The organism is Saccharolobus shibatae B12, assembly GCF_019175345.1.
In the GTDB taxonomy this organism is placed as follows: Archaea; Thermoproteota; Thermoprotei_A; order Sulfolobales; family Sulfolobaceae; genus Saccharolobus; species Saccharolobus shibatae.
The window spans coordinates 2,326,007-2,781,957 of the sequence record NZ_CP077717.1 but is presented as its reverse complement, the minus strand read 5'-3'; the positions used below and the strand labels follow the sequence as shown (position 1 = coordinate 2,781,957).

The following is a 455,951-nucleotide window of genomic DNA, read 5'->3' as shown; positions in this document are numbered from 1 at the left end:
ATTAATTGATGATGCGATAAATCAAGGTGTTGAATTCTTTGTTGATGAGGCTGGCTTAAGGCTTGTGAACGCTAAAAGTGAAGATCTATTAGATAATGTTAAATTATCAGGAAGTATATCATTTCTATTGGAAGCAAAGGAATCAGATGTGGTGATCACACTATGAAAATTATCGAATCAAATGATATATGCCCAGTTATTTTAACTAATGTAGTAAAAGAGTGGGTTTCCCTAAAAAAAGGCGAGGAGGAGGAATTATTAATAATTACTACATGGCAAGCGGTAGGGCAAGAGTTAGAGAAATGGTGTAAGGAAACTGGTAATCTATTTCTTGGCATATCTAAAAAAGATGGAAAGTTAGAAGTAAGGCTAAAGTTGATTAAAAATAAATAAATACCAGTTTCTCACTACTAAAATCTCGGTAGATCTATATTGTGTCAAACCCTCTTCACGTATTCTCAAATGAACAAGAGTTACTAGAAGGCATGTGGCCTACTCCGCTACTAAAACTTAGAATAGGAAATGATACGTGGGCTAAACTAGAATTTTATAACCCTTTTAGCAGAAGTGTAAAAGATAGGACAGCGTGGTTCTTATTCAGACAAGCGTTAATAAAGAATGCAAATCATATAGTTGAAGCCACCTCTGGTAATACTGGAATAGCGCTAGCATCATTATCGTCAATTTATGGAATGCAATTCACAATGTTTCTCCCAGTAGTTGCCCCAAAGGTCTATAAGGTTTTAGTGAAGTTATTAGGAGGTAGTGTCATAGAAGCTGGCAATTCTACCAATGATGTAATACCTTTAGTAAAGAGGTTTGCAGAAATGAGTAATGCGGTCAATTTGGATCAGTTCAATAATCCAATAAATGTAATAGCTCACTATGAGACTACTGCTAGAGAAATTGATGAACAGTTAAGTTCTCTTGGAAAGAGGCCTTCACGTATTATAGCCACAATGGGAACTGGAGGTCATATAGCAGGGGTCGCTAAGTATTTTAAAGAGAAATACGGGGATGATGTAGAGATAGTAGGAGTTCAACCCTCAGAAAATTCCAGAATTCCGGGGATAAAGAGACAAAATGGATCTAATTCTTTACTGAGGGATGTAAAGATAGATCGCGTAGTTGATGTAAGTTTGGAAGAGGCAATTGATGGAACAATTAGCGTAGCAAGGACTTCTGGGATTTTAATAGGTATAAGTGCAGGTGCTACTGTGGCAGCCTATAAGAGGATAAACGATGTTTCCTCAACTACAGTGCTTATATTTCCAGATGACGCTTTCAAGTATATTGATATTTTAGAGCAAACTTTAAAAGAGATTTAGGTATAAGCAAATAACTGTGCCAGAAGTAATAGTTATAATGAACAAGAAAGGAGATATTTTGGATTTTTCTCCTAGAAGTCTAGATATATCAAAATTTTTATCTAAAAAACCTAATGAGATATATGATGACGGAGAGTTAATAAGGTTAAGAATAGATATAGCAAGCGATGTTTAAAAATTCATACAGTCAGTCAAGAATTATAAAGAAGGATGAAAAGATATATGTGCAAAAATGCTATATGACAATCTTTGGAATAAAGTGGTATTTTATCTCCACTTTCTTTTGGAATTATCCATATGTTGCTGATCCTAAGGAAAGATTCGTTAGAGAACTGGATTTTTTCTTGGATAACACATGGAAGGATATAGTTATTGTACCTAAACTAATCGATATTGATGCAAAAGAACTTTGTATTACTAGAGAGTTTATAGAAGGGAATGAAATAAATGAAGAAAATATAGAGATCGTGGCGAAAGGCTTAAGAGAAATTCACGAGGTCGGATATGTGCTAGGTGACACTAAAATAAGTAACTTTGTTATAGTAAATAGAAGTAAGTTAGCTGTCATAGACACTGAGCAATCATTTAAATCTAATAATGTGTATTATAGAGCCTGGGATTTAGTAGTATTCTTCTTATTTTTAAGTTACAAAATGGTTAATATAAATCACTTCCAGGAGGTAGCTAAAAGATTTCTAGATGAGTATATGCCAGATAAGAGTATTGCTAAAGAGTTCTTTGACATAAAGAATATAAATCTAATGGGATTATACCCTCCAACTCATTTATATATACTAAAAAACTTAATGAGTAATTTTTATTAAAATATTTGTTGTATCTTTTATAGTCTCTATATTAGAGTCTAAAATTCTTGATCCACATGCTGGACATCTATAGTAATATCTTATTACCTTTTTTGTGCCATCAGTACTTTCAGACTCAGCAATAAAGTCCATTCTAATTCTGCATTTTGGACAAATTACTGCATTCATACATGTGTTTATAATCTTTTGAGGTAAAAAAGCTATTAATGATTGATAGATTTGGTAGACCATTAGAAGATCTTAGGATAACGTTAACACACGCATGTAACTTTGAATGCTTCTTCTGCCATATGGAGGGGGAAGAAGGAGATAATTATATTTTAAGTAAAGAAGATATTCTATTAGTCGCCAAAGTAGCTAAGAACTTTGGTATAAACTCTGTGAAATTAACTGGAGGAGAACCAACATTACGACGAGATCTGGTTGAAATTGTTCGAGGACTTAAGCAATTAGGATATAGAGACGTGTCCATGACAACTAATGGTTTTCTCCTAAAGGATTTGGCTTATAAATTAAAGCTAGCTGGACTTGATAGGATTAATGTTAGCCTTCACGCTATTTCAAGAGAGACATTCAAGAAAATTACGGGCGTAGATGCTTTCGATAGAGTAATTGAAGGGATAAAAAGCGCTATAGACGTGGGTTTAGTACCAGTTAAGTTAAATTTTGTTGTAAATAGGAGAAATCGTGAAGAAGTCTTTAAGTTTATTGAACTATCCCAAAATTTAGGTGTAAATGAGATACATCTTATAGAACTACATCCAGTAGGATTAGGGAAATTAGCTTTTAAAGAACATGATGATTTAAGAGAAATAGAAGAGTATATTGAGAAAATATCTATTAAAAAGCAAATTAGGAAAAAGCATTTTAGACCACGTTATGTGCTACCTTCTGGGTTAATAGTTGAGGTAGTCAAGCCTTATGCAAATCCAATATTCTGTGCAGGATGCAATAGGATTAGATTATCTGTTGATGGAAAATTAAAGACTTGTTTATATAGAGAAGATAATGTAATAGATATATTAGATATATTAAAAGGTGAATATTCGGAAGATGTTAAAGAGGAACTATTAGGAAGGGCCTTTATGATAGCAATAGCTATTAGAGAGCCTAACTTCAAATATAAAATATGAATAGATTAAGAAAGCTCAAGACGATCCTAGAAGATAAAAAAGATAGTTGTGCTATAATACTTGGTTCTCCAAATTTATTTTACTTCCTAGAGTATTCTGGGGCAGGAGCGTTAGTTTATTGTGATTCACGTTCTACCTTGCTCGTTCCCGCTTTAGATATGTACAGAGCAGAGAATGTAAAAGACGTTGATATTGTGATTTACTACCCATCTAAAATTCTTGAGAATGTTATTGAGGGTAATATATTTAAAGCTATTGAAAAAATTATCAATAAGAATAACATAATGGTAGACGTAAACTGGGTTGATGCGAGTACGTATAGGGCATTATCAGAAAAGTATAAGGTAATGGATTTTTCTAACGAAATAACAAGGTTAAGGGAAGTTAAGGATGACGATGAGATAGAAAGAATAAGAAAAGCCGGTGAAATCACTGCCGTTGCAATGAAAATTGGAATGGAAAAATTGAGTGAAGGAACCTCTAATGAAAAACAAGTCGCAGGCATTATCGATATGACTATGAAATCTATGGGTGCTGAAGATTACGCTTTTCCATCTATAGTGGCCTTTGGGGAGAATTCCGCATATCCTCATCATATTCCTACAGATCGTGTGTTAAGAAATAACGACATTGTACTTTTTGATATAGGTGCGAAATATAATGGTTACTGTTTTGATAGCACTAGGACTTTTGTCTTTAAGAATAGTGAAGCAAAGAAAGTCTATGAAATAGTTTTGGAAGCGCAAATGGAGGCTATAGATACTGTAAGGGACGGGATAGTGGCTTCAGAAGTAGATGTTATTGCTAGAAGAGTTATAGAAAAGGCTGGTTATGGTAAATATTTTATACATTCTACGGGTCATGGAGTTGGGGTAGAAATTCACGAAAGTCCTTCAATTTCAATGAATTCTAAGCAAATATTAAAGGAAAATATGATTATTACTGTCGAACCTGGAATATATCTGAAAGGCAGGTTTGGCATACGTATAGAAGATACCCTTATAGTAACCAAGGGTAAACCAATCGTGTTAGAAACTGCTTATAAGCTGTTGTAGAAGTTTTTTAACAAAATAGTTATAATAGATTTCTTCACTAAACTATAAACGGTATGCAAAAGACAGAATTAGATGACCAAAAACTAGTAGAAGAAATAGCTAGAAGGATTAGAGAAATTCTCGAACTACTAGGTGAGAATCCGGAAAGAGAAGGGCTTAAAGAGACACCTGAAAGAGTAGCAAAGGCTTTATTAGAAATGACCTCAGGGTTGAGAACGCCGCCCCCTCAAATAAAGGTATTCAGTTTAGGCGAAGATGGTGAAGTATACGAAAAGAATCAAATAGTACTAATAAAAGACGTTAACTTTTCGTCATTATGTGAGCATCATATGTTGCCAATCATTGGAAAAATTCATGTAGCGTACATTGTTAGCAATAGTGGCAAGGTTGCTGGTTTTAGCAAAATAATTAGAATTGTAAATTATTACTCTTCTCGTCTTCAAATTCAAGAGAGATTAGTAGAGCAAATAGCTGATGCTATAATGAATAGCGAAATAAAACCTAAAGGTGTTATGGTGATCGGGAACGCAATACATATGTGTTCATATGTCAGAGGAGTAAAGGATAAAGAGGCCAAGTTAGTTTCAGTAGCATACAGAGGGCTGTTTAAGACTAATAGAGCTTTACAAAATCATGTCTTCAGGTTACTCGATAATGCAAATAAGGTAAACTTATTATAGAGTTTTTTAGAATAATTAATTGTTAATGAGCAGTAAAGATAAAGTTATATCTATCTTGAAGGAAAAAGGTTCTGTTCCTCAAAGTGAACTAGGGAAACTTTCTGGATTATCGAAGAGTAGATTATCTGAAGTCTTATCCGAACTTGAGAAAGAAGGTGTAGTAAAGAGAAGAAAGGTTTTAGGAAAAAACCTAGAGGTGAGCTTATCTCAAGATAGATTCTTAAGGTTAGGGATTATAAGAGCTGCAGAGTATCCGTTCATAATTCCATTTATCAAAAATTTAGAGAATAGAGGATACAATGTTACTGTTAAAATTTATGAAAATGGGATTGATTTGACTAGGGACTTAGTTGAAGGCAAGTTAGATTTAGGTTTATCCCCGATAATAACGCAAATGATATTTTCAACAATATATCGTAATATAAGAATTATTGGGGGAGGTGCTAAAGGTGGAGGTGGAATTATAGGCAAAACGTGCAACAGAATTGCATCAACTGTGATGTCAAGTATGGAAATATGGGCATTTAGTGAATTCAAGAATATTGAGATCATTCCATCTTACAGTTCGTATCAAATGTTGGACTTTCTTGAAAAAGGAATAGCTGATGGTATAGCAATTTGGGAACCCTTTTTGTCAATTTTAGAGAGGAAGGGACATAAGGTGCATAGATTTACACCATTGCATTGTTGTACATTAGCAGTAAGCGATACTATGGATTGGGAGAGAATAAAGAATATCTATGAGGAGTCGTTTAGCTGGTTTAAGTCTTCTATGGATAGGTGGATTTCAAGTTATTCAAACTTACTAAATATTGATTACAATATTCTAAAAGAAGCATCAAAAAATTATGAATTCGACTACTACCTAGACCTTAATGAGTTTAAAAATGCGTTAAAAAATTCTGGAATTTTTATACCAATTTAAGAATCTAGGTAATAGTATAACTCCATAGGGTGTGGATAGCCTTGCAAGCTTCGTGCTTCATCTCTCTTTAGGTCTATGTAAGTATCTAACAATGACGAATTAAATACTGGCTTTAAGAACTCTTTATCACTTTCCAACTCATCCAAAGCTTCATTTAATGATCTAGGTAGTTCTTTTATTCCTAATTGTCTTCTCTTCTCTGGAGTTAGGTGATATATGTTCTCATCCACTGGATCTCCTGGATCTATTTTCTTGTTCACACCATCCAATGCAGCCATTAACAATGCAGCAAATGCTAAATATGGATTAGTGGAAGGATCTGGAGGTCTATACTCTATTCTCTTAGCCTTCTCCATTCCTTTGTAATATGCTGGAACTCTAACTACAGCACTTCTGTTTCCCTTGCTCCATGCAATGTAAACAGGGGCTTCAAACCCTGGTATTAACCTTCTATAACTATTTACAGTAGGAGACACTATTGCTGATAAAGCTCTAGCGTGTGTTAAAAGACCTCCGATTACATATCTTCCAAACTGGCTTATCTCTGCATATTCTTCATTAGGATCATACATTAAATTCTTCTTTCCATCCTTAGTCCATAAACTAAGGTGTGTATGCATACCCGTTCCATTATCACCATAAATAGGTTTTGGCATGAAAGTTACTACCAATCCGTGTTTTGCAGCAACGTTTTTGGCTACATACTTCAAAGTTTGGACCTTATCTGCAGTATCTACAAGAGTGGAGAATCTGAAATCTATTTCTCCTTGTCCTGCAGTTGCAACTTCATGATGTGTAGCTTCTATGGTATATCCAAAGTATTTAACTAAAGTATCAACGATCTCTACTCTTACATCCATTAGTTGATCAACTGGTGGTGCAGGGTAATATCCTTCCTTAAATCTTATTACAAAGGTTCCGCTATCGCTCCATGGAGCCTCTCTTGCATGAATTTTGTATCCAGTTCCGGACTGTGGAGTACTTACGTCTAATTTTACCTTATCAAACATGAAGAATTCCAATTCTGGACCATAGTAAGAAGTGTAACCTTGTTCTGCTTGGTATTTCTCAGCTTCCTCTGCTATGAATCTAGGATCTCTTTCAAATCTTCCCTTTCCTCCTCCCCAGAAAACTTTGCATAATACTCTAGCTACTCCAGGAGACCAAGGAACTAGTGTCATGGTTTCTGGTACTGGTAATAGCACCATATCGCTTTCATAAATACTAGTAAATCCTCTTATACTGCTTCCATCTAATTTACCGAAACCTGTTTTTAGAGATTCTAAATCAAAATCACTAGCAGGAATTGTAATGTGATGTAGTCTACCAGGGACATCTGTAAATTGTAGATCTACCCATTTTATGTTATTTTCCTTTAGGAATTTGAGTACATCTTCTGCAGTACTTGGCATGTATGTGGCTACTCATATATAGTTTAAAAAGATTGCTAGATATTATCATAGAAAGTTTTCACATTCTTATGTAGGATTTCACATGAGATTTCTCAAAATCTTTCAATTATCTTATAAACCTTTTAAAAAACTTTATGTAGAGAGCCATTGTTCATCACGTAATGATGATCGGAAAATTTAGCATCTTCAGTATCTTGAGTAACATAAATTAGTTCTATTTGATTCTTTTTACATAAATCCACATAAACATTAATAAAATGTTCCTTTTCTGAGATATTACTGAATCCTTCATCAACCAAAATTAGATTAGGTTTTGTTAAAATAGCTGTAACTAATGACACTTTCTCTTTATTTCCTAAGCTCAAATTACCTACTTTTTTATTCTCATCTGGAACTCCGAGTAATTTAGCTAACTCCATTATTTCTTTATCATCTACTTTTCTTCCCTTTAGTTTAGCCCCCCATGTCAGATGTTTCTTTAAGTCCAATGTGGGAATATAACTTTCTGGAGTTACTAATACAATGCTTCTCTTATTGATGGGTAAATTTGTAATATCTATGTTATTTAATTTAACATACCCTTCGTCTGGTTTTAAAATTCCGGCTATCACGTTTAATAATGTGCTTTTACCACTGCCATTTTTACCAGTAATTGCAATTATACCTTTTTCAGAAAAGTTAACATTTAACAAAAAAGCTTGTAATCTCTTTTTTACATATACCTCAATCATTCTAAGTATTTATTTATAGTACTCTCTAAAGTATCTTCATCAACAGCCCCAACTAAAGAGTCAACTAATTGACCATTAACGAAAATTAACGTAGTAGGTATGTTAAGTACACTATACTTATCTGCAATCTTTTGATTCTCATCAACATTTAATCTTCCAAAAACTGCTTTACCTTTATACTTTTCAGCAACTTTTTTGTAAATTGGTTCATAAAGGTGGCATGGAGCGCACCATTCTGCCCAGCAATCCACTAAAACTAACTTATTATTTCTAATTACTTCATCGAAATTCTCTTCAGTTAAGACTAAGGTAACATCCTCCTTCTTTTTACCATACTCCTCAGCTTTCTTTTGCAACCTTTCAGCAACTTCCCTAATTAATGAATCAATTTCGCTCAATCCTATCTACCACATAAACTTTCTTCAATCTCTTATAAAAAGCTACCCTAGAATTTACATAATTAAGTAATTCATCTTCAATCCCAGTCTTGAGCTCCTTTACCTTAACTAAGGCAACAGGTTGTTGTCCTAGATTTCCAGCGTCTTCTCCTACAACTTTCACGTCTTCCACCAGTGGATGAGTCTTCAAGATTTCCTCTAAATCTCTCGGAAATATCGGATATCCCTTAAATTTTAGCATCCTCTTTTTAATTCCTCTAAAATACAATAGGCCCTTTTCATCAATCCTAACTAAATCACCCGTTCTTAGCCATCCCTTATTAAACGCTCGAGCTGTCTCCTCTCTATCCTTATATCCTAACATTAGCCAAGGAGCCTTAACCCACAATTCCCCTTCATTATTCTCCTTCCCCTCGTTATCTACTATCTTTATTTCAACGCCCGGCAAGGGTTTTCCTATTGAAATTACACCAGCCAGTTCCTTGGGCTGGAAAGTTATAATTAAACCTTCAGTAAAACCGTACTGTTGAACAATATCCTTTCCGTACTTACTCTTAAAGGTGTTTACGGTTGATGGAAACAACGGAGCAGCAGAGCTTACACATAATTCTAAACTATCTAATTTCTTTTTTTCCTCGTTATTCAAGTAATCGTAAACAGTTGGAACAGTTGATAGGTAGTTAATGTTATATCTATTTATACTTTCAATGGCTTCATCGACGTTAAACTTACCCATAACATATAGCGTTCCTCCAGCTTCCAGGATAACACCTAACACGCTATTTCCTAAGACGTGAGCTATAGGGACTGTCAGTATTCCCCTAATCTCTTTAAGGTTAATCGCATTGTAAAGCGTTGCAGAATTAAGTTCAACCCTACTAGCACTATGCAATACTTGCATCGTCCTTCCTGCTATTCCAGCATAATAGTAAATTAGGCCTACCTCGTCTTCTCTATACTCGTATGGTTTCGTAAAAATGTCTTTTCCTTTCTTATTGACTATAACCTTATACGATTTGAGAACGTCATATTCTCTCTTATATATTTCCTCGTCGGTTATTATTAGATCAGGAATTGAGTCCTCCAAAATGAACTTTAAATCTTCTGCTGAAGTTAACGGATCAACCGCAACTACCTTTCCCCCAGCCCAATATATTGCCAAGTAGTTAATTACTGACTGAAGGGAATTAGTCATCATATGAACTACAGTATCTCCAGGTGAGATATTGGAAGCAACGTATGCTACCTCTCTTGCAGCTTGTTCGTAAGTAATTGACTGATTTTTATCAATTAAAAAGGTTTTTGAAGGAGTTTCTTTATACCACTTATAAAGTAATGTTGCTAGACTCACAGTTTCCTTTTTTATCACACAATCTTATTAATTCTTATGATAAAGATTATTGGGCTCTCACGCATTCACATTACGTTGTTTGACCTTGAGGGGAAATACGGCAGAATTGATGGTGGGGTAGGAGTCGCCTTAAAATATCCTAGGATAGTGGTTAGGAGTGGCAATTGTTTCAAGCCTGACGTCTCTTTACCCTTTGAGGTCCCTAAAATGTGTATAGAGGAGGACTTTGAAGAGCATATAGGACTTGGTCATACTACACAATATCTGTTATCAGTAGCTAAGCTATCCGCTGAGTATAATTTTAAGAGACTCAGCTCATATGAGCTAGCCAAATTGGTAAAACGAGGTGGAACATCCGGAGTCGGAGTTTACGCCTTCGATTACGGGGGTTTTATAGTAGATGGTGGGCATTCCACTAAAGTAAAAAGGGAGCTCCTGCCATCGGATTTCTCCTCTGCTCCTCCTCCCCCATTAATAGCTAGGCTAAATTTCCCCTGGTATATTTACGTTAATGTACTTAAGGGTGGTAGAAGAATATTTGGTAAGGATGAGATTAAGGTATTTAAGGAAGCTAAACTGGAGGGATTAGACACTTTAGCGAGAGTAGTCTTAATGGAGTTACTTCCATCAGTTGCAGAAAGAGATTTAGAAGGGACACTAGATGCGATCTCGTTAATACAAAATTTGGGATTTAAGAAAATTGAAGTCTCCTTGCAAGCTGAGGAGGTCAAAAAACTTATGAATGATATGGCTAAAATTGGTTTTCCTGCGGGTCTTTCCTCCTTTGGCCCTGCTGTCTATACATTTGTTAACTCTAAAAGGGAGGGTGAGGAGTTAATTTCAAGATTTGGTGGGTTTATATCTGAACCAAATAATGAGGGTGCTAAGGTATTCTGGAGTACGATGAGTTCGTAATTAGCGATTTGAAAGAAGTATATGGTGAATACTTGAATGACTTCCTAGATGCCATAAGGAAGCCAAATCCTAGATTATACGTTAGGGTGAATACCCTAAAGACCTCTGTAGAAAGTATACTGAAAAAGCTTCCACATTTTAAGTTAGACGAAGATTTCAAAGAGGCAATTTACACTGAGATAAAAGGACCAAATGAAATTAACATTCATCAAAATAAGGTTATTGTAGATAAGAAAACTGCTGAGAGCGTTATGCTAGGTGCTAACGTTTACAAACCGGGTCTGAAGAGGGTTGTAATTAATGATTCCAAGGATAAAATGGTTACAGTTTATAGTGATAATGAGATACCAGTAGCTGAGGGTAAATACTATGGTACGAATACTGATTTGATAGTAGAGGTTACGAATTCCTTATACACTTCTCCTAAATTAGCTGATTTATCAGAGTTGAAGAATGGACTAATATACGTTCAAGGTAAGGCATCGATGTACGTTGCTCATTTACTTGATCCACAGCCTAATGAGAAAATCGTAGATATGACTGCATATGCCGGTGGGAAATTAACTCATATTTATCAGTTAGAGCCTAGAGTTAAGCTTATTGGTTTTGATCATACCGAGAAGAAGGTAAAGAAATTAAGGGATTTAGTAAATAAGATGGGAATGAGAATAGAAATATACAAGGCAGATTCAAGATATCTTTACGAGGATTATAATATAAGGGATGTCGATAAAGTGATTATTGATCCCCCATGTTCAGCGTTGGGGATAAGACCTAAATTATACGATAAGAAAATTGAACAAGATATACTTAATTTCCATAAATATCAGAAGCAATTCCTAAATTCCGCTTATAAGATTTTAAAGAAAAATGGTGTATTAATTTATTCTACTTGTACTGTAACGACATGGGAGAACGAGAAGGTTATAAATGATCCTAGATTTTCAGTAGAATACGAGATTAGATTTCATCCCCATATTCACGAAATTACCGGTTTTTTCATAGCTAAGCTAATAAAGAAAGGCTAAAAATTCTATATATGCCAATAGAAGAGTATTTAGGTAAAACCCCAAAGGTTTCTCAGAAAGCGTACATACATCCTACTTCTTATGTCATAGGTGATGTAGAAATAGGTGATTTGACTAGTATATGGCATTATGTTGTGATTAGGGGAGATAATGATAGTATAAAAATTGGCAAGGAATCTAACGTGCAAGAGAATACTACAATCCACACAGATTATGGATATCCAGTTGAAATTGGTGATAAAGTCACAATAGGGCATAACGCTGTTATTCATGGTGCTAAAGTTTCATCGCACGTTATTGTGGGAATGGGGGCGATATTACTTAATGGATCTCAAGTTGGGGAATACTCAATTATTGGAGCTGGGTCTGTGGTTACTCAAGGTACTGTTATCCCTCCCTATAGTGTAGCAGTTGGGGTTCCCGCAAAGGTTATCAAGAAGTTAAGAGAAAATGAGATTACAATAATCGATGAAAATGCTGAAGAATATTTAAAGCATACAAGGAGGTTATTAAAATTATGAATAAGGATCTAAAAGCCATAAAATGGTTTATTACCACTCAAATTCTCAAGGATCCTTTTAATCCCGCATATGCAACATTCAAGGTAACATCCAGATGTAATTTGAGATGTACGTTCTGTTCTCCATCATATTACTCTGGGGAATTGGGAGAGGGAAGTACAGAAAGAGTGAAAAAGATAATAGACAATTTGAGGAATTCGTCAATAGTTGTTTTATCGTTTGAAGGTGGAGAGCCAACTTATAGGCCAGACATTTTAGATCTTTTAGAATACGCACACGATGGATCCTTTTACGTTATGCTCACAACCAATGGTTATAGGCTTAAAGATGAGAATTTCCTCACCAAATTAGCAGACAAGATAGACTTCTTGCACTACTCAATAGATGAATATCATTGGAATGTAAAGGAATTAGACAATTTATGTAGATTTAGACAATATGGTCTTAAGGTTAACGTTCAAACTGTTGTTACCAGATATAACCTCCATAAATTGGAGGAAAAAATTAGAAAGGTTGCAGAATGTGGATACAAGATTCTTGCAATGCCAGCAGTAGATTACCCCAATTCGAAGGTAAAGTTAGCCCCAGATCCGTATGAATTTTATAAAGTATTGTATGATCTCAAGAGGAAGTATGGTTCCACTTTAAATAACTCGTGGGGATTTATAAACGCCATAATAGGCAAGATACCCAAAAGGGTGGTAAGTTACGCAATAACAGTATATCCTAATGGTGACTTACCTTACCCAGATGATATAAATGGAGAGATAGTGGGTAATGTAGCCGAGGAACCGCTAAATAAGATATTGCAGTCTAAAAAAGTGAAGGAATTACAGCAGAAAATGTTAGAAAACCAAGCTAAATTTGAATACTTACACTTGCAAACCGCTTCATTCAATAGCATTAGAGATTTGGCGTCATATGTTAGCGAAATGTTAAAGTGGCGTTTTACTGGAAGAGCTTGACATTGCCTTAAGGTATTCATTCTTTAAATCATCTAAAACTAGATGTGTGTAAATTTGGGTTGTTTTTATATCCTTATGTCCTAAAAGTTTTTGCAAAGTTATTACATTAATTCCCCTTTTTAGCGATAAGGTAGCGAAGGTATGCCTTAAAATGTGTGGTCTTAAATCAATTTCAACCTTCTTACCTAATCTCTTTAGCTTTCGATATAAAGCGTCATAAGTTATATCAAATAATTTCTCATCAAGTTTCTTTCCCTTCATGTATTTTCTCAACAGTTGTTTAGTCTCATCTGTAAAGAAAACTACTCTTTCCTCACCATTCTTAGTATTCCTAACTCTAATCATGTTATTTTCCAAATCTACATCCTTTACAAGTACCGAAAGTAATTCATTCGCACGCAGACCAGTATCTAATAATAATCTTATTATTAATTTATCCTTAGTTCTCTTGCACGCGTTAAGTATTTTCTGAACTTGACTTTCATCTAGAGCCTTAACTTCCTTTCTCCTTATTTTAGGAATAGGTGGCTTTACTGAAACGTTAAGCCACTTAAGGAATCTCCTCACTGCAATTATATAATATCTGATAGTAACGCTCTTAGCTCTCCTTTTCTCCACCTCGTCACCTTTAACCTTACCCTCTCTGTTTAACAAGTTTGAAATCCATCTGTTTAAATCCTCGCTAGTAACCTTTCTAGGATCCTTATTTATGAAGTCCAAGAAGTCCTTCACAGCAGTGGAATAGAGCTTAATGGTTCCATTTCCAGCCCCTGCAATAACCAACGCATTTATGAAAGCGTTATAAAGATCTCCAGTTTCTGGTGGAGAACCTAGCTCAAGCTTCACATATGATATATTATGTGGAGTTCAGTCTCAAAAAGATAAACTCTTAATAATATGGTATTACTTTACTTATCTTATCGTGGTATCAATACTACTGATTTCGTTATTGTACCTAGGAATAATGTTAATAGCTGCCAAGATATCTGAGGAAATATTTAGGAGAATTGGTTTAGTGACTTTTGTTGGACCTATATTGATGGGCATTCTTCTTGGAGATGGTGTAATTGGAATTATAAAGATTAATGAGATTATCTCGTTTATTACATCTTTAGGCATAATTTTTCTGTTATTCTTAGCTGGGGCAGAAGAGTTCGACATCCAAAATAGACCTAATTCTAACGTATTTCTAGCAGTGGTTTTGGAGTCAATCATACCATTTTCGGTAATACTAATTGCACTTTATACTGCTGGCTTCAAGGACTACTTAATTCTCACAGCTCCATTAGCTATGAGTAGTGCAGGCCCCTTATCCAGAATGTTAATGGATGTGGAAATTTCTGACAACAGAATTTCTAACTTAATTTTCCAACAAGTAATCTTAGTAGAAATAATTTTTGTGATATTGTTCGCAGTGCTCTTGAAGACTAGTGAGATAGTGATTACAATAATTGAAATTTTCTTAATAGTCGCGTTTACGATAATGTTCGGTAGAACTTTAGCTAAGATTCTAGAGAAAATAGAGTATTATTTTAAGGCAAGAGAAATAGAGTTTGCTTCCCTTATTGCAATAATTTTAATTATAGGCTATTTATCAGAACTATACAAGTTTAATTCAGCCATATCTGCCTTCTTTTTGGGTATATTGCTAAAGGATTATTTAAAAGATAGACCCGAATTGCTGGAGAGGCTTCATGCATTCACGTATGGATTCTTTGAACCATTATTCTTTTTAGGTATAGGCTTATATGTTACTAAAATCGATATAACCATTATTCTTTTTGGCTTTCTCTTCTTCTCACTGATAATTGCTTCTAAATTCCTTGCAGGCTTTATTTCGTCAAAAGTTGTATATGTTGAGAGGAAGATTAATGGAATTGCAACTAGCGTAAAGGGAGGGGTGGACTCATCTCTATTACTTACCGGATTAACGTTAGGGTATATAGGGGAATTTGTATACTCGTTTTCTATATTGGCAATTTCCCTTTCAGCCTTAGTAGTTCCCCTTCTGTTTCAAATAAGCTATAAAGCCAGAAAGAAAATCTCAGAGAATAAAAGAGTGAAGCTGTCTCAGGAGGTAACTAAGCTTCAAATAAAGCCACTTTATGCTACATGCGAGGAGAACTTGAGATCGGTAATTACTAAAATCAGCGAAAGAGGCGTTAGGGGTATAGTTGTTGTAAACTATGAAAATAAACCCCTTGGGTATGTGTCAATACAAACTTTGCTTGAAATCGACCCAGAACTATATGAAAATACTAAAGCTTGTGATGTACCACTGGATGAGGTTCCAATAGAATATGATAACGTGAGAATCATAGATCTGCTAAGAAAATTTAGGGAGACTGAGAAGCCGGTAATAGCAATTATAAACAAGGAAGGTGTTTTGGTCACAACAGTTTATGAAAGAGAATTAGCGAGGTTTTTAATCTCCTTTTGAACATAACAACCTATGACAATTTGGTATACTGGAACTGGTGATAAGGGTAAGACAAAACTACCTTCAGTTGGTGAGATTTGGAAGGATGACGATATTGTAAATGCTATTGGTGACCTTGATGAATTAAATGCCAGTTTAGGTGTAATTTCGTCCCTTTATCCACAACTCCGTGAAATTATAGTGAGAGTTCAATCAGACATATTCTCGCTCTCCTCGGAAATCGCTGGTTTCAATTTGAATTTCGAAGAAGATAAGGTAAAATGGATAGAAGAGGAGATCAATAATTTCTCTAAGGGTTTACCAGAGTTAAGAAATTTTATTCTACCTGGAGGACATATCGCATCTTCATTTCTTCATCTAGCTAGAACCGTATGCAGAAGGAGTGAGAGAAGTGTAGTAAAGCTATTAAAGAGGAATAGGGCAAAGGACGTCCACGTTAAATATCTTAATCGCCTATCCTCACTACTATTTGTTTTAGCGTTATATGTTAATAAGCAGGAGAATGTGCAAGAAATTATATGGAAACGTTAACTCCAATTCCTCTTTTTGAAGCTTCTTCGTAAGCTATATGGGCAGTTACGTTATCCTCAGCTGCAATTCCCACTGTTTTAAATAATGACGGCCTCTCTACCTTTATACCCTTATCTATTATCTCCCCTAATTCCTTTATCATCTTATTTTCCAATAATCCCCTTTGTTTAGGAATAATGTAATCACCGCTTTCTTTAGAAACCGCTTCCAATGAGTCGACAATATAACTTTTTACCTTTACTATAGTATCATCGTCTATCTCTCTTGAATCGGGAGTATGGGCACCTATACTTGATACATGAAATATGTCCTTTAGATATTTTCCTAAGACTACTGGAACATTGGATGAAGTGGTTGCAAAAATGATATCTGAATTCTTCAATAATGTCTCTAAATCTGTAGCCTCACCGCCAATTTTCCTAGCCAATTCGAAGTGAGATTTTCTAGCAGAAATGTAAATTTTCTGAACTTTGAAATACTCTAAGGCTAACTTGGCGTGATAATACGCTTCAGTTCCCGCACCTATTATTCCCAAATTGCCAATATTTCTACCATTTATTGCTATTTCCGTTGATAATACACTTGCTGCAGCAGTTCTTATTGCAGTTAATGTTGTTCCATCAATTATCGCTAAAACTTCTCCGGAATCTGGTGACATCAATATTACAACGCCTTGAACTGACAGTAAACCTCTTTCTTTGTTCTCAGGTATAACGTTAACTATTTTGGTTACAAAAGAATAATCAGTAGATGAGGGCATTAGACCCCACCAATTTCCCTTTACACTCATCACTAAACGTTGTGGTTGATTTATCTTCTTCTCATAATGTAGTTTGAACGCCTCTCTTACTGAGTTTACGGCTATTTCAGCTTTGAACAGTTCATCTAGATCTTTTCTTGCTAAGATAATCATTAAGTTAAGATCTTTTTGTCGATTATAAACTTTAACATTATTTTGGAATATTCTGATCAATATAAGAATTAACCCTAGGACTATATGCAGTATTATTTAAAAATGTTTTTAAGGGGCATTAAGGGCACATTAAAAGGAAAATCAATAATTAATGTTCTATCTAATACATCTTGACCCATTGTATTTAATACTTACTAACATAATACTACTAAGCAAAAAGTTTATTTACAAACACGGTTTGCATAATGTGATGTCAGTGAATTTAAGAAAAGTACTTGTAACTGGTTTTATATCACTATTTGCAATTTTAATGTTAATACTTCCTATCACATTAGTGCAATCGCAAACGGTAACTAATATAACACTTGTTCCAACTGGCTTTATCACAATTCCTACAACTGGTTCATCTGCCTCGTTTACGGCTTATGTCATAAATAATAACCCAAATAGTGAAACAGTTAATGTTTATTTGAATGGTAACTCATATACTACAATAACTGTCCCTCCCTATTCTTACTCTCCAGTTACGTTATCTTTACCAACTGGTAAGAACGTTTTGATCGTAAACGGCCAGTCTCTAGTAATTACCGTGAATAGCGTATCTAAGGTCGTATCTGCGAATATCTTGCTAAACAATAGCGCAAACTTAATATTAATAAATGGAATACCCGGTAAGCTTTACACAGTAAATCTAACAATTTCGAATATTCATAACTGGAACACGTCCGTATCAACATATACCTATTCATCAGTATTTCTCACCAATATGTATAGGCTATACAATGCTCCATTTGAATTACAACCGCCCCTCTCAAACTCTTCTTACGTACCGATTCTAGTACCAGGTTACGTCTCACAAGGTCTATATTATTTCTACAATTACATTCAGTTCTACAATATTAGTAATTATCGACAAGTATTAGGATACGTTCCATTTGTAATTTTTGTAAATGTTAGTTATGGATTAAATGGCACTTTAGTTACCTCCAATACGTATACGTCTAACAACATTACAGTGTCATTTGTGACAACAAATGGCTATACATACATTCTATCTAAATATCCATTTAGCCTGAGCGATAAAGTTATAGTGGAAGTTTCACCGCAATCATCGTCTCTTAGGCCATTTACAACAGCCATAGGCAATTTCACTTCAACGCTGACAATAAATGGTCAACCAATTCAAGAACCTTACTTTGGCAGTAATAGTACTGAATTCGCATATGGTAATTCTTGGATAGAATTAAAGATACCTGAACAGTATACTGGAACACAATATCAAATAAATATAACTTATATTACACCCCATGGTATGGTAAGCACTGGATTAATACCCACAATTACTTCCACTACAACAACCACCACGAGCAGTACTACATCGACTACCAGCTCTACCACAACTACTACACCAACTTCAACGACCACTTCCTCAACTTCTACAACGACCACATCGACTTCAACCACATCTTCCTCAACTTCTACATCGACTACTTCTACTTCCACGTCTTCAACCACAACTGTATCCACAACCTCAACGACTTCAACTTCTACCACATCGACTACCATACCTACAACTTCTTCTTCAACAACCACGTCTGTTACTAGTTCTGGGATATCAGCTCCAGTTATAATAGGTATTGTAATAGTTATAATAGTGATAGTAGTAGCTGCCGTGATACTTTTAAGAAGAAGATAGAGAGAAAACGCTAAAGAAATTTAGGCTTTTTTATTAAATTTTCATACCAGCTTCTATTATACTCCCATGTTTAATTACTTTTTCTGGTGAAATTAAAGCACCTAGTTTATTGAATCTAGGCCTACTTAGTGATTGTGCTGGATAACTTGCAGTTATGACAGAAGCCCCTATCTTAGCTCCTTTACCCACTATTGAGTAAGTCAAATAGGATTTAGAACCCACTTCAGCGAAGGGCTCAATTAGTGAATGGGCAATTTCACAGTAAGCCCCTATCTTTGCTCCCTCTTCTATGGAGGAATAGTCTCTAACTAAAGAAAACGATCCTACGTAAGCGTTTTTACCGATATAAGCTGGTCCTTTAATTATCGCGTAATCTTCTATTATCGCATTATCTTCAACAATAACTCCCTTCCCAATTATTGCGTTTTTCGAAATTTCAGCCTTATCTGAGATAACGCTTTCCTTTCTCCTTAACAGCGTTTCTAATGCGAATAGTAAATCCTCTGGATAACCTATGTCAACCCAGTTCTCTGACCAAATAAAATAGTTGAGTTTAGCTTCACTAGCAAGAAGATCAATATAATCCAGAAGAGAAGTGAAATTGTCCTTTGGTTTTGGTAATATGTAAGCTCCACCTAGTGCTAGGGTTGAGCTTTCTTTAACTACCTTTAGTTTGTTATCAATGATTTTAACTAGACCGTAAGTCTCTGTCCCCTCACTCACTGGTACTAACGGTATAACGGCTTGCCTCCCTGTCATTATGTAAGTGTCCATAAGGCTCTTGTAGAATTCCGCAGGTGCAATAATATCACCAAATGCCAACACAAATACATCGTCATCAATCTTTTCCATACCATCTAGAACTGCACCATCAATTCCTTGTCTCTTTTGTACTATAGTTTCAAACGATACGTCAAGCTTCTCAACCTCTTCTTCTATTTGATTTCCCTTCTCGTTTACGATTATCTCAAATTCTTTTATGCCTGCTTTCTTTAAACCATCTATTGTGTAGTTTATTATTGCTTTGCCTAGTACTGTGATAGCCTCTTTCTGAACCTTCTCAGTGTATGGCAATAATCCTTCTCCCTTTCCTCCAGCTAACACTATAGCTTTCATCTTTACTCAACCGTTACTGTTTTGGCCAGGTTTCTAGGCTTATCTGGATCGTATCCTCTCTTAACAGAAGCGTAATATGCTATTAGTTGAATTATTGGCGCTATTGCAAGTGAAGAGAGTTTTTCATCAGTATTTACTAGAATCTCAGTATCTGCGAAGTTAAGTCTCTTATTCACACTTATTGAATAAGTCTTACCACCTCTAGCTTTCATCTCTTGTAAATTCTTCTCCAATTCATCTACCAGTTCTCCATCGTTTATGAAGACTATTGGAAATCCATTCTCAACTAACGCTATTGGTCCATGTTTACTTTCTCCAGCTGGATACGCTTCAGCGTGGATGTACGCTATTTCCTTTATCTTTAATGCTCCTTCCATTGCTAAAGGTACTCCTAGACCTCTTCCCAAGTAATAGGCGTTGTTCTTGTTAGCCAACTCCTCCCCAATCTTCTTAGCAAATCCTTCCGTCTCAGTTATTACATTTCTAACTGTTTCGTGAGCGCTTTCTAGATAAGATATGCTTTCCTTTTCTATTAGAGAATACAAGAAAAGTAAGGATGCAATTTCAGATGTGAAAGTTTTCGTAGCCGCCACTCCTATTTCTGGTCCAGCTCTCATATATAGTTTGTAATCGCTTTCCCTAGCTATGTCGCTCTCAATTACGTTCGTTAATGCAATTATCTTAGCCCCTTCCTCTTTGAATTTCCTAATACCCATTTTGACGTCTAGAGTTTCTCCACTTTGACTTATCGCAATTACAATATCACCTTTTTTAGCTCTAAAATTATGATATTCTGATGCAATTAATGGAATACTCATATATCCTTTTCTAGAAAGTAATAATGATAAATAAAATCCAGCATGATAACTTGTTCCAGCAGCGGTTATTATTATTCTAGAGGACTCCCTTATTTCCTCAGCGATTTCACTTACCTTATCAATTTCACTTAAAAGTCCAGAGATCGTATCTTTAACAGCAATTGGACTTTCATGAATTTCCTTAAGCATAAAGTGAGGATATCCTTCTTTAGAGGCTGAGGAAGCGTCCCAATCTATAATCTTTATCCTACTTGTGACATCTATTGGATTATCGTTTTCGTCTTCTATATAAACACTATTTGGCGTTACATAGCCTAGCTCTCCATCAGATATTACTATAACCTTTCTGGTGTAAGGTAGAAATGAAGGAATATCACTAGCTACAAACGTCTTATCGTCTCCTAATCCTATTACTAATGGGTTATCTCTCTTTGCGAAGAAAATTCTCCTCTCTCCCTTAACTACTGCCAAAATCGCAAAACTACCTTGAATGCTCTTTACTGCACTTCTAAAAGCTTGAAAAGTATCCATACCCCTCTTCATGTATTCCTCCATCATATGAGGTATTACCTCAGTGTCAGTCTCACTCTTGAACTTATGGCCTAGAGACTGTAACTCATCTCTTAGCTCTTTAAAATTCCTTATTGTTCCATTATGAATTACCGCTATATTATTACTACAATCTGTATGTGGATGAGCATTATAGTCAGTAGGGGCTCCATGAGTAGCCCATCTGGTATGTCCTAAAAACGCGTAACCAGACAACTCTTTAATATTCTTCTTTCTTACTACTTCCTCAACAGTACCCTTAGCCTTTCTTACCTCTAAATTAGCACTTGAAAGCGCAGCAACGCCAACACTATCATAACCCCTGTATTCTAGTCTATTAAGGCATGACACTACTAATTCAGCTAGTCTATTGCTTTCCTTATTCGATACAACTCCTATAATTCCACACACAATAATCTATCTTCTGGTTACTGGTAAATTAGACTTTTCCTCATATTATCGAAATATTGACACCATCTTTAATTAGCGTCGAGTCAACTATTCTAGCGTTATAGCTCTTTAAAAGAACTTCAGCTTCAATTGACTTAACACATATTATTGAACCTCCAGCCCCTCCCCCGCTAATCTTACAACCTTTTACCCTCAATTGTTTAGCTCTAGAAACAATCTCATCAACCTCTGGGGAAGTTATTCCTAATGAGAACAACAATCCATGATTTACGTACATTAAGAGTCCTAATTCTTCATAATTTTGTTCAATTATCAAGGATTTAGCTCTATTAGTTATCTCACCTATTACGTCCAATATGTTATCGAAGATTTCCTTATTTAACTCCTTAAGTTTTCTAACACGCCATAAGACATCAGCAGTACTCATACTCCTCCTTATGTAACCAGCTGTTAGTTCAAAGTTAGCATCTATCCTTTCAAATCCCTCCCCACCGGGTGGGAAATAAATTAAACCACCATATGTTTCAGTGTAAGTATCCATTCTACTGGCTATTCCTTGAACTTTTAACTCAATATCGTGGGAAATTTTGGCTATTTCATCTCTGTTTAAATCGATTCCCAAATATTTAGAATAAGCAGCAACAGTACCAACAATAACTCCAGCACTCGTACCTAATCCAACAGATGGTTCAACTGTGGAATCTATTTCTATTTTAACTGGCTTCTTCATTCCAAAGTAATTCAATACCTCAAATACATATCTAAGTACTTTCTTAGCCTCATCACTCTCAATTTTCATCTCATTCAGATCTAACTTAACCCCTCTTATATTGAGGGAGGGTGATATAATTAGGAATTTATCACTTTCACTTACCCTAACCTTTAAGCTCTCTGAAATAGTCATTGCAATGGCTGGTCTATCATAAACTACAGCGTGTTCTCCAAATAACGTCAGCTTTAACGGAACCTTAGCCTCTACTATCATCCAATGAGAAATCTGAATTTAAAATAAAAAATTCATTTACGTCTTTTAGACTTCCTCTAGTTAAGGGACCTTCCTCATTTTATTTAGGCTTACATCTCTCATCAGAGAGCCATTCAACGGTTAGCATCAAATTGTAGCGTGAAATTTTTGCCTAACTTCTTCTTCTAAAATTTCGTACTTCATCCACATCTCGAACTCAGCGGTTTTAGCGCTTATATAAACTATAATAAAGTGGTAAATTCTGCCTTTCCTTTACCTCATCCTTTATCTCCTTAATCAACTCCTCGATACTCATACTCTTTTGCTCATTATTAGCTCTAATTTTTACAGTAAGCGTATTAGTCTTCACTTCCCTTTCTCCTATAATTATGACGAAAGGTATCCACTCAGTCCCAGCTCTCCTTATCTTATTTCCTAAACTATCATCCAAATCATCAATGTTAACTCTTATCCCCTCCTTTCTCAACCTTTCCGCAACTTGTATTGAGAAATCTAAGAAGTCTTTCTTTACTGGTAAGAGTCTAACCTGAATTGGATTGACCCAATCTGGCAAAGTAGGAGGCTGTTTCCTAATCGATTCTAAAATGAAGTAATATATCAATCTTCCAACGTCCACATAAGTTCTACTCTCGTTTACCCACCAGACCTTAATCCTATTTTTACTATCGATAATCTCTTTGGGAAAATCTAACTCCTTAACACCACCGTACACCACTATTACCCTAGGATTCTCATTAATACATGGCAGAAGTCTTCCGCTCTCTACATTTTGATAAAGTATACTCATTTCGCCATTACTTACGTTTTCATTATTCTCAGATTCGAAAAGCGGTTGAAATATACTCCTTAAATATCCTATTACTGCTCTCCTCATAAACGCGCTTTCAGCGGAGGTAGGAAATCCGAACTTTTCACAGTACTTCAACTCCTCACTTTTCTCCAACTCCTCACCCTTTCTTATTCTCCTAGATAACTCACTTAAGGGATGGCCATAGCAAGATATTGAAAAAGCCTTATACCAGCCAAATGGTGCCCTATAAACCTTTACTTTGTCCTTTAATAAGTTCTCCAACGATTCAAGCACCTTTATGGCAGTGTCTGGATTTGCTAAGTTAGAAGATAAGTGAGCATAAGGATAGATAACCACGGAATCCGCTTTCACCTTACTGTAAACGTCTAAGATATCGTTCATGGCCTCGTTTAAAATTTCCTCATCATCACCTTTCTCCACTGTAGTAAAACAGACTAGAACGTTCTTTAACTCTATTGACTTTAATTTAGCCTCTTCTTCTGGTTCCTTAATGGCTTTTTCCTTTACATTAAACGAGAAGTCCGACGCGTGAATAAATAGTATTATCACAAATTACGTCTACTTTAAACATTTATAAACTAATTTCTTGACCATTTTCTGGGATTACTACTTCAACTCCAGTCTCTTGCTTTATTAAATCAGCCAATGACGTTTCGTTATCTGGAGAACCGTGAACTAGTACCACCTTTTCCAAACCCTTAATCGATTTGACTATCTCTAGAAGTTGTCTTCTCCCAGCATGACTTGAAAAGTCAAAGATCTCCAATCTAGCCTTTAATAACCCAGAATACTCATCGAACTTACCCATTTCCAATAACCTCCTCCCCGGTGTGTTAATAGCTTGGTAACTAACTAAGAATATTGCATTCTTACTATTTTCTGAAAGCTTTTTGAAGTAATAAACAGCTGGTCCACCCTTAAGCATTCCCGCACTGGCAACGATAACTCCTCTCTCCTTCCATGCCCTATGTCTATCCTCCCATCCCTTAACGTAATTGAAATTATCGTAAGCCTTCTTAAGTAAATCTGGTCTATTTAAAAACTCTCTAAAACCAAGCATTATCTCAGTTATCTCTCTAGACATTCCATCATAATAAACTGGATAAGGGAAATCCCTTTCTGCCAATACAGACAAGACTTCTTGGCTTCTCGCTAAACTAAAAGCCGGTACTAAGACAGTCCCACCACTCTCAACGACTTCTAAAACCTTCTCGTAGAACTCGTTCTCAACGTCTTTTCTATTAGGATGGTTAAATTTACCATAAGTCGACTCCATGACTAGAACATTTGCATTCCCTATACTCTCAATTTCTGCTGGTTTCATCAATTTAGTCTCAGTTAAGTTAATGTCTCCGGTAAATGCTACTGCCCCTTTCTCTGATGATACCTTAATAATGGAACTTCCAGGTATGTGGCCGGCATTATATAGTGAGATTTTCATACTATCAATTTCCGTCTCTTCCCCATATCCAATCGCCATGAAATTATCCATAGTCTTCCTTACCTCAACCCACTCGTAAGGTATTTTAGAACCGGAAAGCTTTAGGAAGTCCTTTAACATAACCTCAGTTATTATCCTAGTTGCCACAGTGCCGTAGACCTTAGTGTTCAATGAGCCTATTTGATAGATTGGCAAAGCTCCTACATGGTCTAGATGTGCATGAGAGATTACAAAGCCCTTCACTCTACTAGGCACTTCTTGGAATGGAAAATTGGGGTTATCCTTTTCGTCAAAGTTCACTCCATAATCTAGTATGATACTGCTGTCGCTATTTCCGACCTCAATGGCAGATCTTCCTACCTCTCTTCCTCCACCTAATATTTTCAGAAAGTAATTCATTTGTGAAATATTGTAACCGCAAACTATTAAGTTTACTTCTTCTTCATAAAACTTGTAATGGCAAAAATAAAACCCTCAGACCTAAAGAAAATGGAAAGAATGGGAATAAAAACTGAACAAATAAACGCAATTAGAGTGATAATTGAGACTAATGAAAAGAATATAATAATTGAAAATCCCACTGTTACCAAAACAAACGTCATGGGCAATGAGGCAATTGTAGTATTTGGTGGACAAACCAAGGAAGAACAAAAACATAGCCAAGTAGAGATAAAAGAAGAAGACGTCAAGTTCGTCGTCGAGCAAACTGGTAAAAGCGAAAAGGAAGCTAGAGAGGCCTTAATTAAGGCAAATGGCGACATAGCAAAAGCAATTATGATTCTGCAAGGAGAGACTTCAAACCCTTAATCAAATCCTCCTCAGTTGGCTTCGTAGAGACTATAATATTTATTCCCTCAACCTCACTTAGCATTAATGCTAAAGGATCTAGCTTAATTGGTCTGTGGAAAACAACTATTTGAGGCCTTATTGGTGCAACCTTAAGGGCTATCATCGGAGACCTGCCGCTACTTACCCTTGTGAAGACAACAGCTCGGTTCACCATCATACTTAAAACCTGATAGAACTCTAAACCACTTAAGCTCAGAATAGCCCTAATACTGTCAGTAACGATATATCCATAAATCTTCTTTTCTGCAACAAAGGAGTTCACAATAACGCCATCGACAGCCCTAACTAACTTATCTATGCCAATAGGAGAATTGAAATCCCTCATGTCAACAATAAAGGGGAAATTTATACCAAACATCTTAGCCAATTCTTTAACTACCTTATAACCCCTCCTAGCGTCTATAGAAATCAAAGCTGACACATAACGCTTAATAAACTCACTACCAGCTTGCCTCCTCCCCCTCTCGTAATCTGCAATAACAGATTGCTTAATCCCCATCTCTCTAGCCAACTCACCTTGAGAAACGTTAAACATCTCCCTCCATTTCCTTAAAGATCCAGATACATCCTTACTCCAAACAATATCTCCAGATATTCTCTTCCCTATAGTCTCTATTACGTAGGAGTCAAATAGTTCATCAACTGCCATTAGTGTTATAAACACGCGTTATAATTTAAATAATAGGGGTCCGTGGTCTAGCCTGGACTAGGATGCGACGTTCGGGTCGTCGTGGTCCCGGGTTCAAATCCCGGCGGACCCATACACAATATTAACCTAATTCTGATTTCCTCCCCCCGTCTTAAAGGAGGCTTTCGAGTGTAAAAACACGTTTTTCTTCAAAAAGATACAAAATGATCCGTATAAGTTCCTCATAAATATTGGGAAAAGAGTATAATATCGAATAGACCAAATATAACACTGGTTTAAAGGTACTTCTTTATGATCTTCAACACAGCATCAGCAACATTATCCCAACTGGAATGTAACTTTAAAAACACCATTAATTTCTCTCCATTCATTATCTCTTCAATTTCTCTTTCATTCATTTTATAGAACCTTAAAGCGTTCTCTACCATGCTCTCCTTATCGAACTCATTAACAATACTAACGCTCTCTAAACCCCCATAAATGCTTTTAATTGCGGGAATATCATAAGCAACAACTGGAGTACCCAAGGCTAAGGACTCCAGGACTACTAGGGAAAAACCATCAACATGAGAGGGATAAATTAAGACTTTAGCCCTTGACACGATCTCAGCTAACTCCTCCCTCTTCACAAAACCCTTATACTCAACTTTCAAATCGTATTTTCTAACCTTAGACCAAAACCTCCTCTCGTTATACTTATCGAAAAACTTACCCATTACAACTAACCTTATCTTATTACCACTTCTCTTTTCCATCATGTGTAAAATGTCTGGCAATTCATGGAAACCCTTATCTTGATTCAACCTACTCCAGAACACCACGTAATCCTCCTTTCCCTTGTTTCTATAATTCATGAGAAAAGGGTCAAAAGCGTTACCAGGTTTTATAACTTCCCCTTTTAAGCCTGACTCAATCAAAGCGGCTTCACTAACACCAGCTAGAAAAGTCGGCTCGTTTTTTACCTCTTTTTTTAGCAGTCTCTTGTACAGAAATTTCACATACTCGTTATATAAGAACCTAGTGTGAAAACCTTTTCCGGTATACGGATTAACACCATAGAACTTAATTAACCTTCTTAAGTATCTCAGAGAGTCGTTATAAAAGGGGGGTTCATGGAAAGTTATACCGTATTTTGTGTCTCTAGCCAAGTAAAAGATGTCAAGTGATGTATGGTCTGGTTGATACAAAATATCAGCGTCAACCTTATAACCTTTGGAGAACTCCCTAGCGATCTTATCAGCGAACAAAAACCTCTTGATCCTACTGATCTTCTCCCTCTCTTCCAATATCTCGTAAAACTCCCCTGCAATTCTTATGCCTTGACTTTCCAACTCCTTTGCCTTCCTTTTCACGACTTCCTTATCCCAAACTAGGACTGGGCTTGTAGGGTAATAGATGATTTTAAAGTGGTTTTTAAACCTAATTGTAACCTCATAAGCGTGAACTGCACCTCCTCCCGCAAAGGATGGTGAGAGAAATTTATCGTAAACGATTCCAAGTGTAGTCATTCTTCTCTTCCAATCGCATAAACTTTATTTAGTCTAAATAAAAATTCTTAACCAGTGGGCCGGTAGCTCAGCCTGGAAGAGTGCTCGGTTGGCATCCGAGAGGTCCCGGGTTCAAATCCCGGCCGGTCCACTTTCTAAAAATTCAATCTGTATACAAAGCTTTATAAAGTATTTTCACTTATTCCACTACCAGAGGTAGTATGAATAAAACCCTAGGTCTAATCCTAACCTCTGTATTCCTCCTATCTACTTTAGGAGTAATAACTGGATTTGTAATACCAACACAAGCGGCCAACTCTAATGATGCTGCAATATATACAATACCTAGCATTACCAGTTTGACTTCTAATTCTAATATAGTAATTAATCTATTCTTCAACGCTACATCAAACACTTCAGTAGCTGCCAACGCAACTGCGTTTGACTATGGTGGAGCAATTAACTCTACTTTACATAGTATAACATTTACGGTGGTGTTACCAAGTGGTATGACTTCATCAATAGTATTAAGTACTTATAGTAAGTATGGATATTTTGACGTAGCTCACAATTCCGTAGTTTTACTATTAAATACCACTGGTTCTTCTAAAGAATTAGCATATAGTTATGAGCAAAGTATTGGTGTGACTCCTTCAACAAGTTATGAGATCTATAACTATACCAACGGAAGCGTAAAAGTTAATTATTACATGAATGAGTTAAGCTTACTAAGTTTGATTAACACTGCAACTGGTGGGAATTACGCCAGTCTATCACAATTACCAGCAGGTACTAAACTAGAATTCACTTATGCGGGCTATACTTATACTATAACAATATCTCCACCTGTGACACTGGTAGGTACATTATTAAATCCATTGTACTACGCTAACTCAAAGATGTTACCTGGTTCTAACTACGCAGTTGGAAGAAGTAACATAACAGTGGCTGTTTACGATAACTTCATTACAACTTCTGTATCGCCATTTAACTTTACTTTAACCTACTCCTCATTAGCGCCAGCATTAATATATTGGTTTGTGATAGCTAATTCAACGAAGCATTCATCTGGTGCTTCTACGCCAACAGCAAACTTCCAAGCTCCACCATTTAAACAATACTTCGCATCAAATAGTACCATATTATACTCTGCTGCTCCAACTTATAGTCCAATACTAATGTTTAATGGACAAATGAACGTTACTGCACATGAGAATGTAACGCTAACCTTACAAACCGGTACTAATATTTTCACATCTTCAAACTTCAATGTAACACCACCAGGTAACTATATCTTCTCAGGTAAATTAGGTGTTGGATTTAATGGCTTTATTTATCAAAACGGTAGCGCAACATTAACTGCAAATATATTTAATGGTACAGTAAACTTCTTCTTCAGTAAAACTGAAGAGAAAGCTAACTTTACCTTCTTCCTAGCTCCAATAGTTCCAATAAGCTTAGGTGATAATAACAGTGCGACAGTAATTTATAATGGAGTGTCCCTAAATGTTGGCTTCCCACAAATAGTAATAATGTTCAACATAACTGGTAACTTCACTAAAGCAGGAGGGAACTATTTATTATATGGTTCCGTTAATGAAGTTGAGATAAACCCAGCAACATTATTAGCAACAGGAACATCAGCCGGAACATTAAACGAAATTGCGCTTGCTACAAACTCTGCTGAGTTTGCTAGTGATCTAACTGCCGCAGCTGCTGTGAATCCACTAGTATCATACTTCAACTACGGTGAATCCACTACAACAATAACTGGAACTTCACTATCCTTCACGGTCTTAATGCCATTAAAATTCATTGTCGAGAGATTAGGTTATATATATTTAGTGACATTCCATATATGGGGTCCATCGACAACCGTAACTGTAACTGGTGTTGACTATCACGGTACTCATATTTCATTGGGTTCATTCAGAGCTTACATTGCACTTCCGAGCTTCTTCACGATACCTAAGACTCCATTAGTTGGTCTGACATGTGACAACATGTACACATTAGCACAAGTAAGTGATGCCGGTTCTGTATTACAGACTTCCACAGCCAATTCCAATGCTAATAACGCTACTGTTATGGGACCTTACGACTTAATGAGCAATGCTGGTCTACACGTTGCAATCTATAACGGTACTAAGTTAATAAAGAATGAAACTGTAGGTCCACTACCCAATGCAACTACAGCTCCTGTAACTACTACAGTTACACTAAACGGGCAGACTGTAGCGTTAACCTACAGTTCTGCTCCAACTGGATATTACCCAGTTGATTTCAAGTTCGAGCCAGGATTCAGTTATACCGTTACAACCAACGTAATATACAACACTTCAACTCCAACCTATGTAGTAACTGTATATATGCCATTAAAGTATATACTAAACACCAAGATTGTAATATGGTATGTAAGCCCAGACTATGCAGCTTTCTACTACTATTCAACTACCGGACAATATCAGACTAACAACGTAACCTTAACGTTTGCAAACGTTACTCCAGCATTAATAGTGCCACAAGTATTCCCAGTCGGTAAGATATACATGCCATTTGGATTATATGATCCCTATTACGTATTCTACAGCAGTATAAGTATAGGCCCGCAAAGTGGTATAATAGAAGCAGTTGAGAATGGATTCAACGTTGGAAACATTACTGCGATTACTGTACAATTAAACGGAATGAACGAGTCAGTAGTATTGTCACCATCTAATGTCAGTAAATTATTAATATCAACTAACTTAGGCGAAGTAGCTCAATGTAGCCCATTATTTGAGACTACGTTATTCAACATATCAGCATTAGCATCACTACTGGGTCTACCAAACCCAGCAGCTTTGAATGGAAGCTACTTATACGTAACCTATCATGATGTAATCAGTGGAGCCTATGTAACCAATAAGACCTTGTTAATAGTCGGTCAATTCTATGTAATGTCACCAACTACTCCAGGCTCAGTTGAATGGATATTGACTGCCAAATACATTAACGCTACAACTGGTATTCCAGTTGAGATAAGCTATGCAGTAGTACAACAGCCAAGTGCTAAAGTGGTTGATATTAACGCAGCTAATGCTAGCATTACACAAATACAAGTAACCGGCGTTAAGATAATTAGCAAGTATGCTACTGTAACGGTTATGTATAACCCAAGCAATGCAAGTACTATAGTATACATGAACGGAATGTTTGTAGCGTCTTATGGTGGTAATCTAATATCCACGCTATCACAGACTTCAACATTTGGTGTATACTATGGACCAGTGGTAAACTTATATGTAGCAACTGGCTCATTAAGCAGTCCAAATGGAACAATGTATATAATATTAGGATCTCACAAAGTAGCTGTAGGAACTGCTAATCTATACACCTATGCTGGATATCACTTCGGTCCATATACTGCTTTACCATTAACGTCTAATGTAACATTCACTGTACAAGACCCAGTAACTCACGCAACCGTAAGTGGACAGACTACATTAGGTGCATTTAACAACACTCCAATTAGGCTATCTCCATTAGGTGTAACAGTACCCCAGACTGCTCAAAACAAGGTATTCTACTACTACAGTACCCCATTAGTCTTAAGTCCGACTAGTCAGTACATAGTGTTATCAGTAACTAGTGTTATATCCTATCCATATCCATTCTACATAGAGACTGTATCGTTCTTAGGTAGTAACGTAACTACTGGTACTCCAGTACCCGGTACTCCAGCATTCCAGACAGTATATTCACCATCCTTAGGTCCTGGTGTAGTGTTACAAGTACCAGTTCAATCATATCAGTTCATAAGCTTATCAAGTCCAAGTGAGCCTCATACAGTAGTAATGTTTGCAGTACCATTTGCTGGTGGTCCAGCAATATCTCTATACCCAACATTCTTAGTGTATACTAATGTAACGGCGGTTTCAAGTTAAAAGGTTTTTATTTTTTTCTCTTTACCATATATTTGAGGTGAATGGTTATGAAAAAAACATTCGTTTTATCTACCTTGATATTAATTTCAGTTGTAGCGCTAGTGAGTACTGCAGTTTATACATCTGGTAACGTGACTTTTTATAGTCCTAGTGTAAATAATCAAATTTACTATGTTGGGAAATCAGTGACAATAGATGCAGTTGTCCCTACTCAATTCGCTGGTCAAGGTGCTACTATAAACGTATTCTACCCCAATTCAACCTTAGCTGCTAGTATTCCTACCACAGTTAATGCTACGGGTGGAATTTACGTACCTAACGCGTATACATTTACTAATGTAATAGGGATCTGGCAGATTACGGTGGAAGTTGCCGGTGGTGTTGCTGTAGGTACTATTAACGTTAATGTTACAACTCCTGCAATAGCTCCAATAATATTGACTTTACAAAACTTGGCCATGTATGAAAATACTTACCCACAGTTTATAGAATTGGCTAACGGTATAATAACTTCAGTAGTAATGCAGAACGGAACTGTGAATATTATGGGTTATGTTTATAATGCAACTGTGGCTCCATTATCTGGGGCAACCGTTTCCTTAACTCTTAACATACCAACTGTTGGAACTAAGACATTCACTACTACGACTGCTGCAAATGGGTCATTTATGCTGAGTTTCCAAGTTCCTCAATTGTCAACCAGTTTAACTCTAATATCGTCTTACTTGATTAGTGGGAGCTTGACGATATCTTATGGTTCTCATACTGTTACTTATAATGTATTTGTGACCGCGATTCCAAACTATCTCAGTGTAATTAACGCTTTAAATAACCAAGTTAACACGTTAAGGACTGAGATCTCTTCATTAAATGCTACAATAACAAGCTTGAACAAGAGCTTAGCAAATGCAAATGCTCAAATATCTACTTTACAATCTGAGATCTCCACTTTGAACAGCGAAATAGGAAAGTTAAACAGTACTGTAGGTTCATTAAGTAGTCAACTTAGCTCACTATCATCGCAGTACACTGCTTTAAGCAATCAAGTTACAGCATTAAACGGTAAAATAAGCAACCTAAGCGCAAGTCTAGGTACTTTAAGTAGTGAAGTTGCCAGCTTGAGGAGTACTGTGGGTAGTTTAACGACAATAGCCTATGGCGGTATAATAGCTGGTATAATCGGTCTAATTGTAGCCATAGTTGCAATAGTGCTAGTAATGAGGAGAATAAGTTAAGCTAATTACTCTTTTTTTTAAGGTTTCTCTCTTTTTTCCTCTTCTTTTTAATAAAGCCTCTGGCTTGAAGAAAAAAATAAATACCTTCCTATTCTGATTATAATGTAGTGCGGCCGTAGTCTAGGCTGGATTAGGACGCCGGCCTTCCAAGCCGGTGATCCCGGGTTCAAATCCCGGCGGCCGCATACATAATGTGGTGAAAATGTTTCAAAACTATTTCATGGACGCGGTAAATGGTTATTATAGGCACTTAGCGATAATTGAATCTCAAGATTACCTAGAGAAGGTCAATTCGCTGGTTGAGGAATATTTAAAAGTCAATAAAAAGCCAAGGGTTATATATGGTTTTCATCCATGGCTTGATAATTCAAAGGATAGAATGATGGAATTTAGGAAAAAATTTGAAAATTTTCTTGATATAGATTATTCAAATTCAGAGAAATATCTTGGGCAAAGTGCTGATTTGGTAATATTAGATGCAATAGGTGATTTTAGGCCTAACTACATAGCTAGATTCGTTGACATGACCAAGGGAGGAGGTATGGCAATAATTTATAGTGATGACATTTTAAGGGGTAAATTGTATAAGGAGTCTTTGACTAGGGATGGTGTTGTTAAAGACCTATTTGAAAGGAGGTTTATGGAACTGGCAAAGAGATATAGGGGTATAATTTTCTTGCAAGGGGATAGGTTAACCTTTACTCCATATTCCTCCAATGAAACTCACAAACCTTATAAGAAAATTCCTAAAAGCCCTAAAGTTCCAATGGAGCTTCATGAGCTTTGTCTATCCTCTGATCAGAACAAGGTCCTTGAGGAGTCCCTGTTCATCACTAGCCCAGGGAAAAGGGTTCTAGTAGTGACAGCAGCTAGGGGTAGGGGAAAGAGCGCATCTATAGGTTTGTTTCTATCTTATCTAATGACTGAGGAAAAGTTCGGTAATATCCTTGTGTCTTCCCCAACATATTACTCTTCACAAGAGATATTCAACTTCGTAATTAAAGGATTAGATGCTCTAAATGTCAAGTATAAACTAAACACCTCAAGAGATGGTAAAATAATGAAGATAACTACTGGTGACTCCAGAGTAAAGTGGGTTTCCCCTGACTTGGCTAGAAATGAGGAGGGTGATCTAATAGTTGTAGACGAAGCTGCTGCCATTGGTATGGAGTTTTTGGATTATATTTTACAAGGCTGGGATAAGGTAATCTTCGTTACAACTGTTCACGGCTATGAGGGTTCTGGTAAGGCGTTTTTAAAGTACGTTGATAGATTAAAGAGTAAGGTTCTTTTGAAGCACATAAAGATGGATTATCCCATTAGATATGCTAAGGGTGACCCAATAGAGAAGTTCATGTTTGATGTATTCCTACTTGATGCTGAACCTGCTGAGGTTATGTATAATGGAGAGCTGAAAATAGAAGATGTCTCTCAAGAGAAGTTATTTCAAGATAATAATTTGCTAAAGAGTGTTTATGGAATACTAGTTACTGCTCATTATAGGAATTCTCCGGACGATTTGATGCTTTTAGGTGACATGGCGTTTCAAAAGGTTATAGTTGGTTATTCGTCTGAGAAACCGATTGCAGTTTGCCAAGTTGTTTATGAGGGAGATCTTACTGATAGGCAAATAGAGGATATTTCCAATGGTTTAAAGAATGAGGGGCATTTGATTCCCCATAGGCTCATAAAGTACATGAGGGCATTTGAGTTCGGTAAGTTGAAAGGTTGGAGGATAATGAGGATTGCCGTTTCTCCAGAAAATCAAGGTAAGGGTATAGGAAGTAGGATTATTGAAGAGGTTATTAAGATGGCAAAGGGAGTGGATTGGGTAGGGTCTTCCTTTGTTGCAGATTATTCCGTTTTACGCTTTTGGATTAAGAATGGATTTACTCCAGTCTACTTATCCTCTATTAAGAACGAGGAGCTTAACGGTTACTCTGTTATTGTCATTAGGGCATTGAGCGAAAAAAGTAAGGGGTTTGTTGTAAAGCTTTCCAGTTTATTGAAGGATAAGTTGCTGAGGACTTCTCACCAGGTTTATTATAATTTGAACCCTCAACTTATCGCTTTGTTATTGAGAAATACTTATAGTGAAAGGAGAGAGGGAGAAGTACCGGATTTATATGCTAATAAGATCAAGGCTTATATAGAAGGTAAAGTACCTTATAATGTCATTGCTGAGGCTGCACACTTTTTAATCACTAAGCACTTTTTGGAACTTAAAGTGAATCTGAGTATCGAAGTTGAGGCTTCTTTAGTTGCTAGGGTTTTACAAGGTAAAAGTTGGTATCATGCTGGTTTAATGTTAGGTTTGAGTAGTAGGGAAGTTGAAGAAAGGGTTAAGCAAGGTTTAGAAGTTTTGTTAAAAACGTATTCGTGACTAATTAGTGTAATGAATGGATGAATATTTTACAACATATAAATAATTATACGCCGGGGACGGGATTTGAACCCGCGCAGGCTTTACGCCTACTGGCTCTCAAGGCCAGCCCCTTGGACCACTCGGGCACCCCGGCAAATTATAGTTTTACATTATAGCTTTAATCTTTAACTATTGTGATTAAGGAGTACCCTTTTTTTCTCTTTATCGATTCAATTTTAAATCTTTTACCAAATATTTTCTCTATGTTCTCTTCACCCTTATATGCTACTAATTGCAAGAATCCCTTTTCAACTAGTCTATCATATGATTGGTCTTCAAGCTTTTTTAGAAAATCCACTCCTTTAGAAAGCGGTGGGTTAGAATAAATTGCGTTAAATTTAACGTCAACGGGAACATTGTCGAAGATGTCGGATTTTAATATTATTGTCCTATTTTCGACTCCATTAAGTTTGGCATTTTTCTTAGCTAACTTTATGGCTATGTAGTTTACATCTACCATGTAAACCTTTAGATTAGGGTTTTTTAATGCTAGGTAAATTCCTATGGGCCCATATCCACAACCAACGTCTGCCACTATTCCGCTTTCCGCTACTTTTATGTTTTCTAAAAGTACTCTTGTCCCTAAGTCTAATTCCTTTTTTGAAAATATCCCCGGGGAGGAGAGAAGGGTTAGAGGCACACCATTAATTACTTCAAAAATCGCGTATTCATGACTCATGTTTTTTCCATGCTTTCGGATATATATCTCTCTGCATAAAAACTCTACTCAGGTTGACTACTATACCCTTTTTGGCGTTTTCCAGCTCTTTACTGTCCATTAATGCGTTACCCGTCGCTACTAATTCCCCCTTAAGTGTTAATACGGCAACTGTATCGTTCCTTTTAAAGTTCTGGTAGGCTACTATACCGGGTACTGCTAGTTGTGCACCGTAAGCTAACGCGTTTACTGCTGAGTCCTCTATTATAAGTTTGGGCATTTCACATGTCGCATATTCCATTGGCATAAGTACTCTTCTCAATTCCGTTTCGTCCTTGCAGTTTTTGTATAAGTATATTGCTTCAGAAAGGTCATGTAGCTTCACTAAATTCGTAGATTCTGTGAAAATCCCTGATCTAGTTCTTCTTAACTCTCTCATGTGTGCCCCACAACCGTAAATTATCCCTATGTCGTGGCATAATTTTCTCATGTAAGTTCCGGAGTCACAACTTACTCTGAATAGTACTAATTTCTTGTCCATGTCAAGTATTTCTATGTCATATATACTTCTAACTCTCAATCTCCTCTTGACTGATGATCTAACTGGTGGTCTTTGGTATATTTCCCCTTCAAACGATTTTATTATCTTTGTCAATTCCTCTTTATCGTATTCACAGTGGACTTGCATTACGCATACGTACTCTTTTCCTCCTTTACTTATGTAATTCATTATTTTAGTTGCGTTCTCTATTCCTATCGGTAATACGCCGGTAACTTTTGGATTACCCCGCCCAGTGAAATGGGCTCTAGGGTCCCCCCATGTCCCGCTTTACTAACGTTTAACATCTTTTTAACCCAATATGCAACTTCATGACTTGTTGGTCCAGGAGGTTTATCAAGGTTTATTATTGAGTTTTTTATATGTACGTCTATTGGTCTTTTCTCTGGATAATATCCGTATTTATCTGACGTCTCACTATCTTTTCTTATCTTCCATTCATTTTTATATCCACAAAAATTATCTATTTTGTAAATAAAATCATTTAGAATCATCTAAATCACAATGTTGGTATTTTAACCTTTATTCTCTCTTTCATGTACTCTGTTAAACCAGCTTCCTCTATTTTCTTCTTTACTTCCTCATCTGGGGCTCCTTTCTGTATATCTATTTTCTTATCAGTTGGTTCTAAATGTAGAATGTTGACTCTTCTTCTTTTAACACCGCTTATATCTTTTGGTCCAGTGACTAATACGAAGTTGTCATCTATTATATCGACTATTACGCATTTGCTTCCAGCTTCTCTTCCTTTTACTTTTACACAAATTCTTCCAACTTCAATTGCGGGCATTTTAGTCTCACAAAAACTTTTAAGAGGCTTAAATTTAAGATTAGTGCCAGTATTTTCTTGTTCTTATAAACCTTTTTTCTTCATCTATTAAGGCCATGTAAAATTCATTCTCCCCTTCACTTAATTTACTTAAAACTTTGCCTAAATTACTTGGCCCTACTCCATTGGTTGCTAGTGCTATAAGGGTATATTTACCGTAATCTGGGAAGAAGGAGGCAATTCTCTTTAGGTCTTCTAATTGCCTTTTTTCTCTACTTGTTAATTTCTCCCCTTTTATCGCTTTTCTCACTATGTTTATAGAATCGTTATCATCTGGATTAGTTGCAGTTAAGAAGATTGAGGAGCATTTAGGGCATTTGTTAGGTGAGTTGATTATAGAATAACTCGAATTCCATCCACATGAGAGACAGATTAATCTTAACTCCTTGTTTTCTAGTCTCTTCTTGAAGATCTCTATCATAAGTGGTTTTTCGTCTTTGTCAAATGAAGTGTAATTAAGGATTTTGTCAAGAAATTGCCTAGCTAAGGAAGATGCTTCGTAAACCTCAACTATTTTCCAGCTGTAGTTTTTGAGTTCCTTTAATATTTCTATATCATAATTTTTCACCAATAGCTCATTAACTGCCTCTTCTCCGATTATTGTATCTCCATAAGCCTTCATAATGGATGATGTGAGCGTTATTTCCTTATCTGGATCTACCATTCCAAACCTCTTTATCTCCACTAATAATTTCCACTTGAATTGCGGACTTTCCTTTATTCCTCTCTTTAAGATTTCGACTATTTTATTTATAGGCAAGGAATTTAGTGTAGTGACTATTTTTTCCATGTCATTTTCGGTTATTGGTAGTACAGAAGATATTGCGATGTGATATGGATCTGCCCTATAGGATGTTTTGGTCTGTTTTTCCACATCTAACATAACTGAAATTATTGCACCAAGTGTGTTGTTCCCTCTTGAACCAAATGGTGAATGAATTATAATTAAGTTATTCTTTACTATTTCAACTAAGATAAGATCTGGTCTCAGTTCTGGGTATCCTCTCTCTACGAATTCCCTTACTACTTTAGATATACTATCATCCTCAGTTTCCATTTTTCCTTTTTCTAACATGTAAATATACTCGTAAACTTTCCTTGCTATCTCTTTCTCAACTGGAATTGATTCTCCAAACCAACTTGGTAATATTCCGTTTTTTAGCTCAGCTCTTTCTACGAATATCCTATCTTTTTCAATAGACACAACTTTCCATAGCCTGCTTCCTAAAATGAACACGCTTTCCTCATCTAACGAGGCTACGAAATCTTCATCCAAAGTACCTATTTTGATGTTAGTAGCGTGGTCGATTACAATATAACTTCTAATGGAATCTGGTATCATATTAGTAGTGTAATAATATTTCCAGATTCTTCTACTTGGGACTAGGCTTCCATCTTCCCTTCTTTTAACTATTTTAGCACTCTCTAGGAGTTCTATCACACTTTCGAACATTTCGTCCGTGAAGTTCTTGAAATAAAATGAATTACGTAGAATTTCCAAGATTTCGTTAGGATTTTTATAGCCCTCTAAAACCATTCCCGCTATTTCATGTGCTGCAACGTCAAGCGGGTTTTCCTCGAATAACGGTTTTTCCAAATAACCTGAATATAATGCCTCTATTATTGCTCTGCACTCTAGAATATCGAAAACGTCCTCTGAAGGTATAACGTAACCTATAGACGTTCTACCTATTTTATGTCCGCTTCTTCCCACCCTTTGAATTAACCTAATCACTTGTCTAGGTGACATGTATTGGACTACTAGATTAATTCTACCAATATCTATACCTAGCTCTAAACTTGAAGTTGCAACTATCGCGTCTATATTTCCGCTCTTAAAGTCGTTTTCTGTTTTTATCCTAATTTCTCTCGATAATGAACCGTGATGAGAACCTATTTTTAAGGAGTAGTTGCTTGTGAGTTGATTGGCTATGAATTCACTGGTCTCCCTAGTATTTGTAAATATTATAATTGGCTTATTATTTTTTATAATTTCGTTAAGTTTCTCGAGTCTCGCAATTGTATCTGGCCTTAATCCTAACCTTACTGCTAAATCTGCGTCTTTCTTTTCAATCTTAGGAATGATCAAATTCACCTTTATATCCTTTATTGCGTTAATATTCGCTACTTCTACTTCTCCCTCCCTATCCAGGTATCTTTTTGCCATCTCAATATCTCCTATGGTAGCAGAAATTCCTATTAATTGAATTCTATTTCTTGTTATCTTTTTGATTCTTTGGAGTAGTACGGAGAGTTCGATTCCTCTTTTCTCGTCTAACATTTCTTGTAATTCGTCTATTATTATCCATTTCAGATTTGCAAAGTATTTCCTAAAAGTATCGTTTAGTATTAAGTATAGTAATGTTTCTGGAGTTACTATCAACACGTCAGGTGGGTTATCTAAAATTTCCTTCCTTTCCCTCTGGGAAGAATCTCCATGTCTAACGTTAACGCTGATACCAAATGCATCCCCTACTCTTTTTAACCTTGACTCAAGGTCTCTATTTAGCGCTCTTAAGGGAGTTATGTAGAGTGTTGATATTTTTTCTGGTTTATCTTTGAAAATTGTGTAAAATATTGGTAATATTGCGGCCTCTGTTTTCCCATATCCCGTTGGTGCTATGATTAAAACGTTCTTTCCAGAGAGTATTTTCGGTATTGCTATTTTCTGGATTGGTGTTAGGTCTTCATAACCAAGTTTCTTCAGTCTTACCAAGAATTCATTGGTTACATTTATCATTACTTTAGCAATAATGTAATACTAAAGGGGAATATATAAATGTATGAGAAGAGACACATTGTGGCTAATTTATTAATGCTTATCATAGCTTACCTAATTGATCGTATAATGAATTATTTGACATTTGGAAGTAATTTAAGCCAGTTAGTAAATAATTTGTCCATATTATTGCTAGTAATTCCCATATTGATGATAATATTCTCAGTAGTTATCACTTTAATGTTTTCATCCATAATTGTCTCATTCCTTTATTATGTAACAGCAATAGCTTACGCGTTAGTTATTTCAAATAATGTGGACTTCAATCTTATCTTATCTACATTCTTAAATCTATTAGGATATTACGCTCTTGCTACCATTGTTATTGGAGTTATATTGGGGATTTCTAGAAGAAGTTTTCCAGATGAGATTTTGTTAAATATTTCCAGGATAAATGTTAATATTAGTAAAAATAAGATTATTTACGGTGGGTTGTTCATTATGGTATCCTTTCTGGTTTTCTATGAAGTTTTATCTAATCTTTTTCTGTTTATTGGTAGTATGGCATCATTTGTCTTGACACTTCTTGTTTCAAATGATCTCGTTTTCCCTTTGATTGCCTTGTCATGGTTCTCATTTCCTTTCCTATTTACGCAATTAGCTATTTATTCTGTAAAGGAAAAGGGGATAGAGTTGGGTTATATTGAGGGAGTATTGGCTCCTTCTTTAGTTAATAGGATATCTAACACCAAATACGGTTGGAGGAAATTTTCCAATTTGAAATTTCATCTAAATTTTGATGAATCAAAGAATTATAACATAGTAATATTGGGTACGAGTGGATCTGGAAAGTCTAGTTTAGCTAAAAGTATTATTGGAAAATTTTCAGATATTAGTTACTTAGTTTTTGATTTACATGGAGAGTACGAGATTGAAAGTGGAGAGAGGATTGACGTCTCTAAAAATTCGTTAAATCCACTTTCGTTAAATGGCGCATCCCCTAGGCAAAGGGCACTGGAAGTTGCTTATATGCTAAGGTCCATTTTCAGACTTGGCAATTTGCAAACTATAGATATTTTTAATATCATAATGGATACCTACGCCGAGAAAGGGATCGATGAGAACGATGAGAGTAGTTGGAATTCAACACCACCGACTTTTAGGGATGTGCTATTGATGATAGAAAGAAGAAAGAAATTGGTTGAGAATTCTCAGGATCTTTCTAGGCTATCTTCCATAGAACCTTATATACAATTTTTGTCTAATCAAATTTTAAGTGGCAATAGCTTGGATATGAAAAAGATCTTTGAGGGTAATATAATTCTGGATTTTTCTAAAGTTGCTACGGATGAGCTAAAATACGTTTTGATTGAGACTATACTTAGAGATTTTAGAAATTATCTATATAGGCGTGGAATTTCTCGTTTGTGGAAATTTTTGGTTATAGACGAGGCACCTTTTATACTAGGTAAAGAGACTGGGTTAGAAATTGTTGAGAGGTTATTCGCGGAGGTAAGAAAGTTCGGAGTGGGAATGATTTTGATATCTCAGTTAACTGAGAATATAGAAAATATTTTCCAAAATTCGAGTTATATCTTTATATTTAACGTTATTGAGCCGAAAGAGTTAGACTACTTAAGTAGGGCATTGGGAGGGAGTGATAGGGATAAATACGAGGCTATTTATCAAGCTATTCGATCTTTAGAAAGGGGTCACGTAGTTACTATAAGCGGGGATAGTAGAGATATACTTTTAGTAAAGCTTAATTCTTTAAAATAAATGGTATCTGGTATGTCAACAGAGGAGGAAAAGGAAGGGACTAATGACGAGGAGGTTAGTGAGGAAAGGGAAGTCGAGGAGACATCAGAGGAGGAGTTTCCAAAACTTTCAATACAAGATATAGAGTTACTAATGAAAAATACTGAAATTTGGGATAATTTATTGAATGGTAAGATCTCCGTAGATGAGGCTAAGAGGTTATTTGAGGACAATTATAAGGATTACGAGAAGAGGGATTCCAGAAGGAAAGCTAAAAAAGCGGCTAGTAAAAAGGTTAAAAAGACCAAGAAAAAAGAAAAGAGTGTAGAGGGTTAAAGTTATGTTTAAGATTATTTACCCTAATGCGAAAGACTTTTTCTCGTTTATCAATTCTATTACAAAAGTTACTGATTCTATTGTTCTAAATTTTACGGAAGATGGAATATTTTCGAGGCATTTGACTGAAGATAAAGTGTTGATGGCAATTATAAGAATACCTAAAGACGTTTTGAGTGAATATAGTATTGATAGTCCCACTTCAGTTAAATTAGACGTTTCTTCAGTAAAGAAGATTCTTTCAAAAGCTAGGTCAAAGAAAGCTACGATCGAGTTAAGTGAAACTGACAGTGGATTAAAGATTATAATAAGAGACGAGAAAAGTGGGGCGAAAAGTACCATTTATCTTAAAGCGGAAAAGGGTCAAGTTGAACAATTGACTGAACCAAAAGTTAATTTGACCGTGAATTTCACTACAGATGAGAGCATACTTAATGTGATAGCAGCAGATGTATCTTTAGTTGGAGAAGAGATGAGAATTTCAACAGAAGAGGATAAGGTAAAGATAGAAGCTGGTGAGGAAGGTAAAAAGTATGTTGCATTGCTAACGAAAGATAAGCCTTTAAAAGAACTCTCCGTAGACGCATCAGCTACATCTTCTTATAGTGCGGAAATGTTTAAGGATGCTATAACAGGTATAAGAGGTTTTTCAGCCCCTACAATGGTGAGCTTTGGTGAGAATCTCCCTATGAAAATTGATGTGGAAGCAGTTAGCGGAGGTCACATGATCTTTTGGATAGCACCAAGGTTATAAATTATTTTATTGCCTCTTTTTATAATTCCCATATATTTATTGTTTGAGCTTAGTATCCCTGAATTCTCTCCCTCAAGAATTAATAAACCAGCTTCAATGTTGTTTCCTTCTTCTATCCATCCTCTAATCCCTAAAAATCTATAAGCGTTAATAGTACTGGCCTTCAATATTTGTAATGAGTAGTCGGAAAGTGGATCTTGAATTCTGGAAATCAGAAGTAAGGTTTCCATTTCCTTCCACATGTCTGGATCTAATACTCCCCCATTGTCAGTTCCAATCATTACGTTAACCCCGCTTTTTAACCCGTTTATCACCTTTGGTATTCCCACAGAGAACCAGAGGTTACTCCTTGGACAATAAACTAGGGAGGCCCTCTTATCTCTTATAACGTTAATTTCCTCTTCACTTAAATGCGTTCCGTGTATTATTAGATTTGGGTCATATTTCCTCATTACATATTCTAAATCATTTTTTAACCAATGCTTCATGGTCTCAGATACGTGGACTGCCCTAATTTTATCCTTAAATGTATCTCTTATTAACTCCATATTAGATGTACTAGAAGCGCTAGATAACCCATAACCGTCAGCTATTTCATACAGTCTATCTAAATTATAGCTGTCCTTGAATTCATCTTCTTCAAGTCTTCCTAGGAAATAATATTTTACTCCATTATCAGTCATTTTATTCTTAATAGTATTCGAAAGTAAGCTTCCCTCTAATCCTTGCTCTCTAAAGTCGATTATTATATTAGAACCTAGTTCTCTTCCTCTCATGATGAATCTCTCTATAGAGTTCATGATTGATTCTTTTGTATTTTTGCCTAAACATTCATATTTAATGCTATACGGATCTCCAACAACTTCACTTATTGGCATATTGTATCCCATTTCTTGACATATGAAGTCGGCAGAATGAACATGAGCGTTAACTAGTCCAGGGATTAAGATTCCGTTTTTAAATGTTATGCCTTCAGCCGAGAAGCCATTTCCTATATGAGTTATTATACCTTCCTCTATTTCTAAGTTAACGTTCTCTCTTATTTCTAGCTCCTCTCCTACTAAAGCTAGTCTTACGTTAAGTGTTATTCTTCCTCTATATGCCAAGTCTTTTCCCTATTATTCCTTATTTTCTCCAAAGAAGTAGTAGCCAATTTTATTGCGATCCTCGCATTTTGTCCTATCCCTATCCCTACCTTTATCTTATTATCATCACTAAATTTCTCTATTACCTTATTGACGCTATTGGTTGACACAAAGCCTAGATAATTATCTCCGCCTAAATATTGTAATATTCCGCCTATCTTGTATAAAAATCTCGATAAATCTACATATATATTGGTTATCTCCAAAAATGAGTCATATACAGATGTGTATTTTAACGCTTCCGTGTTGAAGTTTATATCGAAATGTAATGCAGCTATTTTTTCGTCCATATATTCCTTAAATTCGTCTTCTTTATTATTTAGGCAAACAGATGCATTCCATTGCGCCTCTAGCGGAGTTTTTCCATAACCTAAACAAGTCTTTATTCCTACTGGAAGGTTTTCTCGCATATCGTTTATCATGTACATAAGTTGGGTATTAGTTATTCCATCCACTATCATCAAAAAGTTATCAAACCTGAGTTGCAGGGGAAATGTGTTATATTGTGAAGCTATCTCATGAATTTTCATCATGAATTTATTCTGAATTTTTTGAATTAACCATTCCCTATCATATCCTAATCTCTCAGTCCACTCCCTATAATCTACAAGCTTTATCGCTAATACCTTCAATCTATAATCACCGTTTCCTTAACCTCTTTCAGCTCATCTATCTTTCTCGTCCTTTGAACTAGCTTTATTGCAGCCTCTACTGCTCTGGTTGCGTATTCTTCAATTCTTTCAACAGCTTGTTCATGAGTTGCTCCATGACCAATTATTCCTAGTGTCACAGGCTTATTGAATTCTGTAGAGAGGTCAACTATTTTCCTAGCAGTTTGGCTTGCAACTATTTCATCGTGTTTAGTTTCCCCTTTTATTACTGCTCCTAAAGTGACTACGGCGTCTATGAAATCTTTCTCAAGTAGTTTTTTAATTGCAAGAGGCATGTCGAATGTCCCAGGTACTTTTATAACTACTTTCACCTCAGCGTTTAAGAATTTGGCATGTGATAATGCTTTCTGTAACATTAATTGCGTTATATCGTAGTTGAACTCGGCTACTACTATTCCTAATCTAATCGATTTCTCCTGCATTACTATATCCCTGCCTTAACCCTTTCCCTGCGTATTTAGTTAGTGCGTTTTTACCTTCCTTTACGAGCTTAACTAAGTTTTTAGCGTGTTTAGTAGCCCTATCAATTGCTATCTCCTTTAACTTTTCTTCATCATCTGCCTCATCTTCATGTACTGTTACGTCAATTACGTGTTTAGAAGTTAGAATTTGAACCATTATTAAGCCTATACTTGTAGCCAAGTAGCTATACTTATCCAACATCGTTTTACCTACCCAGCCTAGGGTTATTACACCATCACAACCTTCATCTATTAATCTCTTTGAAGCTACTGGTAAATCTTTAATGCCCGGTACAGTATACCTAATGATCTCCGCTTCATCGTCTTCACTTCTTATTACCTTATATGCTATGCTTCCCATATCAACCCTGGAAAATGTTGTATCGGCTATTCCGTATTTTCTCGTCATATAACCACCTCTTTAAAAATATCTTTTCCCTCTATAAAGTGGAATCCTAGATTTTTTGCAATCTTTTTTACTTTTTCTTTATTCATGCTTAATTTCTCATCTAGCATCTCCGCTATTACCGCGCTACTTTCTAATCCTAACTTCTGTAACAGCGCGATTGATAATTCAGTATGGCCTCTTCTATCCCTTATATCTCTTGCAATTAGTATTGGTACATGGCCCGGTGTCATGAAATTCTCGTAAAATTCCCTTCTGGCATCTTCTGGATTTATTTTAGTTTTAGCTATTATTTTATGTAATTCACTTATTGTAACATATCTATCATAGTCAGAAATTCCAGTTTTTGTATTGATATGGTTAACCCATAGGGAAAACGCTGGATAATCTCCATAAGAAGGCTTCTTCACTAATTTTTTGTATAATTCGTGTTGTTTTAGCTCTTCTGCTATAAAATTCAAACCCAATGTTTTAGCTTCACTATTTGACGTTGCGTAACATATCAATCCTCCTGCTTCTCTTCTCAGAGTGTATATACTTTTCCAGCTTATTGCTCCTGCATAAAATACCATGTCTGTTTCTTCCTCTCTTCCGTCAAAGTCATATATTAACAGCGGTATTCCAGACTCCAAATCTTTACGTAAACTAAGAAAATCCATTCCAAGAGTATCAGAACTGCAATAGTATAAAAAAGTATTTACTCATATCTAAGTACAATATTTATTTGAGAGTTTAAATTATTGACCCAACAGAAATATAAGCCTATGTTATTAAAGTAATAGTAGCAATGTCCTCTACTGGATATAATCCCTTCAACTGGAAGTTTGTACTACTATCACAAGTAATGATGATATTGTTTTCCCTAGTACTTAGCTTTTTCCCAAAATATTTTATAGAATTTTACATACTATACATTTTGGTTTACTTAGGTATAACATCCGTAATAATGATGCGTTCAAATCCTTTACTTAGAGAAAGGAGATCTCTAGGTGAGATAGCTAATGCTAGGACGTTATATGAAGAGAAAAAGGCAAGTGAGCTTGTAAACAAGGATGAGGAATATTTAAAGGAAACTACTGAGGTAATGAAGAAGAATTTCTCTTCAATGGGTATAATGTTCTTATATATGATAATTCTAGTATTAATTTACAATTATGTGATAATTAGATTTGTCACCCACATTGATAATACGCTATATAAATTTGGATTTTTCGTGTTGTATTTTGAATTACTCTACGGTGTTAGCTTTTTAATGAACAGACGTGTACTAAAGTTTCAGACTAATATCCCCATGGCGCCTACATCATATAAAATAACAGAAAAAGGTGTTATAGCTACTGATAGATCAGGTGTATTTTTACCATCAAAGTATTTAGTTGACGCTCAAATTTCTCAAAATAGGGATAAGAAATACGTCGAGATTAAGTCTTCATCAAAGTTTCCATTCCACGTTAGGCTTTATTCACAAGATATAGACAAGGTAACTGAATTAATTGAAAGAGTAAAGAAAATAGAGCTTAAAAAACAATCCTCTGCTGAAAGTTAGAAAAATGCAAGTGAGAGTAATTTGCAATAGTATTATTGCTTTTTACACCATCTAATTTGTCAACAATACCTTTCCCTATTCTAACTTTAAATACAAATTCTTTTTCATTAACACTAATGGGTTTAGATATATGAAATTCATGTCCCCTAACTAAACTATTTTTATTAACTATGAAGTTTTCATTAATTGCTTCTAATTCTGTATATCCAATTGTTAATTTATCCTTAGTTTTTATTTCAATATCAAAAATACCCACCATATTATAATTTTTATTATTCTCATCTATTAGATTTTTAGACAAGTACATTAGGCCACCACACTCAGCATAGATTTTCACTCCAGAATAAGACGAATTTTTAAGCCAACTCTTTGTCTTGCTGGATCTTTCTAGTTCATTTAGATGAAGTTCTGGATAGCCTCCTCCGATATATATGGCCTCTGCATCTTCTACGTACTCGTCATTTAGTGGGCTGAAGAATTCCAATTCATATCTGCTTCTTAATATATCTAAGTTTTCTTGATAATAGAAACTAAAAGCGGGATCGTAAGCTATTGCCATTTTTCGTTTTAATCCCTTATTCTCATCATCTTTAGGAAGATCGACTTCAAGGTCTTCATCTGAGGCCATCTCATAGATTTTATCTAAATCAACATATTTCTCTACTAACTCTGATGCATATCTAATTAAGTCTTGTACTTCTTTATTATCCTCAATCGTGACCAAGCCCAAATGTCTGGATTTAACTTCCAGATTCTTATCAAATGGAACATAGCCTAAAACTTCAACATCTTCTACTGCATTCTTACAATAATTATAATGGGTCTCGGAAGCTATTTTATTAAAGATGACTCCTCGAATATTCACATCGTTTCTATAGTATTTTAACCCCTTTATAATTGCACCCACAGTACTTCCTATATTAGAACAATTAATTATTAAGATTACTGGAGTCTTAGTAATTTTAGCAAGCTCATACGTGCTGTAAAGCGTATCTACACCATCATATAGACCCATTACTCCTTCAATTATTCCTATATCGAGTTCCCTTCCATATTTTATTAAACTTCTCTTTACATTGTTTTTCCCCATCATCCATAAGTCTAAGTTTATTGAAGGAAAGCTTGTGGCAATCTTATGATACCCGGGATCTATGAAATCTGGTCCAGCTTTGAAACCTCTAACTCTGTATTTTTTAGATAACGCTCTCATAATTGCTGATGTGATAAGTGTTTTTCCCGATCCACTTCTGTCTGATGATAATAATATTCTTCTCATTGTTAGAAGTATATTCTCTAAAGGATAGTTAAATCTTTTGAATCTTTAGTTAGATTGAAAGTATGATATATCTTAAATCTTTTGAAAGGAATATAAGATTGATTGACATGAAAGTAGTTTACGATGATGTGAGGGTTCTCAAAGATATTGTACAAGCTTTAGCCAAGTTAGTTGATGAAGCGGTATTAAAGTTTAAGGAGGATAATGTGGAGTTAGTTGCATTGGATAGGGCTCACATTTCCCTAATATCAGTTAACTTGCCTAAAGAGATGTTTAAAGAGTATGACGTAAGTGAGGAATTTAAGTTTGGCTTTAATACCCAATATCTGATGAAAATTCTGAAAGTAGCTAAGAGAAAAGAGGCAATAGAAATATCTAGTGAATCTCCAGAGACTGTTATCATAAATATTATAGGAGGAACTAATAGGGAGTTTAATGTTAGGAACCTAGAGGTGTCTGAGGAAAATATTCCAGAAATCAACCTACAATTCGATATATCAGCCACGATTTCTTCAGATGGCTTTAAGTCAGCAATATCAGAAGTTTCAACAGTGAGTGATAATGTAATTATAGAGGGTTATGAAGATAAAATATTGATTAAGGCTGAAGGAGAGAATGAAATTGAAGTCGAATTTTCTAAAGATACTGGTGGTCTTCAAGATTTAGAATTCTCTAAGAACTCCAAGAACTCATATTCTGCAGAATATCTGGATGACGTCTTGTCATTAACTAAACTTTCAGATTTCGTCAAGATAGCATTTGGTGACCAGAAGCCTCTTCAGTTATCCTTTAATATGGAGGGAGGAGGGAAAGTTACTTATTTATTAGCTCCAAAAGTTTGATAATGAATGTGAAAAAAGCCTTAGTGGGCAGTTTTCCAAAAAATCCCAAATTGGGAAAAGTAATTTCATGGTATAATATGGGCAAGATAGATAAGGAGAAACTAGAGAAGTACATTAATGAAAATATAAAGAAATTGTTTGAGCTAGCTGGAGATGTTAAATTAGATTATACTACCAATGGATTATTCAGATGGGACGATGTTATTGATGTAACATTTGGTTTTATTACTGGTGTTGAAAAAGGTCCTTTGCAAAGGTTTTTTGATAACAACTTCTATTATAGGCAACCTATAATTAAGGAGAAAATAAATGTAAAGACAAGAGAGGAAAACATTTTCCTACAAGATTTGGAGTCCTCTAGGAAAATTAAGGAAGAATTAAGTTTATCTTCTAAGTTGAAAGCCGTAATTCCAGGGCCTTTAACATACTATGTACTATCTGATAATCGGTATTATAAGAATCCAATAGATCTAATGATTGATTACGCATCAGCTGTTAATTCATTATCACAAGAACTTTCAAATGTAGTCGATGCTATAGAAATTCATGAACCTGCAATATTTAGTAGTAACATAAAGAGAGATGTTTTAGAGAAATTACCAGAGACATACAAGACTATGTTTGATAATGTAAAAATAGAGAAGCATCTAATGACCTATTTTGAAATTAATAACCTAAAAAGGCTAGATATACTCTTCTCCTTACCGGTAGACTATTTCGGTATAGATGTGATAGAAAATTTGAAGAAGCTTGGGAGAGTATATACGTATTTCCCCTCTAGGAAAGTACACTTAGGTATACTAAATGCTAGGAACACTAAGATGGAAAAGATAAGTACAATTATTAGAGTTTATAACTCCGTTAAGCGAAAAGGTGCAAGTGATGTGATTATAGGCAATAATACCTTATTTGACTTTATACCCGAGGTTGTTGTCGTAAAGAAACTAAAACTTTTAAAGAAATTAGAGAAGGTGGAGAGTAATGAATAAGTTGCCTTTACTTCCTACAACTGTTATTGGAAGCTATCCTAGGCCTAAATGGTTAAGAGAATCCATAAGACTCCATAAGGCAGGTAAAATAAGCGACGAGGACTTACAAGAGGCCTTTAACGATGCTGTCATAGCAGTGCTTAAAGATCACTATAATGCAGGAGTTGATGTTCCTACAGATGGCGAAGTTAGAAGGGATGAAATGGTTGAATTTTTTGCTGAGAGAATAAAAGGATTTAAGTTCTATGGTCCAGTAAGAGTGTGGGGAACGGCATATTATAGAAAGCCTTCTGTTGTTAGCAAAATTGAGTACAAGAAACCAATGCTAGTTGACGAGTTTACTTTTGCAAAATCCGTCTCTTATACCGATAACTTGAAAATAACAATAACTGGTCCTTATACTATAGCTGAATGGTCCTATAATGAATACTATAAGAATAAAAAGGACCTAGTTTTTGATCTAGCGAAAGCGATAAATCAAGAAATCAAGAACCTGGTAGAAGCTGGAGCTAAAATAATACAAATTGATGAGCCAGCCTTACACACTAGAAGGGAGGACGTAAGTTGGGGAGTGGAAGCAGTAAATGAAGCTGTAAAAGGTGTAAACGCTAAGTTAGTTATGCACATATGTTATGGTGAATATAGCTTTGTTGCACCATACTTGAACGAGCTTAAGGTTGATCAGATAAATTTCGCATTAAAAATTTACAACTATAAGCCTTTAGAGCTTTTGAAGAAATATGGTTTCGATAAGGAACTTGGAGCTGGAGTAATAGATGTGCATAATAGAAGGGTCGAAACTTCTGAGGAAATCGCTAATGATATAAGAAAAATTTTAGAGTATTTCCCTCCAGAGAAGGTGTGGATAAATCCAGACTGCGGACTGAAATTACTTTCTAGAAAAATAGCCTATCAAAAACTGGTATCAATGGTAGAGGGAACCAAGGTTGTAAGAGAAGAACTTAAAAGGAAAGGATATAGTGTAGATTAAAAGTAGTAATTTGGTGAGTATAGATGAACAAGAGAAGGGCTAAAGGGAAATCACATTCAATAAGACCTGCTAGAGCTGGAGCGCCTAAATGGGTGAGGCTAACCAGAGAAGAAGTTGAAATGCTGGTAGAAGAATTAGCGAAAAGAGGTTATACTCCATCTATGATAGGGATAATATTAAGGGATCAATATGGAATTCCTTTAGTTAGGCAAATAGTTGGGAAAAAAGTTACTCAAATATTAGAAGAAAGAGGTTTAGCTCCTCAAATACCGGAGGATCTGTTCAATCTAATAAGGAAAGCAGTAAATATAAGAAGACATATCAATGAGTATCCACGTGATAAGACAGCCAAGAAAGGATTAGAAGAGGTTGAGTCAAAGATCAGGCGTTTAGCTAGATATTATAAGAGCGTTGGAAAGCTTCCACAAGAATGGGCTTATGATCCAGCCAAGGCAGAACTACTAGTAGCCGGTGCAAGTTAACAGTTTTTGTTGTAAGTTTCGTTAACCCTTTTAACTAATACTTCTCCAATTTTCTCATCAAATCCTAAAGGGTCAGCTATTATTATTTCAATTTTCTTTCCCATGTATTGTATTTTCTTTTCGTCACCATCTATACCTAGTAGCCTTGGGATATCTCTTTTGAAATGAGTTCCAGTTGCAAATAATAATGGAACTACTACTATCTTATCAGCCCCCTTAGCCAGAAGATTACTTAGGGCTTCGCTTAACGTAGGTTTATTAAACTCTAAGAAGCCGAATTCTACTAACTTAAAATATCTAGATAAATATTCTGCGTACTTAATTCCAACATCTTTCCATTCTGGTATCTTGCTACCATGTAAAACTAATAAAACTCCTAACAACGTTTCTCATGTAGCTTATGGTGATGCGATTTTATATATTTGTTTTAAGTATACCACACAAAAGGTGGCATTGTTAAATGCCGGACTTCAAAATTGTCATTTCAGATCCACAATCTGTAGAGCCTAAAAGAGTAAAGGTTAAAGTAAAGGCAAATGATCAAATAAAATCTATAGGTGGAGAAAAGGAAGGAAAAGCGGTACCCCAGGCTAAAGTTAATGAGAAAACTAAACAATTATTAAATATTGATACGCTCATCACATTAGAAATAACCAAACAAGAAGGGGATAAAAAGGTAAAGGTAAAAGGCCATTTTAAGGTTGAAGTAGATAACAATGTACCAGATAACGAAGTATGGATAAGTAAAACAATGGCAGAGAAGTTTGGAGCAGAAGATTTTGAAGCCATTGCATATAGGACTAAGACGTTACAAATAAGTATTGATCAAAACAAGGCTACAAATCTAGTTGGTCTAAAAATAGGTGATACATTTGAAGCTAATCAACTGATTGGATTACCAGTTAAGTTAAAGATAACTGGAGGATCAGATAATTCTGGATTCCCAATGCGATTTGATGTTACTGGAGCGGCTAAGCGTAAAATATTGCTAAGTGGGCCTCCTGGATTCTACCCGAATGAAGATGGAGAAAGAAGAAGAAAAACTATAAGAGGAAATACTATTAGCCAGGAAATAGTTCAAATTAATACCATAATAGTAAGGTGAAGCAGTTTTTGGCATGGCCTAAAGCTCAACCAGAAGTTAATATAGGTGTAGTTGGACATGTAGATCACGGTAAGACAACGCTAGTTCAGGCTATAACGGGAATTTGGACTTCAAAACATTCTGAAGAACTAAAAAGAGGTATGACGATAAAATTAGGTTACGCGGAGACTAATATAGGCATTTGTGAGAGTTGTAAAAAACCAGAGGCATATGTAACCGAACCCTCATGTAAATCTTGTGGATCGGATGAGGAGCCCAAGTTCTTGAGAAGAGTTTCCTTTATTGATGCCCCTGGTCATGAGGTTCTAATGGCTACAATGCTATCTGGAGCAGCGTTAATGGATGGTGCAATTCTTGTTGTTGCTGCAAATGAACCTTTTCCCCAGCCCCAAACTAGAGAACATTTCGTAGCACTAGGTATAATAGGAGTGAAAAATCTAATTATAGTTCAAAATAAGGTCGACGTAGTCTCCAAAGAGGAAGCATTGTCGCAGTATAAGCAAATAAAGCAGTTTACAAAGGGAACCTGGGCCGAAAATGCACCTATAATTCCAGTAAGCGCGCTTCATAAGATTAATATAGATACTCTAATAGAGGGCATAGAGGAGTACATAAAGACTCCTTATAGGGATCTCTCACAACAACCTGTTATGCTTGTGATAAGGAGTTTTGACGTTAATAAGCCCGGTACCCAATTTAATGAGCTGAAGGGTGGCGTGATAGGTGGTAGTATTATACAAGGCTTATTTAAGGTTGATCAAGAAATAAAAGTATTACCGGGCTTAAGAGTAGAAAAACAAGGTAAAGTATCTTATGAACCTATTTTCACAAGGATTTCATCCATAAGATTTGGAGATGAGGAATTTAAGGAGGCTAAACCGGGAGGTTTAGTAGCAATAGGTACATATTTGGATCCCTCATTGACTAAGGCTGATAATTTGCTTGGAAGTATTGTAACCTTGGCTGATGCTAATGTTCCAGTTTTATGGAATATCAGAATAAAGTATAATCTCTTGGAACGTGTAGTTGGAGCTAAGGAGATGTTAAAGGTAGATCCCATAAGAGCTAAGGAAACTTTGATGTTATCTGTAGGTTCCTCGACGACTTTGGGGATAGTTACTTCTGTAAAGAAGGATGAGATTGAAGTGGAGTTAAGAAGACCCGTGGCAGTATGGTCTAATAATATTAGAACTGTTATAAGTAGGCAAATAGCTGGTAGGTGGAGAATGATAGGATGGGGGTTAATAGAGATCTAAAAGTACTGATTGATACTAATATTTTATTATATGTATACGATGGTTTAGATCCATTTAATAAGGTATTGGAATTTCTAGATTATAAACCGACCTTTTTTATTCATTCTGCAGTCTTAAAAGAGTTGGATATTTTATCTGAAAAGAATAAAAAAAGATTTATTATTACATCCAGAATTAGAATAGCCAGGAAATATTTGGAAGTATATAAAAACTCATGGAATTTAATAAATGATTATGACGATTTACCTACAGATGAGGCGTTGATAAGGACTGCTCTTAGATATAACATGTTTATATTTACTAATGATAAGCAATTAAAAAGTAATGCAATTAAAAAGGGGATAGGAGTTTTATTTCTTCAAAATAGGAGTAAAATTATAAAATCCTTATATCCTATCTAACGTATGTATAAACTTATTAAAGCACGTAGCATTGTGAGGATCCCACCCAATGAGTTTGGTAAACCATTAAATGAGATCGCTTTAAATGAACTAAGACAACAATATCAAGAAAAGATCCTTAAGGATTTAGGTCTAGTTTTAGCTATATTAAATGTCAAAACCAGTGAGGAAGGGATGTTAGTATTTGGTGATGGTGCTACTTATCATGAGGTCGAATTTGATATGATAACCTATGTACCAGTTGTACAAGAAGTAGTTGAGGGTGAGGTTTTACAAGTTGACAACTATGGTGTGTTCGTTAACTTAGGACCGATGGATGGCCTCGTTCACATTTCCCAAATAACAGATGATACACTGAAATATGACAATGTAAGAGGTATAATATTCGGCGAAAAATCTAAGAAAGTAATACAAAAGGGTGACAAAGTAAGAGCAAGAGTGATAAGCGTTGCGTCTACGGTAACAGGTAGATTGCCTAGAATCGCTTTAACTATGAGACAGCCCTACTTGGGCAAGTTAGAGTGGATAACACAGGCTAAGAAGTGAGCGTGAATGGCTAAGAAATCAGTCTTTAAAGCATGTAAAAATTGTAAGGCATTAGTAGAGACTGACAAGGAAACATGTCCAGTATGTGGCAGCAGTAGTTTTACAGAAGAGTGGGATGGTATGATTATTATCATTGATTCAGAGTCTGAAGTAGCTAAAATAACTGAGGCCCCAAAGCCATGGAAATACGCAATAATAATAAAGTAAACCTATGTTTTGCTTTTGATAATTTAAGGAAAGAACTTTCTAGACCATATGGTATTCTTTTTACAAATAACAAAGTCTTTTTAGATTTTGTATCTAAATCGATACAACAAGGTTTCAAGGTTATAACTGTAGGGGATTACGTAAGCAAAGTATTAGAACAAAGTGGTATAATCCCCTTCTTAGAAGTTATAGATGGAAAAACCAAGAGATCTATACCACAACATAGGGCTATTATAAAGAATAAGGAATATAGGGTGACAAATGAGGCGGGGAAAATTCGATTTGAAATATTTGAAATTATGGAGAATATCCTAAAAGATAGGGATGGTGGAGTAGTTTTTGTAAATGGAGAAGAGGACTTACTTGTTATTCCGGTCATATTGAGTGCAAATAATGGTGATATAGTTATTTATGGGCAACCTAATGCGGGAGCGGTTGTAATTATAGTAAACGAGATGATAAGGTGGAGAGTAAGAGACATGTTAGAAAAAGCCGTAGTCGAAGAATGTTAACTCTCTTTCGTATTGGAGAGCAAATTCTACTTTAATCAGCCCTGCGCAGGATCTTCATTTTTAAATCCGTCCTTCCGAGCGTCATCACGCGCCATATTTTTCTGCTCTATTAGAGTAGTTTAGCAATATATTTGTTACGTCCAATCCTCTTATTCTTAGACTTCCCTTTCTAACCTCCTTCTCGTTAAAATCTCTGACACTATCATTAATAATTGGATAAGGCACGTAGAGAAGTATTGGAACTGGATCTCCTGAATGTTCTTTAACCTCCACTGGGGTCGCATGATCTCCAGTAAACATCAATATTAGATTATCTCTTCCAACATTGTCCACAATAGTTCCTATCGCTTTATCTATCCTCTCAATCGCCTTTACTTTTTCTTCTACTAGCCCATCATGTGATGCAGCGTCAGTAGCCTTAATATGTAGAAAAACGAAATCATTCTCCTTTAATAGTTCTATTGTCGCTTTAGCTTTAGCGTTATAATCAGTATCTATACCTCCAGTGGCGCCTATTGGTGTTACAACGTTCATATCAAGTTCTCTACATATTCCTTTTATAAGTGCTGTAGCTGAAACAGCAGCAGCTTTAAGCTTAGTATAGCTTGAAAATGATGGCAACTTAACGTAATGGGCAGCTCCTCTTAACAATACTATATTAGCCGGCTTCTCTCCTTGTTCTATTCTTCTCTTATTTACTTCTGAGGAGTTTAAGACATCGAAAACTTTCCGCGTAAGTATGTTGATTATCTCAGCGGTTCTCAGAGCTTCAGTAGAATCTTCTAATGGTTTACTTTCTAGAACTTTTAAGCCTTCATAATGAGGATCAGTGTCACTAACCTTATCACTTATTCCTTTCCCAGATAATACTACCGCTACTCTATGTTCTGTTCCTTTATAAAATCTAATTTTTACGTCGTTTATCTCTTTAATTTTTTCATTTAATTCCTTTACTAACTCCTCTCCCTCTTCAAGCTTCCTTCCTGCTCTTCTATCAACTACTACTAGATCATTGTTCACTGTAGCGAAATTTCCTCTAAATGCAACATCTCCATGTTTGAGTGTGGCTCCAGCCCCCAATGCCTCGAAAGCCCCTCTTCCTCTATAATAAACGTGTGGATCTAGCCCAAATATTGATAGATGTGAAGTATCACTCCCCGGGATTACGCCAGGGGATATTGGATCCATCAAGCCAATCATTGAGTTTTTAAGTAAATCACTTATGGCTGGTTTATTGGCAGCTTCTAATGGGGTTAATCCATTTAATTTAGATACTGGTCTGTCTCCTAAACCATCTGCAATTATTAAAAGAATTTTGTATTGCTTCAACCAATCACCGATCTCTTTATTTCCTTTACCATGTTTTCATATCTCATAATATCAGCTTTAGTCAGACTAGGTGTTACAACCTTCATGGTATCTAGGAAATCTTGCATAGTGATTTTTATTTCCAGATTGCTCATACAATTCTTTATGGTCTTATCACTACACTCTTGGTCTTTACACTCCTTTTTGGCTTTATTTAAACACTCATAATACTTTTGTCTTAATACTTTCATCGTGGTCTCCCTAGCTAAAGCCTCTATATCAGCTCCAGTATATCCCTCAAGTTTTTTGGCCAACTCCTCTAGGTTCACACTGGAATCTATGGGTAGTGTTTTAGTGTAAATTTTGAGTATCTCTATTCTAGCCTTTTCGTCAGGTGGGGGGACATATATTAATCTATCAAATCGACCCGGTCTTAACAGAGCTGGATCTAGAATATCTGGTCTATTAGTTGCAGCTATAACTACAACTCTATTTAGCGATTGGATTCCATCCATTTCTGATAGTAACTGATTTACTATTCTTTCTGTTACACCGGAATCGTGTGTAAAGCCTCTCATGGGTGCAATCGAATCTATTTCATCAAAGAATATTACACAAGGAGCCGTTTGCCTTGCCCTCCTAAATATTTCCCTAACTGCCTTTTCACTTTCACCTACCCATTTGGATAATATTTCTGGTCCTCTTACTGCTATGAAGTTTGCTCCGCTTTCAGTTGCAACAGCCTTTGCAAGCATTGTCTTTCCAGTTCCTGGCGGACCAAATAACAATATACCCTTAGGTGGTCTAATACCAAGCTTTTCGAACATTTCTGGGAATTTTAATGGCCACTCAACAGCTTCTCTTAATTGCTGTTTAGCTTCTTCTAATCCTCCAATATCCTCCCATTTAACTTTTGGCACTTCCACATATACTTCTCTAAGGAGTGTTGGTTGGATGAACTTCATGGCGTCAATGAAATCTTGCATAGTTACTTTCAATTCCTTTAACACATCGACTGGTATTTGTTCTTGTTCTAGATTAATTTTGCGTTCATTAATAAACCTTCTTAAGGCATTCATTGCTGCTTCTCTAGCTAGAGCTGCTAGATCAGCTCCAGTGTAGCCGTGAGTCTGTTCGGAGATTTTATCTAAATCCACATCCTCAGCTAGAGGCATATTTCTAGTATGTACTTGTAGAATCTCTTTTCTAGCCTTAGCGTCAGGCGGTCTAATCTCTATTTCCCTATCAAATCTACCTGGTCTTCTTAATGCCGGATCTACAGCATCTGGTCTATTAGTTGCTCCTATGACTATTACTTTTCCTCTTCCTTTAATTCCATCCATTAGAGTCAACAATTGCGCTACCACTCTTTTCTCTACTTCTCCGGTAACTTCTTCCCTCTTTGGTGCTATCGCATCTATTTCATCAATGAAAATTATAGCTGGCGCGTTCTTTTCCGCCTCCTCAAAGATTTCCCTTAGTCTCTGTTCACTTTCACCATAGAATTTACTCATTATTTCTGGTCCATTGATTGAAGTGAAGTACGCACCTATTTCATTAGCAAGCGCCCTGGCCAATAAGGTTTTCCCAACTCCTGGTGGTCCATATAGTAATACACCCTTAGGTGGTTCTATTCCTAGATGCTGGAAAACTTCTGGATGTCTCATTGGAAGTTCTACTATTTCTCTTATTTTCTCCTTTACGTCTTCAAGGTCGCCAATATCTTCCCAGGTGACCTTAGGTACTGCTGCAGTTTCCTTTACTGGTTCTTGTCTTATCTCTAAGGAAGTTCTACCTGTAACTCTTACAGATTGTGAAGGCTGTGTTGAAACTACAACGAAGTCTATGGATCCAACGTAAGTAGGAACAGAAATTGTTTCTCCTCTGCTTAGAGGTTTATCCATTAACCAGTCTTTAACATATTCTACAAAACTTTGGCTAAAGGAAATAGGTTGTGTTGGAGCTAAAACTACCTTGCTAGCATCTTGCACTTGTGCTTTCTTTACTGTAACTTCATCTCCAATACCCACTCCTATGGATTTTCTAATGTAACCATCTATTCTTATCTCATTGTCCGCTATTCCATCTCCTATTAACGCTTGTGCTAATGAAGATCCTGAAGGTCCAGTAATCTCTACATAATCACCGTTCTCTATTCCTAACCTACTCATAGTGTAATCAGTTATTCTGGCGACCTTCCTACCAACATCTCTTTGCCTAGCTTCTACCACTCTCAATTTTAATTGTTGGGACATATTAATCATCTTTCCGAAACGTTTAAAATAAGTCTTTCTCATTAAGACTATACGAGATTGAGAAATTGACAAGCATAGACAAAGTCCCTCCCTCAATATATACTAGATCATGTCCTAATTGTGGAGGAAATATATCATCTCAGAGGCTATTTAACGGTTCTGTATGCGAATCGTGCTTAAAAGAGGATAAAGAGTTTAACAATTTATCTGATCTGATTAATATTCTTTCTGAAAACAATACTTTGAAAAATCTTAACCAATTATATAATATATTGGAAGAATACAAGAAAGTTGAAGAAATATTCAGTAAATTACTAAATAGTTCGAAACCTATAGGTCCTCAAAGGTCATGGATAATAAGGTTCTTAAGGGGAGAAAGTTTTGCAATAATAGCACCTCCCGGTCTAGGTAAGACGACATTTGGCTTAATAATGTCCCTATACAACGCTACTCGTAATAGGAAATCAATCATTATTTTCCCAACTAGGACTTTAATATCACAAACTATAGATAAACTGGCAAAATTTTCTGAATCATACTCATATTCACCTAGAATACTTTATAATAAACAATCTTCTACTCAGACTGAGAACGTATTAGAACAACTTAAGAGTGGGGATTTTGACATATTTGTTTCTACTAGTAGATATGTTATTCAGAATCTATCTGAATTGTCGAATGTAAAGTTTGACTTCATTTTCGTGGATGATGTAGACGCTGCGTTAAAATCTGGGAAAAGTGCAAAGGCAATACTTCGGCTGGTAGGGTTTACTGATGAGGATATTCAAACAACTATGAAATTACTTAGAGAAAATATAGGCGATGAAGAGAAGTTCGGAAAAATCCAAGAAATTAGAGAAAATAAACTAAAGGACAAAATAGTAATTTTCTCCTCTGCAACTATCAGTAGGGGAAATCCAACACTCTCATCGCTTATGGGCTTTAGACCTGGGAGTTCCGTAATATACTTAAGGAATATTTATGACTCTTATATCGATCTGACTCAAACTTGTAAAGGACAAGATGTTGACGAGTGCACACTCGGTACTGTTATTAGACTTCTTAAAAGGCTTAATGACGGTACTTTGATTTTTGTGCCTATAGATAAAGGTGTTCAATATGCCGAGTATTTAGCTTCAAATTTGAGAGACCATGGGATAAATGCAGAATCAGTTGCATCGTCTTCTATTTCCAGATTAGAGAAATTTGAGAGAGGTGAGGTGGGATCTCTAGTCGGTGTAGCAACTCATTACGGAGTTTTAGTTAGAGGAATAGATTTACCTTGGAGAGTAAAATATTCAATCTTTGTAGGTATACCAAAATTTAAATTCAAAATTGGCGAATATATGCATCCATTGGCGTTAACTAGACTACTAAGCTTAGTATACTTAGTGAAGAACGATGACAAGATAAGGGGCTTACTTAGTTATATTCGTAAGAGATTAAGAAGGATAAGCCCTGCAGCTTTAGCAATGTTAGCCAAGGATATAAGAGAAGGAAAGATAGATGATGAGAGGCTAAAGGAGGCGTATAGTTTAGTTAATGAATATCTAAAAGATACTGAGTTTTTGAAAAAAATATCCGATGTTGGGGATTTGGTAATAGAGGGGGATTATATTCTAATGCCAGACTATTTAACCTATATTCAGGCTAGTGGCAGAACATCTAGACTTTATGGTGCTAATTTAACTACTGGTCTTTCAGTATTATTAATAGATAATCTTAGATTATTTGAATTGCTCAATAAAAAACTAAATTTAATTTTAGATGAAGTAAAATGGTATCCCCTAGATATTGATGCAGATAGACTTGGACAAGCTAGTTTAAGTGATATTGTAACTAAAATAACTGAAGAAAGAGAGAATTTGAGTAAAATGAAGAAAGAGGGAAGCGTAGAATCATCCGCTCTTAACGTTAAGACTACTTTATTTATAGTTGAATCTCCTAACAAGGCGAAAACTATTTCAAACTTCTTTTCAAGACCATCCACAAGATCGTATGGTAAGCTCAGAGTTTATGAGACAGTACTTGGAGATAGGATCCTAATTGTGGCTGCTAGTGGTGGGCATATTTATGATCTAATAACTGAAGATGACAATGAAAGATATGATGGTAATTATGTATATGGAGTCCTAGTAAAAGATAGCAATTTTGTTCCAATTTATTCTACCATAAAGAAATGTGAAAAAGGTCATCAGATAGTAAAGGATCTAAGTGAGAATAAATGTCCTATTTGTGGGTCCAAAATAGTTGCTGATAAGACAGAGGTTGTAGATATACTGAGGAAATTAGCTCTTGAAGCTGATGAGGTTCTTATAGGTACCGACCCTGATACTGAAGGAGAGAAAATTGCTTGGGATATATATTTGGCTATTCGACCATTTAATAGTAATATAAAGAGAGCTGAATTTCACGAGGTAACTAGAAGAGCAATACTTAATGCAATAAAGAATCCTAGAGAATTTAACGATAATTTAGTTAAATCGCAAATTGTCAGAAGGATTGAGGATAGGTGGATTGGGTTTAAACTATCACGGAAACTTCAAACGGAGTTTTGGGAACAACACTGTAAATCCATATCCAAGGAAAATACGGAGTGTAAAGAAAATCGTAATCTGAGTGCAGGTAGAGTTCAAACTCCAGTATTAGATTGGGTAGTCAATAGATACCAAAAATATAACGAAAATAAGAAAAAGTACCTTATTATAGAGTCTCAAGATAAATCAGTCTTTCCCTTCAGCATATTGGCTTCAAAGAAGAATGGCTTATCTAAAAAAACTCAAATATTTATACAAATAGTAGATATAAATACAAAAGAAGAAGATTTTGGTCCCTTACCACCATATACTACAGATACATTACTATCTGACGCTGCCAATCTTTTAAGAATTCCTGCATCGGAGACCATGAGAATAGCTCAAGATCTTTTCGAATTGGGTTTGATAACTTATCATAGAACAGACAGTACTAGGATATCTAACGTTGGTATAAGTGTAGCAGAAAGTTATCTTAAGTCTAAACAAGTTGACATTTCCAAGGTATTTAGACCAAGATCTTGGGGAGAAGGAGGTGCACATGAAGCTATAAGGCCTACTAAACCCCTAGATGAAACCATGCTAAAGGCGTCAATAGAGCAAGGGGATTTGGAACTTTCTAAACAATTAACCTTCAATCACTTTCGAGTATATAATTTAATATTTAGGAGGTTCATTACTAGTCAACTACCACCATTAATAGTAACTAAACAAATAGTTAAGATAAGGGCGTATACTGATGATAATACTGAATTGGACTTAGATGAGGGTAAGAAGGAGTTTGTTATTGGGTATAGGTTAAAAGAAGGAGATGAGTTTAGACAAGTATTACAAGAGGCTATTTATACTACATTTAAGCCTTATCAACCTATAGAAGAAAAAATGAAAGGAAAAGAACTTATTGGTAAAGTAACAGGCACGTTAAATAAGAGTGATGTGCAATTATATACTGAAGGAGAGTTGATAAGTGAGATGAAAAGTAAACAGATCGGAAGACCGAGTACGTATGCAGTCATAATCTCTACGTTAAAGAAAAGAAGATACATTATAGAGTCTAAAAATTTGAAGAAAATAATACCAACCAAATTAGGTATGGCAGTTAAAGAATATCTTATGGAAAATTATAAACAAATAGTATCTGAGAAACGAACTGTGAAATTACTCGAAAAGATGAACGAGGTAGAGGAGGGTAAAGTTGATTATTTAGTACTCTTAAAAGAATTATATAATGAAATACAAACAATTAGTTAAGGTTGGTGAAAAAGTTTATGCTTATAGCTTTAGTTCATTTAAGGCTTAAAGAATTATCAAGGAAACACAATCTAGAGAAAGCCAAAAAACTAATAAGGCAAGCTAAAGATAAAGGTGCAAAATTAGTTATACTGCCATCGCTGTTCCCTTCTGGAAATATGTTTGAAATATACGATAATGACAAGAAGCTAAGAAGTTTCATTAAAAATCTCGCAGAGAAAATTCCCGGTAATAATACTGATACTCTAATAAACCTCGCTATGGATGGGGAAGTTCATGTAATAGTTGGGCCTATTTTAGAACAAGCTGGTCCTAAAATATTCTTGACTTCACTCATAATATCACCACAAGGGGAGATCATAGGGAAATATAGGAAAACCGTGCTGTCTGATAAGGATATAAGGCTAGGAATATCAGCAGGGAAAGAACCAGTTAATGTAGTTCTTGATAGGAGATATGGTATTATCGCTGAGGACGATATTTTCTCGCCGGAGATCAGTAGGCTTTTAGCTATGGGAGGCTCAGAAATTGTTATAGGTACTATGAAAGCCTTGGGAAAAGAGCAGCAAGTTATAAAACATCTTGCAATTGCTAGGACTATAGAGAACGGAATACCTTATTTGATAGTAGGGGAAAGTATAGAGGATGAAGAGGGAGAAATTATAGGCTACTCACCGACTTTCATTACCTCTCCAGATAATTTGATAAGTAAGGAAGCTGAGGAAGATGACAGTATATTGTTCGTTGAAAGCTCAATCTTAACATCATCGTCAAAACAGACATCATTAACTTATCTAGAACCAATTATAAATGGTCTTTGTAAAGGTGTAAAAAAGATTAAGGGTGAGGTGAAGAAGAGATCTGCTTCTACACTAGAAGAGGAATAGATTTTAAGACGCAGCAATATATATTTCCAATCTTCTATTCTTAGAATATAACTTAACTATATTCTGATTTTCTAATTCCTTTAGTATTTTTCTAGCTACACTTATGCTTATTCCCGATTTTGTAGCTAAGGCATATGGGGTTATAATACTCTCTTTCTTTATTTCGTCTAGAACTCTCTTCTTAGTTTCTTCATCTATAGTTACTGCCCTACTAATTATCTCTTTTCCAGTTTTTGATGGACCTTTCTTCTTTTCCTCTGCCTTTTGTTGCTTTTCAGCCTCTTTCTTTAATCTCTTTTCCATTGTTGAAATAGGCTTCTTTGAAGCTCCACCCATCTCTTACCCACTATGTTTTAAATTCCAATTCTGCCTAATAAATTATAGATGTCATCTGAATTATTAGAAGAGACCATTAGCAGAGTATCGAAGTTTGCTTCAGTTTTTGGAATATCAAAATCGGAATTAAAGGTATATTCATATCTCTTAATATATGGAAGAGCAACTGCAAGAGAGGTCTCAAATAAGTTAAGCTTACCATACACTAAAGTATATAATATTTTATCTAAACTTGAAGGTAGAGGGTGGGTTATAAAGATAGATAAAAGGCCTGCTGTTTATGAGGCAATTCCTTTAAGAGACGTTTGGAATAAGATTAAAATTACTTTCCAAGAGAAACTGGATGAATTTGAAAAACAATTCATTGAGCCGATATCCAGTATTTTTTCCTCTAATATGGCATATAACATAGTTGTTATACCAAGAGATAACATTATGGATAATGCGTTAAGGCTACTAAAGGATTACAGCAAGACATATCTGGTTGCAATATCCTATCAAGAGTTTGTGAGAAGTGATATTGTAGATATATTAAAGGCCAACTCGCTTAAGGCAGAAACTAAAATAATAGTGGATAAAAGCATTAGTTTACCTGACATTCCCTCAGCTCAAGTTAAGAGAGCTCAATCTTTATTCGGCAGTGGCATAATTACTTCTGACTCTATCCTCCTAGTCATAAAGAATAATGATGTATTGACGGGGCTATTTTCAAATCACAAATATCTTATAGACATTGGCACAGTATATTTTAATCATTTATGGTCTACATTACCGGGCTAACTCTTATAAATGTTATAAAATTAACTATGCTATCTGAGTTTCTATGAAAATAATAACGGTAAAACTACCAGAGCAGTTTTTGGAAGCAATAGATGAATTAGTTAATACAGGTAGATATGGTTCTAGAAGTGAAGTCATAAGAGCAGCAATAGGTGATTTTATACGGAAAGAACTATGGGTAACTACAGAAGAGTAGATGATGAAGGCTGGTATTTTTGATAGAGTGATATAAGACACCAAAGCTGATGCATTTTTTGTCAAGTAGAAAGATACTTAACTCACTATTTTTCCTATTATATGATGCCATTAAATGAGGGAGATCCAGTAGTAATTTGGATAGATCCAAAAAGAGCGTATATTTCCAAACTGGAAAGAGGTAAAAGGCTTGATACTGACAAAGGAGCAATATTTTACGATAATTTAATAGGTCTTGAGTATGGTTCCTCACTAACCTTGCAAACTGGCGCTAAAGCTTATTTACTAAAACCTACTATACAAGATCTCTACTCCAAAGGGCTAAAGAGGCCTTCGCAAGTTCTGTATCCTAAAGATATAGGATACATCTTAACTACCCTTTCACTAAATCAAGTAAAGACAGTGATTGAAGCTGGAACTGGATCTGGATTTCTAACAATTTCATTAGCCTTAAGTTTAAGTGAGAACGCTAAGATCTATACTTATGATGTAAGAGAAGATATGCAAAAAGTAGCTAAATTTAATGCAAATGTGTTAGGTGTTCAAGATAAGATAGTATTCAAATTGAAGGATATAAGGGAAGGTATAGATGAGAAGGAGGCAGATGCAATTTTTTTAGATATGCCCGATCCATGGAATGCCATACCAAAGCTTTATGAACCTCTTAAACCTTCATCTACAATAATTGTATTCGTTCCTACGGTAAATCAAATTGAGAAAACATATTTTGCAATGAAGAATTCTGGAATTATAGATATTCATGTGGAAGAACTTATATTGAGAGAGTATCAAGTTAAGGAGAACGCTGTAAGGCCTAGAAATATAGGTATTATGCATACGGGTTTTATTATTAGGGGAAGAAAATCAATATAAGGTACTGTTAGTGGAGTATATTTGATGAGTGAAGTTAAGTTTAACGCGTACTCTAAGGCAATAATAGAGTTTGAGGATGAAATAAAGAGAATAAAAAGAGAGATAGCAGATGACAGTAAAAGATTAATCACCCTTTCAGACTCTTATCTTTCCGAATTAAGGGCAACTGCTGAGAGATCGTTGGGTGAGATTCAAAAATTATTAAATGAAGAGAAAAAAAGGCAATTAGACGAAATAAGAAATAAATATGTCTCTGAGCGAGAAAAACAATTGGATGAGATAAGGAAGGAAGCTGAGAAGAATATTGATAAAGTTGTGAACGAGGTTATAAGGCAACTATTAGGTGTCTTTAAATGAGTTATGCGATTTACTCTTTTATACATTCAATCTCTAGAACACAAAAGGTCTCGTTATTAACAAAAGGTTTAGTTAATGAATTAATAAGTAGCGAAAGTTGGAATAATGTTGCCTCACTACTTAAAGAAAGGGGAATAATTGAGGAACAACCAGCTAGTATAGAAGATTTTGAATTCATGCTTAAGTCTAGATCTCTTATACTATTGGAAAAGATAAGAAATTATTTCTCAATATTTAGAGTGACGTATAATATAGTTGACCTATATATTTACATGTTATCTTTAGATGAATTGAAAAATATAATAGTTAGTATAGTTAATGGTACTGGAAATGGGAATAGTAATAAAATAAGATTTTTCAAAAAATACTTCGATCAAATACCATCTTCACTTGAGGAATTAACTAACAGTTTTAAGGGAAATATATACGCTAACGCTCTTTCATATGCTATCAAGGATGGGCAAGGTAAAAATATATCCTATCTTCTATCGTTACTTGATATCTATTTCATAAAGAAACTATCAGAGATCATAGAAGGTTTTAAGGGTGATTGGAAAAGTCTTGCCGAAAACATAATATGCTATTATAAGGATTACTACTCAATATCATTTGCAATCAAACACAAAACAGTAGAGAATACTGTTTGTAAAATCGGTACTGAGATACTTAAAGATCTCTCTTCTTCTACAAGTAATACTGAAATACTTGATATTTTAAGACGAACTCAGTACTCAAAGATGCTTAACGTAAATAATACTTACGAGGCACTAGCTAGCTTGTATAGAATGGCTAGGGTTAATGCTAGGAAGAGCTCAGAGCTAGTATTCATGAGTTCTCCATTTAATCCCGCATTGGCATTAGCATTAGCAGAACTGATACGTCTCGATACAGAGGATATAGTAAGCATAGCTAATGCAAAAAGCTTGAGATTAAAGGAAGAAGAGATTAAGAAGATGTTATCATTCGAGATCATATAATATTTTCTCGTCTACTATGTATTCATTGTCTTCTTTTATTATAGTCGATTCCGGTATCTGCGGAGGATTTGGCATATTCTCTATAGGCTTGGTCTTGCCAAGATATATCCATTTTAACTTCCCCCCAATTTTCTCTAATTTGTACCAATATTTTCCAATATAGATATATCTCTTACTATTTTTATAAACAATATGATAAGGTTTTAGGTAGACGCCGTATTCCTTTATCTTTGTGTTATACTCGTAGACCATTAGTTTAAGTTTATCAATAATCATGTCGAATTGCTTTTCGTTTACCTTAACTCGCATCACTATCATCTTTATTTTTATTATTTAAAATGCAATGATAATAATGGTTGATATTACATGCTCTACAGACGCATAGGTGATACTAATATTGCAACATCTGAAATAGGGATTGGAGTATGGAGCTTAGTTACTGATTGGTGGGGTGCGGATACAAATAAGGCAGAGGATATATTACGAAAAGCGTATGAACTTGGAATTAACTTTTACGATACTGCAGATACTTACGGAGAGGGTAAGGGTGAGGAAATTATTGCAAAAGTTTTAGAGACTAAGAGAGACGATATAGTGATACTAACTAAGATAGGGTACGATTTTTATCATAAAGAGGGAGGTAAAATAAGACAAAGATTTGATATACCCTATCTTGAATTTGCTCTAAAGAGGTCCCTAGAAAGATTAAGAACAGACTATATTGACATACTTATGATTCACAATCCTAAGATTAATGTCATTAAAAATCCAGAGATCATATCTTTTCTTAGATCGTTAAAGAAAGATGGGATAATAAGAATGTACGGTGTTGCATTAGGTCCCACATTAGGTTGGGAGGAGGAAGGAATTGAGGCCATAAATACGGGATACGAAAGCTTAGAGTACATATATAATATTATTGAGCAAAGGCCAGGGAATAAGTTTTTGAAATACGAGAAAATAGGACATGTAATAAGGGTACCTCATGCTTCTGATGTTTTAATTGAAGATAAATGGCCATTGATTTCTGATCCTAAACTGCATAGATCGTTAAAGGATAGCAAATGGCTAAATGAAGGAATTAAGAAAAGCTTAAAACTAAAGGAGTTTGCGAATTCTAAAGGAATGAAATTATCTGAATTGGCTCTGAAATTTATTCTATCCAATAAGAATGTGTCCACAGTGATTCCTAATATAACTTCGATAAGCGAATTGGAGGAATATGTAAAAGTAGAAAATTTACCAAGTCTTACTGAAGATGATTTAAAATACATTGAAGACTATTACAAGAAATACTATGAAGACCTAAATGAGGATAGTATAAAAGAAACTTTAAGGTATAAATAGTTTATTTCAAGAACTACTTATTTTATGCTTTTTCAAGATAGCTCGTTAAGAAATCAGCAAATTTAGCAAACGCTCTCGCCCTATGTGAGTATTTATTCTTCTCCTCCAATGACATCTCTGCAAAAGTTCTCTTTTCTCCCTCTGGGATAAATATGGGGTCAAATCCAAAACCTGAATTACCCCTAATCTCTTCAGAAATAACTCCCTTTACGATACCATTAAATGTTTTAATTATTTTTCCGTCAGTAAACGTCAGTACAGTCATGAAATACGCTGACCTATCTTTTACGTCTTCGAGCAATTTTAGTATACCTTTAAGTCCAATTGTGTTCTTAACAAAATTTGTGTAGGGACCAGGAAAATTCTGTAAGGTTTCTATAAATAACCCGCTATCATCTACTATTAATGGTCTTCTGAAGGTCAAATATGCTAGATATGCAGCTGTTTTAGAGATTTCCTCTAAATTATCACTTTGTATTTCTATTTTCTCTCCTTTCAACTGTTCTAACTCTATATTAAAGCTCTTAGCAAGTTCTTTTAATTCCATAAACTTATTCTCATTACTCGTTACCACTCCTATTCTTACGTCTCTCCTCAACATATCTTCCCCTCATCCTAATATCCTTTACTAGCTCTAATATTTCGTCAGTCTTTCCACCCATGATTGTTCTGTAACCCTCCACAAATGAATTGTAGATAATATCCTTAAAGTCAGAATGTATACTTTCTAAAGATCTTAGAAATACATGAAAATCCGTTGCAAGATCCTCTTCATCTTGAGTTCTCCTTGATAAACCAAAATCTATTATAAAGATATCGTTATTTATAGAACTTAGGATGAGATTGTTAGTTGTTAGATCACCGTGAGCTATCCCTATACTATGTAACTTTCCCGTAAGTTCCCCTATTCTTTCTCCTATTTTAGATAATGATTGGACAGAATTATTTGCGTTTATTAGATCCTTAACTATCTCCCCTTCTATATATTCAATTACCAATAAATAATTATTAGGATCTATAAAAAGCACTGCAGGTACATTCACATCGTTTTTAAGCGCAGTATAAATTATCTTAGCCTCTAATATTGTCCTTTCATAGTTGATTTTATGATCTAGTTCTGGATTTCTATAACTTTTCTTAATTCTTTGTTTAAATATTGCATGAATACCCAAAAAATATCCTTCATATATGTTGGATTCTGCACCACGCTTAATTAACCTTAATTTCTCCAAGGAATATCTACCTCGTCTACTCTCCATCTAGGTCTTATGTACGATTTGTCAACATCAATAAATACACCTTTTGATGCAGCCAACATACCAGCATAGGCTATCATCGCCCCATTATCTCCCGCAAATTCTGGCGGCACTATTTTAATTTGTACGTCCCACTCTTTTCCTAGCTCCTCCAACTTTTTTCTCAAACTTACACTAGCTGCTACTCCTCCAACTATCATTAACTCCTTTTTTGAGGTAAGTGCCAGTGCCCTTTCTGTAGCTTCCAATAACATATCAAATGCTATTTCCCTTATTGAGTAACAAATATCTTCTAACTTTTCCTTTCCCACTAACCTTAACGCTGCTGTAAGTAATCCAGAAAATGACATATCTTGACCCTTAACAACGTAAGGTAATTTAAGTAATTTGCTTCCTCTTTCTGCACAAATATCAATTGCGTGTTTCCCGTTAATAATGTATGGTGGTGCTAAGTTCACCTCTCTTACAAATACATCCATCATGTTTCCTAACGCAATATCTAATGTTTCTCCGAAAATTCTAAACCTCCCTTTGTAGAAGGTAGTTATTATTGTATTTCCACCTGAGAGGTATAAGATTAAAGGATCTTTAGATTCAGTTGTTAAATACCCTATTTCAATGTGTCCTATGCCATGATTCACTGGTACCAATCTCTTATTATACTTTAGCGATAACGCTCTTGCTAGTGTAGCACCAACTCTTAATGCCGGTCCTATACCAGGTCCTAAAGCTACTGCTATATAATTAATATCATTTATACTAATATTAGCTTTCTCTAGGGCTCTTCTCAGTATTGTCCCTGAGACTTCAGCATGGTGTTTTAGTAGATCTCCAGGCTTCATACCACCCTCTTTGGGAACAAAAGTATCCCTTTCGCTTGCCAATATGTAGGGTGGTTGATCTTTTGCTATTCCTACTCCGAAAGTATGGGCGGTAGACTCGATACCCAGTACTAACATATTTTATCTTTTCTTTGAAGTGCCTATAAACTCAGTGTAACCACATTTTCCACAAGACCATCTCTCATTTGGTTTTAAGTGGTGAGCCATTATACTTCCGCATCTAGGACATTTCTTATTTTTTAGCTTAACCTTATTCCCTTCAATTACGTAATAGGTTCTTACTATTGCTTTAACCTTTTGCTCCTTGGCCACCTTTGCTTCCTCCTTTCTTTTGTTTAGTTCCAGCATCTCTATCTAATAAATATTTTGGCTCGATTTTCTCTAATATCTCACGGGATTTATAAATATGTAATTTTACGTTGCTTATACCAGCTCCATAGCTTGTAGATATTTTTCTAACTACTACTAGGTTCTCTTGGGAACCAAAAGCTTGAATTATTGCCTTTATTATGTCTTTCCTCGATGGGGTTCCACTACCCATGTGATAAACTTTTAATGAGATTTCACGTCTTCCTATAACAGCATTTTGTACATCTCTTTCTATAATTCCTTCTGCCTTATCTGAGATCTTCACTTTAGCTTGAGACTCCATTCTATTTCACCATTTTTAAAAATACGTATCAATTTAAGGTTTACTGTTTTAAACGTTATCGCTACGCTAAGTTCCTATTTCACTTTTTAGCAGATCCTTAGTGATCTCCTCCGCAACCGCTTTACCAGAAAGTACCATAGCTCCAAATATTGGTCCCATTCTAGGTAATCCCTTAACCTCAGTAACCGCCATACCCGCTGCGTAAAGTCCTTCAGCTACCTTTCCGGTGTTAATTACTGTTAATTCCTCGGCTCTTTCACTATATGCTGATTTTTCACCAGGTATAACTATTCCTAATTCTGGTATTTTTCTCGCTGCGACAGAAATCACTTCAGCATCATGACCAGTTGCGTCAACTACAGCCTTAGCTGAAATAAATATTGGATCTACATGAAGGCTTGCCATTTGTGTTGCTGTCCACTCCACTGCCACTCCAGCTACTCGTAAAGGATTCTCTCTAAATATCACATCATCCACTGTTACTCCATGAATTATTTTAGCTCCTGCGTCAATTGCAGCAGTTGCTAATTTTGCCATGAATTCAGCTGAATCCACAACATAGACTCCTTCTTCTACTTCCTTCAACCTTACATTAACTTCTCTTAGGATTTCGTCTGCGGGTTTTTCTATTATCAATTTGTGGAACAACATTGCCCCTCCGCCGATTCCTCCACCAAAACTTAACCTCCTCTCAAATACTAGTGTCTTTAATCCCGCTTTAGCTAAGTAATAGGCTGCGGACAATCCAGATGGCCCAGCTCCTACAATTACCACATCAGATTCTACAAATTGGTACCAATCTTCCATTGTTTCCTTAATTATGTATCTACTTATCTTAACTTCATCTACTTGCTTAATTTTAACTTCCATAATCTAAAATGATATAACTCACTTATAAATTAACTTTTATAATCGTGAACGTGGACAAGGTTTTTTTATAGCAACTACGATTGATAGATATGCCGTTACAATTAAATACTAATACGGTTACGTTGAAGTGCAGTTGGTGCGGTACTATTATAAAAGAAAATCCAATAGTAGTTAAAACATGTTGTAATAATAAACCGTGGGTTTTTTGTAGTAATAGGTGTTATCAACAATGGTTGGCGGATTGGCTAAGGAAGCAGGAACAAAGAGCGGGAGGGAAAAAGCAAAGAGGGTTATTATAGGAATAAGTGGCGCAAGTGGAACAATATATGGTATTAGGACTGTCCAGTTTCTAAATGAACTCGGTTATGAGACGCATATTATAATTTCTAAGAGTGCAGAGAAAGTAGCGCAAAAGGAGCTAGGTATAAATTTAATTGAAGAGTTAAAGAAGTATTCCTCTAATATATATATCCAATCCCAGATCGAAGCTGCACCTTCTAGTTCAAGTTTTTCAATAACTGTAGGAGGTATGATTATTATTCCATGTAGTATTAAAACACTTGCAGAAATTGCAAATGGAATTGGATCGAATCTTCTATCCAGAACGGCATTAAATTTCATCAGAACAAACAAGAAGTTAGTTTTGGTAATTAGAGAAACTCCATTAGGTGCCATAGAACTCGAAAATGCCCTAAAGCTAGCTAGATTAGGTGTTCTCATAATGCCAGCTTCTCCTGCTTTCTACATCTTACCAAAAAGTATTGATGATATGATTAACTTCGTGGTTGGTAAGGCTTTAGATCTATTGGGAATAAAGCATGACATATATAAGAGATGGAAAGGATAGGATAAAATAAATGTAATTCTTATCTTATCAATAAAATAGTCTTATAGTACATCTAATCCTTTTTTGCCAAATTTCTTTGATATTATCTCCTTCATTTTGTCATCGTAATCTTCCTTTTCAAGTTCTTTTTCAATCTCATTATCCCTCTCATTCTTCTTATTTATGGCAAATGCACATTTATTACCAGGCAGTAATGCTCTCTTCTCACAATAAGCGTATTGGCATTCACCAGTTATACATACATCCCCCACCCATCTGCAATAGCCCACTTTGTATGGATTGCCTTTAGTATATTTTACTTGTATTAGTAATGCTCTCTTATTACATCTGAAATATGGGCACAAGTAATTACACTTATCCCCTAAAGGCATTGGCTTCTGTTCATCACTAAAGGAGGGCTGTCTTTCAAAGCCTCTATTTCCGTTCTTCAAATTACTTAAACCCCCAAACTTTTAGACAATCATATTAAACTTACATTTTGACCCATTTAAACATTATGTATCTTACACTTTCACTTTTGCGATCTACTAGAGCCAGTACTAATCTTTTCCTTGTGCTGTGGGAGACTCTCCCAAAACTCAATAACTCATGAGGAGTAATTTCTTCGTCAATATCCACTGCAATAACCACATAAGGTGCATGTTCTAATCCAGGTCCTAACGTGTATACTGCAAAATCTGCTCCATATTTTACTCCAGATCTAACTATGAATCCTTTTTCCCTCAAGTCTTCGTAAACTCTGTACATGATATCAAATTTATTTATTATTTTAGAACTATATTCATATAGTTTCTCATATTCAAGAATTTCACCATTTTTATCGATAACTCTAATTAAACCCTTTTTGGCCAGATAGACGCTTTCAATTAATGATAATTCTAGAGGTCTAATTATATCTTTAGGGCCCTTCGGCTTAGAAATTCCTATTGGCTTTCCATAGAAACCGTTTGAATAAATGTATCTTGATTCATCTACATTTGGGATTAATACCTTAGATCCCACCAATAAGGCTTTTACCATCTACATCCTCTCATATGCGATATAGGTTATATTGTCAGCAGAACTCTTCAGCAGATCCTCACTATCTTCCAATCTATCAGCTATATCTTTTAGCAACATTATGTAGGAGAAGTCAACAAGTTTCCTTTCGAACAGTGTTAATTCTAGACTCCTATATAGTTCATCTATTTCTTGTTCCAGTTTTATTACGTTACGAGCATTTTCATAGGAATTCTTTGGATTTACAGACAATAATCTTAACGCCTCTATGAAGTAGGTGATCGATGTAATTATCTTTTCGCAGATAACTATAAGTAATCTATTTATCACGTCATCGATATTCATTTGCTTAGATAGCATAACACTTAGCCTATATGTTGCGGCGTCTAAGTTTTGTGCGACCTTCTCTAAATTATTCAATATTTCTATGTACAAGTCCTTATCTAATAATCCTTCTCTAATTTTGAAAATGTACTCACCAAGTCTGTATTTACTAACCTCTATATCGTTTTTTATTCCGTTTACTTTGGAATAAATTTGCATAGCATTTACATTATTGTTATTAGATAAGAACTCATACAAAACTCTAGTTTCGTCCAATAATTTTAATGATATTTGTTGTAATTGTTCCTCTATTGCAAGTGTAGCAATTCCTTCGCTCATTGTGATTTAAAACAGTCATTAAAGTTTAAAAATTAAGATGTGACATACTATTCATAATCTTGTCTATTTGCTCCAAATCCTTATCTATTTCCATATTTACTCCCTTATCTTTCAAATAATTATTTAGGCTATTTAGAAGCTCTTTTTCATCCTTTAATCCCACTATTACCAAATAATTAATTAAACCAAGTGCCTCCTCTTTAATCTTGGTATCACTTGTTTTATCTATATTTTGGATTATAACTTCTAATCCTTGGAAGAGTTCTTTTCTAACTCTTCTCATTCTTCTAACCAGTCTAGTGGCTTTTCCTATGTCGGGTTCGGGGAAAGCCACCAAATTCTCTAGCTCGTTCAAGTACTCAGTATGATCATTTATTATCGTTTCAAAATCAAATAATACTCTACTTATTGCCATATCACTCTCATTCATTTAGAAGCCCTCACAGTTACCGTACTATTATCCTCTATACCTAGTGTAACCAGATCTTGGGGATTAGCCCAGACTTCTAATTCAGGTATCTCTTCTTGCAATATGGCCTTTAACTTGATTCTTTTCCCTTTAACTGATATTTCAACGTCATTAGTAATCCCTAGATCTTTAGCTAGTTTAGATGAAATTATCGCAAACCCCTTATCAACATCATTTCTTTTTCTGATCTTGATTCTTTTCTCTTTCGGTGGAGCTTTACTCCCCTTTAATGCTGAGGCTGGAGGTATAACGCTAACAAGAGTTTTTATATCAACTTTTTTCTCTTCTTCTTTTTCATTCTCGTTATTACTCATTACTATCATTCACCTCAATTCCAATCTTATTAAAGACTTCTCCTCTAAATAACTTTTCCAATGAAATCTTAAGGTCATCTATTTTAACTCTAACTTGCTTCCAACTATCTCTATCCCTTATTGTTACGCTGTTATCTAGTAATGTCTGAGGATCAACTGTAATAGCAAAAGGTATTCCAATCTCATCAGCTCTAGCATACCTTCTTCCAATGCTTCCAGAATCATCGTATAGTACTTCGTATTTTTCGGAAAGATTTTCTCGTATTTCCATTGACTTCCTAATTAGTTCTTCCCTCTCCAGAAGTGGGAAAACTGCAATATCATAAGGCGCTAGATGTCTAGGCAAGGATAGCAAAACTCTACCCTCTTTTTCCCTATATGCGCTCAGTATAGTTAGGAATAACGTCCTTTCAACGCCAAATGATGGCTCTACAACATGTGGTATAAAGTGCTCACCATGAACCTTCTCTTCTCTCTCAACAATGCTTATGAATTCACCTAAAGGTTTGCCATCTATCGTCACATTATTCCTAATCATTTGCTCAATTTCCTCAGCGGATTTCCCATTTAATAGCTCCATAACTTTTTTTCTTAGTTCCTTATCCTTTAATTTCGTATTGTTTACTATGACAGTCTTCTTTTTAATCGTTTTAGGTTCTTTATATTTTCTAAAAATAGTCAAATCTTGTCCGCTATATTTCATATGCCTTGATAAATCGTAATCTCCTCTATATGCGTGCCCAGAAATCTCAACCTTCATACCATTAATTACAGCGATTTGGTCGAAAGTCTGTTTAGAATAATGTGCCCTTTCGTAAGGTAACTTCTCTTCAAAATAAAATTCGTTAATACCTAGCGCTTTGACAAAACTCGATGCTACAGCCATCCAATATGCCATCCAAGGTTGGATAATGATCTTCTCTCTTACACTCTCTTCTAAATCAAACTCTTGTGGTTTACCATCATTTTCCTTTTCACTCGCAGTCAAAATATTGAGCTTAGTCTCCTTAAATCTATGTAATGGTATGTTTTCAATATTATTATCCTCTGGGTCTATGAAAAACTCTACCTCCATTATGGTGAACTCCCTCATTCTTATTAATCCTTGTCTAGGTGAGATCTCATTTCTACCCACTCTCCCTACTTGAGCTATTCCAATAGGTAGTCTTTGTCTAGTAGCCTCATATACACGTTTAAATGCAGTGAACATTCCTTGAGCTGTCTCTGGTCTAATGTAACCTAAATTACCAGTATAAGGACCTATGTTGGTTGTGAAAAGTAAATTGAACAATCTTACTTCTCCTAACTCTCCCCCACAATATTGACATCTAATATTGTTTTCCCTTATTATCCTCGTTAGTTCCTCTGGCTTAAGACCCTCTACGCTTCTCTTTAATACATCTTCGATTAAATGATCAGCCCTATATATTCTTTTACAATTATTACACTCAACGATAGGGTCTGTAAAACTTTCCACATGACCACTGGCTTCAAACACTTTAGCAGGGCCTATCATTGGACTTTCTATTTCTACTACAAAGTCACTGTTATCCTTCACGAAATATTTTCGCCATAACTCTACTATTCTATTTTTAATCTTTACACCTATAGGTCCTATATCGTAGAATCCCGCTACTCCTCCATAAATTTCATACGATGACCAAAATATTCCTCTTCTTTTAGCTAAGTCCAACACTTTATCTATTACTTCACTCACAACTCTCTAACATTACAACAAGTTTATAAAGTTCTATGACCAAAATTAGCGAGTGAGTGACGGAAGATTACTTTATTTAAATGAGAATAGTAGGAAATTTGCTGGATTTAACAAGGAAAGATCACCCTTTGTAATAATTGGAATACCCATGGACATTACAAGTAGCTATAGGCCAGGTAGTAGATTTGCCCCATCTTCAATAAGAGAATCAGCTCAATATATTGAATTTTATTCAATAAGGAATGATGTGGATATGGGGGAAATAGGTTTCAATGATGTAGGTGATATAATTCTACATCCTTCAAATGTTGAGGAGAACATAAGTAGGATATCAAGTGTGATAAATTATTTCCACGAAAACGGGAAAATTACTATTTCCATAGGTGGGGAGCACACGATAACTGCGGGAGTGATAAAAGGAGTGAAAAGAGAAGGATTATGTTTAGTTAGTTTTGATGCGCATTTAGATTTAAGAGATGAATACATGGGATATAGATACGATCACGCTTGTGTTATGAGGAGGATATCTGAATATGGCGTCAAAATTATTGAAGTGGGAACTAGGGCAGTTAGTAAGGAGGAAATAGAATACGCTAGACAAAAGGGGATAACATTTTTTACACCTCAGCAAGTTAGACTTTTAGGGGTTAAGGAGACTTCAAGAAGAATAATTACCTCAATACAAGAATGTAAATCGCTCTATATCTCATTTGATATGGATGGGATAGATCCAGCTTACGCACCTGGTGTTGCAACACCAGAGCCAGATGGATTAGACCCATCTACTTTATTGGATATAATTAACTTAATTGCAGATAAAAGAGTTATAGGATTTGATGTTGTTGAAGTTTCTCCTTCTTATGACACTTCAGGTATAACTAGTGTACTAGCTTCTAGAATAATTCTGGAAACCGCTGCAACGGTTTATAAATCTAGATCGCTTTAACTATTTTTATAGTAGGCTTTCTAACCATAAATATTATTTTATAACCACAATATGGACATCTAACACCTGGTAATACTTTTAATTGTTCATCTGTAAACGTCTTCCAGCATTTACCACATCTATAGACTGCCATAGCAACATTTACTTAACGGTAACATTTATAAGCTTATCTGACAAAAAACGATAGAAAGATTAAAAGGGGAGTGTATATAAAGATAATTTTTGAGAATGGCAGAAAATCTGTGTGGTGGTCTTCCACCAGACATATGTGAACAACTTTCAAAGGAAGAACAATTTATTAAAATAAAAGTTGAAAAAAGAAGATACGGAAAGGAAGTCACAATAATAGAAGGAATAGGAGGTAATGATTCTGAACTTAAAAAAATAGCTTCTGAACTTAAATCCAAGTTAGCAGCAGGAGGTACAGTAAAAGATGGTAAAATACTAATTCAAGGAGATCATAAAGAAAAAGTTAGGGAAATCTTAATAAAAATGGGATATGCGGAATCTAACATTCTAGTTATTGAGTAGGTATTGAAATTTTTAGTTCTTGTGTAAGTTCTTTATACCTATTTCTCACAGTAACTTCAGTAACGCCTGCAACTTGCGCTATTTCTTTTTGGGTTCTTCTTTCATCGTGTAATAATGACGCTATATAAATCGCAGCTGCGGCTAAGCCAGCTGGATCCTTACCAGCAGTTAAACCAGAACCCTTCGCCTTATCTATAATTTCGGCAGCTGTTTTCATAACAGCTCCGCTTAGACCTAACAAGTTAGCTATTCTAGTTACGTAATCCTTTGGATCGCTTACCGGCACACTAACATCTAACTCTCTAAGTAATAGTCTATAGCATCTAGCTACTTCTTTCCTATTTGCCTTAGTATACTGAGCTATCTCATCTAAAGTTCTAGCTAACTTCATCCTTCTACATGCTGCGTATATGGCAGCTGCTACAACGCTTTCTATACTCCTTCCTCTTACTAACCCTTTCTCTACTGCTTTTCTGTAGATTAGTGCAGCCTCATCCTTAACTGATTTTGGCAAGTTCAGTAAGTTCCCAATTCTTTCTAATTCATTCATAGCTTGTGCTAAGTTCCTATCTATAGAACTTTGTATCCTAGCCCTTATTTGCCACTTTCTCCATCTTAACGCTTCGAGTCTTCTCTTAGGGTCTAAGGTTCTTCCCATTGCGTCCTTATCTTTCCAGTCTATAAGAGTGGATAAGCCCCTATCGTGAATAGTATTATTTAAAGGTCCTCCAACTCTGCTTCTCTTTTCCTTCTCTTCTGGAGTAAATGCCCTCCATTCTGGTCCTTGATCTATAATTTTATCTTCTAAAACTTCTCCAGTTTCAGAGCAAATATATTCCCCCCTCTCCGCATCGAATATAATTTTATCGGGAGGGCAAGGAGTAGATACAGATTTATTTTCTTCAGACAAATACAACACCCCAATTATATACAGCCACGAATAGTAAACCTTTTAAACTTTTCTATTTCTTTCCTTATAAATCTTTCCCCCAAGTCTCTCCTTACTTATCTAAAAATGGGAGAGATCAGTATAAATTAAGCGTTAAGCTTAAATGATAAGTTGGAGTAGTATAGAATTAGCCGGGTAGTCTAGTGGTCAAGGATCCAGGGCTTTGGCCCCTGGGACCAGGGTTCGAATCCCTGCCCGGCTACCTGTCGACTAGATTCTATTTTGTTCTTCTTTATCTTCATGGATATAAAACTTATATTGACTAAAAATTCCTCTCATATATTTTAATTCAGTTTACTTTAACTTAGTAATATGGAGGAACAAGAGAAAAATTATAATGTGTTTTTAAAACTCTCTGAGAAAAGCTCAGATTAACTTACGATCTTAAAAATGTTGAGAAGCTGGTTACGAGTGTGGACAACAATTTTGTTAATTCAAAACAAATTATATGAACTGTTCGTGTTCTATAAATAGAATGCGACGTAATACCTTTTTAGGGTGAGCACGGGAGTATTACTTGGAGGTGATACTACGGGAACTAGGTGGAGAGTTCCCGTGCTCACCCAAGTGATATTAGTTTTAATGGAGTATATTAATCTTAAGCCTAGGTTTTACTCTAGTGAGGTAATAGCCTCGGCTTTGGCTAGTTATCTCTCTGGTTTGTCTTCTTGGAGGACTTCTTTGCCTCATTCTACCTTGTTGTACTACTTGAGGAGGTTGAGCTGCATTAAGTACGTAGTGCCAATTAGTGGTTTTTATGCGGTAGACGAGACTAAAATTATGGTAATTAAGGGGCAGTATTATTACGTGTGGATTGTGAGGGATGTAAAGACGGGTGCAATACCCTTCTTCATGGTGACGAGCTTGAGGAGTGGAGTGCACGTACTAATAGTCTTGACCAACGTGAAGAATGCGGAAAAGGAGGCTGAGAAAGTGCTCAAAACGAGGATAGATAAGGTAATCTATCTACACGATGGGGCAACAATCTATAACGCGTTCACTTGGCTAAACGTGGAGCACAAGAGGGTAACGTTCAACGAGAGGGACTACGCAGAACAAGGGTTCAGAAGCTTAAAACACAGGATATCCTCAATGGATTTTCACTTCCCGTGGAACACTAATAGGTTCACGCTCACGAGGTGGTTATCGGTGTTCTTCCTAGCTTATAACGCGCTTTACGCTCCAGTATATTTGCCAGATAGGGGAGTGATAATAAATGTAAATATTCCAAATGAATGAAATTGTTGTCCACACTCCTGGTTACTAAAGAAAAAAATAAATACCTTCCCGTTCTCATTATTAAACAGTGCGGCCGTAGTCTAGCCTGGATTAGGACGCCTGCCTGCCACGCAGGAGGTCCCGGGTTCAAATCCCGGCGGCCGCATACAATATTTTTTAATTCTAGTTCTTTTTGTATGGCTTAAATTACTCGAAGGCTATAATTCTCGTAATGATGAACCTCGTAGTTTATGAAAGGTGAATGAAGGTCTTGAGTGCTGAATTTAAGCGTTAGTAGATAAGTTTAAGTAGTATAAGTTTAGAGGTAATTATGTAATGCTGTTATACGTCGTAATAAAAACTCCTAATGTACTTCAGTTCCCAGAATTTATTCCTAACAAGATTACAATCAACATTCTCGATATCAGAGTTGATGGGGAGAAAGGTAAGCTGCTTATTGAAGTACGTGGAGACGAGACAAACGCTAAGCAAGTTTGTGAAGAACCTATTAAGGTTTCAAAGTATAAATTCATTTGTACAAATTACATATCAACTGAATTCATTAAGGTCTTGTCTCAATATATTATAATGAACGGTGCTTTAACAGATGATGGAATCCTATGGACCTTAATATTAAACGGTTATACAGAGCTGAGGGAATTACTTAATTCGCTAATAGGCATTACAAAAGAGGTTAGAGTTTTAAAAGTCGTGAAAGCTGAGAAAAAGGATGCAATAACTGCAAGGCAGGAGCAAATACTTAGGATTGCTTTAGAAGCTGGATTTTTTGACTATCCTAGAAGAATAGGATTAAAAGACTTGGCTAAAAAGCTGAACATTAGCCCATCAAGCCTAAGTGAAATTATAAGGAGAGCTGAAAAGAATGTGATCACAGCTTATTTTGAAGAGAGGGAACTATGAAACATGGAGGATATTCTTGGAGAAATGGAAAACCAGACTTAAACGTCAAGGATTTTAGCGTAAATCTTAATCCGTTAGGTGTTCCCAAGTTCGTTGAAGAATTAATTAATGAAGCTGTAAGGCTTAAAATATATACATATTATCCCCCTCAAAATCTTAGAGAGATAAAGAGCGTAATTGGGGAAATTTACGGAGTCAGTGAGGATTTGGTAGGAGTATTCAATGGTGCTTCCGAGATCATTAATGTGCTTGATGATAACTTCACTGTTCCACAGCCTAATTATAGTGAATATAAATTTCGTAGCTATTATTTTGCTGAGGAGCGCGAAGACGAATTTGTTTTCAAATTAAAGCCTGGTCGAATAATAGCTAGCAACCCAAATAATCCTACTGGGTCTGTAATCAAATTAAATGAAATTGAGAACTTTCTTAAAGATAAGAACAACGAACTTGTTTTAGATGAGTCGTTTATTGATATAAGCTTGGCTGAGAGTGCGTCTGGACTAGTTAACGAATTCTCTAATTTGATAATCATAAACTCATTTACGAAGAGTCTTGCAATTCCAGGCTTAAGATTTGGTTTTTCACTAGGACATAAGAGTAAGGAATTGGAAAGACTTGCTCCAATCTGGCGAATTAACTCCATAACCTATTATGTTGTATCTAACTTAAATGCTAAGGAAATAAGGTCTTTCTTTGCGAGTAGCAGAAGTAAAGTAAAAGAAATTTATTATAAATTAGAAAATACGAAGAAGTTGTTCAAAATGTACAAATCCTATGCACCGTTTTTCCTGGTGGAATTTAAGATTCCCTCTAGCTTAATTAATGACGAACTAATTAGAAGATGTAAGTGCTATATTAGGGATGCTAGTAACTTTTTAGGGTTAAGGAATACTCACGCCAGAATAGCTTTAAAGGATGATGTTATTGAGTTGATTCATACCCTAAATGAAATCATATCTGAAAAGGGGAGTTAAGCCCACACGTACTTTAGACTAGTTATAAATCTTACTAAAAATCCAGACAGGATACCAATGAAATTTGTTAAAACTAAGATAAATGTTGAGGTAGTAAGTTTACTAAAGAACAATATAAATACCGCTTGAGAGATGGAAGCAACGTGTAGTAAATATATTAATAAAACTAATGCGACCACGTATTGGACTATATTTCCAAGATAGGAAGAGCCATGGAACTTTAATAAACGATTAAGGTACGAATTACTCCTCCTATCTTTAAATGTCCATGTATCATTTAGGACGAAATTAAAGATAAGTGAAATCTCAATTGCTATGGCTAAAGAGACTCCAATTGGTATAGCCTTAGAAGCTAAAACGTAAATGGCCTCGTTTACAATTGTCCCTAATCCACCAACTACGGCAAACTTAGCAAGTCTAACAATTAATGACACAAAAATACTTATGCTGATCGAGCTAATAAATAAATTCCCTATGGTTTAACAGTATAATAAACTCTCTTTCTCCCTTTTCCCTTATTTTCAACCTTAAGTAGTACTATTTCTCCTATTTCCGTGGTATTGTTTACGTGAGGTCCGCCGTCAGCTTGTATGTCTATTCCCGGTATCTCTACAATACGCCATATTGGAATTTGCGGTGGATTTCTCCCAGCTAGTTTCACTATCGCTGGTATCATTAGAGCTTCTTCTCTAGGTAAAAAATAGATTTTCAGCTCTATCCCTTTTTTGACTATTTCATTAGCTTCATTTATTAACTCAATAAGAGTATCTTTACTTTCAACATTAAAGTCGTCCTTAGCTTGTTCTGGACTTATATGCCCTCCAGTTATTAAAGCTCCGAACTTACTATAAGCTAATGCAGCAACTATGTGCGAGGCAGTATGTAATCGCATCATTCTATATCTTCGTTCCCAATTTATTTTGCCTATAACCTTATCGCCAACATTAAGAGAAGCATTTTGATCTATCTTATGTAAAATCTCCCCGTTCTCTCCTCTTTTTGCCTCAGTAACATTTATCTTCTCTCCTCTCTCATTTATTAAAATTCCAGTATCGTTCTCTAAACCTCCTCCTCCCGGGTAAAAAGCAGTCTTATCGAGCATTACGTAGCTATCTTCTATCTTAACTACTCTTCCCTCAAATTCTTTAATATAAGAGTCTTTTAGGTAAAGTTCCTCTGTCATCTAGTTTAACTTATTGCCTTGCAATATAAATATTCCATTCTTATGCTTATAAGTTAAGGTTAATGGATCTATTCTTATTGGTAACGATATCACTTTGATTACTCGATTATTCATTGAGTCAGTTACATAAATCTTGTTTCCATCAGTATTTATACTAACCCTGTTATATTCTAGTTCTTTCCATCTAAGATCTAAGTATATTACCACGTCATTAGCTGATATTAAGATGTCGTATTCCGGATCTTCATCTTCTTTAATGAACGTGTTTGGCATATTACTTATTTTAGATTCTAATAATTTAAACTCTTCACATAATGTGTTTGATCTTATAAGAGTTAATGAGGTAAGTTATATATTAGCCATGCTCGGAAAAGATTTCCAAAAGATTTGGGGTTATGAGCAGGAGAGATTTAAAATAAAGGGCTCTAAGGAGCCTTTAAAGTATAGATTAGTTAACGCTCACTATAAAATTAGCTCCATGATTAGTAGGCTTGACGCTTATATTTCTAGAATGCAAGAAAGGGATAAAATATTATTTGAGAGAGTAGTAGAAGCACAAATGTCTAAGGATACGCAAAGGGCGGCAATGTACGCTAATGAGGTAGCAGAAATCAGAAAGATCTCCAGACAGTTGTTAACAACCCAAATTGCCTTGGAACAGGTACAACTCAGATTAGAGACAGTAACTGAATTAGGGGATGTATTTGTAAACTTAATCCCAGTATTAGGAGTTGTTAGTGAATTAAAGTCTACCTTGAAAGGTATAATGCCAGAAGTTTCGTTAGAACTCGCCGAATTAGGAGAAGGACTACAAGAGATAGTTACCGAGTCTGGAGAGTTCACAGGTATGGGAGCTTATGCAGCAACATCTTCACCGGAGGCAAGGAAGATATTGGAAGAAGCTTCTGTTGTTGCGGAGCAGAGAATGAAGGAGAAGTTCCCAGATCTACCTGTTGGTGCTGGATTAGCCTCCAAATCTAACTCCTAAAACCCTTATTTCACTTAATTTTAACCTTTTATATTTTCATGTATTTTCATACTACAATGCCAGATGAATTTACTGTAACTCCTTGGGAAGTTAAGGGTAAAGTGGATTATGATAAATTAATTGTTCAATTTGGCACTCAAAAGATTACAGAAGAACTGAAACAAAGAATGAGGAATTTAGTTGGGGAATTGCATGTCATGCTTAGGAGAAACGTATTTTTTTCTCATCGAGATCTAGATTTAGTTCTAAATGATTACGAGAAAGGTAAAGGGTTCTTCCTATATACTGGAAGAGCACCTTCCTTAGGTATGCACATAGGACACCTAATACCATTCATATTCACTAAATGGCTACAAGATAAATTTAATGTTAATCTATATATTGAGATAACAGATGACGAAAAGTTCATGAGAAATCCAGAATATACATTGGACCAGACTAGGAGTTGGGCTTATGATAACATTTTAGATATTATTGCGGTTGGCTTTAATCCCGATAAAACATTCATCTTTCAAGATACCGAGTATATAAGAAATATGTATCCTATAGCAGTAAAAATTGCAAAGAAGTTGACTTTTTCAGAAGTGAGAGCTACCTTTGGCTTAGACGTGTCCTCAAATATAGGTCTTATATTTTACCCAGCCTTACAGATAGCTCCTACAATGTTTGAAAAGAAAAGATGTTTAATACCGGCTGGTATAGATCAAGATCCTTATTGGAGACTGCAAAGGGATATAGCGGAAAGCCTTGGATACTACAAGGCTGCACAGATACATAGCAAATTCCTTCCTCCACTTACAGGACCAGAGGGTAAGATGAGTTCTTCAAATCCAGAGACCGCAATATACCTTGTAGATGATCCTAAGACTGTGGAAAGGAAAATCATGAAATATGCGTTTTCAGGGGGACAGCCCACAATAGAGTTGCACAGGAAATATGGTGGGAACCCAGAAATTGATGTTCCCTTCCAGTGGTTATATTACTTCTTTGAGGAAGATGATAATAGGATTAAGGAGATTGAGGAGGAGTATAGATCTGGTAAGATGTTAACTGGAGAGTTAAAGCAGCTATTAATAGATAAATTAAATAGTTTCTTAGAGGAACACAGAAGGAGAAGAGAAGAGGCAAAAGAACTCTTACACGTATTTAAATATGATGGTAAACTAGCTAAGCAGATGTGGGAGAGGATTCATGAATAGGTCTATATAAACCCATTTTCTTTAAATGGTATACTACAAGATTAGTGGAAATGTTAAGTTCTTTTGCAATCCTATATATACTGTTTCCCTTATTATACTCCTCCCTTATTTTCTCTATTTCCTTTCTATCCAACTTTCTCCTTTTTTTACCTAGATTATATTTTTTAAAAATTCTCAATACAGTATTAAAGTTGATATTTAACTCCTTACTTATTCTATTTGCACTATAACCTTGCTTTCCCATTTCTATGATTTGTTGTATTTTATCATATGGCACTTTCCCTCTGAAATTAACCCTAGCTTTAATAAGCATTCTACGTACCCTAGAGTAACTCAACCCTAATTGATTAGCAATTTGTCTAATACTTAATCCTTCTTCATACATTTTCTTAACTTTTTCAATTATTTCTTCCTCACTCACGAGTTAAGTCTATGCAAAACCAATTATATTAATCTTTTCCCAAAATCTATGCAAGATGATAAAAATAGGTACATGTGGATTTACGAGAAAGCATTTTAATTATTTCAGTGTGCTTGAGGTACAAGAGACATTTTACAACTTTCTATCTGAAGAAAGACTAAGTAAATGGAAGGAACTCTCTATACAGAACAACGTTGAATTAACTATTAAGGCCAATCAGATAATTACACATGAATATAATAAAATCACATATAAGAGAACTAAGACAGTTATTGGAAATGTCAAAAACTATGGATATTTTAGACCAACTAAAGAAGTTATGCAAGCTCTGGAAATCACATTGAAGGAGGCTAAATTCCTAAATTCTAAAATCATAATATTTCAAACACCAGCATCTTTCACACCCAATGACGAAAATATGAAGAATCTCAAGGACTTTTTCAGTACATTAGATAGATCATTTATCTACGGTTGGGAACCTAGAGGAGAGTGGAATCTCAATCATGATTTGCTAATGAAAATATTTTCTGAAATCGATGCAATTCACGTCGTAGATCCGTTCAAAAATAAGCCAGTAGTTAGCAAACAAATTAGGTATTTTAGACTTCATGGTTTAGGATCCGAAGAGGTCAATTATAGATACAAGTATACTAGAGCTGATTTGGAGAAGCTGAAGGAATATATAACATCCGAAAAGAAAAAGTTAATTTACGTTCTTTTCAATAACGTTTACTCATTTGATGATGCTTTAAGTTTTAAAAGGATGATTGAAGGTTAATTTAATAAATGTTACTCACTTACTTGGGCTTAGGGATTATTTTAGGTTTGTCAATGGCTGCACCTCCCGGGCCAGTTAATGCCATGATTGCCAATGAGTCTACAAAATCATGGTTTCATGGAAGCAGTATTGGAGCAGGGGCAATGACGGCTGATTTGATTTTCTTTATTATCGTTTACTTTATCCAAGGGTACATTCCTATGCCAATTATAAATGCTCTGTATATAGTTGGGGGTATATTCATGCTATATTTATCGTATTTAACGATTAAAGCTAAAATGCCCTCTAGCTCTGTAAGAGGAAATTACATCATAGGACTTTCCATGGGTTTAACCAATCCTTATCAAATAAGTTGGTGGGTTACTGTTGGGATTTCCATGATTAGATCCCTTTCGATTTTAATAATACCGGGATTTTTTGTGGGTATATTAATTTGGATAATAGCTTTTCCTAAGGCAATAAACATGTTAGGAGCAAAATACGTGAAATACGTAAAAATAATTTCATCTATAATATTAGTCGCATTTGGCGTTTACTTATTATATGAGGGTATTCTGAATGTTATCTAAACAAGAAATAAGGGAATTGATATGGAAGAGATTGGAGGAGGAAAACATAGCACTGTTTCCACGACCAGTTTATGGTAGAATTCCCAATTTTAAAGGAGCTGATAAAGCTGCTTCAAATTTGGCAAAGTGTAAGGAATTCAAAGAAGCTGAGATTATTAAGGTCAATCCTGACTCCCCGCAATATAAGGTAAGAGAAATTGCATTGAGGCAAGAGAAAAAAGTTCTAGTCCCTACTCCTAGATTAAGGGGAGACTTCTTTTTATTGGATCCAACTAGGATTTCCTCATCTGATATACCTAAAGCATCTCGAATATCTGGCTTTGAAAAATACGGAATAAGGGTAAGTTTGGAAAGTATGAAGAGGGTTGATTTCATCGTAGCTGGATCTGTAGCTGTTGACTTAAATGGAAATAGGGTTGGTAAAGGTGAAGGGTATAGTGAGCTGGAGTTTGGGATTTTAAGAGAGCTTGGCAAGGTAGATGAGAATACTCCAATTGCAACTACTGTACATAACATACAAATAGTAGGTGAGATTCCTTCAGAACCTTTTGATGTACCAATTGATATAATTGCAACTCCTACTAGGCTTATAAGAGTTAATAGGAAAAGGGAAAAACCAAAGGGAATTTACTTAGAATATTTGAGTAAGCAAAAAATAGATGAGACACCTTTTTTAAAGAGATACTTAAAGAAGAGAAGATATAATAGTCTGTAGATCTCTGCAAGTTTCTTCAGATCTTTTTATAAGTTTTTTCTTCAACTCTTCTTTGTTAATACGATATAAGAACCTGGGCCTTCCTCCTCTGCTTACGCTAGTTTTCTCCTTTTCTACTAATCCAGCATCAGCTAATTTTTTTAGTATTAGACTCGCTCTGCTTTTGCTTATTCCTAATTCTCCAGCTATTGCATCTACGTCTTTTCCAGTCTCGCTACTTAATATCTTTATAAAGGCATCCACATCTGCTTCTGATAGACCATAGGCTACTATCAAGAACCTTTTTAATAAAAAACTTTTTTCGCTAATTTCAATACTCAATAAACTTTCACCAATCTTTATTTAATATTTTTTTATTTTTAAGTTTTTCCTTCATTAACCCTCAATTTTTTATTTGCATTTATATAATAAATATTATCATGAGTGCAGAGTTAAAACGCAAAATAATTGACATCGTATCTAAAGGTGATAAAACGTCTACACAAATAAGGGATGAACTAATTCAAATGGGGGAGGAGATTAATTTATTGGAATTTAGAAAAGTTCTAGCGGATTTAGTTAGAGAAGGAATATTAGAAAAATATCCAGTTTATAATGAAAGGAAATTTTATTTTCGACTCAAGTCAAAAAGCTATTGATTGGATTCAACAATTTTAATTACTTTATCAGCTATATTCAAGAATTCTTTAGAAGTTGGACTGTCTGGATGTTTCAAAAAGAAGGGTTCTCCAGCATCATTAGCTTCTGCTATGGAAGGATCAAGAGGAACTTGACCTAAAAGGTCTACTCCCATTTCCTCTGCCATTTTCTTACCTTTACCTTCTCCAAATATATAATAGACTTTCCCATCACTTGGGCACACAAAATGGCTCATATTTTCAACTACACCTAATATTTTTGTGTTTACAGTTCTAGCGAAATTTATTGATTTCTTAACAGCTAATGTGGAAACTTCAGATGGTATTGTAACGATAACAAACCCTGTAATGCCAGGAACTAATTGAGCAATGGACAAAGCTTCATCTCCAGTCCCTGGAGGCATATCTATTATCAGATAGTCCAATTCTCCCCAATTAACGTCACCTAGGAATTGTTTTATTGCTGAATGTTTTATGGCTCCTCTCCATACTACTGGCGTATCGTCTCTAGGTAGTAGAAAATCTATAGAAACAACTTTTATTCCGAAAGGCCCTATAACTGGATTTATTCCCTTATCATCGGCAGTTAACATTTGTCCTCTAACTCCTAACATTTTTGGCACTGATGGACCATGGAAATCAACATCTACTATACCTACTTTTCTACCGCTCGCAGCTATAGCCATTGCTAGGTTAGATGAGACAAATGATTTACCAACTCCACCTTTTCCACTAACTACTCCAATCTTATATTTTATATTTTTCATCTTCATTTGTACTTTTAGATCAACAGCTTGAACTTGTTGGTTAACCTTTCTTAAATCACGAGGCTGTCTTTGAGGTTGTGGCTGAGGATTTTGAATTCTAAAAGGATTACTGCTCATCTAGATATCATTCTCATAGGAGCTAATAATCTTATCTAATTCCTCTAAAAATCGTTGTACTTTTGTATCAACTAACCATTCTATTGGTCCATCACATTGTTTATTTAGTATTTTATTTAATATTTGTTCTATACTCATTTCTGTGGTATCTACTTCGCACACCTTATCCTTAAAGGCTTCTCTAGCCTCTTGTGAGATCACTCCTAGAATTTCTGCCTCCACATTCTCAGCTACTTTTATATCAGCCCAACCCCTTCCTTTTAGTTCATTATATAGAGAAAAAGGATTCTTCCTAAGGACAACTACTAAATCTGCGGTAGATATCAATGAAGGGTATATAGTTTCAATCACGAGATAGTTAGTTGAAATAATTTTCTCTAATTCTTCCTTTACTTTATCCTCATCTATTATATAACTTTGCCTAAGTTCATCATATTCCGTATAAAGTTTATTTTCTATAACAAATTGGGAAAGAGAAAGATAGTTTAGATTAAGCGTCTCAGAAAGTTTCTTTGAAACTACGGTTTTTCCCACACCGGGTGTACCAGTTACTATCATTATCATTGCTTCACTGCTAATATCGTTTCAATTGCAAATAAAACTATTGAAATCCCAACAAGAGTTATCTTCACAGTTCTATCTGCCTCACTTTTGATAATTTCATATAAACCGTACGGGAGCATTAAGAATCCGATAATTAATAGTATTTCCTCTACTAATATCATAGTTATTTTATTGTCCTTCCACTCCTTATAAGGTAATAGACAACTGCGTACATAATACCTCCCAAAATACCTCCGATATGAGCAACAACGTTCACATTAGGGAATATTAAATCACTGACTCCAAATACTGATACTAAAAATACAAGACCATAAACCCCTAGATTATCCTTTTTTAAGAAATCGTAAAACGTGTAGTAACTTAATAATCCAAATATTCCCCCAGACGCTCCCGAGCTTAGTGTAAAAGGACTATAGAATATTACAGTTAGTAGATTTCCTAGAATACCAGCTAGGATAAATATACCATATTCATGTTTTCCCGCTCTACTACCAAAAATTAAATATATAACATATAATGAAATAAAATTAAATATAAAATCAACAAAACTATTAGTTATAAATATTGATGTGAATAGTTCGTAATAATACCCTTTAATTACTAAATAGTTTAATTGTTCTAGATAATATACCGAAGCAAAATCTATAAAAGTTGCTAATAAACCTATGATAAAACCTAAAGTAACAAGAAACATTAAGAAAAAAGTTGGTATACCTATTATCTTTTTTATCATCACTTTATTCACCATTATAGAAATGTTAGTGCGAATGCAATGAATATTAATACTGCCCACACTATCATGTTCCACCTAAAGATCTTTAATCCGTCTAAAACCCAGAATGGAAGCAAGTTAAAGAATGCTACCCAGAAGTTAAACCTAGCTAATTCAGAGAAAAATAAGCCAACAAGGCTAAAAGGAACTAACGATGCACCAATAAGGCCAACAAATCCTAATATTATGTTAGTTAGAGGTCCAGCTAGAGCTGTTTTTCCCTCAACGTCTCTATTAAGAAATCCACAAGATATTGATGTGTATCCCGAAAAGAAAACTAAGATACCTACGAAGCTACCAATTATATTCAGTATTAACGTTGTCCAAAACCCTGAAAAACTTAAAGTAAATCTAGAGAAACAACCATATCTTCTCGCAGCTTGTCTGTGGCCTATTTCATGTGGTATTATAGCTAATAATGCTACCAAGTATGGTATGATTAGACTACCTATTGGATCTGAAAGTATGGATGTTGGGCGTATGTAAGCTACTGCTAAAGATAAGGCAGCAAGTAAAAAGGAAGTGATCTCATTTAGGTTGGCGAATTTCCATTCTAAGTATCTTATATCCCAAGACATACCTATCTTATTAATCTTAACAACTCTGAGGGTATTAAATTATTGCTTACATATCGAATGTTTGTACTATCTATTTTCCATAATAACGCTTTTTTGTCATTACTGATGGTTGCCATGTAAATATTTCCACTTAAGTTTATTATCCCTTCAAATATTATGTCAAATAATCTTTTGAAGGAATTAAAGGTATCAAAGATTACTGATCTATACATAAATGGCATCGTAATTTTTAGGCAAATATATCTTTTTGCTAAAATTTCAATTAAGTCCTTAGAGAAATCGTTATAGAGTTCAGGTCTCAATAACGTTATTTGGGCATTTCCTTCAACGTTTATAATTATAACTAACATTTTTCTTGTCTGATTAGTTGTGGATATCCATATCTCAAATATCCTTAAGACGTTCTCACAGTCATCACTTATCTTTTTAGCTGGCAAGAAAAAAGAATAAGTTCCATTATTTTGAGTTACAGCATCTATTAGTCCCTCTGCAAAAAATTTCGATGAGACCCCTATTAAGGACAATTCCTTTTCAAGCGAAGGATTTAATTCTATTACATGCCCATCACTTGTAAGTACCTTTCTCCCTATACCTTGTAGGTAATCTACAGTGACTTCGAATCTCACAAAAATAAAATAGTGTAAATTAAACTTTTATATATTTTGCGTATATCTCTGCATTTAATTCCATGTTCTTTGCCAATACTTTTTCGAGTACTTGTTTATCTTCAGCGGATGGATTATAATTCTTTATGATAGATTCGATTTGTTCCAACAGCCTTAATACATCTTGTATACTTTCCATGATTTTTACTTCATGCTTAATCTAAAAAATGGTTACCAATGTAAAATTGGTATTTCCACAATACTTTTTACTCTACATAAAGTCTAGGAATAATGTGAAGAATGGCTTTGTATCGTTGGTATTATGGTTATTACTGATTATGATATTATTGCATTTTGCAATTAAAACTCCTAGTTTATTTACGTATTCGGATTCCCCGTTTTTATCAAACAGCGTACAAAGTGTAAGGGCTGATAAACTCGTAGCCAAGTACTTTCACATTGGCAACTTTGATAATCTGTATGTTATTATCAATTCCTCGTCTTATAACCAAGCTTTACAAGAAATTTATTCTAATTTATATCTCCTTAATAACGCTACGGTGATAACTCCCAACGATTACGTTAGCATGCTTAAGACAGAGTATCTCAGCTATCTTGGCTTAAATGAGAAGAATTTCTCATCTACGATAAGCCAGTTGTATGAGAATTTGACTCGTTTGAAGCTTTATTTAATTTCAAATTTTCAATACTTTGAATATGAGTTAAATATTACATTTGGTCTTCCACTTCATAATTTCACTAGTAACATATGCCCTACCTATAAGGAAAATTTTGATAAAGTTAATGGAAGTTTACTAGAGAAAGCTAGATATGCGGGATACTTAACCTTTAAAGATCCATTTCTTTTCTACTTTGGATTTAATAATTACACTAATTACACTTTGGCATTAAAGTTTTTGATACAGTTTAATAACTACACTAGTCTAATCGAAAGGATACTTAAAACTCAAAACATAACGTTTGTTAATGAAAGTAATGTGATTTTTAATAATATAACTACAGCCTTTAACTCATCCTTTCATAAGGGTACTTTATGGCTTTTCATTATAAATATTCCTAGTAATGAAAGCCTAACAAATATTAATCAATTTACTGAAAGTCTCAGAAACGCCTATGTAATAGGTCACCTAGCGTATTATGCACAATCCGCATATTATACTCAAAGTAACGTTGAAATTATAGATATAACTACAATTATTCTTGTAATGATATTACTAATACTGTTAGTTAGATCAATTGTTCCAATTCTGATTTTAATATCTAGTGCTGGTACTAGTCTTTTATTAGCTTATGGTCTCATGTACATGGAAACGCTTCTAGGTTATAAGATATATTATATTTCAGGTTTGGTTGCACCTCCAATTGTATTTGGTCTTAACATTGACTATGGCATATTATTCATTTATAGGTATTTTGAAGAAATTAATAAAAATAATTTAGATGCTCTTCTATATGCGCTTAAAAATTCAATAAAAGGTATACTATTAAGTGGTATTAGTATCACGATTGGATTCTCCAGTTTTATCCTTTCCCCTTCTGCACTACTTCAAAACATAGGAATAGCGTTAGTGACGTCTTCCATTTCAGCATTAATACCAGCAGTTTTCTTTACGTACACGTTATTGCTATTAATCCCTCAAAGATATCTTAGTTTTCCTAGACGAAAATTACCGAGTATTACAGATATAAGGCAAAGGTACTTATATAAGCTTTCCAGCTTTGCAGTAAGGCACAATAAGTTATTAGTAATTCTTATGCTAGTTTCTATCGTTATCTTTATCTTTTATTTTCCTTCTATACACACCAACGTTAATATAGATGAAATATTACCTCCCCATGCAAATTCACTTATAGGTACAAAGGTTCTTAATCAACTTTACAATTACAGTATAGACTATATAATATTGTATGGAAGCCCTAAGGCTAACTACACTCTCATTTATAATTTAACTAAAACTCTTATAGATCAAGGTAACTTAGTTTATGGACCAATGTCCTTAGGTTCTCAGATTATTGTCAATAATAGCAACTTATATGATCATTTTCATCAAGGAAATTACACCTTGTTGATAATTTACCTAAAGTATCCTGTATTTAGTAATGGCGCTATAAATTTAACAAATTGGCTCATAAGCAAGGGATTCCTAGTTGGAGGGGATAACGCACAAAGAATAGATATCGTTAACAATACCGTTAGTACTTATTTTAGCTATACTTTACCACTTACCATAATTTTAATTGTCATTTACCTCTTCATGATTCTCGGATCTATTCTACTTCCCTTGAGGTTATCCTTAACTGTAGGTCTAAGCTCATTATTGGGAGCATTTACAGTGGCGTTAGTATATAACTCGCCATATTGGCTATCCCCACTTGTAATCTTTGCCCTTCTTTTCAGTTTAGGTATAGACTATGATATGTTCATAATCATAAGATTATTTGATGAGATGAAAAACGACGATGACATAAATAATGCTATAGTGAGATCGGTAGAAAATACTGGATTAGTAGTAACTACTTGTGGTTTGATTTTAGCCGGAGCCTTTTTCTCATTGATGGTGGCAAATATGAGATTCTTACAAGAAATAGGTCTAGGTGTAGGAGTCTCAATACTGTTTGATACTTTTGTAGTTAGGCCTATTCTAGTACCTGCAATTATTTCAATTCTAAAAAAATATAATTTTTGGCCATTTAAGGCGAGGAAATTTCTTTATACTTAACTGATATATTTATAATCTTTTTTACAACATCTAATGGATCTCTGCCAAAAACATAAGTGTTGGCCTCAATACCAGTACCGCCCAAATGTATTACCGCATCTGTATCTTCATCAAATACTGCAGCTATTGTTTCGGCTATTCTATCATTGCCTAGGTCGTTCTGAGGACCTACTTTCTTAAATTTATAGCCAATTTCTTTCAATACCATTTCCACTTTCTCATCATATCTGATATTCATAACTGATCTCACAGCGGGATGATTTTTCATCACTGATAATAGTACCTTAGCTAAATGCTTGCTTCCTCCCCACATTGGTTTAGAAGCAGGTGTTGGTAGGTTTCTAATTTTAGTTATTCTCCCCGGAATTGCAAGTACATCTTCTTCCCTCTTAGCGTTGGCTTTTGCAAAGGCTAAATTGCTTAGAACTTCTGGGATTAATTCTGCTACAGACTCGTTTTGAAGCATTGATAGTGCAAGTTCCATCATTTCCTCTTCATTCTCCTTGTACAAACTTTTACAAATATCGCAATCAACGGGAATTTCACTATCAATCATTTTGTGGTATTTACAGAATTTTAGCCTACTTAGATTGGAAAGGAAAAACACACTGATATATTGCATTACTTGTTTAGGGTCACCATTTATTAGTAATTGCGTAACTTTATCTAGAAAATCGTCTATTTCTTCATGTGTTAGTCCCAAATTCTGTAATCTTTTAATGTACGAATTTTCGTCTTCATCTAAGTATTGTTTCACTGCTGGTTGGCTAACTCCTAATAGATTAGCAATTCTCGTTTGACTCATATGTAGTTCCCTAAGTCTTTTAGCCTCTAATACCCTAATTGATGGTATGAATATGTCATCAAATATTGATAGTGGTGATTTTAGCACAATAGTAAGATTGAGATCAAACAAAAATTACTTTCTGAATGGAGAGTTAACGTTTGCTGCAATTGATGGAACCTTCTCTGACATTATTTTGGAAGGAGAGAAGGGAGCATATATAGTAATAGGCCTAATCAAAGGTAGAATATTTAAGGATTTTAAATTTACTATAGATGATATTTCAGTTAATGACGAGCTATGCGTTTGTGAAGCAGAGAAGAGAATGCGAGAACTAGAATACTCCAGTATAAAGGAAAATGAAGTTGATCTAATATTTTTCGATAGGAAACTATCATTTGATAAATCTTTAGGTATTTCAGTTCCTAAAAATTCCATCGGAATTGTAAAGGATTTTGATATAGTAAAAAGAGAAAGTCTTAACAAGGTAGAAAACCCCCCTTGGTTAGTAATTACTGAAAAACATGGTGACGCAATTTATGGATATTTTAAACTGTTTCCATCATCATGGGTATTCTACATAGAGTCTCAAGTTTTTGTAGAAAATCATGAAGAATTGCTTTCCCTAATCTATAATTTAGGGATGGAGCCAATACCGGAAGCTTTAGGATATAATTATCCATTGTTTTTAGCTGATAAGCTAGTGAAATATTACAGAAATAAATTAAGCAAGTTCATAAATGTCACCAGTTTGCAAAGTAATATTAGATACAGAGAATTTAGAAGTTGGATTGAGAGATTAAGAAATGATGGAAAGTATTTTTGAAGTAGAAGAGGGAAAACTAAGAGAAGCCAAAATAATAACTAGGCAAACTTCTGACGGCAGGGGTACAATATCTTTTAGAAATTATATAGTAGAATTCCCCTTCTCGCTAAAGGATAAATTAGGTATAGGAAAATTGCTTGCTGTAAATACAATAAAGGAAAATAGCTACCTAATTTTAGAAGTTGCAGATATTATTCCGATGCATTATGGCATGATAAATTTGGACTCTACAATACCTAAGGAGATTAGAAATGAAATCATGAAAAAAGTTGGCGAAAGTTGGTATTCAAACGATGAGAAAGAAATATGGATAGATTCAATAACTTACCCTTTGGGATATATTCTGGAGGTAAATTCGAACAATATTCAATTTAAAAAGGGATATTTCCCACCTCTGTTGGGTTCCTCAGTAAAGATTTTAAATAAAAAAGCGTATGCGTCATTTGTCTGTGCAAATAGCAATGTAAGTTTAGGAAACATTCTGCATGAGGAACTTTCTTTAGATATAAATTTAGAAAAAGCAATAAAGTATCACCTAGGTATTTTCGCGTTTACAGGTTCGGGTAAATCAAATTTGGCATCCTTGATAGCAAGAAAAGTATTAGATAACCTACCCGACACTAAAGTTGTAATATTTGACGTATCAATGGAGTACGCAATCCTTCTCTTAGATAAGCTACTTGAAGTTCCATCTAGAGTCGTAAGCTTAGATAGAGTTCCCCCCAATCCAGTTGATGCTAGTAGAAAATTTTTAAGGAGTCACGTTATCCCTGATGATATCATAGATATTAGAGACAAGATAAAAAAAGGTGCAGAAATTTTACATCAAAATGGAAAAATGAAACAACTATATGTTCCACCTGAAGGCTTTACATATTTAACTTATGCTGATTTAATAGATCTAGTCAAAAAGCAGATAGAAGATAAATATACTGCTATATCACAGAAACCACTTCTCTACACCTTTCTAAGTAAGTTAGATAGTTTCATGAGAGAAAGGAAATTGACAGTAGATGATATCATAGATGACTCTATTAACAAGTTATTAGATGAAATAGAAAATTTAGGGAAAGATGCACATTTAAAGGAGAATTCGTCACTGTTTACATTTATATCTGGTATAAGAGCATACATCTCACTCGGCATCAGAGAAACTGAAGATTATGATATAGAAAATTTAGCGATTGAAATTTTGGATTCTTCCAAGGACTCACCTAGATTATTTATTTTAGAACTCCCTAACTTAGAAGAGGGAAGGCAAGTAGTTGCGACTGTAATTAATCAAATTTACAATAGGAGAAAGAGAATGTATTCCGACAATCCTAAAGTACTATTCATAATAGATGAAGCTCAAGAGTTTATACCTTACGATACCAAACAGAAAGATAAAAGTGAAGCCTCAAGCACTGCCATAGAGAAACTGCTTAGACATGGAAGAAAGTATCACTTACATTCACTAATAAGTACTCAAAGACTAGCTTACCTAAACACTAACGCACTGCAGCAGCTACACTCTTACTTCATAAGCACACTTCCTAGGCCGTACGATAGACAATTATTAGCTGAAACTTTTGGAATTAGTGATATGCTCTTAGATAAGACCCTAGAACTGGAACCAGGGCAATGGTTATTAGTAAGCTTTAAGTCGGCTCTCCCTCATGATGTTCCAGTATTCTTTGCCGCTGAGAACAATCTAGATTTATTAAAGGATAGAATAAATAAGCTATGACTGTACTTCTATTTCTTCCAAATTTTGATCAGCAAAGGCCTTGTAAGAGCTCCTAGACATAATTAGAATTGTAAGGTTTATCTCATCAGTATGTTTGTATACCTCATCATAAATTGCATCTATTAGTTTAGACTTTTCTTTGCAATTAGCCGTTCTAACTATGATTAGATAGTATGCACCACTTTCATCTTTAAAAAGGTGAACTTCTCCATCTTTATTTAGTTCCCTTGCCTTCTTATATGCAGTCAGAATCGCGTTTTCCATATAATACTAATTAACTTATAAACTAATATATCCAGCGACTCTTGGTTTTCCTTGTCTGACGTTAACGTTTAAGACAAGTATCCTATTGTCAACAATAGGTATTGGAACAGATGACATAATCTTAGCTTTTTGATTATCGACTTTTATATTAGCTGCAATTCCATGACCCTTAACTATTATGTGATTTTGACCTTGATTCATGGTAGACCATTTGTAATTAGTTATTTGTCCTTCTATTTCCTTTACAACCTTAACATTTGGTTTAACTAAATACAGTAAATCTTCTATTTCCTCTTCTTTTACGTTTTTCAGAGCAAACCCTATTCTAACTCCAGTTGAAACACTCTTTTGATCCTCATCTAAAACTTGAATACTCTTTATTTCAACCTCCTTATTATAAGGTAATGCAACTAATTTCTCATGAACTTCAACATTGGTAAATGAGAATCCAGTAACTACGGTTCCAACACCTTTGACTGTGAATACTCTATCTACATACACTATTCCCTTATCCTCCTCTTCGGTCTCGCTTAAGTCTGGAATATCATTATATAGATCGAATTTAGTAAAGGAGCTTAAAGAGCCTAAAATATTATTTATTTTACCTTGGTCTAAGTTAGATATTACTATCTTGTTATGCGTATTTAGAGAATCAATTAAAAGTGCTAGTTCCCCATCCATCCACGTTAAAGTTTCTGGTATATATAATATTGTAGTCGACGAGAGTGATAATGCTTCAGCTAAATCTATAATTTTTTCTGGATACTCTGTAGTCAATAGTATTGATCTAATGTATTCGCCCTTTTTTCTATAATATATTTTTGTCTTGGCGGTTTCATGAAGCTTACCTAGTTTTTCGGCTATCTCAGTTACTTTGTTCTTATCTGATGATAAGACTGTAATTATATTCCCGTAATACATCCGCTCACCTTAATATAAAGTTTATAAAGCTTATAACAAAAGATTAACATATGAAGTTAATTGCGGCTGGTCTCACATTAATATTTCTTGGTTTCATCCTACTCTTCCTAGGTTTGGTATCACAAGTTCAAACTCCCCAGACAACTACTTCATCTTCTCCGCAATTCGCAGGATTAGTGTTATTAGGACCAATTCCAATAGCCTTTGGTAATGTCCCACCATCGGTCTTAAGTAACCTAATTATAGTGGGTGTTGTATTTACCATAATAATCTTAATCATCTATTTAATAATGTTTATAATTGGAAGAAAAACTACCAGAGCTCCATTTTAGTTAGGAATTATTAAACTTCTTATTGCCTCTCCTTGCTCCAATAATTTTACTGCCTCGTTAATTTCTTCTAATCTGAACTTTCCAGTCACTAATGCAGTAGGGTCATATTTTCCCAATTTTACAAGTTCAATAAGTCTAGGCATATCTACCCTAGGCCTCCCTCCATAGTCTCCTATGATTTTAATACCCTCTCTAACTATACTTGCTATCCTAATTGGAATTTCAGCAGTAGTTGGAGGTAATCCTACTAGTACTACCTTTCCTCCTATTCTAACCATATCTAAAGACATTTTCACTGTTTCCGTAGTTCCTGCTACTTCTATTACAACATCCGGCCCTCCTCCAGTAATATTCTTAACAGCTCTAACAACATCAGTCTCCTTAGAGTTAACTACATCACTAGCTCCTAGCTCTAACGCCTTTTCCAATTTCCATTTTCTAGTTCCGACTGCTATTATTCTTCCGGCACCAGCAATCTTTAACATCTGTATCACAGACAATCCTACACCGCCAACTCCAATTACAGCAACTGTTTCACCAGGTTCTATTTTAGCGGAATTTACAGCACCATAAGCAGTTAAACCTGCGCAACCCAATACTGCAACCTTTCTTAAATCTAAATCTTCCGGAACTTTAGTTAATGCAGTATAAGGTATTATTGCGTATTCTGCAAATCCTCCTCCTAAAAATGCCCTTATTGGAGTTCCATCCTTAAAGTGTAATCTAGTTGTACCATCTAATAATGTTCCATTTAGTCTATTTTTAGCAAAGACTTCACATAAATTCTCCTTTCCCGTTATACAATTTTTACATTTACCGCAGGGATGAATAAATGCTGATATAACCCTATCACCAGGTTTAAAGTCTGTAACGTTATTTCCTACCTCCTCTATAACACCAGCTATCTCATGCCCCGCAATGACTGGTGGAGAGACTGGAGTTTTACCTTCAAATACATTTACATCTGAATGACATAAGCCAGTTGCCTCAATTTTAATTTTTGTTTCACCTGCCTTAGGTTCATCTATTTGAATATTATCCTCAATAATTAATGGCTCATTATATTTATACAATAATGCTCCTTTCATTAGTATAAGGTATAGTATAATCATATTTAAACATTTCTAAACATCTCCCTTTATAACTGCGAAAACTATTCATTATATCGTGGTACGATTACGATACTTTAAAGGTTTATTACTATCCGATTTTTCAGCTCCCGGTTTAACTTGGAATGATGAGTTTAAGTGCTATATAGGCCAAGCAAACAGGTATCGAGAAGTCCTTTCTTACTACAAGAGGTCTCACGTTGAAGTTGAGGATAGCGTTCTAGAGTTATTACCTTTTCCTTTGATTGTAGATCGAATAAGATTAAGGGAATATCAGCAAGAGGCTTTGAATGCATGGTTAAAGAGTAAGCTAGGGATAATAGTGATTCCCACTGGAGGTGGAAAAACTGTAATAGGATTGAAGGCCATAGCTCTGATTAGGCTTGCTACACTAATAATAGTGCCTACAATCGATTTATTACAGCAATGGTATGAAAATATAAGAGAGTTACTTGGAGCTGAGGCGGGGAGGGTAGGGGGAGGATATGATGAACTTAAGGGAATAACCGTAATTACGTATGATTCAGCGTACACTCAGCTAGAGAAAATAGGAAATAAGTTTGGATTAGTAATTTTTGATGAGGTTCATCATCTACCTTCAGAAGGATATTCCATAATAGCTCAAGGTTTAGCTGCCCCATATAGATTAGGTTTGACTGCTACGCCAGAAAGAAGTGACGGAAGACACAAACTGTATCCATCACTCGTTGGGCCCGTAGTATATAGGATTACAGTTTCTAACCTAGTCGGAAAATATCTTTCAAGTTTTGAAACTCAACGTATATACGTAAATCTCACTGAAGATGAAGAGAAATTATATAGGCACTATAGAGGAATCCTAAGGAAATTTTTATCTCAACGTAATCTTAAGTTAAAGTCGTTGAATGATTTCAATAGGCTAGTTAGGCTAGCAGTTAAGGATAAGGAAGCTAGAGAGGCATTATTAGCATGGCATGAAGCTCTTAAGATAGCTGTAAATTCCAAGGCAAAGTTAGAGAAGCTTAAAGACTTGCTCAAGGAGCTAAATGGTGAGAAAATTATAATATTTACTAGAAATACGTCAATGGCATACGAGATATCAAGACTATTCTTAATTCCTGCAGTTACATACAAGACGAATAAGCAGGAAAGGATAGAGATTCTGGAGAAATTTAGATCCGGAAAATACAATGTAATAGTGACTTCTAGTGTCCTCGATGAAGGTATTGATGTTCCAGATGCTTCTATTGGTATAGTTCTAGGAGGTTATGGAACCTCTAGGCAATTCATACAGAGGTTAGGTAGAATCTTAAGGAAGAAAGAGAATAAAAAAGCTAGATTGATAGAAATAATAACTAAAGGTACTAGTGATTATAATTTAAGTAAAAGGCGAAGACAAAATGCTAACCTCTGATCTAGCGAGGTTTAAGATAGAAAATCAGAGGATAATTCCACTATTTGCTACAGATTCTGACATAGATGTAGCAAAGGAAGTCATTGACATGTTTAAAATAGGAGCAAAAGTTGGTGATATTCTAGAAGACCTAAAATATTTATCTAAAATATATGATTATAAACTTGTCAAGGGATTAGGGAAAATTTATCTAAGATATTGTACGGTTGAAAGTGCGACTAAGATTGATTATATAGAATTGCGTAGGCAATTATTTAGTAGGGGTCCAGTATTAGATGAGAATGATAAGGAGAGAGTATTAAAAGAGATCAGTGACCTTTTTCACGTTGATCCAATAAAGGCGATGTATGAAGACCTTGACGTTGAAAAGAAAATAGTGGAACTCCCTAAATTTTCTCCAGAAGATCTATTAAAAATATATAATCTTTCCCTTTTGCAAACCATTATTTTCAACGCGTATAAGGTTACAGTTTCCGTTAGTGATGGCTGGAAAGAAATCGCGAGAAGAATAAAAATGCTAGGATTAATGTATTTAGCATATGAAAATCCGCTTAGAATAGAGATTTTTGGTCCATTGTCCCTAGTAAAGATGACAGAGAAATATGGGAGAAATTTAGCTGCATTAGTACCGTTTTTAGTCTCTAAGAATAAGTGGACTATTATAGCTGATATAGTTTTAGGCAAAAGTAAAAGAAGAACCTATAGACTGGAACTCTCGAGCGGCTATTCTAAACTCTTTAAGTATATTAATGATGAAGAGATGGAAAAGAGGTTTGATAGTTCAATTGAGGAAAAATTTTACGAGGAGTTCAGAAGGGTCATAAGGGATTGGAATATAGTAAGGGAACCAGAACCTATAGTGATAGAAAAAAGGCTTTATTTTCCGGATTTTGTACTCAGTAAAGGTAATATCAAAGTGTATGTAGAGATAATGGGATTTTGGACTAAAGAATATGTAAATTCTAAGATAGAGAAACTGAGAAACTTTAAATATCCGATTTTAGTTCTCTTGAATGAAGAGCTTTCTTACGAAAATTACATTCCGGATATTTTAAATGTAATAAAATTTAAGAAAAAAATTGATATAGGTAAACTGTATTCAGCTTTAAGACGCTTTCAAGCAAATGTTAACGAGGATATCGACTTAAGTGATGTTAATGACGATATTATCTTGATTAAGGAACTGTCTGCCAAATATAATGTTGATGAGAAGATAGTTAGAAGCAAGTTGATGCAAAGACCTGATTATATAGTACTTAAAAATTACGCTATAAAGAAAACGTTTATAGAAGAGCTAAAAAAGGAAGATTTCTCAAATACGCAACTTTCTTCATTAGTTAACAAATATGGAAATTATATAGTTGACGTTATAGATTATCTAGGTTATAAAATTGTCTGGAAAAACATTTCTGATGCAATTGTAGAAAAGATCAAAGAGGTTTAAAGGCTAATCTGAATAACCAGTAGATCGCCTTTATCACTCCCGTAGTGTTATTGAGATTGATGCTTGCGAAAGTGTACGCATATTTCCCTTGTGTCTCTTTTAGTTGTTTAAATACCCATTCAATGCTGTCGAATATTTTGTCTATCATGTATTGGACAGTCCTTTGAGCGAATTTGTTCTTGATACCTCCAGTGAGAATTGGTATCATCTCTCTCGTTATCTGTAAATCGTATTTCCACGATATGTATAGTAGATCCCAATATCTGGTGGGCATTTTTTCTAACACTGGATATGGATTATTTCTTATATAAGAAACTCCCATAGGTATGACCGGCAATGGGAATATCCACGCTTTAAGTTTATGATCAATTATGGACTGAACTAAATCAATTGATTGATCAACATCTTCATTTGTCTCCTCTGGATAACCTATTGTCATAGTGTAACAAGGATAGATGTAATTATCGTTCATTATCGCAGTTGCATCAAGTATGACATCTTTCCACTCTCTAGGAGTCCAAGGGAAGGGCTTTGCTCTCATGTACTTACTTAGTATCTTCTCACTTCCACTCTCTAGTCCAACCACTGGAGCAGCAGCTCTATCCTCATTATATCTTGCAATCTCAGACATAGCCTTTACTGTTTGTGGACTACTTCTAACAGCTGGGGCAGAGATATGTGGAAACCATATCCCATCTACTCCCATATTCATGGTTTCGGTGAATAATTTTGTAATAGCTTCGTGATTTACCCTCAACTTCTGTGAACCGTATAGTAGAACATCATCAGTTATGAATTCAACCCTCTTTATACCAGCCCTCATGTTGACTTCAACTTCCTTCTTCACAACATCTAATGGTATCGTTCTAAAGGTTTCAGGAGTTATTGGACAGAATTGACATCCTCTTGGACATCCTCTGGTTATCTGAACTTCCCCTAGTCTTGCAGGATTTATTATTGGTGGTATTTCATTTACCTTTGGATTCTTGCCATAGACAACTTTAGGAACTTCTTGTCCATCAATTATGGATTTTACAACTCGTGGTAAATCTGCTTCAGCTTCTCCTATGAATATAACATCTGCCCAATCCGTATTCTCCTTGGTTAACTCCCAGCTCCCTGGCCCACCCACTATTACTTTAAAATTATACTTTGACTTAAGCTTCGAGATCTTTTCTCCAAATTCTTCGAAATATTTGGCTGTCCATGTAGGACCACCTCCAAATATCATACTTAGCTTAAAGCTAACTGGATTTAAGCCAAAGGGATCATGAACTGTTAATCCTACTACTTTAGTCTTCTGGTTTATTGCCTTCTCTAGTCTATGCGGGGGTATTACTGCAACGCTATCGAATCCCGCATGAACAAGCGTACTTTCTACTTTTCTAAGAGCATATGGTGCTACTATTGCTCTTCCTTCAGAATCCACTGGGACATCTGGAGTGAAGAATCTATCCATAAAGAATTTGGGTACCAGTCTTGATGGCATGCAAGCTACATAACCTAATACACTGGAACCCCCATAATCTGTAAAAGACCCCTTATCAGTGGTTAATACGATCTCCCACACCATAATATTATATTTTACTTTCCTAATATAAAAAGTATTCATTATAGGGCATGTAAAAGAGTAATATTTAATTTACGTAAACTTTTTTATTGTATATAGAATTATACTAAAGCTTGGAACTATTACGCCTAATTACTTTTAGCTAGTTAAATGTAAATGATCTTACTATGTGAGAAAGTTAAAAAGGGAGGTATATAATTTAAATAATATTGAGATGTTACACCAGGATGTTAAATATTCTGAAGAAGTGATAGAGGCTGAATTTTCAGTTGAAGGATATAGTCTCATTGATTATAAAAGATCTTATACGTTAAGTCGAGCTTTAGTTAGTGGTAAATGGATAGTTTATGATGGTAACAAATTAGAGAGTAGTCAAAAAATAAAGGAGTTTGAAATTTGTGAAGACTTTTATCATGAATCCGTGAAGACGTGGATGAATAAGGAAAAGTATTCCAGACTCTTCACTAATATTAAATTAAATGAAGATGACCAACTAAAAGTTATAAGCAAGAAAATTTCAAAGTCTATCTCAATTCACGATGTTAAGGAGTGCCGTGAAGAAAAAGTAGTAAACTATGTAAAGTATAACGATTTAAATTTCTCATATGCTGGTGACCCTAAAGATATACCGTCAATTGTAGAATATTTAAGGGCAAGTCAGTCTCAACTTACTTCTCCATCTAGACAAGTCTTAACTGAGAGTGGCAGACTAACTTTCATATTAGATTCTGAAATAGTAGCCTCCATTTTTCATTACGTTCTTAGGAATTTTTTAAATGGCAACTCACCTAAGTTGAAATTAAATGAAAAAATATCAAGTGAAATTACAATTTATGATAATCCATTAAATTCATTCTCCTCATCCTTTTCAGTCTTTGATGATGAGGGAGTAAAAACAAAGAAAAAAGAGATTATTGGAGATGGAATAATTACAAATTATTTAGGAACACTTACTTCAAAGTACGGTGAAGCAGGAAACGCGCGAGGCATTTTACCAAAACCAGATTATTTCTCCTTAGAAGTAAAGCAAGGAGACTGGTCTCTTAATGAACTAATTGATGAAAGTAGAGGAGCGTACATTGCCATGGGTGTTAAGAACTCGGAATTAATACGTAATAGTATTAGAATAACTCCGAGAAGTGTAGTTAAAATAGGCCAAGGACAAATATTCTTTAGGGAGATTGCGATTCCACTTCAAGAACTGGTTACAATTGATGCTGTTACTAGAGAGAATAGAGGGGTATTTATTGACGAGGAACATGGAGGTGTAACTCCATACGTAAGAATGAAGGTAAGAGCGATATTATACTAAAGCAAGATATAATAAATGCATATGATAATATAGTGTATAGAAGAAAGCCTAATCCTTATGTCAAATTGATAAATGGAGATAAAATTGTTGATGTAGGTTGTGGATCAGGTCAAAATTGTGACCAATTTAAGGGAAGACTAGTTATTTGCTTAGATCTTTCACTAAACCAATTAAATCAAGCTCGTAAAAGAGGATGTCAAAATTTAGTACAGGCAGATATGGAATATTTACCATTTAGAGATTCATCAGTTGATTCTTTAGCTTATATAGCGTCTCTTCATCATTTAAGGGATCCGTCTCAAGCCTTAAGGGAGGCTCATAGGGTGTTAAAAGATGAAGGTGACATACTAGTTACTGTATGGTTGGTACAACTAAAGTTTTTCTTCTTAAGAAGGTATACAATTAAGAGAAGTCTCATAAACGGCAAAGAGGTTAGACGTTTCTATAGACTCTATTATCCTTGGGAATTAAAGCGAATAATGGAAAGCAAGGGTTTCGTTACAAAAATCTATAAGTTATATAGAGTAAATAGTTTATTGCCAAATAATTCCCTTTATTACGGTATTAAATCAACTGCTTAGACATATAAGGACCTTCTTTTACATAGCCTCTTTTAGCATAGTATTCTCGAGCACCTATTCCAGATAAAACAGAAATTTTCCGCATATCGAATTCCTCTCTCGCAATCTTTTCAGCTTCGCTTAATAACTTACTTCCATACCCTCTATGTTGAAAACCCAATTCATCCCAGCTTCCTATAGGTACTTCTATCCCGTATACATGAAGTTCTCTTACTATGGCCGTCTTTCCATCTATCTCTTTCCTATGAGCCTCATTTGATGGTATTCTTAATCGTAAATAACCTATTAAAATCTCTTTATCATCCTCAAAAGACAGGAAAATTTCAGAACCTTCACTTGCTTCATAAACTTCCTTGTAAAGATGAATTTTAGTACCATCTGGTAATAATCCCCTATGTTGCCACATCATCCCAACTTCCCTAAATCTAATTTCATTAATCTTAATTCCTTTCTCTAAGACCTTTTTCTCTACCAATTCTCTTAAGTTTCCCTTTTTGTTACCGTCTAAGATTACATTAGCAGGAATATCTCTTTGTATTCTCATCACTCTAACCCATTTAGGAATATATCTATACATTTCAGATATTAATTCAACCAAAGTCTCCGTATCATAAGGCTTATATAATCCCCTTCTCCATAAATTCGCTAACGGCGCAGTTTCAACCACTAAGGTAGGATATATTTTCAACATATCCGGCCTAAAATTAGGATCAGAAAATATTGTCTTAAATGCCTCCAGATCCTTATCAGGATCTGATTTAGGAAGACCAAGCATTACATGATAGACCACTTTGAACCCTGAATCCTTCAGTATTCTAGTAGATTCTATGGAATCTTTTACGGTATGACCCCTATTGGTGAACTTTAAAATGTCATCGTATACAGTTTGGACTCCTAATTCAACTTTGGTTGCACCTAATCTTAGCATTTGATCTGCGTGCCACTCCTTAGCCCAATCCGGTTTCGTTTCAATTGTCATTCCTACACAACGTACTCCTGCCTTTTCGTTTTTCACTTGTGCATCTTCTAAATACACAAAAGAAGGTTTATCAGAACTAGGAAATCTATTCATAGCCTCTAATGCATAGGTCACAAACCAATCTTGATAATCTATGGGTAATGATAGGAAAGTACCGCCCATTATTATTAACTCTACTTTACTTGGAGTATGTCCATTCTCAACATATTGTCTTAATCTTGACTGTACTTGATGGAATGGATCGTAATCGTTTTCTATTGCCCTCATTAAAGTGGGTTCTCTACCATAGTAGCTTTGGGGGGTACCCACATCTACTCCTCCGGGACAGAATATGCACTTTCCATGCGGACAAGAATGCGGGTGAGTCATTATCGATACTATTGTAACGCCAGAAAGCATCCTAGTTGGTTTCCTTATTACTTGCATTAAACTATACTACTCTTTATTCATATTTAGGACTTACTGTGTTAAAACTTTAATATTTCCAGTAAGGTTATAACTTATGAGAAAAGCAGTAATATTTGACCTAGATGGTACTTTAGCGAATACAGATGAAGTTCACAAATTAGCCTGGGAAATTGCTTTACGAAAACTAGGATATGACGTTAAAGTGGATATTAGATATTTGCTCGGTAGGAAAACGATAGACATAGCAAAGATTTTGATTGGAGAGAGTCATGCGGAAAAATTGGCTTCTGTAAAAACCGAAATTTATAACGAATTAGTGAAAACTTTGGCAAAACCTAAACCTTGCGTAATGGGGCTAATAAATCGTTTGAGAGATGTCAAAATACCTATTGCAGTGGTAACCTCGTCGATGCGTAACTCTGCTGTTCAAGTTTTAAAGGTAATTAATGTAGAACCAGATGTCCTAATTACAGGAGATGACGTTAAACTAGGAAAGCCTAATCCTATGCCGGTAATAGAGGCAATTAAAAAATTAAATGTAGATCCTAATGAAAGCGTAGGAGTAGGAGATACAATCTATGATGTAATGGCATACTATTCAGCTGGAATAAGTAAGATTATAGTGGTAAGGAGTAGTGTTCCTCTAGATGTAGAAGAGGCAAGAAAGTACGATGCAAAGATATTGGATTCATTATGTGAAATATCGGATTGGTTTGAATTATTTTAATACTATTTAACCTTCCACTCGAATGGAAACAAAGTTTTTAATCTCACAATTCGACTTTTCTGATAAGGATGGGAAAATGTTAGGGAACCCTTACGATTGGATCATAATACTAGTAGTAATTGCTGTACTATTCTTTGGAGCATCCAAAATACCAGAACTATTTAGATCGATGGGGAGAGCTGTTGGAGAGTTCAAGAAGGGTAGGGTAGAGGCCGAAATGGAGTTGCAGCAAATGCAAGCTCAGAACCTTCAACAACCGTTAGTTCAACAACAGCAACCTAATGTTCAAGACCTAGAGAAACAAATAGCTGAATTACAGAAACAGTTAGAGGAGTTAAAGAAATCTAAGCAGAATCAATAAAATAATAAATACTTTTTTTACCTAGGTGAGATAGGAATGATTAGCAACTTAAGTGACTTTTTAGTAGTGGTAGTTGTGTTTATACTGTTGATGGCTGGAGATAAAAATGCTGGAAATACCGCTAAGTCAATAGGGAGGTTTTTAGGTGAAATAAGGAAAAGACAAAACGAATTTAAGAACGAGTTAATGAGGGAGTTAAATAGTGTAGAGGCTATTAATAACACTCCTTTTACTGGATCTAATTTCAAATACGTAAAGGTTACAAATCAAGAAAGAGTTAAAGAATTAGAGGCTCAAATAAAACGATTACAAGAGGAATTGGAGAGGCTGAAAGCTAGTGACGGAAAGAACTAGAGAGGTTGCAAAGCTTGAAGAAAGACCTTTAATAGAACATTTAAGAGAATTGGCGTACAGATTAAGGAGAATTTTAATTGCTCTCGCAATAACTTTTATGATATATTTTATGCTGGGTTTAGAATTAGTTAGAGTATATTTACCTTATCCATTCTTTGGTCTTAAATACGTTTTAGCGGAAGTTCCCGTTTTATACCCATCTCTATTTGATAGTATATCTGTACAACTGACACAGCTTTTCATATATAATGAGCTACCTAAAGGCGTGAAATTAATAATCATAAATTTGTTCGATCCACTTTTCGCATCCTTTTATATTTCCCTGTATCTGGCAATATTTACTACAATCCCTATCATTGTAAGGGAAATTTGGGCATTTGTAGCTCCGGGATTATATGAACATGAGAAGAAACTTTTCAAGAGTATAATATTTCCTGCCTTTTTATTGTTTGCCTTAGGTTCTGCCTTTGCTTACTTTCTTCTTATTCCCTTAATGTTAAGGATAATACTCTTATATGCTACTGCTTTAGGTTCTGCAGTGGAGCCAACTTTAGGCCTAAGGTCCTTTGTAAGTACAGTAATGACGTTACTAATTGCTACTGGATTATCTTTTGAACTACCCTTAATAATGGGCGGCTTAACGGGTATTGGAGTTGTAAAGTCAATTACGTGGCTTAAAAATTGGAGATGGGGAGTTCTAGTATCCTTTATTATCGCATGGATAATTTCACCAGGTACAACTGGAGGCATAATAGAGACAGTAATAGGAGTAACCTTGTCTACCCTATACTTTATTGGTGCATTAATAAGTAAGTTTATGGAAAAAGGTAGAAGAAATAACCCTAGAAAACTTTAGAAAGAATTTAGAAAAATTGCTTGATTTGTTTTATGGAGTTCTAATCATACGATTAAGGTAGTTGATAGAATGAGCCTCAATTTAATATTTTCTTATTCTAGCTGAGCCAAAAAATTTATAGTCTGGATAGTCTATCCATACATTATGCCAAACGTAAAAGTGATTGGTACGATAGTAGCTATAATTATAATAGTGAGTGTAATTTCAGTCTTCTATTATTATAAGAGTTATTCTACATCGCAACCCGTAACTTTTAATAATAATTTCAGAATTATATCATTAGCACCTAGTGATACACAAATTCTAATAAGTTTAGGTTTAGGTAAATATATAGTGGGAATTGATTACTATTCATACCAGTTATTGCAATCTCTTAACCTCACAAAGGATGTGCCATCAAACGTTACCGTGTTTTCTCAAATATCTCCTCCAAATATTTCCGGCCTACTACTATTACACCCAACGGTTATTGTGGTTGAAGAAGGGCTTATAGGAAGTTACATAGACCAAATGAAAGAAGCTGGACTTAACGTCTTAATTACGAATAATGATTTTGCAAGTACCTATTCCCAGATAGAAAATTGTATATTAAAAGTAGGAGAGTATTTTAATGTAACTAGTAAAGCTCAACAGTTAATAGATTGGATGAATCAGAAAATAAGCGATTTCTCTACTACAGGGAATACAAGCGTAGCTTATTTATTATGGATATGCCCAGATTTAAGTTTCTACACCGCTGGTGGGAACGTTTTTATAAATAGCATAATTGTTCAAGCGGGCGGTATTAACGTTTTTGCGAACTACTCTGGCTATCCATTATTAACCCCGTCACCACTATTGATAACAAAACCCTCTGTCGTAATTGCGCAGGAAGTATATAATTTAACTTACACCAACTACTTAATTTCCCAATATAAGGGAATAAATAGTAGTAATGTCTATATAATGGGAAATCTAGCAACTAACCTATTAAATGAACCAGGACCACTTTCGGTGTATTCCATACAAGTTATTAAACTCATAATTGAGGGAAAGGCACCACATTTCATTTCAGACAATTGGGTGATAAACAATCTTAATGTAACTCTCCCGGTGTTTTAGATGGTTCGTTTAAGTGGTATTTTTTTAATTATAGGATTTATTATTTCATTTTTACTTGGGTTACTCTATGGTGATGTTACTATACCGATTAGCGAGATTTTCCATCCTAGCGGAGTTTACGCTTATATATTGCTTGACATAAGATTACCTACCTTAACTGTGGCAATTCTCATAGGTGCAATCTTATCCACATCTGGGGCAGTTCTTCAAATGTTATTGAGAAATCCACTCGTAGATCCCTATATAAGTGGGACAGCATCTGGTGGGGCTTTTGGGGCAGTTCTTACGTATTTACTACTGATGCTTAATTTGCCATTTTCATGGATATTATACTTCCAACCTTTGGTAGCGTTCTTCACTGCAACGCTAGCAACCTTGATAACCATAATTATTGGAAAGAAGTCAGGATATCTTGGTCTTGTAATTGGTGGTGTCTTAGTCTCGTTCATTTTCTCATCTCTAGTAACGGTCATATTATCAGTGATGAGTGCTAAATATCCTCAAATACCCCCACTTACCTTTTGGCTCTTGGGAGATATTAGCGTAGTTGGCTGGTTTAATGTCATAGTATTGTCAATATTTGCCATTCTCTTACTTTACTTTAGCCTATCAAATTCTAGATTGATAGACTTACTATCAATAAGTGATGAGATTAGTTATTCTCAAGGGGTGAATCCTAATAAGCAGAGAGTCTTCTGGCTATTATTCATAAGTCTTGTAGTAGCTTACTGTGTTTCAATAGCCGGTATTATAGGATTTTTAGGCATAATAGTTCCACATATTATTAGGAGATTAATTGGAGGAAATACAAGCCAGCTAGTGACGTATTCCTCACTATTAGGTTCAACAATCTTAATTCTAAGTAACATTTTATCTCATGGTATATTTGGTTATTTTATTCCTCTGACTGCGCTTCTTTCAATCATGGGAGCTCCAATAATGATATTCGCATTGGTGAGAAAAGATGTTGACGTTAAGGAATATTAGTGTAAGATTAGGAGGCAAATTAATTTTGTCAGGTATTTCTTTTAATGCAGGAAAAGGTATTAATGTAATTTTAGGACCAAACGGAAGCGGTAAGACTACATTGCTAAGAGCGATAATTGGGATGATAAAATATGATGGTGAAATAAGAGTCGATGGTGAAATATCATACGTTCCAGCTGAATTTTTCTCTCCTAGTATGAAAGTTCTAGATGTATTAAAAGCAGGTAGAAAAAGGGCTAATTATGAATCATACATAAAGGAGTTAAATGTGGAGAAGTTTCTTGAGAGAGATTTCTCCACCTTAAGCTCTGGAGAAAGAAAACTAATCTTAGTAACAAAGGCTCTAGCTGAGGGAGACAATGTAATAATGGATGAACCTCTTTCAAATTTTGACGTTAAAAATAAATTCTTTGTGCTAAATATTTTAAAGAAGTTTAACCATAAGACCTTTCTGATTACTTCTCATGAGCTAGAAACTTTAAGATATGCTGATAAAGTTATCGTGATCAATAAAGGAAAATTGGAATATGAAGGAGGAGTTAGCGATCTTTCTGACGATCTACTTTCCAACGTATATGGTATAAAACTCAAAAAAATACAAGTTGATGGTAAAACATTCTTTAATGTTACGGGATAATAAGCGTTTAAAGGGTGGCAGAGTAATTTGTAGTTAAAGCTTATGTTAGATTAGATTACGATGTAGTTAAGTTTTCATTAGACTACAAACTTTTATAACTTAACTATGTGTTTTCATCAAAGAAATTAATTAAATCTAACTTATCCTGCCTATAACGTATTTTTCAGTTAACTCGTTTTTTGGCGAGGTAAATATTTCATTAGAAGGTCCCATTCTACTAATTCTCCATTGTATAACTTATGTTTTTATATAATCAAAGCTAGCAAACTTGTTATATACTTTAGATTCATGATTAGTAGTATGGTAAAAGAGGTTTGTATGAAATGCAAAAAGGAAAGGGAAAGTATATATGAGATTAAATGTAACAAATGTGGAGGACCATTCGAGATTCTGTTAGATTTTGAATTTGATAAGAATTCTGAGAGAGGTTTTCCCTATAGCGAAAAGAATTTCCCCTACGTCAAACATTTCATATCCCTAGGAGAGGGAAGAACTCCATTAATTAAAAAGGGGAACATATGGTTTAAACTCGACTTCTTAAATCCATCGGGGTCGTACAAGGATAGAGGAGCAGTGACTCTGGTCTCTTATCTTGCGGAAAAAGGTGTAAAACAAATTAGTGAAGACTCTTCTGGAAATGCAGGATCAGCAATAGCTGCGTATTCTGCAGCTGCTGGTATTGAGGCATACATTTTCGTTCCTGAAACGGCAAAAGGAGGAAAACTTAAGCAGATAGAATCCTATGGTGCTCACGTTGTTAGAGTAAGGGGGAGTAGAGAAGATGTGGCAAAAGCTGCAGAAAACTCCGGTTATTACTACGCATCACACGTTTTACAGCCTCAATTTAGGGATGGAATTAGATCTCTAGCATATGAAATAGCAAAGGATTTAGATTGGAAAACTCCTAATTATGTTTTCATTCCAGTATCAGCAGGAACTTTACTTTTAGGTGTTTATAAGGGATTCAAGCACTTACTAGATTCCGGTGTCATATCGGAAATGCCTAAAATCGTAGCAGTGCAAACAGAGCAAGTTATGCCACTTTGTGCCAAATTCAAAAATATTTCTTACACGCCACCAGACAAGGTTACCTCAATTGCAGACGCTCTAGTGTCAACTAGACCATTTCTATTGGATCATATGTTAAAGGCCACTAGTGAATGTATAGTTGTAAGTGATGATGAAATAGTAGAAGCTTGGAAGGAATTGGCTAAGATGGGACTACTAGTAGAATATAGTTCTGCCACTGTATTTGCTGCTTATAAGAAATTCAGTGTTAACGATGCAGTATTAGTTTTAACCGGAAGCGGATTAAAGGTATTATGAAGGTTTTTGTTGGAACCTCTGGTTGGGTCTACGACTGGAATGAAGATAAGACATTAGAGTGGTATGTTAAGAATAGTGGGCTTAACGCAGTAGAGGTTAATATGACGTTTTATCGATATCCTACAAGAAAGCAGGTTGAAAGGTGGAGTAAATTTAAGGAGATTAGATGGGTAGTAAAGGTAAATAGGAAGATTACTCACGTAAAAAGGCTAAAAGATTTTCAGTCTTGGAAAGAGTTTCAACAAATAGTTGACTCATTGAATCCTGACTTTTATTTGTTTCAATTACCACCAACTTTTAAGAGGAATTCAGAAAATGAGAAGAGAGTAATTCAATTTGCTGAAGTATTAAAGGATAAAATGGCCGTTGAGTTTAGGAACATTGAATGGTACTTAAAGCCCTTTAATGTTAATTGTGTAATTGTCTCAATAGATTCACCAATAGGTACGTATATTATAAAGAATAACGATTACGTTTACCTAAGATTTCATGGAAGAGGTGTTTGGTACACTTACGATTACTCTGAGAAGGAACTAGAGGAGTTGACAGATAAAATAATCTCGTTAAATCCTAAGTACGTTTATGTGTTTTTTAATAACAATCATTGGATGCTTGATAATGCTAGATATATGCTTAAAATTTTAGCTGAGAAATCTTAAAGTGTGTGATGATAAGGGACCACATGGAGTGGTGAAGATAACTTACCCGTCTGAATATTTAAGTTCCAGAGCATTTTGAAAATTATGGAAGATTTAACTATTGGCATATTAGGAGCTGGTAAAATAGGTTCTGCAATAGTAAGGGCAATAAGGCTAAAATATCCTAGCATCCACGTAATTGCTACTGCGAGAAAAGATGAGACTTTAAGAAATGTAAAAGATCTAGAGGTAGAGACTACTAAGGATAACAATTATGCAGTTAATAAATCAGACGTAATAATCTTAAGCGTTAAGCCTCAGCATTTTCCTACTGTTCTAAGGCAAGTTGGCATAGAGTCATGGAAAGGTAAGGTAGTAATTTCAATAATGGCAGGGGTTAAGTTATCTACACTATCTACTCTACTTAATAATGCTGAGGTTTATAGAGCCATGCCAAACATTAATGCAATAGTATATAAGTCTACTACTGCAATTGCTGAGAATAACGGGAAAAGTAGAGAATTAGTGGAGAACATATTTAAGACACTAGGTAACGTATACTGGCTTCCAGAAGAATACTTGGATATTTGGACTGCACTAGTAGGCAGTGGTCCAGCTTTTATATCTGAAATTATAGATGCGTTAAGTTTAGGTGCAGTTGCTTGTGGAATGCAAAGAGAGATAGCTTACAATGCAGTTTTAGATATGATAAGTGGAACTATAATTATGCTTAAAGAGGGTAGAATAGATCATCCTATGCTATTACGTGATCAAGTGACTACACCAGCCGGCACCACAATAAGGGGACTCATGGTTATGGAAGCTAAGGGAGTTAAGTCAGCATTAATTGAGACAATAGAGGCATCATATAAGAGGGCAGTTGAAATAGGTAATGAGATCGATAGAAGTATTAGGAATAATAGCAAATAACGAGGTTACAATTAAGCTTAATAATAATATGGGAAAATAATTATTGCGGTAAATATGGATAAGCGTATAGCAACAATTATATTGAGTATAGTAAATATTATAGGTATCTTTGAATTTCCATTATACGAATCGTTCATAGGGTTCTTCTTTATTTCCTCCGCCTTGTCTATCCTTTATGAATCTCAACTATCCTTGATTGTACCAACAGTTCTATTCGCATCATTATTTTTATTACATATTATTACTATTCAGCTGCAAAAACTGATTATATTATCTATTCTCGTGTTGATTTCAATTATTGGTAAAAATAACAAATGGATTTATTCAATTCTTATAACCCTTGCGCCGGGTTTAATTATAAATAATTTCTACCTCTTAGTAATTATTTTGGCATTACTGATTCCCCTATTAATAAAACTTGGAGGTGAACCAAGGGCTATAATCATTTCGGGTATTTTATATTTAATCTATTCCGGTATAATATTTCCAAATAATGGGGCATTAGCTAATCAGATTTCACAGATATCATACTTTTATCTAGTGTTTGGAGTTATAGGGATAATTGTTGAAGACAAAAGAATTACTAGAATTACGTTAAGAAAAATTCTCCCATATTTGTCGTTTGTTCCCGCATCTTTTGCATCAATAATGTTAGGGTACCCAAGAGATTCTTCCTTTATTTACTGGTCAGCAAACTCATTTTATTTCTCGCACTTATATTTACCTTGGATATATGAAATAGGTTATAATTCGAATCAGCACTTAATCGCGGGCTGGTTTTTTGCTTATCTTTTAGCACTTCTCATAGAGAACCCTTTAATAACAGCGGAAGCATTTCTGTGGATTTTTACATTCTTATCCGGCTTAACGTCATATTATGTATTTAAGAGACTTAATTTGAAATATCCACTACTTTTCTCAGTGCTGTATCAGATAAATATATTTAATCCCATAGTATCTCACTCAATTTCAGTTTTTTCATACGCATTTCTACCTTTAGCCTTATTCTTTACATATAATAAGAATAAAGTGCTCTATTCGATTGTAACGCTGACTGCAGCATCTTCTATCCCGATCTTCATATCTACTCTGGTAATTCCATTAGTATACCGTAGGTATTACTTCCTATTGTACGCCCTAGGTGTTAATGCGTTTTGGTTAATTCCCTTCTTAATCTTTGGTTATGATAAATTTACATTTAACGTATCTAACATAGAAGTTCTTATCTCAATTATTCTAGTTTCAATGTCTGTTCTTTTATATCAATTGAGATTTAAAAATATTGAGACAGTTTATATGATTTTTATATCATTTATTCTACAAATATTAGGAATAAATACAGGACCATTAATTCTCCTTGCTACTATTTTAATATTTGGAAGCCTAAGAGACATCAGTGCCCTTTACTTGACCTTACTTACTGGTCTAGTTATTTTATCTACTACTAGTTTTTCATACGGCGTAATTTCAGGTTATGCAAATACTACGTTTTATACGTACAATCTGCCTAATTTACCCAAACCAGGGGAGTATGGGTTTGGAATTACGACATTAGTTAATAATCTCAACCTCACTGCTAGTGGAGAGCCTATCCAATTAATATCCTATAACGTTAAGTACTTCATATATAATTCAAGAGTTATTGAGAATCCTCTATATTTTGGATTTCCAATTCCAGCTATACCTAACTACACTCCACAATTAATGTTTTCATACATTTACTCTAATTCTTCAGTTAAAGTAATTTATTCACCCTTTGATAAACCACTAGGTCTTATAGTTTACTCTAACGTGACACCATCAAAAATTGAAATAGTATTTCCAACGCAGATTGAGAACATTAGTGGAATAAAAGGTCTGGTAAAGAACAATACAATTGAGATTATTACTAATAGTACCTTAACCATAATAGGAGGTAGAGTAACTGTAGATAATAGATCAATCTTTTCATCCTATTATAAACCTAAAATAACAACGAGTATGGGGATTGGCGAAATTACTGAAGTTATAGAGTCGAATTATTCAATTTACCTTCCAATACATGAGAGCTTAATTATTAACGGAAAAATCGTAAATCAATCAATAATTCTCCCTCCAGGTAAGTATACTATAGTGATTTCTGATGAAAAGATCGAATATGTAAGCTATGCTTCAATATCCCTTAGTATAGCATCTTTAGTGCTATTGATAAGAAGAGGGATGAGAGTATGAGAGCACTACTGGCATTCGTAATATTATTACTTTCCCTATCTACATTAATAACCTCATCTTTCTCGATACTGATAATATCGCCTAACATAGTAAGGATTTTATCCTACCAGCAAGTCGGAAATAATGTTTATAGCAGTCCATTATGGTCCAACGGAACTGCAATAGTGATTCATAATACGACTTATGAGTCAGTAATAGGTTCTTCTTATAGCTATGCCGTACAAGAAGTAAATTTTTCTAATTATTACATCTTCAACTATTCAACTAGGTATAGCTATTTATCAGGAGTTCAAGCAGGCGCTATAATACTAGCTGGACACGTAGATTTGAAAAAACCAGCAAATCAACAGCCGTATGTGTTAATTTATTCTGTAACTTCTGGCCAATTATTAGTTAAGACTCCCAACACTAGTTTGAGAATTGTGCTAAATAATCTACCAATTAGCGTGAGTGGTTTTCTTTTAATTCAATTTTCAAATGTAGAAGGTAATTTAACAGTTGTCTATGTTTCATTGAACGGCAACATTACTAGAGTAGTTTATATAACGCCTATACCTTGGTCTGAGGTGAAATATGCAGGTTGGTTTCAAAATTATGGTTTTTCCTACGTATATTACATCGCATCACCTAAATGTTTAGAAAGTCAACCAATGATAGCTGGAGAAACTTACTTATCACCAGATATCGTTAGCTCTCCAACGTGGAAACTTGGAGTTGCCAAAATTATTAACATAACTCCAACGTACGAGACAGTAGAAGGGCTAGTGGGTGGTAGTTATGTAGCTCAGTTCTATAATATATCACGATTGAATTATCTTATTTTAACGGTTAACTTTACGTATTATAATGGAAGTAATGTCGGGATTGAACTTTTAGGAAGCAATTTAAATTTGACAAAAACAGATCTCTCGCAAAAAGTATATGCTCTGTTATATTCGGTAAATAATGGAGAATTACAAATTAAATTACCAAACTCAAGTTTTAAAATTATTAATAGCACTTTGCCAGCTATTAGAGGAGGGTTACTGAGTATAGTGTTTTTGGATAATAATAACAATATAAGTTTATATGAAATTATTAACGCTAGTAAGATATACTATTTGAACATTACTACACCGATACCTTGGTCGAATATAAGTTATATTGGATGGAGAACCGATAATGGTATCTCAAAAATTTTCTTTGTTTCTCCAAATTTCATAATAGGATTACAAAGCATTCTAACGTTTGAACTTTTAGGAAATAACGCTACTGCTGTTCCGAATCAAGAATTCTACGTATATCTTGGCGATAATCTATCAAACTTGCAACTTTATTATAAAGGTCATACTGATTCCAATGGTCAATTTTCACTTCCATTACCCATAATATATCCCTCAACAACATCTTATGAATACGTAAGGATCGTTTGGGTTAATTCATCGACAAACGTAACTTTAATAATACCATTAATAAAAGGTGGAAGCAATTTATATATTCCTGCTAACGTCATATCAGTTGAGGAAAAAAGTATTGATGTAAGTGTAGACTACTATGCACTATTTTTATTTATTATACTTTTGTTCTTATTGGTAGCGTATATTTCTGCTAGAGAAAAACGCTTTTAAAATATCCTAGTTTTACGTAATTGTTTAAGAATTCATTAAGTTTGTTGACGTATTCAGTAATAGGACAATTCGTACATATTTCGTCACTGTTCAAAATCTCCTTAGAGTACCAATATAAGATTGGATTAGCTAGTTCTATATGGTTAGTCAAGGTTCTCATCACTATAGGTATCGAGTAGTTAACGTTAGTTTCTCTCTCTATTATATCTTTAGTCAACCTAGAGTAGTTACTCTTTGCAATGTAAGTGTTTAGTAACTTCATTAATATGTTATCAAAGAACGAGTAATCCTCATTTCTCATTATATATAATGAAGAATATATATATTCATTTACCGTAAATACGTTCTTCTCATGAAGTTCTCCAAGATTTATATCACCGATCTGAACGATATTGCCATCATCAGTTCTCAAGAATAAGCCGACTTTGACATTATTTCTATCTAAACTATTTTTATTGTTTAATATTTCAACTTCTTCAGTATGTAAACTACCTTTTTTACTTACTGAGAACATAGTCACTTCATGCCTTACTAGTTTTAGATTTCTCTGCAACATAGTGACGGAAGTCTGGCCTAACAACTCAACATCGTTGTATAGTGCAGTAAAGAAAGTCAACGATTTTCCATTTAAACTGATAATCGAGAAAGGATTCGAAGTATTAAATCTATCTAGTTTAAATAATGAAAGAACGTTATATACTGTTCTCATTTCTCTAATTTTATATGGTGTGACTTGATTTCTTTCGACGATGATTGGCGAGGAAGACGGCAATTCCATAATATCTATCACGCCTAATTCCAATGTTAAAGACAAATACTTTTTCTCACCTAAATGCAATAAAGGAATAATGTGTTTTTGCGGTATTTCAATTCTCTTGTATTCGTCAATTGAAGGTGGTTTTGGTCTTTCCCTCTTTCTTCTCTTTGATTTTTCTTCTTCTCCTCTTTCCTCTATACAATTCTCGAAAGAAACTCTTTGCGAAATCTTTAATTCCTCTATAGGTTGCGATATCATATTCTCTATCTCATCAATTAGCTCATATATTGCCTTATGAACAGTGGTTCTGGTAAATCTCTTTGTTATCCTTTTTGCTATTCCATCAATGCAGAGAATTGCAGTTAACGTATGAGGATCTTCCTTAGCTAAAACGATTTGCGTTCCATTACTCGTTTCTAATGCAGTAAAAGTTCCTTCTAAACTGTGTTCTATAACATATTCAAGGAGTTGGTAAGATTCTTCTTTCATTTTGCCCTTTTATTATTGCTAACCATTTTTATACATATTTTTCATAAACTCTTTTGGATGGAAACAGCTTTACAGTTGGCGAGAAAAGGGAAGATATTATATGCTCTAATGTTCCTCAAGGATTATGTAATAGAAAATCAAGAGAAATGGGATGATTCTATAGAGTCTTGTAGGGAGCTTCTAAATGCAATAATGAGTATGCCTTCACTTAATGACGAAAGTTGGAGAATCTTCGTACCAAGCATTACCTTAGAGGAGTTTGAAAAAATTACTTTTAGGGTAAATGAATGCATGCGATATTAGCGTATATTGACACTATAGTTTTTAATGTTATTAGGAAAGCCGCTTACGAAAATTTTTGTACAGCGTATACAATAAAATCCTATTCACCTTCGAAATTAGTTGCTTCCGTGGGTAATATCGTAATTTTCATAAGTAGAAGTAATACGACTGTTAGGATAAGTGTAAGATGCGGAAACAAGAAAAAACCGTTTTATATAAGAGTAAACAAGGATAGAATAACTTACGATGGAAATGAGATTGATGCAAATTCATTCATTTACCATATTGCATCGATAGAAAACAGATTATACGAATCTTTAGTATTAATGAGTGAAAATTGTAACACCCAGGAGATTTGCTACAAACAAAACAAGGGGATAAAGGAAATTTTAGTAGAAGGTAAAAAGATAAATATAAATGAAGATATTAAACGTAATTTGGAACAACTTTTAACAATAATCTATAAGAGAGAAGTTTCTATAGAATGCAATAAAAGTTCTTTATGTGTAAAGAAAGTTATAGCAACTAGAAGGAAAGTTTATGTGCAATTAATTGATGCTAAAAAGGAAAATTATTGGTACCTCGAGCTCAATGATTTAATAAATAAAATGCCAGACCATGCTCAAGAAATTCTTAACGTTATAAAGCAAATTCGTACTCAGTTAAGTTAGTTTTTCAGACTTAAATCTCAACCTTTTGCCATTCTTTCATAGTTTTGAGTATAGCCTTTCGAAGAAGCTCAAATCACCTAGAGATGAAATTAAGACTGCCTTTACTCCCAAATTATCAAGCGACTTGATAATTGAAAATATCTCATTCTCTAAGAAATAAGGTTGATCAAGATTCTTTACTAGTTCTCTATTCTTTTCAGTTATCACTATTAAATAAGGGATTGCTCTATCAATAAGCTTTGAACCATAATACTTAATTTGATCTACGTTTTTCATCCTAAGAACTAGGAAGAAATCAGCATTTGACTCTAATCTAGCCATAACTTCGTTCTCGTTTTTTCTTAAACTTATCATCATTCCACTTTTCACACCATATTCCTTTGCCACATTTACAGCATCATCTGACGACAAATAGCCCACTTCTTTGCCATATTTTGGTTTATCTCCTTTTGTAAAAGCTAGCTGGACATCTAACATCTTAGCAGTTATTGACAATGAACGAATAAATAATTCGTTAACGTCTAATAGTCTTTGGTTTATAATTATTGTTTTTTTATCTAGAGATAGAGAGTATCTAATTAACGAAGCTACAAATGATGGCATAGGTGATGGTATACCTAGAGGTGAGTCGGGTATATCAAATCCATCAAATGGAGATAAAGTTTTTATTTCCTTTAGCAGTTTCTCGATTTTTTTCTTGGGATGTAGTTCTACTAATATTTGCATTTAGAGTAGTAGTACAGATTTTAAGCTATATTTTTTTCCTTGAATATCAATCATCTATTGTGAGCCAAGAGAAAAAAGTTAGAAGAATTATTCTTCACTACCCCGATGATACGCCTGCTGGATATATAGAGTATGCCGATGGTTTTTCCTCAATCTATGACAATGAGGGAAATTTCTTGTTTAAAGTGGAAGGAAAATTTCCACCTCCACCTAAAAAATCGTCAGATTATTCGTGGGTAGATAAGGTTTTAGAAAAAGGATTACAAGACTCAAGGAAAAGATTTATACTTTATGTTGCATCCAGATATTTAGTAAATGTAAAAGGTATTAATGAAGATGATGCATTAAATATCTTAAAAGGGTTCTACTATAAATTGCAATCTGGGAAAGTTTATGAATCTTGGTTAAAGTCTGTACTAAATGGAGTTAAAAAGAAAGGATTGCTCCCTTGGTCGTTAAAGAGAATAGAGGAAAGAGATAAGGAAATGTATAATGAGATAATGAAAGTATTAAAAAATAACTAGATTTCGTGAAAAAGATCCATTATGAACAATTAAATTATTTTTATGGATAATGCTTAAAACCCTAGTTGAAGTAAGATACATTATGAAAGATAAGTACTCTATCACAACTTGGCTGCTAATATTGGTTCCTTTAACAGTATTCCTTATAATAACAATATGGGTTGTTGATTTACTGTTTCTAGCTCCGCAATGGAGGCAGGCAATTCCAGCAGTTGTAGGATTTGCAGCAACATTCTTAGTATTGGGTGTATTTATAAGGGGAAAGTTTGGAAAATTTGTATTTTAATTTTTTTAATCATCACTTAAGACTTTCATCATTTTTCAGACGCTGGCGAATCAATCATCTAACTTAGATTGTTGACAGAAAAATTTAAATCTTATTAGGGTAACCCTAATACTGTGAGAAAATGATAAGCCTATCCACACTACTAAATCCACCAGAAGGATTAACTCTCTCAGAAATACTTGTAATCTCGTTAATTTTAGGTATGCTTCATGGTGCAACTCCAGATGAGCATACATGGCCAATAACGTTCAGTTATGCGGTAGGAAAATATAGTTCAAAAGAAGGAATGAAAGCTGGATTTCTATTTTCACTAGGTTTTACCATTCAGAGGGCATTTCTAACCACACTAGGTTTTATAGGTCTCGCAGCTATCTACGAAAAATACAATTTGGATGGTCCAGTATATACTATAGTTGGAATCGTCATGGCTATTGCTGGTTCTTATATACTAAAAGGGAGATATCTGCATTTGCCAATAGATGTTCTATTTAAGAGCAAACATCATAGTACCAAAACTAGTGGAGTAGAATTGCATGATATACCGTTAAAAATGACTATAGTTCATGGTCTAATTGCTGGTTTTGGGTTTGGAGCCTATGCTAGTATAATAACGTTTGTTTTAGCACCCCAGTTACCCTCAATAGTTTATGCCCCGTTGCCTGGGCTAATGTTTGGAATAGGTACAATGATTATGCAGATGATATTTGGTACAATATTTGGTAATATATTGCGTGCAAAAAGGTTAACAGAGGAGGAGATGTCATATGTTGCGAGGAAAACTGCAGGGAGAGTACTTTACTATGGTGGTTTGGTATTTACTATGGTGGGTTTACTTATAATAGCCTTTCCAGTTATTGACAACTTTGCAATATCAACTGGAAATCCAATACCTAATCTTGATGCTATAGATATAGGATTCTTATTAGTGCTTAGTGTTGTCGGTATAATAGGTATTAGTAGTATAATTCTAGGAATTAAAGAAGCTACTAGACTATCTAGAACAAATCGGAAATCGGCTAACTTCTCTACATATAAAAAGTCTTAAGTTATAACGTTTTTAAGATTAGAAAACATTTTAGTTTTATGTATAATGATTTCTTCAATTCCATAGCTTCTAAATGGCAAGCGGAATGGGAAAAAAGTAAGGTATTTGAAGCAAATATAGATTACTCTAAACCAAAATTTTTCATTACAGTTCCTTTTCCTTACACAAATAGCCCAATGCATGTGGGTCATGGGAGAACCTATGTTACTGCAGATATTTACGCTAGATACTTAAGGATGAGAGGATATAACGTACTATTCCCGTTTGCGTTTCAATTTACAGGTACTCCGGTATTAGCTATAGCCGATTCAATAAGAAGAGGGGATGTTGATATGATAGAGTTCTTTAAGAGCGTTTATGGAGTACCAGAAGATAAACTCAAGGAACTGGGGGATCCATATAAGTTGGCTGAATATTTTAAAGAAGAAATGAAAAATACGGCGAAATCTATTGGAATGAGTATTGACTGGAGGAGATCTTTTACGACAACTGGTACTAGATTTGAGAAGTTCGTTCATTGGCAATTAAGGAAACTAAAAGAACTGGGTTATTTAGTTACTGAAGATGACGTTGTTGGCTATTGCCCTAATGATAATTTTCCAGTTGGCATGCATGATACAAGAGGCGATATAGAACCAGAAATCACCACAATGAACGTTATCTTATTTGAGGGTAGCGAGTCCTATAATTTCATGGTAGCTACCTCAAGACCAGAGCTAATATTCGGGGTAGTCGCACTAATGGTAAACCCTGACGCGAATTACGTAGTGGTTGAATATGAGGGTAAGAATTTCATAATATCAGAGAAGGCCTACAAGAAATTATCCTATCAGAAAAATATGAAAATGATAAAAACTATTTCTATATCAGATATCGTTAAATCATACGCTATAAACCCAGTAACTAGAAAAAAGCTTGAGATTATTAAAAGCAAATACGTTGATCCATCGCTAGGAACTGGAGTTGTAATGAGTTATCCAGCTCATGATCCATTTCATTATTTAGCAATTGCTGAGGCTAATAAGGAATTTGAAATAATACCAGTAATAGAGACTGAAGAACTCGACGAGATTCCCGGTGAAAGTGCAGTTTTACAAACTAAAAACACTTATGCGTTAAAGGACTTCATGGAAAGTATCTACAGAACTGAGTACTATAAGGGATATATGAAGGATACAATATTATCTCTAGTTCCAGACTTCTTAAAACAATACGTAAAGGAAAACATCGTTGGGAAGCAAGTTCAAGAGGCAAGAAAAAATACAATAGAGTTACTGAAATCTCTAAACATATACGATACTATTTATGAAATTTCGAATGGTCCAATTTACTGTAGATGTGGAGCTGAAATCGTACCCAAAAGGATAAAGAATCAATGGTTTATAGCTTATGATAATCCTAAGTGGAAAGCGTCAGTACTTAAGGCTATTAATAATATTGAGTTAATACCAAATCTAGCTAAAAGTGAACTAGAAAAAACTATATTCAATACTAGAAGAGAACCCATAGGGAGAAGTAGGGGTATTGGAGTTAAATTACCATGGGACGAGTCGCAGATTGTTGAAAGTTTGAGTGACTCCACATTGTACACCGTCCTATATACGATAATCTACAAGATGCCCATCGACATTGATAATGAGCTCTTTGAGTTTATCTTTCTAGGAAAAGGAGATACTAAAGAACTGGAAAAGAAATATGGCGCGGATCTCGTTCAACTAAGGGAAGAATTCTTATATTGGTATCCGGTAGATCAAAGACATACTGGAAGAGATTTAATTCAAAATCATATACCATTTTATATTTATAATCATCTTGCAATTTTTGGTGAGAAATACCTTCCTAAAAGAATTGTAATCAATGGCTTTGTGAGGGTTGGAGGAAGAAAAATGAGCAAAAGTCTAAAAAATATTTATACACTATCAAAAGCAATCAAAGAATTTGGGGTAGATCCAGTAAGAATAACATTAACTTCAACTTCCGATCTACTGCAAGATTTAGACTTTAATGAAAATTTGGTAAACCCAATAGCTGAACAACTAAAGAAGGTTTATGATCTAATTGATAGATTGTTAAGTATTAACACTGAGATTAAAGGGCTAAGAACAGCAGATGAGTGGCTTTCTTCTAAAACTAGGGAAATAATAGAAAAGGTGAAGAATGACATCACATCTTTTGAATTTAGAGATGCTGTAAATTTACTTCTTTATGAAATGTATGATGTTTTAAGAGATTATTTTGATCTAATTGAAATACCCAATCAAGAGGTAATAAGGAAGATATCGTCCATATGGATAAGGGCTCTTGCACCATTTGCACCACATATTGCAGAGGAATTATGGCATAAAATCTCAAGCACTTTTGTCTCTTTAGAAAAGTATCCAGAACCAAATGAATTAGATCTATATCCAGATGCAATTCTTGAGATATCCTATATTAACGAGATCATAGAAAATGTAAGGGAGCTGGAGGACCTTGTACATAAGAAAGCTGAAAAAGTAGTAATATACATTAATGAAAGTGAGAAAGTCAAAGAACTAATGAAAAATGCAATAAGTGCAATTAATGACGGAACCCCACTAAGAGAATTCGTTATGAAAACTGGAGATAAGATTGCTGAAAAAGTTTATGTCGTGGTCTCTAAATTAGATAAGTCTATAAGGGATTACCTATTGAAAAATGAGGTGGATGAAGAGCAAATAATAGTGAAGAATATGAATTTCTTGTTAAAGAGATTGGCAGTTTCAGAGATTGTAATATACAACGCAGAGGACCCCACAGTACCAGACGTAAAAGGAAAGAAGTCTCAAGCATTACCTTTAAGTCCAGCTATTGTGATAGAATAATCATGAGACATTTTATAATAGATTGTGATACTGCTGAAGATGACGTATTAAGCCTATATCTTTTGTTAAAGAACAACATTGACGTAGTTGCATTAACTATTGTTGAGGGTAATATATTATATGACCAAGAGATAAAGAATGCGCTATGGGCTTTGGAACAAGTCAGCCGTGAAATTCCAGTTTACCCTGGTGCTAACAAGCCATTAATAAAAAATTACATGACAGTAGAAAAGGTTCATGGAAAAGGTGGAATAGGAGATATATTGGTAGAACCCAAGAGGTTAAAAGCCAAAGAGAAGCATGCTGCATTAGCAATAATAGATTTGGCAAGCAAGTATGCGGGAGAATTGGAATTCTTAGCGATTTCGCCTCTAACTAACTTAGCTCTAGCTTACTTATTGGATAATTCGATAATAAAGAAAATTAAGAAAGTCTGGATAATGGGTGGGGCAGTATTTGGAATAGGCAATATTACTCCAGTGGCAGAGTTTAATGTTTGGGTAGATCCAGATGCTGCTAAAATAGTATTTAACGCTGGTTTTGATATTACCATGGTACCGTGGGACGTTATAATTAATTATCCAGTAACAGACGAAGAATGGAATTTAATTAAAAATATGAAGACCAAAATGAGTGAACTTTACGTTTCAATGTATTCACACTATAGGAAATACTCCTCAACAATTCAGAAGATAAATGGACATCCTCACCCTGATGCAATTACTACTGCAATAGCGATCGATGAGAGGGTAGCAATAAGGAAAGAGAAAAGGTTTGTAGTAATAGACAATACTGATAATATTACAAGAGGTATGACACTAGTAGATAGATTCGATGCCGACACTAGCTGGTCTGACAAACCTAATGCTGAAATAGTTTATGAAATAAATAAGAAAAGATTCATGGAAAAAATATATGATTTATTAAATTGGTTTTAGCTCTTTAAAATCTGAATCTTTACAACTCCTTCGTTTTCATCGTAAATTACCTTAACTAAATCTCCTTCTTTTACTGGGAATTTCTGTCTTACTTTTGCTGGTATTGTCACTTGATAGTTACGAGAAACCTTTACAACTTCTTCAACTGGCATAAAAATGTATTAGTAAAAGAAGGTTTAAATATTTTATCAAACTCTAAGAAAAGACAATCCTTGAAACTATTAAGGACTATTAAATATATAATGCATTAATTATACAGTTAGATGAAAAACACTAATGTTCCCATAATAATTTTATGCTTCCTTTCCTAATTTCACGAAAATGGAAAGAATAGCAGAGCTTGAAGAACAACTAAAAAAGGAGAAGAACAAGGAGAAGAGAAATATTCTATATACTGCACTTATTCAAGAATATTATAATCTTTATAAAAAATATAAAAATATGGAGTTCCTAGATAGAGCATTATCTATAGCGAATGAAATTGAGAAGATAAACCCTACTATCCTAAATATTTTAGGGCTAATATATCTAGAGAAAAGAAAGCCAGATATTGCAATTTTAACCTTTAAAGAATTACTTAGCGAGTATAATCTAAATAATGAAGATAAAAATGTTATTCTATATAATTTATCTTTAGCTTATTTTCAAAAAGGTGAGTTATTAAACGCGTATAACACACTAAAAAGCTTAGTATTAAACTCTAAAAAAGAGATAAATATATTAAGCAAAAAACTATTGGCGAAAGTTTGTCTAGCATTAGGGGAAATCAAATATGTAGAAGAAGCGAGAGAATTGTTGGAACAATTCGAAATTCCCTCTGAGGATCTTGCAATAACATATGCTTCATTAGCTAAATATTATAATGACACTAAACTACTAGAAAAGGCGAAAAGTATTGCAACAGTTTTAGGAAATGAAAAAATTCTAGCGGATATACTTTCAATATCAGATAATGAGGAAGATCTAAGAAAAGCAATCCAAATTTATGAAAAACTTGGAGATTACAATAGCCAATTAAAACCACTATACAAACTATCGAATAAAGACCCATCTTTGCTTGTGGAAATATTAGAAAAGATAGAAAATCTTGAGGATAGTAAAGACAAGCTAAACATCCTCTATGATATTTACAAGAGGACGAAGATAGTACAATTTCTTAAAGAAGCAATAGAAACTGCAGAAAAACTTCAAGACTACCTTTTTCTAGCTAGGGCTTATTCAGAACTAGCCAGTTATGAGGAAGAGGTGCCTAATCTACGAAAAGCAATCTCGTTCTACGAAAAGTATATTCAGAAGAATCAAGAGTAAAAATATATTCACCCTCTCTTCTTATTATTTCATGATAAAACATGCTGAATACACTAGGCACGGAATCACAGAACCCCTAATGTTAATAATGCTTTATAAAAAAGTTGAAGATGGCAAGATAATATCTGCGTTTAGATTTTCCGTATATAAAAACATGATAATAATCGTATATGAAGAGGATAAACTATCTGGTGGAGAAGTTCTAGACTTCGATATATATAATATGACAAATCTGATAAATAAAATTAAAAAGTATTATGATGAAGCAATTGATGATATAGTTATATTTGGAGAGAAACAATATGTAGACGAATTTCTAAATAGATTCCTAAGTGATGAGGAAGAAGAAACAGAGAAAAGATGACGAGCCATTCATGCACTGATTACAATATTAATATGTGTTTTCTATCTTATTTTAGAATCATATTTTATCATCAACGTAACTGATTGTTAAAAATTACCATAAGGGATCAGCAACGTTAATCAATTGTTGTCCAATCCAACTTAGAAACTTTACATTTTCAGAATTCTATGTAATCTTATCATGTTATTTAAGAGCTCCGGTAAAATTGGGTAAATTGGGCGATTCAAGTTTCTTTTGCGAATTATAATTCATGAATAAGATGAATACAACAAAGTAAACTGCTTAGCGTGGATCTTTACCTAGTCAGTAGGATGGTATTTAATTAAATTCATTACGATTCTTTAAATAAACTGAATTCGCAAAGGATGCATTAATGACCCACAACTTAACTTAATCCATGTTTTTCTGTAGCTTTCTTTAATATTCGGATTTTTTGCTCGTTATCTAATTTATTCACGTTAATCCCTACCATACTATCACATTCTATTATTAAGTAGTGAAAGCGTTCCAAAAATATCCTTCGCTGTTGCAAATCCCTTATATTTATAGAGAACGTAAACCTCTTTCAATTTAATTAAAAATTAGTGCCGCGGCCGGGATTTGAACCCGGGTCACGGGCTCGAAAGGGCTATTTTGTTTTCTCAGAAACGTTTTGAAAATACGTCAAAGTTTCCGATTTACCTGTCCATGTTAATGAGAAAAAGAAGAAGTGAAAAACTTGATTTCTACTTACGGTTTAAGGAAAAGGAGTTTTCCGCGTTTACGAGTTTAATTTCTTTAATAATTTAGGACTTACACAGTAAAGCCTACCCCTATCTGTCTAACCGCAAATTCGTAAGTCCTTATGAACTCTTCTCTATACGGTAAACATATTTCTTCCGAGCTAGAATACGTTTTAATAGAACGAACAAAAGAACGCCTTATGTTGCATGTTGAAGCAAATAGAATCATGTTATGAAAGAGAAGTAGAACGCAAATAAAGTCTAAAACGTAACATATCTCATCAAGTTTAACTCTATTATTTCTTAAAATTCTTGTGTCTTTCTTTTATCATTTCTCCTAAGCATATTACAATTTTTTCAAAGAAATATTTCTTTATAGGATCCCTATCTAACGGTGGGGTAGATATCAAAAATTCACCCTTTCCTAACCTTAACCTTATCATGAAGCTATACTTCATATATCTACCTAAGTAGTCTGGTAATTTATCTGTAGATCTGACTGTAACATCACTAATACAGTCTTTAACAATACCAGTTTGAATTAGTGAATCGTCAAAGAGAATAGGTCTTGCAATGTCTGGAGGTATTTGTATATTATTAACATTAAAAGATCTTATAGGGTTTAATGGATGAGCTACTAAAAAGTTGAGCTTTTTTATGATAAAATATTCATAAGCGAAAGGTTGTATTAACGGACGTTGAAATTGAATTCCGTTATAGTTTATTGCCCATGTTTTGGTTTTTGGGTTGACTTGCCAAAAGAAGGGTACATCGGAAATATTAACAAAGATGCCACCATTCTCTATGTATTCTAAAATTTTATTTAATGAGCTGAGGTTTATGGGATCCTCTTCTGGATAGGATCCTCCATAAGGATTAATTATTATTTCGAATTTAGATAGATTTTCTTTAGTAATATCAATAATATTAAAATCTAATGCAGTATCGTTTTCATTAGCGTTATTTCGTGAACGTAGTGCGTTCGATAACTCTTTACTCAAAATATTTTTTAGCTCGTTTATTTCCCCTTTAAATATTGAATTAGGACTATTCCAGCTTATCGCATTTTTAGGTTCAAGACCTTGAATGCTTATAATTCCTATTTTTATTCTATTTCTTCTCCATCTAAAATAAGAATAGTATTTATCAAGAATATATTTATCTAACTTAACACCTAATGCCATAAATAAAATCGATACTAAAAATATAGGTAATACATAAGTATAAAGGTTAAATATTTTAAGGATAGAACCTGTTAATGCACCACCTAAAGCTAATAAAAAGCTTCTTATATATTCTGGAATTCTCATAGTATCTCCTCCTTATACTTCAGGCAATACATCCTCTCTTTTCCAGCTTTGCTTTTATGCCACTTCCTCTCTATTATACCCCTCTGTGCCAACCTGGATAAGTAAACTAACAGCTCATTTTTATCTACTCCAGTCTTTTCATTAAGATACTCTAAGCTGCAGCAACTCCCTGGAGCTTTAGCCATTATCATTAAAATAAGCTGGGTAATCGTAAAACGTTTCTTGTGTTTCTCAATCTTACTTTCCATAAAATTGTATTGAAAATTTTCCCTTAATAAACCTTAACTAGGATTAACAAAGTGTTACCTCCTTAGAAGGGGTCAGAAAATGGGTTTACTAACTGGGAATATCAGGATTAACAAATTGTAAGGTTTATCGCCATGAATGTAAGAGCTTGCTCTTTTGACCAAAATTTTTGAGATCCGGGCAGGATTAAAGTTATTAGTTATAAAGTACAAAGAAGTATAAGGCGGGGTCAGTTCGTAACATGCTCATCATGCGTCAGTCCACCGTCGCTCATCACCATTTGACCCCGCTATGTACCAGATTGTACTTTCAGATATTTAAATTTTGTGGTACATTATGGTACAATAAAGTTTTTATATTAAAGTACAATAAAGTATATTGAGGTAAAATGCCTAGACCAGGCTATAAATCGGTTTACTTCCCTGATGACGAGTTATGGAAGAAGATAGTTGATGAAGCTGAGAAGAGGAAAGTAAGCGTTTATGAAGTGTTAAAAGACGCTTTTGAGTGCTACATGAAGGAAAAGGAAGGAAATAAAATGAGTCTAGAAGAAGTGGTTAAAGAACTTCAACAGTTAAAGAAAAGAGTTGAGGAGTTAGAAAAGAAAGTTAAATAGAATTTTTCAGTAAACTGGGGAGTTTGATGTAGAGAGCTTTTTAAATAAATTAATTAAATATGAACAAGAAAAATCTTCTTATATCATTCATTATTTTGAGTGTTGTCATAACTATAGCTGTAATATTAACGCATTCTTTCGTTGTAAGAGTTTGCTTAGATCTAGGAATGTTTGATTCAATTCAAAGACATATAGTAATATATATTTATCAGTGCATAATGTATATGTGTTGTATTATCTCACTTCTTACTTGTATCTATTGTACATTATCAGCTAATATTGAAAAATTCTATAAAATAAAAGAAGAGGGAATTTTTATAAAGTAAACTTTATTTTTAAAATTTTTCTAGCATAAAGAGAAGGAATATAAAATTTTTCTCAGTAAACTGGGGAGTTATTTCAATTTTTCTCACGCTAAAAAACGACGACTAGCGCTTATCCTACTATCAATCCAATTTTTCAAAATTCAATGAGAAGAAACCAGCATATCCTTTTTAATGCTAGTAACAAACATATAATTATGAGAATTGTTGAGGATAAGGATGGAGAAAGGTTCTTAGTTATTGAGAATGATGCGGACTTCGAGAGGTTTAAGGAAGACTTACTGAGACTTGCAAGAGAGAAGGCTAAGGGTCATGCCCGTAAACCTTCTTATGAGACCCAACCTCCCAAATGAAAACTATACAGTTTTTTGGATCCACGCTGTAAAGTATCCTTATATCACCCGTAACTTCTATTGAGAACATGGGATTTCCGTATTTATCTCTTCCAAGCTTCTCTCTGGAATATTTTAGTGGGTCTTTTCTTAGTAAATCTAATTTTTCAAGTATTAACATTACTGTTTTATCAACGAAATTATCTACTGCATACTCCATAAACTCATGATAGTTCTTTGCTTTCCTCATTGAAAACCTCAATTCCCACTTCTCACAAACCACAATAAGATAAAAAGAAAAACATATTTAAAAATCTTTCTCTTTTCGTATATTATCTCATTAGGAATAATAACTAAATAAATAGTAAAATCGCTTATCCAAAAAGCTTAATCTCTTTCCCGCTTTCTCATCTCTTCTTCTAATACCTTCTCAAACTCTTCCTCATCGGCATTTAATAATCTGACAAAGTGATCAATGTCCTCAGGGCTTTCCATAACTGCACATATTTTACCGTTGACTTTAACGATCCTCATCTTCAGCCTCCTCTTTAACTCCTCACTATTGTTAATTATTAAAACCTCGTCCGTCTCGGGCTTAATAACCTTCATAAAATATAATTCTAAGCAAAAAGCTTAATCTCTTTTTCAGAAATACCCAAGTCAGAAAAGTACTCCTTATAACGACTGTCACAAAGGTAAATCTTAACGTAATCGTTAGGGTCACGAAAAGCCCTGCCGATAGTCTGCTTTATAGTAATTAATGTAATCTGCTTAGCCACTTCCTCCTCACTAACCCCCCAAATCTTAGCCAACCTTTCCGTTCTATGCTTTACCATGTCATCTGAAACGTTAGGATAAGGTAAACCAGCTAACACCAAAGAATCAAACAGATTCTTATTCTTCTCATCCCTGAATTCAATGCCCTCACTTTCTTTAGCCCTTGTTACGAGAAATACTAAATACTTCCTACCTTTCAATAGCTCAAGCATTTCAGAATGCGTTATCTTCCTACCCTCCTCTATTACCGGTATTCCCTTAATCTTCTCTTTAACTAAAGAAAGCATACTATAGCTGGGAAAGAAGACTAAAACATTAGAACTGCTCGAATCATATATCTTAGTAAGAATTTCCGCATAAATGCTCGCATTAGAAGTTCTGTTCCGCATCGATGAAGAAACGCTACTGCAGTAATAATATTCCGCTTTTCCCAAACTTACATTAACGTCTATCCTGTGCGAGTTAGGTAAAGAGAGCTGTGGCATTGTACCGCTCATCAACACTTTATATTTGAATAGGTTTAACGCCTCAGTCATTTCATCATAATAATTGTTAGGAATAACTACAAGAGACCCGTTGCAATTGAATACTTCACCGCTCTCGTTAAGGAACTTACTCAAAGCCCTTAAAGATGATTTGCTTACAGGTCCTTTATTCAAATTTACGTAAGTAGCAGTCGCCATATTTATCTTCCTTAACAGCTCCGGGTTCGGTCTGGGAATTATGGGTAGGGAATGACACTTCCCGTCACTTACTAATTGTTCCATGAAATTTAGTAGAGAGTTTAAGTAATCCTTTATGTCGATTACATTAGTTTTTCCTAAACTCCCTACTACGTCAACTTCCTCCATTGCTCTCTCTACTGTTTTCTTAGTAATTCTCTTCATAAACCATTTGTCTGCCTCTAAAATATTGTGGGCTTCATCGATTACTGCCAAATAATCCGAGGGAGTTAATCCATCTTTCTTCATGAAGAGTGAGTTTCTTATGTATCTGGAAAATAGGTAAGGGTAAGTGAGTACTATAACTTCCCTGGATTTCAGTGTTGATTTCAAAGAGTAATAAGGGCAATAGTCCTCAGCGTGTTTAATCTCAGCAAGGACTTTAGTAGGCTCTTTATCGTCTATCACTTTAATTTTCTCTTTTAAAGAACATAGGTCACAGTTAATGTCTTCTGGATCCTCATTACCTTCAGCATACACACATGAGGAGGATTTACCGAAGAGGAAACCAACACTCATACCCAACATTTTAGCGTTCTTATAAACGCTCTCAAACTCACTGTGAGTCCTTACAAAGAACACTGCCTTCTTGTTTAACATCCTCGCTAGGAGTAATGCAAATATTGTCTTTCCAGCTCCGGGGTTTGCGGAAAGTATCAAAGTTTTACCGTTTTTAATAACGTTGAGTGCTTCGCCTAACTTCTCTTCCTGCCACTGTCTTAACTGCAATTCCATCACGCCAATAGTTGATATGATATGGAGTATGCTCCTTCTTCGGGGTCGTAAAAGCCCAAACCCTTAGACTGTATGAATTCCTCTAATTTCTTGTATTTACCTACTCCTTTACCGCTCTTCAGCTCATTTATTGCCTTAGCACTGATAAGATACGTTTTACCGTCAAGAGTAACCAGATATAGTTTAGTTTTGTCTAACTCTACGAAACCCTCAGTTAATAATTGCCTTAAGTAGTCTTCTAACTCATTATCTTCATTAGTGGTAAACTGGGGAGTTAACTGTTTAGCCTCTTCTTGTTTTAGCTCCTCATTAGCCTTCTTCCATTCTTCTAAGAGCGGATATTCTTCATTTTCGTCTAACTCTCTCTGTCCTTCTTCAGTCTCATCTTCCTCTTCTTCTTCAGTATCTTCTTTTGCCCTGGACTTTCTCTTAGACTTAGCTAACTTCTCTTCAGTCTTCAGCTTGTTTATCGCTTGTGAAACAGCCATTTTATGGTCTAAAATTAGCTGTAGTAGATCGTCTCTTTCTAAGATGATTCTACGGCCTTCCTTAGTAGTAAGTAGCTGACTCCTTTCCGTTGGAGGAAGATTAACAATCTTTTGAAGCTTATCCTTAGCTTTGGTATATAATTCATATGCAGGCTTTAGGGGAATTTTTCCTTCATCGACTAACTGCCTTAACCATGGGAATTCTGATATTCTTGAATAACGATCTAATTCTCTTTCTGACACCTCCTTTGCACCTATCTCTTCCTTAGCCTTTTTTAGAGATTCGTAACTTATCCTATTTGTTTCATTATTTGCTTCTGAAATACTTTGACTTGTCAAAGAATTTTTCTCACTTTTCATTTCCGAATTCCTACCACTGGTGGTAGGATTTTGATCAGATTTTTGTATCTTATTCTGTTTACTTAATCTTTCTATCTTTTCTGCAACTTCCCTTATTAACCTTAGCACTTCATTCTTCTCTAGATGTCTTCTTTGTAAATTTAGCATAGCTATTAATTTATATGCAGTAACTCTGTCCTCAGAACTCTTAAAATTCCATTTTCTTACCTTAACTTCCTTAAAGTTCAGATTCTTCATTATTGATACTCTGGTATAGCCATCGAGAATAACATAGTCTTCATCAACGTCTATCGGCAATGTTTGGCCGTTCTTTGCAATACTGGAGGCTAATTGTTCCTTCATATTGTTAGGAGGTACTAATGACCTGAACTCATCATCTTCTTTTAATCTTTCAATAGGAACTATTTCTTCAGTATAGGATAATGTAGAACTCATTATGGATTCACCAGCTCCTTCAAACTTTCAATTTGTTTTATGAACTCGTTGAGAATTTGTTCGCCTTTCTCTGTTATTATGTATTTCCCATCAGCATACGTTACTGCCCCTAACGCCATTAGCTTGTAGATATTATCCCTAACTGTATTGTATGGAATATTTGCCCCTTCGCTTATTTCAATTATCGTTTTTGCTTCTCTCTTCTTTCTTAAATATGCAAGGATTTTATACATGGGGATTCCTTTTAATTCTTTTGACATATCTATCGTGTAATGTTATACATTACACATTATTTAAATCTTTTCTCTGTTCCGTTTCGCATTACAAATTACATAATGTTAAATGAAGAGTAGACTGAAAGTATCATGTAGCGGTTAGCATGACAGATAAAAAGCCGTTTGCTTTAAGTGAGGTTGCCCAAAGGGTTTTGATAGTCCTCGGAAGGGAAAATAGGGGTCTAACTGTTAGAGAGTTAGTTGAAAAAACAGATACTAACAGTGGTAGTATCAAGAGAGCGTTGGAAGAACTTGCCAAACTTAACCTAATAAAGGAGGAAAAAGAAAACGTGTTTCCTTATAGGAGGTTAATCAGTCTAACGGAGGTCGGAAGGGAAGTGGCTAAAAGAGTTATAGAAATAGAGGAATTAGTTAAGAAAGTGCAGTCAAATGGCTGAAGAGTGGAAATTAGTATTCCATATCAAAATTAAGAGACTACCCAGGGAGTTCCAGAGTGATGAATTAGAGAGGATAGAAGAGGCTTTAGACAAGCTAAGTAAAATGGAATTAAATGAGCTTGATATAAAGAAACTGGAGGGTTGGAATGATAATGAAAACAGAGATATATTTAGGATAAGAGTAGGAAGGGATATAAGAATTCTTGTCTCTTTCGATAACGAGAAAAAGCAAATTCATATATGGAGGATTGCTAGGAGGGAGTCTGTTTACGATGAATAATAGCGCTCTCTTTCTTTAACTCATTAAACAGTTTGTGTAATTCCTCACTATTATTAGTTATAGTAATCTCGTCAGTTTCCGGCTCTATTATCTTGATTTGTTTCTTTTCCATAGGTAATAGTTACACTACTTGGCTTAAAAAGATACAGTTAGGATTATTGTGTCCCGTTTCGCATTACACAGTAAAATTTAAATAATGTGTAATGTATAACATTACACAGAACAAACATGATTTCCACACAAATCCCCAAATCCATGATAAAGAGAACCTCAGTTTTTTACACTCTAGGAGAAGGAATAATCATTTCCGCAGATATTCAAAGTAAGTCAAGGAAAGATGTAGTTCACTATACCAGAATTGTTTTAGATCCGTTAAGCTTGAAAGTTGTCAAAAGCAGTTGCGATTGCGAAGGCTACACATTTAGAAGACACTGCTGGCATATTGAAACTCTAAAGCAGTTACTAAATGATATTAAGGTTAGGAATGAAATAGAGAAGGCTAGAGAGGAAATGATGGCAATAGAGGAAGATATAGCTTCGTGGGGGAGATGATATGACTGAAGTTCTGCAGACTCAAAAGAATATTGAGTACTTAGTAAAGTTACTGAGGGTCTACTTTCAACTAGACGAAGTACTTAAATTTGCAATAGAGGAGTTAGCTGACGATGAGGTCGTAGTAGAAATTTCTCAAGTTAAGGATAGGGTAAGGATGGTAATACAGAGGCTGATCCAGTGACCGAGCAGATCGTTTTGGATTATGTTTCGATTTACAAACAAGTTGAGGGTTGGCTTGTCAATAACATATTATCACAATTACCGTACCCTAAAAAGGAGCTCAAGCTTTCCTCTATTAATATCTCATTGACCGTGGATAACAAAATAATTGCTTACATTAAATTCTACGTAAAAATAGGATACCTCGATATAGAGAAAGAGCTGGAAGGCTCGTTATATTTAATCGACGGTAAAAGCAAACTCATTCTAAAATAACTGGATTTTTATTCAGTAAACTGGGGAGTTTACTGAAAATTTTGCACACAAAACTCCCGCTTGGGATCCAACACTTGCGCATTTACTTCTAACTTAACAGTTTTTCAAAATTCAATGAGAAGAAAGCTTAATAGTTAGGAGGATAAGATTAAATTAGGGATGAGGGGGGTCAGGTCAGAGCAACGGCGTCCTATCATAGGTCAACTCGTGTCGTGCTCATCATCCCCTCATCCCCGATTTCTAATTCTGTAAAAAGTTATTTAAAAATATTTCTGTTTTTATTTTTGCCAGATTAATATCTCATTAGGAATAATAGTTATATTTTCATTGAGATTAGAAACATTATTACTCCAGCTATCATTGCTAAACCGTTAATTGCTGGGTTATCATATCTGAAATGTGCTAATGCAAATCTTCTCCATTTTCCGTGTTTTTTAACGTAGATTCCTCTTTCGGTAAAAACGTCTAAGAGCATATGGGAGGGTCCAACAACCAGACCGTTTAACAGTGTTAGTAACACTACTTTATTGTTAAGTGAGAAATAGTATTCGTGATAGCTAAACCCATAAATCAATAGGGGGATAAGGACCGGGACTACGGAGGCAATACCCCAAATTACACTTCTGGGGATTGTGTGGGTCAACGGTGTCCTTACCGGGATATATCCGTATCTGGTTGTAATTTCCTTATGGCCGATCCTATCAATCAAGGAATTACCTATTACTGAAACTATTCCGCTAAAGAGTAAAGTGTAGTAAAAATATTCATGAAAGAGTACGGAGTCCAGAAGTGTCAATAGTCCCGTCGAAAAGATGTAATGGGTTCTCAACTTCATTAGAACCTCCTCAAAGCGTCTAACAAACTTTTTAGCAATTCTACTTCAGCTTTAACTTCGCTTTCTAATGTCCTTTTCAAGGGAAGTATTCTATTTGTTTGAAAATTTAGATTCAGCATTGTATTATCATTTAAAGGGTATAGAAACACTGAGATTTTGTCTTTTAACTTACTATTTTTATTATAAATCTCCCATACGACATCAACGTTACTGAAATAAAGTATGGCATTATATTTATTATTAATAATATATGATAAATTCCCCGCAACTTCTATACTCTTTACGTCATAAAATAGTCTAAGAATCCCAGGAGAAATGAAAAATCCCTTAAGCTTTCTATAATTATAAGGGAGTTCTGTTTTTATTATTATTTCCTTCATTTTACCACCTCAGTTAGAATTTTTCAAAACCTTAATGCTATAAAATTCTAAATCGTCTAAATCTAGCATAAGTTGAGCTATAGTTCTTATTGTTTCATCAATATAGTATTTATTTTCTTGTTTCTTCACAATCCCAGCTATTGTTAAAAATTCTAAAAGATGATATACTGCTTCTTCTCTAATTCCAGTTTTCTTTGCTATTTCTTCTACAGTATTATTGTCAATATTCGCTAATACTACTAAAATTATAATATCAATGCTATCTAAATCATTAAATAAATTGCTAGAAATATCATACCACCTCCTGCAAGAATTACGCTAAGATTTCTATACACTCTTGCGAGCTTAGGTTGAACATTTAGCTCATATAGTAGTAGATAAACTGCACTATAGAACAGAAAAATTACGGTAGTAATTAGAAGCATTATTTTTATAACAATATCGAACGGGAGCACTTTTCCACCTTAAATAATTCTGCTTTTTAAACATCGGGATGGATATCGCTGATCTTAATTTCGGTTCACTAATTTTTTGAAAGGACCGTCCAATAGTGACAATGTTATTAGAACGGCAGAACTAATAATTGTGGCAATATCTTTATGCATTATTATTCCTATTATAATAAAGAATGTAGCTCCAGATAATGCATATACTAAATTCGCTTTCTTCATGTCATTAGTGCATTTTTAAAATACATTATGAAGATAAATACTGAAAACCTTCTTTTCCATTATAGAACTAATACCTAAATATTCTAGATTATTTTACGATAAACAGGGGTGTTTCTGGTAATACCGAATTTTTTAACATAATACATTCAGGTTTTAAAAGTGCTATATTCTTTAAATGAACCTGGAAGAATGCACTATCATAAAAAACTATGAAGGATTTCTCGTAGACAGTTGTACGGGCGAAGTAATAACTGATGAATACAGGTTCAGTTACGAAAGATATGACAATCTGATCCCCGTTAATGTTAAAAAGGTTGATAGTTCTGATGAGGAGAAATATCTACAGTATATGAAATTGAGGGATTGGAAGAATCAGGAACTCGACAACATTATTAAACTTCTCTTTTTAAGGATTGGAGACGAGAAAATAAGAGAAGAATTTCTTTCGATTGTGGAAAATGCTAAGAAATACGGCAAAGCAGGGGTATTAGCAGCTTTCGCCATAGCGCACTACCTTAACGGAATTTCCGTTAGGACAAAGAAACTTAGGGAAGAATTTGCAGTAGGCATGTTCGAATACAGACAAATTCGAAAAATTCTACAATTGAAAATCAAAAAATCGGTTAATGATATAGACAAATTAGTGTTAAATAATCTAGAAGAAGAGGAGTTAAAGAAAAAGTACATGGAGTTGAAGGAAAAAGGAGTGTTTTCTGGAAAAAGTGTTTCATCAAGGATAAAAATACTTTTAGGGGAAAGACCTAGTGTCACAAAATCACCTCCTAAGAAAAATAATGAGAAAGTGATGGAAGTAATTGACGATAAGGGACATGTGTTATGTCCTAAATGCGGCATGATAGGTTTTATAATTATGCGAGAGAAGAAGGGACATATATATTATTACATTCAACATTATGTAAAATATTCATATAAAGAACATTATTTAGGAAAGAACATTAGATTACAAAAAAGGATATATTTTTCAGAAAATTCACTGGGTAACTTGATTTATTCCTAAATGTTATTTTTTACAAATTTTAGACATTCTTCTACAAGTTTTTTCGCTTTATTTTCGTCTGTAAGTTCTTTTTCCGAAACTACCAACTTTCCATCCCCGATACATTGTACATCGTATTTCCCGTCAAAACGAGGCACAACGACAAAAAGGGGGACGGAAATTTTAGTATACGTCTCGACGACGGGTAACTTCACATTCACCGTGATATTATTTTGCTTCATAATTTCCGAAAATTTTTCTATCCAGCTCATGTTTCTCACGAATTTGATATATAAAAATAGTCTGAAACTTATGAGGAAGAAATTCGCATATACTGAAACTCTATCGAGTACGGGAGGAAAGAACATTGCAATTCCAGGGTTGGGCGAAATCAGTGAAGCTAAAATGATGGTTGCGATAATGATAATAATATTGGGGTTTATTATCCACACTTCATTGCAAGTGCATATTACCGCATTGCTTATAGGTCTGGTAATCCTCGCAATACCAGAAACTTCAGTGGGGTTCGATAAAACATTAGCTGGAATAATAGACTATTATTTTACTAAGAAAACAGAGAAGCAGAAGACTGAAAAAAAGAAGAATATGGGGACTGCTAAAAAGAGTACTGCTGCAAAGAATAAGGAACTTATTGCCATAGAAAGATTCTTGGGAAATTACGGGCGATCTATCGTAGGGGCTTTATCAATAATATTGGCGATATGGTTAGCAGATACTAACATTGCGGTGTATTTCGTAGAGATAATTATACTTCTAACTGTAGGACTTATAATGTTGATAACGGACTATCTAATAAAAGTAGTTAAGCAATAACTTTTTTTGTTTTAACTTCCTCCGTTTCAAATGCTTCCAGTTCTTTTGTAGTTAGCTTCACATAGATCGGGGTCTTTATGTTTCCTAAATTTAATATCCCCATTCCAGGGGAGGCGTGCTGGACGAAATCTATCTCATTCTCTGTTAGCCCAGCAAATTCTGCTAATTCTTTCTCTACCAGCTTATCATCTTTCTGCTTAAGTATTATACGTGTAGCAGCATTTTCATAGACAGCTTTAGCTTCCTCGTTATTCGTAAAGTCCGTAATTAATTGTGACATCGCGATAACTGATGTATTTAGATTCCTAGTCTCTCTGAAGAACCTCGACATTATATCCGCTAGCTCCCTTCTTGCAAGTATTCTATGAGCCTCATCGATTACCACAATTTTCTTTATGCTCTTAGGGAGTGAGTATAACTTTACTAGAATAGCGTTAAGAAGTAAACCCATTGCAGTCTGAAGCGTAGTCACGTCGTTTATTTTGAAGCCTATTACAACTACGTTTTTTTCGAACTTCGGCGGTTCACCTTGGAAAATGTTCCTGAAAGCTCCATCAACTGCCCTGGCAACATAGTATGAGGCTTCCTGCTCTTTCAGATTGCTACTATCTCTTAGATATTCATAAAGTTCCCTTAAGTTTGATATCCTCTTTTCTATCCCGTTTATTTTAGTCAGTCCTGTGATTACAGCAATATCAATAACTCCTTTTAATTCTGCTGGCACTTCAAACGCTTGATAGAGGTAATTTAACGCCATTTCAACGGGCATTGCTGCAGGGTCAATTGAATGTAAGAGAACGGGATCAAGACCCATAGGTTTTCCTTCCTCTAAGAATTTGTTCTCTACATCTAGATTGAGTTCTTTAGCTATAAACTCGTTATAGAAGCGGTTGTAGTTCCCTATAGGATCTAGGACAAATAGGAAAAAGTCCTCCTCCCTTTCTTTCAATCTCTTTAATAATCTATACTGTAACGCCGCTATGCTAGTAGTCTTCCCAGCTCCAGAGAACCCGCTCACTATTATATGCCCATTTTCCTTGTATTTCCTATCCCAGGGGTTAATTACTACTGGAGATCCTCTATCAGTTATTGCGAAAAATATACCATTTTGCTCTATAATAGATGAATCTACAAATGGATAGAGATAACCGAGTCTTACATTAGTCGTAATCATTGTAAGTCTCACCCAATCGATCCTCCAATTTTCTATGAGTTCTTTCTGAACGTATTTCGGAACATCTAGTTTAGTGACACACCACGTCTTAGAATTAGCAATAACTGAATCTGTAGCTTCTTTGAGAACGTTAAGATCGTTGTCTACTAAAATTAACATATAGGTAAATTTATGGGTTGATGCATTATTCAATCTGTCTTGTTCTAGAAGTGTCAGATGTTCCATATGCTTTTGTCTCCAACTGGTAGTTGTAGCTAAGCTTCTTCTTGCGGATTCTCTTTTGAATGCAGCAATATGGTAATCCACTTTAGATTCTGGGACGTGTTCTATCCTCATCAGAAGTTCAAGGTGTAACGGCATTATATTTAAGGGATAAAGTCTAGCCAAACAGGCCTCTTCAATATCCATACCTGGAGGCTCTCTAATGTCTGGTACCAAAGCCCTAGCAAACCTACCGTCCTCAAGAATAACGTAATCTTTGTGTTTCTTCTCTCTGTCAATTTTGTAAATAGGTAAGGGGAAGTCTACTTCTTTTCCCCTCATTATCTGTAACCTATCGTTTTTTGGAATTCCTACGTAGAACCTAGGTATTTGTAGATATAAGTTTGAGAACAGTTCTTTTTCAAATTCTACTAATTCCTCCCTGTAACTTGCATAGACATACATTTTCTCATGAGATGAAACTTCTGCCATGAACTTTCCATATTCGGATTCCCTATCCGATTCGCTGTAAAACAGTACTGGATAACCTTGAACCTCATACCATCTCAATTCTCTCATTTCTTCAATCGGAGTTTTTACCGATTTCTTCTGCTTGTTTTTGTCACTCATCAGTATCTGTTAATTTATAAATATGAAAATAAGTGAAGAAGGATGTTAAGAAAGTTAGTGCAAATAGGAAAAAAGATGAGAAAGAACGGAATGCATGAAACGACCTGGTATACATTCGGTGCTGCAGCGGGTGCCGCAATCGTAGGCAATACAATATTAAGCAATGTAAATGTAGCTGGACTAAATGCAGCCACAGTAACGGATATCATTGGCGGTGGTCTAGCAGCAGCTGGTTTCTATGAGTTAACTAACATAGTCACACCTAAGATCGTTCTATGGTTAGAGAAGAGGAAGGCTAAGCAGTAAATATATCCTTCAAAAAAAGATAATATATATTTTTTCTTCTATATTCTTCACTTATTCTAATATAATCTGGAGGATGCGAATCCAGAATCCAAACTAGAAATCTTATAATTCTACTTTTAGGTCTCGGATATCTAGCTTCGTAGGTAGTAGCGTTCTTAAAAGCGTATAAGTCTGCATCCTGCTCTATTTTCCAATTTATCATTATATAAGACAAATAGATTGTTATTAGGAAAAACAGTGAATAGGAGAGCAATGAGGTGAAGAAAGCCATAATAATCAGCTGTAGTAGTGCGAGTTTCTTCTGTTTCAGATGATAACTCTCGTGAAGCAATGCAAATTTCGATAAACTCCCCAGTTTACCGTAAATGATTATTTTATTAACAAAAGTTAGGGCTGCGGCATTAGGAGTTTCAGACTCGGCGTAAATTATCCCATCATGCTCTTTTGCCCTTTTTCTGATTATTATGTATTGTGTATACTGCTTAATTATTCCTATAAGGAGAACTGAAATTAACATTATTAAACTTATGAGGATCTTCATCCCATTATTTATTAATTAATAAATAACAGAGGAGTTATGGCTAAAGACTATCGTAGCGGAAGTATGTGGGCTTTAGGACTAGCCATCTTAGTTTTATTATTTGTATATCTATTACCATATTATTCTAGCTTAGGACAGCAAGTCACCATACAGCCACCTCCTACAGTAACACAGCCTAAGCCGATTAACATAACATCGCATCCTATACCACAGCAGAACTATACTGTAGTTTATTCTGCTCCAAACATCTCGACACTATTAGAAGTACCAGCTAGTCTTCTATCAAACTATACAATTCAAATAAATGGAAATTCTAATTTACTCGCAGTACTGCTTAAGGCTTTGAGCTTAAACGCTTCAGAAATATCTCCAGAAGACTATCAGAAGTTCTTACAAATAGCGAGTGTCCTCTATAGTCACGTGACCAATTACTCGCCTACTCCAATAATAAATAATGTAATAATTTTCATTCCGTCAAACGTTACATTTCCAACAAGCTTTCCTACAGATTGGTCTTATCCTCCATCGGATTTAGTAACATTAAACTCCCCAGTTTACTCAATAATCGACATGTATCCTGTAACTTTAACCATGAGTGTTACATACAGTACGAATATGTATCTCGCACATTCGTCGACTTCTCAAAACGGGAATCAAACAATAATCAATAGATATTACGGAATGAAAGTTTGGGGTACAGTATACCTTCTAGCAAATAATAACGTTATAGCGTCGAATAATTTTCAGATTTCTTACGAGGCAGTTCCAAACTATGAGTTACCTTACCCTGGAGCTCCCATATATCAAAACACGTTTCAGATTTCGGGAGACATAAATGTACCTCCAGGCGTCCCAGAAACTGTTTATTTACAATATACGATAACCGCATATCAATATACTAAGACGACTACGAGCGGAAACGTCACATACATTAATCACTACCCAACTGATCCCTCTTTCAATTACCAAGAAAAAACTTACAATTGGTATGATTACAGCATTACAATTCCGATTACAATTGAAGTATTTAACGGTACAAATCCAACAACTGAAGTGGGTAATAATATATACAACACAAGGGATATTAGTACTTATTTCTCATATACTACTTGGAGTTCCGAACCCCAACCTAACAGTACTATTATAACAACTTATGACCATATTAACATTGTTAACTATTCGATTAAGAGAACATGGAATGCTGGGAGTATTGAAGTAATTCCTCAAGAATATACCCAACAAAACGGGAATACAATAAACTACTATCTTTCTTTTAATGTCCAAAATAATTTAGTCCAGCCACCTTCATGGATCTATCAAAAAATGAACGAAAATGTCACGGTGAAAGAGGAATGGTATAACTTCTTGAACCTGGTCGCTTTTGCCTATACTTTATATCATCTTGCAAATGGGAACCTTACAGCCTACGATTATTATGTCTCGATGGCAACTTTCTATAACGGAAATAGTACAAGTGGATATTATAAGATGTATAATGATAGCTTAACATTGTTCAGTGTATTCTCCCCATGGAACATTACAAAAGGTATTCTCGACTTAACCGGAGTAGGCGTATGGAATTCAATATGGTATTATGTTAAGGGCTTGCAGATAATAAACACATCATTTTATGGACTATTAGATAGTAACAATCAGTCATGGCTCATTTACGATCCCGTAGTAGTTTATGCTACATATTACAATGAAGAACCGCTCGGTTTTCAATTTACATCGTATCCTAATTACAATTTTACTCCAGTATCGAGTATTCTGGAACCTTTTCCGCAAGTGATTGAGGCTGTTAAGGGAATATATTATAGCTATCCGTTACCTTATACTATATTTACATTTGATAAGCAGATCGTGAATTTCAAATACTATTATAATCCCACTATAGACAAGGTAATAAGTCTCTGAGATTTTTAAATACCAAAAAGGTGGAGAGGAAATGAATAAAGGGTTAATAGGTATAATAGTAGCTTTAGTAGTAATAATAGGGGTAATAATGGGACTTATATTACTAAATCATAAACCGACGAGTACTAGTCCTAGTTCTACTCAAACTACTTCACCCAGTATTATAACAACTACTTCAACTGGTACCGCAAATTCATCAACAACTACTTCAAGTATAACACAGACCACAGTACAGCCTAACCAGTCCGTGATAATATTCTATAAACATAACAACACATATTATGTGTTCTTAATACCGTATACAAATAGTTCTGGACCTGTGCTGCCTAACATCACGTGGTGGGATATCGTGAACGCAGAAGTAGTTTACTATGAAAGAACTTATATCAGAGCAACACCGATTAGTATAGGTTTCGATAATATAACCTTTGATGTATTAACAACACCCCAGGGTAAACCGTTCTATAAATTGAGTAACGGATATGCTATGGTATTTGCACAGCTATATGGAAATTATACATTCACAAAGGGCGAGGTATACAAAGCTTATATAGGAACTCCAATGGGAATAGCAATCCCCATTACGGTTGAGTACGAATAATTTATAAATAGTATATCTTCCGAAATGAAGGAAGTTAAAGTCAAAATATTTTTAGCGGTTTTCTTATTCCCAGCTTTAATATTATCTAATTCCTTATTGGTAATGGCAGCTACTGGATCAAGTAACCCCCAATTAGCTACATTTCTCAGTTATCTCGCTGCACTTATAGAACTGATGGCGTTAATAGCGATCAGAAAAGACTTTACATACGGACTTACCCTGATGGCAGCTGGAGCTATTGTTGCAGTTCTTACAGCACAATACACATCTAATAATGGGACAATTACAGCATTAAATAACGGTGTCCTTACTGTATATGTTAATGTTTATCAATACTATCCAGGAGGAGCGTTTGGGATAGGAGCACATTGGAATTATGCTCCTGATAATGTGTTTGATCCTGGACAACCAGCATATATAGTAGTTGTCGTTTCACCATATTTCGGTCAGGCAAATGTTAATATTACAATATATTGTCCTAGCGGTTCTGTAGATCCAATAGTAAATGCACCTTTCTATCAAACATTTAACGCAGGTCATGGTAAAACGTTTACAGGGTATATTGTCGAATTTATACCAGAAACTGGCAGATATGATATTGTAGTTACTGCCTCATATGTTGATGGAAATACGATCTATTACGGCACCGGGGAAACGGCATTTGTCGCAGAACCTGGAAGTATAGGATCATTTTTTATTAGTGCTCTCCAGGCGTTAAGTAGCTATTTCATAAGCGGAGTAGGATCTGTAGTCCCTGGATTAAACTCTGGAATTGCTAGTTCTATAAGTAGTCTAATATATGTACCAACACTAGAAGGAAACTCGGCGTCTAATGTAGGGACTTTAGCATATAACTTCTTTAATAATGTCTTTATGCCGTTTGCAACTACATATGTTCCACTATTCTTGACGGCGACAGTTGGAATTAACGCATTTCTCGGTAACTATGGAGACTTCTACGATCTGTTAAGAGATCTGATATACAAGGTGGGAGTTTACTGGATCTTTACGTCTGCAGGAGTTATAATTTGGGACCAGAGTGCCCAAGTTCTCAATTACTTAGCATCCCAAATATTGCCTTCAACCTATATACAGATGCTGGCTAGCGATGTGGCAGGGCTATTAACTACTACTGGAGCTCTATTCGGTCTTGCAACTGCGTCAAACGTATTCGGTGATGCGTTATCCCAGGCATTTACGTTTATGCTGGAACTGACTATTGCGATATTTATGGCGGGCTTAATCAGACAAGTGTTACTGTTAACTTTAGCTGCTTTGATTCCATTCTTGGCTGCACTTTGGGTATTTGAATGGACTAGAAGGTTTGTCGATATTATAGTTGAAGTCGGTCTAGCTTTCGTGATAAGCGGTGTAGTAGACGCCCTAATCCTGAGGTTTATCATAGCTTATTCGGGAGGATGGCTGTGGCTGATGGGACCAATATTCATCTTTACGTGGGTAATGATGGGCTTGGGCGTAGCGAGAGCAGCGGGTGCAGCAAGAGGTGCAGCAAGTTTCGCGTCGCATGCTGTAGGTTCGGCATCTGCAGAGACAACGCAGAGAACCGTAAGTGCTGCGAGTGAGGCAAAAGAAAGACTTCAGAATTACATGTCGGAAAGGAAGGAAAACAAAGCAGCTAGACAAACAATAGAGGCTATAGCTCCTCAGCTAACGCCAAACTTAGGGAGCACTAAGCCTAAAGAAATAGTAGGGCTAGCGAAAGATTCTGACTTTTACACAAAGTATGATGAAGCAAAGCAGAGATTAGATAAGGCTGCAAAGGAAGCTGCAGGTTTAGGAGTAAGTAAAGACGAATTAATCAGGCTTGCAGCTATAAACGATGAAAAACAGTTAGATAAGGAATTGCAGAAATATACTCCACAACAAAGAGCTGCGATAAACGAATATTTAGACGCTAACAAAGAAGTTGAGAAATACAAAGCTGCGGAATATTTAAGGAATGTCCAAGCTGGATTGGCTTCTCTTAACCTCAGAGGCGTTAAGGTAGATCCGTGGAAGGTCCAGGAGGCTGCAGAATCTTTACCGCCTAACACAAGCTTAAAAGACGCTCAAAAAATGATGGGCACAGAGCTATTCTATCAATATCTAGTTTTACAGAATTTACAGAATAATGCAGCGCTAGGAATGAAGCCGAGGGAAGCAGCAGATCGTGCATATGTTGATGCCAATATGTACTACTTCTTCAGTAAACTAAATCCCTAAGAGAAATCCTTTTTTATTCTTAAAATCAAATATTATACTTATGAAGAAGGATGAAAAGGACTGGCTTCATACTGATCCAGATTATCATGAAATGGATCCAGTTGAGAAAGGACTTTATAATAAAGGTTGGAAGTGGTTAGCGAAAGAGATGTATCATCAGAGAAAAATGGCGAAAATGAATGAGGAGTGGTGGAGGAAAAATGCAGGAGTAAGTCCACTCCCGTCTTACAAACAACAAAAGAAGAAAATAATGAAATCGTCAGGAAACGGATCTGCAGTATGGCCTATATTAAAAATAGTACTAATTTTCGGCGGGATTTTCTTCCTTTTATGGCTAATTGGTCAAATGATGTTATCAATAAACACTGGGATTCCCTGAATTAGATTTTATTTTTTATGACAATAAATATTCGATATGCATCTCTAACTCCATCAATCTTAACTATCTTGTCATTTTTTAATAAAAAGTATAAATTATCACCGTTAAGGTCTATCTCTTTAACGTCTTTCCATGAGAAATAAAGCTTCTTTTTCTTTCCAGTTATCCTCCATACCCCGCTGTCATTATACGCATATTTAGGCATGAAATAATAACCTAAGATCGCTATCATATCCAAAAACACTAGTCTGTAATTAAAAAACGTAAATAGAATCACAATAACTGTAAGGGCTAACATTGTCATATCTCTCTTTGTAGAGATATAGTTTAGATCTTTTTGTGAAGGGAATAATAAGTGTTTTATCTTTTCTGCTACACTCATCACTTACATATTATTTTTAAATTGCTTAAATGATGGGGAAAGATGAAAAAGGACGTATTAATTGCATCTGTATTTATTGCTATAATAGTTATTGCAGCAGTCGTAGGAATAATCGAACATAAGAATACAGACACTAAGAAAGTAACGAGTAATACGACAACTAACACGAATGCACACAAGAACAACACGACTTCCACAATAACTACGAGAAATGAAACAGTTAAAGTGAGTAATGTTAGCGTAAAATACGTTCTTTATTACGAGTTTGTTCTTAACAAGACAGGAAATATTACAATAACATGTGTAAATGGGACTTATCTAATAGTTCTGAATGGCGTACTTAATTATCCCCCGTCGTATATAGAAAACGGATCTTACACTATAATATCTATTGAAGGAAGTATAAGCTTCCCTAACGGTACGATAAAATACTTCGTAATCCCCGCTTATCAAGATATAATAATAAAGAATGATAATCCTACAAAGTTCTATATTGTACTGGAAGGAAATAGCCCAGCACTGTCTACGCTGTATAACTATATTGAATACTTACTAAAGCAAGGGATAGATAGTGTTCAAGTGACTTTTGATTTGTTGCAGAATGACCAGTTCAGCTATCAAATCCAGGGGGTGATTAACTTATGATGGGATTGGAAGGAGCCGCAAACTATCTAGTCTCATTATTAATGCAGCTATTTAATATAGTGTACAACGTAGGGGAGGAGCTCTTCGGAGGATTACCGCAAACCTATTTAACCGTTTTTGCATTCCTAGTAACAGCAACATTGCCTTCGGCGTTAATGTATGTTTTTGTAGCGTATAGAAAATACATTCTATATCTGCTGTTATTCGGCTGGTTTCTATTCATCCTAGCAGTTATTTTATTCTAATTGATTTTTTCTCGGTAAACTCCCCAGTTTAATGGTAATACCCTTTTTGTATACATAACGTTTATTTATTTATAAACGTAGATTTTAAGCGGTGAAATATACGAAAGTTATAAGTGCAAGGGTAGATGATTGGATCGCAAAAGAGATTGAAAAATATGGAAAAACATCAGACGTCGTGAAAGAGGCAGTATTGCTTTATATCTCTAATAAAGCGGGAATCTGCGATGAAATGAGGTACAAAGTAGTCTTCCTTAGAGGGTATGATAATACTATTTACGAAATAATGAGACTACTTCATGATCTAAAATCAAAAAGGCATGTAGTGGACGAATATTTAATGAAGACGTTTTCCAGGGTAATAGACGCAACACAAATCTTGAACATGACGGAAGAGTTTATCAAAGAAAGTGGTGAGCTAACTAGCCTAATGGGATTCCTTAAGGAAGTTCTTTCTGCTACAAAGATCAATAACGATGTTTATTCAGATTTCAACAAAGTCCTAGAAGGATACTTAACGTTATTAGACACGATAATAGGAATAACCTCTAAAGTCTCCAGTATAGAATTACGGTATAAAGATGAAGTAGATAGTATCGATACCTTATTTTATGAAGCTTGCAAGGAAAATAACGACTGCATAAAACTCTCAATAAGTTCTGCAGTAAAAGCTGCAATAAATTTCAGACATGATGCCCTGGGATCGTTAAAAACTGAAGACCTAGTTAATATGTTAAAAATTCTCGATAAAGAATATATTACATCAACACAGTTCCTCGAGCAGAGCTGCAATTCTAATACCATATTCACTCCTAACATATGCGAAAAGTATGAGAGGTTGAAAAAAGTAAGAATAGGTGCGGGTGATTATACGAATTATGCGGATGAAATAGCACACAGGTTTAGACTAGGCGAGAATTCGGCTCAACTTATAAAGGAAGGCATAATAAAAACAATCTTCACGGATTCATTCTATCTAGATCAAGTATTCATGGTCGTTACTACCGCCATAAACGCTCTAATCAGTATTATGAAAGAGATAAAAGACGATGTTATAAATCTTAACCTACCCCCACACGTTTTAACGGAGATTTTTAGAGGGAGATTAGAACTAGAGTTAGAGAATGCGATAAAGCGGTATTGTGTCAAACAGTAAACTGGGGAGTTTAACGGTAATCATTTTTTAAATGCACTTTCTTTTAGTATGAAACTCTACGAGATATTCCCCGCTCTGGATATCGATTATACGAAGTTAAAGCTGCATGAAGTCTTAGGAAGGACAATCGAGACAATATATTGGTTTGATAAAGAGAAGGATAGGATTAGGATATTTCTAAGGACTTCTGGCGACATAAACATAATGAGGCAATTTTTTGCAGTTAAACCAGTCGAAGAGAAAGATATACCAGTCCCTCCTTATATTGTAGAAGTTACACTGAAAGAGAGACCTTTCCCTCACGAGAGAGACTTCTTCGCTCCGATATTATACCACGACCTCAGTAACTTTGTAATGGAGCTCCCACCTAACTATCAGCTCCGGGTCTGGCTTAATCTAGATAATATGGTAAAATGGATACTTAGGCAAAAGGTAGAGAAAAACGGGAATTCGACTACCATAGACCAGCAAATTAAGAGCCTTATAAAAAATCCAGTATATCTCGTTAAGATATATATCCTCGGTGATGATAAAGGAACATTAAAAGAGTCAGTAACACTGCTGCATGATTATATCAGCACCCATTCTGGTGCATTAGGTTACAGACTATCCAAAACCAAAGGGTTATTCTCTAGATGGGAAGATAAAATTCCTAAACTCGGCTGGAGTGACGTTACATCTGAGCTTAGAATATGGCTCTGGTCTACCGATGATGATTATAATAAACTCATAGCAATTCCTAAGACAGGAAAGGTCAGGTTAGCAGTTACTACTGCTTTGCCGTATTCCAAGTTAGAGAGAAAAGACTTCTATATCGGAGACGATGTTATCTATGATGAGAAAGTATATCTAGATTGGGTCGATTTCCAGAGACATGCATTAATCTTAGGAGCGACAGGGTCTGGAAAAAGTAACACGCTAGAAATTTTAGCACAGGAATTAATGAAGTATGGGCTAGTAGTATTCGTAGACCCAAACTCACAATCTGCGAGAAAACTTAGCCAAATAGCAGACTTCTACTTTACGATAGGCAGTCCTAACAGGGATCCTAATTTCGGAATTAATCCGCTTACACTGCCTAAATTCTTTACAAGACGAGATGATGCAGTAGATTATACTGTAGGGAAAGCAGTACAATTATTCAAAAAGATGCTCAATCTAGAGGAATCTGCGGTTTACGTATTGTTCATAATAAAAGTAGTGTTGAGGGCTTTGCTTAAGAAATATGACGAGATCACCTTTAACGACTTTTACGAAACAATCCTAGCCCTAAAAAATGAGGAACTAGACCCAGCGGAATTCCTAACGGAGGACGATAAGAAGACAATGAGTGAATTACAGTTTATTCAGAAGTTACAGGATCAATCTTTTGCATCAGTATTAGCAAGGTTAGAGGATTTCGTATCTAACAGAAAATTCAGGATAATTACGTCACAAAACACCATAGACTGGGATAAACTAATTGAGGCTACTGGAGGTAAGGGGCTTATATCATTCGATGTAGGAAAAGGAGAAAACGAGGATCTATCGGTAATAGCTCAGGGTTTAATCGCTATATCATTATTTAATTATGTATTCATGAGGGATGCGTTAAAGAAGGAAAAGAAACCGATATTTTTGATTATAGATGAGGCTCATAATATCGCCCATTTTGATTTTATTGTGACAATCTTAAAGGAGGCTAGGAAATATGCACTTCATCTAGTCATGGCTACTCAATCTATGGCTGGACTAAAGAAAGCAGCAGGACCCGAAGGATCAACTGAAATCAATAATAACACTAACGTAAAGCTGATAATGACAGTTAAGGCTGACGACGAGAGAAAGGCTATCGTTGAATCGATAGGTGGGCAATTTAAGAACATTATAGATAATATGCTAGGACAACTCCCAATAGGGCAGGGTTTCTTAATAGTCACTGCGAGATCTGGAGAATTAGTTATACCTAAACTAATACAAGTCAGGCTTTCCACTTTAGACGAGAAAAACGAAAAAGAGCCTACTAAGGGCTTTGAGCCTCACACTAGCAATCTCGTAAAGGCTGGTCACCCAATACGCCGCTTCTTTGTCAGCGATTACTATACTCCTTTGCAGCAGAGGATATTCTATCTCTTAGAAACGAACGACGGAATGATAACATTTCCAGAATTACTTAAGGAATTAGGAATAGATAGAGACAGATTAAACTTAGAGCTTTCAAAAATGCAGGGGATAGAGATTGAGGATGGAAAACCTAAGAGAATTAGGTTAGAGGACGATACATGGATGTATAGAGGGTTAGATAATGTAGCCCCATCCGATGAGGGGATAAAGATAGCTAAGGAAGTATTAATGTATTACGTCTCTCAAGGATATTATGTTATTCCAGGGAGACAGAATCCAGAATTGCCCCTAAGACCAGACATGATTGCTGTTAAACTGCAAAATTCAAAACTAATTTATGACAACAACATCGCTATAGAAATCGAAAGTCCTAACGAGCTATCTACACACTCAGAGCAAGTCGCTAAGAACATGCGAAAGTACTTAGATCCTTCAATGAAAGACTTCAAAGAAGTACATATATGGACCTCTGAAGAGAAGTTCAGTAAGTTACAACAAATTTACGAGAGCTTTATAAAAGATGAGAGCATTCCTCAGGAGTACAAAGCAAAAGTAAAGATATTCTCAGTAAAGTTGAAACAGAAAGTAGAACAAAAAGCGGAAAAAGTACAGAAAACTCAGACGTTAACTGGGGAGTTTACCGAAGCTAAAGCAGTCCAAGTAACTGAAAGTAAAACTGCAGCTACTGATACTGTAACAGTTACTAGCAGCACTGCAAATAACAATAATAGTAATGGGAAAGCGCCAGAAGGATCCAGAGAGGCGTTAACTGGGGAGTTAACTCAGAACTCCGAAAGTAAAGCAGAGAATAAGCAGCAAACTATAACTCAGCAGGCTTTAGAAGAGCTCCAATTAGACGGCCTAATTATAACAAAATATGAAAACCGAATAACCGTAAAGGTTGGTCAAAACGAGTACAGCATCTCTGAACTGGACTATCGGTGGCTAAAGGTAAACAAGGAGAAGATTATAGGGCTAAAAATAGAGGGAAACAAACTGATCGCAGTAACAGACAAGGTGAAAAGGGAGATCCCCTTAAGATAGCCCGTGCTTCTTTAAGTATTCTTGTATCTCCGGCATCTGTAAATGCTCCTTTAAGATATACTCCTTTTTCCTGCTAAATTTTACACATTTGTCCCCCTCCCACTCCTTGCAGTACTTTATCCTCACCAGTCTGCCCTTCTTTAATAACCTAGTTATTGCAAAGGATATAGCAGCTGGGCTATGCTTGCTTACCTTATCGTATTCTATCATCCTGTCGTCATAGCTGAAGACATATTCAATTAAGTCTTTACGTCGGATAGGCCGCTTATTTTCCTTCACATACTGGTCTATAATCTTAGGTATCAGCTTTTCAATATATACATGAATTGGATCAGTAGGTAAAGGCTCGTCAGTAGTATCCCTTAATATTATTTCATTTATTCTGCTATTCTTCTGCTTTTTCTCTTTCTTCATCGGCTTATTTTCATTCAAAGTAGTATTCTCAACTATATTTTGAGATGTTTCCGTTTTTATCACCCTATAATAATATCTAGCGATACTTTATAATATATTTAAATGCAGTAAGAATACGCTATAAATATAATAAGATACGCTAAGGATAAGTTTGGATACGGCTTTCATCTCTATACCCCCTCTCTTTTATTTTTCTCTCTTTTCTGTAGCAAATTCCTATACCCCCATTTCGGGCTTCCGCCCGCCCCCTTTTTGCTTACTATTATAACTCTAACTCTTTCTTTGCTACTACTCTCTTTCTTTTGTCTAACTCTTGCTATTTTTACTTAAAACTCTCAGGGTCCTATTTCACAATTCATAATAAGCAGCTTACCAAACTAACCCTTCCTTTCCCTTATTTACAAATATCCTATTCTCTACATAAATAATTCTACACATTGCTTAACTATTTACAACTGCGCTATTCCTCAACCCTTCTCTATCCTTAGTCCTTACTCCTAATTCTCCTCTTTAAGAATTTAACATTTTTAGTATAAGGGCTACCGCCCTTAACCCAACTAAAAAACTCCTAACACAAAAAAGGACCGCTTATCCAACTTGCTCTAACTTTTACCTTATGGTCTACAGACTAAATACACCTAACTAACTTCTAACCTTTAGCACCTTAACTTAACCTAAACCAACCTATTCTCTAAACCTCTGACTTGTCTGACTTCTGAGCCCCCGCCCCCAATCAGTTCTTTAGAAAAAATAATGAAGGATATAAAAATGAAAGATGTGGAAATGAAAATTTCTTTAGTTATACAAAAAAATTAATTTAAAAATATTGTAAAGGAATATTACCATAATATATAAATATATGACACGTAAAAGAATCTGAACAAAAATATTTAAATATCTCTAAATCAAGAACTATAATGAGGGACGGGTCATGATGAGGGTTCCAGCGCTGAAGCATGATGAACGGCTAACACGCTGACCCGTCCCTCATTTTTATCTTTCTTTAAAACTAAATAAGCTTTTCTTCGTCTTGAATTTTGAAAAATTGGAGAATTAGTAACGTTGGATCCTAACGTAAAAGTAACGATGTGAGAAAAATTCAATAAACTGGGGAGTTTACTGAAGAAAAATTCAAAGCACAAAACCGACAACAAGCCCACATGTTTTTAAATATAAAGTTCAAACTTTAAACTATGAAAAGTGAATTTCTGACTGCACATGCAAAGGTCCTATTAGCTATATATAATAATCAAGGGTGCACTGTAAAGGAGGCGTTGGAAAAGTCGTCTCTAGCTCCTAATACTTTTTATAAAACTAAAGAACAGCTCTTAGAAGATCTTCTTATTGAAGAGAAAGAGGAACAAAAGAACAGAACTAGGATAAAGAAACTTTACCTGACTGAAAAGGGACTAATAATAACTAAAGCCTTGCAATGTGTTATAGATGCTCTAAATAAAATGAAAACTTAGGCCCAGGGTAGTTATCTGTTATACCCTTCTGTAACAATCAGGCTTAGACTCATATATAATACCATACTTTTCCATGTCCCTTAACAGCTTCCTTACTTCCAGTTCTTGTAGCTTTTCTTCCATAGCCCTTTTAATGATATCATTAAGTTTTGCACAACCTTTAGCCTTCTCTAGTTCCTCAATTATCTTAAGGCATTTCATCATCGCCTCTCTTTTCTTATTATCTTTATTAGAACCAAGAATTACTTCATTGAAAGCTTTCTCATTCTCTTCCTGTTCCAACATTTTTGAAACCAAACTGAATATTTCATCAAATTTCGTCACAAGCCCCTCATATAACTGCACTGGGAGCCTAAACATAGTACTTTCAAATTCGGTCTTTTTCTTCCCACTGCGGCATATCTCTTCCGTCAAACCCTTCTCATAAATTTCTATGAATGGGACGTAACCCTCTGGTATATTATACCTTACAATACGCTCAGTGTATTCTTTATCCTTTACCTCCCTTAAGACCACAATATTTAACCTTACATTTTTATCAATGTGAGAGTCAACCCTGTCTTCTAGTTCACGTATAAAACGTTCAACATCCCTACTGTTATAATACTCTGCAACAATGTCTCCTAATAACTCTAAGAATTCTTCCATCCTAACTAATACTACACTTTCCCTATACTCTTCCAATAAACGGTAAATGTGTAAATGGTCAGTTTGATCTGGTATATTATATATTTTCTTTCGTGTGTACTCCCTTACAATAACCTCCTCAGGGATAAAGCCCTTAATTAAGTTCACGACATTTGTTATCAATTCGTTTTCACTAATACTTCCACCTAAATTATCACTTGGTCTACAAAAAATAAAAAATATTTCAACAAATAACTCCCCAGTTTACCGCAAAAAATTCAACTAGCATGTATAACTACTACTAAGGGTTTGTGGAGAAAAAGTAGGGAAGTGAAAAGTCCAGTCCAGGGTAGTTTCTGGTGTAAAAGCCCCTCCCTTCCTCTTCATAAAATTTTTCTAAAATAAAAGCAAAAAATTCAATTAGCTTAAACTATTGCTATATGTTAGCTTAAGTAAAAAGACGTAAAAGTGAAAGTAAAAAGTGTGTTAGGTTTTGTAAGTTTTGTGTGTGAAAAAGTTTCAGTAGTAGTTATATATACTATATCTCTTTATAAAGAAGTTTGAATTTTTACTCAGTAAACTGGGGAGTTAACTGAAATAATTTTACAAAGTTTCATAAGGATTTTTTGAAAATAAACTCCCCAGTTAACGTATGTTTGAATATTTATTACAAAAATGAAAAATACGTTTCATAGAATTAACTAATAGTTGAGTTTTCACGCAAGAAGGGTTTTAGTTATTGCGAGTTTTCTAGGCCTATCTGAGCTAGGCCAAAGTGCTACCAGTCCAGCCTGATAGAGAGATAATATAGCACTTACAACGTCAGTAGGGTCAAGTCCTTTTACCCTGGCAATTGTTTGCACCACAGGTTCCACTTTTCCTTCATACCACTTCTTCCCAGTTTCCTTATAATAATTAATAAGGAACTCCAGTACTGCTCTCTCCTCATCTGTTAGTTCCCTGCCCATAGTCTTCTTCATCACTTTCTCAGCCTTCTTTAGGACCTTCTCGGCCTTTGTAGATATCTTTAGGCCTTTCTTTACTGCATCTACTACCCTGTCCTTTAACTTGTAAATGTTCTTCCTAACTCCTACTTTCCTAATATCTATGAGAGAGGCCCAGCGTTTCAACCTGGGGTAAACTTCCCTGGAGTCCTCTATTCCTGTATATGCTGCTATTTCTGCAGCAGTGTGGAACCTAAGGTCCGCTAACAGCTCAAAAATGCCCAAAGTCTTTTCTGACCTAAATAGCGGTGTTATTGTCTCCATAGTCTCACCCTGAGCCAGACCAATGCGTATATTTCGTCGTTTGTGAGCTTCCGTCCTAATTCGCTCTCCAGTTTCGAAATAACGTCGGATAGGTTGTATCTCCTTACATATTCCTTAAACTGATAATACTTATCGGTAAGTCTGTATATCCTCAGGTTACCTATTCCTTCGGCCTTTACAAACCCCCATTTTATTAACCTCTTAACACGCGGGTAGACTTCTTTGGATTGAATGTTAAGAGCTGAAGCTATTTCTCCAGCAGACTTAGGACCGAACTCCAGAAGCTTCACGATTCTTACAGTGTTACTCTCCTTCATAGCTAACCCCCCAGTTTGCTAAATTCGTAAAGTGTTGTTTGCCTACCCTGGGACTTACTTACAGTTCTCAGTAACTCCTCTAGGTTCTTTTTCAATATCCTAGAATCCTTCCTATCTTCATTTCTACCGAATAGAAAACCAGTAACGTCTAACCCATTAAAGTTATACAGTATAGTTTCTTTCAATTCCTTCCTAGTGCTTACACCCAAGTACCATTTTTCTCCCTTAGCAGCTTTTAAGAAGTCAATAAGCTCATAATTCCTATATTTCTTATCAGAAGCGTAACCGAAGAAGATGTTAAACCCATGGTCTTGTAGCTCTTCTCCTATTTCGATATCGCTTAGAGAATGTACTGGAACTACGAATACTATGTTTTGTAATAGGTCCAGGTCAACTATCTTTGCTGCAGCTTTGTAGGGTATATAATCTGGCCATAGTGCTACTTTAATATAATTACGTAATTTCACCAACTTCTTTAAGTAGAGAATATAACCGGTTTTGCTGCTTAGTAACAGCTTCTTGTCGTCAAAGAAGAGCGGGTAGGGGTACAGAACCTTACCTATATATTCATTACAATACTTTATGACAAAATTTGCAAGAGGGCTTTTACCGATACCTATCATCAGTATCACCTGGGCCTTTCATCACGGTAAACTCCCCAGTTTACCGCTCTCTTTGTTAAGAATTCTAGTTGAAGAAGAATGAAGAAGAGAACTATAATGATAAAAATAATGAAAAAGAAGGACCTCATTTTTCCTCAACTATTGTTTCAATCCTAGTTTCTAACGTAATTAGTCTCTCAGCGATTTCCTTACCTTTTTTTGTCAATTTTATATACACTTTATTTTTGTCCTTAGTTACCTCAATGTATCCTTTCTCCTTTAGTCTCTCCTTCCACGACTGTATTGTCCCTGGAGAGAATTTTGTGATATTTATAAGTTCACTTTCGAATGCTATACCTCCTTTTTTATACAGTATGATCAATAGTATTCCTCCTTTGTTCAGGAATGTTGATTCCATACTCTTTTCAATAAGTGTTAAGAGTTTACATACTTTAAAAGTTTTCTCTTTTCATTTTTCGTTAAGAGTCGAGAGATTCTTATTAAAAACACTAAGTAACTTCAACAACGCCTATTTCATTCATTAATTTGTTAAGTTCTTCAACAACTTTCTTGCCTTTTTCTGTAATTTTAAATATCTTTTTTTTACTTCCTACCTCTGTTTTTGTCTCTATTATCTGAATTAATCCCTTTTCTGCTAATAATTTTGTATGCTTAAGCACGGTTCCAGAGCTCATTCTAGTATTATATATTAAGTCGTATTGAGCGATACCATTATCTCCGTATTTAGCTATTATTAATAAGAGCTTTAACGGTGTGCTTAGAAACTCCTCTAAGTCACTATTCATTCTACTCTCCACATTTTACGTATAGTGCAGAATGCAAATAAATATTTTCACTCTCCACTCTCTAAAATATTTAGGTCTCTTTTCACTTTACGAAAAATGATTAAAGAAAACTTTAAATATTAGTTTACTCTTTTCACTTATTGAAAAGTGAATAAAAATGTCCATGACCCAAACTCAAATCCGTGTTAACTCCCCAGTTAACGGGGATATAAGTGAAGAAGATCTTCTTTTTTTAATTTCTATTCTAGATAGAGAAGATAAAGTAGAGTTTGTAAAGGCATTTGAAGCTGATTTCTGGAGCTTAGTGGAAGAAAAGAAGTTAACAAAAGCGGCTGTATACAAATTCCTAAAAGGCGAAGCCCCAGCAGATGAGAGAATTCTGCAAGTAGTAGCGGTAGATGAGGAAGCAAAACACTGGATAATTGAAAGAGTGAAAGAGAAGGCACAGAAGGCACTACAAATCATAAGCAAAATAGAGGGGAATGAAGAATGAGTAATGAACTATTAGGATATGCTAAAACAATCGTTCAACTATTAAAGACTGCTGAAGAATTAGAGATCAAAGATGACGAAAGGGCTGCAGAGGTCTACAAGATAGCCCAGGACTACGTAAAACAACTACTGGGAAAGCTCAACGAAATAGTAGGAAACGATAAGGAGAGTGAAAAAGAATGAAGACAATAGGCCCTTCTTATACTGAGTTAGGCGAATTGATCCTACCCTTACTAAAACAGATCGATAGTATTATAGAGAAAGGCGAAAGTAGTAGCGAACTTTTAGAATTAGTAATTACAGCTAGGGAGCAAATAGGAGAACTAAAATTCAACATAGATAGACTTGCAGAGTACCTGGAAGAAGAGAGAAAGAAGAGGATACAGAAGTTAATAGAGGAGGATGAGGAAGAATGACTGAACAAGCAACAGAACTACACGAATTATTCACAGAACTCGATGAAAACATCAGAGAACTACTATCGCTAGTAAAAACACTGAAGATCGACTTTACTATACACGCAGATGATGAGGCAATAAGCAGACTGGAGAAGTCACTATTCCTAGCTCAAAAAATAGAATCACACCTATATTCTCTAAAAAGAGAGGTAGACGAACAATGAGAATAACTATACCATCACAATATATTGAAAACAACGTGGAATGCGAATGCGAACACGATGAGTGGCATGAATGCAGAGTACATGCAGACGATTTAGAATACGAATTTGAGCCGTCAGAAGCTGAGGTAAGTTATGAAGACATAATCGATATAATCGAGGACAATTTAGACGAGGTCATCCGCTATTTGAGTAAGTATCATCGGATCGAATTAAAAGAAACATTACAAGGTAAGGTGAGAAAATGATCTTCAAAAAGAAAAACGAAGGTCCTAAGCTTTCAGAGAGGGTCCAATTACTTATGCAGCGTTTCGAAGAATCAATAAGAGCAAACGACAACGCAAGAACGTACTTCTACTATCAAGAGATAATGGAACTAATTAAAGCAGCGTGTGATGAAGAATGAAGAGGGCTTTAAGGCTAACACACTTCGATAAAAACAAAAAAGTGAAAGTTCTAGAGCTTGGGTTTGACGATGCTGCAATAAACGACAAGGGCTATTCTGAGGAAGGTAGTTTGCTCATCTCAATTCAATCGGAAAATAGTAAAGCATTCTTCCAGCTTTCCGCCGCAGAAGCATCATTACTGAAAGACAGATTGGACTTCGTCATAGCACTTCTTTCAAAACAATACATCGACACAGAAGAAAGGGCTGCAAAGAACAGATCAAAACAGAGTAAAGAGAAGATGGATGAAATTGATGAAGAAATTGAAGGGGAGGAAGAATGACATTGAGAGTTATTACTTTCAAAGTTGAGGAAGAACTTTTGGTAAAACTTGATCTATACTGCATTAACAATAGAAAAATAAGAAGTGAGGTCATTAGGGAAGCGATAAAGTTCTACTTATTATGCAATACTAAAAGAGGAAAAGCTTACAAGTTAAATTCCATAGAAGAGAATTATAAAAATTCTATTACGAGGGTGCAAGAACTATGAGTGATGTTCCGGACTGGGTAGAGAGCATAATTAAAGAGACTACATGCGAATATTGCGGTGCTGAAATAGTTTACGCAAGGACTAGAAAAGGAGTAGGAGTATTTGATAAGGATTCTTGGAGGCCTCATAGATTGAGTTGTCCTTACGCTGACAGATGGACCAGGTATTCGGAATCAAAGAAAAAAGAAGCAAGACAGATGACATTGGAAGATTTAGGGATTTTGAAGAGGGATGAGTAATGGAGCTGGAAGAAGCACAGAAAATATACGAAGTATTGAAAGAAGAAGGAGTGAAATACGGGCAGATGATCACTGGAAACTATAAAGTAGTCGTGGATGCGCTAGACGCCGCCTATATGAAGGAAATTTATATCTACTTACAGAACCACATCGTCTATGTAAACTGGAAGAAACTAAGGATTGAAACTAGAGCTTCAGAAGTAAAGTTATCATTAGAACTAAAGAAAAAGATACGGCTGTATATCTATCCGCTCGACAGTGAAAAGATTAGAATAGTACTTAGGTGAAGAAAGATGACAATCAACGAAATTATTGAAGAGAATGAGGAATTGCAGCTTAGATACAGTAAAGCTATAGATACTATAACAAAGCTGCAGAATAAGATAGCAAAACTTCAGAAAGAGAACGAAAGATTAAGAGAAGAGAACATTTCATTAAAAGATGAAAACAAAAAGCTTCAGAAACAAAATAATATCTTAATGAGAGCCATAGAAATCGCTATTCAGATAAGAGACTATAATGCCCAGAAGGGATTTCTGAAAAAAGTGTTAGAAAAATTACGTGAAACCGGGGAGTTAACAAGGTGATTAAGTTGGAAGTTAATCAGCTGCTTATCCCAGGACTTGCAATCCACAAATATGAAACAAAAGGAGGAATCTACGCCCTTATCATCCCCAAATCATTTACTCCTTACATTGAGAGGTCCAGAGTATGGGAGGTGATACTGATTATTGACGGTAAGCAGATAAACATAGGTGTAAGAAACGTCTACAAGACGGGAAGGGATATCTATATGTTGAGCCTACCTAAGAAGAACATGGAAAGCTTATGGAGAAGGTTAATGGAAGAAAAGAAGAAAGTAGATATAATTGTTAAGTTACCTGAAGTTTTAACCTAAGCTCTTCTGAGTGAACAAACTTAGAAAATTAAATTAATGATAAAAAGTAATGAGTAGGTATTGCAACACCTATTTGACCATTTGGAAGATTATAAACTCGTATTTCGTCTAAGTCATATACTACGGAAATCGGGTAGTAATTTTTGAGACCGCTTTTGTCCTTTTCCTTTATTTTCTGGATTATATTTGCTGTCCTTTCAAGGTCTTTTTGGACTTCATTTTCTGACCTTTCCACTTGTAAAAATATTTTATTACCATGCAGTTCGAAGATACAGTCTATATCAGTTTCACCATCATTGTAAAACTCTAATTGAATACTTCTCCCCAGTCTAATCAAGTGAGAGCATACCGTATGTTCCAGTAAAAAACCTACTATCGTTGTAGAATAGCCCAGCTCCTTCGTATATCTGCTGAAATCTATGTCATTGTAATATAATGCCCAGAAGAGTGCCGGATCTATCAAAAATAGTTTCTTAAGGTTAGTATTAGATTTAGTATCTTCGTCTACAATTAACGGGTCTGCTTTAACGAGTATATGTGCGTCCTCAAAAAAGCTTATTAGCTTTGAAATCAGATTCGGGTCGGATTTCTTATTTGTAGTATTAAGTAGCCTTTTTAATTCGTTCTCTAGTTTAGTAATATCAATTAACGCAGATATTTTAGCTGTATTTTTGTATGCTAGTAAGAACTTCTTGGTTTCTACATCCTTTAAGCTTAATAATATAGCATCTTTATGTATGCTATCCAAAATATTAGTTGCGATACCATAAACATCATTATGGGGATTATTTATAGAGAGCCGAGCTTGTAATAGTTGCGGAAATCCTCCTCTGAGTAAAAAATCATCTAAAACAGCTCTCATATACTTTGATAATGATATTTTTTGTTGTTTTTGTGTTATTATGTTGATTCCTTTGAGAATTCTGTTTACATACTCTATTTCACTTCTTTCTGCTCTAGCTATTTTGATTAAGATTTCAAGTCGTTCTTGTTTCTTTAAAGGTATAATAGACTTAAAATAAGGAGACTTGTATAGTTTTCGTGGAAGTAACTCAGAAAACTTCTTAGGTAGAATTGTTAATGGATTAGATAATTTGTGTTCTCCACTTTTACAGTGTTCACTTCTTCCCGCTATGTCACTATATTTATTGGAAATTAGGATTCCTGCACTGCCTGTAATTATTATGAATATTTTCAGATTATTTTTCTCTAAATAATCCCATAACTCTTTAACAGCGCGGGACCAGTCCTGTTCCAAAGAAGTTATCTCATCCAGCATAAAGATATTTCTTCCAGTTATCTCATGGAGAGATACTACAAGGTCCTTAAGAGAATGGGTACTGATATACTTTCTGATATAGGAATCTTCTATATTAACATAACAAGCATACTTCTTAAACTCGTCATTCAGTTTAGATAGTATGGTAGTTTTACCTACTCTCCTTGGACCAGTTAATATTAGCAGATCCTTATTGCATTCTCCTTTTTGAAAACTTTCGATTGCTCTTTTAATCATATTAAACCAGCGGTCATGATAGAAAACTGAAACAATCTGACCCGTGTTTTTACATTCGTTCATAATCTTGTTAAACAACTTGTCTTCTTCAGGCATTTCTATCTCCACAGCCCACGCTTTCTAAGAACGCCTTCAATCAGTTCCTGTCTTTTGCTGATCCTTTCTAGTTCAGCTGTAACGAAATTTAACTGCTTTTCAATAGCATAAAGTTTGTCTTCCCTTTCTTTTTCTTTAGTGAAATATTCTATAACAATTCTCTTTGCAGCCTTTGAAGGATTTCCCATACTCTCAAGTTTTTTATAAGTTTCCTCATCGACCCTAAACGCAATAAGCTTACCTGGTATTGTTATCACCATGTTATCATATAGTTAACAAGAATATATATTTTGATTCTTCATTTCGAGAATGCTAAAACCCCTAACGTTAACAATACGTTATCAAAGTGTTATCAGATGATAACTTTTGTTAATGTATTGTTAACATATGTATTCTTTATTTTAAATTACGCTTAAGATATAGAATATTTACCCTTAAGATTGATCCAGAAGTCTTGGAGCTTTCTCTTCATACATTTTCTTCAGTTCTATATCTGAAATAACGAAATAATGCTGCTGCAGTATTTTAAACTGTCCCGGGGCTATTCTTCCCTGCAATACATTAATTATGAAAGGAGAAACTCCGGATTTAGCCATGTAAGATGCGAAAAATGAGCGTAAGTCGTATAACCTGAACTCTTTCCCCGCTTTTCTCATTCCTTCTTTAATTTCTTCTCTTAAATCGGCTAGCTGGAACGGGAAGAACTTCATCTTCCACCTCTCTACATCTCCTCCAATTTGCCGTACTGCTCTTTCATATTCATTAATGAAGTCTTCTCTGAAAGGCAAATAGTTCTTCCTAATCCAGTCTGTAGTTTCCTTATGTAGAAATGAAATGTAAGCCCTCTTTGTCGCACTATTTTTCATTAATTTAATTATTCCATTCTCTAGATCTACTTGTTCTACAGAAAGAGAATAGACTTCCCCTACTCTTAATCCAGTCTCTGCAAGGATAAGAAAGAATGTCTTTGCACCTAAATGACCTATCAACTGAAATATATTCTTTAATATCTCTAAGGAAAGAGGAGGAGGGGAGTATTTGTAATCCACCTTTGGTACTCTGAATGAATTATAAAGTATCTGTCCCAAAATGGGATTTCTACTTGCTACTACTTCTTTGATAAAGAGTTTAAGCGTGTTAGCCCTATGCCTCGCTACGTTGGGTCCTTCTTCTGTCATTAATTCTAATATGTATTCTTTCAAGGACTCAGGTGAGAGTGAAAAGCCTAAATCCCTCATGGCGTATTTTATATGTCTAAGTCTTTCGTCTCTAGTTGCTTTGCTCTTTTGCTCTAATATTTTCTCAAATAGTTTTAGGTCCTCTTCAGTGACTACGTAACTGTTTGTATTCTGTCTAACATAATCTCCTAAGAACCTATTTAACATCATAAAAAGCAACGAACGGAATTGGGGATCCTCTACTGCAGTGTTTATTACTTTTAACAAGTCGTTTATGTCCGCTTTCTCTATCTTCTTACCGTATACTATTCTCGCAATCTCATCTGGTGCCAAAAATTGCAGCACTTTCTCTATTACTTCTTTAGGTATTTCCCTTAACCCTTTCTTATACCTCCAGCCCGTAGCTTTAGAAATCCCTAACTGCTCATAAGTTATCCATTTTTCTTCAGTTACATATGTAAATAGTCGAATTTTCTGCTCATTTGTGAGTTTATCTAAATCTAAAATTGCCATATCATTAGTTTCCAGTCTGGGTTTAAGATGGTTTCCATTTTTTCCTAGATGGTTTCCGACCTAACCCACCTCTCTTTCAATTTAATTAAAAATTAGTGCCGCGGCCGGGATTTGAACCCGGGTCACGGGCTCGAAAGGCCCGCATTCTTTCGGTGCCTGCGCTTGACCGGGCTAAACCACCGCGGCACGTCCTCATAAAATAAGTAAAGGGTGAAATTTAAAGTTTTTTGGACGAATGGTTTGAATTTATCTCATGTTATCGCTGAGATTTGTACTTCAGATAATCGAATGTTTAAAACGTTAAATTAAAGCTATTTATTTAACACATTTGTGGAGTAGTTCAATTTTCTTAGATGTTAAGCTCGTTAAGTTTTCTTAAATTCAAACTCAAGTGTCGATTTAAAAGTAAGTTTCACGGCGACTTTGATAAAAATTGAATTTACCCACAAAGCATATTTACCCATACTATCTTCTCTGTGTTTCGGGCGATTCAGGTTTCCATTGCGAATTGTAATTATAGCAAAAATACATTAAAAAAGGAAATTGTTAAGCGTGAATCCTTACCAGTCTATAGGAGAGTGTTCAATTAAATTCATTTCTTTTCAATAAATAAACTGAATTCGCAAAGGAGACGTGAATCGCCCTGCATATCTAAATTCTCCCTAAATAGGATTAAAAATGTTGTTAGGTTTCATAGTGTCGTCATTAGTATATAAATTTATTAAACAAGGGAAAATCTCTACAAACAGTAGGTGCAAAATAACGTTTTGTATGCCCTATTCTAATATATAGAAATATAAATAGCTCAATGACGACACTAAGTTAGGTTTCATCAGCACGTTAGAAGATTAGTTTTCTTTATTCCTTCCAGTAGGATTAATTCTATTGTTAGATTCCCTCACTTTTTGCAAGAGCTAACTAAAAACCCTTAAGAAAGCGATACTTAGAGTAAACTTTTTCTTAACTTCTTTACCCCTAGCATACTTTGGACTAATCCTATCAGCATGCTCACGGGCTAATTTCTTGATCTCATTAACCGATACCGATTTAATAATGCGTTTTGCGAAAGTATATTGGGGAGGAGTAGGGTCGTGAAGAGAGAAAAGATCCCTCTAACGATTACCCGTCACGATAGTGGATTCAAGTTTGTCCATAGTATAACCTCCTGCTCATTCCCTATTAATATTACTAATTTTATAATCAATTATTACAATCTCATACTACCGAAATAAAATGAATTTGTAAAGAAATCTTGAATCACCCTAGGATAATATAATGCGGAATTTATCTAAGTAAATTGGAAGAAATTATTTTAAAACTCCGATAAACTCTGCAAATTTTATAGTAAATATTGCTAATATCCCTAGGAAACCGGTGAAATAAAATGAATATAACGGCGTTATTTGGAATAACAAACCCACGATTGCATTATAAAATACTGTAAATATTCTCACAAAAGTACTAATTAATGCAACTTGAGTCCCCCCGATTTCAGGCTCAGTAACGCTCTGTGCGACATTATAATCCACTATACTTTCCATAGCTACAATTACCGTCCAAGCGTAAAATAATAAGAATAAAATGTAAACATTAGTAAAGAGTGGAACTAGGAAAAATATGACGGAGTTGGAGAGGATTAAGATTGATAAGCTCTTAAAATTACTACGTTTACTTAAAATAACCGAGAACAGTAATGGTAAGAAAGCCATTATTAATGCGTATGATGAATATAACACACCTACTAATGTTAAGGGTATTAGTAAGTCTTTTACGAAATAGATTGTTACGTAATATGTCTCTAGGCTTAAACCGGAAGAAAGAATTGAAACTAACAAATAGAATAACAATTTCTTGTCTTCTTTAAGGTATTTAAAGCCTAATCTTAGAGATCTTTTCACTTCAGCCTTGTTCTCGTCTTTCGGTAATTCAAGAAACCTTATAATACCGCTGATTCCGAAAAGAACCGCTATTATTACGAAAAGTAGCGTAGAGACCGAGTGTTGTAATAAGTAGCCCCCTAACATAATCCCTATAGCTGCTAAGATGCTGGTTATGAGGGAGAAAACCCCAAAGGCCTTCCCTGCATTCGTATAATTTAGCATAAATCTATGCGCTCCTAAGGAATTAACTATTCTTACCACAGATTCAAAAATTACAAGAGAAATTATAAAAAGTAAGGGATTAAGCGTTCCCATCAAGAGAAACAAAGGTACTGCCATTAGTGCTGATAGAGTGACTGCATTCTTACTACCTATTTTATCAACTATAGCACCTAATGGAATATTAAAAACTACGTAAAAGAAACTGATTATACTGTAAATTATACCAATTGTGAAGGTAGTAATGTCGAGGTTAGTCATAACTATAGGAAAATAGTACGTCAACATTGAGTAAGCGAAGGTAGAAATCCCCAAAGATAATGAAAAATAGAGCAGTATCTTATCTGCTACAATGTAATAGATCTCTTTTAGTGTTTGCCTCAGACCCATAACTAATAGACCTCTTCTTTAACTTTTTCCAATATAATCTTTAACTAGTTGACATGAAGGGTCTGGAGCAAATAGGTCATTCTTAGATATATATGCATTAAACCTAAAACCACCTCTACAAAGCTTCTTAACTTCACAACTCTTACAAGGCTCTCTAAGGAAAGATAGACTTCTTATTTTATTAAGCAAGGGATTGCTAAACCAAATTTCAACTAATGAGTCGTTTTTTATATTACCTAGCTTTGATAATGGGATAGATGTCGCCTCGGAACCAGGATAAATGTCACCGTTCGGAGCTATAACTAAACCTACTTCCCCCCAATTTGTAGGGATTGGTATCCTAGAATATAAAATGTCAGTATCCACATAATTTTGTATAAAATTCTCCCCATAAATTTCTATGAGTCTCTTTAATTTTTCTTGAATTGTTCTTTCATCGTTAGGATCTGGTACTATGAACTTTTGGTTTATATAACCATGACCTACCTTTATAACACTATGAATTTCAATCCAATCTAAGTTTGATTTATATGCAAGTTTCGCAATTTCTTCTAGGAAGTTCAAATAATAATTAGTCAAGACTATATTGCCTCCAACTTCTTTTACTCCAAAATCTTTAAATTTCTTTGCGATATTAAGCTTCTTAGTTACTTCGTTCTTGATATGCATTATTGGGGATTGCATATTAAAGACGTATTTATGTGAAGTAAGGTTAATTCTAATCTTTTCTAGACCACTTTCTAACAATTTTGTAATTCTGTCATCGAAAATAGGTTCTCCACTACTTAATAACATGTGCCTTAGTTTTTGTCTTGTAATGTATGACAAGATTTCCTCTAAATCGCTTCTTAACAACGGTTCTCCTCCAGTTATCACAACATCCATGATTCCCTCGTATTTTTCATCTAACCTTTTAATTTGATTAATTACTGATATCCACTCACTTAAGTTTAGCTCATTCATTTCTATTACAGATCTAGGTTTTGGAGCTTTATCAGCTATATAAAATTTTAGATCTTTAGGTGGATTATGTCAATAAAAACATTGCTGACTACATTTATAAGTTAATTCTAATTCAATAAAAAAGGTTTACGATTTATCAACTATTTCACCCTCACTATCTTAGAATATATTACAAGATTACCAAGAAACCATGTAGTATGAAGGTGGTTTAGTTGTATAGTACATCATATATTTTCTTCGTTGCATTGCTATTTCGGTTTCAAACTTTTTTATAATGTATTCTTTACTTACTTCTCTTTCCAATGTTTTCACCCCTATGATATAAATGTTTTGAACAGCTTTTTTAACTCTCGATACTCATGAAAATTTTTTTAATACAATCTAGGTCGGTGATACTCAAAACAAAATAGCATTTATAGGAAAATCCTTGCAGTTTAAGGAGACTTTGAAAACTTTTTAAAAAATAATCAAAACAAAATATCGGATGAATATAAACCCATTATAGTCGGTCGCAGTTTAAAGGGAAACAATAAGCCTTCAAATTACACGGAAACCTTTCATACGTTTAGAAGACCTTGTCCTTTAAAATCTCATAAAGTATAATATACTTTGCTAATCTCCGTAGACTCTAAATTCATTTTGCAGAAATAATCTCAAAGAGTAATTATCTATAATTTTGAAAATTTTGTAATTAGGGAAAAGTTAAGGTAGATGACCTAATTTAATTAGAGCCGCCGCGGGGATTTGAACCCCGGACGACCGGATGTCAAAAACGTTAAATTAATAGGCTTGATTTAACACCTTTGTGTTAAAGGGTTAATTTTCATTCTAATAATATAATTTAGATTAAGTATTAGATGAAAGAATCTACATCGTATGAGACGTTAAACCCTTAAACACCTCAGTTGCTTTGTCATTCTCTTCTATTCTAGTGTATAAATCTTGAACTTCTTGCCATAATATTTTATCTATAACGTGAATATTATTCCCTTTCGATTTTTGAAAATGTTGTTAAAAATAGATTTTTGTCATATTCGAGCTTTTTAGACCAAATAACCAATATACATTAACTTCTGCAGCTGATATTGTTATTATTGTCTCCTAACACTTATTTTTCTCCTCTTTTTCTGAGTGAAGAGACATTCTAAGCTTTTAAATACTAAACAACCAAGCACACTAACATTTCTAGTTCAAAAATTCGTTAATAGAGCATAACAGACAAAGATATAGTTCTGCAAGTTCATATTTAAATTGAGAATATGACTACTCCCATCAAGGTTATGAGGAAATATTACGCGATAGATTACGATAGGAGGATCGTTGCTGAAGCCGATTCCGAAGAGGAGATTGATAAGATCATGGAGAAGAAGGGTTATAAGAAAGGGACTTACGATATTTTAGTCTCCATCAAATATGTAGAGAGTCAATAATGTCTCGCGAGATAGAAGTACCTTTTGTCAAGGTTAATAATACGTATTTACCTTTACTTAAAGTGGAAATGGAGTGTCCAAAACTAGGTAGCGAGTATTTAGTTTAAGCCCTTCCAGATACTGGAAGCAGGTTTTCTGTCATTAGAAATGATACGTTCTTAAAGTGTTTTGATGAATTCTCGTTAAAAAAACCGTTTAGTCGATAAAGTTATAATTTCTAATCTGCTCACTACAAAAGAAAGGTATAACATAAAATTTCATTTCGTGGAACTTAATGAGACATTACAGATACCCGTGACATCTTTAGACTTCGTAAACTTAGGTGAGGGTATATATCCCAGCCTAATTTTAGGCAGGGAAGATTTCTTCTCAAGAATAATGATATGCTTCGACAGAAACGTTAGACTAATTATTAAGGCTAACGATCTTTAACTAAATATTTACAAATTTTCTTTAAATGTACAAAGAGTTCTATGCATTATCTTCTTACGTGGAGATTTTGTCTTTATACTCAACACTAATTAATTTTTTTGATGAAACTACGGTATTTGAACATAGCTTTATCCTCTTTAGCCCTCTTATTCATATCTTCGGTATCTGTTAAGGCTGTTAGCATCTCTACGCAGAGTTAAGGACTTCTATTGCGTCTAGTTTTAAATAGTTTTAAATAAAGGAATTGGGCTATTCTTTCAAACTATAACCTAGTTAGGTTAGAATAAAAATAAGTGATGAATAGTGTTAAGGTATTCCATTATAGTTAACTTTTTTTTAAGTTCTCAATAATCATATGCCTCAGAGTTTAAAGCCTAAGAGTATTAAATTGTTGCATTATGAAGAGAAGAAAGATGATAAAGGAATTTTTAGACAAGGAGTGACATTAATAGAGTATGAAGGACAACCGTCAAAGATAATTCAATGGAGTCAGTTGATAGAGGGTGATCCTTTCGGTGACCACGAGATAACTTATAGGATAAATTACGGTTCTCAGAGTATACTCAGAAGTTTTAAAGCGAAGTATTTAGGAAGGGAAGGAGACAAGCATAGGGTTTTGATTAAGGAAGGAGTGTCTGGTTGTGGAACCAAGACTAAGAGGATAGAGAATAAGGAAGTACTAATACCAGACAAACTATACCAACCTTACCCTTTACAACAAAAAAGTGAAGAAGGAAAAGACCCGAATCCGATAGAATGTGAAATATGTAAAGCAATAGTTTCGGTACTATGCGGATTGCTGGCTGAAGGCGTCGCTGAAAGCGTAGCATGCGATGAAGCTTGTAGTGGGGTTTGTCTAATATTTATTGAAGATCCTATCATCTACGGTGTATGTGTAGTGATATGCGTACCTTCTTGTGATGAATTGCTCCAATTAATTATCTCATTAGGAGTAGCAACTGCTTGCGGGCTAGGTGGAGAATATCTATGTCAGAAAGCTGGTCTATGTTGTTAATGGAATTCTAAAACTTTATAAATAAATTTAACTAAGGGAAGAATTATGGAGGGGAAGAAGTTATCCTTTTTGAAATGGCTTGGTTTAGCATTGCTGTTTATAGGTTTTCCTACAGCAATAGCGACTGTACTGTCGTTTTCGATCCCTTACTATTTCTTACACAATGTAACGCTAGCTAATACCCTTAGCACAATAATTCCAATAATAGTAATTGTAACTTCAATAGCATATTTTAGGAAATATCTTCAGAGTAGCAATCTTATCACTCCCTTTATGAGGAGGCAATCAATTACAATCTTACCAGATAGCGGCCAGCCGATTGATGAAAAATACATAAAGAGCTTTGAGGTTAATATCAGGTTTGCTAAAGATGAGGAGTATATTAAGCGGTTAGCTATGCTTGGCATGATGTATTTGCAGAACGCTGTAGCTTATGATAACAAGGATCTTTATTTCAGGGCTAAGGAGTACTTATCAAGGGCTGAGCAGGCAATGCAAGGAAAGAGTGTAAGCTTTGAAACTAAGGCACTCGTTGATAACTTAAGGAGTAAAATTGAGACTTACAAGTACCGTTTCGGAGAGAGATAAAGACTTAAACTTATTGATGTTACTCAGATATTATTATTAAATCCTTTTAAGAGAGTGTCAAATGCGTAATTAATATAATTTACTTCGTTAACAGAATTTTTCATAGAAAAGCAAGAATTACAGACTAGCTTGTAAGATAATACTTAATGGGATTACGCCTAGGAGTGGGAGAGCAGAAAGGAGTATGAGAACAAGGGTTTATATGGAATATCTTAATGAGGGATCGACCTTAGCTAATTACGTTATTTGTTGTGTATAATAATTTTTGGAATAACTACTAGAAGAGTATATTTAGACTTCTTCGCAAGAGAATCCTATCCCTTACGTTAATGTTAGTTCTCATATCTCGTCAATAAAAGTAATAATATCTCCTAGTTCCTTTCTAATCCTATCTGGAGCTTGTATAATTTCTTTTTCCTTCTTAAAAAGGGCCTTATCTTTCAAATAATCTGCAGTAGCTATTACATAACAGTCTGGTAAAGCTATCCCATACTTTTTCTTAATTTCTCCCGCTTTTATCACTATTTCGTGGTTAATCTCAGTTACTTTAAGTTTACTTGATAACCATTCAACAAATTCCTTAGCGTAATCGTTAGCATCGTTTAACCCTGCTTCTCTATAAACCCTATAACTTACGTACAACACTTCACTCAACGTAATGGGTGTGACGAAAAGCGAAGTACTACTTTCAATTAACTTCCTGACCTTTTCATGATATTTTCCTGCCTCATTAATATACTCTATTAGAACTCCAGTGTCAACTATCATTAAATATTTCCTCTTCTTTTCTCCTTTCAGCCTCCTCCTCTTCCTCAAGAGCTTGCTCCACTACTTTCGGATCAACTCTTACTATTTTGGGTTTCAAGGGACGTAAAATTAACTCTCTGCCTTTAATTTCACCTAGCAACATATCGTTTTCCTTTATGTCAAGTTTTTCCCTAACGTCTTTAGGTAAGATGACCACACCTTTTTTCCTTAACTTTATTTGATAAACCATATGATATAAGTTAAACCAATGTTTAAAAGGTTTAACTAAGTACCTACTATTGACCGAGAGGAATATTAATACGCGAATAAGATATTTAAAGAGTTACGAGGATAGTTGCTGAAGCTGATTCTGAAGAAGATGTTGATAGGATCATAGAGTATGTCCAACATTTCAGTTATCTATGGTTAGTGCGATGTATTTGTAAAATGCTGTAGCCTGTGACAACAAAGACCTCTACTTGAGGGCTAAGGAGTACTTGGTAAGAGCTGAGGAGGCTATAAAGCGATAGAGTGTCAGCTTTCAGACTAAAACGTTGATAGGCAACCTGATGAATAAGATTGAAACTTACAAACATCGTCTCGGGGAAAGATAAAAGCTTAAACACACACAATTATATTAATTATTATCAATGAACCTTTACTTTTTGGTGCTTATTCTTATCGAGGAAATAATATAAAAAATTGTTAACAGATTTAGTAAATGTGCCGCCGCGGGGATTTGAACCCCGGACAACCGGATTTCCCAGATATTACGCGTATGAGTCCGGCGCTCTGACCAGGCTGAGCTACGGCGGCACTTATAAGATCTTTCGTCATTTGCCTAAAAAGTTTTTCTTATCTATCCCAAGGTTACCGTGAAATAACCTTGATATTTAACTCCCTGACCTTGTAAAATCACTGTCATATTGAAGTCTGCCATGGGTACCGGTAAGTAGAAATATACTGGAGTACCTCTTGGAATATTAATCAAGAAGGAGTTTATGTGATCTAAGTAACTAAATGTCACGTTGTAGGTCCTTGGCTGAAGGTATTGGTTGCCTAATGGTGATATGGTGAACTTTGTAAGTAGGAATGAAGCATTCGAAGTATAATTGTATTGATAATATACTATATTATAACTGTAGTTGAAATTCGCAGTTGGAGTAAAGCTTCCAACTATTGAGAGAAATGGGAATTGGTTTTGGTTAATTCCCATAAATACTGCCATACTTCTCGTTAAGTCTGTAGTGTAAATCGTATTCACATTACCAAATTGCTTTGAATAGCCGTAAAGTCCATGTACTAATACTGTAAATTTCTCCATCTCTGGAAGTAGTGTTGGGGAGGAGAATCCTATGTAAATTATTGTTGTTGAGGAAGAGTGTGGTTTTACGGTTATTGTTGTTGAGTTGGCTATTGGTTTTAATACTCCATTTGATCCCGGAACGAGATAAAGTGATAATAGCGTTATATTGAGTGTTTGAGTCAATGGAGCGTTATTTATGGCGGTTATCGAGAACGCTATCACTTCGTAATTATTTGAATATATTCTCCAATATAATGGATTTACTGTAATATTAACATCTACATTCTCAAGATAAAATATTGTTGCAACAGAGCCAATTATAATTATACTTATTATTATCAAAATGGTTCCAATCCCGATACTTTTTGTCATTGTGTGTACTACTTATTAGCTAGTTATAACGTTTATCCTAAGGTTCATGGGGATAGATACACTTATTATTCTCATATTGTTGAGAATCAGATGGGGGCATAAGAAAGAAAGATGTCAGAACAAGAGGTATTACAAAAAAATAATTCCCCCGAAGGCAAAGAAGACAGAATAATAGGAAAACATGTGTTTGGCAACCTATATGACATCGATGCTGAGAGACTTAACGATAAGGAGTTTCTAGAGAAGCTAGTCCTAGAAGCTGTAAATATAGCTCATATGAAGCTAGTGGAAATTAAAGCTTGGTCTTTTGGTGGGAAAAAAGGAGGGGTTTCGGTTATAGCCCTAGTGGAGGAGAGTCATATAGCGCTTCATACGTGGAATGAGTATAACTATGCTACTCTTGATGTTTATACATGTGGTGAAGATAGTGATCCACAGTCTGCTTTTGCTCATATTGTAAATGCCCTCAATCCCAAACGTTATCAAATGTTTTACGCCGATAGGAGTTCACAATAGTTTTTTAAATTAATCTCTATTTGTTTTTTAATTCATTCGTCAACTGTCTATAAGCTCATAGACAAAAATCGAAAACCTTATATTTGATCAAAGCAGTTAGAAAATAATGCTTTCCGCTATTATAGGATGGGGAGCTTATGTTCCAAGATATAGAATAAAAGTAGAGGATATAGCTAAGATGTGGGGTTACGATGAGGGTGTTGTGAGAAGTCTTGGATTAACTGAAAAGTCAGTTCCCGGTCATGATGAGGATTCTACAACTATAGCTTGGGAATCATCAATAAACGCAATTAAGAGGGCTCAAGTTGATCCTTCTAAAATAAGGCTAGTCCTTTTTGGCTCAGAATCCAAAGTTTACGCAGTAAAACCAACATCTACCATATTAATAGATGCACTAGGGATTAACAATTATTCGGCAACTGCAGATATGGAATTTGCATGCAGGGCTGCATCAGTAGGATTAAGATTAGCATCTAGTTTCGTTTTGCATAATAGTGATAGTTATGCGTTAGTGATTGGCGCTGACACTGCCCAATCTAATCCTGGGGATGTTTTAGAATTGAGTTCGGCAGCAGCTGGTGTTGCTTTTGTAGTAGGTAAGGGTGATGAGAAACATTCAGCAGCAGTGATAGAGTATTCTTCATCGTATACCTCCGATACCCCAGATTTTTGGCGTAGAGATGGAACTCCATATCCAGTCCATGGTGAAGGTTTTACTGGAGAACCAGCATATTTCCATCATATAATCTCGGCTGTTAGTGATTTACTACAAAATAGTGGTTTGAAGATTTCTGACTTTGATTATTTTGTATTTCATCAGCCTAATGGTAAGTTTCCAATTCAAGTTGCCAAAAAGTTAGGGGTCTCATTGGAAAAAGTTAAACAAGGGCTAGTTTCCCCATACATAGGTAATCCCTATAACGCCTCTGCCCTATTAGGTTTAGCTAAAGTGTTGGATATTGCAAAGCCTGGTGAAAGGATATTGGTTGCCCCGTTTGGTAGTGGCGCTGGTAGTGATGCTTTTAGTATTTTAGTTTCTGAAGGTATATTGGAGAAGCAGAAATTGGCTAAAACCGTTGATTATTATATAAATAACAAAAAACTTGTATCTTATGCTGAATACGCTAAGTACACTAATAAGATAAAGGTGTATGAATAATGACAGAGGTTTACATTAATTCCTCATCAATGATACCAATTGATAGATATTACGAGTATGACATTTATGATTTAGTGATTGAGGCTTATAAGAACTTTGAAGGAGAATATGATGTAAATAACATTGATTTAATTGTAGTTGCTAACGCCTATTCACAAAAACTGAATAACGCATCCTTGATTGCACCAAAGATTGCGGAAAAGATAGGGAAACCTAATGTACCTGCTATTAAGGTAGACAATGCCGATGCCAGTGGAGGTGCCGCTTTACTTACCGCTTATTCAATGATTAAGAGTGGTATGGTAAATTCAATTCTAATAATAGGAGTTGAAAAGCAATCAGATTACCCTTCCAAGTATCTTTATGATACAATAGCTACAAATTTGGATGAGTATATGTATTACAATGGCATCTCTTCCCACTCAGTAGCTGCCTTATTAATGAGACAATATATGAAAAAGTATAATGTTGATGGAAATTATTTTGCAAATTGGGCTATTAAGATGCACAAAAACGCTACAGAAAATCCTTTCGCATATTTAAGATTCCCGGTTGACTTAAATACTGTAACTAATTCGCAGATAATCTCAGATCCTGTAAGATTATTCGACGTTGGCGCTAGAGCAGATGGGGCTGCAATAGTCTTACTTTCAAGCAACAAGACTGAGTCCTCTGTGAAGATTAATCGGATCGTTTCCGCACAAGCTAGGTATGAGTTTTCTCCATCTTTGCCTTCTGTAAAAATGTTAAGGAACAAGCTAGGTATGAGACTCACTGAGAAGACTGGAATTGATATTCATGATTCCTATAGTATTATGGCTGCATTAATGTTAGAGGAATCGGGAGTATTTGAGAGTGGTAAGTCCCTATATAACTTAGATAACGTTAATGTCAATCTAAGTGGAGGGCTTAAAGCTAGAGGACATGCTGGTGGAGCTACTGCCTTATATCAACTCGCTGAGGCTCATATGCAACTAATTGGTTCGTTTAAAGGCAAAAAGGCTAATGTTGATGATTATCTCGTAATTTCCTCAGACGATTTAGGTATAGTAAGTTATGGTATTAGTTTGTCGAGGTGATCTAAATGAAAATAGCTCCTCCTCAAGTTTGGAGAAACAAAAGATTCATGTACAAGTTAACAGCGAGCAAGTGTGAAAGTTGCGGACATATAAGCTTTCCTTATTCATCGTATTGTACTAAATGCGGTAGTAAAAACGTTAAGAAGATTGAGATAAGCGGTAAGGGAATCTTAGAATCCTATACTGTTTCATATCAATCTAGAGATGGACACGAAAAAGGACTTCCAAGCGTTATTGGGCTAGTTAGATTAGACGAGGGTGTAGAAATAGTTGCACCTATAGTAGATGCAGATTTAGACAAACTAAAAGAAGGAATTAAGGTAGAAGCTACATTAAGGAGAGTCTACACGGATTCATATAATGGTTTAATACAATATGGCATAAAGTTTAGGGTAGCTGAATGATGAAAATTGATGAAGTCGTAGAAAAACTACTAAGGGGAGAAATTTCTTTTCATGAGATTGATAATTTATTAGAAGCAAATGCTGCGATGGTTGCAAGGAGACTTGCGTTAGAGAAAATCTTGGGAATTGGCCTTCCCTCAATCGGTTCTACAGTTATTGATTATAGTGAGATAAAAAATAAAAATGCAGAAAATGTCATTGGAGCAGTACAAATACCACTAGGTATAGTCGGACCGATTAGGGTTAATGGTGATTATGCCAAGGGTGATTTTTACGTTCCTCTAGCAACAACAGAAGGTGCGCTAATAGCGAGTGTAAATAGAGGTAGTAAGGCTGTGACGCTGAGCGGAGGAGTTAGGGTTAAGGTTTTAAAAGACGAAATGACCAGAGCCCCTGTCTTTAGGTTTGATTCAATAGAAGAGATACCAAATTTTCTAAAGTTCATAGAGGAAAATGTCGAAAAGATAAAGAACATAACAAATTCTACTTCTAGTCATGGCAGATTAAAATCTATCACACCTTTCGTACTAGGCAATAACGTTTGGTTAAGATTCTCCTTTGAAACTGGTGATGCCATGGGGATGAATATGGTTACTATAGCCGTTGAAAAAGTGTGTGAATTTATAGAGGAAAACTTTCCATCAGCTGACTGTTTAGCTGTAAGTGGAAATATGTGCAGTGACAAGAAACAGACCAATGTCAATAGCCTCTTTGGTAGAGGTAAAACTGTCGTGGCAGAGGCACTCATAAAGAAAGACGTTATAAAGAATGTATTACGCTCTAACGCACAACTAATTCACGATATAAATCTGCGAAAGAATTGGCTCGGAACAGCAAGAGCGGGATCCTTATCTCAATTTAATGCTCATTTCGCAAATATAGTTACAGCGATCTTTATCGCTACTGGTCAAGACGTAGCCCAGGTAGTTGAGAGCAGTTCTGGATATACGTGGACTGAAGTAAGAGGAGAGGACTTATACATATCAGTTACATTACCCTCGTTAGAAGTAGGTACTATAGGAGGAGGCACTAGATTACCTACACAGAAAGAGGCGCTATCCATTATGGGCGTTTATGGTAGTGGAAATCCACCAGGCTCTAACGCTAAGAAATTTGCAGAGATAGTAGCTTCTACTGTATTATCTGGAGAACTTAATCTTCTTGCAGCTTTAGCTAACAGAGAGTTAGGTAAGGCCCATGCTAGACTTGGAAGAGCAATGAAAGTTTGATCTTTTATCAAAATTTAAATATTCTGTAACTACTTTACTCTTATGTCATTTCCTAAAGAATTAGAGAAAGTTCTTGAAATTACTAAGGCACAAAACGTATGGAGAAGAACACAGGCTTTGAATCTTATTGCATCTGAAAACGTAATGAGTCCATTGGCTGAAAGTGTATATATGAGCGACTTCATGTCTAGATATGCAGAAGGCAAACCTTACAAGAGATATTATCAAGGGACTAAATATACTGATGAAATTGAAACTCTTGCTATGGATTTGATGAATGAGATATCAAACTCGAAGGATTGTGATCTGAGACCTACTAGTGGCACTATAGCAAATGCTGCTGTGTTTAGAGTTTTAGCTGAGCCAGGGGATAAGGCATTAATAGCTCCAGTTCAAGCTGGTGCTCATGTCAGTCATACTAAGTTCGGAACATTAGGAGCTTTAGGCATTCAACACATTGAAATGCCATTTGATGAAGAAAACATCAATGTGGATGTTGATAAAGCAATAAAGATGATAGAAGAAGTAAAACCGAAATTTGTAGTACTTGGAGGTAGTCTTTATCTATTTCCTCACCCTACTAAAGAACTAGCTCCACATGTTCACGCTGTTGGTGCTAAATTGGTTTATGATGCAGCTCATGTATACGGATTAATAGAAGGCAAAGTCTGGAGTAATCCGCTAAAAGAGGGGGCAGACATTATGACTGTATCAACTCATAAGACTTTTCCTGGTCCTCAGGGAGGGGCCATTTTCTCTGATGGTTCGGAAGTTTTTAAGCAAGTTTCAAGGACAATATTCCCATGGTTTGTTAGTAACCATCATTTGCATAGATTGCCGGCAACCGCAGTAACAGCAATCGAGATGAAGTACTTTGGAGAGAGTTACGCTAATCAGATAACAAGGAACTCAAAGGCTTTAGCAGAGGCCTTAGCTGAAAGAGGATTTAAGGTAATTGGTGAGAATTTAGGCTATACTAAGAGTCATCAAGTTGCGGTAGATGTAAGACAATTCGGTGGAGGGAATAAGATAGCTAAATTATTAGAAGATGCAAATATTATAGTAAATAAAAACTTGTTGCCTTATGATAAGCCAGAAAACGTTTCCGACCCTAGTGGCTTAAGAATAGGTGTACAAGAGATGACCAGATATGGGATGAAAGAAAGTGAAATGGAGGAGATTGCTGAGTTTTTTAAGAAAGTGATTATAGACAAGAAGGACGTTAATGAAGTTAAAAAAGAGGTAATTGACATGAGGAAGAATTTCTTAGAGGTTAAGTATACATTTGACGATATGAAAGATCTAGAAAAATATTCTTCAAAATCATTAAAATTAATCATCTGACTAGTATTACAGAGACTGGAGCATTAATTGATATTGCTAGAGCTGTAGAGCCTATATTTATATCGCTATTTAGTGAAGTTCCTCTTGCACCCATTATTACTGCATCATAAGGTTCCTCATTTATTACTTTCAAAATTTCATTTGAAACACTGGACTCTTTAATGTTGATCTTAACTATTTTTAAATCATATTCGATCTTGTTGTTTACCCTTTTTTCAATAAGCGATTGTATATCGTTGGTATTGCTACAATCACTACATATATGTATTATGGTTATCTTTGAACCGTATCTCATACCGAAGTCTACTGCAAGATCCAGAGCTCTTAAACTGTTCTCAGAACCATCTACTGGTACTAGTATTTTTCTTAACCAAAAGCTTACGAAATAGGATGGTTCGCTCATATTAGGTACCCCTTTAATATTCCTAAACTTTCATTTGTAATTCTTATTGAGTCTTCTGCATTCATTAACCTCGTGGAGGCCCTTATTGCATCCATATTTTCTGGTACCACTATTGATTCTTGATGCACTGCATACATTAACATAACCTCGTTACCCTTAACGTAAACAGAGTCATCGAACACCATCACCTCTGGAATATCATTTCTTTCCCTTTTCAGATCTCTTGCTACTTCTACTAATTCTGCCGTAGCTTCTGCATCATACTTTGATGAGATTAGGACTATCCTAGGAGTGTTCTCCAGAACGCTAAGCACATCTTTTTTCTCTACCTTATCCTTTAAGGTTATATTAATAAAGTGCATATGCATTAACGTTGTTGGAGCTATTACTGCCATTGTAACTATATCTAAATTTTTAATGACGCTGTTAACGTCTTTTGCATGATGACTTGGTACAGTTGCGGGGTCTGGTACTAATGAATTTATAGGGCCTTTCTTAACTTCCTTTTGATCTGCAGCTCTTCTAACTATTGTTGCCCTAACTTTCTCAACTTTACTGACCTTATTTATTGTGCATATTGTTCTTAGTAGTGCTGTAGTATTACATGATACGACTCTGATGTACTTTTTGCCAAGGGCCTCATCGTAATTGCATAAGGCTGAGAACGAAATATCAGCAACTTCCGCTTTTTCTCCACCTTGGAATATAGCGTTTCTTTGGAATTGTTGGTAAATTGGCTTATATTGTGCACCAACACCATTGGGCGTAGTATCTACTACAATATCAGAGGCTTTTACTAGGTCCTCTATTGTGCCAGCAACTGGTATTCCAGATTCTTCGAGTTTCTTAATAGATTGTTGTGGGACGTAAATCTTTATCCCCTTACGATGCGCTATAAACGCTTCGTAATTTGGAGATGTCTTTGCAACCCCTACTAGTCTCATATCTGGTTGTTTAAGGATAGCATCAGCAACTCTTTTACCTATAGTACCATATCCATTAACAGCTACACTAATCACTACTATTCACCACCGACATTGATAATGCTTCTAATGCGGGTAACCGTTCTCCAGATAAAAATAAGAGAAGAGCTCCTCCACCAGTAGATATATGAACTTTACTACTATCGATCTTCATATCCTTATCTAAAGCACTTATCATATGTCCACCTCCTATTATAACATAACCTTGACCCTCTAATGACGCCTTCAAGACGCTTTTACTTCCACTCTTAAATCTTTCATCCTCGATTACTCCCATTGGTCCCCTTAAAACTACTACTTTAGCATCTTTTATAAATGATGAGTATATTTCCGCAGTAGTAGATCCGATATCCTTTATCACACCAGTAACCTTGCTAGCTGGTTCCTCCATTACATTTCCGTTTATTTCTACCTTGTAGTCAACTGGTATTTCGATGGGAGCTCCGCTTAGAAGTAGTTTTCTAGCTCTAGGAATTAAGCTCAAAATACCTAATTTTTCCAAAATTTCCATATTCTTTGGATTTAGATTTATTCCCTTAGCAACAGAAAATAGTTCTGCAACGAGACCACCAGTAAGTATTCTATCTGCTATCCTTTTTCTCACTAGATTTTCAATTATTCTAATAGTGTCGTGAACCTTCCCACCACCTAATGTAAATATTTTTGGTGTATCTTCAGCATTAAAAATTCTAGCTAAAGCTGAAACTTCCCTTTCCATTACTCTTCCCGCAGCTGATGGTAAAGCTAGAGGAAAGCCTACAATACTCGGCTGACTTCTATGTGAAGTAGCAAATGCGTCATTGACATAAACGTCAAAAAGTGGGGCTAATTTCCTTACTAAAAAGGTTTTTACATGTTGTTGTGGCGGAGCCTCTATTAACTCCTCTGAGATTAGTCTTATATTATCTAAAAGCAGAATTCCATTATTTTCTAGTTTTTTGATCATTTCTCTAGCATATGGACCTATTACGTCTTCTACGAAAACTACTTCTCGATCTAAATACTTTGAGATTAATTTAGCATGCTCCTCCAGACTTATAAAATCCTTATCCCCAGGCCTACCTTGATGTGAAATTAGCACGACAGAGTTACCCTTATCTACTAGTTCCTTTATAGTCCCAATATGTGCCTTTATTCTAGAATCATCAATTATTTTGCCGTTTTCATCGACAGGCGAATTTATATCAATACGTAATAGAACTTTCTTAGATCTTATATCTATATCGTCCATTGTGGGTATAGTTAGATCTCCCACTTTGATCAGAAAGATCCCCACTTATATACTGAATTTTAGGGTAATAACTTTTAGCAACGCAGAGAATCGATAATAAAACGATCCCAAATTAGAGGTATTAATGTCTTACTCTTTAACTGATTTATGAAGATCTGCAACTCAATTTGCTTGACACTCGTCCTATTTAAGGAAATCTTAGGCTCAGAATGGCTAAAATACTCTAATGCTTTCCTTAATGGTTCAACTGACTCTAAGGTTTGTTGTATCCTACACTCAGCTATTGCCTTAAGTCTGGTCCCATCACCAGTATCTATTTCCGAAACACTACAATTAATCCCAAGGGTTTTTTCTATTACGTTCTTTATTAGTGATTGGAGAGTATAGGGTATCTCATATAAGTTTACACCCATTGGTGGAAAGAGGAGTTTTACACTACCTCGCGTTTCTTTCAGATTTCTAACTATAACGTCTATATAGAAGAATATAAAGAGAATGCCACAAATCTTCAATTTAAATATCTTCATTTCGCCAACTGTAAGATTATCGCTCAAGGAATTTTTTATTGCATTAGCCAAATCAAGCTCTTTCACATTACCATTGCTACAAATCATGCCCTTCATACTGGCTAAATTTCTTATTTTTTCATCTTCAGTATATTGGATCACGTATAAATCATGGTTCTTTAATCCGGCTTTCTTGATTGATTTCTGTAAAATATTCGAAATATATACTAATGGTTTATTATGAGAGACGACTAGCCATTCTCCGTACTCATCAGCGTAAAATGGCTCCTTAAGCTCCTCACTTTTGTCTTTCCTAAATATGTCAAAGATCAATTTTTGAGCCTCTAATAACATTATGCTGTTGAAGTTTAAATCCTTAACAATTAGCAGTTACCGAGCTTTATGCGCAAAAATCTCGTTGAATAACGTTATAACTTTCCAGTGTGCATACATTTAAATCTAGGTGGAAGTAGTAAATAGAGATGCGATTAAGTTTACGTTTTGCAATACTAATATTTTTGTCCTTTTTAGTAGTTGTATTAAACTTTATAGTTCCATACATTTTACAAGGACTTGGAATAACTAACCAATCGACAATCAGTTCAGTAATTCTCTATCTTAGGATAGTCTTATACATATTTATAGGCTTATGGATAGTCTCGTCCATAGCAGAAGCCATAAGGGTTTATTCGCAAAAGAGACTCGGCATAAGGGCTAATGTAATAGCAAACAGTGTAAAGTACTTCGGGTATGTGCTTGTTCTACTATTAATACTATTGCCCTTAGGAGTTAGTTCTTCTACACTGATTGCCGGAAGCACTTTTGCTGGTCTAATTGTAGGTCTTGCTCTACAACCAGTCTTGAGCAACTTTTTTGCTGGTTTACTAATAATGCTAACTGGGTACATTACCGTTGGGGATAGGATAAGGATTGTTTCCACACAAGTACCATTCTATCCTGCACAATTCCCTGCCTATAAGTATTTTTCAACAGACTTTATAGAGCAAGGATATAAAGGTACAGTAGTAGAGATAGATTTATTTTATTCTAGAATTCTTTTAGAGAATTTACGGGAATTAAGAGTACCAAATATTGTATTACTGAACTCAGCGGTTTTAGATTACACTTCGAAATACTCTGAAGAACAAGTTATTAATGTGAGGGTAGAGTTTCCGTTAGCTTTTGTAGATATCAGTAACTTAGAAAATCTAGTTAAAGAGGAATTGAAAGTCTTTAACGTGATAGAAGGACCGTATATAAATGAGCAAAGCGATAAGGATCACGTAATAGTATTAGCACGATTAAAAGTTAGTGTAAACGAGGATTGGAGAAAAATAAAATCGGATGCATTAAAAAGATTATTAAGACTAAGGCAAGAACTTATAGCTAAGAAGCAACAAGATTCACAACAAATAAAAGCTTCATAGACTTTTTCAGCTTAATTGTAATGTTTTTCTCAAAATATCATTCTAGTATGAGGGATCGTTAACAAAAATTTTCTTATATAGAATTTTAGATGTAGAATCAGATTCGAAAGTTCATTATATTTATTAATGTTAGAAAACAAAAACTCACTAGGGAACCAATGAAGGTATACGTTATAGATTATCATAAAGATGATCCAAAGAAATGTACAGGTAAGAAGTTAGTCAAACTTAAACTTGCTGAACTTACGAGGGTAGGTAAGGGTATAATTCTTGATCCCTTTTCTGAAAGAACATTATCCATAAATGACAAAGATATCTTAATAAAGAGTGGTATAACGATTATCGATACCTCATGGAATAATACGTCACAAAACGAATTTAAAAATGTAAGAGGAGAGCATAGGAAATTACCAATTCTGTTCGCCGGAAATCCAGTACACTATGGTATAGCCTACAAACTCTCATCCCTCGAGGCGTTGATGGCTACATTATATATTCTTGATGAGGTGGATGAGGCTATAAAGTTCTCCAACATAGTAAAGTGGGGTCATACTTTCATAGAATTGAATAAAGAGCTTCTGGAAGCATATAGAAATAAAGACGAAGAGGAAATAAAGAAGATCGAAGAGGAAATTATTGAAAAAATCCTCAGAAAATGACTTGTGCGGACCCGCCGGGATTTGAACCCGGGACCTCCGGCTCCGCAGGCCGGCGCTCCGTCCTGGCTGAGCTACGGGTCCTCAAAGTATTGCGCTGTATCTGGTGTTTCCTTTCTCATGCATATTAATAATGTTTACTAAGATCTAAGATGCATCTCTTAAGAAATAATGAGATGAACGCGACGTAACCTCATAACATTTGGAACTCTTAAGACTCACATTCTTCATGAAATGAATATTTAACGTTTCCCTACTCACGGTGTTTCCAATTAGTTCTCAATATTTCTAATTCTGTGATCTGGAGTTAGCCCCTTGTGAGGGATAACTAGCTTCACCTTTGGGGCTCTGTCGAGAATAACGCCACGGCCCTCCCATTTGATTGCTTTCATCCTCTCACCGCAATGCGGATCACTGAGTGATTATGAATTAGAAACGATTAAAATTATCTAAAGGTATGATTAAACTTTAATCGGCCTTTCGCATTAAAACTTATAGCGTATTTCTCAGAAAATTATATATGTTAGAAAATGACTAAGCAACTTACCTTATTTGATATTCCTTCATCTAAACCCGCCAAGAGTGAACAAAATACTCAACAATCGCAACCTAGCCCTCCCGTTGAGGAAAAAAGAATAACTAGAAGGGAATGGCTTAAAGAGGCTCAGGAGAATAAGATATATTTCCTATTGCAAGTAGATTATGATGGTAAGAAAGGTAAGGCTGTATGTAAATTATTCGATAAAGAAACTCAAAAGATCTATGCCTTATATGATAATACTGGGCATAAACCATACTTTCTAGTAGATCTTGAACCAGATAAAGTAGGTAAAGTACCCAAAATAGTTAGAGATCCATCATTTGATCATATAGAGACTGTGACAAAGATAGATCCATATACTTGGAATAAATTTAGATTGACTAAAATCGTTGTTAGAGATCCCTTAGCGGTAAGAAGATTAAGGAACGACGTTCCAAAAGCATATGAGGCTCATATAAAGTATTTCAATAATTATATGTATGACATAGGTCTAATTCCAGGTATGCCTTATATTGTTAAGAACGGAAAGTTAGAAAGTATTTCTTTGTCTTTGGACGAAAAGGACGTTGAGGAGATTAAGAAAGCCTTCGCTGACTCAGATGAGATGACTAGACAAATGGCAGTTGATTGGCTTCCCATATTCGAAACTGAAATACCTAAAATAAAGAGGGTTGCGATAGATATTGAGGTGTATACACCAGTTAAGGGTAGGATTCCAGACTCTCAGAAAGCAGAGTTTCCAATTATAAGTATTGCGTTAGCAGGAAGTGATGGGTTAAGAAAGGTTCTTGTATTAAATAGAAACGATGTTAATGAAGGAAATGTAAAACTTGAAGGAATATCAGTAGAGAGGTTCAATACAGAGTATGAACTATTAGGGAGATTTTTTGACATATTGTTAGAATACCCAGTTGTTCTTACATTCAATGGAGATGATTTTGATCTACCCTATATTTACTTTAGAGCGTTAAAGTTAGGCTATTTCCCAGAAGAAATCCCCATAGATGTTGCCAGTAAGGATGAAGGTAAATACTTAGCCGGTCTTCATGTAGATTTATATAAATTCTTCTTTAACAAGGCGGTAAGAAATTACGCGTTTGAGGGTAAGTATAATGAATATAATTTGGATGCTGTAGCGAAGGCCTTATTGGGTATATCAAAAGTTAAGGTGGATACGCTTATATCTTTCTTGGACATAGAAAAGTTAATAGAATATAACTTTAGGGACGCTGAGATAACACTTCAGCTTACAACATTTAATAACGACCTAACTATGAAGCTAATCATATTATTCTCAAGGATTTCCAGACTAGGAATAGAGGAATTAACAAGAACAGAGATCTCTACTTGGGTAAAAAATTTATATTATTGGGAACATAGAAAAAGAAACTGGTTGATTCCTCTTAAGGAAGAAATATTAGCGAAATCCTCAAACATTAGAACCTCAGCTCTAATAAAAGGGAAGGGTTATAAAGGCGCAGTAGTCATAGACCCTCCAGCCGGAATATTCTTCAACATAACTGTTTTAGATTTTGCCTCACTATATCCATCAATAATTAGAATATGGAATCTTAGCTATGAGACTGTTGACATCCAACAATGCAAGAAGCCTTATGAAGTAAAAGATGAGACCGGTGAGGTACTACATATTGTTTGCATGGATAGACCAGGCATAACTGCGGTAATAACTGGGTTACTAAGAGACTTCAGAGTGAAAATATACAAAAAGAAAGCGAAGAACCCTAATAATAGTGAGGAACAAAAACTACTTTATGATGTGGTGCAGAGAGCAATGAAAGTCTTTATAAATGCTACCTATGGTGTATTTGGAGCCGAAACATTTCCGTTATATGCACCGGCAGTTGCGGAGAGTGTTACTGCATTAGGCAGATATGTAATTACCAGTACTGTGAAGAAAGCTAGGGAAGAAGGTTTAACTGTACTATATGGTGATACTGATTCATTATTTCTCCTTAATCCTCCTAAGGATAGTCTAGAGAATATTATAAAATGGGTTAAGACTAATTTCAATTTAGATTTGGAAGTTGATAAAACCTATAAGTTTGTTGCGTTTTCCGGACTAAAGAAGAATTACTTTGGAGTATATCCAGATGGGAAGGTCGACATAAAGGGGATGTTAGTGAAGAAGAGAAATACGCCAGAATTCGTAAAGAAGGTATTTAATGATGTAAAGGAGCTAATGGTTTCAATCAACTCGCCAAATGATGTAAAGGAGATTAAAGGGAAAATAGTAGACGTAATTAAAGGATCATATGAGAAGCTAAAGAATAAGGGATACAATCTCGATGAATTAGCGTTTAAAGTGATGCTATCAAAGCCCTTAGACGCATATAAAAAGAACACTCCCCAACATGTGAAAGCAGCGCTACAACTTAGACCTTTTGGAGTTAACGTCCTACCCAGAGATGTAATATACTACGTTAAGGTTAGATCAAAGGATGGAGTAAAACCAGTGCAATTAGCTAAAGTTACTGAAATAGATGTGGATAAATATTTAGAAGCTTTAAGAAGCACGTTCGAACAAATCCTAAAAGCGTTTGGAGTATCTTGGGATGAAATAGCAGCTACAATGTCGATAGATTCGTTCTTTTCCTTCACAGGAGGAAAAGGTAATAATTAATAAAGCTAAAAAGTTTCCATAGCAATGTCCTTCTTTAACTCTTTAAGGTAGGAAGGGTTAGAAAATCTAAAATTCATTTATTTTATTCTTCCTCTTCTTCCTCTAAATCTTCCTTTTCTTCTTCTAGTTCTTGTTTCTGCTCACTAGTCATTTGAGCTGCATCGTTTAATACACTTTTCTTTATTTCGTCATTAATATAAAATGAGACAACATAGATCTTCTTATCTTGAAAATCACTTTCTTTCCATTCATTCTCATAGCTTATTATGTACACTGGAATTTTTGCAATGGCTTCTTTTTTATCCTTACCAATAAGAAAAGTCTTTATTGCTTCATAAACGTCAGGTTTTAACGGAAGGGGTAATCTTACTTCTTGATTATCACGCATAATTATAAAATCTGAAGCTAGTTCATTCCATTCTTCCAATGCCTCTTTAGCAACATCTCGTAATACTTTACTAATTTCCCCTTCAGCTATCTTTTCCGATGTCACCTTTCCATTCTCACTTTTTACTATCAAAATTTTCATTTATGTTCACCAATTACATAGAGATACACTGTATGGTTCATATTTCCATCTTCGACTTTTATTACTTCCTTTGGATTCCAACCCCTTATTTCAAATTCGTGGGAAACCACTCTAGTTCCGGGTTTAAGCTCTTTCTCGAGCTTTGGTTTTAGCATCTCATTAACATTTGTTAAAAGGAACATCGTAACTACAGTAGCCTCCGAAATATCGACCTCGAAGAAATTACCTTTTACTATTGAAGCTCTTCCCGTTACACCATTTTTCTCAATATTCGCTAATGCCTCCCTTATTCTCTCATCGTTAATTTCTACACCTACAGCCTTCTTTACGTTGAAATCCTTTACTGCTGTTATTATTATCCTTCCATCTCCACATCCTAAATCATATACTATATCATCTTGAGAGGCCTTAGCTATTTCTAACATTCTTCTTACAACTTTTTCTGGCGTTGGTACATAAGGGACATGTGGTACGTAACTCAAAACTTCTCACTTCAAAATAATCCTATCTCATCCTAGATTTTTAATTTTTTTAATAGCTTCTTCTTTCCCTGCTTTCTTATCTGGCTTTAGGCTAGCATCGAATGGCATCTTAGTTAGTATGGGGATGATTTTTCCATCGTCAGTTTGAACCAATAATTGGGGAAGAAACGGCATATCAAATTCATCTTTTTCGCCGTAATCCGCTAGAAATGCGTAATCTTCCATCTTAACTTCCTTTTCTAAATTTAGTTCCTTTGAAAGCTCATCTAAAATTTCCATAAATACTTTGTGTAAGGGGTGGGATTCCGAGGTTACCAGAATCAATTTTTTAGCTGCCATCCCGTATCACTAGTTAAAAGGGTTTAAAATAGTAGTGGTTGTCATGTTAACCAGAATAAGAAGGCAAATAAAAAGAATAATAGAACCGTTAGCGAAAACATTAGCTAAATTTGGAATAAGCGCAAATTTTATTACGTTCCTAGGATTAATATTTGCAATCGTATACTACTTTGAAATTATGAGGACTAATACTGCACTAGGAATAGTTTTTTTGGTAATTTCGGCCATAATGGACGGAATAGATGGAGAATTAGCAAGAATATCAAATACTGCATCTCCCTTAGGGAGTTTCTTAGATTCCACATTGGATAGAATAGAGGACATTCTTTACATCTCTGCTTTTATATTCTTGGGATTTACCTCGTATCTCGTGGCAATAGCTGTTGGATTATCACTGACAATTTCATATATTAGAGCTAAGGCTGAATCACTTGGGTTAAAAATGGAGGGTAGAGGAATAATAGAGAGAGGCGAAAGAATAATATTTGTATTTATAATTCTCTTATTCTATATAATAGTTAGTAAACAGATTTCCTTATATGTATTTTATCTATTCTTGTTACTCACGGCAATCACAGTGATTCAGAGGCTCCACGCTGTCTATTCGTTACTAAGGAAGTAGAGCTGCAATGGATTTTTAACATTACAATTACTTACGCATAAACCTAATTGCTTCATCCTAGCACACGAATACACAATATACCTCGTCTCCTTATCTCCTCTATATTTCTTGTACAAGTCCTCGATGTTTGTAACGTTCCATTTTTTCATAATTGCTATTATGCTACTTAATCCTTTACCTATATTAATATAAAATGTAATTAAAGTCCTTATCTCCTCTTCGCTTAAGTTTTCCTTCCCTAAAATGTTTTCTATACATGGAGGAACAATTCCTTTCTTTTCTATTAAGCTCTTTAATTTTTCTGGTACTTCTTTAAGATTCAGTGGTTTTATCATTTCGACTACTTTATTCTTAATATTTTCAGCTATCAGATCAATTAGTTGATTTTTATCCAAATACACATATCCCTTATGTAATATCTGTTTACTCAGCTGCCAATCCTCCCTAAGACCCTTTGTATACTTCAGATAGTCTATAAAATTAACACAAAACTCCTTTTGTATTATCCTTCTCTTTTTCTCCAAAGAAAATTTTATCTGATCACATTTATTTATCTTCAGATCTAATAACTTACTAATTTCGAGTAAATTCTCCACATTCTCGTTTTGAAGTAAGGATTTGAATTGTTTAGCTTCAATGTGTGCATATTTTCTAATAAGCCCAGGATCATTTAATATTGCTAGAGAAAGTAATGTTGTGTAAAAAACGAGTACCGGTTCATTATAAGAGACGTAATGTGGAAGTCCCTCACCAGATTTAACTTTTTGTATCCTATCTTTGGCCTGGTCTATGAGTGTAGTGCTATTTAATAGTAAATCCGATAATGTAATTCCCCCTCCATATTTCTTAAGTTCATCTTCAAGACTTTTGATAAAAGGATACTTCTTGACGTCTAATACCATTTCCTTACTTAAATTATGTTTAGTTATGTTTAATAAAGACTTGCTCTTAACACAAAATATAATGAAAGTACTTGTTACATCTGCATGGCCATATGTAAATTCAGTACCGCATTTAGGGAACTTAATAGGTTCAATACTATCAGCAGACGTCTTCGCCAGATATGCAAGGCTAAAATATGGTAAAGAAAACGTGCTATTTGTAAGTGGAAGTGATGAGCATGGAACTCCAATAGAGATTGAAGCTATAAAGAGAAAGGTAAATCCAAAGGAGCTTACTGATCAAGCCCATGAATACGATAAGCATCTCTTTCTTAACGTTTGGAAAATAAGTTTTGATAACTACACCAGAACTGAGAGTGAGACACATAAGAAGTTCGTAAGGGAATTTTTACTAAAACTTACTAAATATGTTAAAGTATCTGAAGATGAGATACCATATTGTGAATATGACAAATTGTATCTACCAGATAGGTTTGTTAAAGGGACGTGTCCTTATTGTGGTTTTGAGGACGCTAGAGGCGATCAGTGTGACAATTGTGGTAAATTACTCACTCCAAGTTTACTTATAAATCCAAAATGTAGCATCTGTGGAAGAACGCCCGTATTTAAGAAGAGCAAACACTGGTTCTTTGATTTATCAGAATTTAATGAAAAGATAAGAAGTTGGATTAGTAGCTCTAATGAAATGCCAGATAATGTTAAGTCGGTTGCGTTAGGATGGGTTAGCGAAGGATTGAAACCTAGAAGTATCACAAGGGATAATAAATGGGGTATACCAGCACCTTTCTTAGGAGCTGAGGATAAATCAATTTATGTATGGTTTGAGGCTCTTTTGGGCTATATATCAGCTGTGATTGAGTATTTTGAAAAGAAGGGTGAAGTAGAAAAGTGGAAAGAGTACTGGTTTAGCAACGATATAAAAAGTTATTATTTCATAGGAAAAGATAATATCCCATTCCACGCTGTAATCCTTCCAGCTATGCTCATGGCTTCGGGTGAAGAATATCACTTGCCAGATGTGATAGCAGCTACGGAATATTTGTTATATGAGGGGCAAAAATTCAGTAAAAGTAGAAAAATAGGAGTATGGATTGACGAAGCACCAGAGCTAATGGACGTTGAATACTGGAGATTTGTCCTAATTAGATTAAGGCCGGAAGAGAAAGATACTAACTTCACCTGGAGAGAAACTGTTAGAATAGTAAATACCGAACTTAATGACGATATTGGAAATTACGTAAACAGAATACTTAGTATGCTAAATAGGTATTATAACGGGATTGTACCAGAGTTTAGGAGTGACGCTCTTGATGATAATGATAAGAAAATCATCAGCCTAATTAACGAGATTCCAAAAATTGTCGGAGATCTATTTGAGAAAGGTAAATTAAAGGCTGGAACTGAGGAAATGTTGAGATTAGTTAGAGAATGTAACGCGTACTTAAATTTGAAGGCTCCCTGGGATCTATATAAGGCGGGAAAAGAGGTAGAATTGAAGAACACTCTTTACATAGGTGTTAATTCAGTGAAAACGATAGCGATTTTACTATATCCGCTAATGCCATCTTATGCTCAGGAAATATACAATATGCTAAATATGGGAAATATTGAGCATGAGAAATGGGATATTGCTTCAAAGTTATCAATTAACTATGGCCATAAGATAGGGAAAGTTAAAGTACTTTTCAAGAAACTTGAACCAGAATTTGAGTCTAAGATTAAAGACAAGCTAGAAAAAATAAGAAAGGATATAGAAAAAATGAGACCTACCTTACTCAAGTGAGACATAAGCCATAACTGGCTCGAATTTTCTTCCTCTACCTTCATAGAACTTACTGAACATCTCGTAGAAATGAAGCCTTAAATCTTGTATGAATACTACCAACCCTTCTAAACCTATTGCTAACAAGTTTCCTATAATCAGTATAACTATTGCTATGGGATTCAGTAGGACTCCTATGGTAGTTGTGGATGGTGCAACTAGATAGGCCATATAGGAGAATGCGTACAGTATATAATAGTGCGATAAAGCGAAAACTAAGACTCTTATAAATGAAATGGTATTGGACAGTAATAGTAGGGCTCCTTCAAATCCACCTTCTATGAAACCCATGGCAATCGCAGAACCCCATGTCGCATTATCATGCCTTTTAACTAAAATTGCATGAGCAACCCAGTTATATAACAGTGCAAATGACGTCCACCAAACTATTCCATAACCTACTATATTTTCACTAAAGGATTTCATAAGAACAGCGTTAAGTATTTGGCCCAGTATCTGTTGATCCACTATAAAGAAATTGGCTGGATCTGTTATACCGTACATGAAGATGAATATTGGAACAACGTATAGTAAGAATAGTGGAAGTTTTTCTAAGAACAAGAATTCTGAATCTTTCTTTCTGATAGCATCTATAATACCTAGTAAGGAGCTTACAAATAGTGCGATAGCACCCAGTAATACTGAGAATATCATGGTATTTTCTATACTAACACTAGTACTATACTCACCAAAGGGTAAGAGGAACTTTATCGCTTCAGACACGCTTGCTGGAATTGGCCACAAGTTGTAAAGAGGCCCAGCACTATAGTTCCCATTATTTAATATCTCCCTTAATCCACCTACTGGCAATGGACCAAAGAAATCTCTTGCTAACAGACCCGTTATCATTGCAACTATACTCGAGTATATTAGAATAATAGATAATTTAGGAATATTCTCACTACCTCTTTTCTTTCCATATCTATAGAACCATATTGAGAATAGCAATAGAACTAAAGCGTTTCCAAAATCAGGGAACATTAGTCCAAATAATATCGGGAAAGTGAAAACAAGAAAGACTATTGGCGAGATTTCCCAATAGGACGGTGAACCATATATTTCTACTAAAGATTCTAAAACCTTTATTGACTTCGGTAATTCGACTAGTGTTGGTGGTTCCTCCTTTTCACCATATCTCCTAGGTCTTATATAATCCACATGTGCAAGATCCTTCATTTCATTTTGTACTCTTTTAATATATTTTTCAGGAAGATAACCTTCTATTTGTAAGTAATACTCAGAGATTCTAGCTTTATTCATGATATTTAACGCGTCTCGAACTGTGAGCAATTTACCGTATACATTTTTAATATAATTCTCCTCAGTCTTCACTTTCTTTGCCAATTCTTCTCTTGTTCTTTCCAAAATAGTATTTATCTGGTTTATTCTTTCTGAAATCTCATTATAGAGCTGAAAGGGAGACTTTCCTTCTTGCAGCTCATATTTCCTGACTCCAGCCTCTCTTAATTTCTTTTCTATATCTGCATTCTTCTCGGTAATAATCAGCACAGTATATTTTCCTTCTTCAAATCTCGTGTAATATGCGAAACCGGAATCACCTATTATTTGACCGATAAGCCTTAACTTATCCTCGCTAACTTGAGCTAATATTACATCAAATAACTCTAAGGAGTATAATTTGGATAACTCTACTGTTATTGACTTAATCGGTTCCAGCTCTTTTAACTGTTGCTGATACAGATCCTTTTCTGCTCTTAGCCTACCTATCTCCTCCAATAGTTCCTTGTATCTTTCTTCTAATTTCGACGCTTCTTCACTGACATCTTGTGCAGCCTTAATCCAGTTAACTACTTTTATGCTTCCTAATGGCTCTATTACTAATCCTCCTAACTCCATGATTATTTTTAATTTGCTTACGTGATCTTGGACTGCAGTAATTAGTCTTCTAGCATCTTCTATTCTCTCATTACTTAATGGATAAAGGGGATCCTCTGGTTGAAACATACCAAGCTTTAGAAGTTTAGTTACAATAGGGTCTATAGCGGACTTATCAGAAATTATTTGTAATCTGACCATATTCTCTGGTAATAGCACTTTAATTACCTCGGGATATGTATTAGTAGGTCACTTATAAGTATTTAATCTCTGTTATTTAGAATTAATTCGCAATGGGTAAAGTGTTTGTTGTGGGAGACAAGTACACGGTTTCTCTCTTTAGAATGATTGGAACTGAAGGGGATTTCATAGATGACCCTTACAACTTGCCCGATCTCATTTCTAAATTAAAGAAAAGAGAGGATATAGATCTAATATTGATAACTAAAGATATGTATGAGCCTATAAAGGAAAAAATCGATCCAATTATTGTAGATCAAAGAAAACCTTTAATAACAATTATTCCTTCTCCGTTTAGTGAATCCAAACCATTAGACGTAAGGAAGATGATAATGAAAGCGTTAGGTTTCGGGTGAAATAAATGGATTTTGAACAGTTATTAGATAAATCCCTAAACAAAGTTAGGGAAGAAATAAAAACGGAATTAAGTAAAAGCCTAGATGAAGCAATAAAGCTACTCAATGAAGGTCATACTAAGATAATACAGGAGTATACGCAAAGGATAAATGAATTAATTGCTAAAACTAAGGAAGAAATTGAAGGAGAAAAAGCTAGATTAGAGGTAGAGAATAAGCGAACATTATTGGTTGAGAAGGAGTACTGGATAAATAAGGTTTATGAAAGAGTCTTGGAAAAAATTGGAGAAGTAGTTAAAACTAAAGAGTACAAGGATGCAATACAAAGTATACTAAATAAAGAGATCAAAGAGATGGAAGGAGAGAAAATTACAGTATACTGTTCTCCAAATGATAAATCGACAGTAGAAAAAGTTGTAGGCAATAATAAAAACGTAACCATCAAGACTGATGATAAAATGCTTGGTGGAATAAGAATATATTATGAAGGAAGCGGATTAACAAGAGATTTTTCATTAAAGCTTATCTTAGACCAAGTTTTTGATAGTATGAGGGGAAAGATTTCAGACATGTTGTTTGGAGGTAAGTAAAAATGAATAATGGAAGAATTGTTAGGATAAATGGTCCGTTAGTTGTAGCAGATAATATGAAAAATGCACAGATGTATGAAGTAGTAGAAGTTGGAGAACCTAGATTAATAGGAGAGATTACTAGAATAGAAGGAGATAGAGCATTCATACAAGTTTATGAAGATACCAGCGGAATAAAACCAAATGAGCCCGTATATAGGACAGGGGCACCGCTATCAATAGAGCTGGGTCCGGGCTTAATGGGAAAAATATTTGATGGGTTACAAAGACCATTAGATTCAATCAAAGAGCTTACAAAATCTCCTTTCATAGCTAGAGGTATAAAAGTTCCATCAGTTGACAGAAAAACTAAATGGCACTTTATACCCAAAGTTAAAAAAGGAGATAAGATTGAAGGTGGAGATATAATAGGAATTGTAAACGAAACTCCACTAGTAGAGCACAGAATTTTAGTTCCTCCTTATGTTCACGGCACCCTAAAGGAAATCGTTGCAGAGGGAGATTATACAGTTGAAGATCCCATAGCAGTTGTTGACATGAATGGTGATGAGGTACCAATAAAGTTAATGCAAAAATGGCCAGTTAGAATTCCTAGACCATTCAAAGAGAAGTTAGAGCCAACTGAGCCACTGTTAACTGGAACCAGAGTACTGGATACGATATTTCCAATAGCCAAAGGAGGTACAGCAGCGATACCTGGACCTTTCGGAAGTGGAAAAACAGTTACATTACAGAGTTTGGCTAAGTGGAGCGCTGCAAAAATAGTGATTTATGTAGGATGTGGAGAGAGAGGAAACGAGATGACAGATGAGTTAAGACAGTTCCCAAGTCTTAAGGATCCTTGGACTGGAAGACCATTGTTAGAAAGAACAATATTAGTTGCTAATACAAGCAATATGCCAGTAGCGGCAAGGGAAGCAAGCATATATGTAGGTATAACTATGGCGGAGTATTTCAGAGATCAAGGGTATGATACATTGCTAGTTGCAGATTCAACTTCAAGATGGGCTGAAGCTCTAAGAGATTTAGGAGGAAGAATGGAAGAAATGCCGGCAGAAGAGGGATTCCCAAGTTATTTACCCTCAAGACTTGCGGAATATTATGAGAGAGCTGGAAGAGTCAAAACAGTAGGAAAACCAGAAAGGTTTGGTTCAGTTACCGTTGCCTCTGCAGTTTCTCCACCTGGCGGAGATTTCACAGAACCAGTTACGAGTCAGACGCTGAGATTCGTAAAAGTATTCTGGCCTTTAGATGTATCATTAGCACAAGCTAGACACTACCCTGCAATTAACTGGCTTCAAGGATTCTCAGCATATGTTGACTTAGTCGCGAATTGGTGGAACACAAACGTGGATCCGAAATGGAGAGAAATGAGGGACATGATGGTAAGAACATTAATTAGAGAAGACGAGTTAAGACAGATAGTAAGATTAGTAGGACCAGAATCTCTAGCAGAAAAGGATAAATTAGTACTCGAGACAGCAAGGTTGATCAAAGAGGCTTTCTTAAAGCAAAACGCCTATGATGATATAGATGCATTCTCATCTCCACAGAAACAAGCTAGAATAATGAGATTAATTTACTTATTCAACACACATGCTTCTAGATTAGTTGAAAGAGGAATTCCTACAAAGAAAATAGTAGATAGTATGGGACAACTCTTACCAGAAATTATCAGATCAAAGGCAGCAATCAAAAATGATGAATTAAATAAGTATGATGAGTTAGAGAGAAAATTAATTAGCGTCTTTGAGAATTTGGAAAAGGAGGCTGGTACTTAATGTTAAGCGTAAGGGAATTTTCGAACATATCAATGATTAAAGGCCCTCTAATATATGTTCAAGGAGTAACAGATGCGTCATATAATGAGCTAGTGGAAATTGAGATGCCGAATGGTGAAAAACGAAGAGGATTAGTTATAGACTCTCAAATGGGTATAGCAATAGTACAAGTTTTTGAAGGAACAACTGGCGTTTCGCCTACAGGTACTAAGATAAGGATGTTAGGAAGAGGCTTAGAGGTAAAGATCTCAGAGGAAATGCTAGGACGTATATTCAACCCATTAGGTGATTCATTGGACAATGGACCACCAGTGATTAAAGGAGAAAAGAGAGATATAAACGGATCACCGCTAAATCCCGCAGCAAGAGAATATCCAGAAGAGTTTATACAAACTGGAATATCAGCAATAGATGGACTAAACGCGTTATTGAGAGGACAAAAATTACCAATATTTAGCGGCAGTGGATTACCAGCAAATATGTTAGCCGCACAGATAGCCAAACAGGCAACTGTAAGGGGAGAGGAAAGTAACTTCGCAGTAGTCTTTGCCGCAATTGGAGCTAGATACGATGACGCATTATTCTTCCGTAAGTTCTTTGAGGAGACTGGCGCTATTAATAGGGTTGCGATGATAGTAAGTTTAGCGAATGAACCACCAGTAATGAAAACATTAACGCCAAAGACTGCATTGACGTTGGCGGAATACTTAGCTTTCGAGCAAGATATGCACGTCTTAGCAATATTAATTGATATGACAAATTACTGTGAAGCTTTAAGAGAAATTAGCGCTGCAAGAGAGGAAGTACCAGGTAGAGGTGGATATCCCGGTTATATGTATACTGATCTAGCTACGATCTATGAGAGAGCAGGAAAGGTGCTAGGAAAGAAGGGCTCAATCACGCAAATGCCCATATTAACTATGCCTAACGATGATATAACGCATCCAATTCCGGACTTAACAGGTTATATAACTGAAGGACAAATAGTTCTTGATAGAGCTTTATATAACAAGGGTATTTATCCACCTATTAACGTTTTAATGAGTCTATCAAGACTAGCGAAAGATGGAATTGGAGAAGGAAAAACTAGGGACGATCATAAGGATGTCTCAAATCAGCTATTTGCCTCATATGCAAGGGCGGTAGATACTAGAGGACTAGCTGCAATAATAGGCGAGGATTCATTGTCTGAGGTGGATAGGAAATATTTACTATTTGGTGAACTTTTCGAGAGGAAGTTCGTTAGTCAAGGATTTAACGAAAATAGAGATATAGAAACCACATTGGATATTGGTTGGGAGATTCTATCAGTTTTACCAGAATCTGAGTTAACAAACATAAAGACGCAGTACATAAAGAAATATCATCCAAACTATAGGGGTAAGAAATGAGTCAAAAAGTTTTACCAACTAAGATAAATTTGATACAATTCAGAAGACAACTAAGACTTATTACAGTTATAAAGAGATTATTGGAAAATAAGAGAGAAGTCTTGCTTCTTTACTTAAGAACCTATGCTTCTGAGTACGAAAAAATTTACAATGAAGTAAATGAGGAGATGAAGAAAGTATATGAAAGCTATTTACAAGCAGTAGCATCAGAAGGAATTTCTAACATAGAGGAAATAGCTCTTTCACAAAAACCTAGCTTGGAGGTTAGTAGTGCGATAAAAGTAATTTTTGGAGTAAAGGTTCCGACGATAAAATTAGACAAATCCACAATTCCCCCAAAGCCTTTCAGCGATGTTGAAACATCACCCTATTTATCTGAATCTTATGAAGAGATGACTGAAGCCTTGAACAAGATTATTGAGTTAGTTGAATTAGAGTCAACGATAAGATCATTAGTTTCCGAGTTAAGAAAAACTCAGAGACTTATCAACTCAATAGATAATTATATATTACCATTTTATAGAGGATCTATTAAATTCATTAAGCAGATTTTAGAAGATAGACAGAGGGAAGAATTCTCAAGACTTAAAATTATAAGAAGAATATTACAGAGGAGGAGGGAAAGTGGATCAGAATAAATATTTACAAATTTTAAGAAGCTCCCTTGAGGAGAAGAAAAGTGAAATTTTAAAGAATGTAAATGCAGAGTATGAAAAACTGTTAAAAAATAGGCTTAATCAGTTAGATGAAGTAAAAAGAAAGGTTTTAAAGGAATTGTCATAATAGTTTTCTGGGACTTAACTATGAAGAGAGCAAGTTTGATCCTATCCGTTCTGTTACCGATATTAATAAGCAGTGTAATAGCAGGGGCACAGGCACCATCAGATACTGCTCAAGGATTTGCTGGCATTAACATAGGTGCTGGATTAGCAGTAGGATTGGCTGCAATAGGTGCTGGAATAGCAGTAGGTATGGCTGCGGCGGCTGGAGTAGGTGTGCTAACAGAAAGAAGAGATATGTTCGGTACAGTTCTAATTTTCGTAGCTATTGGTGAAGGAATAGCAGTATACGGAATCTTGTTCGCTGTGCTGATGCTGTTCGGTAAGTTCTAAAATAAAGGTTAAAGTTTTTTATCTCCTTATGTTTTTTCCTTTTTGTGCAGATAACTAGAGAGAAGTGGTCGAAAAACTTTAGTGAGTGGTTTGACTGGGTCTTAAGAGAAGGAGAGTTTTACGATTATGGAAGATATCCAGTAAAAGGTATGGGAGTATGGATGTCATATGGATTTAAGTTAAGACAAAATATAATTAGTATTATTAGAAATCTTCTGGACTCTACTGGTCATGAGGAGGTATTATTTCCACTTTTAATCCCAGAAGATTTGCTAAGGAGAGAAAGCACACATATTAAAGGATTTGAAGAAGAAGTATTCTGGGTAACAAAAGGAGGAAGCGAGGATTTAGACGTTAAACTCGCGCTAAGACCAACTAGTGAAGTTGCGATAACTACGATGGAAAACTTATGGTTGAAAAGTTACAAGCAATTGCCTAAGAAATATTACCAAATTGTTAGCGTCTTTAGATATGAGACTAAGGCTACAAGACCAATGATAAGGCTAAGAGAGATTACAACTTTTAAAGAAGCCCACACGGTTCATGAAACGTATGATGACGCACAGAGACAAGTAGAAGAGGCAATAGAAATTTATAAGAAGATTTTTGATAACCTCGCAATCCCTTACGTCCTTTCTGAAAGACCAGAGTGGGATAGGTTTGCAGGTGCCTTACACACTTACGCTTTTGATACAATTATGCCAGATGGTAAAGTAATGCAAATAGGAACAGTACACCACTTAGGTCAAAACTTTAGTAGGGCATTAGATTTTAAGATTCAGAAAAAAGATGGTAGTTTGGATTATCCACATCAAACAAGCTACGGTATTTCAGACAGGGCAATAGCTTCAGTAATTGCAATACATGGAGATGATCATGGACCAGTTTTGCCTCCTTCAGTAGCTCCAATTAAAGTAGTAGTAGTACCAATTCCTGCAAAAAATGAAGAGGGAACCCAACAAGTAATGAAGTACTCAATAGAGATCTGTGAAATGTTAAACAAGAACAATATAACTTGTGTAACTGATCAAGACACCGAAAAAACGCCTGGGGAGAAGTTCTATATTTGGGAAATTAAAGGAATTCCTATTAGATTAGAAATAGGTCCTAGAGAACTCGCCTCTAGTACAGTATTTATAAAGAGAAGAGATAATCTTAAGTCATATACAGTGAAGAAAGAGGAAGTCGTCAATAAAGTTAAGGAAGTTCTAAATGAAATACAAGAGGACTTAAGAAAAAGAGCTTGGGAGGGCCTAAAATCTAGAATTGAATATGCTAATGATATTGAAAAAGCTAAAAACATTCTGGAAAATAACTCAGGTATTGTAGAGGTTCCTTGGTGCGGAAGTAACGAGTGTGGCTTAAAAATTGAGGAACTTACCAATGCAAGAGTACTAGGTTATCCAATAGAGGATAGAAAAGTTAATGACAAGTGTGTAATTTGTAAAATGAACGCAAAAACAGTTCTAAGGGTTGCAAAAACTTATTAGAGATTAAATACTGTGAATTAAATAGGGTGTAAAATTGCCAAAGAAGAGAGAGAACAGAGGAAGAAGAAAAGGAGATAAGGGACATGTTGGTTATATAAGTTGTGATCAATGTGGTGCTAGAGTACCAGAGGATAAGGCAGTATGTGTGACGAAAATGTACAGCCCAGTAGACGCTTCACTAGCATCTGAGTTAGAAAAGAAGGGTGCAATAATTGCTAGATATCCGGTGACTAAGTGCTATTGTGTGAACTGTGCGGTATTTCTGGGAATTATTAAAATAAGGGCAGAAAATGAGAGAAAACAGAAAGCCCGTTTAAGATAGTCTTTTAAACCTTTGGATCAAATTATGTGATGAAATGAGACTTTATGAGTTATCTTTCGCACAAATTGAAGATTTTTTCTACAAACTGGCAGAAGTTAAAGATATTATAAAGGATAATGGTCTAATGGAATTTCTACCAGAATTAAAGAAATTGGATTCAACAATCCAAACGGGAACTACTAGAGTGAAGCACGCATTTCCGATCTTTCAAAAAGGAGGAGTTGTAATGGATATTACAAATGTTCAGCAAGCTCAGATAGCAGAAGAAGCAGGCGCTGTTGCCGTAATGGTTTTAGACAAATTACCCTATGATGTTAGAAAATCTGGTGGAGTTGCAAGAATGGCGGATCCTAAGATAATTGAGGAGGTAATGAATTCAATAACAATACCAGTAATGGCAAAGGTAAGAATAGGCCATTATTACGAGGCTAAGCTACTAGAAGCGTTAGGCGTTGATATGATAGATGAAAGTGAAGTCTTAACACCAGCTGACGAGGAACATCATATAAATAAATGGGAGTTTAGCGTGCCCTTTGTCAATGGGGCTAGAAACCTAGGAGAGGCATTAAGAAGAACAGCGGAAGGAGCATCCATGATAAGAACTAAAGGTGAAGCAGGGACTGGAAATGTCAGTGAGGCAGTAAAACACATGAAGATAATAAATAGTGAGATAAGAAGCTTGATAAGTATGTCGGAGGAAGATAGAGTCAAAAAGGCAAGGGAATATCAAGTTCCTTACCAGCTAGTTGAGCTTACTGCGAAAATTAAGAGACTACCAATTGTTAACTTTGCTGCCGGAGGTATAGCGACACCGGCTGATGCTGCACTTATGATGTGGTTGGGTGCTGATGGATTATTTGTTGGTTCTGGTATATTTAAGAGCCAAGATCCAGATGAAAGAGCTAAAGCAGTAGTACTAGCAGCAGCTTGCTGGGAATATCCAGAAATCGTATTGGAAGCTCAGAAAATGATAAGTGAGCAGAAGAGTATGATGGGAATTGATATAAAATCTTTAAAACCCGAAGAATTGTTACAAGTGAGAGGATTATGAAGATAGGTATAATAGCTTATCAAGGGAGCTTTGAAGAACATTACCTACAGTTAAAGAGGGCCTTTGACAAGTTGTCAATAAATGGCGAAATAACTCCAGTAAAGATTCCTAAAGATCTAAAGGATATCGACGGAGTAATAATACCTGGAGGAGAAAGTACAACAATAGGCCTAGTAGCTAAAAGGCTAGGGATACTAGATGAATTGAAAGAGAAGATCACGTCCGGTTTACCAGTTATGGGAACATGTGCAGGTGCCATAATGCTAGCGAAGGAAGTTAGTGACGCTAAAGTAGGTAAGACCTCACAACCACTAATTGGCGCAATGAATATTAGTATAATTAGAAATTATTATGGAAGACAAAGAGAAAGTTTTGAGGCAATCATCGACTTGTCTAAAATAGGTAAGGGCAAAGCAAATGTTGTATTCATTAGAGCTCCCGCAATAACTAAAGTATGGGGAAAGGCTCAAAGCTTGGCTGAGTTAAACGGTGTAACTGTTTTGGCTGAAGAAAATAATATCCTAGCTACTACGTTTCACCCAGAATTATCTGATACAACTTCGATACACGAATACTTCTTACATCTAGTTAAAGGGTAATCTTTTATTTTTTACAATATATACTTCAATTGAAAAGTGGGGATAAGGATTTTGAATGATCTGATGTTAGATAAAAGTGCTTTGCTGTTTGGAGTTTCGAAATATCTTGAGAAGGGAATAATAACTGGCAATGTTCTAATTCACAAATCTCTCTTGGCTGAACTTGAAAGAGAGAGCAATGATGGTTTAGTTAGTGCTGAAATAGCACTTGATGAAGTGAAGAAGTTAAAAGATATAACAGAAAGAATCCTAGTTAATTTTGAAATAGTTGGTGATGATTCGAAAAAAGGAGAAGCTAATGAGTTGTCACGCGAATATTGTCTAGAGAAAGGTTGTATAATTGTAACTGCGGATGAGACCCAGAAAAAGATTTGCGATGCAATGGGAGTACAGTATAACTTTTTACAGCCGTTGGAGCAAGGTTTATCATTTGAAAGTTTCTTTGACGACGAAACAATGAGTCTGCACATAAAAGAGGATACTGTTCCAAGGGCTAAGAAGGGCAAACCAGGGAATTGGAAATTTGTAAATCTTTCGGATAAACCCATGTTATCAACTGACGTGAGAATGATAGCTAACGAGATAATAAACGCTGTCAGACTCATAAAAGGCTCCTTTATAGAAATTGAGAGAAAAGGCTCTCTTATTATCCAATTAGGCAACTACAGAGTAGTAATAACTAGACCACCCTTAAGTGATGGATGGGAAATAACTATTACTAGACCAGTAGTTAGGAAAAGATTAGAGGATTATAATTTAGATGAACGATTAATAAAGAGGTTAGAAGAAAGAGCAGAGGGCATAATTATAGCAGGAGCGCCTGGTATGGGAAAAACAACATTTGCACAAGCATTAGCTGAATACTATATGAGGTTAGGAAAGATAGTGAAAACCATAGAATCTCCCAGAGATATGCACTTACCTCCCGAGATAACACAATATTCTAAAAATTACGCTGAAATTGGAGAGCTTCATGATATTTTACTATTGAGTAGGCCTGACTATACAGTATATGATGAGATGAGAAATGACGAGGATTTTAAACTTTATGTTGATCTTCGTCTTGCGGGCGTAGGAATGGTAGGTGTTGTTCATGCCACCTCACCTATTGACGCTATACATAGATTTGTAAACAGAGTAGATATAGGTACAATACCGAATATCTTAGATACTATAATATTCATAAATTCTGGAAATGTAAGCAAAGTTTACACTTTAGAAATAACAGTTAAAGTACCAGCGGGATTAAAGGAAGCTGATCTTGCAAGACCAGTTGTTGAAATAAAAGACTTGGCTACCGGAAATACTGAGTATGAGATCTATGTATTCGGTGAACAGACCATGATAGTACCGGTGAATAGAGGAATAACAATGAGTAATATGGAATTTAAAATATCGAAAATTGTTAATAATATAATACCCAATGCCACAGTGAAGTATGAGGATGGAGAGTACGTTATAGTAATTCCGAAAGAGGAAATAGGAAAATACAACAGGAAACTAGTACAGCGACTAAAGAGACTTGAGAAGAAGAACAATATAAAGATAAAGATAAAACTATCCGATTAGAGAAAATTATCCAGCGTTTTGCTCACTTTTGCTTCTACTAATCTTACCAAATCTTCTAGATCTAACCCTTCTATCTCAGAGTCGGCAACATAATTCCCAGTTTCAGTCCTTCTTAATTTATCAAATGGTATGAACTTCAAAACACCAGGCTTCTTAACTCCTAAAAATAAAGTCCCACCACTTTTTCTTGCAAACTCCATAATACCTTCAGCTTGCTCCCTTCTAACGTAAATTTTTCCTTCTTTATCTTTTCTACTCTTCATTTCAATTAGGATAATAACACCACTCTTTAAGGCGATAATATCCGGTATAGGGTCTTTTCTCTTACTTCCACTCGCTGGTGCTCTTACCACAGCAAAACCCTTATCCCTTAACTTACCTACGATATTTCTTTCTACTTCAGAACCTTTCCTCTTTTTAGTGTTCATAAGGTATTATATAAATAAAAGTTTGTAATATTTTAGCTTTTAGGCTTTCCTTTTTGGATCAAGTCTTTTAGTTGATTACCAATCTTCTCTTCTAAACTATTCTGAACTTGTGAGAGACCATTAACTACTGTTGGCATGCCTCTACCATATTCTTCTACCCATTCTTCAGCAAATTTTCCACTCTTTATTCTCTGTAAAGCCTCTTTCATTCTTTTTCTTACATCCTCATTTATTACAAACTTTCCTACTGTCATACCACCATATTTAGCAGTATCAGATACTGCTTTTAACATACCAGTAATTCCCTTTTCATAAACTAAATCCACCAACATCTTAAGCTCATTTATAGTTTCAAAGTAGGCTACTTCTGGTTGGTATCCTTCCTCTACTAAGGTTTCAAATGCAGCCTTCATAAGTTCCATTATTCCTCCCACAAGTATTACTTGCTCTCCAAATAAGTCTGTCTCAGTCTCTTCCTTAAAGGTAGTTGGAATTACGCCGGCCCTAGTAGCACCTATACCTTTAGCTATTGCTAAAGCCTTTTGAAGAGCTGTACCGCTTACATCTTGATGAATTGCAACTAAAGCTGGAACACCACCTCCAGCCTTATAGTACTCTCTAACTGTAGGACCTGGACCTTTAGGAGCTATCATATATACATCTGAATCCTTAGGTGGTTCGATTAGTTTATAGTGAATGTTAAACCCATGTGCAAATACTAAATCTGCACCTTTTTTCATATAAGGCTGTACGCTCTCTAACCATAGCGTCCTCTGAACCATATCTGGCACCAAGAAGATTATTATATCAGCATCCTTAACTGCATCCTTAGTGTGAAGTGGAGTTATCCCATCACTCTTAGTCAATTCCCACGATTTTCCTTCCCTTTCTAATCCCACTACAACATTTAATCCCGAATCTCTTAAATTCTGAGCCCATGCTCTTCCCTGACTTCCATAGCCTAAGACCGCTATTCTCTTACCCTTAATTACATCTAAATTACTATCTTTATCAGTGTAGATCTTTGACGTAGACTTCACCCCAACTATATCCTTTTACTCTATTGAAAACTGGTACATAAATTATCATGTCACCTTCTTTTACCCCTTCTGATTGATTCTCTATCACCTTTCCATCCCTTATTATAACCCTTTTTAATTGCGCGTCATCTAAAATCTCTACCTTACTGATATCTACTGTCTTACTCAGCAGAAGTACTGCTGTGTTAAAATTATTGTGATCCTTTACTCCAATATAAAACTCATAGAGATTTTCATCATTTGCCTTCCAGCCGTATATCCAATCAATGTCCATAAATAATTTCCTGAAGTTAGATGCTATCCTCTCTATTAAGCCTGGATCCCTATAATAAGCCAATACCTTAACTACTCTTTCTTGGGTCACGCAAGATCACCTGTTTTAATCTTCCACCTGGTGGTAATGTAGGTAAGGCCAGCTCTTCCTTATCTACTGGTACTCTGATTACTGCGGGGATATCTTCCTTTATCGCACTCTTAATTGACTTTTCTATGTCCTCATAGGTCGTTGCGTTAAAACCTAAAGCACCAAATGCCTCAGCTAATTTAACGAAGTCTGGTGAAGGGCCGTAATCTACACCTACTATTCTCTTCCCGAAGAATAAGTCTTGAACTTGTCTTACTAACCCTAAGGTTCTATTATCAAATATCACTGATATTACCGGAATGTGCTCATCTACAGCTGTGGCTAGGTTTGTTCCAGTCATTAAGAATGAGCCATCACCATCTAGATCCACTACAACTTTATCCGGTCTAGCTAATTTAGCTCCCATTGCAGCAGGAAGACCAAAACCCATTGTACCCATCCCAGATGAGGTTAGAAAAGTTCTAGGTTCCAATACTTCCCAAAACACTTCAGCCCACATCTGATGTTGGCCTACACCAGTAGTCACTATTGCATCCCTTGGTAATGCTTGCCTAATGGTCTTCATTATCTTCCAAGGCTTTAATTTTCCGTTCTCCTCAGTATAGTAAAATTGAGAATAATATTCTTTATACTCTTTAACTCTTTTCAGCCATGCGCTCCTATCTCTTTTTTGACCTAGTGTGGTTATTGCCTTAATTAGTTCCCTTAATATTATCTTGGCATTACCGTAAATTCCGACATCTACTTTTATGGCCTTTTCTCCGTCCGTCGGATCAATATTTACCATTATGAATTTCTTTCTAGTCTCTACCATTTCATCATATGATGTAAATGTCCTATCACTAAATCTCGCACCTACAACTAGCATTGCGTCAGATTCTAGGGCAGCCATTGATGCTTCTGCTCTTCCATAGTATCCCATTGGTCCGAAATATAGGGGATGATCATGTGGTATTGCAGTTTTTCCAGGGAAAGTAGAGACTATTGGGATATGCAATAGTTCTGCTAACTCTAAAATTTCTGGGGTTGCGTTAGCCCATACTACCCCAGTACCTACTAAAATTATTGGTCTCTCTGCATTGATTAGAATCTCAGCAGCCTTTTTCAATGCTAATCGGTCTATCCTAGTTGGGAAATCTCTATAACCCTTTACAAGCGGCTTCTCTGGCCATTTTATCTCTTCCATTTTTTCATAGAAAATATCCCTAGGAATATCAATTACTACTGGCCCAGGTCTTCCAGTAGTTGCAATGTAAAATGCATTCTTAATCCATTGGGGAATTTCATCTATTCTCTTAATACCAATAACGTATTTAGTTACATTTTCAAACACTCCCATAGCATCAGCTTCTTGGAATGCCATCTTACCCATAACGCTTCTAGGCACGTTACCGGTTATTGCAATTACGGGAGAACTATCCCAGTATGCGGTAATAAGCCCAGTAGTTAAATTTGTCGTACCAGGACCAGATGTGGCTGTGCATATTCCGGGTACTCCAGAAGCTCTTGCGTATCCATCTGCAGCATGTGCAGCAGCTTGTTCATGTCTCATCAGAACATGTCTAAGCTCACCATTTGCCAAATCTTCCACGAAAGCATCATATATCTGCATGTTCGATAGTCCAGGTATTCCGAAGATTACCTTAACTCCTTCTCTTTTTAGAGAATCAACTAGAATTCGTGCACCTGTTGGCAATTTATATCACCTTTTGTATATAGATACCTCATATCTAACTCGATCTTCATCTCCTTTATCAAGAAATCTATTGAAAGTTTTGAAATACGTATCAAATTTGGAGGGAGAACTCACCTATCATCTTTTTCACGTCTATGTTTGTATGTATGTATGTTTTTAAACTTTTTCATTATTTTTATTTAGCAATGATAAAGTGTATAATAAAAACTATTCATTTTCAACGTGACTTAATATGCTAAATATTTCGCTATACCTAGTAATATCTTTCCACATCTCTAAACACTTTACATCCCCTAGATACAGCCAAATATTCCCGAAATGCCCTCTCCTATCATCTAAGAAAAGGATTTGGTTAGGTTTTATTTTTAGGTTAGTTTTGGCATTAATCTCAATAATTATTTGACTCAACATTAAAAATTTATAGGGATAAGGCCTTGCTACAATTATATCAAAATATTGAAGCAAATCTAGTGTAGCTAATACTTTATTTGCCTTATCTTCAAAATTCCACGTAGCTAGACCTAATATGTAACCTCTATTTTTTAATTCCTTAAGAGTCTCTCTAACGTCTGGAAACAAATGGAGAACTCTACCTTTTGAATCCTCTAAAGTGTTTGCATCTACAAGCTTTAAAGGTTCTTCAAACTCCGATATATTGTGATGATCCCACAAGGTTTTATCAGCGTCAAACACTATTGCTCTAATCATCTCTATATAGACTAGGGGGGAGAGTATAATAAGCAATTTTGCCTTCGTGGTAATCCCTTATTATGGCCTTAGCAGCCATATCAATATTGGGCTCTTTAGTACTCTTATAGAACCATCCTCTCTTTATGGCTATTTTTTCTAATAGTTCATAAGGATTGGAAAAATCCACTTTATAAACGTGAATTAAGCTCTCTTTCGAAAATTCAATAATTCTATTTATTAGAATTAAAGCGGGTTTTACGGGGTCTTCTAATAAATCTACGTTGGATCCCCTAATTATTTTCTCTAGTTCGTCGCCATCTGGGGGTATGACGCCAGGTGTATCCCACGCATAGATCTTTTTATCAATTTTAAATAATTGTAGAGATTTGGTATAACCATATTCTAATGGATGGGCCGAGGTTTGAGCTGAATGCTTACCTTTGAGGGCGTTAATTATCGAAGACTTTCCAGATTTCGGATACCCCACAAATACTACAATCCCTTTATCTCCCTTTAATATAGACTTCATTGTATCACGTAAAAGTTTAGTACCCAAATGGGAAGTTGCTGACATATAAACACTCTCAATGTTCTCTTCTTCCTTAAAGTAATTCTTCCAAGCTCTAAGAACCCATAAGGGTACTAAATCTCCTTTGTTTAATACTAATAATATTTTCCTGCTATTTTTTATTGAAATGTTCTCTATTTTCTTAGACCTAGTTAGAGAAGGCTCTCTGGCATCCAACACTTCGACTATAAGATCAGATCTCTTGATCAACCTAATGACTTTTCCCAGCATTCATTTTATTTTCTTGTAATTGCTATTTTTATGCATGCCTAAAGGAGAGTTAGCGATATTTGACGAAGGGGACTTTGAAGGATCGATAGATTATCAGTCCTTTACGAAATCAATCAAGCTAAGTAATATAAATAAAGAAGCGAGTTTCTCTATAGATATAACATCTAAACCTACTAAGTTTTATCTTATAATTCAAGCTAAACGAGAAAAAACATATTTGCCTAGATGGAGACTTTGGTTCGATAACTTCTCCTTAACCAAAGAGTTTAAGCCAAATCTTGAAACTGAGGTAAATGATATCCAAGTTATCTCAACTATAGTCTATGATATAACTCCTATAACTAAAGAGGGGAAACATCAGATAGCAGTCTACCACCCATCTATTCAAACACTTGAATTGCTGAATCTAAGTCTAATTTCGTTCTATAAGATTGAAGGTTTTAGCACTAAGTATAGACTAAGTGCAGGCTCATTAATATTAAATCGAAACGATTCGGTTTCTTTTCAATTAATGAAAAAGTCATATTTTGTGATAAGGAATGAGAGTAAGGAAGGAATGGTAAAAATAAGTGATACAGACGGGAAAACAATCTACACAGTATTACCTAGCTCTGATAGTGATGAGATAGAAATTGAAAACAATGATGTGGTAACAACAACGCTTCACTCAAATAATGAAAAAGATTATGGAGTTATTTTAGCCTCGTACAACTTACTTGAAAAAGCTCCTAAAATAAATTTTAGTGTAGACAGCAAGGTGAATAACAACATAATTTACTTATACTTGAAAAATGAGAGCGAGATAAGCTTAGATAAACTAATAATAAATGTTATGATAAATGGTGTTCCAGCTCATTTTAAAACGTTTACCAATATAGAGATTGATTCGGCTATAGACCTAAAATTACCAATATCCATACCACAAAATAAGAAAGCTCAAGTAATTAACATAAGAGTAGTTGGGATAAAGGGAGGGTATAGAAAGATAATAGATAAGCAAATTAGCCTTTAAAGAATTGGTAGACTCCCTAACAAAAACGCGATTATCCCTGCAATTGCTGAGATTTTTAGATATGTTCTAGCTTTAGAGGCTCCTTCTATTGTCTCTTTTTGAATTATGGAAAGAATGGTAAAGGGAACAAAAGCGATTATTAAGATTATGATATAAATTAAATTGAAACCTATAAAGAACGGTAAAGGCGAAATTACCAATAGAAGCATAAGTAGAATTTTAGCTATTCTCCAAGATTTACTTATCCCCAAGGTTGTGGCTAATGTTTTCACGTTATTAAGTAAATCCCCATTATAGTCTTCAATACCCTTTACTATCTCTCTTATTAGTGTGAGAAAGAATGAATAAAATGTGGGAATTATTATTCTTAAAAGCCAATTATCAGAGAAAAATGCAAGTCCACCATAGAATATTGAAAGAGCAGTAGTTGTTGCCACTAACAAATTACCATAAAAACCAGTTTTCTTTAGATCTTTAGCATAATATACCAGACCAATCGTAGTTAATAACGCTATTACTATTGCGTAAATATTTAGTAGAATTGAAAGAACAATACCTATTACAAATAGTGTTATTGACAATGCTTTAGCTTTATTGACAGATATTCTACCAGATGGAATAGGTCTATACGGTTTGTTAATTTTATCTATTTCCACATCATATACGTCATTTATAACGTATCCTCCTGCTGCAATAAGGCCAACTACCAGTGCGGATAGTAAAATCCCTTTGAGTTCAAGATACCACTGAGAGGAAACCAAAAAGCCCATAATCGCTCCTAACGCTGCCCCTATAACATTATGTATTCTAACAAGTTGCATATAAGATTTTAAACTCACGATAACGTTAAATGAATACTAGATTAATATATCTTATGTCTGTTAATCAGAAGGAAATTGAGATTGCAATAGAATATTTTAAAAATTATGTTTCCGTGGGTGAGATAGCAGCTACAATGGATCTTAAGGCTAGAGGCATTTCCAACCCTCAAGCTGTAATATCTAAGCTAATAGAAATGGGAATAATAGAAAAAGGGGAAGGATGCTATAATTTAGTGAGGAAATCTATGGATAAGAAGTGAATGTAAGTCAAACTCTTCGTAAATGTTGAGCGTTTTATCGTTATATAACTTAAATAGAACTGGAAGAAGCTTCCAGGCGGATTCCAGAAATCTAGTTATATAGTATTGTCTTCTTATCTCTTTAGCTAAAATCTTATACTTGGAATGATACTCATTGAATTTCCCACTACGGATTCCATTTACTAAGGGATATAATAAGCTTGCGATACCAAATATTCCCCCACCAGTAAATGTTTTTATAAGTCCAGTCGAATCACCAAACTTCAAAGTCTTTATGTTAGATACAGGGGAGACGCGTGGAATTGCTCCCCCATGAATGTCTAAAATCCTTTTATTAATATTAGGCAGAAACGCCTTTGGATCGCTATACGAGATCGCACCCACTAAGGTACCATATGGTAAAGGAACTATCCAACTAAACCCTCCAACGTTTTTAGAATCTATATAAACAATAATGCTTTCCTCGTTTATCGGTTCCGTCAAATACTCTATTGCCTTAATCCATTTGGCATTACCTTTCCAACCACTACAATCTACTACTATTCCCTCATATTTTTCATTCTCTGATATTACAGTATTGCCATTAATTATTGCATCTCTTGGTCTCTTTGTCTTTACTTCCCCATCAAGCCATATTTCTAAGTTTTCCCTATTCAGTCTGATAACATCGGTATCTACATAAATTGTGTATTTTCGGGCATATTTTATTTCTATAGATCTAAATTCTCTATCTATAAATTCTCTGCTAACACCGAGCTCTAAAAATGTTTTACGGCTTATTACACCAGTACACTTCTTACCCGGAAAACGTCTTCTATCAAAAACTATTGGATTAGAATCCAGAATATTATATGCCAATAATAGTCCAGCTAATCCCCCACCTACTATTAGAACTCCGATGATCTATCAGCCTCATTTATAGTATATTTCTTAGCCCCCAATTTTTCCACTATATAATTAAATGCTTTTAAGGGGCTAGTATGTGGACCACAAGAGTAGACATCAACTGTTGCGAATCTATACTCAGGCCATGTGTGTACAGTTATATGACTTTCTAGTATAATCGCCACTACACTTACTCCTTCTCCAATTTTCCATGACTTTATATCAAGAATGTTCATATTACCCACGTCTGCAGCTTCTTTTATTATTTGCTCTAGTCTTTTAGTATCTTTTAAAACGTCCTCCTCACAATCATATAGGCTTCCATATACTTGCTTTCCTACTACTTTAGGAAAAGCTAACTCTACCCCCATCATCAACCCCCCACTTAAACCCCTCTACTTTATCATTTATAAATTTATTTCCGCTTGGTCACGGTTAAAAGTAAGTTTTTAATGCTAATTGATAAATACTAATGTATCTGATGAGCAGTGGCAATTAGAAGACTTGTTTTAGACGTTCTGAAGCCCATTAGGGGAACATCGATAGTTGACTTAGCCGAGAGAATATCAAAATTGGATGGCGTAGAAGGTGTAAATATAAGTGTCACTGATATGGACGTTGAAACTATGGGATTAATGATAATAATTGAAGGAACTAGTCTCAATTTTGATGATATAAGAAAAATGCTGGAAGAAGAAGGATGTGCAATCCATAGCATTGACGAAGTAGTGAGTGGGAATAGAATAATTGAGGGAAAGATAAAGGATGATTTGTGATAACTGCAAAGTACGAGAAGCAGTAATTCTACAACCACATACTGGAAGAAAATTATGTAAAGAGTGCTTTATAGAAGACGTTAGGAAAAGAGTCGAAATAGAAGCTCGAAAGCAAGAGATAGTTAATTCCAATAAAATACTTTTAGCAGTATCAGGCGGAAAGGATAGCCTAGTACTAGCCGATACCTTGTCTCAATTTATAAACCCATCTAGACTAATAGCATTCAATATAAATGAAGGCATAAAGGGATATAATAGAAGTGAATACGTGAAGAAGCTTGAGGAATATCTGAAGGATCTAGGGATTGAATTGATAAAAAGCGGATTTAGAGAAGAAATTGGTTTTTCTCTAGATGAGATGCTACAAGCTTCATTAAAGAAGAACCTTAATGTATCCGCTTGTACCTTTTGTGGAGGATTTAGGAGGAAGTTGATTAATGAAGCTGGAATTAAAGTAACCGCAGATTACGTGGCAACCGGGCACAATTTAGACGACGAGGCGCAGACTATAGTTATAAATTTGATAAGAGGTGACCTGTTGAGACTAATAAGATTAGGTGATAAACCATTAATGGTAAGTAGCAAGTTTGTAATGAGAGTTAAGCCATTGAGAAAAATCTACGAATGGGAAACAACAATCTATGCTCATCTCAAAGGCTTCGAGTTTCAAGAAACAGAATGTCCATATATTTCTCAAAAACCAACTCTAAGGGCTAAGGTCAGAGAACTATTGTACAAGCTAGAGGAGAAAAAACCTGGTACATTACTGAGAATACTAGAACAGTTTGATGCAATTTCGGAGAAACTCAAAAAAGAGTACAGACTTACTAGTGAATTGCCTAATTGTATAATTTGTGGAGAACCCACTACGCCTGGAAGAACTATATGTAAAAATTGTGAATTACTAATCAGATCTGGTTTAATGCCTCAAGAATATCAAAAATACTTGCCTATATCATAAAGTCTCTCCTTTACGTTTTTCCTCTTATTTGCTACTATGGCCATGGAGAATAGTAAAGAAGATAATCTGTTCAGATAAACAATTATCCATTTATTGAAATTCAGTTCTTTAGAGTAAGCTACTGCATTTCTTTCAACCCTTCTAGAAACGCTTCTTGCTACATGCAAATATGAAGCTTCCTCAGAACCACCTGGTATTACAAATAACCTTACGGGACCACTTTCTTTCCTATATTCGACAGTTCTACTCTCTAACCACTTTACAGTCTCCTCATTTATTCTACCTCTATCTTGAATAATCTCCTCACCTAATACAAACAACTCAGTTTGAATACGCATGAGATCATTTTGCATATCTTCCCATTCTATTTTTGTTAATGCAAGACCTATGAAGGAGTTAAGCTCATCTATATCCCCCAATAGATTTACTAGAGGGGAATCTTTTCCTATTCTCTTAGATACTACATTGGTATTTCCATCGTCTCCAGTTCTGGTGAACATTGGTTAATATTTAAAAAAGACCTAGCTATATCATTTTTGGTGAAGTAAAATAAGTTCACAATATAGGGACTTTATTGACTTTTTGAATAACGTTGCTCATAAGTGGCAGATTAAATGGGAGGAGGCTAAAGTTTACGAGTCTAATCCAAATCCTAATAGACCTAAATTTTTCACTACAGTTGCATTTCCTTATCCTAACAGCCCTTGGCATATAGGGCATGGAAGAACTTACGTCACTGGAGATATTTTAGCTAGATATAAACGAATGAGAGGATATAACGTATTATTCCCCATGGCATTTCACTACACAGGAACGCCTATAATGGCTATGGCTGACGCAATTGCAAAAGGAGATAAAGAGCTCATAGAGACATTTAAGGATATTTATGAAATATCAGCAGACGTAATCCCTAGAATGTCTGATCCACTATTCATGGCAAACTATTTTAAAGAGGATATAAAGACTTCAATGAGAGAAATAGGATTAGGAATAGACTGGAGAAGGGAATTTACAACAATTGATCCAGAATTTTCATCATTTGTAACATGGCAATTTCATAAATTACAGAGCAAGGGATATGTAGTAAAAGATACACACCCTGTAGGATGGTGCCCAGTTCATCATATACCAGTTGGTATGCATGATACTAAAGGAGATGTAGAACCAGAAATAGGCGAATTTGTATTAATATATTTCAATTCAGAAAAGGGTATATTTCCCGCAGCTACGCTTAGGCCAGAAACAATATTTGGTGCTACAGGGTTATGGATAAATCCTAATGAGATGTATGTAATTGCTAATATACTAGGCAAAAAGATGATATTAAGCGAGAAATCTGCTACTAAATTGTCTTTTCAAATAGATAATATAGAAATTGAGGATAAGGTAAAGGGGTCAAAACTAGTTGGGCTTAAGGTAGAAAACCCAATAACCGGCAAGTACATAGGAGTAATGGGGGCAGACTTCGTTGATGCTAGCTTAGGGACAGGCGTTGTCATGAGTGTCCCAGCTCATGCTCCTTTTGATTACTACTATTCCAAGAAGATACTTAAAAATAATAATATTGAGATAATATCAGTAATTACAGTTGAAGGTTTAGGAAATGAGTTAGCTAAAGACGTTGTGGAGAAGAACAACCCAAAGAATGACGAGGATCTAAAGAAATTGACAGAATATGTGTATAGAACAGAGTACAATAAGGGTATATTAAGGTCTGATCTTGAAAATTTAATTAAGGAAGAGTATAGAAATGAGTTAAAGAATTTAGGTGGACTTCCCGTTCCCAAGGGTAGGGAACTAATAACTAACTTCTTAATTTCTAAGGGCTTAGGTAGAAAAATATTCGAAATAATGAATAAACCAGTATATTGTAGGTGTGGCACAGAAATTGTAGTTAAGATACTTAAAGATCAGTGGTTCCTAGATTATTCAAATGAAGAATGGAAGGGACTTGCGAGAAAATCTCTATCTAAAATGCAGATAATTCCTGAGGAATCCAGAAAGGATTTTGAATTCACTATTGAATGGTTAGAGAAAAGAGCTTGTGCGAGAACTAGAGGGTTAGGTACTCCGCTACCTTGGGATAAGAAATGGATAATAGAGAGTTTAAGCGATTCGACAATCTATATGGCATTTTACACTATTTCCCACAAAATTAAACAATATAAAATATCACCCTCCAGGTTAACTCAGGAATTTTGGGATTACGTAATGTTAGGCATAGGTAATTTAGAAGATGTAAGCAAAAATACTGGAATACCCTCTAATATCATAAAGGAGTTAAGAGAAGAATTCTTGTATTGGTATCCTTTAGACATTAGACATAGTGGAAAGGACCTAATTCCGAACCATTTGACTTTCTTCATCTTTAATCATGCTGCAATCTTCCAAGAGAACTTATGGCCAAAAGCAATTGCTGTAAATGGTTTAGTATTATATGAAGGAAAGAAAATGAGCAAATCTCTTAGAAATATTATACCGTTAAGAAAAGGTCTAAAAATGTATGGAGTTGATGTAATGCGCATTGCAGTATCATCTACAGCTGATATGGGATCAGATGTAAACTTTTCCGAATCTTTAGTTAAAACCGTAGGAGAAACCTTAAGAAAAATGTATGAACTCTTCAAGAGCTTAGATGATTATACTGAAGAAACCTTTGGATTCCCAGAAAAATGGCTATTATCAAGAATATATGAGATCGCAACTAATACAACAAAACATATGGAAGCGTTAGAGCTGAGAGATGCCGCCAATGAATTACTATTTGTCTTCTCTTCAGATTTGGATGAATACTTCGGTATGGTAAACGCTGAGGGGAGAGGGGCAAACAATAAACTCTTACGGGAAGTCCTAACAATATGGCTTAAGCTTATTACACCTTTCGCTCCGCACTTAGCAGAGGAAATATGGCACGAAATCTTAAAACAAACTACATTTATAGTAAATGAAAAATGGCCTGAAATCGAAGGTTCAAAGATAGACGAACTAACACTATTGAAACATGAATATATGAAAAGAATAGTTGAAGATATAAGGTCTATCTTAAATGTCTTTAAGGGAACACCAAAGCTCATTAAAATTTATGCTTTGAACGATTCTAGGTACGTGGAATTGCTTAGGGATGCTATAGAGGCTAATGGGCAAATGAAAAAGTTTATGGATGCTCATAAACCTAAAAGTAAAGAGGATGCTAGAGTTTTACAGAAAATCTTCAATGAGTCTTTAGAAATTGATGATAAAATGAAGAAATTAATTACGAACTACAATATTAATGAGGTAGATGTGCTTAATGAGTTATCAAAATATATTAGAAGAAAGTTAAATGTAGAAATTCGAGTAGAGCCTTATAATGAGGAAGTCAAAAAGGCATATAATAAAGAAGCCATGCCCATAAGACCAGCTATAATAATTGAGTAAGGATAACTTTTCGATCTTTAACTTCTATTATACCTAACTCTTTAAGAAGTGCTAACTCAACTCTAACATTATCTCTACTTATTTCATATTTTTTTGAAATTATATTTATTAAATCTTTAATTTCAACTTCTCCTCCATATTCCTTTAAAAAATTAATAATATCCTCATGTATGGGTCTTAATTTCCTTTCAATTATTTCTCCATTAATTACGCTAAATATAAACAGATCTCCGGCATTATTTTGAGCCTTATATAAATTTGTAGAAACTTTATCTATCTTTAAAATGTCGTCAAAATACCTATTTATTTTTACAAAACTCGTTACCAGATTATATCTCATTGGTAAGTCAGAGGGCCCCTCAGCCTCGAAAACGATTACGTATGAATCCTCATCACATCTCTGATCTATTTCTCTCCCAGACAATTTTAAGAATTTTTCGTAATTAATAATACATATGCTAACTCTATCCTTATATAATCTCTGTGCAATATCGTAAATTAAAGCGATTTTTACATTCATGTGATATGACTGCAAAAGTACCTTTCCCGTTCTCAGAGATATCAAATAGTCTATCAAATTCACGATGAGACTTTCATTAAAGCTTATTTATTTATTTTACTTTGCTTATCTAGGGTTTTATATTGCACCAACCAGGTTAGTTAGAAATAAGATAAAGTCTTGGCTATTAAATGCAAGTGAGTATGATTTTACAGACATAAAAGAAGGAATAAGATTACATCTTAATGAATCTCCATTTGAACCTCCACAATTTATTGTAGATGCAGTAAAGATGTACTTAAGTAAGGGAAATAGATATCAGCATCCAGAGTTCTTAGAGAGATATAGGGAATTAGCTGCTGAATATTCAAAGGTGGAACCAGAAAACATTTATCCCTCTGTGGGTGCAGATGGGTCAATTAGAGCAATATTTTACAATCTTATAGAACCTGGTGATACAATAGTAACAAATTATCCGTCTTATAGCATGTATTCAGTCTACTCATCAGTAAGAGGAACTAAGGTGATTAAGGTAAATCTTAAAGAAGATAATGAATGGTGGAGAGAAAACATTGATGATCTGTTAGCCCAGGCAGAAAAAGCTGAGTTAGTAATAATTGATGATCCTAATAATCCCACGGGTTCTCCAATGCTTAATGGGAAAAGGGAACTAATAGGCCAATTAGCGGAGAATGCGAAAGGTTTTGTTGTAATTGATGAAGCCTATTACGAATTTGGGGGATATACAGTTTCTCCTTACATTTACGATTATCCTAACGTTTTAGTAGTTAGGACTCTGAGTAAGGCATTTTCATTAGCTTCCTATAGATTAGGCTATACGATTGCCAATGAGGAAATAGTAAAGACTCTCTTGAAGTCATCAACACCTTTTGATATACCTTTACCTTCACTTATTGCGGGAATAACGGCATTAGAAAACTCGTCATATATAAAGGATGTTATAGACACAGTTAGTAGGAATAGGGAAATATTATATCAAGGACTCAAGAATCTAAATCTGAAAGTTTATAAATCAATAACCAATTTCCTTTTGATAAAAGATAATAGGAACTTACAAGAAATGCTTATGAGACACGGTATTGCAATAAGAAAGTTATATGACAACTTTTATAGAATAACAGTAGGAACTGAAGAGCAGTGCAGAATGGTTATAGATAAACTTGGTGAGGAACTTGAAAATAGCAATTCCAAATAAAGGAAGGCTCCAACAACCTACATTACAATTTTTACAATCAGTAGGCATAAAACCATTAGCAAGTGATGATAGAGCACTGATAGTGCCGACAAGTTGGGAGGGAGTTCAGTTAGTCATGATCAGAACTGAGGACATACCTAATATTGTGGAAACTGGTGCTACAGAATTAGGAATTACTGGTCACGATTATGTTATAGAAAGTAGTGCAGATGTTGAGGAGTTAATCAAACTGGACTTTGGAAGATCAAAAATAGTTCTAGCAGTACCTCAAACTTGGAGTGAAAATTCAGTAGAAGAATTGAAAGGAAGAGAATTTAGAGTAGCTACCAAATACTACAATATAGCAAAAGAATACGTAAGAAAAAAAGAACTGAACGCTAAAGTAGTAAAGATAAGTGGAGCTGCTGAAGTAATGCCATCACTAGGTGCTGCTGATGCAATAATTGACGTTATGAGCACTGGTACTACACTAAAACTGCATGGGTTAAAAGCAATAGATATTATTATGGACTCCTATGCTGTAGTTATAGGAAATAGGAACTGGATAAAAAACGATGAGGCTGATAGAATTAATTTACTTCTTACAATGATGAAAGGAGCAATCGCGGCTAAGGGTAAGAAAATGATATTCATGAATGTACCTGATAATAGGTTAGATGGAGTAATAAACTCATTACCTGCAATGTTAGCCCCAGCAATAACCAGGCTAAGTAGATCTGACATTTGGGAAGTGATTACGGTAGCAGATGAGGATATATTACCAGAGGTTATAGCCAAAGTAAAAGCCGCTGGAGCTAGGGATATCGTTGTGATTGATATAGAGAAAGTGGTGAAGTAATTGAGTAACATAATTCCGAGTATTGATATAAGCCTTGGAAAAGCGGTAAAAAGAATTAGAGGAGTTAAGGAAACGGGTCTAATTTTAGGCAATCCAATAGAACTAGCAAGCAAACTCTATAATGAAGGGTACACAAGAATACACGTAGTTGATTTAGATGCTGCGGAAGGAGTTGGCAATAATGAGATGTACATTAAGGAAATTTCCAAAATAGGATTTGATTGGATTCAGGTAGGTGGGGGTATAAGGGATATTGAAAAAGCTAAAAGATTAGTTTCGCTAGATGTTAACGCGTTAATCTTCTCCACAATAGTATTCACTAATTTTAACTTGTTTCATGATATTGTAAGGGAAATTGGAAGCAATAGAGTAATGGTGTCAATAGATTATGATGATACAAAGAGAGTTCTAATAAGGGGATGGAAAGAAAAATCAATGGAAGTTATAGATGGTATCAAGAAAGTAAATGAACTTGAATTATTAGGAATAACACTAACCTATATCAGTAATGAGGGCACAACGAAAGGAATAGATTACAACGTGAAGGATTATGCAAGACTGATACGGGGATTAAAAGAATACGCTGGGGGCGTTTCAAGTGATGCAGATATTACGTACTTAAAAAACGTTGGGTTTGACTATATAATAGTTGGAATGGCTTTTTACCTAAACAAAATAAGGGGGATTAACGTTGGCTAGAAGTGCTAATATTACTAGGGAAACAAAGGAGACTAAAATAGAGGTATTCTTAGATATAGATAGAAAAGGCGAAATTAAGGTATCCACTCCAGTTCCATTCTTTAACCATATGCTTATAACATTACTAACTTACATGAACTCTACTGCAACAGTATCTGCTACTGATAAGTTATCCTATGATGATCATCATATTATAGAAGATGTTGCAATAACGCTTGGATTAGCGATAAAGGAGGCATTAGGCGATAAGAGAGGTATAAAAAGATTCTCTCACCAAATTATACCAATGGATGAGGCGCTAGTTTTAGTTTCACTAGATATATCAAATAGGGGAATGGCTTTCGTAAACCTTAATTTGAAGAGAAGTGAAATTGGTGGATTATCTACGGAAAATATTCCACATTTCTTCCAATCCTTCGCTTACAATAGTGGAGTTACCTTACATATTTCTCAATTAAGTGGATATAATACACATCATATCATTGAGGCTAGTTTTAAGGCCTTAGGATTAGCACTATACGAGGCAACGAGAATAGTTGACAATGAAATAAGAAGCACGAAGGGGGTCATATGACGACGAAGAGAATAATAGCTTGTCTGGATGTAAAGGGCGGTAACGTAGTTAAAGGAGTAAATTTCCTTAATCTTCAATTTAAAGGAGATCCAGTCAGTCTAGCCAGTCTATATGAGGAGGAAGGTGCTGATGAGATAGTCTTCTTAGATATAACTGCAACCATAGAAGCCAGAAGAGCATTATATAGTGTAATCAAGGATACTGCGAGTGTATTGTCTATTCCCCTAACAGTTGGTGGTGGTATTAGAACGCTTGATGACGTGTCAATGGCGTTAAGTTCGGGAGCGGATAAGGTTAGTATAAATACTGCCGCAATTGAAAATAGCCAAATAGTGAAAAAATCCGCGGAAGAGTTTGGTTCACAAGCAGTAGTAGTAGCCATAGACGCCAAGAAGATAAATGGAAATTGGAAGGTCTTCACAAAATCCGGAACTTACAATACCGGACTTGATACTATAAAGTGGGCTAAAAAAGTGGAAGAACTTGGTGCGGGTGAAATACTGCTCACTAGTATTGACAGAGACGGTACCAGACTTGGCTATGACTTAGAATTAACTAAGAAAATAGTAGATTCTGTTAATATACCTGTAATAGCTAGTGGAGGAGCTGGTAAAATGGAGCATTTTTACGATGTTTTTTCCCTCGCAAAAGCCGACGCAGCGTTAGCTGCTGGTATATTCCATGATGGGATAATTAAAATAAAAGACCTGAAGTTGTATTTAAGCCAGAAAGGCATTGAGGTGAGAATATGATTTCCTATAGTTTACCAAATGAGAGACCTAACGATTTTAGCAGAGTGATTCCAATAGTTAGAGATATTATTGAATCTGTTAAGGCTAGGGGAGATAACGCGTTATATGAACTAACTGAAAAATTGGATAAGGTGAAGATAAATAACATCAAGGTAAGTGAAGAGGAATTAAGAACACAAGCTTCTAAGTTAGATCCTAAGGTTAAGCAAGCTATAGATGTGGCTTATGAGCAATTAAAAGCATTTCACGAAATGCTAGTTCCTCCAAATATTGGAGGGGGTTATCAAGGAATATCATTTGGAGTAGTTTGGAGAAGTATAGAAAAGATTGGAATATATGTTCCTTCAGGTAGATATTCCTATCCATCAACCTTACTAATGGCTGGAATACCAGCAAAAGTAGCTAAGGTAAAGGAAATTTACGTAGCCTCTCCTCCTACTCAAGAAGGATCAGTAAATCCGGCTTTAGCTTATGTTGCAATTAAGCTAGGAGTAAATGACGTTTATAAGGTAGGTGGTGCACAAGCAATAGCTGCTTTAGCTTATGGTACTGAGAGTGTAAGGAAAGTTTACAAGATTGTAGGACCGGGTAATGTTTATGTCCAAGCTGCGAAGTTCCTAGTGAGTAACGTTGTCGGAATTGATGGAATTGAAGGACCAACTGAATTAGTAATAATAGCAGATGAGACTGCAAAGCCTGAACATGTTGCATTAGATATGAAGGCACAGGCTGAACATGGTCCTGATACGTATATAGTACTCTTATCTAATGATGACGAACTTCTAAAGAAGGTTGAAGAGAAAATAAAGGATGATAAAAAAATATATTACATAATAAAAACTAAAAATATAGATGAGGCTATAGAAATTGCAAATAAAATTGCCCCAGAGCATCTATCCTTATATATTAAAGACGCATATACCTTAATGGATAAAATAGTAAATGCAGGCGCAATAAGCCTAGGAAACACACCTCCAGCAATAATAGATTATGTAGCTGGTCCTAATCATATTTTACCTACTAATGGCTGGGCTAGAATTAGAGGAGGCGTTACTGTTTACGATTTTATAAAGCCAACAATGTACGCTAATGTCCGTGATATAAATAAACAATTACTTGAAGCATCTATTTCTTTAGCAAACTATGAAGGATTCATAATTCATGGTAAAAGTATAGGTGCCCGATATGAGTAATGAAATAGTAGATGAATTGTACAAAGTTATACTCGATAGGATAGAAAAGAGGCCAACTGGTAGTTATACCGCTGAAATTGTAAATAAGGGAAAGGCATACGTAGCGAGGAAAGTTGGTGAGGAATCTGTAGAAACAATAGTAGCATCTTTAGCGGAGAATAAGGAGAGATTTATAAGTGAAGTTGCAGATTTGATTTATCATCTATTAGTGTTAATGGCATTAGAAGGCGTAACACCAGATGATATTTATAGAGAGTTAGAGAGGAGGAGAAAATGAAAGCGTTAGTAATTAATTACGGAGTAGGGAATTTGTATAGTATCTCGTCAGCTCTAAAAAGAGTAGGATTTGAAGTAACCATTGATAATAAACCAAGGAAAGATTACGATCTAATTGTATTCCCTGGTGTTGGAGCATTTTCAGCTGTAGCCGAATTTATTTCAAAATATAAGGACCTATTCAATGATCTAAGAAGGAGTGGGATTAGCTTTTTAGGAGTTTGTCTAGGTATGCAGATAATGTTTGAAAAGGGAACTGAGGGAAAAGAGAGTAATGGATTGGGATGGTTCAAGGGTATAGTAGATAAGATAAATGCTAATGTGAAACTTCCTCACATAGGTTGGGATTTAGTATTTGAAGTAAAAGATTCTTGTGGATTAACTTATGGATTAGATAAGAAATATGTTTACTATGTTCATAGTTATATAGCATATCCTACTAGTGAAGATTATGTTTACATGAAAAGTCAGTATGGAATAGAATATCCCGCATTAGTATGTGAAAAGAATGTTGTAGGAACTCAGTTTCACCCAGAGAAGAGTTCAAGTACTGGTAAAATATTTCTAGAGAATCTTAAGGGGTGGATTAAACGTTAAAATTGAATGAAGAGGAAGCGCAGAAGATTACATCCTTATTTAACTTTAGACATGAGGAAAATACAATAATTGCCGTAATTCAAGACTATAAAAGTAAGGAAATACTAATGGTGGGAAATATGAATAAGGAAGCGTTGTTCAAGACATTAACCACTGGCTATCTTCATTTTTGGTCTCTAAGTAAAAAGAAATTATGGTTAAAGGGGGAAACTAGTGGAAATTTTCAAATCATCGAAGAATTTAAAGTGGATTGTGATGCAGATGCTGTACTTTTTAAAGTAAGATCATTAGGACCTATTTGTCATACTGGTAACTATACCTGTTTTTACAGAAGTTATGATGAGCTAATTAATAGTAAGAGTTAAAATTTACTTTAACAGAGTTAAAGAATATGAGTTCACAACAGCAAAAAGTAGACAGGGAAGAATGGAAGAAAAAAATAATGGAGGCATTAAAAGACGTTTATGATCCAGAAATTCCAGTTGATATAGTAAATTTGGGACTTATTTATGATCTGAAAATAAATGACGAAGGTGATGTTTACCTTAGATTAGGATTAACAGCACCTGGATGTCCAGTTATTGATGATTTAGTATATACTGTAGAGCAAGTAATAAAGGAAAGTGTACCAGCTAAGAGTGTAGAAGTTGACATAGATTTAGATACACAATGGACTCCATTAAAAATGACAGCTGAGGGTAGAGAGAAGTTTAAGCAATTATATGGTTACGATATAGTTGAGATGTGGGTACAGACTTATGGACTACCAGCTGATGAACAGAAGTCATAAAATTGCTTAATAACTATGTTATTCAATGTCTTGGAGTATCCTAGAGTTTTTGCGAAAAAATCCGGAGGAACTAAAAAATAATTTGAAAAGACGGGCTATAGATGTTTCTTTAGTAGACAAGGCTGTCGAATTAGATAAAAAGTGGAGACAAGTTTTGCAAGAAGTTGAAAGATTAAGGCATCAACACAATGTTTTAAGCTCTCAGATTCCTAAGCTCTCTGGGGAAGAAAGAAAGAAGAAAATTGAGGAAAGCAAAAATTTATTGAAAATCTTAGAGGATAAAGAAAAGGAATTGGACAAAATAGAGGACGAAAGAGATAGATTACTATCGTCTCTGCCAAACCTTGTAGCTGATGATGTGCCAAATGGTCCAGATGATAGCTATAATATTCCTATAAAGTTTTGGGGAAAGTTTAAAGTGTATGAAGGAGATGTTGAAGAATTTCTGAGGCAAACTAAAGATGCTAATGTAAACTATGAAGTAATTAAATGGAAACCTAAAGGACATGCAGAAATGCTAGAGGACGTATTACATTTAGGGAACACGCTCAAAGCTGCTGAAATAGCGGGGTCTAGATTTTACTATTTATTTAATGATATAGTTTGGCTAGATTTCGCGTTATTACTCTTCGCGATAGATTATATCACTCAACAAGGGTACACTTTAGTTCTTCCTCCTTATATGCTAAGGGGAGAAGTTATCCAATCAGTTATCGACCTAGATACATTTAAGGATGCAATATACAAGATAGAAAACGAGGATCTATATCTAATTGCAACTGCAGAACATTCAATAGCTGCCATGTTCTTTAAAGAGGAAATTGAGAAAGATAAATTACCCCTAAAATTTGCTGGAATTAGTCCCGCTTTTAGAAAAGAGGCTGGCGCTGCTAACAAGGATTTAAAGGGAATTTTCAGAGTTCATCAATTTCACAAGGTTGAGCAATTCGTATTTTCAACCCCAGAAGATAGTTGGAAGTACCATGCTGAACTAATAACAAATGCAGAGAGCATATTTCAACAACTTGAATTACCATATAGAATTGTAAATATAGCATCAGGTGATTTAGGCGCATGTGCTGCAAAGAAATTTGACTTAGAAGTATGGATGCCAGCTCAAGCCAAATTTAGAGAAATGGTAAGTTGTAGTAATTGTACAGATTGGCAAGCTTTCAGAATGAAGATAAGATATGTGGATAGGAAAAATAATAAGAGAGGTTATGTGCATACGTTAAATAGTACTGCAATTGCTAGCACAAGAACCATAACGGCTATTTTAGAGAATTATCAAAGAGAAGATGGAGTGGTCGAGGTACCAAAGGTATTAAGAAAGTATCTTGAAATATTTCCGAAAGCTCCTAAAGATTACATATATCCATTAAAAAATAAGATAATTTAATTATGCTTTTAGTTGACTCTCTAACCATTTTTCTACTTCTCTCATTTTCTTCTTTGCGAATCTTAGGAATAGCTTCAATGCGAATCTTACTGGCATATATACTGGCCCTTTCATGTAGAAGGAATTTATTATATCCTCAGCCCAATATACGTCATGCCAGAATACTTTTCTGTATAGCTCTATATGTGCCTCACTTAACTTTACTCTAGTGAACCAATCTCTATTTTTGAAAAAGCCCATAGGCACGAAGAACATAGGAACTAATATACTTCTATATGGTCTTAAATTATCTACTAATTCTATCGTTTTGTAAACGTCATCTTCAGTCTCTTCTGGCAAACCTACTATCATAGTACCAGCTGGAATTATCTTGTTTTCATGCATTATCTTAAACGCCTCTTCTACTATCTCTGGATATTCTTCAGGCTTATACGGTGCGGATTTAGCTGGCATTATCTCTTTGGCTAATCTAACTGAACCAGTTTCTATTCCTACCTCAACACCTAGATACCTTTGCTCATCATCAAATATTATCTCACCTAGTTTACTAATTAAACCATACTTCTCTTCAGAGTATCTTATTGCAGCTAGACTTGCATGACTCCACGCTATTGTCTTATAATATTTCTTAACTAGTGTATGGAGCTTTATTAATGGTTCTGGCCTAGGATATATTCCTACTGCACCATAAAATAGCACGTCATCACTATGTACAACCCCATGTCTCACTCCTGCTCTAACATTTGTTTGTAATTCCTTTTCAATTTTTTCTAATGGATAATACCTAGTAGGTCTTATAGTAACAGAGCAGAATCTGCAAGATCTAGCACATCCCCTCATTATCTCAATCATACCATTAACGCTTGCCCCCTTAATTTCTGAAATATCATCTATATCCGGTACATCATCGCCGCTAACGTAAACGTATTTTGGTAAGGGCTCATTATCTAATATCATTTGTGCCAATTTGACTACAATTTTTTCTCCTTCACCATCTACCAACGTATCTACGCCAACTTTCTCTATCATATCTTCTCTCCATAACCATTGCCATGTTGAAGGACCGCCTACTAATATCTTCATTCCTCTCTTCTTGGCCTCTTGGATTTCCGGTTTATTTATTAAAGCTTGGAAGCTCTTATAATTTATTGGTTCCTTTTTAGTTATACCCCACCATGTTGAAGATGGTGGACCGAAAGCGAAGTAATCATGATGTGAAAACATTAAGGCCTTAGCGTATTTTAAATGCCTATCTAGATGATCTGGATCTATTATTGCTGCCTTAAATCCTTCATCTATTAGTTTAGCCTCAACTTTCCTCATTCCATATGGGGCTTGCTCTGGTCTTCCTAAGTCATCAACTTTCATTTTAGGGCAAGCTAGCCATTTCCATACAGATTCGGGTACTCCTACAGCAGGACCAGTACCTAAAAATCCTAAGAATTCCTTTCCGTGATGGTTAGTCATTAAACATCTATCTGTTGTTAATATGAAATCAAATGTCTGCTCCAAAAAATTCACCTACTTACTTTCTCTCCTCTAATCGTATATAAAAACCCTTTTTATAAAAGTTGTACTACTTTTCTAAAATTCTTCTTTAAATCTTCTGTTACATTGTTTCTATCTAAGTCTTTTGCATCATCAGTTTTGGGTGTCCATTTTTCTCCATTGGGTAAGCTAACCCCTTTTACTGATGTGAAAATATATATTGATTCTCCTTTCTCATTTTTTGCTTCTTCTATAAGAATTTCATTACTACCAATCTTGGCTTTATACTTAGCCGTTACTCCAGTTACCTTCATACCTTAAAAACTACTACATATAATTATAAAAGATTTCCTACTATTACGCTAATCTTCTCTACCCTCTTCCTCTTCATTTCCCTCGAATTCCTCTCTTAGTAATTCTAACCCTATTTCCTTATAGTACTCTTCCCTCTCATGCTCTAGCTCTTCACTTAAGTTTCTTCCCTCTTTATCGCTGACTATCGACGTTGTTAATACCTTACTACTCTTATCCTTACTTTCCTTTACACTGTATTCTTTCTTCTCTTTTTCACTTAACGTCATCTCATATCCACACTTACTGCACTTTAGGATCTCTTTCCCATCTTTCTTTGATGGAACCATTAATCCTCCGCACTTAGGACAGAACTTCATAAGTGAAAATAAAGCGATGGAATAGTATAAAAACTTTTGCATTAAAATATTCGTATTCTTGGATCCTCTTTGACAACATTTAAAACTATACTTGTATACGTTCTTTCAATCTTAGGATTTTTAAGCAGCTGTTTTAAGAAACTATCTAGCTCCTCAACGCTTCTAAATTTAGCTATTATCACAACATCATACTCTCCTACTACATCATAAACAGCTATAACATTATCAGCGTTTGCTATCTCTTTTTCGAATTCGACTAGGTGTTTTCCATCCACTTTAGCCATAATTATACCAGTTAGAGCAAAACCCAATTTAGAATAGTCTAGTAAAGCTACGAAGCTCTTTATCATTCCTTCTTGTACCATTCTGGTCATCCTATTATGGAGCGTAGCTGGGGATACGTTCATCTCTTCCGCAAGCCTTCTTAAACTTGTTCTGGCATCCCTAGTGAGTTCTATTAATAACCTCCTATCTATTGCATCCAAATCTACCGTACGTTTTTTACTATCTGACATGCTAATAAACATATAGAGATCGTGTTAAAAAATTTTCATCTTAAACAGAATTCTTCATATCAACTTTATTTGTGATATGCCATCTATTATAAGCTGAACGCCAAATGCTGCTATTATGATTGCCATAAATCTACCTACTGCTACTGTACCTGTATTACCTAGTACTCTAATTATGATAGGACCTAATAGTAAAGACAGATAAACCAGTAGTGCAGCCAGTAAACTACCGAGAATTAAAATTATTAAATTATTACTGACCGATAAGGTGATTAATCCAGTCATTGTACCTGGACCTACGATAAGAGGCGTAGCAATAGGCGTGATTATGGCTTCCTCTATCCTGCTTGATAGGAACTTCAACTGCTGGAATCCTCCAAGAGTATCCACACCTAAGTAAACTAATATTATACCTCCACCTATCTCTAACGCAGAAACACTTATACCTAAAAAAGCTAAAAGTGGTCCACCAAGTATGGAGAAAAATAAAAGCAATACAGTAACTGCTATGGATAATTTGTTTACCAAAAATCCCCAACTTATTTTATTTTGAGAATTGCGATTGAATTCTTCATACAACGCAATGAGATAAGGAAGTATTGATAGCGGATCCATAATTGCATATAGTTTAAAGGCTATTTCTGGGATTGAAACTAATTCGCTCATTCTAGCAAATTAAGAACTTCTTTAAGATTTTTAATCTTCTCATCATTATCGTTCGTGGTTAATGCTATTAGTAGCTTACCAAGAACAAGATATATTTTAGAAATTTCCCTTTTACAGTCATCATTTGACCTATTTAATTCCTCTACCTTGCTCTGGAGGCTCTGAACATTTAGATATATTTCGCCAAGCAGTTCCTCAATACTATGTTCGTGTTCATGTTCATGATGGTGAGATTCTTCTATTTCTCTTTGTATTTCCTCTATATCTTGTTCATTTTTAGGAATTTTATCAATCCTAAATTTACTCATTCTTGTTTTCCTCCTCTTCTACTTGTGTGTCAACATTGGCTACATTGCTCATATCGCTTTCCGTTATAATATAGTTTCCTACACCTAACCTAATATAATGCTTAAGAACTGTAGAGATCTTACCAGCAGCCCTTAATGGTATGCACTCCGTCTCTACTTCCTCTTTGGTATCAGTAACCCCTACTACTTTAGCCATCTTCTTTTCTTCATCACAATACTCCACTTTTACCTCTTTTAATCTCCCTAGGAATACTAACGTTTCTAAATCTCGTCCTTTCATTACCGGCCTAACCATTTTATCTTCTCACTGAAATACCTATAATATCTTCAAATTTTAAACCCTTTTCAAATAAATAGGATTGCAAACCTTTCCGAATTTCCTCAATAACACTAAATCCTTTCTCAATTAATACAGTACCTAAACCTACTAATTTAGCACCAACCGCTAACATTCCAATAACGTCAGTCCAATCGTATACACCGCCAACTCCTATAATGTCAACTCCATACTCTTCATAAACGTCTCTTATTATCCTAAGAGCAACAGGATAAAGGCACCTACCAGAAACTCCACCCGTACCGTAGTAGAGAATTGGTTTAAAAGTCTCTATATCAACAATTAATCCCTTTATAGTATTTATAAGAGTAAATCCATCCGCACCTTTTTCTAAAGCCCTTCCCGCAATTTCAACAACGTTATCCCAAGGACCTAATTTAACAAATACCGGTAATCTGGTCACACTTTTGACGTTTTCGACTATATCCCCAATTAACGTAGATAACGATTCTCCATAACCTTTTCTGTTAGGACTACTCACGTTTATTTCTATTATCTTCGCCTTACTCTCAATAACTTTTACCACTTCTTTTATTTCATTTATGGAAGCACCACCAACGCTTACTATAAGGGGACATGAAACGTTCATTTCATTTATGACCTTTGCACCCGGATTTCCTAAACCTATGGCGTTCATATAGATACCATCGTGAAGTTTTATGACTGTAGGAGGTTTATGAGGTTCTAAGGGATTAAGTGTCACTGTTTTCGTGGTAATTGCAGATGGCTTATATTTCTCACAAACTGTCGTTACATAATTTGGAACATCTGGTATAATTCCTGAAGCTATCGTTAAAGGATCGTTAAATGTAATATCTTTTATCTTAATCATTTATTTTCACCAAATGGATTTATTCCCTTTACTGGAAATACATCTCCCTCTAAATTACTCGCCTTTCCTTGAACGATAGTCATGTAAACTGAAGCCTTTAGCGGAAATCCATCTAGAGGAGTTTCAATAACCTTAGAGTATTTAGTCGAATATCTCCAATCGTTAAATTGTATTATGGTAAAATTGGCATAATTGTTTTCTTTAATCTCACCATAAGGGATATTCAATATTCTAGCTGGATTTGTAGAAATGAGTTCTACCGCTCTGTCGATGCTAATTATACCTTTACTGACTAACGTTAAGATAAAAGGAACTGTAAACGAGATAGCAGCTATACCAGGTGGACATATCTCGTAAGGTTGCAGTTTTTCGAAACTTGCATGAGGAGCGTGATCACTTACAATTGTATCTACTTCACTTATAGCTTGTAATAACCAAAGCCTTTCATTTATATCTCTTATTGGTGGATTAACCTTGGTTAAGCAATCCTTCTCGCCATTAACTAATAGATGATGAGGTGTCATATCTACAGTAAAGCCTAACTCTTTAGCCAATCTTACAGTACGTATATTAGTCGCATGAGTTATATGAACATTTTGATAGGCCTTTACATAATATAATGCTCCTATCTCGTACCATATGTTCAACCTTAGTTTTCTATTACCCTTTAATGCTAGCGGAACTTCCGGGTGAAGGATTTTCAGTTTTCTAGACTTTAAAACCTCAAATGTCTCTTCCTTCTCTAGATCTTCGGGAAATATCTTGTAACCAGCTATAGGCAATTTATCAACTTTCTCAAAATCCTTAGTAACGCCAGAATAAACGAAGTAATCAACTCTAGAGTAATATTCAAACTCTTTTAACTTAGTAGTTATCGTCTCCACCGTGTTTACAAATGGTATAGTATTTGGCATATCTCCTATTAATGTAACCCCACCGTAAGAAGCTTCACTAGTTCCTGATACTACATCTTCTTTATATGACAATTTTAATCCTCTTATGTGAGTATGAAGATCTATTACCCCAGGTAGTATTAATGTACCTTGTGGTAAATCAATATCTGGTTTACAAATCGATTTGATTTCCTTTATTCGTCTATCAAAATTTATACAAACTTCCTTAATCTCCTTATTTAAGTACGCTTTCCCCTTAATCCACAAGATCATCAAGCCTCATGAAAGGACCATCTATACAAGTTAATTTACCTTTTACTTCACATACTCCGCAAACTCCTAGATTACAATTCATCTTAACCCATCTATTGAAGACTAAGATTTTCTTTCTAGGTATTTTTAATCCATATAAGAGTTGTAACGGCGCTGAAACTAAAATAAGATCAGCATCCTCAATACTTCTAGGTTCGTCATAATTTAATTTACAATCTATACACTTTGCAAAGGTCTCTATCTTATTCTGATAAGCAACCTTTAAAGGATATAACAAGTCGTGGTAAAGTTTGCCATATGCAATACCAACAATAGTTCTTACATTAGTAAAGTCTAGAGGTTTACCTAAAGGACCCTTTAAGATTACTCTTTTGCCTATTTCGTTAGCTAACTTTTCTGACTCAACATAAAGTTTAAGTTCGTTATTAACTTCATCATAGTCTCCAACACCTAATGGTATTTCAGCCTTACTAGGCAGTATTAGACTCACGTATTGGCCTGCTTTTGGTTTAACGTTAAAGTTGGCTATTTTTATTTCGTACCCATTATCTATAATTTTCTTTTCAATAACTTCATAATATATCATAATATCTGCCTTATGACATCATCTTCTGTAATATATATCTCACAATATTCACACTTTAGCTTAAGAGGTTTAATTGAAATTGTTGTAAATCTACTTTCCGCCTCAACGTCATTATTTGTTATACACTGTGGATTAGGACATTTTATTAATCCTCTAATCTGCTTTGGAACCTCTAAATGCCTTTTCTCTGTCACTACGTAATCTCTTATAATATTTATGGTAGCAGATGGAGCTATTAGTGTTATTAGGCTAGCTTCTTTCTCGTCAATCACCCTATCCTCAATTTTCACTATATCTTTCCTTCCTATTTTTTTACTTTCTACATTCATAACTAACGCTACTCTATAGCCTTCACTTCCTCTTATCCCTAGAATTCTCAATACTGCCAATGCTCTACCAGCTGGAATATGATCAATTACTGTACCGTTCCTTATTTTACTTACGATTAATTCATCCCTTTTTGAAGAGCTAATCATCTTTCCTTTCACCCAAAACCTCATAAAATAAAGCCATTCTAACTGGAACGGCTAATGATGCTTGATAGAAGTATTTAGCGTTTGTAGTTTTATCGACTTTCCTATCTATTTCGGTAACCCTAGGTAATGGATGCAATATAATTCCATCTTTCTTCATCATATTAACTAACTTGAGATCAACCACATAACTCTCCTTAACTTTCTCGTATTCTACTTCATCAACAAATCTTTCTTTTTGAATTCGAGTCACATATAACACGTCGATATCTTGTATCATGTCATAGGGATTTTCAGTTTCTATAACTGGATAGTTTAATCCATCTAAAATCTCTCTTCTGACCTTTAACTGAGAAGGAGAAATTAGAAATACCTTCTTTGGTTTGAATCTAGTTAATGCTCTTAGCAAACTGTTTACGGTCCTCGCGTATTTTAGATCTCCTAATAATCCGAAAGTTCTACCATCTATTTCGCCAAACACCTTATAAATAGTATATAAATCTATGAGTGCTTGTGTGGGATGCTCGTGCTTTCCATCTCCGGCATTGATTATAGGTATATCGCTTATCTCACTAGCAAATAACGCTGCTCCATCAAACTTATGTCTCATTACAATACAATTTGAGTAATTGCTCAACATCCTAATGGTATCAGCTAGATTTTCACCCTTAGCTATCGAAATAGATTCCTCTGAGGCAAATCCTATTACATCAGCACCCAATTTTATTGCTGCGGTATGAAAGCTTTGAGCAGTTCTAGTACTTGGCTCAAAGAAAGCTAATGAAACTACTTTCCCTGATAGATAATTTAGTTTTTTCACATTAGAGAACTTGTCTGCAAGTTCGAATATTCGAAAATAGTCATCTCTGGTCAAGTCTAGGGAAGAAACTACGTGTCTTAATCTCACAAAGCCCTTATAACTGGTTATGATAGAAGTATATTTAAATTCTTTTTCACAGTCTCTCTACGTATGAGTTTCGCAGAAGTATTACTCGAAAGGAAATTATTATTAATAGGAAGTTTCATTTTAACGTCAGGTAAGGTTAGCCCGTATTACTTAGATTTAAGACCTTTACCAAATTATCCAGAATTTTACGATATAGTTAATCAAGCTATAAAGAAGGTAAAAGATATACCCCATGATATAATAGTAGGAATAGCTACTGGAGGAGTTCCCTTATCGTCTTTCATAGCTTGTAACCTTAGAGAGCCTATGGGATATATTAGAATAGAAAAGAAAGGCCATGGAACCAATCGTACATTAGAACTCGATGTAAAAGGAAAGAGAGTATTATTAGTAGATGATGTTGCAACTACTGGAGTATCCATAGAGAAAGCAACATTGGAGATTCTTAATGGTGGGGGTAAAGTTTCAGACGCATTAGTAATCATAGATAGACAAGAAGGGGCTTCACAAAGATTGGAAAAATTAGGAGTCAAGTTACACTCTTTATTTAAAATTTCAGAAATTCTAGATGAATTATTGAAGAGTGATAAGCTTAAAGATAATGAAAAGAAATCAATTCTAGACTATTTGGTGAAGAATCTTGAAAAGTAGAGTAATATTAGCAATGGATAAACCTCTCTCATATCAGATTCTTAAAGAAATGGAAAATGAGTTATATGGGATAAAAATTGGTTTACCATTGGTATTAGATCTAGGAGTACATAAAACTAGAGAGCTCCTAAATGATTTAAACGTGGAGGAAATTATCGTTGATTTTAAGCTTGCAGATATCGGATTCATAATGAAAAGTATAGTTGAAAAATTGTCTTTCGCCAGCTCGTTCATAGCACATTCTTTTATAGGCGTTAAAGGAGCTCTAGATGAATTAAAAAAATATCTTGATGCGAACTCCAAAAATTTATACCTAGTTGCAGTAATGTCACATGAAGGATGGAGTACGTTATTCACAGACTATATTAAGAACGTTATAAGAGAGATAAGCCCTAAAGGAATAGTGGTTGGGGGAACTAAATTGGATTCCATAACGGAGTATAGGAAAGACTTCGGAAAAATGACTATAATCTCTCCGGGTATGGGTAGCCAAGGTGCAAGTTATGGCGATGCAGTATGTGCTGGAGCAGATTATGAAATCATTGGAAGAAGTATTTATAATGCAGAGAATCCATTTGCAGCATTAAGAACTATAAATAAGATTATTGAGGATAAGGTGATGAATTGTAAAGGAGCAATTTTTAGGGAAAAATGAAGTTAGCGAAAAAATAGCCTATCTTTATAAACTAACAATGATAGGGGAAAATCTTCACGAGGAGTATAGTATAGTTCCAACAACAGATTTAACCTATATTTATATAGATAGAGAATACGAAATCGATATAAACGATGACTTAGTCAAAAAGGGCAAAAGTGTCTATGAATATTTTGCAATTTACGATGAAATATTAAGGATTTATATGGATTTATTACGAAATCTCATGTTAAACTATGCAAGTAGAACTATCAACTCAGATGTGGAGTTTATGAACATAGCACTTAGTGATGGATCGTACATAATACTTGAGGGAGATGAGAGAAAAGTTTCCATACCATTTCCAAAAGGTATAGCTACTACACATACCCATCCGGGAATTTGCTTGTTTTCTCATAAGGATTTGGAAACAGCTGATCATTTATTTAGCATTGGTTATGCAGTAGTTTCAGTTATGAATACCACATGCATTTCCTCTTTATATAGACGTGGTGTATATACATTAGATGATAAGCTAGTTTTAAAAAATTTGGTTAATAAGGTCAAAAAAGCGAAAAATTTAGAGGAATTGATGAGTATATACAGAAACCTAACTTTTCCTAATTACTTAAAATTCGTCACCTATTCGATTTAGCTAACATATCTATTGTAGCCTCTGCTATATCAGCTGAATATCTCGCAACCCTCCTTAGAGATTCAACTGTCATTGAAGTTGAAGTTATAATTTTTGGATTATCATTGCTTTTAATTGCTATTTCTTGTAATTCTCTTAATTTTTCAAATATTTCAGTATTTGAAATTAAATTATGTGCAACGTCTTTCTTTTCATTTAAAAACGCATTTATGGCCGACTTATAGCTTTCCAAAATCGTAAGACCTAAATTAACTAGATCTTCTTTATTACTAAACTTACTTACATCCTCTGCTAGGCTGGCTATTCTGTTTGCATGATCACCTACTCTTTCAATTGTTTTAGCTACTGAATATATATCGACAGTTTGTGTAAGATTATAGCCCTCAGAATCCAAGACGTTTATTGCTTTTACTGAAATGGTTAATTGCCTGGCAATATAGAAGAAAAACCTGTCCACCTCATCGTCTCTTCCCGAGATTTCTTTAGCCAGCTCGATATCAGACTTACTTATGGCCTCTAAGGAATCTCTAAGCATATTGTATGATATTGTAAATGCTCTGGATATTGCCCTTTTAATTGATAACTCTTTTTCATCGACAAGAAATTGGATAGAAATCGTGCTAACATCTTCTTCTATTACCTCAGCCCCTAATAATCTTTTCCTTACTATGTCCTTAATATAAGCCCTTGTAGAGCTAGACATCCTAGGGCATGTTATTGATACAGAAGAGAATCCAGCTATGTAATACGCTATAAATTCCCTGACGATAGCGTCTGGCGAGACATTATCACAATGTATAATCTTCTTGATTTCTTTCTGATCTGTGGTATTTGCAGATTTGGGGACTATAAATAACTTCATATCAGTATCTTGATAAATCTCAACTTCGTCGCCAGCAGATAATGATAACGCTTTTATCCATTCCTTTGGTAAAGAGACTATATAGGTTGATCCTCCAGTTAACTGAATTTTCCTTGTTATTGATTTGCTCAACTTAAATCTATATAGATCTATGTATTAACTTGATAATAAGCTTCACTTTTTCTTTTTTCTACTATTTTCTCTGCGTCCGCTAATACATTTCTTGCCTCTTCTTTTACATTAATCTTTATCTCTTTAGGTAGATCAACGTTAACATAGAAACTACTATATATATCATCAAGTAATATTGAGATATCGGGCGTTAAATTAAAACTGTCTTTAAGCAACTTTATTGCTTCTACTACTGATGCAGCACTAGTAACTATATTGCCTATATAGATAATAGTCTCAATTTTTATCTCAAGTATTTCTAAAACTACCTCCAGTGTCAGTAAATGGTCCATCACGTTCTCAAGAAGCTCAGACTCTCTAGCAACCATTTTCGATAAATGAGGAAATGAAGCAACATTTCTCATAAAGACATAATTATAAGTGCCTAACTTATTCTGCATCCTATTAATTATGTTTTGTACCTTATTTCTTGCAATTCTTACGTCTATTAGCAGCTCAGCTAAACTCTTTCCTCTCTTCTTCACGGAAATAGATATTAACTAGAAAGGTTTAAAAGGCAAAAGTTAAGTTAGCTTATTAGCTTTTTGTCCAACCTCCCTTTCTAATTCGTCTAAAACGTCCTTATACGTCTTATAAAAGGTTGTGAGTTTATATGGCAAACCATATCCATCAGCCTCCTTATATACTATATTGTTTTCCATTAGAACTTCTAAGTGATGTATAACAGTTTTATAATCAAGTTTCAACGTTGAGGCTATTTGGTTAGGATTTAGGGGCTTCTCCTCTAATGTTCTTACTATTTTTAGCCTAGTTATACCTCCCCTTGAAGTGAAAAAAAGGAACTTGAAAAACTTTTTAACTTGCTTTCGTTCCTTTTCACTCATTATACATTTAGAGATATAATTATAACTTGTTAAAATGTTTCATCACTATATATACAAACAGAATCCTATAGTCTGTCATCTGGATGAGCTTCTTTTCTCTGATGCAGATTTAACCCTAGACAATACATATTTCAAATCCAAATCGTTAATCAGCTTAACGCACTCATCATTAATTGCAAGATATTCCAATTCTGTATATACACGATATTTGCCATATATATCCCTTAATGTAAATTTCATGTCCAGATAATCTCTAATGAAATCTAAGTGCCCACATTTGGCAATGATTTGTAATAATCCCAAATCTACTAATCTCCTCCTTTTATTTTTACCAATAATTATCACTCTTATTCCTATACTTATCTCATCAACGTTTTTGAATTCTTCCGCATTTATCTCATTCTCATTTATTTCTATAATAGGTTCTTCACTTAGTAAATATCTCAGTATCACATCACTGAGTGTCACAAACTTTTATTGAACACAATAGATTAATTAAGTATATGCTAACATGGGAGGAACTTAGAGAAAAGGCGCTCAGTAAGATATACCATGATAAAGAAATAGGTTACTTAGATCCAGATATTCTAGATTTTCTACTAGCTTTCTATAGAAATAGAAATGATGTATATACACAAAGTAGCTGTAGCGGAAGAATAACCATTGTCGACGCTGAAATGCCTTGGGATAGAAAAAATTCAACTATTGTGTTTAAAAACCATTTGAGAATTACGGAACAAGATCTAGAGGGAGTTCTAGGGAAAGATCAAGTTAAAAGATTATGGTTAATAGTACAAGGGCCAATTATACACATTTACGCTAAAAACATTGAAACAGCTTGGGAAATCTTAAAAGTTGCTAGAGAAGCTGGATTCAAACATAGTGGGATTTTAGCTACAAATCAAAAGGGAGTCTTGGTAGAACTAAGAACCGGAATAAGAATGGTTCATCTCTTAAGAGAGACTAATACGGAAATGGTTGATAAGGAGAAAATAAAAACATTAGTAAATGTAAGTAACGAAGTGTTAGCAAGAGGGAAACAAAAGATGAATCTATTGAAAGACTTACTATCATCTAACTCCAATAATTCTATGGAGCTGGGGAAGGACTCTAAACTGAAGACCCCTATCTAACACAATTTGGACTATTTCATTTATTGCATTTGTATAATCACTTCTATTCCCATCAGGTTGTAGGATAACTTTACGTGGGTTAATATTCTGAGATTCAACGAATTTAATGACCTCATCTATATCCTTGTTTGGATAAACTATAACAAACTTGTAGTATGTAGCCCAATCGTCTGAGAAGTCGTATTTTAGTTTATGCCCAGAATTACTAAGCTTAGGAGAAACTGAAAATACATCAATAATCTTCCTTAATTCCTCTGAAGGCTTTATTGTACCGTTTGTTTCAATCACAATCTTATGCCCAATACTCTTAAGTTCCTTAGCAAGTGGTACTACGTTTTGGAGTAAAGGCTCGCCCCCGGTTATAGTGGTAGTTCTAATTTTCTTATCTATTTTTGCAATAATCTCATCTATGGTCATCTCAGTGCCAATTTCCCACGAGTACTTTGTATCACACCATACACATCTTAAATTACACGTGGCGAGTCTAATGAAATTTGAAGGAGTTCCGATGACCTCCCCTTCACCTTGAACAGAGGTAAAGATTTCAATTACGCGATACTTCATTTGTACCACTACTTTTTATCAAACTAAAAAGCTCTTCTTTTAACTTGTCTAAACCTATTCCCTTTTCAGCACTTATTTCATACCATTTACTTCCTTCTTTAGAAAGAAAATCTACAATCTTCTTATAATATTCATCGTCTTTCTCATCAATTTTATTGATAACAGGGATTATAACCTTTTTTAATAATTTTACCTCTTTAAATAATTCTATTTGACTTTCAACAGAAAGAACTGAGGAGATCGAGGAGTCAAACATGAATATAATTATACCGTTTAAATTTCTTATCGCATTAGTAGCCTTTCTCTCTATACTATTTCTCTCAATTTCTGGCCTATCTAAAATGCCTGGCGTATCTATAATCTGGATACGAAAATCATCTAAAATAACGTGACCCACGTGAACTTCTTTTGTAGTAAAGGGATAACTGGCAATTTCTGGTTTAGCTGTGGAGATTTTTGAAACCAAAGTAGACTTACCTACATTTGGAGGACCTGCAACTACAATAGTTGGCAATATAGGATCTATACCTTGAATTTTCTTTAACTCTTTGGCTACATCTATTACTTTATCTATGCATTCACTAGATTTTCTTAGTATTGAACTTACTCTTCCAAAAGCTTGCCGCATTATTCGATTAGCTTCATTTTCAGGGCTTTTCCTTATCTGGTTGATGTATTCTTTCAATATCTTCATAGATATTGCACTTGCTTTCTTGGTGATTGATAAACAAATTCTCAGTTTATCAATATCAGTTACAATTCTAGTTGCCTCTAAATAAAAAGGATGTAATTCATCAATTCTAGGGAATTGCGCTACAAAGTCATTGTATTTCTTAATTCTTTCATAATATTCTTTTAACCTTCTTATCTCCCTATCTCTAACTGTAGTACCACCTATCTTTGACAGTCTTTTTAGCATAGTATCGATAGTGTAATTAGCCTTTGGCGGGATCTGTAACTTTTCAAATGGATTTAACATATCTTAGTTCCTGGAGGGACTTCTCCATCTACAGTTAGTATCCTAGGTTTTATTCCTTTCGCTTCGTCCTCCTTACATCCGGCAGCTAATAACATACCTTGGCTCTCAAAACCTCTAATCACTCTAGGCTTTAAATTGACTATAATTATTATCCTCTTGTTTAATAATTCATCTGGAGTGTAATATTCTCCTAAGCCAGCAATTATTTGCCTTTGTTCTGAACCCAAGTCAACCATGAGTTTTAGGAGTCTTGTTCCTTCAATTCTTTCAGCTTGTCTTACAATTCCTACCCTAAGGTCTAATTTTGCAAAATCGTCTATTGTAATTTGACTGCTCATGAGCTTAAGCATAATTGAAGAATTATAAGGATTTTGATTTACATAATGAAGTAAAAGTTTATACTCATTGTAAGCTAACTTTTTATATCGGCTATGTAAAATAGTCGTAATGGAAGTTAACAAGATTTCTGAGGGAAAGACCAAGATAGTTTATGATTTTGATAAAGATCATGTATTACTCAGGTTTAAAGACGATATAACCGCTGGTGATGGTCAGAAAAGGGATGTAATGGAGGGTAAGGGCGTTTTAAACGCTCAAACATCAGCATTCTTCTTTAGATTATTGGAAAGAAATGATATAGAAACACATTACGTAGGAATGAAAGATGAAAGAACAATGATAGTAAAGAAATTAAAGATGATACCAGTAGAAGTTGTACTAAGAAACATCGCAACGGGTAGCATAGTCAAGCGATTACCAATAAAAGAGGGCGAGGTTTTCGAACCACCAATAGTAGAATTTTTCTTAAAGGACGACTTGCGTCATGATCCTTTACTTAACTATTACCACATGGAACATCTTAAACTAATGAGTAGAAAGGAGGCTCAGTATATAGAAGACATAATGATGAAGACAAATGATGTATTATTCAATTTTATTAAAAATAAAGGCTTAATATTATATGACTTTAAGTTAGAATTTGGCCGTTTAGGGGATAAATTAGTGATCGGAGATGAAATATCACTAGATAGTATGAGGATTAGGGATCCTAATTCAAGAATATACGATAAGGATTTATATAGAAAAGGATACGATTTGAAAACAGTAAAAGCCTCATATGAAGAATTTCTAAAAAGAATTACCTCATGAGGTTTCCTTGTATGAAATACTATGTAGAATTGATAATAATCAATAAAGACTCCGTTAGAGACCCTGAAGGAGAAACAATACAAAGGTATGTTATTGAAAAATACACAAACAACATAATCGAGACAAGAGTAGGAAAGTACATTCAGTTTAAAATTGAGGCTAATAATGAAGAAGATGCTAAGAATTTAATTGAGAAAATTGCAAGGGAGGGAAGATTATACAATCCAATAGTTCATAAAATTCTCGTTAAAGTGAGAAAAGAATGATTGCAATAGTTAAGTTCCCTGGTACTACTTGTGAAGCTGATGTCTATAAGGCGTTAATGGAGGCCGGAGTCCCCACAGTGATAGTAAAGTATAAGGAATTCGATCCAGATAAATATAATGGAGTAATTTTACCTGGAGGATTTAGCTTTGGTGATTATTTAAGAGCTGGAAGTATTGCAGCTAGTACAGAAACTATAAAGAAAGTTAGGAAAATGGCAGAAGAAGGAAAAATAGTAATTGGAATATGTAATGGGTTCCAAATCCTTGTTGAAAGTGGACTATTAAAAGGGGCCTTGTTACCAAATTTAAAATTAAGATTTATCTCGAAGTGGGTTTACCTTAAGGTAATTAGAACCGATACAGTCCTAACTAAGGGACTAGACAAGAAAATAATAAGAATGCCCATAGCTCATGCAGAAGGTCGCTATTATGTAGATGATGTAGATTATGCAAAAACAAACATGGTTCTTCAATATTGTGATGAGAACGGGAATGTAAGTGAGGATACAAATCCCAACGGATCATTGCTTAATATAGCATCAATAGCCAATGAAGAAGGGAATGTAATAGGAATGATGCCACATCCGGAGAGGGCTTCCTTTAAACTGACCTCAGTTGATGGAACAGTGGATGGATTAATTCTTTTGAGGAGGTTAGGAAAATGGGCTTAAATCTTCTCCCGATAGAAATGGACGACATTCGAAAAAGGTTAGATAGAGAACCTAATGAGATTGAGTGGAGGGTGATTGACGCTATATGGTCAGAACATTGTTCTTATAAGTCATCTAAAATCTTCTTGAAGAGCTTTTCCATAGATAGCCCCAATGTCATAATGGGCATAAAAGACTGGCAAGATGCTGGAGCAGTGGACATAGGAGATGGATGGGCCATAGTAATAAAGGTTGAAAGCCATAACCATCCGTCCGCAATTGATCCATTTAATGGTGCCGCAACAGGTGTAGGAGGAATAATAAGGGACATTATCAGCAAGGGGGCTAAACCAATTGCACTCATGGACATGATAAGGGTTGGAAATCTAAAAATAAGGAAAAACGTATGGTTACTTAAAAACATAATTGCGGGCATTGCGGCATATGGAAATAGTATTGGAGTTCCAGTAGTTAGTGGGGAATTATCATTCGATGATACATATAATGATAATCCGCTAGTAGATGTAGCAGCAATTGGAATAGTTAGAAAAGATAAGATAAAACCAAGTATCGTAGATAAAGCAGGACTTAAATTAGTGTTAGCAGGACTTACTGGAATTGATGGTTTAGGTGGGGCTTCATTCGCGTCCAGAAAGTTAAGTGGTGAAGATGAAATTGGAGCAGTACAGATAGCTGATCCTTTCGCTGGGAAAATTATACTAGATGTAACCTTAGAGATTGCTGATAAGGTAGAGGCTATTAAGGACTTAGGTGGCGGAGGGCTAGCAGTTGCTGTAACTGAGATGGCAAATGGACTTGGTGCTATAGTAGATATAGAGAAAATTCCGTTACGTGTAAAAAATATGGATCCTGCAGACGTAATCATATCTGAAACACAAGAGAGAATGTTATACGCAGTGGAGGAGAAAAACGTTGAGGAAGTATGTAAAGCTTTTGAAGAGTACGAATATCCTTGCAGTGTAATAGGTGAGATAACTAGTGAACCAATAATTAAGTTTAGATATTTTGGTAAAGATCTCGTTTCCCTGCCCACAAACGCGTTACTGGAGCCACCGAAGTTTTTATGGCCAATAAAAAACGTTAGGAAGAACGTTGAAGAGAAAAATGTTGATTTACCGTTAGAAAGCACAATATACACTGTATTATCACATCCGGATTTGGTAAGTAAAGAATGGGCTTATTCGCAGTTCGATTATGAAGTAAATACCTCAACAGTAGTCAAACCCGGTGATGCTGATAGCGCAGTAGTTTCGCTTCCTAATGGCAAGTTATTAGCGATAAAAGCCGATGGAAATCCTGACTTGTGCTCTGAGGATGCATATGAGTGTGGAAAAGGAATCGTGGCAGAGGCTTATAGAAATTTGGCTACAGTAGGGGCTAGAGGAATAGTTGCAGTTGACCATTTACAGTTTGGGGATCCAAAGAAGCCAGAAGTTTACTATACTTTTGTAGAAGCAATAAGAGGTATAGGGGAGGCTACTAGATTCTTTAACATACCTATTGTTGGCGGTAAAGTATCATTTTATAATGAAAATAGTCAAGGAAAACCAATAAAGCCAACACCTTTAATAGTAATGGCAGGGCTAGTTCAAGGTAAATTACTTAAAAATAGAGTGGAAGATAGTTCATACGTTGTATTATTGGGGTACACACGAAAAGAATTAGGAGGATCACTATTATCAAAGATATTCAAGGTTCCTAGCCAAGCTCCTAAAGTAAGGTTACAAGAGGATCTATTATCTTCTGAGGTAGTAATTGATGCTATAAATGAGGAGAAAATTACATTTGCGAAGGATATAAGTAGAGGTGGCCTAGTGGCTTCTCTTTTCAACATAATAGTTCATGGATACGGAGTAGAAATAAGTACTAAGAGTATTTTGAGCGATACTGACAATGTTGTAGAGAATTTATTCTCTGAAAGTAGTGGACGTTTCGTTATCTTAACTAATGAACCAGAATGGATAGTTGAAAAGAGCAGGAGTAAAGGTATTGTAGCATCTATAATAGGAAAAGTTAATAAAAAAACCAGTATATTAACCATTGACAATACAGATTATGATCTTAAAACTATAGTTAATAATTACTTTAATTTTCTTGAGGAAGTGATAGGTAATGGGTAACATACATGATAAATGTGGTATCTTTGCTGTATCTAGCCCTAAAGAAGTAAATATTCAACTACTAGTAGAGGGAATTAGACTACTTCAGCATAGAGGTCAAGAATCGGCAGGTATCGCATATGCTGAGAATGGGGAAATATTGACAATTAAGGGACCTGGACTTGTAGATGAAGTATTTAAGGAAAATCTTAATAAATTTATAAAAAATGGAATAGGCCATGTAAGATATTCAACAAGTGGAAAAAGCTCAATTGAAGAAGCACAACCTTTAGGTGACTCAGGCGTAGTTGTAGCATTTAATGGGACTATAAGTAACTATTATCAATTTGGTTCATTTAAAGTAGATACTGAATTTATATATAGGTTCTTTAAGCAAAAATTAACCTTTCACTCTATTCCCGATACCGTAAAGGAATTTATGAGAGTTGTTGATGGTGGATACTCTGTAGCTATTCTTTTGAACGATGAAGAGATTGTGGTATTTAGAGATCCTAGAGGATTTCATCCAGTTGTATTAGGATTTTTAGAAGGATCATTAGTGGTTTCCTCGGAGGATTCCGTTATTAGACAACTAGGTGGGAGCGTTTTGAAACACATTCTACCAGGGGAGGTGATAATAATGAAAAATGGCAAAATATTATATGACAAAGTGATCTATGAAGAAGAGAAGAGTTACGCTACTTGTTCCTTCGAATATATATATTTTGCAAGACCGGATTCTAATATAGATGGACATTCAGTCTACTCAGCTAGGATAAGGTTAGGTGAGTTATTGGCAGAGAAACATCCAGCTAATGGAGATATTGTGGTTCCAGTGCCAGACTCATCAAGACCGATAGCGTTGGGCTTTTCTAGAAAAAGTCGTATACCTTTGGAGGAACCTCTAGTTAGAACAATTTCCTCCGTAAGATCATTCATAATGCCAACTCAAGATAAGAGAAATGAGGTATTAGAAGAGAAATTTGGAGTGGTTGTTGATGCGGTAAGGGATAAAAGAATAGTTTTGATAGACGACTCAATAGTTAGGGGGAATACTATGAAGAGAATAATAAGTATGCTACGTAATGCTGGTGCCAAAGAAATTCATGTACGTATAGGATCACCCATGATAAAATACCCTTGTTATATGGGAATAGACTTTCCTAAAAGAGAAGAGTTAATTGCTCATAATAAATCTGAAAGAGAAATAGGAAATGAGTTGAATGCAGATTCTATTGAATTTCTAAGTGTTGAAGAGATGGTACAAGCAATAGGTAGAAGGGATTTATGCAACGCGTGTTTTTCTGGGATTTATCCTCTCAAATTTAAATATAATTCGACAGAGTTAGAAAGAGTATTTGGGAAGTGATATTAATGGCTGGAATACTAGGTATATTGGCATTCGATGATGTATGGAACGTATCTAGGTTTTTATATTATGGCCTAATAGGCTTACAACACAGAGGATACTCTAGAAGTGGAATAGCAATATTAAACAAGCAGAGAAATATATTTACTAAATTAGAGAACGTAGCACCTGAGGATCTTGAAATTAAAGACCTAAACGGATGGGCTGGAATAGGTTATGCTGGAATCAGAAATAGCTATCCCATGACAGTAGATAATGGCGCCATAGTCGTTGATGGGATAATAGATGATACAAATATTCTTAACCAAGTCATAAAGGAGCCGGAAAAGATAATAGATGAGATTAAAAAACCAATCTCGTTCATAGCGATAAGTAAAGAAGGCCAGTTAATAGCCTATAGAGATGAATTAGGACTTAAGCCACTTAGCATAGGTGGATTTGGATTTGATTTGGCGGTTATTTCCTCTGAGCCAACATCAATGCTTGTAATAGGAGCTGAGTTCAAAAGGGAAATTAATCCGGGAGAGTTGGTAATTGTTGACAAATACCATATTGAATCAAAACAAATAAGGATGCCTAGAAAATCATATTGTACTATAGAGTACGTATACCAAGCGAGAATAGACAGTATGGTCAACGAAAAAGATATCTATGACTTAAGAGTGAAAATAGGGGAAGAGTTAGCTTTAGAATACCCAATAAAGGCTGACTCAGTTATAGGAGTTCCAGAGACCGCATTACCTTTCGCAATAGGTTACTCTAGGAAATTAAACATACCACTAGACTTGGGTTTTACTAGAACTGGAAGCCCAATAAGGACAATGTTATCATCTGATGCTTTCCTAAAGGTGGTTGGGGTTCAACTTAAACTAAATCCAATAAAAAGTGCGGTAAAAGGAAAGAGAATAATTCTTATAGATGATTCAATGGTTACAGGAACTACACTTAAAAATACCATATTTAACTTGAGAAAACTGGGTGCAAAGGAACTCCATGTACTAATAGGAAGTCCTAAATTAATCTCGCAATGTCCATATGGAGTTGAGGTTCCTGAGGAAAAGGAATTAATCTCAGCTAATCTCGATGATGAAAAAATAGCTAGAGTTTTAGGTGCAGATTCTATACATTGGTTGAGTTTAGAAGGTCTATTCAGAGTTATCGGACATAGGAACCTCTGCTTAGGGTGTATGACTAAAAAATACCCATGGTGAGAAAAATGAAAGTATTACTAGTTGGGGATGGTGCAAGAGAAAACGTCCTAGCTCATTCACTAGAAAAATCCACTAAAGGCTATAAGGTTTACGCACTGTCAACATACATTAATCCCGGAATTAATTCAGTAGTGAAAACCACTGGTGGAGAGTATTTTATAGGTAACATAAACTCACCAGAAATTGTTAAGGAAGTGATTAAGAAAGTAAACCCAGATTTTGGAGTAGTTGGGCCAGAGGACCCATTATTCCGTGGAATTGCAGACGTTTTTAGACAAGAGGGAATACCAGTATTTGGAGCTAATAAAAAGTGCGCTAGGATAGAGGAATCCAAAGCATGGGCAAGAGAGTTAATGTGGAAGTATTCTATTCCAGGAAGGTTAAGGTATAAGGTATTTTATACAATAGAACACGCCGCAAAGTTCATATTAGAATATGGAGGTTCTGTTGCAGTTAAACCCGCTGGCCAAGCTGGAGGAAAAGGTGTTAAGGTAATAGCTGACTTAGAGGCTTACTTAACACAAGATAAAAGAGAGGCACTGACAAAAAGCGTAAACGATATAGGGAGTCTATACAACAAGGAAGGTGAGCCGAGAATCATTATAGAGGAGAAAGTTGACGGGCCAGAATACACACTTCATGTTTTAACTGACGGAAAAACAACTATTCCTCTACCTTTGGCTCAAGATTATAAGAACGCATATCAGGATGGGATAGGTCCTGAGACTGGAGGGATGGGGTCAATTTCTGGACCTACTGAATTACTCCCATTTATCAATAGCGAGGAGTACCAAACAACTTATGACATAGTTAAAAGGACTATAGATGCAATATATAAAGAGACTGGAGAGAATTACGTAGGAGTCATAGCAGGGCAAATGATGTTAACTGAACTTTGGGGGCCTACGGTAATTGAATATTACTCAAGACTTGGTGATCCAGAGGCTTCAGCCATAATTCCAAGAATAGAGTCTGATTTTGGAGAAATAATTGAGTTTACTGCTACTGGACATTTGAGTAAAGCTCGTATAAAATTAAATGACCAACCTTCTATAGTAAAAGCTATTGCTACTTTAGGATATCCTATCTCGAAACAAATGGCATCTGGACGTAAGATTGTTTTGGATTTAGATAAGATGAAAGAGCATGGATGTATGGTATTTTTTGGATCTGTGGCGTTAGAGGGAATGCAGCTTATAACCAAAGGCTCCAGAGCTTTAGAAATAGTTGCAATAGGAGATTTCAGAGAAGCTTCTGAGAATTTGGATAAGTGTATTCAATACGTTAACAGCGATACTAAATTAATATATAGAACTGACATTGGAAGGACAGTTGAATATCAGATCGAGAAGGCTGAAATTATAAGATATTCTTATAAAAATAGAGAAAAAAGAGGAATTCTTGGAGTTTCTGCAGATTGGTCTCCCAATGGTGGGTTGTGGTGAGTGAAGAATATAAGAAAGCAGGAGTTGATTTGGAAAGATTACGTAATTATCATAATGCAATTTCTCAAATAATCTCGTCTACTTATAAAAATACTATTGTAGGAGCGGGGCATTATTCTGGAGTAATTAAGATAGGTAATCTTAACATAGCAATGCATACTGATGGTGTAGGAACAAAGACTTCACTAGCCTTACAAACTGGAATAATAAAACCTGTAGGAATAGACTGCGTAGCTATGAATGTTAATGACCTCATATGCGTTGGAGCAAAGCCAGTTGCCTTAGTAGATTATATTGCCTTAGAAAAGCCTATGGATAATGTGATAAATGAGATTATTAATGGTATTGTTCAAGGTGCCAAAGACGCTGATGTGGAAGTTATTGGGGGAGAGACCGCTATTATGCCAGATGTGATTAGAGGATTTGATCTTTCTTGTACTGCGATAGGAGTTGTAGATAATCTAAAAACAGGAGTTGACATAAATCCTGGAGACTACATATTGGGATTAGAGAGCAATGGCATACATTCTAATGGGTACTCCTTAGTTAGGAAATTAATAGAAGAAGGTAAGATTTCACTTGATGAGTATAAAAGTGAATTATTAAAACCAACTAGAATTTATGTCAAACAAGTTTTGGAAGTTATGAATATGATAAAGGGAGCAGCACATATAACTGGCGGTGCATTTACTAAGCTTAAAAGGCTTACTAGTTATAAGATTGTCTTAAATATGCCAGAACCCCCAGAGATTTTTAAAATTATCGAAAAAGCTGGAGTGCCTCATGAGGAAATGTATAAAGTTTTCAATATGGGCATAGGTATTGTCTTATTTGTTTCAGAAGAACTAATGAAAGAAGTAAAAACAAAACTAGAAGGATATGGAACTGTATATGAACTTGGCAGAGTATATAATGGAAATGGGATCACTATAAAGACTTATAAGAACGAGATTCTCAGAGTATAGAATTATGTGTATACCTTTTAAACTCTAAAGAATATAGAGGGTTCCAGTGACCTCTATATGAAACAAACTGATATAAAGTCTTTAGTAAATTACGTAGCTTTAAAGATACTAGGTGGAAGCGACTATCTATTAGAAGCATTGGAAGAATACTTAGTTAAGGGAGAAGGACCAGCTACAGTAGCCTATAAATATAATATTTCAAAACATCAACTCCGCGGCTATGCCCAAAGAATTATTGAGAAGAGTGGAAGTGAAGGAAAAGCTAAGAAACTCGTGCCAATACTTAAAGCCATTTCAGAGGGAATTACACCAATAGTCAAAAAGGAGAACGACGGATCATACGAGTGCTCATTATGTAATATTATTGTGGCTAAAGAAGATAGTGAAGAGCATATTAGGAAGTACCATAAAGAGATTCTCAATGAAAATATTAATATTATGATGCAAAAATTAGAGAAAATAAAGAAAGACATGCAACAAAATAAAGCCGTAATATTTACTTCTGCAAGTTAATGATTTTTTACGTAATATTCAACTTCTTTTTAACTGTTTCCTATTGAGAGTCACCACTTAGGTTTTTAAAAACTGACAGCATTCTATTATATATGCGAAAAGTAGTAAGTGTAAGACTAAAGGAAGATGTACTGAGAGATGTTGATATATATACTAGAAAACTTGGCCTAAATAGTAGAACTGAGTTCATAAAGCAAGCAATTGAATTCTATATGAAGAGTAAGAGCTAAAGGAAACCTTTAACATACTATCCATCAAGAATCCCTTATTTTCATGATATCAATTGTTTTTAAGCTACTTCTTTACCCTTTTTGTGAAATGAAAATAGTCCTTGCATACTCTGGTGGACTTGATACCACAGTATCGATTAGATGGCTAAAGGAAACCTTTAAGGCCGAAGTTATAACAGTTACTGTAGATGTTGGCCAAAAAGATGATTTCAAGAAGATAGAAGAGAGAGCATACATAGCCGGTGCCTCAAAGCACTACACAATAGACGCCGTTAAGGAATTCGCCAACAATTACATATCATATGCGATAAAATTAAACGGATTATATGAGGGAGTATATCCATTGTCCACAGCATTAGCAAGACCATTAATAGCAGAAAAAGTAGTTGAAGTGGCAAAAAAGGAGAAAGTCGATGCAGTAGCTCATGGTTCTACATCCAAAGGAAACGATCAAGTAAGATTTGACCTTACAGTCAAGGCATTATACCCGGACGTTAAGATAATAGCACCAGCTAGAATATGGAGTATGACTAGAGAAGATGAGATAAAGTATGCCAAAGAGAAAGGTATACCTATCAAGGTTGAAAGCAGCAAATACAGTATAGATGAGAATCTTTGGGGAAGAAGTATAGAAGGAGATATAATCTCCGATCCTTCTGTTGAGGTCCCCGAAGATGCCTTTGAATGGACTAAACAGATCGCTAACAATAAGGAAATAATCTCTATAGAATTTAGTAATGGCGTTCCAATAGCCGTAGATGGGGAACAAATGGAATTACATAAGTTAGTAGGTTTACTAAACTTAAAATTTGGTAACCATGGATTCGGCAGAGTGGAGCATATAGAAAATAGGGTTGTTGGATTTAAGTCTAGAGAGGTATATGAGGTACCTGCGGCTCTAGGTCTAATTTACTCGCATATTGATTTAGAAAAAACCATTTATACTCCTACGGAATTAAGATTCAAAAAATACGTAGATCAGTTATGGTCTGATTTAGTATATCAAGGTTTATGGTTTGAACCACTTAGGGAGACATTACATAAAATTGCTGACGAAATGAATAAATGGGTTGCTGGAGAAGTCAGAGTAGAAGTCAATAATGGTTCGTTCAGGATATTAGGTAGAAAATCGGATTACTCTCCATATTCTGAAAAACTTGCTAGTTATAATAAAGGATGGTATCCAAGCGACGAAATGGCTAGGGGATTTATAGAGATTTGGGGAATGCACTCACTAATAGCGAGAAGAGTAAGGGGACTGTGATGCTATATAGAAAATGGGGATCCGAAAAAGATGAAGTAGTTAACTATACCTCATCCATAGATAGTGACAAAGAGATCATAGAAGAAGTAAAATTGACTATGAAGGCACATGTAATAAGCCTTTATTTGAGTGGGTATATAAAGAAGGAAGCCGCTAAAAAGATGCTTGCTGCATTAAACGAGTTTAAAGAAATTAGCCAAGGATATGAGGACGTCCATGAAGCGTTAGAGGATTTCTTGTTAAAGAATGTAGGAGAAGAGGCTGGATGGATCGGATTAGGTAGAAGTAGAAATGATCACGTTGCTACAGCTTTAAGACTGAAACTAAGAAATAAGTTAATAGAACTTCTAACTGAGATTAATAGCCTAAGGAAAACATTATTAGATAAAGCGAGAGAGCACATTACAACAATATTTCCCTCATATACACATTTGCAATTAGCGCAACCTACAACCTTCGCTCACTATTTAACCTATATCGAGGAGGAGTTAGCTTCAAGATGGGAAATAATATTTTCCACGTTAAAACTAGTTAATAAATCGCCATTAGGCTCTGGGGCAATAGTGGGGACAAACGTTAAGATTGATAGAGAAAAAGAAGCAGAACTATTAGGATTTGATGATATAGTATATAATACATTGTCCGCTACGTCATCGAGAGCAGATATTATTACTACAATCTCAGAACTAACTGTTTTGATGGTAGTATTAAGCAGAATAGCTGAGGACTTAATTTTCTTTTCATCAAATAAATTAGTTAAATTGCCAGACTCTCATGTTAGTACGAGCAGTTTAATGCCACAAAAAAGAAATCCAGTCACAATGGAGATACTGCGAGCAAAAGCAGCAGAGTCTATTGGCATATTAACTAGTTTACTTTCTATTTACAAGGGTTTACCTACCGGCTATAACCTTGATTTACAAGAAATGAACAAATATTATTGGATTGCAGTAAATTATACAATTTCTTCAATTAGGGTTTTAGGGTCACTCTTTAGCCAAATACAAGTAAATAAAGTAAACATTGACGAATCTAGCTTAGCTACTGATGACGCAGAACTACTTTCCATAAATAAGAAAGTACCTTATAGATCGGCCTACTTTGAGATAGCTAAAAAAGTTAGGGAGGGTTCTTATAAGTCAACTTTAAAAATAGAGGATTCTATTAATATGAAGGCAGTAATCGGATCTCCTAATTTTGATTTAATAACTAATTTGATAAAAAGTAGAGAAACCAAATTGGAAGAAGATGAAAAAGAAATTGAGGCATATAAATTAAAAATTATTTCGAAGGTTGGAGAATTACAGGTGATCGAAAATGGAATTGAGGAATGAAAAGGGTTATCTATATCTAGAAGATGGAACATTTATTGAAGGATATGGTTTTGGGGCTAAAGGAATTAAGGTAGGAGAAGTGGTATTTACAACTTCTATGAATGGATACGTGGAGAGTTTAACAGATCCTTCGTATAAGGGTCAAATATTAATTATTACGCATCCATTAGTTGGAAACTATGGTGTGCCAGAAAAGAAATATGAGCAAGGTATTCTAACCAATTTCGAGTCAGAAAGAATCCAAGTTGAAGGCTTAATAGTTGCTGAACACACATATCCTATTAAGTGGAACTCTTCTTTGACATTAGATGAGTGGCTGAGATCAGAGAACATACCTGGAGTTTTTGATGTTGACACAAGAATGCTTGTAAAAAAGATTAGAACTTATGGTACAGCAATGGGAATTATAGCTTCTGGTCTAGAAATAGAGGATCCTAGAAAATATCTAGAAAAAAGATACGATGAAATAGATTTTACACAATTTACATCACCTAAGTCGCCAATCTTTCATCCAAATACTGGAGATATGATCGTAGTGGTAGATTGTGGAATAAAACATGGAATCTTATACGGGTTGTACAAGAGAGGATTCTCAATTGTTAGAGTACCTTGTAACTTTAATGCTAGTAAGATAATTGAGTTTAATCCTAAGGGAGTTGTATTTAGCAATGGTCCTGGTAATCCCAATTTACTAGAAAATCAAATCAAAACGTTCTCTGAATTAGTAGAGTATAGGATTCCAATCTTAGGTATTTGTTTAGGACATCAAATAGCAACTCTAGCATTAGGAGGCAAGATTAAGAAAATGAAGTTTGGACATAGAGCAATAAATAAACCAGTAATTGAGAATAATTCCAATAAATGTTATATATCCACTCACAACCATGGGTACGGTATAATATCTAAAGACGATATTCCGCCTAACACTAGAATCTGGTTCTATAATCCAGACGATTATACAATAGAAGGCTTAATCCATGAAAAATTACCAATAATTACTACACAATTTCACCCTGAAGCTAGACCGGGTCCTTGGGATACAACTTGGATATTTGATAAATTTAAAAATATGGTGAGTGGGAAATGAAGGAGACTCCAAAAAAGGTACTGGTTGTTGGATCTGGACCTATTAAGATAGCTGAAGCCGCAGAATTCGATTATAGCGGAAGTCAAGCGTTAAAGGCACTAAAGGAGGAAGGTATAGAGACCGTATTAGTAAATTCTAACGTGGCAACAGTACAGACTAGCAAGAAATTTGCTGACAAGTTATACATGTTACCAGTAGTCTGGTGGGCAGTAGAGAAGGTTATAGAGAAGGAGAGACCAGATGGTATAATGATAGGGTTTGGAGGACAGACAGCATTGAACGTTGGTGTAGATTTGCATAAAAAAGGAGTATTACAGAAGTACAGTGTAAAGGTATTGGGAACGCAAATTGATGGAATAGAGAAAGCTCTAAGTAGAGAAAAGTTTAGAGAAACGATGATAGAGAATAATTTACCGGTACCTCCAAGTTTATCCGCAAGAAGTGAAGAAGAGGCAATAAAGAACGCAAAAATCGTAGGGTATCCAGTGATGGTAAGAGTAAGCTTCAACTTAGGTGGAAGAGGTTCTATGGTAGCATGGACTGAAGAAGATCTGAAGAAAAACATAAGGAGAGCGCTATCTCAAAGTTACATAGGAGAAGTTCTAATTGAGAAATATCTTTACCATTGGATAGAATTGGAATACGAGGTAATGAGAGACAAGAAGGGAAACTCCGCAGTAATAGCGTGTATTGAAAATTTAGATCCGATGGGAGTTCACACTGGCGAGTCTACAGTAGTTGCCCCTTGTCAGACTTTAGATAATCTTGAATATCAAAATATGAGAACCTACACAATAGAAGTTGCAAGGTCCATTAACCTAATCGGGGAGTGCAATGTACAATTTGCGCTTAACCCTAAAGGCTATGAATACTATATTATAGAAACTAATCCAAGAATGTCCAGATCAAGTGCTTTAGCTAGTAAGGCTACCGGTTATCCGCTAGCATACGTTTCAGCTAAACTAGCATTAGGATATGAACTACATGACGTTATAAATAAGGTATCTGGAAGAACTTGTGCGTGTTTTGAGCCAAGTTTAGACTATATAGTAACTAAAATTCCCAGATGGGATTTAAGCAAGTTTGAGAATGTTGATCAATCGCTAGGAACTGAGATGATGAGCGTGGGGGAGGTTATGAGTATAGGAAGATCCTTTGAGGAAAGTTTACAGAAAGCTGTAAGAATGTTGGATATTGGAGAGCCAGGGGTTGTAGGTGGAAAGATATATGAAGCTAAGATGAGTAAAATGGAAGCATTAAAGTATCTCAAAGAAAGAAGACCATACTGGTTCCTATACGTTGCTAAAGCCTTCAAAGAGGGAGCAACAATTGATGAAGTATATGAGGTTACCGGAATTAGTAAATTCTTTTTAAATAAGATCAAAGGATTAGTGGATTTCTATGAAACACTTAAAATATCGAAAGAAATCGATGAGGAAACATTAAAACTAGCTAAGAAATTAGGATTTAGTGATGAACAGATATCTAAAGCGTTAAATAAATCTACTGAGTATGTTAGAAAAATTAGAGACCAATCAAACATAATACCAGTAGTAAAACTTATAGATACACTAGCTGGAGAATGGCCTTCAGTTACTAATTACATGTATTTAACATATAATGGTATTGAGGACGATATAGAATTCTCACAAGGAAATAAATTATTAATAGTTGGTGCAGGAGGTTTTAGAATAGGAGTTTCAGTTGAGTTCGATTGGAGTGTTGTATCTCTAATGGAGGCAGCGTCAAAGTACTTTGACGAAGTAGCGATACTTAACTATAATCCAGAAACTGTTTCAACTGATTGGGATATTGCGAGAAAGCTTTACTTTGATGAAATTAACGTGGAAAGAGTATTGGATTTAATTAAGAAGGAGAAATTTAGGTATGTTGCAACGTTTTCTGGAGGACAAATAGGCAATTCGATAGCTAAAGAGTTAGAGGAAAATGGAGTGAGGTTATTAGGAACATCGGGTAGTAGCGTAGATATTGCAGAAAATAGGGAAAAGTTCTCAAAACTATTAGATAAGTTGGGTATATCACAGCCTAATTGGATATCCGCGACTTCATTAGAGGAAATCAAGAAGTTTCTTAATGAAGTAGGATTTCCAGTTCTTGTAAGACCAAGTTACGTTTTAAGCGGATCGTCAATGAAAATAGCTTACTCAGAAGAGGAGCTTTACGAATATGTAAGAAGAGCTACTGAGATTTCTCCTAAATATCCAGTAGTGATCTCAAAGTACATTGAAAACGCGATAGAGGCAGAAGTTGATGGGGTTTCTGATGGAAATAGGGTATTAGGAATAACATTAGAGCATGTAGAGGAGGCTGGAGTCCACAGTGGAGATGCAACAATGTCAATTCCTTTTAGAAAATTATCTGAAAATAGTGTAAATAAGATGAGGGAAAATGTGTTAAGTCTAGCTAGAGAACTGAATATAAAAGGACCGTTCAACGTACAATTTGTAGTAAAGGATAATACTCCACATATAATTGAATTAAACCTTAGAGCAAGTAGATCAATGCCGTTTAGTAGTAAAGCGAAAGGTATTAATCTAATGAATGAAGCCATGAAAGCCATATTTAATGGGTTAGATTTCTCTGAGGACTATTATGAACCTCCATCTAAGTATTGGGCAGTGAAGAGTCCTCAATTTTCATGGTCTCAATTAAGAGGGGCTTATCCATTTCTGGGGCCAGAGATGAAAAGTACTGGAGAAGCTGCATCATTCGGAGTAACATTTTATGACGCATTACTAAAGAGTTGGCTTTCATCGATGCCCAATAGAATACCAAATAAAAACGGAATAGCACTAGTTTACGGTGATAAAAATTTAGATTACTTAAAGGATACTGCAGTTAATTTAGTCAAATTTGGACTAACAGTCTACAGCATCTCCGAGCTTCCATTACGAGGCATTGAAACAATAGACAAAACGAAGGCAGAAGAGCTAGTAAGAGCTAAGAAGGTAGAGATAGTAGTGACAGATGGGTATCTGAAGAAATTTGATTATAACATTAGAAGGACAGCCGTTGATTACAATATTCCGGTAATTCTCAACGGTAGATTAGGTTATGAGGTAAGTAAGGCTTTCCTGGATTATGACTCACTTACCTTTTTTGAAATATCTGAGTATGGAGGAGGAATATAATTGAAGGTAGCCTTAGTAGTAGATATAATTAGACAAGAGGAGAAGTTAATAATAAAGGCATTAAATGAAAGGCAAATAGACTATGACGTAATTAATGTAGGTCAAGAACCTATTCCATTTAATAAAGCACTTAGCAAGTATGATGTTGGAATAATCAGACCAGTGAGCATGTATAGGGCTCTTTATTCATCTGCGATCCTAGAGGCCGCTGGTGTGCATACAATAAATTCAACTGACGCTATTTCCACTTGCGGAGATAAGATACTAACATACTCCAAACTATTTAGGAATGGGATTCCAATACCGGACTCAATTATAGCAGCGTCTCCAGATGCAGCTATGAAAGCATATGAACAGATGGGATTCCCAGTAATAGATAAACCACCTATTGGAAGTTGGGGGAGAATGGTATCTTTAATAAGAGATGTTTATGAAGGAAAAACAATTATAGAGCATAGAGAAATGCTTAACAATTCAGCGCTGAAAGTACACATAATTCAAGAATATATCAAATACAAAGAAAGAGATATACGATGTATAGTAATAGGAGATGAGCTATTAGGATGCTATGCAAGAAATATTCCACCTAACGAGTGGAGAGCGAATGTTGCATTAGGAGGAAATCCTACACCTATTCAATTAGATGATAAGATAAGAGAATTGGCTGTAAAGTCCGTAAAGTTAGTAAAAGGTGAATTCGTGTCCATAGATATATTAGAGCACAAATCGAAGGGATATGTTATAAACGAGCTAAATGACGTTCCAGAATTTAAAGGATTTATGTTAGCAACTGGTATCAACGTTGCCGAAAAGTTAGTAGATCATATTATTAGAACCTACCGAGTTTAGCGAGAAAAATATCGTGATTAGTCTCCTCTAATAGTCTTCTTATAACATCAATTTTTTGTCTTAGTCCAGGGACTAGGGATTTAGGATACTCGAAACTCCATAGTAATTCGTATAACTCTTCCATCATCTCATATGTTTTTTCAGCTTCACCTATTTCATTTTTCTTGAGCAATTCTAATACTCTTCTTCTCATCTCACCTATCGCATCTGCTATTCCACTTATATAGTATATGTCTGGAATACCAAGTTCTTTAGAAAGTTTCAAGTCTACATCAAAGTACAATGAGATCACTATGGAGGCCTCAGCAAGTTCTTGATATGCAGTGCCTACGTCACCATATAATAGTTCAGGAAAGTTATCTATAATCTTTTGAATTTCAGATGCCTTAGAGATTGCAACTTGATACTTTCTTAATGCCTCTTCCTTTTTACCCTTATGAGATAGTGAAATTGTCTCGCCACAATATCTTATTAATTCTCTAGCTAACAGCAATACTTTTTCTCTATTCTCAAATCTTTCTTGAAGCGTGTCACTAATTGAATCAAGATAACCTTTAATTTTCTGAACAAGCATATAATAACTTCAATCATATTCTCACTTTTAACTCTATCCATTAGAAGAAACTTACTTATACTTCTTAAACATGTTTATACATATGAAATCCATTAATAAGGTGGCCGTAGTAGGAGCAGGTATAATTGGCGTAGGTTGGACGACCCTTTTACTAACCAAAGGTTATAAAGTAAATTTGTATACAGAAAAGAAGGAGACCTTAGAAAAGGGTTTAGCCAAAGTATCAGCCTATTTAGTTAACTTGAAAAATCTAAGAATGATAAATGGAGAACCAATAGACTATCAAAGAAATCTAACTGGAACTACGAAAATTGATGAGGCGATTCAAAATGTTGACTTTGTAATAGAAGCTATAATTGAGGATTATGGTGCTAAGAAGAATCTATTCAATTATCTTGACAGTAAATTACCTCGAGACATAATAATTGCAAGTAGTACTTCTGGTTTATTAATGACGGAAATACAAAAAGCCATGATGAGATATCCAGATAGAGGAGTGATCGCTCATCCATGGAATCCTCCACATCTGTTACCCTTAGTTGAGATAGTACCGGGCGATAAAACATCAAAGGATACATTAGATGTTACCAAAGACTTCATGGAAAAATTAGATAGGGTAGTAGTTGTACTAAAGAAGGAAGTTCCAGGATTTATAGGAAATAGATTGGCCTTTGCCTTATTTAGAGAAGCAGTAAATTTAATTGATGAAGGAGTTGCTACAGTCGAAGATATAGATAAAGTAATGACGGCTGCCATAGGTCTAAGATGGGCATTTATGGGACCATTCTTAACTTATCATTTAGGCGGAGGAGAAGGAGGGATTGAATACTTCTTTAGTAAAGGATTCGGATATGGTGTAAATGAGTGGATGTATACTCTAGCAAAGTGGGACAAGTTCCCTTATACTGCAGTTAAGAAAATTGTGGATCAAATGAAAGAATATGAATTTATAAAAGGAAAGAGTTTTCAAGATTTATCGAGATGGAGAGATGAGACCTTAGTAAGAGTCTATAAAGCAGTATTTGGGGAAAAAAGGTAATCACAATTAATCCTTTTTCTTCACTTTACTCCCTAAATTCTAATATTCCTAAACCCTCAAGCAACCCAGAGTCTGTTACGTCAAATAGAACACAATCCTCATCTCCAGTGTTAACATGGTAGTGAATTTCATTTGCAGGTACTACGAAAACGTCACCGGCCTTCCACTGTATCTTATCATTTCCAATAACTGAGTATCCTTGACCCTTAAATACCAAATATATTGATGCCATATTATGAGAGTGGGGTTTAGTTGAAACTCCAGGTTTAATTAATTGAAACCCCGCCATCATTGTAGGTGTCAGTCCCTTGTTTCTACCGGTAGAGGGAGAGAAGAACATTATTTTGGCTACACCCTCTTGTATCTTCCCTGACTCTGCGATCCTCTCTAATAGAGGCAGCACTTTCTCAAATTTTATCAGCTTTGGTTTAATCTTTTCCGGAGGAGTTGTATACTCCATAAACGTTACGACTTTTAAATCATCTTGTTCAATTTGCTTCGCTAATTCTTCTATTTCTTTTCTAAATACATCTTGCTTGTCAACTCTTTTTAAAACTTCCATATGATGATTGTGCTTAAACTGCTTAAAAAGATGACTATTATAAAACAGACATTATAAAATAATTATAAGATTTAAAGGACAATAATAGATAGAATGTGTTTCTATTTTATAACTAATAGTGTAATTAATGCAGTAATAATTCCCGCCACTATTAGCTGAACCATTGTGTATATCTTTGCTTTAATTCCCTCACCATAAAGCAAACCCAAAACTGCTAAACTTAACATTCCTACACTTAAAGATAGCATGGTATCATGAGAATAAACATAAGAGTAAAATACTAACAATCCAACAAATGGAGAAATGCCATGAGCAATAGCAGCTAAGACTGCGGCTATCTTCGCGCTATAATCATATATAGTACCTTTTAGGCTCTTCAGAACTTGCTTCTCTATTTTCTCCAATTCAGTTTTTTTCTCCCCTAATTCTACAACCATGGCATTCCATGTTGATGAAATTGCAGTAGCTATTATCCCACTATATATCGATAAGGAAATACTGGTTAGATTAATGTGTGAGATCACACCAGCCAACAAAATCGATAAGCTTAGTAGAATACCGTCGAATGCACCTAATACTATGTAGCGCCTAATTGAAGATTTTAATTCATATTTTACCACGTATTTTAATGCTTCATATAACTTACTTGCCACATTCCAAATTAGGATTGAACTTTTATATTAGATTAATGCAGTGCTTTTGATGAATAGACAGATTCTCTTAGCGTTAGCAGTATTGGTAATAATAGTAATGGCTATAGGAGTTTACGAGGGACATAAATATAGAACAGAAATTAATACAATAGTAATAGGCGGTCAGCAAACAGATGGAACGTACACATTGAAAGTTAACGTAATAATGAATTATGGACTATTTGGCGGAGAGTCTCCTCTGCCCAATGCAGTGATTTGGATTTATAAATATAATGGAACTACGTATTCATTCTATACTTATAATTTCACCAACTCTCAAGGGATAGCATCTTTTAGTTTACCAGCAGGGCAGTATAAGATTTTAGTAACGCAATTGCATTTAACCTATATAGTTAACTTAAATCAAAACGAAGAGGTTATAATAAAGTATGCCTATTTAAATAGTGGATGAGGATTACGGGAGTACAACTGAGGAGAATGATGTAGTGGTCCTTCACTGATAAAAATTTATTTTAATTCCCTTCTTTTATATTATTGATGAGCGTAAAAATAGATGTTGTAAGAATAGATATACCAGAAGGGACTAACGTAATTATAGGCCAATCTCACTTTATTAAAACAGTCGAAGACTTATATGAAACCCTATCGTCAAGTAGTCCTAATTTAAAGTTTGGTATAGCGTTCAATGAAGCAAGCAGTAAAAGACTTGTAAGATATGATGGAAATGATCAAGAACTAATTAAGCTTGCAATTGAGAATGTAAAGAAAATAGGTGCAGGCCACGTTTTTGTAATCTATCTAAAGAATGGGTATCCAATTAACGTGCTAAATAGAATAAAAAACGTAGAGGAAGTTGTTAGAATATTCGCAGCTACAGCTAATCCATTACAAGTTATAGTAGCTGAAACCGATCAAGGAAGAGGCATAATTGGTGTAGTAGATGGATACACCCCATTAGGTGTTGAGTCCGAGGCTGATATACAAGAGAGGAAGGAGTTCTTGAGGAAGATCGGATATAAGAGATAAAGCTTTTTCCATCAACATGTTAGAGACGTCAACTTCACCTTTTAGATACTTAATTAAGGAGGCACAAAGCAAAATTATTGATTGCAAAAAATTTTTCTCGTATTTATTTTCTGCTTTTCTCCATTTTTCTTCTAAAATCTCATGACATTCCCAAAATCTCATGTCGTAAAATAACTGTTTAAATGTGCCATTGATCTCGGTAACCATAAATAATGGTTCGCCAATTAAGGATATGACTTTTTTAGGATCATCTATTATATCTACCTCGATATATTTCCCTATCCTAACGTCTACCACATTAATATTATTAATCCTCAGAAATTTCTTTAGGTCATCGTTAAATATTCCCCTCCTGTAGAACAATAAAACCCTACTCATCATTTACATTATACTCCATCTAATACAAAATATTTTTTACCTCTGAAGAGAAATAGTATAACGTATGACTAAAGAAGCAGTATTATATAAAAAAGAGGATAGTAGAATTCGTTGTTTGGCTTGCGCTAGAAAGTGCTTAATAGGTGAAGAGCAAACGGGATTCTGTGGCGTGAGATCTGTTAGAAATGGAAAATTACACCTTGATGTTTATGGTAAAATAGCTGCTGCTCATATAGACCCTATAGAGAAGAAACCTTTAGTTCACTTTAACCCAGGATCAAAGGTTTTCTCGTTTTCCACATATGGATGTAACTGGATGTGTATGTATTGCCAGAATTACGATATAAGCCAGAGGCGTAAGGCGGAGGGAGTAGAGCTATCACCAGAAGAGATCGTTGAACTAGCCATGGGATACGATGTAGATGGAATGACGTATACTTATAATGAACCGGCAATATTCGCAGAATTTGCTCATGACGTGGGTATAGTAGCCAAGAAACACGGTCTATTTAATACTATGGTATCAAATGGATATTGGACACCTAATCTTGTGGATTATGTAAGGGACTTTTTAGATGCTGTTACAATTGACTTTAAGGGAAATGGAGAACAGAAATTTTTAAGAAGATATACTGGCGCTACATCTGCAGAACCCATTATTGAAACTGCTAGTGAGTTATCTAAAAAGGGGATTCACGTGGAAATTACAGACTTGATAATACCTCAAATAGGGGATGATATAGAAGCCGCAAAACAACTTTTAACTAAATTGTACGATCAATTAGGCACAGACATACCAATCCATTTCTTAAGATTCCACCCTGACTATAAGTTAAATTACTTACCATGGACTCCAGTTGAGACCTTAGAGAGACATTATAAATTAGCAAAGGAACTAGGTTTCAAATTCGTTTACATAGGAAATGTCCCTGGACATCCATATGAAAATACGTATTGCCCAAACTGCGGTAATTTAGTAATAAGAAGATATAGTTTCGATATTCTAGAATGGCATCTAACTGAGGATATGAGGTGTAAATTCTGTGGATATAAGTTACCTATAAAAGGAAAGCTATCTAGACACGCATTTAAGGAAAGATTTGAGCCAGTATTTATTTAGACCTCTTTGAAAGGAACTCATCAACTCTTTTCTTCTCTTCCTCTGTAGCGAACGCAATACCCCACCCTAAGCTTTCTAACGTTAAACCACTAAGTATTGGACCATCATTACCGTAATTTACTACAGTCTTAATTAATCTTATAGCCGTTTGTGGTTTTTCTGCAAGTTTTAAAGCTAACTCCCTTACTTCTTTTTCAAGTGAGGAAGATTCTACGACTCTATTTACAAGACCAATTCTCTCCGCATAATCCGCTTTTATCCTATCACCTAACATAATAATTTCTAACGCCCTCCCTTTTCCAATTAGCCTAACTAATCTCTGAGTACCACCGAACCCCGGATAGATTCCTAAATTGATTTCCGGCAATCCTAGTTCTACATTTTGGGAAGCAATTCTAAGATCACAACTCAATGCCAGTTCTAAACCTCCGCCTAATGCATATCCATTTATCATGGCTATAGTAGGCTTAGGATACCTCTCTATATAGTCCATTAATTCTCTTCCCTTTGTAGCAAATTCCCACGCTTTAACTGGGTCCAATTCTTTAAACTGAGAGATATCAGCCCCGGCTGAAAAGGCCTTTCCAGAACCCGTAAATATGATAACCTTAATTTTATCATTATTTACAATTTGCCTTAATACACTTCCAATTTCATCGAGCATCTTTACATTAATTGAATTTAGCTTATCTGGTCTATTTAATATTATCCACTCTATTGGGGGTTCTTCTCTTACAAGTATAGTCTCCATTAATAGAAACCCTCAAAGAATATGATGCATTGCAATATTTATCTTTTTAAGCTATAAGTAGTAATAGTACATGTGACTAGAAGAGATACAATAATATCAATAATATCAGCAATACCACCGATTATAGGAACTAGCATTACATCATTTATTATGAGTAGAAGATATGGAGACTTAAAGGAAGTAATTAAATATGTGATGATAGGCTTACCAGTCACTTTAGCTACCACCTATTATTTATTTATAAACATAATTCCAAAATATGCGGATTATCTTATACCAATCCCAGCAATTTTGCCGTTGCCAATTTTATTTCTCTTAACTAGGAATAACATTTCAGTCAATTACAGTGAGGATTACATTGAGATAAAATTTAAAATACCAATTAACATGACTTCTCATGATCCACATGAATTGTTTAATTATGTATTTAATAAAGCGCTGAATAAAATTAGAAACCCCTATTACCATTATAAATTATCCGCAGTGGCAAACTGCTCGGGATTAAAAGTGTCTTATCAAAATGAGGACAAGTTAGTAATAAGGAGAAAATGTGGGGATATTGATATTAGAATTGTAATCTCGTCTAAGAAAATAGCAGACATGGTAATAGATATTTCATATTAGTTTAACTATTATCATAATTAAAAGTATTAGCATTAGGTAAATGTTTGAAAATATAAACGATTTCATTGCTTCTTCTTTAGTTGGATTAAGTATTAACCTATAAGAAAGAAACATTAGAAATGCACTTAAAATGGAAAATGCTATAAGCGCTATTAGATTAATATAGTATCCTAGCAAAAGTACAATGGGAATCATTAAGGCATTAGAAATTGCTATTGCCCTTGCAGAAGCCGTTATTCCAACCACAGCAGGCAGCATGGGATAATGCGCGTTAACGTAATCTTCTCTATACTTCAATGCCAACGACCAGAAATGGCCAGGAGTCCACATAAATATTAGAAAACCTAAAAGAAATCCTTCTAAAGTTAAAGAATTTGTTAAGGATGTATAACCAGCCCAAGCTGCAGCGCTGCCAGCAAATCCACCTATCACTATATTTAGCCAAGTCCTAGGCTTCAATAAGATTGTATATACGAATACATATATTACCACACCTAATGCTATAAAGAAAGCAGTCAAAATATTGTCTATAAAACCTAACGCCGTACCTAAAATTGCTAGAAGTGAACCAACTATTATAGCTTCCTTCCTATTGACATAGCCAACTACTGTAGGTCTCTTTGACGTTCTAGACATTACTTTATCTCTATCTATTTCAATCCCACTATTAATTATCATAGCTCCCATCGACGCTAAAGTACCTCCAATGAACATAGGAATTATTGGTAAAAGTGAAATGCCATGTTTGTAAGCTAAAAAAGCCCCAGCAACTGCTGCTAAATCAAGTAAGCTTACTACACCAAGTTTACCCAACTTTAAATAAGCCTTTATTTTCTGCTGTAAACTCATCAAGTTACAATTGTATTATAAGAATAAAAAAATTGTCATAAACATCCTTCCAATAATAACACCAAATCTGTAAGAGCACCATATGCAGCATTTGCTGGACCTGCCCCTGGACCTCTAATAATAATCCTCTGTATTTCATTTTGAATTTCTAGAGCGTTTTCAACTCCGTCTATATAATATAATGGATCTTGTGGACCTATAATTTGAGGAGATACTTGTATTATATAGTTATCCGCATAGGCTATTAATTTTATTTTCTTACCTTCACTTTTAGCTCTTCTAATCTCTTCATTACTAATCTCAGTTATTCCCTTGAACTTGAAGTCACCTAGTCTTATGCTTCTGTTCATAATAAAATTTGATAAAATTGTCAGTTTAGCTGCAGCATCAAATCCATTAAGATCTAAAGTTGGGTCTTCCTCTGCATAACCTTTTTCTTTAGCTTCTTTCAAGGCTTCATTAAAACTTAACCCTTCATAAATCCTAGTCAAAATATAGTTTGTGGTACCATTAAGGATACCCCTAATCCTAGAGACCTCAGCTACTGGTTGAATCCTAAAGAGATTTATGGAAGGAGTACCACTCATCACAGTTCCTTGGAATCCAATTTTAGCACCAGTTCTCTCAGCAACTTCAAATATTTCCCTAAACTTTAGTGCTAATGGTGCTTTATTTACTGTTATCACGTGAATTTTTCTTGACAATGCCTTTATGTAAGCGCTAACTGAAGGCTCACCATCTTTATAATTAGGTGCAGACATATCAACAATAACATCGGGGTTTATGAAATCAATTGCTTCTAATACAGTTATTTGCTTATCTGGAGAGAAATTCTCCTTATCCCCAACCATTAATCCCTGCCTAGTTAGTATCCCTGCTATCTCAACATTTTGCAATATTGGATAACTATTTCTCTTTTCATGTAGCAGTCTTCTAAATGCCCTTCCAACATTTCCATATCCGATTAAAAGTAACTTCATTTAATCACCACAGTATTATACTCTCTCTTTCCTTTACATATCTTTTCTAATAAATCTGCTACGCGATCTACCGCATATTTGACTAGATTTTCATCGATATTGGGAACTCCAGCACCAACTATAATAACGTTTTTAACATCTGGAGTTATACTAGTTAAGATCGAGTCCCTATGGGGATATATGTGAAGAACCTTACCTTCATCATCAACTAGTATTGGTATTCCCTTATCTAACTTTTCCGTTTTTTTACCTAAACCTAAAAACTCCTCACTACCTTTAGACATTACTAAATGTAGATCACCCACTACTTTATCACTATCGTATAAACCTATGGGAACTAAAGTTTCAACACTCACTATATTACCTATATCAACAACTATATTAATTCTAGGAAGTCTATTCCCCCTGACTAATCTCCTTCTAAGAGCCTCGCCACTTGGCCTAGTTTTAGTTGGATCTATTCCTATCCTCCAATAAAAATCCCTGTAAGCCCTAACTACGGAATCATTTTTTAAATACTCTGGGTCTTGAGAACGATACTTTTCTTCAACGTTTTTAATCATATCATCCAAGGCTTGTTGAGGGACTCTAGCATCTACATTACTCACCTCTGCCATTGCAACAAAAACCCCTAACTTTCTGACATCATCCGAAATACTAAGTCTTTTCATAAGGAAAAGATATTAGTAGCCTGGCTTTAAGAATTCCCTTAATTTGACCTAACCTATTGTTTAACTCAACAAGCTTACTTTTCTCTCCCTTTACAGCTATGGCTTCTATACATAACTTTTCATTAATGTGCAAATGTAATGTGGAAATTATATTATCCTTGTACTCATGTTGAATTTCGGTTAAGGCTTCAGATGCTTCCTCATGATCGTATACCAGATTTATAATACCATAAATTATCTCAGTGCCTTCCCTATTCTCATCTAAGTAATTTCTCAAAGCTATCTGAAATATTTTAGATCTATCTGGTATACCTTTTCGGGTAATGAAGTCCTCAAGTTCTCTATAAAGTTCCTTTGGTAAGGAAATACTTATCTTTTCAGCACTCATCGATGTTATATATCTAAATAAAGTATTAAAGTAATAATGTTTAAGTACATTAAAAGGGCAGAGGAGCTAGGAGCTTCATTTGTTGATATTAGATATGAAAAAACAATAAGTAATGAATTTACAATTACAGATAATAGAAAATATGTAACTTCTGGTAATGACGAGGGTTATTCAATTAGAATATTATACAATAGAAATTGGGGGTTTAAGGTAAGTGATAGAATTGATAACAGTACAGTAGAAGAAGCAGTAAATTCAGCTTTTGGCGATGAAAGAGTTAACATAGTGTATTTACCTTCAAAACATGATACTATTAAGATTGGAAAGGAGGTAAATAAATCAAAAGAGGAAATAAGTGAAGACTTAAATAAGATCGCAAAACAATTAGCTAACCTTCACCCTAGCATAAGGTCATATACTTTAAACTATTATGACGAGACCATCCACAAGGAGTATTATAGTTCTGAGGATAGGGAAATAATATTAGATGAAAACATTTCTAGCCTAAACATATATGTCATTGCTAGAGAGGGTGACACAATAGTTGAGACTGCTGAGAATTTAACGACTCACATGGGATATGTAGTTGACGTATTTGATATAAACGAAGTGTTTGAGAAGCTTTCACGTAGAATTGAAAATCAACTAAGGGGAAAAACTCCTAAAGCGGGAGAATATCCAGTTGTTTTAGCCCCAGAAGTGGTTGGAGTATTTTTACATGAGGCTATAGGACATTTAAGTGAGGCAGATGTCGCAATAAGTGGAATACTATATGAATTAAGGGGAAAGAAAATAGGGGAGGATTTCCTAAACATTTCAGATGTGCCTAGTATTGATAATCCAAACTCTACAATAGTGTATTATGATGATGAGGGAGTTGAGGGAAGAGAAGTTAAAATTATAGAGAAAGGTGTTTTAAAGGAATTCATGACTAATAGATATTATTCAGCCTATTTAGGGGAACCACCAACGGGAAATGGAAGAACTCAAAGCTATGGGGATTTTCCACTGTCTAGGATGAGGAACATTTACATGAAGCCCAGTAACAATACGTTAAGTGAGCTATTTGAAGGAATTAGGGAAGGTTACTATTTGGGATCAGCAACTGGTGGAGAGACTAGTAGTGAGGGAACATTTCAATTTGCAATACAAGAAGGTTATAGAATAGAGAATGGGGAAATTAAAGAACCGGTAAGAAATATAGGGTTTTCTGGAAATACATTAACTACGTTAAGTATGATAGATATGATTTCAAAGGATTTCGGGATGTCAGCTGGATATTGCGAAAAGAATGGACAAGAAGTCAATGTTAGTGAAGGGGGTCCTCACGTAAGAATAAAGAGCTTGAAGGTAGGGGGATATGTACGATAAGCTAATTTCACGGGCAAAATTGATGGGAATTTCCCTAGAAATTTTCTCTTTGAAGGTAAAGGAGTATACGATATCTAAAGAGAAATTCTACGTTCCAGAAAACGTTGAGAAAATTGGTTACGGAATAAGAGTAATTGACGATAAGTCAAGAATGGGTTATATTTATATGAAAAAGCTTGATCAAAACGCATTAGAGCAAGCGTTAAAAATAGCTAAACTTGGAGAGCCAGATAAGGCGAATGTGTTACCACAGAAACAACCTATAAACAAAATGAGTGATTACGAGGTAAACCTTGATGTTATAAAAGATGTAATGATAAGCCTAAGAGAACTGGAGGAAAACGTAAACTTAACTACTATTTCAGCTTCTGCAATAAATTATGAGGTTTCTATATTCAATACAGAGGGAGTTGAGGTTAGAGAGAAGCGAGGAGTATATTTAGTTCAAGCAGTAGCTAGTAAAAACACGCCAGAAGTTTATGAAATTCTTGTCTCTAAGGATCCTAAAATACCTGTCAATAAATTGAAAGAAAATCTCTTAGAAAAAATAAAAATAATGGAAAACAGGGAGAGGCTTGAGGGAGAACGTGATGTTGTGTTCACTCAAAAGGCATTAAACGAATTGCTTTCTACGGCATTACCAAAACTATTTTCAGCAAGAAGTTTCCACAAGGGGGCTACTCCATTTAAGTTAGGAGAGATAATAAATGAAGGATTAGAAATTATTGATGACCCGTTAGATTCATCCCTGCCTTTTAGTAGATCCTTTGATGATGAAGGAAATCCTTCAAAAGTGGTCAATATTACCGATAAAGGGCAAGTTAGATCGCCATTAACAAATTCCTACTGGTCAGTAAAATTAACAATTGAAAATACTAGTTCAGCATCAAGACAATTGGACTCAATAGTACCATCTTATACAATCCCTCCCTCAATTGGTTCTAGTAATATAGTTATAAGGCATAATAACGTTGAATCGGATATAGAGGATAATAGTGTAGTTGTTGATCAACTTGAAGGAGCAAATACAATTGACTACAGTTCTGGTGATTTTAGCCTTATAGCAAATGTGAGCTGGTTAAACGAAAAGGGTAATAGGACAGGGTTGAAAGAAGTCATGATTACTGGTAATATTAAACAACTTCTGAAAAATCTAGTAAGTTCTTCAAAGGATGTAGAAAATTATGGGAAAATAGTTAGTGGAAAATTAAGAGTAAGTGACCTTTCGATATCATAAAGTTTCTACTCTGTGCACATCATCAACTTCATATATTCCACATTCCGTTATAAGTCTCCCCATATAATCTACAAATAACGCTTTACACTTCTTTTCCCAATTTTCACCTTTGAGTATTACGTCTCTATCCTTGATCGAAAGAAACTGATTCACAATATCTACCGCCTTTTTATTATCAACGTTTAGATACTCATCTATTTTTGTTATCACCTCATCTATACTTAGTTCTACTTCCTTTCTTAGTTCTAAATACAAAGAAGTAGCATTTACATCGCTTGGAAATTCCTTTACTGCTACATCTATACCAACACCTATGAAGAGATCAGACAAGTTAATGTTATCTTCATAAGTCTTGGCCTCAATTAAGATGCCTGTAATTTTCTTATCATGAACCACTATATCATTTGGCCATCTTATCTTTGCGTCAACAAACTTTCTTAAAACATCTAGAACTGCAACGGCAACTTTCAAACCAGATAACTGAATCATTTCCGTTCTAAAGTTCTTTTTAACATAAGTAAACCATAGCCCACCTTTAGGAGAATACCAACTTCTCCCTAATCTTCCTCTTGCTTTAGTTTGCTCCTCTGCAATTATCAAAAAATCTTCATATAACATATTACTAATAACCTCTGCGAAATCTTGTGTAGATGTAACCTTATTGAGTCTTATTACCAACATATTTCCACACATCCTTTATACTATAAATTGAAGAGAAGCCAGATGCCTTTCTTGTTCTATTCATTATCGCCAGTCCTATTCCTCTCTCACTAACACTATGAATAATTCCAATATCTGCATTGGACTTATCCAACTTTCTAAAGCTGTCAAACAAGTTTCTAGAGATCTCATAGAGGTTATTTTCGCTTCCAAGCTCTATTATTTCAATCTTTTCTTCTTGAAATTGCTTACAGACCTCATGTGCACATAAAAAAACTACCCTATAACCCTTTTCTCGTAATTCTTTGATAACATCGCGTAATATACCTCTGTTCTCAACTACTAATAACTTTTTTGTAGGCGCATAATGCTTATATTTCATCCCTGGAGCTAAGGCAACGCTAAATTCACCTGTACCTTTAGCTTGCTCTGGAATAACGATCTTTCCAAATATCCTTTCCAGCTCTTCGACACTAAATGGGCCAGGCCTTAAAAGTACTGGAGGGTCTACAGTAACGTTTATAACCGTTGATTCGACGCCAAAAAACGTTTCTCCGGAATCTAATACTACATCTACTTTTCCAAATAAATCATCAATCACATGCTCTGCCTTAGTAGGGCTAGGTTTTGTCGCTAAATTAGCACTTGGTGCTGCTATTGCTACGCCACTTTCATTTATCAAAGCTAAAGCAACTGGATGAGCTGGCATTCTTACCGCTACTGTATCTAATCCACCAGTAGTCTCTTTAGGAACTTTATCAGTTTTCTTTAAGACAAATGTTAATGGTCCCGGCCACACTATCTTAGCTATATTAATTATTTTTTCTGGTATATCTTTAGCTACCTCATAAAGCTGATCTATATTTGATATATGGACTATGAGAGGATTATCCATAGGCCTATTTTTTGCGATAAATATCTTTTTCACTGCTTCTGCATCTAATGCATTTGCGCCTAATCCATAAACAGTTTCTGTAGGAAAGACTACAGTGCCACCTGCTTTTATTACACTGGCAGCCTTTTTTATTTTATCCAATTCCGGATATAATGGATCCACCTTAAGTACTTCAGTCATTATTTTTAACTTTAAAGATTAACAAGAAAATATACTTGTCGATGATGAGCTAGGGAAAATTGATTTGATGATTTGTGAGGTGATCTCTGAATAAAGTTATTTAAGGGAATGATAAAATAGAGTATAGCAATGACAGAACAGACTATTTTAGTTGGTAACTTAAATGAAGTAGCCAAAAAGGCAGCTCAATGGTTAATTAATAGGAAACCAATAAAATCAATAATCGATTGGGGTATTTCATTTTCTCTCTGGCCACCTCACTTTACTACATCTTGCTGTGGTACAGAATTTGGAGCTTTTGCAGCCGCAAGATTTGATGCAGAAAGGTATGGAATGCTGCCGTTCTCCTCAGCTAGACAATCGAATATACTTATACTAGAAGGTACACTAAGCAGAAAAATGGGTAGAGCAGCGAGAATTGTATATGACCAGATGCCAGAACCGAAGTTCGTTATCGCCCTTGGAGCTTGTATACTCGAAGGAGGAATCTTCTGGAATTCTTATAATACCGTACTTCCCTCAGACCTTGGAATTCCAGTTGATTTATACGTTCCTGGATGTCCAATAAGGCCAGAAGCTGTTGCTAGGGCAGTATTAATGTTACAAAAGAAGATAAGAACTCAAGGAGCCCTTAACACATAAATATTATTCACGTTAGTGTGAGTATAGCCAGTTTTTATAGTCCCTCCATAATTTTCTAGCAAGCCATAACTATTGTGAGTCTCTAATGCAGTATCTATATCATCCTCTGCTATTTTCATGTCAGAAGTGACTTTACAACCAGCATATTCTGAGTTACCGTCAACTCCATCAGTAGCTAAACCTAATAGTTCAAATCTATTTCCTTTTTTAGCGTATTTGAGGAAGGATAGGCAGACCTCTCCATTTCTTCCACCCTTCCCTGCCTTTCCTTGAATTGTAACTTCTGGCTCCCCACCAAGTAATAAATAGTAAGGTCTCCTTAAAGGTACATTATAGTTCTCTGACGAATTATAAATTGAAGCAATAATAGCTCCCACATCTCTTGCCTCTCCTCTGATTTCAGAAGTGAGAATGAAAGAGTTGTCCAGAATGTTTGCGACCTTCTTAAGTACCTCCATGTTATCTAGAATTATGTAATTTTTCACGATTCTAGAGACACTCTTAGGGGTCTCAGTCAGATACTTGGAGTATCTTTCTAATCCTATATCTTTTAAAATTTCTAATGCATTCTCGTTAGTAGAGGTATCAATACTAGTAAGACCACTTCCAATACTACTTATGTCATTACCTGGAACATCACTAACAATAAATGACACTACAGGGATTTTATCTTTTATATATTCTAGTATCTTACCCCCTTTTATCTTAGATAAATGCTTCCTTACTATATTTATTTTATTAATTCCTATTCCAGAGGTAACAAGAATCTTATTAATCATTCTCAGCTCATCTAAGGATATTTCAGAATATTCAACTAATGCTGACGCACCCCCAGAAATTGCAAATATAACTAAATCGTAGTCCTCAGTAGTTAATAGCTCTATCATCTTTTTCCCAGCCTCTATACTGTTCTCATCTGGCAAGGGATGACCAGCTTCTATAACGTTATTCTCTTTACCTTTAGTACCCTTCGGTGTTACTATTAATTTAGCCTTTAATTCAATCCTCTCGCTAAAGAATCGCGCCATGGGCAAAGAGGCCTTCCCTACTGAAATCAGTATAGGTTTGTTAAATGGGATATTTTCGTTGTTAAATAAAAGCGAATTATCCTTTATTTTAACTTTCTCTTGCAAAACATTATAGGGATTTGAATACTCTAAAATCTTTTCAACAATATCCATAATTATCCATTCTCCCTTTTATATTCCTTATATAGTAACGATGCAATCTTTTTTCCTTCTTTACTTAGATCATAGTAAATTCCCTTTGGCTTATGATTTAGTTCTCTAGCTTTAACTTTTAACCACGGCTTTATAGACGAGGTTACAGATTTTTTTAGGGAGCCTTGAAATCTAATCAAGTATCCCATTTCTTCTAATCTTTTACAAGCCTCTTCTACTCGATTCTCGTCGTATTTTGCCACCCATCCACTTTCTCCTAAAAGTCTTCTCGCCATATACCAAGGGTTATCGGGGCCGTATTTGTAAATATGAATTAGGATTTTTTTCATTAATTCATCCAACCACCAACACCTGATCACCAAGTACTTTACTAACTTCCTCTATTCTCTCTCCTACTTTGATTTTTATATCAGTGCCATTATTTTCAATAACTTCAAGTACTGTGCCGGGTTTTAATCCCAGTCGTGTGGCTTCTCTTAAAACCCATTCTTCCTCCCTTACAATCATCACAACCTTATATTTACCAGTAATATTTATTTCAGATAATTTCTTTCCATTTACTTTTTTCCTATTTCCTATAGGATGGCCATGAGGACAAGTTGCAGGATAACCAAGCAATTTATCTATTTTCTCCAATATATCATCTGGCCAAATGTGTTCTAGCCTATGAGCTAACTCGTGAGCTCTTATCCAATCAAGTCCAATTATATCTGTTAACAAACGTTCGCTAAGTCTATGAGACCTAATTAATCTTTCTGCAATTCTCTTTCCCTCTTCAGTTAACTTTATTTTTCGATCGCTAGTTCTTTCTATTAATCCTAATTTTTCTAATTTGTTTAGTGCTTTGCTTATTGTTCCGGGGGAAATATTGAAAATAGAAATTAGTTCTGAAACTTTAGCACTGCCCTTAATTTCCTCTATCTCATACATCTCTTTCAAGTAATTTTCTAAGGGTTCTGAAAGTTCAACCATATGAATTATGTGGCGATCCTCGCTTTTATACTCTCAATTAGATTTGAAGCTCTTTCATCTTTAGCGAAAACTTCTATTAATGCACTTACCGTCTTTCCGTTCATGCCCTCTTTTCGTAAGGTCAACTTTATTTTATCAATAGCCTCATCGACTGCTGCAGATATATGGTCATGTAATTTCGTTTCTATCTCAAAACCATATACCTTAGCTATCGCATAAAACTTTTGTAGCTCGGACCCCATTTCAATATAACTTTATCCTTAAGTCAAAAATAAAGCTAAGGTTCTAACTACGAACAAGCAAAACATTAATATAAAAATTTATCAAATAATTTATTGTGTATAAAGTCATTTTTAGGATTAAGGGAGGATATGGGGCGTCATTTAGGGAATTAAGACAGGCTGGTTTTACGCCGATTTATTTTAGAAAAGATAAAGGAGAAGAATATTACATTACTCTATTCAAGGGTAAAGATTTAAGTGAAGTGAAGGAGGCAATTCTAGATCTATCTTACTATTTATCTAAATATGGCAAATATGGGGATCATAACTTTGCAACGATATATGAGGTAAAGAATCAAAATTTTGGCAAAGTAGCAGGAGGAGCTTTAGGTGCACTCGCAGGTTATTATCTTGGTGGGTTAGCTGGATTATTTGTTGGTGCACTCGGGGGAATATTTTTAGGCGAGTTACTAGATATTGAAATGGGAGAAAAATTAGTTGGTGTTTTGGGATGGCCCATGTCAATAAGCAGATAAGAAAGAGGTTAATAAGCATATCCTTAGGGGTAGTATTATTAATTACCTCAGCATTTTTAATCATGAAGACTGGAATAAATAGCGAACAATTACAATCAGCTCTATTTTTTGGGATAAGTCCCATTCTGTTTTACATGTTGGGAATTGTATTTGGAATAGAGAGAATAGTATTTGGAGCCACTGGCAGTGAGAAGTTATTTAGATTATTAGCGGGTGATGGTGAGCTCTACTATACAGCTCTCCTAGGAGTATTCTTCATATTTATTATGTCTGGAGTATTAATTTTGGCATATACGCCTATAGTTGCTGGAATTATTGAAAAAGTATTAGAGCTTATTAATGGACTAAGTTTCCTTGCTCTTTCAGCAACTTTGTTTATGAGATCTTAATACAATTTATTACCTCCCAAGGTCCTAATTCTTTCCTTTCAACTACTTTTAAGGAGTTCTCTTGAAGTAAATTAATGTAGTAATCGTAATGTCTTAAATTTACTTTCCACCATCTGGATAGTATCTTAGCTATTAATGAATTCACATTAGCTAAAACCGCGATACTACATTTTCCATTAGATTTCAGTACTCTAGACATTTCCCTTATGGCAAAAGATGGATTAGATAACATGTGTAAAACTAATGTAGAAGAAATCCCATCAGCAATTCCGGATTTGAGAGGTAGATTGTTAGCATCAGCCCTTACTGCTATCACTTTAGGTCTCTTTCTCTTCATATATGTTAAAAACCTTAAAGATACGTCAATACCAATACAAGTCTTACAATTCAGAAAATCAAAAATCTTACCTGTACCAGTTCCCACATCAACTACTAAATCCCCATTTATAAACCCTCCAATTGCTCTGAGAAAAGACGCATAAGTTTTACCAGAAGTGAATAGTAACCCTAATGGAGCCCATACACTTTCGTAAACTGGGATTACTCTTGCTAATAATTTATCAACCTCAATATCCTTTAACAAGAAATCGTAAATCTGATCTTCGATTACATTAAATCTATGACCCTTTTCGCACTCTAACTTCTCGTTTACATCACTTCCATCAATAGGACAAGAGAATATCACAATATATAATTAAATATCAACTTTATTAAATCTCTGTTAGTAAGAATTTTAACCTTGTTCTTAACACTAGTTTTAATTATTAGACTGCCAACATTTCTCTCCATCATTAAATTAACTGCTTCATTTACCTCATTATTATCATCTGCAGTAACTAGATTTACATTCATAATTTTTTCAACTATCGTATTTCCAGTTATTGAGTCATAAGAATAGGCTATATCCCTCGCGCTTATTATGCCTAGTGCAATCCCATTAACTACTGGCAAGTGCCTAATATTGTTTTTAAGCATAATTTCTATACAAGTCAAGATCTTCGTGAAGGGTTGAACTACAATTGCGTCTTTACTAATACTTTCTATATTTTCCTTTACCGAACTCCAGTTGAAAGACCTTACAACATCCTTCTCGGTTATAATATATTTCCCCCCATATATTACAAAATCCGAGTTCTCGTTAATCATTGTTCTCACTATACTTTTAACATCATTATTCTCGATAAATATCGGTCTTTTTAACTTTAATTCATTTAGTCTAACTTCTAATCTGTTTTCTAAAATTTGTCTAATTGCATTCTCAATCGTAAAAATACCTATTATATTGCTGGAATTACTCACTACTAATCTTCTCACATTATTTCTTCTCATGAAGTATAAAGCGTCTGTTACATACGCATTAGGATCTAGCGATATAATCTCTGATCCACTAATCTGAACTGACATTTTTAACTCCTAATACTTTCATCAAATTATAAAGAGTTAGCAATAAAGCGTTATCTGATGTCACTTCTACTTTCACGTCATCTAATCTTAAAGCTCCAATCGTCTTTTGACACTCCCTTTTTATATCGTTTATGAGTTGTTTGCTTACAGCTTCAATCTCATTTACACTATTAATAACGTATTTCTTACCTATATCTACATTCGAAAAACCCTCAATAAGGATAATATCTACTGGGAGAAGGGTAATTAAGGTAAGGGAAGATACGGTAGGCATAAAAAGAACTGACTCTTCTTCACCTTCTTGAAATAGAATTAAATCAGATCCAGAGTTTCTATATCTATGAGTATCCTTTCCAGCTAAGTCCAATTTATGATGAGAATGTTTAACCACTGCTACCTTAAAATTATCCTTCTTAATCTCCCTTAAGATATTCTCTATAATGCTTGTCTTTCCAGTATCTTTTTTACCTACAATATGAAATATGCACGCCATATCATATATTAATGTGAAGTAAAATATTAAATTGTGGCACTAATCCCAGTTGAAGAAGCTAGAAAAATAATTAACAATACAAATTTCGAGGTAAAGAAGAGAGAAAAGGATGTGGATATATTTCAAGCATTAGGTAAAATAGTAACAGAGGATGTGCTTGCAATAAAAAGTATACCGGAAAGATCGTTATCAGCAATGGATGGATACGCTATCAAATATGAGGACTATCTAAAATATGGAAAGTTGAGAGTAGTAGGGAAGCTCTATCCAAATACATTGAACATTCCAGAATTAAAAGAGGGGGAAACTTATTACGTAACTACTGGTTCACCATTACCAACAAATACGGATAGTGTAGTGCCTATTGAAAATTCTAAACTTGAGGGAGAGTATGTTATATTTAAAGGAGAGGTAAAAAAAGGTAAGAACATAAGGGAAGAGGGAGAAGATATTTACGCAGGGCAAGTAATAATACGAAAAGGTACTGAAGTGACTCCTTATCATTTGGGAATTCTATTACAACAACAAATTTTTCATATTAATGTTTCAGATTTAAGGTTTGCAATTTTTGCTAACGGAGATGAAATAGCCAGCTTTGAAAATCCAGAGAAGAATAAGGTTATAGATTCCATCTCGCCAATACTAATTAAGATTCTCGAGAAATTCGGTAGTGTAAAATATATGGGAGTAGCGAAGGACGATTTAAATGATGTAATCGGAAAAATTGAAAAGTCTTTAGAAATTTCTGATGTAATAATATCTATAGGGGGATCTTCAGTGGGTGAAAAAGATTACGTAAAGAGAGCTATAAATAAGCTGGGAGAGATGCTATTTGATGGTGTAACTGTAAACATAATCAAAAGAGGTAGTGTAGGCAGGATTCAAGGAAAACCAATATTGGTATTACCGGGACAAGTAGTTTCTGCTATAACTGCATTTCATGAATTTGGACTCTCAGTATTGTCTAATATATTAAGTGCTAATCTAAAGAGGTTTGTAAAAAGTACTCTCGTAGAGGATATCTATGTAAATCATTCCATGGATTCAATATACTTATTTGACGTTAAAGGAAACTCTGCATTTCCGCTTAGATGGGGTGTAGGTTTGTATAGCGAGTTATCCAAAGCTAATGGATTCACAATTCTCAAGAGGAGTGTAACTTATAAGAAAGGGGAAGAAGTTGAGCTACAACTATTCATATGACGTTATAATACTATCTGGGGGACTATCGAAAAGATTTGGAATCGATAAGTGCTGTTTCGAGGTAAATTCAAAAACAATGTTAAGTAGATTATTGGAACAATTCGATAATCCTATCGTGGTATCTAGATCGTCTAGGAGAATTAAAAAAGGAATTTTAGTTGTCGAAAACGGTGAATATGAAGGACCCGTTAAAGGAGTTAAAGAAGGATTAAAATACGTACGAAGGGATAGAGTTTTTATCACTGGATGTGACTTCCCGTTTCTTACTAGAAGCTTCGCAGACTATTTATGCAGTAAGCCGTACGATATCGTAATTCCATTTGATGATAGACCACAGCCATTATTAGCCTGTTACTCTACGGGACTTCTCAGTGAAAATATCGATAAAATTAATGGACTTGTGGAGTTGATCGAATTCTCTAGTACAGTGTATTTCATTGGTACTGAAGAACTATTGAAAATAGATCCTCTTCTCTATAGTTTGATTAATATCAATAGTATAATAGATCTAATTTATAGACCAATTAGAATAAAAACTAGGTCAAATTTAATTATTAGATAAAGAAATATACTTTCTTGATATAGAGATCAAGGTTTTACTATAAAAAAGTTCATTAGCAAAACATATTCTATAAATAGAGAGGAATAAAAAGTTTTCAGTATACTGCAATAGTATCTTTAAAAGAGGATTAGGATACACGTTATGACTATGAGAAAATGTCATAGTAAGCGTAAATTTTTTTCGATAATATTCTACCAAGATTTCATTAGGAATGCTTATTAGGTATTTCAATATGAATTTTTATCAGATACAAAATGGCCAAGAAGAAGAAAGAGCAAGGCGGGCAACAGCAACAAAGCGGTGGAGAGCAGAAAAAGAAATAACGAGTAGCTAATTTGAAGTAAAGTATTAAAGTTAACTCATTTTTTACCTTTTATATCCTATGAAAATTTGTGTATTATATTCTGGAGGAAAGGATAGTACATATGCATTGCATTGGGCGGTGTTTAAGGGATTTAAGATTGTCTGCTTAATAACGTTAATACCAAAGAGAGAAGATTCTTGGATGTTCCAATACCCTAATGTAATTTATACCAGATATCAGGCTGAAGCTATGGGTTTTAGACTTCTCACCTTCGAGACTTCAGGGGAGAAGGATAAGGAGTTAGAAGATCTCAAAAAGGCGCTAGTTCAAGCTAAAAATGAAGGAGCTGTTGGTATAGTCAGTGGAGCGTTACTTTCTGATTATCAAAGGTTAAACATAAGCATTATAGCTGAGGAAATAGGACTAAAGACTTATACACCACTTTGGAGAAAAACACAAGAAGAATATATGCGATGGTTAGTACGAGAAGGATTTAAGTTCGTGATAACATCAGCCTCCGCCTATGGCTTCCCATTTGATTTATTAGGCAAGGAAATCACAACAGAGGATGTAGAAAAAATAATTGAGAGAGCAAGAAGATACGGATTTAATCCTGCATTTGAGGGTGGAGAAGCTGAAACTTTTGTAACTTATGCTCCACTTTTCAAAACGCAATTAAAGGTGAAAGGAAGATTAAGAAGAATAAGTGAATACGAATGCAGATACGAAATAACAGATATACATTAAAAAATTGTCGATTTATCGTAAATTATGATAAAATATTTGAAAATACTAATATAGTTATCCAAGATGGATATATAAAAAATTTAGGAAGGGAAGTTGAGGGAGACGAGTTTGACTGCTCAGAATATGTTGCGATACCCGGACTAGTTAACGCGCACACACATACCCCAATGATAGCTTTACGTGGATACTATGATGATGCTGAATTAACAGAATGGTTAGAAAAAATGTGGGAATTTGAAAAAGTTTTCAAGACAAATGAAATGAACATAGCATCAGAATTGGCTGTAATGGAAATGTTATCAAAAGGAACTACAGCTTTCATAGACATGTACTTTAATCCTGAAGGAGTAAAGGAAATCGCAGAAAAGTACGGAATAAGAGCTTACGCGGGTTATACGTTTCTCAATAGATTGTTTGATCCTCATGAGATAGATAAAAAACAAAGACAGCTTAAAGCAAGCGAACTATTTAAACCAATTGTAAACGTACATAGCATATATTCAACATCTGTAGACACACTAAAATTGGCTAATCAACTCGCAGAAGAAACAAACTCATGGATTCACATCCATGTGTCTGAGACTAGAAGTGAGATTTATGAGATAAAGAAAAAGTATGGCAAATTCCCAGTGGAGTTGTTGAATGAATTAAGAATCGTGAGGAAGGCCCAATTGGTTCATTTAGGATGGGTAGCTAATTGGGAACTACAATATGTGACCAATGCAACCCATTGCCCAACTTCAAATATGAAACTTGCTACTGCAGGTTTCTTTCCATTCAAAGAGTTGATAGAAAGTGGAGTGAACGTAACTATAGGTACTGACGGAGCTGCAAGTAATAATTCACTAGATATGTTCAGGGAAATGAAAAATGCAGTACTACTTCAAAGGTATTCATATTGGGATGCCGGCATAAAAGCGTATCATGTATTCAAGGCAGCCACAGAAAATGGATACAAGCTTATTAATTTAAAAGGTGGAAAGATAGAGGAAGGTTACATCGCTGATATAGTGCTATTAAAGAAGGATAAATTATATCCGTTAAAAAAGGATAGGATTCTTTCAAATATCGTTTATTATAGCGTAGGTGAGCATGTAGGTAAGGTTATAGTAAACGGAAGAATAGTTTATGACGAAAATGTGGAGAGAGAGTTTGATAAGAGAAGAAGGGAATTACTTGGCCTTTTGGATAAGATTATACCCTAGGCCATAAGGGAATGAGATTGCTAATGCTAAACCGGGGATTAAATTTAATAAATATTTCTTTGGTCCCTTATAATAATAGATACCATAACCTATAAGTGGAAAATAGAGGAAAGCTAAGGGATGGAAAATAACCGATAAAATTGCCAATATATAGTAACTACCATAATATGAGTAACCAGTTAAAAAGGTAAAATCTGTAAGACCATCAAATATTAGCATAATATCGTATTTACTCCTCCAAAGATTTCTCCTAGCTTCAACAATTGATGAAGAGAAATCAAGCCTTGCATGAACCTTATTAAGATGCAAACATCTACCCTCAGCTGGCTCTACTTTGTAGCCAGTCTTTTTTAGTTTTGCATAAAGCCATACATCCTCATCTCTTTCATATCGTTCATCAAAATAGCCAATTCTCTTAATTATCTCCAAATTAAGTCCTGCACACCCTAAATTAGGGTTATTTTCAGATAAAGACAATGGTTTTTCAATTTCTTCTTCAGAATAAGCATAATGCATCCAACTATATGCTACTCCATTTTCCAATTTACTTATAATTTTATTAGTATAGTCCTTAGGTATAACAACGTCACTATCTATCATGATTACATATTTATCATCAATTAATGAGAGCATCTTATTACGTAATCTAGCCATGTTAACCCTTTTCATTCTCTTATCCTTAATATAAACCAATTTATCTGCCAACGGCTGAAATATATTATATATATCGCTTCTTTCACTATTATCGTAAATTATCACCTTATCAACTGGTTGTGATAACGCCGAATTTACGCTTCTTTTAACCCAATCTAGCTTGTCATTAGGACCCACTGGTATTATAATCTGAACCATCTAGAAGTAATAATGAAATATGAAGAAAATAAAGGTTGCAGTAATAGCCCATGGCTTAGGAATGAGTAGGGGTTATAGTGGCGAGGGAACTATATACAAGACATTTTTTGAAATGTTGGAGGAAAGAAAAATAAATTATGTTGCAATAAGCTTTGCAAAACCTTATGATAAATCAATACCCTCAGTGTATACGTTGCCTTTTCATTTACCAAAGCTAGATAAGTATCAAAGGTTATTGACCTACTATACGGCGAAAAAAGTAAAACCAGATTTATATCTAAATGCGTCTGGAGTGCCTATACCGTTATCAGAATTAGCTCCACACGTAATTTATGCAGGCGCACCTTCAATAGCTAACTTACCAAGCAAGTATACCAGATCCCTTTTTTGGAAACTTTATTTATTACCGTTTCGTCTCGTCATAAATAAAATAAAAGACGAGGGGAAAAGGGCAAAGATAATAGCAAATTCTCGCTATTCTGCAAAGGCGATAGCTGAAGTTTATAAAATAAATGAGCCAAAAGTAATATACCCTCCAGTAGATGTAGAATATTTTCAGAGAGCATATAATGAGGAAAAAAGGGAAAATTTCTTTGTGACAATAGGAAGAATAGAAAGAGGGAAAATGCTTGAAAATTCAATCCTTTTAGCTGCTAAAAGCGGAGTTAAAGGCGTAATCATTGGTTCACTGAATGAAAGAGACTATCTGAACAAGTTAATTAAGCTTAAGAGAGAACTTAACGCCGACATAGAAATTGTAACTAATTTACCAAGAGAGGAGTTGCTTAAAGTATTGTCAAAAGCTAAAGTCTATTTCCACGCAACGATAGGAGAGCATTTTGGAATACCAGTTATAGAAGCAATGGCAGGCGGAGTTATACCAATAGTCCCTAAGGAAAGTGGAGCTTACGAAGTAGTTCCCGAATTCTCGTACTCAGACATAGAAGAAGCCGTAACATTATTAAAGAGCTTACTGGAAAATGAAAATATAGGGTTGAGAAGGGAAATGAAAAACAGAGCTCTAAATTTCAGTAAAGAAAACTTTAAGCGAAATATCTTCAGCGAAATATCTTCTATAATTTTCTAGCAGTTATTACAGTAAACTTTTCCTTTAATAGTTCAGTATAAGAGTAGTCCATCATATCCTTAGAATATTCATCAACTACTGGGTACAGTTCCTTAAATTCCTCCTCGGTTAATTCTCTATATTCGTATGTCGGAACTCCGATTTTCTCTTCAAACAATTTCTTGGCATATTCCTTAGCTTCTCCTTTTAACTTATTAACAATCTCAATATATTCTTCGTTCTTTAGTGAATCGTATTCCTCACTAGAAATTAGGCCCTCTAAGAATAGTGCTTTTAGTAATCTCATTATCTCATACCTTGGTGGTTGTAATCCTAGTTTTGATGGAGAAACCTTGCCTCTTATGTATATTCTCCCCCTTACCATTCCCGTTCCTACGAAATTTCCCACTGGTTCTCCGTTAAACCCTTTACCAAACACTATTATTACGCCTCCAGCCATATATTCTCCTAAATAATCATCAACAATACCGCCTATTATAAGATAGGGTCTTTTATCCTTATATTCCCTCATTTGAATACCAACCCTATTTCCAGCATTACCCTTAACGAAAATCTTACCATTCTGAAAAGTCTGAGCTAAAACGTCTCTCGCATCACCGTAAATTACTACTTTCCCTCCATGCATGGTATCACAACAGTCATCAGCAACATTTCCATAAACATAAAATTCGTTACCCTCATTTAAATTTGCCATAGCGTTTCCAACTATACCATAAAGGTTAATTCTCAAATTGTTTATGTTTTTAGCCGGTAGGTTTATCCCAATATATCTATGACCTAAAACGTTGGCAACTGTTATTTCCTTCTTTCCTTTTTCAGCTAACTTAAGTATCTCATAATTTAACTCCTTATACCCTATATTATAGGCATTAATATCATACTTCTCTGGAACCATTATTGGTGGAGGAGAAAATGTCTTTAGCTCGTCATTGCTCCTCCCATATGATATGATACCTTTTTTATAAGATGCTATAAAGTAAGAACCAGGTTTAAGCGTCCAAACTTTAGCTTTAGGGCTTATTTCCCTAATTTCATTCTCCTCACTTGCTACATAATAATATGACTCATCCTCGCCAATTATTGCCGGCCTAAATTTAGATCTATCAGCAATTGCTATCAGATATAAATCATCACCGGAGTCGTAACCAATAACCGCTGTAAAGGGGCCATCTAACATAGCGTTTCTATATAAGTAATCAATATCTTTAGGTAAGGCATTGAATCTTCTTGATGGGTTAATTAGAATCTTTACTGCCTCTTCGATGGTTAAACCTTCAGCAATGAGTTCCTCAAATAAAAAAGCCAATACCTCACTATCAGTTCCTACAAAACTATTTAGCCCCCTTGAATTTAGATATTCTACGTTAGCTCCAAATGAGCTAACATCGCCATTGTGAACTATAGCAACATTAAATGAGGAAAAGGGATGAGACCAAAACGGATAATAGCCAGGGGAATTAGTGGGTTGCCTGGTATGTGCTAACCATAAATCGCCTTCAAACTCCTCAACACGATATTGTTCTGCTACGTCTTTAGGATATCCAACACCCTTATACACATGAAGAGAGCTACCAACGCTATACACTCTGCCCTTCCTCTCTTTACCGTTCCACATTATCTCATTTACATTCCTTATAGCCTTCCTAACCTCATTTATATCGCCCAAAGCAATAAGATTACAATCGCACAGATTCGAATACTTGGTTAGCAATTCTACATTCTTAACTTCTACACCATACTTGCTGAACATATCCTTCAGTTCACTGGGGTTTCCCTCATAAAACGCTTTAATAACATAATAGTTTCTTTTTTCCAAATTAAATACAGCAAATCCTGCTCCCTTATCACTACCCCTATATCTGACTCTATCTATTGCTCTAACAACTAAATTGCCTTTGACTTTTGGAGAGTTTCTTTTCCTTAAGATTCCAAAAACACCACAACCAGAAGGATAATAGTCAACCATTATAAAGACCCCGCTGGTTTTATTCTAAGTGCTTTCCTTATAGGATAGCTCAAATTGATAGAACGCAATAACTCCCTGTTACCGGTCAAAGTAGATTGGACGCTATAAACCCCAGCTGCACCGGCAAGCAAAGCTATTTCCTTTTTCATTCCAGCTATGAGACTGAAGGCTTTCTCTTTCAAATTACCCTTATTTCCCTCACCTATGGCTTTTTCTAAAATAAAATAAGGCATAATTACAGAATCAGCACCCAATAGAACTAATTTAAAAGCGTCTGCGGAATGTCTGAGTCTACCTGACTTAGCCAAAATGTCATAATGATTTCTAACACCCACTTCCTTTAATTTGGTATCTAAAGCACTAACTACCAATTCTAGATCACTATTTCCACTATCCTCATCAACTATAAACCCTTGAACGCCCATTCCAATAACTTCGTCTATTACGTTCTCATCTGCAGGTATCAGAAGATACGAGTTCTCGTAGATATCACTCTTACTCCACCTAGCAATACCTTTCCCATCACTACTTATGAAGACTTCTGCGTACTTATCGATAGTTTCATAGTCAAACACTGCTGAAGACAAAGCTAAAGCACTCCAAGCAAACGCTTCCTTATACTCTAAAGAGGCTTCGGTAATATCGAAGATTATTGGGAGTGATAGATATATCTCTCCACCTTTAAGATAAAAGGAAGTATCTACATCTTCTCTATAAGGATCTATTGAAGGTCTAGTAACCTGAGCTCCATCAGATCTAAGCCAATCGATTATTCTGGCGGGTTTCTCTACATCAGGTGGTGCAGTACTACCCATACTGGTTATTACTGGATTGCCCTTATTCATCAATTCGTGCATGTAAGCAATAACTCTCCTATTCCATAACTCTCCCAATTTAGGATTCACTTCATCTTCCGTACCTTCAATTCCTAGAATTTCTAACGTGTCTTTACTCAAGCCATGTCCATAAAGTAGCTCTCTTTTACCTCTAAGTTCCTTAATACTATTCAAACCTAAATTATCTAAAATATTAGCTAACTCCATGGAAAATCCATTGATAAAATTAACTAGCATCTTAACGCCGAACTCTACGTCAACTACTCTAGTCCCATCAATCTTGGCAGTTAAACCTGTAGGGCATGAGCCTACATGACACTTATGTACCATTACACAACCCATAGCTATTAAGGCTCCGGTACCAACGCTCACTACGTCAGCACCTAAAGCAATTAGTTTAGCAGCGTCTGTTGCTGATGAGACCCTACCAGCAGCTATAATAGTAAACTTATCCCTAAGTCCTTCTCTCCTTAAAATCTTATCAGCTGAGGCTACAGCTAGCTCTATTGGTATACCAACGTTATCTCTTATTACAACAGGGGTGGCACCAGTTCCCGCTCCATGACCATCTATTATAACACCATCTGCCCCCATTCTAGCAATACCGGAAACTATGTAAGGGATATAATTAGTTGCAGCTACTTTAACAAAAACCGGCTTTCCAGTTGCTTCTTTTAATGCCTCTATTCTTTGTCCCAGATCCTCGATGGAATAAATATCATGATGAGGTGCTGGAGATATAGCATCTATACCAATTGGAATTCTTCTAGTGACAGATATAGGCTCAGTAACTTTATTCCCTGGTAAATGGCCGCCAATTCCAGGCTTAGCCCCTTGACCAATTTTTATGACAACACCCATACCAGCAGTTAAAACTCTAATATCAACACCAAATCTAGCTGACGCCCACTGCACAAAAATTCTCTTATGCTTAGCAACCTCTGGATGTAGGCCACCTTCTCCCGTACCGGCAAGAGTTTCAGTCAAATCAGCCGCAGTAGCAATTGCTATATTGGGATTGCCACTTAACGCTCCGTATGACATGTCACCTAGATATAAAGGAGACTTCATGTAAATTCCAGAAAATTCTAGTTCCAGATTGGCCTTGGGGGTTAAAGAAATTGAAGTTGCCTTATCAAGTTTGAATCTAACTTTATCTAATACCCTTAAAGAGTTCATATCTTCATTGAATATTTTATAAGGCTTACCAGTCAAAGAGAGGTACCTAATATGTTCTACCTTCTCAACGGTCCAAAATTCATCATTAAATTGTTTTGGTACTGGCAGATATTTGTTGTATACGAGCAAGCTAACCGCGAGATAACTATAATGAAATATATTATATAACTGTTTATATGAAATAGTATTGTATAGTATGGTTCCAATTTATTATAATTTATTATCATTTGACTACCTTATAAGTTCGCAAATGAAACCATATGTTAACAACAATTAAAACTAGTTACTATCTAGTCTATATGATTTATGAATAGTTTTTAATTCTCACTTATAATAATAGAAAGAATTATGTGCATATTCATCAATATATGAAAAGTATTCTGCGATAAAAAAAGAGATCTTAATAGTTGTTATTGTATAATACTTTATGGAAATAAACAATTTAATTCTCTAATAATAAAATTTTCATAGTAGCCTTCAGATAAAAAAAGATGTATGCGGCCGCCGGGATTTGAACCCGGGATCACCGGCTTGGGAGGCCGGCGTCCTAATCCAGCCTAGACTACGGCCGCAGTTTTACTAAAAATTGTTTATAAAAAGGTTTATTTTAAGCTTTCTGATTATCAGTTTTTCCAGCGATAATCATCAAATCATTGGACCCTCTCATCATCACACTCAAATTGCCAATACCAAAAAGGATAAGCTCTACTTTATATAATGTAAAGACAAAAATTTAATCTCTTCTAATCGCATCAATTGCTGTAAGCTTCGCAGCCTTCCAGGCTGGATAAATCCCTGCTATTAAACTCACAGCAACTGCTACTGCTAATGCTATTAAAATTGCTTCTATCGAAATAATCGGTTTAAATGTGAAGAAAGATGCAGATGAAGCGGATGCTCCACCAAATCTACCAAAACCGCCACCCCCTCTAAATCCACCCGTGTTTGTACTCACTGAACTACTAGATGCGGATTGAGACGTTATTGCTGATAAAAGATCAATAAATGAAGTACCTACTAAACCTACCAATATACCTACTATGCCTCCAATTAATCCTATTATCCCAGATTCTGCTAAGAAAACTAAAAGAATATCTCTAGTTGTTAGCCCTACTGTTTTCATTATACCGATTTCTCTTATCCTTTGATACACTCTACTTAACATTATTGCCATTATTCCAACAGCTCCTACGAAAAGAGATATTGACGCAACTGATATTAATAGAAAACTAAACCCAGACGTAATAGTAGATACTGTGTTGATTAACTGCTGAACTGAAATCACGCTAAACTGATTACCATATATTTCACCAATAAGGTTCACTACATTATTAACATCATTAACCGATTGAGCCTCAACTATTATTTCGCTATATGAAGTTCTGTTTAGAATAGCCATTGCTTCACCCAAAGGTAAAAATATAGACGTTTGAGAATTAGATAATGGATTAGCACCAGATGGAGATAACACTCCTACTATTTCTAACGCTATACTATTACCTCTAGAAATTTGAACAGTAATTATATCTCCTGGAGAGAAGAAAACCCCAGGGACAGGATTCGCTACTTCTGATCCAATTACGGCTTCAGGAGAGGTAACTGGAGGATAAACTGACCCACTTTGTAGTAGTACTTGGCCAAGAAGTGCTGACAAGTTGTCTATTCCAATTATGCTAACCCCTAATTGTTGTCCCTCGACATTTATTTCGCCAAAACCACTAACTACTGGATAAACTGCCTCAACTCCCGGCAGACTCGCTATAGTTGCTACAGTAGCTTGAGTTAAACCTGCACTACTCCTAGGTAAAACTAAAATTGTATTAGATCCCAATGACTCCACAACTGATAAGATAGATTGACTTATACCTTGAGTAAAAGCTACTAGTACAGTTACACTGGCTACCCCTATCATAACTGATATTATAGCTAAAATCGATATGGCTTTCCTAGATACTAATCCCTTATATGCTAGCCAGAAAATGTCTAATGTATTCACTATTAATTACCTCCTTCTTCTTAAAAATACTATCACTAAGACTATGACTATAATTATTACAATTATTATGCCTAATATGCCGATTAGGGATATGTGGGAATTGTTACTACTCCTAAAAGACGAGGTGAAGAAGCCAGAAGAAGCATTTGAAACTTCTAGTGTGATATTTGAATGTGAATGTAAAACTTGCCCAATATCATTGGTATAGGTATACTCTATAGGAATAACGTAGGAACCTGGCTTAGTGGAGTTAAGTATCCTAAATGCAAAGGTAAATGTTGATGACGTATCTGAACCTAAATTACCCACATAATAAGTGTTCTGACCTATCACTACAATGTCTTTAGGTGGAAATACTGTTACTGTGAGACCGTTTGCAGGACCAGTACCAAAGTTATAGATCGTTGCGGTGACCGAAACTATACTGCCTCTTACTGCTACCGAAGGAACAGTGGAAACGCCAGTTATTATAATATTAACTGAGCCCGCTGCTAAATCATTAATAACTTCTTGAGCTTGCTTCAATTGTCCTGCTTGATAATATGATATACTGGCGCTTACACTAACTATTCCAGCACTCTGCGTATACACTTCCACTGGAACGTATAATCTTTGTAATGGTTGAAGGGAAGGTAAAGTTATTGTAGTTGCGTTAATATAAAGCGTTCCTTGTGTAACTAATGATATGGTAACGTTATACAATGGTTGATTTAATGTGTTTTGTATTACAATAGTTGTATATTCTACTTGACCAGTCAATAGTGTAGAAGAATTGAATTGAATTAAAATTGGTATAGTCGGTGAATTAATTTGCATGGCGTAAACTGGAACCGTTATCTGTTCTTGTCTTTCTATATTACCTTGGTAATAGACAATTGAGATTGAAATAGAATAGCTACCCGGGTTTTGAGCATAAACAGTTATAGGCAATTCGTACTGAGAATTAGGCTTTAATGATGCTAAGTTAAACGCAGTAGAGTTAATATAAATCGGTGACGAAAGAGTAACTGATAAATTATATAAGGTAGTATTTAATGAGTTTGACAGTACGAGATATGTGGTTGTGAATAAATTTGGTGATATTATCCCTGGATTTAAAGTGGTTATAATGGGGATATTTGGCGATATCAAAGGAGAAACGTAAAGACCTATTTGTTGTTGATACTGTGACTGTTGATAAACCGAATTTAAATATGATATTGAAATACTAAATTGTATAGGAGTTCCTTGATAACTGGATGGTACATAAACTTCTAAAGGTATCCTAATCAATTGGTTTGGAGATAGTAATTGTATTTTAGGTAGGTTATTAAGAATAGACACTTGTTGAGAGGAAACGGAAAGGGATAGGTTGTATATAGTTCCAGACCCTACATTTGATATAACTAAAGTAATATTGTTAACTTCTCCTGCATATAATAAAGAGGTTTCAGGAGAAACTTCTATATTTGGTTCACCCAGAAGGAACATGGTAAATGCCATACACTGTACTGTATTTACAACAATACCGTTACCTTCTATGGTGTTCCATATTATTTTTAAAGGGATAGTATACGCACCTAAAGATAAATTACGAATGTTAATAGTAAATGGAACTGTGAAATCCTCATAAGGTTGCAATGGCCCACCATTGACATAAACAGAATTTCCACCAGTTATATTAGTAAACCCATTTGGTAACATAAGTTGAATTGAATAGCTACTTACTGGAACAGGGCCAGTGTAAATTAATTGGAGGGTTATTGGAACGCCTAACTGATTTGAACCAGCAGGTAGGATAACATACGAAGTTATTAGCTTCCCCCCTACAGTTTGATTACTGTTAATTATTACTGAAACGTTTAGCGAATGATATGCGCCATATACTAAAGCTGTAAGTGGTATTTTATATGTGCCGATCGTTGCGTTATTATAAATATTTGCTATTGCTTGAACAGAAAGTGAAGATCCTGCACTAATAATTGGTATATTTATCTCTTTAGTTACAAATTGTAATGGATACGTTGAGTTTAAGAATAGGGTTACATTAGTAGCAGTAATAGTACCAGTATTATATATTACTAAATTTATTGGAACGTACTGCTCTCCCGGAAATATTGTACCACTAGTTTGAGCAATTGCAGAAAGTTGCACATATCCAAGAATAGGAATTTGTACCGGGATCGTCTGTGTTTGCTCTATGCCATTTTCGAGATATATTACTTGTAGATAGAAATTATACACACCCAAAGGTATATTAGGTGTGATATTTCCAATGAATATGAACGAATACTGCTGATCGGGAAGCATTGAGGAAAGAGTGTATGTTTGTGTAGATGGATATACTATAAAAGGACCGGTTTCTATTGGATAAATCTCCACATTCGTTAAATTCCCAGTTCCATGATATTCTAAGTTTACTTGTAGCTGCACTAATTTTTCACCTGGTGTCACATATGGTGGAGAAGTAAGCCATTGTGAAGATACTGAAAAAGGTGATTGTGTACCGGAAAATGTTAATGGAATAAATAGTAGTGATACAAGAAATAGTGATACAATAATAAGAGATATTGCTTTACTCATTCTGTATTACCTCTTTCTCAATTAACCCATCTCTAATATACACAATTCTATCAGCATATTTCATCATATCGGGGTCATGAGTAGCCATTATGATAGTTACCTTTTTTTCATCATTCAACTTCTTCATTAACTCCACTATTGCCTCACCTGTTTTAGAATCTAGATTTGCAGTCGGTTCATCCGCAAGTAATATCTTAGGATCATTGGCTAAGGCTCTAGCTATAGCAACTCTCTGTTGCTGGCCCCCCGATAATTCGTTAGGCTTTTTATTCTTAAGTTCCAACATACCGGGAATCATGGATAGAATCTCTTCTGCCTTCTCCTTCCTTTTCCACACCGGAACTCCTACAGCTGCTAAAGCTAATTCAACGTTCTCAAGAACTGTCAGATATGTAATTAAATTATATGATTGAAACACAAAACCTATATATCTTCTTCTAAAAATTGCTCTTTCATCTTCATCAAAATTCGTAACATCGCTTCCATCTATTATTACTTTACCAGCACTAGGCGAATCTAAAAGACCTAGCAAATCTAAAAGTGTGGTCTTACCAGATCCAGAAGGACCTGCTATAACCAGAAACTCTCCTTTCTTTACTTTCAAGGTTACTCCTCTTAATGCAATATATTCAATATTTTTAGTTTTGTATACTTTCTTTAAATCCATAGCATCGATTAAGATATCGGTCATATAATCGACTCTATAGGCTCGATCTAAAAAATCTTTTGGTAATAATTACGATATTGAAGAACCCAGAAAAGTTCTGATTAGCAATCCATAGTGGAAAAAACTAAAAATTCTGGAGGTGCCGCCGCGGGGACTTGAACCCCGGACAACCCGGTCTTCAGCCGGGCGCTCTCCCGGGCTGAGCTACGGCGGCATTATAATAATATAGATATGACTTTTTAACTTTTATTATCATTACTTCTAACGGGGATCTGGCGACACCCTTGGAGAACCCTAAATATTTAGGGGTGCGATGAATTAGGGTCTCCAGGGATCCCCACAGTAGGTGACAGAAATGAAGATTTTAATAGTTACCTTAACTTACATTGAAAAATCAATAATAGATGAAATTGTTAATAATCTTTCAAGCTATGGACTAGAAGTTGATATATTGTTCGATAGTAGAAAATATCTTCCTATTTCTGCTTTTAATTGGGAAAGATTACAATACAACGCGGAAAAAGTATTAAGCTTCCTTAAATCTAAATATGACTTTAATTACGATTCCATAATATTCCTCGCAGATTCTGACGGTTATATCGATGGTTATAACTTTGTATTTGGATTAACTATAGATAATTTTGCCATTATTTTTCTTAATAGATTAAGGGAAGAGTTCTATAATAGAAAACCAGACCTAGAATTGTTTATGAAAAGAGTAGTAAAGGAAGTAACTCACGAGGCAGGTCATACATTAGGACTAGGTCATTGTAATACAATAGGTTGCGTCATGAATTTCAGCAATACAGTGGAAGATGTGGATAAAAAACAAGCGAGATTCTGTAAAAATTGTACATATAAAATAGAAAACCTATCTAAATATCTACAACGAAAGTGATGACGTAACCATTTTCCGTCTTTTCTATTGACAGTTGATGATAAGTCATTGCTTTCACTACTGTTCTACGCTCATGTACCTTACCATTAAATTTTTCTCCCCACGCTTTTCCTTCTAAGGTCATCGAATCTTGATCTATCATGAGATCAAATTTACTGAAGACCATTAATTCAGAATCATAATAATAAAGAAGTTCCTCTATCCATTTATATAACAGATTTTCTAAATCATACCCATTTAGATAAATTTCGCGGTATTCAATAGGTTTTACTTTTGAGGTATCTGTAATTACCTCAAAAACTCCTAATGCGGCATTTGAAAATGCTTCTTCCAATGATTTACCATACGCCCTAATACCAACATCTGCAGTATGTTCAAAGAATTCAAACGATCTCATATAACTTTATAACATTTCTTCGCATTAATAGTTATTTGATGATATAACATGGGAGGAAGACAAAAGACAACGTTATTTATGACAAAAGAGGTTAGAAAAGAGAAGAAGAGTAGTCAAACTAATCCTCAACCCGCTTCAAAATAAATTTGCTTATCACTAGTAGAACTAAAACGAGTAGAGTAGTGTAAATGACAACGTAATCGTTTTTTGAATATATAAAGGCTAGGATACTATCTACTAATATCAATATTATCATCAAATTGATGCTTTTCACTCTCCATCACCTAAAATAGGTCTAATGGAAATGGAACTCTACCACTGGAGCCTCCAATTGCATTTCCTAATCCTAACGATATACCAGCTAAAATACTCAAATAAAGCATGGGTATTATTATGAATATAATTACAAGTCCAGGAACTATGCCCGCTATTGTCGTAACTAATGTGTTTACATCCGTAATTGTGGATAATTGAAAACCTATTTGAGCCAATGATGTAGAGGACATTTCTTGAATGAAAACCGGTAAATACGGCAAACCGATATAAAAGGTAATTGCGGACGATATTAAAGTCCCACCTATACCCTTTCCTATCCTAAAAGGAAGTGATAATAAAAGAATACCAATTGCTATAAGTATCATATAAGATTGTTGTATGAATTCCCCAAGATCAATAAAAAACTGCAATAAAAATATTATATCGGTAATAAAAGATGAAAACTGAAGTACCGGATCTGCAAGAAGAGCAAGAGCCATTGATATCTTTTCAGTAGTAATAATATAATATATACTCTTCACTTGAATGAGTGCACTAAACATATTAGCTTGTAACTGTAAAATTGAGGAAAAGAAACTACTCCAATTTACTCCAAGTAAACTTTGAATCTGACCTATGGCAAAAATTATAACGCCATATATGTTTATCCAAACAGCTGCATATATTGCGTCACTCATCATTCTAGGTCCCCATTTCTTCAAGCCATAGATAGGAATTGGCAAGCCATAAAATAATGAGCCAATAGTGTATGTTAATGTAGCTATATTCATCGCTATGTAAAGTATATAGAATGGAGAATATCCACTACTCATGATCCCACTTGCGAAGCTATATAAGTTATTAGTGAGAATACTGTGGTTCCCAATGCAATCCAAAATGCAGCCAATATTGCATCTTCAATTAAGTCCTGACCTGTTCTTTTAACTCTGAAAATAGGTATTGGTGCACCTCTTAATGCCCATCCAACAGCCCATGCTAGTATAAACACGCTCCAAGCGACTTCAGTAACTTGTGTGTCTAAATTTTGCACAAATTGAATTATATCAGCCATTACTTATCGTTAATATCTTTTTCTTTTAATGGCTGAGGGTTTTGTGAAACTGATGATAGATAGGTCAAAATTAATTTTACTATATTATTAACATCCACGTTAGATGTATTGATAACCAAATCGAATACCGATAAATCATTGATATCAATTCCATAAAATTTGTTAAATCTTTTATAGTGCATGTATTCCCTTTTAATTATTTGCGAAATCGCTTCATCATATGATATTTTGTCCCTAATGGCTATTCTATTTGCTCTGATTTTAAGTGGGGCCCATAAATATATCGCGATATTAGTGTATTCTCTAAATAACCAGCCAGCAATATGCGACTCTATGATAAGATTTTTCTCACTCAATATGTATTCAAAAATCTTTTTATCAACCATCTTGTCTATATCAAAATTAGATTCTGCAACCTTATTCAAATTTATAATATCTAATCCCATTTTTTGAGCAATATCTCTAAAAATTTTCCCTGCTGAAATAAATTTATATGACAACTCGTTTGCGAGTTTAATTGCTACTGAGGTTTTGCCACTCCCTGGAGGTCCACTTATTATAATTATCATCCATTTCCTTCCTCATTGTAATCAAAAATTAAATTATATCATTGAATTTGTTGCCTTACCGTGGCTTTGATCAGTTGAGCGAGACAAGATGAGCATAAATATCCACCAAAAGGTCTCTCTGGTCTCTTCTCGGACTTACCATACTTATGTAAAAAGTTAGTTTTTACACCATGTAACGGTTTCTTACACCTCGCACATTTTGGTATATTGTTTTTCTTCCTTTCATAATGTATTGCAGTCTTCCCACTTGGTAACTTTACATAAATCCTTCTAAGTGACCTAGAGCGTAAAGCTGGTCTAGGCATATCTTAATCTATCCTATCTTGTTTTTAAATTTGATCTTAAAGAAAGAGGGGTAAATAAGATATAAGATGCTATAAACTCAAACAGAGATCCGTTAAGCATCAAATACTCACCATTATTGCTTTTCACTGTAAGATAAGGTATATAGAATGGAAGATACGTATTAGTATTTAAATAATTTAATATAATTACAAGATCAAGTATATAAACTCCTACTAATATCATTGATCGTAAAAACATATAATATCTAATGGATGAGATATAGGACTCTAACTCTTTGGAAATTTTCTTGTAAGTTTTCTCCCTTCTTTTAGATGAGGCTATACTCTTTAGCCTCTCCTCATATTTTTCAACAAGACTTATCTTATTACTTATTTTGCCATAAAAATAATACTTGTAAATCAGATAAACTATAAAATTCGATAAAAATGAAATTAAAAAAATATATATCGTACCTAGCTCCATAATTTCACATTAATGAATTTATTATATCACTTGCGGCTATTGAGGGATCTCCTTCTTGATTTATTACCACCTTGACTGATGCACCAATTAACACAGCTGACGCCATAGCCGAATACCTAGCAAATTGAATAACCTCATTGATGACAGTCGTATCACTATAGTCAGCCCTGGCTCTACTACTATCCCTCTTTTGTCTCTCTAAAATTATTCTTGGATCTGCTTCTAGTAGAAAGATTACCCTGGGAGAAAGAACTTCTATTACGTGTCTCGGAAGGCCAGGCAAATAGCCAGCAGGTGTCCTAATTACAGCATGTGTATCTATTAACCCTATTCCCTCATCACCTAATAAAGACAGATCTTCAACTATTCGCCTAGCGGCTAGAGCTTGTAATTCTCGTTGCTTCTCTATTCGCAATTTCCTTATCTCATCCCTACTATTTACATAGCCTTCTTTTAAAGCAGTATTTAGCATATAATCCCCATAGTTCGCAATCTTGTGTGGTATACCCTTTTCAGTTAGAATTTTATCTGCAAAAGAAAGGACAGTTGTCTTACCTACACCGGGTATACCTGTTACAATACCTATTTTCATACCTATTCACCTATCAACCTCTTTAGTAATGGGTACATTTCTAAAGATCTTTCATAAGCTAATAAGCTATAGTATTGTATTGCTATTGTTACAGCTAATAGTATCCCTATACCAGTACCGTATGCACCTAGGAGTGTAGCAAATACTGCAATTAAACCTACTATGATAGAACTGAAGAATGCCAATGGATATATATACCTAGCTAATATCCCCTCTATAATCTTTGGATTACTTCGAACACCAGGTATTTCAATACCAGCTTCAATTAACTGTTGCGCTTGAGTAGCAGGATCTAAACCAGCTACGTCAACCCATAATATACCAAACAAAATACTAAGAACTATGAAAACTACAGCATATTCAAGTGCGCCTAATGGATCTAAAACTATAGCATATACGCTATGAGGTATCGCTGAATTTGGAGGAGGGAAAAAGAATACTCCACTAATGGTATTTAGTATATTTGAAGCTGAGGGCGAAACATAGGAAGCTAATGATGCAAATAACTGGATATCAGAACCTAGTACTGCAACAAATATTACTGGTATACTGCTAACATATAGAAAGTTTAACGGAATTGTTCTCCTTATTCCTCTTAACTTTTGTGAAGTTACAGGTATTTCTATAGTCATCGTAGTTAGATAAATTGTTATGATAATCAATACTATAGTGGTTACCAATCCAACTAAATCTGGCTGAAAGAGATTTCTAGTTGACGTATTAACTATTAAATTGAGAATATCACTATGCGATGCTAATGCCGTAAATAATGCAGGGAAGAAACCTATTGGTAAATTCTGGGAACTAACGCTTGCAATTCCAAACATATCCCAAAACATTATCTTCACAACTCCAGCTAGTATAAACAGACTAACTCCAGATCCTAAGCCCCAACCTTTCTGTATTAGCTCGTCTAACAGTAAGATCAAATATGTAGCTACAATAAGCTGAGCTATTACTATTCCTGCAATAAATAATATTGACGCATTTATGGTTGTTGAAGTTCTAGCTAATACGTAACCAAATAAAGCTGACTCAACTAGAATGAAGATAAACGCTAATCCCTTTTGTGCTTCCGTAAATCTAACCCTATCATCGGGGTCATTTAGATCAATTCTTATTAACTTAGATCCGGCTAATATTTGCATAATTAAACCTGCAGTTATTATAGGACCTATTCCTAATTGCGCTAAGGTACCTGTAGTAGAAGCAAAAATAATCTGTTCTAAAATAAGGTTCTTAAAAAAGGAAGCTGAAGTTATGCCGTACAAGGGAGTTGAAGCCATTATAAGATAAATTATTACTGCTACTAAAGACCAAATTAGCTTTTGACCTAGTGAAGGTTTCCCTTTAGGTTTAGTAACCGCTGGCAAGTATTGCCCAAGCGTAGCGAGTGAATCGATGAATGACATAATTTACTCAAAAAAATTACTCAGTTGGGCTTAATATTACTTCTCCTCCAATCTGCTTAACTTTCTGTATCGCTCTATTGGTAGCCTTACTTACTTTTATAGTAACGGGAACGTTTATACTACCTCCACCAAGTAATTTGTCGTACCCTAACTCATTTAAGTCCACTATCTTTTTTCCATCGGTTTCTTTGATTTTTATAGAACCATTCACTAATAATTCATTAAGTTTTCTCAACGAAATAGCACTTGTCAATTTTGTAGTGGGGTTTCTGAATCCATGCTTCCCATACCATCCTTCGCCATATTTAATTAACCATGACCATTTCTCCTTATGCATACCAATTTGTCTACCACCCTGTGATCCTCTATCCCTATGTTGGCCCCTAATACCCCATCCCATCGTTCGTGATCCTCTCATTTTTCTACTTTTTTTCTCTCTTCTTACTACCATTTTTACATCATCCTCCTCATTAATTCATTTATCTTATCTCCTCTATATCCGAACTCACCTTTATTTTTATAGGGCCTTTTTACACTACCCTTAAACCCACCCTTAGGTGGATGTAAGCGAATAGGCAACTTAAAATATTGATCAAGTTTATGTAGGTAAATCTTGCCTTCATATAACTGTTTCACCATTGTATCGATATTTTCAATCTTTAACACTTCTTTAACATAACTATCTGAAACCTTATCCCCTTTTGCCGTTTCAAGTCTATTTATAATTAGTAGTTTTAAAGTATCCGGATCTACCTCTCCCCATGTGACATATGGAGAAACTTTATTTAGCATACCGAGCATTTGAGAGGTTTTTGGATATATCATCGCATTAAAATTATATCTTAACCGCAACATCTCTAATGTCTCATTAATATACCAAGGAGCCTTTGCCCAACCTCTAATTCTGATTATGCCTAGTAGCTCCACCATATCTCATTACCTCTTCCTAGCCCAATCTTGTAGAGTTACGAAGTTATAAGTGTTATAAAGTGCACTATATCCAGCTCTGACAAAATTCTCTGTAGTTCTAGTCTCACCTTTTGTGGTAGACCAAGCATCCTTTATACCAGCATAAGTTAACAATGTCTTTAATACACTACCAACTACTAATCCAGTACCCTTGGGTGCGGGCAATAAATCAACTTCTACGCTACCCGCTTTACCAACTACTTTAAAGGGTAGACTATGTGGTTCACCACATGTGCACTGCCAGCTACCACAGCCTCTTCTTACTGGTATTATATTCATCTTAGCATCCCTAATTGCCTTCTGAATTGCAACCCTTAGCTGTTTAGCTTTTCCAGTTCCTATACTGACATATCCATCCATGTTGCCCATTATAACTAGAACTTTATATCTAGATATCTCTCCTGCATCAGTTTGCTTCTGAACTACTTTAATGTCTACAACTTCATATTTTAGCTTAGGTAACAGAACATCCACAATTTCCGGTTCAGTAATAGGAAGATTCCTATCAAATAGTTCCTTTATAGATGATATCTTTCCATTCTTTACGAGATTACCTATGGAGGTTCGTGGATTCCATTCTTCTATATTTATACTTGGTACTTCCTCTGCCATTTCAACCACCAGAAGATTTAATCTTGTTTAATATCTCCTCAAAATGAGAGGGTAAGTTCTCAGGGTTTAGTCCCCTTCCCAAATACCTTGAAAATAGTTTATTATATAAATCTAAATTCTCAGATTTCAACTTTTCAGCATACTTGGCTATATGCTCTCCCTTTATTCTATCGTTTTCTATACTTATATTACCTATCGGAATTTTCAACCCAGCATCTATCGCACCTTTTATTGCATAGAACGCCTTATTACCCTTAGACGGTACATGAAGTCCTATATCTGCAACACACTCTGTTACGCCTTTCTTCATAGCTCTTAAAGCTGCTAAATAGCCAGTAAGGTATGCGGCGGGAGTATTATTTTCATCTCCCTTCCATCCAAACTTTTTAGCAAGTTCTGAAGAATGAGCGCTAGCAACCATAATATCGCCCTTAGGATCGATTTTTGCAATTTGAACTATAATGTATTTGTTAGTTATTCTTACAATAAACCTTATTTGTTTACTTATGACATAAACGTATCTCTTATAGTAGTTAGTTTTTCCTTCTCTTCTTCTCCTAGCTTTTATCTTATAATTAGGACCATTGGCCAATTTACTCACCTCTTAATTTCCCCATCTGTATTAAGATGTTCCTAACATCTGAAACTCCCTTATAGTTGCCACCCTTGGCTTTTAAGTATAATTCCCTATAAGTATGACTATCAATAACCTTATGATCTCTCAACCATTTAAGATAAGCCCTTATTTTTCTTATCCTCTTAACCCACATTCGTTTGCTATTTGCCCTTGCTCCCTTCTTGCCTTTTCTACTTCCTGCCTTTTTCCCTTCACTCTTAAGGCTCTTCTTTTTTCTTCTCTCCTTTACTCTACCGCCGCTTATTCCAACCTTTTTAAGGATTATAATCTTACCATCCTTTATCAAATTCCTAATTTCTTCTCTGGTTAGTGAGCTTTGAACGTCCTCAATATAATCCTCAACAATCTTAACTCTGCTTATTCCTACCCCTGCAACCGATGCTGCTAGCCTTTTTTGAGCTTTCAAGTTAGTCATGCACTGACACCCTCATTACTTACCTTCAAACCCAATTCCCTAGCTTTATTTAGAATTTCAAGCCTCTTTTTAAAACCAACTGAAGAAGCTATTGTTACAATAACACTGTCTTTTTGATTTTGCACTTTAACTAGATCGTTAATATTATGAACTATAACTTGCCTTAATCCACTTGGATGAAATCCCCTAACTTCTTTAGGCAGTCTGTAACCAACACTCACTATAGCAGGAAATCCCCTAACTTTTAATCTAGTCTTATTATCTCTTCCGTAGGGTCTTCTCCATTTTTCCTGTCTTCCTAATCTGAAGAACTTGTCGGAATCATAACGTAAGAACCTTGGCTTCTTTGCCTTAAGCTTTTGCCTTATTACATAAATCTTTTTCCTATATAACTGTATTTTTTCTTCGGTCATTCAACCACCTCTTTTTTATAGATGAAAATTCCATCCGAGAAGATACGTCTATCAAAACCAGTTATCTTTGAAGCTGCCTCAATATTTGCTGCAGTTTGGGCAACAGCATCTAAATTCGGGCCCTCCACAACTATATCTTCACCTTTCACAGTAACCTTAACGCCCTGCAGTATTGGCGCCCTCCTTATATTCTTTTCACCTATTAGATTAGTTATTTGAACTTCGTTCCCTACTACCTTTACAGATGTTGGAAAGTGCGTATATATAATTTTAAGATAATACCTATAACCCTTAGTTACTCCAGTTATCATATTTTTGATATGACTAACTATGCTATAGAAGGCCGCCTTTTTTCGTCTATTAGCAAATGTAGTTTCTAACACTATCTTATTTCCATCTAAACTAATTTGTATACCCCTAGCAAAGCTGAAATCTTTGACTACTTCACCTTTAGGTCCTTTCATCTTAATTACTGAGCCTTTTAAATCAACATTTACATTGCTCGGAATTTCAATCTCTTCCCTTAAAATTACTATCTGCATTAAAAATCACCTCAATATACATATCCCAATGCTACTCCTCCTAGTCGCATTCTAGCTGCTTCTTTATGAGACATTACTCCTTTAGATGTCGAAACAATAATTATACCAATCTCTTTTGATGGTAAGTAACGCCTGATATAATCTGGTAATGCAATCATCTGTCTATAACTAAGAGGATATCGTGGAGTTATTGGTCCACACTTGTTAACTCTTCCTAACAACTGTACTGTAATCTTGCCCCATCTACCATCATCAATATACTCAAATTCTCCTACATAACCCTCCTTCTGCATAACTCTTAAAACATTTATTACCAATTTAGACGCTGGCATTATAATAGCTTGTTTATTCCTTCTCATCTCATTGTTGTAGATAGACGTTAACGCATTTGCCAACGGATTTACGAATACCATAACCTATCACCAATACTTCCTAAACCCTAACTCATACGCGACTTCTCTAAAACATTGTCTACATAAATAAATCCCATATTTTTGAATTACAGAATCCCTACTTCCACATCTCTGGCAAGCTTGAACTCCTTTACCATATTTTCTCTCGGCTGGAGGCTTGTATTTTCCCATTTCATTCACCCTTCTATCAACTGTACATTAAAATTATTTCTTAAAAATTCCATAGCTTCTTCCTTCGTAACCCTATGCCTCCTTGGAATTCTAGTCTTTTTTCTTCTTCGTCTCGAAATTCTATAGCCAGCTCTCTCGAGAGTGATAGCTATATCCATGCCGAATATACCTATTTCTGGATCATATCTTGCACCTGGTAAGATCACATGTTCCGCAATCCCAAAAGATATGTTACCATATTCATCAAAACTACTTTTCTTTAATCTATATCCTATAGCTTCTAAAACCTTTCTTAAGAATCCCTCAGCTTGAGTACCCCTTAAGGTCACCTTAACTCCAATTTCTTGACCTTTTCTAATTCCAAACTCCCTTATAGTTTTCTTGGAAATAGTATATACTGGTTTAGCTCCAGTTAACTCTTGTAAAAGTTGATAAGCTTTCTGTAACCTATCTCCAGATTCACCAAGTCCTATATTAACAGTAACCTTGGCTAACTTAACTTTCCTCATTGGATTTTGATTAACAGATAAAGTAGACTCTGTCATTTTAATCAACTCTCATATCAGGTTTTTCCCTACCTATACTCATCACATTCATGAGATTAGTCTGATAAGTATTACCACCTTTGCTTTCTAGTGTTATCACACTATATTTTCTAGACTTAAACTTACTCAAATTTATATTTTTAACAACACCGTGAATACCGACGTTCTTACCGCCTACAAAGATTGCATATGAGCCTTCAGAGATAGTGAATGAATCCACTATATTTTGGCTTGGTAACTCAATCTTTAATGTCATAAGCGTTTTGAAATTCTTTGCAGTTTCTTTATCGACTAGGATATTTCTTCCATCCTCTAAATTAAGCTGAATACCTCCTCCCTTTATTGTAGTTTTATTCATGATCCTAACGTACTTATAATGAGCCTCATCTGCGGATATCTTGGATAACCTCATAAACCTAACGTTATCAGGATGAACTCTAAAATATAGATCAGCGGAGGGAATTGAAACAATGTCCATAAGTCCAACAGGGTATTTATAGTCTTTCCTTACCTTGCCATCGACTAAAACTTTACCGTTAAATATTATATGCTTAGCCTCTCTTACCGTTCCCGCAAGTTTAAGATAATCCCTAATTACAACAGCCAAAGGTATACTTTTCCCTATAGGGTGAGGTCCAGCATTAGGTCTAACCGTCCACTTATATTGTTTTTTGCTTATTACTAAAAACCAAGGTGTTTCAAATCTTGTTATATGCGCCATTTTTCATCACTTCTTAGATTTTTCTAACTTTTCTCTCCTTCTTGGATCACTCAGATCTAACTTAGTTATCATTACTTTAGATGCGTGAATCCACACATATACTGGTGTTCCATCAGCTTTTTTCCTCGTTATCCCTTCTATTGCTAATCTTCCAGTCCTAGTATTAATTTCAGTTACCTTCCCTTCCTTTCCACTATGACTTCCCCGCATTACCCTAACAGTATCACCTTTTCTCACTCTAATACGTTTTATACCATATTGAGAGGCAATCTCATCAGAGACTTTAGCAATCAACAACTTCTTCCTTTGATGTAATGGTAAAGTGTATAATAATTTCCTCTGTTTAGAAGGTTTAAGAGATACCATATTTCCTACACCACCAATGTAGCAAGACTTGCTATTTTTGGCCATCTTTCAGCTGCTTCTCTTGCTATTGGACCCCTAACTTCAGTACCTTTTGGTGTTCCGTCTGGGTTTATTATCACTACTGCATTATCTTCAAAGGAGATCCAAGTACCATCTGATCTTCTATATGGCATTCTTTGTCTCACTATTACTGCCCTAAATTTCTGTTTTCTAACCTCTGGTGTTCCTCTCTTAACTGAGACCATAACCATATCGGCAATATTGGCAAATGGAACTCTTCTCAGAACACCTCTATAACCATACACTCCAATTATCATAGCTTCTTTTGCTCCACTATTATCAGCAACGTTAACTACTGAATAATGCTGTAGACCTGGCGTTAAACCTTTTCTGGATCCTAAAACTTGAATCTTTTCTGACACTTTAACTCACCTTGCTTAATACCACAAAACTTATAGATTTAGAAAGAGGTCTACATTCGCCAATTATAACTTTATCTCCCTCTCTAACATTAACACACGGTGGTACATGAGCATGTATCCTACTCCTTCTCCTTTCATATCTCTTATATTTCGAGTCATAGTATAAGTATTGCCTTTCTATAAGTGCAGCTTTAGTACCTTTATACTTTACAATGACTCCTTCCAGTGTCATACCCCTAACTCTCAATGATCCATGATAAGGGCAATCTTCATCTTCGCATGCCTTCTCGGGAATAACAACATTAGGTATCCCCGGGTCCTTTACTATCTTCCCCTTAGATCCCATCTAGCTCACCTAAATTCTTCTCCAAGGTTTTCTTACCAGCTTATAGCCAGCTATTATAAAAGACTTACCTTTAAAAGTTATCTCAAATATACCATGAGCTTTAAATATCCTTATAACCTTGTTTTTCCCCTTTAACCTAATCAAAAATGTTTTTTCTGTCTCTAGTAAAATAAGACCTTCTCTAGAAATTAGAGAAGGATCCGTGTACCATAAAATCCTTATTTTAGAATTAATATAATCCAAAATCATAAAACATATAAAATTATTTATTCTCCACTTTTGCTTTTCCTTTACCTTCTCTCTTCTTTTCACTTAAAACTGTTAATATTCTTGCTATGTCTTTTCTTGTGTTTCTAATGCTTGCAGTGTTCTTTAAAGTTCCCATTCTAGCTTGCACTCTAAGTTTCATTAATTCCAATCTTAGCTCATCCACCTTTTTTAACAACTCTCCTTTTTCCATTTTCCTTAACTCTTCAAGATCTACCGTCATTCTTTCTCACCCTCACCTTTCTCCTCACTCTTTTGTGAGGATTCTTCAATAAAAGTTACATTAGTTACTGATACCTCTTGAGGAACGGAAGGAGACTCTTTCAAACTGATTTTATCTTCAATCTTCAGTGGTTTAGTTATAACTACCTCGACACCAAATATTCCAGGCTTTAACATCGCTATAGCAATTGCCCTATCTATCATCTTCTCTAATTGTTGCCCGCTCTTATACACAATACCCTCCTTTAACTTCTCATATCTTGCCCTCTCCGTAGTAAGCTTGCCGCTTATTATTATTTCCGCACCTAATGCACCGGCATTCATAATTCTTCTCATTGATATGAAAGCGGCTCTCCTAAAGTGATATCCCTTTTCTAAAGCTATCGCCAACCTAAATGCCATTACTCTAGCATTGAGCTCCGGGTTCTCCACATTCGTTATTGTAATTTGTGGATTCTCTAAACCAAAAACTTTTTCGAAGATTTGTGCAAGCTGTTTTATATTTCTTCCACCCCTTCCTATTATCATTGAAGGTCTTCCTGCATATATTATAACTCTAGTTCCAATTGGAGTCTTCAATACTTCTACTCCTGCATACTCAGCATTATAGTATTGCTTAGCTAGATACTCATCAATCTTGACTTTCACTATAGACTTCTCAAGGAAATATCTCTTGATGTTTGGTATCTTACTCCACCTCCTCTAAGATTACCTCTACATTAGATGTCCTTCTGTACTTTGCAGTAGCCCTCCCAAATGCTCTGGGCATATATCTTTCTAATGTTATACCCTTGTGGGCAGCTATATGCCTTATAATTAATTTATCGACATCCAGCCCTTTATTAGTTGCATTAGCCTCAGCGTTTTCTAACAACTTTAACACTTGCCTTATAGCTTTCTTTGGATATCTACCAGCCTTTATTTTCCATTTAGCAGATATATTAGCTTTATGTGATGCACCCTTATTATATCTCCAAAATGGTAGGGCTTCCTTTTCTTCTAAAACTCTGTTTAGAAAATCTTTCGCATCATTAAGATACATTCCTCTAATAGCTTTGCAAACATTATAAAGATCTCTTATGGATGCAGGAACATCTCTTATCACAGCTTTTGCAATTTTCAACTCATCAAGATTTAATTGAGGATAATTCCAACTTGCCATAGCTGATCATCCTTTCATTGCTAAGAATAAACTTGACCTTGTAGCCTTTAATCCTGGTTCTCCATGTTCAACCTTCTTAGTGGTTATTGAATACTCTCCCAAGTAATGACCTATCATTTCTGGCGTAACTGTAAATTCAACAAATTCCTTTCCATTATAGACAGCCATCTTAAGACCAATCAGCTCTGGCAATATAACTAAGTTTCTGACATGCGTCTTTATGGTCTTATTAACCTTTCCTTCTCTTCTATATTTCCTTACTTTTTCCAGCAAATGCCTTTGTGCATCAGTAAATCCACGTTTTAATGATCTTCGTTGCCTTGAAGGTAGTAACTTAATAAACTCATCCATTGGCATATTTAGTAACTCATCTATACTCTTACCTCTGTATTTAAAGTTCTTCCATTCAGGTGGTATTTCTAATGACATCTAGTTTCACCTATTTCCTTTTCATTTATAAAATTCACTTACCCTCCTTCCTTCCTGTTCTCCTTGCCGCAATATGACCAACTTTTCTACCTGGAGGAGCATTTCTAGATACCGTAGAAGGTCTGCTTACACTCTGATGTAGTCCACCACCATGAGGATGATCGACTACATTCATTGCAACACCCCTTACAATAGGCCATTTCTTAGCCTTTACTTTATACTTCCAATAATTAGCTCCAGCTTTCAATAGTGGTTTTTCTATAACTCCACCACCAGCCACTACACCAACGGTAGCTCTAGCCTTATTTGAAACTGCTTTTATCTTATCTGAAGGTAATTTAATTAACACCTTATCACCGCTCTTGCCTACTACTACTGCATATGAACCAGCACTTCTAGCGTATTTGCCTCCGTCTCCAAAATTTTCTTCAACATTACATACTACTGTACCTTCTGGCGCATCACCTATCTCTATAACATTACCATTAGCTATTGGAGATCCTTTACCGAATTCGATCTTCTGGTTAATAACCAAACCTTGAATTGCTTGCGTTAAAAACCTGGTTCCGTTCTCTAATTTTATGATAGCAACAGGCGCATTCATCCCTGGATTATGCACTATGTCTATTACCTTGCCTACAAGATGTCCAAAAATGTTGGGATACCTTACCTTACCTATTCGTAGCCAACTTGGACTCCTAAAAGTTGGAGAACCTTTTCCCGCCCTCTGCTGTAATAAATTCTTACCCATTCTATATCACCTCACAAAATGCCCAATCTATGGGCTATATCACTTGCTTTATATGTTGGGTCTAATTTTACATATGCCTTCTTGTAACCTTGAGATGTTATAACCACGTTAACTTTTACCACCTTAACACCAAATAATCTTTCAACAGATTTCTTAATGTCATCCCTTGTATCATTCTTATCTACTATTAATGTAAGTGTATTATAGGACTCAATAAGTTTTAATGCTTTCTCTGTAGCTAAAGCCATTTGAATCATTCTAACTCACCAACCTCTTACTCAATCGCTCATCTAAAATCTTTATGCTATTTTCAGTATAAATAGTAAGCCTGCCGGGGTGCGCACCTGGAGCCAGATGAATAACGCTTACATCTTTAGCGTTAACTACGTCAACTCCAGCTATGTTTCGTGCTGCCTTAACTATTGGAGAATTACTGTCGTGTACTATTATTAGTGGGCCTATTGGTTCCTTATATTTTCTACCTCTCATTTTACCCTTTCCAGCCCTTATCCTAATCCTCTCTTTTACTCTCTTTACATCATCATAAACACCTATCTTCTCTAAAAATTCTTCAACCTCGCTTGCAGTTTTTAGACTAACAATATCATCAGATACTACTATAGGAAAACTTACTGAATCTTTAAATACATGTCCCCTAGCCTTAACGAAAACTGTGTCTGCTGTAGCGCTTAACGCACTAATTACTGCCAATTGTTTCTCCTTATCGTTCACCTCTTCTACAAGCTTTTTGTCTACCGAAGGCGGAAATGTTAACCTACCACCTACGGTATTAGGTGCTAAGGCAGCTTCTCCAGAGTTTTTAACTCTAGGAACTCTGGCCATACCTAGATTTATTCCAAAACTCTCAGCTGACGTTCTTTTGCCTGCCATAGGATCTCTGCCTTTTGGTTGCAGAGAATGTGTAAACTCTGCTAAAAATACTCTTCTTATTATATCTTTTCTTACCGGAAACGAAAAAATGAAAGGTAACTCTACCTCTTTTACCTTATTTCCATCTTTATCTAAAATCACAGATTTTTTCTTAACTGGTTCTAAATACATTTATTTTCACCCTTGCTGACTTAAAAGGTTAACATAAGTTATCTTAGGAGCGTTTTCAAAAACATAAGAAGGTCTAACAGCCTCTCTTAAGAATATCGGCCTTTTCTTTGAACCTAATATAGAACCTTCCAACAAAATATACGTGTTCCTAACTATTCCGTACCTTACAAAGCCACCTGCAGGATTTATCTCCTTAGGATCATCACCAATTTTTATAATTCTCTTATTATATTCTGTTCTTCTGTGAAAACCTAGCTGACCCGGCTGAGGTGTATAGCTAGGTGTCCCTAAAGACGGACCTCTAGTACCTATTTTCCTACTTCCTTTTCTATGCTTATGCCATCTAGGTAATTCTACTACACTGTACCTTTTTATCACACCAGCGAAACCTTTGCCCTTAGTAACTCCTATCACATCTATTAGTTGACCCTCCTTGAAAACGTCTTTAATTGAAATTTCTTTTCCTAAAACGTTTAGTGCATAATCTAGTTGTGCTTTCTTTTCTCCTCCACCTATCTGGATCTCTACTAAATCTGGCACTTTTTTACCTAATGATGGTATCTTCCTAGGTTGTGTAGCTACCAAGAGTCTAAAGTAGACTATTCTATCTAGGTTAGATTTGATAAGATCTAACTTACTACCAAAATTTTCCTCAAACTTCTTTTTACTTTCATCATTTTTCAAAAAGGATGAAAGAGAATGAATTCTTCTCGTAATATCCAAGAACTGTAAAGAAGAGGGAGACCAATATTCTGTTATTACGTTTGGTTCGCCTTTACCATCCACTGCATAAGCTCTCAAAGCCAACGGTATAATTGGAGGTACTTCTAGAACTGTAACTGGCATATATATCTCTTTACCATTAGTAGGAGAGTTAGGCCAATCATCAATCATAAAAACATGCGACATGCCAACCTTATATCCCACAAAGCCCAACAATTTTGGATTCGGCGAATTTATTTGTGGCCATGTTCTAGGTGTTGGTAATAACTCAGATGATCTTTTCCTAGGTCTAAGACCAGCTGATCCACGTCTAGGTGAGGCTAACTTTCGATGACCCATTCTTAATCCCCGCTAATTGCTATTTCACCTATCACTCAAGCATTATAAATCTAACTTAACAGAAGGTTTAGAATAGACAGAGAATAAGCCAATGCCTCTTCTGCCCTTATATCTAAAACTCCTTGTTTAATAACGAAGTTATATGACTTATCCAAATATTGTTTACCTAACCTTTGTAATAGATTTCCAGCTGGTGGTCCAATAAGCAAAGTAAGGCCATATTTACTGTACAAGTTGGCCAACTCTTCCTTTGCTTTTAAGGGATTTTTTCCATTCCTACTGGCAATTATAAGATTGTCAAAGTTGAGTATCTTGTTAAAGTCTACAAACTCGTTTTTAACTCCGCTATAATAGAAACCACTATAATCGATATAACCAACTTTTAGGGAGTCAGTAATCAGAATGGACTTTGATGATGAATTTATTCTCTTTTTTAAACCGAAATCACCCTTAAAGCCTAATCTTATCTCGCCTTCAACAACTTGTTTAAAAATAAGGTGATATGGTATTGCCAGGGGGCTCATTAAACCAACTTTCTTTAAATTACGACTTATAGGAACATATTTTTTAAGATACGGAGGTAAAAGAGCATATTTTGTAAGATCTTTAATTATTTTTTCTAATTTAGCAGAATTTACGGAATCTGTTATCCAGTAAATTTTATTGACTCTAAACGTATTTGTGACTCTAAGTATAAATGAAAGTTTTAACGTAATTTCAAGAAGAGAATTTTCAATATCAAATATAGACAAAAAAAGAGCAACATTTAAGGGCTTATAGCGTGGAAAAGGAAACATCATGTAGACTTCTTTATCCCTATTATATAAGATTCTCCTTCTATATCCCAATCCATTATGATATCTCCTTTAGGATCACCTAAAATTACCTTATTCCCCCTAGTCTCACTCTTAATAAATTCCTCCCATTTTTGTATCGTTTTTACTCTTTCTTCTGGCGCCTTTATACTAATCTCAATATAATCTACAACATTCAGTTTTAGTTGTTTTCTCATGAACTGTATCCTCCTTATTATGTCCCTAACTAATCCCTCTTCCTCTTCACTCTCGGAAATTTCCTTACTTATGACCACTATACCCTGAGCAAATTTAGATGAAACATAACCTTCAATAGTCTCTTCTGAGATAATCACGTGCGAAGTATCAAGTATTACATCAACATTATCTATTCTAGCAACGTGCTGTTTTTTATTAAGTATGTCTATAGCTATTATATCGCTATTATTTCTAATATAATCCAATATTTTAGGAGACATACTCTTATACTCTTTACCTATGATCGACCTATTAGGCTCGACCTTATATTTACTGAAACTTTTGAATCCTTCTATTTTACTTATTTCTATATCTTTAGCGTTTAGCAGAGATAACAAGACATCTTTTATCCTATTAACCTTAGCCAACGTATCCTCATCTTCTACGAAAATATAAACCTTAGCCAATGGCCATCTTAATTTTATTCCAGCCTTAGCTCTAGCGTTTAACGACGCCTCGTTTATTTCCCTGGCAACCTCAAAAGCTCTTTCTAATTCATTATCGATAAATCTCTCATCGTAATTAATACTAGACTCCATTGATACTGATTCCTTAGGATTAACTACAAAGGATTTATAAATTTTCTCTGAAATAAACGGAATTATAGTAGATGCTAATATAATCCATTGTTTTAATACGAAATAGAGAATATAATACATTGCTATCTTATCTTGAGTGTTAGCTTCAATCCACGCTCTTTTTCTTATTAACCTTATGTAAAACCTGCTTACATCCTCAACTAGAAAGTTTATCAAGTAATTAGCCATTTCATGAACCTTATAATTCTTCATTGACTCATTTACCTTCTTTAACATTGAGTTAAATCTCGATAGTATCCATAAATCTTCTATCTTAGTATATTTTATAATATCGTTAAGAGTATACTTAACGGGTTCAAAATTATCCAAATTCATATACATTGATGCAAAGACGTACGTGTTCCAAATTATTTGCAAATCTCTTTTAGTTAGCTCTAACGCTCTCCATGAAAATCTCGCATCCTCCCATGTAGTGTTTCTGAGAAGCCATAAACGTAATATATCCCTTCCATACCTTTGAATTACTACAGAAGGTTCGACATAATTGCCTAGACTCTTATGCATTTCTCTACCTTGTTCGTCTAGCATAAATCCATGAACTAATACAGAAACATAGGGGGCTTTATCTAGCAATATTAACCCAGATCTAAGCAAACTAAAGAACCAACCCCTTAACTGATCATGACCTTCTAGAACTAGATCTACTGGACCTAACTCCTTCCACTTCTCTTGCCAATCTTTACCTAAACTAGCAAAGAAAGCCACACCACTATCGAACCAAACGTCTGCCACATCAGCGATTCTCTTAGCAACTCCACCGCACTTATTACATTTTACCCTTACACTATCTATCCACGGTCTATGTAAATCGTTAGGAACTGAATCTATTGCTATACTCTCTAATTCTTCTCTACTTCCAACTACTATCACATTATTGCACTTTTCACAAATCCATATAGGAAGAGGAGTTCCCCAAAACCTTTGCCTACTTATAACCCAATCTCTAAGCTCCTTAACCATGTTAGATATTCTGGATTTACCCCAATCCGGAATCCAGTTTACATTCTCTATCTCCTTAAGCATTTCATCTTTTATTTTCGTAACTCTTATGAACCACTGATCAATAGCCCTAAGTACTAATGGAGTCTTACATCTCCAACATACTGGATAACGGTGAACTATTTTCCCTTCGAAGAATAAAGCGTTTTTCGACTTCAGATCGTTAATTATCACCTTAGATGCGTCTCTAACTTTCAATCCTTTATATTTCCCACCTTCTTCAGTAAATTCTCCCCTATCATTAACGAACATTACTACTGGAAAGCCATATTTTTGACCTATCAAGAAGTCTTCTTCACCATGTCCAGTGGCAGCATGTACGAGGCCAGTACCATCGGTTAATGTAACTACATTACCAGCATCTGCAACTTGATGAAAATCATCTAATTTAGTTTGTGCGCTAACAAAATCTCTTAGGGGATGCTCGTATTTTACTCCTATTAACTCACTGCCTTTGTAGGTTCTGAGTACCTTATAATTAGTTATACTTGCCTCTTTCATAACAGCCTGTATACGATCTTTTGCAAGTACTAGTACCTCACCATTAACCTCTACATCAGCATAATCATAGTCTTTATTTATCATTACAAAAACATTAGATGGTATAGTCCATGGTGTAGTAGTCCATATTAATAGGTATCTATTTTTCTCTCCTTTAATCTTAAACTTAACATAGATCGAAGGATCCTCTAAATCCCTATACTCCGACACTTCATAATCTGATAGAGTTGTTTCACATCTAGGACACCAATGTAATACTGCGGTACCCTTATCTAACATCCCTTTTTCATAAGCTTTCTTAATTACGCTCCATGAAGAGCTTATATAAGAAGGGTCTAATGTATAGTAAGGCTTTTCCCAATCCATAAAGACTCCAACGTCCTTAAAGTTTTGTGTCATTTTAGTCGCATTGGATAACGCAAACTCTTTGCATTTATTAATGAAATTCTCTACTCCAATTTTATCTATAATCTCTTGCTTATTTGATATTCCAAGTAGCCTTTCAGTTGCAACTTCTATAGGTAATCCATGTGTATCATATCCTGGTTGGTCATGAACCTTTTTACCTAGTAATCTTTCATAGCGCAATATACAGTCCTTTATTACCTTATTCCAAATGGTCCCTATATGAGGAGTAGGGCTTGAAGGATATGGAGGACCATCTATAAACAGAAACTTTTCCCTTCTTTTATTTACAATATCTTTTAATTTATTGTAAATTTTATTCTCTTCCCAAAATGAAATTATTTCGTCTTCGATCTTCTTAGGATCATAATTACCAGTAAGAGGCTTAATAACGGTGGATAATTCAACTCACCATACCCTATTAAACTTGACAAGTTTATAAAAATTAAACTTCGTACCCAATCAACCTTACATTACACATATATCATATATACTTATATATTTCGTCCACCATATCCTTTAACTTAGCATTACCGCCAACATCCTCCGTTAGCTTATTCCCACTTTTATAGGTCTCTATAATTGCGTCCTCTAGCGATTTTGATGCCAATATATATTTATTCTCCTTAGATACATCATACATTCTACTAAGCATCATGGAGACAGATAATAGAAATGCGGTAGGATTAGCTATCCCTTTTCCTGCAATATCAAAAGCTGCGCCATGTACTGGTTCAAACATAGATTTCCTATCTCCAATATTTGCAGATGGAGCTAGACCCAAACTTCCAGCTATCTGACTAGCCTCGTCACTTAGAATATCGCCATAAACGTTACTAGTCACTATTACGTCAAACCGAGTTGGATCTCGCACTAAATTGGCGGCAGCTGCATCAACATACATCTCATCAAAATTCACCTTGCCTTTCAAGACTTCCCTACAGACGCTTGCGAAAAGCCCATCCGTAATTCTCATAACGTTAGCCTTATGAACACACGTAACTTTATGACGTCTCATTAAAGCGTAATTTAATGCTACATTAACTATTCTTTTAGAGGCAAACTCAGTGGTTACTTTAATAGCTATTGCTACTCCACTAGACAGAACAAATTCAAACCCTTTATACAAATCTTCTGTATTTTCTCTTACAATTAGTAAATCAACATTAGAATATTTTGACTGAACATTTGGCAGTGACTTAGCTGGTCTAATATTTGCATACATATCATACATTTGTCTCAATTTAACTACAACATCCATTGCACTCTCTCCAACTGGACCTTTTAGAATCATATCCGCCTTTTCTATAACGCTTAAGGTTTGTTTAGGTAAGGCTTCGCCATATTTATTTAATGCTGTATCACCAGCCTCAACTTTAATTAAGTTAATATCAAGATTGTATTTCTCTATTAGCTTAGCTATAATTCTTTTACTTCCTTCGTATAACTCTGGTCCTATGCCGTCACCAGGAATTACGGCTACTTGAAAAGTCATATGTAAAGAAAATTAGTCTAGCTTAAAACCTTTTGATCTTATCTTATTCGCTATCTCCTCTAAGAGATTATAAGTTTGAGGGGACGTACGTTTTATGACGCCAAATTCATAACCTAAAATTCTAATAAGCTTTTCTAATTCCTCACCCTTATATATATCTAATCTAGTATAATTAACTAGAAAGTCAACCGAAATGTAATCACCCCTATTATACGCTCTAGTTAAATTAGAATTTATTTCCAAATCTAGTGGGTTTACTGAAAATATTGATGGATCAGCATTAGAGACCTTACTGCACTCTGCGTAAATAATATTCAGATTATTGAGAATTGGGACGTTATACTCGCTATCCATATTAAAAGTCAGCTTATCTAGGATGGAAAGAATGAAAAAATTTGTATCTAAGGTTATATGTATAGAACATATCTGATTCTTTTCTAGATTCGAATACGTTAATGTGCTTTTATATATTTTAAATCGAAGCTCATTTGCTTCAACTATTATACCTAGTGGTTTTATTATAGGTTTTATCCCAGAAGTACCGACTAGCACCTCATATATTCCGTCATGAGGAAAGAACATTTTTAAAAACTTCTTCATAAATCACTTGTGCTATTACAACATCTAAAAACCTTATCTAATTATAGCGAAGTAATAACGGGATCAAAGAACGAGATAAAATTAGTGAGAGAAATTAGAAAAATGCTAGAAGATAATAGTGATGAAATTAGGCAAATCCCGATTAGAGTTCTTAATTGGGAACAGAAAGAACTAATTTTTGAATGCGAATCAAAAACAATAGATGCAATTTCGCTTCCATATTCTTTATCAACTGAGGTTGAAGCAGATGTAGCAGATAACTTTAAAGAATGTAATGGTAGAAATTTAATGAAAATTAGGATACAAAATCTATACGAAATCAATAAATTGTATATAGAGGCAGTAGAAAATGATTGTTTAGGAATAATCTTTTCCCTAAATAACGAGAAAAGAAAATTCGTGATAAAGTATGGAGACCTTCTAAGTCATCGACCTAGCTACCCACCGCCGATACCAGCGTTTTATATTAAGGAGAACGATTTTCCTTACATAAAGGGTAGGTGTAGAATATCACTAAAAACTGACATAAACCCTTTTGCAACAGGTTATATTATCGAAGCCATAAGAAATTCGAAAAATGAAAATAAGATAATACATATTACAGCACATCATGATCATTGGTTTAAAGGAGAGAGAGACAATCTTTTAGCAGTGGCTTTATTGAGAGAATTTAGATCTAATGTTTACGAAACCCATCTAATCTCATTTACTGCAGAGGAATCGGGCTCTTTAAATTTCTCAACCTTCTCATGGTCGCATGGTTCTAGAGAATTTTTGAAAAATTACAAAAACACTGACGATATCTTACTTAACATCAACATGGATAATATAAGTGAGGAAAGTTTGATCTTAAAAGCTGTACCTGGACTTCTTGAACTCTCCAACAAATACTTTAAAAATGTAGTTGGAAGCCCTGAGATATATAGCGATGGGTATTCATACATAAAAGTTGGAATTCCAAGTATTACAATAGAGAGTTTAGGAAATATTCATTATCATGGTGAATACGACGTCATAGAAAATGACAAGTCTAACGCATTTTTAAATGCAAGTACAATATTAGATATAATTAATAGAATAATTAATGAAAATATAGAGTATAAAACACGTGAAATGAAAGAGGAACTTAAGAAAGATCTTGTGGAATTACCAGCAGAACTAAAATCATACTTAGTAAATATTGAGGATTTACTTGATAAAAATTATATGGAGGCATATAGAGAGATTGTAAAATTATATGGAGGCATACTAGAACTTAATCAACCTTATTCTACAGTTGAACTATTTCATAAGATTAAGGGATTGAACATTGCAAGAAAAAATGACGTTTGTATCGAGGATTTAGGATGTATAAAAAGACTGAGAAATGATGAAATATTTTATAGGTTTTATTCATATTATATTAATGAATTAAAGGAATCAATAACTACCGAATACATTAACAAAATTTATTTCATATTAAAGAAATTCTTCTAATTGCTTAAGACTGGATATTACAAAGTCTGCATAAAGTTCGGCGTTTTTCACTTTACCTTCTCTATCTATTAGCACACTAATCATGTTAGCCTTTTTAGCTGCTAAACAATCTTTTACTGGCTCGTCTCCCACAAAAACACACGATCTGGGATCTACTGAAAGCTTTTCGCATGATATTATAAACGGCTCTAAATTAGGCTTTGGTCTAATACCTCCTTCTCCAGCTATTAATATCAAATCGAATTTATCTATTAAGGGAAAGGTTTTCAATCTACTACTTTTATTTCCCCCTTCTCCATCACTATTTGTAACTATGCCAAGTTTATATCCCTTACTATCTAGATATTCTACAATTTCCTTTGCATCTTCGTATGGTTCAGTTTGGCTAGCAATTGACCAATACAAGCTAGTCCAATCGTAAAGCTGAGACTTATCTATGTGAACAATATTTAATGATTTTAGAATACTCTCCCACCATTTATTTCTATTATACTCTCCTTGGCTATCCAATTTCTTACTTTCCTCTTCTACTAATTTCTTAATTATATTTATATCAATTTCTTGTCGATAATTCTCCTTTATGTACGTATATATATCCTTACTTACAGCATCTAAAGCATCATTAGCCTTCGTACTAAAATCGACTAATGTATCGTCAAAATCAAAAAGCACTGCCTTTACATTGTTGAATATTTTATAATTAATCGACAATTCGACTCACGACAAGAAATCTTCCACTTTAGGTAGCTCTTTAGGTAATCCTTTCCTCTCTCTAATCTTAGTAACCACATCCAGTAAGATACTATCCGGAACCGGAGCCCATCTACTAAACTCAGTACCCCAGAACGCCCTACCTCCAGTAGATCCTCTTAGTTCACTCGCCATATCATATGACTCTGAAACTGGAATCTCAGCGGTTATCCTAGACATATTAGCTATTTGAGAGACGTCCAATATCTTTCCTCTTTTTCTCGTTATTACTGCAGTGACATTACCTATAAGATCTGCAGGCACTCTTATGTCCAGTTTCTGTATTGGTTCTAGTAAAGTCGGTCTGGAAGTTAAGAATCCTGCAAATATGGAGTTTCTAACTGCAGGGTATATCTGAGCTGGGCCTCTATGGGCAGGATCCTCGTGTATTACAGCATCATGTAAGATGACCTTAACACCTCTAATTGGTTCATGAGCTAAAGGACCTTCTTTCATAGCTAACCTAAATCCTTGAAGTACTGTATCCATAACTTCCCTTAAATGCTGGACACCACTAGTTAAATCTACAAAGACGTTAACGTTTTCATCTATTGCAATAATTCTCTTAGCTTCATCATAGTCCCAACTGGCTTCATCTCTTAATATCTTAGCCATCTCCTTGCTATCCATATCCTCCCTTATCGTGCCATTACTTATTAGCTCTATAGTCTTGTCATTTAAAGGCTCCACACTTAAGTAGAATTTGTTATGCTTATTTGGAGACTTTCCTTCAAATACTTGGCTCTTAGCTCTTATACTTTCCCTATAAACAACAATTGGTGGAGTAGTAACTACGTCAATACCGTAATTCTCACGTAATAGCTGCAATGATACCTCTAAATGTAAGAAACCCATTCCAGATAACAAGTATTCTCCAGTTTCTTCATTTATTTTAACCACCAGGTTTGGATCTTCAATACTAAGCTTCCTTAATGCATCAATCATCTTAGTCAAATCTTTAGGATTCTTAGGCTCTACGGCTATAGTAACTACTGGTTCAGATATGTAATGTAATCTTTCAAAACTTCCTTGAACATTACTAAAACCAACAGATATAGCTGTCTCACCGGATCTTGCTCTATCTAAACCTAATACTGCTGCGATATTGCCTGCTGGAATTTCTTCTGCAAGTTCCCTAGTTGGACCCATGTATAGGCTAACTTGAAGTATCCTCTGTGAGGTCTTAGCGTTAACTAACCACAATTCTTCACCAGACCTAAGGGTACCTGAGAATACTCTTCCTGTTGCCACTAATCCTGCATGAGGATCAACTTTCATATCGGTTATCATAAATACTATGGGACCATTCGGATCAGCATTTAACATCGCCTTAGCTAATTCATTATCTAGATCTCCTTTCCAGATTTTTGGAATTCTATACTTTTGCGCTTCAATAGGATTGGGAACGAACTTTATAGCAGCATCTAGTAACGCTTCATTAATAGGAGCTTGCGCAGCTAGCTCTTCAAGTTTAGACTTATCGGAAGCAGTGTATGCGTCAATAACATTCTTCATATTAATTCCTTTTTTCTGTGCCATAGGTAAACTAAATCCCCATTTATCTTTAGCAGATCCAAATATCACATTTCCAGCTTGCGGATTAATCATCCATTTTTCTTTAAATTCCGGTTCTCCATACATATCAATTAAGTTATTAACTTGCCTAATTATATCTAATAATCTATTTAACATTTCTTGTGGGCTTAATTTTAATTCCTTTACCAATCTATCTACTTTGTTTATAAATAGAATTGGTCTGACTCTCTCCTCCAAGCTTTGCCTTAATACTGTTTCAGTCTGTGTCATAATTCCTTCCACTGCGTCTACAACTACGATTGAGCCATCTAAAACTCTTAGACTCCTCGTGACTCTTCCGCTGAAATCAACGTGTCCAGGTGTATCAATTAAGTTAATGACATAACCTTTACCTTCCGCTTCGTGATACAAACTAATGTTAGCAGCCTTTACTGTTATACCTCTTTGTTGCTCAACACTTAAGTAATCTAATGCTAGAGCTTCACCTGCTACTTTAGGAGATATTATACCCGATGCTGCCAATAACGTATCACTAGTTGTGGTTTTTCCATGATCCACGTGAGCAATTATACCTATATTCCTAACTCTCGTTCTATCTTTCATTAGGCTTAGAACTTGCTCTACTGTCTTATATCTAGGCAAATGAAATCACCAACTTCTTGCACTTAAACTTCTCTAGACCCATATTAAAAGGTAATGCTAAAAAAGAGACTAAAAAATTTAAAGGAAGTCAAATAAAGAGGTACTTTTCTTACTATCATTATCAGCGTTAGTTTTAGAATAGTGTGCCCTTAAAATTTTATAAATATCCTCAGCTTTTTTCCTACTACCTAATGCTTTTTCCAATTCTGATATAGATGCATTACAAATATTCTGTATAGTTCCAAACTTAAGTAGTAGCCTTTCAGCAAGTACAGAACCAACATAAGGAAAAGATTCTACAATATAAAGTTGCATATCAGAAATACTTTCTAGTTTAGCCTTATTATGTAAATTAATTCTCCTACTCCCATTTTCGCCGAATTGATACTTCTCTGCTATTTTTTTCAAAATTTCCGCAGTATCTTTTTTATCTCTAGAATAAAATACTTTAATATTATAATCAATCGTGGCAGAAATTAAAGCGTTATTTATCGCTCTCCACTTTTCAGTTATTTTCCTAATTTCATTAATATCACCTTCAACAATTAACATTGGAAAATTATAAACCTCTGAAAGCCTACTGATTTGGTCAAAAAACCTCTTGTCAAAAACCGAATTTACCAAATCATTTACCGACTTCCTCTCTACTGCAGCATCTTCACCTATCACATAATCAGCAACACTAAGTTGAGATAGTATTACTGTAATTCCCAACTCCTTTAATAATTCTGGTATACCACTAGCCTTTTCCCTATCATCAGCATAAATTCTAATTACCATAACACTAATAAGTTATTTAGCTTAAGCTTTTATACCTGTTTGGCCACCTTGCGGATAATATTTTGATAACATCTCATTTATTTTAGCTTGTAAGTCTTCTAGCTGCTTTCTTAAAATACTTTCTTGCTTCTGATAAGTCCTTGATCTGAGTTCTAATAATTCTTTCCTATCATTAAGCTCCTTTTCTACTGATGTCTTATCCGATTTAACCAATAAGTTCCCTACAATCTTATAAATAGTAGCATCTGCATTAAGAACTGATAATTCTTCCAATACCTTGTTTATCTCCCTTAATTCATTCTCTATAGTAGACTTTTCCAATAATAATCTATCAAGCTGATCTTTTAACTGTTGAAACTTAGCTAGTTGAGCTTGAACTTCTGGAGGTAATTTCTCGGCCACTTTTTTCCACCTCTTCCAGTGACTTTAGAATTGTATAGATCCAAAGTATATAAGAGTTCATTATAGCCCTAGCTCTTGTAATTGATGGTGCATCTATCTCAATCTGTAAAGGGGATTTCTTAATTTTTACATATTTAGTATCTATCTTTTCAATTATTATCGAATCATATATCATATCCTGGAATTCGTTTTTATTGAAATTATCTGGATAAATTGAAATCTCTATCTTCACATTTCTAATAGCATCTTCAAAAACTTAATGTTTTTCGTAGATAACGTAAACAAAAGTTCACAAATATTATTAGAGACTAGCCTCGTGTTCACAATAACATCGCAATTATTTGACAAGTTGTAGATATTCATATCGACTAGAAAATCTCTTAGAAAATCACACCCATTTAGTTCTGTGCATACACTATTATGCCTTTTTATCTGATATAATGGGATATTATAGTCAGAAGGTAGTGATAAACCGTGTAATTTAAAAAAATATTTTATAGAAAAAGTTTCTAAATCATAAACAATTATTCTCAACGGATTACCATTCTTAGCTAATACGAACAATAAATATATTGCTCCTAAATTAATAGCCCTTTCAAATATCTCTTTCTTACTTTTTTTACCCCGTGTAATTTTAACTGAGTCTGGTAACAGAGAAGTTAAAATATTTAAAAAATTTCTTGTTCTAATACTAGGATCTCTAGATGAAGTTATAACTATTCTAGTACGGTGTATATGCAAGACCGGCCCACTTAGAATTACATTTCTTACAGTACCATATTCCAGAAGCCAATCTGATAACCTTACCAGTGGTCTTGCAATAGGGACATTGATGGTCATCATACCTCTTTTCCATTATTTCTTTCCACTTTTTTCTTAAAGTAGATCCATATCTAGCCCCGTATCTTCCAGCAATTCCCGTGACTTTCCCCATAATTGCCACCTATAATTAAATTCCTAACTGCTTTTTAAGTTCTTCTAAAAGCTTGACAGCTACTAATCTTGCTGTATTCTCAGCCTGATCAATATCTTGTAATGACATACTACCCTTTCCACTCTTTTGAATCCCCACTATTTTTAGATCTGGCGTATAGGAAAAGGAAACCTTAGTGTCCATTATTGACTCTTCATCCAAATCTGGATCAACTATTAAATATTTGTCAACTTTTGCTATAGACACTGTAACTACTGGATGATTCAATGGTAATTTACCAACAACTTCATTTTTATTGATTCTAAACCCATTAGAATCTTGTTCTACCTTATACACTTTAGTATTATACAATGCTGCGACTGAGGCCAACATACATGCGTCCAATACATTCCCACCATAATCTAATACATAAACATCAAGCCATACTGTCCATACACTTTTACCGGGTTCTATTACAAGTTTAGTTAGATCTAGAGCTTTAGAATCCCTTAAGCTTCTATCCACTACTCTAGCTAATTCAATAGCATTCTCATCTGGAGGCCCAGGTTCAAAGGTCTCATAGGCTAAAGGTAGGAGTTCAACATTCACAATGAGGTTTCCTTGATTAGGCGTATCTTCGTAAGGTTTATCTATTTCAAGTTTTGTCCCAGCTAATACCATTGTCGTGCCTAACTTAACTAACGCAGAACCATCAGCCTTTTTTGCGTAATCCAAGGTTATAGAAAGAGGTCTATAATCCGTTAATTTCCTTCCGTCTTGCCTAATGCCTTTCTCAAAAAGACTTACTATACTTTCCTTCTTGATTATAGGTATAATATTTTGATTCGACGGAGTTGAAGACAATTCTATACACCCTCTTCTTTAAACTCTACATACTTACTTTTTAGAGCCTCCCTCTCTAAATTATATATTATATTTATACCCTTAACTGCTAAATCAAAAGCCTGTCTAAATTCCTCCGGAGTCATATTACCATTTAACTGAAATAACGTTACTTGGTTTAAAGATGGCATCATTGCAACCGGCATATCAGCCTCTCCCCACATATCCTCGGGTTCATTTAAATCTAGAACTATTACTCCATCAGCCTTTCCTACGGCTACCCCAGCTATTAAATCTCTCATAGGAATTCCAGCATCAGCTAACGCCAAAGACGCAGCCATCAATGAAACTAATCTGGATCCCGCGTCTGCTTGTAATATTTCAGTAAAAACATCTATGGCAGTTCTTGGAAACAATTCCACTAAAACAGCTGATTCTAAAGCTTCTCTTATAACCTTAGAAAGCTCAATCTCTCTTCTACTAGGTGCGGGATTCTTTCGCTCGTCTGTAGAGAATGGTGTCATATGATATCTAACTCTTAATACTGCCCTATCCGGAAGAGATAAATGTCTTGGATGCATTTCTTTTGGACCGTAAACCGCTGCTATAGCCTTTGTATTTCCCATCTCAAAAATCGCTGAACCATCAGCGTTTTTGAGAACTCCCAATTCTATCTTTATACTCCTTAATTCATCTGGCTTTCTACCATCTATTCGCTTTCCATCTTCAAGGATTAGTTTTGGTCTCTCCACTTGAAGCATTTCTCTCACCTAATTTTTCCTCAATGAATTGTTTTATTCTATCTGTCAATCCTTTTATATGTGACTCATTTTCAATCTTCCTAATGGCCTCGATTAAAATTTCTTCAGAAAAACGGGAAGGACAAGTAGCCCATATTCTACCATTATTGGCAACAAACATGCTGCATCCACTTTTTGAGGTCAAAGTCTCATGCATACTTTTATTCTTACCTATAACACGCGGAACTTTAACTGGCATTATATCAATGACTATACCATTATTTACACGACCTAGATCCTTGCCCTTAACTGATAAAACGGGATCTATTGATCTATCAAAATTTTCAATTCTAGCTATAACGTAGTCACCTACATCTAAATACCTCCTTAAATCCTCTCCAACATTAACGGATCTTCCTAAAAGATTTGAGGCTGGTAAATATGCCTTATAAGGCGCTTTTATGTCAACCACCCAACCATAGATTTCAACGTCCTCTACTAAACCTATTACCACATCATTGACCTTAGGATAGTAAAACGACCCTTCCAAAGGAATCACTTCAAACTGAGTATCTTTTACATCAAAAAGTCCAACAACTGTAGAGTAATATTTACTATTAACCTTTAATATATAAGGAGACCAAGGAATCTGGAACTCGCCTTCAGCTAATAACTCGCCAGGCACTACTATTGATCTTGGCTGTAAAACAATTTTCTGGGACTGACTCATTTCTATCTCACTTGCAATACTTTAACTTCAACTTCTCCTTTTGTCAGATTATTTAACTTATCTATAACGTCTTGCTGTGCACCCGCTGGTATTTCCAATTCAGCTAATAATGTACCATCTTCTAACCAATTGGCTTTTTTTACCTCCCCTAAGTTATGTAATTGTGATCTAACCTTAGAGCTATATTCTGATGGTACTTTAATACTAAGCAGAGCTCTCGCTATTTTAATTGGAATTATCTTAGAAATCTCCTTTACTATTTGCATAGCTTGTGCCTCCACGTCTTTGTTTAAATCGATTTGTATTCTAGCTTGTTCCATTGCCATCTCTAATCTAGTTGGCGGAATTGGTAAATTAGTTTTAGGATCAACGGCGTTTCTATGAATAAAATCAATTATTTGCTTTCTCTTAGTTTCTAACATCTCTTTCCTTTGTTCTGCAGTTACCGGTAATTCACCTTTAAGTAAAATTTCTTTTACAATTGTCTCGAAATCAGTAGTACCAAAAACTTTTTTGAGTGATGCTGGAGATGCTTTCAAACCTTTCTTCACGTCCTTATAAATAGTGTCAGAAACTACTACATCAGCAAGGCTTATGCTCTTCCCACTTCTAAAAGCTAATGCTTCTTTAGGCTTAGCTAATATCTCAAACCTCTCTCCATGTGATTCATATTTAACTACTACATAATCACGCTCCTTCGTCATAAAAAAAATCCACCTTATTATAACTTCTGTAAATACATATTCTTATCTTCAGTGGTCATTTTTAGAAATAGCCCAGTTTGGGTTGAGGCGTATCCTATTTCCACAGTATTTGGAGTTAACTTTTCATTAGGCTTAAGAGTAGCCGATAAGGCCTTTAAGGCTAGGAGTATAGTATCTTCTATAGTCAAGTCCTCCTTGTAATTCTTCTCTAAAAACTCAGTAGCTGTATAATAACCTTGTCCTATTGCAACAGCTTGATATGGCATATATTGCCCACTAGGTTCAGTCATATATAGTTTAGGAACTGATTTGTCTATTCCTGCAATTACTAGTGCAACACCAAATGGTCTAACTCCTCCATGTTGTGTGTACATTTGCTTAACATCAGCAACTGATTTTGTTAGATAATCAATACTAACTGGTTCATCATATATTAACCTATGTTGTAATGCTATATTTCTCGCATAGTCTATTAAAACTCTACCATCAGAGGCTAGCCCAGCAAAACTGCACCCTACATGATCGTCGATTAAAAATACTTTCTCTATACTATCTACATCTAATAATGATTGGGCTTTTCTTTTCTCGCTTGCAATAACAACACCAGATTTTGATTTAATACCTATTGCTGTCCATCCCTTTTTTACAGCTTCAAATGCATAGTCTACTTGATATAGTGATCCGTCGGGCGAGAATATGGTTATTGCCCTATCATATCCCATAGCGGCTGGTCCGAACGCCATATACTATTCACTCATGAAATACTGAGTAATCCCTAATTTTAAAAATATCGTTCAGCTCGTCGCAGAGAACATCATCGATACAGTCTGGAGCGGCTTCATCACTTTAATCCGATTAGTTTTTTAGCCTTTTTTAAGCTTCCGGTTGTTCTTCTTGGAACTATAAGTATTTTGTTACCATTAATTTCCTTAGCAAAAGGTAAACTAGCTAAAACAGCCTTATAGCCTATCCTATTAGTAGATATAATCCCTTCTTGAGTATCCTCTCTATATGTAACAACTTTAGGATTTGCGATATTAAGCCATAAATTACCTAATAGATCCTTCAAGGAGTTACGAACAACCCTCTCTAAATCATCACCTTTTACTTTGGATTCTGCAATAACGTAAAATACTATATATCTTTTAGCTCTTACTATTTTCTTATTTTTCACAATATTAATGTTTAAGCTTTTTTTTCTGAGATATAATACAGTTAATATGAGAAGCCATAATATTAATATAATGTTAATTATTAGTTGAATTGAGTTCATTCAACAACTTTATGGGATTTAATATAACAAACTTATAAGCTTCCTCTTCATCAGCTCCCAATACGGTCAAATAACTTATTTTAGAGATTGGACTCCAGATCTCGTTAAAATCACTTGCATATGAGGAGAAAATAATGTTAGGTATCCATTTATATGCAAACACTATAGCATTATATAATAACCCGCTAGAAGATTTAAGTGAAATTTCAACGAATTTGTCATAAGATCTTAATAGGTTTAGCATACTTTTCTTAAATATCCTCATATTATCATCAGCCAATATCACAGCATTGACCCTTTTGTTGATAATAGCATACTTTAAGGCATCTATTGAAAGGGGTTTTACAAAAACTAACACATCTCTCTCAATAAAAGGCTTCTTAAGCATCTTTTTCAGTTGATTCCCATTTTCCGCTTTTATAGTAACCCTTTTTATACCAACCAAACCATCTTCACTAAAAACCATGTTATATCCTAACCTTTTGACGTAAGGAAACAGCCTAGAGTTTAGAATGCATGATTCTACTACTAACAAGCTTCTTTATCTCCTCCTTTATATTCTCCAAAGAAGTATTAAACGAAATCATACATTTAACGACATCATCACCCTCTTTAAGAACAAGTCTACGCTCGGCAACCAAATACTGTTTATCGAATCTCAAATATAGTTTACTCCCATCCATATGGGAATCCATAGTTGTAAGAATAAACATTAATTCCGTAGTTTCAATTTTATCTAATATCATTTTAAAAAATTGCTCTCCATTCTTCTTATCAAATCTATATTCCAATATAACTATTTTATTACCGTAATGACCTTGAACAGTTGCGATATTTTTCTTTGAGCTAGAGATAAGAGGAGAGAAAAAACTCTCTATGGTATTTACTATTTTATTGTAATCCTCTGTTTCATGGATAAAAACTGAAAGTATTGCTTGATTTACTTTCATGCTCACTTTCCTGGTATTTTATCATACCTTTGTAATCTATAATACTTACTCGCTTCATGTCTCTTCTTCTCTTCTCTCTCTTTCTGTTTCCTACTCCACTTATGTTTTACAGTACCTTTAAGCCCTTTAGATTTCCTCAATCCTCTAGCCTTCTTACTTGCAGACGTTAAACCTCTAAACACTCTATTCCTATTGCTAGGATCTTGAAGCCACTTATACTTAGGATCATTCTTTATTACTGGATGAGAAGGATCCACCATGATTATCTCATAATACTTGTAAAGACCATCCTCTCCAACATAATAACTACCAAGCACCTCTAAATTGGGGTATTTCCTTGCAGCCCTTTCCTCAGCTATCCACTTATATCCTTTAGCTGGACCATAACCATAAACACCCATCCTTTTTGGTCTTCTTCCCTTATTTGGTCTAGGCTTATTAAGACCTCCTCTCCTAACTCTGACTCTCACTATAACAAATCCTTGCTTAGCCTTATAGCCTAAACTTCTAGCCCTGTTTAGCCTAGTTGGTTTAGCTAACCTAACTATCGAAGGCTCTCTTCTCCATTCAATAAATCTCTGCCTTAATAAACCTTTTTTCCACTCTTCTGAATTCCATGTGTTCTCTATATAGTGATACACTGATAATGTCATCTATTCTCAAAATACTATGCTAAGCATCTAATTAATAAATGTGTCCACTAAATCAGAACATATGATTACCATTGGAATTATAGGAAAGACCAATGTAGGTAAAAGTACGTTTTTTGCAGCAGCTACACTAAAAGATGTGGAAATAGCTAACAGACCATTTGTAACTATAAATCCAAATGAAGGTATAGGATATATAAGAGTGAAATGTGTTCATACTGAATTTAATGTCAAATGTAATCCGAAGAATTCCATTTGCATAGATGATTATAGATTCATACCAGTAAAACTAATAGATGTAGCTGGATTAATACCTGGTGCCCATGAAGGAAGAGGATTAGGAAACAAGTTCCTAGATGATTTACGTCAAGCTGATGCACTAATACATGTAATTGACGCAAGTGGATCCACAAATGAAGAGGGTGTCCCAGTAGAGCCGGGGTCAAGAGACCCAGAAGAAGATATAAAGTTTATAGAAAATGAGCTCAATGAATGGTTTTATTCCATTATTAATAAAGACTGGGCTAAATTTGCAAGAACAACAGATTTGTCTGGAAAAGATCTAGTAGAAGCCTTACTAAGTAAATTATCTGGAATATCTGTAAATAGATCACACATTATTGAAACTCTAAAAGCTACAAAATTGGAAAACCTAAAATTAATGCAATGGACGGAACAAGATTTAAGGGCATTCGCTAAAACTTTACGAGAAATAAGTAAACCTATGATAATTGCTGCAAACAAGAGCGATTTACCACAAGCTCGAAATAACATTAAGAGATTAAAAGAGAAATACAAGTGGGTTATTCCAACTAGTGCAGCATCAGAAATGGCTCTAAGGAAAGCAGCAAAGGCTGGAATAATAGCTTACATTCCAGGAGATAATGATTTTACCATACTTAAACCATTAAACGAGAAACAAAAAAGTGCTCTAGAATATATTAGAAGTAGTGTGCTACAAGTGTATGGAAGTACTGGAGTGCAAGAAGCCATAAATACAGCAACAGTTGATGCGTTGAACATGATCGTAACATATCCAGTAGAAGATGAGAAGAAACTGACTGACAGAAATGGAAACGTTTTACCGGACGCGATACTCCTAAAGAAAGGTTCTACTCCAAAAGATTTAGCTAACGCTATACATACGGAATTAGCAAAAGGTTTCTTATACGCTATTGATGTGAAGAGGAAAATGAGAGTTGGAGAGAATTATCAACTACAGAACAATGATGTAATAAAGATTGTATCAAGTACCGCTAGACCTTCTTAAGTAGTATGGAACAAATTTCTCACCTTTCTCAACATCCCTATCTACGATAGCACCTGGATAAATCCAAGCATATGCACCAATCTTTACTCCAGGCAATATGGATACGTTAATCCCAGTTCTTACATGAGCGCCTACTATTGCACCTAATTTCTTTCTTCCACTGCCTACCCTTTCATTTTTTATATTGACTTTAACTTCCTTTTCATCAAATCGTAGATTAGCTGTTATCGTTCCTGCCCCAAAATTCACATCTTCACAGATTACACTATCGCCGACATAACTTAAATGCGGTATCTTTGTATTTTCCATTATCACACTCTCCTTTATCTCATTGAACGCACCCACCTTAACGTTACTTCCTATCACGCTATATGGCCTTATATAGGCATTGGGTCCGATAACAGAATTTTTGCCTATATAAACGGGACCCTCTATATAGGTACCAGATTTTATTACAACACCATCTTCAATAATTGCCTTACCTTTAATTTTGACATTCTCCTCCATCACACCTAGATTTCTATCCTTCTCCTTATCTAAAAGGACCTTATTAGCCTCTATTAAATCCCAAGGCCTTCCTATATCTAACCATATCCCATTGTATGTAACTACCTTCACCTTATTTCCGATAAGATTTACAGCATCTGTAAGTTCAAGTTCACCTCTGCTTGATAAACCTATTTTGTCTATATATGAGAAAATATCATAGGTAAGCTTATAGATACCTGCATTGATTAATTTCGAAGGAGGATTTTCGGGTTTTTCAACTATTCTCACTAGTCTATTTTCCGAATCTTTAACTATAACGCCATATTTTTTAGGATCGTCGGATTCTGTAGCTAGAATTGCTTCTCCGTGAGTGTTAACTATTTTCTCTACTGCTTCTTCTTCAAAAAGAAGATCCCCATATATAACTAAAAATTCGTCATCTCTCTCAAGATATTTTTTCACTGCTCGTAAAGCTGCCGCAGTACCTTTTCCTTCAGTCTGTTCAACTAGGCTAACTCCTTCAATAAGTTTAAAATATTCCTTATGATTTGAATTTATTACAATTACAACATCATTAACATATTTCTTAACTATTCTAATATTTCTTAAAATTAAAGGAGTATCAAGAACAGGAACAAAAGGTTTAGGTCTTGTATGAGTTATTGGCTCTAATCTCTCTCCTTTACCCGCCGCTAACACTACTGCTTTCAACTTGTTTACCTAAATTTTCTGGCACTTTTAGCACTTTAGTTTTTTCTATTTCAGCCTTCCTTAGTGGGTATATCTTCTTTGTTGCCTCAAATATTTCATTAGCTAGTCTCCCAAACACTACCTCTTGTGTAAAATCATCAAAGGTAAGTTCACTAGCTTTTTTGGATATGGTCTCATTAATTATTTTTCTAATCGCAGTTTTTTGAGATTGATGACATTTATACGTAGTTAGAACTAATCCCTTAACCCTTACTACATAACCATCCTTAGTAGTAACATCAAATACGCTGTTTACTTTAGAGCTCTTTCTCCTAATTAATGATCTTAAGTAATCTCTCGAGAGCTCATGTCCAACAAATCTCGTAATCAATCTGTCCCCTTCATTGCTTATAATCTTAAAGTATAAGTGAACGTAAACTTGGCTGAAATCACCAGTGAGATCATATAAAGTTGTCTCAACTCTTCTCCCTATGGTTTGAGTCACATCGTAGGCTGGTGTAGAACCTAAGGAAACCTCTCCAAAAACTTTAGGTGCAATTATACTATACCATTTCTTCATTTTCCACTTATCCTTGATTGCCCCTCCTTTAGCTGACATTATTCATCTCTTTTTCATTGTGGATTATTCTGGTATAAAGTTTTCTCAAAAAATGCACAATGACCCTAGCCTCTTCCTCATCCTTTACTCCCTTTATAATGGCACGCTTTAGTGCTATATACATCTTATAATCATCATCAGATCTTTTAAGCATTTTATAGAGAATTTCGGCATATTTATCTATTAATTTTATCGATTGATCAGAAATTGTAGAAGTCTGGGGATTATTCAATAATTCTCTATTTTTCCAAATTTCATATAATACTATGCCAACAGCATGAGAAAGATTAAGAACGGGATAACTAGGATTCGCTGGAATATAAAGGAGAAAATCACACTTAAATATCTCTTCTCTAGTTAGACCAACGCTTTCTCTACCGAAAACCAATGCGACTTTCTTACCTTGAATTAAAGACAGCAGTTCCCACGGTCTTATAGATTTCCGTAAAATATCTCCATTATTATCTGCTATACTGGAAGTAGCTATCTTAATATCGACGTCATTTATAGCCTCATCAAAGCTATTTACAATTTTAGCCTTCTCTAAAAATTCTTTCCCACCGGCGGAAAACTTGAAAGCCTCAGAAACATTGGCCCTTGGATTAACTATATAGAGTTCATCAACCAAAAAATTTCTACATAATCTGGCAACAAAACCAATGTTATATTCACCTTCAGGCTCTACTAAAACTACCCTTATCATCCTCCTTCACCAACTCCAATCCTATCAATCTCTCATACCCAATAACCTTCTCATACTTCTGTGAAATTTTGAATCTTCCCTTATTAATAGCATATAATATCCTATCTTCATCACTTAAAGAAGAATATAGGGTATAAATTCTATTAGCTTTTACAGTTTTTAAAAAATCAACAAGAACTTTACTTCCATCCTTTCCACCAGACCAACTATACCCTATCCATTCATTATACTCCTCCACTGGTAAATAGGGAGGGTTAAAAATAGCTGCATCAAAATTATACTTTCTAAGACAAGACAACAAATCGCAATTAAGAACACCTAAATAATTTGGACTATTATACAGATTATTAACTTTTAAGGAACATAATGTAGATGTTGTCGCATATGGATTTATATCTACAAACATTACCTTTCCTCCCATTATCAGAGACCATATTCCTAAAATCCCAGAACCAGATCCCATATCTAAGACCTTATCCCCTTTACCTACCTTTACTAAGTTAAGTAGAATATCGGTATCATGAGAAGGTTCATACGTCTGATCATTCAAACATAACTTAATCCCACGGAATTCAACAATTCTAACACTTGCCAAGGTTTAAATTCCCTCACCTTCAAATTATTATCTGAACTAAGCCCACACAACTTAGAAGCCTTTTTTAAAGTTTTATTCCTATATCTACTAATACATGAAATTAAACTATCAACATCTTCATTATATTCTCTTATCCTATTAAAAACTGTAATAATTGAATAGACTTTTGGACGAGGACTGAAACATCTTGGTGGAATTATGTCTTTAGTCTGTATATCAAACACATAATTAAGCAAAAAAGAAATATATGTAGGATCGTTAAGAATCTTATCCACAAAATCCTTTTGCAAAATCAATGTAAGCTTAGGTATATTGTCAAGTTTAACTACCTCCTTGAAAAAATCTGAAGTTATCTGGTAAGGTAGAGAAGAAACCAATTGACCCCTTAGTATTGGCAAATATCTCGCATCTGCTATTACAAGATTATAATTTTTCAAATAGTCTGTCATTTTCTTATCTAATTCAATACAAATATCGGGTTCTAAAAACTTAGTAATATTCCCTTTTCCACATCCAATCTCTAAAATAGGTCTGATTCCAGTATCCACGTATGAAATAAACTTTTCTATAAAACTCTTGTCAATAAGAAAAACTTGTGAAAGCCTTACTTTAGCTTTTCAATATAACCCACGTAAATGAATTGCTGTTCTAATCTTTTATTTTCATCTGATACAAGAGGATATACAAACAGATAGTATTTCTCTCCACCTTGCATCTCCTTCATTATCCTCTCTACTAGTATTGAAGCCACATCCTTAACGCCTATACGCGTCTCTATATCTTTAAAACTCTCAAAGGGTTTCTTCTTTCTTTCCTCCAGAATTATTCTTAAAGTCTTTTTACCAATGTTTGGCAATAACTCCAACGCATGAAGCTTTAACGTTAATGGTTCAGCCTTGTTAAAAATCTCCACGAAGACTTTTTCTTTCTCTAAAACTATTTTATGCAAGATCTTAGGCAAATTATCTTTAGATACTGATGTAAGATCCTCGTAAGAAATATGAGCATCTACCTTAACACTGGAATTTGAGTCCAATTCAATCTTATCCTCGGGAAAGAAATCCAAATTATAAGATAGAGGAGTGAGTTCAAGCAATAAGAAGTAATCCTCCCCTACAGCTTGAATAAGAGGCTTATCCTTGTGAAACTTATGCCTATCTAATGGATTACCTTCCCTCATATAATCTAAAACATACACTACTCGCTCCTTTACTACCCTTTTTCTTTGCAATTCTACTTCCCTAAGTAGTAATAGATTCTAAAAGTAAAAACTCAACTCTTAATGTATTTCCTAATTATATCAATTATTTTTTGTATGTCCTCAGAAGTATATGTCCTATTACTGTCCATTATCAAAATACTCCTTACCTCGTCAGGTGTAATAGGGCAAATACTAGCTAAAACCGCTCTAACATCTTCCCTACTTATAATACTGCTCAACTCTTCAACAACCTTCTGTGCGGACTCAGCATCACATTTCTCTACACTATTTAAATAATCATAAGTCCTTTGTAATAAATTAGATGAACTCCCAGATTTAATTACATCACTTAGTAATTTTTTCGCCACTGAGTAAGGAATATAGTGCTCCTCAACTATGTATACAGATGACAAATACTAATCACCCACTAGAACTAAAAGAAACCAAATGTTCAGGCCTAACAATTATTACCTTTTCCTTATCGCCCAATGTGACCGAAACTAAATATGCCCTACCTCGTTTTCCAATAATTTTCCCTACTTTGCCTTGATACCGCCTATGAGGCATACCGGAATGTACTGATGGGTTTATCTTTATTACGACCTTATCTCCTTCCTTATATTCAACCATTAATCTGCTTAGAGATGGAACTGCACCTCTCTCTCTAGGACTCTTTCTCAATAAACTCCTTGATCTAGTTCGATAACCCCTCGAATGTTTAACCATAATATTCCCTCTTACTCATTATATACCACATAATTAAGATTTTTGTTGGAAAAACATATAAGGTAAAACTGAACTCAGTATAATAGATTGCGGGGGTGCCCGAGCCTGGTCAAAGGGGGCGGACTTAAGACCCCCAAGTAAGAGATCCGCTGGCGAAGGCCTGCACGGGTTCGAATCCCGTCCCCCGCATAATAATTCTATTCGTCCAATTTTTGGAAAAAGAGGAAATTAACACGAGATCCCATAATTTAACAAGTAATTCGTGACCTCTTGTAGTAAATAATCCTTTAACTCGTTGGGACTCCAATCTGGATTTGCAAGTGGTAAAATGCCATTCAGATAATCCCTTATCATTTGCCTATACATTGTCTTGTGATTCCTAGTTAAACCGGGATAAGCTTCAATGCAGTTATTTATCGTAGATAAAACCTCATTATAAACGTTTTGTAATTCCCTAGCCCTCTCCTCAACTTGCCTATAACCCTCTTCAGAAGACACTTCAGACCAATCAATGGTAAGTGCAGCCAACTCAGCAATGGCTAATGGAAAAACTGCAGAAATCCCAGCAATAGCCTTTTTCTCCTTATTAAGGGCATCTATTATAACGTTAAATCCCTCGCTTATATTCAACTCCTTAGCGTAATTTGCGATACCAGCTGTAGTGAAATCAGTGGGAGGCTTAACAACGTCCAAAAAGACGAATTCAACTGGATATTGCAAATTATTACCAAGTGGCACATTAATAGTTCTTGTTGAGAAGGATTTGATTAGTCCCACTAATCCAAATTCTTAACAATAAGTCGCACAAAATTGTCTACTGAACACTGGAGCACCAATATCAATATCATTAAACTTGAAATCGAGAGTAAACGGTTGAAATACAGTTCCTACTGCAATTCTTGTACAATACTCACTAGGCATGATTTGGTTACAATTATTTAAGGCCACATCTATTGGACCATTAACCGTAACTGCAGGATAATTTGATAAACCTAACCCACTAGCTACTTGCTTAAATAAGGCCAAAGCCAGATAGATGAAAGGATATTGATCAGAAGTAGTACGAAGTTCGTCAGACCTCTCTCCTCCTAACGAACTCCCTATGAGAGTTTTTGAAACATAATAACTACCACCACTACCGGGATAGACTAAATCATCTATACTTCTTGGAGAAGAAAGCGTTATTTCTGATGCTAAACTTGCAATTGCAACTACTGAAGCAACACCTATCGTAGTTATGTAATCCCAAATTGTACCAAGTAGACCTTGGCAAGATTTAAACCTAGCTGGATTATACCATTCAATCTGTGCTGATACCCTCTTTAACGGTATAATTCCAATTCCTCCATTACTTATAAAAATATCCCTAGCCTTAGCAGGCAATTTTACTGAACCCCTAAACGCCGCACCACCTTGATATACTGCAATATTACTACCACCTATCCACACTGGTGATATTCCTCCAATGTAATAGTATTCTCCAGTATCCTCAGTCTTAATCACAATACCTTGTCTAAAAATCTTAGTTTTCAATTCATAAGCACTTGAACTGTTTGACACGGCAACAGCTGATATTCTTTCAGCAACAGCTATGGCAGGATAAATCTCATACATCTTTTTGTTACCCTCTATTTTATATTTATAATACTCTTTCAGTGAAATCATCTCACACTGTTGCTGTGCTATGTCTAATGAAACACTTATTGCTTCAATAATCCCACCTATTGTACTTAAGATTGAACTTAGAGATATTCCGGCCGCAGTTCCTACAGCCATATGAAATTTAACTGGTTAGTGTTTAAATAGTTTTTCATAACAATAGGCAGTTGATATATATATATGCATTCATCTATGTAACCATTAAAATCATATTTAAAAGAAAAATGCAATCCTTCTGCAGTTATAATGGTAATAATTTATTACCAAAAACTTCTACTTTATTTTAACATGCGGGGGTGCCCGAGCTAGGTCGAAGGGGGTAGGCTCAGGCCCTACTGGCGAAGGCCTTCGCGGGTTCAAATCCCGCCCCCCGCAGTGATAAAATTTGCATACTTGGATAAACAGATAAAAATCCTAAGCTTTTTATGTTCTTTCGATAAAAAACTTCCGATGAGCTACAAAATAAAAGACCTTTCTCTCGCAAGTGAGGGAAAAAAGCAAATAGAATGGGCAGAAAGACACATGCCAACATTGATGGAAATAAGGAGGAGATTTGAAGCTGAAAAACCACTAAAAGGTATTAACATATCAGCAGTACTTCACGTTACCAAGGAAACAGCAGCACTAGTTAAAACCCTTAAAATGGGTGGAGCTAACGTTGCTTTAGCTGGAAGTAATCCACTTTCAACTCAAGATGATGTAGCAGCAGCCTTAGTAGAGGAAGGAATCTCAGTATTCGCATGGAAAGGAGAAAATGAGACAGAATACTATTCCAATATTGAAAGTATTGTAAAGATTCACGAGCCAAATATTGTAATGGATGATGGTGCTGATTTACACGTTTACATTCATGAAAAGGTAAGTTCTAAACTTGATATTTATGGCGGAACTGAAGAAACCACAACTGGTGTTATTAGACTTAAGGCAATGGAGAAGGACGGTGTCCTTAAGTATCCTCTCATCGCAGTAAACAACGCATATACCAAGTACCTTTTCGATAACAGATATGGAACTGGACAAAGTGCCATAGATGGAATACTTAGGGCTACAAACATTCTAATTGCAGGGAAAATCGCAGTTGTAGCTGGATATGGATGGGTAGGTAGGGGAATAGCTAATAGATTAAGAGGAATGGGCGCTAGAGTCATAGTAACTGAAGTAGATCCAATAAGAGCGCTTGAAGCAGTAATGGATGGCTTTGACGTTATGCCTATTGCAGAGGCCTCAAAGGTAGGTGACATATTCGTAACAGCTACTGGAAATACAAAGGCTATAAGAGTAGAGCATATGCTCAATATGAAAGATGGCGCAATCTTATCTAACGCAGGACACTTTAACGTAGAGGTGGACGTAAAAGGGTTAAAGGAGACTGCAGTTAAGGTAAGAAATATAAGACCTTATGTTGATGAGTATACTTTACCTAACGGTAAGAAAGTTTACTTACTAGCAGATGGTAGGTTAGTAAATTTAGCTGCAGCAGAGGGTCATCCTAGTGAAGTAATGGATATGAGCTTTGCAAATCAAGGTTTAGCCGTAGAATACCTAGTTAAGAATAGAGGAAAATTAGAGAAGAAAGTGTATAATATGCCAATGGAATTGGATTACGAAGTGGCTAGAATAAAGTTGAAATCCATGGGTATTCAAATTGACGAGTTGACGGAGGAGCAAAAAGAGTACTTGGAACAATGGAAATCAGGGACCTAAAGGTTTAAACACAAGTCTTAAAAACAGTTTTTCAGTTATTGTATATGTGGGCCCGTAGCTTAGCTCGGTAGAGCGCTCGGCTCATAACCGAGTGGTCAGGGGTTCAAATCCCCTCGGGCCCATGAAATTTTTACTTTGAATTTACTAATACACTGCCCAGAAATAAAAAGATTAAACATAAGGCTAAATTAGGAAAAGATTACAAATCAAGGTTTACGAGTTTCAAATCCAATTGGAGTCTTGAAGAGGTTAAAAATCATTTATTAGATGTTGCTAACTATTATTTTGTATACTATGGAATACTAATGTATAAAGTATAGAGTAGGCGTAGCCAGACTAAACTCAGTGCTAAATACAATAAGAAAGATCTACTTTAAATGATAGGATTTCACAATGAGGTAAATGAGGAACGATCGCCTAAAATGTTATGTTAGTTAGACCTTATTATTTTTAAAATTCTATAGGAATCAATATACGCCGGGGACGGGATTCGAACCCGTGTGCCTCAGAGAGGCAGTAGGTCCCTCGCAGTAACGCTGGAAAGGTCTCGAGCCTACCCCCTTGACCGCTCGGGCACCCCGGCAATTAAATATATATCGATAAAAATTTAAAAAATTACGCAGGAACGTAAATCGGATCTTTCTCCGTGGATACTTTGGTTATCTTCTGGAATTCACTTTTTACATTCTTAGGCAAACTAAACGAAATCTTATGAGAATAGCCATCATAGAACCTTAGCTGTCCACTAATACGTTCCCTTATTCTGGAATTTACTTCATCCTCCGAAAGTAAGTCTGGCCTTACTCCCCCATAAACGAATCCCCATAATCCATCAAAGGATGCCATATATGTGTATGAAGCTGAGGCCTCCTTAAACACCTCCTTTATAGTATTGTAAATCGTCACATATACTTCTAGAGAAAATGATGGAGATGTAGCTTGTGTTACTATACCACCTCCTTGATTTAATATTCCTCTCAATTTCTCATAGAACTCCTTAGTGTAAAGCATATATGACGTGGAATCCTTGATCGGATCTGTTAGGTCTAGAATTATAGCATCGTATTTATCCTTTGTTTCATTTATAAACCTTAGACCATTAGTAATTACTAGGTTAGTCCTCTTATCCTCAAAAGCTCCTTGATGCCATTCATATAAATATTTCTTAGCAAATTCTATAACCTTCTCGTCTATATCAACCATTACTGCTTTTTCTACAGACTTATACTTAAGAACCTCCCTAAGAGTTGCGCCCTCTCCGCCACCTAAAATTAGTACATTCTTAGGAGGTTTTGGCAATGATAGCAATAAGGGGTGAACTAACAATTCATGATAAATGTGCTCATCGTAAAGAGTTGATTGTACTTTTCCATCTATTATAAGTCCTTTTCCAAACCTGGTAAATTCTACTAATGTAACGTGTTGATACGGGGTCTTCTCTTCAGCGAATACTTTTTCTATTAGGTGACCGTGAAACTCGTATGGCGTTTGCCATTCTAGAAGCCAATGCCAACCAAACATTATCTTATTCTGACCCCATTGACCTTTTTATTTTGCCAACTGTATCTCCTTATCTTCTTCGTCTTTCCAAATCCACAAGCTGCACAGTAGTGTTTACTTACGTTATAAGCGTTCCTACCACATCTCCTACACCTTATATGAGTATGAGATTTGTTCATCTTTCCAAATGACGGTGTGCCTTTCACTTAAGCTCACCTAACTAAGAAGTTTGTAGAGGAGAAATTAGAATTACGTTATCTCCTCTTATTACTATGGTTCCTAACTTTTTACCACTACCATCACTTTGTATCTCTTCTGAGTCTGATAGGACTAAATTCATATGCTGATCATAGCTCCTCAGTGTGCCTCTTACTTCCTTATTTCCCTTTAGTTTAACTAATACTAGATTATTTAATGACTCTGCCAACACCTTATGCGCTGTTTCTGCCAAAAAATTCACCTATCAAAATCATCTTGAGCTGGATTTAAAAATTATTGGGTAAAGAAGTCCCGCCGCGGGGACTTGAACCCCGGACCACCCGGTTACTGTCCCCTATCTACAGCCGGGCGCTCTAAACCGGGCTGAGCTACGGCGGGTCTAATTAGACTTATTTAAGTTATCAATTATAAGTTTTATTGCGGTCTTGTTAGTCGGAAACGTTATATGTTTTTTATCAACTAGCACTGTGACGAATGATTAGCTACTTTTTTTGTGTATATAGTTTCTAAAAGAGTTCCTTCACACCTTAGGTTGTTCTCTTTATCGACTCATCTAAAAGCTTATTAATTTGGTTTATCTTGTCTTGACGCATTGAGAAGGCTACTTGCTTGTTGTTTTTCAGTAGTTTTAAAAACTAACCCAGAATGTATTTTTAGGGCTGGATAATGTTTAAGAATAACGACTTTATTTATATCGAATACACTGCAAGAATCAAGGATACTGGAGAAATTGTTGATACAACTAATGAAGAGGAGGCAAAGAAGGCTAATATTTATGATGAGACTAGAACTTATGGTCCTAGACTTGTGATTTTAGGTGAAAATAGGCTAATTAAGGGATTGGAAGAGGCTTTATATAATTTTAATTTGAACGAGGAGAAAACAATAGAAATCCCACCTGAGAAGGCATATGGTGAGAGGGATAATAGTAAAATTAAGATTGTACCTCTAGGAGAATTGAGAAGACAAGGTATAACGCCAGTTCCAAACAATGTATTAAGATTAAGTGATGGTAGTCTTGCAGTAATAAGGAGTGTAAGTGGAGGTAGGGTTGTTTTAGATCTAAATCATCCACTTGCTGGAAGGACTTTGGTGTATAATGTTAAGGTCGTCAAGGTTCTCGATAACGCTAAGGATAAGGTTATGGCTTTGATCGAGAGGAGATTTTCCTCAAAGTACGCCAGTGGTTTTAACGTCGAGCTTGATGATGGGAAGAAGAGTGTTAGAATTACTATACCAAAGGATCTTTATCTGGTGGAGGATTTACAGATTAATGTTTACTCTTTAGCTTATGAAATAGTAAACTATGTTTTGGCAGATTATACTGTGGAGATTTTACAACAATATACTAAAAGTACTTTCTCTTCATCTTAATCTATAATTTTTGTTACTCTTGCTATTTTTTCTGCAGAACTCCAAGTTAAACCCCTATCCCCTAAGATTGTGTACCTCTCTGGTCTTATAGTATGAGCTATGGTTAAGGCTTTTATTACTTCTTCATCAGAAAGACCTAAGTCTTTGGCTTTTACTGGGAATCCTATTTTTTTAAGTCTGTCTCTTATTATTTTCCAATTTATGCCATGCAGGTAGGCCATAATAATTGTTCCTAAACCAACAAGTTCACCATGCAATACCCCCTCCGGGTGTAATAACTCAACCGCATGGGCAAAGAGATGTTCAGAGCCACTTGCTGGTCTGGTGCTTCCAGCCATTCCCATTGCTACTCCGCTACTTATTAGTGCTTCTATTAGCATTCTTACACCGTACTTTATGTCCTTATTTATTATCTTAGTGCATTGAAATGCGTGTTTTGCTGACATTAACGCTAAAGATGCCGTGTAATCGCCATAATATTCTCCTCTTAACTTAGCCGCTAACCTCCAATCTCTCACTGCTATTATTTTCCCTATCGTATCCCCTATTCCTGCGTTTATTAATCTTCTTGGGGACAAGCTTAGAATTTCTATGTCTGCAATAATTGCTAATGGTTCTTTTGCCTTTACCGAAACTGGCTTTTGTAAACCTTTTATTGAAGCGAATGGCGATGTGATTCCGTCGTGTGATGGAGAGGTAGGTATACTGACGAATTCTAGGTTATTCCTAAACGCTGCGTATTTCGTAACGTCTATAACTTTCCCTCCACCTATTCCTAGCAATACATTAGGATTAACCTTCTTAACAACCTCCTCTACCTTATATACATCGTCTAAAGTAGCAGTATCTATTTCGATTAGCTCATATTTAGCATCTTTTGGAAGATTTTCTATAACTTTATCCGCTATTTTCTTAGTATATTTTGTTCCTGTGACTATTAGAAATGGAGGAGTTATGCCTAGTTGCGAGAAGTAAATAGAAATGTCATATATTATGTCATGTCCTACGAAAACCCTTCTAGGTAAACTGATTACGTGTTCTTTTACATTCACATATAAAAGGAGAAGATTTAAATATTAAAAATTAGCATAGATAAGTTCAGTTGTAGCTATTTCTTAAAGTTGGTGAATAGATTGGCATCTTTAAATAGGATTAACACAATATCGTTAATATACTCTGAACTAAAGGATTTGGGAATAACCAGAATTGAATATGAAGGACCTACAATAGCGGTATATGTAAAGAAACCGACAATGGTAACAGAAAAGGGGGAAGTAATAAAGAAGATTGCCAAGGATATTAAAAAGAGAATAGTAATAAAGGCAGATCCTTCAGTAAGGAAGGATAAGAAGGAAGCTGTTGAAATAATAAAGAACATTGTACCTACGGAAGCTGAAATTGTGGATATAAAATTTGACGATGACTTAGGTGAGGTATTAATAAAAGCGAAGAAACCAGGGTTAGTAATAGGAAAAGGTGGCTCATTACAACAAAGGATATTTGCGGAGACATTTTGGAAGGCTGAAATAGTTAGAGAACCGCCAATAAGGTCTAGGACATATGACAGTATTCTAGAGCATATTTACAATGAGACTGAATATAGAGCTAAAATACTAAAGGTTTTTGGAGAAAGGATACATAGGGAGACAGTATTTCAAGATAAGTACGTGAGAATTACGGCATTAGGAGGCTTTCTAGAAGTTGGGCGATCTGCAGTATTAGTAGAAACTCCAGAAAGTAAAGTATTGCTAGATGTAGGACTTAACCCTAGCGCGAATATGTTTGGAGAGAAATTGTTTCCTAGGCTTGACATTGACCAATTAAAAATAGAGGAGTTAGATGCTGTAGTTATCACACATGCACATTTAGATCATTGCGGAATGGTGCCATTTCTCTTTAAGTATGGATATGAGGGGCCAGTATACACTACTGTACCAACAAGGGATATAATGGCATTAATGCAATTAGACTCACTTGACGTTGCAGAGAAGGAAGGTAAACCTATACCTTACTCCGCTAAAGAAGTAAGAAAAGAGCTATTACATACAATAACGTTAGATTATGGAGAGGTTACTGATATTGCCCCAGACATAAGGTTAACATTCTATAACGCTGGTCACATATTAGGATCTGCAATGGCTCATTTGCACATTGGAGATGGAAAACATAACATAGTCTATACTGGCGATTTCAAATATGCGAAAACCAAATTGCTTGATAAGGCAAATACGGAATTCCCGAGGGTTGATACGCTAATCATGGAAACTACCTATGGAGCACAAGATCAGCCAAATAGAGAAGAATCGGAATTAGAGTTGTTAGAGATTATAAATAAAACGCTTAATAGAGGAGGAAAAGTATTAATTCCAGTACTAGCTGTGGGAAGAGGACAAGAAATTATGCTTATAATAAACGATTTCATGAAAAAGAAGCTTATTCCGGAAGTTCCAGTTTATGTAACGGGATTAGTTGATGAAGTTACAGCTATACATAATGCATATCCGGAATGGCTAGGAAGGGAAGTAAGAGAGGAAATTCTATACAAGGATGAAAACCCGTTTACCTCAGAACACTTTAAGAGAATTGAAGGATATAAAGAGGATATAGCAAAAGGTGAACCTTCTATAATTTTAGCAACCTCCGGAATGTTAAACGGAGGCCCAGCTGTGGAGTTCTTCAAGACCATGGCGCCAGATCCTAAAAATGCAATAATATTTGTAAGCTATCAAGCAGAGGGCACATTAGGCAGAAAAGTGAGAGATGGCGCAAAAGAAGTACAAATTCTAGATAGGGATGGAAGAGTGGAGTCAATACAAATTAATATGGAAGTAGAGGCAGTTGAAGGATTTTCTGGACACTCTGATAGAAGGCAATTGTTTAACTTCCTCAGAAACATTGAACCAAAACCTAAAAATATAATATTAAATCACGGAGAAGCGTCAGCAATAAAAGCATTCGCGAACTATATAAGAGATGATAGATTGGGATATAAGCCTTTTATATACACTCCAGCAATATTAGATAGCCTAAGAGTAGCCTAAAGAAAACTTTTAAAGTGAAATCGTAATAATCAAATAATCAGTGGGCCCGTCGTCTAGCCTGGTTAGGACGCTGCCCTTACGAGGCAGAGGTCCTGGGTTCAAATCCCAGCGGGCCCACTAACTGTATATCTTTTTCCAAGGAATTAATTAACAAATATTATCAAACAGTTAAACATTGTTATAATGTAAGATTATGATGATAATAATAACAGTAATAAATAGTTATCATTTACTCTTTTCTATAAATCTATAATATTAAAAATTTTTGAAGAATAGACTAACTAATAGAAATGGTGCCGCGGCCGGGATTTGAACCCGGGTCACGGGCTCGAGAGGCCCGCATTCTTTCGGTGCCTGCGCTTGACCGGGCTAAACCACCGCGGCGTAGTCGCTATAAAATAAGTAAAGGATGTAATTTAAAGTTTAGTGTTTTTTAGTATCTCGTCAATGACATCGTCCTTATTTCCCTCAAAGAATTCAGCATATATTATTTCATCATAAAGAATTAAATATCCTTTTGCCTTATTTAACAGAGAATATTTATATCCTTTACATCCTTCACAATATCCTCTAACCTCTTTAACTAACGAATTCTCAATTACAGATAGTTTAATATTCCCTTTTTCAATTATTTCTATATCTTTATCTTTTTTAACTGATAATCTCTTTGCTAAATAGTAAAGGGCAACTTGAATTAGATCAGTAGTAGTTACACCTTCTTCCCTTAATTTTTTCGATACCTTATACTCTCTATCCGCTTTCTTTAATACCTCCTTTACTTTTCTTCTTATCTCCACAGAATCTGAAAGAAGTTGGATACATTCCCTTGCTAACTCACTTGCCGTTTTATAATCTCCAATCCACGTTAAGATATAAGCTTTATGAAGACTCTCAATGCAGTTCATTTTTCTCACTTTATGGTTTTATTAATATCATCATATCATATAATTGATTATTGTATTTTACAACGTAAGATATTAGACCATAATTGTCTGGATACCTTAAATTTTCTATTGTAACTAAACTTTTTGATATCGTATTGACAATTTGCGATCTCCTAAAGGTCATTGTTGCTTTAGCTTCTACAAATAGTAATCCATTTTTAGCATTTAAAAATTTTCTTAACTTATTATATTTTTCTATATTAATAGCCAAATCTGATATTATTCCTAAGAACTTTACGTTTCTAAATGGTAATATATCATTAATGCTTATGCCAAATAACTGATTTAGAAGAGCATATGTTATAGTTTCTCCTACAACAGTAACTACGTCACCAGATAATAGCCTGCCCCATCTTCCCATTTCATAAATTTTTATCGATTTTGGAATATCTTGTAGTAGCTTTGATGAGAAAACAGAAGTTACTGCCAGTATTTTATCATCCAATTCTAATTCCTCTGAGTACCCTCCTATTTCGAAGGCCTCAAGAATCTCGTTACTTACCAATTTTAGATCTTCTGCGGAATCTAAATCTGAATGTGGTAATAAATCCTGACTAAGCTCTATCCATGAAATTTTAAGCTTCACAGTAACTTAAAAATGTTTAAAAATTTAAGGCTTTACTAGTACCTTCCCAATCTTATGCTTATCCTTTAGTATTTCATATCCCTTATCTATCTCATCTAGCCCTACTGTTGCAGCGACTACGGGATTTATCTTTCCTTCTCCAGTTAACTTGAGAGTTTCTTCTGCATCCCTCTTGGTAGCGGACGCATGACCTATTACTTCTATATCTTTCAATATGACGTATCCTAATCTTAATTCATATATCTGAGTTGGATCGACGTTACCTATTTGTATCAGCCTACCCCCCATCCACAAACTTTTCAGACTTTCATCTATTGTTGGTGTACCTACTGTGTCAATAACTACATTTACATCGCCTATCTTCTTTGCTTCTTCTGAGAATTTACTACCTACTATTACATGGTCAGCGAATTTCCTTATGAAAGCCGCTTTTTCCTCTGATGTAGTTACTCCTATCACTTTTGCACCAAGTGCTTTAGCAACTTGTATGGCATGAATACCAACACCACCACTAGCCCCTGTAACTAGAACTGTTTCCCCCTTTTGCAACTTTGCCCTTCTCAAACTTCTATAAACCATTCCAGTTACACAAGGTACTAAAACCGCTCCCTCATCTGGGACGTTAGTGCCAACTTTTACGAGACTTGCAACTTTTATCTTTGCTTTTTCAGCAAAGAAGCCGTCTAATTCCTCTGAATAACCTAACCTGGAGTGGCAATATGCTTCCTCGCCCATTTGACAATAATGGCAAGTTCCATCAGGTGCATAAAGAAGCGAAATTACCTTATCACCTTCTTTAAAGCCTTTAACGTTCTCTCCAACTTGTTCTATTGTACCAACTACTTCATGTCCTAAAATTACTGGATATTTCATTCTTGGATAAAAACCTTGTAGTTGCAATAGATCTCTATAACATAATGCTGCTCTATTTACCCTAATTACAACTTCATCTTTCCCTGGGATTTGATCTGGGACTTCTTCTATCCTATATCCTTTTTGCTTACCCGGAACTACTACGGCTTTCATCGGTTAGATTGTGTTTAAACTGTATAAAAAATATTATCTATCATAGTAGGCTCGATACATTTTTAAAAATAATATGTATAGCGTTCCCATGAGAGATTATTTGTAAGCTTTTAGAGTGTGGACAACAATTTCATTCATTTGGAATATTTACATTTATTATCACTCCCCTATCTGGCAAATATACTGGAGCGTAAAGCGCGTTATAAGCTAGGAAGAACACTGATAACCACCTCGTGAGCGTGAACCTATTAGTGTTCCACGGGAAGTGAAAATCCATTGAGGATATCCTGTGTTTTAAGCTCCTAAACCCTTGTTCTGCGTAGTCCCTCTCGTTGAACGTTACCCTCTTGTGCTCCACGTTTAGCCAAGTGAACGCGTTATAGATTGTTGCCCCATCGTGTAGGTAGATTACCTTGTCTATCCTCGTTTTGAGCACTTTCTCAGCCTCCTTTTCCGCATTCTTCACGTTGGTCAAGACTATTAGTACGTGCACTCCACTCCTCAAGCTCGTCACCATGAAGAAGGGTATCGCACAAGTCTTTACATCCCTCACAATCCACACGTAATAATACTGCCCCTTAATTACCATAATTTTAGTCTCGTCTACCGCATAAAAACCACTAATTGGCACTACGTACTTAATGCAGCTCAACCTCCTCAAGTAGTACAATAAGGTAGAATGAGGCAAAGAAGTCCTCCAAGAAGACAAACCCGAGAGGTAACTAGCCAAAGCCGAGGCTATTACCTCACTAGTGTAAAACCTAGGCTTAAGATTAATATACTCCATTAAAACTAATATCACTTGGGTGAGCACGGGAACTCTCCACCTAGTTCCCGTAGTATCACCCAATTAATACTCCCGTGCTCACCCTAAAAAGGTATTACGTCGCATTCTATTAATAGAACACGAACAGTTCATATAATTTGTTTTGAATTAACAAAATTGTTGTCCACACTCAACTTTTATTACCAAATTAATAAGTATTATAACGATGATGGAAAACGATAAAGATCCAATCCTTAAAAAGTTACCTGAACCATTATTCTGCGTGATGGAAGATGAAATTAGAAGAATTAAATTCAAAATATAACGCATTTATCACTCTCCATAATATCGAAGAAAACGATAAAGGTAAGTTAAAGGATATTACATTTGGAATAAAGGATGTTATTCTAACTAAAGGCATAAGGACTACTGCTGGTTCGAGAATTTTAGAAAGCTATGTTCCACAAAAAAATGCGTACGTTGTTGATGCAATACTTAGAGAAGGAGGAAAGATAATAGGAAAAACCAATACCCATGAATTTGCGTTAGGTGCAACTAATACATCAAGTATAGGAGGACCTGCAAGAAATCCAGTTGATCCAGAAAGAATAAGCGGTGGTTCTAGTGGTGGCTCTGCTGTTGCAGTGAAATTAGACATGGTAGATGTGGGAATTGGTACTGACACTGGAGGATCTGTAAGGATTCCTTCGTCTTTATGTGGAGTAATAGGATTTAAACCAACTACTGGGTTGATACCTACTGATGGTGTAATACCCTTTAGCTGGTCATTGGATACTGTGGGGATAATCGTGAAAGATAACATTGGACTGTTACGAAGAGTTTTTGATGCTATTTTACTAAATGAAAAAAAGAAGGTTGAAATAGCTAAACTAAGAACAAGACCGCGTCTAGGTTTATTTTTATTTGATGATATGGAAGTTTCAAGAATATTGCTGAAAGAAATATATGCAAAATTATCTTCATATTTTGATATAGTCGAGGTCGATCTTCCTTTACTAAGGCAATATGGGTCTAAAACTAGAAGAACTATATCATTGGCTGAAGCTTCTTCCTATCATAAAGATTGGATAACTGAAAATAGTGATAAATACTTTAAAGATACTTATACGTTACTCCTTGATGGTATGAAGATCTCTGCTACAGACTATATAGATGCACTTAGATATAGAAGGGTATTAATAGAAGAATATATAAAAGCATTTAAAAATATTGATTTTATTTTGTCTCCAACAACAAAAATTGTTGCACCTAAAATTTCTGACGTGCTCTCTAATCCTCTTCAATTTAGAGAATATCTAATAGCTAATACTGAACTGTTTAATGTAGTTGGGGCACCATCAATAAGCATACCATTTTCTACCCTTAATGAGTTGCCAGTTGGTTTAATGATAAGCGGAGAGTTGTATAAAGATGGGGATTTAGTTGAGGTCACTGAATATATTTTAAACGTTGTAGGAAAACATTAATGATCTACTGATAGTGTATCCTATATTGACTGTCACCTTTTTATTCTTGCTTTTAATGGTAATTATGGGGAATGAGTTGCAATTAGAAAATAAGATACTTAAGGGAACTACAACTGTAGGAATTAAGGTAAATGATGGAGTAGTTCTTGCAGCAGATAGGAGAGCTAGTGCAGGATTTTTCGTAGCGAATAAAATGGTTAGAAAAGTACTATATATTACAGATAAAATAGGAATAACTACCGCAGGTAGTGTAGCCGATTTACAGTTTATATATGATGTACTGAAAAATATATATCATTATAATAGTATTACTAAATATGGACCAATTTCTATAAAGGGAATTGCAACTAGATTAGCAAACGTATTATCTGCAACAAAGTATTTTCCTTATATCGTTCAAATTCTAATAGGTGGTTACGATGACCAGCCAAGATTGTTCAATTTAGATTATTTGGGCGACATAACTGAAGAAAATTACGTTGCAACTGGTTCTGGTTCACCAGTAGCTATGGGAGTGCTAGAAGATGAGTATAATCCCAAAATGACTTTAGATGAGGCAGCTGACCTAGCTAAGAGGGCTGTGTTCTCAGCAATAAAGCGAGATTCCTTTACGGGTACTGGCGTTATAGTGGCAAAAATTCACAGTAAAGGGCATGAGGAATTAGAGTTCTACTTAAATAAGAAGGTCTGATTTCCTTCCTGCCTTAAAAGGCGAGGCTTCCAGTTGGTATAAAGCGTTTTTAATTTTGAATGGTGAAAGTATATATTGGATGAGGATAGTATCTTCAGCCTTTAAGAACGAGGATTTTATACCCATTAAATATACTTGTGATGGACAAGATCTGTCTCCAGAGTTAGAGTGGGATCTTGTTATTAATGCTAAAAGTTATGCAGTTATTGTAGAAGATCCAGATGCGCCTGGAGGAACTTTTATACACTGGGTAATATATAACATAACTACCAATAGATTACCGGAAGGAGTGCCAAAAGTTTACAAATCACAATATGGCATACAAGGTGTAAACGATTTTGGGAATGTTGGATACAACGGCCCATGTCCCCCTAAAACACACCCACCTCATAGATACTATTTTTATGTTTATGCAGTAGATACATTACTAAACGAAATTAAGAACGTTGATGCTGACAAATTGAAATCGTTAATAAAGGGACATGAGATAGATAAAGGATTCGTAATGGGTAAATATAAGAGAAAGTAATTTCATTCATGAGGTGAGATAATGAGCGCGAAGGTAGAAGAAATACTTTGGGCTGAAAAGTATAGACCTAGAACTTTAGATGATATAGTAAATCAAAGAGAGATCATAGATAGGTTAAAAAAGTTCGTCAAGGAAAAGAATATGCCTCATTTACTCTTTGCAGGGCCACCGGGTACCGGGAAGACTACCGCTGCTTTAGCTCTTGTCCATGATCTATATGGAGACAATTATGTAGAATACTTCCTTGAACTAAACGCTAGCGATGAAAGGGGAATAGATGTAATTAGAAATAAGGTAAAGGAGTTTGCACGTACAGTAATTCCAGGTAATGTTCCTTTTAAGGTAGTTCTTCTAGATGAGGCAGATAACATGACTGCTGATGCCCAACAAGCTTTAAGGAGAACTATGGAACTATATACAGAAAACACGAGATTTATACTAGCTTGTAACTACTTAAGCAAAATCATTGAGCCAATACAATCTAGAACCGCATTATTTAGATTTTATCCGCTAAAAAAGGAAGATGTTGTTAATAGATTGGTATATATAGCTAAAAATGAAAAAGCTGATTACGATCAGAAAGCTTTGGAAACTATCTACGATATAACCATGGGAGATATGAGAAAGAGTATAAATATTTTACAAGCTGCCTCAGCTTATGGCAAGATTAGTGTAGAGGCTGTATTTAAGGTTTTAGGGTTGGCACAACCTAAGGAAGTTAGAGAGATGATCAGCCTAGCGTTGCAAGGAAAATTCACACAAGCAAGAGAGAAGCTAAGAACTTTGCTTATTACATATGGCTTATCTGGAGAGGATATAATAAAGCAAATACATAGAGAGATAACTTCCTCAGAGCTTCAAATAAGTGAGGAATTAAGAGTTCTATTACTAGATTACATAGGAGAGACTGAGTTTAGAATAATAGAGGGTGCTGATGATGAAATACAGTTATCTGCATTATTAGCTAAAATGGCCATTTATGGGAATAAATATATAGGCAGTGAGAATAAATGATACAATGGTTTTTAAAATACAGACCACGTTCTCTAAAAGATGTGGAAAATCAAGATGATGCTAAAAAGGAACTACAAGAGTGGATAGAGTCGTGGCTTAATGGAAAACCAAACGCTAAGGCAATATTATTACACGGCCCTCCAGGTGTTGGAAAAACTACCTTAGCTGAGGCACTAGCTCACGATTATAATCTCGAACTCTTAGAAATGAACGCTAGTGATTCAAGAAAACTGCAAGATATAAAGAGTGTAGCGGAAAAGGCATCTGTTTATGGCAGTATATTCGGAACGAGGGGAAAATTAATACTCCTAGATGAAGTTGATGGGATAAATGTCCGTGAAGATACTGGAGCTATTCAAGGTATTTTAGAACTTATTGAAAAAACAAAATACCCTATAATAATGACCGCTAATGATCCTTGGAATCCAGCATTAAGAGAGTTAAGAAACAAAACAAAAATGGTCGGATTAAATAAGTTAGGAAAGTATCCTTTAAGAAGGCTTTTAAAAAAGATTTGCCAAGCAGAAAAGATTATTTGTGATGATGAGGCCTTAAACTATATAATTGATACTAGTGAAGGAGATGCTAGATATGCAATTAATATGTTACAAGGAATTGGAGAAGGTTATGGTAAGGTTACTCTTGATTTAGTCGAAGCTATGGCTAGAAGAAAAGAACGTGAATTAGATCCGTTTGAAACACTAAGAGATATCTTCTGGGCAAGATATTCATGGCAAGCTAAAAATGCCGCTACAAGTGCTCAAATGGATTATGATATGCTAATCAGATGGATATCAGAAAATATACCTATACAATACGATAATATTGAAGATGTTTGGAGAGCTTTTGACGCTCTCTCTAGAGCTTCAATATTTTTAAAGAGAGCAAAAGGTGGTGATTGGGACCTATTATCTTACGCGTATGATCTAATGAGCTCTGGAGTAGCCGCTGCAGAAATTGAAAAGAAAAAACCTAATTGGAAACCAAAATGGAAAAAGTACCAGTTTCCGTCATATATACAACTACTATCTAAGAGTAAAGATATAAGAGATACGAGGGACGAGATCATTAAGAAACTCGCAATACATTCATCTTTTAACAAGGCATTAAATGATACTTATCCATTCTTCCTAATATTCTATAAGAAATATGATAAAAGGTTAAGTTTAAATACTAAAGAAAAAGAGTATCTTAATTCCGCGTCTAAATCTTAGTCTTTCTCTTTTATCTTATCTATAACTTTTATATTCTCAATCATAGTATATGGGTATTTTCCGTTCTCGTCTTTTTCATATTTTTTAACCATGTCCCAAATAGTTAACAAGGAGATAGATGTAGCAACTAATGCTTCCATCTCTACTCCAGTTTTATAATGAGCCTTAACCTTAGATCTAACTCTTATACCGTTACTCTCAATTTTTATATCAATGTCAACATTTTCTAATGGTATTAAATGGCATAGAGGTAAAAACTCAGACGTTTTCTTTGCAGCCATTATCCCTGCGGTTTTTGCAACAGCAATTACGTTCCCCTTCTCTATTTCATTTTCCATAATTCTCCTTATAGTATCGTTTTTTAGTTTAATGAATCCCTCAGCTTCTGCTACTCTTAATACAGTTTCCTTTGGAGATATATCTACCATTTTAGCTTCGGAGCTCATTTTTATCCAACTCTTCCAATAGGTTAATTAAGATTACTACTTTAGGGTTAGAGTAGTTTAATCTAACTATTTTTTTATCACTACCTATTACTTCAACTAGATTCATCTTCTGCAAATCTTCCAGTTCCCTTCTTAATTTATCGTAATGGATCTTAGATAATCTATATAATTTAGTGATATTCATATCACCATGCTTTATCAATATAGATAATATCTTCATTTTAGATGAATTATAGATTAAGCCTTCGATTTTAACCTCACCACTATTTGTTGCATAATATAATCATCTAATCTTTTATCTAATGGTAGAGAAAGGGAAACTAGAGTCGTTCTTCCTCTCATTCCCTTCCCACTCTGCCTAGTATTAATTATCCCTATTACCTTAAGTTTCCTCAGATACTCATAAACTTGTGTATGTCTTCTAGGTTCCTCATTAAATTCTCTGGCTAATGATATATATTCCTCTTCTAAGGTTCCCATTGTAACCTCATCAGCTTTATTCTTATTTAAAACCCGTATCAGCGCTTTCAAGAGTATAAGTTGATGCAAATCGAGATACGATAAACTATCCACAATCTCTTGAATCTCTGGATTTATTGTAGAATTAGCCTTCTTAGCATGATCTAACAATACCACTGGTGATCCCTCCTTCTCTGCTATTTCTCCAGCTAAACTTAGAGTCTCTATTGCAATTCTGGCATTACCATTACCCCCTTTATCATAGCCATAAGTATTGGATATGAATTGTAATACCTCATCATCTACAGCATTATCATTAAAAGCTTCATCTACCCTATACTTCAAAATATCGTAAAGTTCCATAGATTTGTAAGGGGGAAATTCAATTAATCTTCTTGCTATATGATCCCTTATACTTCTATCTAATTTATAAATAGAATGGCTTTCATTAACTATAAATATATAACTAATTCTCTTTATTATTGCTGATATTTCATCATACAATCTTACTAAGAAGTATATTTCCTCAGTATTTGCAGTATTCAAGAAATGTCCAAACTCATCTAATGCAACTATTAGATGTATATTTCTCCTATCTAAATATTCATGGATCATCTTAAATACTTCTTGTGCTGATAATCCCCTCGAGGGTATGGGTAGTTTTAACGCATTAGCTATTTCTTGACTTATCAAATACAATGTTCTATGCCGATAACAATTTACATGAACATACTTTACTTTAACTCCGTACTCTCTCTCCGCAATATCTTCAAAATTTTTACCAAACAATCTAACAGTTGCTGTTTTCCCAGTACCTGTCCTACCTACTATTACAACTCTTTCTGAATCTTTAGCATCTCCAGCTAGTAAATCTCTAAATACGAAACCTAATTCCTTAATCTTTTCTTCTCTATGTGGTAAATTTTCCGGCACGTAATCTGGCGAAAGCTTATCCTTATGCTTGATTATTAACACTGATGATCTCAAGCTATCTGAAAGTATATCCTTAGCTGAAACCAAAACTTTTACCCCAATCTAAATTAAGCGGTATTACCTTATATTTTATCTAAGAGAGTAGTCCGAAACTTTTCTTGATTCTTTCTCAAAAGCGATATCCCAGCGAATTCCTTTAATACATTAACGTGGAGTATAACTTCCGGATCTTTAAAATCAACATTAATTAAACCCTTTAGCCCTATCCCTACTCCCATTTCAATTTCTCTACAATTTACACTAATTCCCCTACTATAACAACGAACATAAAAAGTTTTGATATCTTTTACTCTGTTTTTCATAAAATTCATTACATTAACAACAATCTCCCTTTCGTTAGTGGCATCTATAATTGATTGAAATGGATATACTTTTTCAGCACAAGATGGAGGAGAAGCGAAAAGTAGACCATAAATTACTAATGGGTCTAAATTTGAGTAAATGAGAATTACGTTTTGCACATACTCTATAACTCTCGCATCAATATCTTTTATAAGTATCCTATTCAAAATTTCATTTATACACTTCTGACCTTTACCAGGTTTTGTAGTTACAAGAGCCTTTGGGTTCTGCCACATTAGATATAAGGTTTTGTATTAAGAAAAAATAGATTGTGATTGAAGTAAAACTTAGAGCTATTAAAAGATTGTCCAATACTTACATTCGCCGAGTTATGATAGTAGAGGACTGGAATGGGAGCTCGATAACAGCGGGTAACGTTGAGTTAATAAAAGGAAGCGAAAATCAGTTACCACAATGGTTAGCTATTATCTTAGAAGAAAAAAACGTAGCAAAAATAGAAGATAGAATTTCGATTGAAGATCTGGGAAGAATTCTTTTCCAAGAAAGACAAAATGCGAATACACCTGCATCTTTAGTTCCCTTAGGTAAGGATTTCTCGAGCAGGGTACAACTTTATCTCGAAACCTTAAAGAGAGACAAGAACGTTGAGAGTTTAGAAAAACTTAGAAAATCAATAAGCATACTGAATGAAATCATTAAAATAAGACTAAGAAAACTGATTCAGCTCGCATTTCTCAACATCGATGATCAGAACTTGATTAACGGGATGACAGAAGAAGAGCTTTTAATCTATAAAACAATAAAACAACTTATTAAGGAATTGTATGGTGATATAATTGGAAATTCCTAGCAAACAGATTGACTATAGAGACCTCTTTATAGAATTTCTAACAACTTTCAAGAATAACAGCAATCAGAACAAATATATTGAGAGGATAAATGAACTAATAGCGTATAGGAAAAAAAGTCTTATAGTAGAATTTTCCGATGTACTCTCATTCAACGAAAATCTAGCTTATGAGATAATAAATAATACCAAAATCGTTCTACCGATTCTAGAAGGTGCGTTATATGATCATATCCTACAATTGGATCCTACATATCAGCGAGATATAGAAAAGGTTCACGTTAGAATTGTAGGAATACCTAGAGTTATAGAACTTAGAAAAATAAGAAGTACTGATATAGATAAACTAATAACCATTGATGGAATACTAGTTAAAGTTACTCCGGTAAAAGAAAGAATTTACAAGGCAACCTATAAGCACATTCACCCAGACTGCATGCAAGAGTTTGAGTGGCCAGAAGATGAAGAGATGCCAGAAATATTAGAGATGCCAACCATATGTCCAAAATGTGGTAAGCCGGGACAATTCAGGCTAATCCCAGAGAAAACAAAGTTAATTGATTGGCAAAAAGCGGTAATCCAAGAGAGACCAGAAGAAGTACCTTCCGGGCAGTTACCTAGGCAGTTAGAAATAATCCTTGAAGACGATTTAGTTGATTCTGCAAGGCCAGGGGATAGAGTAAAAGTAACTGGAATTTTAGAGATAAAACAAGACTCTCCAATTAAAAGAGGAAGTAGAGCGGTATTCGACATTTATATGAAAGTTAGTAGTATAGAAGTTTCACAAAAAGTACTAGATGAAGTAACAATCTCTGAAGAAGATGAGAAAAAGATCAAGGATTTAGCTAAGGATCCTTGGATACGTGATAGAATCATAGCATCGATAGCGCCATCTATTTATGGTCATTGGGAATTAAAGGAAGCTCTAGCATTAGCATTATTTGGAGGAGTTCCTAAGGTTCTAGAAGATACAAGAATAAGAGGAGATATTCACATTCTAATAATAGGTGATCCCGGTACCGCCAAATCACAAATGCTACAGTTTATCTCGAGAGTAGCTCCAAGGGCAGTTTACACAACTGGTAAAGGATCCACAGCTGCAGGCTTAACAGCTGCAGTAGTGAGAGAAAAGGGAACTGGAGAATATTACTTAGAAGCTGGCGCGTTAGTGTTAGCTGATGGTGGAATAGCTGTAATAGATGAAATAGATAAGATGAGAGACGAAGATAGAGTAGCCATTCATGAAGCAATGGAACAGCAGACAGTTTCCATAGCGAAAGCTGGAATAGTGGCTAAATTAAACGCTAGAGCTGCAGTTATTGCTGCGGGAAATCCAAAATTTGGTAGATATATAACCGAAAGGCCAGTATCTGATAATATTAACTTACCTCCCACAATCTTATCAAGATTTGACCTAATATTCATATTAAAGGATCAACCCGGTGAACAAGATAGAGAGCTTGCAAACTATATATTAGATGTACATTCAGGAAAATCTACAAAAAATATTATAGATATAGATACATTAAGAAAATATATAGCGTATGCAAGGAAATATATTATACCAAAAATTACGAGCGAAGCTAAGAATCTAATTACAGACTTCTTCGTGGAGATGAGGAAGAAAAGTTCGGAAACTCCCGATAGCCCAATATTGATAACTCCAAGACAATTAGAGGCTTTAATAAGAATTTCAGAAGCTTATGCTAAAATGGCTCTCAAAACAGAAGTCACTAGAGAGGATGCAGAAAGAGCCATAAATATAATGAGACTATTCCTAGAAAGCGTAGGAGTTGACATGGAAAGTGGAAAAATAGATATAGATACGATAATGACTGGTAAACCTAAAAGTGCTAGAGAGAAAATGATGAAAATACTAGAAATAATAGATAGTTTAGCAGTAAGTTCAGAGTGTGCAAAGGTTAAGGATATACTAAAAGAAGCACAACAAGTTGGTATCGAAAAAAGTAACATAGAAAAATTACTTACAGATATGAGAAAAAGTGGCATAATATACGAAGCAAAACCAGAATGTTACAAAAAAGTCTAAGCTAATTTCTTATATATTGGCAGAGGAGACCACATTACCCATGCTGGTACTTGCTTTATTAATTCGTAAGCTTCTTCCCAACCGGAGAGACCTAACCTTTTTGATAGCTCTTCCAGTGTCATCTGTGTTCTTACGTATTCGTTAAGAACCGCTATTACATCATCGTTTATCTCTACTTCTCTACCACTTGAAAGCTTTATCTTTAACATTTCCATGGGTTATCATCTCATATCCCAAATATAGATTTTACTGCATTAATTCCGTATATAGACCATATGGCTAAAACCAAAATTATAAGCGAAATTAGAATTGACATTGCACCTAAACTATGCTCATTTCTCTCCATGAAGTAAACTCCCAAGAGCAAAAATATTATTATAATAACTCCTAGCGCAAGGTAACCAGCGCTATTTAATGCTTGTCCGTTATTTAACGGTGAAATATAATAAGGAAAAGCAATAACTCCCAATATACCAATAATTAGAATAAATATTAGAATCAAAATTACATAGCTATTTATAACCTCGTTGTAAAGTCTGTTATACTTTTTTGGCATGATATTACTTCACCATGGGACATTTTTAATTTTTAGCAAATAAGCAACGTAGTTTGTCCCTTGATGCAAAAAGAAAGCTAACAGACATATGAACAAAAACTGATACCACGTAATATTTACACGAATCAACACAAGTATTAGAGAAGCCCCTAAGACAAAATCTAATTGATCTAACCCTAAAACCCTTCCACCCCTAGGTATACCAAGTCTCCTCTTTATAAAGGCACCAATCATATCCCCTATCATTGCGAATAAGGACTCTAAAAACGATATAAGAATCCACTCAGCTGTAAAAAATTTAGATATAATAACACCTACTGTAGTACCGAAAGTTAATGCAATAATTAGGCCCTCAAAGGTCTTCCCATCTCCAAATACTCTCCTCCCATCTACGAAGTTCTTACCAAAATCTATTGGAGTCCCCCTTTTAATGAATGGACCACTTCCATTAGCAACAAATGCAGGTAGATATATGAGAATTGATAATAGAAGATCGTATGCTATAGACAACCAATTACACCCCTTTCAGTTATCTTAAATTTACATCTCCTAAGGTTACCTATTATATAAGATTTAGTAATCCTCAAAACATCATCGGAGAACTTTCGCATAAATTTTTCCCCAGCCACCTTATTATTGGCTGATACTTCCCAAACTAATAGAATTTTTACGTTAGACTGGGCGATCGACCTCAAGATAATTAATAGTTTTAAGAAACTATGTACATTCCGTTCATATCTATAAAACGTATTAATTGCGTCAACTACTATAAGACTAGGCTTATATTCCAAAGAATTGATTATTCCATTAAATAGTTCAATATTGCTTTTGACAGAAGCGAAATAAACTCCTTGACCAACCTTAATCTTTTCTAACCTAGCCTCAAAAAGAGAACCTTCAGTCGAGATGAAAACGGAAGTCCTTATTTGCAAGGCCAATTCTAACGAAAGACTCGTCTTTCCTACCCCAGACTCGCCGTATATTGACACCAAATTTCCCCTTTCAAATACAAATGTTGACAAATTCAAAGCTTATAACTCACTAAATAAACATCTTACATGTGAAAATAAAAAATGTAGCAATTATCACTGATTCTCCTAAAGTATATAAGAACATATTAGATGAGTTAAAGAGAAGAAATATACAGATTTCTGAGAATGGAGAAGTGAAAATAGTAATAGATTCAGTAAATGAAAGAAGTGATATCCTTAGATATGTGGGTCGTATAATAGCTATCTCAAGGGGAAAACAGGAGTTCAACGAACTACTAATAGGCATAGATACCAATTCACCCTATTTAACTGTTGTTGCACTCATAGATGGAGAATTGATAGAATATAGAAGATCTTATGGACTTCAACCTTTAATTAACGCAATTAGTGAAATCCTAATTACATACCCAGCAAAAAGGAAAATAATAGGAGTAGGTATTGGAAATAAATATGGAAAAGAAATATATAGTGTTCTCTCAACTATCTACGAAAATGTAAAGAGTATAGACGAGAAGTATACAAATGCGAAATCACCCTTTAATCAGATAAAGGATAAAGACATAAGAGCAGCGTATAGTATAGCCTTAAGGGCATCTTCATGAAAAAAGAACAGATAATACAAGGGCCTTGTACAATAAAAGTTTTAGAGGGAGAGGCTAGAATACTTGGAATAGAGATACAGAAAAACGATTTATTAACAATACCATCAGATAAGACGTATACTCTTGTTTATGATGAAAATACAAGGTTAGAGATGGATTGTAAAAAGCTGTTAGGCAATTTAAATTTAAGATGGGATGAAATAGTTGAAGAGATTATAAACACAAGAGGAGTAGTATTGCTTCTAGGAAACATAGATTCCGGAAAAACCTACTTGACCAATCTATTCACCAACCTTGCCACTTCTTACTTGAAGATTATAGATGCAGATGTTGGGCAATCCACTTTATTTCTACCAACCTTCATAGCAGAATTAAAACCGATGAGAAAAACCCTTAATCTAGAGGAGCTTGGGTATGATACTCTAGAATTCTTTGGAGATATAACACCTTCAACGAATCCTAGACTACACGTTCAAAAAATATTGAGACTCTATGAAACAACACCAAAGGAAAAACTAACAGTAATAGACACTGATGGGTGGACTGTTGGACTAAATTCAATGTTACACAAATTCGAATTAATATACACAATTGATCCTGATTATATAATAGTATTTGATCGGAAAATAAAAGATTCATTACCTGAAAATTATAGAAACAAAGCAATTCTTTTAAAAAGCGTAAATCTGCATAAGTCTAGATCTGAAAGAAAAGTAAATAGAATAGCAAAATATGAGAGATATTTTAATGAAGCAAAGAACATAAAAACCCTATCTGAAAATTTATTAGGAAAACAAATATCAAACATTCTATATTGCGCATGGGGAGAGTATATACAACTATCTGACGAAGAACCATGTGTAGGTTATTATATACCACTTAATTTACTAAAAGGAGCACTACTAGGCATAATAGAAAATAAGAAAATCATAGGAGCCGCCCTATTAGTTGACCTAAAGGTAAACGAAATAACAATACTAAGTAGAGTAAACAAGTTTACAGGATTAGTTTTAGGGTATATTAGCTTAAATGATAAATTTGAGGAAAGAAGAATTAGATTTAGAAAATGCAAAAGCTAATTGCAATTGAAGGAATAGATGGGTCAGGCAAAACAACACTTGCGAATCTATTAAAGGAGCATCTAGAATCTAAAATGAAACTGGACGTGATTGTTACGAGAGAGCCATTTTCTGAAGATATAATAAAGTTAATAGAAAAAATTGGCTGGAATGATCCAATCCTATTAGTATTGCTCTTTGCAGCAGACCGAGAAATACACGTTAATTGGCTATCTAAAATAAAGGATGCTGATCTAATAATACTTGACAGATATTATTTCTCCAGCATAGCCTATCAAGGGGCTCTAGGAGTAGATGAGCAATGGATAAAAATGGTGAATTCCTATTTCCCTAAACCAGATATGGTAATATTATTAGACTTACCAATTGAAGTTGCTATCAGTAGAATAAAAAATGATAAATTCAACTTCGAAGAAAAGATTAAAAGCCTAGCAAAAGTTAGAGAAAAATACCTAAAACTCGCAAAAGAATATAATTTCTACATAGTAGATGCAAGCAAGGATAAGAATGAAGTATTAGAACAAGCAATAAAAATTATTCAGAAGAATTTATTTTAATCTTCCTTAATCGTTCCAATGCATCTAAATACCTTATAATCTGGATTATCCTGTCAGAATCTAATGGATCCTCCTTCATCTTTTTTGCGCTTAAATATAGACCATCGATTAATATACTTTCTATTTCATCTAACTGCAAATTTCTCTTTACGATCTTCTCCTCATCATCACTCTTCACTATATAAACTTTCCCGTGAACTGGACATACAACATCACCATTTTTCAATTTAAATAGCGGCATTTTGCATATAGGACAAGCCTCTTCTAACATTGTAGCGCCCTGACGTAAAAGTTCAGCAGCCTTCTTAACACCTACCTCACTTTCGTTAGTCATAAATAATTCTTAAACTCCCTAATATTAAAAAGTAATAGAGGTGTTTTGACATGTCAATGCCTTATGACAATGAAGCTAAGATAAAACAAGCAGTAATTTTATTACAGAAGATAGTTAATGATACGAGTGTCCCCAGAAACATTAGAAGAGCAGCAACTGATGCAATAAGAAACCTTCAAGATCTTGGTTTAAGCCCTGCGGTAAGAGCTGCGAATGCGATTGGAATTTTAGAAGATATAAGTCAAGATCCTAATATGCCCACACACGCCAGAATCTCTATCTGGAACGTTGTTTCCATTTTAGAGACAGTAAAGGACTAGCTTTTTTAAATCTCCAATTTTATTTTATAATGAGCGGGGGTGCCCGAGCTAGGTCAAAGGGGGCAGGCTTAGGCCCTGCTGGCGAAGGCCTCCACGGGTTCAAATCCCGTCCCCCGCACTGTTTTAAACTCTATTAGATTTCATCTATAAGATTAAATGTTTTATAATATATTGAATTGAATATTAATTCTCAGAAATAGTATCCAAATATCACTATATTTCAAGGCTTAATAAATAATTATCTCTAGTTGGTTAGTTGCTGAAATATTTTACTTTTTTAGACTATAGCTGGAGTGTGCAAAAACTTATAGCCCGTAATTAACTCCCCAGTTAAACCATATTTTACGTCTTATTACTATAAATAAAACTAACATTTTTCCATTAGCTTTGAAGTAACGAACATGAGTCATTGAACACTTTAAGTGTGCGGACCCGCCGGGATTTGAACCCGGGACCACCGGCTCCGAAGAACACATAACCTTGCATTTTAGGCTAACTTTTGCACGTGCTATTTTGCATCTAAAGCATTTCGAAAAATAATTATTCAACAAAAATGCCAAATATACATTTACTCTCGCGTGTTTTCTAAATCCTCTTGCTAAGATAACATACCTTTATCCGTTTGTATGGGGTCAAGAAGATCTTTAACTTTATTTCTCACTTTAAGGACTCTTTCCCTTACCTCATCTAACTTTGCCAACACTTCTACTTGCTTACTAGGCAAACACTCTGATAACAATTGTTCTTCCATTCCATACCCCCAAAACACGATGAATTCAGGACTAACACTGCATATAATTTCCCGATGAAAACCCTTATTTTGTACAAGCTTAACTATTGTTAAAAGCACTGGATTCTTTTCAATATCAGACCACTTTAACTTACTGAAAAACTTCTTTAATAACTCGTCGCTATTATAAAACACAAAGGTGATGAATAAGTTGTAATTTTCTCGTGAAATATGTTGCTTCAGAAATTCAACATCTTCGTCGTTTAGTTCAACCTTTCGGTTCTCTGGAATAATGGCTAATGAACCAGTCATAATCCTAGCCAAAGCCGTGTAATATAACAATCTCCATTTCGATTCCTTTAATAATTCTAAAGCACGCGGGAGTATTTTCCTGAACTTCTGCACGAGTCTGCATGAAGTATCTAAATTGGAAAATTCTAGCAACAGTGAAGCGATATCGGGAGTTAACGTGAATTCATCATACTCAATTCTCTCCAAAACATATTTCCTTGGACTTTTCCCTATTCCTTTTATTCTTAAACCCTTTTCTATTAACTTCTCGTTTAACTCCTTAATTAACTGCTCAACACGTCGTGGGCTAACATTAAGTAAGTTCACCAGCTCCTCCTTACTAACCTCCTTCCTCTCAATTAATAGTTTCCTTATTTTATCTCTCTTATCTCTCACTCTTTCACTCATAATTGCAGTTTAGCAAAAAGCAATATATTAATTTACAGTACTGCTTTCGATTTATCTCATTTCGCTTAGACTAACCTCCTTTCGCTTTGTTCACGAATTTTAATATATAGCGAAATTTCACAGATTTTATCGGTGAGTAAAGTGTTACTCGAAGTTAAGCAAATTGTTATTCCATCCGTGACTGTTGTAGTAGCTAAGGACCGCGTGTATGGGTTCGTGCCAAAAATTTTTTCAGAAGTTATAGAAAAAGGCAAAAAATATTATGTTTATGCTAAAATTAACGACGATGTTATTCCGATCGGCTTCAAGACCCTTTACACTGTTAACAAGAATGGAACTCTAGCAATAGGTCTTCCAAAAAATTTGCTAGACTGGACAAAAATTAAGAAAATCACGCTAATCGTGCAATTAAGTTAAAAAAATTAAGGAGGGTGGGCGTACGGCTAATCCTAGTCTAAACTCTCTCAAACAAAATAAAAAACCTTTATGCCCGTTTGGGAGGCACTGCTTTACAGACTCCTCAGTTTGCGGGTATATAGGGTATTATGCCGAGTGCCCCGCGAACCCAGAAGGGTGATGAAAGTTGAGTGAGAGACTGCAGTGGGCTAAGTGGTTCATCGACCACGGCTTTGCTATCTTCCCCATTGCCCCAGGGACCAAAATATCAGTGATCAAAGGTTGGGAAAAATATAGCACGACACCTCTGACTGATGAAGAGAAGAAACAATACCTGGAGATGATTGAGAAGGGTTACAACTATGCAGTACCGGGCGGTCAGAAGAACTTGGTAATCTTAGACTTTGAGAATAAGGAACTGCTGAAATCGTGGATTAGTGAAGATGAACTTAACAAACTGTGCAGTAAGACTCTCTGTGTCGATACACCTCACGGTGGACTTCATGTTTACGTCACTGCTGATGACATTCCAGAGCACAAGTTTAACCCCGTGTTTACTAAAGACGGCAAAGGGATAGCTGACCTACAGAGCTTTAGCAGTTATGTGTTAGGACCAGAGTCGTGCATTAACCATAAGCACTGCAATACTGACAAGTGTCCATGGAAAGGACAAGACTACACCACGTGCTATATCCCATTAAATAATAATGAAATAATGAAAGCTGACCTCAAAGGTTTGTTGAGGTTTTTGGCTGAAAAGGGTAAGAAGTTAGGGATTGAGTTAAGCAGTTCAGCACGGGGGTGGGTTGGTGGTAAGAAAAAAGATGGTCAAAAAAATACGGAAGATAAGGAATATGAGGAGTTAATTGCTGAACTTAAGAAGAAGAACAGATTCAAGAGTGTTGAAGAAGCTAAAAACGAGATTTGTGAAAAGCTTAAGCACGATAGTGTGGAGTACAAAGTTATTTGTGAAGGTAAAACTTATGCTGATGTAGGGATTGATAGGAGTCGTGGGGACTTCAGAGTAATTAAAACACTGTTATATCACGGGCTTAGGGACCCGGATCTAATACTCCAGGTTTTACCGGAAGACTCTAAGGCTAAGAATAACGAGAAGTGGGATTCACGTAAATACTTCTTGGTTACCCTCAAAAACGCGTGGAGTGTAGTATCAAAGTATCTTGAAGCTAAGAAGGTATCGGAAAAGGACAAGTCCAAGGCTAAACAGATAATGATTGAGGCTATTGCTGAAGAAATCACGCGTGAGCACAGACTTGTAACGTTTAAGGGAAGAGACCAGGTTAAGGAGTGGGTAATTGGTCTATTTAGGTTTAGTAAGAAAAAGGGGATTTATGAGCCCTTTGACGTGACTATAGAGGAAGTAATTAATAATAAATTAGAGGAGTATAAGGACTTCCCATTAGGTTCTGATAAGTCACGTGTCGTGAGGAATATTAAAGAGGAGATAATGAGGAGAACACTTATACCATTAGTAAAAGAGCCTATGAGGATAGCATTTAGGAATGGTACCCTGGAATGGAATGAGAAGGGCATAATATGGTATGATACAAAGGAGAGGACACCACGCGTGTATGCTTTCCATTACATACCATGGAATGTTAAGATTGATGAAATAATGAGGTTTGAGAGGAAGGAGATAACAGTACAAGATATTGAGGAGTTAGCATCACGGCTTTGCCCCAGGGCATTTGAGGTGTTTAAGCAGTGGGTTGACGATAAGTGGGTACTCCTATTTGAGATTATAGGATATACACTTTACCCACGGTATGACTTTAATAAGGCGATATTACTTGTGGGTAACGGTTCAGATGGAAAAACTACATTCCTAAACCTTCTACTAACGATTCTTGGTAAAGATAATGTTTCTGCAGTATCTTTAAAGAGGATTATGGAGGGGGACAAGTTTGCTTCCATTGAGCTATACCATAAACTTGCGAATATTAGTGCTGAACTCTTTGCATTCAGGGTAACTAATACTGATATATTTAAGAAACTCACGGGGGGCGACTATATTGAGGGACAAAAGAAGTTCAAAGACCCTATATATTTCATAAATTATGCTAAACTGATCAACTCAACGAATGAATTGCCGATAGTAAAAGACCAGACTTATGGTTTCTGGAGGAGATGGTTAGCAATAGAGTTCCCACACCAATTCAAGATCGAACCGTTCTTTAATAAGGTATTTACAAAAGACGAGATTGAGGGAATAATCACGGTGGCGATATTGGCTTTTGCACGCGTGATTCAGCAGAAGAAGTTTGATTTTGAGGATAGTAGTGCAGATATTAAAGAGAAGTGGGAAAGGGCTTCAGATTCTGTTTATGCGTTCATTAAAGACCTAATTGAGAGTGGGAAAGTAGAATATGACCCTAAGAACGGCGATTTGTTTGTGTCTGTGAAGAAGTTATATAGTATGTATACTGAGTGGTGTGATGAGAATGAGAAAACGCCTGAACCTCAAAGCACATTCACGAAAAGACTTGAGAGTAGATTCAGGATAGTAAAACAAAGGAAAAGGATAGGTGGTGAAAGGGATTGGTGTTATGTTGGAATTAAACTAAAGGAGGATAACACGGGGGGGAATGATAGTGTGGGTGTGTCTAATTCATTAATAGAGTTATATTCACAATATAAGGGCAAAGTTAGAAGTATGAAGGACTTACAAGATGAGTTAGGACTCAGGGCTTTTGAACTATTGGATTGGTGTGAAAAGAGGAATTTATGTAGATGGATAGATGAAGAACATATGGAATTCAGCTGAAATTTTGAATTTTTTAATTGAATTTTTAAACTGTCATGTACATTTTTGGTCACGATGTCCCAACTCAAATTGCTATTAAAATGTGAAAAAAGTTACCACGTGTTTTAAAAAATAATAGTATTTTTGGTTGGACCACCGTGACCTAAATAGTCAACCAAGTAATATTATTCCTATAAGAATAATAATTTTCAAATATTCTTACAAAGATTAATTGAATTTATCTAACGACTCTACATGAGACCATAAAACCCCGTGATTTATTCAATTTTTATAAATTTGATGTTCTCTCTCACCGAAAAGTTTAAACAATTAAGGCTTTACGCCCTCAATACGCGGAGGCAAAGGCATATAAAGATAAAAGAACCCACGTGGAGTTTATCTAAACCTAGTCAGCATCTTCATAATAGCTATTTTGATTAGTTAACTTTAGCATATTATAAGCATGCTTAAGCAGAAATAAGGCGTGCTTAAGCAAACTTGGAGCAGACCCAAGCAGCTTTTAAGCTGTCGTAAGTACCATACCCCCCTCCCCCCTTCCTCTGCTTTTTAGCATGATGAACTGGGGAGGGCGTCGGTGAAAGCAAAATGACGTCGTTAAAACGCTGTTTGCTTATATTATAATAATGTAAAATTTGGTAATTATAAAATTCGGCGTGAAGATCTTATACACCCCAGTATAAGCTTATATACCCCGGTAGACTATTTTGAATTATGGTTTCAAAGGAGGATTTACAATTCATTATATCAATTCTTGATAGTAATGACAAGAAGGAGTTGGTTAAGCAATTCAGTTATGTGTTTAGGGAAATGATGGAGGAAAAGATAATTTCGAAACCGTGGTATTATAAGATGATGAAGGGATATGCGCCAAGTGATGATTTACTAATGAGAGCGTGTGAAATTAACGATAAGTTAAGAGAATTCATTATCAAGAAAGCTGTTGAGAAAGCAAACCGTGTTTTAGAGACCGTGAGAAACACGGGTTAGTTGTGTTTTTTGCGCATTGCAGAAATATTTACAAAACTACTCTGCTTTATTTGAGTTTGCAAAAAGTGGTGCTGAAAAGCTCAAATAAACTACGGTTTTTCTTTAACTTTCTTTATATAGCCCATGGATGGGCTAAACAGAGTTCATTAACGCAATATCATTTTCATCAATTCTCTCTATGCTTATCTTTTTTAAACTACCTTAATAGCATTCTCTTTTTAGAGATTGTTAAGTAAACGAGTATTTCGTGTTGAGATTATTATATCATAGTATTTATTTATTGTTATCAATAAAAATTGTTCTTCAAGCGGTAACGCAAAAATTTACATATAGAGGTAGAAAAGAGGATGCAAGACAGAAAAACAAAAAGAATAATTACTCTTCTTTCTAAGAAGATGAGTCTCTTCGTGGAGAATCTGAAACGGTGTGTTTATTCTTTCCATGACTCATTAAATCATGGTCAAAGGGGCCTCTTCTTTTTCTTTTTTTATATGTATCTTTCCCATTTCTCACACAAGAAGGAACAAATGTTTTGTAAATATCTCTTCTAAATAATATTATTCCTGACCAGAACGTGAGAAATAGAAAAGAATAGTAAAAATAAAGCAAAGGGAAGCAAAAGTGAGTCGCATGCGACTCACTTTTTATCAAACGTATGTTAAATTTTGGAACATCACATTCTCTCCCGCAATTCCATATATTCTTGCGTGAGAGGAAAGGCCATGAAGATTTTTTGATTACTTGCTGAGTTTTTAATAACCCTACACCACCTTTAACGCTTCTGAACAGTGATGACAAACATAAAACGGGTAGTTCTGAGGAAGTTAATCTTAATTAAGTCTAAAGTTGCAACACTGATAATCATTTATCGTGCTTATACACCCCAGTATACCGGAAAAACTAATCTATGTGCTTATTAGAGCAAAATCAGTTTGTTTTAAAATTTTGCTATCTAGCCACCTAAAAGTGGCTAGGTGCTAAATTTTGTAACCCCCTCCCCCACCCCTCAAACCCAACTGGTTGCATTTCAAAAACCAATGCTTTTGCAATTTTTTGCAATTAATATTCCAATACAGCACGTGAAGGATTCAGTAGTGCCAACTTTTTAGTGGCTAATAAGAGAAGTTAGTTAAAAAATTGGAAACTTTCAGCGGAGAGATGATCACAAAACTAAAAAGTTCAGCAGTTAAGTAGAAAGATTCCGCAGAATTTCGCTGAATTCGCAATGCGAATATATATGCGGGTGCGAATTTGAAATTTGTAAGTTAGGTGAGGGGGGTGGGGGGTATATACACCCGTGTCCACTTTTTAGTAGACTGCAGAAAAACACAATACTCTGCAAATCTACAAATGATTCTACTAAAAAGTGGACTGTAAACAGTACACGTGCTTACATCAATTTCATATTTCGATATCTAAGAATATGTTGGAACAGTCTCTAAGAGGCGTGGAGCATATTTATCATAGTACTGCTGTAGTTCAATATCCGAGATTGCTAAATAATGGTTTTGTAGTATCTGAAATTGCTGTGGTGGTGCTCTACCCTGCAATAAATTAACTATCATTGGGGAAACTCCTTGCTTAATCATGTAAGATGCGAAGAATGATCTTAAATCATAGAGCCTGAACTCTTTGCCCACTTTCCTCATTGCAATTTTAATCTCAGCTCTAAGCATATCCTCTCTGATTGGGAATAGTTTTGTCTTCCACGCCTCAATATCTATATTTTGGTCAGGGTTAGCCTCGGCTAATTTTCTAACGTTGAGCTCATAACGTTTAACGAAATCTTCGCGGTAAGGTAAATAAACTTCTTTTAACCATTTAGCAGTACCCTCATGAAGAAATGATATGTAAGCTCTTTTAGTCTCACTCTCCTTCATAATCCTAATAACTCTATGCTCTAAGTCAATTTGGTCTACTCTCAAGTTTAATACTTCCCCTACTCTCAGCCCAGTTTCAGTCAAAATCAGGAAGAATGCTTTAGCACCCAAATCCTCTATATTATTAAATATTTGTTTTAATGTATCTAAGCTCAGGCTGACGGGCCTATAATTAGTCTTAGCTTTAGATATCTTAAAGGATTCGTATAACTCTCGTGCTAAGTGGCTATCCCTTGTCTTTACTACTTCTTTAATGAAGAGTTTCAAAGCCTTTGCAGTGTGTCTAGCTCTACCCCTATTTTCTTCCGTTAATTCAAATATATACTCCTTTAACCTATCAGGGGTCAGTTCATTATTTAATTCTGCTAAAGCACGTGTTAAATACCTGATTAGATCATCTGCTGTCTTCTTAGTTCTGGTTTCTCTAACAATCTTCTCAAACAGTTCAACATCTTCTTCTGTAACGACATAGGAGTGAGATGTTTGCTTTAAATAATCTCCTAAGTATTTATAAAGTAAGGATAGGAAGAAGTTTCGGAAGCCCTCATCCTTCATTGCCTTAACTACTACACTTAAAGCAGTCGTTGGATCAACTTCTACAATCCTTAGACCATAGATCGCATCACTAATCTCTTCAACTGTTAATGTTTGAAGTGCCTTCTCAACTACCTCATCTGGTATTGTTGAAATCTGACCATTTAAATAACGATAAATAGTAGCTAAGTTAACATTGCATACTCTCGCAATATATGCCTTACCATGCTTTTCTACTGCCTTCTTAAGCACGCGGAGTCTTTGATCATAGTTTAACTTTGAAATATCGAAACTGACCATCAATATATGTTTGGCATTCAGCCTAATAAGGATTTTGCATTTTTGCCGAGATACCTTGCATTAATGTACTGATATAGAGAATTAAAATATCTTTCAATTTAATGGGAAATAGCGGACCCGCCGGGATTTGAACCCGGGACCACCGGCTCCGAAGGCCGGCGCTCCGTCCTGGCTGAGCTACGGGTCCCCTGTTATGATATTCTCTATCATTTTAAATTATTAAGATTTTAGAGCTAAATACCAGCCTTCATTGTATAACGTATATACTCCATTTTAACTAGACTTCAAAATATTATCAATAACAAAACTCTAGTGATCTCCATATTAATGATTGGGCGATTCACGGCTCCATTGCGATTTCAATTTATTTCTATAAAAACAGATAAGAATAATTGATTCTACATTTTGAGTAACACTAATAGGGGACGAGTATGAGGTAATATCGTGGACCTCTTAGCTACGAATGAGGTAACCCTCTACGACATTCAGCTAAAGGAACTCGTAGAGGGATCTGGACAGAGCTTAACCCTCACACTCGCCCCCAAGATATTATCCGATGACGCCTTATTAAACAAATCGGTCAAGGAGATCGAGAAGATGGCCTTGGAGGAGGCTGAGAAGAAGAGTCCTAACTACCAGAGAGGTAAGGAGGTGAAAAGGAAGGGTTACGCGAGGTACAGGTTCTTCAAGGGGTTTAAGATCATGTTAGAAGGGAGAGAAGTCATTTACAAGTTAGAGTGGATCTCGGTGAAATTGCCCGTACTTTACGGAATTAAGGGGAGGGTGAAGACTCAGGTGGAGGAGACTTTGCTGAGGGAGGAGAGGAAGATCTTCACGGCCTTGATGTTGGTCTATTCTGTGCTGGGAGGTAAGTTGAACGCCAAGCTCTGGATGCCTCAGATCGAAGCGAGTGGCAATTTCAAGTATGTAATAGTTGATGGGAAGTGCGTGAAGCTCAAGGGAGGAAAGGGAGTCCTCCTCTCGGCGATTGGTATGACAAAGGAAGGCAAGAGGGCCGTTCTGGATATAATCTTAAGCGTAGAAGAGGACGCCATGGGTTACTGGAGGCTCTTGGTTGAGGTCTGGAAGAAGTCGAGCTTCATTCTTATAGTGGCTGATGGGATCAAGGCCTTGGATAGGGCGATCTCCCTTGCTGAGCTTCATGTGGCGAGGCAGGGCTGCTTGGTCCACCTCAAACGACGCAAGACCAAGGAGGAAAGGGAGGCCTTGAACGCGATCATCTCCTCAGCTGAAAACGGAGAGATCAAACCCGAGTCCTGCCCAAGGCTCTTGAGTTACCTCAAAGCCAGCAAGAAGCTCTGGAAGTGGCTCAAATCCAACGACTTGATCGAGTTTTTCAACTCTCTCTTGGAGAGGAGGAGATTTGGTGCATTTCACTCTCCCTGGAGGATACTCCAGATCGCGCGTGTCATAGCCCTCTACTACAACCTATTGACCTATTTTCTCATCACTGTAATAATATTACAGTGTACCTTATTCTTCTCATTTTATCAGAAATTTATACAATAATTTCTCTATAGAATTATCCTAATTCATACCAGGATATTTCAATTCGCAATGGAAACCTGAATCGCCCTAATGATTAATATCTACCAGTTAGAAAAATATCCTCTGTATTTCATTTTAATTAATTACATCCTTTCTAAGCTCCTTATACCTAAGACGCTCAACCCATTCTTTAATACAACTGACACTCCTTTTACTATATATAATCTTAACATTCTCCTTCCAAGATCTTGTTCTTGTAGTACTCTCTCTTTATCATACCAACTATTGAATACGTCAGATAATTCTCTCAGAAACGCTACTAAATCTTCTAACCTTAAGTTATCTATAGCATTCTTGAATACCTCAGGGAATTTAGCTATCAAGATTAATATTTTCCTCTTATCTCCAACTAAATCGTTAAAGTCTACCTTATCCATAGATAAACTTTCAGTAGATTTAGCTAATATGTTAACGGCCCTAGCATAAGTGTATTGTAAATAAGGCCCACTATTCTGCTCAAAGCTAGTTATCCGGTTTAAATCAAATGATAAAGGCTTATTTGCAGAAACTGACAGAATTGCATATCTAAGCGCTGCATTTGCTATATCATCAATATTTTCCATATCACCGCCCTTCTCTTTCAACTTATTTCTAACGATACTATCTAGTTTTTCATATATCTCGTCAATAGTTATTATCTTTCCTAATCTTCCGCTCATTCTTAACCCTTGGATGTTAACCATTCCATATGAATAATGCAATAAATTTTCTGCAAATCTCGAATATCCTAGTAACTCTAGAGCACCTCTTAACTGTATTTGTGGAATGTATTGCTCTTCTGCGATCACATTTATAACTAAATCTGCGTTAAATTGATTAAATTTGAAAATTGTATACGCAATATCCCTCACTGTATACAATGTAGTTCCATCTGATCTCATCAAAACTAAAGGAGGTATTTTGAGCCCTTTTGGAATTCTCAACTTAGATCTAGCTTCATCACCTAAAAAACTATCTAAATCCAATGCTGCTACTCCCTTATATGGTATTTTAGCTGGGGAAGAAAGTAAGGCCTTTAATACTTCATCAACCATATTCCCCCATAATAAGTCACTCTCATAGTCGAAATTGTCAAATCTTATATTAAGTTTGGATAACGTTTCACTAAAACCTTCTAGCGCATAACTAATGTACTTTCTAATAATCTCCTTTAGTTCATCATTACCCTCTTCGTATTTCTTTATGATTTCTCCTATCTCCTTCTCCGGCTCCTCCCTAGCATTTATAGCGTCTGCTAACTTATCGAAAAGTACCTCATTCCTATTCCTTAGATCGTTCGCTATTACTATTAGCTCATCTAGTTCTCTCACTTTCTCCCTATACTCTGACTCTGAAAGTTTCTTTAACTCCTCTCTCAACTTCCTAATTTCTAAAATTACATTAGTCATGGCATATATTATACCTAACCATAGATCCTTCTTTACATTTGGCTCTGGATCAGGAAAACCTAAAAGTTTTAGACCGTAAATTAGAACTGCAACTTGCCTCCCAGTATCATTAACGTAAAACCTAACATTAACTGAGTGGCCTCTAGCTTTTAACGCTCTAGCAAGCGCATCTCCAAGTATCGTATTTCTCAAATGGCCTATATGTAACGGATGTATAGGATTAGCGCTCGTATGTTCAACTACTATTCTTTTTGGCTTTTCGATTTTTTCCAGTCCATAACTATCGTCTAGTTTGCTAAAGATACTCACGAAAAGATTTCTTAGATTAAGCCTCGCATTAAGATATATTCCCGCTACTTCTATCCTCTCTATTAACTCACCTTTATATTCTTGTAATAATTTCGCTTTCTCATTTATATTTCCCTTTATTAATGATGGTAACGCTAATGATAAGTCACCGAGTTCTTCCCTAGGAGGATATGTAATATTTTTAAAGACTTCCTCCTCGCTTATGCCTAATTGTGCAGCGACATATTCCGCCAATTCTTTCTTAGCTCTTCCTATTATATCCACATCACGTTTTATGCCTTATAACTTTTAATATTTACTCACTAGAATCATATAACCATGAAGAAAAGGGTGGAAATCCTAATAGTAGAGGATTATAGTGGAAATCCTAAAATTAATGAGCAAGAAATTAAAAAATCATTAAGTCATATAGGGGATGACATTGTAATAACTAGGTTACATTTGCCACAGTGGACTGAAAATAAAGACGAAAGTGATCTAGTTGGAGTACATGTAATTGTGAGAGAAGTTGCAGAAACATAACATATGTCCCTATTACAAGAATGGCTACTGCACATCACCTGCATTAGATAAGCCTTCTGATATAGTAACTTCTAACAATAGATGCTTTGGTCAATTTAAAACTTGTAGATATTTCTTAGACGACGGGAGCGATAGCAAAACGGGGTTAGAGAAATTTAATGAAGATAAAACCATAGAGCAAGAGATTAGATTTTACCCAAAAATAAACGCATTAGAAAATATTATAGACAGTGGTTGTGAACATTACCAGCTCATAAAGAGTGAAAAAGGATTCATTGCGTATTGTAATGCAATTAAAAGAGTTTTAGTAACAAGACAAGCTATATTATGTAACAAAGAATTCCAAAGATGTCCATATAGAACCTTACTCGGTACCTAACTTAACATACCTACCGTCTTCTGATAAGTTAATTTTACCTTTTTCAACTAGATCCGCTAGTGCTCTTCTTATCTTATCCTCACTTGCAATTCCAGATAACATACTGTGTAATTCCTTTAGGTTCATTGGCTTTTCATTTAATAAGTCAAGTAGTATTTGTTTTAATTCATCCTCATTTGGCGCAGTCATTACTATAACGTCTTTATCGGAATAGACTACCTTTAGTTTGTTTTCCACGTTACCAGAATTGGAAGCCGACTTCTTACCCCTCTTCTTAGTCTCATTACTCATACTAATACACACTCACGTTCATTTCTCATTTCTTACTTTTAAACATTATGCGAATTTTTAAAATCAATTTCATTCCTCATTATACCAACGCGTTATAGCATAGAGCAGTAAATATTTCTAATATTAAATAATTAATATCTCTTCATAACCAAGTCTTATAAAGAATGAGGCCGAAAGCTTTTAAGGCGGGAAGGAAGTTAGATCATGAATGTATACTTATATTACTGTGTTTAGATTAACATTATTAGGCGACAATGTTGAATCAACCGGACTTCCTTAGACATGTAGCCAGTAAGATCCTATCGCCACTATCAATAGATTCGAAAAGGTTAGACGAAGCAAGAAGAATTTTAGGAGAGGCAGAAGTTAAATACAACTTCTCCTCCTACGGAGGAAATCCAAAAAAACTAATAGATTTCCTATTAAGTCCAGACTTCACAGAACTTAGCTTAATTTTAGGCCCAGATGTTACAAAGAAACTATTAGAAGCTATAAAAGATAATTATACAGATGAGGACATAAAAAAAGTAGCAGACAAAATATTGGAAGAAATAAACGGATATACAGAAAACACTGAAGAGTCTAACGTTAAAGTTTCAGTTAATAAAAAATATTTAGTCTCCTAAAGATGGAGTACCAGCTCCTCCTTCTCCACCACTTTCTTCTTTACTTCCTTCTCCACCTTTCTTCTCGCTCTTTAATGGAGCTGCAGCTATTAGGTCATCAATCTTTAATATTGCTGTAGCCGCCTCTGTTGCGCTCTTTAACACTTGAGCCTTTACTCTTATAGGCTCAATGATGTTTAAGGCATATACATCGTCTACGATCTTCCCACCTATTACATCTACACCAGTATTGGTTAATCCCTTAGCGTGTCTAGCTCTTAAGTCCATTAGTGCAGATATAGCCTCCAGCCCTGCAGTTTCAGCTAAAATCATAGGTATCTCCTCTAATGCATCTGCAAATGCTTCTATAGCTAATTGCTCCTTACCTCCTACACTTCTAGCATACTCTCTTAATTTCATCGCTAATTCTAACTCGATAGCGCCACCACCTGGCAATATTACTGGCTCTAATAATATGTTCCTCAGAGCATGCAATGCATCATTTATACTCCTCTCAGCCTCATCTAATGCCATATCATTTGAACCTCTTAACAAGATATTCACGGCCTTCAGATTCTTAGCACCTTCTATAAATACCATTTTGTCATTTCCAACTCTCCTTTCCTCAACTAATTCGGCGTATCCTAAATCATCGGGAGTAGCGTCTTTAATACTGCTTATTATTCTCGCGCCTAATGCCTTCTCTAATTTCTCTATATCGCTCCTCTTAACCCTTCTTACAGCCAATATACCTTTCTTAGCTAAGAAGTGCTGTGCGATATCATCAATACCTTTCTGGCATATTACAACGTTAGCGCCTATTGACGCTAGTTTATCAACCATGTCCTTAAGATATTTGGATTCCTCATCTAAGAAAGCCTTGATTTGCTCTGGTGATGTTATACTTATCTTAGCTGAGATTTCAGGCTTTTCTACCTCTAATGCTGCATCCAAAACAGCTATCTTGGCTTTAGTGACTCTTCTAGGCATTCCAGGGTGCACAACCTCCTTATCTAATACTAGTCCTTTAACTAAGACGCTATCCTCTATACTTCCACCTTTCTTCTTATCTATCTTTATTAAGTCTAAACTCACATTGTACCCACCATTAGGTAGAGGTTCTGCAACATTAACTATTGCGTCTATTACCATGTCAATTATTTTATTTAATTCAGCACCTTCTGCAATAAACTTACTTGCTAGTGTAGTAAATGCTATTTTTCTTAGAGTATCCCTAGCAACTGAAGAATTCAAATCCCTTATATCGATCCTAGTTCCTAACTGTGGAAGTAACTCCAAGGCCTTGGTATATGCCTTCTTATACCCCTCAATAATTATTGTTGGATGTATATTTTGATCCAATAAACTTTCAGCTTTCTCCAATAGAGCACCAGCTAATACTACAGCGCTTGTAGTACCATCACCTACTTCAGCATCTTGTGCTTTAGCTGCTTCTACTAATAGCTTTGCTGCTGGATGCTGTATCTCCATATCCTTTACTATTGTAGCACCATCATTAGTTATGGTTACGTCACCGAAACTATCAATTAACATTTTATCAAGACCTTTAGGACCTAAACTACTCCTTAACATTTCGGCTAGTGTCTTTGCAGCAAGTATATTATTCCTTAACGCATCTCTACCAGTAGTTCTACTCGTTCCCTCTTTAAGCAATAAGACTGGAGATGCCATACCTCACAACACCGTTCCGTGAGAACATTAGTATCGCTTATATAAAAATTTTTCTCTCAAGCAAACCGTAAAGCAATTTTTTAAATTAATAGAAAATCCATTCTTCTCTAATATGATGTGCGAAAGATGTAACAAAAGAGATGCTATAAACGTAGTAGGAGGAAGAAGATTATGTAGCATATGCAGCAAAGACGAGATAACTAAGAGAATTAAGAGGGAACTTTACCCAAGAAAGATAATAGTACATGATGACAAAATCTTATTTGCTTATCCCTCTTATCTAAGCTTTATTCAAGAAATTCTAAGAAATATAATAAACAAAATTTACACTAGATTTAATTTACAGTATTACGAAATTAATTTAGAACCACAAAACTCTATCCTAGATGATATATGGAACTTAATCATAAAAAGTAAACAGTTTTCGGAAAAAAACGGAATAAATAAAATCTTCTTACCTTTTACAGCTGACTTCTTGATGGCCTACTTAATATACTCAATAACAAATCAAGATTATACTTATATTCAAATGATAGGATTGGAATACAAAGTCAATAATATTTCATTTCTAATTCCATTTTATAACACCTCCTTATATGAATTACAAGGTTTCATAAATAACGAATCTAATGCAATATTGACAAAGGATGAAATTTTTAATGAAATTCTAACATGGGAAAGGGATATGTTAAAAGAAAATTACGAACTATTCCATGCTTTCCATAATTCCAAAAAATTACTTGAAACAGGGAGAAAAGATTACAGATGCGAGGGTTGCGGAGGAGTGATTAACTCCCCGGTAAAATACTGCGCGAGATGCTCTCTAATTTACTCTTCTCCTCCTTATTGAGAATGACTTCAAAATATATTTGCCCTTGACTAGGTCTAAATCTAGATGGTGGAATAGGTCCCTCTGAAGTATAGTAGAAGAAACCCGATTTTAAGATCTCGTTAAATCCATCCTTATCCATTCTTAAAAAATCTTGTAATATATCAATTACATGTATGATATTTTTTAGTTCCTTCATGCTTAACGTATAGCCACAAATCCTACAAGTCAAATCTGGCATTACCGAATCAAATTCACATCTAGGACATTTAATAGGAGATCTTAAGACGTTTGCTAACATCGACCAGGTAACTCGTAACAAATCTATTAAATCCTTTTTATTTCTCTTCAAGCATTCTTTATACAGCTTATCCATTATTGGAATTAAACCACCTTTACCATAAGTTACTATAAACTCTAATTGATCTTCACTAAGTTTCTCTATATCATACAAACGCAAAAGTTTATACGATATGATTTCCATTAATCTGTCTCCCATAGCTCTAAGCCTATTAATTATCGTAGATACTTTAGGCTTCGTTTTCACTTCTCCTACCGCCATGGCAAAGGGCTCTCTTAACACCTCCTTCAGATCCTCTCTTGAAAGGTTTAAATAGGAAATTCCTAACGCGTTAACTACCTCATCTAAATATTCATCTAAAACCTTATCCGGATCTACGTACTTCTCAGATTTTTTGCTACTGGAAGATCTTTTCTTCTTCATGTCCTCTTTACTATTCTTCTCACTAGCAACTTTTTCTTCCTCATTTTTCTTACGTCTAGGCACTCTACTTATAATTTAGAAAGCCATTTTATATAAAACTTTAAGTCATTAACGCTAAATCTTGAAAATCCATTGGTAACATCTTCTTCTTATTAACAATTTCTTGATACTTGTTATCTAAGAATGTAATAAATATTGGACAAGTCTCATATTTACCATCTCGCTGACATTTATCACCCAGTGTGAGAAAACACTTAGTATTCTTCTTATCGTAATAAGGACATAACTTGTAGTAAGTTTTAGCGCTTTTTATCATGCGTTCTATCCATTGTTTCTTGTGATCCTTTTTTTCTGCCTCTTTTTCGGCCTTTGCCAACGCCTTATTTATCTCATCTTCAGACATTTTCACTGATTTATTAGCTGACATAAATTCTCCCTCCTACTTGCTATAACTTCTAGTACAAAGATTAAATAGATTACTACTACTACTGATCTGCTCCTATTATAAGAGAATTAAAATGAACGGTTTGTATAATCTTGATCTTTCTGTCAATGTACTTATAATTTAAACCAGATATAGTAGTAGTAAATAATGCCAAAAGGAGAAGGGAAAGCTAACAAGAAGACAGTTTCTCTTTTAGAGTTTTTGAAAGGCCTATTCTGACTCCCATTTTAGGATCTTGATATACGTAAAGAAGCCTTTTAATTTGTAAGTTCTTGAGTACTCTAAATAACCAACTAGTATCAGCTTTCATTTCTTCTTGAAGCTGGTCAAGGTAGATGTAAGTTGTCCCCCACTCCTTATACTTGTTCAATAAATAACTTAGTATTTCTTTTTCATCATCATCAAGTTTATCCAAAATCTCCTTTATACAATCCGTTGGATTAGTCTTTTGTTGTTTTTTGTTTTCATTACTGGTTTTTCCATCAATAAACCACAAAACTTCTTGTGCTTTTTTGTCATCTCTTTTCTCAACTTTGTTGTTTTTTGTTTGGTAAACTTTTTCACCCTCTAGTACTTGCTTAGCAAGTAATAAGTACTCTTTGAATTTAGAATTGTTTTGTGATTCAATAATATCTCTAGCTATGTTTTCTCCTCTCCTACTTAAGTGCCATCTTCCTCCTTCTTGATAAACTAAACCTTTCTTCTTCCAATAACTGAGATAACTACTTATGTATTTAGTTTCGTAACCTAAATTAGTCGCAATTTCAGCTGTTCTTAATGGTCTAGCGTAGAGGAGGAGTAGTATTGCCTCAACCAATTTGGATCTAGGCGACTCCTTACCTGGTTTCTCCTCCTCACTTATCTGTTGAGCTATAGCCTCTATATCATCTCTTTGATAGTCCTCACTCATCTTATTATATTAGGCATTATAACTTAAAATACAAGCTAAAATCCCGATTGGGATTATTCAGTTAATTTTTCATTTCAGTACTACTCATTGGCAAGTTTTAATAGCGTAGAATTTGTTGTAACCTACTATGACGTTGTAGACACCAGAAAAGAGTTTATCTAAATTCTCATCTCCCGTATCGATTCTAAAACAGTTAATGGTGTAAAGCTTAGAAAGAGTAGACACTACTATAAGATCATCCTTTTTTACCTTTCTTAAGAACATTGGCCCTAATTCTTGATTCCCTCTTCCGATTAGAAACCCTTGTTTGCCTATTGGGGTAAGCAATATTTTTAACTCCCCGGTTAAATTGATTAAATCAAAATAGCTGACATTTTCTTTTATTAATTTCTTTCCTCTAATTATATCAATGCCTAAAAATGGAGTGTTGATCTTTAGTTTCCTTTCTATATATTTTACAGTACTCCCAGGACCCATAATATAGGTTATATTATCATCCATGTTATCTATTATATAATCTGCGATTTCCTCTAGTTCATCCTCGCTATATTGTGTCTCCTCTTTACTTGGGGTTAATAAACTATTACTGCTTATGGCTAGGGCTATATAATACAATTTGACAGAATACGTTCCTTTTCTATACGCCTCCTCATCAACATCTAGAATTTCTTCCCTCACGATTTTTGCTTCATCATGTAAAAATTTTGTTAACAATATCGCTGCGGCCTCGGGCGTATTAGCGAAAACTCCGCTATGCATTTTTACGCCAGCGGGAACTCCTAAAATTGGTATTTGCGCTCCTTGAAGTCCCTCAAATACATCCCTTGCTGTTCCATCCCCACCAACAAACACAATAATATCTACCCCTCTTCTTACAAACTCTTTTACAGAATCAATTGTATCATATCTGGTAGTTTTTTCCTTTTCACCTATAGGTATTGTATCATATTTCAATTTTGTTTTAATAAAATATATTTCTCCCATTTTTAACTTTGGTGTTACATAGATAGCATCTTCTGGGGCTTTGACCAAAAATCTGGCAACTCTACTTGGTATTTCAGGGTTCTCGAGACATAATTCATCACTACCTTTCCTTCCTATTCTTCCACCTGCACCAGCATATGGATTCACAAGAAATCCAATTTTTTTCAACATTTCTTTAACACCTTAAGTATGAAGGCTAAGGTCAGATATCCTAGATGTTCTTCATTAGGAACTAGAAATATAATAAGATCGTTAGGACCACAATTCTCACAATTTTCCTTAATTTCTTCCAATAACCCTTTGAGTGACATCTCCTCTGTCTTAGGTGGAATCTCTATTTTTCCTTCTTCCGTATGAACGCACACTAATACTTTTTCCGCACCTAATCTTATTATTTCATCTCTTAGATGCAAAACTGGAATCTCTTTTAATAATTCCGCACCTCCCCTTATGATAAGCATTGATGAGTCCCAACCTAATGATTTCAAAGTAACATCTTTTATATTGGATGTGTTTTTAATACATGAGACTATTTTATTCCCTTCTTCTGTGAGAGTATTTCCTCCTACTGGATCTGTCTGAATTAGTTTCATTTCTCTTAATCTTTTTAGTAATGTTTTTATAGATGCTTCTGATAATCCCGTTTTTTTCATCAATAATATCCTTCCTACTGGCTGTAATTGGCTTATGTAAAATAGGCTCATTATAACATGTCCTTCATCAAATTTAGGCTTATTGCCTTGTCTGGTTTCCACAGCTTTGGTAAGTACAATCTGGATATCCATATTTAAATATATGATAAGATAGATTAAAATTATGTTTAGAGGAAGAAGCTTGTTGTGTCTGCTTGATTTTGAAACACATGAAATAGAGAAAATGTTAGATGTCTCATTTATAATGAAAAATTACGTTTATCATAATAACGTTCCAAGTCCGTTAAGTGGTAAGAGAGTCGCATTACTTTTCGAGAAGCCAAGTACTAGGACTAGGGTTAGTACTGAATTAGCAGTATCAATGTTAGGCGGAATTCCAATTGTTCTTAATAAGCAAGATTTGCAATGGTCTAGAGGCGAACCAATCGAAGACACTGGAAGGGTTTTAGGCAGAGTTGTTAATGGGATAGGGGCCAGAGTACTAAATCACTTAACCCTAGTTAAACTAAAGGAATCATCTGGAGTTCCGGTATTTAATTTATTAAGCGATCTTTCTCATCCCCTGCAAGCATTAGCGGACTTAATGACCATTAGGGAAAGGTTTGGTAATAATCTAATTAAGATAGCATTTGTTGGTGACGGGACTGATAATGTATTGCTAAGCCTAATGGCAATTGTGGCTAAATTAGGATTAGAGTTGCACATCGCGACTCCTAAAGAACTTAAGCCTAGAGAAGATTTGTATAAGATAATAAGTGAGATTGCAGATGATACGGGTAGCGTTATAGAGATTCATGAGGATCCCTATGATGCTGTTAGGGGTGTGCATGTAGTCTATACTGATGTTTGGGTTAGTATGGGACAAGAGAATATTGCTGAACAGAAGAAGAAACTATTGCAGAACTATAGGGTTACTTCAGACTTAATGAATTATGCGGTTAAGGATGCTATATTTATGCATTGTTTGCCAGCTAATAGGGGAGAGGAAGTAGAGCCTGAGGTAATAGACGGACCTAAGAGTGCCGTCTGGGATCAGGCTGAGAATAGATTATATACAGCAATGGCAGTGTTTTCATTATTTATTTAAAGAAATCGTAAATAGATTTTTGCTTGATTAGACCCTTTATCGTACGTAACTCAAATAAGTTTATTTTAGCCTTTAATTTTTTATTTACTTCGGATATGGCTTGATCTAGACTGTCATATTTTCCTATCCTATTTTTCATAGCATTCCTCACAGTTTCTCTAATGTGCCAATTTCCAACTGGTGCAAAGTATTCTTCTGTTATTTCCCTAATGATTATAACTCCCGCTTGTCTCTTTGCTTCCTCTAAATGTTCTAGCACCGCTAGTCTTGCAGCCATGTATCCTCCATCTAAATATTCATACTCTCCCCAGAAATTCTCCTTTAGTTCCGAAATTGTGAGATCTTGAGACCATAAACTTAGTGGATGCCATATTTCTATCCATATTGAACTAAACTTTGATGGATAAAGTACAACATAGAAGTAGTTGCCTAAATATGAGCCGTGGTAAACTTCTATCTCATTTATCTCGTTATAGTTTATTATTTTGCTATATAGAAATTTACCAACTGTGCTGTCAACTGCAGTTATTGCCCATCTAGTTGGTACGAATCTTCTGTTTTTTTTCTTGCCTAGAAGCCCAAACGATAATGCCTGCATTATCTTATAATAATCTACATTATACCTATACAGTTCTAAGATCGCTTCTGCAGATTTTACATCATCAAAGATTAGCTTATCCAATTTAGTTGGGATTTTAGGATTATCAACAACCTTTATTTCCTCTGCGATTCCTCCAGGTCCTCTCGGTAAAATTATTCCGTCAAATTTTAATTTCGCCTCTAATGTTTTTAATTTTGCCTCAGATACTACTGGATTATCTGAAATTATTGCCAATGGTATTTCTGTATTGTAATATTCAGTAGCTTTCTCGACCTTAACTGTAGTTATACTCGAGATTAATGAGGATCTCAACTTTATTATATCCCCTAGATTTACCTTTCCCCACCATTCCTTAACGTTCTCATATTTTCTAGCATCTTCCCCATATACTGAGGGTGGAATATTTACGATTAGTGAAACTTTAGGATATCCTTTCTCTCCAACTATTCCACTAGGAGGAGTAGAACCTTCAACCAGTTTAAATGAGGTATCTATTTTAATTTTCTGAAGACTACTAACCATACCTCTAAATCTCTCCATTATTGGACAATATGGTAACCCACAGAGATTCTTATGTCCCTTACACTTGATGCATAGCTCTGCTGGAATTTTGTGCATTTCTTATTTTCCTCTCAATATACCATTGTAAAATGGAAAATTTAGCTCTAAATGATAATCCATTGATTATATTTCTTATTTTCCCTCTCCTTAAGTTATCTAGGATATCGTCTAAATTAAACTCCATTACCTCATATAAATCATTATATGCGGAACCTATTGCTTGAATTACGTGAGCGTCACTATTTGAAACTCCAGCTAAATTCAGCTTTATGGATGCTTCTTTAGCCTTATTATTAGCCATTTTAGGAGCCTTAGAGTTATAAATTTCAATTAAATCAAATTTATATTCAAATACCTTATTACCTATTCCTTTTCTAAAAATATCGAAAGGATGTGAGGGAAATATTAAGCAAGAGTTCTCCTTAGCGTAGTCTACTAATTCAGCTATTCTATTAGGTGGAGATGGTGGGAAATTGCACAGTATTACAACGTGACCATATTCAGTAGTGACTTCTTGTCCAGGGATCACTTTTTCTTCCTTTACGCTGTTTAAACCTAAAGAAGTATCGTGATCTGTAATCGCCACGTATATATTTCTAGCTCTAGCATAGGCAATTATATCCTTAGGGAAATATTTTCCATCGCTATATCTCGAATGTACATGGAGATCAAAAAACATTAGAAGTAACCTAATTCTTTCATAACTTCTAATGTTAAAATCGTTATTCCAGCAGCGCCTCTCACTAGATTATCTCCAAGAACAACTAATCGTAACACATTTCCTTCGAACTTTACTCTGCCTACTGTCACTGCCATTCCGTCGTAATATTGTAAGTCTCTAGCTGGTTGAGGTCTATCCTCATCTTTAAATAAAATAATTGGTTTCTTAGGTGCGGTAGGCAAGTTCTTATGTTGAGGTAATGACGCGAAACCATCTAACGCTTTTTGAACTTCTTTTTCATCCACATTATCGTTAGTTACAATATTAATTACACCCATATGTCCAACTTTTACAGGGACTCTGGTAGTGGTTGGATGAATTTCTAAGCTAGAAGATTGTAGTTTTCCAGCTTCGAACTTTCCTAACATTTTATTTATTTCCTTGGGAATTTTCTCCTCTTCCCCTTTAATCCAAGGTACAACATTGCCATCTATTGCCATAAATGGTAAACCGCTATAGCCAGCTCCGCTTACTGCTTGTAAAGTTACTATATACATAGCGTTAATTTTGATTAATCTTTCTAAGGGTTTAAGTGGCATAGAAAGTATTGCCGCAGTACAGTTAGGATTTTTGACTAATAGTCCATTCCAGTTTTTACTACTTTTTTGATATTTTAGTAGCTCTAAATGCTCCCAATTTACTTCTGGATTGATCAATGGCACATTTGGATCCATTCTAAACGGTGATGCATTAGATACTACTATTTTTCCTTGTTTTACTAACTTTAATTCAACATCCTCTGCTAGTTCATTAGGTAATGCTGAAAGAACAACATCAACATCTTTATGATCTTCGTACTCAGTGGAGACTATTGGTAATTCAGCTACGTTTTCCGGAATATCTCCGGGTTCAATCCATTTTACAGATTCTTTGTATTTTTTACCAATCTTTTGGGGTGATGCACTAACTTTCACTAATTCTATATAGGGATGTTTTGAAAGCATCCTTACCATTTTTTGCCCTACCATTCCGGTAGAGCCTAGTAACGAAACTTTTATCTTATCAGCCACTTACGATCACCTTATGCAACTCTTTTGCTAATTTTTCTCCTTCTTCCTTATTAACTATAAAGGTCATGCTTACGTTAGATATTCCCCTAGAGATAGCTAACGGATCATAACTTGAGGCTATTGAAAGAACCTTAGTAGAGATCTCCTTCTTCTTTATTCCACATCCTACTATACCTACGATATTAACATCATTTACCTCGATATCCTTTACCAAAGTTCCCTTTAATTCTTCTAATTTCGATAACAGTCTATCTACAGAGAGTGAATCAACAACGAGTTGTATTGTGGTCTCACTAGCTGGTTGAGAAATTGATATTATGTTAACTCCAGCCTCCTTTGCTTCATTTGTTATTCTTGCCGCAGATCCTATTTTTCCAACGATCTTAGTACTCTCAACTGTTATCAATTTTGCGTTATCCAAGAGTGATATTCCTTTAAGTCCATCATTATTTTCACATTCTCCATTAATTATGGTAAATCCATCTTCATATAATGACTCAACTATTACCTTCATATCACTTCCAAAGACTGGATCAAAAGTTCTAGGATGTAATCTTTTTGCTCCTAACTGTGATAGTTCTATAGCTTCTTCCAACGAGAGTCTAGTTATCGTTTTAGCATTTTCGAATTTTTTAGGATCCCCTGTCATTATCCCGGGGACCTCGGTAACTAGTCTAACTTCTCTTAATCCAATTAGTTTACCTAGTAAGGTTGCAGTATAATCGCTACCACCCCTTCCCAAAGTGGTGTATCTCCCCTCTTTTGTTCTCCCTATAAAACCTGGAAGGACTATCACGTTAGCTTTCACATTTTCTAATGTACCCATGATTTCCTTTTTAGATAGATCCTCAATTACGTTAGCTTCACCGTAATTTTCATCAGTTAAAAATGGAGGAGTAATCACACCTTCAGCTTCAATTCCGTTACTTCTTAATATTGCTGAAAGGAGTAAGGTAGCCATTCTCTCTCCAAATGAAAGTATGTAGTCTCTAACTCTCGGGGTTACTTCGTCTAATACTCTTATAGACCAGGCTACTCTGAACAGTTCATCACTCAGCCTAGATATATCCTTAAATGAGTTCTCGAATTCCTTGCCATCTGCCAATTTTGATAACAGTTTTATATGCCTTTCGTAAATTTCAGTTACAATATTTGGAGAGTTATCAGTATTCAAAGTTGCACTTATTAACTCGTTAGTAACGTTTTTAATAGCTGATGTTACTACTATGATCTTATCAGATTTCTTTGAAAAATCTTGTATCTTCTTTACGATAAGTTCATAATCTTTTTCATCTTTTTGTATTGATCCACCTATTTTAACTATTAGAGCCATTTATCTCACCTAAGATAATTTTTTCCATGTGTAGAGGATTAACTAATATTCTCTTAGCCTCTGCTTTGGTCATACTATCTGGATCTTTTAATGAATGTCCTGTTAGGATTAAAACTGTTTTTTCATCTTTATCTACTACCTTTTCATTTATTGCCTTAATGTAACCAGCTAAGGCAGCTGCTGAAGCAGGCTCAGCTCCTATGCCCTCTTTTCTAGCTAGGGTCTTCTGCGCGTCTAATATTTCAGAATCAGATACCACTATTGCGGTTCCATTAGATTCTCTTATTGCTTTCATTGCTTTTTGCCAATTTACTGGTTTTCCTATTCTTATTGCAGTAGCTACAGTATCTGGATTTTCTACGAAATCTGGAGAATCTTTGCCTTTGATTATAGCAGTAGCTATTGGTGATGCTCCCTCAGCTTGGATTCCAATCATTCTGGGAATAGTATTTATCACTCCAGTTTTAACTAGCTCATTAAATCCCTTCCATATGGCGTAAATATTACCCGCATTGCCTACCGGGATTATTACATTATCTGGAACTCCTAGTTCTTCCGCTATCTCAAATGCTATTGTCTTCTGTCCTTCTAATCTCCATGGGTTAAAAGAATTTAATGGATATACTACTTTTAAATCCTTATATAACCTCATTACCGCATCCATAGCAACGTCAAAACTTCCATCAACCTCTAAAATAACTGAGCCATAAAGTATTGACTGAGCTAATTTACCTAATGCTACCTTACCTTTAGGTAAGACGATAAAGCTCTTTATACCTGCTCTTGCAGCATAAGCAGCTGCGGAAGCTGCAGTGTTTCCAGTAGATGCTGCTATTACGGTTTTGTAGTTTAAGCTTACTGCAGAACTAACTGCTACTGTCATTCCTCTATCCTTAAAACTTCCAGTAGGATTAAGTCCTTCGAATTTAAAATAAAGATTATCGTTTATATTTGAGGATCTTATTAGCGGGGTATTTCCTTCATTTATACTTACAATATTTTTATATTTACCTGCTATCAGTTCTTTGTATCTCCAAACTCCTCTTCCTCTCAATTTGTTGAAAGAGAAGTCTTTTGGTGGTTCCACTAGAATTTCCAATAGTCCTCCACATCTCGGACATAATATTTGATTTTGATCTATTTCCGTTTCATATCCACAACTTAAGCACTTCATTATTCCGCTTAGTGTGTTTCCAACAACAATTCACCAGCTGTTTAAAGTGGTTTGTTCTGCAAAATATAAGCTTTGTTGAAGTATAATAATCACATGACGTTCAAAGATCTCAGAGATTATATTGAATTTATGAAAAAGAAAAATAAATTAATTGAAGTCGATGAGGAAGTAAACGTCGATTTAGAAATAGCTGAAATAACAAGAAAAGCAACTTATGCTCATCTACCCCCTCTTTTATTCAAAAGGATTAAAAATTATGAGAATTGGAAAATAATCTCTAACGTTTTTTATTCAATGGAAAGCTTGTATGAGATTTTTGGAACGAATAAACTGGAATCAATATCGGAAGGATTTCTATCAAATTTGTCCAACATGCCTATCACATTTTTTGATAAAATAAAATCACTTAGGGAAATTTTAGGACTAGGAAAAGTAATGCCTAAAGCTAAGACACCTAGTTTTAAAGAGGAAAAGAATTTAGATCTGGCTAAGATTCCTGCAATAAAAACCTGGCCTAAAGATGCCGGAAGATACCTTACCTTTTCCATAACAATAACAAAGGACCCAGAGACAGATGTTCATAATCTTAGCGTTTATAGAATTCAAATTCTAAACGAAAAGGAGGCAATAATTCATTGGCAAGCCTTTAAAAGAGGCGCGCTTACTGCTAAAAGATATTTAGAAAAAGGCACTACCAGGATACCTATTGCCATAGTAACCGGAGTGGATCCTGCTATAGCATTTACAGCAGCTTCTCCAGTCCCTCATGGAATAGATAAGTATATGTTTGCGGGAATCTTGAGAGGTGAGGGAGTTGATGTAACTGAACTAGATGATAAGTTGCTAGTACCGAGTCATTCAGAAGTAGTTTTAACTGGTTATGTTGACTTGAATGACATGCGTCTAGAGGGTCCCTTTGGAGATCATATGGGTTATTACACACCAGCAGATTACTATCCAGTTTTCAAATTGGAAAAAGTATACATTAGAGAAGACCCCATATTTCACGTAACATCAGTAGGCAAACCACCACTTGAGGATGCTTGGATAGGTAAGGCTGTAGAAAGGATATTCTTACCTTTTGCCAAGATGCTAGTTCCAGAACTTGTCGACATGAATCTACCAGAATATGGCCTATTTACTGGGATTGGTATATTCTCTATAAAGAAATATTACCCTGGCCAAGCCAAGAGAGTTATGATGGCTCTATGGGGTACTGGTCAACTAAGCCTTTTAAAGACGATAATAATTGTTGATCAAGATATAGACGTTCATGACATTAATCAGGTTATTTACGCTATTGCAGCTAATGTAGACCCTAAACGTGATGTTTGGGTAATAGAAAATGCGCTTACGGACTCATTGGACCCTAGTGTTCCATTTCCACCATTAGGTAGTAAACTAGGTATAGACGCTACTAGGAAGTTTAAAGAAGAAATGGGAAAAGAATGGCCAGAAGAGGTTAGGTCAGACGAGGGAGTAGCTAAAAAAGCAGATGAAATAATAAATAAAATTATAAAGAGATATCAAACCTCCTAACCATTATCGTATCTCTATATATTATTGAAACCTCACTTATATCTTCTAACTTAGTCTCTATTTCCAATGACTCGTTTTTTCTTAATTCTTTATTCACCTTTACACTATCTGTAATTGCCTTAAGCCCAACTTTATCGTCTATCGTATTTACAGTGACATTATACTTTAGAATTATTTCCAGAATTTGTACTGGATATTCTAAATTACTAGTTATTTTAAGGATTCTCCCTGTTAATTTCACTACGAAAGGATTCATATGTGAATATAGTTTTTTCGAGTATTATGCCTTATCCTACTTAAAAAGCATAGACTACCAAGATGTAGATTAGAGCCGAAATGGCCTCAAGTAAAGTGGAAGATTTCGTAAAGAATTGGGGAGGTAAGCAAGAACCAAGTATTGGTGAAAGAATAAAGAATGCGTTCAAACCACAGCAACCATTAAGGTATAGATTAGTAATGGCAAACTACAGACTAAGGACAATGGTAAGTCGTCTTGACGTTTACATTTCAAGATTACAAGAGAGAGATAGGACTCTATTCGAAAAGGTCGTAGAATCACAGATGTCAAAGGATACTGCAAGAGCAGCTATGTATGCTAATGAAATAGCTGAGATTAGGAAGATCTCCAGGCAGTTGATTACGACACAGATTGCCCTAGAGCAAGTGCAACTCAGGCTAGAGACTATAACTGAGCTAGGAGACGTGTTTAACAGTCTAATACCAGTACTTGGTGTTATAAAAGAACTAAGAAATGCGATGAAAGGAGTTATGCCAGAGATAAGTTTGGAGCTAGCAGAATTAGAGGAGGGATTACAAGAGGTAGTAATAGAAGCAGGAGACTTTACTGGCGCACCAGCCAACTATGGTGCTTCAAGCCCAGAGGCAAGGAAGATATTGGAAGAAGCTTCTGTTGTTGCTGAGCAGAGAATGAAGGAGAAGTTCCCAGAATTGCCAAGCTTCGTTACCTCTACTCAGAAAGTATCTAATCAAGAGCAGAAATAATATCTGATTCATAGATTTTTTCCTAAGATTTATACGGTAAAATAGTTTTTTAAGGTTTGGATTGGTAATATATATTGGGGAGTTTCCTTTTGGTTGAGGCAATTAGTAGTGAGGAAGACCTCATTCTCGACGTAAGTCAGGTCACTAAGGATATGGTACAATTAGCTGGAGGCAAAGGCGCAAACCTTGGGGAGTTAACGAGCATTGGAGTTAGAGTACCTCCAGCCTTTATACTTACTTCCAAAGCTTTTAAATATTTTCTTGAATACAACAACCTTTTTGACAAAATTAGAGAGACTTTAAATAGTTGTGAAACCTCCGAGGAGGCTAGTGAAAAAATAAAACAATTGATAAAGAACGCTAAGATTCCAGAGAAATTGAGTAGCATGATATATCAAGCCTATGATGAATTAAGTAAAAAAGTTGGAAAAGAAATCTTAGTAGCTGTAAGGTCTTCAGCTACTGCAGAGGACATTGAGACGGCCAGTTTTGCTGGACAGCAAGATACTTATCTTAATGTTACTAAGGACGAACTTATTGATAGGATTAAGGATGTATGGGCTAGTCTCTATAACGCAAGGGCTATAGAATATAGAAAGAGTAAAGGTATAGATGATTTATCAGTACTTATAGCTGTAGTTGTTCAAAAAATGGTTAATTCAAGATCTGCTGGAGTAATGTTTACTCTACATCCAGTTACTGGAGATGAAAAGTATATCATGATAGAATCTAATTGGGGTTTAGGAGAAAGTGTAGTTGGCGGTAAGGTTACCCCAGATGAGGTTTTAATAGAAAAGTCTACCTTAAGAATTGCAGAAAAAAAGGTTTCTAATAAGAATATTAAAATCGTATATGATAAACAACTTAAGAAGAACGTTACCATTACCTTAGATGAGAAGGAATCTAGAGCAATGAGTATAACAGACGAAGAGGCAATAGAACTAGCAAAACTAGCACTTAAGATTGAAGAGCATTACAAGAGGCCAATGGATATTGAGTGGGCTATCGATAATGATCTAAGTTTCCCTGAGAATATCTTCATAGTTCAAGCTAGGCCGGAAACTTTCTGGTCTTCTAAAAGGAAAGAAACTAAGAGTGCTGTGGAAAAGAGTTCTGCTTCTGTAAGTGGCAAAGTATTACTTAGGGGGCTTGCAGCTTCTCCGGGTATAGCTTTTGGTAAGGCAAAAATTATACTCGACATTAAAGATCCTAAAGTTCATGAATTTAAGAAGGGTGACATCTTAGTTACGAAAATGACAGATCCGGATTGGGTACCGTTAATGAAGATAGCTGGGGCAATAATAACAGATGAGGGAGGAATGACGAGCCATGCTGCTATTGTATCCAGAGAGCTAGGAATTCCAGCTATAGTTGGTAGTAGAGAAGCAACTAAGGTAATACAAGATAATCAAGAGATCACTGTAGATGCAATTAGGGGTATTGTGTATGAGGGTAAGGTAATTCAAGCAACTGAGACTGTATCCCAACAAGCTCAACCATCTACTGGAATTCAAGGAATAAGTAGGGAAGTCCTATTGAGTCTTTATCCAGTTACTGCAACTAAAATTTACATGAACTTGGGTGAACCTGACGTTATAGACAAGTATTTGGATCTTCCCTTTGATGGAATAGGCCTTATGAGAATTGAGTTTATTGTAAGTGAGTGGGTTAGGTATCATCCACTTTATCTAATAAAAATAGGTAATGCAGAATTATTTGTGGATAAGTTAGCTGAGGGTATAGCCAAAGTAGCAAGCGCAATATATCCTAGGCCAGTTGTTGTCAGATTTTCAGATTTCAAAACTAATGAATATAAAAAATTGATTGGTGGAGAGGAGTTTGAACCAGATGAGAGGAATCCAATGATAGGTTGGAGAGGAGTATCCAGATATGTAAGCAAAGAGTACGAACCAGCATTTAGACTAGAGGTTAAGGCTATACGCAAAGTTAGGGAGGAGATGGGACTTAAGAATGTATGGGTAATGTTTCCCTTTGTCAGAACTACATGGGAACTAGAAAAGGCAATAAAAATAATGGAGGAGGAAGGTTTAAGAAGAGATTCAGATTTCAAGGTATGGATAATGGCAGAAGTCCCCTCAGTTGTTGTTCTTGCAGAGGAGTTTGCGAAGATAGTTGATGGATTCAGCGTAGGTAGTAACGATTTAGCACAATTAACTTTAGGTGTTGACAGGGATTCCGAGTTACTAGCAAGGATGGGATATTATGATGAGAGGGATCCAGCTGTTTTGGAGTCCATAAGAAAGCTAATCAGAGCTGCTCATAAGTATGGCAAAACTGTCTCAATATGTGGACAAGCACCTAGTGTTTATCCAGCAGTTGTTGAATATTTGGTCAAAGCTGGAATAGATAGTATTAGTGTAAATCCAGATGCAGTTATTAATGTTAGGAGGCAAGTAGCTTCTATCGAGCAACAAATTATACTTAGAAACCTTAATGGAAAAAGGAAGAACAAGTAGATAATTTTTATTATTTTTTATTATAACAATTTTTACATATTCTTCTAGCACCATCGAAATACGCTGTGCATTCTTCACAAACTGTATTTCCGCAGATTTCACATGAGCCTATTGACAAGTGTTTTTGACAAAGTTTGCATAGACTCATTTCACAAACTTTACAAATTCCTTTATCTATTACGTAATCATTACTACACACTTGCCTTCCACATAAATTACACGTGAAAAATGAGATGTTCTCTTCACAGATTTCACATTTCAATGAACTCTTTAAACCATCTATAGGCTTCTTCGTCGTCTTTAGCCTGAATTGGTGGGTGTTTAAAGTAAAATGCAGATACTTTTTCAAGTGGACCACCTATCTTTCTATCCAAGGCAACCTTAACTGCCCTTATAACATCTACTAATACTGCGGCACAGTTAGCCTTATCATCAACCTCTAAGGAAGCTTCTACTTTAATTGGCATACCTGCAAACGCGCTTCCTTTTACGTAAATGTAGGCTACTTTTGTATTTCCTAAAAATGGTACATAATCGCTAGGCCCTATCCTTATTTTTCCCTCGCTTTTTATCACCTCTCCGTTATCTAGTGTGCTAGTTACTGCTTCTGTTTTGCTTATTCTTTTAGATATTAGCCTTTCTTCTGTCTTCATGTTCAGAAAGTCTGTATTCCCGCCCACATTTAATTGATAAGTTTCCTCAACTTTTACCCCTCTCAGTCTGAAGAGTGAAGTAATTGACCTATGGAATATGGTAGCCCCTAATTGACTCTTAATATCATCACCTGCTAATGGCAAGTTTTTCTCTTTGAATTTATTAGGAAAGTAACCTGAAGGATCACTAGCAATAAACACGGGTATTGCGTTTATAAACGCAGTTCCTGCCATTAGTGCTATATTTGCATATGTCCTCGTCGCATTTTCACTTCCAACAGGCAATAAATTAAGTAGAATTTCTGTTTTGCTAGCTTTTAATTCATCTAATGCTTTTTCCAATGTGCCATCATAAGTAGGATTAAAAACGTTAGTCATATGTTGGGCTACACCATCAAGAACGGGTCCCGCACTTACCTTTACTCCTTTCTTCTCCATATTTACTATCTTTGGTGTAATATTTGGAGGTTGAAATATGGCCTCTGCAAGATCCTTTCCTATTTTATTTTTTGAAACGTCGAATGCTGCTACAATCTCTATATCGGTAATTTTATAACCCCCAATTATTGGAGTAATTAATCCCTCATAATAATTATCGCCTTTTGACTTATAATATTCTATTCCTTGAATTAACATTGATGCGCAATTACCTAAGCCGGCTATTGCTACTCGAATCATCAACTTTAAGTTAAATAACTAGATAAAATATGTTGTGATGAAAGGGAAAAACAGATCTGTGAAGAAGTGGAGCGACACTGAGGTGTGTGAAAATGCTAAAGCGCATGTACGCTCGCGTGTATGGGCTAGTGCAAGGTGTTGGTTTTAGAAAATTTGTCCAAATTCACGCTATAAGGTTAGGTATAAAGGGGTATGCTAAGAATTTACCCGATGGTTCGGTAGAAGTGGTTGCGGAAGGTTATGAGGAAGCGTTAAGTAAATTATTGGAACGTATTAAGCAAGGTCCACCAGCAGCTGAAGTAGAGAAGGTAGATTTCTCGTTTAGTGAATATAAGGGAGAATTTGAGGATTTCGAAACATACTAAAAGTTTATAAGGTAAAAACGTTTATAATGTATCGGTGCTTTTGATGTACCAATGGTAAAAGAAGACGAGATTTTGCCTAAGTACTGGTACAATATAATTCCCGATCTGCCTAAACCCTTGCCTCCTCCAAGGGATCCACAAGGGGCAGATTTCTCGAGAATTGATTTATTAAGAAGTATACTACCTAAGGAAGTATTAAGGCAACAATTCACAATAGAAAGGTACATAAAGATCCCTGAGGAAGTAAGAGATAGATATTTATCGATAGGAAGACCAACTCCATTATTTAGAGCTAAAAGATTAGAGGACTACTTAAAGACACCAGCAAGAATCTACTTTAAATACGAAGGCGCTACACCTACTGGATCTCATAAGATAAATACAGCAATTCCTCAAGCGTATTTCGCAAAAGAAGAGGGAATTGACCACGTAGTTACTGAAACTGGAGCAGGTCAATGGGGAACTGCAGTAGCACTTGCAGCTAGTATGTATAATATGAAAAGTACTATCTTCATGGTAAAGGTAAGTTATGAGCAAAAACCGATGAGAAGGAGCATAATGCAATTATATGGGGCTAATGTTTATGCAAGTCCCACAAACTTAACTGAATACGGTAAGAAGATATTAGAGACAAATCCACAGCATCCTGGATCATTAGGTATAGCAATGAGTGAGGCAATAGAGTATGCCCTTAAGAACGAATTTAGATATTTAGTAGGTAGCGTTTTAGATGTAGTACTTTTGCATCAAAGCGTTATTGGTCAAGAGACTATTACTCAATTGGATTTGTTAGGAGAAGACGCTGATATTCTAATTGGATGTGTAGGAGGTGGAAGCAATTTTGGTGGTTTTACATATCCCTTTATCGGAAACAAGAAAGGCAAACGTTACATTGCAGTAAGTTCTGCAGAAATTCCAAAGTTTAGTAAAGGTGAATATAAGTACGATTTTCCAGACTCTGCTGGATTATTACCTTTAGTGAAAATGATAACTTTAGGTAAAGATTACGTTCCTCCGCCAATATATGCAGGCGGATTAAGATATCATGGTGTAGCCCCAACATTAAGTTTGTTAGCAAAGGAGGGTATTGTGGAATGGAGAGAATATAATGAAAGGGAGATTTTCGAAGCCGCTAAGATATTTATGGAGAATCAAGGTATTGTACCAGCTCCAGAATCAGCCCATGCAATAAAGGCAGTGGTCGATGAAGCTATAGAAGCTAGGAAGAATAATGAGAGAAAAGTCATCGTCTTTAATCTAAGTGGACATGGATTGTTGGATCTATCAAATTACGAATCCATGATGAAAAGGTTGAATGGAAATGGGTAAACTGCTTGTCGTTTATATGACGTTAGGTTATCCTAATGTTCAAAGTTTCAAGGATTTTATTATTGGGGCAGTTGAAAATGGAGCTGACATATTAGAGCTTGGAATTCCCCCTAAATATGCCAAGTATGATGGTCCAGTTATAAGGAAGAGTTATGATAAAGTTAAAGGACTAGATATTTGGCCTTTAATAGCAGATATTAGGAAAGACGTCAGTGTTCCTATAATTGCACTTACTTACTTAGAGGATTGGATTGATCAACTAGATAATTTTCTAAATATAATGAGAGATGTCAAACTGGATGGAGTTCTATTTCCAGATTTACTTATTGATTATATAGATGATTTGGATAAATTTGATGGAATAATAAAAAATAAAGGATTAAAAAATGTTATTTTTACATCTCCTTCAGTACCAGATCTTCTAATCCACAAAGTCTCTAAGATTAGCGATTTATTCTTATATTATGGTGTTAGACCAACTACTGGCGTACCTATACCAGTATCAGTTAAGCAGTTGATTAATAGAGTTAGAAATTTAGTTGAGAATAAGCTAATAGTGGGATTTGGCCTATCAAGTGAGTCAGATTTAAGAGATGCCTTAAGTGCTGGTGCCGACGGAATAGCAATTGGAACCGCTTTCATAGAAGAAATTGAAAAGAATGGCGTAGAATCGGCAATAAATTTAGTTAAAAAATTTAGGGTGATATTAGATGAATATAAATGATATTCTTAAAAAACTCATAAATAAATCAGATTTGGAAATTGATGAGGCTGAAGAATTAGCTAAGGCTATAATTAGAGGAGAAGTTCCAGAGATTTTAGTATCAGCAATTTTAGTAGCGCTAAGAATGAAAGGTGAAAGTAAAAATGAAATAGTAGGTTTTGCCAGAGCAATGAGAGAATTAGCAATCAAAATAGACGTACCCAACGCAATAGACACAGCTGGTACAGGTGGCGACGGATTAGGAACAGTAAACGTTAGTACCGCATCTGCAATCCTATTGAGTTTAATTAATCCAGTTGCCAAACACGGTAATAGGGCAGTAAGTGGTAAAAGTGGTAGTGCTGATGTTCTTGAAGCTTTAGGTTATAATATTATAGTTCCACCAGAAAGAGCAAAAGAATTAGTCCACAAAACGAATTTCGTTTTCCTCTTCGCACAGTACTATCATCCTGCAATGAAGAACGTTGCCAATGTGAGAAAAACTTTAGGGATCAGAACTATTTTCAATGTTCTAGGTCCATTGACTAATCCAGCCAATGCGAAGTATCAGTTAATGGGAGTGTTTTCTAAAGATCATTTGGATTTATTGTCAAAAAGCGCGTATGAATTAGATTTCAATAAAGTAATTTTAGTACATGGAGAGCCAGGCATAGATGAGGTAAGTCCGATAGGAAAAACTTTTATGAAGATAGTAAGTAAGCGCGGTATAGAAGAAGTCAAGTTTGACGTAACTGATTTCGGTATATCATCAATTCCAATAGATAAGTTAATAGTAAATTCTGCTGAGGATTCAGCAATAAAAATAGTTAGGGCATTTCTAGGTAAAGATGAACATGTAGCTGAATTCATTAAGATAAACACCGCAGTTGCGCTTTTTGCATTAGATAAAGTGAGCGATTTTAAGGAAGGTTATGAGTACGCTAAGTATTTGATAGAAAATTCCGTAAATAAATTAAATGAGATAATCTCACTTAATGGAGATCTAACCAAACTGAAAACGATAATGGTGAAGAGTAGTGGTTAAACTAAAGATATGCGGTAACGCAACGTTATCAGATATCATAGAGCTCTCAAAACTTAATGTGGATTATATAGGAATAATAACTGACGCCATAAGTCAAAGATTCGTAAAGAGCGAGTTCTTAACATTTGTTAGAAGATATACTGAAAAACCGATAGTTAATGTGAAAGTTAATATTTTAATGAGTGAAATAGAAAAAGAATTATCAATATCAGATTATTTACAGATACATAGAGTATTAGACGATTCGGAATTAGAATTGCTTAAATTGTACGATTTTAGAAAAAGAATTATATTATATGTACCAGCGTCCTTCGAGTATAAGAAATACCTAGAGAAGGCTATAGATACTGTGGATATGGTATTAATAGATTCCGTAAAGAAAGGCGTAGGCGTTGATTATAACGTTGCATCGAGTTTCCTTAAGGATTACCCTCACCTAGGCGTAGGTGGAAAAATAAGTATAGATAATATTTCTAACTTTATCAATCTAAATCCTGCATGGCTTGATATTTCCAGTAGTATAGAGATTTATCCTGGCAAAAAGGATATTAATATAGTGAAAAAAATAGTTGAGATGGTAAAATATGGAAGTTCATCCGATAAGTGAATTTGCCTCTCCATTTGAGGTATTTAAATGCATAGAGAGGGACTTTAAAGTAGCTGGGTTACTAGAAAGCATAGGTGGCCCTCAATATAAGGCGAGATATAGTGTGATAGCTTGGTCAACTAATGGGTATCTGAGAATTCATGATGATCCGGTAAATATTCTTAATAGTTATTTGAAAGATTTGAAATTAGTAGATATACCGGGTTTATTTAAAGGAGGCATGATAGGTTACATAAGCTATGATGCAGTAAGATTTTGGGAGAAAATAAGGGACTTAAAGCCAGCAGCTGAAGATTGGCCTTATGCGGAATTCTTTATTCCAGACAATATCATAATCTACGATCATAATGAGGGCAAAGTATACGTTAATGCCGATTTAAGCTCTGTAGGCGGATGTGGGGATATAGGGGAGTTTAAAATAAGCTTTTATGATGAATCTCTTAATAAGAACAACTATGAGAAGATTGTTTCTGAATCGCTAGAGTATATAAGATCGGGTTATATATTTCAGGTCGTATTATCTAGATTTTATAGATATTTATTTAGTGGAGATCCATTAAGAATATATTATAATCTCAGAAGAATAAATCCCTCTCCTTACATGTTCTATCTTAAATTTGATGAAAAATACTTAATAGGATCCAGCCCCGAATTACTTTTCAGAGTTCAAGATAATATTGTCGAAACCTATCCAATAGCTGGCACTAGACCTAGGGGGTCTGATCAAGAAGAAGACCTTAAATTGGAATTGGAATTGATGAACTCAGAAAAGGATAAGGCTGAGCACTTAATGTTGGTTGATTTGGCTAGAAATGATCTAGGTAAAGTATGTGTACCCGGAACTGTGAGAGTACCAGAATTAATGTATGTAGAGAAGTATAGTCATGTCCAACATATAGTATCAAAAGTGATTGGGACTTTAAAGAAGAAGTATAATGCATTAAACGTTTTATCAGCTACTTTCCCAGCGGGTACAGTGAGCGGAGCACCAAAACCAATGGCAATGAATATAATTGAAACGTTAGAGGAGTACAAAAGAGGTCCCTATGCTGGTGCTGTAGGCTTTATCTCAGCTGATGGTAACGCAGAGTTCGCAATAGCCATAAGAACTGCATTTCTGAACAAAGAATTGTTACGAATACATGCTGGTGCTGGTATAGTATATGACTCTAATCCAGAATCTGAATATTTCGAAACTGAACATAAACTAAAAGCACTAAAAACAGCAATAGGGGTGAGTTAAATGGATCTAACCCTGATAATAGATAATTATGATAGTTTTGTTTACAATATAGCTCAAATAGTAGGAGAATTAGGGAGTTATCCAATAGTTATCAGAAATGATGAAATAAGTATAAAAGGAATAGAGAGAATAGACCCAGATAGGATTATAATTTCACCAGGACCAGGGACACCAGAAAAACGAGAAGATATAGGAGTGTCATTGAATGTTATCAAATATCTAGGCAAAAAAACTCCAATACTAGGAGTTTGTCTAGGTCATCAAGCTATAGGTTATGCATTTGGAGCTAAGATAAGAAGAGCTAGAAAAGTATTTCATGGAAAAATAAGTAACATAATTATAGTAAACGACTCTCCACTTCCACTATATTACGGCATTGCTAAGGAGTTTAAAGCTACCAGATATCATAGTCTTGTTGTGGACGAGGTTCATAGACCTCTAATTATCGATGCAATATCCGCTGAGGATAATGAGATAATGGCAATACATCATGAAGAATACCCAATATACGGTGTTCAATTTCATCCAGAGAGTGTTGGAACCTCATTGGGATATAAGATACTTTATAATTTCTTGAATAGAGTATAACATATGCCACGTTATCTTAAAGGATGGCTTAAGGACGTCGTACAATTATCTTTAAGAAGGCCCTCGTTTAGGGCCTCAAGACAAAGACCGATTATTTCCTTAAATAAAAGAATTTTGGAATTTAATGTGCGTAATGTCACAGCTATAATAGCTGAATATAAGCGCAAATCTCCCTCTGGATTGGATGTTGAAAGAGATCCGATAGAATACGCAAAGTTCATGGAAAAGTATGCAGTAGGTCTTAGCGTACTAACTGAGGAAAAGTACTTTAATGGTTCATATGAAATTTTGAGAAAGATAGCCAGTTCAGTTTCAATCCCCATATTAATGAAGGATTTTATTGCCAAGGAATCACAAATTGATGATGCGTATAACTTAGGTGCAGATACTGTATTGCTAATAGTCAAAATACTTACTGAAAGAGAATTAGAGAGTTTAATGGAATATGCCAGAAGTTATGGTATGGAACCATTGGTAGAGATTAATGACGAGAAGGATTTAGAAATAGCCCTAAGGATAGGGGCCAAGTTTATAGGAGTTAATTCAAGAGATCTAGAAACCCTTGAGATAAATAAGGAGAATCAGAGAAAGCTTCTATCCATGATACCATCAGATGTAATAAAGGTGGCAGAAAGTGGAATTTCTGAGAGGAATGAAATAGAGGAATTGAGAAAATTAGGTGTTAATGCTTTCCTAATTGGATCCTCACTAATGCAAAACCCAGAAAAGATTAAAGAATTTATACTATAACGTTCTTCATATACACTTGTGGTCTCACTACTAGACTTCAACGAAAATATGTCGCAAGTTACTGGAGAGACTACTTTATTGTATAAGGAAATCGCTAGAAATGTGGAGAAGACTAAGAAGATTAAAATTATCGATTTTGGGATAGGACAGCCAGATTTACCTACATTTAAACGTATAAGGGATGCTGCAAAAGAGGCTCTAGATCAAGGCTTCACTTTCTACACTTCAGCATTCGGTATTGATGAATTAAGGGAAAAAATAGCTCAATATCTTAATACTAGATATGGTGCTGACGTAAAGAAGGAGGAAGTGATAGTTACACCTGGTGCTAAGCCTGCGCTTTTCCTAGTCTTTATACTATACATTAATCCTGGCGATGAGGTAATACTTCCAGATCCCTCATTCTACTCTTACGCTGAGGTTGTTAAGTTACTCGGAGGAAAACCAATATATACTAATTTAAAGTGGAGTAGAGAAGAAGGATTCTCAATAGATGTAGATGAACTACAGTCTAAAATATCAAAAAGAACCAAAATGATAGTATTCAATAATCCTCATAATCCGACTGGTACTCTATTTTCTCCTAACGATGTTAAGAAAATTGTAGATATAAGTAGGGATAATAAAATTATCTTACTATCCGATGAAATTTATGATAACTTTGTGTATGAAGGTAAGATGAGAAGTACTCTTGAAGACTCGGATTGGAGAGATTTCTTGATTTACGTTAATGGATTTAGTAAGACTTTCTCAATGACTGGATGGAGATTAGGTTATATTGTAGCTAAGCGCGAAATTATCCAGAAAATGGGAGTTTTGGCTGCTAACATATACACTGCCCCTACAAGTTTTGTACAAAAAGCTGCCGTAAAAGCCTTTGATACTTTCGACGAGGTCAACGAAATGGTAAAGCTATTTAAGAAGAGACGAGACGTAATGTATGATGAGCTTATTAAGGTTAAAGGAATTGAAGTGTCTAAACCAAATGGAGCATTCTATATGTTCCCAAATGTTAGTAAGTTACTAAAAATAAGTGGGCTCGACGTTAAGTCATTTGCAATAAAGCTAATTGAAGAAAAAGGTATAGTCACAATACCTGGTGAAGTCTTTCCATTAAATATAGGTAAGGAATTTTTAAGACTAAGTTTTGCCGTAAACGAAGAAGTTATTAGAGAGGGTGTACAAAAAATTAGAGAGTTTGCAGAACAGATGATGAATTCCCGATAGTAAGATTGATGAGCTAAACTCCCATGGTCTGATTAGCAGGTTCAATTTCCACTTTTTCTTCAGTTGATTCTATTAGTTCAAGGTTAGTTATCTTTAGCGTCTTCATTATGTCCTCTTTTACCTCATTAATTAACTCAATAAATTGTCTATTTGCATATAATTTTACGCTAACTTGGGTATTCATTGATAATCTATTCTTAATCTTCTCTGATCTTATTAGAGAGTTTGTTTTCTTTATTACTTCCCCAAGTTCTCCTACTCTTTTATCCTCTTCGATATCATCCACTTTAGGCAATTCTTCTAGGAGAATACTCTTCTTATAACCAAATAACCTAGAATAGATTTCCTCTGTTATATGGGGTGCAATAGGATGTAGTAATACAATTATATCTCTTATTATCCTTTGTATAGTATATTTTGCAGACTTATCGTCTTCGAATAATCTATGTTTTATCATTTCTAAATATTCATCAGCTATGATCTCCCAGAAATAGCTATAGAGTTCTTGAAGTACCAAGTAAAAGTCGTAGTTCTCATATGCGTTTATTGCCTTTATTACAAATTTCTTATGTTCTTGTAAAATCCATTTATCTACTATATGTAGGCTCTCAGGTTTATCAAGTCTTTGATTCGCTATGAAGGGGTATACTAATCTACTCGCATTCCATAATTTCTGCAATAACATTCTTTTTCCCTTTACTATATCCCATTTAAATGGAAAATCATCGCCGATGCTTGCATCAAGAAGTGCCATTCTAATTGCATCTGCTCCAAATTCATCAACTCTATCCAATGGCGATACCACATTTCCCTTGCTTTTACTCATTCTGGTTCCATCTGGACCAAGGACTTGACCATTAACAAGGACTGTGGTAAAAGGTATATTATTAGCTAACATTAAAGTTCTAAAGAAGGTATAGAATAGCCAAGTCCTAATTATGTCAGTACCTTGAAGTCTTAGTGATGCTGGAAAAGTTTTGTTGAAAACGTTTTTATCTTCATAGAACTTGGTTAGGAAAAGAACTGTTACGCTAGAATCAATCCACACGTCTGCGACATCGGTAACTGGTTTAAGCTGTAATCCGCACAATGGACATTTCTCTGATGGTGGGCTAGTTTTGATAGGATCTATTGGTAAATTTTCTTCTCTAGCTGGTGTTAAATGCCCATTTTCGCAGTACCAGAATGGCAATGGAGTACCATAAATTCTTTGCCTAGTTATATTCCAATCCCACTCTATACTCTTTATCCAATCCTCAAGATAATAGGACATTCTAGCTGGCTTAAATTTCATCTTTTTGTATTCTTCTAGCAATTTTTGTTTCTTATCTAGAACTTTAATGTATATTTGCTTTTTGACTAAGAATTCTACTGGAGACAGACAATCACTTCTCTCAACATGCGACAGTACATTATGTTTTATTTTCTCTACGTTTACGAGATACCCTTTAGTCTTTAGGATTTCAATCATTTTATTTCTTGCTTGTTCAATTTTCAACCCATCAAGTATACCATTTGTATTTATCATCCTTCCTTTTTCGTCCACTATAACCCTTGTCGGTAAGTTGTATTTCAATTGCCATTTTATATCTTGGGGATCACCATAGGTACTTATCATTACTGCTCCAGTTCCGAATTCCTTCTCCACGTCTGAGTCAGATATTATTTTTACCTCAATATTAAACACTGGTACTATTGCAGTTTTTCCTACGAAACTCTTATATCTCTCATCATTTGGATTTACGGCCACAGCTTGAGTTGCAGCTAGTAGTTCCGGCCTAGTTGTAGCTATAATTATTTCTCCTCCTTCCTTTAATGGGAACTTTATATAGGCAAGAATTCCATCTTTCTCTAAGTAACCTACTTCACTTTGTGCTAAAGCAGTCTCACATTTAGGGCACCAAATTACTGGTCCTTCTCTCATCTCTATTAACTTCGTTTTATACATGTCAATGAGACTTTTTTGAATAATCTTTCTATATTTTGGTTCATAGGTCTTATATTCAAACCTTTCCCATTCTGGTCTATATCCTAGTCTAATCATTGCTTCTTTCATTTTCTTAATCATATCTTCTGTCCATTCTATACATTTTTGGAGAAATAGTTGCCTATTATCTTTTGGAATTCCTAACCTGTATTGTACTTTTAGTTCAGTTGGTAAACCTTGTGTATCCCATCCCTGAGGTAATAATACATTATATCCTTCTAATCTCTTAAACCTACCTATAGTATCAGCTATTGTAACCCAATATGCATGTCCCATATGAAGTTCTCCACTGGTAAAAGGAGGAGGAGTATCAATAACAAATCTCGGTGATTTATCGTCCTCATCTCTGAATCTAAATACGTCCCTCCAATATTCTTCACTTAACCATATCTTTTGCCATTTTTCCTCGATTTCCTTAGGATTATAATGTTTTGGCCATTCTTCCATCTTCTTTAAAATCTCATCTTGGTTTAACAATAACTGACCACCTATACAGACGATTTTATATAAATATAAATTCGAATAGCTTATAAAATTTCGTAATGAGAATAGCAATTCTGGGAGGAGGAGTAGCAGGTTCTACTTTGGCATACTTACTTTCAAGAATTAGTAATGAAGTTACAATCTTTGATATTAACCAACACTACGTTAAACCATGTGGAGATATAGTCCCAAACGTTTATACTCCCCCCTTTAATTGGAATGAAACGTTTGGTATAAAGAGGTTCTCCTTCTATACAGATGGGGAAAAAACTTACGATGTTGAATATAGGCATACTAAGTGGCTGGTTATAGATAAGTGGAAATGGATAAATGATATGCGAAAGAGTTCAAAAATAATAGTGACTCACGATCTTAATATTAAAGACTTTGATTACGTAATAGATAGTAGAGGACCTTATCCAATGGATAGAGAGGTAGTTTATACTACTAGAGCCATAATAGAGACTGAGGAGTTTGACGATGAGGCCATATTGGAATTCGACACTCGTTATACAGGTTTTTATTGGATATTTCCTAGCAGAGAGAATGAATATAATATAGGAGCTGGTTTTTTGGAATATAAGAATTCAAAGGAATTACTTTATTATTATTTGAGGAAGAAATTTAAGAATTTCGAAATTAAGGATGTTAGAGGAGCCCCTATTAGTATTGGGAGTGTCAAAAATAAGAAGTTAAGGATAGGTGAAGCAAGAGGACTTGTCTTCCCCCTAAGCGGTGAAGGGATAAGACCATCGGCTATCTCAGCCGAGTACGCTTTTGAAGCTATATATAAAGAAAGAGATCTGGATGAGTTTCTCAACGATAAGCTCAGTATTATAGAGAAAAGAATTAAAATTCAAAAAATGCTATTAGATCTATATAGATATTCTAGTTTAAGTTTAAGAAAGACTTTTATGAGAATATTCTTTAAGAACGATGTTCTCATAGATACATATTTAGAAGATAAGATAGATTTGAATGGAATAATCGAGTCCCTAAAGAGTGTGAGAGGGAATGGAAGTATTGTTAGAAAATTCGAAGAGCAAGAAAAATAAGCATGTATTAAGAACCTTCCTATTTAAAGTAGACGTAAATGGGGCAATACAGCAGATAGAGTTGCCTGGGAAATCAGTAAGACCTACATATAAGGTAGGTGAAGCAAAAATTGTAAATATTCCAAATAAAGGTACGTATGTTTATCTTTTCCTTCTAAGGAACCTATACGGGCGTGTAATAGGTAGGATAATTGTAATTAACGATGGGAAGATAGTACTAATAATGAAGTATAGAAAGTTAAAGCTAAAGCTAATAGATGGCGACGATAAATACGTAACAATTATAAAAAGAATTTTTGAACAAATTAAAATCCCGGTCAAGAAAATAAATATTAACAAAAAGAAGTGAGAAAATGTTTGAAGTGGGATTTAAGATTTTGGCTGAAGATCCTTTTAGAATAAGATACCTATCACAATCTATTAACGATGTATTTAAAGATCTATGTGAACCGGTAAAAATAGGGGCATCGTATATCTGTGCTCCGAATCAAGACACCCTTCTCTTGATCTACTTCAGTTCTCAGCTCTCAAAAGATATGAATGCGTCACTTAAAATAATGTCAAATAATGCAACATATGTTGTTGAGATCATGAGAGAAGTTAATAATAGGTTAAGATCGCAAGGTTTTTATATAACAATCTCGGAAACCTCTACCACTTCATTATAGAGATTTAGGAGTAACTCCTCATTTATATTCTTATTATTAACCTCTACTACTGCATTACAAATGTAAGATGAGATTTTAGTGTTACATATTACTAGCTTTCTCAATATTCCATTCTTTATTTCTTTATTTACATCCATATATACTAATCTCTCTTCATCTTCTGCGTGTTTTCTTCTCTTTATTTCTTTATTTACATCCATATATACTACTACTATTCCATTCTCATAGATTACAGAAAAATTTAGACCATTTATATTATAGTTTGTTACTGTCATAAAATCGGTACCAACTCAGTTCCACAATATGGGCACTTCCCCTTTAATCCTCTCTTATCTGCTTCGCAGAAGTATGCTGAATATTTCTTTTCACACTTAGGGCATTTGTAGATAATATCTGTCCCTATTACTAGTTTCCTATTACATATCCTACAATATACTGTTAACCATCCTAGGTGCCCATATGCATTTGAGCCTCTGTTTTTAATACTCATCTTATACCCACTACCACTTCATGCAAATTAACTTAAATTTTTATTCTCGACGTTATACCTTTGTCTACTTTAAAAGACTTTATAGTCTAAGAAGAGGTGTATTTATTAGATGAACTTAGCATCGTATTATAAGCTAGAACCTTTAAAAATTAACGATGTTGTTTTACTTTATACTTTACGCAGAACCAAAGAAGCTGAAATCATAGATGGAATTCGTGATTTGGAATCAATAATGCCGGATGAGGCTAATGATGTTGTAATAATTGAGGGAAGTAATGAGAAATATATCAATGGCAGATTTAATTTAGACTTTCAATTCTCTCGTCCATTAAATGTTATTTCCATAGGTGTTCCTCAGGTTGCAAATGGAGATCAAGTTCAGATTACAAGAATTGACGTAAATATGAGCGATGTTATTGGTGGAGTTTTGATTAAAAGAGATTTACCATTTATAGTATTCTTTACTCACGATGGTACTAAAATAATATCGATGTCAGATATTAATCCACCTATTCCTGAAAAGAAAGATAGTGTAAAGAGGGCTAGAAAGAAGAAAAAGAGGAGTAAAAAGCGTGCTAAGAAGTCTAATTCAAAATCCAAGAGTAAAAGCAAGAGTTCTGGAAAGAGTTGACGAATTTAGGTTAAATAATTTATCAAATGAGGAAGTGTGGTTTAGGGAACTCACATTATGTTTGCTAACTGCTAACTCGTCTTTCATTTCGGCTTATCAAGCCCTAAACTGTTTGGGAGACAAAATCTACTACGCTAATGAAGAAGTAATCAGAAATGTTCTTAAATCATGTAAATATAGATTTTATAATTTGAAGACAAAATATATTATTATGGCTAGGGAGAAGGTATATGGAAAGTTAAAAGAGGAGATAAAGCCTTTAGCGGATAGTGATCAACAATTGGCTAGGGAGAAGTTATTAAACATAAAAGGAATAGGGATGAAAGAAGCTAGTCACTTTCTTAGGAATGTTGGTTATTTCGATCTGGCAATTATAGACAGACATCTTATAGATTTTATGAAGAGAATAGGTGCGATAGGAGAAACTAACGTTAAACATTTATCAAAAAGTCGCTATGTATCTTTGGAGAGTGTTTTGAAAAGCATCGCTTTAAATTTAAATATAAGTGTAGGTATATTGGATCTGTTTATATGGTATAAGGAGACTAATACTATAGTTAAGTAGCAATAAAAAATATAAACCAGCAGTTGTAGTTTGATATGACTCATCATGAAAAACCCTAGTATGCTGAAAAGGGAGTTCGAATTTACTCAACTTTTAAGAAAATTAGATCTTATTATTATTATTTTATTCTCCTCATTTTTCTCAAGCTCATTCTCATCATCATGTTAAACTAAATCATATTCTTGAAAGTTTCAGGTGGCATGTATGGAAACTATACAAGGTATAAACTCTATAAACAAATTAGATTTCAAAGTATTAATAACTGATCCAGTAGATCAATACATGATAAAAACTTTACAAAGCAATGGATTAATAGTTGACTATAAACCTGAAATTTCAAGAGAGGAATTACTAAAGATAATAGACCAGTATCAAGTTTTAGTAGTAAGAAGCAGAACTAAAGTAGATAAGGAGATAATCCGTTATGGGACTAATCTTAAGATTATAGCCAGAGCCGGGATAGGGCTAGACAATATAGATACAGAAGAGGCATCCAAGAGAAATATAAAAATAGTATATGCACCAGGGGCTTCTACAGATTCTGCAGCAGAACTAACTATAGGATTACTTCTTACAGCAGCTAGAAAACTATATGATTCCATGAATATGGCAAAGGGTGGCATATTCAAGAAAATAGAGGGAATTGAGTTAGCAGGTAAGACTATAGGTGTTATAGGATTCGGCAGAATTGGTACCAAAGTAGCTAAGGTATGTAAGGCATTAGATATGAACGTAATTGCATATGATGTTATCGATATAAAAGAAAAGGCGAATATGCTTGGAGTCAAGGTAGCTGAAAGTTTAGAGGAATTGCTAAAGAACTCAGACGTAATAACCTTTCACGTTACAGTAGGTAAAGACGCTAAACCAATCCTTAATAAAGATACATTTAATTACGTCAAAGATAATGCAATCATAATCAACACCAGTAGAGCCGTAGTAATAGATGGTAAGGCATTACTAGAATGTATTGATAAAAAGCAACTAACTTATGCTACAGACGTTTTGTGGAACGAACCTCCTAAAGAGGATTGGGAGATTAAATTATTGAGACATGAGAGAGTGATAGTAACTACTCACATTGGTGCTCAAACTAAAGAAGCACAGCATAGGGTAGCAGTAGTCACAACAGACAATCTCATCACTGCTTTAAAAGAAATCGGTGTTCTCAAATGATGCTAATTCCCGGTCCAGTCAATGTTCCTTATAGTGTTCTACAAGCTTCTCTTCATTTAGTGAATCATAGATCAGAGAAATTTAGAGAAACTGTGAAAACATTAGAGTTTCTGATGAATAAACATTTTGGATCTACTCGTGTTGCACTATTAAGTGGCTCCGGTACCTTAGCTGTAGAATCTATGGTCTATTCAATGGTAAAAAGAGAGGAGAAAGTATTAACATTCCCTTATGGCGAGTTCGGACACAGATTAAAAGAATCGTTAGTTAGACGTGGAGCAAAGGTAATTAGTTACGAGAAAAAATTAGGGGAATCCTTTACACTTGAGGAAATAAAAAAGGCTATTGAGGAAAATAAAGACGCTACTACAGTAGCGTTAGTTCATAATGAGACTAGCACGGGTATAGCCTTTAGAGACCTTCAAAAGATAGCTGATGTTGTAAAAGGTGCAGGATTAAAGCTTCTTATTGATTCAGTATCAGGGTTTGCTGCCTATCCGCTATATGTTAATCAGTGGAAAATTGATTGTGTAGTAACTGGCAGCCAGAAAGCTTTAGCAAGCATACCGGGGGTAGGATTCGCTGCGTTGTCTGATGAGGGCTTGAATGAATTGGTAGAATCCGATTTACCTAGTTATCTAGATTTATCACTTCATTTAAAGTTTCAAGATAAAGGAGAGACACCATTTACTCCTACGGTAGGAGCATTTTTTGCTTCTAGAAGGGCTGCTGAATTACTGGATAAAGAAGGAATAGAAAATAGATGGAAGAGGCATGAAGCTTGTGCAAGGTATTTAAGGCGAGTAATGTCGACGATGGGATTTAAATTGTTAGGTAATGATACTAATTTCTCCAACACGGTAGTTGCAGCGTTTCCTCCTATTCCTTTAGATACATTTATGTCAGAGCTAAAGAAGAGAAATATTGAGATTACTAAGGGTATGGGTGAATTAAGGGATAAAATAGTAAGAATAGGGATTTTAGGTGTAGTTGATGATAGAGCAATTAGAAGATTAGTTAATAGTATAAGTGAAATAATTAAAAAGAACGTTGAGTTTGAAATTCCAAAAGAATGTGAGTTGCCGGAAGAGTTAAAAGTTGAAGTTTTATGGGATTAGAGAGGGATGGAATTTTGTCCCAGGATTTACATTTTAATGAAGTTTTTGTTTCTCTATGGCAGAATAAACTAACTAGATACGAGATCGCCAGAGTAATAAGTGCTAGAGCATTACAACTAGCCATGGGTGCACCAGCCTTAATTGATATAAATAACATAAGTTCGACTGATGTTATTAGTATAGCTGAGGAGGAGTTTAAGAGAGGAGTTCTTCCAATAACTATTAGGAGAAGATTACCAAATGGAAAAATAATTTTATTATCTCTTAGAAAGAGTTAAATAAGATGAATTTATGTAATGTAAACAACTATTACCTTATAATTGCAGAAAAGTCAAAAGCGGCGAAAAAAATTGCTGAAGCTCTTTCAGAGAAACCTATTTTATGTAGAAAATATAACGTTAACTATTGGATAATAAAAGATCATGATAACAGTAAATATGTTGTTGTCCCTGCGGCAGGACATCTTTTTGGGTTACAAGGGAAGAGTGGTTTCCCTGTATATGATGCCGACTGGAAACCTTTATGGGAGATTGATAAGAATAGTTACTACACAAAAAGATACTATCAACTTATCTCGTCTCTTAGCAAATACGCTTTAGGCTTTATCAATGCATGTGATTACGACATAGAAGGCTCTGTAATTGGCTATTTAATAATCAAATATCTAGGTGATATTAAGAAAGCTAAACGAATGAAATTTTCAGCGCTGACTAAAAGTGACATATTATCAGCATTTAGGAATATGTCTACATTAGATTACGATATGATAAACGCTGGAGTAGCTAGGCATAAAATTGACTGGTTATGGGGAATTAATGTTAGTAGAGCTCTTATGATTTCTTTACAAGATTTCGCAAAGAAAAGAGTGATATTAAGTGCGGGCAGGGTTCAAAGCCCAACTCTTGTCCAAGTTGTCAACTCTGAAATTGAAAGAAACCTATTTATTCCATTACCTAAATTTACTGTTTCAGTTATCGTAAAAATTAAAGATTATTCACTGAATATTAAGATAAATAAGGAATTCGAAAAACTTGCTGAAGCAAAGGAATTTTTGAATAAATTAATAAATAAGACCGTAAAAGTTACGCAAGTTGAAAATAAGATTAGAATATTAGAAAGACCTCCTCCATTTAATCTCACTGATCTCCAGGTAGAAGCTGGCAGAATATATGGTATATCTCCATATAACGTAGAACGTATAGCAGAAGATCTTTATTTGGACGGACTAATAAGTTACCCAAGAACTAATAGTCAAAAAATACCTTCAACTATTAATATTTACAATATAATCAAAGGTTTGGAGAATAGTTCGTATAGAAAGCTAGTTGATTTAGTGAGGAAAATTACAAGAGGGAAATATATTGTTAGGCAAGGCTTTAAGGACGACCCTGCACATCCCGCAATTCACCCTACTGGCGAACCTCCTAAAAATTTACCTAATAACAAATTCAAGATATATGACCTAATAGCAAGAAGATTTTTGGCTTCAGTATCTGCTGATGCTAAACTATCAAACACTATTTACACCTTGAAAGTGGCTGATTTTCCCTTAGAGTTCTCAGTCTCATATACAAAAATACTAGAGAGAAATTGGCTAGATATATATCACTTTCATAATGTAAGAGAAGATAAACCAATACTTCTCTCAAAAGGTGATGAGGGTATAATTTCAGATGGAAAAGTAAATATTAGTTTAAGTAAACCCACTTCTAGATATACAAAGGTTTCATTACTTAAATGGATGGAATCTTCTGACTTAGGTACAGAGGCTACTAGAGGAAGAATAATTGAGATCCTAGTGAAGAGGAGATATTTGACTAGTAACGGGAGCTATATAGTCCCGACAAAATTAGGTTTCTATATTGCTGAGCTATTAAACAAATTTTTCCCGGATATAGTTGATGTTAGAATGACTGCAGATATGGAAAATAAATTAGAAATGATAAAGACTGGCAAAATTTTAGAAAGCGAGGTTATTAAAGAAAACATAGAAAAATTAAATAAATTTATAGATGAATATAAGGCAAATAAAGATAGAGTAGGAGAGTCCTTAGCTAAAGCTTTAGGCCTCATAAAAATTGTAAAGTGTAAATTTTGTGATCTGGAGCAGTATAAGGATGGATTATGTAAATATCACTATGAAGCCAAAACTAAGCTTTTAGATGCTGTGAGAATTTGGGAGGAAAGGACAAAATATGATCATAAAAAGATTTTAAAGAGAATCAGTAGTAGTAAATCAACGGGTAAATACGTAAAAGATATAGTAACTTACATGCTTAACATGAATGATGAAAGTCATGCCAATCTGAAAAGATGAGGTAAACTCTGGGGTAACTGAGTTCCTATAATGCCTTAAACTTCTCTGTCCACGCCTCATAAGCCTTTATTAATTCTGGATTAACACTTGGCATTCTGACTTTTAATATATCCTTAAAGTCCTGGAGTGTAATTGTTCTTGGTTCACCTAAATTATTCTTAAACATTTCTTTGACAACTTTTATATGTGCTGCTTGAACTATATCCCTAATATCGCTCGCTGTGTATCCTTCAGTTAATTTAGCTAACTCTTCTAGGCTTACCTCAGTATCCAATTTAATCTTCGAAGTATAATATTTGAATAGCGATAATCGTTGTTCATAATCAGGTAATGGTACATATATTCTTTTTTGAAATCTTCTTAAGAAGGCTTCATCTAACCTCCAAGGCTTATTTGTAGCACCTACAACATACACTTTATAGTTTTCTGATTTGTCCAAAAGCCCATCCATTTCCTTCAGAAATTGGTTTCTTACTCTTGCTTCTCCTCCTACCTCAGTAGAGTAAACTCCTAGCAATGCGTCTAGCTCATCTATAAATATTATAGCAGGTTTATTTTGCTTTTTAGACTCTTCCCTAGCCATTTTGAACACATTTGCTACATTTTTCTCAGCTTCTCCTAACCACTTTGACATTACTGACGCAGCATCTAGTTGTATGAAAATGGAGTCTATCTCATTTGCTACTGCTGCAGCTATCATAGTTTTACCACAACCTGGAGGACCATATAGCAAAATTCCTCTTGGCCAGCCTAAGGGGAATAGATCTGGTCTCTTAGTTGGGTATATTATTGCTTCTCTTAATGCCTCCTTCACATCATCTAAACCAACTATATCTTTAAACGAGACCTTTGGTTTCTCGGTAACTACCACTTCCTCAGGTGTAGTTGTACCATCTCCTCCACCATCGCTAGAGGCTGGCAAGACTTTTTCCAGATAACTTATTCTTTTCTTGTACTCATTAATCATCTGCTCATACGCAGTTCTCGCTACTGATTCTGGATAAAGGACTATGATCTGGCTCAAAACCTCTATGGCTTTCTTATAATACGTTATTGCATCCTCTACCTTACCCTCCTTATCAGCTTTTACTGCAAGGATAGCGTATTTTCTAGCCATATCTTCTAGCATTACTTGAGCACTCATCTACATAACCCCCTATTAACTCTCTACCGCTATTAACCCCTTACTCTTTAACACTTCAAGAAGCTTTACTACTTCCTGTTTTTCAACACCATATACTTTGCTAAAGTGCTCTATATCTAAGAAGCCGCCATTATTTACTATGTAATCCAATAGTTCCCTTTCAGTGATCTTTCTTACCGCGGGTCTAGATTGTGACACTCTTGACGATTGCTCTATTGGTGGGTGTGGTAAATCTGGCAATAGTTCCCTAACTTTTACTTCAGCCATTTTTTGCGCTTCATCCAAAATTTGTCTAGCTTGCTCATCTACTACCGCAGGAACTACTCCTCTATCATTTATTGCACCCGTTTCTACTGCTATGCCATTTACACTGCTTATGATAGAGTCTAAGGCTATCGCAACTTCTGGAGCAATTCCTTTTATTTGATCCTTCAAATCTCCTAATATTTTAGCAACGGGATATAATACTAAAGAAACGCCTTGCAGTTCTTGTACGGTATCTAGTTTTAGCCTAACTTTCTCAATAGCTAAGAATGCTGTATAAATTACCTTTATTATTCTTCTAATATCAGCTATTTCTTGAGCGTATATTTTAGCTTTTGCATCATCCCCTTCTACTTGTGCCCTTACTACTTTCTCAAATAATTCCTTATCTCTATCCTTTAACCTTCTTATGGCTTCTTCTAATCTGGTTTGTTGATCTTTTAATTTTAGTGATATCTCAGTGAGTATCTTACCTAGTTGAGCCTTTCGCCTCTTCTCATTGTTAAAAATAAATGGTAACTTATCAAACATCCTAACTCACTAGTTTAGTTAAAGAGTATTTATTACCTTTACCGGTATTGGCAATGGTATTTCCGATTTGGACTGATCGCTCTTTGCCTCACCTTGTTGTGAGGTAGACAAGGAGCCTAAAGGCTTAAGTTCTATAGATTCTTTATCCAACGAGTCTAATCTATCTAAAGTTTTTCTAATATCATCTCTTTCTAATGTATAACTATCCTTCGACTGCCTCAGAACTTCCATTGAACCTTTATACGCATTTTCTGGAATCTCAGATGAGATATAACTCATCTTTAGTGAGATCACCGCTTTATCTATATGAGCTAATTGATCTTCTATATCATTAAGTCTCGATTTTAATTTTCCTTTTAACTTGTTCTGGTCGTCCTTTAGCTTTAACATCTCAGTATCAAGTTTCCTTTTCATGTCATCATAATCGCTTTTAGGAATCTCTTGTTTATTGTATAATTCCTCTAACGCTCTCTGCCTTTTTCTAATTTTTTCCATTAGGCTTAATATTCTTATTGCTTCTGCTTTCCAATCTGGGAGAATTAATATACTATCTCCATCTAATTTTATCCTTTCTGGTCCAATAGTCAAGATAGAAGAACCTTGAGCCACCTCAATCCCAGTTATACTTCCATCTATCTCGCTGTATACGTGAATTAGGTATCCGAACTCCCTTCCATAAATGTCTTTAACCTTTTGTCCAATAAATTTCGTTAGTGCTTCGTACGATACGGGCATGGTAATACTCCTCAAAAATATTTGGTCTTTTAAGTAATACTTATAAAGATTGGGGCTCTTCAGATAGCGGAGACTCGTCATCTAATAGGAGCTTTTAACCTTCATCATCAACAGGGAATATTATGTGACCAAGCTTAAAAAGCATAGTGAACATTAATTATTATTTCGAATAGAGTTATGTCAACCCAAGCTCTTAGTAATATATCCTCGCAGCTTTCTCATCTAGTAGGCAACCTAAACATAGAGCCAATAAGCTATATACTAGTTCTTATAGGCTTCGCTCTTTTGCTTATCATTATAATAGGTGGTATAATTTATGGTTTAACGAAGGCAGCTAGAGCAGTTCCATCAATGTCAACTAAGGAGTTCATATTGTTCTTACTAGGAATAGCAATTTTCCTTGTATTGTTAGGGATATTATTGCCTTAAAGATAGAAATATTTTCCTCCATATTCCAATCCAAATTTATTTTCTATTTCTAATAGTTTATTATATTTGCTAGTTCTTTCTCCTCTTGCCGGTGCACCAGTCTTTATGAAATCTGATTCAATTCCCACTGCAAATTCTGCTATGAAATTGTCTTCCGTCTCTCCACTTCTATGGCTAGTTACTAACTTTATTGAGTTCCTTCTAGCAAGATTAGTAAATTCAAATGTTTCAGATATTGTACCGACTTGATTAGGCTTAACTATAACACCTTTAGTTGATCTCTTTTCTATACCTATTTTTAGATATTTTATATTCGTAGTATATAGGTCGTCTCCAGTGACGATTGTCGAATTTAGTTTATTTTGTAGTTCACTGAACATATCGAAAGAATTCTCTTCGAATGGATCTTCTAAGTACACTATGGGATATTCTTTAGCTAAGTCGAGGTAAAATTCAAGTAATTGATTGGGATTCAATTCTTTGCCATTTATTATATATTTCTCTTTCTTAGTATCGTAGAAATCACTCGCTGCAGCGTCCATTCCCATATATATTTTTCCTTTATAGCCTGCATTATTTATTGAAGTATATATCAGATCCAAGGCCTCTCTAGTCTCTTCTAAAGGTGGAGAGAATCCTCCTTCATCTCCAACTGCTGTGTAAATTTTACCATATCTCTCTGATATTAGCCCTTTTAGATTTCTATATACTTCTATGGCAGCGAAAAAAGCTTCTTTAAAAGTATTAAACTTAATTGGTACTATGATAAATTCTTGTATTTTTAGCTTATTTCCAGCATGTAAGCCGCCATTTATTATATTGAGTAAAGGTATTGGGATTTTAGGTAACCGAGGCCCAGCTATGTATTTAAAAACCTCTAGGCCCAAGGCCTTAGAAGCTGTTTTTAATGCAGCTATGGATGTTGCAATTATTGTGTTTCCTCCTAATTTAGACTTATTCTCAGTGGAGTCTATATCTATTAGTATTTTGTCGATTATACCTTGTTCTCTTACATCGATTCCGTGTAACGCAGGATCTATTATGTAATTTACAATATCCACAGCTCTCTTCACCGTAAGCCCATTTTCATCCCTGACTTCGATTGCCTCTCTTGTTCCTTTAGAAGCTCCTGCTGGCGCGTCTCCAAAGGATTCAACACCGTCATTAGTTCTTATGAAAACTCTTATGGTGGGATTGCCCCTAGAATCTATGATTTCTAATCCCTTAACCTTCTCTATGGAAAAACGGTTAATCATATTTACTGAAGTGAATTAGCAATAATTAAATGTTAACTCCTAGCATGGCCTCGATAGTGTTTTTAGCATATGGTTTACTTTCCCTCATTTTCTCTAGATTTTTAAAAGATAAAATAAGTAACGAACGACTATTTCTAGTTGCATGGTCTTTAGCACCTCATCTGGTAGGTTTAATATACTCACCTTCTGTTTTAATTACACTGCTGGTTTTGATGTCTTTATGCATTAATTTATTTATTGTTTATAAAGGGAGGTTTAGAATTATATACTCAGGAGTTACGTTCTTATTTATGGCAGTAATTATACAGATATTTATTAATCCTTTAACTGGATTATAGAACTGATGCCAAAAAAGAAACAAATTGACCCATACGTTTGTCCAAATTGTGGGACAAAGGTAGAGAAGGCACAGAAAACATGGCAACTAGTTTCACCTCTTCCAGATTCTTACGGCAGGATTACAATAACAGTTATGGGTTCTTTTGTTTGTCCGAATTGTGGCCATAAATGGAAATCTGTGGTGTCTAAGATAAAGGCAGGAGGTTCTTCAGTAGAGATTGAAGGTAAGAAGGGCGTTAAGAAAATAGAATCTAAGGATTCTGAGGAAAAAGCTAATGAAGGGGAGGTTATAGAATTAGACTTAAGTGATTTAGATGAAGATGAAGAAGAGTGATATAATCATTATTTTATTTATTGCATTGATATATATTTTAATGTTTTCTAACATCGTACAAAGTGCGAGCGTAGAAGGAGTTTCAATGTATCCCGTATTTCAAAATGGTGCATTAACTTTTTACGTTAAACCAATTTCCATTAATGTAGGTAATGTGATAATATATAAATCTCCATATTTTAATAACTACGTAATTCACAGAGTAATAGCCACAGATAATGGTTATTATATTACTCAAGGTGTAGACAAAATAACTAATCCGATACCAGATAATAGGATCGGACTAGAACCAGCTAGTGGTATACCGAAAAATTTAGTGGTAGGGAAGATAATAGAGTTTGGTAATTTTACATTTTCAATACCTTATCTTGGATACATATCCATACTTTTCTCATCTATTATTTAAGGTAATTTATTTTACCCATCTTCCTCAGCCTTAACACTCTATACGTTGGCGTTATAGTAGAAGGGTGATTAGCATAAGCTTGATCTAATCTTGCAATACTTGTATTACTAGGACTTTTTAGAAGTTGTTCTGGGTTTCTTTTAGCATCTTCTACGATGTTTTTGAGAGCTTCAGCAAACATATCTAAAGTTTCTTTACTCTCTGTTTCCGTGGGTTCTATCATTAACGCTTCTTCGATAATCGGTGGGAAGTATATAGTTGGAGCGTAAAATCCGCTATCAAGTAAGGCTTTGGCAACATCGTTAGCGCTTACTCCATAATTTTCCAATAACTGTTTCACGCTGAATACTACCTCATGTTTTCTATGTCTATTTGGTGCAATCAACTCTAGCTCTTTAACGTCTCTTAACTTAGCTATGAGATAATTGGTTGCCAAAGTGCTCATTTTTCCTACCATTTGAACACCTTGGGGTCCTAATCCTAATAGGTATGCGAAACTACGCGCTAAATTACCCACATTACCGTAAAATGTAGCTATCTTACCAACACTATTCTTCGGAATCTTACTTAATCTATACTTTCCATTTACTTTCTCTACCATTGGATATGGGAGGTAATTAACAAGTTCACCCTTTGCACAAATTGCTCCAGCTCCAGGTCCACCTCCTCCATGTGGAACAGCGAATGTCTTATGTAGATTTAAATGCACAATATCAAATCCCATATCCCCTGGTCTCGCAATACCTAATACTCCATTTAAATTAGCTCCATCATAGTATAGTATTGCATTTGCAGAATGTATTATCTTAGAGATTTCCAGGATATTCTCTTCAAATAATCCTAACGTATTTGGATTGGTTAGCATAAAACCTGCAGTTTTATCATTTACGATCTCTCTTAAGATGTCCATATCCACAAGCCCTTCTCCATTTGATTTCACATACATAACCTTGTATCCAGCCATTGCAGCACTTGCAGGATTAGTTCCGTGAGCAGTATCTGCGACTAGCATTGTATCTTTATAATTTCGATTGTGATCCTCATGATACTTTTTAATCATTAGTACTCCAGCGAACTCACCAGCAGATCCAGCAGGTACTTGTAAGCTACATTCATCCATACCAGTTATTTCACTAAACCAATTCTGAAGTTCGTAAATCATCTCTAGTATTCCTTGAACATGATCCTCATCTTCTAAAGGGTGATGTGATTCCGTAATCGCCGTAGCTTTTTCCTCAATTTTTGGATTATATTTCATTGTACATGAACCTAATGGCATAATTCCAACATCTACGCCAAAATTCATCTGAGATAATCTGATGAAGTGTCTTACTACCTCTAGCTCGCTTAAACTAGGCAGATTCGGTCCATTCTCCCTCAGTAGATTTTTAGGTATTTTCATTTCCTTTATCTCGCTTCTTATATCATCATCCTTATTTATCAAGAGACCTTGTCTAGTTGCACCACTATTGTTTAGCTCAAATATTAAAGGCTCGTTCCATTTAGCTTGTCTCCACACCATTTATCACCTCTTGTATCGTTGATACTAATAGATCTATTGACTTCTTATCATGAACTTCAGTTACACAAAAGAGAGATGTATAATCGGACAATTTTAGTCCCCCTTGTAGTTTTCTTTCTTTTAGTTTGTTACTTATTTTATCATAGTCTATAGGAAATCTAATTGCAAATTCCTCAAAAAAGTCCGACCTAAATTGCATGCTTACGTTATCTATTTCAGTCAACTTTTTAGCAGCGTAGTGACTTCTGAAGTAAATCTCTTCTGCAAGCTCTCTCATTCCCTCTTTTCCTAACAAGCTTAAATAGACGGCATTAGCTATAGCAAGTAAGGCTTCGTTTGTAGTTATGTTAGATGTTGCCTTTTCCCTCTTGATGAATTGTTCCCTAGTTTGAAGAATTAGCGTAAATCCCATTTTGCCATTTATGTCTTTTGTAATTCCCACTATTCTACCTGGCATTTGTCTTACCAAACTCATATCCCATCTTACTGCAAATACTCCCATTAAAGGTCCTCCAAAATTCAATGGAAGCCCTAATTCTTGACCATCACCTACAACTATATCAGCTTCGTAGCTTCCAGGTGGCTTTATTAGACCAAGTGAAAGTGGATTAACTCCTACAATACTTAATGCTCTTTTATGTTTAGCAACATCAATTACATGTTCAATATTACTTTCAAAGATCCCAAAGAAATTTGGTTGTTGTATATATATTGCAGATATGTCATCGATATTAGATTTCTTCTCCAGATCCTCTAAATCAAGTTCGCCATAATTCTTGTCATATTTAACTTCCTCTATTTTTATCCCCTTTCCTTGAATCCATGTTCTTAGTACTTCTTTATGAAACGGGTTAGCATTTTCAGGGACCAATACAGTCTTTTTCCCATTTATTCTATTAGCCATTAGAACGGCCTCAGCTAAAGCTGAACCCCAATCATACATTGAAGCGTTAACTACATCCATGTCTAGTAGCTCAGCCATTAAACTTTGATATTCAAACAATGCTTGTAATAGGCCTTGAGAAATTTCTGGTTGATACGGAGTATATGATGTATAAAACTCTGATCTACCTATGATAAATTTCACGACATTAGGGATGTAATGGGGACAAATACCAGCTCCAATAAAAGGTGGCGCTTCTAGCTCTACGTTCTTCTTCACTTTTTCATTGATTTCTTTTTCAATTTCATATTCTGATAGTGGTTTGCCTTTTGCTACGTTCAATAATCTATTTATTTTGATTTCAGCCGGTATATCGTTAAACAATTCGTCAAGGGAGTTTACTCCTATCTCTTTCAGCATCTCATCTATTAGGTCTAGGTTTGGAAGCCAAGGATGCTTATACATAAGCCTTAATACAACTTTAAGACATTTTTAATATATGTTTGTTTCACCTTTCCATGACCTTGAGGAAAAGTTGAGAGCTAATTTTGGAGAATTCGCTGGCTGGGAAATGCCAATGAACTTCACCAGTTATGCAGAAGAGCATATGAGTGTGAGAAGTTCAGTAGCGTTTTTCAATTTATCTCATATGGGCAGACTAAGAGTTAAAGGTAATCCAAAGGAGTTTGAAATGTTAGTAGCTAAGGAAGTTAGCAAGACGAATTCTGGAAATATGATAGGGCCTACTGCATTTTTGAACGATAAGGCTGGCTTTAAAGATGATGTAATGGTTTATAAAGTATCTGAAAATGAATGGTTAATTGTAACGAATGCAATAAATAGAGAGAAAATTGTAAATTGGATAAAATCCAATTCAAATTTGGATGTAGAAGATTTAACATTCAAATACGGCATGATTGCTATTCAAGGTAGGAAATTAGAAGAAATTTTAGGTAAAAATGAATTAAAACCATTAGAATTTAAGCTTAATACTAAATTTATGGGATATGACGTTTTTTTAGTTAGCAAATCTGGATGGACAGGTGAGAATGGGTTAGAAGTTTGGGTTACATTAGATATTGGCAGACAACTAATTATGGATTTAGTGAAAATCGGAATAAAGCCTGCTGGTTTGATTGCAAGAGACAGTTTAAGGCAAGAGATGGGGTTTGTTCTTTATGGAGAAGATATTGATGAGACCATTACTCCGGTTGAAGCAAGATATTGGGTTTTCTCGCTGGAAAAGGATTTCATAGGAAAAGATAGCTTAGTTGAACGTATAAAGAGTGGTATCGAGAAAGTTAGGATAGGCTTTAAGATGAAAAAAGGCGAGAGGATTATACCTAGGCACCTATCTAAGATATATTCACTTGGAAATGAGGCAGGATATGTGACGAGTAGCACTTTTTCTCCTTACTTAAATAGAGTTATAGGTATGGGTTATGTAAATCCCAAGTACTTCTATCTAGGCTATAATCTTGCAGTGGAAATTAGAAGTAAACAGTATGATATAAAAATTGACGAGTTTCCATTTATCTAGGTGAATATTATATGAATGAGATGAAAGTAGGTAGATATGTAGTTTTGACAGATAGATTATATACGGAGACTGATGAATGGGTAGTACTTTCCAACGATAACGTGGTGGTGGTTGGAATAACTGATTATGCGCAAAAGAAGTTAAGAGATATAGTAGGAATTGAATTACCTCAGCTGCAGAAAGAGGTGAAGGCAGGAGAATCTGTGGGAGTTATAGAATCTGTAAAAGCTGCAGCAGATATTTTCTCTCCGTTAAGTGGGATAATAGTTGAGGTAAACAATAAATTACTTGAGCATCCAGAGATAATAAATAAGGATCCTTATGGTGAAGGCTGGATTTTCAAGTTAAAGGCGTCTAAACTATCAGAGGAAAAGGAAAAACTACTTAGCCCAGAAAAATATATTGAAAAAATAAAGGGTGGATGAATTGAGTGAAGCGTTTGAAATTAGGGAAAGATATGTTCCTCAGATAGGTAGACCATCGTATTTATTAGTGAGCTTACCAGATGCTGGCTTAGTGGGTAGTATATCTGGAGAATTTTTGATTAATTCTCTAAATTTAAAAGAATATGGAGAAATTTACTCACACAAATATTTGCCCCCCATTTCTCATGTAGTTAACGGAGTAGCTAAGTCACCTATACGTTTATATCACTATGATAACTTCCTTTTACTTCATTCTTGGGTTGCAATCCCAGCAAATAGTATACATCATTTGGCAAATTTAGTTGTAGACTATGCAGAGAAATATGGGATACAGACGATAATATCGATAACCGGAGTCCCAGTGCCAAATAGATTAGAGTTAGAGAAGCCAACTCCCTATTGGGTGGTTAGTTCTGAGGATTTCGCTAAAGAGTTAGATAGTTTGAATTTAATGAAGAAATTTGTAGAAGGTTACGTAACTGGGCCCTATGCTCCTATTTTATTCGAATCTGCTAAAAAGTTTATCAGAAATTTGGTTATAGTAGTTGAATCATTTCTAGATTTGCCTGATCCCGAAGCAGCTGCAGTAGCCTTAGATATATTATCTAAGATGTTAGGATTTAAAGTTGATACTTCTTCCTTACTTAAAGAAGCAGAGGAAATTAGAGTAAGAATTAAGGGCTTGATGCAACAGACAAGACAAGAACTCCCAAACTACTCTGGATTGCGTCCATACACATATGCGTGACCTTCAATGCCTGCATACAAGGACTTATATGATATGGTAAAGTCAATGATAGAAAAGGAAATAAGCAGGATGGAGAAAGAGTTCCGAAGGATAGAGAGCGAAATTAAAGAGGAAATTGAAAAATACAACGTTCCCCTATATTCCTTTTATGAATCTGAGGATTTCTATTACTATTTGATCGACATTCCTAATGTTGACATATCTACAATATATGTAAAAGTTGAAAACAATAATAGTCTAAAAATCAGTTGTAAAGATAAGAGTAATAAGGAGTATGTTCTAAATGTAAAGGTACCAGAAGATGCTGATATTGACAGTTTATCTGTTACAAGAGTAAAATGGTTAGTTAAAATTACTGTAAAGCGTAGAAAAGATTAAGTATTAGCTTTTCTAAGAGTTTGAAAGACTTTTATAAACACTGTTTAAGAAAATAATATAGAGGGACTACTTTTGAGTGAGGAAAAAATAGCCAGGGATATAGAGACTAGAAAAGTCCAGAAATTAGGTTCTTCATCATTATTTATCACACTTCCAAAAAAATGGATAAATAAATGGAGCATAAAGCCGGGTGACAAGGTAATTCTTGAGGCCTTGGATGATGGTAGTTTAAGGCTAATAGCAGAGAAAGCTAAGTCTAACGCAGGGAAAAAGACAATATTAGTTGATGCAGACTCGTTAAAACAGCCATTAATTAATATAATTCCATGTCTATACATTTTGGGATTCGATGAAATAGTTTTTGAAACAAAGAAAGATTTCACTAAAAAGGATTTCGAAGATGTTCTCTACATATCTAAACATCTAGTTGGAGCAGAAGTCGTTGAGAATTCCGAGAAAAAAATCAAATTAGAGTGTTTACTAGATACAGAGAAAGTCGGAGTTGAATCCTTACTGAGACGTATATTAAATATTATCTCAAAAAGAATTGACGAAGTATCCAAGTTTCTAACTAATTTTAATACAACCCATCAAATCGGTATAACTAATAATGACGATTTAAGGAAAATATATTTGATGTTACTTAGGAGAATAATAGGAAATAAGTATCAATCCAGTAGTACGGAATATTATAGGAATTCATTTATTTTATTGAATATATCTATTTTGATAAATATAGATTATGTAGTGTCAAAGATTTCTGAACTTAGAGGTAACTTTGATGTTAGCCCGAGCCAGACAGATACGTTAAAATCGATTTTCACTAGTATAAATGATGTATTAGATGAGATAGTGATGAGCGTCCTATTCCCTAGTGTAAAAAGAATATCAAATGGATTCAATCTAATATCGCAAATAAGACAAAATCTCTTAAAAATCAAGGATTCCTTACCGAGCTCATTTAATTTGTATTTAGAAGATTTAGTAAATCTATTAGAAAATGCTCTAAACAATTCCATGTGTGGGATTTTCTTAGAGGACTTACCTTGGATAGAAAAAGATTTAACGGCGTAAAAGGAGAGGATAGAGTATGGTAACGTTAAAAATAGAGGATTTACATGTAGAGGTTGAAGGCAAAGAAATACTTAGAGGTATAAATCTTGAAGTTAAGAGCGGAGAAATACATGCATTAATGGGTCCAAACGGGAGCGGTAAGACTTCATTGTCCTTGGCGTTAATGGGACATCCCAAATATAAAATTACTAAGGGAAGGATAACATTAGATGGTGAGGATATAACTAATTTAGAACCTCATGAGAAAGCTAAAAGAGGTCTTTTCTTGGCCTTTCAAAATCCGATAGAAATTGCCGGAGTTAGGTTATCGACACTTTTAGTTGCAGAGTACAATAAGGTAAGTGGTGCTAACGCTTCAGTAATGGAGGTAATATCAAAAGTTAAAAATATTAGCAAAGAAGTTGGAATAGCAGATTCTTTATTGAATAGGGGAGTGTTTGAAGGCTTTAGTGGTGGTGAAAAGAAGAGGGTAGAAATACTACAAATGCTTCTATTAAAGCCTAAGATAGCTATTTTAGATGAACCAGATTCTGGTGTGGACGTTGATGGACTTAGAATGATTTCGTATTTTATAAATAAGCTTAAGAATGAATTAAATGTTGGCTATCTAATAATAACCCATTATAGGAGAATTTTAGATCACATAAGTGCAGATAAAGTTCACGTATTGTATAGGGGGAAGATTATAGCGGAAGGAGGAATGGAACTAGCCAAATTAATTGACGAAAAAGGATATGAAGCAGTCCTAGAGAGGAATTCATAAGTTTATTTTTTATTAAAGATAGACTTATATTCATCTTTAACAGAGTTAAAGAATAGGTTATAAGTATGCAAGAAGATAAAATATCATTAGATCTTCATGAAATAATAAACGCTACTATAGACGCCAAGTACAATAAACTTAACCAGTTAGAATTTCATAGAAGAATAGTAGAATCGGGATTAAGCAGATCTACGATAGAGGAAATTTCCAGAATAAAGAAAGAACCAGAATGGATGTTAAAATTAAGATTAAAGGGCTTAGAATTATTCGAAAAATTACCTACGCCAAATTGGTTACCAGACGTTTTATCAAGTTTAGACATTTCAGCATTAGAACTTTACGTTAAGCCTGGTGTCGATAAAGCCCAAAGCTGGGAAGAGCTACCACCAGAAATAAGAAAATATTACGATGAATTAGGTATACCTGAAAGTGAGAAAAAGTTCCTAGGAGGTCTTGTAGCAGTATTAGAATCAGAACCAATTTACTCTAACGTTAAAGTTGAACTAATGAAAAAAGGAGTAGTAATGCTACCAATAGATGAAGCTGTGAATAAATATCCGGACCTTATGAAGGAGTACTTTATGAAGATATTTCCAGCCTCTGATCACAAGTTTGCTGCTTTACATGGCGCATTATGGAGTGGGGGTGTATTCGTATACGTTCCAAAGAATGTGAAGATAACAACACCAGTAGAAGGATTCTTCGTAATAGGATCGGAGCTTGAAGGACAGTTTGAGCACACTCTACTAATAGCTGACGAGGGATCGTATATCCACTTTATTGAAGGCTGTACAGCACCACAACTTAAGAAATACTCATTCCATGATGGTATGGTAGAATTATACGCAAAAAAGAACGCTTACATAAAGTTCACTACAATCCAGAACTGGAGCAAAAACGTGATTAATTTCAATAATAAGAGAGCATGGGCTGACGAAAATTCGACTGTGGAATGGGTTGAAGGATCATTAGGTTCCAAGTACAGTTTTGTATACCCGTCAACTATCCTTAGAGGGAAGAACGCTTCATCAACCAGTTTAGTAGTTACAATGACCAGTGGAGAGGGTGAGTGGAAAGATAGTGGTTCGAAAATGATCCATGCTGCACCTTATACTAAGAGCAAAGTGGTAAACAAAAATATTGGTTTCAATGGTGGTGTTAACGTATATAGAGGATTAATTAAAGTAAATAAAGGGGCAGTAGGTTCTAAGGCATTTGTGAAGTGCGACTCTCTAATGCTTGATGATAAAACTAAAGCCTACACGTATCCACATAATCAAGTGTTAGAGGAAGACGCAGACGTAGGACATGAAGCGCACACATTCAGAATGAATGAGGATCAACTCTTCTATCTAATGACAAGGGGTATAGATGAAAAAGAGGCGACTTCGATGCTAGTATTAGGGTTCATAGATGAGATCATGAAAGAACTTCCATTTGAGTACGCTACCATGTTAAATAAGGTTATAAAGTTAGAATTAGATAAGCTAGGTGCAGTGGCTTAAGTTGGGAGTAGTCGATATACAATTAGCTAAAAAAATAATTAATGAAAACTTTACACAAGATAGAGGAGAGAGGGAAAAAGCGTTTTCTTTGTATCTTTCTAAGCCATATCAATTGATACATGACTCACCAACTATCAAACATTATACTGAATGGGACTTATACGACTCATTAAACCTCAGTGACATTTCTAGGCAACAACTAAAATATAGTGAAACTGAAAATATAATTGAAATTATAGATGACACTATAACAATTCCGAAAAATAACATACAAGTAGATGACTTATTGAATGATAATGTTATAAGTAGTGATGAGCATAAATTAGTATCACTTGCCTATTCTCTCTCTAGGCGGATAACAATAAGTAACGAAGGAGAGTATCACGTTAGGCATGTCGTCAATAAAAACAAATATCTTTCACCTTCACATCTAATAATTAACGTACCTAAAGATAAACAAATCAAGGTAATTTATGAAGTTCTAAATCTTGGTGAAGGCTCCTTAATAACTCCAATCATATCTGTTGATATAGAAGATGATTCTACTTTAGATTTCCAATTTGTGAACTTCTCTAGCGATAACAGTCTTCTTTTCTCGTACATTAAGGCTAACATAAAAGGTACAATGCATTCATCAATATTTGTGAACGGTAATAAAATGGGTCATGTTCAATTTAACACTAGGCTAGAGGAGGGCAGTGTAAGTGAGTTCTCATCAAGAGCTTTTGGGACGCACAGCAATAAGATAGATGTAGTTAATAATGTCATTCATCTAGGCCAGAGGAGTGTAAGCAATGGCTTTATGAAGGCAATCTCCAACGATCAAGCGTTTACTGTGGTAAGGGGGATTGCAACTATAGATGAGACTGCAATTAACTCTTCCACATCGATAATTGGTAGATCATTAGTCTTAGGAAAAGATGCTAAAGCAGTAGTTTCTCCCATGCTTGAAGTAAAAACTGGCAGAGTAGTTATGGCTAAACACTCTGCTGCAGTAAGTAGGATAGACGAAAATCAAATCTTCTATCTACAAACTAGGGGGTTAAGTAAAAGAGAGGCTGAAGGGATTATAATAAGGGGTTTTATAATTGAAGAGCAAGATCCAGAGACGCTTAAGGATAGGATAGAAGAAATCTTGAAGTCTTTGGGATATTAGTTTCACTCAACTCCCTCTCTATTTGCTTATAATAGAAATTTTCCTATAATATACTACTTAACCGATTTATAAAAGAGGAAAATTGGTTAGAGTAATCACTTTTAAAGCAGAGGAGGAACTTTTAGTAAAACTAGATCTATTTGCATTAAATAGTAGAATGAGTAGAAGCGAAGTAATTAGAATGGCTATAGAAAAATATTTGGAAGAAGCCGCCGGCGGGATTCGAACCCGCGACCGCCGGCTATCTAGGCAGTAACTTACAAGGCCGGCGCTCTAACCAGGCTGAGCTACGGCGGCATTAAGAAAACTATCATATAATAAGATTTAAAGCTTATTGCGGTAAAGGAAGGAGTAAGTTTTTCCAATTCTCGTTTATTCTTCTTGTCTTTTTTATCTAGGCTTGGTCTTTCTTATCTACGTGGTAATAAACTTTTAAGTAATGTTCCCTTATTTAAATATAGCCGGGTAGTCTAGTGGTCAAGGATCCAGGGCTCTGGCCCCTGGGACCAGGGTTCGAATCCCTGCCCGGCTACCTAGCTAGTAAGTATGACAATTCTCACTCGGAGCTATTCAATTATTTTAATGATGTATTTAAATTTTGAGTTCTGAAAAAGCAGATATTATCTTTTTGAAATACGACGAGGTAATACTCTTGTCATGTACAGTATAAAGTTAAATTGATCTAGGTTATAATAATCCTTGAAGACAATGGAGCAGTTACTATACTCTACATCTTTAAGAAAGATTAGAGTAATTAAACGAGATGGAAGGGTTGACGAGTTTAAATTAGAGAAGATATTATCTAAACTTTCTTCTGTACCAGATGAGGTAACAGATGGTATAGTTAATGATGTCAAAGCAAATGTTAAGGATAACGCTATAGATACTAGAGTAATTGCTGATATAGTAGAAAGAAATCTCATAGAGAACTCCCTAAAGTATCCTTTCTTAATGGAATTAGCGAAGCGATATGTCTTAGCTAGAATTTACAATCACGTTTTCGGTAAAGGGAAATGGAAAGATTTTAATGAAAAGGACTTGCTTCTCTCTTACAATGCATTAAAAGTATTGGAAGCTAGATACTTACTGAAAGATCCAAATACCTTAAGATATATTGAGACGCCACAGATGTTATTCAGAAGAGTAGCCAGATTTCTTGCGTCAGTTGAGAGAAAGTATGGTAAGTCTGAGGCTGAAGTTAAACAGTTAGAAGAGAAGTTCTACGAAATGATAAGCAGCCTAAAGTTTGTACCTAATTCGCCAACCTTAATGAATAGTGAAACTAGATTAGGCATCTTATCAGCATGTTTCGTAATTCCAGTTAAAGATGCTATGACTACACCAGAGGGAGATGGTATATATGACGCATTAAGAGCTACTGCACTGGTTCATCAACAAGGTGGAGGGACTGGTTTCGATTTCTCAGAATTAAGACCTAAGGGCGATGTTGTTGCTTCGACTGCAGGTGTAGCCTCTGGCCCGGTATCATTTATGAAAGTATTTGATGCCTCTACTGATGTCATAAAACAAGGTGGAAAGAGAAGAGGAGCTAATATGGGAGTTATGCATGCATGGCACGCTGATATCGAGGATTTCATAAGAGCGAAAACTGGACAATTGAAGGACGTTCAGTTGCAGAATTTCAATATTTCTGTAGGTGCTTATGACTACTTTATGGAGGCTGTCGTGAAAGGCGAGAGTGTACCTTTGATTAACCCTAGAAAGACTAAAATAGCAGGAAGGGATCACGAATATTATATTACAAAAGCTAGAGGTTATATGAATGAGGAGTGGATTCAAGAGGTTATCTTATCAGAACTAGAAGAAAAAGGTGGAGTAGTTTCATTGGATGAGAGTAAAGTCATTACAGTTGATGAAGCCCTTGTAATAGCCTCGAAGGAGGGTGCTGTTGTAAGATATGTTAATGCTAAGTCACTATTCGATGAAATCGTTAAAGGAGCTTGGGATAGCGGTGATCCTGGTCTTCTCTTCATCGATACTATTAATAGGAGGCACCCGGTATGGTATTTAGGTAAGATTAACGCTACTAACCCATGTGGTGAAGAGCCACTATTACCCTGGGAGAGTTGCAATTTAGGTTCTATAAATCTAGAGAAATTTGTTATAGAGAGAAACGGTAAAGTTGAGATAGATTGGGACGGATTAGCAGAAATTATCAGTTATGGAGTAAGGTTCTTAGATAATGTAATTGATGCAAATCGTTACCCATTAAAGCAAATTGAAGATGCAACCAAGAGGACTAGAAAAGTTGGTTTAGGTGTCATGGGATTAGCCAGGATGTTTATTAAATTGGGTATTGCTTATGATAGCGTAGACGCAATATACTTGTCATACCAATTAGCCAAGTTTATATTCTATCATGCGTATAAGGCATCTATTGAAGTTGCTAAGGAGAAGGGTCCATTCCCTACATACGATTCAAAATTGTATAGAGATATCTGGGAGAGCGCATTGGACTTCAATTCATTACTTCAAATTGCTGAAGTTGCTGATAAACCGTCAGATTATGTTAAAAAGCTAACTAGTGTAGTTGATAAGTTAGACTTTGATTTACTAAAAGGCGAAAGGTTAAAATATGGTTTAAGGAATTCCACTGTAGTTTCTATAGCTCCAACTGGTACTATCTCAATAATAGCCGGAACCTCATCTTCAATAGAGCCACTCTTTGCGTTAGCGTTTGTAAGAAATGTTGCAGTTGGAAAGTTTATAGAGATTGATCCACTTTTCTTAGAATATCTCAGAAAATATGAGTTAGATGATCCAGAAGTCATTCAGAAGATAGCTGAAAGTGGAATAATTGGTGATAACGTATTTATGCCAAGATCATTAAGGAAATTGTTCAGAACTGCTCATGAGGTTCCACCAATTTACCACGTTATGCATCAAGCAGCTTGGCAACAATGGAATGACTCTGGAACCTCTAAGACTATTAACTTGAGGTCCGAGGAACCACCAGAGACTGTAGAGAAGGTTTATTTATTAGCGTGGAAACTTGGTATAAAAGGTATAACTGTCTATAGAGATAAAAGCAAGCAACAGCAAGTAATCTACTTCGGAGTTAAAAAAGAGAGGGAAGAATACGAGAAGAAAAAGGAAGAGGAGGGAAAGAAAACACAGCTACTTCCTTCCAGTTTAAGGATGGAAAAGAAGTTTGTCGAAGTTTCAGAGACTTATGCTGGCGGATGTAAAACGTGTGAATTATAAAAACATTTTTATTTATCGGTTTTTATATTATATTGGACTGAAGTGTATTAACCATGTCATTACAGTTACCATGTGAATTTTCAGTTAGGGAGATTTTACCAGCAGTTAGAAGTATAGTTGCTCAAAAACTAATAAAGGAGAGAAATTTATCTGAGTACAAGGCAGCGAATTTAATGGGGTTAACACCAGCAGCAGTTTCAAATTATCTAAAAAGTAGAAGGGGTAGTAATTTAAGATCTCTTCTAGAGAAAGATGAAAAATTTATGGATCTTGTAAATGAAGTTATGGAAAGAATTTTAAACTCAAATTCTAATCTTTCTGTATATTATTGTATTTTATGTTCTGAAGGTAAAAAAGTTCTTACAAAGCATGGGTACACTCTAAGCCCATGCCTATATGAGACTACAGTTGAATCTAAATAGCTTTTCTTTTAAGTAATAAGTCTGGTAATTTTTTTATTTCTAGTTCTAAATTGACAATTCCCCATCTTCTGATAGGAATTTTAACTCTATCATACTCTGTTGTTATCGTGTTATTCGGCTTTATTATTTTAGTTATTCTTGCTGAGACATACAGAGTAGCTATAACTGGCTTATCGCTGAAGTTTTCTAATACCATCTGTAAAATATTGGATTTCTCATTAAATTTTATATATAATGGGATTACAGCAGAAGGTTCGATTCGATATAGGGAAAGAGGAAATTGCGGACTACAGTTTATTTCTATTACCTCGTTTGTCATATCCCATAATAATCTATGGAGTTTGGCTTCAGCAAAATTCTTTGTCTTCGAAACTAAAATTTTTCCATTGGTTTCCACACTAACTTTTCCTAGTTCAAATTTTAAGTCCAAGAGTGAATTGCTTACAAAAGAATACGTCTCTGTCAGTTCTAAGCTTGTAGCGAAGGTATTATCTATTGAATTATAACCACTTTCTATGTAATAAGGATTTATATAGAAGAATTGAGGATTTAAGAATTTCGTGTTTATATTTATATGATTTTCTATTAGTTTTATATTTTCTATCTCAACATTTCTACCATTCCCAATCTCACCCTCTTTTAATTCTATGGTTCTGTTTTGCTTAAAGTGATATCTTGGCCAAGGAGAGACGTTAAAAAGTGAAGTCCCCTCTTTACAAGGTGCCAAATATTCTACCAGCTTTTCTAATGAATTAGTATCTAATCTGGTAAATGTCCAAGGAATTGAAGTCCTGTTTAATGGTGTTCTCATTATTAATTCTTCGTTATTTTCTCCTCCTTCAGTTGATATTGTAGATAGATCGGGACCGAGAATTTTTGCCTTATATTTCCATTTCACTCTCTTAACTCCGCCAATAGTTAGCAATTGTGGGAGTTGTTCTATATTAAGCATGTCATCTTGTAACTCTATATTTTCACTAAGATTTTTGAATGGATACTCAGCGGCTACCTTTATTATATCATCTAGCTTCATAAGTGGTCAAGCTCATCATTTAAATCCGACAAATGCCTTCTCTTCATCATTAATCTGTCCGAGGGTAATTCTTCACTCCATAACATTTTTGAGTCTTGACTTTATTAATTCTAATATAACTTTCCCCTCAGCTCTTCCTTTAACTTTGCTCATTACTTTTGACATTATTAGGTTTACTGCTTTATCTTTTCTTTTCCTTATCTCGTCTAGATTAGAACTAATTACATCATCTATTATCTTTTCTAATTCTTCAGTTGGTAATGCCTCGTATTTACGTATGACATCCTTTAGTTCCACATTTTTATTAGTAGTGTATTCTAGGAGTATTTCCGAAATCGAATCCTTGCTAATTTTGTTCTCATAAACGCTTTTTATTAGTTCCTCTATATCTTCCTCATTTATCTTTGATATATCACCACCTTTTGACTTAACATACTTCAACGTGTTAGTAATCGTACTCGCTATTACAACTGGAGAGACCTTTGGTGAATATTTGTTAACTAATTCTTCAAATAAGTCGAGTCTGGGATCTCTAATTATCTCCTTAGCGAGTTCCTCACTTAAACCCATTGTGATATACCTTTTCATTTTAGACTCTGGCGATTCTGGAACCAATTTTTTAGCACCCTCAAACAGTTTTTCATCTATTCTTCTAGGTGGAATATCAGTTTCTGGATACATTCTAGCTGAGCCTGGCTGTGGTCTTAAGAATTTCGTTGTTCCATCATCTAATGCTCCTCTAGTTTCCTTAGGAATACCATCAAACGCTAATAATATTCTGTCCCTTATTACTTCTACAGCTTTATCCAACCTCTCTCTTTCGCCAACGATTAGAATGAAACCATCTTCAGTCGTCGCATTAAGGGCTTCTCTAACTTTGTTTATCTCCTCTTCAGTTATACCGTAATTGGGTAGCTCATCAGAGTGGAAGAGTCCACCTAATCCTGCAAGTGCTCTAACGTAATCTGCAATTTCTGTTCCAAATCTTCTCTTTTTTGGTATCAGTTCCCAACCCAATATTCCCTTTAACTTATACGCTCTTATTCCATATACTAATCCTCCCTTTTCCATTCCGCTTTTAATGATTTTACTATTTGTGTTTTTAAAAAGTTCTGTTAGATCTTTTACAACAAAATTAGACAAAAATAGATCTTTACTCACTCCTCTTTTATATAATTCTTCTTTTATCTTTAGTAAGTTAAATTGTCTCATTGCTTCATATCTAACTATATCGGGTATTAATTCCAGTTTTTGTACTCCTTTAATTTCTATCTTTGTACCTCCTTTTATAGAGATATTTAGATCTTGTCTTATTGTGCCTATACCCCTTTTAACTTTACCTGTCATTCTAAGCAATTGGCCAATTTTTAGTGCAACTCTCTCAGCTTGTTCTGGGCTCCTTATATCTGGTCCAGTTGAAATTTCTATTAAGGGAATCCCTAATCTATCAAGCGAATAGGTTACTTGATCTGTTCCTTCATCTATTTTCCTTGCAGCGTCCTCCTCAACTGCAATAGTTTGTATTGTAACTCCGTCATCTTTTAACATTCCACCAAGTGCTACTATTGCTGTTCTTTGGAATCCAGTGGTGTTTGAACCATCTATTACAATTTTTCTCATGACATAAATTTCATCTACTATGTTACTATTTAGTGCTATAGCGATAGCTAACGCTATTTTTAACGCTTCCTCATTTATTGCATGTGGAGGTTCTTCATCAGCTTCTACAAGACAACTTGTAGTAATAGGTATTCTGTATACGTATTTTTTACCTTTTTTCCACTCAAACAATGCTGCGACATCGACTTCCCCTAATTCACTTAATGCAGGTCTTAAATATCTCTCTAAGGTTAACTTATAATCTTCTTCCAAATTAGTACTACAGTTGCAGAATAATTTATGAGAAGTGTTAAGCTGTTGGTGAATTTCTAATCCTACTTTTAATCCTAACTCTTCATAATTTAACTCACTCATATGACCACCTTGGGAAGAGATCCAAAGTGTGACGAGGATTTATTTCCCCCACTAGATTCGATATCATTAAACTTCGTATTTTTTCTAGATCTTGTTCGTGCGCAAGTACCCACATGAGTTTAACTAATGCAACTTCTGGTAGCATATCTTCCAATGGGGTGACACCAGCATCGAGTAACTGTCTTCCAGTAGTATACACATTCATATTAACTCTTCCGAATAAACACTGTGTTGTCATTCCTATAAATATGCCATCTTTAGTAGCTTTTCTGAATAATTCCACATAATCTGATGAAGTATGACCTAAACCAGTACCAGCTATTATGAGACCTCTTATTTTAGTATTAGTTAAAATGTGTTCTAAGAAGTCTCTATCTAATCCAGGATAATAGTATAGTAAAAATGCTCTATTATCAAATTTAGCGTCAAGTGTAGTTTCGCCTTTTTTGCTCATGTAATTCTTGTCGAGCATAACCAGTTTCCTTTCTTTCCAAAGGACTTTGGCTAAAGGTTTATCGTTTACTGACTGAAAAGCATCTCTTCTACTACTGTGCATTTTTCTAACCTTCACTCCTCTATGTACTAATGCGTAAGTGTCGGAGGAGTCAGCGTGCATGTTTACTACTACTTCTCCAAAAGGCGCATATTTAGCTGTGGTAACTGCGGATAAGAGATTTATTGCTGAGTCACTACTTGGTCTATCACTACTTCTCTGCGAACCCACCAACACTACTGGTCCTTGTAACGATCTTAGAGAGAAGGCTAAGGCAGACGCTGTGTATGCCATAGTATCAGTACCATGAGCAATAACCACTCCAGTGTTTCCTTCATCAAACGCTTTCTTTACTGATTCAGCTATCTTAACCCAGTATTCAGGTTTCATGTTTTCGCTTAATATAGAGAAAAGTACCTCAGCATCAACTTTTGCTATTTCGTTTATTTCTGGCAAAAATTGTACTATTTCTTCAGTGGTCAGCGCGGGTCTGACTGCACCAGTTTCGTATTCAACTTTACTTACTATTGTACCTCCTGTGCTAATTATCTTTATTTCGCTTTTAGCACCATTACGGCTAACTTCCTTTCTTTCACTCTCTTGAGCTTTACTTGAATTTTTTGTGATTAGTTTAATCTCAGATATATTATCGATAGATATTCCTATATTGTAACCGTTATCTAGTTTTATTACGAATATTCTTTCATCTTTTGAGTAACTTGGTAACAATATGCCTCTTATTCTTAGGTCCCCTTTCTTAATCTCTATTAGGTCCCCTTCCTCTATGTTTAGATTTTTCAAAATATCATAAGCCTTTCCTTTATAATTTTCTTGCACAGAAAAAGATTAGGTAATAGCAAAAATAGTTTATTATCTAGCAGGAGCTTGTTGCCTAGCTTTTACTACTCTCTTTTCATATTCCTTTCTATTCCTTACTCTTGGTACCTCTTTATGTTTTTCTTTAGGCTGTATTTTTGGTGTCTGACTTCTAACTTTTCCCGCTTTGGTTAACGAACCGTGTGAAGGCATATTTACTCTTGTTATAACTTGAGCATTTAAACTTAAAAATTTGTCAGATAGGTTTGTAGTGAGAGATGATGAAAATATACCTAATCGAGCATGTTATTGGAGCAATTGCTTACGATGAAAACGGTAATATTGTAGACTATATTACAAATCCAAGAGATTTGGGAAAAATAACTGAGGAACTTTTAAATAATGAAAAGGGCATACCATTTAATGCGACAGTCGAGTTGTTAAAGAAAGTTAACCCACAAGAGGTAGTAGTCGAGAACGAAGCTGAAGTTCCTAAATTGCAAGCCCTAGGTTATAGGGTTACGTATGAACCATATAGTAAAATTTCGAGGATATTCAGGGAATCATTACCTAAAGTAGCTACAGATATAAAATTTGCAAGTAATGAAGAGGAGTATTATAATTTTCTTCACGAACTTTCATTAGAGTACACTAGGAGAAAGCTAAGGTCTGCAGCGCAAAAGAGAGATCTTTTGGCTATTCAAGCAGTAAGGGCAATGGATGATATAGATAAGACCATAAATCTTTTCTCAGAAAGATTAAGAGAGTGGTATAGTATTCATTTTCCAGAACTAGATAAGCTTATTGAGGATCACGAAGAATACGCAACCATAGTGTCTAGGTTTGGGGATAGGGGACTCTTAACTACTGATGCTCTAAAGGAATTGGGTTTCAATGAGCAAAGAATAAATAGGATAGTCGATGCAGCAAAGAAAAGTATAGGTGCGGATATCTCAGAAGATGACTTATCTGCGATGAGGATGATCGCAAATACTATTTTAGACTTGTATAATATAAGGAGAAACCTTAATAATTATCTAGAAGGCGTAATGAAAGAAGTTGCACCAAATATAACGGCCTTAGTTGGTCCAGCGTTAGGTGCTAGATTATTGAGCATATCAGGAAGTCTGGAGGAATTAGCCAAAATGCCAGCTAGTACGATCCAGGTATTGGGGGCTGAAAAGGCTTTATTCAGGGCGTTAAGAAGTGGAGGAAGACCACCTAAACATGGTGTAATATTTCAGTATCCAGCTATTCACACATCACCTAGATGGCAAAGGGGTAAGATTGCTAGAGCTTTAGCAGCCAAATTAGCAATAGCTGCCAGAGTTGATGCTTTTAGCGGGAGATTCATAGGTGATCAACTAAACGAACAACTAAAGAAGAGGATAGATGAGATTAAGGAAAAATTCGCTCAGCCACCACCTAAAAAGCCTCAACAACAAAAGCCACAACAGCCTCAAAAACAGCAAGCAAAAGGTAAAAAAGGTGGAAAAAGAAGAGGTAAAGGAAGAAAGTGATAAAAATGTCTGAAGTTGTTACCGTAAAACAAACTAACATGGAAAACATTTACGAATGCGAGTTTAACGATGGTAGCTTTAGGCTATGTACAAGAAACCTAGTATCAGGCTTTAATGTTTACGGTGAAAGGCTAATTAAATATGAGGGTATAGAATATAGGGAATGGAATGCGTTTAGGAGTAAGTTAGCTGGCGCAATACTTAAAGGCCTTAAGACTAATCCGATTAGAAAAGGCACTAAGGTCTTATATTTAGGAGCCGCTTCTGGGACTACAATAAGTCACGTCTCTGATATTATAGAGTTAAATGGTAAGGCCTATGGTGTTGAATTTTCTCCAAGAGTTGTAAGAGAATTATTATTAGTAGCTCAAAGGAGGCCTAATATCTTTCCATTATTAGCTGATGCCAGATTTCCTCAAAGTTATAAGTCGGTAGTAGAGAACGTTGACGTACTTTATGTCGATATTGCCCAACCAGATCAAACAGATATAGCTATATACAATGCTAGATTCTTCCTTAAAGTAAATGGATATATGCTTCTAGTGATTAAAGCGAGAAGTATTGATGTTACTAAAGACCCTAAGGAGATATATAAAGCTGAAGTGGAGAAATTGGAAAATTCCAATTTTGAGGCAATACAAATTATTAACCTAGATCCCTACGATAAGGACCATGCAATAGTTCTGAGTAAATATAAAGGGTAGGAGTTTGATAGATAAAATTTTTGAGTTTGGACTTAAAGACATATTCTCTTCTTCTCCTGCTGAATACGTTACCATTAAAGATGCATTGGAAGGTAAATTAAAGATTAAACTAAATAATAATTTTTATCATGAGATAAAAAAGGACGAGGTGGAAAGGCTTTCCGATAGAATTCCACTTTATTTATGGTCTTTAGTAAAAATTCCATTTATATTTATTAAATCACCCGAAATTGGAGAATATTTCATTAGTGGGGAGCAATGGAACAGGAAGGCAATTTCAATTTTACTTGGAAGAGAAATATCTAATGTAATATTAAATGTAGATGTCGAGAAGCTATTAAGGGAATATACATCATTAATATTTATAATTCTTAGCCCTACTAGAAGTTATACAGAAGAAACAGAATTAAGTGAGATGTAAGATATGAGCAAAAAAATTATCAACGAAGTTATAGACATATTGGAGGATAAAAAGTATACTTATACAATGATTGAATATCCAGAACATAATAGAAAATCCGTAGATATCGTTCTCAACTCTAAGGAACCCACTCTGATTAGAGTATCTGAGGATAAGGTGACCAAAGAGGAAATTTCAGATTTGAAGAAGATTGCAGTATCTACGGTAACCGCGTCATTAGTAGTCACTAATGAAGAAGAGGAGGATATTGTCTCAGTTAAGGCTGATAATGTTTTTGCAGTCTCACCAGAAGGATTTAAGAAAGTAATCAATGGTGAGAAGATTTTCCTTTATAGAACTAGGGGAGGTATATTCATAAAGATCAGAAATTACATATTGAAACATAAGAGAGAGGAAATGGGATATAGTATAGGAGACGTAGCTAAATTTCTTGGAGTTTCTAGAAAGGCCATTTATGATTATGAGAAAGGGGATTCAGACGTATCGCTTGAAGTTGCCGAGAAGCTGATAGATTTGTTTGGGGACGATATAATAGGCGATGTAATATGGGACTCTGTAAAAGGTAAAAAAGAAGTCATTGAAGAGGATATAACAGAGTTTTCTCCGGAGAGTTTTAAATCAAAGTTAATATATAAATTGAAAGAAAATGGGATAAACGTCCTATCATTGAAATTAACTGCAGCAGATTTGATAGTTAAAGACAACGACAATAATAGATATTTAGTTACAATAGAGAACAAGGATTACAATAAGTCAATGAAGAAATTTTATGAAGCTAAGAAACTTGCATCTTACACTAAATCTGAATTATTGATAATCATAAGGACTTCAAAGATGTTAAAGGAATGTGAAGATCTAGGATATAAAACTTATGAAGAAAATGACATACATTCTTTAATAGATGAAATTAAAGGAAGTAACGGAAGGCAAAGTTAGAATATTCGTACCAGATCCTAAAGAATATATGATAGAAGGGAAATTCGATCCATCATGGGCTCCAGTGTTCTACAATCCTAAAATGACTTTCAACAGAGACCTTAGCGTAATCGTGGTTAGCCTGTTAAAGCCTAAGATAATATTAGACGCATTAAGCGCAACGGGTATAAGAGGAATTAGATATTATGTAGAATCGTGGAAAAGTGAACAACTAATTCTGAATGATAAAAATTCAACAGCTACTTCCCTAATCCAAATAAATGTGAAAAATAATGGAATTGAAAACGCTAAAATTTATAATAAGGATGCAAATGTGTTGCTCTACGAAATAAAAAGCGAGTATATTGATATAGATCCCTTTGGATCTCCAGTACCGTTTATCCTTTCATCCATAAACGCGACAATAAGAAATGGAATAGTAGCATTTACAGCAACTGATCTATCTCCACTTGAGGGATCTTCACGAACTTCTTGTAGGCGAAAATATGATGCTATTAACTATAAACTTTCCTCGTCAAAGGAGCTTGGATTAAGAATACTTATCGGCAAGATAATTAGAGAAGCTGCGATGTTAGAAAAAACCGTGTATCCGTTATTCTCTTTTTATGCAGACTATTACTATAGACTATTCGTAAGAGTGGAAAGTGGTGCTAGAAAAGCAGATGAGAACATTAATAAGAATCTTAAATATTTCGGGGAATGCCCCCGCTGTGGATTTCAGACTTTCGTAGACGAGAATTGTAAGATTAAGTGTCCAATATGTGGTGAAAACTTTATCATTATTGGTCCTCTATTCATTGGTCCTCTTCACAATATGGAATTTTTAAAAAGAATGATTGATATATACAATAATTTCAATTACTTGTCCTCTTTTAACAGAATACAGAAGCTACTTAATGTAATAGAAAAGGAGGCGAAATATAAAAGTGTATTTTACAATATTAGTAAGCTGGCATCTAAACTAAAAGTCTCAGCTATTCCTCCAATTGATTCGATTTTAGAATGTCTAGGGGATGCCTCTAAGACTCATTTTGCTCCTACTGGGATAAGAACCGATAAGGGATATGAAGAAATAATTAGATGCGTTAAGAATTTAAGATAAAGCTTTTTCCAAGATCCAGCCCGATAATTTACTACAAGTCTGTGGGCTTACATGTATTCCATTCCCACATTTGGTTAAGCTTTTACAACTTAAGCAAGGAATCTCATCTAAACCGTTAAGATTTATATAAATATTTATATTATAATTGCTGTCAACTGCAAATAATTTAACTATGTTTTTTCCATTTTCTTTCACAGCTTTTTTAATAATTAGCTTCTTCTCAACTAATCTTTTTATAATGCTACTAATTTCTCTTATGGGCAAACCAACTGATTTAGCCAATTCTTGTTGCGAAATTCCTTTTTCTCCCATTTCTTTTATCTTTTTATGTACTATTGCTTCATAATTACTTGTTGAATCTGATTCCATCTTTTACACCCGTGTTGGCTAAAATATATATATGCATTCCACGCTTATTTATTTTACTGTTTTTATGGGTACGTTAAACACTCTTTAGTGACAATTGACTACTTTTCAATAGTTTTAATAATAAATAAGATTTAAAATGAGTAAATCTACACAATACTTTTATATAATTCCATAAAAATCATAATGTAACAATAATATCAAAATTATCCACGATGTCCTTATATCTATTCCTAATAGTTACTTCAGTAATATCTAACGAATCTGCAACCTCTTTCTGCGTCTTTTTTATATCCATTAGCGCCGATATTAAGTAAACCGAAGCTGCGCTTAAAGATAAGTATCCTTTTCCGCTAGTCAGCCCTTGTTTATGCATTAAGTCTACTAACTCGGATGCCTTTGTTCCTATAATTGGGGGTAAATTTAGTCTGTATATTATTTTTGGTATATATTCTGTTGGTCTGATTTTAGGACGAAAGTCCGGTATTGATTTTGCAACAGATTGAACTCTCTTTAAGGCGTTCCAAAATTCACTAGAAGATATGGAATATCTAACTTTAAACTCTTGGAGATGTCTTGGTACGTTATTCACTTGGCAAGAATAATATAAGGCAGCAACTATTAGCGTATACTGATCTATCCTTTTGGTTTGTCCAGTTTCTACCATTTTCCTTATTATTAATGATGCAGTTTCTTTGACATGTTCTGGTAACTCTAATTTTGAACTCTCATCATTTAAAATAGAAAGTAAGGTTACTAGTTTTTTATCCTTAGGTGACACACGTATCTTATTTTGCATTCTTTGCATCTTTAATGTTTTTAGTCTGTCCTTAGCTCTACCGTATCCTATTATAGTATGAAATCCCCAGTCATGTACTTTTGGAGTACTTGGGCTACCTACTCTCTCTTTCTCATTTCTGTCTTTTGCGTTATAGGCTCTCCAATCTGGACCTGGATCTACTGCGTTATCTTCTATTACACTGCCGCAGTTTGTACATACATACATTCCTTTTTCCACATCATATGTTATTGTGTCCTCCGTTCCACAAAATGGACATTTCATTTTCTTGACCTCCTCTCACTATAACTAACGAATATTTTCTCATTAAATAAAATTTTTGAATTTTTATCTAACACTGCTAAAGCATAAGGCTCTTTTACGTTTCCTAATACATCTAGGATCTTTCCTATTTTCTGCTCCTTTCCATTATATATAGCCTTTCCTATTATGTTGTACTTCGTAAAGTCTAAATCACTCGTTAATTTAATAAGAATCTTATCTTTTAAAACATTCTTTGTAAGTGTGCCAATTTCATTAAAGTTGTTTTTCATCTCATTTTTATGTTACGTCTATATGGGTTTATTATTATTTGTTGATAATACCCATGTATTCATCTTAACTGGCGAAGCTCATTTTTAGGGCTTACTGAAGGCTATTATGTGGGAAATAGTTATTTATACGTATTCGCTACTAAAATAGACAAGAATGTCATCTATATCAACGGACACAGACGAGTTATATAAGAAGATATCTGAGCTTAAAGAGAATATAGTTAGACTGAAGCAACTTAAGTTAGAACTTATTGAAAAAGTTAAAAAAATGAGAGAGAAGAGAAGGGAAAAGATAGCCAAAGCAAAAGAGTTGACACAGCAAATTAACACGATAAGGCAAGAGTATAAAATGAAATTAGAGGAATTTAACCAGTTAAAGGAGAGAAGAAAAAATCTCGTAGAAATAATTCAGCAAATGAGAAAAGATTTTGAGGAAGTTAAAAAACTTTCTTCTCAAAATCTAGGTAATCCTGATTCAATAGAGAGAAAAATAAGGGAGCTAGAATGGAAATTGCAAACTAGTTCCTTAACATTAGAGGAAGAGAAAAAAGTTATACAGAGAATTGCTGAGCTAGAGAAGAAATTACAAGATGCTAAAAAGGCTATGAAAATAAAGGAGAAGAAAACTGAAGAAAAAGCTGAATTACTAGCAAAAAGGGTTGAGTTAAATACAATTAGGGAGAAGATTAAGGCACTTATTAACGAGATAGGAGAAAAGAAGAATATTATAAAGAAATTAGTCGAAGAGAGGAATAAGCTAAGAGATGAAATAAATAATTTAAGTAACGAAATAGAGAATATTTCTAAACAGATAGAAGATTTGAATACAGAAATTAAAAACAAGAGTAACGAACTGAATGAGACCCAAAGAAGATTAAAAAGCCTTCAGGAAAACCCAGTACAAGTTAATACTACTGAAGTTATTGAGAAAAAGAAGAAGAGTATAGAGGAAAAGCTCAAGCAGAATAAGAGGTTATCTTTTGAAGAATTTTTAATACTTTACGGGGAAGTAGATAATAAGGATGGTAAAGACAATAGTAATATACGTTGATATTGATGATGATATAGGAGATTTAGGGTTTTCTTCACCAATTATAGGAGAAGAGAAATGTAAGTTAGCTCTTGACAAAGCAGCGTATTTTATGCCCACAGATTCCGATTTTAATTCAATGGTGGTGGCATTTAATATTTATGTTGATCTAAAAAGAAAAGGAGAAGACGCTGAGATAGTCTTCATATCCGGCTCAAAAAAAGGTGGTACTGAGTCGCAGTTGGAATTTTCGAAAAAATTAGACGAAGTAATTGAGGAGCTATCACCAGAATATGCAGTAGTAGTCTATGATAGTCCAGATGACGCTCGTGCAATACCCATAATTCAATCCAGGTTAAAGATTTCTGCAGTTCAGCAAGTTATAGTAGAGCAGTATAGGGGAGTAGAGGAAACATATATGCTTCTTGCAAAATACATAAGAAAGGCCATAACGGAAAAGAGATATGCGAGAGTTTTCTTAGGTGTACCCGGCATAATATTAGCCTTAGCTGGAATATTGGCTGCTCTGAATTTGTCAGTTTACATAGAACCAACAATATTAATTATATTAGGAGGTGCAATGGTCATAAAAGGTCTCAAAATTGATGATCTCATAGAGAGTTGGTGGGAGAATTCCACAATAATGGTAATAACGGCTACAGTGTCTATCATCTCACTCTTAATAGGTGTGATTAACCTCTATATACAACTTCAGCTAGTTAGAGGACTAAGTAGTGTCCAAGAATTCGCTTTTGCAATTCTTCAAATTTTACCATATGCTTCATTTTCCGCAATAATATTGTTTGGCGGTAAGGCTGTCTCCAAGGGATTAAATAAAGATATTAGGGTATGGCATGATATAATTAAGATCATAAACATAGTTATAATTTACTTTATATTATTTACCGTTGTGAAAGATATTATAGATAATACATATATTCTGACTATTCAGTCACTATACACGTTAATATTAGCTTCTATAGTTATCATTTCGATATATATTACCCTAACAGCATTAGAAAAATATGGGATTTTAGAGAAACTCATAAAAAGAATCTAGTTATTTTATCTTTAACTTCTATTGGTAGACTATCCATCTTTATTATTATACCATTCTTAGGTTTATTCTTATTCACATAATTGGTTAAGATGTATTTTTCAGCGGAATTATCATCCCTTGACTTTAGTATCCTTACCTTAATATATTTACCATTATTTAGATCTACATAAACGTACTTACCATGTTTGAGCATTTCTAGACACCAAAATTTTAATGTCGTTTAGCGTTTATATCGTTTGTGGAATACCTATTAATAGATGCTGGCGGTACATCTACTAAAGTTTTCGTTTATGATGGTGAAAAATTAGTAAGACAGTACAAATACGAACCGGCAAGTGTAGATAAAGTAGGCCCCTATAAGTCAGTTTTAAGATTAAGCAGTATAATCTCGTCATTCAATAAGAAATTTAACGGAATTGCAATATCTTTAGCCGGTATTGACAGTGAAGTCATGGCTAAAGAGGTAAAAAGTCAACTATATCCACTTCTAAGTAAATACGCGGATAAGGTAATCATAGAACATGATGCTCATGTTGTGCTTATGTCTAATGCGGATAAGGGATGTATAACTATTGCAGGAACTGGTAGTATAGTATATGGTTTTGATGGAAGTAAAAGGGTAATAAAGGGCGATAGAGGATGGTTAGTTGGCGATATATGTTCTGGATTCTGGTTAGGTAGAGAGTTTTTACATGAGTTGTTAAGAGAGTTTCAAGGGCTATCTAATGATAGAAGCTTAATCCAATTTTCTAATTTTAAAACTGAAGAAGATCTAGTGAGGTTCCTTTATAAAAACTCTTGTAATCCAGCCAAAATAGCACAATATTCAGTTAATTTGTTAAACGCTGTAAAGCGAAATAGCACAAAGGCAGTTAGAATTTTGAACAGTTGTATGTCAGAATTCTCTACTTTAGTGCAAATAGTATGTAAAGCTGTAAATTCTAATGTGGTCTACTACTTTGGTGGTATGTATGAATCTCCAGTTTACGTATCCTTTTTCAGTAGGGAATTAGAGAAGAAGGGAATAAAAAGCGTTAAAAGTAAAAGTGTAATAAATGGTTTACTTAGGCTTCTAGAGCTCTAATTCTTCTTCTTCCTCTATGGGTTTGACACAATCCAGCTCCGCTAGCTTATCAAATATTCTCTTTACTGCTTTAGACACTTCATCTTCTCTCTTTGCCCCAGTTATTACCATTTTACCACTACTGAAAATTAGGAGTACAACTCTAGGATCATCCATTCTAAAAATTAATCCCGGGAATTGTTCTGGTTCGTACATGTTATTTTCCAGTAAGAATGCAGCTTTATCTAAGTTAACGTTTACATGTAAGTTAGCGGATGCAACTATATTTTGGATTTGGATTTTAGGTTTGCCCATTATTTTTATACCATATTTTTTAAGTGTCTTGATTATTCTCTTTACGGCCTTTATTAGTTCTTCTGTACTTTTCGCCCCAGTTACTACCATCTTTCCAGATTTAAATATTAAAGCAGTAACCTTGGGCTGTTCTAATCTGAAAATTAATCCTGGAAATTGATCTGGATCATATTCTATGTTGGGGATACTTCTTTCCATAGCGTATAAATCCAAACTTTGCTCTAACGTAACTGTTGCCACGATATTTTCTATATTTACAATGGGTTTATACGATACCGCTGAATTGGAGATAAAAGATCACCTTAAAAACTTTTTGATTCTGCATTTATAAATCCCTCTTTTAAATAAGTATGTTCTTAATTAAGCCTAATTCTGGGAACTCCATTATACCTTCTCCCTCAATAATAACATAGGGTTTCGCTTTTTCTAATATTGCATGCTCTTTTATCAAATTACTCATATAGTTTGAATGTATTAATGATATATCATTGCCCGCTTGATATATTCCAATTGCAGGCAATACTATAATCTGGGAGTTTTCCCTTTCCTTTATGGGTATTGACAAGAAACATTGCAGTTTCCTAGAGAAACCTAACTTATCTCTTATTGACAATCTTGGATGCTCATGACCTATGATGTATGTTGTATTGTTTCTCGGCTCTATTACTTTATGTCCATGAGTTATTAGTATTTCTCCAAGGTCTAACTCATCAACTAATCTTACATTATCAAATTTTTCCGTAACTAAAGAAATATAGTTATCATGATTTCCTCTAACTATTATAACTTCTACTCCGTTATCCTTTAAATATTTCAAAATTTCATTTAATTCCTCTTTTTCTTGTCTAGTAAGTTTTTCAAAAGTGTGCTTGAAATCTCCGTTTACTATTAACTTCTTAGTATTAAAAACTGAGAATACTCTATTCGTTATACTAAGAAATCTTTTTTTCTGTATTCTAGGAATATATATACCTTTTCTAGACATCTCCTCTTCATAGCCTATGTGTACGTCGGACATCACTACACTATTAGCATGTTTTACGTAAAGTGCTGGTAGATCCTCAGCAATTAAGATACCTTTAGTGAGCTCTAGCATTTAGATAAGATAATATTAAACACCATTTTATACATTCTTTTTGTGAGCATCTTAAGTCTAGTGGGTCTTGGAATCTCTAAGAAATTCATAACCGAGAGTGCTATAGATACATTAAATAATTCTGATATCATAATTTTCGATAAATACACGTCTAGATCTTGCGATATAAACGTTGATGTATTAAGGAGATTAGTAAAGGGAGAGAAGACTTTCATTGAAGCGGACAGAAGTTTATTAGAAAACAACTCGAAGATTATCATGGACTATTTAGATAAGAATTATAACGTGAGCATAGCTAGCATCGGAGATGTATTAATAGCTACAACTCACGTTTCACTACTTATAGAGGCTAAACAGCGGGGGCATAATGTAAAAGTGATTCCAGGTATTTCGGTACATTGCTATCTTATATCGAAATCTCTCTTATCTTCCTATAAATTCGGTAAGTCGGTCACAGTAACATTTCCTTACAACGATTTCATAGATCCTACTCCTTATAATGTGATTAAGGATAACAGAGAAAGAGGTCTTCATACCATACTATATCTGGATTTGAAAAGCGAGAAAGCCATGACTGCTAATGAAGCACTACAGATCTTATTGCGACTTGAAGATAAACATAGAAAAAATGTTCTTTCAAAATCTGATATTGTAATAGTTGGTGCTAGATTAGGCTGTGATGATGAGAAAATTGTTGCTGTCACCGTAGAAGAGGCTTCCTCATATGACTTCGGCAATACACCACATATTATTATAATTCCTGGTAATCTTCATTATATGGAGGCTGATGCTATAAAATGGATGTTGACGAGTTAAGGAAAAGAATAGAAAAGTACATTAAAGGAATGGATGAACGATTAAAGAATATCGACAGTGCCAACAATAAGGTGGTAGAATTAGCTAGATTGTATACTGAGGATTCTAAATATTATTTAGAGAAAGGTGATTACGTAACTGCATTAGTCGATATTGTTTATGCTGAGGGTTTGTTGGATGCGAAGGAGATTTATGAGAATATTGATCCCAAATCTAATGTATCGAAAAAAGTATTTGTCGCGGGTACTTTTGACATATTGCATCCTGGACATATAGAATTCTTAAAGGAGGCATCGAAATATGGAAGAGTTTACGTGACTGTGGCTAGGGATTCCAATTCAGAGAGAATTAAAGGTAGAAAGCCTATTAATGATGAGCAAACTAGATTAGAAATTATTAAGAGTGTAAGATACGTTTTTGATGCAATATTAGGCGATCAAGAAGATTTTCTAAAAAGTGTGGAAAGAATAAATCCCGATATAATTTTCCTAGGTCCAGACCAGAAAGTCGATGAAACTAAGCTTCTTGAGGAATTAAAAAAACGAGGCTTAAGTCCTCAAATAATTAGATTAAACGAGAGAATAAGGAAATGGCCTCATTCAAGTACAACAGATATAATAAATGAAATTAAAAAGAGGTATTGTAATCTGGAACAACGTTAAACATAAACCTCTATTGTTACCTCATCTCCATCTTTTAAATTCAGTTTTTCCCTGAGATGAAATGGAGAAATTACCTCTATTACGCTCTTTGGATGTGTAGTTCTTAAGGGAATTACTACTGCAGCCGGTGTTAGTTTATTAATTGAGGCAGGATATAATCTAACTGCGCCTAATACTCTATCCTTTTGCTTATATTCGGGCACTATTAGAGAAGGTGATGAGTCTAAGAGTAATCTATTTTCTAGAGATAGTTTATCGTATATTACAATATTTAGCGTACCTGGATAAGGGTCAAATCCCATTATTTTGTTTATTTGGCTTTTATAGTAATCCATTGATAGAAATATTTTGCCTTCCCCAAGCCCAGATACGATATTTCCTTTTATCTCAAGACTATGAAGTGACAATATGGCATCTTTTAAGCTACTTAAACATGAACTCAAAAATCTTTCTCCCTCTTCTGTTAATCTTATTATCTCTCCTTCTTTAGATATTATTCTTACTATCAGTTTATCATCCTCTAATTCTTTTAATTTACGAGATATTGATTGCTGTGAGAAATTAAGCATCTTAGCTAACTCTGACTGCGTTACGTACGATTTGCCCTTTGAATAGGCTATAATTTTAGCTAATATACAAGCGTTTGACTCATCTTTTCAAGTTGATCCCTCTGTACAACCTTGTTCTGCTTCCTTATATTCTCCACTCATATCATCTTCCATATCAATAGTAGACCAATCCCATTTATCATTCCACGCATTTCCAATCTTAATTGGCTTATCCAATTTACTTAGGAGAACTATTCTACTGGGCACGTGCTCTGATAAAATTTTATATCCAGTGTATTGTGCTAAGGTCTTTGCGAATTCTCTTATCTCTTTATGTTTTGGCATCGCATCTCTACTTAATCTATAGGTTGATGGTCCAACGTGCATATAAGCTTTAATCTCTATATAG

General features: G+C 35.0%; 535 protein-coding genes, 22 tRNA genes and 4 pseudogenes (2 of these 561 running past the window's edge). 275 read left to right on the top strand and 286 right to left on the bottom strand.

The window, feature by feature from the left end; genetic code table 11:
* The 5 genes in view from J5U23_RS14945 to J5U23_RS14925 are tightly spaced (at most 41 nt apart) and all read left to right on the top strand, a layout consistent with a single transcriptional unit that may run on beyond the window.
* A protein-coding gene (locus tag J5U23_RS14945; RefSeq protein ID WP_218267559.1) for a DsrE/DsrF/DrsH-like family protein crosses the window boundary here: on the top strand, positions 1-166 show its 3' end. Its footprint begins 236 nt before the window's first position; 166 of the gene's 402 nt are visible here — the last part of the coding sequence; its start codon lies off the left edge, out of view; its stop codon occupies positions 164-166.
* Complete coding sequence (locus J5U23_RS14940) at positions 163-393, top strand: sulfurtransferase TusA family protein (protein WP_218258851.1); 231 nt, start codon at positions 163-165, stop codon at positions 391-393. Before J5U23_RS14945 ends, J5U23_RS14940 begins: the two co-directional genes overlap by 4 nt.
* 41 nt (positions 394-434) lie before the next feature.
* On the top strand, positions 435-1,328 hold the full coding sequence (locus tag J5U23_RS14935; protein ID WP_218266541.1) for a cysteine synthase family protein: 894 nt from the start codon (positions 435-437) through the stop codon (positions 1,326-1,328).
* Between the two features lie 16 nt (positions 1,329-1,344).
* Complete coding sequence (locus J5U23_RS14930; RefSeq protein ID WP_218258849.1) at positions 1,345-1,503, top strand: hypothetical protein; 159 nt, start codon at positions 1,345-1,347, stop codon at positions 1,501-1,503.
* A complete protein-coding gene (locus J5U23_RS14925; RefSeq protein WP_218266540.1) occupies positions 1,496-2,152 on the top strand; it encodes a BUD32 family EKC/KEOPS complex subunit in 657 nt (218 codons plus the stop codon). The genes J5U23_RS14930 and J5U23_RS14925 overlap by 8 nt, the downstream gene beginning before the upstream one ends.
* On the opposite strand, the gene J5U23_RS14920 is transcribed toward J5U23_RS14925, so the two are convergent.
* Positions 2,132-2,320 (bottom strand): hypothetical protein, encoded by a 189-nt coding sequence (locus J5U23_RS14920; protein WP_012713960.1) that lies wholly within the window; start codon positions 2,318-2,320, stop codon positions 2,132-2,134. The genes J5U23_RS14925 and J5U23_RS14920 overlap by 21 nt on opposite strands.
* 38 nt (positions 2,321-2,358) lie before the next feature.
* Here J5U23_RS14920 and moaA point away from each other — a divergent pair, with 38 nt between their 5' ends.
* From moaA to J5U23_RS14900, 4 genes are read left to right on the top strand one after another with little or no spacing between them, the layout of a single operon-like run.
* Positions 2,359-3,285 (top strand): GTP 3',8-cyclase MoaA, encoded by a 927-nt coding sequence (moaA, locus tag J5U23_RS14915; protein ID WP_218266539.1) that lies wholly within the window; start codon positions 2,359-2,361, stop codon positions 3,283-3,285.
* The gene (locus J5U23_RS14910) at positions 3,282-4,340 is read left to right on the top strand and encodes an aminopeptidase P family protein (protein WP_218258846.1); all 1,059 of its coding nucleotides are present in this window, start codon (positions 3,282-3,284) and stop codon (positions 4,338-4,340) included. Before moaA ends, J5U23_RS14910 begins: the two co-directional genes overlap by 4 nt.
* 53 nt (positions 4,341-4,393) lie before the next feature.
* On the top strand, positions 4,394-5,020 hold the full coding sequence (gene folE, locus J5U23_RS14905) for a GTP cyclohydrolase I FolE (RefSeq protein ID WP_012711716.1): 627 nt from the start codon (positions 4,394-4,396) through the stop codon (positions 5,018-5,020).
* Positions 5,021-5,045: 25 nt separating this feature from the next.
* On the top strand, positions 5,046-5,945 hold the full coding sequence (locus tag J5U23_RS14900; RefSeq protein ID WP_218266538.1) for a DUF7343 domain-containing protein: 900 nt from the start codon (positions 5,046-5,048) through the stop codon (positions 5,943-5,945).
* Here J5U23_RS14900 and glnA read toward each other — a convergent pair.
* From glnA to J5U23_RS14880, 4 genes are all read right to left on the bottom strand, one after another.
* Entirely contained in the window at positions 5,942-7,357 is a 1,416-nt protein-coding gene (gene glnA / locus J5U23_RS14895) for a type I glutamate--ammonia ligase (RefSeq protein WP_014512800.1), read from the bottom strand. The two genes, J5U23_RS14900 and glnA, sit on opposite strands and share 4 nt — an antisense overlap.
* A gap of 122 nt (positions 7,358-7,479) precedes the next feature.
* Entirely contained in the window at positions 7,480-8,088 is a 609-nt protein-coding gene (locus J5U23_RS14890; RefSeq protein WP_218266537.1) for an ATP-binding cassette domain-containing protein, read from the bottom strand.
* Positions 8,085-8,486: a thioredoxin gene (gene trxA, locus J5U23_RS14885; protein ID WP_218258842.1), complete on the bottom strand. Its 402-nt coding sequence runs from the start codon at positions 8,484-8,486 to the stop codon at positions 8,085-8,087. The genes J5U23_RS14890 and trxA overlap by 4 nt, the downstream gene beginning before the upstream one ends.
* Entirely contained in the window at positions 8,473-9,855 is a 1,383-nt protein-coding gene (locus J5U23_RS14880) for a class I adenylate-forming enzyme family protein (protein WP_218266536.1), read from the bottom strand. Before J5U23_RS14880 ends, trxA begins: the two co-directional genes overlap by 14 nt.
* Before the next feature lie 18 nt (positions 9,856-9,873).
* Here J5U23_RS14880 and J5U23_RS14875 point away from each other — a divergent pair, with 18 nt between their 5' ends.
* Genes J5U23_RS14875 through J5U23_RS14860 form a run of 4 tightly spaced genes read left to right on the top strand, consistent with a single transcriptional unit; the run spans position 9,874 to position 13,266 of the window.
* Positions 9,874-10,752, top strand: a complete 879-nt coding sequence (locus J5U23_RS14875) for a beta-ribofuranosylaminobenzene 5'-phosphate synthase family protein (protein WP_218266535.1) — start codon at positions 9,874-9,876, stop codon at positions 10,750-10,752.
* An 8-nt stretch (positions 10,753-10,760) separates the two neighbouring features.
* A complete protein-coding gene (locus tag J5U23_RS14870; RefSeq protein ID WP_218266534.1) occupies positions 10,761-11,780 on the top strand; it encodes an RsmB/NOP family class I SAM-dependent RNA methyltransferase in 1,020 nt (339 codons plus the stop codon).
* Between the two features lie 11 nt (positions 11,781-11,791).
* Entirely contained in the window at positions 11,792-12,301 is a 510-nt protein-coding gene (locus J5U23_RS14865; RefSeq protein ID WP_218258838.1) for a DapH/DapD/GlmU-related protein, read from the top strand.
* On the top strand, positions 12,298-13,266 hold the full coding sequence (locus tag J5U23_RS14860; protein WP_218266533.1) for a radical SAM protein: 969 nt from the start codon (positions 12,298-12,300) through the stop codon (positions 13,264-13,266). Before J5U23_RS14865 ends, J5U23_RS14860 begins: the two co-directional genes overlap by 4 nt.
* On the opposite strand, the gene xerA is transcribed toward J5U23_RS14860, so the two are convergent.
* Positions 13,237-14,112, bottom strand: a complete 876-nt coding sequence (gene xerA, locus J5U23_RS14855) for a site-specific tyrosine recombinase/integron integrase (protein ID WP_218266532.1) — start codon at positions 14,110-14,112, stop codon at positions 13,237-13,239. The two genes, J5U23_RS14860 and xerA, sit on opposite strands and share 30 nt — an antisense overlap.
* 76 nt (positions 14,113-14,188) lie before the next feature.
* Between xerA and J5U23_RS14850 the strand changes: the two genes are divergently transcribed.
* Positions 14,189-15,706 (top strand): cation:proton antiporter domain-containing protein, encoded by a 1,518-nt coding sequence (locus tag J5U23_RS14850; RefSeq protein WP_218266531.1) that lies wholly within the window; start codon positions 14,189-14,191, stop codon positions 15,704-15,706.
* Between the two features lie 12 nt (positions 15,707-15,718).
* Positions 15,719-16,237, top strand: a complete 519-nt coding sequence (locus tag J5U23_RS14845; protein ID WP_218266530.1) for a cob(I)yrinic acid a,c-diamide adenosyltransferase — start codon at positions 15,719-15,721, stop codon at positions 16,235-16,237.
* On the opposite strand, the gene J5U23_RS14840 is transcribed toward J5U23_RS14845, so the two are convergent.
* On the bottom strand, positions 16,221-17,150 hold the full coding sequence (locus tag J5U23_RS14840; protein WP_218266529.1) for an ornithine cyclodeaminase family protein: 930 nt from the start codon (positions 17,148-17,150) through the stop codon (positions 16,221-16,223). The two genes, J5U23_RS14845 and J5U23_RS14840, sit on opposite strands and share 17 nt — an antisense overlap.
* 151 nt (positions 17,151-17,301) lie before the next feature.
* Here J5U23_RS14840 and J5U23_RS14835 point away from each other — a divergent pair, with 151 nt between their 5' ends.
* A complete protein-coding gene (locus J5U23_RS14835; RefSeq protein WP_218266528.1) occupies positions 17,302-18,846 on the top strand; it encodes a hypothetical protein in 1,545 nt (514 codons plus the stop codon).
* A gap of 33 nt (positions 18,847-18,879) precedes the next feature.
* Here the strand turns inward: J5U23_RS14835 and J5U23_RS14830 are convergent, their stop codons facing one another.
* The 5 genes from J5U23_RS14830 to J5U23_RS14810 form a co-directional block, all read right to left on the bottom strand.
* A complete protein-coding gene (locus J5U23_RS14830) occupies positions 18,880-19,962 on the bottom strand; it encodes a sugar phosphate nucleotidyltransferase (RefSeq protein WP_218266527.1) in 1,083 nt (360 codons plus the stop codon).
* A 2-nt stretch (positions 19,963-19,964) separates the two neighbouring features.
* Entirely contained in the window at positions 19,965-21,740 is a 1,776-nt protein-coding gene (glmS, locus tag J5U23_RS14825; RefSeq protein WP_218266526.1) for a glutamine--fructose-6-phosphate transaminase (isomerizing), read from the bottom strand.
* A gap of 40 nt (positions 21,741-21,780) precedes the next feature.
* The gene (gene mvk, locus J5U23_RS14820; RefSeq protein WP_218260923.1) at positions 21,781-22,725 is read right to left on the bottom strand and encodes a mevalonate kinase; all 945 of its coding nucleotides are present in this window, start codon (positions 22,723-22,725) and stop codon (positions 21,781-21,783) included.
* A 205-nt stretch (positions 22,726-22,930) separates the two neighbouring features.
* Positions 22,931-24,085, bottom strand: coding sequence for a threonyl-tRNA synthetase editing domain-containing protein (locus J5U23_RS14815; protein ID WP_218266525.1), 1,155 nt, complete (start codon positions 24,083-24,085; stop codon positions 22,931-22,933).
* Positions 24,086-24,107: 22 nt separating this feature from the next.
* The gene (locus J5U23_RS14810; RefSeq protein WP_218258827.1) at positions 24,108-25,376 is read right to left on the bottom strand and encodes an MBL fold metallo-hydrolase; all 1,269 of its coding nucleotides are present in this window, start codon (positions 25,374-25,376) and stop codon (positions 24,108-24,110) included.
* A gap of 57 nt (positions 25,377-25,433) precedes the next feature.
* On the opposite strand from J5U23_RS14810, the gene J5U23_RS14805 reads away from it, so the two are divergent.
* Positions 25,434-25,784 carry a nascent polypeptide-associated complex protein gene (locus tag J5U23_RS14805; protein WP_218258826.1) on the top strand — a complete coding sequence of 117 codons (351 nt, stop codon included), beginning with the start codon at positions 25,434-25,436 and terminating at the stop codon, positions 25,782-25,784.
* Here the strand turns inward: J5U23_RS14805 and J5U23_RS14800 are convergent.
* Complete coding sequence (locus tag J5U23_RS14800; protein ID WP_218258825.1) at positions 25,750-26,475, bottom strand: helix-turn-helix domain-containing protein; 726 nt, start codon at positions 26,473-26,475, stop codon at positions 25,750-25,752. The two genes, J5U23_RS14805 and J5U23_RS14800, sit on opposite strands and share 35 nt — an antisense overlap.
* Positions 26,476-26,511: 36 nt before the next feature.
* Between J5U23_RS14800 and J5U23_RS14795 the strand changes: the two genes are divergently transcribed.
* Positions 26,512-26,587 (top strand) — tRNA-Pro (locus J5U23_RS14795).
* 163 nt (positions 26,588-26,750) lie between these two features.
* Here J5U23_RS14795 and J5U23_RS14790 read toward each other — a convergent pair.
* A complete protein-coding gene (locus J5U23_RS14790; RefSeq protein ID WP_218266524.1) occupies positions 26,751-27,983 on the bottom strand; it encodes a glycosyltransferase family 4 protein in 1,233 nt (410 codons plus the stop codon).
* 56 nt (positions 27,984-28,039) lie between these two features.
* Here J5U23_RS14790 and J5U23_RS14785 point away from each other — a divergent pair.
* The 5 genes from J5U23_RS14785 (at position 28,040) to J5U23_RS14765 (ending at position 35,506) form a co-directional block, all read left to right on the top strand.
* A tRNA-Ala gene (locus tag J5U23_RS14785) sits at positions 28,040-28,113 on the top strand.
* Between the two features lie 70 nt (positions 28,114-28,183).
* A complete protein-coding gene (locus J5U23_RS14780) occupies positions 28,184-31,888 on the top strand; it encodes a glycosylated S-layer protein, SlaA (protein WP_218266523.1) in 3,705 nt (1,234 codons plus the stop codon).
* Between the two features lie 41 nt (positions 31,889-31,929).
* A complete protein-coding gene (locus J5U23_RS14775; RefSeq protein ID WP_218266522.1) occupies positions 31,930-33,123 on the top strand; it encodes a glycosylated S-layer protein, SlaB in 1,194 nt (397 codons plus the stop codon).
* Between the two features lie 109 nt (positions 33,124-33,232).
* A tRNA-Gly gene (locus J5U23_RS14770) sits at positions 33,233-33,308 on the top strand.
* Positions 33,309-33,325: 17 nt separating this feature from the next.
* Complete coding sequence (locus J5U23_RS14765; protein ID WP_218266521.1) at positions 33,326-35,506, top strand: tRNA(Met) cytidine acetyltransferase TmcA; 2,181 nt, start codon at positions 33,326-33,328, stop codon at positions 35,504-35,506.
* A gap of 51 nt (positions 35,507-35,557) precedes the next feature.
* Here J5U23_RS14765 and J5U23_RS14760 read toward each other — a convergent pair.
* The 6 genes from J5U23_RS14760 to J5U23_RS14735 all read right to left on the bottom strand — a co-directional run bounded on the left by J5U23_RS14760 (position 35,558) and on the right by J5U23_RS14735 (position 40,334).
* A tRNA-Ser gene (locus J5U23_RS14760) sits at positions 35,558-35,642 on the bottom strand.
* A 24-nt stretch (positions 35,643-35,666) separates the two neighbouring features.
* Positions 35,667-36,227, bottom strand: a complete 561-nt coding sequence (locus tag J5U23_RS14755) for a class I SAM-dependent methyltransferase (RefSeq protein WP_218258820.1) — start codon at positions 36,225-36,227, stop codon at positions 35,667-35,669.
* Positions 36,217-36,963 carry an RNA-guided pseudouridylation complex pseudouridine synthase subunit Cbf5 gene (locus J5U23_RS14750; protein WP_240780815.1) on the bottom strand — a complete coding sequence of 249 codons (747 nt, stop codon included), beginning with the start codon at positions 36,961-36,963 and terminating at the stop codon, positions 36,217-36,219. Before J5U23_RS14750 ends, J5U23_RS14755 begins: the two co-directional genes overlap by 11 nt.
* The gene (locus tag J5U23_RS14745; protein WP_218260919.1) at positions 36,960-37,259 is read right to left on the bottom strand and encodes a tRNA pseudouridine synthase A; all 300 of its coding nucleotides are present in this window, start codon (positions 37,257-37,259) and stop codon (positions 36,960-36,962) included. The genes J5U23_RS14750 and J5U23_RS14745 overlap by 4 nt, the downstream gene beginning before the upstream one ends.
* A 5-nt stretch (positions 37,260-37,264) precedes the next feature.
* Positions 37,265-37,555, bottom strand: coding sequence for a 50S ribosomal protein L14e (locus J5U23_RS14740; protein WP_218258817.1), 291 nt, complete (start codon positions 37,553-37,555; stop codon positions 37,265-37,267).
* Positions 37,556-37,595: 40 nt separating this feature from the next.
* Positions 37,596-40,334 (bottom strand): DEAD/DEAH box helicase, encoded by a 2,739-nt coding sequence (locus J5U23_RS14735; protein WP_218266519.1) that lies wholly within the window; start codon positions 40,332-40,334, stop codon positions 37,596-37,598.
* A 39-nt stretch (positions 40,335-40,373) separates the two neighbouring features.
* Here J5U23_RS14735 and J5U23_RS14730 point away from each other — a divergent pair, with 39 nt between their 5' ends.
* Genes J5U23_RS14730 through J5U23_RS14720 form a run of 3 tightly spaced genes read left to right on the top strand, consistent with a single transcriptional unit; the run spans position 40,374 to position 43,161 of the window.
* Positions 40,374-42,092, top strand: a complete 1,719-nt coding sequence (locus J5U23_RS14730) for an ATP-binding protein (protein WP_218260917.1) — start codon at positions 40,374-40,376, stop codon at positions 42,090-42,092.
* The gene (locus tag J5U23_RS14725) at positions 42,093-42,407 is read left to right on the top strand and encodes an RNA polymerase subunit Rpo13 (protein ID WP_218258814.1); all 315 of its coding nucleotides are present in this window, start codon (positions 42,093-42,095) and stop codon (positions 42,405-42,407) included.
* Between the two features lie 4 nt (positions 42,408-42,411).
* A complete protein-coding gene (locus tag J5U23_RS14720; RefSeq protein ID WP_218258813.1) occupies positions 42,412-43,161 on the top strand; it encodes a DNA polymerase sliding clamp in 750 nt (249 codons plus the stop codon).
* Here the strand turns inward: J5U23_RS14720 and J5U23_RS14715 are convergent.
* From J5U23_RS14715 to J5U23_RS14695, 5 genes are read right to left on the bottom strand one after another with little or no spacing between them, the layout of a single operon-like run.
* On the bottom strand, positions 43,128-44,267 hold the full coding sequence (locus J5U23_RS14715; RefSeq protein ID WP_218266518.1) for an amidohydrolase family protein: 1,140 nt from the start codon (positions 44,265-44,267) through the stop codon (positions 43,128-43,130). The two genes, J5U23_RS14720 and J5U23_RS14715, sit on opposite strands and share 34 nt — an antisense overlap.
* Positions 44,246-44,938: a GTP cyclohydrolase IIa gene (locus J5U23_RS14710; protein WP_218266517.1), complete on the bottom strand. Its 693-nt coding sequence runs from the start codon at positions 44,936-44,938 to the stop codon at positions 44,246-44,248. Before J5U23_RS14710 ends, J5U23_RS14715 begins: the two co-directional genes overlap by 22 nt.
* Positions 44,935-45,399 (bottom strand): 6,7-dimethyl-8-ribityllumazine synthase, encoded by a 465-nt coding sequence (gene ribH / locus J5U23_RS14705; RefSeq protein ID WP_012713917.1) that lies wholly within the window; start codon positions 45,397-45,399, stop codon positions 44,935-44,937. The genes J5U23_RS14710 and ribH overlap by 4 nt, the downstream gene beginning before the upstream one ends.
* The gene (ribC, locus tag J5U23_RS14700) at positions 45,380-45,847 is read right to left on the bottom strand and encodes a riboflavin synthase (protein WP_218258810.1); all 468 of its coding nucleotides are present in this window, start codon (positions 45,845-45,847) and stop codon (positions 45,380-45,382) included. The genes ribH and ribC overlap by 20 nt, the downstream gene beginning before the upstream one ends.
* Positions 45,844-46,503, bottom strand: a complete 660-nt coding sequence (locus J5U23_RS14695; RefSeq protein ID WP_218266516.1) for a 3,4-dihydroxy-2-butanone-4-phosphate synthase — start codon at positions 46,501-46,503, stop codon at positions 45,844-45,846. The genes ribC and J5U23_RS14695 overlap by 4 nt, the downstream gene beginning before the upstream one ends.
* 128 nt (positions 46,504-46,631) lie before the next feature.
* Here J5U23_RS14695 and J5U23_RS14690 point away from each other — a divergent pair, with 128 nt between their 5' ends.
* Positions 46,632-47,390 carry a DUF2208 family protein gene (locus J5U23_RS14690; protein WP_218266515.1) on the top strand — a complete coding sequence of 253 codons (759 nt, stop codon included), beginning with the start codon at positions 46,632-46,634 and terminating at the stop codon, positions 47,388-47,390.
* On the opposite strand, the gene J5U23_RS14685 is transcribed toward J5U23_RS14690, so the two are convergent.
* Positions 47,362-48,666 carry a cobyrinate a,c-diamide synthase gene (locus J5U23_RS14685; RefSeq protein WP_218266514.1) on the bottom strand — a complete coding sequence of 435 codons (1,305 nt, stop codon included), beginning with the start codon at positions 48,664-48,666 and terminating at the stop codon, positions 47,362-47,364. The two genes, J5U23_RS14690 and J5U23_RS14685, sit on opposite strands and share 29 nt — an antisense overlap.
* Positions 48,667-48,728: 62 nt before the next feature.
* Between J5U23_RS14685 and pcn the strand changes: the two genes are divergently transcribed.
* From pcn to J5U23_RS14665, 4 genes are read left to right on the top strand one after another with little or no spacing between them, the layout of a single operon-like run.
* Complete coding sequence (pcn, locus tag J5U23_RS14680) at positions 48,729-49,508, top strand: proliferating cell nuclear antigen (pcna) (protein ID WP_218266513.1); 780 nt, start codon at positions 48,729-48,731, stop codon at positions 49,506-49,508.
* Between the two features lie 2 nt (positions 49,509-49,510).
* Positions 49,511-50,497, top strand: a complete 987-nt coding sequence (locus J5U23_RS14675; RefSeq protein WP_218266512.1) for a uroporphyrinogen decarboxylase/cobalamine-independent methonine synthase family protein — start codon at positions 49,511-49,513, stop codon at positions 50,495-50,497.
* A complete protein-coding gene (locus tag J5U23_RS14670) occupies positions 50,490-51,488 on the top strand; it encodes a methionine synthase (RefSeq protein WP_218266511.1) in 999 nt (332 codons plus the stop codon). The genes J5U23_RS14675 and J5U23_RS14670 overlap by 8 nt, the downstream gene beginning before the upstream one ends.
* A gap of 23 nt (positions 51,489-51,511) precedes the next feature.
* The gene (locus J5U23_RS14665; RefSeq protein WP_218266510.1) at positions 51,512-51,970 is read left to right on the top strand and encodes a 30S ribosomal protein S15; all 459 of its coding nucleotides are present in this window, start codon (positions 51,512-51,514) and stop codon (positions 51,968-51,970) included.
* Here the strand turns inward: J5U23_RS14665 and J5U23_RS14660 are convergent.
* The gene (locus J5U23_RS14660; RefSeq protein WP_218266509.1) at positions 51,967-52,353 is read right to left on the bottom strand and encodes a CbiX/SirB N-terminal domain-containing protein; all 387 of its coding nucleotides are present in this window, start codon (positions 52,351-52,353) and stop codon (positions 51,967-51,969) included. The two genes, J5U23_RS14665 and J5U23_RS14660, sit on opposite strands and share 4 nt — an antisense overlap.
* A gap of 77 nt (positions 52,354-52,430) precedes the next feature.
* Between J5U23_RS14660 and J5U23_RS14655 the strand changes: the two genes are divergently transcribed.
* Genes J5U23_RS14655 through J5U23_RS14630 form a run of 6 tightly spaced genes read left to right on the top strand, consistent with a single transcriptional unit; the run spans position 52,431 to position 55,997 of the window.
* The gene (locus J5U23_RS14655; protein ID WP_218266508.1) at positions 52,431-53,075 is read left to right on the top strand and encodes a 30S ribosomal protein S6e; all 645 of its coding nucleotides are present in this window, start codon (positions 52,431-52,433) and stop codon (positions 53,073-53,075) included.
* A gap of 8 nt (positions 53,076-53,083) precedes the next feature.
* Positions 53,084-54,331 carry a translation initiation factor IF-2 subunit gamma gene (locus J5U23_RS14650; protein ID WP_218266507.1) on the top strand — a complete coding sequence of 416 codons (1,248 nt, stop codon included), beginning with the start codon at positions 53,084-53,086 and terminating at the stop codon, positions 54,329-54,331.
* A complete protein-coding gene (locus J5U23_RS14645; RefSeq protein WP_218266506.1) occupies positions 54,310-54,732 on the top strand; it encodes a PIN domain-containing protein in 423 nt (140 codons plus the stop codon). Before J5U23_RS14650 ends, J5U23_RS14645 begins: the two co-directional genes overlap by 22 nt.
* Positions 54,733-54,735: 3 nt before the next feature.
* Positions 54,736-55,278 (top strand): DNA-directed RNA polymerase, encoded by a 543-nt coding sequence (locus J5U23_RS14640; RefSeq protein ID WP_218266505.1) that lies wholly within the window; start codon positions 54,736-54,738, stop codon positions 55,276-55,278.
* 6 nt (positions 55,279-55,284) lie between these two features.
* Positions 55,285-55,485 (top strand): transcription elongation factor subunit Spt4, encoded by a 201-nt coding sequence (gene spt4, locus J5U23_RS14635; protein WP_012711669.1) that lies wholly within the window; start codon positions 55,285-55,287, stop codon positions 55,483-55,485.
* Positions 55,458-55,997 (top strand): GTP-dependent dephospho-CoA kinase family protein, encoded by a 540-nt coding sequence (locus tag J5U23_RS14630; protein ID WP_218266504.1) that lies wholly within the window; start codon positions 55,458-55,460, stop codon positions 55,995-55,997. Before spt4 ends, J5U23_RS14630 begins: the two co-directional genes overlap by 28 nt.
* Before the next feature lie 84 nt (positions 55,998-56,081).
* On the opposite strand, the gene J5U23_RS14625 is transcribed toward J5U23_RS14630, so the two are convergent.
* Together J5U23_RS14625 and J5U23_RS14620 are read right to left on the bottom strand one after the other, a co-directional pair.
* Positions 56,082-57,326, bottom strand: coding sequence for a 2,3-bisphosphoglycerate-independent phosphoglycerate mutase (locus J5U23_RS14625; RefSeq protein ID WP_218266503.1), 1,245 nt, complete (start codon positions 57,324-57,326; stop codon positions 56,082-56,084).
* Complete coding sequence (locus J5U23_RS14620; protein ID WP_218258796.1) at positions 57,323-59,602, bottom strand: CDC48 family AAA ATPase; 2,280 nt, start codon at positions 59,600-59,602, stop codon at positions 57,323-57,325. Before J5U23_RS14620 ends, J5U23_RS14625 begins: the two co-directional genes overlap by 4 nt.
* A 23-nt stretch (positions 59,603-59,625) precedes the next feature.
* On the opposite strand from J5U23_RS14620, the gene rgy reads away from it, so the two are divergent.
* Positions 59,626-63,345, top strand: a complete 3,720-nt coding sequence (gene rgy, locus J5U23_RS14615) for a reverse gyrase (protein WP_218266502.1) — start codon at positions 59,626-59,628, stop codon at positions 63,343-63,345.
* Positions 63,346-63,362: 17 nt separating this feature from the next.
* A complete protein-coding gene (locus J5U23_RS14610) occupies positions 63,363-64,232 on the top strand; it encodes a carbon-nitrogen hydrolase family protein (protein ID WP_218258794.1) in 870 nt (289 codons plus the stop codon).
* 3 nt (positions 64,233-64,235) lie between these two features.
* On the opposite strand, the gene J5U23_RS14605 is transcribed toward J5U23_RS14610, so the two are convergent.
* Positions 64,236-64,568, bottom strand: coding sequence for a 30S ribosomal protein S25e (locus J5U23_RS14605; RefSeq protein WP_218258793.1), 333 nt, complete (start codon positions 64,566-64,568; stop codon positions 64,236-64,238).
* 48 nt (positions 64,569-64,616) lie between these two features.
* Between J5U23_RS14605 and J5U23_RS14600 the strand changes: the two genes are divergently transcribed.
* The 5 genes from J5U23_RS14600 (at position 64,617) to J5U23_RS14580 (ending at position 67,750) form a co-directional block, all read left to right on the top strand.
* Positions 64,617-65,348: a TrmB family transcriptional regulator gene (locus J5U23_RS14600; RefSeq protein ID WP_218266501.1), complete on the top strand. Its 732-nt coding sequence runs from the start codon at positions 64,617-64,619 to the stop codon at positions 65,346-65,348.
* A gap of 43 nt (positions 65,349-65,391) precedes the next feature.
* Positions 65,392-65,544 (top strand): ribbon-helix-helix domain-containing protein, encoded by a 153-nt coding sequence (locus J5U23_RS14595; protein ID WP_012711661.1) that lies wholly within the window; start codon positions 65,392-65,394, stop codon positions 65,542-65,544.
* A 101-nt stretch (positions 65,545-65,645) separates the two neighbouring features.
* Positions 65,646-66,416: a tRNA (adenine-N1)-methyltransferase gene (locus tag J5U23_RS14590; RefSeq protein ID WP_218258791.1), complete on the top strand. Its 771-nt coding sequence runs from the start codon at positions 65,646-65,648 to the stop codon at positions 66,414-66,416.
* A 24-nt stretch (positions 66,417-66,440) separates the two neighbouring features.
* Positions 66,441-66,773, top strand: coding sequence for a hypothetical protein (locus J5U23_RS14585; protein ID WP_218258790.1), 333 nt, complete (start codon positions 66,441-66,443; stop codon positions 66,771-66,773).
* Positions 66,770-67,750 carry a V0D/AC39 family V-type ATPase subunit gene (locus tag J5U23_RS14580; protein ID WP_218266500.1) on the top strand — a complete coding sequence of 327 codons (981 nt, stop codon included), beginning with the start codon at positions 66,770-66,772 and terminating at the stop codon, positions 67,748-67,750. Before J5U23_RS14585 ends, J5U23_RS14580 begins: the two co-directional genes overlap by 4 nt.
* Here J5U23_RS14580 and J5U23_RS14575 read toward each other — a convergent pair.
* Positions 67,733-68,068, bottom strand: coding sequence for a hypothetical protein (locus J5U23_RS14575; protein WP_218266499.1), 336 nt, complete (start codon positions 68,066-68,068; stop codon positions 67,733-67,735). The two genes, J5U23_RS14580 and J5U23_RS14575, sit on opposite strands and share 18 nt — an antisense overlap.
* Before the next feature lie 48 nt (positions 68,069-68,116).
* Between J5U23_RS14575 and J5U23_RS14570 the strand changes: the two genes are divergently transcribed.
* The gene (locus J5U23_RS14570; protein ID WP_218266498.1) at positions 68,117-69,097 is read left to right on the top strand and encodes an aldo/keto reductase; all 981 of its coding nucleotides are present in this window, start codon (positions 68,117-68,119) and stop codon (positions 69,095-69,097) included.
* 22 nt (positions 69,098-69,119) lie between these two features.
* Here J5U23_RS14570 and J5U23_RS14565 read toward each other — a convergent pair whose 3' ends face one another.
* The 6 genes from J5U23_RS14565 to J5U23_RS14540 form a co-directional block, all read right to left on the bottom strand.
* On the bottom strand, positions 69,120-69,698 hold the full coding sequence (locus J5U23_RS14565) for an XTP/dITP diphosphatase (RefSeq protein WP_218266497.1): 579 nt from the start codon (positions 69,696-69,698) through the stop codon (positions 69,120-69,122).
* Positions 69,658-70,356: a Kae1-associated kinase Bud32 gene (locus tag J5U23_RS14560; RefSeq protein ID WP_218266496.1), complete on the bottom strand. Its 699-nt coding sequence runs from the start codon at positions 70,354-70,356 to the stop codon at positions 69,658-69,660. The genes J5U23_RS14565 and J5U23_RS14560 overlap by 41 nt, the downstream gene beginning before the upstream one ends.
* Entirely contained in the window at positions 70,317-71,312 is a 996-nt protein-coding gene (gene kae1, locus J5U23_RS14555) for a KEOPS complex N(6)-L-threonylcarbamoyladenine synthase Kae1 (protein WP_218266495.1), read from the bottom strand. Before kae1 ends, J5U23_RS14560 begins: the two co-directional genes overlap by 40 nt.
* 3 nt (positions 71,313-71,315) lie before the next feature.
* A complete protein-coding gene (locus J5U23_RS14550; protein WP_015581307.1) occupies positions 71,316-71,543 on the bottom strand; it encodes a 30S ribosomal protein S27ae in 228 nt (75 codons plus the stop codon).
* Complete coding sequence (locus J5U23_RS14545) at positions 71,485-71,847, bottom strand: 30S ribosomal protein S24e (RefSeq protein ID WP_218258783.1); 363 nt, start codon at positions 71,845-71,847, stop codon at positions 71,485-71,487. Before J5U23_RS14545 ends, J5U23_RS14550 begins: the two co-directional genes overlap by 59 nt.
* Before the next feature lie 66 nt (positions 71,848-71,913).
* Positions 71,914-72,717, bottom strand: coding sequence for a sulfide-dependent adenosine diphosphate thiazole synthase (locus tag J5U23_RS14540; protein ID WP_218266494.1), 804 nt, complete (start codon positions 72,715-72,717; stop codon positions 71,914-71,916).
* Positions 72,718-72,806: 89 nt separating this feature from the next.
* Between J5U23_RS14540 and J5U23_RS14535 the strand changes: the two genes are divergently transcribed.
* Both J5U23_RS14535 and J5U23_RS14530 read left to right on the top strand, forming a co-directional pair.
* Positions 72,807-73,016 carry a TRASH domain-containing protein gene (locus tag J5U23_RS14535; protein WP_012711649.1) on the top strand — a complete coding sequence of 70 codons (210 nt, stop codon included), beginning with the start codon at positions 72,807-72,809 and terminating at the stop codon, positions 73,014-73,016.
* Complete coding sequence (locus J5U23_RS14530; protein WP_218266493.1) at positions 72,947-73,564, top strand: UbiX family flavin prenyltransferase; 618 nt, start codon at positions 72,947-72,949, stop codon at positions 73,562-73,564. The genes J5U23_RS14535 and J5U23_RS14530 overlap by 70 nt, the downstream gene beginning before the upstream one ends.
* Positions 73,565-73,605: 41 nt before the next feature.
* On the opposite strand, the gene J5U23_RS14525 is transcribed toward J5U23_RS14530, so the two are convergent.
* The 6 genes from J5U23_RS14525 to glyS are packed head-to-tail and all read right to left on the bottom strand — an operon-like array spanning position 73,606 to position 77,726.
* Complete coding sequence (locus J5U23_RS14525; RefSeq protein WP_012711647.1) at positions 73,606-73,995, bottom strand: hypothetical protein; 390 nt, start codon at positions 73,993-73,995, stop codon at positions 73,606-73,608.
* A 40-nt stretch (positions 73,996-74,035) separates the two neighbouring features.
* Positions 74,036-74,584, bottom strand: coding sequence for a tRNA-intron lyase (gene endA, locus J5U23_RS14520; protein ID WP_218258780.1), 549 nt, complete (start codon positions 74,582-74,584; stop codon positions 74,036-74,038).
* Positions 74,585-75,226 carry a phosphate transport regulator gene (locus J5U23_RS14515; protein ID WP_218266492.1) on the bottom strand — a complete coding sequence of 214 codons (642 nt, stop codon included), beginning with the start codon at positions 75,224-75,226 and terminating at the stop codon, positions 74,585-74,587.
* Between the two features lie 25 nt (positions 75,227-75,251).
* Positions 75,252-75,656, bottom strand: coding sequence for a hypothetical protein (locus J5U23_RS14510; protein ID WP_218258778.1), 405 nt, complete (start codon positions 75,654-75,656; stop codon positions 75,252-75,254).
* Complete coding sequence (locus J5U23_RS14505) at positions 75,653-76,018, bottom strand: hypothetical protein (RefSeq protein ID WP_218266491.1); 366 nt, start codon at positions 76,016-76,018, stop codon at positions 75,653-75,655. Before J5U23_RS14505 ends, J5U23_RS14510 begins: the two co-directional genes overlap by 4 nt.
* A complete protein-coding gene (gene glyS, locus J5U23_RS14500) occupies positions 76,002-77,726 on the bottom strand; it encodes a glycine--tRNA ligase (protein ID WP_218266490.1) in 1,725 nt (574 codons plus the stop codon). Before glyS ends, J5U23_RS14505 begins: the two co-directional genes overlap by 17 nt.
* A 52-nt stretch (positions 77,727-77,778) precedes the next feature.
* Between glyS and speB the strand changes: the two genes are divergently transcribed.
* Entirely contained in the window at positions 77,779-78,672 is an 894-nt protein-coding gene (gene speB / locus J5U23_RS14495; protein ID WP_218258775.1) for an agmatinase, read from the top strand.
* On the opposite strand, the gene J5U23_RS14490 is transcribed toward speB, so the two are convergent.
* Positions 78,659-78,805, bottom strand: coding sequence for a DNA-directed RNA polymerase subunit P (locus tag J5U23_RS14490; protein ID WP_009988725.1), 147 nt, complete (start codon positions 78,803-78,805; stop codon positions 78,659-78,661). The genes speB and J5U23_RS14490 overlap by 14 nt on opposite strands.
* Positions 78,806-78,900: 95 nt before the next feature.
* On the opposite strand from J5U23_RS14490, the gene yciH reads away from it, so the two are divergent.
* Positions 78,901-79,203: a translation initiation factor gene (yciH, locus tag J5U23_RS14485; RefSeq protein ID WP_218267558.1), complete on the top strand. Its 303-nt coding sequence runs from the start codon at positions 78,901-78,903 to the stop codon at positions 79,201-79,203.
* Here the strand turns inward: yciH and J5U23_RS14480 are convergent.
* Entirely contained in the window at positions 79,193-80,122 is a 930-nt protein-coding gene (locus tag J5U23_RS14480) for a transcription initiation factor IIB (protein WP_009988715.1), read from the bottom strand. The two genes, yciH and J5U23_RS14480, sit on opposite strands and share 11 nt — an antisense overlap.
* A gap of 159 nt (positions 80,123-80,281) precedes the next feature.
* Between J5U23_RS14480 and J5U23_RS14475 the strand changes: the two genes are divergently transcribed.
* The 5 genes from J5U23_RS14475 to J5U23_RS14455 all read left to right on the top strand — a co-directional run bounded on the left by J5U23_RS14475 (position 80,282) and on the right by J5U23_RS14455 (position 83,268).
* Positions 80,282-80,354: transfer RNA gene (locus J5U23_RS14475), tRNA-Gln, on the top strand.
* Positions 80,355-80,734: 380 nt separating this feature from the next.
* On the top strand, positions 80,735-81,391 hold the full coding sequence (locus tag J5U23_RS14470; protein ID WP_218267557.1) for an IS6 family transposase: 657 nt from the start codon (positions 80,735-80,737) through the stop codon (positions 81,389-81,391).
* A gap of 69 nt (positions 81,392-81,460) precedes the next feature.
* A tRNA-Gly gene (locus tag J5U23_RS14465) sits at positions 81,461-81,536 on the top strand.
* A 170-nt stretch (positions 81,537-81,706) separates the two neighbouring features.
* Positions 81,707-82,291: a helix-turn-helix domain-containing protein gene (locus J5U23_RS14460; RefSeq protein ID WP_218266489.1), complete on the top strand. Its 585-nt coding sequence runs from the start codon at positions 81,707-81,709 to the stop codon at positions 82,289-82,291.
* A complete protein-coding gene (locus J5U23_RS14455; RefSeq protein WP_218260910.1) occupies positions 82,288-83,268 on the top strand; it encodes an aminotransferase class I/II-fold pyridoxal phosphate-dependent enzyme in 981 nt (326 codons plus the stop codon). The genes J5U23_RS14460 and J5U23_RS14455 overlap by 4 nt, the downstream gene beginning before the upstream one ends.
* Here J5U23_RS14455 and J5U23_RS14450 read toward each other — a convergent pair.
* The 3 genes from J5U23_RS14450 to J5U23_RS14440 are packed head-to-tail and all read right to left on the bottom strand — an operon-like array spanning position 83,265 to position 84,724.
* Positions 83,265-83,702 carry a GtrA family protein gene (locus J5U23_RS14450; protein WP_218266488.1) on the bottom strand — a complete coding sequence of 146 codons (438 nt, stop codon included), beginning with the start codon at positions 83,700-83,702 and terminating at the stop codon, positions 83,265-83,267. The two genes, J5U23_RS14455 and J5U23_RS14450, sit on opposite strands and share 4 nt — an antisense overlap.
* Positions 83,703-83,740: 38 nt before the next feature.
* Positions 83,741-84,451, bottom strand: a complete 711-nt coding sequence (alaXM, locus tag J5U23_RS14445) for an alanyl-tRNA editing protein AlaXM (RefSeq protein WP_218266487.1) — start codon at positions 84,449-84,451, stop codon at positions 83,741-83,743.
* Positions 84,452-84,724 carry a hypothetical protein gene (locus J5U23_RS14440; RefSeq protein ID WP_016730877.1) on the bottom strand — a complete coding sequence of 91 codons (273 nt, stop codon included), beginning with the start codon at positions 84,722-84,724 and terminating at the stop codon, positions 84,452-84,454.
* On the opposite strand from J5U23_RS14440, the gene cdvB1/B2 (J5U23_RS14435) reads away from it, so the two are divergent.
* Both cdvB1/B2 (J5U23_RS14435) and J5U23_RS14430 read left to right on the top strand, forming a co-directional pair.
* Positions 84,678-85,439, top strand: coding sequence for a cell division protein CdvB1/B2 (cdvB1/B2, locus tag J5U23_RS14435; RefSeq protein ID WP_218266486.1), 762 nt, complete (start codon positions 84,678-84,680; stop codon positions 85,437-85,439). The genes J5U23_RS14440 and cdvB1/B2 (J5U23_RS14435) overlap by 47 nt on opposite strands.
* Positions 85,440-85,495: 56 nt before the next feature.
* Positions 85,496-86,638: a tryptophan--tRNA ligase gene (locus J5U23_RS14430; protein ID WP_218266485.1), complete on the top strand. Its 1,143-nt coding sequence runs from the start codon at positions 85,496-85,498 to the stop codon at positions 86,636-86,638.
* Here the strand turns inward: J5U23_RS14430 and cbp1 are convergent.
* On the bottom strand, positions 86,607-87,059 hold the full coding sequence (gene cbp1, locus J5U23_RS14425; protein ID WP_218266484.1) for a CRISPR DNA repeat-binding protein Cbp1: 453 nt from the start codon (positions 87,057-87,059) through the stop codon (positions 86,607-86,609). The two genes, J5U23_RS14430 and cbp1, sit on opposite strands and share 32 nt — an antisense overlap.
* A 55-nt stretch (positions 87,060-87,114) precedes the next feature.
* Between cbp1 and J5U23_RS14420 the strand changes: the two genes are divergently transcribed.
* The 3 genes from J5U23_RS14420 to J5U23_RS14410 are packed head-to-tail and all read left to right on the top strand — an operon-like array spanning position 87,115 to position 89,121.
* Complete coding sequence (locus J5U23_RS14420; RefSeq protein WP_218266483.1) at positions 87,115-87,837, top strand: DUF72 domain-containing protein; 723 nt, start codon at positions 87,115-87,117, stop codon at positions 87,835-87,837.
* Between the two features lie 8 nt (positions 87,838-87,845).
* Positions 87,846-88,406 (top strand): LysE family transporter, encoded by a 561-nt coding sequence (locus J5U23_RS14415; RefSeq protein ID WP_218266482.1) that lies wholly within the window; start codon positions 87,846-87,848, stop codon positions 88,404-88,406.
* Positions 88,396-89,121 (top strand): 5-formyltetrahydrofolate cyclo-ligase, encoded by a 726-nt coding sequence (locus J5U23_RS14410; RefSeq protein WP_218266481.1) that lies wholly within the window; start codon positions 88,396-88,398, stop codon positions 89,119-89,121. The genes J5U23_RS14415 and J5U23_RS14410 overlap by 11 nt, the downstream gene beginning before the upstream one ends.
* Here J5U23_RS14410 and J5U23_RS14405 read toward each other — a convergent pair.
* Positions 89,092-89,442, bottom strand: coding sequence for a helix-turn-helix domain-containing protein (locus J5U23_RS14405; protein ID WP_218266480.1), 351 nt, complete (start codon positions 89,440-89,442; stop codon positions 89,092-89,094). The two genes, J5U23_RS14410 and J5U23_RS14405, sit on opposite strands and share 30 nt — an antisense overlap.
* A 98-nt stretch (positions 89,443-89,540) precedes the next feature.
* Here J5U23_RS14405 and J5U23_RS14400 point away from each other — a divergent pair, with 98 nt between their 5' ends.
* A complete protein-coding gene (locus J5U23_RS14400) occupies positions 89,541-89,759 on the top strand; it encodes a hypothetical protein (protein WP_218266479.1) in 219 nt (72 codons plus the stop codon).
* On the opposite strand, the gene J5U23_RS14395 is transcribed toward J5U23_RS14400, so the two are convergent.
* From J5U23_RS14395 to J5U23_RS14365, 7 genes are read right to left on the bottom strand one after another with little or no spacing between them, the layout of a single operon-like run.
* Positions 89,753-90,643 (bottom strand): Mrp/NBP35 family ATP-binding protein, encoded by an 891-nt coding sequence (locus J5U23_RS14395; protein ID WP_010922978.1) that lies wholly within the window; start codon positions 90,641-90,643, stop codon positions 89,753-89,755. The genes J5U23_RS14400 and J5U23_RS14395 overlap by 7 nt on opposite strands.
* Positions 90,644-91,207 carry an adenylate kinase family protein gene (locus J5U23_RS14390; RefSeq protein ID WP_218266478.1) on the bottom strand — a complete coding sequence of 188 codons (564 nt, stop codon included), beginning with the start codon at positions 91,205-91,207 and terminating at the stop codon, positions 90,644-90,646.
* A complete protein-coding gene (locus tag J5U23_RS14385; protein ID WP_012713885.1) occupies positions 91,204-91,368 on the bottom strand; it encodes a hypothetical protein in 165 nt (54 codons plus the stop codon). Before J5U23_RS14385 ends, J5U23_RS14390 begins: the two co-directional genes overlap by 4 nt.
* A 2-nt stretch (positions 91,369-91,370) precedes the next feature.
* Positions 91,371-91,955, bottom strand: coding sequence for a rhomboid family intramembrane serine protease (locus tag J5U23_RS14380; RefSeq protein WP_218266477.1), 585 nt, complete (start codon positions 91,953-91,955; stop codon positions 91,371-91,373).
* Positions 91,955-92,557, bottom strand: a complete 603-nt coding sequence (locus J5U23_RS14375; protein WP_218266476.1) for a site-2 protease family protein — start codon at positions 92,555-92,557, stop codon at positions 91,955-91,957. Before J5U23_RS14375 ends, J5U23_RS14380 begins: the two co-directional genes overlap by 1 nt.
* 2 nt (positions 92,558-92,559) lie before the next feature.
* Complete coding sequence (locus J5U23_RS14370; protein ID WP_218266475.1) at positions 92,560-93,183, bottom strand: hypothetical protein; 624 nt, start codon at positions 93,181-93,183, stop codon at positions 92,560-92,562.
* 19 nt (positions 93,184-93,202) lie between these two features.
* Entirely contained in the window at positions 93,203-93,361 is a 159-nt protein-coding gene (locus J5U23_RS14365) for a hypothetical protein (protein WP_012711624.1), read from the bottom strand.
* Between the two features lie 28 nt (positions 93,362-93,389).
* Here J5U23_RS14365 and J5U23_RS14360 point away from each other — a divergent pair, with 28 nt between their 5' ends.
* Positions 93,390-95,903 carry an MMPL family transporter gene (locus J5U23_RS14360; RefSeq protein ID WP_218266474.1) on the top strand — a complete coding sequence of 838 codons (2,514 nt, stop codon included), beginning with the start codon at positions 93,390-93,392 and terminating at the stop codon, positions 95,901-95,903.
* On the opposite strand, the gene J5U23_RS14355 is transcribed toward J5U23_RS14360, so the two are convergent.
* Positions 95,875-96,795 (bottom strand): thiamine-phosphate synthase family protein, encoded by a 921-nt coding sequence (locus tag J5U23_RS14355; protein ID WP_218266473.1) that lies wholly within the window; start codon positions 96,793-96,795, stop codon positions 95,875-95,877. The two genes, J5U23_RS14360 and J5U23_RS14355, sit on opposite strands and share 29 nt — an antisense overlap.
* Between J5U23_RS14355 and J5U23_RS14350 the strand changes: the two genes are divergently transcribed.
* Both J5U23_RS14350 and J5U23_RS14345 read left to right on the top strand, forming a co-directional pair.
* Positions 96,755-97,513 (top strand): DNA double-strand break repair nuclease NurA, encoded by a 759-nt coding sequence (locus J5U23_RS14350; RefSeq protein ID WP_218258754.1) that lies wholly within the window; start codon positions 96,755-96,757, stop codon positions 97,511-97,513. The genes J5U23_RS14355 and J5U23_RS14350 overlap by 41 nt on opposite strands.
* Entirely contained in the window at positions 97,494-99,242 is a 1,749-nt protein-coding gene (locus J5U23_RS14345) for an ATP-binding protein (protein ID WP_218266472.1), read from the top strand. The genes J5U23_RS14350 and J5U23_RS14345 overlap by 20 nt, the downstream gene beginning before the upstream one ends.
* On the opposite strand, the gene J5U23_RS14340 is transcribed toward J5U23_RS14345, so the two are convergent.
* Together J5U23_RS14340 and J5U23_RS14335 are read right to left on the bottom strand one after the other, a co-directional pair.
* Positions 99,237-99,506: a hypothetical protein gene (locus tag J5U23_RS14340; RefSeq protein ID WP_218258752.1), complete on the bottom strand. Its 270-nt coding sequence runs from the start codon at positions 99,504-99,506 to the stop codon at positions 99,237-99,239. The genes J5U23_RS14345 and J5U23_RS14340 overlap by 6 nt on opposite strands.
* A 15-nt stretch (positions 99,507-99,521) precedes the next feature.
* Complete coding sequence (locus J5U23_RS14335; protein ID WP_218266471.1) at positions 99,522-100,427, bottom strand: translation elongation factor; 906 nt, start codon at positions 100,425-100,427, stop codon at positions 99,522-99,524.
* A 50-nt stretch (positions 100,428-100,477) separates the two neighbouring features.
* Here J5U23_RS14335 and J5U23_RS14330 point away from each other — a divergent pair, with 50 nt between their 5' ends.
* Positions 100,478-100,759, top strand: coding sequence for a TIGR00304 family membrane protein (locus tag J5U23_RS14330; RefSeq protein WP_218258750.1), 282 nt, complete (start codon positions 100,478-100,480; stop codon positions 100,757-100,759).
* Here the strand turns inward: J5U23_RS14330 and J5U23_RS14325 are convergent.
* Positions 100,756-101,847, bottom strand: a complete 1,092-nt coding sequence (locus J5U23_RS14325) for a zinc-binding dehydrogenase (RefSeq protein ID WP_244988803.1) — start codon at positions 101,845-101,847, stop codon at positions 100,756-100,758. The genes J5U23_RS14330 and J5U23_RS14325 overlap by 4 nt on opposite strands.
* Before the next feature lie 79 nt (positions 101,848-101,926).
* Here J5U23_RS14325 and J5U23_RS14320 point away from each other — a divergent pair, with 79 nt between their 5' ends.
* Together J5U23_RS14320 and J5U23_RS14315 are read left to right on the top strand one after the other, a co-directional pair.
* Positions 101,927-103,261, top strand: coding sequence for a DEAD/DEAH box helicase family protein (locus J5U23_RS14320; RefSeq protein WP_218266469.1), 1,335 nt, complete (start codon positions 101,927-101,929; stop codon positions 103,259-103,261).
* Positions 103,248-104,705, top strand: coding sequence for a DUF790 family protein (locus J5U23_RS14315; protein ID WP_218266468.1), 1,458 nt, complete (start codon positions 103,248-103,250; stop codon positions 104,703-104,705). The genes J5U23_RS14320 and J5U23_RS14315 overlap by 14 nt, the downstream gene beginning before the upstream one ends.
* Here J5U23_RS14315 and J5U23_RS14310 read toward each other — a convergent pair.
* Complete coding sequence (locus J5U23_RS14310; protein ID WP_218266467.1) at positions 104,692-106,317, bottom strand: B12-binding domain-containing radical SAM protein; 1,626 nt, start codon at positions 106,315-106,317, stop codon at positions 104,692-104,694. The genes J5U23_RS14315 and J5U23_RS14310 overlap by 14 nt on opposite strands.
* A 127-nt stretch (positions 106,318-106,444) precedes the next feature.
* Here J5U23_RS14310 and J5U23_RS14305 point away from each other — a divergent pair, with 127 nt between their 5' ends.
* Together J5U23_RS14305 and J5U23_RS14300 are read left to right on the top strand one after the other, a co-directional pair.
* Entirely contained in the window at positions 106,445-107,587 is a 1,143-nt protein-coding gene (locus J5U23_RS14305) for a metallopeptidase TldD-related protein (RefSeq protein WP_218266466.1), read from the top strand.
* Positions 107,588-107,619: 32 nt separating this feature from the next.
* Positions 107,620-108,168, top strand: a complete 549-nt coding sequence (locus J5U23_RS14300; RefSeq protein ID WP_218258744.1) for a class I SAM-dependent methyltransferase — start codon at positions 107,620-107,622, stop codon at positions 108,166-108,168.
* On the opposite strand, the gene J5U23_RS14295 is transcribed toward J5U23_RS14300, so the two are convergent.
* Positions 108,152-109,573: a tRNA uridine(34) 5-carboxymethylaminomethyl modification radical SAM/GNAT enzyme Elp3 gene (locus J5U23_RS14295; protein ID WP_218266465.1), complete on the bottom strand. Its 1,422-nt coding sequence runs from the start codon at positions 109,571-109,573 to the stop codon at positions 108,152-108,154. The genes J5U23_RS14300 and J5U23_RS14295 overlap by 17 nt on opposite strands.
* Positions 109,574-109,649: 76 nt before the next feature.
* Between J5U23_RS14295 and J5U23_RS14290 the strand changes: the two genes are divergently transcribed.
* The 7 genes from J5U23_RS14290 to J5U23_RS14260 all read left to right on the top strand — a co-directional run bounded on the left by J5U23_RS14290 (position 109,650) and on the right by J5U23_RS14260 (position 114,578).
* A complete protein-coding gene (locus J5U23_RS14290; RefSeq protein WP_218266464.1) occupies positions 109,650-110,282 on the top strand; it encodes an HAD family hydrolase in 633 nt (210 codons plus the stop codon).
* A 76-nt stretch (positions 110,283-110,358) separates the two neighbouring features.
* The gene (locus tag J5U23_RS14285; protein WP_218267556.1) at positions 110,359-110,643 is read left to right on the top strand and encodes a twin-arginine translocase TatA/TatE family subunit; all 285 of its coding nucleotides are present in this window, start codon (positions 110,359-110,361) and stop codon (positions 110,641-110,643) included.
* A 36-nt stretch (positions 110,644-110,679) separates the two neighbouring features.
* Positions 110,680-110,997, top strand: coding sequence for a twin-arginine translocase TatA/TatE family subunit (locus tag J5U23_RS14280; protein ID WP_218266463.1), 318 nt, complete (start codon positions 110,680-110,682; stop codon positions 110,995-110,997).
* Positions 110,981-111,853: a twin-arginine translocase subunit TatC gene (gene tatC / locus J5U23_RS14275; protein WP_218266462.1), complete on the top strand. Its 873-nt coding sequence runs from the start codon at positions 110,981-110,983 to the stop codon at positions 111,851-111,853. Before J5U23_RS14280 ends, tatC begins: the two co-directional genes overlap by 17 nt.
* Positions 111,854-111,997: 144 nt before the next feature.
* Entirely contained in the window at positions 111,998-112,954 is a 957-nt protein-coding gene (locus tag J5U23_RS14270) for an ABC transporter substrate-binding protein (RefSeq protein ID WP_218266461.1), read from the top strand.
* Entirely contained in the window at positions 112,955-113,941 is a 987-nt protein-coding gene (locus J5U23_RS14265; protein WP_218266460.1) for a FecCD family ABC transporter permease, read from the top strand. It abuts the gene before it with no gap.
* Complete coding sequence (locus J5U23_RS14260) at positions 113,919-114,578, top strand: ABC transporter ATP-binding protein (protein ID WP_218258737.1); 660 nt, start codon at positions 113,919-113,921, stop codon at positions 114,576-114,578. The genes J5U23_RS14265 and J5U23_RS14260 overlap by 23 nt, the downstream gene beginning before the upstream one ends.
* A 135-nt stretch (positions 114,579-114,713) precedes the next feature.
* Here J5U23_RS14260 and J5U23_RS15945 read toward each other — a convergent pair.
* Positions 114,714-114,814: pseudogene (locus J5U23_RS15945) on the bottom strand (phosphate ABC transporter ATP-binding protein); the annotation flags it as partial.
* 64 nt (positions 114,815-114,878) lie between these two features.
* Between J5U23_RS15945 and J5U23_RS14255 the strand changes: the two are divergent.
* The 5 genes from J5U23_RS14255 (at position 114,879) to J5U23_RS14235 (ending at position 121,290) form a co-directional block, all read left to right on the top strand.
* The gene (locus tag J5U23_RS14255) at positions 114,879-115,904 is read left to right on the top strand and encodes a pyridoxal-phosphate dependent enzyme (protein ID WP_218266459.1); all 1,026 of its coding nucleotides are present in this window, start codon (positions 114,879-114,881) and stop codon (positions 115,902-115,904) included.
* Positions 115,901-116,563 (top strand): DUF72 domain-containing protein, encoded by a 663-nt coding sequence (locus J5U23_RS14250; RefSeq protein WP_218266458.1) that lies wholly within the window; start codon positions 115,901-115,903, stop codon positions 116,561-116,563. The genes J5U23_RS14255 and J5U23_RS14250 overlap by 4 nt, the downstream gene beginning before the upstream one ends.
* 84 nt (positions 116,564-116,647) lie before the next feature.
* Positions 116,648-117,472, top strand: a complete 825-nt coding sequence (gene proC / locus J5U23_RS14245; protein ID WP_218266457.1) for a pyrroline-5-carboxylate reductase — start codon at positions 116,648-116,650, stop codon at positions 117,470-117,472.
* Between the two features lie 54 nt (positions 117,473-117,526).
* A complete protein-coding gene (locus tag J5U23_RS14240; protein ID WP_218266456.1) occupies positions 117,527-119,683 on the top strand; it encodes a hypothetical protein in 2,157 nt (718 codons plus the stop codon).
* Complete coding sequence (locus tag J5U23_RS14235) at positions 119,680-121,290, top strand: hypothetical protein (RefSeq protein ID WP_218266455.1); 1,611 nt, start codon at positions 119,680-119,682, stop codon at positions 121,288-121,290. The genes J5U23_RS14240 and J5U23_RS14235 overlap by 4 nt, the downstream gene beginning before the upstream one ends.
* Here the strand turns inward: J5U23_RS14235 and J5U23_RS14230 are convergent.
* Entirely contained in the window at positions 121,271-122,536 is a 1,266-nt protein-coding gene (locus tag J5U23_RS14230) for a hypothetical protein (RefSeq protein ID WP_218266454.1), read from the bottom strand. The two genes, J5U23_RS14235 and J5U23_RS14230, sit on opposite strands and share 20 nt — an antisense overlap.
* 15 nt (positions 122,537-122,551) lie before the next feature.
* On the opposite strand from J5U23_RS14230, the gene J5U23_RS14225 reads away from it, so the two are divergent.
* Positions 122,552-122,839 carry a hypothetical protein gene (locus J5U23_RS14225; RefSeq protein ID WP_218258730.1) on the top strand — a complete coding sequence of 96 codons (288 nt, stop codon included), beginning with the start codon at positions 122,552-122,554 and terminating at the stop codon, positions 122,837-122,839.
* The gene (locus J5U23_RS14220; protein ID WP_218266453.1) at positions 122,824-123,489 is read left to right on the top strand and encodes a hypothetical protein; all 666 of its coding nucleotides are present in this window, start codon (positions 122,824-122,826) and stop codon (positions 123,487-123,489) included. Before J5U23_RS14225 ends, J5U23_RS14220 begins: the two co-directional genes overlap by 16 nt.
* Positions 123,490-123,525: 36 nt before the next feature.
* Here the strand turns inward: J5U23_RS14220 and J5U23_RS14215 are convergent, their stop codons facing one another.
* Positions 123,526-124,215, bottom strand: coding sequence for a hypothetical protein (locus J5U23_RS14215; protein WP_218258728.1), 690 nt, complete (start codon positions 124,213-124,215; stop codon positions 123,526-123,528).
* Between the two features lie 59 nt (positions 124,216-124,274).
* Between J5U23_RS14215 and priX the strand changes: the two genes are divergently transcribed.
* From priX to J5U23_RS14190, 5 genes are all read left to right on the top strand, one after another.
* Positions 124,275-124,739: a DNA primase noncatalytic subunit PriX gene (priX, locus tag J5U23_RS14210; protein ID WP_218266452.1), complete on the top strand. Its 465-nt coding sequence runs from the start codon at positions 124,275-124,277 to the stop codon at positions 124,737-124,739.
* Between the two features lie 49 nt (positions 124,740-124,788).
* Positions 124,789-125,025: a hypothetical protein gene (locus J5U23_RS14205; protein ID WP_218266451.1), complete on the top strand. Its 237-nt coding sequence runs from the start codon at positions 124,789-124,791 to the stop codon at positions 125,023-125,025.
* A gap of 121 nt (positions 125,026-125,146) precedes the next feature.
* Positions 125,147-126,070 (top strand): hypothetical protein, encoded by a 924-nt coding sequence (locus tag J5U23_RS14200; RefSeq protein WP_218266450.1) that lies wholly within the window; start codon positions 125,147-125,149, stop codon positions 126,068-126,070.
* A gap of 38 nt (positions 126,071-126,108) precedes the next feature.
* Positions 126,109-128,913 (top strand): leucine--tRNA ligase, encoded by a 2,805-nt coding sequence (gene leuS / locus J5U23_RS14195; RefSeq protein WP_218266449.1) that lies wholly within the window; start codon positions 126,109-126,111, stop codon positions 128,911-128,913.
* A 2-nt stretch (positions 128,914-128,915) separates the two neighbouring features.
* Positions 128,916-129,851, top strand: coding sequence for a nucleoside hydrolase (locus tag J5U23_RS14190; protein ID WP_218266448.1), 936 nt, complete (start codon positions 128,916-128,918; stop codon positions 129,849-129,851).
* On the opposite strand, the gene J5U23_RS14185 is transcribed toward J5U23_RS14190, so the two are convergent.
* On the bottom strand, positions 129,848-130,003 hold the full coding sequence (locus J5U23_RS14185; protein ID WP_009991401.1) for an AbrB/MazE/SpoVT family DNA-binding domain-containing protein: 156 nt from the start codon (positions 130,001-130,003) through the stop codon (positions 129,848-129,850). The genes J5U23_RS14190 and J5U23_RS14185 overlap by 4 nt on opposite strands.
* 169 nt (positions 130,004-130,172) lie before the next feature.
* On the opposite strand from J5U23_RS14185, the gene J5U23_RS14180 reads away from it, so the two are divergent.
* A complete protein-coding gene (locus J5U23_RS14180; protein ID WP_218266447.1) occupies positions 130,173-131,159 on the top strand; it encodes a tetratricopeptide repeat protein in 987 nt (328 codons plus the stop codon).
* Between the two features lie 31 nt (positions 131,160-131,190).
* Positions 131,191-131,523 carry a hypothetical protein gene (locus tag J5U23_RS14175; protein ID WP_240781721.1) on the top strand — a complete coding sequence of 111 codons (333 nt, stop codon included), beginning with the start codon at positions 131,191-131,193 and terminating at the stop codon, positions 131,521-131,523.
* Positions 131,524-132,541: 1,018 nt separating this feature from the next.
* Here J5U23_RS14175 and J5U23_RS14170 read toward each other — a convergent pair.
* Together J5U23_RS14170 and J5U23_RS14165 are read right to left on the bottom strand one after the other, a co-directional pair.
* Entirely contained in the window at positions 132,542-133,555 is a 1,014-nt protein-coding gene (locus tag J5U23_RS14170) for a hypothetical protein (RefSeq protein ID WP_218265745.1), read from the bottom strand.
* On the bottom strand, positions 133,552-133,803 hold the full coding sequence (locus J5U23_RS14165; protein WP_218265744.1) for a plasmid regulator: 252 nt from the start codon (positions 133,801-133,803) through the stop codon (positions 133,552-133,554). The genes J5U23_RS14170 and J5U23_RS14165 overlap by 4 nt, the downstream gene beginning before the upstream one ends.
* Before the next feature lie 386 nt (positions 133,804-134,189).
* On the opposite strand from J5U23_RS14165, the gene J5U23_RS14160 reads away from it, so the two are divergent.
* Complete coding sequence (locus J5U23_RS14160; protein ID WP_011921277.1) at positions 134,190-134,417, top strand: hypothetical protein; 228 nt, start codon at positions 134,190-134,192, stop codon at positions 134,415-134,417.
* Positions 134,418-135,043: 626 nt separating this feature from the next.
* Here J5U23_RS14160 and J5U23_RS14155 read toward each other — a convergent pair.
* The 5 genes from J5U23_RS14155 to J5U23_RS14135 form a co-directional block, all read right to left on the bottom strand.
* Positions 135,044-135,355 carry a type II toxin-antitoxin system RelE family toxin gene (locus tag J5U23_RS14155; RefSeq protein ID WP_244988741.1) on the bottom strand — a complete coding sequence of 104 codons (312 nt, stop codon included), beginning with the start codon at positions 135,353-135,355 and terminating at the stop codon, positions 135,044-135,046.
* A gap of 104 nt (positions 135,356-135,459) precedes the next feature.
* On the bottom strand, positions 135,460-135,681 hold the full coding sequence (locus J5U23_RS14150) for a hypothetical protein (RefSeq protein ID WP_218265775.1): 222 nt from the start codon (positions 135,679-135,681) through the stop codon (positions 135,460-135,462).
* Positions 135,682-135,692: 11 nt separating this feature from the next.
* Positions 135,693-137,306, bottom strand: a complete 1,614-nt coding sequence (locus J5U23_RS14145; RefSeq protein WP_218265743.1) for a helicase C-terminal domain-containing protein — start codon at positions 137,304-137,306, stop codon at positions 135,693-135,695.
* Positions 137,306-138,589, bottom strand: coding sequence for a ParB N-terminal domain-containing protein (locus J5U23_RS14140; protein WP_218265742.1), 1,284 nt, complete (start codon positions 138,587-138,589; stop codon positions 137,306-137,308). The genes J5U23_RS14145 and J5U23_RS14140 overlap by 1 nt, the downstream gene beginning before the upstream one ends.
* Positions 138,589-138,849 carry a winged helix-turn-helix domain-containing protein gene (locus J5U23_RS14135; RefSeq protein WP_010978196.1) on the bottom strand — a complete coding sequence of 87 codons (261 nt, stop codon included), beginning with the start codon at positions 138,847-138,849 and terminating at the stop codon, positions 138,589-138,591. Before J5U23_RS14135 ends, J5U23_RS14140 begins: the two co-directional genes overlap by 1 nt.
* 119 nt (positions 138,850-138,968) lie before the next feature.
* On the opposite strand from J5U23_RS14135, the gene J5U23_RS14130 reads away from it, so the two are divergent.
* From J5U23_RS14130 to J5U23_RS14110, 5 genes are all read left to right on the top strand, one after another.
* Positions 138,969-139,262: a helix-turn-helix domain-containing protein gene (locus J5U23_RS14130; RefSeq protein ID WP_010978198.1), complete on the top strand. Its 294-nt coding sequence runs from the start codon at positions 138,969-138,971 to the stop codon at positions 139,260-139,262.
* A complete protein-coding gene (locus J5U23_RS14125; protein WP_010978199.1) occupies positions 139,255-139,542 on the top strand; it encodes a type II toxin-antitoxin system RelE family toxin in 288 nt (95 codons plus the stop codon). The genes J5U23_RS14130 and J5U23_RS14125 overlap by 8 nt, the downstream gene beginning before the upstream one ends.
* 228 nt (positions 139,543-139,770) lie before the next feature.
* Complete coding sequence (locus J5U23_RS14120; RefSeq protein ID WP_218265741.1) at positions 139,771-140,094, top strand: hypothetical protein; 324 nt, start codon at positions 139,771-139,773, stop codon at positions 140,092-140,094.
* A 1-nt stretch (position 140,095) separates the two neighbouring features.
* Positions 140,096-140,278, top strand: coding sequence for a hypothetical protein (locus tag J5U23_RS14115; protein WP_218260338.1), 183 nt, complete (start codon positions 140,096-140,098; stop codon positions 140,276-140,278).
* Entirely contained in the window at positions 140,275-140,532 is a 258-nt protein-coding gene (locus J5U23_RS14110) for a hypothetical protein (protein WP_218265740.1), read from the top strand. Before J5U23_RS14115 ends, J5U23_RS14110 begins: the two co-directional genes overlap by 4 nt.
* A gap of 316 nt (positions 140,533-140,848) precedes the next feature.
* Here J5U23_RS14110 and J5U23_RS14105 read toward each other — a convergent pair whose 3' ends face one another.
* From J5U23_RS14105 to J5U23_RS14090, 4 genes are read right to left on the bottom strand one after another with little or no spacing between them, the layout of a single operon-like run.
* A complete protein-coding gene (locus J5U23_RS14105) occupies positions 140,849-141,367 on the bottom strand; it encodes a DUF1286 domain-containing protein (RefSeq protein ID WP_218265739.1) in 519 nt (172 codons plus the stop codon).
* A complete protein-coding gene (locus tag J5U23_RS14100) occupies positions 141,367-141,747 on the bottom strand; it encodes a hypothetical protein (RefSeq protein ID WP_218260334.1) in 381 nt (126 codons plus the stop codon). The genes J5U23_RS14105 and J5U23_RS14100 overlap by 1 nt, the downstream gene beginning before the upstream one ends.
* Positions 141,748-141,756: 9 nt before the next feature.
* Positions 141,757-141,972, bottom strand: a complete 216-nt coding sequence (locus J5U23_RS14095; protein ID WP_244988744.1) for a helix-turn-helix domain-containing protein — start codon at positions 141,970-141,972, stop codon at positions 141,757-141,759.
* Between the two features lie 38 nt (positions 141,973-142,010).
* Positions 142,011-142,202: a hypothetical protein gene (locus J5U23_RS14090; protein WP_218265738.1), complete on the bottom strand. Its 192-nt coding sequence runs from the start codon at positions 142,200-142,202 to the stop codon at positions 142,011-142,013.
* Between the two features lie 391 nt (positions 142,203-142,593).
* Between J5U23_RS14090 and J5U23_RS14085 the strand changes: the two genes are divergently transcribed.
* On the top strand, positions 142,594-143,436 hold the full coding sequence (locus J5U23_RS14085; RefSeq protein WP_218265737.1) for a hypothetical protein: 843 nt from the start codon (positions 142,594-142,596) through the stop codon (positions 143,434-143,436).
* Here the strand turns inward: J5U23_RS14085 and J5U23_RS14080 are convergent.
* A complete protein-coding gene (locus J5U23_RS14080) occupies positions 143,433-143,687 on the bottom strand; it encodes a hypothetical protein (protein WP_218265736.1) in 255 nt (84 codons plus the stop codon). The genes J5U23_RS14085 and J5U23_RS14080 overlap by 4 nt on opposite strands.
* 40 nt (positions 143,688-143,727) lie before the next feature.
* Between J5U23_RS14080 and J5U23_RS14075 the strand changes: the two genes are divergently transcribed.
* Positions 143,728-144,249: a hypothetical protein gene (locus J5U23_RS14075; protein ID WP_218265735.1), complete on the top strand. Its 522-nt coding sequence runs from the start codon at positions 143,728-143,730 to the stop codon at positions 144,247-144,249.
* Here the strand turns inward: J5U23_RS14075 and J5U23_RS14070 are convergent.
* The gene (locus J5U23_RS14070; protein WP_218265734.1) at positions 144,239-146,254 is read right to left on the bottom strand and encodes a VirB4 family type IV secretion system protein; all 2,016 of its coding nucleotides are present in this window, start codon (positions 146,252-146,254) and stop codon (positions 144,239-144,241) included. The genes J5U23_RS14075 and J5U23_RS14070 overlap by 11 nt on opposite strands.
* Before the next feature lie 42 nt (positions 146,255-146,296).
* Between J5U23_RS14070 and J5U23_RS14065 the strand changes: the two genes are divergently transcribed.
* Complete coding sequence (locus tag J5U23_RS14065) at positions 146,297-146,560, top strand: hypothetical protein (RefSeq protein ID WP_218265733.1); 264 nt, start codon at positions 146,297-146,299, stop codon at positions 146,558-146,560.
* Here the strand turns inward: J5U23_RS14065 and J5U23_RS14060 are convergent.
* Entirely contained in the window at positions 146,550-147,077 is a 528-nt protein-coding gene (locus J5U23_RS14060) for a hypothetical protein (RefSeq protein ID WP_218265732.1), read from the bottom strand. The genes J5U23_RS14065 and J5U23_RS14060 overlap by 11 nt on opposite strands.
* Positions 147,078-147,137: 60 nt before the next feature.
* Between J5U23_RS14060 and J5U23_RS14055 the strand changes: the two genes are divergently transcribed.
* The 4 genes from J5U23_RS14055 to J5U23_RS14040 are packed head-to-tail and all read left to right on the top strand — an operon-like array spanning position 147,138 to position 152,221.
* A complete protein-coding gene (locus J5U23_RS14055) occupies positions 147,138-149,018 on the top strand; it encodes a hypothetical protein (RefSeq protein WP_218265731.1) in 1,881 nt (626 codons plus the stop codon).
* Between the two features lie 31 nt (positions 149,019-149,049).
* Positions 149,050-149,619, top strand: a complete 570-nt coding sequence (locus J5U23_RS14050; RefSeq protein ID WP_218265730.1) for a hypothetical protein — start codon at positions 149,050-149,052, stop codon at positions 149,617-149,619.
* Between the two features lie 24 nt (positions 149,620-149,643).
* On the top strand, positions 149,644-151,842 hold the full coding sequence (locus J5U23_RS14045) for a hypothetical protein (protein ID WP_218265771.1): 2,199 nt from the start codon (positions 149,644-149,646) through the stop codon (positions 151,840-151,842).
* A 40-nt stretch (positions 151,843-151,882) separates the two neighbouring features.
* Positions 151,883-152,221, top strand: coding sequence for a hypothetical protein (locus tag J5U23_RS14040; RefSeq protein WP_218265770.1), 339 nt, complete (start codon positions 151,883-151,885; stop codon positions 152,219-152,221).
* Position 152,222: 1 nt separating this feature from the next.
* Here the strand turns inward: J5U23_RS14040 and J5U23_RS14035 are convergent, their stop codons facing one another.
* On the bottom strand, positions 152,223-152,603 hold the full coding sequence (locus J5U23_RS14035; protein ID WP_218265769.1) for a hypothetical protein: 381 nt from the start codon (positions 152,601-152,603) through the stop codon (positions 152,223-152,225).
* A 42-nt stretch (positions 152,604-152,645) separates the two neighbouring features.
* Between J5U23_RS14035 and J5U23_RS14030 the strand changes: the two genes are divergently transcribed.
* The 4 genes from J5U23_RS14030 to J5U23_RS14015 all read left to right on the top strand — a co-directional run bounded on the left by J5U23_RS14030 (position 152,646) and on the right by J5U23_RS14015 (position 157,793).
* Positions 152,646-153,248, top strand: a complete 603-nt coding sequence (locus J5U23_RS14030) for a hypothetical protein (protein WP_218265768.1) — start codon at positions 152,646-152,648, stop codon at positions 153,246-153,248.
* Complete coding sequence (locus J5U23_RS14025) at positions 153,245-153,493, top strand: hypothetical protein (RefSeq protein ID WP_218265767.1); 249 nt, start codon at positions 153,245-153,247, stop codon at positions 153,491-153,493. The genes J5U23_RS14030 and J5U23_RS14025 overlap by 4 nt, the downstream gene beginning before the upstream one ends.
* A 91-nt stretch (positions 153,494-153,584) precedes the next feature.
* Positions 153,585-154,646: a hypothetical protein gene (locus J5U23_RS14020; RefSeq protein WP_218265766.1), complete on the top strand. Its 1,062-nt coding sequence runs from the start codon at positions 153,585-153,587 to the stop codon at positions 154,644-154,646.
* Positions 154,647-154,694: 48 nt separating this feature from the next.
* Positions 154,695-157,793 carry an ATP-binding protein gene (locus J5U23_RS14015; RefSeq protein WP_218265765.1) on the top strand — a complete coding sequence of 1,033 codons (3,099 nt, stop codon included), beginning with the start codon at positions 154,695-154,697 and terminating at the stop codon, positions 157,791-157,793.
* Here the strand turns inward: J5U23_RS14015 and J5U23_RS14010 are convergent.
* The gene (locus tag J5U23_RS14010) at positions 157,785-158,270 is read right to left on the bottom strand and encodes a hypothetical protein (protein ID WP_218265764.1); all 486 of its coding nucleotides are present in this window, start codon (positions 158,268-158,270) and stop codon (positions 157,785-157,787) included. The two genes, J5U23_RS14015 and J5U23_RS14010, sit on opposite strands and share 9 nt — an antisense overlap.
* Before the next feature lie 1,130 nt (positions 158,271-159,400).
* Between J5U23_RS14010 and J5U23_RS14005 the strand changes: the two genes are divergently transcribed.
* Positions 159,401-159,676, top strand: a complete 276-nt coding sequence (locus J5U23_RS14005; protein WP_218265763.1) for a MarR family winged helix-turn-helix transcriptional regulator — start codon at positions 159,401-159,403, stop codon at positions 159,674-159,676.
* A gap of 18 nt (positions 159,677-159,694) precedes the next feature.
* On the opposite strand, the gene J5U23_RS14000 is transcribed toward J5U23_RS14005, so the two are convergent.
* The 6 genes from J5U23_RS14000 to J5U23_RS13975 all read right to left on the bottom strand — a co-directional run bounded on the left by J5U23_RS14000 (position 159,695) and on the right by J5U23_RS13975 (position 163,296).
* Positions 159,695-160,486, bottom strand: a complete 792-nt coding sequence (locus tag J5U23_RS14000; RefSeq protein ID WP_218265762.1) for a hypothetical protein — start codon at positions 160,484-160,486, stop codon at positions 159,695-159,697.
* 533 nt (positions 160,487-161,019) lie between these two features.
* Positions 161,020-161,571, bottom strand: a complete 552-nt coding sequence (locus J5U23_RS13995) for a helix-turn-helix domain-containing protein (protein ID WP_218265761.1) — start codon at positions 161,569-161,571, stop codon at positions 161,020-161,022.
* Positions 161,559-161,888: a winged helix-turn-helix domain-containing protein gene (locus J5U23_RS13990; RefSeq protein ID WP_218265760.1), complete on the bottom strand. Its 330-nt coding sequence runs from the start codon at positions 161,886-161,888 to the stop codon at positions 161,559-161,561. The genes J5U23_RS13995 and J5U23_RS13990 overlap by 13 nt, the downstream gene beginning before the upstream one ends.
* 2 nt (positions 161,889-161,890) lie before the next feature.
* Complete coding sequence (locus J5U23_RS13985; RefSeq protein WP_218265772.1) at positions 161,891-162,514, bottom strand: hypothetical protein; 624 nt, start codon at positions 162,512-162,514, stop codon at positions 161,891-161,893.
* 121 nt (positions 162,515-162,635) lie between these two features.
* A complete protein-coding gene (locus tag J5U23_RS13980; protein ID WP_218265759.1) occupies positions 162,636-162,908 on the bottom strand; it encodes a helix-turn-helix domain-containing protein in 273 nt (90 codons plus the stop codon).
* A 91-nt stretch (positions 162,909-162,999) separates the two neighbouring features.
* On the bottom strand, positions 163,000-163,296 hold the full coding sequence (locus tag J5U23_RS13975; protein ID WP_244988743.1) for a helix-turn-helix transcriptional regulator: 297 nt from the start codon (positions 163,294-163,296) through the stop codon (positions 163,000-163,002).
* 157 nt (positions 163,297-163,453) lie between these two features.
* Here J5U23_RS13975 and J5U23_RS13970 point away from each other — a divergent pair, with 157 nt between their 5' ends.
* The 12 genes from J5U23_RS13970 to J5U23_RS13915 are packed head-to-tail and all read left to right on the top strand — an operon-like array spanning position 163,454 to position 166,482.
* Positions 163,454-163,789, top strand: coding sequence for a hypothetical protein (locus J5U23_RS13970; protein WP_218265757.1), 336 nt, complete (start codon positions 163,454-163,456; stop codon positions 163,787-163,789).
* Positions 163,786-163,971 (top strand): hypothetical protein, encoded by a 186-nt coding sequence (locus tag J5U23_RS13965; protein ID WP_218265756.1) that lies wholly within the window; start codon positions 163,786-163,788, stop codon positions 163,969-163,971. Before J5U23_RS13970 ends, J5U23_RS13965 begins: the two co-directional genes overlap by 4 nt.
* Positions 163,968-164,204, top strand: a complete 237-nt coding sequence (locus tag J5U23_RS13960; RefSeq protein ID WP_218265755.1) for a hypothetical protein — start codon at positions 163,968-163,970, stop codon at positions 164,202-164,204. The genes J5U23_RS13965 and J5U23_RS13960 overlap by 4 nt, the downstream gene beginning before the upstream one ends.
* Positions 164,201-164,410 carry a protein D-63 gene (locus J5U23_RS13955; RefSeq protein ID WP_218260357.1) on the top strand — a complete coding sequence of 70 codons (210 nt, stop codon included), beginning with the start codon at positions 164,201-164,203 and terminating at the stop codon, positions 164,408-164,410. The genes J5U23_RS13960 and J5U23_RS13955 overlap by 4 nt, the downstream gene beginning before the upstream one ends.
* A 35-nt stretch (positions 164,411-164,445) precedes the next feature.
* Positions 164,446-164,655 carry a hypothetical protein gene (locus J5U23_RS13950; protein WP_218260356.1) on the top strand — a complete coding sequence of 70 codons (210 nt, stop codon included), beginning with the start codon at positions 164,446-164,448 and terminating at the stop codon, positions 164,653-164,655.
* Positions 164,652-164,813 (top strand): hypothetical protein, encoded by a 162-nt coding sequence (locus J5U23_RS13945; protein ID WP_218260355.1) that lies wholly within the window; start codon positions 164,652-164,654, stop codon positions 164,811-164,813. Before J5U23_RS13950 ends, J5U23_RS13945 begins: the two co-directional genes overlap by 4 nt.
* Positions 164,810-165,136, top strand: a complete 327-nt coding sequence (locus J5U23_RS13940; protein WP_218265754.1) for a hypothetical protein — start codon at positions 164,810-164,812, stop codon at positions 165,134-165,136. Before J5U23_RS13945 ends, J5U23_RS13940 begins: the two co-directional genes overlap by 4 nt.
* The gene (locus J5U23_RS13935) at positions 165,133-165,345 is read left to right on the top strand and encodes a ribbon-helix-helix protein, CopG family (protein ID WP_218265753.1); all 213 of its coding nucleotides are present in this window, start codon (positions 165,133-165,135) and stop codon (positions 165,343-165,345) included. Before J5U23_RS13940 ends, J5U23_RS13935 begins: the two co-directional genes overlap by 4 nt.
* Positions 165,342-165,584 (top strand): hypothetical protein, encoded by a 243-nt coding sequence (locus J5U23_RS13930; RefSeq protein ID WP_218265752.1) that lies wholly within the window; start codon positions 165,342-165,344, stop codon positions 165,582-165,584. Before J5U23_RS13935 ends, J5U23_RS13930 begins: the two co-directional genes overlap by 4 nt.
* Positions 165,584-165,871 (top strand): hypothetical protein, encoded by a 288-nt coding sequence (locus tag J5U23_RS13925; protein WP_218265751.1) that lies wholly within the window; start codon positions 165,584-165,586, stop codon positions 165,869-165,871. Before J5U23_RS13930 ends, J5U23_RS13925 begins: the two co-directional genes overlap by 1 nt.
* 6 nt (positions 165,872-165,877) lie before the next feature.
* On the top strand, positions 165,878-166,171 hold the full coding sequence (zapB, locus tag J5U23_RS13920; RefSeq protein WP_218265750.1) for a cell division protein ZapB: 294 nt from the start codon (positions 165,878-165,880) through the stop codon (positions 166,169-166,171).
* Positions 166,168-166,482 carry a hypothetical protein gene (locus J5U23_RS13915; RefSeq protein WP_244988742.1) on the top strand — a complete coding sequence of 105 codons (315 nt, stop codon included), beginning with the start codon at positions 166,168-166,170 and terminating at the stop codon, positions 166,480-166,482. Before zapB ends, J5U23_RS13915 begins: the two co-directional genes overlap by 4 nt.
* A 28-nt stretch (positions 166,483-166,510) precedes the next feature.
* Here the strand turns inward: J5U23_RS13915 and J5U23_RS13910 are convergent, their stop codons facing one another.
* The 6 genes from J5U23_RS13910 to J5U23_RS13885 form a co-directional block, all read right to left on the bottom strand.
* Entirely contained in the window at positions 166,511-168,094 is a 1,584-nt protein-coding gene (locus J5U23_RS13910) for an AAA family ATPase (RefSeq protein ID WP_218265748.1), read from the bottom strand.
* A gap of 2 nt (positions 168,095-168,096) precedes the next feature.
* The gene (locus J5U23_RS13905) at positions 168,097-168,354 is read right to left on the bottom strand and encodes a hypothetical protein (RefSeq protein ID WP_218265747.1); all 258 of its coding nucleotides are present in this window, start codon (positions 168,352-168,354) and stop codon (positions 168,097-168,099) included.
* 174 nt (positions 168,355-168,528) lie between these two features.
* Positions 168,529-169,785 (bottom strand): tyrosine-type recombinase/integrase, encoded by a 1,257-nt coding sequence (locus J5U23_RS13900; RefSeq protein ID WP_218265746.1) that lies wholly within the window; start codon positions 169,783-169,785, stop codon positions 168,529-168,531.
* Between the two features lie 96 nt (positions 169,786-169,881).
* Positions 169,882-169,971 (bottom strand) — tRNA-Glu (locus tag J5U23_RS13895).
* A 1,121-nt stretch (positions 169,972-171,092) separates the two neighbouring features.
* Positions 171,093-172,274: an MFS transporter gene (locus J5U23_RS13890; RefSeq protein ID WP_218266446.1), complete on the bottom strand. Its 1,182-nt coding sequence runs from the start codon at positions 172,272-172,274 to the stop codon at positions 171,093-171,095.
* A gap of 18 nt (positions 172,275-172,292) precedes the next feature.
* Positions 172,293-173,237: a radical SAM/SPASM domain-containing protein gene (locus tag J5U23_RS13885; RefSeq protein ID WP_244988801.1), complete on the bottom strand. Its 945-nt coding sequence runs from the start codon at positions 173,235-173,237 to the stop codon at positions 172,293-172,295.
* 1,280 nt (positions 173,238-174,517) lie between these two features.
* Here J5U23_RS13885 and J5U23_RS13880 point away from each other — a divergent pair.
* The 4 genes and pseudogenes from J5U23_RS13880 (at position 174,518) to J5U23_RS13865 (ending at position 176,702) form a co-directional block, all read left to right on the top strand.
* Positions 174,518-174,667, top strand: coding sequence for a hypothetical protein (locus J5U23_RS13880; protein WP_218267570.1), 150 nt, complete (start codon positions 174,518-174,520; stop codon positions 174,665-174,667).
* A pseudogene (locus tag J5U23_RS13875) lies at positions 174,667-175,099 on the top strand (conjugal transfer protein). The gene J5U23_RS13880 and the pseudogene J5U23_RS13875 overlap by 1 nt, the downstream one beginning before the upstream one ends.
* Before the next feature lie 355 nt (positions 175,100-175,454).
* Entirely contained in the window at positions 175,455-176,114 is a 660-nt protein-coding gene (locus J5U23_RS15940; protein WP_244988800.1) for a hypothetical protein, read from the top strand.
* A 45-nt stretch (positions 176,115-176,159) separates the two neighbouring features.
* The gene (locus J5U23_RS13865) at positions 176,160-176,702 is read left to right on the top strand and encodes a hypothetical protein (protein WP_218266445.1); all 543 of its coding nucleotides are present in this window, start codon (positions 176,160-176,162) and stop codon (positions 176,700-176,702) included.
* A gap of 339 nt (positions 176,703-177,041) precedes the next feature.
* Here the strand turns inward: J5U23_RS13865 and J5U23_RS13860 are convergent, their stop codons facing one another.
* Entirely contained in the window at positions 177,042-177,470 is a 429-nt protein-coding gene (locus J5U23_RS13860; protein ID WP_218267555.1) for a PIN domain-containing protein, read from the bottom strand.
* Positions 177,460-177,699: an AbrB/MazE/SpoVT family DNA-binding domain-containing protein gene (locus J5U23_RS13855; protein ID WP_218266444.1), complete on the bottom strand. Its 240-nt coding sequence runs from the start codon at positions 177,697-177,699 to the stop codon at positions 177,460-177,462. The genes J5U23_RS13860 and J5U23_RS13855 overlap by 11 nt, the downstream gene beginning before the upstream one ends.
* Positions 177,700-177,865: 166 nt before the next feature.
* Here J5U23_RS13855 and J5U23_RS15935 point away from each other — a divergent pair.
* Positions 177,866-178,063 (top strand): annotated as a pseudogene (locus tag J5U23_RS15935) (hypothetical protein); the annotation flags it as partial.
* Positions 178,064-178,173: 110 nt separating this feature from the next.
* Here J5U23_RS15935 and J5U23_RS13850 read toward each other — a convergent pair.
* Both J5U23_RS13850 and J5U23_RS13845 read right to left on the bottom strand, forming a co-directional pair.
* Positions 178,174-178,265, bottom strand: a tRNA-Met gene (locus J5U23_RS13850).
* Between the two features lie 43 nt (positions 178,266-178,308).
* Positions 178,309-179,127, bottom strand: coding sequence for a hypothetical protein (locus J5U23_RS13845; RefSeq protein ID WP_218266443.1), 819 nt, complete (start codon positions 179,125-179,127; stop codon positions 178,309-178,311).
* A gap of 111 nt (positions 179,128-179,238) precedes the next feature.
* Here J5U23_RS13845 and speD (J5U23_RS13840) point away from each other — a divergent pair, with 111 nt between their 5' ends.
* The 6 genes from speD (J5U23_RS13840) (at position 179,239) to glyA (ending at position 184,858) form a co-directional block, all read left to right on the top strand.
* On the top strand, positions 179,239-179,643 hold the full coding sequence (gene speD, locus J5U23_RS13840) for an adenosylmethionine decarboxylase (RefSeq protein WP_012711581.1): 405 nt from the start codon (positions 179,239-179,241) through the stop codon (positions 179,641-179,643).
* Positions 179,644-179,749: 106 nt separating this feature from the next.
* Positions 179,750-180,802 carry a hydroxymethylglutaryl-CoA synthase gene (locus tag J5U23_RS13835; RefSeq protein WP_218266442.1) on the top strand — a complete coding sequence of 351 codons (1,053 nt, stop codon included), beginning with the start codon at positions 179,750-179,752 and terminating at the stop codon, positions 180,800-180,802.
* Positions 180,802-181,881 carry a thiolase family protein gene (locus J5U23_RS13830; RefSeq protein WP_218266441.1) on the top strand — a complete coding sequence of 360 codons (1,080 nt, stop codon included), beginning with the start codon at positions 180,802-180,804 and terminating at the stop codon, positions 181,879-181,881. Before J5U23_RS13835 ends, J5U23_RS13830 begins: the two co-directional genes overlap by 1 nt.
* A 5-nt stretch (positions 181,882-181,886) precedes the next feature.
* Positions 181,887-182,285 carry a Zn-ribbon domain-containing OB-fold protein gene (locus J5U23_RS13825; protein ID WP_218258714.1) on the top strand — a complete coding sequence of 133 codons (399 nt, stop codon included), beginning with the start codon at positions 181,887-181,889 and terminating at the stop codon, positions 182,283-182,285.
* Positions 182,282-183,514, top strand: coding sequence for a hydroxymethylglutaryl-CoA reductase (NADPH) (gene hmgA, locus J5U23_RS13820; protein ID WP_218266440.1), 1,233 nt, complete (start codon positions 182,282-182,284; stop codon positions 183,512-183,514). The genes J5U23_RS13825 and hmgA overlap by 4 nt, the downstream gene beginning before the upstream one ends.
* 42 nt (positions 183,515-183,556) lie before the next feature.
* Entirely contained in the window at positions 183,557-184,858 is a 1,302-nt protein-coding gene (gene glyA, locus J5U23_RS13815; protein WP_218266439.1) for a serine hydroxymethyltransferase, read from the top strand.
* On the opposite strand, the gene J5U23_RS13810 is transcribed toward glyA, so the two are convergent.
* From J5U23_RS13810 to J5U23_RS13795, 4 genes are read right to left on the bottom strand one after another with little or no spacing between them, the layout of a single operon-like run.
* Positions 184,851-185,261 carry a universal stress protein gene (locus tag J5U23_RS13810; RefSeq protein ID WP_218266438.1) on the bottom strand — a complete coding sequence of 137 codons (411 nt, stop codon included), beginning with the start codon at positions 185,259-185,261 and terminating at the stop codon, positions 184,851-184,853. The genes glyA and J5U23_RS13810 overlap by 8 nt on opposite strands.
* The gene (locus tag J5U23_RS13805) at positions 185,258-186,280 is read right to left on the bottom strand and encodes a phosphorylating glyceraldehyde-3-phosphate dehydrogenase (RefSeq protein WP_218266437.1); all 1,023 of its coding nucleotides are present in this window, start codon (positions 186,278-186,280) and stop codon (positions 185,258-185,260) included. Before J5U23_RS13805 ends, J5U23_RS13810 begins: the two co-directional genes overlap by 4 nt.
* Positions 186,273-187,508 (bottom strand): phosphoglycerate kinase, encoded by a 1,236-nt coding sequence (locus J5U23_RS13800; protein WP_218260304.1) that lies wholly within the window; start codon positions 187,506-187,508, stop codon positions 186,273-186,275. Before J5U23_RS13800 ends, J5U23_RS13805 begins: the two co-directional genes overlap by 8 nt.
* Positions 187,509-187,549: 41 nt before the next feature.
* On the bottom strand, positions 187,550-188,335 hold the full coding sequence (locus J5U23_RS13795) for a hypothetical protein (protein WP_218266436.1): 786 nt from the start codon (positions 188,333-188,335) through the stop codon (positions 187,550-187,552).
* A 128-nt stretch (positions 188,336-188,463) separates the two neighbouring features.
* Between J5U23_RS13795 and J5U23_RS13790 the strand changes: the two genes are divergently transcribed.
* Both J5U23_RS13790 and J5U23_RS13785 read left to right on the top strand, forming a co-directional pair.
* The gene (locus J5U23_RS13790; RefSeq protein ID WP_218266435.1) at positions 188,464-189,408 is read left to right on the top strand and encodes a mechanosensitive ion channel family protein; all 945 of its coding nucleotides are present in this window, start codon (positions 188,464-188,466) and stop codon (positions 189,406-189,408) included.
* A gap of 158 nt (positions 189,409-189,566) precedes the next feature.
* Positions 189,567-190,067, top strand: a complete 501-nt coding sequence (locus tag J5U23_RS13785; protein WP_218266434.1) for a DUF367 family protein — start codon at positions 189,567-189,569, stop codon at positions 190,065-190,067.
* Between the two features lie 6 nt (positions 190,068-190,073).
* Here J5U23_RS13785 and J5U23_RS13780 read toward each other — a convergent pair.
* Positions 190,074-190,148 (bottom strand) — tRNA-Arg (locus tag J5U23_RS13780).
* A 446-nt stretch (positions 190,149-190,594) separates the two neighbouring features.
* Here J5U23_RS13780 and J5U23_RS13775 point away from each other — a divergent pair.
* Positions 190,595-193,246 carry a DNA-directed DNA polymerase I gene (locus tag J5U23_RS13775; protein WP_218266433.1) on the top strand — a complete coding sequence of 884 codons (2,652 nt, stop codon included), beginning with the start codon at positions 190,595-190,597 and terminating at the stop codon, positions 193,244-193,246.
* Between the two features lie 82 nt (positions 193,247-193,328).
* Here the strand turns inward: J5U23_RS13775 and J5U23_RS13770 are convergent, their stop codons facing one another.
* The 3 genes from J5U23_RS13770 to J5U23_RS13760 are packed head-to-tail and all read right to left on the bottom strand — an operon-like array spanning position 193,329 to position 194,596.
* Positions 193,329-193,775 carry a DUF2286 domain-containing protein gene (locus J5U23_RS13770; protein ID WP_218266432.1) on the bottom strand — a complete coding sequence of 149 codons (447 nt, stop codon included), beginning with the start codon at positions 193,773-193,775 and terminating at the stop codon, positions 193,329-193,331.
* A complete protein-coding gene (locus J5U23_RS13765) occupies positions 193,772-194,257 on the bottom strand; it encodes a protein-lysine N-methyltransferase (protein ID WP_218258698.1) in 486 nt (161 codons plus the stop codon). Before J5U23_RS13765 ends, J5U23_RS13770 begins: the two co-directional genes overlap by 4 nt.
* Before the next feature lie 27 nt (positions 194,258-194,284).
* Entirely contained in the window at positions 194,285-194,596 is a 312-nt protein-coding gene (locus J5U23_RS13760) for a hypothetical protein (protein WP_218266431.1), read from the bottom strand.
* Positions 194,597-194,630: 34 nt separating this feature from the next.
* On the opposite strand from J5U23_RS13760, the gene pgsA reads away from it, so the two are divergent.
* Complete coding sequence (gene pgsA / locus J5U23_RS13755) at positions 194,631-195,218, top strand: archaetidylinositol phosphate synthase (protein ID WP_218266430.1); 588 nt, start codon at positions 194,631-194,633, stop codon at positions 195,216-195,218.
* Here the strand turns inward: pgsA and priL are convergent.
* A complete protein-coding gene (priL, locus tag J5U23_RS13750; protein ID WP_218258695.1) occupies positions 195,197-196,120 on the bottom strand; it encodes a DNA primase regulatory subunit PriL in 924 nt (307 codons plus the stop codon). The two genes, pgsA and priL, sit on opposite strands and share 22 nt — an antisense overlap.
* Positions 196,121-196,145: 25 nt before the next feature.
* Between priL and metG (J5U23_RS13745) the strand changes: the two genes are divergently transcribed.
* A complete protein-coding gene (metG, locus tag J5U23_RS13745) occupies positions 196,146-197,903 on the top strand; it encodes a methionine--tRNA ligase (RefSeq protein WP_218266429.1) in 1,758 nt (585 codons plus the stop codon).
* Here metG (J5U23_RS13745) and J5U23_RS13740 read toward each other — a convergent pair.
* A complete protein-coding gene (locus J5U23_RS13740; protein ID WP_218258693.1) occupies positions 197,892-199,997 on the bottom strand; it encodes a V-type ATP synthase subunit I in 2,106 nt (701 codons plus the stop codon). The two genes, metG (J5U23_RS13745) and J5U23_RS13740, sit on opposite strands and share 12 nt — an antisense overlap.
* 74 nt (positions 199,998-200,071) lie before the next feature.
* Between J5U23_RS13740 and J5U23_RS13735 the strand changes: the two genes are divergently transcribed.
* The 12 genes from J5U23_RS13735 (at position 200,072) to J5U23_RS13680 (ending at position 210,279) form a co-directional block, all read left to right on the top strand.
* A complete protein-coding gene (locus J5U23_RS13735) occupies positions 200,072-200,374 on the top strand; it encodes a V-type ATP synthase subunit F (protein ID WP_218258692.1) in 303 nt (100 codons plus the stop codon).
* Between the two features lie 5 nt (positions 200,375-200,379).
* Positions 200,380-200,964 (top strand): V-type ATP synthase subunit E, encoded by a 585-nt coding sequence (locus J5U23_RS13730; protein ID WP_218266428.1) that lies wholly within the window; start codon positions 200,380-200,382, stop codon positions 200,962-200,964.
* Positions 200,965-200,966: 2 nt separating this feature from the next.
* The gene (locus tag J5U23_RS13725; RefSeq protein ID WP_218258690.1) at positions 200,967-202,745 is read left to right on the top strand and encodes an ATP synthase subunit A; all 1,779 of its coding nucleotides are present in this window, start codon (positions 200,967-200,969) and stop codon (positions 202,743-202,745) included.
* Positions 202,745-204,136, top strand: coding sequence for an ATP synthase subunit B (locus J5U23_RS13720; protein ID WP_012711558.1), 1,392 nt, complete (start codon positions 202,745-202,747; stop codon positions 204,134-204,136). Before J5U23_RS13725 ends, J5U23_RS13720 begins: the two co-directional genes overlap by 1 nt.
* Positions 204,133-204,774 (top strand): V-type ATP synthase subunit D, encoded by a 642-nt coding sequence (locus J5U23_RS13715; RefSeq protein WP_218258689.1) that lies wholly within the window; start codon positions 204,133-204,135, stop codon positions 204,772-204,774. Before J5U23_RS13720 ends, J5U23_RS13715 begins: the two co-directional genes overlap by 4 nt.
* Positions 204,761-204,919 (top strand): ATPase, encoded by a 159-nt coding sequence (locus J5U23_RS13710; RefSeq protein WP_218258688.1) that lies wholly within the window; start codon positions 204,761-204,763, stop codon positions 204,917-204,919. The genes J5U23_RS13715 and J5U23_RS13710 overlap by 14 nt, the downstream gene beginning before the upstream one ends.
* Positions 204,920-204,939: 20 nt before the next feature.
* Positions 204,940-205,248: an ATP synthase subunit c family protein gene (locus tag J5U23_RS13705; protein WP_012718921.1), complete on the top strand. Its 309-nt coding sequence runs from the start codon at positions 204,940-204,942 to the stop codon at positions 205,246-205,248.
* A gap of 44 nt (positions 205,249-205,292) precedes the next feature.
* Positions 205,293-206,738, top strand: coding sequence for a proline--tRNA ligase (gene proS / locus J5U23_RS13700; RefSeq protein WP_218258687.1), 1,446 nt, complete (start codon positions 205,293-205,295; stop codon positions 206,736-206,738).
* Positions 206,739-206,772: 34 nt separating this feature from the next.
* Positions 206,773-207,060 (top strand): 30S ribosomal protein S26e, encoded by a 288-nt coding sequence (locus J5U23_RS13695; protein WP_009991083.1) that lies wholly within the window; start codon positions 206,773-206,775, stop codon positions 207,058-207,060.
* A gap of 34 nt (positions 207,061-207,094) precedes the next feature.
* Positions 207,095-208,111 (top strand): pyridoxal 5'-phosphate synthase lyase subunit PdxS, encoded by a 1,017-nt coding sequence (pdxS, locus tag J5U23_RS13690; protein WP_218258686.1) that lies wholly within the window; start codon positions 207,095-207,097, stop codon positions 208,109-208,111.
* Positions 208,108-208,710 carry a pyridoxal 5'-phosphate synthase glutaminase subunit PdxT gene (pdxT, locus tag J5U23_RS13685; protein ID WP_218258685.1) on the top strand — a complete coding sequence of 201 codons (603 nt, stop codon included), beginning with the start codon at positions 208,108-208,110 and terminating at the stop codon, positions 208,708-208,710. The genes pdxS and pdxT overlap by 4 nt, the downstream gene beginning before the upstream one ends.
* 63 nt (positions 208,711-208,773) lie before the next feature.
* Positions 208,774-210,279, top strand: coding sequence for a PINc/VapC family ATPase (locus J5U23_RS13680; RefSeq protein ID WP_218260302.1), 1,506 nt, complete (start codon positions 208,774-208,776; stop codon positions 210,277-210,279).
* On the opposite strand, the gene hjc is transcribed toward J5U23_RS13680, so the two are convergent.
* The 6 genes from hjc to J5U23_RS13650 all read right to left on the bottom strand — a co-directional run bounded on the left by hjc (position 210,276) and on the right by J5U23_RS13650 (position 215,296).
* Positions 210,276-210,707 carry a Holliday junction resolvase Hjc gene (hjc, locus tag J5U23_RS13675; protein ID WP_218258684.1) on the bottom strand — a complete coding sequence of 144 codons (432 nt, stop codon included), beginning with the start codon at positions 210,705-210,707 and terminating at the stop codon, positions 210,276-210,278. The two genes, J5U23_RS13680 and hjc, sit on opposite strands and share 4 nt — an antisense overlap.
* 32 nt (positions 210,708-210,739) lie before the next feature.
* Positions 210,740-211,747 carry a ketol-acid reductoisomerase gene (gene ilvC, locus J5U23_RS13670; protein ID WP_218258683.1) on the bottom strand — a complete coding sequence of 336 codons (1,008 nt, stop codon included), beginning with the start codon at positions 211,745-211,747 and terminating at the stop codon, positions 210,740-210,742.
* Positions 211,719-212,111 carry an ACT domain-containing protein gene (locus tag J5U23_RS13665; RefSeq protein WP_218258682.1) on the bottom strand — a complete coding sequence of 131 codons (393 nt, stop codon included), beginning with the start codon at positions 212,109-212,111 and terminating at the stop codon, positions 211,719-211,721. The genes ilvC and J5U23_RS13665 overlap by 29 nt, the downstream gene beginning before the upstream one ends.
* The gene (locus J5U23_RS13660) at positions 212,089-213,807 is read right to left on the bottom strand and encodes an acetolactate synthase large subunit (protein WP_218266427.1); all 1,719 of its coding nucleotides are present in this window, start codon (positions 213,805-213,807) and stop codon (positions 212,089-212,091) included. The genes J5U23_RS13665 and J5U23_RS13660 overlap by 23 nt, the downstream gene beginning before the upstream one ends.
* Positions 213,808-214,014: 207 nt before the next feature.
* Positions 214,015-214,515 (bottom strand): magnesium-dependent phosphatase-1, encoded by a 501-nt coding sequence (locus J5U23_RS13655; protein WP_218258680.1) that lies wholly within the window; start codon positions 214,513-214,515, stop codon positions 214,015-214,017.
* Entirely contained in the window at positions 214,508-215,296 is a 789-nt protein-coding gene (locus tag J5U23_RS13650) for a GTPase (protein ID WP_218266426.1), read from the bottom strand. Before J5U23_RS13650 ends, J5U23_RS13655 begins: the two co-directional genes overlap by 8 nt.
* 34 nt (positions 215,297-215,330) lie before the next feature.
* On the opposite strand from J5U23_RS13650, the gene J5U23_RS13645 reads away from it, so the two are divergent.
* Positions 215,331-216,308: a hypothetical protein gene (locus J5U23_RS13645; RefSeq protein ID WP_218266425.1), complete on the top strand. Its 978-nt coding sequence runs from the start codon at positions 215,331-215,333 to the stop codon at positions 216,306-216,308.
* Here the strand turns inward: J5U23_RS13645 and J5U23_RS13640 are convergent.
* Entirely contained in the window at positions 216,305-217,147 is an 843-nt protein-coding gene (locus J5U23_RS13640; RefSeq protein ID WP_218266424.1) for a UbiA family prenyltransferase, read from the bottom strand. The two genes, J5U23_RS13645 and J5U23_RS13640, sit on opposite strands and share 4 nt — an antisense overlap.
* An 11-nt stretch (positions 217,148-217,158) precedes the next feature.
* Between J5U23_RS13640 and J5U23_RS13635 the strand changes: the two genes are divergently transcribed.
* A complete protein-coding gene (locus J5U23_RS13635) occupies positions 217,159-217,389 on the top strand; it encodes a PolB1-binding protein PBP2 family protein (RefSeq protein ID WP_012713813.1) in 231 nt (76 codons plus the stop codon).
* Here the strand turns inward: J5U23_RS13635 and J5U23_RS13630 are convergent.
* Positions 217,360-218,247, bottom strand: a complete 888-nt coding sequence (locus tag J5U23_RS13630; RefSeq protein WP_218258676.1) for an NAD(P)/FAD-dependent oxidoreductase — start codon at positions 218,245-218,247, stop codon at positions 217,360-217,362. The genes J5U23_RS13635 and J5U23_RS13630 overlap by 30 nt on opposite strands.
* Before the next feature lie 29 nt (positions 218,248-218,276).
* Positions 218,277-218,648 carry an adenosylmethionine decarboxylase gene (speD, locus tag J5U23_RS13625; RefSeq protein WP_218258675.1) on the bottom strand — a complete coding sequence of 124 codons (372 nt, stop codon included), beginning with the start codon at positions 218,646-218,648 and terminating at the stop codon, positions 218,277-218,279.
* Between the two features lie 114 nt (positions 218,649-218,762).
* Here speD (J5U23_RS13625) and J5U23_RS13620 point away from each other — a divergent pair, with 114 nt between their 5' ends.
* Together J5U23_RS13620 and J5U23_RS13615 are read left to right on the top strand one after the other, a co-directional pair.
* Positions 218,763-219,050, top strand: a complete 288-nt coding sequence (locus J5U23_RS13620; RefSeq protein ID WP_009991103.1) for a DUF211 domain-containing protein — start codon at positions 218,763-218,765, stop codon at positions 219,048-219,050.
* Entirely contained in the window at positions 219,040-220,011 is a 972-nt protein-coding gene (locus J5U23_RS13615; RefSeq protein WP_218258674.1) for a TIGR00269 family protein, read from the top strand. Before J5U23_RS13620 ends, J5U23_RS13615 begins: the two co-directional genes overlap by 11 nt.
* Here J5U23_RS13615 and J5U23_RS13610 read toward each other — a convergent pair.
* Complete coding sequence (locus J5U23_RS13610) at positions 219,987-220,511, bottom strand: cob(I)yrinic acid a,c-diamide adenosyltransferase (RefSeq protein WP_218258673.1); 525 nt, start codon at positions 220,509-220,511, stop codon at positions 219,987-219,989. The genes J5U23_RS13615 and J5U23_RS13610 overlap by 25 nt on opposite strands.
* An 82-nt stretch (positions 220,512-220,593) precedes the next feature.
* Between J5U23_RS13610 and leuS (J5U23_RS13605) the strand changes: the two genes are divergently transcribed.
* On the top strand, positions 220,594-223,428 hold the full coding sequence (gene leuS / locus J5U23_RS13605; RefSeq protein ID WP_218266423.1) for a leucine--tRNA ligase: 2,835 nt from the start codon (positions 220,594-220,596) through the stop codon (positions 223,426-223,428).
* On the opposite strand, the gene J5U23_RS13600 is transcribed toward leuS (J5U23_RS13605), so the two are convergent.
* Positions 223,412-224,011, bottom strand: a complete 600-nt coding sequence (locus J5U23_RS13600) for a hypothetical protein (protein ID WP_218258671.1) — start codon at positions 224,009-224,011, stop codon at positions 223,412-223,414. The genes leuS (J5U23_RS13605) and J5U23_RS13600 overlap by 17 nt on opposite strands.
* 1 nt (position 224,012) lies before the next feature.
* On the opposite strand from J5U23_RS13600, the gene hisC reads away from it, so the two are divergent.
* Genes hisC through serS form a run of 11 tightly spaced genes read left to right on the top strand, consistent with a single transcriptional unit; the run spans position 224,013 to position 232,261 of the window.
* Positions 224,013-225,143, top strand: coding sequence for a histidinol-phosphate transaminase (gene hisC, locus J5U23_RS13595; protein WP_218266422.1), 1,131 nt, complete (start codon positions 224,013-224,015; stop codon positions 225,141-225,143).
* Positions 225,121-225,981, top strand: coding sequence for an ATP phosphoribosyltransferase (gene hisG / locus J5U23_RS13590; protein ID WP_218266421.1), 861 nt, complete (start codon positions 225,121-225,123; stop codon positions 225,979-225,981). The genes hisC and hisG overlap by 23 nt, the downstream gene beginning before the upstream one ends.
* On the top strand, positions 225,982-226,680 hold the full coding sequence (gene hisA / locus J5U23_RS13585) for a 1-(5-phosphoribosyl)-5-((5-phosphoribosylamino)methylideneamino)imidazole-4-carboxamide isomerase (RefSeq protein WP_218266420.1): 699 nt from the start codon (positions 225,982-225,984) through the stop codon (positions 226,678-226,680).
* A complete protein-coding gene (hisBd, locus tag J5U23_RS13580) occupies positions 226,673-227,254 on the top strand; it encodes an imidazoleglycerol-phosphate dehydratase (RefSeq protein WP_218266419.1) in 582 nt (193 codons plus the stop codon). Before hisA ends, hisBd begins: the two co-directional genes overlap by 8 nt.
* Complete coding sequence (hisF, locus tag J5U23_RS13575) at positions 227,251-228,006, top strand: imidazole glycerol phosphate synthase subunit HisF (protein WP_218266418.1); 756 nt, start codon at positions 227,251-227,253, stop codon at positions 228,004-228,006. The genes hisBd and hisF overlap by 4 nt, the downstream gene beginning before the upstream one ends.
* Positions 228,003-229,199: a histidinol dehydrogenase gene (gene hisD / locus J5U23_RS13570; protein WP_218266417.1), complete on the top strand. Its 1,197-nt coding sequence runs from the start codon at positions 228,003-228,005 to the stop codon at positions 229,197-229,199. Before hisF ends, hisD begins: the two co-directional genes overlap by 4 nt.
* Positions 229,192-229,476, top strand: coding sequence for a phosphoribosyl-ATP diphosphatase (hisE, locus tag J5U23_RS13565; RefSeq protein ID WP_218258664.1), 285 nt, complete (start codon positions 229,192-229,194; stop codon positions 229,474-229,476). The genes hisD and hisE overlap by 8 nt, the downstream gene beginning before the upstream one ends.
* A complete protein-coding gene (gene hisH / locus J5U23_RS13560; protein ID WP_218266416.1) occupies positions 229,473-230,072 on the top strand; it encodes an imidazole glycerol phosphate synthase subunit HisH in 600 nt (199 codons plus the stop codon). Before hisE ends, hisH begins: the two co-directional genes overlap by 4 nt.
* 2 nt (positions 230,073-230,074) lie before the next feature.
* Complete coding sequence (hisI, locus tag J5U23_RS13555) at positions 230,075-230,437, top strand: phosphoribosyl-AMP cyclohydrolase (RefSeq protein ID WP_218266415.1); 363 nt, start codon at positions 230,075-230,077, stop codon at positions 230,435-230,437.
* Between the two features lie 26 nt (positions 230,438-230,463).
* Positions 230,464-230,862, top strand: a complete 399-nt coding sequence (locus J5U23_RS13550; RefSeq protein ID WP_218258661.1) for a metal-sulfur cluster assembly factor — start codon at positions 230,464-230,466, stop codon at positions 230,860-230,862.
* Between the two features lie 25 nt (positions 230,863-230,887).
* Entirely contained in the window at positions 230,888-232,261 is a 1,374-nt protein-coding gene (gene serS / locus J5U23_RS13545) for a serine--tRNA ligase (protein WP_218258660.1), read from the top strand.
* On the opposite strand, the gene J5U23_RS13540 is transcribed toward serS, so the two are convergent.
* The 12 genes from J5U23_RS13540 to pyrB are packed head-to-tail and all read right to left on the bottom strand — an operon-like array spanning position 232,262 to position 240,207.
* A complete protein-coding gene (locus tag J5U23_RS13540; RefSeq protein WP_218258659.1) occupies positions 232,262-233,782 on the bottom strand; it encodes a B12-binding domain-containing radical SAM protein in 1,521 nt (506 codons plus the stop codon).
* Positions 233,783-233,823: 41 nt separating this feature from the next.
* A complete protein-coding gene (locus J5U23_RS13535; RefSeq protein WP_218258658.1) occupies positions 233,824-234,063 on the bottom strand; it encodes a hypothetical protein in 240 nt (79 codons plus the stop codon).
* Between the two features lie 48 nt (positions 234,064-234,111).
* Positions 234,112-234,462, bottom strand: coding sequence for an RPA12/RPB9/RPC11 RNA polymerase family protein (locus J5U23_RS13530; RefSeq protein ID WP_012711521.1), 351 nt, complete (start codon positions 234,460-234,462; stop codon positions 234,112-234,114).
* Positions 234,462-234,947 carry an Lrp/AsnC family transcriptional regulator gene (locus J5U23_RS13525; RefSeq protein ID WP_012711520.1) on the bottom strand — a complete coding sequence of 162 codons (486 nt, stop codon included), beginning with the start codon at positions 234,945-234,947 and terminating at the stop codon, positions 234,462-234,464. Before J5U23_RS13525 ends, J5U23_RS13530 begins: the two co-directional genes overlap by 1 nt.
* Before the next feature lie 42 nt (positions 234,948-234,989).
* The gene (locus J5U23_RS13520) at positions 234,990-235,598 is read right to left on the bottom strand and encodes a MarC family protein (RefSeq protein WP_218258657.1); all 609 of its coding nucleotides are present in this window, start codon (positions 235,596-235,598) and stop codon (positions 234,990-234,992) included.
* On the bottom strand, positions 235,595-235,906 hold the full coding sequence (locus J5U23_RS13515; RefSeq protein ID WP_218266414.1) for a hypothetical protein: 312 nt from the start codon (positions 235,904-235,906) through the stop codon (positions 235,595-235,597). The genes J5U23_RS13520 and J5U23_RS13515 overlap by 4 nt, the downstream gene beginning before the upstream one ends.
* Entirely contained in the window at positions 235,899-236,201 is a 303-nt protein-coding gene (locus tag J5U23_RS13510; RefSeq protein ID WP_218258655.1) for a hypothetical protein, read from the bottom strand. The genes J5U23_RS13515 and J5U23_RS13510 overlap by 8 nt, the downstream gene beginning before the upstream one ends.
* Position 236,202: 1 nt before the next feature.
* Positions 236,203-237,075 carry a dihydroorotate dehydrogenase PyrD gene (pyrD, locus tag J5U23_RS13505; RefSeq protein WP_218266413.1) on the bottom strand — a complete coding sequence of 291 codons (873 nt, stop codon included), beginning with the start codon at positions 237,073-237,075 and terminating at the stop codon, positions 236,203-236,205.
* The gene (gene pyrC, locus J5U23_RS13500; RefSeq protein ID WP_218258653.1) at positions 237,072-238,241 is read right to left on the bottom strand and encodes a dihydroorotase; all 1,170 of its coding nucleotides are present in this window, start codon (positions 238,239-238,241) and stop codon (positions 237,072-237,074) included. The genes pyrD and pyrC overlap by 4 nt, the downstream gene beginning before the upstream one ends.
* Complete coding sequence (locus J5U23_RS13495; RefSeq protein ID WP_218266412.1) at positions 238,225-238,827, bottom strand: 2-polyprenylphenol hydroxylase; 603 nt, start codon at positions 238,825-238,827, stop codon at positions 238,225-238,227. Before J5U23_RS13495 ends, pyrC begins: the two co-directional genes overlap by 17 nt.
* A complete protein-coding gene (gene pyrI, locus J5U23_RS13490; protein WP_218258651.1) occupies positions 238,824-239,303 on the bottom strand; it encodes an aspartate carbamoyltransferase regulatory subunit in 480 nt (159 codons plus the stop codon). Before pyrI ends, J5U23_RS13495 begins: the two co-directional genes overlap by 4 nt.
* Positions 239,296-240,207, bottom strand: a complete 912-nt coding sequence (gene pyrB / locus J5U23_RS13485; protein WP_218258650.1) for an aspartate carbamoyltransferase — start codon at positions 240,205-240,207, stop codon at positions 239,296-239,298. Before pyrB ends, pyrI begins: the two co-directional genes overlap by 8 nt.
* Positions 240,208-240,270: 63 nt before the next feature.
* On the opposite strand from pyrB, the gene pyrE reads away from it, so the two are divergent.
* From pyrE to J5U23_RS13470, 3 genes are all read left to right on the top strand, one after another.
* Entirely contained in the window at positions 240,271-240,858 is a 588-nt protein-coding gene (pyrE, locus tag J5U23_RS13480; RefSeq protein ID WP_218258649.1) for an orotate phosphoribosyltransferase, read from the top strand.
* Positions 240,845-241,513 carry an orotidine 5'-phosphate decarboxylase / HUMPS family protein gene (locus tag J5U23_RS13475; RefSeq protein WP_218260301.1) on the top strand — a complete coding sequence of 223 codons (669 nt, stop codon included), beginning with the start codon at positions 240,845-240,847 and terminating at the stop codon, positions 241,511-241,513. The genes pyrE and J5U23_RS13475 overlap by 14 nt, the downstream gene beginning before the upstream one ends.
* Positions 241,514-241,739: 226 nt before the next feature.
* Entirely contained in the window at positions 241,740-242,147 is a 408-nt protein-coding gene (locus J5U23_RS13470) for a hypothetical protein (protein ID WP_218267554.1), read from the top strand.
* On the opposite strand, the gene J5U23_RS13465 is transcribed toward J5U23_RS13470, so the two are convergent.
* The 4 genes from J5U23_RS13465 to J5U23_RS13450 all read right to left on the bottom strand — a co-directional run bounded on the left by J5U23_RS13465 (position 242,131) and on the right by J5U23_RS13450 (position 244,493).
* A complete protein-coding gene (locus J5U23_RS13465) occupies positions 242,131-243,141 on the bottom strand; it encodes a phosphate uptake regulator PhoU (protein WP_218258648.1) in 1,011 nt (336 codons plus the stop codon). The genes J5U23_RS13470 and J5U23_RS13465 overlap by 17 nt on opposite strands.
* Before the next feature lie 17 nt (positions 243,142-243,158).
* A complete protein-coding gene (gene cdvB3, locus J5U23_RS13460) occupies positions 243,159-243,665 on the bottom strand; it encodes a cell division protein CdvB3 (RefSeq protein ID WP_218258647.1) in 507 nt (168 codons plus the stop codon).
* A 39-nt stretch (positions 243,666-243,704) separates the two neighbouring features.
* Positions 243,705-244,025 (bottom strand): winged helix-turn-helix domain-containing protein, encoded by a 321-nt coding sequence (locus tag J5U23_RS13455; protein ID WP_218258646.1) that lies wholly within the window; start codon positions 244,023-244,025, stop codon positions 243,705-243,707.
* 75 nt (positions 244,026-244,100) lie between these two features.
* Positions 244,101-244,493: a hypothetical protein gene (locus J5U23_RS13450; protein ID WP_218258645.1), complete on the bottom strand. Its 393-nt coding sequence runs from the start codon at positions 244,491-244,493 to the stop codon at positions 244,101-244,103.
* A gap of 35 nt (positions 244,494-244,528) precedes the next feature.
* Here J5U23_RS13450 and J5U23_RS13445 point away from each other — a divergent pair, with 35 nt between their 5' ends.
* Positions 244,529-245,158, top strand: coding sequence for a tRNA(Phe) 7-((3-amino-3-carboxypropyl)-4-demethylwyosine(37)-N(4))-methyltransferase (locus J5U23_RS13445; protein ID WP_218258644.1), 630 nt, complete (start codon positions 244,529-244,531; stop codon positions 245,156-245,158).
* On the opposite strand, the gene J5U23_RS13440 is transcribed toward J5U23_RS13445, so the two are convergent.
* The 3 genes from J5U23_RS13440 to metG (J5U23_RS13430) are packed head-to-tail and all read right to left on the bottom strand — an operon-like array spanning position 245,096 to position 247,051.
* On the bottom strand, positions 245,096-245,722 hold the full coding sequence (locus tag J5U23_RS13440; RefSeq protein WP_218258643.1) for a 7-carboxy-7-deazaguanine synthase QueE: 627 nt from the start codon (positions 245,720-245,722) through the stop codon (positions 245,096-245,098). The genes J5U23_RS13445 and J5U23_RS13440 overlap by 63 nt on opposite strands.
* Positions 245,703-246,701, bottom strand: coding sequence for an NOG1 family protein (locus tag J5U23_RS13435; RefSeq protein ID WP_218266411.1), 999 nt, complete (start codon positions 246,699-246,701; stop codon positions 245,703-245,705). Before J5U23_RS13435 ends, J5U23_RS13440 begins: the two co-directional genes overlap by 20 nt.
* Positions 246,695-247,051, bottom strand: coding sequence for a methionine--tRNA ligase subunit beta (gene metG / locus J5U23_RS13430; RefSeq protein WP_218260905.1), 357 nt, complete (start codon positions 247,049-247,051; stop codon positions 246,695-246,697). The genes J5U23_RS13435 and metG (J5U23_RS13430) overlap by 7 nt, the downstream gene beginning before the upstream one ends.
* A gap of 97 nt (positions 247,052-247,148) precedes the next feature.
* Here metG (J5U23_RS13430) and purC point away from each other — a divergent pair, with 97 nt between their 5' ends.
* The 15 genes from purC (at position 247,149) to lysX (ending at position 264,305) form a co-directional block, all read left to right on the top strand.
* Positions 247,149-247,850: a phosphoribosylaminoimidazolesuccinocarboxamide synthase gene (gene purC, locus J5U23_RS13425; RefSeq protein ID WP_218266410.1), complete on the top strand. Its 702-nt coding sequence runs from the start codon at positions 247,149-247,151 to the stop codon at positions 247,848-247,850.
* Positions 247,851-247,861: 11 nt separating this feature from the next.
* On the top strand, positions 247,862-248,116 hold the full coding sequence (gene purS, locus J5U23_RS13420; protein ID WP_218266409.1) for a phosphoribosylformylglycinamidine synthase subunit PurS: 255 nt from the start codon (positions 247,862-247,864) through the stop codon (positions 248,114-248,116).
* The gene (gene purQ, locus J5U23_RS13415; protein ID WP_218266408.1) at positions 248,113-248,787 is read left to right on the top strand and encodes a phosphoribosylformylglycinamidine synthase I; all 675 of its coding nucleotides are present in this window, start codon (positions 248,113-248,115) and stop codon (positions 248,785-248,787) included. The genes purS and purQ overlap by 4 nt, the downstream gene beginning before the upstream one ends.
* Positions 248,778-250,907 carry a phosphoribosylformylglycinamidine synthase subunit PurL gene (gene purL, locus J5U23_RS13410; RefSeq protein ID WP_218266407.1) on the top strand — a complete coding sequence of 710 codons (2,130 nt, stop codon included), beginning with the start codon at positions 248,778-248,780 and terminating at the stop codon, positions 250,905-250,907. The genes purQ and purL overlap by 10 nt, the downstream gene beginning before the upstream one ends.
* Positions 250,900-252,255 carry an amidophosphoribosyltransferase gene (purF, locus tag J5U23_RS13405; RefSeq protein ID WP_218266406.1) on the top strand — a complete coding sequence of 452 codons (1,356 nt, stop codon included), beginning with the start codon at positions 250,900-250,902 and terminating at the stop codon, positions 252,253-252,255. Before purL ends, purF begins: the two co-directional genes overlap by 8 nt.
* A 5-nt stretch (positions 252,256-252,260) precedes the next feature.
* Complete coding sequence (locus J5U23_RS13400; RefSeq protein WP_218266405.1) at positions 252,261-253,466, top strand: amidophosphoribosyltransferase; 1,206 nt, start codon at positions 252,261-252,263, stop codon at positions 253,464-253,466.
* Positions 253,467-253,471: 5 nt separating this feature from the next.
* Positions 253,472-254,911: a phosphoribosylamine--glycine ligase gene (gene purD, locus J5U23_RS13395; protein WP_218266404.1), complete on the top strand. Its 1,440-nt coding sequence runs from the start codon at positions 253,472-253,474 to the stop codon at positions 254,909-254,911.
* Positions 254,905-255,876, top strand: a complete 972-nt coding sequence (gene purM / locus J5U23_RS13390) for a phosphoribosylformylglycinamidine cyclo-ligase (RefSeq protein ID WP_218267553.1) — start codon at positions 254,905-254,907, stop codon at positions 255,874-255,876. Before purD ends, purM begins: the two co-directional genes overlap by 7 nt.
* A 57-nt stretch (positions 255,877-255,933) precedes the next feature.
* Positions 255,934-256,389 (top strand): hypothetical protein, encoded by a 456-nt coding sequence (locus J5U23_RS13385; RefSeq protein ID WP_218258633.1) that lies wholly within the window; start codon positions 255,934-255,936, stop codon positions 256,387-256,389.
* Positions 256,390-256,481: 92 nt separating this feature from the next.
* Positions 256,482-256,619, top strand: coding sequence for a ribbon-helix-helix protein, CopG family (locus tag J5U23_RS13380; RefSeq protein WP_218258632.1), 138 nt, complete (start codon positions 256,482-256,484; stop codon positions 256,617-256,619).
* Between the two features lie 88 nt (positions 256,620-256,707).
* A complete protein-coding gene (locus J5U23_RS13375) occupies positions 256,708-257,883 on the top strand; it encodes an argininosuccinate synthase (RefSeq protein WP_218258631.1) in 1,176 nt (391 codons plus the stop codon).
* The gene (gene argH, locus J5U23_RS13370; RefSeq protein WP_218258630.1) at positions 257,883-259,217 is read left to right on the top strand and encodes an argininosuccinate lyase; all 1,335 of its coding nucleotides are present in this window, start codon (positions 257,883-257,885) and stop codon (positions 259,215-259,217) included. Before J5U23_RS13375 ends, argH begins: the two co-directional genes overlap by 1 nt.
* A complete protein-coding gene (gene carA / locus J5U23_RS13365; RefSeq protein ID WP_218258629.1) occupies positions 259,201-260,304 on the top strand; it encodes a glutamine-hydrolyzing carbamoyl-phosphate synthase small subunit in 1,104 nt (367 codons plus the stop codon). The genes argH and carA overlap by 17 nt, the downstream gene beginning before the upstream one ends.
* Positions 260,301-263,456, top strand: coding sequence for a carbamoyl-phosphate synthase (glutamine-hydrolyzing) large subunit (gene carB / locus J5U23_RS13360; protein ID WP_218258628.1), 3,156 nt, complete (start codon positions 260,301-260,303; stop codon positions 263,454-263,456). The genes carA and carB overlap by 4 nt, the downstream gene beginning before the upstream one ends.
* Entirely contained in the window at positions 263,457-264,305 is an 849-nt protein-coding gene (gene lysX / locus J5U23_RS13355) for a lysine biosynthesis protein LysX (RefSeq protein WP_012713782.1), read from the top strand.
* Here lysX and J5U23_RS13350 read toward each other — a convergent pair.
* Positions 264,286-264,879, bottom strand: a complete 594-nt coding sequence (locus J5U23_RS13350; RefSeq protein WP_218266403.1) for a translin family protein — start codon at positions 264,877-264,879, stop codon at positions 264,286-264,288. The genes lysX and J5U23_RS13350 overlap by 20 nt on opposite strands.
* Before the next feature lie 70 nt (positions 264,880-264,949).
* Between J5U23_RS13350 and J5U23_RS13345 the strand changes: the two genes are divergently transcribed.
* Positions 264,950-265,918, top strand: coding sequence for a 3-hydroxyacyl-CoA dehydrogenase family protein (locus tag J5U23_RS13345; RefSeq protein ID WP_218266402.1), 969 nt, complete (start codon positions 264,950-264,952; stop codon positions 265,916-265,918).
* A gap of 25 nt (positions 265,919-265,943) precedes the next feature.
* Here the strand turns inward: J5U23_RS13345 and J5U23_RS13340 are convergent, their stop codons facing one another.
* Together J5U23_RS13340 and J5U23_RS13335 are read right to left on the bottom strand one after the other, a co-directional pair.
* Positions 265,944-266,480: a cupin domain-containing protein gene (locus tag J5U23_RS13340; RefSeq protein ID WP_218258624.1), complete on the bottom strand. Its 537-nt coding sequence runs from the start codon at positions 266,478-266,480 to the stop codon at positions 265,944-265,946.
* Positions 266,481-266,581: 101 nt separating this feature from the next.
* On the bottom strand, positions 266,582-267,133 hold the full coding sequence (locus J5U23_RS13335; RefSeq protein WP_218258623.1) for a VIT1/CCC1 transporter family protein: 552 nt from the start codon (positions 267,131-267,133) through the stop codon (positions 266,582-266,584).
* Between the two features lie 49 nt (positions 267,134-267,182).
* Between J5U23_RS13335 and J5U23_RS13330 the strand changes: the two genes are divergently transcribed.
* Positions 267,183-267,584 carry a hypothetical protein gene (locus J5U23_RS13330; protein ID WP_218258622.1) on the top strand — a complete coding sequence of 134 codons (402 nt, stop codon included), beginning with the start codon at positions 267,183-267,185 and terminating at the stop codon, positions 267,582-267,584.
* 86 nt (positions 267,585-267,670) lie between these two features.
* On the top strand, positions 267,671-268,159 hold the full coding sequence (locus tag J5U23_RS13325) for an adenosine-specific kinase (RefSeq protein ID WP_012711481.1): 489 nt from the start codon (positions 267,671-267,673) through the stop codon (positions 268,157-268,159).
* Here the strand turns inward: J5U23_RS13325 and J5U23_RS13320 are convergent.
* The gene (locus J5U23_RS13320) at positions 268,088-268,540 is read right to left on the bottom strand and encodes a DUF309 domain-containing protein (protein ID WP_218266401.1); all 453 of its coding nucleotides are present in this window, start codon (positions 268,538-268,540) and stop codon (positions 268,088-268,090) included. The genes J5U23_RS13325 and J5U23_RS13320 overlap by 72 nt on opposite strands.
* A gap of 61 nt (positions 268,541-268,601) precedes the next feature.
* Here J5U23_RS13320 and amrS point away from each other — a divergent pair, with 61 nt between their 5' ends.
* Positions 268,602-269,657, top strand: coding sequence for an AmmeMemoRadiSam system radical SAM enzyme (gene amrS / locus J5U23_RS13315; RefSeq protein ID WP_218266400.1), 1,056 nt, complete (start codon positions 268,602-268,604; stop codon positions 269,655-269,657).
* Here amrS and J5U23_RS13310 read toward each other — a convergent pair.
* On the bottom strand, positions 269,650-270,408 hold the full coding sequence (locus tag J5U23_RS13310; RefSeq protein WP_218258619.1) for an enoyl-CoA hydratase/isomerase family protein: 759 nt from the start codon (positions 270,406-270,408) through the stop codon (positions 269,650-269,652). The genes amrS and J5U23_RS13310 overlap by 8 nt on opposite strands.
* 72 nt (positions 270,409-270,480) lie before the next feature.
* Between J5U23_RS13310 and J5U23_RS13305 the strand changes: the two genes are divergently transcribed.
* On the top strand, positions 270,481-271,032 hold the full coding sequence (locus J5U23_RS13305) for a hypothetical protein (protein WP_218258618.1): 552 nt from the start codon (positions 270,481-270,483) through the stop codon (positions 271,030-271,032).
* Here the strand turns inward: J5U23_RS13305 and cyoE are convergent.
* The 4 genes from cyoE to J5U23_RS13285 are packed head-to-tail and all read right to left on the bottom strand — an operon-like array spanning position 271,024 to position 273,920.
* Positions 271,024-271,881: a heme o synthase gene (cyoE, locus tag J5U23_RS13300; RefSeq protein ID WP_218266399.1), complete on the bottom strand. Its 858-nt coding sequence runs from the start codon at positions 271,879-271,881 to the stop codon at positions 271,024-271,026. The two genes, J5U23_RS13305 and cyoE, sit on opposite strands and share 9 nt — an antisense overlap.
* Before the next feature lie 35 nt (positions 271,882-271,916).
* Positions 271,917-272,861: a homoserine dehydrogenase gene (locus J5U23_RS13295; protein ID WP_218266398.1), complete on the bottom strand. Its 945-nt coding sequence runs from the start codon at positions 272,859-272,861 to the stop codon at positions 271,917-271,919.
* On the bottom strand, positions 272,858-273,532 hold the full coding sequence (locus J5U23_RS13290) for a B3/B4 domain-containing protein (RefSeq protein ID WP_218258615.1): 675 nt from the start codon (positions 273,530-273,532) through the stop codon (positions 272,858-272,860). Before J5U23_RS13290 ends, J5U23_RS13295 begins: the two co-directional genes overlap by 4 nt.
* Positions 273,519-273,920 carry a CopG family ribbon-helix-helix protein gene (locus tag J5U23_RS13285; RefSeq protein WP_218258614.1) on the bottom strand — a complete coding sequence of 134 codons (402 nt, stop codon included), beginning with the start codon at positions 273,918-273,920 and terminating at the stop codon, positions 273,519-273,521. The genes J5U23_RS13290 and J5U23_RS13285 overlap by 14 nt, the downstream gene beginning before the upstream one ends.
* A gap of 33 nt (positions 273,921-273,953) precedes the next feature.
* On the opposite strand from J5U23_RS13285, the gene tldD reads away from it, so the two are divergent.
* Together tldD and J5U23_RS13275 are read left to right on the top strand one after the other, a co-directional pair.
* Complete coding sequence (tldD, locus tag J5U23_RS13280; RefSeq protein ID WP_218267552.1) at positions 273,954-275,291, top strand: zinc metalloprotease TldD; 1,338 nt, start codon at positions 273,954-273,956, stop codon at positions 275,289-275,291.
* Positions 275,281-276,528: a TldD/PmbA family protein gene (locus tag J5U23_RS13275; RefSeq protein ID WP_218266397.1), complete on the top strand. Its 1,248-nt coding sequence runs from the start codon at positions 275,281-275,283 to the stop codon at positions 276,526-276,528. The genes tldD and J5U23_RS13275 overlap by 11 nt, the downstream gene beginning before the upstream one ends.
* On the opposite strand, the gene J5U23_RS13270 is transcribed toward J5U23_RS13275, so the two are convergent.
* Together J5U23_RS13270 and J5U23_RS13265 are read right to left on the bottom strand one after the other, a co-directional pair.
* The gene (locus J5U23_RS13270; RefSeq protein WP_218266396.1) at positions 276,523-277,209 is read right to left on the bottom strand and encodes a biotin--[acetyl-CoA-carboxylase] ligase; all 687 of its coding nucleotides are present in this window, start codon (positions 277,207-277,209) and stop codon (positions 276,523-276,525) included. The two genes, J5U23_RS13275 and J5U23_RS13270, sit on opposite strands and share 6 nt — an antisense overlap.
* A complete protein-coding gene (locus J5U23_RS13265; protein ID WP_218266395.1) occupies positions 277,187-278,263 on the bottom strand; it encodes an L-threonylcarbamoyladenylate synthase in 1,077 nt (358 codons plus the stop codon). The genes J5U23_RS13270 and J5U23_RS13265 overlap by 23 nt, the downstream gene beginning before the upstream one ends.
* Before the next feature lie 129 nt (positions 278,264-278,392).
* Here J5U23_RS13265 and J5U23_RS13260 point away from each other — a divergent pair, with 129 nt between their 5' ends.
* Positions 278,393-278,905, top strand: a complete 513-nt coding sequence (locus J5U23_RS13260; RefSeq protein ID WP_012711468.1) for an NADH-quinone oxidoreductase subunit B — start codon at positions 278,393-278,395, stop codon at positions 278,903-278,905.
* Here J5U23_RS13260 and J5U23_RS13255 read toward each other — a convergent pair.
* From J5U23_RS13255 to J5U23_RS13240, 4 genes are read right to left on the bottom strand one after another with little or no spacing between them, the layout of a single operon-like run.
* The gene (locus tag J5U23_RS13255; protein WP_218266394.1) at positions 278,884-280,086 is read right to left on the bottom strand and encodes a glycerate 2-kinase; all 1,203 of its coding nucleotides are present in this window, start codon (positions 280,084-280,086) and stop codon (positions 278,884-278,886) included. The two genes, J5U23_RS13260 and J5U23_RS13255, sit on opposite strands and share 22 nt — an antisense overlap.
* Before the next feature lie 2 nt (positions 280,087-280,088).
* Entirely contained in the window at positions 280,089-280,427 is a 339-nt protein-coding gene (locus tag J5U23_RS13250) for a hypothetical protein (RefSeq protein ID WP_218258609.1), read from the bottom strand.
* Complete coding sequence (locus J5U23_RS13245; protein ID WP_218258608.1) at positions 280,420-281,058, bottom strand: metal-dependent transcriptional regulator; 639 nt, start codon at positions 281,056-281,058, stop codon at positions 280,420-280,422. The genes J5U23_RS13250 and J5U23_RS13245 overlap by 8 nt, the downstream gene beginning before the upstream one ends.
* 5 nt (positions 281,059-281,063) lie before the next feature.
* Complete coding sequence (locus J5U23_RS13240) at positions 281,064-281,300, bottom strand: hypothetical protein (protein ID WP_218258607.1); 237 nt, start codon at positions 281,298-281,300, stop codon at positions 281,064-281,066.
* 95 nt (positions 281,301-281,395) lie between these two features.
* Between J5U23_RS13240 and J5U23_RS13235 the strand changes: the two genes are divergently transcribed.
* The gene (locus J5U23_RS13235; RefSeq protein WP_218258606.1) at positions 281,396-281,815 is read left to right on the top strand and encodes a hypothetical protein; all 420 of its coding nucleotides are present in this window, start codon (positions 281,396-281,398) and stop codon (positions 281,813-281,815) included.
* Positions 281,791-282,204: a hypothetical protein gene (locus J5U23_RS13230; protein WP_218258605.1), complete on the top strand. Its 414-nt coding sequence runs from the start codon at positions 281,791-281,793 to the stop codon at positions 282,202-282,204. The genes J5U23_RS13235 and J5U23_RS13230 overlap by 25 nt, the downstream gene beginning before the upstream one ends.
* Here J5U23_RS13230 and J5U23_RS13225 read toward each other — a convergent pair.
* From J5U23_RS13225 to mobB, 3 genes are read right to left on the bottom strand one after another with little or no spacing between them, the layout of a single operon-like run.
* Entirely contained in the window at positions 282,191-282,889 is a 699-nt protein-coding gene (locus J5U23_RS13225; RefSeq protein ID WP_218266393.1) for a class I SAM-dependent methyltransferase, read from the bottom strand. The genes J5U23_RS13230 and J5U23_RS13225 overlap by 14 nt on opposite strands.
* A complete protein-coding gene (locus J5U23_RS13220) occupies positions 282,886-283,608 on the bottom strand; it encodes a CBS domain-containing protein (protein WP_218266392.1) in 723 nt (240 codons plus the stop codon). Before J5U23_RS13220 ends, J5U23_RS13225 begins: the two co-directional genes overlap by 4 nt.
* Positions 283,592-284,101, bottom strand: coding sequence for a molybdopterin-guanine dinucleotide biosynthesis protein B (mobB, locus tag J5U23_RS13215; protein WP_218266391.1), 510 nt, complete (start codon positions 284,099-284,101; stop codon positions 283,592-283,594). The genes J5U23_RS13220 and mobB overlap by 17 nt, the downstream gene beginning before the upstream one ends.
* A 33-nt stretch (positions 284,102-284,134) precedes the next feature.
* On the opposite strand from mobB, the gene J5U23_RS13210 reads away from it, so the two are divergent.
* The 4 genes from J5U23_RS13210 to J5U23_RS13195 all read left to right on the top strand — a co-directional run bounded on the left by J5U23_RS13210 (position 284,135) and on the right by J5U23_RS13195 (position 288,122).
* On the top strand, positions 284,135-285,304 hold the full coding sequence (locus tag J5U23_RS13210; RefSeq protein WP_218266390.1) for a molybdopterin molybdotransferase MoeA: 1,170 nt from the start codon (positions 284,135-284,137) through the stop codon (positions 285,302-285,304).
* The gene (locus J5U23_RS13205) at positions 285,282-285,866 is read left to right on the top strand and encodes a molybdenum cofactor guanylyltransferase (RefSeq protein WP_218266389.1); all 585 of its coding nucleotides are present in this window, start codon (positions 285,282-285,284) and stop codon (positions 285,864-285,866) included. The genes J5U23_RS13210 and J5U23_RS13205 overlap by 23 nt, the downstream gene beginning before the upstream one ends.
* A gap of 382 nt (positions 285,867-286,248) precedes the next feature.
* Positions 286,249-286,917 (top strand): diphthine--ammonia ligase, encoded by a 669-nt coding sequence (locus J5U23_RS13200; RefSeq protein WP_218258599.1) that lies wholly within the window; start codon positions 286,249-286,251, stop codon positions 286,915-286,917.
* Complete coding sequence (locus tag J5U23_RS13195) at positions 286,887-288,122, top strand: amidohydrolase (RefSeq protein WP_218266388.1); 1,236 nt, start codon at positions 286,887-286,889, stop codon at positions 288,120-288,122. Before J5U23_RS13200 ends, J5U23_RS13195 begins: the two co-directional genes overlap by 31 nt.
* Here the strand turns inward: J5U23_RS13195 and J5U23_RS13190 are convergent.
* Positions 288,090-288,974 (bottom strand): glycosyltransferase family 2 protein, encoded by an 885-nt coding sequence (locus tag J5U23_RS13190; RefSeq protein ID WP_218266387.1) that lies wholly within the window; start codon positions 288,972-288,974, stop codon positions 288,090-288,092. The two genes, J5U23_RS13195 and J5U23_RS13190, sit on opposite strands and share 33 nt — an antisense overlap.
* 19 nt (positions 288,975-288,993) lie before the next feature.
* Here J5U23_RS13190 and J5U23_RS13185 point away from each other — a divergent pair, with 19 nt between their 5' ends.
* Entirely contained in the window at positions 288,994-290,061 is a 1,068-nt protein-coding gene (locus tag J5U23_RS13185; RefSeq protein WP_218258596.1) for a glycosyltransferase, read from the top strand.
* On the opposite strand, the gene J5U23_RS13180 is transcribed toward J5U23_RS13185, so the two are convergent.
* From J5U23_RS13180 to J5U23_RS13150, 7 genes are all read right to left on the bottom strand, one after another.
* A complete protein-coding gene (locus J5U23_RS13180) occupies positions 290,048-292,027 on the bottom strand; it encodes a class II glutamine amidotransferase (protein WP_218266386.1) in 1,980 nt (659 codons plus the stop codon). The two genes, J5U23_RS13185 and J5U23_RS13180, sit on opposite strands and share 14 nt — an antisense overlap.
* Positions 292,027-294,171 carry an FMN-binding glutamate synthase family protein gene (locus J5U23_RS13175; protein ID WP_218258594.1) on the bottom strand — a complete coding sequence of 715 codons (2,145 nt, stop codon included), beginning with the start codon at positions 294,169-294,171 and terminating at the stop codon, positions 292,027-292,029. The genes J5U23_RS13180 and J5U23_RS13175 overlap by 1 nt, the downstream gene beginning before the upstream one ends.
* 367 nt (positions 294,172-294,538) lie before the next feature.
* Positions 294,539-294,614 (bottom strand) — tRNA-Gly (locus J5U23_RS13170).
* Between the two features lie 161 nt (positions 294,615-294,775).
* Positions 294,776-296,041, bottom strand: a complete 1,266-nt coding sequence (locus J5U23_RS13165) for an ABC transporter permease (protein ID WP_218267551.1) — start codon at positions 296,039-296,041, stop codon at positions 294,776-294,778.
* 3 nt (positions 296,042-296,044) lie between these two features.
* Positions 296,045-298,600: a COG1361 S-layer family protein gene (locus J5U23_RS13160; protein ID WP_218266385.1), complete on the bottom strand. Its 2,556-nt coding sequence runs from the start codon at positions 298,598-298,600 to the stop codon at positions 296,045-296,047.
* Positions 298,593-299,291 carry an ABC transporter ATP-binding protein gene (locus J5U23_RS13155; protein WP_218266384.1) on the bottom strand — a complete coding sequence of 233 codons (699 nt, stop codon included), beginning with the start codon at positions 299,289-299,291 and terminating at the stop codon, positions 298,593-298,595. Before J5U23_RS13155 ends, J5U23_RS13160 begins: the two co-directional genes overlap by 8 nt.
* A 116-nt stretch (positions 299,292-299,407) precedes the next feature.
* A tRNA-Phe gene (locus J5U23_RS13150) sits at positions 299,408-299,481 on the bottom strand.
* 132 nt (positions 299,482-299,613) lie between these two features.
* Here J5U23_RS13150 and J5U23_RS13145 point away from each other — a divergent pair.
* On the top strand, positions 299,614-300,165 hold the full coding sequence (locus J5U23_RS13145; RefSeq protein WP_218266383.1) for an archaemetzincin family Zn-dependent metalloprotease: 552 nt from the start codon (positions 299,614-299,616) through the stop codon (positions 300,163-300,165).
* Here the strand turns inward: J5U23_RS13145 and J5U23_RS13140 are convergent.
* From J5U23_RS13140 to J5U23_RS12970, 35 genes are all read right to left on the bottom strand, one after another.
* Positions 300,143-300,562 carry an archease gene (locus J5U23_RS13140; RefSeq protein ID WP_218258589.1) on the bottom strand — a complete coding sequence of 140 codons (420 nt, stop codon included), beginning with the start codon at positions 300,560-300,562 and terminating at the stop codon, positions 300,143-300,145. The genes J5U23_RS13145 and J5U23_RS13140 overlap by 23 nt on opposite strands.
* 284 nt (positions 300,563-300,846) lie before the next feature.
* Entirely contained in the window at positions 300,847-301,650 is an 804-nt protein-coding gene (cedA, locus tag J5U23_RS13135) for a DNA import protein CedA (RefSeq protein ID WP_218266382.1), read from the bottom strand.
* The gene (gene cedA1, locus J5U23_RS13130; RefSeq protein ID WP_012711446.1) at positions 301,647-301,889 is read right to left on the bottom strand and encodes a DNA import protein CedA1; all 243 of its coding nucleotides are present in this window, start codon (positions 301,887-301,889) and stop codon (positions 301,647-301,649) included. Before cedA1 ends, cedA begins: the two co-directional genes overlap by 4 nt.
* Positions 301,889-302,458, bottom strand: a complete 570-nt coding sequence (gene cmk / locus J5U23_RS13125; RefSeq protein WP_218258587.1) for a (d)CMP kinase — start codon at positions 302,456-302,458, stop codon at positions 301,889-301,891. The genes cedA1 and cmk overlap by 1 nt, the downstream gene beginning before the upstream one ends.
* A gap of 38 nt (positions 302,459-302,496) precedes the next feature.
* Positions 302,497-302,763, bottom strand: a complete 267-nt coding sequence (locus J5U23_RS13120; protein WP_218266381.1) for a 50S ribosomal protein L34e — start codon at positions 302,761-302,763, stop codon at positions 302,497-302,499.
* 13 nt (positions 302,764-302,776) lie between these two features.
* Entirely contained in the window at positions 302,777-303,226 is a 450-nt protein-coding gene (locus tag J5U23_RS13115) for a hypothetical protein (protein WP_218266380.1), read from the bottom strand.
* A 4-nt stretch (positions 303,227-303,230) separates the two neighbouring features.
* Entirely contained in the window at positions 303,231-303,818 is a 588-nt protein-coding gene (locus J5U23_RS13110) for an adenylate kinase (RefSeq protein WP_218266379.1), read from the bottom strand.
* Positions 303,819-303,820: 2 nt separating this feature from the next.
* Complete coding sequence (secY, locus tag J5U23_RS13105) at positions 303,821-305,230, bottom strand: preprotein translocase subunit SecY (RefSeq protein WP_218258583.1); 1,410 nt, start codon at positions 305,228-305,230, stop codon at positions 303,821-303,823.
* Between the two features lie 16 nt (positions 305,231-305,246).
* Positions 305,247-305,681, bottom strand: coding sequence for an uL15 family ribosomal protein (locus J5U23_RS13100; protein WP_218266378.1), 435 nt, complete (start codon positions 305,679-305,681; stop codon positions 305,247-305,249).
* A gap of 2 nt (positions 305,682-305,683) precedes the next feature.
* Complete coding sequence (gene rpmD, locus J5U23_RS13095) at positions 305,684-306,160, bottom strand: 50S ribosomal protein L30 (RefSeq protein ID WP_218266377.1); 477 nt, start codon at positions 306,158-306,160, stop codon at positions 305,684-305,686.
* 6 nt (positions 306,161-306,166) lie between these two features.
* Positions 306,167-306,811, bottom strand: a complete 645-nt coding sequence (locus tag J5U23_RS13090; protein WP_218266376.1) for a 30S ribosomal protein S5 — start codon at positions 306,809-306,811, stop codon at positions 306,167-306,169.
* A 1-nt stretch (position 306,812) separates the two neighbouring features.
* Positions 306,813-307,403 carry a 50S ribosomal protein L18 gene (locus J5U23_RS13085; protein ID WP_218266375.1) on the bottom strand — a complete coding sequence of 197 codons (591 nt, stop codon included), beginning with the start codon at positions 307,401-307,403 and terminating at the stop codon, positions 306,813-306,815.
* Between the two features lies 1 nt (position 307,404).
* Positions 307,405-307,863 (bottom strand): 50S ribosomal protein L19e, encoded by a 459-nt coding sequence (locus tag J5U23_RS13080; RefSeq protein ID WP_218266374.1) that lies wholly within the window; start codon positions 307,861-307,863, stop codon positions 307,405-307,407.
* On the bottom strand, positions 307,860-308,276 hold the full coding sequence (locus J5U23_RS13075; protein WP_218258577.1) for a 50S ribosomal protein L32e: 417 nt from the start codon (positions 308,274-308,276) through the stop codon (positions 307,860-307,862). The genes J5U23_RS13080 and J5U23_RS13075 overlap by 4 nt, the downstream gene beginning before the upstream one ends.
* Positions 308,273-308,818 (bottom strand): 50S ribosomal protein L6, encoded by a 546-nt coding sequence (locus J5U23_RS13070; RefSeq protein WP_218266373.1) that lies wholly within the window; start codon positions 308,816-308,818, stop codon positions 308,273-308,275. Before J5U23_RS13070 ends, J5U23_RS13075 begins: the two co-directional genes overlap by 4 nt.
* Positions 308,819-308,829: 11 nt before the next feature.
* Positions 308,830-309,231 carry a 30S ribosomal protein S8 gene (locus tag J5U23_RS13065; protein ID WP_012711433.1) on the bottom strand — a complete coding sequence of 134 codons (402 nt, stop codon included), beginning with the start codon at positions 309,229-309,231 and terminating at the stop codon, positions 308,830-308,832.
* A gap of 6 nt (positions 309,232-309,237) precedes the next feature.
* On the bottom strand, positions 309,238-309,402 hold the full coding sequence (locus J5U23_RS13060; protein ID WP_012711432.1) for a 30S ribosomal protein S14: 165 nt from the start codon (positions 309,400-309,402) through the stop codon (positions 309,238-309,240).
* A gap of 5 nt (positions 309,403-309,407) precedes the next feature.
* Positions 309,408-309,947: a 50S ribosomal protein L5 gene (locus tag J5U23_RS13055; protein ID WP_218258575.1), complete on the bottom strand. Its 540-nt coding sequence runs from the start codon at positions 309,945-309,947 to the stop codon at positions 309,408-309,410.
* Between the two features lies 1 nt (position 309,948).
* Positions 309,949-310,668 carry a 30S ribosomal protein S4e gene (locus J5U23_RS13050; RefSeq protein WP_218266372.1) on the bottom strand — a complete coding sequence of 240 codons (720 nt, stop codon included), beginning with the start codon at positions 310,666-310,668 and terminating at the stop codon, positions 309,949-309,951.
* A 6-nt stretch (positions 310,669-310,674) separates the two neighbouring features.
* Positions 310,675-311,034, bottom strand: coding sequence for a 50S ribosomal protein L24 (gene rplX, locus J5U23_RS13045; protein WP_218258573.1), 360 nt, complete (start codon positions 311,032-311,034; stop codon positions 310,675-310,677).
* A 5-nt stretch (positions 311,035-311,039) separates the two neighbouring features.
* Positions 311,040-311,456: a 50S ribosomal protein L14 gene (locus J5U23_RS13040; RefSeq protein ID WP_218258572.1), complete on the bottom strand. Its 417-nt coding sequence runs from the start codon at positions 311,454-311,456 to the stop codon at positions 311,040-311,042.
* Position 311,457: 1 nt separating this feature from the next.
* On the bottom strand, positions 311,458-311,802 hold the full coding sequence (locus J5U23_RS13035; RefSeq protein ID WP_218258571.1) for a 30S ribosomal protein S17: 345 nt from the start codon (positions 311,800-311,802) through the stop codon (positions 311,458-311,460).
* Positions 311,803-311,811: 9 nt separating this feature from the next.
* A complete protein-coding gene (locus J5U23_RS13030; protein ID WP_218258570.1) occupies positions 311,812-312,051 on the bottom strand; it encodes a ribonuclease P protein subunit in 240 nt (79 codons plus the stop codon).
* A 13-nt stretch (positions 312,052-312,064) separates the two neighbouring features.
* Positions 312,065-312,292: a 50S ribosomal protein L29 gene (gene rpmC, locus J5U23_RS13025; RefSeq protein ID WP_012711425.1), complete on the bottom strand. Its 228-nt coding sequence runs from the start codon at positions 312,290-312,292 to the stop codon at positions 312,065-312,067.
* On the bottom strand, positions 312,289-312,978 hold the full coding sequence (locus J5U23_RS13020) for a 30S ribosomal protein S3 (protein ID WP_039698539.1): 690 nt from the start codon (positions 312,976-312,978) through the stop codon (positions 312,289-312,291). Before J5U23_RS13020 ends, rpmC begins: the two co-directional genes overlap by 4 nt.
* Before the next feature lies 1 nt (position 312,979).
* Positions 312,980-313,453 carry a 50S ribosomal protein L22 gene (locus J5U23_RS13015; protein WP_218258569.1) on the bottom strand — a complete coding sequence of 158 codons (474 nt, stop codon included), beginning with the start codon at positions 313,451-313,453 and terminating at the stop codon, positions 312,980-312,982.
* A gap of 6 nt (positions 313,454-313,459) precedes the next feature.
* Entirely contained in the window at positions 313,460-313,882 is a 423-nt protein-coding gene (locus J5U23_RS13010; protein WP_218258568.1) for a 30S ribosomal protein S19, read from the bottom strand.
* A gap of 34 nt (positions 313,883-313,916) precedes the next feature.
* Positions 313,917-314,633, bottom strand: a complete 717-nt coding sequence (locus J5U23_RS13005; RefSeq protein WP_218258567.1) for a 50S ribosomal protein L2 — start codon at positions 314,631-314,633, stop codon at positions 313,917-313,919.
* Between the two features lie 11 nt (positions 314,634-314,644).
* On the bottom strand, positions 314,645-314,890 hold the full coding sequence (locus J5U23_RS13000; RefSeq protein ID WP_218258566.1) for a 50S ribosomal protein L23: 246 nt from the start codon (positions 314,888-314,890) through the stop codon (positions 314,645-314,647).
* A gap of 1 nt (position 314,891) precedes the next feature.
* Entirely contained in the window at positions 314,892-315,695 is an 804-nt protein-coding gene (gene rpl4p / locus J5U23_RS12995) for a 50S ribosomal protein L4 (RefSeq protein ID WP_218258565.1), read from the bottom strand.
* Between the two features lie 6 nt (positions 315,696-315,701).
* Positions 315,702-316,757, bottom strand: coding sequence for a 50S ribosomal protein L3 (locus tag J5U23_RS12990; protein WP_218258564.1), 1,056 nt, complete (start codon positions 316,755-316,757; stop codon positions 315,702-315,704).
* Positions 316,758-316,807: 50 nt separating this feature from the next.
* Positions 316,808-317,557 carry an RNA methyltransferase gene (locus J5U23_RS12985; RefSeq protein WP_218260297.1) on the bottom strand — a complete coding sequence of 250 codons (750 nt, stop codon included), beginning with the start codon at positions 317,555-317,557 and terminating at the stop codon, positions 316,808-316,810.
* Positions 317,554-320,703: an isoleucine--tRNA ligase gene (gene ileS / locus J5U23_RS12980; RefSeq protein WP_218267550.1), complete on the bottom strand. Its 3,150-nt coding sequence runs from the start codon at positions 320,701-320,703 to the stop codon at positions 317,554-317,556. The genes J5U23_RS12985 and ileS overlap by 4 nt, the downstream gene beginning before the upstream one ends.
* 94 nt (positions 320,704-320,797) lie before the next feature.
* Positions 320,798-321,808: an isocitrate/isopropylmalate family dehydrogenase gene (locus J5U23_RS12975; protein WP_218258563.1), complete on the bottom strand. Its 1,011-nt coding sequence runs from the start codon at positions 321,806-321,808 to the stop codon at positions 320,798-320,800.
* Between the two features lie 12 nt (positions 321,809-321,820).
* Complete coding sequence (locus J5U23_RS12970; protein ID WP_218258562.1) at positions 321,821-322,408, bottom strand: DUF447 domain-containing protein; 588 nt, start codon at positions 322,406-322,408, stop codon at positions 321,821-321,823.
* Positions 322,409-322,417: 9 nt separating this feature from the next.
* Here J5U23_RS12970 and J5U23_RS12965 point away from each other — a divergent pair, with 9 nt between their 5' ends.
* Complete coding sequence (locus J5U23_RS12965) at positions 322,418-323,884, top strand: M28 family peptidase (RefSeq protein WP_218258561.1); 1,467 nt, start codon at positions 322,418-322,420, stop codon at positions 323,882-323,884.
* On the opposite strand, the gene J5U23_RS12960 is transcribed toward J5U23_RS12965, so the two are convergent.
* The 16 genes from J5U23_RS12960 to J5U23_RS12885 all read right to left on the bottom strand — a co-directional run bounded on the left by J5U23_RS12960 (position 323,867) and on the right by J5U23_RS12885 (position 334,800).
* Positions 323,867-324,595, bottom strand: a complete 729-nt coding sequence (locus tag J5U23_RS12960; RefSeq protein WP_218266371.1) for an HAD family hydrolase — start codon at positions 324,593-324,595, stop codon at positions 323,867-323,869. The two genes, J5U23_RS12965 and J5U23_RS12960, sit on opposite strands and share 18 nt — an antisense overlap.
* 6 nt (positions 324,596-324,601) lie before the next feature.
* The gene (locus tag J5U23_RS12955) at positions 324,602-326,812 is read right to left on the bottom strand and encodes an elongation factor EF-2 (protein ID WP_012711411.1); all 2,211 of its coding nucleotides are present in this window, start codon (positions 326,810-326,812) and stop codon (positions 324,602-324,604) included.
* 78 nt (positions 326,813-326,890) lie between these two features.
* Positions 326,891-327,592: a 3'-flap repair endonuclease Xpf gene (gene xpf, locus J5U23_RS12950; RefSeq protein ID WP_218258559.1), complete on the bottom strand. Its 702-nt coding sequence runs from the start codon at positions 327,590-327,592 to the stop codon at positions 326,891-326,893.
* Between the two features lie 21 nt (positions 327,593-327,613).
* Entirely contained in the window at positions 327,614-327,994 is a 381-nt protein-coding gene (locus J5U23_RS12945) for a prefoldin subunit beta (protein ID WP_012711409.1), read from the bottom strand.
* Positions 327,951-328,226: a KEOPS complex Pcc1 subunit gene (locus J5U23_RS12940; protein WP_218258558.1), complete on the bottom strand. Its 276-nt coding sequence runs from the start codon at positions 328,224-328,226 to the stop codon at positions 327,951-327,953. The genes J5U23_RS12945 and J5U23_RS12940 overlap by 44 nt, the downstream gene beginning before the upstream one ends.
* Positions 328,223-328,735 (bottom strand): Brix domain-containing protein, encoded by a 513-nt coding sequence (locus J5U23_RS12935; RefSeq protein WP_218258557.1) that lies wholly within the window; start codon positions 328,733-328,735, stop codon positions 328,223-328,225. The genes J5U23_RS12940 and J5U23_RS12935 overlap by 4 nt, the downstream gene beginning before the upstream one ends.
* Complete coding sequence (locus J5U23_RS12930) at positions 328,716-328,928, bottom strand: 50S ribosomal protein L37ae (protein ID WP_012716175.1); 213 nt, start codon at positions 328,926-328,928, stop codon at positions 328,716-328,718. The genes J5U23_RS12935 and J5U23_RS12930 overlap by 20 nt, the downstream gene beginning before the upstream one ends.
* 15 nt (positions 328,929-328,943) lie before the next feature.
* Positions 328,944-329,771 carry an exosome complex protein Rrp42 gene (gene rrp42 / locus J5U23_RS12925; RefSeq protein WP_218258556.1) on the bottom strand — a complete coding sequence of 276 codons (828 nt, stop codon included), beginning with the start codon at positions 329,769-329,771 and terminating at the stop codon, positions 328,944-328,946.
* A 2-nt stretch (positions 329,772-329,773) separates the two neighbouring features.
* On the bottom strand, positions 329,774-330,511 hold the full coding sequence (gene rrp41 / locus J5U23_RS12920) for an exosome complex exonuclease Rrp41 (RefSeq protein ID WP_012711404.1): 738 nt from the start codon (positions 330,509-330,511) through the stop codon (positions 329,774-329,776).
* Positions 330,477-331,220, bottom strand: coding sequence for an exosome complex RNA-binding protein Rrp4 (gene rrp4, locus J5U23_RS12915; protein ID WP_218258555.1), 744 nt, complete (start codon positions 331,218-331,220; stop codon positions 330,477-330,479). The genes rrp41 and rrp4 overlap by 35 nt, the downstream gene beginning before the upstream one ends.
* A 2-nt stretch (positions 331,221-331,222) precedes the next feature.
* Positions 331,223-331,924, bottom strand: a complete 702-nt coding sequence (locus tag J5U23_RS12910) for a ribosome assembly factor SBDS (RefSeq protein ID WP_218258554.1) — start codon at positions 331,922-331,924, stop codon at positions 331,223-331,225.
* A gap of 17 nt (positions 331,925-331,941) precedes the next feature.
* Complete coding sequence (gene psmA, locus J5U23_RS12905) at positions 331,942-332,667, bottom strand: archaeal proteasome endopeptidase complex subunit alpha (protein ID WP_218266370.1); 726 nt, start codon at positions 332,665-332,667, stop codon at positions 331,942-331,944.
* Between the two features lie 98 nt (positions 332,668-332,765).
* Positions 332,766-333,197 (bottom strand): Rpp14/Pop5 family protein, encoded by a 432-nt coding sequence (locus J5U23_RS12900; RefSeq protein WP_218258553.1) that lies wholly within the window; start codon positions 333,195-333,197, stop codon positions 332,766-332,768.
* Positions 333,172-333,732 carry a PHP domain-containing protein gene (locus tag J5U23_RS12895; RefSeq protein ID WP_218258552.1) on the bottom strand — a complete coding sequence of 187 codons (561 nt, stop codon included), beginning with the start codon at positions 333,730-333,732 and terminating at the stop codon, positions 333,172-333,174. The genes J5U23_RS12900 and J5U23_RS12895 overlap by 26 nt, the downstream gene beginning before the upstream one ends.
* A complete protein-coding gene (locus tag J5U23_RS12890; protein WP_218258551.1) occupies positions 333,698-334,147 on the bottom strand; it encodes an RNA-binding protein in 450 nt (149 codons plus the stop codon). The genes J5U23_RS12895 and J5U23_RS12890 overlap by 35 nt, the downstream gene beginning before the upstream one ends.
* A 2-nt stretch (positions 334,148-334,149) precedes the next feature.
* Entirely contained in the window at positions 334,150-334,800 is a 651-nt protein-coding gene (locus J5U23_RS12885; protein WP_218258550.1) for a 50S ribosomal protein L15e, read from the bottom strand.
* 61 nt (positions 334,801-334,861) lie between these two features.
* Between J5U23_RS12885 and J5U23_RS12880 the strand changes: the two genes are divergently transcribed.
* On the top strand, positions 334,862-336,067 hold the full coding sequence (locus tag J5U23_RS12880; protein ID WP_218266369.1) for a redox-regulated ATPase YchF: 1,206 nt from the start codon (positions 334,862-334,864) through the stop codon (positions 336,065-336,067).
* Here the strand turns inward: J5U23_RS12880 and spn are convergent.
* The 8 genes from spn to J5U23_RS12840 are packed head-to-tail and all read right to left on the bottom strand — an operon-like array spanning position 336,044 to position 341,090.
* Positions 336,044-337,267 carry a bifunctional sugar-1-phosphate nucleotidylyltransferase/acetyltransferase gene (spn, locus tag J5U23_RS12875; RefSeq protein WP_218266368.1) on the bottom strand — a complete coding sequence of 408 codons (1,224 nt, stop codon included), beginning with the start codon at positions 337,265-337,267 and terminating at the stop codon, positions 336,044-336,046. The two genes, J5U23_RS12880 and spn, sit on opposite strands and share 24 nt — an antisense overlap.
* The gene (locus J5U23_RS12870; protein WP_218258547.1) at positions 337,239-337,865 is read right to left on the bottom strand and encodes a 30S ribosomal protein S3ae; all 627 of its coding nucleotides are present in this window, start codon (positions 337,863-337,865) and stop codon (positions 337,239-337,241) included. The genes spn and J5U23_RS12870 overlap by 29 nt, the downstream gene beginning before the upstream one ends.
* Complete coding sequence (gene trmJ / locus J5U23_RS12865; protein WP_218258546.1) at positions 337,855-338,568, bottom strand: tRNA (cytidine-2'-O-)-methyltransferase TrmJ; 714 nt, start codon at positions 338,566-338,568, stop codon at positions 337,855-337,857. Before trmJ ends, J5U23_RS12870 begins: the two co-directional genes overlap by 11 nt.
* Complete coding sequence (locus tag J5U23_RS12860) at positions 338,540-339,163, bottom strand: HemK2/MTQ2 family protein methyltransferase (RefSeq protein ID WP_218266367.1); 624 nt, start codon at positions 339,161-339,163, stop codon at positions 338,540-338,542. Before J5U23_RS12860 ends, trmJ begins: the two co-directional genes overlap by 29 nt.
* Complete coding sequence (locus J5U23_RS12855) at positions 339,115-339,720, bottom strand: 16S ribosomal RNA methyltransferase A (protein WP_244988864.1); 606 nt, start codon at positions 339,718-339,720, stop codon at positions 339,115-339,117. Before J5U23_RS12855 ends, J5U23_RS12860 begins: the two co-directional genes overlap by 49 nt.
* A 47-nt stretch (positions 339,721-339,767) precedes the next feature.
* On the bottom strand, positions 339,768-340,394 hold the full coding sequence (locus tag J5U23_RS12850; protein WP_218258544.1) for a DUF655 domain-containing protein: 627 nt from the start codon (positions 340,392-340,394) through the stop codon (positions 339,768-339,770).
* A gap of 41 nt (positions 340,395-340,435) precedes the next feature.
* Positions 340,436-340,777, bottom strand: coding sequence for a DNA-directed RNA polymerase subunit F (locus J5U23_RS12845; protein WP_012717449.1), 342 nt, complete (start codon positions 340,775-340,777; stop codon positions 340,436-340,438).
* Positions 340,778-340,784: 7 nt separating this feature from the next.
* Entirely contained in the window at positions 340,785-341,090 is a 306-nt protein-coding gene (locus J5U23_RS12840) for a 50S ribosomal protein L21e (RefSeq protein WP_012711388.1), read from the bottom strand.
* Positions 341,091-341,179: 89 nt separating this feature from the next.
* On the opposite strand from J5U23_RS12840, the gene J5U23_RS12835 reads away from it, so the two are divergent.
* A tRNA-Leu gene (locus J5U23_RS12835) sits at positions 341,180-341,279 on the top strand.
* A gap of 39 nt (positions 341,280-341,318) precedes the next feature.
* Here the strand turns inward: J5U23_RS12835 and J5U23_RS15930 are convergent.
* Together J5U23_RS15930 and J5U23_RS12830 are read right to left on the bottom strand one after the other, a co-directional pair.
* On the bottom strand, positions 341,319-341,828 hold the full coding sequence (locus J5U23_RS15930) for a hypothetical protein (RefSeq protein ID WP_244988797.1): 510 nt from the start codon (positions 341,826-341,828) through the stop codon (positions 341,319-341,321).
* Positions 341,829-341,879: 51 nt separating this feature from the next.
* The gene (locus J5U23_RS12830) at positions 341,880-342,866 is read right to left on the bottom strand and encodes a hypothetical protein (protein ID WP_244988796.1); all 987 of its coding nucleotides are present in this window, start codon (positions 342,864-342,866) and stop codon (positions 341,880-341,882) included.
* Positions 342,867-343,039: 173 nt separating this feature from the next.
* Here J5U23_RS12830 and J5U23_RS12825 point away from each other — a divergent pair.
* The 3 genes from J5U23_RS12825 (at position 343,040) to J5U23_RS12815 (ending at position 344,575) form a co-directional block, all read left to right on the top strand.
* Positions 343,040-343,124 (top strand) — tRNA-Leu (locus J5U23_RS12825).
* A gap of 75 nt (positions 343,125-343,199) precedes the next feature.
* Positions 343,200-344,453, top strand: a complete 1,254-nt coding sequence (ahcY, locus tag J5U23_RS12820) for an adenosylhomocysteinase (RefSeq protein WP_218266366.1) — start codon at positions 343,200-343,202, stop codon at positions 344,451-344,453.
* Positions 344,454-344,501: 48 nt separating this feature from the next.
* Positions 344,502-344,575: transfer RNA gene (locus J5U23_RS12815), tRNA-Ile, on the top strand.
* A gap of 353 nt (positions 344,576-344,928) precedes the next feature.
* Here J5U23_RS12815 and J5U23_RS12810 read toward each other — a convergent pair.
* The 5 genes from J5U23_RS12810 to J5U23_RS12790 all read right to left on the bottom strand — a co-directional run bounded on the left by J5U23_RS12810 (position 344,929) and on the right by J5U23_RS12790 (position 346,550).
* Positions 344,929-345,036, bottom strand: a tRNA-Ser gene (locus J5U23_RS12810).
* Between the two features lie 32 nt (positions 345,037-345,068).
* Positions 345,069-345,974 (bottom strand): spermidine synthase, encoded by a 906-nt coding sequence (locus tag J5U23_RS12805; RefSeq protein WP_218266365.1) that lies wholly within the window; start codon positions 345,972-345,974, stop codon positions 345,069-345,071.
* Positions 345,974-346,159, bottom strand: a complete 186-nt coding sequence (locus J5U23_RS12800) for a 50S ribosomal protein L37e (protein WP_012711384.1) — start codon at positions 346,157-346,159, stop codon at positions 345,974-345,976. Before J5U23_RS12800 ends, J5U23_RS12805 begins: the two co-directional genes overlap by 1 nt.
* A 14-nt stretch (positions 346,160-346,173) precedes the next feature.
* Positions 346,174-346,404, bottom strand: coding sequence for an LSM domain-containing protein (locus J5U23_RS12795; protein WP_012711383.1), 231 nt, complete (start codon positions 346,402-346,404; stop codon positions 346,174-346,176).
* Positions 346,405-346,461: 57 nt separating this feature from the next.
* Positions 346,462-346,550, bottom strand: a tRNA-Tyr gene (locus tag J5U23_RS12790).
* Between the two features lie 288 nt (positions 346,551-346,838).
* Between J5U23_RS12790 and J5U23_RS12785 the strand changes: the two genes are divergently transcribed.
* Positions 346,839-347,546 carry an FKBP-type peptidyl-prolyl cis-trans isomerase gene (locus J5U23_RS12785; RefSeq protein WP_218258541.1) on the top strand — a complete coding sequence of 236 codons (708 nt, stop codon included), beginning with the start codon at positions 346,839-346,841 and terminating at the stop codon, positions 347,544-347,546.
* Here the strand turns inward: J5U23_RS12785 and J5U23_RS12780 are convergent.
* Positions 347,543-348,598: an NAD(P)-dependent glycerol-1-phosphate dehydrogenase gene (locus J5U23_RS12780; RefSeq protein WP_218266364.1), complete on the bottom strand. Its 1,056-nt coding sequence runs from the start codon at positions 348,596-348,598 to the stop codon at positions 347,543-347,545. The genes J5U23_RS12785 and J5U23_RS12780 overlap by 4 nt on opposite strands.
* A 72-nt stretch (positions 348,599-348,670) precedes the next feature.
* On the opposite strand from J5U23_RS12780, the gene J5U23_RS12775 reads away from it, so the two are divergent.
* Both J5U23_RS12775 and J5U23_RS12770 read left to right on the top strand, forming a co-directional pair.
* On the top strand, positions 348,671-350,587 hold the full coding sequence (locus J5U23_RS12775) for a beta-CASP ribonuclease aCPSF1 (RefSeq protein WP_218258539.1): 1,917 nt from the start codon (positions 348,671-348,673) through the stop codon (positions 350,585-350,587).
* A 42-nt stretch (positions 350,588-350,629) separates the two neighbouring features.
* A tRNA-Val gene (locus J5U23_RS12770) sits at positions 350,630-350,704 on the top strand.
* Between the two features lie 174 nt (positions 350,705-350,878).
* On the opposite strand, the gene J5U23_RS12765 is transcribed toward J5U23_RS12770, so the two are convergent.
* The 5 genes from J5U23_RS12765 to J5U23_RS12745 all read right to left on the bottom strand — a co-directional run bounded on the left by J5U23_RS12765 (position 350,879) and on the right by J5U23_RS12745 (position 353,930).
* Positions 350,879-350,971, bottom strand: a tRNA-Glu gene (locus tag J5U23_RS12765).
* Between the two features lie 32 nt (positions 350,972-351,003).
* Complete coding sequence (locus J5U23_RS12760) at positions 351,004-351,492, bottom strand: hypothetical protein (RefSeq protein WP_218258538.1); 489 nt, start codon at positions 351,490-351,492, stop codon at positions 351,004-351,006.
* 10 nt (positions 351,493-351,502) lie between these two features.
* Complete coding sequence (locus J5U23_RS12755; protein WP_218258537.1) at positions 351,503-352,117, bottom strand: hypothetical protein; 615 nt, start codon at positions 352,115-352,117, stop codon at positions 351,503-351,505.
* A gap of 24 nt (positions 352,118-352,141) precedes the next feature.
* Entirely contained in the window at positions 352,142-353,143 is a 1,002-nt protein-coding gene (locus J5U23_RS12750) for an acryloyl-coenzyme A reductase (RefSeq protein ID WP_218258536.1), read from the bottom strand.
* Positions 353,144-353,273: 130 nt separating this feature from the next.
* Complete coding sequence (locus J5U23_RS12745) at positions 353,274-353,930, bottom strand: IS6 family transposase (RefSeq protein WP_218267548.1); 657 nt, start codon at positions 353,928-353,930, stop codon at positions 353,274-353,276.
* Between the two features lie 272 nt (positions 353,931-354,202).
* Here J5U23_RS12745 and J5U23_RS12740 point away from each other — a divergent pair, with 272 nt between their 5' ends.
* The 5 genes from J5U23_RS12740 (at position 354,203) to J5U23_RS12720 (ending at position 358,844) form a co-directional block, all read left to right on the top strand.
* Positions 354,203-355,396: an amidase gene (locus J5U23_RS12740; RefSeq protein ID WP_218266363.1), complete on the top strand. Its 1,194-nt coding sequence runs from the start codon at positions 354,203-354,205 to the stop codon at positions 355,394-355,396.
* Between the two features lie 55 nt (positions 355,397-355,451).
* Positions 355,452-356,087: an archaeal proteasome endopeptidase complex subunit beta gene (psmB, locus tag J5U23_RS12735; protein ID WP_012711375.1), complete on the top strand. Its 636-nt coding sequence runs from the start codon at positions 355,452-355,454 to the stop codon at positions 356,085-356,087.
* 79 nt (positions 356,088-356,166) lie between these two features.
* On the top strand, positions 356,167-356,616 hold the full coding sequence (locus tag J5U23_RS12730) for a YbhB/YbcL family Raf kinase inhibitor-like protein (RefSeq protein WP_218258534.1): 450 nt from the start codon (positions 356,167-356,169) through the stop codon (positions 356,614-356,616).
* 21 nt (positions 356,617-356,637) lie between these two features.
* Positions 356,638-357,630 carry a replication factor C small subunit gene (locus tag J5U23_RS12725; protein WP_218266362.1) on the top strand — a complete coding sequence of 331 codons (993 nt, stop codon included), beginning with the start codon at positions 356,638-356,640 and terminating at the stop codon, positions 357,628-357,630.
* Complete coding sequence (locus tag J5U23_RS12720; protein WP_218266361.1) at positions 357,627-358,844, top strand: replication factor C large subunit; 1,218 nt, start codon at positions 357,627-357,629, stop codon at positions 358,842-358,844. Before J5U23_RS12725 ends, J5U23_RS12720 begins: the two co-directional genes overlap by 4 nt.
* Here J5U23_RS12720 and moaC read toward each other — a convergent pair.
* The 4 genes from moaC to J5U23_RS12700 are packed head-to-tail and all read right to left on the bottom strand — an operon-like array spanning position 358,841 to position 361,320.
* Entirely contained in the window at positions 358,841-359,290 is a 450-nt protein-coding gene (gene moaC / locus J5U23_RS12715) for a cyclic pyranopterin monophosphate synthase MoaC (RefSeq protein WP_218266360.1), read from the bottom strand. The genes J5U23_RS12720 and moaC overlap by 4 nt on opposite strands.
* Positions 359,274-359,510, bottom strand: a complete 237-nt coding sequence (locus J5U23_RS12710; protein WP_218258530.1) for a hypothetical protein — start codon at positions 359,508-359,510, stop codon at positions 359,274-359,276. The genes moaC and J5U23_RS12710 overlap by 17 nt, the downstream gene beginning before the upstream one ends.
* Before the next feature lie 17 nt (positions 359,511-359,527).
* The gene (locus tag J5U23_RS12705; RefSeq protein ID WP_218266359.1) at positions 359,528-360,769 is read right to left on the bottom strand and encodes an ORC1-type DNA replication protein; all 1,242 of its coding nucleotides are present in this window, start codon (positions 360,767-360,769) and stop codon (positions 359,528-359,530) included.
* A gap of 35 nt (positions 360,770-360,804) precedes the next feature.
* Complete coding sequence (locus J5U23_RS12700) at positions 360,805-361,320, bottom strand: THUMP domain-containing protein (RefSeq protein ID WP_218258528.1); 516 nt, start codon at positions 361,318-361,320, stop codon at positions 360,805-360,807.
* 35 nt (positions 361,321-361,355) lie between these two features.
* Here J5U23_RS12700 and J5U23_RS12695 point away from each other — a divergent pair, with 35 nt between their 5' ends.
* Together J5U23_RS12695 and mcm are read left to right on the top strand one after the other, a co-directional pair.
* On the top strand, positions 361,356-361,895 hold the full coding sequence (locus J5U23_RS12695) for a DNA replication complex GINS family protein (protein ID WP_218258527.1): 540 nt from the start codon (positions 361,356-361,358) through the stop codon (positions 361,893-361,895).
* Positions 361,882-363,942, top strand: a complete 2,061-nt coding sequence (mcm, locus tag J5U23_RS12690; protein WP_218258526.1) for a minichromosome maintenance protein MCM — start codon at positions 361,882-361,884, stop codon at positions 363,940-363,942. Before J5U23_RS12695 ends, mcm begins: the two co-directional genes overlap by 14 nt.
* Here mcm and J5U23_RS12685 read toward each other — a convergent pair.
* From J5U23_RS12685 to J5U23_RS12670, 4 genes are read right to left on the bottom strand one after another with little or no spacing between them, the layout of a single operon-like run.
* Positions 363,939-364,157 (bottom strand): hypothetical protein, encoded by a 219-nt coding sequence (locus J5U23_RS12685; RefSeq protein ID WP_012713702.1) that lies wholly within the window; start codon positions 364,155-364,157, stop codon positions 363,939-363,941. The genes mcm and J5U23_RS12685 overlap by 4 nt on opposite strands.
* Positions 364,158-364,168: 11 nt before the next feature.
* The gene (locus J5U23_RS12680) at positions 364,169-364,498 is read right to left on the bottom strand and encodes a hypothetical protein (protein ID WP_010923067.1); all 330 of its coding nucleotides are present in this window, start codon (positions 364,496-364,498) and stop codon (positions 364,169-364,171) included.
* A 9-nt stretch (positions 364,499-364,507) separates the two neighbouring features.
* Complete coding sequence (locus J5U23_RS12675; RefSeq protein WP_218258525.1) at positions 364,508-365,008, bottom strand: CDP-2,3-bis-(O-geranylgeranyl)-sn-glycerol synthase; 501 nt, start codon at positions 365,006-365,008, stop codon at positions 364,508-364,510.
* Positions 364,999-365,526, bottom strand: a complete 528-nt coding sequence (locus J5U23_RS12670; RefSeq protein WP_218266358.1) for an AAA family ATPase — start codon at positions 365,524-365,526, stop codon at positions 364,999-365,001. The genes J5U23_RS12675 and J5U23_RS12670 overlap by 10 nt, the downstream gene beginning before the upstream one ends.
* Positions 365,527-365,558: 32 nt before the next feature.
* On the opposite strand from J5U23_RS12670, the gene J5U23_RS12665 reads away from it, so the two are divergent.
* From J5U23_RS12665 to tmk, 3 genes are read left to right on the top strand one after another with little or no spacing between them, the layout of a single operon-like run.
* Entirely contained in the window at positions 365,559-366,092 is a 534-nt protein-coding gene (locus tag J5U23_RS12665; RefSeq protein ID WP_218258523.1) for a hypothetical protein, read from the top strand.
* Complete coding sequence (locus J5U23_RS12660; protein WP_218266357.1) at positions 366,089-367,171, top strand: Clp1/GlmU family protein; 1,083 nt, start codon at positions 366,089-366,091, stop codon at positions 367,169-367,171. Before J5U23_RS12665 ends, J5U23_RS12660 begins: the two co-directional genes overlap by 4 nt.
* Entirely contained in the window at positions 367,159-367,728 is a 570-nt protein-coding gene (tmk, locus tag J5U23_RS12655) for a dTMP kinase (protein WP_218258521.1), read from the top strand. The genes J5U23_RS12660 and tmk overlap by 13 nt, the downstream gene beginning before the upstream one ends.
* Here tmk and J5U23_RS12650 read toward each other — a convergent pair.
* The gene (locus J5U23_RS12650; RefSeq protein ID WP_218258520.1) at positions 367,706-368,062 is read right to left on the bottom strand and encodes an Sjogren's syndrome/scleroderma autoantigen 1 family protein; all 357 of its coding nucleotides are present in this window, start codon (positions 368,060-368,062) and stop codon (positions 367,706-367,708) included. The two genes, tmk and J5U23_RS12650, sit on opposite strands and share 23 nt — an antisense overlap.
* A gap of 50 nt (positions 368,063-368,112) precedes the next feature.
* On the opposite strand from J5U23_RS12650, the gene J5U23_RS12645 reads away from it, so the two are divergent.
* On the top strand, positions 368,113-368,382 hold the full coding sequence (locus J5U23_RS12645) for a UPF0147 family protein (RefSeq protein WP_010923074.1): 270 nt from the start codon (positions 368,113-368,115) through the stop codon (positions 368,380-368,382).
* Positions 368,383-368,415: 33 nt separating this feature from the next.
* A tRNA-Leu gene (locus J5U23_RS12640) sits at positions 368,416-368,500 on the top strand.
* Positions 368,501-368,980: 480 nt separating this feature from the next.
* On the opposite strand, the gene J5U23_RS12635 is transcribed toward J5U23_RS12640, so the two are convergent.
* The gene (locus J5U23_RS12635) at positions 368,981-369,811 is read right to left on the bottom strand and encodes a hypothetical protein (protein WP_218266356.1); all 831 of its coding nucleotides are present in this window, start codon (positions 369,809-369,811) and stop codon (positions 368,981-368,983) included.
* 141 nt (positions 369,812-369,952) lie between these two features.
* Here J5U23_RS12635 and J5U23_RS12630 point away from each other — a divergent pair, with 141 nt between their 5' ends.
* The 3 genes from J5U23_RS12630 (at position 369,953) to J5U23_RS12620 (ending at position 373,979) form a co-directional block, all read left to right on the top strand.
* Positions 369,953-370,228, top strand: coding sequence for a hypothetical protein (locus tag J5U23_RS12630; RefSeq protein WP_218266355.1), 276 nt, complete (start codon positions 369,953-369,955; stop codon positions 370,226-370,228).
* A 166-nt stretch (positions 370,229-370,394) separates the two neighbouring features.
* On the top strand, positions 370,395-372,992 hold the full coding sequence (locus J5U23_RS12625) for a phage/plasmid primase, P4 family (RefSeq protein WP_218266354.1): 2,598 nt from the start codon (positions 370,395-370,397) through the stop codon (positions 372,990-372,992).
* Between the two features lie 711 nt (positions 372,993-373,703).
* Positions 373,704-373,979: a hypothetical protein gene (locus J5U23_RS12620; protein WP_218266353.1), complete on the top strand. Its 276-nt coding sequence runs from the start codon at positions 373,704-373,706 to the stop codon at positions 373,977-373,979.
* 1,415 nt (positions 373,980-375,394) lie between these two features.
* Here J5U23_RS12620 and J5U23_RS12615 read toward each other — a convergent pair.
* Positions 375,395-376,693 carry a tyrosine-type recombinase/integrase gene (locus J5U23_RS12615; protein WP_218266352.1) on the bottom strand — a complete coding sequence of 433 codons (1,299 nt, stop codon included), beginning with the start codon at positions 376,691-376,693 and terminating at the stop codon, positions 375,395-375,397.
* Positions 376,694-376,805: 112 nt separating this feature from the next.
* Positions 376,806-376,880: transfer RNA gene (locus J5U23_RS12610), tRNA-Arg, on the bottom strand.
* A gap of 257 nt (positions 376,881-377,137) precedes the next feature.
* Between J5U23_RS12610 and J5U23_RS12605 the strand changes: the two genes are divergently transcribed.
* On the top strand, positions 377,138-378,223 hold the full coding sequence (locus J5U23_RS12605) for a transposase (RefSeq protein ID WP_218266351.1): 1,086 nt from the start codon (positions 377,138-377,140) through the stop codon (positions 378,221-378,223).
* A 122-nt stretch (positions 378,224-378,345) separates the two neighbouring features.
* On the opposite strand, the gene J5U23_RS12600 is transcribed toward J5U23_RS12605, so the two are convergent.
* Entirely contained in the window at positions 378,346-380,223 is a 1,878-nt protein-coding gene (locus tag J5U23_RS12600) for an arginine--tRNA ligase (protein ID WP_218260862.1), read from the bottom strand.
* Positions 380,224-380,277: 54 nt separating this feature from the next.
* Here J5U23_RS12600 and J5U23_RS12595 point away from each other — a divergent pair, with 54 nt between their 5' ends.
* Together J5U23_RS12595 and J5U23_RS12590 are read left to right on the top strand one after the other, a co-directional pair.
* On the top strand, positions 380,278-380,481 hold the full coding sequence (locus tag J5U23_RS12595) for a hypothetical protein (RefSeq protein WP_010923144.1): 204 nt from the start codon (positions 380,278-380,280) through the stop codon (positions 380,479-380,481).
* Positions 380,468-380,860, top strand: coding sequence for a hypothetical protein (locus J5U23_RS12590; RefSeq protein ID WP_218258518.1), 393 nt, complete (start codon positions 380,468-380,470; stop codon positions 380,858-380,860). Before J5U23_RS12595 ends, J5U23_RS12590 begins: the two co-directional genes overlap by 14 nt.
* Here the strand turns inward: J5U23_RS12590 and J5U23_RS12585 are convergent.
* Positions 380,846-381,151, bottom strand: a complete 306-nt coding sequence (locus tag J5U23_RS12585) for a hypothetical protein (RefSeq protein WP_009992281.1) — start codon at positions 381,149-381,151, stop codon at positions 380,846-380,848. The genes J5U23_RS12590 and J5U23_RS12585 overlap by 15 nt on opposite strands.
* Positions 381,152-381,405: 254 nt before the next feature.
* Between J5U23_RS12585 and J5U23_RS12580 the strand changes: the two genes are divergently transcribed.
* Positions 381,406-381,777, top strand: coding sequence for a hypothetical protein (locus tag J5U23_RS12580; protein WP_153423246.1), 372 nt, complete (start codon positions 381,406-381,408; stop codon positions 381,775-381,777).
* On the opposite strand, the gene thsA is transcribed toward J5U23_RS12580, so the two are convergent.
* A complete protein-coding gene (thsA, locus tag J5U23_RS12575; RefSeq protein WP_012711357.1) occupies positions 381,766-383,448 on the bottom strand; it encodes a thermosome subunit alpha in 1,683 nt (560 codons plus the stop codon). The genes J5U23_RS12580 and thsA overlap by 12 nt on opposite strands.
* Positions 383,449-383,560: 112 nt before the next feature.
* Between thsA and J5U23_RS12570 the strand changes: the two genes are divergently transcribed.
* Positions 383,561-384,298 carry a hypothetical protein gene (locus J5U23_RS12570; RefSeq protein ID WP_218261597.1) on the top strand — a complete coding sequence of 246 codons (738 nt, stop codon included), beginning with the start codon at positions 383,561-383,563 and terminating at the stop codon, positions 384,296-384,298.
* On the opposite strand, the gene J5U23_RS12565 is transcribed toward J5U23_RS12570, so the two are convergent.
* The 5 genes from J5U23_RS12565 to J5U23_RS12545 all read right to left on the bottom strand — a co-directional run bounded on the left by J5U23_RS12565 (position 384,237) and on the right by J5U23_RS12545 (position 388,125).
* Complete coding sequence (locus J5U23_RS12565; protein WP_218258517.1) at positions 384,237-385,064, bottom strand: hypothetical protein; 828 nt, start codon at positions 385,062-385,064, stop codon at positions 384,237-384,239. The two genes, J5U23_RS12570 and J5U23_RS12565, sit on opposite strands and share 62 nt — an antisense overlap.
* A 37-nt stretch (positions 385,065-385,101) precedes the next feature.
* On the bottom strand, positions 385,102-385,428 hold the full coding sequence (locus J5U23_RS12560) for a hypothetical protein (protein ID WP_218258516.1): 327 nt from the start codon (positions 385,426-385,428) through the stop codon (positions 385,102-385,104).
* Between the two features lie 187 nt (positions 385,429-385,615).
* Positions 385,616-386,356, bottom strand: a complete 741-nt coding sequence (locus tag J5U23_RS12555; protein ID WP_218266350.1) for a replication initiator protein WhiP — start codon at positions 386,354-386,356, stop codon at positions 385,616-385,618.
* A gap of 84 nt (positions 386,357-386,440) precedes the next feature.
* Complete coding sequence (locus J5U23_RS12550; protein ID WP_218266349.1) at positions 386,441-387,511, bottom strand: ATP-NAD kinase family protein; 1,071 nt, start codon at positions 387,509-387,511, stop codon at positions 386,441-386,443.
* Positions 387,505-388,125: a DUF4443 domain-containing protein gene (locus J5U23_RS12545; RefSeq protein ID WP_218258513.1), complete on the bottom strand. Its 621-nt coding sequence runs from the start codon at positions 388,123-388,125 to the stop codon at positions 387,505-387,507. Before J5U23_RS12545 ends, J5U23_RS12550 begins: the two co-directional genes overlap by 7 nt.
* Positions 388,126-388,156: 31 nt before the next feature.
* Between J5U23_RS12545 and argF the strand changes: the two genes are divergently transcribed.
* Complete coding sequence (gene argF, locus J5U23_RS12540; protein WP_218266348.1) at positions 388,157-389,080, top strand: ornithine carbamoyltransferase; 924 nt, start codon at positions 388,157-388,159, stop codon at positions 389,078-389,080.
* On the opposite strand, the gene J5U23_RS12535 is transcribed toward argF, so the two are convergent.
* From J5U23_RS12535 to thrC, 5 genes are read right to left on the bottom strand one after another with little or no spacing between them, the layout of a single operon-like run.
* On the bottom strand, positions 389,073-390,299 hold the full coding sequence (locus J5U23_RS12535) for an Nre family DNA repair protein (RefSeq protein ID WP_218258511.1): 1,227 nt from the start codon (positions 390,297-390,299) through the stop codon (positions 389,073-389,075). The genes argF and J5U23_RS12535 overlap by 8 nt on opposite strands.
* On the bottom strand, positions 390,262-390,921 hold the full coding sequence (locus tag J5U23_RS12530) for a PHP-associated domain-containing protein (protein ID WP_218266347.1): 660 nt from the start codon (positions 390,919-390,921) through the stop codon (positions 390,262-390,264). Before J5U23_RS12530 ends, J5U23_RS12535 begins: the two co-directional genes overlap by 38 nt.
* Positions 390,921-391,973, bottom strand: coding sequence for an aspartate-semialdehyde dehydrogenase (gene asd, locus J5U23_RS12525; protein ID WP_218266346.1), 1,053 nt, complete (start codon positions 391,971-391,973; stop codon positions 390,921-390,923). Before asd ends, J5U23_RS12530 begins: the two co-directional genes overlap by 1 nt.
* The gene (locus tag J5U23_RS12520; protein ID WP_218258508.1) at positions 391,966-393,306 is read right to left on the bottom strand and encodes an aspartate kinase; all 1,341 of its coding nucleotides are present in this window, start codon (positions 393,304-393,306) and stop codon (positions 391,966-391,968) included. The genes asd and J5U23_RS12520 overlap by 8 nt, the downstream gene beginning before the upstream one ends.
* The gene (gene thrC, locus J5U23_RS12515) at positions 393,290-394,480 is read right to left on the bottom strand and encodes a threonine synthase (protein WP_218258507.1); all 1,191 of its coding nucleotides are present in this window, start codon (positions 394,478-394,480) and stop codon (positions 393,290-393,292) included. The genes J5U23_RS12520 and thrC overlap by 17 nt, the downstream gene beginning before the upstream one ends.
* 93 nt (positions 394,481-394,573) lie before the next feature.
* On the opposite strand from thrC, the gene J5U23_RS12510 reads away from it, so the two are divergent.
* Positions 394,574-396,019 (top strand): UbiD family decarboxylase, encoded by a 1,446-nt coding sequence (locus J5U23_RS12510; RefSeq protein WP_218266345.1) that lies wholly within the window; start codon positions 394,574-394,576, stop codon positions 396,017-396,019.
* Here the strand turns inward: J5U23_RS12510 and J5U23_RS12505 are convergent.
* Entirely contained in the window at positions 395,994-396,275 is a 282-nt protein-coding gene (locus J5U23_RS12505; RefSeq protein WP_218266344.1) for a hypothetical protein, read from the bottom strand. The two genes, J5U23_RS12510 and J5U23_RS12505, sit on opposite strands and share 26 nt — an antisense overlap.
* A gap of 80 nt (positions 396,276-396,355) precedes the next feature.
* On the opposite strand from J5U23_RS12505, the gene cdvB1/B2 (J5U23_RS12500) reads away from it, so the two are divergent.
* Complete coding sequence (gene cdvB1/B2 / locus J5U23_RS12500; protein WP_009992298.1) at positions 396,356-397,021, top strand: cell division protein CdvB1/B2; 666 nt, start codon at positions 396,356-396,358, stop codon at positions 397,019-397,021.
* A 74-nt stretch (positions 397,022-397,095) separates the two neighbouring features.
* Positions 397,096-399,498: a pyruvate, water dikinase gene (ppsA, locus tag J5U23_RS12495; protein WP_218266343.1), complete on the top strand. Its 2,403-nt coding sequence runs from the start codon at positions 397,096-397,098 to the stop codon at positions 399,496-399,498.
* Between the two features lie 251 nt (positions 399,499-399,749).
* On the opposite strand, the gene J5U23_RS12490 is transcribed toward ppsA, so the two are convergent.
* Positions 399,750-400,829 (bottom strand): inositol-3-phosphate synthase, encoded by a 1,080-nt coding sequence (locus J5U23_RS12490; RefSeq protein WP_218266342.1) that lies wholly within the window; start codon positions 400,827-400,829, stop codon positions 399,750-399,752.
* A gap of 92 nt (positions 400,830-400,921) precedes the next feature.
* On the opposite strand from J5U23_RS12490, the gene J5U23_RS12485 reads away from it, so the two are divergent.
* From J5U23_RS12485 to J5U23_RS12445, 9 genes are read left to right on the top strand one after another with little or no spacing between them, the layout of a single operon-like run.
* On the top strand, positions 400,922-401,194 hold the full coding sequence (locus J5U23_RS12485) for an acylphosphatase (protein ID WP_012711338.1): 273 nt from the start codon (positions 400,922-400,924) through the stop codon (positions 401,192-401,194).
* Positions 401,195-401,245: 51 nt separating this feature from the next.
* The gene (locus tag J5U23_RS12480; RefSeq protein WP_218266341.1) at positions 401,246-402,523 is read left to right on the top strand and encodes a TrpB-like pyridoxal phosphate-dependent enzyme; all 1,278 of its coding nucleotides are present in this window, start codon (positions 401,246-401,248) and stop codon (positions 402,521-402,523) included.
* On the top strand, positions 402,516-403,247 hold the full coding sequence (gene trpA, locus J5U23_RS12475) for a tryptophan synthase subunit alpha (protein WP_218258501.1): 732 nt from the start codon (positions 402,516-402,518) through the stop codon (positions 403,245-403,247). Before J5U23_RS12480 ends, trpA begins: the two co-directional genes overlap by 8 nt.
* The gene (gene trpD, locus J5U23_RS12470) at positions 403,234-404,271 is read left to right on the top strand and encodes an anthranilate phosphoribosyltransferase (RefSeq protein WP_218258500.1); all 1,038 of its coding nucleotides are present in this window, start codon (positions 403,234-403,236) and stop codon (positions 404,269-404,271) included. The genes trpA and trpD overlap by 14 nt, the downstream gene beginning before the upstream one ends.
* Positions 404,264-404,878 carry a phosphoribosylanthranilate isomerase gene (gene trpF / locus J5U23_RS12465; protein ID WP_218260855.1) on the top strand — a complete coding sequence of 205 codons (615 nt, stop codon included), beginning with the start codon at positions 404,264-404,266 and terminating at the stop codon, positions 404,876-404,878. The genes trpD and trpF overlap by 8 nt, the downstream gene beginning before the upstream one ends.
* Positions 404,856-406,121 (top strand): anthranilate synthase component I, encoded by a 1,266-nt coding sequence (locus J5U23_RS12460; RefSeq protein ID WP_218266340.1) that lies wholly within the window; start codon positions 404,856-404,858, stop codon positions 406,119-406,121. Before trpF ends, J5U23_RS12460 begins: the two co-directional genes overlap by 23 nt.
* Positions 406,122-406,709 carry an anthranilate synthase component II gene (locus J5U23_RS12455; protein ID WP_218258497.1) on the top strand — a complete coding sequence of 196 codons (588 nt, stop codon included), beginning with the start codon at positions 406,122-406,124 and terminating at the stop codon, positions 406,707-406,709.
* Between the two features lie 3 nt (positions 406,710-406,712).
* A complete protein-coding gene (gene trpC, locus J5U23_RS12450; protein WP_218266339.1) occupies positions 406,713-407,459 on the top strand; it encodes an indole-3-glycerol phosphate synthase TrpC in 747 nt (248 codons plus the stop codon).
* A gap of 18 nt (positions 407,460-407,477) precedes the next feature.
* On the top strand, positions 407,478-408,686 hold the full coding sequence (locus tag J5U23_RS12445) for a pyridoxal phosphate-dependent aminotransferase (protein ID WP_218258495.1): 1,209 nt from the start codon (positions 407,478-407,480) through the stop codon (positions 408,684-408,686).
* 13 nt (positions 408,687-408,699) lie between these two features.
* Here J5U23_RS12445 and J5U23_RS12440 read toward each other — a convergent pair whose 3' ends face one another.
* Positions 408,700-411,228, bottom strand: a complete 2,529-nt coding sequence (locus J5U23_RS12440; RefSeq protein WP_218266338.1) for a valine--tRNA ligase — start codon at positions 411,226-411,228, stop codon at positions 408,700-408,702.
* On the opposite strand from J5U23_RS12440, the gene J5U23_RS12435 reads away from it, so the two are divergent.
* Genes J5U23_RS12435 through J5U23_RS12425 form a run of 3 tightly spaced genes read left to right on the top strand, consistent with a single transcriptional unit; the run spans position 411,216 to position 412,879 of the window.
* The gene (locus J5U23_RS12435; protein ID WP_218258493.1) at positions 411,216-412,211 is read left to right on the top strand and encodes a geranylgeranyl reductase family protein; all 996 of its coding nucleotides are present in this window, start codon (positions 411,216-411,218) and stop codon (positions 412,209-412,211) included. The genes J5U23_RS12440 and J5U23_RS12435 overlap by 13 nt on opposite strands.
* Entirely contained in the window at positions 412,171-412,560 is a 390-nt protein-coding gene (locus J5U23_RS12430) for a hypothetical protein (RefSeq protein WP_218260851.1), read from the top strand. The genes J5U23_RS12435 and J5U23_RS12430 overlap by 41 nt, the downstream gene beginning before the upstream one ends.
* A 4-nt stretch (positions 412,561-412,564) precedes the next feature.
* Entirely contained in the window at positions 412,565-412,879 is a 315-nt protein-coding gene (locus J5U23_RS12425) for a hypothetical protein (RefSeq protein WP_218266337.1), read from the top strand.
* Here the strand turns inward: J5U23_RS12425 and J5U23_RS12420 are convergent.
* Positions 412,840-413,154 (bottom strand): hypothetical protein, encoded by a 315-nt coding sequence (locus tag J5U23_RS12420; protein WP_218258491.1) that lies wholly within the window; start codon positions 413,152-413,154, stop codon positions 412,840-412,842. The two genes, J5U23_RS12425 and J5U23_RS12420, sit on opposite strands and share 40 nt — an antisense overlap.
* Positions 413,151-413,369: a hypothetical protein gene (locus J5U23_RS12415; RefSeq protein ID WP_012711324.1), complete on the bottom strand. Its 219-nt coding sequence runs from the start codon at positions 413,367-413,369 to the stop codon at positions 413,151-413,153. The genes J5U23_RS12420 and J5U23_RS12415 overlap by 4 nt, the downstream gene beginning before the upstream one ends.
* Positions 413,370-413,478: 109 nt before the next feature.
* Here J5U23_RS12415 and J5U23_RS12410 point away from each other — a divergent pair, with 109 nt between their 5' ends.
* From J5U23_RS12410 to J5U23_RS12385, 6 genes are all read left to right on the top strand, one after another.
* On the top strand, positions 413,479-414,000 hold the full coding sequence (locus J5U23_RS12410) for a hypothetical protein (protein WP_218258490.1): 522 nt from the start codon (positions 413,479-413,481) through the stop codon (positions 413,998-414,000).
* The gene (locus tag J5U23_RS12405) at positions 413,942-414,565 is read left to right on the top strand and encodes an N-glycosylase/DNA lyase (RefSeq protein ID WP_218258489.1); all 624 of its coding nucleotides are present in this window, start codon (positions 413,942-413,944) and stop codon (positions 414,563-414,565) included. Before J5U23_RS12410 ends, J5U23_RS12405 begins: the two co-directional genes overlap by 59 nt.
* A gap of 204 nt (positions 414,566-414,769) precedes the next feature.
* A complete protein-coding gene (locus J5U23_RS12400; protein ID WP_218266336.1) occupies positions 414,770-415,741 on the top strand; it encodes a D-2-hydroxyacid dehydrogenase in 972 nt (323 codons plus the stop codon).
* Positions 415,738-416,859, top strand: coding sequence for an aminotransferase class V-fold PLP-dependent enzyme (locus J5U23_RS12395; RefSeq protein WP_218266335.1), 1,122 nt, complete (start codon positions 415,738-415,740; stop codon positions 416,857-416,859). Before J5U23_RS12400 ends, J5U23_RS12395 begins: the two co-directional genes overlap by 4 nt.
* The gene (locus J5U23_RS12390; RefSeq protein WP_218258486.1) at positions 416,850-417,137 is read left to right on the top strand and encodes a DNA-directed RNA polymerase subunit K; all 288 of its coding nucleotides are present in this window, start codon (positions 416,850-416,852) and stop codon (positions 417,135-417,137) included. The genes J5U23_RS12395 and J5U23_RS12390 overlap by 10 nt, the downstream gene beginning before the upstream one ends.
* Before the next feature lie 5 nt (positions 417,138-417,142).
* Positions 417,143-419,176, top strand: a complete 2,034-nt coding sequence (locus tag J5U23_RS12385) for a DNA topoisomerase I (RefSeq protein WP_218266334.1) — start codon at positions 417,143-417,145, stop codon at positions 419,174-419,176.
* A gap of 25 nt (positions 419,177-419,201) precedes the next feature.
* Here the strand turns inward: J5U23_RS12385 and cdvC are convergent, their stop codons facing one another.
* From cdvC to cdvA, 3 genes are read right to left on the bottom strand one after another with little or no spacing between them, the layout of a single operon-like run.
* Positions 419,202-420,320 (bottom strand): cell division protein CdvC, encoded by a 1,119-nt coding sequence (cdvC, locus tag J5U23_RS12380; protein WP_218258484.1) that lies wholly within the window; start codon positions 420,318-420,320, stop codon positions 419,202-419,204.
* A gap of 15 nt (positions 420,321-420,335) precedes the next feature.
* A complete protein-coding gene (cdvB, locus tag J5U23_RS12375; RefSeq protein WP_012711316.1) occupies positions 420,336-421,115 on the bottom strand; it encodes a cell division protein CdvB in 780 nt (259 codons plus the stop codon).
* Positions 421,116-421,133: 18 nt separating this feature from the next.
* Complete coding sequence (gene cdvA, locus J5U23_RS12370; protein WP_280638386.1) at positions 421,134-421,931, bottom strand: cell division protein CdvA; 798 nt, start codon at positions 421,929-421,931, stop codon at positions 421,134-421,136.
* 96 nt (positions 421,932-422,027) lie between these two features.
* On the opposite strand from cdvA, the gene J5U23_RS12365 reads away from it, so the two are divergent.
* On the top strand, positions 422,028-422,279 hold the full coding sequence (locus J5U23_RS12365) for a hypothetical protein (protein WP_218266332.1): 252 nt from the start codon (positions 422,028-422,030) through the stop codon (positions 422,277-422,279).
* Here J5U23_RS12365 and eno read toward each other — a convergent pair.
* Positions 422,276-423,535, bottom strand: coding sequence for a phosphopyruvate hydratase (eno, locus tag J5U23_RS12360; RefSeq protein WP_218266331.1), 1,260 nt, complete (start codon positions 423,533-423,535; stop codon positions 422,276-422,278). The genes J5U23_RS12365 and eno overlap by 4 nt on opposite strands.
* A gap of 29 nt (positions 423,536-423,564) precedes the next feature.
* Here eno and J5U23_RS15925 point away from each other — a divergent pair, with 29 nt between their 5' ends.
* From J5U23_RS15925 to J5U23_RS12350, 3 genes are read left to right on the top strand one after another with little or no spacing between them, the layout of a single operon-like run.
* Positions 423,565-423,873 carry a hypothetical protein gene (locus tag J5U23_RS15925; protein ID WP_244988794.1) on the top strand — a complete coding sequence of 103 codons (309 nt, stop codon included), beginning with the start codon at positions 423,565-423,567 and terminating at the stop codon, positions 423,871-423,873.
* Between the two features lie 5 nt (positions 423,874-423,878).
* Positions 423,879-424,208 (top strand): eL43 family ribosomal protein, encoded by a 330-nt coding sequence (locus J5U23_RS12355; RefSeq protein WP_218258481.1) that lies wholly within the window; start codon positions 423,879-423,881, stop codon positions 424,206-424,208.
* Positions 424,189-424,614: a signal peptidase I gene (locus tag J5U23_RS12350; protein ID WP_012711311.1), complete on the top strand. Its 426-nt coding sequence runs from the start codon at positions 424,189-424,191 to the stop codon at positions 424,612-424,614. Before J5U23_RS12355 ends, J5U23_RS12350 begins: the two co-directional genes overlap by 20 nt.
* Here the strand turns inward: J5U23_RS12350 and gcvPB are convergent.
* Positions 424,607-426,136 (bottom strand): aminomethyl-transferring glycine dehydrogenase subunit GcvPB, encoded by a 1,530-nt coding sequence (gcvPB, locus tag J5U23_RS12345; protein WP_218258480.1) that lies wholly within the window; start codon positions 426,134-426,136, stop codon positions 424,607-424,609. The genes J5U23_RS12350 and gcvPB overlap by 8 nt on opposite strands.
* Positions 426,117-427,484 (bottom strand): aminomethyl-transferring glycine dehydrogenase subunit GcvPA, encoded by a 1,368-nt coding sequence (gcvPA, locus tag J5U23_RS12340; RefSeq protein ID WP_218266330.1) that lies wholly within the window; start codon positions 427,482-427,484, stop codon positions 426,117-426,119. The genes gcvPB and gcvPA overlap by 20 nt, the downstream gene beginning before the upstream one ends.
* Positions 427,485-427,518: 34 nt before the next feature.
* Here gcvPA and gcvT point away from each other — a divergent pair, with 34 nt between their 5' ends.
* From gcvT to J5U23_RS16045, 9 genes and pseudogenes are all read left to right on the top strand, one after another.
* Complete coding sequence (gene gcvT, locus J5U23_RS12335; RefSeq protein WP_218260848.1) at positions 427,519-428,559, top strand: glycine cleavage system aminomethyltransferase GcvT; 1,041 nt, start codon at positions 427,519-427,521, stop codon at positions 428,557-428,559.
* A gap of 11 nt (positions 428,560-428,570) precedes the next feature.
* On the top strand, positions 428,571-428,984 hold the full coding sequence (gcvH, locus tag J5U23_RS12330; protein ID WP_218258477.1) for a glycine cleavage system protein GcvH: 414 nt from the start codon (positions 428,571-428,573) through the stop codon (positions 428,982-428,984).
* A complete protein-coding gene (locus tag J5U23_RS12325) occupies positions 428,977-429,732 on the top strand; it encodes a proteasome assembly chaperone family protein (protein ID WP_218266329.1) in 756 nt (251 codons plus the stop codon). Before gcvH ends, J5U23_RS12325 begins: the two co-directional genes overlap by 8 nt.
* A gap of 6 nt (positions 429,733-429,738) precedes the next feature.
* Entirely contained in the window at positions 429,739-430,110 is a 372-nt protein-coding gene (locus tag J5U23_RS12320) for an alpha-crystallin domain-containing protein (protein WP_218258475.1), read from the top strand.
* Positions 430,111-430,182: 72 nt separating this feature from the next.
* Positions 430,183-431,184 carry an AbrB/MazE/SpoVT family DNA-binding domain-containing protein gene (locus tag J5U23_RS12315; RefSeq protein WP_218258474.1) on the top strand — a complete coding sequence of 334 codons (1,002 nt, stop codon included), beginning with the start codon at positions 430,183-430,185 and terminating at the stop codon, positions 431,182-431,184.
* Between the two features lie 16 nt (positions 431,185-431,200).
* A complete protein-coding gene (gene sufC / locus J5U23_RS12310) occupies positions 431,201-431,947 on the top strand; it encodes a Fe-S cluster assembly ATPase SufC (RefSeq protein WP_012711303.1) in 747 nt (248 codons plus the stop codon).
* 65 nt (positions 431,948-432,012) lie between these two features.
* A complete protein-coding gene (gene sufB, locus J5U23_RS12305) occupies positions 432,013-433,452 on the top strand; it encodes a Fe-S cluster assembly protein SufB (protein ID WP_012711302.1) in 1,440 nt (479 codons plus the stop codon).
* Entirely contained in the window at positions 433,439-434,608 is a 1,170-nt protein-coding gene (locus J5U23_RS12300; RefSeq protein WP_218258473.1) for a SufD family Fe-S cluster assembly protein, read from the top strand. Before sufB ends, J5U23_RS12300 begins: the two co-directional genes overlap by 14 nt.
* Before the next feature lie 82 nt (positions 434,609-434,690).
* Positions 434,691-434,804, top strand: a pseudogene (locus J5U23_RS16045) (ribbon-helix-helix protein, CopG family); the annotation flags it as partial.
* 11 nt (positions 434,805-434,815) lie between these two features.
* Here J5U23_RS16045 and J5U23_RS12290 read toward each other — a convergent pair.
* Positions 434,816-434,905, bottom strand: a tRNA-Thr gene (locus tag J5U23_RS12290).
* A gap of 162 nt (positions 434,906-435,067) precedes the next feature.
* Here J5U23_RS12290 and J5U23_RS12285 point away from each other — a divergent pair.
* The 3 genes from J5U23_RS12285 (at position 435,068) to J5U23_RS12275 (ending at position 438,255) form a co-directional block, all read left to right on the top strand.
* Positions 435,068-435,140, top strand: a tRNA-Gln gene (locus J5U23_RS12285).
* A 176-nt stretch (positions 435,141-435,316) separates the two neighbouring features.
* Positions 435,317-437,833, top strand: coding sequence for an adenosylcobalamin-dependent ribonucleoside-diphosphate reductase (locus J5U23_RS12280; protein WP_218266328.1), 2,517 nt, complete (start codon positions 435,317-435,319; stop codon positions 437,831-437,833).
* A 53-nt stretch (positions 437,834-437,886) separates the two neighbouring features.
* A complete protein-coding gene (locus J5U23_RS12275) occupies positions 437,887-438,255 on the top strand; it encodes a transcriptional regulator (protein WP_218258471.1) in 369 nt (122 codons plus the stop codon).
* Here the strand turns inward: J5U23_RS12275 and J5U23_RS12270 are convergent.
* The 4 genes from J5U23_RS12270 to J5U23_RS12255 all read right to left on the bottom strand — a co-directional run bounded on the left by J5U23_RS12270 (position 438,248) and on the right by J5U23_RS12255 (position 442,784).
* Complete coding sequence (locus J5U23_RS12270; protein ID WP_218266327.1) at positions 438,248-439,288, bottom strand: hypothetical protein; 1,041 nt, start codon at positions 439,286-439,288, stop codon at positions 438,248-438,250. The two genes, J5U23_RS12275 and J5U23_RS12270, sit on opposite strands and share 8 nt — an antisense overlap.
* Before the next feature lie 72 nt (positions 439,289-439,360).
* A complete protein-coding gene (gene gatE, locus J5U23_RS12265) occupies positions 439,361-441,262 on the bottom strand; it encodes a Glu-tRNA(Gln) amidotransferase subunit GatE (RefSeq protein ID WP_218258469.1) in 1,902 nt (633 codons plus the stop codon).
* Complete coding sequence (gene gatD / locus J5U23_RS12260; RefSeq protein ID WP_218260843.1) at positions 441,255-442,592, bottom strand: Glu-tRNA(Gln) amidotransferase subunit GatD; 1,338 nt, start codon at positions 442,590-442,592, stop codon at positions 441,255-441,257. The genes gatE and gatD overlap by 8 nt, the downstream gene beginning before the upstream one ends.
* A gap of 33 nt (positions 442,593-442,625) precedes the next feature.
* Positions 442,626-442,784 (bottom strand): 30S ribosomal protein S30e, encoded by a 159-nt coding sequence (locus J5U23_RS12255; protein WP_009992370.1) that lies wholly within the window; start codon positions 442,782-442,784, stop codon positions 442,626-442,628.
* A gap of 65 nt (positions 442,785-442,849) precedes the next feature.
* On the opposite strand from J5U23_RS12255, the gene J5U23_RS12250 reads away from it, so the two are divergent.
* From J5U23_RS12250 to J5U23_RS12230, 5 genes are read left to right on the top strand one after another with little or no spacing between them, the layout of a single operon-like run.
* Entirely contained in the window at positions 442,850-444,091 is a 1,242-nt protein-coding gene (locus J5U23_RS12250) for a C/D box methylation guide ribonucleoprotein complex aNOP56 subunit (protein ID WP_218266326.1), read from the top strand.
* A gap of 5 nt (positions 444,092-444,096) precedes the next feature.
* Positions 444,097-444,795, top strand: a complete 699-nt coding sequence (locus J5U23_RS12245; RefSeq protein WP_218266325.1) for a fibrillarin-like rRNA/tRNA 2'-O-methyltransferase — start codon at positions 444,097-444,099, stop codon at positions 444,793-444,795.
* A gap of 4 nt (positions 444,796-444,799) precedes the next feature.
* Positions 444,800-445,216 (top strand): DUF61 family protein, encoded by a 417-nt coding sequence (locus J5U23_RS12240; protein WP_218260841.1) that lies wholly within the window; start codon positions 444,800-444,802, stop codon positions 445,214-445,216.
* Positions 445,217-445,219: 3 nt separating this feature from the next.
* The gene (locus J5U23_RS12235; RefSeq protein WP_218258464.1) at positions 445,220-446,152 is read left to right on the top strand and encodes a transcriptional regulator; all 933 of its coding nucleotides are present in this window, start codon (positions 445,220-445,222) and stop codon (positions 446,150-446,152) included.
* Positions 446,118-447,254 (top strand): tRNA (guanine(26)-N(2))-dimethyltransferase, encoded by a 1,137-nt coding sequence (locus J5U23_RS12230; protein ID WP_218266324.1) that lies wholly within the window; start codon positions 446,118-446,120, stop codon positions 447,252-447,254. The genes J5U23_RS12235 and J5U23_RS12230 overlap by 35 nt, the downstream gene beginning before the upstream one ends.
* Here J5U23_RS12230 and J5U23_RS12225 read toward each other — a convergent pair.
* From J5U23_RS12225 to J5U23_RS12215, 3 genes are all read right to left on the bottom strand, one after another.
* The gene (locus J5U23_RS12225) at positions 447,246-447,623 is read right to left on the bottom strand and encodes a helix-turn-helix transcriptional regulator (protein ID WP_218258462.1); all 378 of its coding nucleotides are present in this window, start codon (positions 447,621-447,623) and stop codon (positions 447,246-447,248) included. The two genes, J5U23_RS12230 and J5U23_RS12225, sit on opposite strands and share 9 nt — an antisense overlap.
* Positions 447,624-447,801: 178 nt before the next feature.
* Positions 447,802-448,683, bottom strand: coding sequence for a transcription initiation factor IIB (locus J5U23_RS12220; protein ID WP_218258461.1), 882 nt, complete (start codon positions 448,681-448,683; stop codon positions 447,802-447,804).
* A complete protein-coding gene (locus tag J5U23_RS12215) occupies positions 448,680-448,952 on the bottom strand; it encodes a Gar1/Naf1 family protein (RefSeq protein WP_218266323.1) in 273 nt (90 codons plus the stop codon). Before J5U23_RS12215 ends, J5U23_RS12220 begins: the two co-directional genes overlap by 4 nt.
* A gap of 154 nt (positions 448,953-449,106) precedes the next feature.
* On the opposite strand from J5U23_RS12215, the gene J5U23_RS12210 reads away from it, so the two are divergent.
* Together J5U23_RS12210 and J5U23_RS12205 are read left to right on the top strand one after the other, a co-directional pair.
* Positions 449,107-450,003, top strand: coding sequence for a coiled-coil protein (locus tag J5U23_RS12210; RefSeq protein ID WP_218266322.1), 897 nt, complete (start codon positions 449,107-449,109; stop codon positions 450,001-450,003).
* The gene (locus J5U23_RS12205) at positions 449,975-451,042 is read left to right on the top strand and encodes a DUF373 family protein (RefSeq protein ID WP_218266321.1); all 1,068 of its coding nucleotides are present in this window, start codon (positions 449,975-449,977) and stop codon (positions 451,040-451,042) included. The genes J5U23_RS12210 and J5U23_RS12205 overlap by 29 nt, the downstream gene beginning before the upstream one ends.
* On the opposite strand, the gene J5U23_RS12200 is transcribed toward J5U23_RS12205, so the two are convergent.
* The gene (locus J5U23_RS12200; RefSeq protein WP_218266320.1) at positions 451,026-451,235 is read right to left on the bottom strand and encodes a DUF5622 domain-containing protein; all 210 of its coding nucleotides are present in this window, start codon (positions 451,233-451,235) and stop codon (positions 451,026-451,028) included. The genes J5U23_RS12205 and J5U23_RS12200 overlap by 17 nt on opposite strands.
* 45 nt (positions 451,236-451,280) lie before the next feature.
* Between J5U23_RS12200 and J5U23_RS12195 the strand changes: the two genes are divergently transcribed.
* The gene (locus J5U23_RS12195; RefSeq protein ID WP_218266319.1) at positions 451,281-452,126 is read left to right on the top strand and encodes an N-acetylglucosamine kinase; all 846 of its coding nucleotides are present in this window, start codon (positions 451,281-451,283) and stop codon (positions 452,124-452,126) included.
* Here J5U23_RS12195 and J5U23_RS12190 read toward each other — a convergent pair.
* Entirely contained in the window at positions 452,115-452,672 is a 558-nt protein-coding gene (locus J5U23_RS12190) for a TATA-box-binding protein (protein WP_256365649.1), read from the bottom strand. The two genes, J5U23_RS12195 and J5U23_RS12190, sit on opposite strands and share 12 nt — an antisense overlap.
* An 88-nt stretch (positions 452,673-452,760) precedes the next feature.
* Positions 452,761-453,516, bottom strand: coding sequence for a metallophosphoesterase (locus J5U23_RS12185; protein WP_012711281.1), 756 nt, complete (start codon positions 453,514-453,516; stop codon positions 452,761-452,763).
* Between the two features lie 42 nt (positions 453,517-453,558).
* Here J5U23_RS12185 and dph5 point away from each other — a divergent pair, with 42 nt between their 5' ends.
* Together dph5 and J5U23_RS12175 are read left to right on the top strand one after the other, a co-directional pair.
* On the top strand, positions 453,559-454,332 hold the full coding sequence (gene dph5 / locus J5U23_RS12180; protein ID WP_218258455.1) for a diphthine synthase: 774 nt from the start codon (positions 453,559-453,561) through the stop codon (positions 454,330-454,332).
* Positions 454,314-454,994 carry a DUF357 domain-containing protein gene (locus J5U23_RS12175; protein ID WP_218258454.1) on the top strand — a complete coding sequence of 227 codons (681 nt, stop codon included), beginning with the start codon at positions 454,314-454,316 and terminating at the stop codon, positions 454,992-454,994. Before dph5 ends, J5U23_RS12175 begins: the two co-directional genes overlap by 19 nt.
* On the opposite strand, the gene J5U23_RS12170 is transcribed toward J5U23_RS12175, so the two are convergent.
* Positions 454,991-455,614: a CTP-dependent riboflavin kinase gene (locus J5U23_RS12170; RefSeq protein WP_261310155.1), complete on the bottom strand. Its 624-nt coding sequence runs from the start codon at positions 455,612-455,614 to the stop codon at positions 454,991-454,993. The genes J5U23_RS12175 and J5U23_RS12170 overlap by 4 nt on opposite strands.
* Before the next feature lie 36 nt (positions 455,615-455,650).
* Positions 455,651-455,951, bottom strand: the 3' end of a protein-coding gene (gene twy1 / locus J5U23_RS12165) for a 4-demethylwyosine synthase TYW1 (protein WP_218266318.1). It continues 785 nt past the right edge of the window; the window shows 301 of its 1,086 coding nt (coding positions 786-1,086); its start codon lies beyond the right edge, outside the window — the gene reads right to left on this strand; it ends in the stop codon at positions 455,651-455,653.

Excerpts from the sequence above, each read along its gene's own strand:
- J5U23_RS13015 (WP_218258569.1), bottom strand. The coding sequence starts at position 313,453 with ATGGCAAGTTGGAATTATCCTCAATTAAATCTTGATGAGTTGAAAATT.
- J5U23_RS12225 (WP_218258462.1), bottom strand. The coding sequence starts at position 447,623 with ATGGAATCAGATTCAACAAGTAATTATGAAGCAATAGTACATAAAAAG.
- J5U23_RS14810 (WP_218258827.1), bottom strand. The coding sequence starts at position 25,376 with ATGAATTACTTTCTGAAAATATTAGGTGGAGGAAGAGAGGTAGGAAGA.
- J5U23_RS13510 (WP_218258655.1), bottom strand. The coding sequence starts at position 236,201 with ATGGTTAGGCCGGTAATGAAAGGACGAGATTTAGAAACGTTAGTATTC.
- mobB (WP_218266391.1), bottom strand. The coding sequence starts at position 284,101 with ATGGCGTGCATATTTCATATTGTAGGTAAAAAAGATACTGGAAAGACA.
- J5U23_RS14065 (WP_218265733.1), top strand. The coding sequence starts at position 146,297 with ATGTTAAGAAAGTTAGTGCAAATAGGAAAAAAGATGAGAAAGAACGGA.
- J5U23_RS14790 (WP_218266524.1), bottom strand. The coding sequence starts at position 27,983 with ATGACTACACTTGGAATCGTTTACGATAAATTTCTCTCACCATCCTTT.
- J5U23_RS14265 (WP_218266460.1), top strand. The coding sequence starts at position 112,955 with ATGGTTCGTTTAAGTGGTATTTTTTTAATTATAGGATTTATTATTTCA.
- J5U23_RS13610 (WP_218258673.1), bottom strand. The coding sequence starts at position 220,511 with ATGTTCACCAGAACTGGAGACGATGGAAATACCAATGTAGTATCTAAG.
- J5U23_RS13775 (WP_218266433.1), top strand. The coding sequence starts at position 190,595 with ATGACTAAGCAACTTACCTTATTTGATATTCCTTCATCTAAACCCGCC.
- J5U23_RS13265 (WP_218266395.1), bottom strand. The coding sequence starts at position 278,263 with ATGACTGAAGTACTTAAGGTGGATCCATTATATCCGGAATTGGATAAA.
- rpmD (WP_218266377.1), bottom strand. The coding sequence starts at position 306,160 with ATGGTGGAGCTACTAGGCATAATCAGAATTAGAGGTTGGGCAAAGGCT.
- J5U23_RS12270 (WP_218266327.1), bottom strand. The coding sequence starts at position 439,288 with ATGAAGCTAGATGATATAATAAAGGTAGCCGCTGAGTATCCATTCAAA.
- J5U23_RS14765 (WP_218266521.1), top strand. The coding sequence starts at position 33,326 with ATGTTTCAAAACTATTTCATGGACGCGGTAAATGGTTATTATAGGCAC.
- purD (WP_218266404.1), top strand. The coding sequence starts at position 253,472 with ATGAAAGTATTACTAGTTGGGGATGGTGCAAGAGAAAACGTCCTAGCT.
- J5U23_RS12805 (WP_218266365.1), bottom strand. The coding sequence starts at position 345,974 with ATGTTTGGTTGGCATTGGCTTCTAGAATGGCAAACGCCATACGAGTTT.
- J5U23_RS12635 (WP_218266356.1), bottom strand. The coding sequence starts at position 369,811 with ATGAGTGAAAGAGTGAGAGATAAGAGAGATAAAATAAGGAAACTATTA.
- J5U23_RS14015 (WP_218265765.1), top strand. The coding sequence starts at position 154,695 with ATGAAACTCTACGAGATATTCCCCGCTCTGGATATCGATTATACGAAG.
- pyrC (WP_218258653.1), bottom strand. The coding sequence starts at position 238,241 with ATGATCTTGTGGATTAAGGGGAAAGCGTACTTAAATAAGGAGATTAAG.
- J5U23_RS14890 (WP_218266537.1), bottom strand. The coding sequence starts at position 8,088 with ATGATTGAGGTATATGTAAAAAAGAGATTACAAGCTTTTTTGTTAAAT.
- J5U23_RS14410 (WP_218266481.1), top strand. The coding sequence starts at position 88,396 with ATGTTATCTAAACAAGAAATAAGGGAATTGATATGGAAGAGATTGGAG.
- J5U23_RS14150 (WP_218265775.1), bottom strand. The coding sequence starts at position 135,681 with ATGAAGGTTATTAAGCCCGAGACGGACGAGGTTTTAATAATTAACAAT.
- amrS (WP_218266400.1), top strand. The coding sequence starts at position 268,602 with ATGACTAAAGAAGCAGTATTATATAAAAAAGAGGATAGTAGAATTCGT.
- J5U23_RS12485 (WP_012711338.1), top strand. The coding sequence starts at position 400,922 with ATGCTAAAGCGCATGTACGCTCGCGTGTATGGGCTAGTGCAAGGTGTT.
- J5U23_RS13180 (WP_218266386.1), bottom strand. The coding sequence starts at position 292,027 with ATGGTTGACTATTATCCTTCTGGTTGTGGTGTTTTTGGAATCTTAAGG.
- J5U23_RS14655 (WP_218266508.1), top strand. The coding sequence starts at position 52,431 with ATGCCGGACTTCAAAATTGTCATTTCAGATCCACAATCTGTAGAGCCT.
- J5U23_RS13525 (WP_012711520.1), bottom strand. The coding sequence starts at position 234,947 with ATGTTTATTAGCATGTCAGATAGTAAAAAACGTACGGTAGATTTGGAT.
- J5U23_RS14255 (WP_218266459.1), top strand. The coding sequence starts at position 114,879 with ATGGTAAAAGAGGTTTGTATGAAATGCAAAAAGGAAAGGGAAAGTATA.
- J5U23_RS13890 (WP_218266446.1), bottom strand. The coding sequence starts at position 172,274 with ATGGGTCTGAGGCAAACACTAAAAGAGATCTATTACATTGTAGCAGAT.
- J5U23_RS12245 (WP_218266325.1), top strand. The coding sequence starts at position 444,097 with ATGTCTGAAGTTGTTACCGTAAAACAAACTAACATGGAAAACATTTAC.
- J5U23_RS12585 (WP_009992281.1), bottom strand. The coding sequence starts at position 381,151 with ATGAGTAATGAGACTAAGAAGAGGGGTAAGAAGTCGGCTTCCAATTCT.
- J5U23_RS13070 (WP_218266373.1), bottom strand. The coding sequence starts at position 308,818 with ATGCAGATAGTAATTTTAAGGGAAGAGATTGAAATTCCGAGCAATGTA.
- J5U23_RS13400 (WP_218266405.1), top strand. The coding sequence starts at position 252,261 with ATGGCTGGAATACTAGGTATATTGGCATTCGATGATGTATGGAACGTA.
- J5U23_RS13650 (WP_218266426.1), bottom strand. The coding sequence starts at position 215,296 with ATGCTGGGAAAAGTCATTAGGTTGATCAAGAGATCTGATCTTATAGTC.
- J5U23_RS13715 (WP_218258689.1), top strand. The coding sequence starts at position 204,133 with ATGAGTCAAAAAGTTTTACCAACTAAGATAAATTTGATACAATTCAGA.
- J5U23_RS14860 (WP_218266533.1), top strand. The coding sequence starts at position 12,298 with ATGAATAAGGATCTAAAAGCCATAAAATGGTTTATTACCACTCAAATT.
- J5U23_RS13940 (WP_218265754.1), top strand. The coding sequence starts at position 164,810 with ATGAAGAGGGCTTTAAGGCTAACACACTTCGATAAAAACAAAAAAGTG.
- cyoE (WP_218266399.1), bottom strand. The coding sequence starts at position 271,881 with ATGAGTTTACAGCAGAAAATAAAGGCTTATTTAAAGTTGGGTAAACTT.
- moaA (WP_218266539.1), top strand. The coding sequence starts at position 2,359 with ATGATTGATAGATTTGGTAGACCATTAGAAGATCTTAGGATAACGTTA.
- J5U23_RS14665 (WP_218266510.1), top strand. The coding sequence starts at position 51,512 with ATGAACAAGAGAAGGGCTAAAGGGAAATCACATTCAATAAGACCTGCT.
- J5U23_RS13970 (WP_218265757.1), top strand. The coding sequence starts at position 163,454 with ATGTCCATGACCCAAACTCAAATCCGTGTTAACTCCCCAGTTAACGGG.
- J5U23_RS12785 (WP_218258541.1), top strand. The coding sequence starts at position 346,839 with ATGTTTAAGAATAACGACTTTATTTATATCGAATACACTGCAAGAATC.
- J5U23_RS14025 (WP_218265767.1), top strand. The coding sequence starts at position 153,245 with ATGATGGGATTGGAAGGAGCCGCAAACTATCTAGTCTCATTATTAATG.
- J5U23_RS13635 (WP_012713813.1), top strand. The coding sequence starts at position 217,159 with ATGAATACTAGATTAATATATCTTATGTCTGTTAATCAGAAGGAAATT.
- J5U23_RS14165 (WP_218265744.1), bottom strand. The coding sequence starts at position 133,803 with ATGGAAAGTAAGATTGAGAAACACAAGAAACGTTTTACGATTACCCAG.
- J5U23_RS13990 (WP_218265760.1), bottom strand. The coding sequence starts at position 161,888 with ATGAAGGAGAGTAACACTGTAAGAATCGTGAAGCTTCTGGAGTTCGGT.
- cedA1 (WP_012711446.1), bottom strand. The coding sequence starts at position 301,889 with ATGGCTGATATAATTCAATTTGTGCAAAATTTAGACACACAAGTTACT.
- pdxS (WP_218258686.1), top strand. The coding sequence starts at position 207,095 with ATGAGACTTTATGAGTTATCTTTCGCACAAATTGAAGATTTTTTCTAC.
- purF (WP_218266406.1), top strand. The coding sequence starts at position 250,900 with ATGGGTAACATACATGATAAATGTGGTATCTTTGCTGTATCTAGCCCT.
- J5U23_RS13795 (WP_218266436.1), bottom strand. The coding sequence starts at position 188,335 with ATGTTATTAGAGGCTCAAAAATTGATCTTTGACATATTTAGGAAAGAC.
- J5U23_RS12730 (WP_218258534.1), top strand. The coding sequence starts at position 356,167 with ATGAGGATAGTATCTTCAGCCTTTAAGAACGAGGATTTTATACCCATT.
- J5U23_RS12215 (WP_218266323.1), bottom strand. The coding sequence starts at position 448,952 with ATGAAAAACAACTTTAATGAAATTGGCACACTTACAAAGAATGTTTTA.
- J5U23_RS12985 (WP_218260297.1), bottom strand. The coding sequence starts at position 317,557 with ATGATGTTTCCTTTTCCACGCTATAAGCCCTTAAATGTTGCTCTTTTT.
- J5U23_RS14840 (WP_218266529.1), bottom strand. The coding sequence starts at position 17,150 with ATGATTATCTTAGCAAGAAAAGATCTAGATGAACTGTTCAAAGCTGAA.
- J5U23_RS13035 (WP_218258571.1), bottom strand. The coding sequence starts at position 311,802 with ATGGGATCTAAGGGGAAGATAGTAAAGGACCCGGGGATACCTAATGTT.
- J5U23_RS13275 (WP_218266397.1), top strand. The coding sequence starts at position 275,281 with ATGTACGATAAGCTAATTTCACGGGCAAAATTGATGGGAATTTCCCTA.
- J5U23_RS14140 (WP_218265742.1), bottom strand. The coding sequence starts at position 138,589 with ATGAGTTCTACATTATCCTATACTGAAGAAATAGTTCCTATTGAAAGA.
- hmgA (WP_218266440.1), top strand. The coding sequence starts at position 182,282 with ATGATGAAAATTGATGAAGTCGTAGAAAAACTACTAAGGGGAGAAATT.
- J5U23_RS13835 (WP_218266442.1), top strand. The coding sequence starts at position 179,750 with ATGCTTTCCGCTATTATAGGATGGGGAGCTTATGTTCCAAGATATAGA.
- J5U23_RS12645 (WP_010923074.1), top strand. The coding sequence starts at position 368,113 with ATGTCAATGCCTTATGACAATGAAGCTAAGATAAAACAAGCAGTAATT.
- J5U23_RS14105 (WP_218265739.1), bottom strand. The coding sequence starts at position 141,367 with ATGAAGTTGAGAACCCATTACATCTTTTCGACGGGACTATTGACACTT.
- J5U23_RS14280 (WP_218266463.1), top strand. The coding sequence starts at position 110,680 with ATGATTAGCAACTTAAGTGACTTTTTAGTAGTGGTAGTTGTGTTTATA.
- J5U23_RS14535 (WP_012711649.1), top strand. The coding sequence starts at position 72,807 with ATGCCGTTACAATTAAATACTAATACGGTTACGTTGAAGTGCAGTTGG.
- J5U23_RS13930 (WP_218265752.1), top strand. The coding sequence starts at position 165,342 with ATGAGTGATGTTCCGGACTGGGTAGAGAGCATAATTAAAGAGACTACA.
- J5U23_RS13385 (WP_218258633.1), top strand. The coding sequence starts at position 255,934 with ATGAAACAAACTGATATAAAGTCTTTAGTAAATTACGTAGCTTTAAAG.
- J5U23_RS13260 (WP_012711468.1), top strand. The coding sequence starts at position 278,393 with ATGACAGAACAGACTATTTTAGTTGGTAACTTAAATGAAGTAGCCAAA.
- J5U23_RS14805 (WP_218258826.1), top strand. The coding sequence starts at position 25,434 with ATGGCAAAAATAAAACCCTCAGACCTAAAGAAAATGGAAAGAATGGGA.
- J5U23_RS14590 (WP_218258791.1), top strand. The coding sequence starts at position 65,646 with ATGATGCCATTAAATGAGGGAGATCCAGTAGTAATTTGGATAGATCCA.
- J5U23_RS14565 (WP_218266497.1), bottom strand. The coding sequence starts at position 69,698 with ATGTTGAGGAGAGACGTAAGAATAGGAGTGGTAACGAGTAATGAGAAT.
- J5U23_RS14720 (WP_218258813.1), top strand. The coding sequence starts at position 42,412 with ATGTTTAAGATTATTTACCCTAATGCGAAAGACTTTTTCTCGTTTATC.
- J5U23_RS12990 (WP_218258564.1), bottom strand. The coding sequence starts at position 316,757 with ATGGGTCATCGAAAGTTAGCCTCACCTAGACGTGGATCAGCTGGTCTT.
- J5U23_RS13330 (WP_218258622.1), top strand. The coding sequence starts at position 267,183 with ATGAATAGACAGATTCTCTTAGCGTTAGCAGTATTGGTAATAATAGTA.
- J5U23_RS13530 (WP_012711521.1), bottom strand. The coding sequence starts at position 234,462 with ATGCAAAAGTTTTTATACTATTCCATCGCTTTATTTTCACTTATGAAG.
- J5U23_RS14295 (WP_218266465.1), bottom strand. The coding sequence starts at position 109,573 with ATGCAAGTAATAAGGAAACCAACTAGGATGCTTTCTGGCGTTACAATA.
- J5U23_RS12740 (WP_218266363.1), top strand. The coding sequence starts at position 354,203 with ATGAAATTAGAAGAATTAAATTCAAAATATAACGCATTTATCACTCTC.
- pcn (WP_218266513.1), top strand. The coding sequence starts at position 48,729 with ATGATATATCTTAAATCTTTTGAAAGGAATATAAGATTGATTGACATG.
- J5U23_RS12580 (WP_153423246.1), top strand. The coding sequence starts at position 381,406 with ATGTTGAATCAACCGGACTTCCTTAGACATGTAGCCAGTAAGATCCTA.
- J5U23_RS14735 (WP_218266519.1), bottom strand. The coding sequence starts at position 40,334 with ATGATAAATGTAACCAATGAATTCTTGGTAAGACTGAAGAAACTTGGT.
- J5U23_RS12395 (WP_218266335.1), top strand. The coding sequence starts at position 415,738 with ATGATGCTAATTCCCGGTCCAGTCAATGTTCCTTATAGTGTTCTACAA.
- J5U23_RS13705 (WP_012718921.1), top strand. The coding sequence starts at position 204,940 with ATGAAGAGAGCAAGTTTGATCCTATCCGTTCTGTTACCGATATTAATA.
- J5U23_RS13110 (WP_218266379.1), bottom strand. The coding sequence starts at position 303,818 with ATGAAAATAGGTATTGTAACAGGTATACCCGGTGTAGGTAAGACAACT.
- J5U23_RS14510 (WP_218258778.1), bottom strand. The coding sequence starts at position 75,656 with ATGAATGAGAGTGATATGGCAATAAGTAGAGTATTATTTGATTTTGAA.
- gcvT (WP_218260848.1), top strand. The coding sequence starts at position 427,519 with ATGTTTGTTTCACCTTTCCATGACCTTGAGGAAAAGTTGAGAGCTAAT.
- J5U23_RS14775 (WP_218266522.1), top strand. The coding sequence starts at position 31,930 with ATGGTTATGAAAAAAACATTCGTTTTATCTACCTTGATATTAATTTCA.
- J5U23_RS13995 (WP_218265761.1), bottom strand. The coding sequence starts at position 161,571 with ATGGAGACAATAACACCGCTATTTAGGTCAGAAAAGACTTTGGGCATT.
- J5U23_RS14675 (WP_218266512.1), top strand. The coding sequence starts at position 49,511 with ATGAATGTGAAAAAAGCCTTAGTGGGCAGTTTTCCAAAAAATCCCAAA.
- J5U23_RS14595 (WP_012711661.1), top strand. The coding sequence starts at position 65,392 with ATGAAAATAATAACGGTAAAACTACCAGAGCAGTTTTTGGAAGCAATA.
- J5U23_RS12235 (WP_218258464.1), top strand. The coding sequence starts at position 445,220 with ATGAGCAAAAAAATTATCAACGAAGTTATAGACATATTGGAGGATAAA.
- J5U23_RS14375 (WP_218266476.1), bottom strand. The coding sequence starts at position 92,557 with ATGTCTTGGGATATAAGATACTTAGAATGGAAATTCGCCAACCTAAAT.
- leuS (WP_218266449.1), top strand. The coding sequence starts at position 126,109 with ATGTATAATGATTTCTTCAATTCCATAGCTTCTAAATGGCAAGCGGAA.
- J5U23_RS14055 (WP_218265731.1), top strand. The coding sequence starts at position 147,138 with ATGGCTAAAGACTATCGTAGCGGAAGTATGTGGGCTTTAGGACTAGCC.
- J5U23_RS13200 (WP_218258599.1), top strand. The coding sequence starts at position 286,249 with ATGAAAATTTGTGTATTATATTCTGGAGGAAAGGATAGTACATATGCA.
- argH (WP_218258630.1), top strand. The coding sequence starts at position 257,883 with ATGCTATATAGAAAATGGGGATCCGAAAAAGATGAAGTAGTTAACTAT.
- hisE (WP_218258664.1), top strand. The coding sequence starts at position 229,192 with ATGAGTAATGAAATAGTAGATGAATTGTACAAAGTTATACTCGATAGG.
- J5U23_RS14755 (WP_218258820.1), bottom strand. The coding sequence starts at position 36,227 with ATGAGTCATGAATACGCGATTTTTGAAGTAATTAATGGTGTGCCTCTA.
- speD (WP_218258675.1), bottom strand. The coding sequence starts at position 218,648 with ATGATGGGGGTAGAGTTAGCTTTTCCTAAAGTAGTAGGAAAGCAAGTA.
- J5U23_RS13345 (WP_218266402.1), top strand. The coding sequence starts at position 264,950 with ATGTTTATACATATGAAATCCATTAATAAGGTGGCCGTAGTAGGAGCA.
- J5U23_RS14270 (WP_218266461.1), top strand. The coding sequence starts at position 111,998 with ATGCCAAACGTAAAAGTGATTGGTACGATAGTAGCTATAATTATAATA.
- J5U23_RS13065 (WP_012711433.1), bottom strand. The coding sequence starts at position 309,231 with ATGGTATTCGTAAATCCGTTGGCAAATGCGTTAACGTCTATCTACAAC.
- J5U23_RS14340 (WP_218258752.1), bottom strand. The coding sequence starts at position 99,506 with ATGGAAAACGCGATTCTGACTGCATATAAGAAGGCAAGGGAACTAAAT.
- J5U23_RS13380 (WP_218258632.1), top strand. The coding sequence starts at position 256,482 with ATGCGAAAAGTAGTAAGTGTAAGACTAAAGGAAGATGTACTGAGAGAT.
- J5U23_RS14070 (WP_218265734.1), bottom strand. The coding sequence starts at position 146,254 with ATGAGTGACAAAAACAAGCAGAAGAAATCGGTAAAAACTCCGATTGAA.
- J5U23_RS14600 (WP_218266501.1), top strand. The coding sequence starts at position 64,617 with ATGTCATCTGAATTATTAGAAGAGACCATTAGCAGAGTATCGAAGTTT.
- J5U23_RS12220 (WP_218258461.1), bottom strand. The coding sequence starts at position 448,683 with ATGAAATGTCCATTTTGTGGAACGGAGGACACAATAACATATGATGTG.
- J5U23_RS13945 (WP_218260355.1), top strand. The coding sequence starts at position 164,652 with ATGATCTTCAAAAAGAAAAACGAAGGTCCTAAGCTTTCAGAGAGGGTC.
- J5U23_RS13220 (WP_218266392.1), bottom strand. The coding sequence starts at position 283,608 with ATGTCAGTTCAGATTAGTGGATCAGAGATTATATCGCTAGATCCTAAT.
- J5U23_RS12520 (WP_218258508.1), bottom strand. The coding sequence starts at position 393,306 with ATGGCTCTAATAGTTAAAATAGGTGGATCAATACAAAAAGATGAAAAA.
- J5U23_RS14740 (WP_218258817.1), bottom strand. The coding sequence starts at position 37,555 with ATGCCCGCAATTGAAGTTGGAAGAATTTGTGTAAAAGTAAAAGGAAGA.
- J5U23_RS12595 (WP_010923144.1), top strand. The coding sequence starts at position 380,278 with ATGAAGAAAAGGGTGGAAATCCTAATAGTAGAGGATTATAGTGGAAAT.
- J5U23_RS14550 (WP_015581307.1), bottom strand. The coding sequence starts at position 71,543 with ATGCTGGAACTAAACAAAAGAAAGGAGGAAGCAAAGGTGGCCAAGGAG.
- J5U23_RS13030 (WP_218258570.1), bottom strand. The coding sequence starts at position 312,051 with ATGATTTTGGATTATATTAATTCTAAAATAAGGATTTTATGGTACACG.
- J5U23_RS14345 (WP_218266472.1), top strand. The coding sequence starts at position 97,494 with ATGATGGAAAGTATTTTTGAAGTAGAAGAGGGAAAACTAAGAGAAGCC.
- purL (WP_218266407.1), top strand. The coding sequence starts at position 248,778 with ATGGGCTTAAATCTTCTCCCGATAGAAATGGACGACATTCGAAAAAGG.
- J5U23_RS13735 (WP_218258692.1), top strand. The coding sequence starts at position 200,072 with ATGGGTAAAGTGTTTGTTGTGGGAGACAAGTACACGGTTTCTCTCTTT.
- J5U23_RS13770 (WP_218266432.1), bottom strand. The coding sequence starts at position 193,775 with ATGAAAATTTTGATAGTAAAAAGTGAGAATGGAAAGGTGACATCGGAA.
- J5U23_RS13325 (WP_012711481.1), top strand. The coding sequence starts at position 267,671 with ATGAGCGTAAAAATAGATGTTGTAAGAATAGATATACCAGAAGGGACT.
- metG (WP_218260905.1), bottom strand. The coding sequence starts at position 247,051 with ATGCTTAAGCTCATGAGCAGTCAAATTACAATAGACGATTTTGCAAAA.
- J5U23_RS14100 (WP_218260334.1), bottom strand. The coding sequence starts at position 141,747 with ATGAAGGAAATAATAATAAAAACAGAACTCCCTTATAATTATAGAAAG.
- J5U23_RS12275 (WP_218258471.1), top strand. The coding sequence starts at position 437,887 with ATGTCATTACAGTTACCATGTGAATTTTCAGTTAGGGAGATTTTACCA.
- J5U23_RS14350 (WP_218258754.1), top strand. The coding sequence starts at position 96,755 with ATGAATATGTCATCAAATATTGATAGTGGTGATTTTAGCACAATAGTA.
- ahcY (WP_218266366.1), top strand. The coding sequence starts at position 343,200 with ATGAGCTACAAAATAAAAGACCTTTCTCTCGCAAGTGAGGGAAAAAAG.
- J5U23_RS13290 (WP_218258615.1), bottom strand. The coding sequence starts at position 273,532 with ATGAAAAGACTTAGTATTTCGGATGATGTCAGAAAGTTAGGGGTTTTT.
- J5U23_RS12400 (WP_218266336.1), top strand. The coding sequence starts at position 414,770 with ATGGAAACTATACAAGGTATAAACTCTATAAACAAATTAGATTTCAAA.
- J5U23_RS13865 (WP_218266445.1), top strand. The coding sequence starts at position 176,160 with ATGGAGGGGAAGAAGTTATCCTTTTTGAAATGGCTTGGTTTAGCATTG.
- J5U23_RS14505 (WP_218266491.1), bottom strand. The coding sequence starts at position 76,018 with ATGATAGTAATGAGTAATAACGAGAATGAAAAAGAAGAAGAGAAAAAA.
- rplX (WP_218258573.1), bottom strand. The coding sequence starts at position 311,034 with ATGGTATCTCTTAAACCTTCTAAACAGAGGAAATTATTATACACTTTA.
- J5U23_RS13075 (WP_218258577.1), bottom strand. The coding sequence starts at position 308,276 with ATGACCGAAGAAAAAATACAGTTATATAGGAAAAAGATTTATGTAATA.
- J5U23_RS14240 (WP_218266456.1), top strand. The coding sequence starts at position 117,527 with ATGGATAAGCGTATAGCAACAATTATATTGAGTATAGTAAATATTATA.
- J5U23_RS13825 (WP_218258714.1), top strand. The coding sequence starts at position 181,887 with ATGAAAATAGCTCCTCCTCAAGTTTGGAGAAACAAAAGATTCATGTAC.
- J5U23_RS12930 (WP_012716175.1), bottom strand. The coding sequence starts at position 328,928 with ATGGGGAAAGTCACGGGAATTGCTGGAAGATACGGGGCTAGATATGGA.
- yciH (WP_218267558.1), top strand. The coding sequence starts at position 78,901 with ATGGCAGAAAATCTGTGTGGTGGTCTTCCACCAGACATATGTGAACAA.
- J5U23_RS14360 (WP_218266474.1), top strand. The coding sequence starts at position 93,390 with ATGGTTACCAATGTAAAATTGGTATTTCCACAATACTTTTTACTCTAC.
- J5U23_RS12320 (WP_218258475.1), top strand. The coding sequence starts at position 429,739 with ATGCCTGCATACAAGGACTTATATGATATGGTAAAGTCAATGATAGAA.
- J5U23_RS14690 (WP_218266515.1), top strand. The coding sequence starts at position 46,632 with ATGTCCTCTACTGGATATAATCCCTTCAACTGGAAGTTTGTACTACTA.
- J5U23_RS12710 (WP_218258530.1), bottom strand. The coding sequence starts at position 359,510 with ATGAAGATATTATCTATATTGATAAAGCATGGTGATATGAATATCACT.
- J5U23_RS14215 (WP_218258728.1), bottom strand. The coding sequence starts at position 124,215 with ATGCAAATATTAGTAGAACTACATCCCAAGAAAAAAATCGAGAAACTG.
- J5U23_RS14545 (WP_218258783.1), bottom strand. The coding sequence starts at position 71,847 with ATGGAGTCTCAAGCTAAAGTGAAGATCTCAGATAAGGCAGAAGGAATT.
- carA (WP_218258629.1), top strand. The coding sequence starts at position 259,201 with ATGGAATTGAGGAATGAAAAGGGTTATCTATATCTAGAAGATGGAACA.
- J5U23_RS13785 (WP_218266434.1), top strand. The coding sequence starts at position 189,567 with ATGAAGGTATACGTTATAGATTATCATAAAGATGATCCAAAGAAATGT.
- gatE (WP_218258469.1), bottom strand. The coding sequence starts at position 441,262 with ATGAGTGAGTTAAATTATGAAGAGTTAGGATTAAAAGTAGGATTAGAA.
- J5U23_RS12365 (WP_218266332.1), top strand. The coding sequence starts at position 422,028 with ATGTCAACCCAAGCTCTTAGTAATATATCCTCGCAGCTTTCTCATCTA.
- J5U23_RS13975 (WP_244988743.1), bottom strand. The coding sequence starts at position 163,296 with ATGAATAGTGACTTAGAGGAGTTTCTAAGCACACCGTTAAAGCTCTTA.
- J5U23_RS14135 (WP_010978196.1), bottom strand. The coding sequence starts at position 138,849 with ATGTCAAAAGAATTAAAAGGAATCCCCATGTATAAAATCCTTGCATAT.
- J5U23_RS14175 (WP_240781721.1), top strand. The coding sequence starts at position 131,191 with ATGATAAAACATGCTGAATACACTAGGCACGGAATCACAGAACCCCTA.
- J5U23_RS13900 (WP_218265746.1), bottom strand. The coding sequence starts at position 169,785 with ATGGCAATTTTAGATTTAGATAAACTCACAAATGAGCAGAAAATTCGA.
- J5U23_RS14900 (WP_218266538.1), top strand. The coding sequence starts at position 5,046 with ATGAGCAGTAAAGATAAAGTTATATCTATCTTGAAGGAAAAAGGTTCT.
- J5U23_RS14185 (WP_009991401.1), bottom strand. The coding sequence starts at position 130,003 with ATGCCAGTTGAAGAAGTTGTAAAGGTTTCTCGTAACTATCAAGTGACA.
- gcvPB (WP_218258480.1), bottom strand. The coding sequence starts at position 426,136 with ATGGTGTGGAGACAAGCTAAATGGAACGAGCCTTTAATATTTGAGCTA.
- rrp4 (WP_218258555.1), bottom strand. The coding sequence starts at position 331,220 with ATGAGTCAGTCCCAGAAAATTGTTTTACAGCCAAGATCAATAGTAGTG.
- J5U23_RS14205 (WP_218266451.1), top strand. The coding sequence starts at position 124,789 with ATGCTTAAAACCCTAGTTGAAGTAAGATACATTATGAAAGATAAGTAC.
- psmA (WP_218266370.1), bottom strand. The coding sequence starts at position 332,667 with ATGGCGTTCGGACCAGCCGCTATGGGATATGATAGGGCAATAACCATA.
- J5U23_RS13760 (WP_218266431.1), bottom strand. The coding sequence starts at position 194,596 with ATGGCAGCTAAAAAATTGATTCTGGTAACCTCGGAATCCCACCCCTTA.
- eno (WP_218266331.1), bottom strand. The coding sequence starts at position 423,535 with ATGATTAACCGTTTTTCCATAGAGAAGGTTAAGGGATTAGAAATCATA.
- cdvB (WP_012711316.1), bottom strand. The coding sequence starts at position 421,115 with ATGTTTGATAAGTTACCATTTATTTTTAACAATGAGAAGAGGCGAAAG.
- alaXM (WP_218266487.1), bottom strand. The coding sequence starts at position 84,451 with ATGACAGAGGAACTTTACCTAAAAGACTCTTATATTAAAGAATTTGAG.
- J5U23_RS14830 (WP_218266527.1), bottom strand. The coding sequence starts at position 19,962 with ATGAAAGCTATAGTGTTAGCTGGAGGAAAGGGAGAAGGATTATTGCCA.
- J5U23_RS14365 (WP_012711624.1), bottom strand. The coding sequence starts at position 93,361 with ATGGAAAGTATACAAGATGTATTAAGGCTGTTGGAACAAATCGAATCT.
- J5U23_RS12545 (WP_218258513.1), bottom strand. The coding sequence starts at position 388,125 with ATGGATATCCAGATTGTACTTACCAAAGCTGTGGAAACCAGACAAGGC.
- glyA (WP_218266439.1), top strand. The coding sequence starts at position 183,557 with ATGTCATTTCCTAAAGAATTAGAGAAAGTTCTTGAAATTACTAAGGCA.
- J5U23_RS13955 (WP_218260357.1), top strand. The coding sequence starts at position 164,201 with ATGACTGAACAAGCAACAGAACTACACGAATTATTCACAGAACTCGAT.
- pdxT (WP_218258685.1), top strand. The coding sequence starts at position 208,108 with ATGAAGATAGGTATAATAGCTTATCAAGGGAGCTTTGAAGAACATTAC.
- J5U23_RS14335 (WP_218266471.1), bottom strand. The coding sequence starts at position 100,427 with ATGTATTACGGGAATATAATTACAGTCTTATCATCAGATAAGAACAAA.
- cdvB1/B2 (WP_009992298.1), top strand. The coding sequence starts at position 396,356 with ATGGCCTCAAGTAAAGTGGAAGATTTCGTAAAGAATTGGGGAGGTAAG.
- proC (WP_218266457.1), top strand. The coding sequence starts at position 116,648 with ATGGAAGATTTAACTATTGGCATATTAGGAGCTGGTAAAATAGGTTCT.
- J5U23_RS13655 (WP_218258680.1), bottom strand. The coding sequence starts at position 214,515 with ATGATTAGAGCAATAGTGTTTGACGCTGATAAAACCTTGTGGGATCAT.
- hisD (WP_218266417.1), top strand. The coding sequence starts at position 228,003 with ATGATTTCCTATAGTTTACCAAATGAGAGACCTAACGATTTTAGCAGA.
- J5U23_RS13310 (WP_218258619.1), bottom strand. The coding sequence starts at position 270,408 with ATGGAGACTATACTTGTAAGAGAAGAACCCCCAATAGAGTGGATAATA.
- J5U23_RS12510 (WP_218266345.1), top strand. The coding sequence starts at position 394,574 with ATGACGTTCAAAGATCTCAGAGATTATATTGAATTTATGAAAAAGAAA.
- J5U23_RS13240 (WP_218258607.1), bottom strand. The coding sequence starts at position 281,300 with ATGGGGTCCGAGCTACAAAAGTTTTATGCGATAGCTAAGGTATATGGT.
- J5U23_RS12460 (WP_218266340.1), top strand. The coding sequence starts at position 404,856 with ATGGAAGTTCATCCGATAAGTGAATTTGCCTCTCCATTTGAGGTATTT.
- J5U23_RS15925 (WP_244988794.1), top strand. The coding sequence starts at position 423,565 with ATGTTAACTCCTAGCATGGCCTCGATAGTGTTTTTAGCATATGGTTTA.
- J5U23_RS13375 (WP_218258631.1), top strand. The coding sequence starts at position 256,708 with ATGAAAATAGTCCTTGCATACTCTGGTGGACTTGATACCACAGTATCG.
- purC (WP_218266410.1), top strand. The coding sequence starts at position 247,149 with ATGGAAGTTAACAAGATTTCTGAGGGAAAGACCAAGATAGTTTATGAT.
- gcvH (WP_218258477.1), top strand. The coding sequence starts at position 428,571 with ATGAATGAGATGAAAGTAGGTAGATATGTAGTTTTGACAGATAGATTA.
- J5U23_RS12760 (WP_218258538.1), bottom strand. The coding sequence starts at position 351,492 with ATGAACTGCATTGAGAGTCTTCATAAAGCTTATATCTTAACGTGGATT.
- argF (WP_218266348.1), top strand. The coding sequence starts at position 388,157 with ATGTTTAGAGGAAGAAGCTTGTTGTGTCTGCTTGATTTTGAAACACAT.
- J5U23_RS12660 (WP_218266357.1), top strand. The coding sequence starts at position 366,089 with ATGAAAAAAGAACAGATAATACAAGGGCCTTGTACAATAAAAGTTTTA.
- hisC (WP_218266422.1), top strand. The coding sequence starts at position 224,013 with ATGAGACTTTCATTAAAGCTTATTTATTTATTTTACTTTGCTTATCTA.
- J5U23_RS14380 (WP_218266477.1), bottom strand. The coding sequence starts at position 91,955 with ATGGTGAATAAAGTGATGATAAAAAAGATAATAGGTATACCAACTTTT.
- J5U23_RS12210 (WP_218266322.1), top strand. The coding sequence starts at position 449,107 with ATGTCATCTATATCAACGGACACAGACGAGTTATATAAGAAGATATCT.
- J5U23_RS12480 (WP_218266341.1), top strand. The coding sequence starts at position 401,246 with ATGGTAAAAGAAGACGAGATTTTGCCTAAGTACTGGTACAATATAATT.
- J5U23_RS14420 (WP_218266483.1), top strand. The coding sequence starts at position 87,115 with ATGATAAAAATAGGTACATGTGGATTTACGAGAAAGCATTTTAATTAT.
- J5U23_RS14260 (WP_218258737.1), top strand. The coding sequence starts at position 113,919 with ATGTTGACGTTAAGGAATATTAGTGTAAGATTAGGAGGCAAATTAATT.
- J5U23_RS14230 (WP_218266454.1), bottom strand. The coding sequence starts at position 122,536 with ATGAAAGAAGAATCTTACCAACTCCTTGAATATGTTATAGAACACAGT.
- J5U23_RS13880 (WP_218267570.1), top strand. The coding sequence starts at position 174,518 with ATGAGGAAATATTACGCGATAGATTACGATAGGAGGATCGTTGCTGAA.
- J5U23_RS14310 (WP_218266467.1), bottom strand. The coding sequence starts at position 106,317 with ATGAATACTTTTTATATTAGGAAAGTAAAATATAATATTATGGTGTGG.
- J5U23_RS13960 (WP_218265755.1), top strand. The coding sequence starts at position 163,968 with ATGAAGACAATAGGCCCTTCTTATACTGAGTTAGGCGAATTGATCCTA.
- J5U23_RS14845 (WP_218266530.1), top strand. The coding sequence starts at position 15,719 with ATGACAATTTGGTATACTGGAACTGGTGATAAGGGTAAGACAAAACTA.
- priL (WP_218258695.1), bottom strand. The coding sequence starts at position 196,120 with ATGGTATTAGACGTCAAGAAGTATCCTTTTATCAAAAGTCTTGAAGAT.
- J5U23_RS13830 (WP_218266441.1), top strand. The coding sequence starts at position 180,802 with ATGACAGAGGTTTACATTAATTCCTCATCAATGATACCAATTGATAGA.
- J5U23_RS12725 (WP_218266362.1), top strand. The coding sequence starts at position 356,638 with ATGAGCGCGAAGGTAGAAGAAATACTTTGGGCTGAAAAGTATAGACCT.
- J5U23_RS14390 (WP_218266478.1), bottom strand. The coding sequence starts at position 91,207 with ATGATAATGATAGTAACTGGTACACCCGGTGTGGGAAAAACCGTAGTT.
- J5U23_RS15940 (WP_244988800.1), top strand. The coding sequence starts at position 175,455 with ATGCCTCAGAGTTTAAAGCCTAAGAGTATTAAATTGTTGCATTATGAA.
- spt4 (WP_012711669.1), top strand. The coding sequence starts at position 55,285 with ATGGCTAAGAAATCAGTCTTTAAAGCATGTAAAAATTGTAAGGCATTA.
- J5U23_RS12200 (WP_218266320.1), bottom strand. The coding sequence starts at position 451,235 with ATGCTCAAACATGGTAAGTACGTTTATGTAGATCTAAATAATGGTAAA.
- ribC (WP_218258810.1), bottom strand. The coding sequence starts at position 45,847 with ATGACGAGAAAATACGGAATAGCCGATACAACATTTTCCAGGGTTGAT.
- J5U23_RS12250 (WP_218266326.1), top strand. The coding sequence starts at position 442,850 with ATGATGAAAATATACCTAATCGAGCATGTTATTGGAGCAATTGCTTAC.
- trmJ (WP_218258546.1), bottom strand. The coding sequence starts at position 338,568 with ATGATAAGGGTAGTTTTAGTAGAGCCTGAAGGTGAATATAACATTGGT.
- J5U23_RS14455 (WP_218260910.1), top strand. The coding sequence starts at position 82,288 with ATGAAACATGGAGGATATTCTTGGAGAAATGGAAAACCAGACTTAAAC.
- J5U23_RS13965 (WP_218265756.1), top strand. The coding sequence starts at position 163,786 with ATGAGTAATGAACTATTAGGATATGCTAAAACAATCGTTCAACTATTA.
- moaC (WP_218266360.1), bottom strand. The coding sequence starts at position 359,290 with ATGAGCTCCGAAGCTAAAATGGTAGATATATCTCCAAAGGAAACTGTA.
- J5U23_RS13515 (WP_218266414.1), bottom strand. The coding sequence starts at position 235,906 with ATGAGTAAATTTAGGATTGATAAAATTCCTAAAAATGAACAAGATATA.
- J5U23_RS13680 (WP_218260302.1), top strand. The coding sequence starts at position 208,774 with ATGTTAGATAAAAGTGCTTTGCTGTTTGGAGTTTCGAAATATCTTGAG.
- thrC (WP_218258507.1), bottom strand. The coding sequence starts at position 394,480 with ATGAAGTGCTTAAGTTGTGGATATGAAACGGAAATAGATCAAAATCAA.
- J5U23_RS13005 (WP_218258567.1), bottom strand. The coding sequence starts at position 314,633 with ATGGGTAAGAATTTATTACAGCAGAGGGCGGGAAAAGGTTCTCCAACT.
- J5U23_RS14235 (WP_218266455.1), top strand. The coding sequence starts at position 119,680 with ATGAGAGCACTACTGGCATTCGTAATATTATTACTTTCCCTATCTACA.
- J5U23_RS13350 (WP_218266403.1), bottom strand. The coding sequence starts at position 264,879 with ATGCTTGTTCAGAAAATTAAAGGTTATCTTGATTCAATTAGTGACACG.
- J5U23_RS14290 (WP_218266464.1), top strand. The coding sequence starts at position 109,650 with ATGAGAAAAGCAGTAATATTTGACCTAGATGGTACTTTAGCGAATACA.
- J5U23_RS14835 (WP_218266528.1), top strand. The coding sequence starts at position 17,302 with ATGTTCTATCTAATACATCTTGACCCATTGTATTTAATACTTACTAAC.
- J5U23_RS13520 (WP_218258657.1), bottom strand. The coding sequence starts at position 235,598 with ATGAGCGAATTAGTTTCAATCCCAGAAATAGCCTTTAAACTATATGCA.
- J5U23_RS14695 (WP_218266516.1), bottom strand. The coding sequence starts at position 46,503 with ATGGATTTTCTTAGTTTACGTAAAGATTTGGAGTCTGGAATACCGCTG.
- J5U23_RS12560 (WP_218258516.1), bottom strand. The coding sequence starts at position 385,428 with ATGTCAGCTAATAAATCAGTGAAAATGTCTGAAGATGAGATAAATAAG.
- J5U23_RS13100 (WP_218266378.1), bottom strand. The coding sequence starts at position 305,681 with ATGGTAGTAAGAAGAGAGAAAAAAAGTAGAAAAATGAGAGGATCACGA.
- J5U23_RS14115 (WP_218260338.1), top strand. The coding sequence starts at position 140,096 with ATGACTGAAGTTCTGCAGACTCAAAAGAATATTGAGTACTTAGTAAAG.
- J5U23_RS14865 (WP_218258838.1), top strand. The coding sequence starts at position 11,792 with ATGCCAATAGAAGAGTATTTAGGTAAAACCCCAAAGGTTTCTCAGAAA.
- J5U23_RS14130 (WP_010978198.1), top strand. The coding sequence starts at position 138,969 with ATGACAGATAAAAAGCCGTTTGCTTTAAGTGAGGTTGCCCAAAGGGTT.
- J5U23_RS13055 (WP_218258575.1), bottom strand. The coding sequence starts at position 309,947 with ATGACAGAGTCTACTTTATCTGTTAATCAAAATCCAATGAGGAAAGTT.
- J5U23_RS13860 (WP_218267555.1), bottom strand. The coding sequence starts at position 177,470 with ATGATAGTTGACACTGGAGTTCTAATAGAGTATATTAATGAGGCAGGA.
- J5U23_RS12870 (WP_218258547.1), bottom strand. The coding sequence starts at position 337,865 with ATGTCAGCTAAAGGAGGGGCAATCAAGGATAAGTGGAAAATGAAGAAA.
- J5U23_RS14315 (WP_218266468.1), top strand. The coding sequence starts at position 103,248 with ATGCTAACCTCTGATCTAGCGAGGTTTAAGATAGAAAATCAGAGGATA.
- J5U23_RS14460 (WP_218266489.1), top strand. The coding sequence starts at position 81,707 with ATGCTGTTATACGTCGTAATAAAAACTCCTAATGTACTTCAGTTCCCA.
- J5U23_RS13645 (WP_218266425.1), top strand. The coding sequence starts at position 215,331 with ATGCCTAAAGGAGAGTTAGCGATATTTGACGAAGGGGACTTTGAAGGA.
- folE (WP_012711716.1), top strand. The coding sequence starts at position 4,394 with ATGCAAAAGACAGAATTAGATGACCAAAAACTAGTAGAAGAAATAGCT.
- J5U23_RS14170 (WP_218265745.1), bottom strand. The coding sequence starts at position 133,555 with ATGAGAATTCCAGAATATATAAGAAGCTTTTTATTAGCTTTAGGTGGT.
- J5U23_RS14285 (WP_218267556.1), top strand. The coding sequence starts at position 110,359 with ATGTTAGGGAACCCTTACGATTGGATCATAATACTAGTAGTAATTGCT.
- J5U23_RS12205 (WP_218266321.1), top strand. The coding sequence starts at position 449,975 with ATGGTAAAGACAATAGTAATATACGTTGATATTGATGATGATATAGGA.
- J5U23_RS13925 (WP_218265751.1), top strand. The coding sequence starts at position 165,584 with ATGGAGCTGGAAGAAGCACAGAAAATATACGAAGTATTGAAAGAAGAA.
- J5U23_RS12410 (WP_218258490.1), top strand. The coding sequence starts at position 413,479 with ATGAACTTAGCATCGTATTATAAGCTAGAACCTTTAAAAATTAACGAT.
- J5U23_RS14040 (WP_218265770.1), top strand. The coding sequence starts at position 151,883 with ATGAAGAAGGATGAAAAGGACTGGCTTCATACTGATCCAGATTATCAT.
- J5U23_RS12230 (WP_218266324.1), top strand. The coding sequence starts at position 446,118 with ATGAAATTAAAGGAAGTAACGGAAGGCAAAGTTAGAATATTCGTACCA.
- J5U23_RS14180 (WP_218266447.1), top strand. The coding sequence starts at position 130,173 with ATGGAAAGAATAGCAGAGCTTGAAGAACAACTAAAAAAGGAGAAGAAC.
- J5U23_RS12430 (WP_218260851.1), top strand. The coding sequence starts at position 412,171 with ATGGAAGTATTGTTAGAAAATTCGAAGAGCAAGAAAAATAAGCATGTA.
- J5U23_RS14620 (WP_218258796.1), bottom strand. The coding sequence starts at position 59,602 with ATGAGAAAGACTTATTTTAAACGTTTCGGAAAGATGATTAATATGTCC.
- J5U23_RS12720 (WP_218266361.1), top strand. The coding sequence starts at position 357,627 with ATGATACAATGGTTTTTAAAATACAGACCACGTTCTCTAAAAGATGTG.
- J5U23_RS12910 (WP_218258554.1), bottom strand. The coding sequence starts at position 331,924 with ATGACGAAGGAGCGTGATTATGTAGTAGTTAAATATGAATCACATGGA.
- J5U23_RS14045 (WP_218265771.1), top strand. The coding sequence starts at position 149,644 with ATGAAGGAAGTTAAAGTCAAAATATTTTTAGCGGTTTTCTTATTCCCA.
- J5U23_RS13470 (WP_218267554.1), top strand. The coding sequence starts at position 241,740 with ATGTTAAACTATGCAAGTAGAACTATCAACTCAGATGTGGAGTTTATG.
- J5U23_RS14470 (WP_218267557.1), top strand. The coding sequence starts at position 80,735 with ATGGAGTATATTAATCTTAAGCCTAGGTTTTACTCTAGTGAGGTAATA.
- pyrD (WP_218266413.1), bottom strand. The coding sequence starts at position 237,075 with ATGATTAAGATAAAAGATATTACATTTAACGATCCTTTAACGATAGCT.
- J5U23_RS13320 (WP_218266401.1), bottom strand. The coding sequence starts at position 268,540 with ATGATGAGTAGGGTTTTATTGTTCTACAGGAGGGGAATATTTAACGAT.
- J5U23_RS12900 (WP_218258553.1), bottom strand. The coding sequence starts at position 333,197 with ATGAACTCAATTCAACTAATAATTAACATTATATTAATATTATGGCTT.
- J5U23_RS14490 (WP_009988725.1), bottom strand. The coding sequence starts at position 78,805 with ATGGCAGTCTATAGATGTGGTAAATGCTGGAAGACGTTTACAGATGAA.
- J5U23_RS13195 (WP_218266388.1), top strand. The coding sequence starts at position 286,887 with ATGCAGATACGAAATAACAGATATACATTAAAAAATTGTCGATTTATC.
- purS (WP_218266409.1), top strand. The coding sequence starts at position 247,862 with ATGAAATACTATGTAGAATTGATAATAATCAATAAAGACTCCGTTAGA.
- kae1 (WP_218266495.1), bottom strand. The coding sequence starts at position 71,312 with ATGTTAGTACTGGGTATCGAGTCTACCGCCCATACTTTCGGAGTAGGA.
- J5U23_RS12350 (WP_012711311.1), top strand. The coding sequence starts at position 424,189 with ATGAAGATGAAGAAGAGTGATATAATCATTATTTTATTTATTGCATTG.
- J5U23_RS14725 (WP_218258814.1), top strand. The coding sequence starts at position 42,093 with ATGGTATCTGGTATGTCAACAGAGGAGGAAAAGGAAGGGACTAATGAC.
- J5U23_RS13060 (WP_012711432.1), bottom strand. The coding sequence starts at position 309,402 with ATGGGAAAATACAAGCCTCCAGCCGAGAGAAAATATGGTAAAGGAGTT.
- J5U23_RS12390 (WP_218258486.1), top strand. The coding sequence starts at position 416,850 with ATGGGATTAGAGAGGGATGGAATTTTGTCCCAGGATTTACATTTTAAT.
- J5U23_RS12175 (WP_218258454.1), top strand. The coding sequence starts at position 454,314 with ATGGATGTTGACGAGTTAAGGAAAAGAATAGAAAAGTACATTAAAGGA.
- J5U23_RS13495 (WP_218266412.1), bottom strand. The coding sequence starts at position 238,827 with ATGATATATTATGAAGTTATTGAAAAGAAAATTATAGATAATGGGTAC.
- J5U23_RS14430 (WP_218266485.1), top strand. The coding sequence starts at position 85,496 with ATGCCAGATGAATTTACTGTAACTCCTTGGGAAGTTAAGGGTAAAGTG.
- trpA (WP_218258501.1), top strand. The coding sequence starts at position 402,516 with ATGGGTAAACTGCTTGTCGTTTATATGACGTTAGGTTATCCTAATGTT.
- J5U23_RS12355 (WP_218258481.1), top strand. The coding sequence starts at position 423,879 with ATGCCAAAAAAGAAACAAATTGACCCATACGTTTGTCCAAATTGTGGG.
- J5U23_RS14145 (WP_218265743.1), bottom strand. The coding sequence starts at position 137,306 with ATGGAATTGCAGTTAAGACAGTGGCAGGAAGAGAAGTTAGGCGAAGCA.
- endA (WP_218258780.1), bottom strand. The coding sequence starts at position 74,584 with ATGGTAAAAGCCTTATTGGTGGGATCTAAGGTATTAATCCCAAATGTA.
- J5U23_RS14630 (WP_218266504.1), top strand. The coding sequence starts at position 55,458 with ATGGAAATACGCAATAATAATAAAGTAAACCTATGTTTTGCTTTTGAT.
- J5U23_RS14050 (WP_218265730.1), top strand. The coding sequence starts at position 149,050 with ATGAATAAAGGGTTAATAGGTATAATAGTAGCTTTAGTAGTAATAATA.
- J5U23_RS14540 (WP_218266494.1), bottom strand. The coding sequence starts at position 72,717 with ATGGAAGTTAAAATTAAGCAAGTAGATGAAGTTAAGATAAGTAGATAC.
- J5U23_RS13115 (WP_218266380.1), bottom strand. The coding sequence starts at position 303,226 with ATGGAGCTAGGTACGATATATATTTTTTTAATTTCATTTTTATCGAAT.
- J5U23_RS13935 (WP_218265753.1), top strand. The coding sequence starts at position 165,133 with ATGACATTGAGAGTTATTACTTTCAAAGTTGAGGAAGAACTTTTGGTA.
- J5U23_RS12570 (WP_218261597.1), top strand. The coding sequence starts at position 383,561 with ATGATGTGCGAAAGATGTAACAAAAGAGATGCTATAAACGTAGTAGGA.
- J5U23_RS14780 (WP_218266523.1), top strand. The coding sequence starts at position 28,184 with ATGAATAAAACCCTAGGTCTAATCCTAACCTCTGTATTCCTCCTATCT.
- serS (WP_218258660.1), top strand. The coding sequence starts at position 230,888 with ATGTCTTGGAGTATCCTAGAGTTTTTGCGAAAAAATCCGGAGGAACTA.
- thsA (WP_012711357.1), bottom strand. The coding sequence starts at position 383,448 with ATGGCATCTCCAGTCTTATTGCTTAAAGAGGGAACGAGTAGAACTACT.
- J5U23_RS12615 (WP_218266352.1), bottom strand. The coding sequence starts at position 376,693 with ATGGTCAGTTTCGATATTTCAAAGTTAAACTATGATCAAAGACTCCGC.
- J5U23_RS14120 (WP_218265741.1), top strand. The coding sequence starts at position 139,771 with ATGATTTCCACACAAATCCCCAAATCCATGATAAAGAGAACCTCAGTT.
- J5U23_RS14330 (WP_218258750.1), top strand. The coding sequence starts at position 100,478 with ATGAAGTTAATTGCGGCTGGTCTCACATTAATATTTCTTGGTTTCATC.
- glnA (WP_014512800.1), bottom strand. The coding sequence starts at position 7,357 with ATGCCAAGTACTGCAGAAGATGTACTCAAATTCCTAAAGGAAAATAAC.
- J5U23_RS13845 (WP_218266443.1), bottom strand. The coding sequence starts at position 179,127 with ATGACAAAAAGTATCGGGATTGGAACCATTTTGATAATAATAAGTATA.
- J5U23_RS12970 (WP_218258562.1), bottom strand. The coding sequence starts at position 322,408 with ATGAAGAAGTTTTTAAAAATGTTCTTTCCTCATGACGGAATATATGAG.
- J5U23_RS13245 (WP_218258608.1), bottom strand. The coding sequence starts at position 281,058 with ATGGTTGAACTTTCAGAACCCTTAGAAAATTACTTGAAAGAGATGTAT.
- pyrE (WP_218258649.1), top strand. The coding sequence starts at position 240,271 with ATGAGTTTCGCAGAAGTATTACTCGAAAGGAAATTATTATTAATAGGA.
- J5U23_RS13010 (WP_218258568.1), bottom strand. The coding sequence starts at position 313,882 with ATGTCATTAGAAATACCACCTGAATGGAAGAACTTTAAATACAGAGGT.
- cedA (WP_218266382.1), bottom strand. The coding sequence starts at position 301,650 with ATGAGTAGTGGATATTCTCCATTCTATATACTTTACATAGCGATGAAT.
- J5U23_RS13455 (WP_218258646.1), bottom strand. The coding sequence starts at position 244,025 with ATGAGTGAAAAGGAACGAAAGCAAGTTAAAAAGTTTTTCAAGTTCCTT.
- J5U23_RS14440 (WP_016730877.1), bottom strand. The coding sequence starts at position 84,724 with ATGCCAAACACGTTCATTAAAGAAGATGAAGATCCGGAATACGACATC.
- J5U23_RS14395 (WP_010922978.1), bottom strand. The coding sequence starts at position 90,643 with ATGAGCAGTAATCCTTTTAGAATTCAAAATCCTCAGCCACAACCTCAA.
- J5U23_RS13905 (WP_218265747.1), bottom strand. The coding sequence starts at position 168,354 with ATGGTGATAACAATACCAGGTAAGCTTATTGCGTTTAGGGTCGATGAG.
- J5U23_RS14030 (WP_218265768.1), top strand. The coding sequence starts at position 152,646 with ATGAAAAAGGACGTATTAATTGCATCTGTATTTATTGCTATAATAGTT.
- tmk (WP_218258521.1), top strand. The coding sequence starts at position 367,159 with ATGCAAAAGCTAATTGCAATTGAAGGAATAGATGGGTCAGGCAAAACA.
- J5U23_RS14530 (WP_218266493.1), top strand. The coding sequence starts at position 72,947 with ATGGTTGGCGGATTGGCTAAGGAAGCAGGAACAAAGAGCGGGAGGGAA.
- J5U23_RS12620 (WP_218266353.1), top strand. The coding sequence starts at position 373,704 with ATGGTTTCAAAGGAGGATTTACAATTCATTATATCAATTCTTGATAGT.
- J5U23_RS14645 (WP_218266506.1), top strand. The coding sequence starts at position 54,310 with ATGGGGGTTAATAGAGATCTAAAAGTACTGATTGATACTAATATTTTA.
- J5U23_RS14910 (WP_218258846.1), top strand. The coding sequence starts at position 3,282 with ATGAATAGATTAAGAAAGCTCAAGACGATCCTAGAAGATAAAAAAGAT.
- J5U23_RS13190 (WP_218266387.1), bottom strand. The coding sequence starts at position 288,974 with ATGGTTCAGATTATAATACCAGTGGGTCCTAATGACAAGCTAGATTGG.
- J5U23_RS13000 (WP_218258566.1), bottom strand. The coding sequence starts at position 314,890 with ATGATTCAAATGGCTTTAGCTACAGAGAAAGCATTAAAACTTATTGAG.
- zapB (WP_218265750.1), top strand. The coding sequence starts at position 165,878 with ATGACAATCAACGAAATTATTGAAGAGAATGAGGAATTGCAGCTTAGA.
- J5U23_RS12185 (WP_012711281.1), bottom strand. The coding sequence starts at position 453,516 with ATGCTAGAGCTCACTAAAGGTATCTTAATTGCTGAGGATCTACCAGCA.
- J5U23_RS14575 (WP_218266499.1), bottom strand. The coding sequence starts at position 68,068 with ATGATAGTGATGCGAGTTAAGGTAAACGAAAAGCAATTCGACATGATT.
- J5U23_RS14875 (WP_218266535.1), top strand. The coding sequence starts at position 9,874 with ATGATAAAGATTATTGGGCTCTCACGCATTCACATTACGTTGTTTGAC.
- J5U23_RS14220 (WP_218266453.1), top strand. The coding sequence starts at position 122,824 with ATGCATGCGATATTAGCGTATATTGACACTATAGTTTTTAATGTTATT.
- sufC (WP_012711303.1), top strand. The coding sequence starts at position 431,201 with ATGGTAACGTTAAAAATAGAGGATTTACATGTAGAGGTTGAAGGCAAA.
- J5U23_RS14200 (WP_218266450.1), top strand. The coding sequence starts at position 125,147 with ATGATAAGCCTATCCACACTACTAAATCCACCAGAAGGATTAACTCTC.
- rpmC (WP_012711425.1), bottom strand. The coding sequence starts at position 312,292 with ATGACGGTAGATCTTGAAGAGTTAAGGAAAATGGAAAAAGGAGAGTTG.
- J5U23_RS14085 (WP_218265737.1), top strand. The coding sequence starts at position 142,594 with ATGAACCTGGAAGAATGCACTATCATAAAAAACTATGAAGGATTTCTC.
- J5U23_RS12490 (WP_218266342.1), bottom strand. The coding sequence starts at position 400,829 with ATGATTCGAGTAGCAATAGCCGGCTTAGGTAATTGCGCATCAATGTTA.
- J5U23_RS14125 (WP_010978199.1), top strand. The coding sequence starts at position 139,255 with ATGGCTGAAGAGTGGAAATTAGTATTCCATATCAAAATTAAGAGACTA.
- J5U23_RS12530 (WP_218266347.1), bottom strand. The coding sequence starts at position 390,921 with ATGTTTTTTGATCTCCATGTACATTCGAGATATAGCGATGGAAAATAT.
- J5U23_RS13155 (WP_218266384.1), bottom strand. The coding sequence starts at position 299,291 with ATGACCGATATCTTAATCGATGCTATGGATTTAAAGAAAGTATACAAA.
- pyrI (WP_218258651.1), bottom strand. The coding sequence starts at position 239,303 with ATGATTAGCTCTTCAAAAAGGGATGAATTAATCGTAAGTAAAATAAGG.
- J5U23_RS13185 (WP_218258596.1), top strand. The coding sequence starts at position 288,994 with ATGAAGAAAATAAAGGTTGCAGTAATAGCCCATGGCTTAGGAATGAGT.
- J5U23_RS14925 (WP_218266540.1), top strand. The coding sequence starts at position 1,496 with ATGTTTAAAAATTCATACAGTCAGTCAAGAATTATAAAGAAGGATGAA.
- J5U23_RS13910 (WP_218265748.1), bottom strand. The coding sequence starts at position 168,094 with ATGCCTGAAGAAGACAAGTTGTTTAACAAGATTATGAACGAATGTAAA.
- J5U23_RS13445 (WP_218258644.1), top strand. The coding sequence starts at position 244,529 with ATGCTAACATGGGAGGAACTTAGAGAAAAGGCGCTCAGTAAGATATAC.
- J5U23_RS14920 (WP_012713960.1), bottom strand. The coding sequence starts at position 2,320 with ATGAATGCAGTAATTTGTCCAAAATGCAGAATTAGAATGGACTTTATT.
- J5U23_RS14570 (WP_218266498.1), top strand. The coding sequence starts at position 68,117 with ATGCTCTACAGACGCATAGGTGATACTAATATTGCAACATCTGAAATA.
- J5U23_RS12455 (WP_218258497.1), top strand. The coding sequence starts at position 406,122 with ATGGATCTAACCCTGATAATAGATAATTATGATAGTTTTGTTTACAAT.
- J5U23_RS13120 (WP_218266381.1), bottom strand. The coding sequence starts at position 302,763 with ATGCCTAGACCAGCTTTACGCTCTAGGTCACTTAGAAGGATTTATGTA.
- J5U23_RS12505 (WP_218266344.1), bottom strand. The coding sequence starts at position 396,275 with ATGAATCCTTTCGTAGTGAAATTAACAGGGAGAATCCTTAAAATAACT.
- J5U23_RS14640 (WP_218266505.1), top strand. The coding sequence starts at position 54,736 with ATGTATAAACTTATTAAAGCACGTAGCATTGTGAGGATCCCACCCAAT.
- J5U23_RS13295 (WP_218266398.1), bottom strand. The coding sequence starts at position 272,861 with ATGAAGTTACTTTTAATCGGATATGGAAATGTTGGAAGGGCATTTAGA.
- J5U23_RS14730 (WP_218260917.1), top strand. The coding sequence starts at position 40,374 with ATGTATGAGAAGAGACACATTGTGGCTAATTTATTAATGCTTATCATA.
- J5U23_RS13790 (WP_218266435.1), top strand. The coding sequence starts at position 188,464 with ATGCGATTAAGTTTACGTTTTGCAATACTAATATTTTTGTCCTTTTTA.
- J5U23_RS12680 (WP_010923067.1), bottom strand. The coding sequence starts at position 364,498 with ATGCCAAAAAAGTATAACAGACTTTACAACGAGGTTATAAATAGCTAT.
- J5U23_RS12420 (WP_218258491.1), bottom strand. The coding sequence starts at position 413,154 with ATGACAGTAACAAACTATAATATAAATGGTCTAAATTTTTCTGTAATC.
- J5U23_RS13980 (WP_218265759.1), bottom strand. The coding sequence starts at position 162,908 with ATGGAATCAACATTCCTGAACAAAGGAGGAATACTATTGATCATACTG.
- sufB (WP_012711302.1), top strand. The coding sequence starts at position 432,013 with ATGCAAGAAGATAAAATATCATTAGATCTTCATGAAATAATAAACGCT.
- J5U23_RS12975 (WP_218258563.1), bottom strand. The coding sequence starts at position 321,808 with ATGACTTTTCAAGTAGCCGTAATTCCTGGTGACGGCATAGGACCAGAG.
- J5U23_RS13140 (WP_218258589.1), bottom strand. The coding sequence starts at position 300,562 with ATGAGATCGTTTGAATTCTTTGAACATACTGCAGATGTTGGTATTAGG.
- J5U23_RS14400 (WP_218266479.1), top strand. The coding sequence starts at position 89,541 with ATGAGTGCAGAGTTAAAACGCAAAATAATTGACATCGTATCTAAAGGT.
- J5U23_RS12880 (WP_218266369.1), top strand. The coding sequence starts at position 334,862 with ATGATTACCATTGGAATTATAGGAAAGACCAATGTAGGTAAAAGTACG.
- J5U23_RS14035 (WP_218265769.1), bottom strand. The coding sequence starts at position 152,603 with ATGAGTGTAGCAGAAAAGATAAAACACTTATTATTCCCTTCACAAAAA.
- hisF (WP_218266418.1), top strand. The coding sequence starts at position 227,251 with ATGACGACGAAGAGAATAATAGCTTGTCTGGATGTAAAGGGCGGTAAC.
- psmB (WP_012711375.1), top strand. The coding sequence starts at position 355,452 with ATGGTAATTATGGGGAATGAGTTGCAATTAGAAAATAAGATACTTAAG.
- J5U23_RS14745 (WP_218260919.1), bottom strand. The coding sequence starts at position 37,259 with ATGATTCTAAATGATTTTATTTACAAAATAGATAATTTTTGTGGATAT.
- J5U23_RS12535 (WP_218258511.1), bottom strand. The coding sequence starts at position 390,299 with ATGCACAAAATTCCAGCAGAGCTATGCATCAAGTGTAAGGGACATAAG.
- cdvB1/B2 (WP_218266486.1), top strand. The coding sequence starts at position 84,678 with ATGTCGTATTCCGGATCTTCATCTTCTTTAATGAACGTGTTTGGCATA.
- J5U23_RS12550 (WP_218266349.1), bottom strand. The coding sequence starts at position 387,511 with ATGTTGAAAAAAATTGGATTTCTTGTGAATCCATATGCTGGTGCAGGT.
- J5U23_RS13080 (WP_218266374.1), bottom strand. The coding sequence starts at position 307,863 with ATGACTAACTTGAAAGCTCAAAAAAGGCTAGCAGCATCGGTTGCAGGG.
- J5U23_RS12385 (WP_218266334.1), top strand. The coding sequence starts at position 417,143 with ATGAATTTATGTAATGTAAACAACTATTACCTTATAATTGCAGAAAAG.
- J5U23_RS14250 (WP_218266458.1), top strand. The coding sequence starts at position 115,901 with ATGAAGGTTTTTGTTGGAACCTCTGGTTGGGTCTACGACTGGAATGAA.
- J5U23_RS14515 (WP_218266492.1), bottom strand. The coding sequence starts at position 75,226 with ATGAGCGAAGGAATTGCTACACTTGCAATAGAGGAACAATTACAACAA.
- J5U23_RS12830 (WP_244988796.1), bottom strand. The coding sequence starts at position 342,866 with ATGGCTGTAGGAACTGCGGCCGGAATATCTCTAAGTTCAATCTTAAGT.
- cdvA (WP_280638386.1), bottom strand. The coding sequence starts at position 421,931 with ATGACGAGTCTCCGCTATCTGAAGAGCCCCAATCTTTATAAGTATTAC.
- carB (WP_218258628.1), top strand. The coding sequence starts at position 260,301 with ATGAAGGAGACTCCAAAAAAGGTACTGGTTGTTGGATCTGGACCTATT.
- J5U23_RS13270 (WP_218266396.1), bottom strand. The coding sequence starts at position 277,209 with ATGTTGGTAATAAGACTCAATAAGGTTACATCTACACAAGATTTCGCA.
- cdvC (WP_218258484.1), bottom strand. The coding sequence starts at position 420,320 with ATGAGTGCTCAAGTAATGCTAGAAGATATGGCTAGAAAATACGCTATC.
- J5U23_RS14560 (WP_218266496.1), bottom strand. The coding sequence starts at position 70,356 with ATGGAGAGTAGACGAGGTAGATATTCCTTGGAGAAATTAAGGTTAATT.
- J5U23_RS14685 (WP_218266514.1), bottom strand. The coding sequence starts at position 48,666 with ATGAGAAGAATATTATTATCATCAGACAGAAGTGGATCGGGAAAAACA.
- J5U23_RS14160 (WP_011921277.1), top strand. The coding sequence starts at position 134,190 with ATGCCTAGACCAGGCTATAAATCGGTTTACTTCCCTGATGACGAGTTA.
- J5U23_RS13090 (WP_218266376.1), bottom strand. The coding sequence starts at position 306,811 with ATGGCAGAGGAAGTACCAAGTATAAATATAGAAGAATGGAATCCACGA.
- J5U23_RS13255 (WP_218266394.1), bottom strand. The coding sequence starts at position 280,086 with ATGGATATTGTTGAAAAGATTTTAGAGTATTCAAATCCCTATAATGTT.
- mvk (WP_218260923.1), bottom strand. The coding sequence starts at position 22,725 with ATGATAGTAGAGGCTAAGGTTCCGTTAAAGCTGACGTTATTTGGAGAA.
- J5U23_RS14190 (WP_218266448.1), top strand. The coding sequence starts at position 128,916 with ATGAGACATTTTATAATAGATTGTGATACTGCTGAAGATGACGTATTA.
- J5U23_RS13855 (WP_218266444.1), bottom strand. The coding sequence starts at position 177,699 with ATGGTTTATCAAATAAAGTTAAGGAAAAAAGGTGTGGTCATCTTACCT.
- purQ (WP_218266408.1), top strand. The coding sequence starts at position 248,113 with ATGATTGCAATAGTTAAGTTCCCTGGTACTACTTGTGAAGCTGATGTC.
- J5U23_RS13440 (WP_218258643.1), bottom strand. The coding sequence starts at position 245,722 with ATGAAGTATCGCGTAATTGAAATCTTTACCTCTGTTCAAGGTGAAGGG.
- J5U23_RS14080 (WP_218265736.1), bottom strand. The coding sequence starts at position 143,687 with ATGAGCTGGATAGAAAAATTTTCGGAAATTATGAAGCAAAATAATATC.
- hisH (WP_218266416.1), top strand. The coding sequence starts at position 229,473 with ATGAAAGCGTTAGTAATTAATTACGGAGTAGGGAATTTGTATAGTATC.
- speD (WP_012711581.1), top strand. The coding sequence starts at position 179,239 with ATGTCAGAACAAGAGGTATTACAAAAAAATAATTCCCCCGAAGGCAAA.
- J5U23_RS13340 (WP_218258624.1), bottom strand. The coding sequence starts at position 266,480 with ATGGAAGTTTTAAAAAGAGTTGACAAGCAAGATGTATTTAGAAAAGAA.
- metG (WP_218266429.1), top strand. The coding sequence starts at position 196,146 with ATGTTTAATAAAGACTTGCTCTTAACACAAAATATAATGAAAGTACTT.
- J5U23_RS14585 (WP_218258790.1), top strand. The coding sequence starts at position 66,441 with ATGAGTGAAGTTAAGTTTAACGCGTACTCTAAGGCAATAATAGAGTTT.
- J5U23_RS14005 (WP_218265763.1), top strand. The coding sequence starts at position 159,401 with ATGAAAAGTGAATTTCTGACTGCACATGCAAAGGTCCTATTAGCTATA.
- J5U23_RS13230 (WP_218258605.1), top strand. The coding sequence starts at position 281,791 with ATGGCCCATGTCAATAAGCAGATAAGAAAGAGGTTAATAAGCATATCC.
- J5U23_RS14075 (WP_218265735.1), top strand. The coding sequence starts at position 143,728 with ATGAGGAAGAAATTCGCATATACTGAAACTCTATCGAGTACGGGAGGA.
- J5U23_RS12745 (WP_218267548.1), bottom strand. The coding sequence starts at position 353,930 with ATGGAGTATATTAATCTTAAGCCTAGGTTTTACACTAGTGAGGTAATA.
- J5U23_RS12685 (WP_012713702.1), bottom strand. The coding sequence starts at position 364,157 with ATGGAAATGTTAAAGATAAAGCTTTCAAGTGGTAGAGAAGTAGAGATA.
- J5U23_RS12415 (WP_012711324.1), bottom strand. The coding sequence starts at position 413,369 with ATGAGTATTAAAAACAGAGGCTCAAATGCATATGGGCACCTAGGATGG.
- ribH (WP_012713917.1), bottom strand. The coding sequence starts at position 45,399 with ATGCAGGAGAAATCGATTAGATTAGGAATAGTAGTAGCCGAGTTCAAC.
- J5U23_RS12255 (WP_009992370.1), bottom strand. The coding sequence starts at position 442,784 with ATGCCTTCACACGGTTCGTTAACCAAAGCGGGAAAAGTTAGAAGTCAG.
- J5U23_RS12750 (WP_218258536.1), bottom strand. The coding sequence starts at position 353,143 with ATGAAAGCCGTAGTAGTTCCGGGTAAGCAAAAAGGATATAGGATAGAA.
- xpf (WP_218258559.1), bottom strand. The coding sequence starts at position 327,592 with ATGGTAATTAGAATTTATGCTGATGATAGGGAAAAGGCTAGTGGTATA.
- rpl4p (WP_218258565.1), bottom strand. The coding sequence starts at position 315,695 with ATGTATTTAGAACCAGTTAAGAAAAAATCTGTGATTTTAGATAAAGAT.
- J5U23_RS14580 (WP_218266500.1), top strand. The coding sequence starts at position 66,770 with ATGAGTTATGCGATTTACTCTTTTATACATTCAATCTCTAGAACACAA.
- J5U23_RS13050 (WP_218266372.1), bottom strand. The coding sequence starts at position 310,668 with ATGGCGCATATAACAAGATTTGAAACACCTTGGTTTTTAGTAATAAGC.
- J5U23_RS14325 (WP_244988803.1), bottom strand. The coding sequence starts at position 101,847 with ATGAAAGGAGCATTATTGTATAAATATAATGAGCCATTAATTATTGAG.
- secY (WP_218258583.1), bottom strand. The coding sequence starts at position 305,230 with ATGTCATTCATCGATTCACTCGCTACGCTTGGGCAATACTTGCCAGCG.
- J5U23_RS13720 (WP_012711558.1), top strand. The coding sequence starts at position 202,745 with ATGTTAAGCGTAAGGGAATTTTCGAACATATCAATGATTAAAGGCCCT.
- trpC (WP_218266339.1), top strand. The coding sequence starts at position 406,713 with ATGCCACGTTATCTTAAAGGATGGCTTAAGGACGTCGTACAATTATCT.
- J5U23_RS13885 (WP_244988801.1), bottom strand. The coding sequence starts at position 173,237 with ATGAATGAGCTAAACTTAAGTGAGTGGATATCAGTAATTAATCAAATT.
- J5U23_RS12555 (WP_218266350.1), bottom strand. The coding sequence starts at position 386,356 with ATGAGTGAGGACTATCAAAGAGATGATATAGAGGCTATAGCTCAACAG.
- trpD (WP_218258500.1), top strand. The coding sequence starts at position 403,234 with ATGAATATAAATGATATTCTTAAAAAACTCATAAATAAATCAGATTTG.
- J5U23_RS14415 (WP_218266482.1), top strand. The coding sequence starts at position 87,846 with ATGTTACTCACTTACTTGGGCTTAGGGATTATTTTAGGTTTGTCAATG.
- J5U23_RS14610 (WP_218258794.1), top strand. The coding sequence starts at position 63,363 with ATGCTTATAGCTTTAGTTCATTTAAGGCTTAAAGAATTATCAAGGAAA.
- J5U23_RS12890 (WP_218258551.1), bottom strand. The coding sequence starts at position 334,147 with ATGAAAGTAAATCAAGCAATACTTTCAGTTTTTATCCATGAAACAGAG.
- J5U23_RS14940 (WP_218258851.1), top strand. The coding sequence starts at position 163 with ATGAAAATTATCGAATCAAATGATATATGCCCAGTTATTTTAACTAAT.
- J5U23_RS14800 (WP_218258825.1), bottom strand. The coding sequence starts at position 26,475 with ATGGCAGTTGATGAACTATTTGACTCCTACGTAATAGAGACTATAGGG.
- J5U23_RS13730 (WP_218266428.1), top strand. The coding sequence starts at position 200,380 with ATGGATTTTGAACAGTTATTAGATAAATCCCTAAACAAAGTTAGGGAA.
- J5U23_RS12840 (WP_012711388.1), bottom strand. The coding sequence starts at position 341,090 with ATGGTTAAACATTCGAGGGGTTATCGAACTAGATCAAGGAGTTTATTG.
- J5U23_RS13285 (WP_218258614.1), bottom strand. The coding sequence starts at position 273,920 with ATGAGTGCTGAAAAGATAAGTATTTCCTTACCAAAGGAACTTTATAGA.
- J5U23_RS13550 (WP_218258661.1), top strand. The coding sequence starts at position 230,464 with ATGAGTTCACAACAGCAAAAAGTAGACAGGGAAGAATGGAAGAAAAAA.
- rrp41 (WP_012711404.1), bottom strand. The coding sequence starts at position 330,511 with ATGCTTCAAGTGGAGAGACCAAAACTAATCCTTGAAGATGGAAAGCGA.
- J5U23_RS13535 (WP_218258658.1), bottom strand. The coding sequence starts at position 234,063 with ATGAAGGTAACTGGAGTAACGGCTAAGTATAAAGCCAAGATTGGTAGT.
- J5U23_RS13725 (WP_218258690.1), top strand. The coding sequence starts at position 200,967 with ATGAATAATGGAAGAATTGTTAGGATAAATGGTCCGTTAGTTGTAGCA.
- J5U23_RS14385 (WP_012713885.1), bottom strand. The coding sequence starts at position 91,368 with ATGATATTAGTAGAGGAAATACTATTAATTATCGGATTCTTAATGCTC.
- J5U23_RS12280 (WP_218266328.1), top strand. The coding sequence starts at position 435,317 with ATGGAGCAGTTACTATACTCTACATCTTTAAGAAAGATTAGAGTAATT.
- J5U23_RS13160 (WP_218266385.1), bottom strand. The coding sequence starts at position 298,600 with ATGAGTAAAGCAATATCTCTTATTATTGTATCACTATTTCTTGTATCA.
- J5U23_RS13810 (WP_218266438.1), bottom strand. The coding sequence starts at position 185,261 with ATGAGCGAACCATCCTATTTCGTAAGCTTTTGGTTAAGAAAAATACTA.
- J5U23_RS14670 (WP_218266511.1), top strand. The coding sequence starts at position 50,490 with ATGAATAAGTTGCCTTTACTTCCTACAACTGTTATTGGAAGCTATCCT.
- J5U23_RS12700 (WP_218258528.1), bottom strand. The coding sequence starts at position 361,320 with ATGTGGCAGAACCCAAAGGCTCTTGTAACTACAAAACCTGGTAAAGGT.
- J5U23_RS13435 (WP_218266411.1), bottom strand. The coding sequence starts at position 246,701 with ATGTTAAATCCATTTGAAAAGTTACAGATCCCGCCAAAGGCTAATTAC.
- J5U23_RS12435 (WP_218258493.1), top strand. The coding sequence starts at position 411,216 with ATGAGAATAGCAATTCTGGGAGGAGGAGTAGCAGGTTCTACTTTGGCA.
- J5U23_RS13615 (WP_218258674.1), top strand. The coding sequence starts at position 219,040 with ATGATTTGTGATAACTGCAAAGTACGAGAAGCAGTAATTCTACAACCA.
- J5U23_RS14605 (WP_218258793.1), bottom strand. The coding sequence starts at position 64,568 with ATGGGTGGAGCTTCAAAGAAGCCTATTTCAACAATGGAAAAGAGATTA.
- J5U23_RS12425 (WP_218266337.1), top strand. The coding sequence starts at position 412,565 with ATGTTTGAAGTGGGATTTAAGATTTTGGCTGAAGATCCTTTTAGAATA.
- J5U23_RS12650 (WP_218258520.1), bottom strand. The coding sequence starts at position 368,062 with ATGACTAACGAAAGTGAGGTAGGTGTTAAGAAGGCTGCTGAACTTTTA.
- gcvPA (WP_218266330.1), bottom strand. The coding sequence starts at position 427,484 with ATGTATAAGCATCCTTGGCTTCCAAACCTAGACCTAATAGATGAGATG.
- J5U23_RS12885 (WP_218258550.1), bottom strand. The coding sequence starts at position 334,800 with ATGACATTATCAGTGTATCACTATATAGAGAACACATGGAATTCAGAA.
- cmk (WP_218258587.1), bottom strand. The coding sequence starts at position 302,458 with ATGATAATTATAATAAGTGGACCTCCAGGGAGTGGCAAAACCTCAGTA.
- hjc (WP_218258684.1), bottom strand. The coding sequence starts at position 210,707 with ATGAACACTAAAAAGAGGAAAGGTTCTGAAGTAGAAAGAAATATCGTA.
- J5U23_RS14060 (WP_218265732.1), bottom strand. The coding sequence starts at position 147,077 with ATGTTAATTTCAGTTCTCCTTATAGGAATAATTAAGCAGTATACACAA.